Origin of the sequence: Pacificispira spongiicola, from assembly GCF_012926505.1 — a bacterium.
Taxonomy (GTDB): domain Bacteria; phylum Pseudomonadota; class Alphaproteobacteria; order UBA8366; family Aestuariispiraceae; genus Pacificispira; species Pacificispira spongiicola.
Genome location: NZ_JABBNT010000001.1, coordinates 746055 through 1131967, shown reverse-complemented (window position 1 = coordinate 1131967; position 385913 = coordinate 746055). Strand labels below are relative to the sequence as shown.

The 385913-nt window shown below is 60.9% G+C and carries 356 protein-coding genes, 5 tRNA genes and 1 other RNA gene (1 of these 362 only partly in view); 195 read left to right on the top strand and 167 right to left on the bottom strand.

The features are described from left to right. Positions 1 to 36: 36 nt before the first annotated feature. Positions 37 to 113, top strand: a tRNA-Met gene (locus HH303_RS05255). 88 nt (positions 114 to 201) lie between these two features. Here HH303_RS05255 and HH303_RS05250 read toward each other — a convergent pair. The 3 genes from HH303_RS05250 to HH303_RS05240 all read right to left on the bottom strand — a co-directional run bounded on the left by HH303_RS05250 (position 202) and on the right by HH303_RS05240 (position 3292). Next, complete coding sequence (locus tag HH303_RS05250; RefSeq protein WP_169624111.1) at positions 202 to 2667, bottom strand: ATP-binding protein; 2466 nt, start codon at positions 2665 to 2667, stop codon at positions 202 to 204. Beyond that, positions 2664 to 2864, bottom strand: a complete 201-nt coding sequence (locus HH303_RS05245) for a hypothetical protein (RefSeq protein ID WP_169624110.1) — start codon at positions 2862 to 2864, stop codon at positions 2664 to 2666. The genes HH303_RS05250 and HH303_RS05245 overlap by 4 nt, the downstream gene beginning before the upstream one ends. A gap of 338 nt (positions 2865 to 3202) precedes the next feature. Then, positions 3203 to 3292: transfer RNA gene (locus HH303_RS05240), tRNA-Ser, on the bottom strand. Between the two features lie 199 nt (positions 3293 to 3491). Here HH303_RS05240 and HH303_RS05235 point away from each other — a divergent pair. Beyond that, positions 3492 to 3824, top strand: coding sequence for a hypothetical protein (locus tag HH303_RS05235; RefSeq protein ID WP_169624109.1), 333 nt, complete (start codon positions 3492 to 3494; stop codon positions 3822 to 3824). Here HH303_RS05235 and HH303_RS05230 read toward each other — a convergent pair. The 3 genes from HH303_RS05230 to HH303_RS05220 all read right to left on the bottom strand — a co-directional run bounded on the left by HH303_RS05230 (position 3821) and on the right by HH303_RS05220 (position 6784). Next, the gene (locus HH303_RS05230) at positions 3821 to 4261 is read right to left on the bottom strand and encodes a GFA family protein (RefSeq protein ID WP_169624108.1); all 441 of its coding nucleotides are present in this window, start codon (positions 4259 to 4261) and stop codon (positions 3821 to 3823) included. The genes HH303_RS05235 and HH303_RS05230 overlap by 4 nt on opposite strands. Before the next feature lie 48 nt (positions 4262 to 4309). After that, on the bottom strand, positions 4310 to 6115 hold the full coding sequence (lepA, locus tag HH303_RS05225) for a translation elongation factor 4 (RefSeq protein ID WP_169624107.1): 1806 nt from the start codon (positions 6113 to 6115) through the stop codon (positions 4310 to 4312). A gap of 132 nt (positions 6116 to 6247) precedes the next feature. Continuing rightward, a complete protein-coding gene (locus HH303_RS05220) occupies positions 6248 to 6784 on the bottom strand; it encodes a VOC family protein (RefSeq protein WP_169624106.1) in 537 nt (178 codons plus the stop codon). Between the two features lie 79 nt (positions 6785 to 6863). Here HH303_RS05220 and HH303_RS05215 point away from each other — a divergent pair, with 79 nt between their 5' ends. Then, complete coding sequence (locus tag HH303_RS05215; RefSeq protein ID WP_169624105.1) at positions 6864 to 8123, top strand: mandelate racemase/muconate lactonizing enzyme family protein; 1260 nt, start codon at positions 6864 to 6866, stop codon at positions 8121 to 8123. A 65-nt stretch (positions 8124 to 8188) separates the two neighbouring features. On the opposite strand, the gene HH303_RS05210 is transcribed toward HH303_RS05215, so the two are convergent. The 3 genes from HH303_RS05210 to HH303_RS05200 all read right to left on the bottom strand — a co-directional run bounded on the left by HH303_RS05210 (position 8189) and on the right by HH303_RS05200 (position 12226). Continuing rightward, positions 8189 to 8920 carry a Bax inhibitor-1/YccA family protein gene (locus HH303_RS05210; RefSeq protein WP_169624104.1) on the bottom strand — a complete coding sequence of 244 codons (732 nt, stop codon included), beginning with the start codon at positions 8918 to 8920 and terminating at the stop codon, positions 8189 to 8191. A gap of 100 nt (positions 8921 to 9020) precedes the next feature. Then, positions 9021 to 11546 carry an ABC transporter permease gene (locus HH303_RS05205; protein ID WP_169624103.1) on the bottom strand — a complete coding sequence of 842 codons (2526 nt, stop codon included), beginning with the start codon at positions 11544 to 11546 and terminating at the stop codon, positions 9021 to 9023. Next, positions 11543 to 12226: an ABC transporter ATP-binding protein gene (locus HH303_RS05200; RefSeq protein WP_227421524.1), complete on the bottom strand. Its 684-nt coding sequence runs from the start codon at positions 12224 to 12226 to the stop codon at positions 11543 to 11545. The genes HH303_RS05205 and HH303_RS05200 overlap by 4 nt, the downstream gene beginning before the upstream one ends. Positions 12227 to 12299: 73 nt before the next feature. On the opposite strand from HH303_RS05200, the gene HH303_RS05195 reads away from it, so the two are divergent. The 6 genes from HH303_RS05195 to HH303_RS05170 all read left to right on the top strand — a co-directional run bounded on the left by HH303_RS05195 (position 12300) and on the right by HH303_RS05170 (position 18490). Further along, a complete protein-coding gene (locus tag HH303_RS05195; protein ID WP_169624101.1) occupies positions 12300 to 13001 on the top strand; it encodes an arylesterase in 702 nt (233 codons plus the stop codon). Next, entirely contained in the window at positions 12998 to 14158 is a 1161-nt protein-coding gene (locus HH303_RS05190) for an FIST signal transduction protein (protein ID WP_169624100.1), read from the top strand. The genes HH303_RS05195 and HH303_RS05190 overlap by 4 nt, the downstream gene beginning before the upstream one ends. A gap of 13 nt (positions 14159 to 14171) precedes the next feature. Continuing rightward, entirely contained in the window at positions 14172 to 15224 is a 1053-nt protein-coding gene (locus HH303_RS05185) for an NADP(H)-dependent aldo-keto reductase (RefSeq protein ID WP_169624099.1), read from the top strand. Between the two features lie 44 nt (positions 15225 to 15268). Then, on the top strand, positions 15269 to 15829 hold the full coding sequence (gene thpR, locus HH303_RS05180; RefSeq protein ID WP_169624098.1) for an RNA 2',3'-cyclic phosphodiesterase: 561 nt from the start codon (positions 15269 to 15271) through the stop codon (positions 15827 to 15829). A 135-nt stretch (positions 15830 to 15964) separates the two neighbouring features. Then, positions 15965 to 17440 (top strand): NADP-dependent succinate-semialdehyde dehydrogenase, encoded by a 1476-nt coding sequence (gabD, locus tag HH303_RS05175; protein WP_227421523.1) that lies wholly within the window; start codon positions 15965 to 15967, stop codon positions 17438 to 17440. A 204-nt stretch (positions 17441 to 17644) separates the two neighbouring features. Next, positions 17645 to 18490, top strand: a complete 846-nt coding sequence (locus HH303_RS05170; RefSeq protein ID WP_169624097.1) for a hypothetical protein — start codon at positions 17645 to 17647, stop codon at positions 18488 to 18490. A gap of 284 nt (positions 18491 to 18774) precedes the next feature. Here the strand turns inward: HH303_RS05170 and HH303_RS05165 are convergent, their stop codons facing one another. The 3 genes from HH303_RS05165 to HH303_RS05155 form a co-directional block, all read right to left on the bottom strand. Next, positions 18775 to 20001 (bottom strand): MFS transporter, encoded by a 1227-nt coding sequence (locus tag HH303_RS05165; RefSeq protein ID WP_169624096.1) that lies wholly within the window; start codon positions 19999 to 20001, stop codon positions 18775 to 18777. A gap of 127 nt (positions 20002 to 20128) precedes the next feature. Then, positions 20129 to 21019, bottom strand: coding sequence for a LysR family transcriptional regulator (locus HH303_RS05160; RefSeq protein ID WP_169624193.1), 891 nt, complete (start codon positions 21017 to 21019; stop codon positions 20129 to 20131). A gap of 78 nt (positions 21020 to 21097) precedes the next feature. Continuing rightward, a complete protein-coding gene (locus tag HH303_RS05155; protein WP_227421522.1) occupies positions 21098 to 22099 on the bottom strand; it encodes a mitochondrial fission ELM1 family protein in 1002 nt (333 codons plus the stop codon). A gap of 171 nt (positions 22100 to 22270) precedes the next feature. Between HH303_RS05155 and HH303_RS05150 the strand changes: the two genes are divergently transcribed. Next, a complete protein-coding gene (locus HH303_RS05150; RefSeq protein ID WP_169624095.1) occupies positions 22271 to 22768 on the top strand; it encodes an Lrp/AsnC family transcriptional regulator in 498 nt (165 codons plus the stop codon). Between the two features lie 7 nt (positions 22769 to 22775). On the opposite strand, the gene HH303_RS05145 is transcribed toward HH303_RS05150, so the two are convergent. The 10 genes from HH303_RS05145 to arsC form a co-directional block, all read right to left on the bottom strand. Beyond that, complete coding sequence (locus HH303_RS05145; protein WP_169624094.1) at positions 22776 to 23957, bottom strand: alpha-D-ribose 1-methylphosphonate 5-triphosphate diphosphatase; 1182 nt, start codon at positions 23955 to 23957, stop codon at positions 22776 to 22778. A gap of 33 nt (positions 23958 to 23990) precedes the next feature. After that, positions 23991 to 24809, bottom strand: coding sequence for a phosphonate ABC transporter, permease protein PhnE (phnE, locus tag HH303_RS05140; RefSeq protein ID WP_169624093.1), 819 nt, complete (start codon positions 24807 to 24809; stop codon positions 23991 to 23993). Continuing rightward, positions 24806 to 25696, bottom strand: a complete 891-nt coding sequence (locus HH303_RS05135; RefSeq protein ID WP_169624092.1) for a phosphonate ABC transporter ATP-binding protein — start codon at positions 25694 to 25696, stop codon at positions 24806 to 24808. Before HH303_RS05135 ends, phnE begins: the two co-directional genes overlap by 4 nt. Then, entirely contained in the window at positions 25674 to 26558 is an 885-nt protein-coding gene (locus HH303_RS05130; RefSeq protein WP_169624091.1) for a PhnD/SsuA/transferrin family substrate-binding protein, read from the bottom strand. Before HH303_RS05130 ends, HH303_RS05135 begins: the two co-directional genes overlap by 23 nt. Positions 26559 to 26719: 161 nt before the next feature. Continuing rightward, entirely contained in the window at positions 26720 to 27193 is a 474-nt protein-coding gene (locus HH303_RS05125; protein WP_169624090.1) for a PAS domain-containing protein, read from the bottom strand. 60 nt (positions 27194 to 27253) lie between these two features. Then, positions 27254 to 28942: a methyl-accepting chemotaxis protein gene (locus HH303_RS05120; protein ID WP_169624089.1), complete on the bottom strand. Its 1689-nt coding sequence runs from the start codon at positions 28940 to 28942 to the stop codon at positions 27254 to 27256. A gap of 114 nt (positions 28943 to 29056) precedes the next feature. Beyond that, entirely contained in the window at positions 29057 to 29263 is a 207-nt protein-coding gene (locus tag HH303_RS05115; RefSeq protein ID WP_169624088.1) for a hypothetical protein, read from the bottom strand. Positions 29264 to 29293: 30 nt separating this feature from the next. Beyond that, positions 29294 to 29767, bottom strand: coding sequence for a transcription elongation factor GreA (greA, locus tag HH303_RS05110; RefSeq protein WP_169624087.1), 474 nt, complete (start codon positions 29765 to 29767; stop codon positions 29294 to 29296). 217 nt (positions 29768 to 29984) lie between these two features. After that, entirely contained in the window at positions 29985 to 33242 is a 3258-nt protein-coding gene (carB, locus tag HH303_RS05105; protein WP_169624086.1) for a carbamoyl-phosphate synthase large subunit, read from the bottom strand. Positions 33243 to 33353: 111 nt separating this feature from the next. Further along, positions 33354 to 33701 carry an arsenate reductase (glutaredoxin) gene (arsC, locus tag HH303_RS05100; protein WP_169624085.1) on the bottom strand — a complete coding sequence of 116 codons (348 nt, stop codon included), beginning with the start codon at positions 33699 to 33701 and terminating at the stop codon, positions 33354 to 33356. A 71-nt stretch (positions 33702 to 33772) separates the two neighbouring features. Here arsC and HH303_RS05095 point away from each other — a divergent pair, with 71 nt between their 5' ends. The 5 genes from HH303_RS05095 (at position 33773) to HH303_RS05075 (ending at position 39685) form a co-directional block, all read left to right on the top strand. Continuing rightward, positions 33773 to 35041 carry a flavin monoamine oxidase family protein gene (locus tag HH303_RS05095; protein WP_169624084.1) on the top strand — a complete coding sequence of 423 codons (1269 nt, stop codon included), beginning with the start codon at positions 33773 to 33775 and terminating at the stop codon, positions 35039 to 35041. A gap of 104 nt (positions 35042 to 35145) precedes the next feature. Next, positions 35146 to 36063: a DMT family transporter gene (locus HH303_RS05090; RefSeq protein ID WP_169624083.1), complete on the top strand. Its 918-nt coding sequence runs from the start codon at positions 35146 to 35148 to the stop codon at positions 36061 to 36063. Between the two features lie 179 nt (positions 36064 to 36242). Next, entirely contained in the window at positions 36243 to 37814 is a 1572-nt protein-coding gene (locus tag HH303_RS05085; RefSeq protein ID WP_169624082.1) for a trimethylamine methyltransferase family protein, read from the top strand. 59 nt (positions 37815 to 37873) lie between these two features. Beyond that, positions 37874 to 38866 (top strand): GlxA family transcriptional regulator, encoded by a 993-nt coding sequence (locus HH303_RS05080; protein ID WP_227421520.1) that lies wholly within the window; start codon positions 37874 to 37876, stop codon positions 38864 to 38866. A gap of 15 nt (positions 38867 to 38881) precedes the next feature. After that, on the top strand, positions 38882 to 39685 hold the full coding sequence (locus HH303_RS05075; protein ID WP_169624081.1) for an enoyl-CoA hydratase-related protein: 804 nt from the start codon (positions 38882 to 38884) through the stop codon (positions 39683 to 39685). Here the strand turns inward: HH303_RS05075 and HH303_RS05070 are convergent. Continuing rightward, the gene (locus tag HH303_RS05070) at positions 39647 to 40603 is read right to left on the bottom strand and encodes a DMT family transporter (protein ID WP_169624080.1); all 957 of its coding nucleotides are present in this window, start codon (positions 40601 to 40603) and stop codon (positions 39647 to 39649) included. The two genes, HH303_RS05075 and HH303_RS05070, sit on opposite strands and share 39 nt — an antisense overlap. Positions 40604 to 40672: 69 nt before the next feature. Between HH303_RS05070 and HH303_RS05065 the strand changes: the two genes are divergently transcribed. From HH303_RS05065 to HH303_RS05055, 3 genes are all read left to right on the top strand, one after another. Further along, positions 40673 to 41173 carry a MarR family winged helix-turn-helix transcriptional regulator gene (locus HH303_RS05065; RefSeq protein ID WP_169624079.1) on the top strand — a complete coding sequence of 167 codons (501 nt, stop codon included), beginning with the start codon at positions 40673 to 40675 and terminating at the stop codon, positions 41171 to 41173. A gap of 181 nt (positions 41174 to 41354) precedes the next feature. Further along, entirely contained in the window at positions 41355 to 42152 is a 798-nt protein-coding gene (locus tag HH303_RS05060) for a ferredoxin--NADP reductase (protein ID WP_169624078.1), read from the top strand. A gap of 219 nt (positions 42153 to 42371) precedes the next feature. Further along, positions 42372 to 44045: a formate--tetrahydrofolate ligase gene (locus HH303_RS05055; RefSeq protein ID WP_169624077.1), complete on the top strand. Its 1674-nt coding sequence runs from the start codon at positions 42372 to 42374 to the stop codon at positions 44043 to 44045. Between the two features lie 72 nt (positions 44046 to 44117). On the opposite strand, the gene serA is transcribed toward HH303_RS05055, so the two are convergent. From serA to HH303_RS05040, 3 genes are all read right to left on the bottom strand, one after another. After that, positions 44118 to 45380: a phosphoglycerate dehydrogenase gene (gene serA, locus HH303_RS05050; protein WP_169624076.1), complete on the bottom strand. Its 1263-nt coding sequence runs from the start codon at positions 45378 to 45380 to the stop codon at positions 44118 to 44120. Positions 45381 to 45482: 102 nt separating this feature from the next. Continuing rightward, entirely contained in the window at positions 45483 to 46085 is a 603-nt protein-coding gene (locus tag HH303_RS05045; RefSeq protein WP_169624075.1) for a hypothetical protein, read from the bottom strand. Positions 46086 to 46198: 113 nt separating this feature from the next. Then, positions 46199 to 46957 (bottom strand): 3-deoxy-manno-octulosonate cytidylyltransferase, encoded by a 759-nt coding sequence (locus tag HH303_RS05040; RefSeq protein WP_169624074.1) that lies wholly within the window; start codon positions 46955 to 46957, stop codon positions 46199 to 46201. A 212-nt stretch (positions 46958 to 47169) separates the two neighbouring features. Here HH303_RS05040 and HH303_RS05035 point away from each other — a divergent pair, with 212 nt between their 5' ends. From HH303_RS05035 to HH303_RS05010, 6 genes are all read left to right on the top strand, one after another. Continuing rightward, positions 47170 to 47733 carry a c-type cytochrome gene (locus tag HH303_RS05035; protein WP_169624073.1) on the top strand — a complete coding sequence of 188 codons (564 nt, stop codon included), beginning with the start codon at positions 47170 to 47172 and terminating at the stop codon, positions 47731 to 47733. Between the two features lie 93 nt (positions 47734 to 47826). Further along, on the top strand, positions 47827 to 48609 hold the full coding sequence (gene hisN / locus HH303_RS05030) for a histidinol-phosphatase (RefSeq protein ID WP_169624072.1): 783 nt from the start codon (positions 47827 to 47829) through the stop codon (positions 48607 to 48609). A gap of 51 nt (positions 48610 to 48660) precedes the next feature. Further along, positions 48661 to 50517 carry an extracellular solute-binding protein gene (locus HH303_RS05025; protein ID WP_169624071.1) on the top strand — a complete coding sequence of 619 codons (1857 nt, stop codon included), beginning with the start codon at positions 48661 to 48663 and terminating at the stop codon, positions 50515 to 50517. A 4-nt stretch (positions 50518 to 50521) separates the two neighbouring features. After that, positions 50522 to 51601, top strand: a complete 1080-nt coding sequence (locus HH303_RS05020; protein WP_169624070.1) for a microcin C ABC transporter permease YejB — start codon at positions 50522 to 50524, stop codon at positions 51599 to 51601. Next, positions 51598 to 52683: an ABC transporter permease gene (locus tag HH303_RS05015; protein WP_169624069.1), complete on the top strand. Its 1086-nt coding sequence runs from the start codon at positions 51598 to 51600 to the stop codon at positions 52681 to 52683. The genes HH303_RS05020 and HH303_RS05015 overlap by 4 nt, the downstream gene beginning before the upstream one ends. A 7-nt stretch (positions 52684 to 52690) precedes the next feature. Further along, positions 52691 to 54331 carry an ABC transporter ATP-binding protein gene (locus tag HH303_RS05010; RefSeq protein WP_169624068.1) on the top strand — a complete coding sequence of 547 codons (1641 nt, stop codon included), beginning with the start codon at positions 52691 to 52693 and terminating at the stop codon, positions 54329 to 54331. Positions 54332 to 54333: 2 nt separating this feature from the next. Here HH303_RS05010 and HH303_RS05005 read toward each other — a convergent pair whose 3' ends face one another. Then, a complete protein-coding gene (locus HH303_RS05005; RefSeq protein ID WP_169624067.1) occupies positions 54334 to 54654 on the bottom strand; it encodes a heavy metal-binding domain-containing protein in 321 nt (106 codons plus the stop codon). A gap of 79 nt (positions 54655 to 54733) precedes the next feature. Between HH303_RS05005 and HH303_RS05000 the strand changes: the two genes are divergently transcribed. Further along, the gene (locus tag HH303_RS05000; protein ID WP_169624066.1) at positions 54734 to 55984 is read left to right on the top strand and encodes an MFS transporter; all 1251 of its coding nucleotides are present in this window, start codon (positions 54734 to 54736) and stop codon (positions 55982 to 55984) included. A 3-nt stretch (positions 55985 to 55987) separates the two neighbouring features. Here the strand turns inward: HH303_RS05000 and dapB are convergent, their stop codons facing one another. The 3 genes from dapB to HH303_RS04985 all read right to left on the bottom strand — a co-directional run bounded on the left by dapB (position 55988) and on the right by HH303_RS04985 (position 57680). Next, the gene (dapB, locus tag HH303_RS04995) at positions 55988 to 56791 is read right to left on the bottom strand and encodes a 4-hydroxy-tetrahydrodipicolinate reductase (protein WP_169624190.1); all 804 of its coding nucleotides are present in this window, start codon (positions 56789 to 56791) and stop codon (positions 55988 to 55990) included. Positions 56792 to 56878: 87 nt separating this feature from the next. After that, positions 56879 to 57289, bottom strand: a complete 411-nt coding sequence (locus HH303_RS04990) for a DUF2000 domain-containing protein (protein WP_169624065.1) — start codon at positions 57287 to 57289, stop codon at positions 56879 to 56881. 4 nt (positions 57290 to 57293) lie between these two features. Then, complete coding sequence (locus HH303_RS04985) at positions 57294 to 57680, bottom strand: cupin domain-containing protein (RefSeq protein ID WP_169624064.1); 387 nt, start codon at positions 57678 to 57680, stop codon at positions 57294 to 57296. Positions 57681 to 57730: 50 nt separating this feature from the next. Here HH303_RS04985 and HH303_RS04980 point away from each other — a divergent pair, with 50 nt between their 5' ends. Then, on the top strand, positions 57731 to 58603 hold the full coding sequence (locus HH303_RS04980) for an AraC family transcriptional regulator (protein ID WP_169624063.1): 873 nt from the start codon (positions 57731 to 57733) through the stop codon (positions 58601 to 58603). A 103-nt stretch (positions 58604 to 58706) separates the two neighbouring features. Continuing rightward, positions 58707 to 59312: a DJ-1/PfpI family protein gene (locus HH303_RS04975; protein ID WP_169624062.1), complete on the top strand. Its 606-nt coding sequence runs from the start codon at positions 58707 to 58709 to the stop codon at positions 59310 to 59312. 12 nt (positions 59313 to 59324) lie between these two features. Here HH303_RS04975 and dnaJ read toward each other — a convergent pair whose 3' ends face one another. Both dnaJ and dnaK read right to left on the bottom strand, forming a co-directional pair. Then, positions 59325 to 60488, bottom strand: a complete 1164-nt coding sequence (gene dnaJ / locus HH303_RS04970) for a molecular chaperone DnaJ (RefSeq protein WP_169624061.1) — start codon at positions 60486 to 60488, stop codon at positions 59325 to 59327. Between the two features lie 67 nt (positions 60489 to 60555). Further along, positions 60556 to 62472: a molecular chaperone DnaK gene (gene dnaK / locus HH303_RS04965; RefSeq protein ID WP_169624060.1), complete on the bottom strand. Its 1917-nt coding sequence runs from the start codon at positions 62470 to 62472 to the stop codon at positions 60556 to 60558. Between the two features lie 319 nt (positions 62473 to 62791). Here dnaK and HH303_RS04960 point away from each other — a divergent pair, with 319 nt between their 5' ends. Then, complete coding sequence (locus HH303_RS04960; RefSeq protein WP_169624059.1) at positions 62792 to 63364, top strand: hypothetical protein; 573 nt, start codon at positions 62792 to 62794, stop codon at positions 63362 to 63364. A 31-nt stretch (positions 63365 to 63395) separates the two neighbouring features. Here HH303_RS04960 and HH303_RS04955 read toward each other — a convergent pair whose 3' ends face one another. Further along, positions 63396 to 64316, bottom strand: a complete 921-nt coding sequence (locus tag HH303_RS04955; protein ID WP_169624058.1) for a LysR family transcriptional regulator — start codon at positions 64314 to 64316, stop codon at positions 63396 to 63398. 152 nt (positions 64317 to 64468) lie between these two features. Here HH303_RS04955 and HH303_RS04950 point away from each other — a divergent pair, with 152 nt between their 5' ends. Next, a complete protein-coding gene (locus tag HH303_RS04950) occupies positions 64469 to 64651 on the top strand; it encodes an RSP_7527 family protein (protein WP_169624057.1) in 183 nt (60 codons plus the stop codon). 32 nt (positions 64652 to 64683) lie between these two features. Here the strand turns inward: HH303_RS04950 and HH303_RS04945 are convergent, their stop codons facing one another. Beyond that, positions 64684 to 65580 carry a 50S ribosomal protein L11 methyltransferase gene (locus HH303_RS04945; RefSeq protein WP_169624056.1) on the bottom strand — a complete coding sequence of 299 codons (897 nt, stop codon included), beginning with the start codon at positions 65578 to 65580 and terminating at the stop codon, positions 64684 to 64686. A 190-nt stretch (positions 65581 to 65770) separates the two neighbouring features. Here HH303_RS04945 and HH303_RS04940 point away from each other — a divergent pair, with 190 nt between their 5' ends. Continuing rightward, the gene (locus HH303_RS04940) at positions 65771 to 67141 is read left to right on the top strand and encodes a hypothetical protein (protein WP_169624055.1); all 1371 of its coding nucleotides are present in this window, start codon (positions 65771 to 65773) and stop codon (positions 67139 to 67141) included. Positions 67142 to 67291: 150 nt separating this feature from the next. After that, positions 67292 to 68617: a hypothetical protein gene (locus HH303_RS04935; RefSeq protein WP_169624054.1), complete on the top strand. Its 1326-nt coding sequence runs from the start codon at positions 67292 to 67294 to the stop codon at positions 68615 to 68617. Between the two features lie 19 nt (positions 68618 to 68636). Here HH303_RS04935 and HH303_RS04930 read toward each other — a convergent pair whose 3' ends face one another. After that, on the bottom strand, positions 68637 to 69350 hold the full coding sequence (locus HH303_RS04930; RefSeq protein WP_169624053.1) for an alpha/beta hydrolase: 714 nt from the start codon (positions 69348 to 69350) through the stop codon (positions 68637 to 68639). A 165-nt stretch (positions 69351 to 69515) separates the two neighbouring features. Between HH303_RS04930 and HH303_RS04925 the strand changes: the two genes are divergently transcribed. Next, positions 69516 to 70811 (top strand): hypothetical protein, encoded by a 1296-nt coding sequence (locus HH303_RS04925; RefSeq protein WP_169624052.1) that lies wholly within the window; start codon positions 69516 to 69518, stop codon positions 70809 to 70811. A 15-nt stretch (positions 70812 to 70826) separates the two neighbouring features. Here HH303_RS04925 and HH303_RS04920 read toward each other — a convergent pair whose 3' ends face one another. The 5 genes from HH303_RS04920 to HH303_RS04900 form a co-directional block, all read right to left on the bottom strand. Further along, entirely contained in the window at positions 70827 to 73265 is a 2439-nt protein-coding gene (locus HH303_RS04920) for an ATP-dependent helicase (RefSeq protein ID WP_169624051.1), read from the bottom strand. Positions 73266 to 73353: 88 nt separating this feature from the next. Next, positions 73354 to 74316: a DMT family transporter gene (locus HH303_RS04915; RefSeq protein ID WP_169624050.1), complete on the bottom strand. Its 963-nt coding sequence runs from the start codon at positions 74314 to 74316 to the stop codon at positions 73354 to 73356. Continuing rightward, a complete protein-coding gene (locus tag HH303_RS04910) occupies positions 74313 to 76088 on the bottom strand; it encodes a chloride channel protein (protein ID WP_319637313.1) in 1776 nt (591 codons plus the stop codon). Before HH303_RS04910 ends, HH303_RS04915 begins: the two co-directional genes overlap by 4 nt. A 173-nt stretch (positions 76089 to 76261) precedes the next feature. Then, complete coding sequence (locus HH303_RS20250) at positions 76262 to 77302, bottom strand: GGDEF domain-containing protein (protein ID WP_169624049.1); 1041 nt, start codon at positions 77300 to 77302, stop codon at positions 76262 to 76264. 240 nt (positions 77303 to 77542) lie between these two features. Beyond that, positions 77543 to 77875 (bottom strand): thioesterase family protein, encoded by a 333-nt coding sequence (locus HH303_RS04900; protein WP_227421518.1) that lies wholly within the window; start codon positions 77873 to 77875, stop codon positions 77543 to 77545. Positions 77876 to 78321: 446 nt separating this feature from the next. On the opposite strand from HH303_RS04900, the gene HH303_RS04895 reads away from it, so the two are divergent. Then, positions 78322 to 79176 (top strand): MlaA family lipoprotein, encoded by an 855-nt coding sequence (locus HH303_RS04895; protein ID WP_169624048.1) that lies wholly within the window; start codon positions 78322 to 78324, stop codon positions 79174 to 79176. A gap of 11 nt (positions 79177 to 79187) precedes the next feature. After that, positions 79188 to 79844: an MlaC/ttg2D family ABC transporter substrate-binding protein gene (locus HH303_RS04890; protein ID WP_169624047.1), complete on the top strand. Its 657-nt coding sequence runs from the start codon at positions 79188 to 79190 to the stop codon at positions 79842 to 79844. A 22-nt stretch (positions 79845 to 79866) separates the two neighbouring features. On the opposite strand, the gene HH303_RS04885 is transcribed toward HH303_RS04890, so the two are convergent. After that, complete coding sequence (locus tag HH303_RS04885) at positions 79867 to 80388, bottom strand: TIGR02444 family protein (RefSeq protein WP_169624046.1); 522 nt, start codon at positions 80386 to 80388, stop codon at positions 79867 to 79869. A gap of 147 nt (positions 80389 to 80535) precedes the next feature. On the opposite strand from HH303_RS04885, the gene HH303_RS04880 reads away from it, so the two are divergent. Further along, positions 80536 to 80751, top strand: a complete 216-nt coding sequence (locus HH303_RS04880) for a YdcH family protein (RefSeq protein ID WP_169624045.1) — start codon at positions 80536 to 80538, stop codon at positions 80749 to 80751. 12 nt (positions 80752 to 80763) lie between these two features. Here HH303_RS04880 and HH303_RS04875 read toward each other — a convergent pair whose 3' ends face one another. Next, positions 80764 to 81594, bottom strand: a complete 831-nt coding sequence (locus tag HH303_RS04875; RefSeq protein WP_169624044.1) for a diguanylate cyclase domain-containing protein — start codon at positions 81592 to 81594, stop codon at positions 80764 to 80766. 138 nt (positions 81595 to 81732) lie between these two features. Between HH303_RS04875 and purE the strand changes: the two genes are divergently transcribed. Together purE and HH303_RS04865 are read left to right on the top strand one after the other, a co-directional pair. Then, positions 81733 to 82230 (top strand): 5-(carboxyamino)imidazole ribonucleotide mutase, encoded by a 498-nt coding sequence (gene purE, locus HH303_RS04870; RefSeq protein ID WP_169624043.1) that lies wholly within the window; start codon positions 81733 to 81735, stop codon positions 82228 to 82230. Beyond that, the gene (locus tag HH303_RS04865; RefSeq protein WP_169624042.1) at positions 82220 to 83311 is read left to right on the top strand and encodes a 5-(carboxyamino)imidazole ribonucleotide synthase; all 1092 of its coding nucleotides are present in this window, start codon (positions 82220 to 82222) and stop codon (positions 83309 to 83311) included. The genes purE and HH303_RS04865 overlap by 11 nt, the downstream gene beginning before the upstream one ends. Before the next feature lie 4 nt (positions 83312 to 83315). Here the strand turns inward: HH303_RS04865 and HH303_RS04860 are convergent, their stop codons facing one another. From HH303_RS04860 to def (HH303_RS04850), 3 genes are read right to left on the bottom strand one after another with little or no spacing between them, the layout of a single operon-like run. After that, on the bottom strand, positions 83316 to 83669 hold the full coding sequence (locus tag HH303_RS04860) for a hypothetical protein (RefSeq protein ID WP_169624041.1): 354 nt from the start codon (positions 83667 to 83669) through the stop codon (positions 83316 to 83318). Positions 83670 to 83683: 14 nt separating this feature from the next. After that, on the bottom strand, positions 83684 to 84391 hold the full coding sequence (locus HH303_RS04855; RefSeq protein ID WP_169624040.1) for a COQ9 family protein: 708 nt from the start codon (positions 84389 to 84391) through the stop codon (positions 83684 to 83686). Further along, positions 84372 to 84962, bottom strand: a complete 591-nt coding sequence (gene def / locus HH303_RS04850) for a peptide deformylase (protein ID WP_169624039.1) — start codon at positions 84960 to 84962, stop codon at positions 84372 to 84374. The genes HH303_RS04855 and def (HH303_RS04850) overlap by 20 nt, the downstream gene beginning before the upstream one ends. 156 nt (positions 84963 to 85118) lie before the next feature. Here def (HH303_RS04850) and rpsU point away from each other — a divergent pair, with 156 nt between their 5' ends. Beyond that, positions 85119 to 85322 (top strand): 30S ribosomal protein S21, encoded by a 204-nt coding sequence (gene rpsU / locus HH303_RS04845; RefSeq protein ID WP_169624038.1) that lies wholly within the window; start codon positions 85119 to 85121, stop codon positions 85320 to 85322. A gap of 87 nt (positions 85323 to 85409) precedes the next feature. Here the strand turns inward: rpsU and HH303_RS04840 are convergent, their stop codons facing one another. Together HH303_RS04840 and ubiG are read right to left on the bottom strand one after the other, a co-directional pair. Beyond that, positions 85410 to 86906, bottom strand: coding sequence for a tetratricopeptide repeat protein (locus HH303_RS04840; protein ID WP_319637312.1), 1497 nt, complete (start codon positions 86904 to 86906; stop codon positions 85410 to 85412). A 94-nt stretch (positions 86907 to 87000) separates the two neighbouring features. After that, complete coding sequence (gene ubiG / locus HH303_RS04835) at positions 87001 to 87768, bottom strand: bifunctional 2-polyprenyl-6-hydroxyphenol methylase/3-demethylubiquinol 3-O-methyltransferase UbiG (RefSeq protein ID WP_169624036.1); 768 nt, start codon at positions 87766 to 87768, stop codon at positions 87001 to 87003. A gap of 217 nt (positions 87769 to 87985) precedes the next feature. Here ubiG and HH303_RS04830 point away from each other — a divergent pair, with 217 nt between their 5' ends. The 9 genes from HH303_RS04830 to HH303_RS20350 all read left to right on the top strand — a co-directional run bounded on the left by HH303_RS04830 (position 87986) and on the right by HH303_RS20350 (position 99869). Further along, positions 87986 to 89206, top strand: a complete 1221-nt coding sequence (locus HH303_RS04830) for an aspartate kinase (protein WP_169624035.1) — start codon at positions 87986 to 87988, stop codon at positions 89204 to 89206. Positions 89207 to 89415: 209 nt separating this feature from the next. Continuing rightward, positions 89416 to 91704, top strand: a complete 2289-nt coding sequence (gene ptsP, locus HH303_RS04825; protein WP_227421517.1) for a phosphoenolpyruvate--protein phosphotransferase — start codon at positions 89416 to 89418, stop codon at positions 91702 to 91704. A 184-nt stretch (positions 91705 to 91888) separates the two neighbouring features. Beyond that, positions 91889 to 93283, top strand: coding sequence for a helix-turn-helix domain-containing protein (locus HH303_RS04820; protein ID WP_169624034.1), 1395 nt, complete (start codon positions 91889 to 91891; stop codon positions 93281 to 93283). 125 nt (positions 93284 to 93408) lie between these two features. Further along, the gene (gene ispG / locus HH303_RS04815; protein ID WP_169624033.1) at positions 93409 to 94545 is read left to right on the top strand and encodes a flavodoxin-dependent (E)-4-hydroxy-3-methylbut-2-enyl-diphosphate synthase; all 1137 of its coding nucleotides are present in this window, start codon (positions 93409 to 93411) and stop codon (positions 94543 to 94545) included. Between the two features lie 41 nt (positions 94546 to 94586). Next, a complete protein-coding gene (gene hisS / locus HH303_RS04810; RefSeq protein WP_169624032.1) occupies positions 94587 to 95840 on the top strand; it encodes a histidine--tRNA ligase in 1254 nt (417 codons plus the stop codon). Positions 95841 to 95844: 4 nt separating this feature from the next. Continuing rightward, positions 95845 to 97134, top strand: coding sequence for a glutamyl-tRNA reductase (hemA, locus tag HH303_RS04805; RefSeq protein ID WP_169624031.1), 1290 nt, complete (start codon positions 95845 to 95847; stop codon positions 97132 to 97134). Beyond that, positions 97118 to 98200 (top strand): peptide chain release factor 1, encoded by a 1083-nt coding sequence (gene prfA, locus HH303_RS04800; RefSeq protein ID WP_169624030.1) that lies wholly within the window; start codon positions 97118 to 97120, stop codon positions 98198 to 98200. Before hemA ends, prfA begins: the two co-directional genes overlap by 17 nt. Beyond that, complete coding sequence (prmC, locus tag HH303_RS04795) at positions 98197 to 99054, top strand: peptide chain release factor N(5)-glutamine methyltransferase (protein ID WP_169624029.1); 858 nt, start codon at positions 98197 to 98199, stop codon at positions 99052 to 99054. The genes prfA and prmC overlap by 4 nt, the downstream gene beginning before the upstream one ends. A gap of 200 nt (positions 99055 to 99254) precedes the next feature. Then, positions 99255 to 99869: a DUF4167 domain-containing protein gene (locus tag HH303_RS20350; protein ID WP_169624028.1), complete on the top strand. Its 615-nt coding sequence runs from the start codon at positions 99255 to 99257 to the stop codon at positions 99867 to 99869. A 70-nt stretch (positions 99870 to 99939) separates the two neighbouring features. Here the strand turns inward: HH303_RS20350 and HH303_RS04785 are convergent, their stop codons facing one another. From HH303_RS04785 to HH303_RS04770, 4 genes are all read right to left on the bottom strand, one after another. Continuing rightward, positions 99940 to 103266 carry an efflux RND transporter permease subunit gene (locus HH303_RS04785; RefSeq protein WP_169624027.1) on the bottom strand — a complete coding sequence of 1109 codons (3327 nt, stop codon included), beginning with the start codon at positions 103264 to 103266 and terminating at the stop codon, positions 99940 to 99942. Further along, positions 103263 to 104411 (bottom strand): efflux RND transporter periplasmic adaptor subunit, encoded by a 1149-nt coding sequence (locus HH303_RS04780; protein WP_169624026.1) that lies wholly within the window; start codon positions 104409 to 104411, stop codon positions 103263 to 103265. Before HH303_RS04780 ends, HH303_RS04785 begins: the two co-directional genes overlap by 4 nt. A 51-nt stretch (positions 104412 to 104462) precedes the next feature. Further along, a complete protein-coding gene (locus HH303_RS04775) occupies positions 104463 to 105041 on the bottom strand; it encodes a PadR family transcriptional regulator (RefSeq protein ID WP_169624025.1) in 579 nt (192 codons plus the stop codon). A 133-nt stretch (positions 105042 to 105174) separates the two neighbouring features. Next, a complete protein-coding gene (locus HH303_RS04770) occupies positions 105175 to 105663 on the bottom strand; it encodes a DUF1178 family protein (protein WP_227421516.1) in 489 nt (162 codons plus the stop codon). 32 nt (positions 105664 to 105695) lie between these two features. On the opposite strand from HH303_RS04770, the gene HH303_RS04765 reads away from it, so the two are divergent. Beyond that, entirely contained in the window at positions 105696 to 106253 is a 558-nt protein-coding gene (locus HH303_RS04765; RefSeq protein WP_169624024.1) for a class I SAM-dependent methyltransferase, read from the top strand. Here the strand turns inward: HH303_RS04765 and HH303_RS04760 are convergent, their stop codons facing one another. Continuing rightward, complete coding sequence (locus HH303_RS04760; RefSeq protein ID WP_169624023.1) at positions 106254 to 108632, bottom strand: Lon protease family protein; 2379 nt, start codon at positions 108630 to 108632, stop codon at positions 106254 to 106256. Between the two features lie 100 nt (positions 108633 to 108732). Between HH303_RS04760 and HH303_RS04755 the strand changes: the two genes are divergently transcribed. Then, the gene (locus HH303_RS04755; protein ID WP_169624022.1) at positions 108733 to 109491 is read left to right on the top strand and encodes an MOSC domain-containing protein; all 759 of its coding nucleotides are present in this window, start codon (positions 108733 to 108735) and stop codon (positions 109489 to 109491) included. 31 nt (positions 109492 to 109522) lie between these two features. On the opposite strand, the gene HH303_RS04750 is transcribed toward HH303_RS04755, so the two are convergent. The 6 genes from HH303_RS04750 to tsaD form a co-directional block, all read right to left on the bottom strand. Continuing rightward, a complete protein-coding gene (locus HH303_RS04750; protein ID WP_169624021.1) occupies positions 109523 to 110377 on the bottom strand; it encodes a carbon-nitrogen hydrolase family protein in 855 nt (284 codons plus the stop codon). A 24-nt stretch (positions 110378 to 110401) separates the two neighbouring features. Further along, positions 110402 to 110659, bottom strand: coding sequence for a glutaredoxin 3 (gene grxC / locus HH303_RS04745; protein WP_169624020.1), 258 nt, complete (start codon positions 110657 to 110659; stop codon positions 110402 to 110404). Positions 110660 to 110785: 126 nt separating this feature from the next. Continuing rightward, a complete protein-coding gene (gene speE, locus HH303_RS04740; RefSeq protein ID WP_169624019.1) occupies positions 110786 to 111634 on the bottom strand; it encodes a polyamine aminopropyltransferase in 849 nt (282 codons plus the stop codon). Positions 111635 to 111721: 87 nt separating this feature from the next. Beyond that, positions 111722 to 112234 carry an adenosylmethionine decarboxylase gene (gene speD, locus HH303_RS04735; RefSeq protein WP_169624018.1) on the bottom strand — a complete coding sequence of 171 codons (513 nt, stop codon included), beginning with the start codon at positions 112232 to 112234 and terminating at the stop codon, positions 111722 to 111724. A gap of 215 nt (positions 112235 to 112449) precedes the next feature. Beyond that, a complete protein-coding gene (locus HH303_RS04730; RefSeq protein WP_169624017.1) occupies positions 112450 to 113457 on the bottom strand; it encodes an NAD(P)H-dependent glycerol-3-phosphate dehydrogenase in 1008 nt (335 codons plus the stop codon). Continuing rightward, positions 113454 to 114512, bottom strand: a complete 1059-nt coding sequence (gene tsaD, locus HH303_RS04725) for a tRNA (adenosine(37)-N6)-threonylcarbamoyltransferase complex transferase subunit TsaD (RefSeq protein WP_169624016.1) — start codon at positions 114510 to 114512, stop codon at positions 113454 to 113456. The genes HH303_RS04730 and tsaD overlap by 4 nt, the downstream gene beginning before the upstream one ends. An 82-nt stretch (positions 114513 to 114594) precedes the next feature. Here tsaD and hemC point away from each other — a divergent pair, with 82 nt between their 5' ends. The 4 genes from hemC to HH303_RS04705 all read left to right on the top strand — a co-directional run bounded on the left by hemC (position 114595) and on the right by HH303_RS04705 (position 119556). Then, on the top strand, positions 114595 to 115515 hold the full coding sequence (gene hemC / locus HH303_RS04720; protein WP_169624015.1) for a hydroxymethylbilane synthase: 921 nt from the start codon (positions 114595 to 114597) through the stop codon (positions 115513 to 115515). Between the two features lie 22 nt (positions 115516 to 115537). Continuing rightward, positions 115538 to 117877 carry a uroporphyrinogen-III synthase gene (locus tag HH303_RS04715; protein WP_169624014.1) on the top strand — a complete coding sequence of 780 codons (2340 nt, stop codon included), beginning with the start codon at positions 115538 to 115540 and terminating at the stop codon, positions 117875 to 117877. Further along, positions 117874 to 119166 (top strand): heme biosynthesis protein HemY, encoded by a 1293-nt coding sequence (locus HH303_RS04710; protein WP_169624013.1) that lies wholly within the window; start codon positions 117874 to 117876, stop codon positions 119164 to 119166. The genes HH303_RS04715 and HH303_RS04710 overlap by 4 nt, the downstream gene beginning before the upstream one ends. Before the next feature lie 314 nt (positions 119167 to 119480). Next, a tRNA-Thr gene (locus tag HH303_RS04705) sits at positions 119481 to 119556 on the top strand. Between the two features lie 51 nt (positions 119557 to 119607). Here HH303_RS04705 and HH303_RS04700 read toward each other — a convergent pair. From HH303_RS04700 to HH303_RS04690, 3 genes are all read right to left on the bottom strand, one after another. Then, positions 119608 to 120618: a PA2778 family cysteine peptidase gene (locus tag HH303_RS04700; RefSeq protein ID WP_169624012.1), complete on the bottom strand. Its 1011-nt coding sequence runs from the start codon at positions 120616 to 120618 to the stop codon at positions 119608 to 119610. A 9-nt stretch (positions 120619 to 120627) separates the two neighbouring features. Further along, positions 120628 to 121041, bottom strand: a complete 414-nt coding sequence (locus HH303_RS04695) for a PA2779 family protein (RefSeq protein WP_169624011.1) — start codon at positions 121039 to 121041, stop codon at positions 120628 to 120630. Positions 121042 to 121205: 164 nt separating this feature from the next. Further along, on the bottom strand, positions 121206 to 121811 hold the full coding sequence (locus tag HH303_RS04690; RefSeq protein ID WP_169624010.1) for a hypothetical protein: 606 nt from the start codon (positions 121809 to 121811) through the stop codon (positions 121206 to 121208). A 280-nt stretch (positions 121812 to 122091) separates the two neighbouring features. On the opposite strand from HH303_RS04690, the gene HH303_RS04685 reads away from it, so the two are divergent. Then, a complete protein-coding gene (locus HH303_RS04685; protein WP_169624009.1) occupies positions 122092 to 122442 on the top strand; it encodes a helix-turn-helix domain-containing protein in 351 nt (116 codons plus the stop codon). 102 nt (positions 122443 to 122544) lie between these two features. On the opposite strand, the gene HH303_RS04680 is transcribed toward HH303_RS04685, so the two are convergent. Further along, complete coding sequence (locus HH303_RS04680) at positions 122545 to 122913, bottom strand: helix-turn-helix domain-containing protein (protein ID WP_227421515.1); 369 nt, start codon at positions 122911 to 122913, stop codon at positions 122545 to 122547. Positions 122914 to 123327: 414 nt separating this feature from the next. Between HH303_RS04680 and HH303_RS04675 the strand changes: the two genes are divergently transcribed. The 3 genes from HH303_RS04675 to acnA all read left to right on the top strand — a co-directional run bounded on the left by HH303_RS04675 (position 123328) and on the right by acnA (position 127825). Beyond that, the gene (locus HH303_RS04675) at positions 123328 to 123954 is read left to right on the top strand and encodes a GNAT family N-acetyltransferase (protein WP_169624008.1); all 627 of its coding nucleotides are present in this window, start codon (positions 123328 to 123330) and stop codon (positions 123952 to 123954) included. Between the two features lie 124 nt (positions 123955 to 124078). Beyond that, entirely contained in the window at positions 124079 to 124825 is a 747-nt protein-coding gene (locus HH303_RS04670; protein ID WP_169624007.1) for a hypothetical protein, read from the top strand. Between the two features lie 303 nt (positions 124826 to 125128). Further along, entirely contained in the window at positions 125129 to 127825 is a 2697-nt protein-coding gene (gene acnA, locus HH303_RS04665; protein ID WP_169624006.1) for an aconitate hydratase AcnA, read from the top strand. Positions 127826 to 127913: 88 nt separating this feature from the next. Here the strand turns inward: acnA and HH303_RS04660 are convergent, their stop codons facing one another. Further along, positions 127914 to 130118, bottom strand: coding sequence for a PAS domain S-box protein (locus HH303_RS04660; protein WP_169624005.1), 2205 nt, complete (start codon positions 130116 to 130118; stop codon positions 127914 to 127916). Between the two features lie 252 nt (positions 130119 to 130370). Here HH303_RS04660 and HH303_RS04655 point away from each other — a divergent pair, with 252 nt between their 5' ends. Next, positions 130371 to 131147 carry a DUF1223 domain-containing protein gene (locus HH303_RS04655; protein ID WP_169624004.1) on the top strand — a complete coding sequence of 259 codons (777 nt, stop codon included), beginning with the start codon at positions 130371 to 130373 and terminating at the stop codon, positions 131145 to 131147. Here the strand turns inward: HH303_RS04655 and HH303_RS04650 are convergent. After that, entirely contained in the window at positions 131138 to 131938 is an 801-nt protein-coding gene (locus HH303_RS04650) for a sterol desaturase family protein (RefSeq protein WP_169624184.1), read from the bottom strand. The two genes, HH303_RS04655 and HH303_RS04650, sit on opposite strands and share 10 nt — an antisense overlap. A gap of 84 nt (positions 131939 to 132022) precedes the next feature. On the opposite strand from HH303_RS04650, the gene HH303_RS04645 reads away from it, so the two are divergent. From HH303_RS04645 to HH303_RS20015, 6 genes are all read left to right on the top strand, one after another. Further along, positions 132023 to 132781 (top strand): gamma-glutamyl-gamma-aminobutyrate hydrolase family protein, encoded by a 759-nt coding sequence (locus HH303_RS04645; RefSeq protein WP_169624003.1) that lies wholly within the window; start codon positions 132023 to 132025, stop codon positions 132779 to 132781. Between the two features lie 25 nt (positions 132782 to 132806). Then, on the top strand, positions 132807 to 133598 hold the full coding sequence (xth, locus tag HH303_RS04640) for an exodeoxyribonuclease III (RefSeq protein WP_169624002.1): 792 nt from the start codon (positions 132807 to 132809) through the stop codon (positions 133596 to 133598). Positions 133599 to 133687: 89 nt separating this feature from the next. Next, the gene (def, locus tag HH303_RS04635; RefSeq protein ID WP_169624001.1) at positions 133688 to 134218 is read left to right on the top strand and encodes a peptide deformylase; all 531 of its coding nucleotides are present in this window, start codon (positions 133688 to 133690) and stop codon (positions 134216 to 134218) included. Between the two features lie 32 nt (positions 134219 to 134250). Beyond that, a complete protein-coding gene (gene fmt / locus HH303_RS04630; RefSeq protein ID WP_227421514.1) occupies positions 134251 to 135180 on the top strand; it encodes a methionyl-tRNA formyltransferase in 930 nt (309 codons plus the stop codon). A gap of 255 nt (positions 135181 to 135435) precedes the next feature. Beyond that, on the top strand, positions 135436 to 136053 hold the full coding sequence (locus tag HH303_RS04625) for a regulatory protein RecX (protein WP_169624000.1): 618 nt from the start codon (positions 135436 to 135438) through the stop codon (positions 136051 to 136053). After that, positions 136050 to 137228: an isochorismatase family protein gene (locus tag HH303_RS20015; protein WP_227421513.1), complete on the top strand. Its 1179-nt coding sequence runs from the start codon at positions 136050 to 136052 to the stop codon at positions 137226 to 137228. Before HH303_RS04625 ends, HH303_RS20015 begins: the two co-directional genes overlap by 4 nt. On the opposite strand, the gene HH303_RS04610 is transcribed toward HH303_RS20015, so the two are convergent. The 4 genes from HH303_RS04610 to HH303_RS04595 form a co-directional block, all read right to left on the bottom strand. Continuing rightward, positions 137229 to 137570, bottom strand: coding sequence for a tRNA-binding protein (locus HH303_RS04610; protein WP_169623999.1), 342 nt, complete (start codon positions 137568 to 137570; stop codon positions 137229 to 137231). It lies immediately after the preceding gene. A 122-nt stretch (positions 137571 to 137692) separates the two neighbouring features. After that, the gene (locus tag HH303_RS04605; protein WP_169623998.1) at positions 137693 to 138190 is read right to left on the bottom strand and encodes a phasin family protein; all 498 of its coding nucleotides are present in this window, start codon (positions 138188 to 138190) and stop codon (positions 137693 to 137695) included. A gap of 311 nt (positions 138191 to 138501) precedes the next feature. After that, a complete protein-coding gene (locus tag HH303_RS04600) occupies positions 138502 to 138762 on the bottom strand; it encodes a ribbon-helix-helix domain-containing protein (protein WP_169624181.1) in 261 nt (86 codons plus the stop codon). Between the two features lie 135 nt (positions 138763 to 138897). After that, a complete protein-coding gene (locus HH303_RS04595) occupies positions 138898 to 139551 on the bottom strand; it encodes an alpha/beta hydrolase family protein (RefSeq protein ID WP_169623997.1) in 654 nt (217 codons plus the stop codon). Positions 139552 to 139689: 138 nt separating this feature from the next. Between HH303_RS04595 and HH303_RS04590 the strand changes: the two genes are divergently transcribed. Further along, positions 139690 to 140712 (top strand): chemotaxis protein CheW, encoded by a 1023-nt coding sequence (locus tag HH303_RS04590; RefSeq protein WP_169623996.1) that lies wholly within the window; start codon positions 139690 to 139692, stop codon positions 140710 to 140712. A gap of 74 nt (positions 140713 to 140786) precedes the next feature. On the opposite strand, the gene HH303_RS04585 is transcribed toward HH303_RS04590, so the two are convergent. From HH303_RS04585 to HH303_RS04570, 4 genes are all read right to left on the bottom strand, one after another. Next, a complete protein-coding gene (locus HH303_RS04585) occupies positions 140787 to 142409 on the bottom strand; it encodes a fumarate hydratase (RefSeq protein ID WP_169623995.1) in 1623 nt (540 codons plus the stop codon). A 74-nt stretch (positions 142410 to 142483) separates the two neighbouring features. After that, positions 142484 to 143035 carry an SspB family protein gene (locus tag HH303_RS04580; RefSeq protein WP_169623994.1) on the bottom strand — a complete coding sequence of 184 codons (552 nt, stop codon included), beginning with the start codon at positions 143033 to 143035 and terminating at the stop codon, positions 142484 to 142486. Between the two features lie 138 nt (positions 143036 to 143173). Next, positions 143174 to 143872: a glutathione S-transferase gene (locus HH303_RS04575; protein ID WP_169623993.1), complete on the bottom strand. Its 699-nt coding sequence runs from the start codon at positions 143870 to 143872 to the stop codon at positions 143174 to 143176. A 181-nt stretch (positions 143873 to 144053) separates the two neighbouring features. Then, positions 144054 to 144224, bottom strand: coding sequence for a hypothetical protein (locus HH303_RS04570; protein ID WP_169623992.1), 171 nt, complete (start codon positions 144222 to 144224; stop codon positions 144054 to 144056). A 265-nt stretch (positions 144225 to 144489) separates the two neighbouring features. Between HH303_RS04570 and HH303_RS04565 the strand changes: the two genes are divergently transcribed. Beyond that, positions 144490 to 145539 (top strand): arginase family protein, encoded by a 1050-nt coding sequence (locus tag HH303_RS04565; protein WP_169623991.1) that lies wholly within the window; start codon positions 144490 to 144492, stop codon positions 145537 to 145539. 35 nt (positions 145540 to 145574) lie between these two features. Here HH303_RS04565 and bmt read toward each other — a convergent pair whose 3' ends face one another. The 5 genes from bmt to ubiA all read right to left on the bottom strand — a co-directional run bounded on the left by bmt (position 145575) and on the right by ubiA (position 150847). Then, complete coding sequence (bmt, locus tag HH303_RS04560) at positions 145575 to 146624, bottom strand: betaine--homocysteine S-methyltransferase (protein ID WP_169623990.1); 1050 nt, start codon at positions 146622 to 146624, stop codon at positions 145575 to 145577. A 31-nt stretch (positions 146625 to 146655) separates the two neighbouring features. Further along, entirely contained in the window at positions 146656 to 147945 is a 1290-nt protein-coding gene (locus tag HH303_RS04555) for an O-acetylhomoserine aminocarboxypropyltransferase (protein WP_169623989.1), read from the bottom strand. 160 nt (positions 147946 to 148105) lie between these two features. Beyond that, the gene (locus HH303_RS04550) at positions 148106 to 149152 is read right to left on the bottom strand and encodes an endonuclease/exonuclease/phosphatase family protein (RefSeq protein ID WP_169623988.1); all 1047 of its coding nucleotides are present in this window, start codon (positions 149150 to 149152) and stop codon (positions 148106 to 148108) included. 70 nt (positions 149153 to 149222) lie between these two features. After that, positions 149223 to 149882: a class I SAM-dependent methyltransferase gene (locus HH303_RS04545; RefSeq protein ID WP_169623987.1), complete on the bottom strand. Its 660-nt coding sequence runs from the start codon at positions 149880 to 149882 to the stop codon at positions 149223 to 149225. Continuing rightward, entirely contained in the window at positions 149882 to 150847 is a 966-nt protein-coding gene (gene ubiA, locus HH303_RS04540; protein WP_227421512.1) for a 4-hydroxybenzoate octaprenyltransferase, read from the bottom strand. Before ubiA ends, HH303_RS04545 begins: the two co-directional genes overlap by 1 nt. A gap of 68 nt (positions 150848 to 150915) precedes the next feature. Here ubiA and HH303_RS04535 point away from each other — a divergent pair, with 68 nt between their 5' ends. The 3 genes from HH303_RS04535 to HH303_RS04525 all read left to right on the top strand — a co-directional run bounded on the left by HH303_RS04535 (position 150916) and on the right by HH303_RS04525 (position 154062). After that, the gene (locus tag HH303_RS04535; protein WP_169623986.1) at positions 150916 to 151656 is read left to right on the top strand and encodes a 16S rRNA (uracil(1498)-N(3))-methyltransferase; all 741 of its coding nucleotides are present in this window, start codon (positions 150916 to 150918) and stop codon (positions 151654 to 151656) included. Positions 151657 to 151731: 75 nt separating this feature from the next. After that, positions 151732 to 153102, top strand: coding sequence for a glutamate--cysteine ligase (locus tag HH303_RS04530; protein ID WP_169623985.1), 1371 nt, complete (start codon positions 151732 to 151734; stop codon positions 153100 to 153102). Positions 153103 to 153384: 282 nt separating this feature from the next. Then, the gene (locus HH303_RS04525) at positions 153385 to 154062 is read left to right on the top strand and encodes a TVP38/TMEM64 family protein (protein ID WP_227421511.1); all 678 of its coding nucleotides are present in this window, start codon (positions 153385 to 153387) and stop codon (positions 154060 to 154062) included. 28 nt (positions 154063 to 154090) lie between these two features. Here HH303_RS04525 and HH303_RS04520 read toward each other — a convergent pair whose 3' ends face one another. Both HH303_RS04520 and tldD read right to left on the bottom strand, forming a co-directional pair. Then, positions 154091 to 154591 carry a hypothetical protein gene (locus HH303_RS04520; RefSeq protein ID WP_169623983.1) on the bottom strand — a complete coding sequence of 167 codons (501 nt, stop codon included), beginning with the start codon at positions 154589 to 154591 and terminating at the stop codon, positions 154091 to 154093. Between the two features lie 38 nt (positions 154592 to 154629). Next, positions 154630 to 156063 (bottom strand): metalloprotease TldD, encoded by a 1434-nt coding sequence (gene tldD, locus HH303_RS04515; RefSeq protein WP_169623982.1) that lies wholly within the window; start codon positions 156061 to 156063, stop codon positions 154630 to 154632. Positions 156064 to 156232: 169 nt separating this feature from the next. On the opposite strand from tldD, the gene HH303_RS04510 reads away from it, so the two are divergent. The 21 genes from HH303_RS04510 to HH303_RS04410 all read left to right on the top strand — a co-directional run bounded on the left by HH303_RS04510 (position 156233) and on the right by HH303_RS04410 (position 178507). Next, positions 156233 to 157624: a DUF3422 family protein gene (locus HH303_RS04510; protein ID WP_227421510.1), complete on the top strand. Its 1392-nt coding sequence runs from the start codon at positions 156233 to 156235 to the stop codon at positions 157622 to 157624. A gap of 437 nt (positions 157625 to 158061) precedes the next feature. Continuing rightward, positions 158062 to 158934, top strand: a complete 873-nt coding sequence (coxB, locus tag HH303_RS04505) for a cytochrome c oxidase subunit II (RefSeq protein ID WP_319637310.1) — start codon at positions 158062 to 158064, stop codon at positions 158932 to 158934. A 64-nt stretch (positions 158935 to 158998) separates the two neighbouring features. After that, complete coding sequence (gene ctaD / locus HH303_RS04500) at positions 158999 to 160615, top strand: cytochrome c oxidase subunit I (protein ID WP_169623981.1); 1617 nt, start codon at positions 158999 to 159001, stop codon at positions 160613 to 160615. 164 nt (positions 160616 to 160779) lie between these two features. Beyond that, positions 160780 to 161658 carry a heme o synthase gene (gene cyoE, locus HH303_RS04495; protein WP_227421582.1) on the top strand — a complete coding sequence of 293 codons (879 nt, stop codon included), beginning with the start codon at positions 160780 to 160782 and terminating at the stop codon, positions 161656 to 161658. A 35-nt stretch (positions 161659 to 161693) separates the two neighbouring features. After that, entirely contained in the window at positions 161694 to 161864 is a 171-nt protein-coding gene (locus tag HH303_RS04490; RefSeq protein WP_169623163.1) for a hypothetical protein, read from the top strand. An 8-nt stretch (positions 161865 to 161872) separates the two neighbouring features. After that, the gene (locus HH303_RS04485; RefSeq protein ID WP_169623980.1) at positions 161873 to 162493 is read left to right on the top strand and encodes a cytochrome c oxidase assembly protein; all 621 of its coding nucleotides are present in this window, start codon (positions 161873 to 161875) and stop codon (positions 162491 to 162493) included. Between the two features lie 99 nt (positions 162494 to 162592). Then, positions 162593 to 163432 carry a cytochrome c oxidase subunit 3 gene (locus tag HH303_RS04480; RefSeq protein WP_169623979.1) on the top strand — a complete coding sequence of 280 codons (840 nt, stop codon included), beginning with the start codon at positions 162593 to 162595 and terminating at the stop codon, positions 163430 to 163432. Positions 163433 to 163566: 134 nt separating this feature from the next. After that, the gene (locus tag HH303_RS04475; protein WP_169623978.1) at positions 163567 to 163935 is read left to right on the top strand and encodes a DUF983 domain-containing protein; all 369 of its coding nucleotides are present in this window, start codon (positions 163567 to 163569) and stop codon (positions 163933 to 163935) included. A 24-nt stretch (positions 163936 to 163959) separates the two neighbouring features. Further along, positions 163960 to 164691 (top strand): SURF1 family protein, encoded by a 732-nt coding sequence (locus tag HH303_RS04470; protein WP_169623977.1) that lies wholly within the window; start codon positions 163960 to 163962, stop codon positions 164689 to 164691. Between the two features lie 3 nt (positions 164692 to 164694). Beyond that, on the top strand, positions 164695 to 166182 hold the full coding sequence (locus tag HH303_RS04465) for a carboxypeptidase M32 (RefSeq protein WP_169623976.1): 1488 nt from the start codon (positions 164695 to 164697) through the stop codon (positions 166180 to 166182). A 1-nt stretch (position 166183) separates the two neighbouring features. Then, positions 166184 to 167026, top strand: coding sequence for a mechanosensitive ion channel family protein (locus HH303_RS04460; protein WP_169623975.1), 843 nt, complete (start codon positions 166184 to 166186; stop codon positions 167024 to 167026). Positions 167027 to 167071: 45 nt separating this feature from the next. Further along, the gene (thrC, locus tag HH303_RS04455; RefSeq protein ID WP_169623974.1) at positions 167072 to 168478 is read left to right on the top strand and encodes a threonine synthase; all 1407 of its coding nucleotides are present in this window, start codon (positions 167072 to 167074) and stop codon (positions 168476 to 168478) included. Then, a complete protein-coding gene (locus HH303_RS04450; protein WP_169623973.1) occupies positions 168478 to 169740 on the top strand; it encodes a M16 family metallopeptidase in 1263 nt (420 codons plus the stop codon). The genes thrC and HH303_RS04450 overlap by 1 nt, the downstream gene beginning before the upstream one ends. A 20-nt stretch (positions 169741 to 169760) precedes the next feature. Then, positions 169761 to 170363: a GNAT family N-acetyltransferase gene (locus tag HH303_RS04445; protein ID WP_169623972.1), complete on the top strand. Its 603-nt coding sequence runs from the start codon at positions 169761 to 169763 to the stop codon at positions 170361 to 170363. A 244-nt stretch (positions 170364 to 170607) separates the two neighbouring features. Next, positions 170608 to 171651 carry a rod shape-determining protein gene (locus HH303_RS04440; RefSeq protein ID WP_169623971.1) on the top strand — a complete coding sequence of 348 codons (1044 nt, stop codon included), beginning with the start codon at positions 170608 to 170610 and terminating at the stop codon, positions 171649 to 171651. An 85-nt stretch (positions 171652 to 171736) separates the two neighbouring features. After that, entirely contained in the window at positions 171737 to 172645 is a 909-nt protein-coding gene (gene mreC / locus HH303_RS04435; RefSeq protein ID WP_319637308.1) for a rod shape-determining protein MreC, read from the top strand. A 38-nt stretch (positions 172646 to 172683) separates the two neighbouring features. After that, entirely contained in the window at positions 172684 to 173226 is a 543-nt protein-coding gene (gene mreD, locus HH303_RS04430; RefSeq protein WP_169623970.1) for a rod shape-determining protein MreD, read from the top strand. Beyond that, positions 173223 to 175217 carry a penicillin-binding protein 2 gene (mrdA, locus tag HH303_RS04425; RefSeq protein WP_169623969.1) on the top strand — a complete coding sequence of 665 codons (1995 nt, stop codon included), beginning with the start codon at positions 173223 to 173225 and terminating at the stop codon, positions 175215 to 175217. The genes mreD and mrdA overlap by 4 nt, the downstream gene beginning before the upstream one ends. Then, a complete protein-coding gene (rodA, locus tag HH303_RS04420; protein ID WP_169623968.1) occupies positions 175217 to 176371 on the top strand; it encodes a rod shape-determining protein RodA in 1155 nt (384 codons plus the stop codon). Before mrdA ends, rodA begins: the two co-directional genes overlap by 1 nt. A 107-nt stretch (positions 176372 to 176478) precedes the next feature. Then, positions 176479 to 176554 (top strand) — tRNA-Lys (locus tag HH303_RS04415). Positions 176555 to 176782: 228 nt separating this feature from the next. Continuing rightward, the gene (locus HH303_RS04410) at positions 176783 to 178507 is read left to right on the top strand and encodes a phosphoenolpyruvate hydrolase family protein (protein ID WP_169623967.1); all 1725 of its coding nucleotides are present in this window, start codon (positions 176783 to 176785) and stop codon (positions 178505 to 178507) included. 3 nt (positions 178508 to 178510) lie between these two features. On the opposite strand, the gene HH303_RS04405 is transcribed toward HH303_RS04410, so the two are convergent. Together HH303_RS04405 and HH303_RS04400 are read right to left on the bottom strand one after the other, a co-directional pair. After that, the gene (locus HH303_RS04405; RefSeq protein ID WP_169623966.1) at positions 178511 to 179173 is read right to left on the bottom strand and encodes a hypothetical protein; all 663 of its coding nucleotides are present in this window, start codon (positions 179171 to 179173) and stop codon (positions 178511 to 178513) included. Then, on the bottom strand, positions 179173 to 179880 hold the full coding sequence (locus HH303_RS04400; protein WP_169623965.1) for a FadR/GntR family transcriptional regulator: 708 nt from the start codon (positions 179878 to 179880) through the stop codon (positions 179173 to 179175). The genes HH303_RS04405 and HH303_RS04400 overlap by 1 nt, the downstream gene beginning before the upstream one ends. A gap of 592 nt (positions 179881 to 180472) precedes the next feature. Between HH303_RS04400 and HH303_RS04395 the strand changes: the two genes are divergently transcribed. The 12 genes from HH303_RS04395 to HH303_RS04335 are packed head-to-tail and all read left to right on the top strand — an operon-like array spanning position 180473 to position 194856. Next, the gene (locus HH303_RS04395; RefSeq protein ID WP_169623964.1) at positions 180473 to 181483 is read left to right on the top strand and encodes a branched-chain amino acid ABC transporter permease; all 1011 of its coding nucleotides are present in this window, start codon (positions 180473 to 180475) and stop codon (positions 181481 to 181483) included. 1 nt (position 181484) lies between these two features. Further along, the gene (locus HH303_RS04390) at positions 181485 to 182555 is read left to right on the top strand and encodes a branched-chain amino acid ABC transporter permease (protein WP_169623963.1); all 1071 of its coding nucleotides are present in this window, start codon (positions 181485 to 181487) and stop codon (positions 182553 to 182555) included. A 19-nt stretch (positions 182556 to 182574) separates the two neighbouring features. Next, entirely contained in the window at positions 182575 to 183822 is a 1248-nt protein-coding gene (locus HH303_RS04385) for an ABC transporter substrate-binding protein (RefSeq protein ID WP_169623962.1), read from the top strand. A 35-nt stretch (positions 183823 to 183857) separates the two neighbouring features. Next, the gene (locus HH303_RS04380; RefSeq protein WP_169623961.1) at positions 183858 to 184727 is read left to right on the top strand and encodes an ABC transporter ATP-binding protein; all 870 of its coding nucleotides are present in this window, start codon (positions 183858 to 183860) and stop codon (positions 184725 to 184727) included. Then, positions 184720 to 186975 (top strand): ABC transporter permease, encoded by a 2256-nt coding sequence (locus HH303_RS20245; protein ID WP_169623960.1) that lies wholly within the window; start codon positions 184720 to 184722, stop codon positions 186973 to 186975. The genes HH303_RS04380 and HH303_RS20245 overlap by 8 nt, the downstream gene beginning before the upstream one ends. Beyond that, a complete protein-coding gene (locus tag HH303_RS04370) occupies positions 186962 to 187798 on the top strand; it encodes a phosphoenolpyruvate hydrolase family protein (protein WP_169623959.1) in 837 nt (278 codons plus the stop codon). The genes HH303_RS20245 and HH303_RS04370 overlap by 14 nt, the downstream gene beginning before the upstream one ends. A gap of 13 nt (positions 187799 to 187811) precedes the next feature. Continuing rightward, on the top strand, positions 187812 to 189881 hold the full coding sequence (locus tag HH303_RS04365; RefSeq protein ID WP_169623958.1) for a flotillin family protein: 2070 nt from the start codon (positions 187812 to 187814) through the stop codon (positions 189879 to 189881). Between the two features lie 3 nt (positions 189882 to 189884). Beyond that, entirely contained in the window at positions 189885 to 190322 is a 438-nt protein-coding gene (locus tag HH303_RS04360) for an SRPBCC family protein (protein ID WP_169623957.1), read from the top strand. A gap of 7 nt (positions 190323 to 190329) precedes the next feature. Further along, positions 190330 to 191808, top strand: a complete 1479-nt coding sequence (locus HH303_RS20000; protein ID WP_227421508.1) for an SRPBCC family protein — start codon at positions 190330 to 190332, stop codon at positions 191806 to 191808. After that, positions 191805 to 192671: a fumarylacetoacetate hydrolase family protein gene (locus HH303_RS04345; protein WP_169623956.1), complete on the top strand. Its 867-nt coding sequence runs from the start codon at positions 191805 to 191807 to the stop codon at positions 192669 to 192671. Before HH303_RS20000 ends, HH303_RS04345 begins: the two co-directional genes overlap by 4 nt. A gap of 3 nt (positions 192672 to 192674) precedes the next feature. Continuing rightward, complete coding sequence (locus tag HH303_RS04340) at positions 192675 to 193454, top strand: alpha/beta fold hydrolase (protein ID WP_169623955.1); 780 nt, start codon at positions 192675 to 192677, stop codon at positions 193452 to 193454. A 28-nt stretch (positions 193455 to 193482) separates the two neighbouring features. Next, positions 193483 to 194856, top strand: coding sequence for a metal-dependent hydrolase family protein (locus HH303_RS04335; protein ID WP_169623954.1), 1374 nt, complete (start codon positions 193483 to 193485; stop codon positions 194854 to 194856). Positions 194857 to 194969: 113 nt separating this feature from the next. On the opposite strand, the gene HH303_RS04330 is transcribed toward HH303_RS04335, so the two are convergent. Continuing rightward, positions 194970 to 196274, bottom strand: a complete 1305-nt coding sequence (locus HH303_RS04330; protein WP_169623953.1) for a four-carbon acid sugar kinase family protein — start codon at positions 196272 to 196274, stop codon at positions 194970 to 194972. Beyond that, the gene (locus tag HH303_RS04325) at positions 196271 to 197527 is read right to left on the bottom strand and encodes a ribulose-bisphosphate carboxylase large subunit family protein (RefSeq protein WP_169623952.1); all 1257 of its coding nucleotides are present in this window, start codon (positions 197525 to 197527) and stop codon (positions 196271 to 196273) included. Before HH303_RS04325 ends, HH303_RS04330 begins: the two co-directional genes overlap by 4 nt. Positions 197528 to 197655: 128 nt before the next feature. Here HH303_RS04325 and HH303_RS04320 point away from each other — a divergent pair, with 128 nt between their 5' ends. From HH303_RS04320 to HH303_RS04310, 3 genes are all read left to right on the top strand, one after another. Then, a complete protein-coding gene (locus tag HH303_RS04320) occupies positions 197656 to 198480 on the top strand; it encodes a phosphogluconate dehydrogenase C-terminal domain-containing protein (protein WP_169623951.1) in 825 nt (274 codons plus the stop codon). Positions 198481 to 198584: 104 nt separating this feature from the next. Beyond that, complete coding sequence (locus tag HH303_RS04315; protein WP_227421507.1) at positions 198585 to 199319, top strand: transcriptional regulator NanR; 735 nt, start codon at positions 198585 to 198587, stop codon at positions 199317 to 199319. 129 nt (positions 199320 to 199448) lie between these two features. Then, positions 199449 to 200906 (top strand): aldehyde dehydrogenase family protein, encoded by a 1458-nt coding sequence (locus tag HH303_RS04310; protein WP_227421506.1) that lies wholly within the window; start codon positions 199449 to 199451, stop codon positions 200904 to 200906. Positions 200907 to 200956: 50 nt separating this feature from the next. Here HH303_RS04310 and HH303_RS04305 read toward each other — a convergent pair whose 3' ends face one another. Further along, on the bottom strand, positions 200957 to 201733 hold the full coding sequence (locus tag HH303_RS04305) for a FadR/GntR family transcriptional regulator (RefSeq protein WP_169623950.1): 777 nt from the start codon (positions 201731 to 201733) through the stop codon (positions 200957 to 200959). A 191-nt stretch (positions 201734 to 201924) separates the two neighbouring features. Between HH303_RS04305 and HH303_RS04300 the strand changes: the two genes are divergently transcribed. From HH303_RS04300 to HH303_RS04260, 9 genes are all read left to right on the top strand, one after another. Then, positions 201925 to 202905 (top strand): TRAP transporter substrate-binding protein, encoded by a 981-nt coding sequence (locus tag HH303_RS04300; RefSeq protein ID WP_169623949.1) that lies wholly within the window; start codon positions 201925 to 201927, stop codon positions 202903 to 202905. 67 nt (positions 202906 to 202972) lie between these two features. Beyond that, entirely contained in the window at positions 202973 to 203491 is a 519-nt protein-coding gene (locus HH303_RS04295) for a TRAP transporter small permease (RefSeq protein ID WP_169623948.1), read from the top strand. Further along, a complete protein-coding gene (locus HH303_RS04290) occupies positions 203488 to 204765 on the top strand; it encodes a TRAP transporter large permease (protein WP_169623947.1) in 1278 nt (425 codons plus the stop codon). The genes HH303_RS04295 and HH303_RS04290 overlap by 4 nt, the downstream gene beginning before the upstream one ends. A gap of 33 nt (positions 204766 to 204798) precedes the next feature. Then, positions 204799 to 205548, top strand: a complete 750-nt coding sequence (locus HH303_RS04285) for a glucose 1-dehydrogenase (protein WP_169623946.1) — start codon at positions 204799 to 204801, stop codon at positions 205546 to 205548. Positions 205549 to 205572: 24 nt separating this feature from the next. Then, positions 205573 to 206574, top strand: a complete 1002-nt coding sequence (gene denD / locus HH303_RS04280; protein WP_169623945.1) for a D-erythronate dehydrogenase — start codon at positions 205573 to 205575, stop codon at positions 206572 to 206574. Continuing rightward, positions 206571 to 207509, top strand: a complete 939-nt coding sequence (ltnD, locus tag HH303_RS04275) for an L-threonate dehydrogenase (RefSeq protein WP_169623944.1) — start codon at positions 206571 to 206573, stop codon at positions 207507 to 207509. The genes denD and ltnD overlap by 4 nt, the downstream gene beginning before the upstream one ends. A 3-nt stretch (positions 207510 to 207512) precedes the next feature. Further along, positions 207513 to 208769 carry a 3-oxo-tetronate kinase gene (otnK, locus tag HH303_RS04270; protein ID WP_169623943.1) on the top strand — a complete coding sequence of 419 codons (1257 nt, stop codon included), beginning with the start codon at positions 207513 to 207515 and terminating at the stop codon, positions 208767 to 208769. Beyond that, the gene (otnC, locus tag HH303_RS04265; protein ID WP_169623942.1) at positions 208769 to 209419 is read left to right on the top strand and encodes a 3-oxo-tetronate 4-phosphate decarboxylase; all 651 of its coding nucleotides are present in this window, start codon (positions 208769 to 208771) and stop codon (positions 209417 to 209419) included. Before otnK ends, otnC begins: the two co-directional genes overlap by 1 nt. A 1-nt stretch (position 209420) precedes the next feature. Beyond that, entirely contained in the window at positions 209421 to 210191 is a 771-nt protein-coding gene (locus tag HH303_RS04260) for a hydroxypyruvate isomerase family protein (RefSeq protein ID WP_169623941.1), read from the top strand. A 10-nt stretch (positions 210192 to 210201) separates the two neighbouring features. On the opposite strand, the gene HH303_RS04255 is transcribed toward HH303_RS04260, so the two are convergent. The 3 genes from HH303_RS04255 to HH303_RS04245 all read right to left on the bottom strand — a co-directional run bounded on the left by HH303_RS04255 (position 210202) and on the right by HH303_RS04245 (position 212910). Beyond that, positions 210202 to 211083 carry an aldose 1-epimerase gene (locus tag HH303_RS04255; protein ID WP_169623940.1) on the bottom strand — a complete coding sequence of 294 codons (882 nt, stop codon included), beginning with the start codon at positions 211081 to 211083 and terminating at the stop codon, positions 210202 to 210204. An 11-nt stretch (positions 211084 to 211094) separates the two neighbouring features. Continuing rightward, positions 211095 to 211871 (bottom strand): SDR family NAD(P)-dependent oxidoreductase, encoded by a 777-nt coding sequence (locus HH303_RS04250; RefSeq protein WP_169623939.1) that lies wholly within the window; start codon positions 211869 to 211871, stop codon positions 211095 to 211097. Between the two features lie 94 nt (positions 211872 to 211965). Next, positions 211966 to 212910, bottom strand: a complete 945-nt coding sequence (locus tag HH303_RS04245; protein ID WP_169623938.1) for a LysR family transcriptional regulator — start codon at positions 212908 to 212910, stop codon at positions 211966 to 211968. Between the two features lie 157 nt (positions 212911 to 213067). Between HH303_RS04245 and chvE the strand changes: the two genes are divergently transcribed. The 10 genes from chvE to HH303_RS04195 all read left to right on the top strand — a co-directional run bounded on the left by chvE (position 213068) and on the right by HH303_RS04195 (position 224700). After that, positions 213068 to 214132, top strand: a complete 1065-nt coding sequence (gene chvE / locus HH303_RS04240; protein ID WP_169623937.1) for a multiple monosaccharide ABC transporter substrate-binding protein — start codon at positions 213068 to 213070, stop codon at positions 214130 to 214132. 97 nt (positions 214133 to 214229) lie between these two features. After that, positions 214230 to 215750: a multiple monosaccharide ABC transporter ATP-binding protein gene (gene mmsA / locus HH303_RS04235; RefSeq protein ID WP_169623936.1), complete on the top strand. Its 1521-nt coding sequence runs from the start codon at positions 214230 to 214232 to the stop codon at positions 215748 to 215750. 10 nt (positions 215751 to 215760) lie between these two features. Then, positions 215761 to 216963: a multiple monosaccharide ABC transporter permease gene (gene mmsB, locus HH303_RS04230; RefSeq protein ID WP_227421505.1), complete on the top strand. Its 1203-nt coding sequence runs from the start codon at positions 215761 to 215763 to the stop codon at positions 216961 to 216963. Positions 216964 to 217000: 37 nt separating this feature from the next. Next, a complete protein-coding gene (gene araD / locus HH303_RS04225; RefSeq protein WP_169623935.1) occupies positions 217001 to 218743 on the top strand; it encodes an L-arabinonate dehydratase in 1743 nt (580 codons plus the stop codon). A 13-nt stretch (positions 218744 to 218756) separates the two neighbouring features. After that, entirely contained in the window at positions 218757 to 219743 is a 987-nt protein-coding gene (locus HH303_RS04220; protein WP_169623934.1) for a Gfo/Idh/MocA family protein, read from the top strand. A gap of 7 nt (positions 219744 to 219750) precedes the next feature. Further along, positions 219751 to 220686 (top strand): 2-dehydro-3-deoxygalactonokinase, encoded by a 936-nt coding sequence (locus HH303_RS04215; protein ID WP_169623933.1) that lies wholly within the window; start codon positions 219751 to 219753, stop codon positions 220684 to 220686. Beyond that, positions 220683 to 221330, top strand: coding sequence for a 2-dehydro-3-deoxy-6-phosphogalactonate aldolase (locus tag HH303_RS04210; protein ID WP_169623932.1), 648 nt, complete (start codon positions 220683 to 220685; stop codon positions 221328 to 221330). Before HH303_RS04215 ends, HH303_RS04210 begins: the two co-directional genes overlap by 4 nt. Beyond that, complete coding sequence (locus tag HH303_RS04205; protein ID WP_169623931.1) at positions 221327 to 222244, top strand: dihydrodipicolinate synthase family protein; 918 nt, start codon at positions 221327 to 221329, stop codon at positions 222242 to 222244. The genes HH303_RS04210 and HH303_RS04205 overlap by 4 nt, the downstream gene beginning before the upstream one ends. A gap of 28 nt (positions 222245 to 222272) precedes the next feature. Then, positions 222273 to 223166 carry an SMP-30/gluconolactonase/LRE family protein gene (locus HH303_RS04200; protein WP_169623930.1) on the top strand — a complete coding sequence of 298 codons (894 nt, stop codon included), beginning with the start codon at positions 222273 to 222275 and terminating at the stop codon, positions 223164 to 223166. 58 nt (positions 223167 to 223224) lie between these two features. Next, a complete protein-coding gene (locus HH303_RS04195; RefSeq protein WP_319637306.1) occupies positions 223225 to 224700 on the top strand; it encodes an aldehyde dehydrogenase (NADP(+)) in 1476 nt (491 codons plus the stop codon). On the opposite strand, the gene HH303_RS04190 is transcribed toward HH303_RS04195, so the two are convergent. From HH303_RS04190 to HH303_RS04165, 6 genes are all read right to left on the bottom strand, one after another. Beyond that, positions 224697 to 225482, bottom strand: coding sequence for a FadR/GntR family transcriptional regulator (locus HH303_RS04190; RefSeq protein WP_169623928.1), 786 nt, complete (start codon positions 225480 to 225482; stop codon positions 224697 to 224699). The two genes, HH303_RS04195 and HH303_RS04190, sit on opposite strands and share 4 nt — an antisense overlap. A 14-nt stretch (positions 225483 to 225496) precedes the next feature. After that, on the bottom strand, positions 225497 to 226459 hold the full coding sequence (gene yjfF, locus HH303_RS04185; RefSeq protein ID WP_169623927.1) for a galactofuranose ABC transporter, permease protein YjfF: 963 nt from the start codon (positions 226457 to 226459) through the stop codon (positions 225497 to 225499). Further along, a complete protein-coding gene (locus tag HH303_RS04180; protein ID WP_169623926.1) occupies positions 226456 to 227481 on the bottom strand; it encodes an ABC transporter permease in 1026 nt (341 codons plus the stop codon). The genes yjfF and HH303_RS04180 overlap by 4 nt, the downstream gene beginning before the upstream one ends. Continuing rightward, positions 227474 to 229000, bottom strand: coding sequence for a sugar ABC transporter ATP-binding protein (locus HH303_RS04175; protein WP_169623925.1), 1527 nt, complete (start codon positions 228998 to 229000; stop codon positions 227474 to 227476). The genes HH303_RS04180 and HH303_RS04175 overlap by 8 nt, the downstream gene beginning before the upstream one ends. A 102-nt stretch (positions 229001 to 229102) precedes the next feature. Next, positions 229103 to 230014, bottom strand: coding sequence for an ABC transporter substrate-binding protein (locus tag HH303_RS04170; RefSeq protein ID WP_169623924.1), 912 nt, complete (start codon positions 230012 to 230014; stop codon positions 229103 to 229105). 375 nt (positions 230015 to 230389) lie between these two features. Beyond that, positions 230390 to 231232 (bottom strand): LysR family transcriptional regulator, encoded by an 843-nt coding sequence (locus HH303_RS04165; RefSeq protein WP_169623923.1) that lies wholly within the window; start codon positions 231230 to 231232, stop codon positions 230390 to 230392. A gap of 105 nt (positions 231233 to 231337) precedes the next feature. Here HH303_RS04165 and HH303_RS04160 point away from each other — a divergent pair, with 105 nt between their 5' ends. The 5 genes from HH303_RS04160 to HH303_RS04140 all read left to right on the top strand — a co-directional run bounded on the left by HH303_RS04160 (position 231338) and on the right by HH303_RS04140 (position 236938). Next, positions 231338 to 232054, top strand: a complete 717-nt coding sequence (locus HH303_RS04160) for a class II aldolase/adducin family protein (RefSeq protein WP_169623922.1) — start codon at positions 231338 to 231340, stop codon at positions 232052 to 232054. Next, entirely contained in the window at positions 232051 to 233487 is a 1437-nt protein-coding gene (locus HH303_RS04155; protein ID WP_169623921.1) for a sulfatase-like hydrolase/transferase, read from the top strand. Before HH303_RS04160 ends, HH303_RS04155 begins: the two co-directional genes overlap by 4 nt. Positions 233488 to 233542: 55 nt before the next feature. Then, on the top strand, positions 233543 to 235069 hold the full coding sequence (locus HH303_RS04150; protein ID WP_169623920.1) for an ABC transporter substrate-binding protein: 1527 nt from the start codon (positions 233543 to 233545) through the stop codon (positions 235067 to 235069). 85 nt (positions 235070 to 235154) lie between these two features. Beyond that, a complete protein-coding gene (locus HH303_RS04145; protein ID WP_169623919.1) occupies positions 235155 to 236111 on the top strand; it encodes an ABC transporter permease in 957 nt (318 codons plus the stop codon). 2 nt (positions 236112 to 236113) lie between these two features. After that, positions 236114 to 236938 carry an ABC transporter permease gene (locus HH303_RS04140; protein WP_227421504.1) on the top strand — a complete coding sequence of 275 codons (825 nt, stop codon included), beginning with the start codon at positions 236114 to 236116 and terminating at the stop codon, positions 236936 to 236938. Between the two features lie 23 nt (positions 236939 to 236961). Here the strand turns inward: HH303_RS04140 and HH303_RS04135 are convergent, their stop codons facing one another. Further along, positions 236962 to 237852 (bottom strand): LysR family transcriptional regulator, encoded by an 891-nt coding sequence (locus HH303_RS04135; RefSeq protein ID WP_169623917.1) that lies wholly within the window; start codon positions 237850 to 237852, stop codon positions 236962 to 236964. A gap of 102 nt (positions 237853 to 237954) precedes the next feature. Here HH303_RS04135 and HH303_RS04130 point away from each other — a divergent pair, with 102 nt between their 5' ends. Continuing rightward, the gene (locus HH303_RS04130; RefSeq protein WP_169623916.1) at positions 237955 to 239457 is read left to right on the top strand and encodes a CoA-acylating methylmalonate-semialdehyde dehydrogenase; all 1503 of its coding nucleotides are present in this window, start codon (positions 237955 to 237957) and stop codon (positions 239455 to 239457) included. Between the two features lie 174 nt (positions 239458 to 239631). Continuing rightward, the gene (locus HH303_RS04125) at positions 239632 to 239865 is read left to right on the top strand and encodes a hypothetical protein (protein WP_169623915.1); all 234 of its coding nucleotides are present in this window, start codon (positions 239632 to 239634) and stop codon (positions 239863 to 239865) included. 244 nt (positions 239866 to 240109) lie between these two features. On the opposite strand, the gene HH303_RS04120 is transcribed toward HH303_RS04125, so the two are convergent. Both HH303_RS04120 and HH303_RS04115 read right to left on the bottom strand, forming a co-directional pair. Beyond that, positions 240110 to 241486: a sensor histidine kinase gene (locus HH303_RS04120; protein ID WP_169623914.1), complete on the bottom strand. Its 1377-nt coding sequence runs from the start codon at positions 241484 to 241486 to the stop codon at positions 240110 to 240112. Further along, complete coding sequence (locus HH303_RS04115) at positions 241483 to 242208, bottom strand: response regulator (protein WP_169623913.1); 726 nt, start codon at positions 242206 to 242208, stop codon at positions 241483 to 241485. Before HH303_RS04115 ends, HH303_RS04120 begins: the two co-directional genes overlap by 4 nt. Before the next feature lie 486 nt (positions 242209 to 242694). On the opposite strand from HH303_RS04115, the gene HH303_RS04110 reads away from it, so the two are divergent. Further along, positions 242695 to 243474, top strand: coding sequence for a MipA/OmpV family protein (locus HH303_RS04110; RefSeq protein ID WP_169623912.1), 780 nt, complete (start codon positions 242695 to 242697; stop codon positions 243472 to 243474). Between the two features lie 207 nt (positions 243475 to 243681). Further along, positions 243682 to 244824, top strand: coding sequence for an amidohydrolase family protein (locus tag HH303_RS04105; RefSeq protein WP_169623911.1), 1143 nt, complete (start codon positions 243682 to 243684; stop codon positions 244822 to 244824). 310 nt (positions 244825 to 245134) lie between these two features. On the opposite strand, the gene HH303_RS04100 is transcribed toward HH303_RS04105, so the two are convergent. The 5 genes from HH303_RS04100 to HH303_RS04080 form a co-directional block, all read right to left on the bottom strand. After that, positions 245135 to 246598, bottom strand: coding sequence for a mannitol dehydrogenase family protein (locus HH303_RS04100; RefSeq protein ID WP_169623910.1), 1464 nt, complete (start codon positions 246596 to 246598; stop codon positions 245135 to 245137). Further along, positions 246591 to 247613, bottom strand: a complete 1023-nt coding sequence (locus tag HH303_RS04095; protein ID WP_169623909.1) for a zinc-binding alcohol dehydrogenase family protein — start codon at positions 247611 to 247613, stop codon at positions 246591 to 246593. The genes HH303_RS04100 and HH303_RS04095 overlap by 8 nt, the downstream gene beginning before the upstream one ends. A gap of 86 nt (positions 247614 to 247699) precedes the next feature. Beyond that, complete coding sequence (locus tag HH303_RS04090; protein WP_169623908.1) at positions 247700 to 248614, bottom strand: sugar ABC transporter substrate-binding protein; 915 nt, start codon at positions 248612 to 248614, stop codon at positions 247700 to 247702. A 75-nt stretch (positions 248615 to 248689) separates the two neighbouring features. After that, on the bottom strand, positions 248690 to 249454 hold the full coding sequence (locus HH303_RS04085; protein WP_169623907.1) for an ATP-binding cassette domain-containing protein: 765 nt from the start codon (positions 249452 to 249454) through the stop codon (positions 248690 to 248692). Further along, the gene (locus tag HH303_RS04080; protein WP_319637304.1) at positions 249451 to 250548 is read right to left on the bottom strand and encodes an ABC transporter permease; all 1098 of its coding nucleotides are present in this window, start codon (positions 250546 to 250548) and stop codon (positions 249451 to 249453) included. Before HH303_RS04080 ends, HH303_RS04085 begins: the two co-directional genes overlap by 4 nt. A gap of 128 nt (positions 250549 to 250676) precedes the next feature. Between HH303_RS04080 and HH303_RS04075 the strand changes: the two genes are divergently transcribed. The 3 genes from HH303_RS04075 to HH303_RS04065 are packed head-to-tail and all read left to right on the top strand — an operon-like array spanning position 250677 to position 254026. Next, complete coding sequence (locus HH303_RS04075; protein ID WP_169623905.1) at positions 250677 to 251588, top strand: GntR family transcriptional regulator; 912 nt, start codon at positions 250677 to 250679, stop codon at positions 251586 to 251588. 37 nt (positions 251589 to 251625) lie between these two features. Continuing rightward, entirely contained in the window at positions 251626 to 253134 is a 1509-nt protein-coding gene (locus HH303_RS04070; protein ID WP_169623904.1) for a UxaA family hydrolase, read from the top strand. A 52-nt stretch (positions 253135 to 253186) separates the two neighbouring features. Continuing rightward, entirely contained in the window at positions 253187 to 254026 is an 840-nt protein-coding gene (locus HH303_RS04065; protein ID WP_319637303.1) for an amidohydrolase family protein, read from the top strand. Between the two features lie 343 nt (positions 254027 to 254369). On the opposite strand, the gene HH303_RS04060 is transcribed toward HH303_RS04065, so the two are convergent. From HH303_RS04060 to HH303_RS04030, 7 genes are read right to left on the bottom strand one after another with little or no spacing between them, the layout of a single operon-like run. Continuing rightward, positions 254370 to 254993 (bottom strand): microcompartment protein, encoded by a 624-nt coding sequence (locus HH303_RS04060; RefSeq protein ID WP_169623903.1) that lies wholly within the window; start codon positions 254991 to 254993, stop codon positions 254370 to 254372. Between the two features lie 45 nt (positions 254994 to 255038). Then, the gene (locus tag HH303_RS04055; RefSeq protein WP_169623902.1) at positions 255039 to 255323 is read right to left on the bottom strand and encodes a BMC domain-containing protein; all 285 of its coding nucleotides are present in this window, start codon (positions 255321 to 255323) and stop codon (positions 255039 to 255041) included. A 38-nt stretch (positions 255324 to 255361) separates the two neighbouring features. Continuing rightward, complete coding sequence (locus tag HH303_RS04050) at positions 255362 to 255604, bottom strand: EutN/CcmL family microcompartment protein (protein ID WP_169623901.1); 243 nt, start codon at positions 255602 to 255604, stop codon at positions 255362 to 255364. Then, on the bottom strand, positions 255601 to 256047 hold the full coding sequence (locus HH303_RS04045) for a hypothetical protein (protein ID WP_169623900.1): 447 nt from the start codon (positions 256045 to 256047) through the stop codon (positions 255601 to 255603). The genes HH303_RS04050 and HH303_RS04045 overlap by 4 nt, the downstream gene beginning before the upstream one ends. After that, a complete protein-coding gene (locus HH303_RS20240; protein WP_169623899.1) occupies positions 256047 to 256658 on the bottom strand; it encodes a BMC domain-containing protein in 612 nt (203 codons plus the stop codon). Before HH303_RS20240 ends, HH303_RS04045 begins: the two co-directional genes overlap by 1 nt. A gap of 3 nt (positions 256659 to 256661) precedes the next feature. Next, positions 256662 to 258254 (bottom strand): aldehyde dehydrogenase family protein, encoded by a 1593-nt coding sequence (locus HH303_RS04035; RefSeq protein ID WP_227421503.1) that lies wholly within the window; start codon positions 258252 to 258254, stop codon positions 256662 to 256664. Beyond that, positions 258251 to 259528, bottom strand: a complete 1278-nt coding sequence (locus HH303_RS04030) for a class-III pyridoxal-phosphate-dependent aminotransferase (protein ID WP_169623898.1) — start codon at positions 259526 to 259528, stop codon at positions 258251 to 258253. Before HH303_RS04030 ends, HH303_RS04035 begins: the two co-directional genes overlap by 4 nt. A 249-nt stretch (positions 259529 to 259777) precedes the next feature. Here HH303_RS04030 and HH303_RS04025 point away from each other — a divergent pair, with 249 nt between their 5' ends. After that, positions 259778 to 260554: a DeoR/GlpR family DNA-binding transcription regulator gene (locus tag HH303_RS04025; RefSeq protein ID WP_169623897.1), complete on the top strand. Its 777-nt coding sequence runs from the start codon at positions 259778 to 259780 to the stop codon at positions 260552 to 260554. Between the two features lie 3 nt (positions 260555 to 260557). Here the strand turns inward: HH303_RS04025 and HH303_RS04020 are convergent, their stop codons facing one another. The 9 genes from HH303_RS04020 to HH303_RS03980 form a co-directional block, all read right to left on the bottom strand. Further along, complete coding sequence (locus HH303_RS04020) at positions 260558 to 260986, bottom strand: diol dehydratase small subunit (RefSeq protein ID WP_169623896.1); 429 nt, start codon at positions 260984 to 260986, stop codon at positions 260558 to 260560. Further along, positions 260979 to 263264, bottom strand: coding sequence for a propanediol/glycerol family dehydratase large subunit (locus HH303_RS04015; RefSeq protein ID WP_169623895.1), 2286 nt, complete (start codon positions 263262 to 263264; stop codon positions 260979 to 260981). Before HH303_RS04015 ends, HH303_RS04020 begins: the two co-directional genes overlap by 8 nt. Before the next feature lie 20 nt (positions 263265 to 263284). Then, on the bottom strand, positions 263285 to 263965 hold the full coding sequence (locus tag HH303_RS04010) for a cysteine hydrolase family protein (protein ID WP_169623894.1): 681 nt from the start codon (positions 263963 to 263965) through the stop codon (positions 263285 to 263287). 26 nt (positions 263966 to 263991) lie between these two features. Continuing rightward, on the bottom strand, positions 263992 to 264996 hold the full coding sequence (locus HH303_RS04005; protein WP_169623893.1) for a phosphotransferase enzyme family protein: 1005 nt from the start codon (positions 264994 to 264996) through the stop codon (positions 263992 to 263994). Between the two features lie 41 nt (positions 264997 to 265037). Continuing rightward, a complete protein-coding gene (gene fabG / locus HH303_RS04000; protein ID WP_169623892.1) occupies positions 265038 to 265817 on the bottom strand; it encodes a 3-oxoacyl-ACP reductase FabG in 780 nt (259 codons plus the stop codon). A 32-nt stretch (positions 265818 to 265849) separates the two neighbouring features. After that, a complete protein-coding gene (locus tag HH303_RS03995; RefSeq protein WP_169623891.1) occupies positions 265850 to 266674 on the bottom strand; it encodes an ABC transporter permease in 825 nt (274 codons plus the stop codon). Next, the gene (locus tag HH303_RS03990) at positions 266674 to 267528 is read right to left on the bottom strand and encodes an ABC transporter permease (protein WP_169623890.1); all 855 of its coding nucleotides are present in this window, start codon (positions 267526 to 267528) and stop codon (positions 266674 to 266676) included. Before HH303_RS03990 ends, HH303_RS03995 begins: the two co-directional genes overlap by 1 nt. Continuing rightward, positions 267528 to 268607: an ABC transporter ATP-binding protein gene (locus HH303_RS03985; protein ID WP_227421502.1), complete on the bottom strand. Its 1080-nt coding sequence runs from the start codon at positions 268605 to 268607 to the stop codon at positions 267528 to 267530. Before HH303_RS03985 ends, HH303_RS03990 begins: the two co-directional genes overlap by 1 nt. 93 nt (positions 268608 to 268700) lie before the next feature. Beyond that, on the bottom strand, positions 268701 to 269834 hold the full coding sequence (locus HH303_RS03980; RefSeq protein WP_169623888.1) for an ABC transporter substrate-binding protein: 1134 nt from the start codon (positions 269832 to 269834) through the stop codon (positions 268701 to 268703). A 202-nt stretch (positions 269835 to 270036) separates the two neighbouring features. Between HH303_RS03980 and qhpR the strand changes: the two genes are divergently transcribed. After that, positions 270037 to 271071: an AraC-like transcriptional regulator QhpR gene (gene qhpR / locus HH303_RS03975; RefSeq protein ID WP_169623887.1), complete on the top strand. Its 1035-nt coding sequence runs from the start codon at positions 270037 to 270039 to the stop codon at positions 271069 to 271071. Positions 271072 to 271160: 89 nt separating this feature from the next. Here qhpR and HH303_RS03970 read toward each other — a convergent pair whose 3' ends face one another. Genes HH303_RS03970 through HH303_RS03960 form a run of 3 tightly spaced genes read right to left on the bottom strand, consistent with a single transcriptional unit; the run spans position 271161 to position 276663 of the window. Next, positions 271161 to 272543 carry an efflux transporter outer membrane subunit gene (locus HH303_RS03970; RefSeq protein WP_169623886.1) on the bottom strand — a complete coding sequence of 461 codons (1383 nt, stop codon included), beginning with the start codon at positions 272541 to 272543 and terminating at the stop codon, positions 271161 to 271163. A gap of 41 nt (positions 272544 to 272584) precedes the next feature. Beyond that, entirely contained in the window at positions 272585 to 275614 is a 3030-nt protein-coding gene (locus tag HH303_RS03965; RefSeq protein WP_169623885.1) for an efflux RND transporter permease subunit, read from the bottom strand. 2 nt (positions 275615 to 275616) lie between these two features. Continuing rightward, positions 275617 to 276663, bottom strand: a complete 1047-nt coding sequence (locus tag HH303_RS03960) for an efflux RND transporter periplasmic adaptor subunit (protein WP_169623884.1) — start codon at positions 276661 to 276663, stop codon at positions 275617 to 275619. A gap of 94 nt (positions 276664 to 276757) precedes the next feature. Between HH303_RS03960 and HH303_RS03955 the strand changes: the two genes are divergently transcribed. From HH303_RS03955 to HH303_RS03895, 13 genes are all read left to right on the top strand, one after another. Continuing rightward, positions 276758 to 277480: a response regulator gene (locus HH303_RS03955; RefSeq protein ID WP_227421501.1), complete on the top strand. Its 723-nt coding sequence runs from the start codon at positions 276758 to 276760 to the stop codon at positions 277478 to 277480. Between the two features lie 5 nt (positions 277481 to 277485). Continuing rightward, complete coding sequence (locus HH303_RS03950) at positions 277486 to 278544, top strand: ATP-binding protein (protein WP_169623882.1); 1059 nt, start codon at positions 277486 to 277488, stop codon at positions 278542 to 278544. A 164-nt stretch (positions 278545 to 278708) separates the two neighbouring features. Beyond that, a complete protein-coding gene (locus HH303_RS03945) occupies positions 278709 to 279293 on the top strand; it encodes a toprim domain-containing protein (RefSeq protein ID WP_227421500.1) in 585 nt (194 codons plus the stop codon). A 7-nt stretch (positions 279294 to 279300) separates the two neighbouring features. Beyond that, positions 279301 to 279633, top strand: a complete 333-nt coding sequence (locus tag HH303_RS03940; RefSeq protein ID WP_169623880.1) for a plasmid mobilization protein — start codon at positions 279301 to 279303, stop codon at positions 279631 to 279633. A 1-nt stretch (position 279634) separates the two neighbouring features. After that, the gene (locus tag HH303_RS03935) at positions 279635 to 279874 is read left to right on the top strand and encodes a hypothetical protein (RefSeq protein WP_169623879.1); all 240 of its coding nucleotides are present in this window, start codon (positions 279635 to 279637) and stop codon (positions 279872 to 279874) included. Further along, positions 279849 to 280439, top strand: a complete 591-nt coding sequence (locus HH303_RS03930) for a hypothetical protein (RefSeq protein WP_169623878.1) — start codon at positions 279849 to 279851, stop codon at positions 280437 to 280439. The genes HH303_RS03935 and HH303_RS03930 overlap by 26 nt, the downstream gene beginning before the upstream one ends. Then, entirely contained in the window at positions 280436 to 281548 is a 1113-nt protein-coding gene (gene traI / locus HH303_RS03925; RefSeq protein WP_169623877.1) for a TraI/MobA(P) family conjugative relaxase, read from the top strand. Before HH303_RS03930 ends, traI begins: the two co-directional genes overlap by 4 nt. 357 nt (positions 281549 to 281905) lie before the next feature. Further along, positions 281906 to 282727 (top strand): pentapeptide repeat-containing protein, encoded by an 822-nt coding sequence (locus HH303_RS03920; protein WP_169623876.1) that lies wholly within the window; start codon positions 281906 to 281908, stop codon positions 282725 to 282727. A gap of 133 nt (positions 282728 to 282860) precedes the next feature. Beyond that, the gene (locus HH303_RS03915; RefSeq protein WP_169623875.1) at positions 282861 to 283814 is read left to right on the top strand and encodes a pentapeptide repeat-containing protein; all 954 of its coding nucleotides are present in this window, start codon (positions 282861 to 282863) and stop codon (positions 283812 to 283814) included. Positions 283815 to 284053: 239 nt separating this feature from the next. Beyond that, positions 284054 to 286012, top strand: a complete 1959-nt coding sequence (locus tag HH303_RS03910; protein WP_169623874.1) for a DEAD/DEAH box helicase — start codon at positions 284054 to 284056, stop codon at positions 286010 to 286012. A gap of 3 nt (positions 286013 to 286015) precedes the next feature. Further along, the gene (locus HH303_RS03905) at positions 286016 to 286429 is read left to right on the top strand and encodes an EcoRII N-terminal effector-binding domain-containing protein (protein WP_169623873.1); all 414 of its coding nucleotides are present in this window, start codon (positions 286016 to 286018) and stop codon (positions 286427 to 286429) included. Between the two features lie 11 nt (positions 286430 to 286440). Next, entirely contained in the window at positions 286441 to 288051 is a 1611-nt protein-coding gene (locus tag HH303_RS03900; RefSeq protein WP_169623872.1) for an ATP-binding protein, read from the top strand. Continuing rightward, positions 288041 to 288895, top strand: coding sequence for an HNH endonuclease (locus HH303_RS03895; protein ID WP_169623871.1), 855 nt, complete (start codon positions 288041 to 288043; stop codon positions 288893 to 288895). The genes HH303_RS03900 and HH303_RS03895 overlap by 11 nt, the downstream gene beginning before the upstream one ends. A 2-nt stretch (positions 288896 to 288897) precedes the next feature. Here HH303_RS03895 and HH303_RS03890 read toward each other — a convergent pair whose 3' ends face one another. From HH303_RS03890 to dcm, 3 genes are read right to left on the bottom strand one after another with little or no spacing between them, the layout of a single operon-like run. Further along, positions 288898 to 290133 carry a type II restriction endonuclease gene (locus HH303_RS03890; RefSeq protein ID WP_169623870.1) on the bottom strand — a complete coding sequence of 412 codons (1236 nt, stop codon included), beginning with the start codon at positions 290131 to 290133 and terminating at the stop codon, positions 288898 to 288900. Further along, positions 290120 to 290593 (bottom strand): very short patch repair endonuclease, encoded by a 474-nt coding sequence (locus tag HH303_RS03885; RefSeq protein WP_227421499.1) that lies wholly within the window; start codon positions 290591 to 290593, stop codon positions 290120 to 290122. Before HH303_RS03885 ends, HH303_RS03890 begins: the two co-directional genes overlap by 14 nt. Further along, a complete protein-coding gene (dcm, locus tag HH303_RS03880) occupies positions 290583 to 291848 on the bottom strand; it encodes a DNA (cytosine-5-)-methyltransferase (RefSeq protein WP_319637302.1) in 1266 nt (421 codons plus the stop codon). Before dcm ends, HH303_RS03885 begins: the two co-directional genes overlap by 11 nt. 234 nt (positions 291849 to 292082) lie before the next feature. On the opposite strand from dcm, the gene HH303_RS03875 reads away from it, so the two are divergent. Then, a complete protein-coding gene (locus HH303_RS03875) occupies positions 292083 to 292334 on the top strand; it encodes a hypothetical protein (protein WP_169623868.1) in 252 nt (83 codons plus the stop codon). A gap of 90 nt (positions 292335 to 292424) precedes the next feature. Further along, positions 292425 to 292778 carry a hypothetical protein gene (locus tag HH303_RS03870; RefSeq protein ID WP_169623867.1) on the top strand — a complete coding sequence of 118 codons (354 nt, stop codon included), beginning with the start codon at positions 292425 to 292427 and terminating at the stop codon, positions 292776 to 292778. A 391-nt stretch (positions 292779 to 293169) separates the two neighbouring features. Here HH303_RS03870 and HH303_RS03865 read toward each other — a convergent pair whose 3' ends face one another. Both HH303_RS03865 and HH303_RS03860 read right to left on the bottom strand, forming a co-directional pair. Then, positions 293170 to 294378, bottom strand: a complete 1209-nt coding sequence (locus tag HH303_RS03865; RefSeq protein ID WP_169623866.1) for a phospholipase D family protein — start codon at positions 294376 to 294378, stop codon at positions 293170 to 293172. Beyond that, positions 294375 to 295970: a hypothetical protein gene (locus HH303_RS03860; RefSeq protein ID WP_169623865.1), complete on the bottom strand. Its 1596-nt coding sequence runs from the start codon at positions 295968 to 295970 to the stop codon at positions 294375 to 294377. The genes HH303_RS03865 and HH303_RS03860 overlap by 4 nt, the downstream gene beginning before the upstream one ends. A 371-nt stretch (positions 295971 to 296341) precedes the next feature. Between HH303_RS03860 and HH303_RS03855 the strand changes: the two genes are divergently transcribed. From HH303_RS03855 to HH303_RS19985, 7 genes are all read left to right on the top strand, one after another. Then, positions 296342 to 297940, top strand: a complete 1599-nt coding sequence (locus tag HH303_RS03855; protein ID WP_169623864.1) for a recombinase family protein — start codon at positions 296342 to 296344, stop codon at positions 297938 to 297940. Positions 297941 to 298108: 168 nt separating this feature from the next. Then, positions 298109 to 298696: a hypothetical protein gene (locus HH303_RS03850; RefSeq protein WP_169623863.1), complete on the top strand. Its 588-nt coding sequence runs from the start codon at positions 298109 to 298111 to the stop codon at positions 298694 to 298696. Beyond that, complete coding sequence (locus HH303_RS03845) at positions 298689 to 299444, top strand: hypothetical protein (RefSeq protein WP_169623862.1); 756 nt, start codon at positions 298689 to 298691, stop codon at positions 299442 to 299444. The genes HH303_RS03850 and HH303_RS03845 overlap by 8 nt, the downstream gene beginning before the upstream one ends. A 30-nt stretch (positions 299445 to 299474) precedes the next feature. Then, positions 299475 to 300257, top strand: coding sequence for an ankyrin repeat domain-containing protein (locus HH303_RS03840; RefSeq protein ID WP_169623861.1), 783 nt, complete (start codon positions 299475 to 299477; stop codon positions 300255 to 300257). 29 nt (positions 300258 to 300286) lie between these two features. Next, the gene (locus HH303_RS03835; protein WP_169623860.1) at positions 300287 to 300589 is read left to right on the top strand and encodes a hypothetical protein; all 303 of its coding nucleotides are present in this window, start codon (positions 300287 to 300289) and stop codon (positions 300587 to 300589) included. Between the two features lie 2 nt (positions 300590 to 300591). Next, the gene (locus tag HH303_RS03830) at positions 300592 to 303771 is read left to right on the top strand and encodes an ankyrin repeat domain-containing protein (RefSeq protein ID WP_169623859.1); all 3180 of its coding nucleotides are present in this window, start codon (positions 300592 to 300594) and stop codon (positions 303769 to 303771) included. A gap of 285 nt (positions 303772 to 304056) precedes the next feature. After that, positions 304057 to 304302: a nuclear transport factor 2 family protein gene (locus HH303_RS19985; RefSeq protein ID WP_227421498.1), complete on the top strand. Its 246-nt coding sequence runs from the start codon at positions 304057 to 304059 to the stop codon at positions 304300 to 304302. A gap of 18 nt (positions 304303 to 304320) precedes the next feature. Here HH303_RS19985 and HH303_RS03820 read toward each other — a convergent pair whose 3' ends face one another. From HH303_RS03820 to HH303_RS03805, 4 genes are all read right to left on the bottom strand, one after another. Then, positions 304321 to 306072, bottom strand: a complete 1752-nt coding sequence (locus tag HH303_RS03820) for a S8/S53 family peptidase (protein ID WP_169623857.1) — start codon at positions 306070 to 306072, stop codon at positions 304321 to 304323. Between the two features lie 42 nt (positions 306073 to 306114). After that, a complete protein-coding gene (locus HH303_RS03815) occupies positions 306115 to 306789 on the bottom strand; it encodes a hypothetical protein (RefSeq protein ID WP_169623856.1) in 675 nt (224 codons plus the stop codon). A 432-nt stretch (positions 306790 to 307221) separates the two neighbouring features. After that, entirely contained in the window at positions 307222 to 307491 is a 270-nt protein-coding gene (locus HH303_RS03810) for a hypothetical protein (protein ID WP_169623855.1), read from the bottom strand. Between the two features lie 3 nt (positions 307492 to 307494). Further along, a complete protein-coding gene (locus HH303_RS03805; protein WP_169623854.1) occupies positions 307495 to 308496 on the bottom strand; it encodes a DUF4424 family protein in 1002 nt (333 codons plus the stop codon). Positions 308497 to 308653: 157 nt separating this feature from the next. On the opposite strand from HH303_RS03805, the gene HH303_RS20235 reads away from it, so the two are divergent. After that, positions 308654 to 309274, top strand: a complete 621-nt coding sequence (locus HH303_RS20235; protein WP_319637301.1) for a response regulator transcription factor — start codon at positions 308654 to 308656, stop codon at positions 309272 to 309274. Here HH303_RS20235 and HH303_RS03795 read toward each other — a convergent pair. The 10 genes from HH303_RS03795 to HH303_RS03750 all read right to left on the bottom strand — a co-directional run bounded on the left by HH303_RS03795 (position 309190) and on the right by HH303_RS03750 (position 319315). Then, positions 309190 to 311025: an ATP-binding response regulator gene (locus tag HH303_RS03795; RefSeq protein WP_169623853.1), complete on the bottom strand. Its 1836-nt coding sequence runs from the start codon at positions 311023 to 311025 to the stop codon at positions 309190 to 309192. The genes HH303_RS20235 and HH303_RS03795 overlap by 85 nt on opposite strands. Before the next feature lie 194 nt (positions 311026 to 311219). Then, positions 311220 to 312416: a hypothetical protein gene (locus HH303_RS03790; protein WP_169623852.1), complete on the bottom strand. Its 1197-nt coding sequence runs from the start codon at positions 312414 to 312416 to the stop codon at positions 311220 to 311222. 305 nt (positions 312417 to 312721) lie between these two features. After that, positions 312722 to 312798, bottom strand: a tRNA-Arg gene (locus HH303_RS03785). A 107-nt stretch (positions 312799 to 312905) separates the two neighbouring features. Next, on the bottom strand, positions 312906 to 313703 hold the full coding sequence (locus HH303_RS03780; RefSeq protein ID WP_169623851.1) for an SDR family NAD(P)-dependent oxidoreductase: 798 nt from the start codon (positions 313701 to 313703) through the stop codon (positions 312906 to 312908). After that, the gene (locus HH303_RS03775; RefSeq protein WP_169623850.1) at positions 313693 to 314388 is read right to left on the bottom strand and encodes a TenA family transcriptional regulator; all 696 of its coding nucleotides are present in this window, start codon (positions 314386 to 314388) and stop codon (positions 313693 to 313695) included. The genes HH303_RS03780 and HH303_RS03775 overlap by 11 nt, the downstream gene beginning before the upstream one ends. Continuing rightward, complete coding sequence (locus HH303_RS03770) at positions 314385 to 315887, bottom strand: AMP-binding protein (RefSeq protein WP_169623849.1); 1503 nt, start codon at positions 315885 to 315887, stop codon at positions 314385 to 314387. The genes HH303_RS03775 and HH303_RS03770 overlap by 4 nt, the downstream gene beginning before the upstream one ends. Further along, positions 315880 to 316467 (bottom strand): thermostable hemolysin, encoded by a 588-nt coding sequence (locus tag HH303_RS03765; protein WP_169623848.1) that lies wholly within the window; start codon positions 316465 to 316467, stop codon positions 315880 to 315882. The genes HH303_RS03770 and HH303_RS03765 overlap by 8 nt, the downstream gene beginning before the upstream one ends. Before the next feature lie 73 nt (positions 316468 to 316540). Continuing rightward, positions 316541 to 317185, bottom strand: a complete 645-nt coding sequence (locus HH303_RS03760; RefSeq protein WP_169623847.1) for a DUF6134 family protein — start codon at positions 317183 to 317185, stop codon at positions 316541 to 316543. A gap of 200 nt (positions 317186 to 317385) precedes the next feature. Next, positions 317386 to 317940 (bottom strand): hypothetical protein, encoded by a 555-nt coding sequence (locus HH303_RS03755; RefSeq protein ID WP_169623846.1) that lies wholly within the window; start codon positions 317938 to 317940, stop codon positions 317386 to 317388. Between the two features lie 16 nt (positions 317941 to 317956). After that, positions 317957 to 319315 (bottom strand): hypothetical protein, encoded by a 1359-nt coding sequence (locus HH303_RS03750; RefSeq protein ID WP_169623845.1) that lies wholly within the window; start codon positions 319313 to 319315, stop codon positions 317957 to 317959. A 90-nt stretch (positions 319316 to 319405) separates the two neighbouring features. Here HH303_RS03750 and HH303_RS03745 point away from each other — a divergent pair, with 90 nt between their 5' ends. Continuing rightward, positions 319406 to 320089, top strand: coding sequence for a GntR family transcriptional regulator (locus HH303_RS03745; protein ID WP_169623844.1), 684 nt, complete (start codon positions 319406 to 319408; stop codon positions 320087 to 320089). A gap of 37 nt (positions 320090 to 320126) precedes the next feature. Here HH303_RS03745 and HH303_RS03740 read toward each other — a convergent pair whose 3' ends face one another. Then, a complete protein-coding gene (locus tag HH303_RS03740; RefSeq protein ID WP_169623843.1) occupies positions 320127 to 323060 on the bottom strand; it encodes an HD domain-containing phosphohydrolase in 2934 nt (977 codons plus the stop codon). Between the two features lie 289 nt (positions 323061 to 323349). On the opposite strand from HH303_RS03740, the gene HH303_RS03735 reads away from it, so the two are divergent. Beyond that, positions 323350 to 323541 carry a hypothetical protein gene (locus tag HH303_RS03735; RefSeq protein WP_169623842.1) on the top strand — a complete coding sequence of 64 codons (192 nt, stop codon included), beginning with the start codon at positions 323350 to 323352 and terminating at the stop codon, positions 323539 to 323541. 61 nt (positions 323542 to 323602) lie between these two features. Here the strand turns inward: HH303_RS03735 and HH303_RS03730 are convergent, their stop codons facing one another. From HH303_RS03730 to argH, 5 genes are all read right to left on the bottom strand, one after another. Beyond that, complete coding sequence (locus HH303_RS03730; protein WP_169624167.1) at positions 323603 to 324043, bottom strand: VOC family protein; 441 nt, start codon at positions 324041 to 324043, stop codon at positions 323603 to 323605. 106 nt (positions 324044 to 324149) lie between these two features. After that, the gene (locus HH303_RS03725) at positions 324150 to 326837 is read right to left on the bottom strand and encodes a TIGR02302 family protein (protein ID WP_169623841.1); all 2688 of its coding nucleotides are present in this window, start codon (positions 326835 to 326837) and stop codon (positions 324150 to 324152) included. Beyond that, the gene (gene lysA / locus HH303_RS03720; RefSeq protein ID WP_169623840.1) at positions 326834 to 328144 is read right to left on the bottom strand and encodes a diaminopimelate decarboxylase; all 1311 of its coding nucleotides are present in this window, start codon (positions 328142 to 328144) and stop codon (positions 326834 to 326836) included. Before lysA ends, HH303_RS03725 begins: the two co-directional genes overlap by 4 nt. A gap of 15 nt (positions 328145 to 328159) precedes the next feature. Further along, on the bottom strand, positions 328160 to 328303 hold the full coding sequence (locus HH303_RS03715) for a hypothetical protein (protein WP_169623839.1): 144 nt from the start codon (positions 328301 to 328303) through the stop codon (positions 328160 to 328162). A gap of 27 nt (positions 328304 to 328330) precedes the next feature. Then, entirely contained in the window at positions 328331 to 329713 is a 1383-nt protein-coding gene (gene argH / locus HH303_RS03710) for an argininosuccinate lyase (RefSeq protein ID WP_227421496.1), read from the bottom strand. Between the two features lie 55 nt (positions 329714 to 329768). Between argH and HH303_RS03705 the strand changes: the two genes are divergently transcribed. Genes HH303_RS03705 through ltaE form a run of 3 tightly spaced genes read left to right on the top strand, consistent with a single transcriptional unit; the run spans position 329769 to position 332646 of the window. Continuing rightward, positions 329769 to 330380: a TlpA disulfide reductase family protein gene (locus tag HH303_RS03705; protein WP_169623838.1), complete on the top strand. Its 612-nt coding sequence runs from the start codon at positions 329769 to 329771 to the stop codon at positions 330378 to 330380. Positions 330381 to 330409: 29 nt separating this feature from the next. After that, the gene (locus HH303_RS03700; RefSeq protein ID WP_169623837.1) at positions 330410 to 331591 is read left to right on the top strand and encodes an alpha/beta fold hydrolase; all 1182 of its coding nucleotides are present in this window, start codon (positions 330410 to 330412) and stop codon (positions 331589 to 331591) included. Further along, complete coding sequence (gene ltaE / locus HH303_RS03695) at positions 331591 to 332646, top strand: low-specificity L-threonine aldolase (protein ID WP_169623836.1); 1056 nt, start codon at positions 331591 to 331593, stop codon at positions 332644 to 332646. The genes HH303_RS03700 and ltaE overlap by 1 nt, the downstream gene beginning before the upstream one ends. A 13-nt stretch (positions 332647 to 332659) precedes the next feature. On the opposite strand, the gene carA is transcribed toward ltaE, so the two are convergent. After that, positions 332660 to 333868 (bottom strand): glutamine-hydrolyzing carbamoyl-phosphate synthase small subunit, encoded by a 1209-nt coding sequence (gene carA, locus HH303_RS03690; protein WP_169623835.1) that lies wholly within the window; start codon positions 333866 to 333868, stop codon positions 332660 to 332662. 297 nt (positions 333869 to 334165) lie between these two features. Between carA and HH303_RS03685 the strand changes: the two genes are divergently transcribed. From HH303_RS03685 to queG, 5 genes are all read left to right on the top strand, one after another. Beyond that, positions 334166 to 334618 (top strand): GatB/YqeY domain-containing protein, encoded by a 453-nt coding sequence (locus HH303_RS03685; protein WP_169623834.1) that lies wholly within the window; start codon positions 334166 to 334168, stop codon positions 334616 to 334618. Positions 334619 to 334762: 144 nt separating this feature from the next. Beyond that, complete coding sequence (locus tag HH303_RS03680) at positions 334763 to 335344, top strand: queuosine precursor transporter (protein WP_169623833.1); 582 nt, start codon at positions 334763 to 334765, stop codon at positions 335342 to 335344. A 12-nt stretch (positions 335345 to 335356) separates the two neighbouring features. Continuing rightward, positions 335357 to 336415, top strand: coding sequence for a tRNA preQ1(34) S-adenosylmethionine ribosyltransferase-isomerase QueA (gene queA / locus HH303_RS19980; protein WP_227421494.1), 1059 nt, complete (start codon positions 335357 to 335359; stop codon positions 336413 to 336415). After that, positions 336412 to 337590 carry a tRNA guanosine(34) transglycosylase Tgt gene (tgt, locus tag HH303_RS03675; RefSeq protein WP_227421493.1) on the top strand — a complete coding sequence of 393 codons (1179 nt, stop codon included), beginning with the start codon at positions 336412 to 336414 and terminating at the stop codon, positions 337588 to 337590. Before queA ends, tgt begins: the two co-directional genes overlap by 4 nt. 7 nt (positions 337591 to 337597) lie before the next feature. Continuing rightward, positions 337598 to 338701 (top strand): tRNA epoxyqueuosine(34) reductase QueG, encoded by a 1104-nt coding sequence (gene queG, locus HH303_RS03670; protein WP_169623831.1) that lies wholly within the window; start codon positions 337598 to 337600, stop codon positions 338699 to 338701. A gap of 72 nt (positions 338702 to 338773) precedes the next feature. Here queG and rpmB read toward each other — a convergent pair whose 3' ends face one another. Beyond that, entirely contained in the window at positions 338774 to 339070 is a 297-nt protein-coding gene (rpmB, locus tag HH303_RS03665; RefSeq protein ID WP_169623830.1) for a 50S ribosomal protein L28, read from the bottom strand. 353 nt (positions 339071 to 339423) lie between these two features. Here rpmB and HH303_RS03660 point away from each other — a divergent pair, with 353 nt between their 5' ends. After that, on the top strand, positions 339424 to 339939 hold the full coding sequence (locus HH303_RS03660) for an acyloxyacyl hydrolase (RefSeq protein WP_169623829.1): 516 nt from the start codon (positions 339424 to 339426) through the stop codon (positions 339937 to 339939). Between the two features lie 106 nt (positions 339940 to 340045). On the opposite strand, the gene HH303_RS03655 is transcribed toward HH303_RS03660, so the two are convergent. Then, complete coding sequence (locus HH303_RS03655) at positions 340046 to 340945, bottom strand: MJ0042-type zinc finger domain-containing protein (protein ID WP_169623828.1); 900 nt, start codon at positions 340943 to 340945, stop codon at positions 340046 to 340048. Between the two features lie 274 nt (positions 340946 to 341219). Between HH303_RS03655 and ftsE the strand changes: the two genes are divergently transcribed. The 5 genes from ftsE to HH303_RS03630 all read left to right on the top strand — a co-directional run bounded on the left by ftsE (position 341220) and on the right by HH303_RS03630 (position 346755). Further along, positions 341220 to 341900, top strand: a complete 681-nt coding sequence (ftsE, locus tag HH303_RS03650; RefSeq protein ID WP_319637298.1) for a cell division ATP-binding protein FtsE — start codon at positions 341220 to 341222, stop codon at positions 341898 to 341900. After that, positions 341893 to 342828: a cell division protein FtsX gene (locus HH303_RS03645; protein ID WP_169623826.1), complete on the top strand. Its 936-nt coding sequence runs from the start codon at positions 341893 to 341895 to the stop codon at positions 342826 to 342828. Before ftsE ends, HH303_RS03645 begins: the two co-directional genes overlap by 8 nt. Before the next feature lie 3 nt (positions 342829 to 342831). Beyond that, the gene (locus tag HH303_RS03640; protein WP_169623825.1) at positions 342832 to 343455 is read left to right on the top strand and encodes a YdcF family protein; all 624 of its coding nucleotides are present in this window, start codon (positions 342832 to 342834) and stop codon (positions 343453 to 343455) included. 1 nt (position 343456) lies between these two features. Then, entirely contained in the window at positions 343457 to 344188 is a 732-nt protein-coding gene (locus HH303_RS03635; RefSeq protein WP_169623824.1) for a lysophospholipid acyltransferase family protein, read from the top strand. Between the two features lie 320 nt (positions 344189 to 344508). Continuing rightward, positions 344509 to 346755: an adenosylcobalamin-dependent ribonucleoside-diphosphate reductase gene (locus tag HH303_RS03630; protein WP_169624165.1), complete on the top strand. Its 2247-nt coding sequence runs from the start codon at positions 344509 to 344511 to the stop codon at positions 346753 to 346755. A gap of 16 nt (positions 346756 to 346771) precedes the next feature. Here the strand turns inward: HH303_RS03630 and HH303_RS03625 are convergent, their stop codons facing one another. From HH303_RS03625 to HH303_RS03605, 5 genes are all read right to left on the bottom strand, one after another. Continuing rightward, entirely contained in the window at positions 346772 to 348073 is a 1302-nt protein-coding gene (locus HH303_RS03625) for a TRAP transporter large permease (RefSeq protein ID WP_169623823.1), read from the bottom strand. Continuing rightward, positions 348070 to 348543 carry a TRAP transporter small permease gene (locus HH303_RS03620; protein ID WP_169623822.1) on the bottom strand — a complete coding sequence of 158 codons (474 nt, stop codon included), beginning with the start codon at positions 348541 to 348543 and terminating at the stop codon, positions 348070 to 348072. Before HH303_RS03620 ends, HH303_RS03625 begins: the two co-directional genes overlap by 4 nt. A 72-nt stretch (positions 348544 to 348615) precedes the next feature. Beyond that, a complete protein-coding gene (locus HH303_RS03615; protein WP_169623821.1) occupies positions 348616 to 349626 on the bottom strand; it encodes a TRAP transporter substrate-binding protein in 1011 nt (336 codons plus the stop codon). A 47-nt stretch (positions 349627 to 349673) separates the two neighbouring features. After that, complete coding sequence (locus HH303_RS03610; protein ID WP_169623820.1) at positions 349674 to 350975, bottom strand: phenylacetate--CoA ligase family protein; 1302 nt, start codon at positions 350973 to 350975, stop codon at positions 349674 to 349676. A gap of 2 nt (positions 350976 to 350977) precedes the next feature. Beyond that, positions 350978 to 351766 carry a citryl-CoA lyase gene (locus HH303_RS03605; protein WP_169623819.1) on the bottom strand — a complete coding sequence of 263 codons (789 nt, stop codon included), beginning with the start codon at positions 351764 to 351766 and terminating at the stop codon, positions 350978 to 350980. A gap of 116 nt (positions 351767 to 351882) precedes the next feature. On the opposite strand from HH303_RS03605, the gene HH303_RS03600 reads away from it, so the two are divergent. Next, on the top strand, positions 351883 to 352569 hold the full coding sequence (locus HH303_RS03600; RefSeq protein WP_169623818.1) for a GntR family transcriptional regulator: 687 nt from the start codon (positions 351883 to 351885) through the stop codon (positions 352567 to 352569). Positions 352570 to 352576: 7 nt separating this feature from the next. Here HH303_RS03600 and truA read toward each other — a convergent pair whose 3' ends face one another. From truA to HH303_RS03580, 4 genes are read right to left on the bottom strand one after another with little or no spacing between them, the layout of a single operon-like run. Then, positions 352577 to 353317, bottom strand: coding sequence for a tRNA pseudouridine(38-40) synthase TruA (gene truA, locus HH303_RS03595; RefSeq protein WP_169623817.1), 741 nt, complete (start codon positions 353315 to 353317; stop codon positions 352577 to 352579). A gap of 55 nt (positions 353318 to 353372) precedes the next feature. Continuing rightward, positions 353373 to 353876, bottom strand: coding sequence for a copper chaperone PCu(A)C (locus HH303_RS03590; RefSeq protein ID WP_169623816.1), 504 nt, complete (start codon positions 353874 to 353876; stop codon positions 353373 to 353375). Positions 353877 to 353912: 36 nt separating this feature from the next. Next, positions 353913 to 354278 (bottom strand): hypothetical protein, encoded by a 366-nt coding sequence (locus HH303_RS03585; protein WP_169623815.1) that lies wholly within the window; start codon positions 354276 to 354278, stop codon positions 353913 to 353915. A 25-nt stretch (positions 354279 to 354303) separates the two neighbouring features. Next, the gene (locus HH303_RS03580; RefSeq protein WP_169623814.1) at positions 354304 to 355224 is read right to left on the bottom strand and encodes a homoserine O-succinyltransferase; all 921 of its coding nucleotides are present in this window, start codon (positions 355222 to 355224) and stop codon (positions 354304 to 354306) included. 236 nt (positions 355225 to 355460) lie between these two features. Here HH303_RS03580 and HH303_RS03575 point away from each other — a divergent pair, with 236 nt between their 5' ends. Beyond that, the gene (locus HH303_RS03575; RefSeq protein ID WP_169623813.1) at positions 355461 to 356330 is read left to right on the top strand and encodes a chorismate mutase; all 870 of its coding nucleotides are present in this window, start codon (positions 355461 to 355463) and stop codon (positions 356328 to 356330) included. Further along, positions 356327 to 357433 carry a histidinol-phosphate transaminase gene (gene hisC / locus HH303_RS03570; RefSeq protein ID WP_169623812.1) on the top strand — a complete coding sequence of 369 codons (1107 nt, stop codon included), beginning with the start codon at positions 356327 to 356329 and terminating at the stop codon, positions 357431 to 357433. Before HH303_RS03575 ends, hisC begins: the two co-directional genes overlap by 4 nt. Before the next feature lie 5 nt (positions 357434 to 357438). On the opposite strand, the gene HH303_RS03565 is transcribed toward hisC, so the two are convergent. Continuing rightward, positions 357439 to 358551, bottom strand: a complete 1113-nt coding sequence (locus tag HH303_RS03565) for a DUF2125 domain-containing protein (RefSeq protein ID WP_169623811.1) — start codon at positions 358549 to 358551, stop codon at positions 357439 to 357441. 86 nt (positions 358552 to 358637) lie between these two features. Between HH303_RS03565 and HH303_RS03560 the strand changes: the two genes are divergently transcribed. Beyond that, positions 358638 to 358931 carry a cupin domain-containing protein gene (locus HH303_RS03560; protein WP_169623810.1) on the top strand — a complete coding sequence of 98 codons (294 nt, stop codon included), beginning with the start codon at positions 358638 to 358640 and terminating at the stop codon, positions 358929 to 358931. Here HH303_RS03560 and HH303_RS03555 read toward each other — a convergent pair. The 4 genes from HH303_RS03555 to HH303_RS03540 form a co-directional block, all read right to left on the bottom strand. Then, a complete protein-coding gene (locus tag HH303_RS03555; RefSeq protein WP_169623809.1) occupies positions 358921 to 359505 on the bottom strand; it encodes a hypothetical protein in 585 nt (194 codons plus the stop codon). The two genes, HH303_RS03560 and HH303_RS03555, sit on opposite strands and share 11 nt — an antisense overlap. After that, a complete protein-coding gene (gene dapE, locus HH303_RS03550; protein ID WP_169623808.1) occupies positions 359502 to 360695 on the bottom strand; it encodes a succinyl-diaminopimelate desuccinylase in 1194 nt (397 codons plus the stop codon). Before dapE ends, HH303_RS03555 begins: the two co-directional genes overlap by 4 nt. A 6-nt stretch (positions 360696 to 360701) precedes the next feature. Further along, positions 360702 to 361547, bottom strand: a complete 846-nt coding sequence (gene dapD, locus HH303_RS03545) for a 2,3,4,5-tetrahydropyridine-2,6-dicarboxylate N-succinyltransferase (RefSeq protein WP_169623807.1) — start codon at positions 361545 to 361547, stop codon at positions 360702 to 360704. A 174-nt stretch (positions 361548 to 361721) separates the two neighbouring features. After that, a complete protein-coding gene (locus HH303_RS03540; RefSeq protein WP_169623806.1) occupies positions 361722 to 361907 on the bottom strand; it encodes a hypothetical protein in 186 nt (61 codons plus the stop codon). Between the two features lie 272 nt (positions 361908 to 362179). Between HH303_RS03540 and HH303_RS03535 the strand changes: the two genes are divergently transcribed. Continuing rightward, the gene (locus tag HH303_RS03535; RefSeq protein WP_169623805.1) at positions 362180 to 362464 is read left to right on the top strand and encodes a hypothetical protein; all 285 of its coding nucleotides are present in this window, start codon (positions 362180 to 362182) and stop codon (positions 362462 to 362464) included. On the opposite strand, the gene HH303_RS03530 is transcribed toward HH303_RS03535, so the two are convergent. Continuing rightward, positions 362451 to 362933 carry a peroxiredoxin gene (locus HH303_RS03530; protein WP_169623804.1) on the bottom strand — a complete coding sequence of 161 codons (483 nt, stop codon included), beginning with the start codon at positions 362931 to 362933 and terminating at the stop codon, positions 362451 to 362453. The genes HH303_RS03535 and HH303_RS03530 overlap by 14 nt on opposite strands. Before the next feature lie 115 nt (positions 362934 to 363048). Beyond that, positions 363049 to 365229 (bottom strand): protein-disulfide reductase DsbD family protein, encoded by a 2181-nt coding sequence (locus tag HH303_RS03525; protein ID WP_169623803.1) that lies wholly within the window; start codon positions 365227 to 365229, stop codon positions 363049 to 363051. A 200-nt stretch (positions 365230 to 365429) separates the two neighbouring features. Here HH303_RS03525 and HH303_RS03520 point away from each other — a divergent pair, with 200 nt between their 5' ends. The 6 genes from HH303_RS03520 to rsmI all read left to right on the top strand — a co-directional run bounded on the left by HH303_RS03520 (position 365430) and on the right by rsmI (position 378780). Next, on the top strand, positions 365430 to 366008 hold the full coding sequence (locus HH303_RS03520; protein ID WP_406610864.1) for a YqgE/AlgH family protein: 579 nt from the start codon (positions 365430 to 365432) through the stop codon (positions 366006 to 366008). Positions 366009 to 366162: 154 nt separating this feature from the next. Beyond that, positions 366163 to 366633, top strand: a complete 471-nt coding sequence (locus HH303_RS03515; RefSeq protein WP_169623801.1) for a Dps family protein — start codon at positions 366163 to 366165, stop codon at positions 366631 to 366633. A 125-nt stretch (positions 366634 to 366758) separates the two neighbouring features. Continuing rightward, positions 366759 to 367748, top strand: coding sequence for a protein-methionine-sulfoxide reductase catalytic subunit MsrP (msrP, locus tag HH303_RS03510; RefSeq protein ID WP_169623800.1), 990 nt, complete (start codon positions 366759 to 366761; stop codon positions 367746 to 367748). Between the two features lie 369 nt (positions 367749 to 368117). After that, a complete protein-coding gene (locus HH303_RS20230) occupies positions 368118 to 376715 on the top strand; it encodes a FecR domain-containing protein (protein WP_169623799.1) in 8598 nt (2865 codons plus the stop codon). Between the two features lie 122 nt (positions 376716 to 376837). After that, entirely contained in the window at positions 376838 to 377506 is a 669-nt protein-coding gene (locus HH303_RS03500; protein WP_169623798.1) for a class I SAM-dependent methyltransferase, read from the top strand. Then, on the top strand, positions 377503 to 378780 hold the full coding sequence (gene rsmI, locus HH303_RS03495) for a 16S rRNA (cytidine(1402)-2'-O)-methyltransferase (protein WP_169623797.1): 1278 nt from the start codon (positions 377503 to 377505) through the stop codon (positions 378778 to 378780). Before HH303_RS03500 ends, rsmI begins: the two co-directional genes overlap by 4 nt. Before the next feature lie 7 nt (positions 378781 to 378787). Here the strand turns inward: rsmI and HH303_RS03490 are convergent, their stop codons facing one another. After that, a complete protein-coding gene (locus tag HH303_RS03490) occupies positions 378788 to 379258 on the bottom strand; it encodes a DUF1203 domain-containing protein (RefSeq protein WP_169623796.1) in 471 nt (156 codons plus the stop codon). A gap of 147 nt (positions 379259 to 379405) precedes the next feature. On the opposite strand from HH303_RS03490, the gene pncA reads away from it, so the two are divergent. From pncA to HH303_RS03470, 4 genes are all read left to right on the top strand, one after another. Further along, a complete protein-coding gene (gene pncA / locus HH303_RS03485) occupies positions 379406 to 380023 on the top strand; it encodes a bifunctional nicotinamidase/pyrazinamidase (RefSeq protein ID WP_319637296.1) in 618 nt (205 codons plus the stop codon). A gap of 71 nt (positions 380024 to 380094) precedes the next feature. After that, on the top strand, positions 380095 to 380562 hold the full coding sequence (locus HH303_RS03480; RefSeq protein ID WP_227421492.1) for a rhodanese-like domain-containing protein: 468 nt from the start codon (positions 380095 to 380097) through the stop codon (positions 380560 to 380562). Between the two features lie 5 nt (positions 380563 to 380567). After that, positions 380568 to 381782 carry an O-succinylhomoserine sulfhydrylase gene (locus HH303_RS03475; protein WP_227421491.1) on the top strand — a complete coding sequence of 405 codons (1215 nt, stop codon included), beginning with the start codon at positions 380568 to 380570 and terminating at the stop codon, positions 381780 to 381782. Between the two features lie 153 nt (positions 381783 to 381935). Continuing rightward, positions 381936 to 383177, top strand: coding sequence for an MFS transporter (locus tag HH303_RS03470; RefSeq protein WP_169623794.1), 1242 nt, complete (start codon positions 381936 to 381938; stop codon positions 383175 to 383177). A gap of 21 nt (positions 383178 to 383198) precedes the next feature. Here the strand turns inward: HH303_RS03470 and ssrA are convergent. Next, positions 383199 to 383575, bottom strand: a transfer-messenger RNA (tmRNA) gene (gene ssrA, locus HH303_RS03465). Between the two features lie 40 nt (positions 383576 to 383615). Here ssrA and HH303_RS03460 point away from each other — a divergent pair. The 3 genes from HH303_RS03460 to HH303_RS03450 are packed head-to-tail and all read left to right on the top strand — an operon-like array spanning position 383616 to position 385382. After that, positions 383616 to 384410 carry a thymidylate synthase gene (locus HH303_RS03460; RefSeq protein WP_169623793.1) on the top strand — a complete coding sequence of 265 codons (795 nt, stop codon included), beginning with the start codon at positions 383616 to 383618 and terminating at the stop codon, positions 384408 to 384410. A 4-nt stretch (positions 384411 to 384414) separates the two neighbouring features. Then, positions 384415 to 384852 (top strand): TfoX/Sxy family protein, encoded by a 438-nt coding sequence (locus tag HH303_RS03455; RefSeq protein ID WP_169623792.1) that lies wholly within the window; start codon positions 384415 to 384417, stop codon positions 384850 to 384852. Continuing rightward, positions 384849 to 385382: a dihydrofolate reductase gene (locus HH303_RS03450; protein WP_169623791.1), complete on the top strand. Its 534-nt coding sequence runs from the start codon at positions 384849 to 384851 to the stop codon at positions 385380 to 385382. The genes HH303_RS03455 and HH303_RS03450 overlap by 4 nt, the downstream gene beginning before the upstream one ends. Here the strand turns inward: HH303_RS03450 and HH303_RS03445 are convergent. Then, a protein-coding gene (locus HH303_RS03445; RefSeq protein ID WP_169623790.1) for a pentapeptide repeat-containing protein crosses the window boundary here: on the bottom strand, positions 385346 to 385913 show its final stretch. 794 nt of this gene lie beyond the right edge of the window; only the last 568 of its 1362 coding nucleotides appear in the window; its start codon lies beyond the right edge, outside the window; the stop codon is at positions 385346 to 385348. The two genes, HH303_RS03450 and HH303_RS03445, sit on opposite strands and share 37 nt — an antisense overlap.

Sequence of the window (385913 nt, the reverse complement as noted above, 5' to 3'; positions counted from 1 at the left end):
TACCACACTCGTCGCAGCGCCCTCACAAACCTATAACGCGGGGTGGAGCAGCCAGGTAGCTCGTCAGGCTCATAACCTGAAGGTCAGAGGTTCAAATCCTCTCCCCGCAACCAAACAATTAGCCCGCAGTCTCAATGAGATAGCGGGCTTTTGTGCGTCTGGGGGATGCCGCGAGATATCCGAAGAGGAAGCGGGGGTGGGCTACTGAGTTTTGAGGTTGATGTTGGTGGTCCCGCAGTTGCATCGCAGCACCTCTGGGGGTCCTTTACGCGGGGTTAGATAGGGATAGCCGCTACACTTTGGATTTTTACAGCGAATATGATCGAGCAACGCCTTGAAGGCATCGGAGACTTCCTTGAACTCTTTATCGGTGAAATTTTCCCACGTATTAAAATGTACCGACTTGTTAATTGCCCACTGCTCAGCATTGGTCTTCTGAATTAGGGTTGCTGCTTCATTTAGTTTTTTCAGCAACGCCGCTTCGACTTCGGCATGTCCCCAGTATTTTGCCGACTGGGTGCCCTTTTTCAGACGGTCTTTCCATCGATTAAGAGTTGGGGGAAGCAAGTCGCCGAGATCATAACTTGCGTCGCCTCGATACTCGACTTGTGCCCTCAGATTGTCGGCCAGGATAGCGGAAATGTATTCTAAATAGCGGCGTAACAGCGCAGCAGCGCGCGGCACATCATTTTCGTCGAGCGAGTTTTGAATTTCTGTCCAAATGTCCGAGTCATCCCAGATGCGTGGCCCCGTTTCGACTTTCCAGCCGCCGAAATACTGCCCCTTTTGAATTAGACTCTCGGTCTTCATGTATTGAAGCCACACCCGATCATGAGTGGTCAGAACGAATTGCGTGTTTGGGAATTTTGTTTTTAGCAAGCGGCACACTTCGCGCCGATGGCCAGTGTCGACTGACATTAGAACGTCATCAAGCACCGCAAATGTAAACTTATCGTTGAGCGTGTGCTTCATCAGGGCCAGATAAAGGCATAACCCCATGCCATCCTGATGCCCTTCGCTATGATAGGCACCAGGTGGGAAGGTACCCCGACCATAGAAATCTACATTAAATCCGAGTTTGGCTGGCTCGGCTTTTAGCTCACCTACGAACGAGCCTTCATCGTCATTGATAACTTTGTAAAACTCGGTGAACTCCTTGGCGACGGCGTCGTAGATGTCCTCGAGGACCTTGTTGGAAACAGTGCTGTAGTGGTTATAGATTTTTTGAGCCGTTGATTTCTTTGCGGCCAGGATCTTGGCCGTTCTGCTCGTTCCGAGTACCCTTTCGTAGCGATCTTGAAGGACCGCTAGAAAATCAATTGCCTTATCCTTGGCTGAACTGTCAGGTAGACTCTTGACGCCTTTGTGCGTCTCATCGAGGCGTGTCTGCGCTTTGGCTGGAACTTCCCACCAATTACCTTCGAGTGCAGTAATGACATTTTCGATCTGCGATGGATCGATTTCGAATGCCTCAAAAGCCGCCTTGGTCTTATCAAGAGCGTTGGCGTAGGCGTCCAGTTCCAACCGCGATACAGCAGGATCAAGCATCGCAGCGCAGTTAGCTGCCTTGCGGATCCCTGTTATTCGAGCTTCGACGCGGGCAGTAATTTCATTGAGCGCGTCGCTTAGTTCTTTGAGTAACGTGTCCGTCTCTTCCGCGCTCAAAAGCTTTGCCTTCAGGTGCTCGCGCAACTCCTCTGCGTCCCAGGGTTTATCGCAAAGGGGGCAGGCATCTTCAGTAACAAAATTAAGACCCGTCGTGATGAAGCCGTGTGCCATTGCGAGCGAAAGCGCCTGTTCATCTTCTTTCAGCTTTTTTAAGGAAGCGAGAGCATTTTCCTTCGTTTGTTTAACAGCACCGGGCTCGCCAGACTGGACGGCTATGAGTAGCGCTGCAAGGTCGGCAAGAGCCACATCTTTCGATACGCCGGGTTTTTTGCCCCCCTTACCTTGTCCCTGAGCGCCTTCTTTGAAAGACGTTTGTGGGGTTAGCTCCGTCAACGTGGGTAAATCGAGAACGCTGCGCTGCGCGTTTGCCTTTTGAAGCACCTTTTCTCGATCAAGATCAGAGACGTTAAGGGTGGTCTTGAGCTCCGTTTCGGCGAGAGCCCGTGCACGCTCGGCTTCGTCAGCATCCCGCTTGCATTTGTTCGCATAACTCAGCAGCGACTTACGTAGGTCTCCAATCTGATCAAGACGCAGCAAATTTTGAACATCGGTGGACCGTTGCGCGGGTGGGGTTATAATATATTTTGCAATCTCCCGACGCGACAGCGCAAACTCCGGATGTGATTGCAACTCTTGAATTATTGTCTGGAGTTCTGGATCGGCGGGCTTGATGCTCGCTGCGCGTGGGTTCTTTACCGAGCGCGCGATTGTGATGTCCTTTTTAAGCGAAGGGACAGTTCCAACAATCGTAACCTTGGCTTTGTCAGGATCGTCACGGTAATCGACATGCGGGGCATGACCTTTCACGCTGAGCTCACCCTGCCCCTGCCCCGATAGCCTTGTAAGGTTACCTGTGAGACAGAATTCAATGGCATCGACCACGCCACTTTTTCCAGTGCCGTTTGGGCCGCAAATTCCGAAATTCTTGCCACCCAAGTCAAGGGTGAGATCACGGATACCGCGAAACTCCTCGATGTGGATGGTATTGATGCGGATCACGTCTTGTTCCCTTGGGACGGCGGGAACAGTACCGAGTCAATTTCTTCGAATTTAGGAGCCTTGCCCTTTCGCAAGAGTTCATCGAGCCGATTTGCAGATTCGTCATCAATCTCTTCGTCCGCATGCAACGCGGACAGGTACTCATCGAGTACCTTGTTGACCGTGGACGACAGCACTTCTTTCTTCAGTTCGGCCATTACCCTTATCCTACGAAAGACAGTCTTACTATGCCCCTCACAGACATAGACTATGCCACTTCGAAAAATGATTCCTTCCGGTTGCTTTTTCTAAAACGCTACAGCAAAACGTACATGTCTTACAAAGTGAATTTTTGCAGGATTCCTAGATATTCTGATTAATAGAGAACTACCAAACGACCCGCGTTCCAATCTCCATATCGGACTAAAGAATAGCACCTAGATTTCTGGACGCCTTCTTTCCTATATTTAAGGCAGTTGGGGCAAAAAAAGCGCGCGATCTCGACAGGACGGCCTCTGATTATCCATCGCCATATAATGTACGATTACGGGGGAACTGGCGGAGAGAGGGGGATTCGAACCCCCGAGGGGCTTCCACCCCAACACGATTTCCAGTCGTGCGCCTTAAACCGCTCGGCCATCTCTCCAGCACGGGTGGGATCGGTGTCCCATCCTTCAAAAGGCGGCGGAACATAACCGAGTGACTCCCCCTCGGCAAGGCCTGAAACAGCAAAAAATGAGGGGCCGGGAACGGCCGCCCACACCGCTTTGGACATGGTAAAAAATCATGTTAGGGTCCGCGACACGTTTGGTCCTTTACCCACCGACTAATTCGAGAGGTCCCGTATGGCGCTGCTCCGCGGCCTGGGCAGGTTATTCCTCCTTATCGCCGTCGTTTTCGCGGGGAACGGTCTCTATGTCTGGCTCAGCGGGAATGGGGGAAAGCCGGCGGGCGTGGTCTGGTTCGAGCAGCACCATACGAGCCTGAATAATGCGGAAGTCATCGTATCGCGCTATCTGATGGTTCCGGGGGTTTGGCGGGACGCCGTTCTTCCCTATCTGCAACGTCCGGCCTGGGAGGCGTCGCTGTGGGGCGTGATCGTCTGCCTGATCATCGGCGGGTTGTTTGTCTATCTGGGGCGTCGTCGGCGTCGCCGGGGCGGCTTGAAGCAACACTAACCCGTTTGGTCGGACAGCCGATCCCGCGCCGATCCGTTGTCCCGATGCAGATCGTCTTCGATTCTCAACCATGGCAGGCACGCCGCCGCATGCGCATGGAGGCGCGGGGCGAGATCCGCGGCCTGATCCAAAATCCCGAGCGCGATATAGACCGTTCCCGGCAGATAGTCGTATCGCCCCGTCAGGGGAGAGCCGCAGGCATCGCAAAATGTCCGCGTCACGCCGGGCGATACGGAGACGCGGCGGCCTTCATCCGGGGAAACGGTCACGGTTCCTTCCTCGAAGGCGGCAAAGGCGGCGACCGGCGCCCCGGTCACGCGCCGGCAATCCTCACAATGGCAATAGGCGACAGTCTTCGGCGGCACGGCCGAGCGCAGGGTGGTTTTCCCGCAATAGCAACGGCCCGTCACGACGGAAGTCGATGCAGTCTTCGTCATCTGTACACCCCCCCTTACGAATGACGGAAGAGTACACGAAACGCGCGATCAGTTGTCGCCCATTTTGAGCGCTTCCAGGAAGGCGGATTGCGGGATTTCGACCTTGCCGAATTGCCGCATCCGCTTTTTGCCTTCCTTCTGCTTTTCCAGAAGCTTGCGTTTTCGCGTGATGTCCCCGCCATAGCATTTGGCGGTCACGTCCTTGCGCAGGGCGCCCAGCGTTTCGCGGGCGATCACCTTGCCGCCGATCGCGGCCTGCAGGGCGACCTTGAAAAGCTGACGCGGGATCAGGTCCTTCAGGCGGCCGCAGATATGACGGCCGCGATATTCGGCCTGACTGCGGTGCACGATCATGGCCAGCGCATCGACCGGGTCGCCGTTGATCAGGATCGATACTTTCACCAAATCGCCTTCGCGATATTCGGTGAGTTCGTAGTCGAAGGAGGCATAGCCCCGGCTGACCGATTTCAGGCGGTCGTAGAAGTCGAAGACGACTTCGTTCAGCGGCAGGTCGTAGACCACCATGGCGCGGTTGCCGACATAGGTCAGGTCGCGCTGTTCGCCGCGCTTTTCCGTGCAGAGCGTCAGGACCGGGCCCAGATAGTCGTCCGGCACCATGATCGTCGCCTTGATCCAGGGTTCCTGGATCGTGTCGATATAGGTGACGTCGGGGAAGTCCGCCGGGTTGTGCAGGTCGATCGTCTCGCCGTTATTCAGCTTGATCTTATAGACGACGGACGGCGCGGTGGAGATCAGGTCCAGATCGTATTCGCGCGACAGGCGTTCCTGAATGATTTCCAGATGCAGCAGCCCCAGGAAGCCGCAGCGGAAGCCGAAACCGAGCGCCGCCGAGGTTTCCATTTCCGCATGGAAGCTGGAATCGTTGAGCGCCAGCTTGCCCATGGCGTCGCGCAGTGCCTCGAAATCGGAGGCGTCGACGGGGAACAAGCCGCAGAAGACGACCGGCACCGTCGGCTTGAACCCTTCCAGCGGTTCCAGGGCGGGCTTGCGTTCGTCGGTAATCGTATCCCCGACCTTACAGTCGGACACCGCCTTGATCCCTGCGGTGATGAAGCCCATTTCGCCCGGCCCCAATTCGTTCACCATCACACCCTTGGGCGTGAAGATGCCGACACGGTCGACTTCATGCGCGACGCCGGTCGCCATGAAGCGGACCTTCTGACCCTTCTTGATCGTGCCGTCCATGACGCGGATCAGGATGACGACGCCCAGATAGGCGTCGTACCAGCTATCGACCAGCATGGCGCGCAACGTGTCGGACGGGTCCTTCACCGGCGGTGAGGGCAGGCGGGTGACCAAGGCTTCCAGCAATTCGTCGATGCCGATGCCGGTCTTGGCGGAGATTTCCAGCGCGTCGCTGCAATCCAGGCCGATCACGTCTTCGACCTGACGCTTGATGCGTTCCGGTTCGGCGGCGGGCAGGTCGATCTTGTTCAGGACCGGGACGATTTCCAGATCGTTGTCCAGCGCCAGATAGACGTTGGCCAGCGTCTGCGCCTCCACGCCCTGGCTGGCATCGACGACCAGGATCGCGCCTTCGCAGGCCGCGAGCGACCGGCTGACCTCGTAGGAGAAGTCGACATGGCCGGGCGTGTCCATCAGGTTCAGCGTGTATTCGACGCCGTCCTTGGCCTTGTAGATCAGGCGCACGGTCTGCGCCTTGATCGTGATGCCGCGTTCGCGCTCGATATCCATGGAATCGAGCACCTGCTGCTTCATCTCGCGGTCGGTCAGCCCGCCGCAGCGCTGAATCAGGCGGTCGGCCAGGGTCGACTTGCCATGGTCGATATGCGCGATGATGGAGAAGTTACGAATACGGCTCTGATCGGTCATGTCGGGAACGGTTCCTATTGCGGCGGCCTCTTACACGGTCGGGCGCGCGAATGCCGCGCAAAATAGGGCGCAAGCCCCCGTCTTGCAATCTTTGTCGGCGGTCCGTGCCGGTACGGGAAATGCCCCGGAACGCTAGTCGCGCTTTCCCGGAAGCGGGCGCATGAAATCGTCCGGCGATTGACCGCCTTCCGCCGCTGCTTTTCGCAAGGCGCGCTTCCAGCGCAGATAGGCCGGCGGGGAGGGAATCCGGGGGATATGCGCCAGTTCCCAATGAATGCCGTTGATCGGATCGTCGAAGAATACGGCATAGTAGCCGGGCGAATAGACCGCGTATTCGGCAGGCGCTTCCGTGACCGACACCCCGTTCGGGATCAGGAAGTCGTCGTGAAAGGCATCGACTTCCCGTCGGCTCTTGGCCCAGAGGGCGGTGTGGTGAATGCCCACGGCGCGCGCGCCATGATCCAGCTTTTCGCCGGACTGCGCGGGCTGAAACCCGATATAGCTGTGCGGCATGGGGAAGCGGGCCATGTAATAGGTGGATCGGTATCCGATATCGAGGGTCCAGAAGCTTGTATATCCCAACCAGCCGAACATCCGGTCGTAGAAGGCGATGGAGTCCTCATATTTCAGGACCGAAAATTCCACATGGTTTATTCCACGCCAGCGCATGTCGTTTTCCGTCTATCCGTTTCGAATCGTGTGCTCTTACTCTAGTCTGCACGGAAATCGTATCGGGGAGCGCGTTCGAATGAAACTCAAAGACATAGAAACCTTCGTGACGGTCCCGCCGACAGGGATCGGCGGGTCGTTCTGGGTCATCGTGAAGGTGACGACGGATAACGGGATCACGGGGGTCGGCGAATGCTACGGCATTCCCGTGTCGGGCGACATCGCCTGCCGGATGGTGGAAGACACGTTCGAACGCTTCTTTGCCGGAACCGATCCACACCGCGTCGAAACCCTGTTCCGCCGCGTCTATTCCGCCGGGTTCACGCAGCGTCCGGACGTCACCATGATGGGCGTGTTCAGCGGTATCGAAATCGCCGTCTGGGATATCCTGGGCAAGGCGCATGGCCGTCCGGTCTGCGACCTGATCGGCGGGCGGTTCCACGATCGCATCCGCACCTACAGCTATCTGTACCCGAAGAGCCTGTGCCCGCCGCATTGGACCTGGATCGGCAGCGGGGAGGGCGATGTCTATCACGACCCGGAGGCGGCGGCCGAAGCGGCGGTGAACTATGTCGAAATGGGCTTCACCGCGGTCAAGGAAGACCCGGCGGGACCCTATAGCTTCCAGGGCGGGCGGGAGCTGTCCTTACACGAATTGAACCGCAGCGAGGCGGTATTCAAGGCAATCCGGGAGGCGATCGGTGACCGTGCTGATATCCTGGTCGGCACCCATGGACAGATGACGACATCGTCGGCCATTCGGCTGGCGAAGCGGCTGGAGAAGTTCGATCCCCTCTGGCTGGAGGAGCCGTGCCCGCCGGATCAGATGGCGGGGATCGGCAAGGTCGCGGCGGCGACGTCCATTCCGGTCTCGACCGGCGAGCGCCTGACGACCAAGATCGAATTCCACGAGGCCTTGAAGGCGGGCGTCGCCATCCTGCAGCCGGATATCGGGCGCAGCGGCGGTATCTGGGAAACCAAGAAGATCGCGGTCCTGGCGGAGGTCTTCAACGCCCAGATTGCCCCGCATATCTATTGCGGACCCATCGCCCACGCGGCGGCGACGCATCTGGCCTTTTCCAGTCCGAATTTCCTGATCCTGGAAACGATCCTGACGGATTTCCACGCGAAGGTGCTGAAGAAATCCCTGAAATGGGAACACGGCTTCATCCCGGCCCCCACGGAACCGGGCCTGGGTATCGAAATCGACGAGGCTGTGATCAAGGCCCATCCCTATAAAACGGGCGGGTTGCTGCATCTGGAAATGTGCCAGACGCCGCTGGGGTCGGATAATGCGAAGACCATCGGCGAAATTCCCGGCCCGAGTACCTGGGTCTAGCGCCAAAAGAAAACCGCCCGGCGGTGAGGCCGGGCGGTCAACTTTTTCAGCAAGTGCGGCGGCGATTATTCGCTGCGCATGATGCCGAGGATGCTCAGGATGTGGATGAACATCGTGATGAAGCTTCCGTACAGGATCAGCGCACCGAACAGAGCGTAACGCCCGATCGCGGTGTGGCCGAGGTTTTCCGCGTACATGTTCTTGATCATCTGCGTTTCGTAGGCGGTCATGCCCGCGAAGACCAGGACGACCAGGGCGGAAATGCCCAGGGAGAACATGCTGGAGCCGACGAAGATGTTCACGACCATCGCGATGATCAGGCCGATCGTGGCCATCAGGAAGAACCGGCCGAAACCGCTTAGATCCTTTTTCGTCACATAGCCGAAGAAGCTGGCGCCGGCAAACATGCCCGATGTGATGAAGAAGGCGCGGGCGACGTCCCAGGTGCCTTCCGTCGTTTGCAGGAAGTAGGCGACCATCGGGGAAATCATCGCACCCCAAAGCGCGCAATAAATCCAATAGAAGGCCTGGGCCCCCATATTGGACTGCATCGTGATCATGCGCGGCGCGAACCAACCCATGCCCAGCACGCCCAGGAACAGCACCCATTTCATCGGGCCGACGGCGACCTGAACCATGATCGCCGGATTGGCGGCCATGAACAGAACGATCGCTCCGGTCAGGGCGACGCCCAAGGCCATATAATTGTAAACGCGCAGCATGTAAGACCGCAAACCTGCGTCGAACTCTGCCGTATCGACGGTGGCCGAAGCATACCGGTTCGGATTGAGAGCCATCGTCTGGTGCCCCTTTCTTCCCGTGGTTAATCCGTGGTCCGTCTTGATGGGACGGTTTTCCGGACCCTATATTGGGATAGTCGTTATCAATTTCAATGGATTATTCGTTGCGCAAAAGCGGGGCCGCTTTCTTGCCCAGGGCCGACCAAGTCCCGGCAAATCCGAAAGTCAGAGTGGCGGCCAGCGCGACCGCCACGGTGATCAGCGCGGCTTCGGGCACGAAAATCCAATCGGCCTCCATCACTTCTTCGATGACGACGAAGGCCGCCAACCCGCCTACCAGTCCCGCGATCATTGCCGTCGTCAGGCCCAACAGGCCGAATTCCAGCAGATAGGCGATCAGGACGTCGCGCCGCGTCGCGCCCAGAACCTTCAGGACGACGGATTCGTAAATCCGGCGGCTGTGGCCCGCCGCGACGGCCCCGGCCAGAACCAGGATGCCCGCGACGATGGCAATGGCGGCGATGGCGGTCACGGCGGTGGCGAGGTCTTTCAGGATCTTGTCGACCCCTTCCAGAACCTCCTTCACGCGGATGGCGGAAACATTGGGGAACTGATCCGTCACGGCTTTTTCCAGCGCGACCTCCCGGTCCGGGTCCAAATGCGCCGTCGCCAAATACATCTGCGGGGCGCTTTCGATCAGGCCCGGCGAGAACACCATGACGAAATTGATACCCAGCGAGGTCCAGTCGATTTCCCGCAGATTGGCGATTTCAGCCACGATCTCCCGGCCCAGCAAATTGACCGTGATCGTATCCCCGACCTTGAGGCCCAGCAATTCGGCGGCATTGGCGTCGAAACTGACCAAAGTGCGGGACGTGTCGGAATAGTCTTCGGGCCACCAGTTGCCGGCGACGACCTCGCTGCCGCTTTCGGGCGGGGTGCGCGACCAGGTAATGCCCCGGTCGCCGCGCAGAATCCAGGCGACGTCGGGATCGGGCGTGATTTCCTCAACCGGTACGCCCGCCAGTTTCGTGATCCGGCCGCGCAGCATCGGCACGGTATTGTAGCGGTCCAGCCCGTCGAAATTGTCCATCGTGGCGCGGAAACCGTCGATCTGGTCCGGCTGAATATCGATGAAGAAGTAACCGGGCGCTTCCCCCCGGAAGGTTTCCTGCACCTGACGGGACAGGTTGCCTTCCACCATGGCGACGGCGATCAACACCGTCAGGCCCAAGCCCAGGGAGACAACGACAGAGCCTGTCGGCGCGCCGGGCCGGTAGAGGTTGGTCAGCGCCAGCGCGACACGGATGTTGCGGGGGCGGGGCAGGCGCCGTGCCAGGGCCATGGCCCCCGACGCCGCCGCGCGGAAGGCCAGCAAGGTGCCGACCGATCCGGCGGTGAAGGCCAGCGCGACCAGGGGCCGGTCGGCACTGAACACCGCCAATCCCGCCAGGGCCGCTACGGCAAGGATCAGCGCAATCGTCATGCGCGGGCCGGGGCGGGCCGTCACGGGGTTCAGCAGATCGCGGAACAAGGTCGCCGCCGGGACGGAACTGGCCTTCGCCAGAGGCCACAACGCGAAGACCAGCGTCGTCAGGAAGCCGAAAGCGGCGGCGAGGATCAGCGGCGCGGGATAGAATCCGGCGCGGGCCTCGACCGGCAGTTTATCGGCCAGCAGCGGTGTGATCAGGGCCGGACCCACCCCACCGATGATCAACCCGATCACGATCCCGGCAAGGGCCAGAACCGCGACTTGAATCAGATAGGTGGCGAAGATCGTGCGCGTCGGTGCGCCCAGACATTTCAACGTCGCGATGGTCGCCGTGCGCTGCGCCAGGAAGGCCCGCACGGAATTGCCGACCCCGACGCCGCCGACCAGCAGGGCCGTCAATCCGACCAGGGTCAGGAACAGGCCGACCCGATCGACGAAGGTCTGGATATTCGGCGCGGCGTCGTCCAGGGCGCGCACCCGCCATCCGGCATCCGGGAAGGCGGCGTTCAACGCCTCCGTCCAGGCCGCGATATCGGTGCCCGGCGGCAGTACGACGCGATAATGGTAGCGGATCAGGCTGCCCGGCTGCTCCAATTCCGTACCCGCCAGGGCGTCCAATGCGATGAAGACGCGCGGCCCTAATTCGAAAGCCTGAGTGCTCTTATCCGGTTCGGTCGTGTAAGTGGTGCGGAAATCGAAGGTTTCTTCGCCGATCCTGACCTTGTCGCCGGGGGACAGCGCCAGTCGGTCGACGAGGTTCGGGGCGGCAATCAGGCCCCAGTGCCCGTCCTTTTGCGCCAGATCGCCCAGCCCGACGCCGTCCGGCGTTTCGAAGGTGCCGGTCAGCGGATAGGCATTGTCGACGGCTTTCAATTCGATCAGCCGCCGGGCTTCCCCATCCGCGCGAATGGCCATGGCGCGCATCTGTACGATGGCGGACACCCCGTCCGAATTCCGGCGCAGATAGGCGACTTGGTCTTCGGTGGCCGGGCGGTGGATCAATCGGATATCGACATCCCCGCCCAACAGGGTGCGACCGTCGGCCTTCAACCCCGCCTCGATGGCGGAAGCGAGGGACCCCACCCCGGCAATGGCGGCGACGCCCAGTGCCAGACAGGCGACGAAAATCCGAAATCCCTTCAACCCGCCGCGCAATTCCCGGCGGGCGAATAACGCGGCCGGACCCGTCATTCGGCGGCCTCTCGGGCGTCGTTGACGCTCAAGTGGCCGTCCCGCATTTCAACGGTCCGGTCGCAGGCCTGGGCTAAATCCTTATCGTGTGTAATCAGCATCAGGGTTGTGCCGTGATCGCGCGCGAGGGAGAAGAGCAGGTCGATGATCTGCGCCCCCGTATCCGCGTCCAGATTCCCGGTCGGTTCGTCGGCCAGAATCAGATGCGGTTCGACGGCGAAGGCGCGGGCGAGGGCGACGCGTTGCTGTTCGCCGCCGGACAATTGCCCGGGATAATGGCGCAACCGCGCGCCCAGCCCGACTTTTTCCAATGCCGCCGCCGCACGGTCCAGCGCATCGCGCCGTCCGGCGAGTTCCAGCGGCACGGCGACGTTTTCGACCGCCGTCATGGTGGGGATCAGATGGAAGCTCTGAAACACGATTCCCATATTGTCCCGGCGGAACGTGGCGAGTCCGTCCTCGTTCAACGTGCCGAAATCGATGCCGCCGATGGTGACCTGCCCGCTGGAGGCACGTTCCAGTCCGGCGACGATCATCAACATCGAGGTCTTGCCCGAACCGGACGGTCCGACCACACTGACGGTCTCACCCTTTCCCACGGTCAAATTGATTCCGCGCAGGATGTTGACCTCTCCGGCCAAGGACCCAAGTGTTAGATGGACATCGCGGAGTTCGATCATCGCGGATTTCCCGCCAGGGAAAGAAGGCGATGTGCTTCCTGACGTCTTCGATTCAACGCTAGTTAGAGGCGCCATGCGGTATCCACTCCGGTCCCTGTTCGACTTTCCGGCCTTCTGCCTATATGGCCCGTCCCGCGCCGCGTTCAATGTTGCGGTGCGGAAACTGGCGTTTGCGCTGGTCGGTCTAATCCTTTCCGGGCTGTCTGTAAGCGCGGCGCGGGCGGATGCCTTGATCCTCGCGTTGGGGGACAGCCTGACCGCCGGTTACGGGTTGGACAACGCCGACAGTTTTCCCGTTCGTCTGGAACAGGCGCTGAATGCCGCGGGGCATGCGGTCACGGTTACGAATGGCGGCGTGTCCGGCGATACCAGCAAGGGCGGGCTCAACCGTGTCGATTGGCTGTTCGCGGAAAAACCGGACCTGTTGCTGCTGGAACTGGGCGCGAATGACGGGCTGCGCGGCCTGCCACCGGAGGAGACGGAGGCCAATCTGGCCGCGATCATCGAAAAGGCGCAGGCGTCGGATGTGCCGGTCCTGCTGACCGGGATGATGGCGCCGCCGAATCTGGGCCGGGAATACGGGGAGGCGTTCAACGCCGTCTTCCCATCGCTGGCGGAACGCTATGACGTCTTTTTCTATCCGTTCTTTCTGGACGGTGTTGCGGCGGATCCGTCCCTGAATCAGGGCGACGGCATGCATCCGAATGCCAAGGGCGTCGATGTCATCGTCGATCGTATCCTGCCGTCGGTGATCGAGGCGCTGGAGGCGCAATGACCGTTTCATCGGACTTTCTGGCCGCCCAGGCTACCGGCGAAACCTGGCAGGACGCCGTCGGCGCGATCCTGCCGGTCTTGAAGGATGCAGGGCCTGAACATCGGCTGGGCATGGTCTATATGACCCCGCCCTACGCGCCGCATGCGGCGCAAATCGAAATCCTGCTGCGTCAAGCGACCGGCGTGCGGCACTGGATCGGCGCGGTCGGCCTGGGCACGGTCGGTCCGGCCCTGACGGATGCCGGGGATGACGGGGCCTATGGCGAATCCTACGGCGTGCCGGGATTGTCCGTCATGCTATGCCCCTTCCCGGAAGATTCCTTCCGCATCTTTTCGGGTGTTGTCGGCGATACGGATCGGATCACCGAAACCCACGCGGATTGGATGTCGGGCGGCGTGCCGCCCGTCGTGCTGGCGCATGGCGATTCGGGGAATGAGCTGTTGCTCAGCCTCATGGAAGATGTCGTCCAGGAAACGGACGGATTCCTGATCGGCGGCCTCAGCGCGGCGGAAGGACCCGGCAGCCAGATCGCCGACGGGCCGGACGGTAAGGGATTGAGCGGCGCCCTGCTGTCGATGGAAAAAATCCCGCTGCAGACGGCGCTCAGTCAGGGTTGCAGTCCGATCGGGCCGGTTCGGACCATCACCGCCGGGGCGGACAATGTGCTGCTGGAAATCGATGGAGAACCGGCGCTGGACGTCTTCAAGGAGGATATCGGCGACGTCCTGGCACGGGACCTGCGGCGCTGCGCGGGCTATATCTTCGCCGCCCTGCCGGTGGAAGGCAGCGACCAATCGGATTATACGGTGCGCAATCTCGTCGCCATTGATCCGGAGAATAAGGCGCTGGCCATCGGCGCGCATATCGGGCCGGGGTCGAAAATCCTGTTCTGCCGCCGCGACCCGGATACGGCGGTGATGGATATGAAGCGGATGCTGGAAAACCTGAAATCCCGCATTGGGGAACGGCCAATTCGCGGCGGGTTATACGTTTCCTGTGCCGCGCGCGGCCCGAATCAGTTCAGTGATCCGGCGCGCGAAACCCAGTTGATCGAGGATGTCCTCGGTTCCTTCCCCCTGACGGGATTCTTCGCCCAGGGCGAATTCTGTCGGGACCGTCTCTATGCCTATACCGGTGTACTCACCGTCTTTCTCTAAAGGATGCCCAAAGATGAAATACAATAAACTCGGCCATACCGGGCTGGATGTCAGTGTGATCTGCCTGGGGACCATGACCTGGGGTCAACAGAATACGGAAGCCGAAGGCCACGAGCAGATGGATTGCGCGCTGGATCAGGGCGTGAACTTCTGGGATACGGCGGAAATGTACCCGGTGCCGCCCATGGCCGAAACCTATGGCCGGACGGAAGAAATCATCGGGACGTGGTTCGAAAAGACGGGCCGCCGGTCGGAGGTCATTCTGGCGTCGAAGATCGCGGGCCGGGCGCGGCGTCTGCCCTGGGTTCGTCCGCATCTGCATGACGGGGAAACCCGCCTGGACCGCGCGTCCGTACTGGAAGCCTGCGACAACAGCCTGAAGCGGTTGAAGACGGATTATATCGACGTCTATCAACTGCATTGGCCGGAGCGCACGACGACCACCTTCGGCGAAATGAACTACAAGCATATGCCGGAACGCGACGGTATCGCGCTGGAAGAAACCCTGCGCGCGCTGGGTGAATTGGTCGATGCGGGGAAGGTGCGGTATGTCGCGCTGTCCAACGAAACGGCCTGGGGCACCATGGAATTCCTGCGCCTCGCGGAACAGCACGGCCTGCCGCGCGTCGTGTCGGTGCAAAACCCCTATAACCTGCTGATGCGCGGGTACGAATATGCGATGGCGGAAGTATCCTGCCGAACCGGCGCGGGGCTTTTGGCCTATTCGCCGCTGGCGATGGGCGTTCTGTCCGGAAAATACATCGGCGGGGCCCGCCCGGAAGGCGCGCGGATGACGAAATTCGGCGACTATTTCCCGCGGTATATGAGCGCGCGGGCCCAGGCCGAAACCGTGAAATACGTGGATATCGCCAAGAAGCACGGTCTCGACCCGGCGCAGATGGCGAATACCTTCGTGAACATGCAATCCTTCGTGACGTCGAACATCATCGGCGCGCGGACGATGGATCAGTTGAAGAGCAATATCGCGACCGGCGACATGACGCTCAGCGACGATGTGCTGGCCGATATCGAAACTGTTCACAAGGAAACGCCAATCGGGTATTAAGGGGGTGGGGTCACTCCCGGCCCCATATCTAGTGGAGGCGCGCCATGATACGGCTCTTCGTCGCCCTACCCGTGCCGCTTTCCGTCCGGCAAGAGCTGGTCGGTCTGCAGAACGGCCTCCCCGGTGCCCGCTGGACGGATCCCGAAAACTTCCATTTGACGCTACGGTTTGTCGGTGAGGTCGATTTCGGCCTCGCCGAGGACCTGGCGCATACCCTGTCCAGAATCATCGCCCCGGGATTTGACGTGACCCTGGACGGTCTCGGCTGGTTCGGCAACAAACGCCGTCCCGCCGCGATTTACGCACAGGCCCGCAAAGACGACGCGCTGATGCATCTTCAGCGCAAGGTCGAATCCGCGGCGGTGCGCTGCGGCCTTCAACCGGAGAGTCGGAAGTTCCATCCGCATGTGACGCTGGCACGGTTGAAGACGACCAGCATCGATGCGGCGGAACGCTTCGTCGCGGAACGGCGCCTTTCCCGGAAACTCACCTTCGAGGCGGACCGCTTCGTCCTGTATTCCAGCTTCCTGGCCCATACCGGGTCGATTTATACCGAGGAAGCGGAATACTATCTGGATTATCCGGTCTACGCTGCGGCGGAATAACCGTTATCCCCTTAGGGATAGGGGACGGGCCTTGCCTCGTGCGGCCCGGCGCGCTACCGATTCCATCCTTACGAACAACGGCTGCCCGCGCGGGATGTCATTCGCAGGACAGGGCGGCGGAAAGGGTGTCATTCGATGAACCAGATCAAGAATTCCGGACTGACCTTGAAGGACCCGACGCTGCTGCGTCAGCAGGGCTTTATCAACGGCGAATGGGTCGATGCCGATAGCGGCGAAACGATCGACGTCAACAACCCCGCGACCGGCGAAATCATCGCAACCGTGCCGAAAATGGGCGCCGCCGAAACGCGCCGCGCGATCGAGGCCGCGAATGAGGCCTGGCCCGCCTGGCGGTCCATGTTGGCGAAGGACCGTGCGGCGATCCTGCGGCGCTGGTTCGAACTGATGCTCGAAAACGCCGACGATCTGGCGCTGATCATGACCAGCGAACAGGGCAAACCCCTGACGGAAGCGAAGGGCGAAGTCGCCTATGGCGCGTCCTTCCTGGAATGGTTCGCGGAAGAGGCCAAGCGGATGTATGGCGACGTCATTCCGCAGCATCAGGCGGACAAGCGGATCGTCGTGATCAAACAGCCGATCGGCGTCACCGCCTTCATCACGCCGTGGAATTTCCCGATCGCCATGATCACCCGCAAGGCCGGTCCGGCGCTGGCCGCCGGGTGCCCGGCCGTTGCCAAACCGGCCTCCCAGACGCCGCTGTCGGCCCTGGCGCTGGCCGTCCTGGCCGAACGCGCGGGCGTGCCGAAGGGGGTGCTGTCCATCGTGACCGGATCGGCGGGGGCCATCGGCGGCGAAATGACGTCGAACCCGATCGTGCGCAAACTGTCCTTCACCGGGTCGACGGAAATCGGCAAGGTGCTGATCAAGCAATGCGCCGACACGGTGAAAAAGGTGTCGATGGAACTGGGCGGCAACGCACCGTTCATCGTCTTCGACGACGCGGATGTCGACGCCGCGGTCGAAGGGGCCATCGTCTGCAAGTTCCGCAATGCCGGTCAGACCTGCGTCTGCGCGAACCGCATTTACGTCCAGGACGGCGTCTATGACGAATTCGCCAAGAAACTGGCCGCCAAGGTCGCGCAAATGAAGATCGGCAACGGCGTCGAGGACGGCGTGGTCATCGGTCCGCTGATCGACATGGCCGCCGTGGACAAGGTGGAGGAGCATCTGGCCGATGCGACGTCCAAGGGTGCCAGCGTCATTTCCGGCGGGAAGCGTCACGAATTGGGCGGCTCCTTCTACGAACCGACGGTCATCGCCAACGTGACCCAGGACATGATGGTGTCCAAGGACGAAACCTTCGGTCCGCTGGCCCCGCTGTTCCGCTTCAAGGAAGAAGACGAAGTCATCGCCATGGCGAACGACACGGAATTCGGCCTCGCTTCCTATTTCTATGCCCGCGACATTGGTCGTGTCTGGCGCGTTTCGGAAGCGCTGGAATACGGCATGGTCGCGCTGAACACCGGTATCCTGTCGACCGAGATCGCGCCATTCGGCGGGGTCAAGGAATCCGGTCTGGGCCGCGAAGGGTCCAAATACGGTTTGGATGAGTTCTGCGAGATGAAATACATGCTGTTGGGCGGCATCTAATCGCCCCGGTCAGTCTATCGCGTAAAGCAAAACCCCCGCCGGGATCGGCGGGGGTTTTTTGTTCTGCCTTAAGGGGAGGGGGAGGGGGAGGGGAGAGGGGGTGTCTGCGAGCTCGCGTTACACAACAAGAAAAAACTTGTTGAATGACGAATAAATCCGTGTATTAATTTGTCGTCTCTCAAGGAGAGCAAAAGGAATAAGGCGATGGAAAACACGGTAAACCCGACCGATGTAGATGGCGCACAGAATGCAGGTGCGGCAATGAAGCACCGCAGTCGGACGCAAATCGAGTTTCCGTACACGGACATCGGTCAAGCGGAAGAGCTCGCTCGGACTCTTGTTGATCGAGGGGGGGGAACGGCTGAAACTGCGCAGCTGGCAGGCTGGATGGATCAGTCCGCGAATGGCGGCACGTTTCGGTCCCGACTTTCAGCGGCGCGTATGTTCGGCTTTATTGAATCAGACCGCGGTTCTGGCGTTATTACTATTACGTCCTCGGGACGTGATGTCGTCGACGCAAACCGACGTGCCGCAGCGCGAGTTGACGCGTTTATGAAGGTCCCTTTGTTTGCTGCGATGTATGAAAAGAATAATGGGTACAACTTGCCTCCTCCAGCGGCGCTTGAAAGACAGGTTGTTGAACTAGGGGTCCCGGAAAAACAGAAAGAGCGCGCAAGGCAGGTATTTCAAAAATCAGCCAGCATCGCTCAGTTCATCGACCCCACAACAGGTCGCTTTGTAAAACCTGCAGTGCGTCCGGTGAAGGAAGAAGACAATACTGACACTGTGCGCCACAACAGTGGTGATGAGAGCAACACGGGAAGTGATAGCGTAGACCGGCAGTATCATCCTTTTGTGCAAGGATTGCTCGATGAGCTCCCTGCTTCCGAAGAGTTCATGTCATGGCCAGTTGAAGACCAAGCAGAATGGCTAAGGGCGGCTGCGAGTATTTTTAAGCTTTTGTCAAAGACAAAGGGACGGATTGTTGTCAGCTGTCCTGGCGAGCAAACGCCGACCCCGAAGGAGGGGTCGGCGTCTGATTACGAGTGACGAGCGAACTGGTTGCAACAAGAGCGCTCGTTAGAACGTTTAGAAGAAAGGAGGTAGCGTTGGTCTGGCAAACCACCAGTAGATTATAGGTAGGTGGTCATTAGGACCATTACCCCTGCTCCCGTCCAAACGGAGTAAGAGTTGATAGCGTGGCTCCTTCCAAAAGAGCTACGCTATCAGTGCTTTATAATACTGAATTATATCAGAAAATCAACATTTCCCTAAATTTCTGTACGGCACCGCTAAGCTAGGAATATGTTGAATTTGTTTTGTTGTTCCAATTCTCAACTTCGAATCGGTAACGGCACGAGCTTCCGGTTGTCCTCGATCGGCAGGTGGACGACGGCGGCGAAGAATCCCAGGACGGCGCTGGCGATCCACATGGCGTCGTAATTGCCGAACATCTCATAGAATTCCCCGGCCATGATCAGACCGACGAAACTGCCGACCTGATGGCTGAAGAAGACGATGCCGAACAGCATGCCGACATTGGTCGGCCCGTGCAGCTTCGCGACGGTCAGGCTGGTCAGCGGCACGGTGGACAGCCACAGCAAGCCCATGACGGCGCTGAAAACCAGCAGGACCCATTCCGTCACCGGCACGAACAGCAGCGCCAGCGCCGCCAGACCGCGAAGCGCATAGATCGCCGACAGCGGGTATTTCGGGCGGAACTTGCCGCCCATCTGACCCGCCGCGATGGTGCCGACGATGTTGAAGGCACCGATCACCGCCAGACCGGTCACCCCGGCGGCGGCGGACAAGCCGCAGACCACGGCGAAATTGGGCAGGTGGAAGGTGATGAAGGCCAGGTGGAAGCCGCAGACGAAGAAACCGGCGGTCAGCAGAACGAAGCTGCGGTCCCGCAGCGCGCGGGACAGAACTTCGCGTAGGGACTGACCAGGATGCGCCGCGACTTCGGCGCGCTGTTCCGCCGTCGGTTTCGTTTCGCGCCGGACGAAGATCGCAAGACAGGCCGCGACCAGACACAGCGCCGCCAGGATCAGGAAGGAATCCACCAGACCGTAATCCTTCAGGAAGGATTGGCTGAGGGGGGAAAAGACCAATTGCCCGAAGCTGCCGCCCGCGGTGGCGATGCCCAGGATAATCCCCCGATTCTTGTCCGATGCGGTGCGGCCCAGCGCGCCGAGCACGACCGGGAAGCCAATCGCCGATTGGGCAAACCCCAGCACCAGACCGACGGAGACGCCCAGGACCAGATAATCATGCGCGAAGGCCGTCATCGCCAGCCCCAGGGCATAGAGAATCCCGCCCGCGAAAAGAACCGGCGCTGCGCCGTACCGGTCGGACAGGCGGCCCGCGAAAGGCTGCGCCGCGCCCCAGACGATGTTCTGCACGGCGAGGACCCAGGACAGCATCGCGATGTCGAAGCCGGTTTCGACCGACATGCTGGGCAGGAAAACGCCGAAGGACGTTCGCGCCCCGAAACTGACGGCAAGGAGAACGAATCCCCCGATCAGGACGAAAAAGGCATTGCGGTCGGCGGTCGACATGCGCGGGAACCCCTTAGGTTACGATTGGCCAAGAGAATTAGGCCACCCTTACGCCAATGTCTTGTACGTTTGAGGCAACAAGCTTTGGAATTTTCGTCGCGAAGCCCCGAAAACCGAGGGGGAGCGGCTAGAAATTATGTTCCGCGACCTTCCGCAACAGGAAGTCCCGGAACACCGTGATCCGCTTCGAATGCCGCAATTCCTCCGGATAGACGAAATAAGCCTGGGTCACCGGCCCGTCCAGATCGGTCAGCACGGGTTCCAGTTTCGTCTGTTCCGGCTGCATGAATTCCGGTAGCGCGGCGAGACCCAGGCCCGACCGGACGGCGCGGTAAATGCCGTAGACATTGTTGACGCGCAGGATCGGGCGGCGCGGCGTTTCCGGACGCGCGCCCACTTCCAACAGCCAGTTGATCGTCTTGGACGGCAGCGGCGCTTCTTCCCCGAAGACCACGAGATCGTGGTGGTCCAGGTCGGATGGCGTCTCCGGTTTTCCGCGCCGCGCGAAATAGTCGGGGCTGCCGTAAATCAGGTGCTTCACGCTCATCAGCGGACGCTGGATCAGGTCCGGCTGCCGGGGGGGAGACATACGGATCGCGACATCGGCCTGCCGCATGCCCAAATCCAATTCCTCGTCGGACAGCAGCAGCGTGACCTCGACTTCCGGGAACAGATCGATGAATTCCTTGATCTGCGGCGTCAACCAGGTCGACCCGAAGGCCATGGTCGTCGTGACCTTCAGCGGCCCCGACGGGCGATCCTTGGTTTCCGCCAACCGTGCTTCGGCCATGCTGAGTTTATGGAATACGTCCTTCACCGTGCGGTAGAGCATTTCGCCCTGTTCGGTCAGCAACAGGCCGCGCGCATGACGATGGAACAGGGGTACGCGCACGCTTTCTTCCAGCGCGGAAATCTGCCGAGAGATGGCGGATTGGCTCAGATTCAGTTTCTCGCCCGCATGCGTGAAGCTGCCCGCTTCCGCCACGGCGTGAAAGATCCGCAATCTATCCCAATCCATCGCCATCGTAATATCCTACCGTCATGTCCGCCCTAGATAGGCACTCGGTTCCCGAAAATCGATGAAAATTCTTTCATCTCAATCGGAAAGCAGAGCTTTTACCCGTTCCGCCACGCGCGCCGTATCCGTCAACGGGCGATGATCCCAATCCGCCAGGGTGCCGTCGAAAGACCGGGCGGCACCGGCATCTTCCATCGCGCGGTGAAAGCGTTCGAACTTATCCGCCCGTCCGACGACCGGCAGGCGGATCACCGAAACCGGCTTTTCCGTTGCGGCCGCTTCGGACACCATATTAACCGAGTCGCCGGTGACGATGACACGGTCCGCAAGGCCAAGATACCCGAAATAGGGATTGTCGCCGTCTCCCGACCAGATTTCGGCCGGAACATCTGCCAGCGCGTTGCGGACGGCCTTGAATGCGTCCGGATCGGTGCGGCGCGATCCGGTGACCATCAGACCGGTGCCGGTCGCCTTCGCCATGTCGCGCAGCATCGCCCCGATGTTCCGTCCCGTTTCCGCATCCAGACGATAGGCGCTGTTGCTGCCGCCGATCAGGACCGCGACGCGTGGCGTGGGAAGATGCGATAGCCGGTCCCGCCATAAATCGGCTTCCCGGTTCAGCCGCGCCCGCGTGATGCCGTGCACGGAACCGGTTGTCACCTCGACGGTCGCGCCGGTCAGGCGGTCATGGGCGGGCACCGCGACAAGGTCGAAACGGGCGGGGTCCAGGCGCGGGTGCTGGATATGCACGCATTTCGTATGGCCGCCGCTGCGCCGTTTGATTTCCAGCGCAGGACCGATCGCCCGGCGTCCGCAGGTGATGATTAGATCCGGCCAGGGCGGGGCGAGGGGCGATCCGTCCTCCAGTTCCGCGCCCAAGATACCGGGCGGCGACAGGGACGGCGGCAACCATATCCAGGGGCGGCGCAAGCGGATCGTCTTGATCGAGAACGGCAAACCCAACACTTCCGCCAGTCCCCGGGCGGAAGACAGGTTTCCGGCCCGCCCGTCGGTCATCACCCAACAGGTCGCGGATTCTTCGTGTCGTGGGGCGCTGCGTTGCATGGGCGGGTTATGCATGCGTCTGTGCGGTCCGGCAAGTTGGCGGGCGGGCGGCCACGGATTTTCCCATAATCCGGCAATTCAGTATAATATTATTGCGTGTAACAGGTGGAGGCGGTAATTGCTGGCATATAAGATGGACGATCCGCCGACAGTCGATTGTCGGCGTTGAACACGGGAAGCACGGGAATGCGGCGCGCGAAGCTGGACAAGATCGATAAGAAGATTCTGCGCGATTTGCAGGATGACGGCCGGATCACCAATGTCGACTTGGCGAAACGGGCCGGCATTTCCGCCCCGCCCTGCCTGCGCCGCGTCCGCGCGCTGGAGGAAGCGGGCTTCATCCGCGGCTATCACGCCGATGTCGATGGCGAGATGATGGGCTTCGACGTCACCGTCTTCGCCTTTGTCGGGTTGGACAGTCAGGCCGAAACCGATCTTCGGAAGTTCGAAGATCTGGCCAAGACATGGCCGCTGGTCCGCGAATGCCACATGCTGCAGGGCGATACGGATTTCCTGTTGAAGGTCGTCGCCCGCGATCTGGACAGCTATAACCGATTCCTGACCAGCCAGTTGACGGCGGCGCCGAATGTCGCGCATGTTCGATCGGCCATCGGCATCCGCACGTCGAAACAGGAATACGGGGTGCCGATCGATCCGGACGCCGAGTCTGACGACTTTATCTAATTCCAGTTTATCTAATTGCCGCGCGTCTCTTGCCGCGAGCGGATACCAGGGCGACATCCCCCAGAAACCCTTTGGGCGTCCCGCCGTCCGGGCTGCGGAAGGCGATGAAATCCGCATCCGCGCCGACGGCGATCTTGCCTTTGCGGTCGCCCAATCCTGCGGCTTGCGCCGGGTTGCCGGAGACCAGGGACCATGCTTGATCCAAGGGGAGAAGCCCCAGTTCCGCCACCAGGAACGGCGCACGCAACAGGCTGGGGTAATAATAATCGCTGACCAGCGCCGTGACGCGTCCGGCGGCGATTTCGTCCCGGACATTGGTGCCGCCGACATGGCTGCCGCCGCGCACCAGATTGGGCGCGCCCATGACCACGGTGGCGCCACGGGCCAATCCCTTTTCCGCGCAATCGGCGGTCAGGGGGAATTCGCAAATGCGCACGTTCAATTCCGCCGCGCGGGCCGCGTCCTCATCCGTCATTTCGTCGTGCGACGCCAATGCCACGCCTGCCGCATGCGCGGCTTCCGCCAGTTCCGCCCCTTGTTCGATGCCGAGCGGACGGCGTTCGAGCAAGCTGGAATAAAAGGCGGCGAATTCCTCCGCCGACATGGTGAACCGCCGCGCCGCGCCCGCCTTGTAACGTTCGGTCTTTCGTTCGTCGCCCGGAAAGGGCAGGTGATCGTTCAGCGACAGAAGATCGATCCGATGGCTGCGGATCCAGGACAGCAATTCGTCGTGGTCCTGGGTGGCGACGCATTCATGACGGATGTGAATACGGCTGTCCGACATCAGGCGCGGGCGCAACGTGTCGAGTCCGTCCAACAGGTCCCGAACGGTCTTGCGGCTGCGGATGCCCGGCTCGAACCCATCGGTGATGGAATAAAAGAAGGTGGTGATGCCGCTGGCGATCAGGTTCGCGTCATTCGACTCGATCGCCAGATCCAACGGGAAATGCACCCCGGCGCGCGGGGCCAGTTCCCGTTCGAATCCGTCGCCATGCAGGTCGACCAGACCCGGCATGACCATCATGCCGGTCCCGTCGATCATCTGGTCGCTGTCGGCGGGGCCGTCATCCAGGTCGGTGATGCGCCCGTCTCGAACGGTGATCGTGACGCCGTCCTGAAACCCGTCGTCCAGAAGGGCGGTCACGTTTTGCAGGGCGAAGCTGTTAGGTGGGGGGAGACTGTCTGGCATGGCGATAATCCGTAACGAGTGGGATGTCGGGCGTTAGAGTGCGGGGCTGACGCTGTCCAGCAGGCGCGACCGTGCCCAGGCGCTGAACCGTTCGACGCCCAGGACCAGAACGAAAATCATCAAAACGATGGTCGCGGCCTGATCGTAGCGGAACATTTCCATGGACACAGCCAATTCCGCGCCGATCCCACCGGCCCCGACGAGGCCGAGGACGACGGAGGACCGCACTGCTTTTTCCAGAGAGAAGAGCGCCGCGTTGGTCAGGCCGGGCGTGGCCGCCGGAACGACGGCGCAGGCGACGATATCCAGGCGTCCGGCCCCCATCGCGGTCAGGGCTTCCGACGGGCCGGGATCCACCTCCTCCATGCTTTCGGCGAAAAAGCGGCCGCAGAATCCGATGGTATCGACGATCAGCGCCAGGGTCCCCGCGAAGGGGCCCAGGCCGACGGACGCGACGAAAAACAAGGCCCAGGCGAGGTCCGGCACCGTGCGCATGAAACTGACCACGGCGCGGGTGACGTTGTAGACGACAGGATGCGGGGACAGGTTCCGGGCCGCCAGGACGGCGATGGGGAAGCTCAACACAACCCCGACGACCGCGCCCACCAAGGCCATCTGAAAGGTCACCAGAACGGAATTCAGCATCGGCATGAAACGGTCGGTCGCGGGCGGCACCATTTCCGATGCGATCACGCCCATGGCAGGGATGCCGGAAATCAGTTCGGAAATCGAAATGCCGGCGCGGCTCAACGACCAGGCGAAGAAGGCGACGAAACCGACATAGAGGACGCTGGGCACCACGCCCGGCGCCGACCAGCGGGCGGGCGGATGGAAGGTCGGTTTGGCCGTCATGCCGTCGCCTCCGTTTCGTATAGCCAGGCAAGTTGCTGAGGTTCCAGACCGGCGGTCGGACGGTCGAGAACCAGACTTCCTTGCCGCAAACCGATCAGGCGATCCGAATAGGACAGCGCGTGTTCCAAATTATGGGACACGAAGACCAGGGTGATGCCCCGATCCACGCGAAGCTGCCTGAACAGGTCCATCACGTCTTCCCCTGCCTTGGGGTCCAGACTGGCCACGGGTTCGTCCGCGACGATCATGACCGGTTCCTGCATCAGGGCGCGGGCGATGGCGACACGCTGGGACTGACCGCCGGAAAGACGCCCCGCGCGGCGTTCCGCCAGATCGGCAAGACCGACCTGATCCAGGCAGTCCATCGCGCGGCGGCGTTCCTCCGCCCCGGCGAAAGCCTGACTCCAGGCGCGAATGCCATGTCCGCGCGCCAGCCCGCCATGAACGACGTTGGTCAGGACGGACAGGTTGGGACTTAGATTGTGTTTCTGGAACACGAAGCCGATCCGGGACCGCGCGCGGCGCAGGTCTTTGCCGTGAAAGCCGGTGATATTCAGCCCGCCCAGATGGATACTGCCCGCGCTCGGTTCGATCAGACGCAGGGCGCAACGCAGCGCCGTGCTTTTGCCCGACCCGTTGGCGCCGATGATGCCGACCGCTTCGCCGTCGTCGATGGCGAAGTCGATTCCCTTCAAGACCTCGGTTCGACCGTTATAGCTTTTCCGCAACCCGGTTACGGATAGGGCCGTCTGAGCGTTTGGACGCCGCGCCGGTCCGTCGAAAGCCTGGGGGGAAGACGCTTTGTGCGTCTCCCCCGCCAATGCCGTCGTATCGGTATCCTGCGGGCGCAGGACCCGAACCCGGTCAGTTGCCGATGAAGTCGGCATATTCCGGGTAACCCGCCGTCGCATACATGCTGCGAACGTAATTGTAGTTGCTGTCCTTGATATTCGTGATGAACCGCATCCCGGCGTATTTCTTGTTGTCGTCGCCGGTCAGGATAGCGGCGATCAGATCGTCGGAGCGTTCGACGAAGGCCTTTTTGAACGACGCGACGATAGCGGCGTCGACATGCTTGCCGGCCATGAGTACGTCGTTCGGCAGGTCCGGACCGCGACCGATGACGCGGAAGGCACCGGGGGGCAGGCCGCCCGCTTCCGCTTCCTTGTCGCGCAGGGCCAGGAATTTCAGGTGGTTGACGCCCATGGCGGCGACGTCGCCGCGCTTCAGAGCTTCCCAGGCGACCGGGACCTTAGTGTGGATGACTTCGACATCCTTCAACGGTTCCAGCCCGTAATCGGCGAGGACCTGTATCGGACCAAGATGCTTCGACGTCGATCCCGCGGAGCCCATGGCGACTTTCTGACCCTTCAGATCGGACGGCAGGGAATAGCCGTTATCCGCCAAGGTGATCAGCACCGCGAAATAGTCCGGACGGGAGAAGCCGACGACGATTTCGGCATCCGTACGCTTTTTCATGACAACATATTCGGCCGGGCCGGTCAGAACGAAGTCGACCTTGCCGAAGCGCAGGGCCTCGACCGCGGCGGTACGGTTCGTGACAGGCAGGAATTCGATTTCCTGTCCGGTGGCGTCTTCCAGAACCTCGACAAACTTGCCGAATTCCCGCTGCAATTCTTCCAGACCGACCAGATCGGTCACGGCCAATTTTACCGTATCGGCCTTCGCCGATGCACCGGCGGTCGCGGTCAGTACCGCGAAGGCCAGCATCGCAAACAGTTTCTTCATCGCTGTATCCCCCTTCAGGACGTGGCTTTGGTGGGGGGATTTCTACGCCAGTCCGATGAATGCCATATGGCCCGCCAGTGAATTGGCCATGATGTTCGGCTGGAGGGAGTCCGGGATTTGTCAGGGAACCGTCTTCAAACCGTAACAAGCGGTGGGGCGGATCAGCGTCGTTCTTCCGAAAAAACGAGAATCTGGCTTACCGTCTGACCGTCTTCGGAAAATGGCAGTAGGACGCTTTCCTCATTCACACGCAGTCCCCGGTCGTTCACGAATTCCAGCACGATAAAATGGGGCGCGCAGGTGGTGCGGACGGTTTCGAAATTTGCAATGGAAACGTCGGCGGCGGGACCGTAATAGGCTTCCGTCACCAGACGCCCCTTCGGATTCACGCCGCGGGCCTGGATTTCCCGTTCTCCGGCCAATCTGTAGCGATAAATGCCGGTGCCGTCGTTCGTTAGGCCTTCGATATCGACGAGAAGCACCGAGGGGAGGTGCTTGCGGATCGCCATCGGATCGAAATCGGCCCTTAACGGTAGATGCCGGGCGGCGCGTATACCGATCCAATAGTCAAAGACAGCGCGGACGCCGGGGGGCGAGGAAGGGGACGGGATACTGTTGGAAGGCGCGTCCGGCATAAACTGATCGTTCGGTAAGAAAAAAGGGCCGCCGGATGGTCCGGCGGCCCCTATCTTACCTTACGATTTCAAAGAAGCCAGGAACTCGCTGACCTTCTGGCGCAGGGTCTGGGCGTTACCGGACAGGTTGTTCGACGATTCCAGCAGGGATGCGGCGACCGCGCCCGCTTCTTCCGCCGAATGGCTGACCGTCTGTACACTGTGCGTCACCTGCTGCGTGCCTTGGGAGGCCTGTTGGACGTTGCGCACGATTTCCTGCGTTGCCGCCGACTGTTCCTCGATGGCGGCGCTGATCGCGGTCGCCGACTCCGACACACTGGTGATGATGTCACGGATTTCCGTCATCTCCCCCGCCGTGCCATCGACGGCCTTTCGGATGCCCTCGATATGCGCGTTGATGTCGTCTGTCGCGCGCTGCGTCTGCTGGGCCAGGGCCTTGACCTCGCTGGCGACGACGGCGAAGCCTTTCCCGGCCTCTCCGGCGCGGGCCGCTTCGATCGTGGCGTTCAACGCCAGCAGGTTGGTCTGTTCGGCGATTTCGGAAATCAGGTTCAACACATCGCCGATCTTCGCCGCCGCTTCGACCAGCCCCTGAACACGGGCGGCCGACCGTTCGGTAGCGGACACGGCATTCTGGCTGACCTCGCGGGCGGTTTCGGTCTGACGGCCGATTTCGCGGATCGACGCGATCAGTTCTTCGGTTGCCGCCGCCACGGTGGACACGTTTTCAGCGGAATCCGCCGTCGCGGTCGTGGCCAGGGCCGCCTGATCGCGGGTTGCGGAGGCTGTGTCGGACATTTTCGTCGATCCGTCACGCACCTGATCGGCGGTGCTGGAGACGCGGGCGACGACGTCTTCGATGGTCTGCTGAAACTGGTCGGCGATCCGGGCCAGGTCGGCCTTGCGCTGTTCCGCAGCGCGCTCCTTGGAGGCCTCTTGCTCCGCCCGCAGGCGCTCGGCTTCCTGGGCGCTGCCCCGCAGGACTTCCAAACCGCGTGTGATCGAGCCGATTTCGTCTTTTCGGGTTTGATCCGGTACGTCGATGTCGTATTCGCCCTCGCTCATCCGGTTCATGATCCCGGAAACGAGCTTCAGGGACCCGGCAACGTCGCGCGATACGAAAACGGCGATCAGGATGGCGATACCGACCAGGACGATCACGATGATACCGACGCGGGTTACTTCTTCCCAGAAAGCCGCGTCCAGATCATCGACATAGACACCGGTGCCGACCATGATGTCGAAGGCGGGTACTATACGTGACCACGTAATCTTCGTGACTGGTTCTGCGTCCTTTGTCTTCGGCCACAGATATTCCGACGGCCCGCCATCTGGGCTGGATTTCGCGGCCGCAATCATGTTCTGAACGATCGCATTGCCCTTGGAGTCTTTCAGTTCCCACAGGTTCTTTCCGACCATGTCCGGGCGGATATGGGCGACGGAGACTCCTTTTAGGTCGTTGGCAAAGACGTATTCCTTGCCTTCATAGACCATGTGGCTTGTCGTATCGATCCAAAGCGCGAGCGCTTCGTCCTTGGTCAGCGTTCCGGCCTGGACTTTTTGGTCCAGTCCATTGGCAATGTTGACGCTGGCCTCGGTCAGGGCCTTCAATTTGGCCAGACGTTCGGCGTACATCACGCTTTGCAGGCTGTTCAAGGTAATGACGGCGACGATGGCTACCGTCGCGGTAAGCGCGAAAATGATGGTCATCATCTTCGCGGAAATCGAGAGATTCTTGAAAAAGGACATGCTTTCCACCCTAGAAATTAGCTAGCGTGGTTCTACATTCCAATATGTGAATAAAAGCTTACCTGACTTGCAGGAATCGTTATTTTTACCGAACTTTTTTCAGTAATTAGAAGATTATTGCTTCTGATTGGGGTGCCGATAATCGCGCACGGCATCGTCCACGCCAGAAGAATGCGACAGCCGGATCAGATACAGAAGGCCGATATACAGGCCGAAGACCCCGACCAGCGCCAGAAAGATCGAAATATAGCCGTGGATCGAAATACCGAGGCCGGTCAGATCGTTCAGCCAGGCGGTGAACGGGGCAAAGAATTCAGACATTTCGGATCCTTCCGCTAAGGCGGGGTTGGACTATTCGAACTTGACCGCCACGACCTCGTAGTCGCGCGTCCCGCCGGGGCTGTTCACTTCGAAGACGTCGCCTTCCGCCTTGCCGATCATGGCACGGGCCATCGGGCTGGTGACGGAAATCTTCTTTTCCGCGATATCCGCTTCGAATTCGCCGACGATTTGGTAGACGGATTCCTCATCGGTTTCGCAGTCGGCAATGGTGACGGTGGCACCGAATTTCACGCTGTCGCCGTCCAGTTTCGCCGGGTCGATCACTTCGGCGCGGCTGCTCTGGTCTTCCAGTTCCGCAATGCGGCCTTCGACAAAGCTCTGGCGTTCGCGCGCGGCGTGATATTCCGCGTTTTCGGACAGGTCGCCATGTTCGCGCGCTTCCGCGATCGCCTGGATGATCGCCGGACGTTCGACCCCTTTAAGGTTTTTCAACTCCGCCACCATGGTTTCGTAACCGCGCAGCGTCATCGGAACCTTTTGCATATCGTTCCACCTATCACTTCCAAGGTCACTGCCCGGTCGGCCCTTCCGCCGTGCCCGTTCGGCAATGTGACACAGATTGTCCAGCGGTCGGAAAAACTGCGAAGCGCACCCTTCCGACCGGCACACCATTCAGGACGTCGTGAGATAGCCCCGCTTCGTACCGCCCCCGAAAGCCGTCCTTCGTCGAAGGACCGCCCCCGCGTCGGGCGTAACCCGGTTACGCCGAACGACTAAAGTACGATTGAAGGGGGGCGACTTCAAGGCCTCCCTGCTTCAATGCCCGGATGGCGAGCGCCGCGGCGCGAACCCCGGCGACCGTCGTGTAGTAGGGCACTTTCATCGACAGGGCGGCCTGACGCAGCGAGAAGCTGTCTTCCAGGGCCTTGCGACCTTCCGTCGTGTTGAAGACAAGCTGCACGTCGCCGTTGATGATCGCGTCGACGATATGCGGCTGGCCTTCCATCACCTTGTTGATCTGGGTGACGGGCACGCCGTTTTCTTCCAGGTACCGTGCGGTCCCGGCGGTGGCCAGGATTTCCAGCCCGCATTCGACCATCATGCGGCTCGGTTCCAGGACAGCGGTCTTGTCGCTGTCCTTGACCGACACGAAGACCTTGCCCTGGCTGGGCAGGTCCGCGCCGCAGGCGAATTGCGCCTTGGCGAAGGCATGGGCGAAATCCTTGTCCAGGCCCATGACCTCCCCGGTCGATTTCATTTCCGGGCCCAGGATGACGTCGACGCCCGGGAAACGGTTGAACGGGAAGACCGCTTCCTTGACCGCGATATGATCGCCCAGCGCGTGGGGTTCCAGGTCGAAATCGGCCAGTTTCTCGCCCGCCATGATGCGCGACGCGATCTTGGCGATCGGCACGCCGGTCGCCTTGGCGACGAAGGGCACCGTCCGGCTGGCGCGCGGGTTCACTTCCAGAATATAGACCGTGCCGTCTTTGACCGCGTATTGCACATTCATCAGGCCGACGACGCCCAGGGCCTTGGCCATGGCTTCCGTCTGGCGTTTCATGTCGTCGATGACGGATTGCGGCAGGGAATAGGGCGGCAGGGAACAAGCGCTGTCCCCGGAATGGATGCCCGCTTCCTCGATATGCTCCATCACGCCCGCGACATGGACGGTTTCCCCGTCGCACAGGGCGTCGACATCGACCTCGATCGCGTCTTTCAGATAATAATCGATCAGGACCGGGCTTTTTCCGGACACCTGCACCGCGGAATTGATGTAGCGGCGCAGTTCTTCCTCGCCATGCACGATTTCCATCGCGCGGCCGCCTAGGACATAGGATGGGCGGATGACGACCGGGAAGCCGATACGCTTGGCGATGGCGACGGCCTGTTCTTCGGACACGGCGATGCCGTTCGGCGGCTGCAGCAGATCCAGTTCCTGGATCAGTTTCTGGAAGCGCTCGCGGTCTTCCGCCAGGTCGATCGCGTCGGGCGACGTGCCCAGGATCGGGATGCCCGCCGCTTCCAACGCGCCCGCCAGCTTCAGCGGCGTCTGACCCCCGAACTGCACGATGACGCCCAGAACCTCGCCTTTCGCCTGTTCCTTGCGGACCAGTTCGATCACGTCCTCGCCGGTCAGCGGTTCGAAATACAGCCGGTCCGACGTGTCGTAGTCGGTGGACACCGTTTCCGGGTTGCAGTTGACCATGATCGTCTCATAGCCCGCTTCCGTCAGGGCATAGGCCGCGTGGACGCAGCAATAGTCGAATTCGATCCCTTGGCCGATCCGGTTCGGACCGCCGCCCAGGATGACGACCTTCTTGCGGTCGGTGACATCCGCCTCGCAGTCCGGTTCGGAGAAACCGTCCCCTTCGTAGCAGGAATACATGTAGGGCGTTTCGCTGGGGAATTCGGCGGCGCAGGTATCGATGCGCTTATAGACCGGGCGCACATCCAATTCGTGGCGCAGGGCCATGACGGCACCTTCCTCGGTCCCCGCCAGCTCCGCCAGCCGCATGTCGGAGAAGCCGAGCTTCTTGAGCCGCAGCATGTCCTGACGCGATTTCGGCAGACCGTTGTCGCGCACACCCTGCTCCGCCTTCACGATGGTTTCGATCTGGGCCAGGAACCAGGGGTCGATATTGTTGGCGCGGTGAATTTCGTCCAGCGTCATGCCGTGGCGGAAGGCCTGCGCGATTTTCAGCAGGCGGTCCGGCAGCGGTTTGGAAATGGCCGCGCGCCATGCGTCCTTGTCCGTGCCGATATCGATTTCGTTCAATCCCGTCAGGCCGGTTTCCATGGACCGCAGCGCCTTTTGCAGGCTTTCCGCGAAGGTCCGGCCGATGGACATGGCTTCCCCAACCGATTTCATGGAGGTCGTCAGCGTCGGATCGGCACCCGCAAATTTTTCGAAGGTGAAGCGCGGCATCTTGGTGACCACGTAATCGATGGTCGGTTCGAAGCTCGCCGGGGTGACCTTCGTGATGTCGTTGTCCAATTCGTCCAGCGTATAGCCGACGGCCAGCTTCGCCGCGACCTTGGCGATCGGGAAGCCGGTGGCTTTCGATGCGAGGGCGGAGGATCGCGACACACGCGGGTTCATTTCGATGACGACCAAGCGCCCGTCATCCGGGTTCACGGCGAACTGGACGTTGGACCCGCCGGTTTCGACCCCGATTTCGCGCAGGCACGCGATCGAGGCGTTGCGCATGATCTGGTATTCCTTGTCCGTCAGCGTCAGCGCCGGGGCGACGGTGATGGAATCGCCGGTATGCACGCCCATCGGATCGAAGTTTTCGATGGAGCAGATGATGATGCAGTTGTCGTCGCGGTCGCGCACGACTTCCATCTCGTATTCTTTCCAGCCCAGGACCGATTCCTCGACCAGGACCGTGTGCACCGGCGACGCGGCCAAGCCGCCCTTCACCAGCTTCTGAAATTCTTCCTTGTTATAGGCGATGCCGCCGCCGGTGCCGCCCATGGTGAAGGACGGGCGGATGATCGTCGGCAGCTTGACATAGTCCAGCGCCACCATCGCTTCTTCCAGCGTCGAGACTTGCTTGGACCGCGGGCTTTCCAGACCGATCTTGTCCATCGCCTCGCGGAACCGCTGGCGGTCTTCCGCCTTGTCGATCACATCGGCCTTCGCGCCGATCATTTCCACGCCCAGCAGCTCCAGAACCCCGCGTTCTTCCAGCGCCAGCGCCGTGTTCAGCGCCGTCTGCCCGCCCATGGTTGGCAGCAGGACCAGCTTTTCGTCCGGGTGTTCCTGACGCTCGCGTTTCAGGATCTTGGCGACAATGTCCGGGGTGATCGGTTCGATATAGGTCGCGTCCGCCGTGTTCGGATCGGTCATGATCGTCGCCGGGTTCGAATTGACCAGAACGACGCGATATCCTTCCTGCTTCAGCGCCTTGCAGGCTTGCGTGCCTGAATAGTCGAATTCGCAGGCTTGGCCGATGACGATGGGGCCGGCCCCAATGATCATGACGGCGTCGATATCGGTACGTTTGGGCATGGGCGAACGCGCCTCCGAAGTGCGAAGCGTTGATATTTGGCCAGACTGTGGGCTAGGCGCGTTGTGTATACCAACAACCCCGGCATGGAAAGCCGGGAATGGAGCAAAAAGCTAAAGAATCTCCAGCACGCTTTCCGGTGGGCGGCCCAGGCGGGCCTTGCCGTCTTTCAGGACGATCGGGCGTTCGATCAGGACCGGGTTTTCGGCCATGGCGCGGATCAGGGCGGCTTCGTCCGAAACCTCCTTCAAGCCCAGGTCCTTATAGACCGCTTCCTTGGTGCGCATCAGGTCCCGCGCACTGGACAGGCCCAGCTTCGCGACGAGGTCCTTGATCGTCGCCGCATCCGGGGCGTCCTGAAGGTAGAGTACGACTTCCGGCGTAATTCCCTTATCCTCCAACAGCTTCAAGGTCTCGCGGGATTTGGAGCAACGGGGATTGTGATAGATCGTGACGGACATGGTCGAACTCTCTAAAGGTCTTGGGGCGATTTACGGGTGCGCAGTCTTGCGGGATTTGGGGAGGGGATCAAGTGTCCGACATTTTCGACGTGATCATCATCGGGGCCGGGGCCGCGGGGATCGGCGCGGGGCTTGCCGCGCGGGCCGCCGGTTTGAACGCGGTCATTCTGGAAGCGAACGGGCGTATCGGCGGGCGGGCGCATGCGGTCGATGTCGGCGGGGTGCCTTACGATCTGGGCTGCCACTATCTGCATAACGCCTCGCGCAATCCCTTTGCCGCGGTGGCGCTGCGCGAAGGATGGCGGGTGCGGATGGATTTGCACGCGACGTCGGTTCCGGAAATGGCGTATCGAGGATCGAGTCGTCTGTCGGACGACGAACGCGCGGCCTGCGCCCGATTCTACGAGGCCTGCGACGAAGCCTATATCACGGCCGACGGCGATGTGGCGGGGGCGTCGGTCATCGACACGGCGTCGCCCTATTACACGCATTATGTCGGCTGGTGCGAGGCCATTCACGGCGTGCCGCCGGAACGCCTGTCGACCGGCGACTACCAGCGATTCGCGGATGTGCCGGAAGACTGGCCCGTGCGGGACGGGTATGGGGCGCTGATCGCGTCCTTCGCGAAGGACCTGCCCATCCGGTTGAATTGCCCGGTCACTGCGGTGGATCGCACCGGTGCGCTGGTCTCCGTCGAAACGCCGAAGGGGACCTTGCGCGGCCTGTCGGTCGTGGTGACGGTCTCCGCCGGGGTGCTGGCATCCGGCGCGATCCGGTTCACGCCGGAATTGCCCGCGGTCGTGCAGACCGGTTTGGAAGGCGTGCCCATGGGTTATGCCGAACGGGTCTGCCTGACGATGGACGGCCCGGTCTTCGACACCCCGACACAAAGCGTGCATGTCGTGCCGACCCAGGGGCCGGCGGCGGGCGGGATGTTGAGCCTGTGTTTCACGGAATTCGGCGATCCCACGGTCGGGGCCTATATCGCGGGCGATCTGGCCCACGATCTGACCCAGGAGGGGGGCAAGGTCGCCCTGATCGATGCGACGGAGGCCGCCCTGGCGGAAGTTTTGGGGAAAGACGTCCTGAAGCGGATTGTCGCGCGGGACGCAAGCTGCTGGTCGACGGACCCGCTGACCTTGGGCGGCTATTCGGCGGCCCTACCGGGGCGGACGGTGGCGCGGGACGCGCTGGCTATGCGCTTCGACGAGCGTGTGATCCTGGCCGGGGAAGCCTGCGCCCTGGATTACTATGCGACCGCGCATGGCGCCTATTTTACCGGCGGCTCTGCGATTGCGACCCTGCTGAAGGAAGGCCTCGGTCGCGGCGGTTCCGCGTGACGGGATTCCGCACCACCGGTCGCAACAGTTAATACCAGTTGTCGGATTGAGTTGCCGGGCGGACGGTCTATCCTTTCGCTGACGCACCCACGTTTCGGAATCCGATGGCTTCGACCGATGCCTTCGCCCCCCGCAACAATCTGATCGGGATGGGATGGATGATGGTCGCGACGACCTGTTTCGTCGCGATGCATTCCGGTATCCGGCATGTCGGGGAATCCGTCCATCCCTTCGAAATTGCCTTCTTCCGCAATGTCTTCGGCTTCCTGGCGCTGACGCCGATGTTCCTGCGCCACGGGTTCGAACCGATGCGCGCGAAACGGCCGGGACTGCTGGGGCTGCGGGCCGTTCTGAATATCGGCGCGATGATGTGCTATTTCACGGCACTGACCATGGCACCCCTCGCCGATGTGTCGGGTCTCGGCTTCCTGGCGCCGATTTTCGCAACCTTGCTGGCCGCCGTCCTGTTGAAGGAACGATTCGGTTGGCGGCGCGCGGTGGCGATGGGCTTCGGTTTCGTGGGCGCGCTGATCATCCTGAAGCCCGGTTTTGCCGAAATCGACACCGGCCATTTGCTGGTCGTAATCTCGTCCTTGTTCTGGGCGTCGGCGATCCTGGTCATCAAACGAATCTCGCGGGACGATTCCTCCCTGACCATCGCGCTGTATATGGGGTTGATGATGGCCCCGTTGTCGCTGCCCTTCGCTCTGCTGCATTGGACATGGCCCAGCCTGACGGAACTGTCCTGGATGGCCGGGATCGGCGCGGCGGGTGCAATGGCGCAATGGAGTTTCGCCGAATCCCTGAAAACCGGGGAAACCGCCGTCGTCATGCCGGTCGATTTCATGCGCCTGATCTGGGCGGCGATTGTCGGCTATATCGCCTTCGGTCAGGAACCAGGCGTCAGCACCCTGATCGGCGGCGCAGTCATTTTCGGCGGGTCGACCTATATCGCGATCCGCGAGTCGAAATTGCGACGGGCCCCGCCGCCACCGCCGTCCCCGCCCAATGCGTCCGTCTAACGCATCTATTTGATCCGCGAGCTGCCTAACCGATGCGGTAAAGGTCGCCAGTGGCAAAAATTGGCAATTTGTGTCGGTGATTGGACACTCCCATTCCTGGTTCAGCGGATGCTTGATCCCGGTGCCGCAGCAGCGGCAGCCGTCGGAAAACGACGCCACATTTGGGATGGAAGATATTCATGACACGGGAAGCGGCCAGTCGAGACGCAAGCGGTGCCCGCCTATCGAGCCGACGGGCGATGCGGGAACGGCGCGGGGCCGGATCGGGGATCAAGCAACTGCCGTGGGCGACGGTGATTCGCAATCCCTTCCCGCCGATGCAGCCGCTGTCCGCCGATCAGGTGGAGGCGATCCACGAGGCCAGCCTGGACTTGCTGGAACGCATCGGGATCGAGGCGATGGGCGACCGGGCGCTGGACCTGTATGCGCAGGCGGGCGCGGATGTCGATCGGGCAAGCGGTCTGGTAAAAATGGACCGCGCGCTGGTCATGGATCTGGTCGGCAAGGCGCCGTCCGAATTCACCCTGACGCCCCGCAATGCGGATCGGTCCATTCTGGTCGGCGGTAACAGTTTGAATTTCGGCTTGGTCTCCGGCCCGCCCAACGTACATGACGCGATCAACGGTCGTCGCGCCGGAAACTACGCCGATTACGAAAAGCTGGTGAAGTTCGCGCAGTTCTTCAACGTCATCCGGTTCCTGGGCAATCAGGCGGTCGCGCCGACGGACCTGCCCGCCAATTCGCGCCACATGGATACGACGCGGGCCAACGTCGTCTTCACCGACAAGGCGTTCAACCATCAGGTCATTGGGGCGGGGCGGGCGAAGGATTCCTGCGAAATCGTGGCGCGGGCCTGCGGCATGACATTGGAGGAAATGGCGGATCGCCCGGCCTGTATCGGCAATATCAACGTCAACAGCCCGCGCAAACTGGACGAGCATATGGCGACCGGCGCGATCCAGATGGCGGAACTGGGACAGGCGACCATCGTCACGCCGTTTACCCTGATGGGGGCGATGACACCGGTAACCTTGGCGGCGGGGCTGGTGCAGCAGAATGCGGAAGCCCTGTTCGGTATCTGCCTGACGCAGATCGTGCGGCCCGGCGCGCCCGTCGTCTATGGCGGGTTCACATCCAATGTCGATATGAAGTCGGGCGCACCGGCCTTCGGAACGCCGGAAAACGCAAAGGCCAACCTTGCGGGCGGTCAGTTGGCGCGGTTCTACAATCTTCCGTACCGGACCAGCGGCTGCAACGCGTCGAATGCCGTCGATGCGCAGGCGACCTATGAGACGATGATGTCCCTGTTCAGCGCCATTATGGGGTATGGGAACTTCATCTATCATGCCGCCGGGTGGTTGGAAGGCGGTCTTGTCGCCAGTTTTGAAAAGGTCATGCTGGATGTCGAAGTCCTGCAGCATTTGGTCGGCTTCCTGACGCCGATCGCAACGACACCGGAGGAGATCGGTCTGGACGCCATCGCGGAAGTCTCGCCCGGCGGGCATTTCTTCGGCATCGGTCATACGATGGAACGCTACGAAACGGCCTTCTATCCGCCGATCCTCAGCGATTGGACGAACAGCGAAAACTGGCGGCTGGCCGGGGCGAAAGACGCGACGCAACGCGCCACCGATCTGTGGCAGCGTGTCCTGGAGGAATACGAACAACCGGCGCTGGACCCGACGCGGCTGGAGGCCATCGATGCCTTCATCGCCAAACGCAAGGAAGACATCGGCACGGGTGAACCGTAAGGGCGACATCTGTCAGCGCGGGCGCTTACAACCCGCTTTCTCTTTTCAGGAGTCTGGATATGGTATCGCGCATGGTTATGCGCGGACTGGGCGAGCCGGAACGGTTCGGATTCGTATTGCTGCCGAGTTTTTCCTTGATGGCATTTTCATCGGCCATCGAGCCCCTGCGCGCGGCCAACACGATCGCGGGACGGGAGCTTTACACCTGGACGCTGATTTCGTCCGACGGGGCGGCGGTGAACGCCTCCAACGGGATCGATATCATGCCGACCCTGTCCGTCAGCGACGATTATCCCTTCGACTATGTTTTCATAATCGGCGGGACGGGTTCGGAAAAGGTCAACGACGCACGGATCATCAACTATCTCCGCAAGTCGAACCGCCTGGGAACGGTTCTGGTTGCCGTTTCGACCGCACCGTATCTTCTGGCGCGTGCGGGGCTGCTGAACAATCGGCGCTGTACCATCCATTGGGAATATCTGGACGGGTTCCGAGAAGATTACCCGCAACTGGATATCACCGACGAACTTTTCGAAATCGACCGTGCCGTCGCGACCTGCTCCGGCGGGACGGCGGCCATTGACCTGATGCTGCATCTGATCCGCCAAGCGCATGGCCACGAACTGGCGACCCACGTGTCCGAATGGTTCCTGCATCAGCAAATTCGCGAACAGTCGGAACATCAGCGCATGGGCCTGCGCTTCCGGATCGGTGTCAGCCATCCGAAACTTCTGTCGGCGATCCAGTATATGGAAGAAAATCTGGAAGCGCCGATCGATCGGGCGGAGGTCGCGGACGAAATCGGTCTGTCCACACGGCAATTGGAACGATTGTTCCGAAAATATTTGAGTACGACACCGCGCCGCTACTATTTCGGGCTGCGCATGCAGCGGGCGCGCATCCTGCTGCGCCAAACCAGCCTGTCGGTCCTGGATGTCGCATTGGCCTGCGGTTTCGTGTCGGCAAGCCATTTCGCCAAGTGCTATCGCGAGTTTTTCGGCCATTCGCCGCGCCGCGACCGCATCCATGCGCCGTTCACCGACACTAACTAGAACGGAAATTCCAGAATGAGCGAACCTCGCGTCCTCTATCACCGTGACGGTGCCGTCGTTACCCTGACCCTGAACCGGCCGGATGAACTGAACGCCTTTTCCGAAGCGCCGATGATCGATGCCTTCCTGGCGGCGCTGGACCGGGTCGAGGCGGAAGGCGATGTGGCCTGTGTCGTGTTGACCGGGGCGGGGCGCGCCTTTTCCGCCGGTGGCAATGTGAAACATATGCGCGACAAGACCGACATGTTCGCGGGAACGGCGGCGGATATCGAAAAGGCCTATGCCGACGGTATCCATCAGGTGCCGAAGCGTCTGTGGCATTTCGAAACGCCCGTCGTCGCCGCGGTCAACGGTCCCGCCTATGGCGCGGCGCTGGATTTGGTCTGCATGTGCGATATCCGGATCGCCAGCACGGCGGCCAAGTTCGGCGCGCCTTTCGTGAAGATCGGCATTTCGCCGGGCGACGGGGCGGCGTGGTTTTTAAACCGGGTCGTCGGTCCATCCGTGGCGGCGGAACTGATCCTGACGGGGGAGGCGGTGGATGCCGAAACCGCGAAGGCGATGGGGCTCGTCTCCCGCGTCGTCGAACCCGATGACTTGATGACCGAAGCGGTCGGTATGGCGGAACGGATCGCGGCGAACGCCCCGCTGGCGTTGAAATTGTCCAAGCGCCTGTTGAAGGCCGCGCCCCGCCAGGAATTGGAAGACCATTTGGCGATGTGCGCGGCCTACCAGGGCATGTTGCATGGTACGGAGGATCACGCGGAGGCGGTCGCCGCGTTACTCGACAAGCGCAAGCCTGTCTTCACGGGCCGGTAAGGGCGCTTGCTGCGCGCGGTTCATCAGGATTAACCCGATGGCGATGAACACGGCGGCGGCGATTTGCAGGAAGCCGGGAACCTCCCCGAAAAAGATCAGGGCCAGCAGGACGCCGGTAACGGCGCTGACCGATCCGATTTGGCTGAGATAAACCGGCCCGGCGAGCTTTTGTAAGCGGAAATACAGATCGTAGAGCACAGCGAAGGCAATCGATTGTGCCGCGGTCAGGGCCAGGGTTTCGCCCGACCAGATTTCCCCTGACCAGACCTGCGCCCCGGTTTCGATGCCGGGCAGGGTCAGAACGATGGCCAAGACGACGGTACCGGCCAGGAGCATGCCGATGGACAATTCTTCCGCCTTGCCGTTCTTGGGCCAATAGAGCGTGCGATAGATATTGCCGAAAGCGATCAGCACCGGCGCGGACAGGGCCATCAGAACCCAATGCATGTCGACGCTATCCAATTGGACCTTCGACGCGGCAAGCAGCAATCCACCGGTCAAGCCGCTGACGACGGCGGCGAATTTCATGACCTGGAACCGCTCCATTCGAAAGACGAGGGCGATTGCGTATGTGACCATCAGCGGAAAGGCGAAGCACATGGCGACGAAACCGGCCCCGAGATGCGGCACGGCGGCGAAGGCCAGCGCGTTGGGGATGGCGAAGAACAGTCCCGACCCGACGGCATAAAGCAGGATTGTCCGTGATACGGTCAGCCGCTGGCCGCGCAGGGCCAGACGCGCCCATTGAATCACCCCGCCGCCCAGCATGGACCATAGCAGCAGGATCAATGGCGACATCCCGGCCCCGGCGGCGGCCTTCGCCACGATGGCGGATGTGCCGAGGAGCCCCCCGGTCCCGAGGAGGAGGAGAACCGCCTGTCGGCGATCCGAACGGTTTTGCGATGGCGCGACAGACATTATGCTTCTCCTGAAGTCATGCGTGATGGCATGATAGATTTAATATTAAGTATCTTAATGGCAAGGCAAATGACGAAAATAGATCGCGCAAAATCGGCCGCCGACCAGTGGAACCGCGAAAAACCGGAGCTGAACACGGGGCCGATGGTTGCGCTGGGCCGCTTGGGTGAGGCGACTCAGAGAATACGTCGGGACTATCTGGAACCGAATTTCGCGGTGCACGGTTTGACGTCCGGGGATTTCGACGTGCTGGCGACGTTGCGCCGGTCGGGTCCTCCCTATGCCCTGACCCCGACTGATTTGTATCGGAACGCGATGATCTCCTCCGGTGGTATGACGGCGCGGGCGGACCGATTGGAAAAAGCGGGACTGGTCGAACGAAAGCCGCACCCGACGGACCGGCGCGCCTTGACGATTGGGCTGACGAAAAAGGGATTGGCGCTAATAGATCGCGTCTTACCGGATCACATTGCAGCCCAGGAAAAGGCGACGGCGGGACTGAGCGGGGCGGAACTGGAAACCTTGTCCGCGCTGTTGGGCAAGCTGATCGGTGGGTTGGATGGCGATTAAAGACACAATAAAAATGTTATTATAATTATTTAACATTTGACTGTGGAGAATTTATGTCGCACCTCTTGCCGCTGGAGGCCATGGAACCATCTATGGTATGCAGCAGCCCGAATATTCCGGGTAATCTATTAGGACCGTCGTTGAGGAAACCCTCCGACCGTTCGGCGTGATGGAGCAAGGAATGGACCTTAACCCGCAAACGATCCCGAGTTCGGTTCAACTCGTTACCGTTGTCGATGTTCACCATTGGACGGAACGTCTATTTTCCTTCCGCGTGACGCGTCCCGACAGCTTCCGGTTCCGGTCCGGGGAATTTGTCATGATCGGCCTGATGAAGGACGACGGGAAACCGCTGCTGCGCGCCTATTCCATCGCCAGCCCGGCATGGGACCACGAATTGGATTTCTTCTCCATCAAGGTCGAAGACGGGCCGTTGACCAGCCGGTTGCAGAAAATCGTCGTCGGCGACCAAATCCTTTTGGGCAAGAAACCGACCGGGACCCTCGTGTTGGATGCGTTACTGCCGGGCAAGAACCTCTACCTCTTCTCCACCGGGACCGGGATCGCGCCGTTCGCCAGCGTGATCCGCGACCCGGAAACCTATGACCGGTTCGAAAAGGTGATCCTGACCCATACCTGCCGTCAGGTCGACGAATTGGCCTATGGCGAGAAACTGGTGAAGGACACGCTGGAAGACCCGCTGGTCGGCGAAATGGTGCAGGGCCGCTTGTTCCATTACACCAGCACGACACGCGAAGATCATATTCATACCGGCCGCATCACGACGCTGATCGAAAACGGCCAACTGTTCCGCGATCTCGGGGAAGAACCCCTGAATGCAGAGCGCGATCGGGTGATGATCTGCGGGTCGATGGACATGCTGAACGATACGAAGGCGCTGTGCGAAGCGGCGGGCCTGGAAGAAGGCGCGAACAGCAAGCCGGGCCACTTCGTCATCGAAAAAGCGTTCGCGGGCTGATCCCGACTGAAATGTCGCTTCTGCGACACTAAGGCCCCGCGCGGCGCAATTTCGCAAATTTGACTTGAACGATGTCGTCTCCAAAGCAATAGAGGTCGCGGCGAGGTTGTCCGTGCGCCCTTATTCCGCCTAGCAATATGCGGCGTGACGGATGGATACGGGAATGGGTCTTCGTGTCGTTCGGACCGCCGCAATTTTTCAGGAGCAGGGATCAGGGCCATGAGCAAATCCGACATTGAAATCGCCCGGGAAGCGTCGATGAAACCGATCACCGAGATCGGTGCGAAACTTGGCATTCCGGCCGAAGAGCTGATGCAGTTCGGCCCGAACAAAGCGAAGTTGAGCTTCAACTATCTTGAAAGCCTTAAGGACAAGAAGGACGGCCATCTGATCCTGGTGACGGCCATTTCCCCGACCCCGGCGGGTGAAGGCAAGACGACGACCACCGTCGGCCTCGGCGACGGTCTGAACCGCATCGGCAAGAAGGCGATGATCTGCCTGCGCGAGCCCTCGCTGGGCCCGTGCTTCGGTGTGAAGGGCGGCGCGGCCGGTGGCGGTTACGCTCAGGTCGTCCCGATGGAAGACATCAACCTGCACTTCACCGGCGACTTCCACGCCATCACCTCCGCCCATAACCTGCTGTCGGCGCTGATCGACAACCACATTTACTGGGGCAACGAGCTGGGCTTCGACGAACGCCGTATCGCATGGCGTCGCGTCATGGACATGAACGACCGCGCCCTGCGCGACACCGTTGTCTCCCTGGGCGGTGTGGCCAACGGTTTCCCGCGCCAGACCGGTTTCGACATCACCGTGGCGTCCGAAGTCATGGCGATCTTCTGCCTGGCCGACGGTCTGAAGGACCTGGAAGACCGCCTGGGCCGCATCGTCGTGGGCTACACCCGCGAGCGCAAGCCGATCCTGGCGCGCGACCTGCAGGCCGAAGGTCCGATGACGGTTCTGCTGAAAGACGCGCTGATGCCGAACATGGTGCAGACGCTCGAAAACAACCCGGCCTTCATCCATGGCGGCCCGTTCGCGAACATCGCGCATGGCTGCAACACGGTGTCTGCGACCAAGGCCGCGCTGAAGGTTGCCGACTATGTCGTGACCGAGGCCGGTTTCGGTGCCGATCTGGGGGCCGAGAAATTCTTCGACATCAAATGCCGCAAGGCCGGTCTGGCGCCGGAAGCCGTGGTCATCGTCGCGACCGTCCGTGCGCTGAAGATGCATGGCGGCGTCGCGAAGGACCAGCTGGGTGACGAAAACGTCGACGCGCTGAAGAAGGGCCTCGCCAATCTGGGCCGCCACATCCGCAACGTCGGCAAGTTCGGCGTCCCGGCGGTGGTCGCGATCAACCGCTTCATCAAGGACACCGATGCCGAGCTGGCCGCGATCCAGGAATTCACCAAGACCCTGGGTGTCGAAGCCATCGTCTGCGAACATTGGGGCAAAGGCTCCGAAGGCACGGAAGCGCTGGCCAACCACGTCACGAAGCTGATCGACGGCGGTTCGGCGCAGTTCCGCACCCTGTACGACGACGAAACCTCGCTGTTCGACAAGATCAACACGATCTGCCGCGAAATCTATGGTGCGGAAGAAGCGATCGCCGACAAGAAGGTCCGCGACCAGTTGAAACAGTGGGAAGAAGAAGGCTACGGCAACCTGCCGGTCTGCATGGCGAAGACGCAGTACAGCTTCTCCACCGATCCGAACCTGCGCGGCGCGCCGTCGGGCCACACGGTGCCGGTACGTGAAGTGCGCTTGTCGGCTGGTGCGGGCTTCATCGTCGCCATCTGCGGTGAGATCATGACCATGCCGGGCCTGCCTCGGAAGCCGGCGGCGAACACGATCCGCTTGGACGACAACGGTCTGGTTCAAGGACTGTTCTGATCGTCCCAACCACGATCGGAATACAGAAAGGCCCGGAGCATCGCTCCGGGCCTTTTTCTTATTTGCTATCGATCAGCGCAGGACGCGGGCGCGCAACGTTCCCGGTAGGCCGCGGATTTCGGCGACGATATCCCAGGCATTCTCGACAAAGCCTTTGGCGTCCAGCACGACATAGCCGATCTCGCCGGCGGTCTGGTAATGCTGGGCCTCGATATTCACTTCGCGATTGGCGAAGACGTCGTTCAGGCGCCGCAACTCGCCGGGGATGTTCTTCTGAACCTGGATGAAACGGGTGACATCCATGCGCGGCGGCAGTTGGACCTGCGGGAAGTTTACGGCGCCGACCGTCGATCCGCCATTGGCGTATTCGGACAGTTTACGGGCGACCTCCTCGCCGATGCGTTCCTGGGCTTCTTCCGTCGAGCCGCCGACATGCGGGGTCAGGATGACATTGTCCAAGCCCTGAAGCGGCGATTTGAAGCGATCGTCGTTCGACCGTGGTTCCACCGGGAACACGTCGACGGCGGCCCCCGCCAGATGGCCGGATTTCAACGCGTCGGCCAAAGCGTCCAGGTCAACGACCGTGCCGCGGGCATTGTTGATCAGATAGGAACCGGGCTTCATCCGCGCCAGTTCCGCCGCGCCGATCATATCCTTGGTCTGGGGTGTTTCCGGCACATGCAGGGTGACGATGTCAGCTTCCGCCAACAGGTCGTCCATGGTCGTCATCGGTTCGACATTGCCATGGCGCAGCTTGTCGGTGTGATCGTAGTAGACGACCCGCATGCCCATCGCTTCCGCCAGGATCGCAAGCTGCGTGCCGATATTGCCGTAGCCGATGATCCCCAGCGTTTTGCCGCGCAATTCGCGGCTGCCCGATGCGGACTTGTCCCAATCCCCGGCATGGGCGGCGGTCGAACGCGGGAATGTCCGGCGGAGCAGCATGACGGCTTCGGCAATCGTCAGCTCGGCGACGCTGCGCGTGTTCGAGAACGGCGCGTTGAAAACGGGAATGCCACGGCGTTGGGCGGCGTCCAAATCGATCTGGTTCGTGCCGACGGAAAAGCAGCCGACGACCCGAAGCTTGTCCGCCTGCTCCAAGACTTCGTCGGTCACCTGACTGCGCGACCGGATACCGAGAATGCGCACATTGTCGGCCAGAGCCTCCGCCAGGTCGTCGCCGGCCAGCGCGCCCTTGCGCAGGTCGATATTGCGAAAGCCGAGCGCCTTGAAATGGTCGACGGCGCGCGGAGAAATGCCCTCCAGCAGCAGAATTTTGGATTCGGCGATATCTTCGGCCAGAACGGTCGAGGGGGAGGGAGCACTTTTGCTCATGGCGGCATGTCCTCTCGATTTTGCGACAGCGAGAGGCTTCTAACGCGTCCGGGCAGGGCCGACAAACCCCATCTTCAGGACCGAGCGATTAAACTCTTATGATTACTGGATGGTGATGACTGGGCCGGGGGTGGTTCCAGTCGTACCCGTCGTGCCGGTGGTTCCTGTCGTGCCGGTTGTACCGATTGTTGTCCGTTCGGCCGTTCGACCCGCGGGGGCGACAACGACGTCGACTTCCACCCCGGACTGAAGCGGCAGGATACGCACAGTGGCGAAGCGTTCCCCTTTCACATAGGTCAGGGAAGTCCGGCGCGACCGGACGATGGCTGTTTCGACCCAGCCGTATTCCGGCATGTTCCGGCGCATGAATTCGACGACTTGAACCGGTTGGTTCGCATCGCCGACCATGACCACTTGCCCGGTCCAGGCCAGATCGTCGCCTACAATGACGGTATCGCCCAAGACGACTTGAGATCCCGGCGGTACCGGCAAATCCGGAATGGTCAGGATATTCGGCGGCAATTCGCCTTCCGGTGCGACGGCGCTGGGATCGTTCGGAGAAACCGCCTGAACGCCCGCGACCGGACCCCGTTCAGTTGATCCGCCGACGGTATTTTGAAGGCAACCGGCAAGCGCCGACGCGGCACAAATCATCAACGCCGTTCGCGCGGAAATTTTCACCCTATCGAGCGACGGGATCGGCATATGCCCCAGTATCCTTTAAATAATAAATGTTTCTAACGCCATTCAGGCGTGATTCGAACGCATCCGGCAATGGATTTTGCCCAGAATCCGCGAAATTCCATCACTTCGCGTGCTCATTTGCCCGAAAGCAGTGTCCGCGCCCGGTCAAGATCTTCCTGGGTATCGACACCGAGGGGAACCGTATCGACCAGCGCGGCATCGATCCGCATGCCGTCCTCAAGGGCGCGCAACTGTTCGAGGCGTTCGCGGCGTTCCAAGATACCGGGCGGTAGAGCGACGAAACGTCGCAAGGCGTCCCGTCGGTACGCGTAAAGGCCGATATGGTGATACAGCGGCCCGTCACCCCAGGGCGCGGTTGCACGGGTGAAGGTCAGGGCGCGCGCGATTCGAAATCCACCATCCGGGGCGGACGGGGCGAAACCCGCAACCAGCTTCACCACATTCGGATTGGTTTTTTCTTCTTCGACCCGGATTTCGGCGGCGATGGTGGACAGGCCGACTTCCGGTTCGCGGACAAGGGGCGCCAGAACAGCACGGATCGCCACCGGATCCAGCGTCGGCAAATCACCTTGCACATTGATCACCGTGTCATAGTGGCCTTGGGGGTCCAGGCTTTCCAAGGCTTCATGGATGCGGTCCGAGCCGGACGGATGATCGGGGTCGGTCAGGATCGCCTGATGGCCCGTCGCGCCGACGGCGTCGATGATCTCCTGATCTCCGGCCGCGACAATGACGGGGCCGAGATCTGCTTCCAAAGCGCGTTCCACGCAATGCACGATCATCGGCTTGCCGTGGATATCCGCCAGCGGTTTGTTCGGCAGTCGGGTGGAGGCAAGCCGTGAGGGGATTAGCACGATCGGTTTGAGCGACATGCGCCTGGCACCTTCTTGATTGGAAAAAACGATGTTCGGGCCCCGCTCGGGTAGCCCCACCGTTGATTAACAGGGACGGACAGGATATATCGCTGGACGGACATGGCAATCCGTGTACGCGATCCGCAAGGCAGCGCCGCACGGAAGATGCCGAGTTTTTGTTTGCCGAATGGGGCTACCACCATCGTGCCGGTACGGTTTGGGGATTCGCAATGACTAAAGATCCGCTTCTCATCAACAAGATCGCTGCCGCTATTCTTGTGGCCGGCCTCCTGGGCATGGTCTCCGCGGAACTGGCGAGCGCGCTTTACAACACACATGAAGAGCATGGCGAGGAAGCCGCGCAGGCCTTTGTGATCGCGGAACCGACCGAAGGCACCGACGTTGCCGCCGCGCCGGCCGACGCCGCGCCCGCCGGACCGGGCGATATCCTGCCGATGCTGGCCAGTGCCGATGTGGGCAAGGGCGAAAAGGTCGCGAAGAAATGTGTGGCCTGTCACGACTTCACGCCGGGCGGCCCGCATAAGGTCGGCCCGAATCTCTACGGCCTCCTCAACGAACCGCAGGGGCAGCGCGACGGCTTCTCCTATTCCGACGCGGTCGCCGGTCTGGGCGGTACGTGGTCCTATGACGAACTGAACCATTTCCTGTACGATCCGTCCGGTTACGCGCCTGGCACGAAGATGAGCTTCAAGGGCGTCCGCAAGGACGAAGACCGCGCGGACCTGATCGCCTATCTGCGCACGCTGGCCCAAAGCCCGGCGCCGTTGCCGTAAGGCGGGGCCGCGCAGGCTCGTTTTTAAGGTTGGGCGGCGGGCCTTGTTCGCCGCCCTTTCTTTTGCCGACCGACAGAGGATGGGGACAAACGGATGACAGGCATTTCCGAAGAGTGGGTTGAACTGGCGCACGATCTGGCCGATCTGGCGCGGCCTATCGCGGCACGTTACTTCCGCACGCCGCTGGACATCGTGTCCAAGGCGGATGAAAGCCCGGTTACCATCGCCGATCGGACGATCGAGGAAGCGATGCGCGTCGAAATCGAACGGCGGTTTCCTCACCACGGTATCCTCGGCGAAGAACATGGCTCCGTCCGTCTGGATGCGGAAGCCGTTTGGGTCCTCGACCCGATCGACGGGACGAAGGCGTTCATTTCCGGCATGCCCCTGTTCGGAACGCTGATTGCCTGCTGCATCGGCGGCGTGCCGGTCATCGGCATCATCGATCAACCGATTCAGCGCGAACGCTGGGCCGGTGTGGCGGGGCAGCGGTCGACCTATAACGGCGCGCCGATCCGCACGTCCGGCAAGACCGATCTGTCCGATGCGATCCTGTATTCCACCGGTCCGGAAATGTTTGACGACACCCCGGAAGAACGGGGTTTCGCGAATCTGAAAGCCAAGACCGCGCTGACGCGGTATAGCGGCGATTGCTACGCTCATGCATTGCTAGCCTCCGGTCATGTCGACCTTGTCGTCGAATCCGGCCTGCAACCTTATGACTATTGCGCGCTCGTGCCCGTCATCGAAGGGGCGGGCGGCGTGATTACCGACTGGGATGGGCAGGGTCTGACCATCGCGTCCGATGGGCGCACCGTGTCGTCCGGTAATCGCCCGCTACATGCCAAGGCATTGGAAACCTTGCGTCGCGGATAGTTTTCGGCACACTGTCGCGCAGGCCTTTCCGCGACCGGAGCCCAAATCTTCATGCGTTTCCTGACCTTTGTCCTATTGCTGCCCGCGTGCTGGATCGCCGCGGCGCCGCTTTGGGCATATGACGCGATTGCGCAGAACACGGTCGTGCGATCCCACGGTTGGGCGATCCACGGTGAATTGGCCTATCCCCCGGATTTCAAGCATTTCGACTATGTAAACCCGGATGCCCCCAAGGGCGGCGAATTGGTCCAGGGCGCGGAAGGAACATTCGATTCTCTGAATCCCTATATTACCAAGGGTAATCCGGCCATCGGAACGAATGATATCTACGACACATTGATGGCCGATGCTTGGGACGAGCCGAACAGCGAATACGGGTTGCTGGCAGAATGGATCGAGGTTGAAAAGGACGATGACGGCATCTTCACGGCCGTGCGTTTCGGCTTGCGTCCGGAAGCGAGATTCCACGACGGGCACCCGATCACGGCGGAAGATATTGTCTGGTCCTTCAATATATTGCGAGAGCAGGGCGCGCCACAATATCGGTTCTACTATGCCAGCGTGACGGAGGTTCTTGCCCTGTCCGACAGGACCGTCGAATTCCGCCTGGCCCCCGGCGACAATCGCGAAATGCCGGTTATCCTGGGGCAGGTGCCCGCCCTGCCGAAACATTATTGGCAGGACAAGGACTTCACCCGCACGACGCTGACCCCGCCGCTGGGCTCCGGCCCATACAAGATCGGTGCCGTGCGCGCGGGGCAGTCGATTACCCTGATCCGCGTGGACGACTATTGGGGTAAGGACCTGCCGGTAAATGTCGGACATCATAATTTCGCATCGATGCGATACGAATATTTTCGCGATCCGACGGTGATGCTGCAGGCGTTCAAAGCCGGAAACCTGGATCTGAGGGAGGAAAATACCTCCAAGTTCTGGGCGACCGCCTATGACGTCCCCGCCGTCGATGACGGGCGGATTCTGCGCAAGGAATTCCCGCATCACCGACCGGCGGTGATCCAGGGCTATGTCATGAACCTGCGCCGTCCGATCTTTCAGGACATCACCGTGCGGGAGGCGATGAGCTACCTGTGGGATTTCGAATGGGTGGATCGGGTTGTCACCTACAATGCCTATCAGCGTACGGACAGTTACTTCGAAAATTCGGAAATGGAGGCGCAGGGGCTACCGGGACCGAAGGAACTGGAAGTCTTGGACCCTCTGCGCGGCCAAGTCCCAGACCGTGTCTTCACGCAAGCCTATCACGCGCCGGTATCCGACGGCAGCGGCATCAACCGCGACAATCAGATCAAGGCCATGGAGCTGATGAAGCGGGCGGGCTGGGTCGTGCGGGACGGGAAATTGGTGAATGCCGAAACCGGACAGCCTTTCGCGGTCGAGATCCTGTTGAGTTCGGAAGCGCTGACCCCGCATACACAAACGCTCCTCCGAGGGATCGAGCGGTTGGGCGGGCAGGTGACATTGCGCATCGTCGATGCGGCACAATATCGGGCTCGGTTGGACAGCTACGATTTCGATATTGTGGTCGGCGTCTGGGGTCAGTCGTTTTCCCCCGGCAATGAGCAGCGCGAATACTGGGGCAGCGCGTCGGCGGCGCGGCCCGGCGGCCGAAATCTGTTCGGTATTTCCGACCCGGCGATCGATCGGTTGATCGAGGAATTGATCGCCTCCCCGGACCGCGAAACCCTGGATGCGCGTTGCCGTGCCCTGGACCGGGTGCTGCAATGGAATTTCTTCATGATCCCGATGTTCCACAGCAAGGCCGATCGCTACGCTTTCTGGAACCGGTTCGGCTATCCGGAAACGCCGCCAATGCATGGGACGGAAACGGATTTTTGGTGGGTGGATGCGGAAAAGGACCGGGCCTTGAAACGACGCGGGCGGAAATAGACGCATGTACGCATACATCGTCAAACGGCTGTTGCTGATCGTGCCGACATTGTTCGTCATCATGGCGGTGAACTTTGTCGTCATCCAGGCGGCCCCCGGCGGGCCGATCGACCAGATCATCGCCCAATTGAAGGGGGAAGCCCCGGATGCTCTGCAGCGCGTGTCGGGCGGTGGTGCGGATATCGCGGTGTCCAATGATCGGCAGACGCGGGCGTCGCGCGGCCTGCCGCCCGAATTCATCGCGGAATTGGAACAACAGTTCGGTTTCGACAAGCCGATGTACGAACGCTTCTTCGACATGGTCTGGAACTATCTGCGCTTCGATTTCGGCGACAGCTATTTCGCCGACCGGTCGGTGATCGGATTGGTGCTGGATAAGCTGCCCGTATCGATCTCGTTGGGGCTTTGGACGACGGTGATCACCTATCTGGTGGCCATCCCCCTGGGCATCGCCAAGGCGGTGCGGGAAGGCAGCAAGTTCGACATCTGGACATCCGCCGTTCTGTTCGCGGGCTATGCATTGCCGAACTTCCTGTTCGCCGTCGTGTTGATCATCCTGTTCGCGGGCGGACAATATCTGGAATGGTTCCCTCTGCGCGGTCTGGTATCCGAAGATTTCGCCAGCCTGACCCTGTGGGGGAAGATCGTCGATTACTTCTGGCATCTGGCCCTGCCCTTGACGGCGATGATCGTCGGCGCATTCACCACCCTGGCCATGTTGACGAAGAATTCCTTCCTGGACGAAATCAACAAGCAGTATGTCGTGACCGCCCGTCAGAAAGGGCTGGAAGAACGCCGCATCCTTTACGGTCATGTTTTCCGTAACGCCATGCTGATCGTGATCGCGGGCTTTCCCAGCGCCTTTATCTCCATCCTGTTTACGTCGTCGCTGCTGATTGAAGTCATCTTCTCCCTCGACGGATTGGGGGCCTTGGGGTTCGAGGCGACGTTGAACCGGGACTATCCCGTCATGTTCGGGACCCTGTACATGTTTACTCTGTTGGGGTTGGTCCTGGGGCTGGTCGGGGATCTGATGTATGTGGCGGTCGATCCGCGCATCGATTTTGAGGAGCGCGAGGGATGACCGCGCCCACCTCGAAATTCATGGCTCCCCAGATCGTGGGCCCCAAATTCATGGGCATCCGCATTTCGCCGGTGACGCGGCGGCGCCTGTCCCTGTTCCGTCAGAACGGCCGGGCCTATTGGTCGCTGGTGATCTTCCTGATCCTGTTCGTACTGTCGCTGTTCGCCGATTTCCTGGCCAACGACAAGCCGGTGGTCGTGGTCTATGACGGCCATGTTTATTTCCCGATCGTCGAATTCGTGCCGGAAACCGCTTATGGCGGCTATTTCGAAACGGAAGCCGTGTATGACGACCCGGTCGTCCGTGCATTGATCGATGCGAAGGGCTGGTATGTGATGCCGCCGATCCCCTATGGCAACGGACGGCCCGCGCTTGATCTGTCGGGGCCGGCTCCGACGCCGCCCGACGCCAACCATTGGCTGGGTACGGATGACGAGGCGCGAGACGTCGGCGCGCGGTTGATCTACGGCTATCGGATATCGATCCTGTTCGGCCTGGCTCTGACCCTGGTCAGTTCGGTGATCGGTGTCACATCCGGTCTGTTCCAGGGATATTTCGGCGGATTGCTGGACCTGTTCGGGCAACGGTTCATCGAAATCTGGTCCAGCATGCCGACCCTGTTCCTGCTGATCATCCTGGCGTCCTTCGTGGAACCGAATTTCTGGTGGTTGCTGGGGCTGATGATGCTGTTTTCCTGGCCGACCCTGGTCGGACTGGTGCGGGCGGAAACCCTGCGCGCGCGCAATCTGGATTACGTGAAGGCGTCCAAGGCGCTGGGCGTCACGGACGGCACGATCATCCGACGCCATATCCTGCCCAATGCCATGATCGCGACCATCACCTTCCTGCCTTTCATCGCAACGGGGTCGGTGACGACGTTGACGGCCTTGGACTTCCTGGGCTTCGGTCTGCCGCCCGGTTCCGCGTCGCTGGGCGAATTGCTGAAGCAGGGGAAGGAAAACCTGCAGGCGCCCTGGCTGGCGCTGACCGGCTTTTTCACCATCGCGATCATGTTGACCTTGTTGGTTTTTATCGGCGAGGGTGTTCGCGACGCCTTCGACCCGCGCAAGAAAGTGACTTGAGGAGCCCATGAGCCAACCGCAAGACGATCCATTGCTGACGGTCGAAGACCTGTCCGTCGAATTCAGCGTCCCCGGCGGCAGTGTCGCCGCCGTTCGCCATGTCGGTTTCTCCATTGCCAAGGGGGAAACCCTGGCCCTGGTCGGCGAAAGCGGATCGGGCAAGTCGGTCACGGCGCTGTCGATCCTGCAATTGCTGCCCTATCCGGCGGCGCGGCATCCGAACGGGTCGATCCGGTTCCGCGGCAAGGAATTGCTGCATGCGAAGGAGTCGGCGCTGCGCGCCGTGCGCGGCAACGACATCGCGATGATATTTCAGGAACCGATGACCAGCCTGAACCCGTTGCACACGGTCGAGCGGCAGGTGTCGGAAGCCCTGATCATCCATAAGGGGATGACCCGCCGCGAGGCGCGCCCCCGCGTGCTGGAATTGTTGGAGAAGGTCGGTATCCGGGACGCGGAATCGCGGCTGGGCGCCTATCCGCACGAATTGTCCGGCGGGCAGCGGCAGCGTGTGATGATAGCCATGGCGCTGGCGAATGAACCGGATCTGCTGATCGCCGACGAGCCGACGACGGCGCTGGACGTCACCATTCAAGCGCAAATCCTGAAACTGCTGAAGGATCTGCAGCGGGAAACCGGCATGGCGATGCTGTTCATCACCCATGACCTGGGTATCGTGCGCACAATCGCGGACCGGGTTTGCGTGATGCAGAACGGGCAGATCGTCGAATCCGGCGAGACCGCCACGGTCTTCGACGCCCCGGACCATGCCTATACCAAAACGCTGCTGGCGGCCCAGCCGTCGGGCCGAAAACAGCCCGTGCCGGACACGGCGCCGATGGTGATGCAAGGCACCGGCGTGAAGGTCTGGTTCCCGATCAAGAAGGGGCTGATGCGGCGCACGGTCGCCAATATCAAGGCGGTGGACGGTATCGACGTCGCCGTGCGGGAAGGGCAGACCGTCGGCGTCGTCGGGGAAAGCGGGTCGGGCAAGACGACGCTGGCCATGGCCCTGCTGCGCCTGATCCATTCCGACGGGGGGATCGCCTTCGAAGGCAGCGCCATCGACGGCGTGGAAGGCCGCAACCTGCGAAAGCTGCGCCGCCGCATGCAGATTGTCTTTCAGGACCCGTTCGGCAGTCTGAGCCCGCGCCTGTCGGTGGGGGAGATTGTCGGCGAAGGCCTAGACGTCCACGGAATCGGATCAAGCGCCGCCGAGCGCGACCAAATGGTTGTCGACGTCCTGCGGGAGGTCGGGTTGGACCCGGACAGCCGCCATCGCTATCCGCATGAATTTTCCGGCGGGCAGCGCCAGCGTATCGCCATCGCGCGGGCCCTGATCCTGAAACCCCGCTTCGTCGTCTTGGATGAGCCGACATCGGCCCTGGATATGTCCGTCCAGGCGCAGATCGTGGACCTGTTGCGCAACCTGCAACAGGCGCATGATCTGGCCTATCTGTTCATCAGCCACGATTTGAAGGTCGTGCGGGCCATGGCCGATACGGTGATCGTCATGCGCGACGGCAAGGTCGTGGAGGCAGGATCGGCGGATACCATCTTCGACGCGCCGCAAACCGCCTATACCAAGGCCCTGATGGCCGCGGCTTTTGAAATGAAGGCGGACGAAAGCGGCGCGGTCGCGATATAGCGTCAGGCGAGCGTTACCGCCGTGCCGTTGGCGACGACCATCAGCATGCCGTTTTCCTTGCCCAGAACTTCATAGTCCAGGTCGACGGCGACGATGGCGTCGGCGCCCAGCTCGGCGGCCTGTTCCTGCATGTCTTCCAGGGCGGCTTCCTTCGCGTCGCGCAGAACCTTTTCATAGGACCCGGACCGGCCGCCGACGATATCGCGAATGCCCGCGAACATGTCGCGAAAGATATTGGCGCCGATGATCGCCTCGCCGCTGACGATGCCCTTATAGGCGGAAATGCTGCGGCCTTCGACGGAGTCGGTGGTGGTGACGATCATGGCGGTCTTCTCCCTTAGGTGATAAGCAGGTTCGCGAAACGCATTCTGGACCGCGAAGGTAGCGGGGGAGAGATAAAAAATGAACCGAAAAGCGGTCGTCGGCTGGTGTCTTTACGATTGGGCCAATTCCGCCTTTCCGACGCTGATCTCCACCTTCGTCTTCGCGACCTATTTCACGCGCGGTATCGCCGAAACGCCGGAAAAAGGAGCCGCCGACTGGGGCTATGCCATGTCGCTGGCGGCCCTGATCATCGCTGTCGCGGGACCGGTTCTGGGCGCGATATCCGACCGCGCGGGACGGCGAAAACCGTGGCTGCTGATCCTCACCCTGATCGGCGGCGTGTCGACCATGGCGCTGTGGACGGCGGAGGCGGATTCGTCCTTTGTCTTTCAATCGCTGGTTCTCGTTGTCATCGGCACGGTCTGTTTCGAATTGGGTATGGTGTTCTATAACGCCATGCTGCCCGATGTCGCGCCGGCGCATATGACCGGACGAATTTCCGGTTGGGGTTGGGGATTGGGCTATGCCGGTGGATTGGCCGCCCTGGTGGTCAGTCTGGTCCTGTTCGTGCAGCCGGACCCGGCTCTGTTCGGCCTCTCCCGCGAGGCCAGCGAACATATACGCGCCATCCCAGTCCTGGCCGGGGCCTGGATGATCGTGTTTGCCGTGCCGCTGTTCCTCATGGTGCCGGATCGGCGGGGCAGCGGCCTGACCACACGCCAAGCGGTCCGGGAAGGCCTGTCGACGCTGTGGGGGACGCTGCGGTCGCTTCCCGAACATCCGGCGGTCTTTCGCTTCCTGATCGCGCGCATGTTCTATATCGACGGGTTGAACACGCTGTTTGCCTTCGGCGGGATATTCGCCGCCGCGGTCTACGGCATGGAAAGCGAGGAAGTGCTGCTGTTCGGCATCTCGCTGAACGTCACGGCAGGATTGGGAGCCGCCGGGTTCGCCTTCCTGGACGACAAATGGGGACCGAAACCGGTGATCGCGATTGCCGTCGGGGCGATCGGGATTTTGGGCCTGTCCATGCTGTTGGTGGACAGCAAGGATGTGTTCTGGGTGCTCGGACTCGGACTTGGTCTGTTTCTGGGGCCGGCGCAGGCGGCCAGTCGGTCGATGATGGCGCGTTTGTCGCCGCCGGAGCTGACGACGGAATTCTTCGGCCTCTATGCCCTGTCCGGCAAGGCGACGGCCTTCATGGGGCCCGCGCTGCTGGCCCTGGCGGTGGAAGCGACGGACAGCCAGCATTGGGGCATGGCGACGGTCCTGCCCTTCCTGGTCGTCGGGTTGCTGTTGCTGAAAGGCGTTCGGCCGCCCAAGCGCTGATACTTAGTCAAGACCCAGCACGTCCCGCATGGTGTACAGGCCGTAGGGCTGGCTGCGCGCCCATTTCGCGGCGCGGACGGACCCGGCGGCGAAGATGCGGCGGTCCGTGGCCTTATGCGTGATTTCAATCCGTTCCCCCGCCGCGGCGAAGATGACCGAATGTTCGCCGACGACATCGCCGCCGCGCAGCGTGGCATAGCCGATCTTGCCCGGCACCCGCGCGCCCGTATGGCCTTCCCGCGAATAGACCGCGGCATGGTCGTGATCGACCCCGCGCCCCTTCGCGGCGGCCTTGCCGAGGCCGAGCGCGGTGCCCGACGGAGCATCGACCTTGTGCCGGTGGTGCATTTCCACGATTTCGATGTCGTAGTCGTCGCCGCCCAGAATGGACGCGACCTTTTCCGTCAGCGCCAGCAGCAGATTGACCCCGACCGACATATTGGGGGCATAGACGACCTGTGCATGGCGGGCGGCGAGTTCCAGGGCGGCCTCGTCGTCCTTGCCGAGACCCGTCGTGCCGACGACATGGACGGCATTCGCCTGGGCGCAGAGGCGCGTATGGTCGACCGTTGCCGCCGGGGTGGTGAAATCGATCACCGCATCGGCGCGGGCGATGACCTCCGCCGGGTCTTCGGTGATCGCGACGCCCAGCGCTTTTACCCCCGCCAGTTCGCCGACATCCACCCCGATCAGGGACGATCCTTCGCGGCCTGTCGCGCCGCTGATGCGGCAGCCGTCGGTCATGGTCACTTCCTTCACCAGCATGCGGCCCATGCGCCCCGCCGCGCCCATGATCGCAATATTCAGGATGGAATCGCTCATCGCCGTGCCCTTTATCGTCGTTTCGCCCTTATAGACGAAACAGGACGCGGCGGGTCAAGCCCGGTGGAGGGGTCAGGGGTGGCGTTTCAACCCATTGATGACCTTGTCCACATCCTTGCGCGGGCCGTGCACGGCGACCCCGACAAGGTCCAGGGCGTCCGACCCGACCGCTTCGACCACCGCCCGGTTGGCGTCGTCGTGATCGGTTGCGAACATATCGGCGGTATAGATCGCGGGGGTCAGCCCACGACTGACCGCACGCTGCCGCGTCCGGCGCAAGGTATCCGTATCGGCCGTCAGGACGAAGATCGGCTCCCGGATCAGCGGCGAATAGACCGTACCGTCCGCGTCGCGATAGGCCTCCCCCAAGATTTCCGGGTTGCCGCCTGCTAGTCCGCCCGCCAGGAAGGCCGCCACGTTCAAGCCCTGCCAGGGCAACAGGTCGCCATGCAGGACAATCGCCATTTTGGTTTCGAAATGCATGGGATCAGTCCTCTTGCCGCAAATGGGCGGCTTGATTGTCCACCGATACGGATAGCGGGCTATCGACGGTCCCGGTATGCAGGGTTTCCGCCGGTTCGACGAACAGGACCCAGGCTTCCTCCGGCGCGTGGGGATGATGCCAAACGCCGCGCGGCGTGACGTGGCATTGCCCTGCCTTCAGCACGGCTTCGCTGCCATCGTCGTAGCGCAGGCAGAACGTGCCCTTGATGACGAAGAAGAATTCGTCCTCGTTTTCGTGATTATGACGGACGAATTCGCCTTTCATCTTGGCCAGTTTGACATACTGACCGTTGGCCAGCGCGACGACGCGGGGGGAGAAATACTCTGTGATCTGCGCGAATTCGTCGTCGAGAGTCAGAACGGGATTCATCGGAATACCTTTTCAATTGTCGGATGCGCTGGGTTTGTTAGGCTTTGGACATGGAGTCTACGCAACACGACTTTTCCGGTATTGAACGAATGTGCGGGCCGGAAGGGAAAGATTGGGTGCGCATTGCGCCCGATGAAGGTCCCGACGGTCCGGAACGGATCGAAGCCCGTTTCGGCGGTCCGGCCTACTCGCCGCACCGGCACGATACCTATGCCCTGGGCCTGACCATGGACGGGGTGCAGTGCTTCACCTATCGCGGGGAAGGGCGGACCAGCCTTGCCGGGAATTCGATCGTGCTGCATCCCGACGAATTGCATGACGGTCATTCCGGGGTGGAAACGGGGTTCCGCTATCGGATGGTCTATATCGATCCGGAAACCATCTTGGACGCGTTGGACGAAAAGGCGCGCAGCCTGCCTTTCGTGCCGGGGGCGGTGATGGACGACCCGCGTCTGGCGGCGGCGCTGGTTCCCGCGATCCGCGATTTGGACCATGGCGTAACACCCTTGGAATGGACCGGGATCGTAACCGGCATCGCCGATGCGCTGGCGGCGCTCGACAAGTCGCAACAGCCCGCCCGCCGGACACCGCCCGACACCGGGGCCGTGCGCCGTGCCAAGGCGGCGATGCTGGACCGGCTTGAGGCCGATATCGGCATGGACGACCTGGAAACGATCACCGGACAATCCCGCTTCGCGCTGGCCCGGCATTTCCGAAATGTTTGCGGGGTCAGTCCCCATCGCTGGCTGACCTATCGCCGCCTGGACCGCGCCCGCGCGGCGATGGCGGACGGCGAGTCGCTTTCCGCCGCCGCCGCCGTGGCCGGGTTCGCGGATCAGGCCCATATGACGCGCCACTTCAAATCCGCCTACGGCATGACGCCGGGGCATTGGCGCGGCGTTCTGACGATGGGCACGGACTGACCCCAAATTCCTAAATTGTCAGAGGGACAATGCAGTCGTTGCGTTCCGTCCGGCGGGCGGGACATCCTGTGGCGAAAGGCCGAAACGTCGACAGGAAAAGCCCGTGCAGATCGCCATTCTGACCTTTAACGGGTTCAACGAGTTGGACTCCTTCGTCGCCGCCGGAATCCTGAACCGGATGAAACCGGCGGGATGGAAGGCGCATATCACCTGTCCGACGGAAACGGTGACCTCCATGAACGGGGTGACGGTGCAGGCGGAACAGCCCCTGGAATTCGCGGCGCAGGCGGATGCCGTCCTGTTCGGCAGCGGCATGAAAACGCGCGACGTGGCACAGGACGACAGTATCCTCAGCCGCATCACCCTCGATCCCGACCGCCAGATTATCGGCGCGCAATGTTCCGGGACGCTGCTGCTGGCGAAACTGAGCCTGTTGGGCGACCGTCCGGCCTGTACGGACCTGACGACAAAGCCTTGGGTCGTGGAAGCCGGGGTAAAGGTTCTGGACCAGCCGTTCTATGCGGAGGGCAATATCGCCACGGCGGGCGGTTGCCTCGCCTCCCAATACTTGGCGGCCTGGGTCCTGATGCGCGGCGCGTCGAAGGCGGATGCCGAAGCGGCGATCCACTATGTCGCCCCGGTCGGGCAGAAGGAAGAATACGTGGAACGGGCGATCGGCGCCGTCTCGGCCTATATGCCGAGCGTATAGGCGCCGTTTCCCTTACTCCGTCAGGTCGTCCCAGAATTCCTTGACCTTGGCGAAGAAGCCTTCGCTTTCGGGGCTGGTATTCTTGCCCTTTCCTTCGTCGCGAAACTCCTTGAGAAGTTCCTTTTGACGCTTGGACAGGTTGACCGGCGTTTCGACGGACAGTTCGATGAACATGTCGCCGCGTTGTTCGCCGTGCAGGACCGGCATGCCCTTGCCGCGCAGGCGGAAGCGCTGTCCGGCCTGGGTGCCTTCCGGGACCTTTACCTTGGCGCGGCCGCCGTCGATGGTCGGGACCTCGATTTCGCCGCCCAGGGCCGCATCGGCCATGGAAATCGGCACGCGGCAGAACAGATGCGCGCCGTCGCGTTCGAACAGGCGGTGCGGGGCGATGGTCAGGAAGATATACAAATCCCCCGCCGGTGCGCCGCGCAGGCCGGCCTCGCCCTCGCCCGTCAGGCGGATGCGGTTGCCTTCCTCCACCCCTTTCGGGATCGTGACGTTGAGCGTCTTGTCCTTGTGCATGCGGCCTGAGCCGGAGCATTTGCGGCAGGGCTTGTCGATGGTCGACCCCTGGCCATGGCAGGTCGGGCAGGTGCGTTCCACCGTGAAGAAACCCTGGCTGGCGCGGACCTTACCGTCGCCGCCGCAGGTCGGACAGGTGACGGGCTGCGCGCCGTCTTCCGCGCCGGTGCCGTTACAGGAATCGCAGGAAACCGCCGTCGGCACCTTGATTTCGACCGACCGGCCCTTGAAGGCGTCTTCCAGCGAGATTTCGAGGTTATAGCGCTGATCGGACCCGCGCCCGGACCGCTGGCCACCTCGGCCGCGGCCACCGCCGCCACCGCCCATGAAATCGCCGAACATTTCCTCGAAGATATCGGTGAATCCGCCGAACCCGGCCCCGCCGGACGCGTGACGGAAGCCGCCTGCTCCACCGAAACCGCCGCCCTGTTCGAACGCTTCGTGTCCGAAGCGGTCATAGGCCGCGCGCTTCTGTTCGTCCTTCAGGACTTCATAGGCCTCGCCGACTTCCTTGAACTTGGCTTCCGCTTCCGCGTCGCCCGGATTGCGGTCCGGGTGATATTGCATGGCCAGTTTGCGGTACGCCTTTTTCAGTTCGTCCGCCGACGCGCCCTTCTGGACGCCGAGAATTTCGTAGAAATCGCGTTTGGACATCATCCCCTCCTAAAGGAGAACCCCGCCGGAAGATTTCTCCATCCGGCGGGGCCCACCCTAATCCTGGTTAGGACTTGTCCTTTTTGTCGTCGTCGACTTCTTCGAAGTCGGCGTCGACCACCGTTTCGCCATCGTCATCCGTGGCGGAAGACGGCTGTTCGCCCGCGTCCGCTTCGGCCTGGGCGGCCTTGTACATGGCTTCGCCCAGCTTCATGGACGCCTGCGTCACGGCTTCGGTCTTGGCCTTGATCTCTTCCAGATCGTCGCCGTCCTTGACGTCCTTCAGTTCCGCGATCGCCGTTTCGATGGCGGACTTCTCGTCAGCGGACAGGGCGTCGCCATGATCCGCCAGGGCCTTTTCCGTCGTGTGGACGGCGCTGTCGGCGGCGTTGCGGGCTTCGACCAGTTCCTTACGCTTCTTATCTGTGTCCGCGTTGGCTTCCGCGTCCTTGACCATCTGGTCGATCTCGTCGTCCGAGAGACCGCCGGAGGCCTGAATACGGATCTGCTGTTCCTTGCCGGTGCCCTTGTCCTTCGCGGAGACGTTGACGATGCCGTTGGCGTCGATGTCGAAGGTGACTTCGATCTGCGGCATGCCGCGCGGCGACGGCGGGATACCGACCAGGTCGAACTGGCCGAGGATCTTGTTGTCCGCCGCCATTTCGCGTTCACCCTGGAAGACGCGGATCGTCACGGCCGATTGGTTGTCCTCTGCGGTCGAGAAGACCTGGGACTTCTTCGTCGGGATCGTGGTGTTCCGGTCGATCAGGCGGGTGAAGACACCGCCCAGCGTTTCGATACCCAGCGACAGCGGGGTCACGTCCAGCAGCAGTACGTCCTTGACGTCGCCCTGCAGCACGCCCGCCTGGATCGCCGCGCCGATGGCGACGACTTCATCCGGGTTCACGCCGCGATGCGGTTCCTTGCCGAAGATTTCCTTCACCGTTTCGATGACCTTGGGCATGCGGGTCATGCCGCCGACCAGGATCACTTCGTCGATTTCGGACGCTTTCAGCCCGGCATCCTTCAGCGCGGATTTGCAGGGGCCGACCGTGCGCTTGATCAGATCGCCGACAAGGCTTTCCAGCTTGGAACGGCTCAACTTGATGTTCAGGTGCTTCGGACCCGAGGAATCGGCCGTGATGAAGGGCAGGTTCACATCGGTCTGGGTCGAGGACGACAGTTCGATCTTCGCCTTTTCCGCGGCTTCCTTCAGACGTTGCAGCGCCAGACGGTCGGAGCGCAGGTCGATGCCCTGTTCCTTTTTGAACTCGTCGGCCAGGTAATCGATGATCGCCTGGTCAAAATCCTCGCCGCCCAGGAAGGTGTCGCCGTTGGTCGACTTCACTTCGAAGACGCCGTCGCCGATTTCTAGAACGGACACGTCGAAGGTACCGCCGCCGAGGTCATAGACCGCGATCGTGCCGCTGCCCTTCTTCTCAAGCCCGTAGGCGAGTGCCGCGGCCGTCGGTTCGTTGATGATGCGCAGAACTTCCAGGCCGGCGATCTTGCCGGCGTCCTTGGTCGCCTGACGCTGGCTGTCGTTGAAGTAGGCCGGGACGGTGATGACCGCCTGTTCGACCGTTTCGCCGAGATAGGATTCGGCGGTTTCCTTCATTTTCTGCAGAACCATCGCGCTGATCTGCGAGGGGGCGTATTTCTCGCCGCGCACCTCGACCCAAGCGTCGCCGCCGTCGGCCTTGATGATCTTAAACGGCGCGTTCTTGATGTCCTTTTTCACTTCCGCATCGGTGAAGCGGCGCCCGATCAATCGCTTGATGGCATAAAGCGTGTTTTCCGGATTGGTGACGGCCTGACGTTTGGCCGCCGGACCGACAAGACGTTCGCCGTCTTCCGTGAAGGCGACCATGGACGGGGTCGTCCGCGTGCCTTCGGAGTTTTCAATGACCTTGGCATTGGACCCTTCCATCACCGCGACGCAAGAGTTCGTCGTGCCCAAGTCGATACCGATAACCTTACCCATGCTAATCCTCCTTTGCTAAGCGGGCATCGCCGGACCTGAACTGTCAGCGTCGCTTGGATGCCCCTCGTACGGAACCGTTCCGATGGTTGGACCCGAGGCGGGATTTCGGAACGATCAATCTCCGACGGGTATATAGGATCACCGCCACGTGCCTGCAACCATCCCATTAAAAGTGGCGGTCGACGGTGAGGCATTGGACAGGCGGGGCGGGTTCAGCGATAACCTACCACAACCATGTGTCGTGTTTTGTATTTCTACTAGAGTTATATATCGGATTGTGATATCCGAATATCTGCTTGGAAGGGATCGGGGGCGGTTCATGGCGCGTTTCTATATGTATGGTTCAGAAAACGGTCTTCAGGCCGATTTCGAACTGTGTTCGAGGGCCCATGAAGACGAACTGACCGATCCTGCCGATTGGTGTGCAGAACAGCGGTTCATGCATGACTGGTTCAATCGCAACGCTGTCGACGGGTTCTTGCCGAAATCCGTGCCGATCGACGGCTTGTTCGCCCTTGTCGGATATATCCACAAAATAGAAATTTCCGTGGAACGCGACGATTTCCGCTATCGCATCTATGGCGAACGCATCGCCTATGCCGCGAATTGCCCGATGCAGGGACGGTGGGTATCCGAATTCGCACCGATCGTGGCGAAAATGTTTCTAAAAATTTACCGCGACCTGCGCGACAATCCCCGATTCTATGTCGGTGTGACCCGGTATGAAGGGGAGGGACTGCGCACGCCCGCGTATTACAGGGCGATCGTCCCCGTCGGCAATACGGAGACGGGTACACAGGGTTTCATCACCCTGGACCTGCCGGAAGACAAGCAAGGCATGCTGGTTCCAGCCGCGACGCCGGAAACCGCCGTCGCCCGCGCCAGTCGCTGACAGTCTGTCGTCCCACGCTGCTTAAACCGACTTAAAGACTGTTGGCGCCGCGCTCCCACGGCGGGGTGCCGGAGAACGCCTTCGCCAGATAATCCACGAAAGCCCGGGTCTTCGGCGCCAGATTGTGCCGGTCGGAATAGACGGCCAGCAGTGACGATTCCTCGAACACATGATCCGGCAGGATACGGACCAGACGCCCGGCGGCGATGTCTTCCCCGATTAGATAGGTCGACAGACGCGCGATGCCGATCCCGGCCAGCGCCGCGTGATAGACCGCGTCCGCGCTGTTCGCCTGGAAATTCCCCGAAACCTTATAAGAAACGCGCCCGGTCGGCGTATCCAGCTCCCATTCGTTCCAGCGGGACATGATCGTCATGGTCAGGCAATTGTGCTTCAGCAAATCCGCCGGGGTTTCGGGATAGCCGAACCGTTCAACATAGCTGGGCGCGGCGCAGCAGACTCGCCGGTTATTGGCGATCTTGCGCACGATACTGCTGGAATCCTCAATCTGTTCGGCGAAGCGGATGGCGACATCGACCTCGTCCGCGACCAGATCGATCGGTCGGTCCGTCAGTTCCAGGGAAATTCGGACGTCTTCATTCTGGCGCAGGAATTCCGTCAGGATCGGCAGCAACTGCGTCTTGCCGAAGGCGACCGTGGCCGCGATGCGCAGCAATCCCTGCGGATGGTCGCCCAGGGAGACGATTTCTTCCTCCGCATCGGCGACCTTCTTCGATATTTCGACGCAGCGTTCGTAGAACAGCTTGCCTTCCTCGGTCAGCGACATGCGCCGGGTAGAGCGGTGCAGCAATCGCACGCCCAATCGGTCTTCCAACTGTCCGATCTGTTTGCTGATCGCGGACGGGGTCAGCCCCTCGCGCCGCGCCGCCGCCGAAAAACCGCCTTCTTCGACCACTTTGGCGAAGAGAATCATCTGCGGTGCAAGATCCATCTATTTTTTCCTCTACCGAACAAACGGTTCAACTCGAACCCATCTTATCGCAACTGCGAAATCATACTATCTCATTGTGCACTGCAACATCAAAAGCGGATGAAGGCATCCGGAACTGGATGTTGGCAGATCCGATTAAGGAGACTTGAACAATGGCTCACGATAACCTCTACGATCACTACCGCCCTCTTTCGGCGACCGAACTGAATGCGGTCATTGAGCAGGCGCATGTGATGCGCGCGCAGGCAATCCGTGGTCTGTTCGGGACCATGTTCCGCGGACTGCGCGGAGTTCTGCACACGCAAGGCGCCGGCCCGGCGACCGCGGCCCGCTAAAAACGGCCCGCTAACGCCCGGTCGCCGACAGCTTACCGGGACGCTGGTCCGCGCCGCAACAGCAGCGCCGACCAGCCGTCCCGCCTAAGCCGACCGTGCAGGCTCAACCCCTGCATGCGGTAGGCGGACAGGACCATCGCTTCCTGTTCGATCAGCAGTCCGGACAGGATCAGGCGCCCGTTGGGCGTCATGGCGCGGCAGATGTCCCGGGACAGGGTCATCAAGGGGCGCGCCAGGATATTCGCCACGATCAGATCGTACGGCCCCCCGTCCCGGATCACCGGATGGGTCAGGCCCGGCGCGGTCGCCAGTTTCAGTTTCGGCCCGTGGGTGCCGTTCAAGACGGCGTTCTCGCGCGCCACACGAACGGCTTCCGGATCTATATCGCTGCCGATCACCCGGCGGGACAGGTGGCCCTTCACCATGCCCATGGCCAGGATCGCGGTGCCGCATCCCAGGTCCAGTGCCCGCTTCACCGTCACCCGCTGGCGGATCAGCCCGTCGATCAGCATCAGACAGCCCCATGTCGTCGCATGGGTCCCCGTGCCGAAGGCCGTACCCGCATTGACCAAGAGCGGCACCGTGCCCGACGGCGGCCTTTCCGTCTGAAACTGCTGATGCACATAGAACCGCCCGGCGCGGATCGGCTGAAAGCTTTTCTGATTTTCCGTCACCCAGTCGATTTCCGGCAGGGGGGCGACGATCGGGTCCGGATTCGGCACCCCGGCTTCCGTCGCGGCCTGCGCCAGGCGCGGTGCCAGATCGACCATCGGCGGCATGCCTTCAGTATAGAATTCCAGCGACCAGGACGGCCCGCCTTCCCATTCGAAGGCGGCGGTGCCCAGGCTGTAGTCTTCCACGGCAAGCTGAAACGGCACGACCGAGGCCTCGTCGGGCAGAATCAGGATTGTTTTGTATACGGTTGTCATGGCGCTGATGTAGCCGCGAACCGCACGCCCTGCAAGTTGTCAGTCATGGTCGCCGAAGCGGAATCCGGCGGTTCGCAGACCCCGCGGCGGCCGTTCCCTTCGGGGACGTGTGCCGATCAATGAGTTGTGTTACGGTAAGTTGACGATTTGATGCGGTTCCCGCCATGCACGCGATGTCCGGAGATGTAGATTGCCGGCAAAACGACTGGAATATTCAAACGAAGTCCTGGAAACCCTGACGTCGATGGGGGCCCTGTCCGATCTAAAGCTCGGGCAGATCATTTGCATCGGTGTCGATGAGGTCAAGGCGGCACTGGGCGACGGGAAATGGGCGAAAACAGAAGAACTTGTCTCCAAATTGATCGAAAAAACGATTTTGGAGAAGTGCAGCCCCGAAGACCGGTTTTTTAAATGCCGGGACGCTTCCTTTCTGATTTTTTTTGCCAATCCCGACCATGACCGGGCCGTGGCGATTTCCGCGTCCGTCGCGGCATCGGTGAACGATGCGCTGTTCGGCCAGGAAGACATGGGCGGGTTGACGGTGCGTGGGGTGGTCAGCACCCCCGAAGGCGTGAAGCTGGATCAGGGCCGCAATCCTTACGATGTCTTGGAGGAACTGCAACGCAAGGCGGAAAAACTGGTGCTCGGCGACGCCGGTCGAGTTGCCGGGCAGTCGACGATGGCCGCTATCGACGAATTGTCGAAATCGCAGATTAAGAAACCCGGTGAAATCAAGAAGGCGCGGCTGGCGTTTTCCCAGGACCGAACGGACTTATTGGGAAAGTTGTCTAAATTCGAGGATTCACCGATCGAATTCAAATTCCTACCGGTATGGCGGGTCCGGGAACGGATGGTGCGCACTTTCCTCTGCGTACCCTCTAAAGAATCGGCGATTTCAGGGGAACCGATTTGGAACTATTCCGTTCTGGGAAGTGAGCCGGAACTGGAAGACATCGTCGATCTGGACCTCGCGGTTATGGAGCGGGGATTGCTGAAGCTCACGGACAGTCTTATTGCGGGACACTCGACCTTTCTGGCGTTGAATCTTCATTTCGAGACATTGGCCAGCAAGAAGGGAAAGGAAGAGGTTCACGACTTTCTGGGCCATTTGCCGCCGCAAATTCTGCAACGCGTCTTTCCGAACATCATGCACATCCCGCCGGGCATCCCGGAGGGGCGTCTGCGCGACGTGATTTCCCAGATCAGGAAGGTCATGAACCTGCCAAGCGTGCTTATCGACCCGGAAAAAATGGAGCGCGACTTTACGTCGTTATTGCGACGAATGAATGCCAGCGGCATTCCGAGCGTTTTCATCCGTCTGCGCGACAAGCCGACCAAGGCGCAGTTGAAATGGACGGCAGACGTGGCGGAACAGACGAAGAAGCTGGGCGGTGTCGCCGGTGCGACCGGGGTCGCGGACGACAAGACCTTGATGGAACTCGCTTATAGTCAGTTGGATTTCTGCGGCGGTCCGGTTTTCGGTGGTCCGTTCGACGATATCCCGACACCGTTCCCCTATGGTGCCGGGAATCTCGAAACCAATACCGGTTCCGGTCGATAACGAGCGGGCCGACGTCGCAGCCGCGAGACTATTTATAAATATTGTTTTTCAAATACGGTCGGGTTTTCTCGAAAAGGTTTTATTGAATTCCCGCTATGATAGTCTTTTGGCGTATGCCGAAGAAACGGCTATGCGCGTTGAGGGAACACGGTGCAGGCAAAGCGGCTGGAATATACGAACGAGGTGCTGGAAGCGCTTCAAGCCATGGGCTCTCTGTCCGGTTTGAAGCTGGGTCAGATCGTCTGCATCGGTGTGGATGAGGTCCGCAAGAAACTGGGCGAAGAGAAATGGGCCCGGACGGAAGGGCTGGTCGCCAGTCTGATCGAAAAGGCGATTACCCAGCTTTGCGATCCCAAGGACCGCTATATCAAATGCCGGGACGCGTCCTTTCTGATCTTCTTCGCCGATACGGACCGCGACAAGGCCGTGGCGATTTCCGCCGGGATCGCGGCGGCGGTCAGCAAGGCCCTGTTTGGTCAGGATTTCGCCAAGGGCCTGACCGTCAGCGGCGTGGTCAAGACGGCGGAAGGCCTGAAACTGGATAAGGCAGAGGACCCCTACGCAGTGCTGGAGACCCTGCGCGGCAAGGCGCATGTGCAATTGATCGGGGTCTCGCCGCATCCCGCGCCCACGGCGGCGCCGATCGGTTTCGCGCCGGAAGAGGAGTTGCGCAAAATTCGCATGGCGGTGGATCAGGACCATTCCGACCTGATGAAGCGGCTGGCCCTGATCGAGGACGAACCGATCGTCTTCAAGTTCCTGCCCGTCTGGCGGGTCAGCGAAAGACTGGTCCACATGTTCCATTGCATCCCGATGCGTCAGTCCGGCACGCCGGACCGGCCGCTGTGGAACTATTCGGTTCTGGGACGGGAGCCGGAAACGGATACCATCATCGAATTGGACGTCGCGTCGATGGAACGGGGGCTGTTGAAGCTGTCGGAAAGTCTGCTGCGCGGGGAATCGAATTTCCTGGCCCCGAATATCCATTTCGAAACCCTGGCCAGCCGCAAGGGGCAGGCGGCGCTGCTGCCGATCCTCCAGAAACTGCCGGAACAGGTCGGGCGGCGGCTGTTCCCCAATATCATGCATATCCCGGACGGCGTTCCCGAAGGCCGCCTGCGCGACGTCACGGGCCAATTGCGGCACCTGACGAATAAATTGAGCGCCCTGATCATCCCGCACAAGCTGTCCACGGATCTGGCGCAAATCCTGCGCCGCCTGCATGAAGGCGGCATTCCCGGCGTCTTCGTCCGCCTGCACCGCAATCCGTCCAAGGAAGACCTGCGCTGGGTCTTCACGGCGGCGGAACGGACGAAGGCGATGGGCGGCTTCGCGGGCGTCACCGGCGTCACGGACGACCATGCTTTCCAACAACTGGCGGACAGCCATGTCGACTACTGTGCCGGGCCGATCTTCGGCGGGCCGTTCGACGACGTCCCCGCGCCCTATGCTTTCGACATGGTAAAGACGGAATAGGGCGGTCCAAGACCCTTCCCTACGACACCAACCCCTTGCACAGAAGGTCGGCCAGCATATCCGGGTCGGACACCATGCAGTCGTGGCCGGACGCGATTTCCTGGATCGGCCAGCCCAATTCCCGCGCCTTGTTCAGATGCGCGGCCAGGGCCGGATAGGGCGGGTTCGACGCCACGATATAGCGCGCGGGCAAGCCGTTCCCCGGCGGCCCGTCATACAGCAGCGAGGTTTCGTAGGTGCGCAGCGGATGCGCGGTCAATTGCCCCTCGACCCAGCCGATCTGTTTCGGGTCGCTCAACCCGAAGCTTTCGCCGGGCGGGCAGGGCATGGACAACCCGCCGGAGGAGTCCATCGCCGCCTGCTTGCGCTGACCCCAGGCGTCTTGATTTAGCGTGGCAAAGGGCGCGACGCCGCTCTGCGCGATCATCGCGTCCAGATAGACCAATTCCCGGATGCGCCCCGGCACCGCCGCCGCCGCCCCGGTAATCGCATTCCCGCCGAAACTGTGCCCGACCAGAACGGTCTCGGTCAGGTCCAGGTCTTCCAGATGTTCGACCAGATCGTCGGTGAAGGTCTGCAGCGTGATATCGGAACTTAAAAGATGGGCCTTTTCCCCCAGGCCGGTCAGGGTGGGCCGCGTCACCCGATGGCCCCGGTCCCGCAACAACGGCACGACGAAATCCCAGCACCAGGCGCCATGCCACGCCCCATGAATCAACGTAAACGTCGCCATACATTTCCCCCTGAAATTCTTATTCTCGAACGCTATGCGTTTCTTATGACGGCAGTCTGCCGCGATTCAGCGCCGGGGGGAAGTGGTGTCCCATTTTGAAGTGACTCTATCTTTAATAGCAACTAAAACGATATAAAAATCATTAGGAATTATAGGCGGGCAAAGGTGACCCAAACAATATTCTATTCGTGGGCGGCGGACCATGAAGGCAAAGTTCAAAGGCATTTCATTCGGGAGGCACTGCGGCAAGCCGTACAACATTTAAATACAGATGTTGTTGAAGCTGATCGGTTTGATCTTACTTCGGACACCCAAGACGTTGCTGGGTCTCCGTCTATCTTTCCGACAATAAAATCGAAAATATTAGCTTGTGACATATTTGTGGGAGATTTAACGCCCGCGATTGTTCCTGAGGGTGCAAGCGGGCGAGCTTATCCAAACCCAAATGTATTGATCGAATACGGAATTGCGGAAGCTATTCTTCCAGAAGAAAGGGTTATTTTCGTTTCTAATGCAGCGTTAAACTCGTGTCGACCCGAACAATACCCCTTTAATTTACGTCACAGAAGAGCGCCGCTTTCCTACAGTTTACCTATGGGTTCAGACAGTAAGCAACGGAGCAGATGTCTGAACGATTTCAGCACGAGACTAGCGGCGGCCATCCAGAAGTCTATTCTCTCACGAGGTCCGAATAGAGATAAAAACGAAAATGACCTCTCAGATTGGCAAAAGAAAGTCGTAGAAACACCTCTGTTTGGGATCGATAGAAACGTAGCAAAGAGAAAGCTCGTTGTTCCATTGCCAGGAACCGAGAACCGTAAAATTTCGATGTCTGAAGGTTCGGCTCAAAATTACTGCTACTTCTCGGCCACCCCGAACTATGACTTGGATTTGACAAAATATGAGTTAAGAGCGAGATCTAATATTACATATGTACCTTATACGAATCTTTCTTCTGGTAATTCGGATATATCGTATTCAGGATTTGTTGCGTATTGGTTTGATGGCGGTAAATCGAAAGAGGGTGATCATTACAGTGATGCCCTTACTATGTTCGGTACCAACGGTAGGGTTTGCGGCGTAAATACGCGGATTTGCTCGAACAATAAAATTAGCTGGCTTATTGAGGATTTTTTTGCGTGGGCGTCTCGGTTTTGTTTTGATTATTATGCAAACTTAGAATTTTTCCCAATTTATCTGGAATTTGGAGTTGTGATGCCCTTTGGGTCTGAGTTTTCGTATCCAGCCCAAGGCGGTGGGTTCAGTCTTGGAGAGACCATAGAAAAAAATGAGATAAAAATGTCGAGAGTTTTCAGTTCTCCAAACGTAGATGAGTTTCTCATGCTGGCTAAAGAAGTTTCGAAAAGAATTTGGTTGGAAGCGGGAATTGTTCGCCCCGATTTTCTTGACGACGCTGATGAAAGAAAGGGGCATGGAATTACTCGAACCGGGTACTGGTAGGTAATTCGCTATTTGTTACCCTCGCTCCACGAAGCTCGCCACAACCGTTTTCTCTCCCGCTTTATCAAACTCAATCGTCAATCGGTCGCCGTTGATTTCGGTGATGGTGCCGGGGCCGAATTTTTGGTGGAAGACGCGTTCGCCCGCGCCGAAATCATGGGATTCGTTGCGGTCGGCCTCTCGGAAGGGCGTGCGGGTGGCGGACAGGCCGCGTTGTTTCAGGCGTTGGAAGCCGGGGCCACCCTTACTTGTGTACGAGCCGCCTGAGCCGGTCTGCACCATGTCGATGGTGTTCTTGTCGCTACCCCCACCGTAACTGCCGCCACTGAAATTCCGGTTGCTGCCGTAGCCCTGGAAGGAGAAGGCGGCGCGGTCTTCGGCCTGGCCGCCGCCGATGCCGCCATAGAGGCCTCGGTCGGCGTCGATCTCGACATGCTCCTTCGGCAATTCGTCGATGAAGCGGGACGGCAGGGCGGCCTGCCAGTTGCCGTGGATGCGGCGGTTGGCGGCGAAGCTGATTTCGCAGGTGATGCGGGCGCGGGTGATGCCGACATAGGCGAGGCGGCGTTCCTCCTCCAGCCCCGCCATGCCGCTTTCGTCCATGGCGCGCTGATGCGGGAACAGGCCTTCTTCCCAGCCGGGCAGGAAGACCGTGTCGAATTCCAACCCCTTGGCCGCGTGCAGGGTCATGATGGAGACCATGGGGCCGCTGCCCGCCGTTTCGGCGTCCATGACCAGACTGACATGTTCCAGGAAGCCTTCCAGGCTGTCGAATTCGCCCATGCCGGTCAGCAGTTCCTTGAGGTTTTCCAGCTTGCCCGGCGCTTCCGGCTTTTTCGACATCTTCCAGAAATCGGTATAGCCGCTTTCCTCCAGCACCGTTTCCATCAGCTCGACCTGATCCGACCCGGCGGCGAGGTCGCGCCAACGGTCGACCATGTCCAGCGCGGCGTTCAGCTTGCCCCGCGCCGCCGGCTTCAACTCGTCGGTTTCGGCCAGACGCCTTGCGGCGATGGACAGGGGCTGGCGTTCCATGCGGGCGGCGGTATGCACGGCCTGCATCGTCGTCGCGCCGATGCCGCGCGCGGGCTTATTGATGATGCGTTCGAAGGCCAGATCGTCCGCCGGCTGATGGATCAGGCGCAGATAGGCGATGGCGTCGCGCACTTCTTCGCGCTCGTAAAAGCGCGGGCCGCCGACGACGCGGTAGGGGATGCCCAGCGTGATGAAGCGTTCTTCGAATTCGCGGGTCTGGAACCCGGCGCGCACCAGGATGGCGATTTCGTCGAGCGGTTGCTTCTTCATCTGCAAGGCTTCGACGTCGGACGCGATCATCCGCGCTTCCTCGTCGCCGTCCCAGACGCCGCGCACGCGGACCTTTTCGCCGTCGTTGCGATCGGTCCACAGGGTCTTGCCCAGCCGCCCCTGGTTGCGTTCGATCAGGCCCGACGCCGCGCCCAGGATATGCGGGGTGGAGCGGTAATTGCGTTCCAGGCGGACGACCTTCGCGCCGGGAAAATCCTTTTCGAAGCGCAGGATGTTCCCGACCTCCGCCCCGCGCCAGCCATAGATCGACTGATCGTCGTCGCCGACGCAGCAGATATTCTGTTCGCCCTCGGGCCGTCCCTGCGCCAGAAGACGCAGCCAGAGATATTGCGAGATGTTCGTATCCTGATACTCGTCCACCAGGATGTAGCGGAACAGGCTGCGATAGCCTTTCAGCACGTCTTCATGCTGCGTCAGCACGGTTAGACAATGCAGCAGCAAATCGCCGAAGTCGCAGGCGTTCAACTGTTTCAGGCGGTCCTGATATTGGCGATAGAGCGCGACGGCGCGGCCGTTGGCGATCTCTCCCGCGTCTTCCGCGCCGACACGGTCGGGCGTCAGGCCCTTGTCCTTCCAGCGCTGGATGACGTGGATCAGCATCCGGGCGGGCCAGCGCTTATCGTCGATATGTTCGACTTCCATCACCTGTTTCAGCAGGCGGATCTGGTCGTCCGTGTCCAGGATGGTGAAATTGGATTTCAGGCCGACGAGTTCCGCATGCTTGCGCAGAATGCGCGTCGCCAGGGCGTGGAAGGTGCCCAGCCACATGCCCTCCGTCGCCGGGCCGACAAGGCGGGACACGCGTTCTCGCATTTCCTTCGCCGCCTTGTTGGTGAAGGTGACGCAGAGGATCTGATAGGGCCGCGCCTTGTTGTGATGCAGAATCTGGGCAAGGCGGGTGGTCAACACGCGGGTCTTGCCGGTACCCGCCCCGGCCAGAACCAGGACCGGGCCGTCGATCGCCTCCACCGCCTCGCGCTGCGCATCGTTCAACCCGTCCACGAAGGGGGACGGGCCGGACACGGCACCGGCCCCGGCCCCGCCGACCGGATTGCCGGGATAGGCAGGCGCGGGACCGCTGGGCAGCGGCAGGTCGATATCGTCGTAATCGAACGGGTCGGAAGTCATCGTCGCGGCGGTCTCAACAGCAGTCTCGAAAAATATCGGATCTGGGTGAATGCTAAGCCCCGATTCCGTCGGGAACAAGGATTGGGCGTCAGCGCTTCCGCCGTTCCCGCCACCAGATATAGAGGCCGCTGCCCACGATGACGAGCGCCCCGACGCCCATATTCGCGGAGGGCACGTCGCCGAAAACGAGAAAGCCCAGCACGGCGGCGAAGATCAGACTGACATAACGGAAGGGGACGACCAAGTTGACCGGCGCGAAGCGGAAGCTTTCGATCTGCAGGAAATAGGCGCCGAACATGAAGAATGCAGTGCCGAGAACGAGGCCGACCTCGCGCGGTGCCGGGGCTTGCCAAGGCTCCGACCAGGGGGTGACGACCAATCCGAAACAGACGACGGCCAGGACCGTATAGAACATGATGCCCAGCGAATCGTCGCCCGATACCAAGCGGCGCGAGGCGACGTCCCGCGATGCGGTCATGAAGGCGGTGGCAAGCGGCAGCAAGGCGACCTCCACCGCATAGGGGGCGACCCGATCGCCCAGCAGATTGCCGGGATTGAGGGCGATCAGCACGCCCAGGAAGCCGACGCCCATGGCAGTCCAACGCCGCCAGCCGACCCGTTCCTTCAGGAAGACGACCGCCAGCAATGTCGCGAAGACGGGCGAGATGAACACGATGGACAGGGCGTCCGCGATCGGCATGCGGTGTAGGGCGTTCAGGAACAGGAAGGTCGCCAGACAGATCGCCGCCGCCCGGATCGCCATGACCGCCCGATTTTGAATGCGCAATGCATGCAGACGGCTCCGCAGAATCATTACGATCAAGAGGAAGCCGAGGATCGTCGTCCCGCGAACCACCATGATCTCGCTGACGGGCCAGGCGCCGGACAGCAGTTTCGCGATCGTGTCGCTGGCCGTCAGCAGCATGGAGGCCAGGATGGAAAAGCCGATGCCTTTCGCGGGAACATCCTGCGTGGTCGGTCTTGCGCGGCCCGGCTTTGGGTCGGGGGGCGGATTCGGTGTGGGAATATTGGGGGCGTGCGGGCCGGTCACAGGGAATCCTCGTTCCGCGTCGTCAACACGCATTGGTGATAGCGTGCCATGACGTCATGTTCGTGCAGCACCCCGACGAGCCGCATGTCGGCGCGCGAGCGGACGACGGCGATATGTTCCTCGTTGCAGTCTTCCAGCAGGGTCATGGCCTGTTCCAAATCCGCATCCTCCGGCGCAACGGGGGGCGCACGGCGGCAGACATCGATGGCGCGGATCGTGTCGTCCCGGTCGTGGGTGAAGGCGTGAACGCCCAGATCGGACAGCAGGATCGTGCCGACCAGGATGCCTTCCTCGTCCACGACGAATATCTCGCTGTAGCGGGTTTCGGTCAGCTTCGCGCGGATTTCCGGCAGCAGGGCCGACGGTTGGACGGTCACATAATCCTGTGCCATGACCTCCCGCACCGCCGTGTCCTGAATGATCTGCGCCTCGCGGCTGCCGTGGATGACGATGCCACGCTGTTCCAACTGATCGTGGAAGAAGGACCGTTTGTAGATCGTGGTGAAGATCTGGGTCGAAATCACGGTCGCGATCATCACCGCGATGGTGACGGCGGAATCCTGCGTCAATTCGTAGACGATGAAGATCGTCGAAATCGGCGCGCCCAGGGTCGCGCCCGCGACCGCGCCCATGCCGACCAGGGTGTAGGCGCCGTGGCCCGACGACAGTTGCGGGAAGACATGGGTGGCGACGATGCCGAAGGACCCGCCCAACATCGCGCCCAGATACAAGGACGGCGAAAAGATGCCGCCGCCGAAGCCACTGCCCAGCGTCAGGGCGGTCGCCGTGGTCTTGAAGACGATCAGCAGGATCAGCATGGCGAAGGGCAGCATTTCGTTCAGGGCTTCGTCCGTCGCTTCGTATCCGACGCCCATGACCTGCGGGAAGAACAGGCCGATGCCGCCGACCGCAAGCCCCGCCAAGGTCGGACGGGCGAATTTGGGAATGCGCAGTCTGGAGTGGGTCTTCCGCACGACGTCGATGGACCAGACCAGGGCGATGGCGACGCCCGCGCTGACCGCGCCCAGGATCGCGAAGGCCGGGAATTCCAGGAAGGACGTGATTTCATGCGCCGGGATGGTGAAGGCGGGAAAATCGCCGAAATAGGATCGGCTGACGATCGTTCCGGTGACGGAGGCGACGACGACCGGCGCGAAATTCTTCAACCCGTAGGAGCCGATGACGACTTCCAATGCGAAGAACACGCCTGCGATCGGGGCGTTGAAGGAGCAGGCCACCCCCGCCGCGACGCCGCAGCCCAGCAGACTGCGCCGCACTTCCCGGTCCAGTTTCAGCGCCTGCGCCAACAGGGAAGACAAAACGGCGGAGGCATGGACGACCGGGCCTTCCCGGCCCGCCGATCCACCGCTGCCGATGGTGATCGCGGAAATCAGGAAGGCACCGATTCCGGCGCGTTTCCCCATTCGGGATCGGTTGAGCGCCGCCGATTCGATAACGTCCGGGACGCTTTGCGGCCTGCGGTCGGGCATCAGGAAATGGGTCAGTGCGCCCACCAAAACCCCACCGACCGCCGGGGCCAGGACAATGATCCAGGCCGGGACATCGGCGACGTTGGAATGGAACCGCTCGCTGCTGAACCCGAAGGCGATGAATTGGATCAGGCCGATCGTCTCGCGGAACAATATGCCTGCACCGCCGCCCAACGCCCCGGCCAGAATGGCCAGACAGGCCAATCGAATCCGTTCGCTATGCGCCATGTCCCCAAACGACTTGGCGAGGCGTTTTGCAAGTTTTCCAGGCTCGACCGTCACGCCGGTCGACCTCCCCCAATAATTGCCGGACGTTTCATGCCGGAATTGACTTTGACGACAGGACCAAAGCCCGAATGCGCCGCACGGCAAGCAGACCGTTCGGCGCGACCGAGGTCAGGGAATCAGAAATGCCGCGTTCGGGCAAGGAAGTCGAACGACGGTCCGGTTCCGGATCAGGCCGATTCCAGCTGCGTTTCCAGGACGGTCTGGTTGCGACCGTGCCCTTTTGCGAAATACAGCCCCTCGTCCGACCGATGGATGAAATCCGACAAGGCCTCGCCCGGACGGAAGACCGCGATGCCGATTGACAGGGTGATATTGCCCATTTCTTCGCCGGTCTGCCGGTTCCGGATGCGCTTCGTCGATACCGCGTTGCGAATCTTCTCGCACAGTGTGTGCGCGTCGGGCAGTTCCGTACGCGGCAGGATTACGGCGAATTCCTCGCCGCCATAGCGCGCGGCAAGGTCATTGCCCTTCACATTGCCTTGCAGAATGCTGGCGACCAGCTTCAACACTTGGTCCCCGGTTTGGTGACCGTAAGTATCGTTGAATTTTTTGAAGAAATCGATGTCGGTCAGGGCGAGGCACAGTGGCGTGCCTTCCTCCATCGCTTCCATGGCGCGGCGGCGCAATGTCGTGTCGAACATCTTGCGGTTCGCGATACCGGTCAGCGCGTCGGTCATGGCCTCGCGCTGCACGTCCTCCAAGTTTTGACGGAGCGAGGCGATTTCCTGGGACGATTGTTTCAGCTTCTCCTGCAGGACCGCGTTGGACTGTTGCATCGCCTGGGTTTCCAGGGCCAATGCTTGCACGGCGTCGCGGATGCTATCCAGCCCCGATGATTTGGCGATATCGCCCAGTCGGTTGGTCAGGGACTTCCCGAAATCCTCAACGTCGCCCGACGCGTCGCCCATCATCGTCAGGACCCGGCCGACCTGTTCCTCTATCTGCCGCGACGTCTCCTGGAGGGCTATTCCCTCATCGTTATTGGTGAAGAAACGGTCGTAGAGCTCGTCGTTCTTCTGCGAGGTGAAATTCAGCTTATTGGTGATCAGGACGTTCAGCGTTTTTGTGAGGTCCGGAAATCTGTCATTCACATAGGTATACCAGACCGCGTAATTGCGCGGCGTTGCCGGAATGCCATATTTATCAAGTAATTCTAGTGCCTTAGCCGCATGCATTCGGGCCGTGTCGACACTTTCGGAAAATTCCACTACCACGCTCCCTTGTCACCAATCCGGTGAGCCAGCCTCCCCGCCGGGTCCGTCATCGATCGTGTCGCAAGCCGGGCAGAGCCCCCTATCAAAGTTCGGGCATGCTATCATTTTGCTCCGGCCCCTCAACCGTTTTGCAAGCACGCTGAATTGTCAAATTCATCCTGTGTGCCGTAGCAGGTGTAACGATCGCCGTGTGCTGCGACTCATGGATGTCCGATAATTCTTATTCGGAACGGGTCAGGGGCGCCGAAATTCCCGTTGCTCCACGGCGGCGAGATACGATTCGGCGCCGTTCTCAGGACGTGCCATCATGAATATCGCTAGATGTGGTCCGGAGTCCGGGGCGGATGGTAGAATTCGGATATCGAAACGCAATTCGGCACCCTCTAGGACCTCGCGGCGATAGTCGATCCTGCTTCGCAGAAGCGTCAGAGGAGCGGCGGGCGATTCCGTCGATGACAGAAATGCCGCCGAAGCAATGTCAAAAGCGCGGGCATAATAGGCGACATTCATGTGCCCGTTATAATCGGTCCATTCGATTGGACATGCCAGGGAAAGAGGCAGCGACAAATCACCGTCGTTCGGGAGCAGATGGGGGATATTCAGCGGAGGACCCTTCCGTCGGTCGTGTGACGCATTGAATCGCGCGATAGGTGAGTGGGGTGAGGGAAATGCGTCTTTTAGGGCGCACCCGTGGATGGTTGAGGACTTTTTTGCAACACTTTGAGGAGGAAACGTGTTCCTTCAAATCGGCACTATAGAACAGTCCATACCCCTATGGTAACTCCCTACAAGGGTAGGATTTTATCGTAGTGATACTAGTGTTATCCCGACAGGCGTATGCCGTAAGGGACGGTGCGAAGGGTAGTCCGTTTACACGCTCTTAACGGAGCTTGAATATGATGACCTTCTATTAGTGCGCCGGGGCACTGAATTTTGTCAGTGCCGTGGTGAGTGGTGAGGTAACGCGTTGACGCCGTCGGACCGGGGCGTCGGGGATTAGGGATTTGTACCGAATGTCAGATTTTCGGCGCTTCATTAACTGTTTGCGGTCTCTGGCGGCTACACTGATTCTTTGCGGTGCCGTCGCAGCCTGTGCTACCGCGCCGACCGACCCGGTTGAGCGCGAAATCTATGAAGAAGCGAACGACCCCGCTCAACCGCTCAACGAGGCGATTTTTGAATTCAACCTCGCGCTCGACAAGGCCGTGCTGCGCCCCGTGGCCAAGGCCTACGAATTCGCGCTCCCCGATCTGGTTCGGGATGGCGTCCGGAATTTCCTGCGCTATCTGAAAACGCCGGTCATCCTTGCCAACGACCTGATGCAGGGTGAGGTGGAACGCGCCGGCGATACGCTGGGTCGGTTCCTGTTCAACACGATCGGCGGTTTCGGTGTCTTCGACGTCGCGGGCTCCGGCGGTCTCGAATATCACGAGGAAGATTTCGGCCAGACGCTCGCCGTTTGGGGCGTGGGTGAAGGGCCCTATCTGATGCTACCGTTCCTGGGCCCGTCCAGCGGTCGCGATCTCGCCGGGTTCATCGTGGATTCCGGTTTGGATCCCTTCCGTTGGTGGGGATACAACTCGGATCGTCCTGTCATCGAGAACAACACGTTCATCCGTGCCGGGGCTGAAGCGATCGACACGCGCTCGCGCAATTACAAGCAATTGGAAGATCTGGAAGAAACGTCGCTCGACTTCTACGCGACGGTGCGCAGCTTGTATCGTCAGCAGCGCAACAGTCTGATCCGGAACGGCGCGGATGCGGATGAGGCGATCCCGGATATGAGCTTCGACGACGCGGATATGGACGTGCTTGATACCGTATCCGACGCAAGTGGAACCCTTCCTGCGAACACGGTAGCCGATTGAGGGATGTTCCCATGATTCGGATCGGATTTCTGGTCGGTCTCACGGCTTTTTTCCTGGCTTTTGGTGTTGGTCTTCAGGACCGCTCTGAACCGCGTGCCGGGTTCGGGTCTGTGGCCCATGCATCCGACGACGCCGGTTCCTTCATTATGAATCTCGCGGATCGGGCGATCGGTGCGCTGACGGATCCGTCGTTGGACGATTCGGTACGTGCGGAACGTTTTCGTGAGCTGGTTCGCGACAGCCTGGATGTCGACTTTATCGCTGGACGGGTCTTAGGCCCTTATGTCCGGCGGGCGACAGATATGGAAATGGCGGAATTCCGGAATCTGCTGGAAGAGAATATCGTCCGGAAATATTCCGTGATGTTTAAAAGTTATTCCGGCCAGAAAATCGAACTTTTGGACACGAAGGAAGGCAGCCGCGAATCGACGACGGTATCGATCTTGGTTCATTCGACCGATGGCGCGCCGCCGTCGACGGTTCGCTGGATCGTGCACGAGGTCGACGGCAAGAATAAGATCATCGACATCGTCGTCGAACGGGCCTCCATGGTGACCACCCAGAAGGAAGAGTTCGTGTCGGTGATCCGCCGTGGCGGCGGCAAGGTCGAGGCACTTCTTCAGGAATTGCGGGAACGCAACGCGGAACTGGCGCAGAGCCGATCCTAAGAGGTGGGATCGGGTCTTCGGTTCACATCCGGTCTGCGGCTGTCTTCGCCAATACTTCCACATGATCGCGTGGCAGATCGGCCGGGTCCAACCCGCGCCCTTCGGCGTATCGGATAATGTTTCCCCGAATGACGCCTGTCCGATCGGCGGCCCGAGCATTTTCTCCCGGAATCCGTTCCAGCAGCGCAGCGACATAGCCGATCAGCAGGAGTTCCGCGTCCAGTTCCAGCTTTTTCACGGAATCCCGAAACGGGTCCGACATGTCGGGCGTCATGCCGCCGACCGCGGATTTCAGACGCCGCCGCAATTTGCGTAAGGGGGTGACAACGGTTTCTCGCCAGGGGCGGGCGGACGCGTCGAACGCGGTTAAAACCTCTCCCGACAAATAGGCGCCGTGCCGACCGGTCCAGCAGCACAGAAGCAGGATCACGACATCAAGGTCGAGGGTATCCTGCAACGCCAGACAGGCGCTTTCAACGCTGTCGCGGTTATAAAAATCCAGGCAAAAAGCCTCGAATGCGGCATGGGTTTCCGTCTTTTCCATGCCGGCATGGTGGGTAAGGAAAAGGAATATGGCAAGGTCGGCCTAACATGCCGCTTCTTCCCTTCACCTGACGCTGGAAAGGGCCTATAGTCCGCTCGCGCCATTTCGGCGAACCCCACCTTCCGGCGTAGATCGTTCAGGTTTTCGATGACAGGATTGGATGAAGAGCAAGAAGCGGCGATCCACGCCCGTATTGCGGAATTGGCGGAAGAGCATCGCGATCTCGACCAGATGATTTCCCGGGTTTCGGAATCCGCCCCCTTCGATCAGTTGCAGCTACAACGGATGAAGAAGCGGAAACTGGCGATCAAGGACCAGATGTCCCGGCTGAATGCCTTGCTGGTTCCGGATATCATCGCCTGATCAGCGGACGCTCTATAATGTAACGTCGGTTGCCGAACGCGAGGATGTCTTTACCTCCGCGTCCAATGTCCTCAGCGCGACATCCGCTGCGTCGATCGTCTCCAACGCGCTTTTACCGCTTTCCAGCATGGCAAACCCATAGGCGATCCGGTCATGCGGCGCGAACCGGTCCGGGAAGTCATCCAGGGATTTTTGAAGAACCCTTGCCAGAGCATGCGCCCGGTCTTCCGCCGGTTTACCGGACAGGGCGGTCAGCAGAACCGCAAAATCCGTGTCGCCGATCCGACAGGCGGGTTCGCTGGGGGCGACGGCATCTGCCAGAATACGACCGATCCGCACGGCGATCCGTTCCGCCGCGGCGCGACCGCGTCGGGCCTTGAGGTCCGTCAGACCCGGCACGGAATAGACGGCGATGGAACTGTGCACGCCCTCTCCTTCCTGGCGGTCCAGATATTCGAGATGATCGATTTCCGTCATGAACACGTCCGCGCGCATAAGCCCGGTGAACGGATTCGTGCGGCGGGCCTCAAGGGCGCGTTCCAACTGATGTTCAGCCTTGTCGAGGGCTTCGTAGACTTCCGCCAAGTCCGCGGAAAAGGAAGATATTACCCGACGGGTCGCCGGGGTGGCCTTTTCAAGATCGAATCCGTGAAGCTCCACCGGGTCTCGCGGCATGCGGCGGCGTTCGCGGGGACTGGACCGCCGCCACGATTCCATCGTGTCGCTATCGCGTTCCGCGGAGGATTTGACATGCGCCGCCGTTGCGCCGGCGACCGATCCGACGGCAAGACGGCGATCAACGCTGGGCGGGTCTTTCGGCAGGTTTGTTTCATCTGTCTTCATACAACTACTATACCATAAGAATATGGGAACATAGCGACGAAGGCGGATCGGAATCATCATGGTAATACCGTGCCTTGCATGCGCCGCCGCCATCCCTATACTCCCGGCCTTTCCGGGCTTGCTCGTAAGGAGATGGGTATGAGCGTCACCCCCCAGATCGGTATCATCATGGGCAGTCAGTCGGACTGGCCCACCATGAAGCATGCCGCCGATACCCTGGAGGCGCTGGGCGTCCCGTTCGAGGCCCGGATCGTGTCCGCGCACCGGACGCCGAAGCGTCTTGTCGACTATGCCGAAAGCGCGAAGGCGCGGGGCCTGAAGGCGATCATCGCGGGTGCGGGCGGCGCGGCGCATCTGCCGGGTATGACGGCATCGATGACGCCGCTGCCTGTTTTTGGTGTCCCCATCGAATCAAAGACCCTGAAGGGGCAGGACAGCCTTCTGTCTATCGTTCAGATGCCGGCGGGTATTCCCGTCGGGACGCTGGCCATCGGCCGCGCGGGGGCGATCAATGCCGCGCTGCTATCGGCGGCAGTCCTCGCCCTGAACGACCCGGCGATTGCGGCGGCGCTGGACGATTTCCGCGCCCGTCAGACCGCCGCCGTGGCCGAGGAGCCGGTTGACGATGTCCAATAACCCCCCCAATCGAACTCTGCCGCCAGGATCGACCATCGGAATCCTCGGTGGCGGACAGTTGGGCCGCATGCTGGTGCTGGCGGCTGCGCGGCTGGGCTACCGCTGCCGTATCTTCGAACCGCAGGTCGATTGCCCGGCCAGCCATGTCGCCGACCATCTGGCGGCGGGATATGACGATCTGGCGGCGCTGGACGCCTTCGCGAAATCCGTCGACGTGATTACGCTGGAATTCGAAAACGTGCCGATTGCGGCGGCGGAACGCCTTGCCGAAACCGTGCCGGTGCGTCCGGGGGCGCAGGCGCTGGCCGTCGCCCAGGATCGGGCGGAAGAAAAGACCTTCCTGAGTCTCGCGGGAATTGAAACCGCGCCCTGGGCGCCGGTCGCGTCCCAGGCGGACCTTGAGGCGGCCTTGGACAAAATCGGTCGTCCCGCCGTGCTGAAGACCGCGCGGTTGGGCTATGACGGAAAAGGGCAGGCCGGGATCAAGACCGATACGGATATCGACGGGCTGTTCGACACGCTGGGCGGCGTGCCCTGCGTTCTGGAAGGCTTTGTGGATTTCGATCTGGAAATCTCCGTCCTCGCGGCCCGTGGGCTGGACGGCCAAATCGCCTGTTTCGAGCCGGTGGAGAATATTCACCGCGACCATATCCTGCATCGCACGCTGGTCCCGGCGGGGGTCGCCGCCGATATCGCGGCGAAGGCTGAAAACATCGCCCGGACCACGATTGCGGCCTTGGACTATATCGGGTTGCTGGCGGTGGAGATGTTCGTTCTGCGCGACGGCCGTGTGCTGGTCAATGAAATGGCACCGCGTCCGCATAATTCCGGTCACTGGACCATCGACGGGGCGGCAACCAGCCAGTTCGAACAGGTCGTCCGCGCGGTCTGCGGCTTGCCGCTGGGCGATACGACGCGGGTCGGCCGGTGCGAGATGGTGAACCTGATCGGTTCGGAATCCGACGATTGGGAAAAATTCCTCGGGGAACCCGGCGCACGGCTGCATCTCTATGGCAAGGCGGAAAGCCGCCCGGGCCGCAAGATGGGCCATGTCAATTACGTTTGGCCGGAAAAGGCCTGACGCCCTATTCCAGGAAGATCCAATAGAGCGCGGTCCCGAAGAATGTCGGGATCCACAGGAAGGGCAGCAGCGCCGACACCATCGCGGCGGTGAACAGATTCTTGCCATGCAGGAATAGGGCGAAGGCGATACCGGCGATTCCGGTAAGCGGATAAAGATAGGCGGAGTGCAGCAACAAGCTGGGCACGCCTTCCACCCAGCGCCAGATCATCATGGCGGCAATGGCGATCAACACGCCGAACGGCACGAAAGCGGCGGCGGAGGCCATTATGGTGTTGCGGGAAACGAGGCGCGCTTCTTCCCGCCAGCCCGCCTTTTCGGCGTCCTTCAGCTCCTCTTTCATATGTTGGAAGAGCATCGGCATCCGACCGGTCAGCGCGCGCCGCGCATGCGGCCGAAGGATTGGAAGGCGCGCAGCCGCGCGGGCACGATATCCGCAATCTTGGCAAGGCGGGCCTTCACCTTCGGCACTTTCATCACGTCCTCGATCCGGCGGGCCAGGAAGGCGCGGGTTTCCGCGAAATCCTCGCTGTGATCGTTCAGCCAGACCAGCAGGGTCGATGAATAGACACCGGCCAGCAGCGCGCGTTTGGAATAGAAATTCCAGTCCGTCGACCGATCGCCCGCCGCGAACCACATATCGTCCACGGTGCGGTACAAAAGACGCAGCGCCAGACCGGAATTCTGCGGCAATGCCAGCAGGGCCAGCCCTCGGCGCACGGCTTCCCGATCCGGTTCGTGCTGGTTCAGACGGGTCATCACGGCAGTCGCGATCCGGTCGCGGATTTTCATCCCGTCCAGATCCTGTTCGGCCAGAGAGGTCAGCATCTCCCGATCCGCCATCTGGCTGTGCCACGCCACCATGTCGCGTCCGATGCCAGGGAAGAAAGTCTTGGCGTCGTCTACCGTCAAGCCGATATCCGTCGCCGCGCGGCTCAGCGCCACCGTCGTCCAGCCGTCGAAGGGAACATGCGGCAAGGCGGCCCGGATCAGCCGGTCGCGAATTTCGCGCGTATCGGCTTCGTATGCATCCGCCTCGTGTGCATCCGCCTCGGGGGCATCAGATTTCGTTCTCGGCATCGTCCAATTCCTCTTCGTCTTCCGTTTCGGGTGGAAGGCCCATCAATTCCCGCGCCCGTGCAGGCATACCATGCCGAAGCTCATCCCGGAAGATCAGCAGGGACAAATCGTCCATGCGTTGCGGGTATAGGATGCCGTCCAGATGGTCGCATTCGTGTTGCAGGACGCGGGCATGGAAGCCGGTCACTTCCTTGTCGATCGTCTCGCCGTCGGCGCCGACCGCCGTCAGCCGGATTCGCGTCGGCCGCGGCACAAGGCCCAGCATGCCCGGCACGGACAGGCAGCCTTCCCAATCATAGGCGACCTCGTCGGTCAGCGGTTCGATGACGGGATTGATCAGCGCCGTCAGCGGTACGTTTTCCCCGCCGCGCGCGGCCGATACGAAATAGACGACGGCCCGCAGAGGGACATGGACTTGCGGTGCCGCAAGGCCGGTTCCGTCGGCGTCGTCCATGGTTTCGACCATGTCGTCCAGAAATTCCAAAAAGGCGGGGTCGGTCGGATCGTCCACCGGGTCCGCGATTGTTCGCAAGACCGGATGGCCCATCCTAGCGATTTTCAATATGGCCATGGCGCCCTTAAACTCCCGTCTTCCAACCAAAAGGGCTTCACAAGCCGCCCCTATAGTGCTATTAGCCGCGCTCACATCCGGGGGAATAGCCTCCGGAAACCGCGATTTATTGCGGTTACACAAAACTTCAATCGCTTGAAAGGCGGGTGAAAGCAAGTGCAGGTCATCGTTCGCGATAACAACGTCGATCAGGCCCTCCGTGCGCTCAAGAAAAAATTGCAGCGCGAAGGCGTCTTCCGGGAAATGAAACTCCGTCGGCATTTTGAAAAGCCGTCCGAGAAAAAGGCCCGGGAAAAGGCGGAAGCGCAGCGGCGCCACCGTAAACTTCTACGGAAGCGCCTGGAGCGCGAAGGGTTCTAGTCTAGACCTGACGCCGGATTCTCGGATCCGACACTTCAGTGGAAACGCTCTCGATTTGATCGGGGGCGTTTTTGCTTTTTGGGGGGCCTAGCGTTCGGGCACCATGTCGAAGGCGATGCAAACCCGGGCATCCTGGCTGTCGAACGGCAATGTTCGATGATACAGGGACGACGGGAACAGCACGACATCTCCCGGTGTCGGCTTATGACGGATCGTCGGGTGCGGACGGTTCGCCAGTTCCGGGAAGGTATCGCCGCGCAGGGTGAATTCGATTGCCCCTTCTTCCGCTGCGTCGCCGGTATCCGGGATATTCAGATAGACGACGCCGCTGACCCATCCTTCCGGATGGATGTGTGGGGCTTGGTAGCCGCCGGAACGCAATTCGACATACCATGCCTGAAGACGGTAACGGTCCGGCCATTGCAAGACGAGGTCGGTGGTAAGGTCCGCCCGATCTGCCCGATACCGCTCAGCACAGGTTCGGATATGGCTTTCAAGCTTTCCGAGGACGGGGCAAGGCGTGGCAAACAGATTGCCGGTCGACTGGAAACCGCCCGTCGTCGTTTTGCCGCTCGGCTCCCAAACGGCGTCCTGCACCTTGACCGCCTGTTTCAGGCGGTCCACCGGTATATCGGTGGCGTCTTGAGGGGCGATGCGAATTTCTTCCATCGGATCGGGGCAAAAATTGTACGGATCCGTGGCCGACCGACGTTCCGCGCAATAGGCGCTGATCGACGCTTTGCGCAGGTTGATCGGGTCTGTTTCCGCATAGGTCCGCAGTCGCGCGTCGAATTCATCCCAATGCTTCAGATGGGCAAGGCTTACCAGCGCGCGGGATTCGGCATACCGGGTCTTGCACCGATCGAAGGCGGCAAGCGCATTCGAATGGTCGCCCAGGGTCGTCAGTGTTTCGCCGAGATTGCTGTAAGCGGAGGCGAAACGCGGGTTCAGATCTATGGCGCGCTGATAGCATTCAACCGCTTCGTGATGGCGTTCTTGCCGTCCAAGGACGTTGCCCAGATTGTTGTGCAGTCCGGCTTCGTCCGGGGCGATGGCAATCGCCTGACGGCAAACTTTTTCCGCGTCGTCCAATCGTCCCGATTGTTTCAGCAACGACGACAGCGGCGCCAGTACATTGATGTTGCCGGGCCGCCGCGTATCCAGGTCTTCCAGCCATCTGACGGCGTCAGCCGGACGTCCCGATTTGTCGAGCAGCCTGGCGCGTTCGATTTGAACGTCCAAGGCTTCCGGCCAACGTTTCAGAAACGCGTCGGCGTGGCGCAGGGCCGTCTGGTGCCGGTTGGCGCTGGCCGCGGTTTGGATGCAGTGGCGGCGAAGCTCCGCGCTGTCCGGCGCGAGCTTCATCGCCCGTTCCAGATGACGGAACGCCTCGTCATATTTGCCCGACGCGTGACGGATAACCGCCAACAGGTGCAGGGCCTTCACATTATTCGGATCGGATTGCAGCACGGCCCGGCAATGTCGGGCGCCTTCTTCACCTTTGCCCGAACGATATAGGGCAAAGGCCTGTGCCAATAATTGTGCGTGTTTCTCCCATCCGTGCGTCGCGTTTCGCTGTCGCACGTTTCCCCCAGTTTATTTTCCCCGGGGACAGATTATGACGTTTTTGTGAATAATCCCAAATACGGCGGGTTTTTGGATGTTTATTGCGCTGCGGCTACCCGCGAATCGCGAAAGCCAGATAATTCACATCCAAATCCTTAGGCGCAAGGTGGAAGGAATCCTCCACCGGATTATAGACCATGCCGCAGACTTCCGTCAGGGACAGTCCCGCGCGACGCAGGGAGGCGGCGAGTTCCGACGGTTTGACGAATCGCTTCCAATCATGCGTTCCGCGTGGCAGCCAGCGCAGAATGTATTCCGCCCCGACGACGCCCATAAGGAAAGACTTCGGCGTGCGGTTGAAGGTCGACAGCGCCATCGCGCCGCCGGGTTTCAGCAGTCCCGCCGCGTCCTTAAGAAAAAGGTCCAGGTCGGCGACATGTTCGACGACTTCCATATTGATGACCGCGTCAAACCGTTCCCCGGCTTCCACAAGATCTTCCGCCGCCGCATGCCGATAGCGGATGGACAAGCCCATACGGTCGGCATGGGTGCGGGCGACGTCGATGGATTGGCCGGTCGCGTCAACGCCGGTGACGTCGGCGCCCAAACGGCACAGTGGTTCGCAGATCAATCCCCCGCCGCAGCCGATGTCGCAGATGGACAGCCCGGACAGCGGTTTCGTCGATAGGGGGTCGCGTCCGAAATGCGCGCACAGGCGGTCTCGAATGAAACCGATGCGGACAGGGTTCAGCATGTGCAGCGGCTTGAATTCGCCTTCCGCATCCCACCACTGATCGGCGATCGCGGCGAATTTTTCGATCTCGCGCGGGTCGATGGTGGAACCTTCGAATTTCGTCTGGGCGGCGGTCGCTGCGGACATGGGCAAAGCCTCTGTCGGTTGTCCTTGAAGTCGTGGTATCCAACGAGTATGGATACGCCGCCCGCGCCGGGCAAGCGGTTGATTGGTCGGCTGTCGGCGGGTCCAGGTGCAGGTCGGGGCAATTCAACGCCCCCAGGGACAGGTCGGGGCGGTTCAACGCCCCCAGGGACAGGTCAGGGCGGTTCAACGCCCGGTGTGAAAAGGCGATCGCGGAACGATGGCGCGCATTGTAATGAAATTCGGCGGCACGTCCGTCGCCGATATCGGACGAATTCACAACGCCGCAAAGCGCGTCCAGCGCGAGGTCGAGGCCGGTAACGAGGTTGCCGTCGTCGTGTCGGCCATGGCGGGCGTGACCAATCAGCTCGTCGCGTATGTCGATGAAACGTCCAAGATTTACGACGCCCGCGAATACGACACGATCGTCGCGTCCGGCGAACAGGTGACGGCGGGCCTGATGGCGCTGCGCCTGCAGGAAATGGGGATTTCCGCCCGTTCCTGGCTGGGCTGGCAGATTCCGGTGAAAACCAACGACGTGCACGGAAAGGCCCGGATTCAGGATATCCAGGCGGACGAGATCATCCGTCGCTTCGGCGAGGGGCAGGTCGCGGTAATGGCCGGGTTCCAGGGCGTATCCCCGATGAACCGGATCACGACGCTGGGCCGGGGCGGGTCGGATACGTCGGCGGTCGCGCTGGCCGCTGCGCTGAAGGCGGATCGATGCGATATCTATACCGATGTGGACGGCGTCTATACGACCGATCCCCGCATCGTGCCGAAAGCGCGTAAGATTGAGAAGATCAGTCACGAGGAAATGTTGGAAATGGCGTCGCTGGGCGCCAAGGTCCTGCAAACCCGTTCGGTTGAAATTGCCATGAACCATGGCGTGCGCCTGCAAGTTCTGTCTTCCTTCGAGGACAAGCCGGGCACCATGGTTGTCGATGAGGAAGAGATCGTGGAACAGCAAGTCGTAAGCGGCATCGCCTATAGCCGGGACGAAGCCAAGATCACCCTGGTGAAGGTCGCGGACAAGCCGGGCGTCGCCGCGGCGATTTTCGGGCCGCTGACCGACAATTCGATCAACGTGGATATGATCGTCCAGTCCGTATCGCCGGATGGTGAACGCACGGATATGACCTTTACCGTCGCGCGCACCGATCTGGAACGCGCGGTATCCGTGCTGAAACAGAATCATGACAAGATCGGTTATGAAAGCCTGTTGTCGGACGGTGAGGTTGTGAAGATTTCCGTCATCGGCGTCGGCATGCGCAGTCATGCCGGTGTCGCGCAAACGATGTTCCGCACCCTTGCCGAGAAGGGTATCAATATCCAGGTTATCTCCACCAGCGAGATCAAAATTTCCACCCTGGTGTCTGAAGAGTATGCGGAATTGGCGATGCGGTCGCTGCACACGGCTTATGGGCTGGATGCCGGCTGATCCGGTAGCGCGATTAAGGCGGCAGGGTACGGGACGGACGAAACGCGGGCGGTAGAACACGCGCTGGCACGTCCGTTCCGGCGATCGGTTTTCGGGAGGGGATATTTCGGGACGGCGGGACCGGCAAGGGTGATACCCTTTGCAGGTCGCGTTGTTATGTTGCGTGGCATTCGGTACGGCTCGCGACGGGCGCGATCCGGGGGATTCAGATGGACGGCGAGGGCATGAACGGATCGGCGGCGACATGGGCAGGCCCGCGCAAGCTTTTGCGCCGGTTGCGCGACGTCATGGCCGGGTCCGGCGCGGCCCAGGACAAGCTGGACCGGATCGCGAAACTGATCGCGGGCGACCTGGTTGCCGAAGTGTGCTCGATCTATGTCCGGCGCGCCGGCGATGTCCTCGAGCTCTTCGCCACCCAGGGCCTGAAGCCCGAGGCCGTTCACGAAACCCGCCTTAGGGTCGGCGAGGGGATCGTCGGCGCTATCGCGGCGGAAAGCCGCCCCATCGCCCTGGCGGAGGCCCGGGCCCATCCGAACTTCGCCTATCGCCCGGAAACGGGGGAAGAAATCTATACTTCCATGATGGGGGTGCCGATCCTGCGCGGCGGCCGCATGATGGGCGTTCTTGCGATTCAGAACACGTCCAAGCGGTTCTATTCCGACGAGGAAGTCGAAACGCTGGAAACCGTTTCGATGGTCGTCGCGGAAATGATCGCCAGCGGCGAATTGGTCGAAGCGTCGGAACAGCGTCCGGCCGACGGGATCGGACTGAAGCCGCTGCGGCTGGAAGGCGTACGCCTGAACGGCGGCATGGCGATGGGCTTCGCCGTTCTGCATCGCCCGGTCATCCCTGTCGGTCGTACCGTGGCGGAAGACGCGGCGGAAGAACGCCGTCGCCTGGACGAAGCCTTGTCCGGCATGCACGACCGTTTGGACAAGATGCTGGCCGATGCGCATAAACATGGGCAGGGCGACCATATCGACGTGCTGCGTACCTACCGCATGTTCGCGGAGGACAAGGGCTGGATTCGCCGCATCGTCGAAAATATCGAAAACGGTCTGACTGCCGAAGGCGCGGTGGTCCGTGTACAGGACGATACCCGTGCGCGGATGAAGAAGGTCGACGATGCCTATCTTCGCGAACGGCTTCTGGACCTTGAAGATCTTGCCTTCCGGCTGCTGCAGCATTTGCGCGGCGAAACCTGGGATATGGAACACCGGCAATTGCCGGACGAAACCATCCTGATCGCCCGCAATATGGGACCGGCGGATTTGCTGGATTACGACCGCAGCAAGTTGAAGGCCCTGGTGCTGGAAGAAGGATCATCCACGTCGCATGTCGCGATCGTCGCGAAGGCGCTGGAAATTCCCGTGATCGGGCGGGTGAAGACCGTGCTGGACCGGGTGGAGCCGATGGATCCGATCCTGGTCGACGGCAATAATGCGGTCTGCTTCATCCGACCGGGCGACGAGGTGCTGTCGGCCTTCCGGTCGTCGCTGCGCATGTTCGAGGAAAAGCGCGCCGCCTATCGGGCCGCGCGAGACCTGCCCTCCGTCACGCAGGATGGGGTGGACGTTACCTTGCTGATGAATGCCGGGTTGCTGATCGACATGGCGCATCTGCCTGAAACAGGGGCGGCAGGGGTCGGGCTTTACCGAACCGAAGTTCCCTTCATGGTCCGCAGCGATTTCCCCGACACCGACACCCAGGCCGAACTGTACCGGAAAATCCTGGACCAGGCGGACGGTCGTCCGGTTACCTTCCGTACATTGGATATCGGCGGCGATAAGGTCCTGCCCTACTTCCATGAAGCGGATGAGGAAAACCCGGCCATGGGCTGGCGCGCGATCCGCATCGCCATGGACCGGCCGGGCTTGTTGCGCGGGCAGTTGCGGGCGCTGATCGATGCGTCGGAAGGTCGGGCGCTACGTGTCATGTTTCCGATGATTGCCAATGTCGATGAGTTCCGGAAGGCGAAAGCCATGCTGGACAAGGAATTGGAACGTGCGGAACAGCGCGGCAAGCCGATCCCGGAAAGCATCGAAGTCGGTGCGATGTTGGAAGTCCCGGCGCTGGTCTTCCAGATCGACGCGCTGGCCGGAAAAGCGGATTTCATTTCCATCGGCAGCAACGACTTGTTGCAATTCCTCTTCGCCAGCGACCGGGGCAATCCGCGGTTGGATGGCCGGTATGATTCCCTGTCGGCACCGGTTCTGTCGGTCGTGCAGGAAATCGTCCGACGCTGCGCGCGCAGTGGGATCGATCTGTCCGTCTGCGGTGAAATGGCGGGATCGCCGTTGGATGCGCTGGCCCTGATCGGGCTGGGGGTGCGGCGTTTGTCCATGTCGCCGGCGAATATCGGACCGGTTCGCGACACCGTGCGCAGTTGTGTGACCACGTCGTTGCAGGGCTTCACAGAATCCCTTCTGAACCGGACGGACCGGTCGCTGCGCGGGGCGATGTTGAATTTCGCCCGCGACCACGGAATTCCGCACTAAAACCCGAATTCGACCATGGGTGGAAACCAGGCCGTGGCATCCGCCGCGGTCGACGCTTGTTCCTCATTTCGCTGCCTCTTTGCAATAATATGCAAACACGTTCATACTCTGTGGATAAATAACGGGTGGGGCTGTGCGACAGGGGATCGCGGGCTCTCGCTCGTTCTCATTCTGGTTAGGGCACATGACGGCGTCTGCAGAGAAACAACAACCGCATCTCGTAGTTGATAGCGAACGACCCGGTGCTGGTGTCGGCGCGATTTTGAGGGGGGCGCGACTTGCCCGCGATGAGGATTTGCGTGAGGTCGCGTCCGCATTGCGCATTCGACTTCCCTATCTTCAGGCCTTGGAAGACGGCGATGTCAGTGCGCTGCCGGGGGTGACATATGGGATCGGGTTCGTTCGCGCCTATGCTGCCTATCTGGACCTGAATGTCGAAGAAACGGTCGCGCGCTTCAAATCCGAAGTCAGCGGGATTCATCGGCGGACGCAGCTCAGTTTCCCGGAACCGCTGCCCGGCAACCGGGTTCCCGGCGGGGCGCTTCTGCTGATCGTGCTGATCCTGGCCGGGGCGGTCTATGGCGGTTGGCTCTATACCTCTTCGCAGAATATGAGTTTCACGGAAGCGGTGGAACAGGTGCCGCAACGTCTGATGGCTTTGTTGAAGCAAGAAGACGAGGTCGCACCAACGACCGCAGACTCCCAGGCGACCGATCCTGCGGCGGCGGTCAACCCGACCGTGGGAGGACAACAAGCGGCGGAAGAACCGACTGCCGATGCCGCCGCGCCGTCTGAAACAGCGGCTGTTGCCGAACCGACCGCAGACGCTGCGCCGGCAATGGACGAAACGGCGACGGGTTCCGATGCCGATCCGGTTCCGGCTACCGAAACGGCGACGGCCCCGGCGGTAAGTGCCCCTACAGAGTCTGCGCCTGAAACCCCGTCTGCCGATGCGCAGGTCGCGGAACCCGCCGCGACGATACCGGAAGAAGCGCCCGCCACCGAGACGCAGCCCTCTGAAACGGCGCCTGCGCCCGAGGCGACGACAGAGGCCACGCCGGAGCCGAGTGCTGAGCCCGAAAGCGCGATCACGGTTGAAGAACTGCCCAATCCACCGGCCGCACCGGAACCGCCCACGGCATCGCCCCCATCGACCGAGGCCGAGATGACGGACCAAGCTGCGGCGACAACGGCGAGCACCGCTGAGCCGGAAGCGCCGGTCTCCTCCTCTGCTGCGGAGGAACAAGTCGCCGAGGCAACGACGACCGATGATGTCGCCGCGCCCGCGACGACAGCGCCGGAGGTAGCCGCCGAACCGTCCACACCGTCACGGATCATAGTGCAGGCCACGTCCGATTCCTGGATTCAGGTAACGGATGCTGGCGGTTCTGTTGTCTATGAGCAGCTGATGCTGACCGGCGATATCTATCGTGTGCCGGATCGCGACGGCCTGAAGCTGACGACCGGCAATGCCGGGGCGCTGAAGATCGTGGTGGACGGGACAACGATCCCGCCGATCGGGGAATCCGGCGAGGTCCGTCGCGATATCGCCCTGACGCCGGATGCCCTGAAACCGTAAACGTCATCATAATCCCCGAGAAGCCGGGAATTCTGTATCCCGGTCTTGATATTCGGGGCTGAAACGCGCATTTTCACCGGCGTTCGGACACCGGCTTGGAAAGCCAATTCTGTGAGCGCCCCGCAATGAGCGTACGACCCTATAGAGAGATCCACCGCCGTCAGGCGCGCAAGATCATGGTCGGTCCGGTCGCGGTCGGCGGCGACGCGCCGATCACCGTGCAGACCATGACGAACACGCTGACCGCGGATGTCGATGCGACCGTCGCGCAGATCAAGCGTTGCGAGGATGCGGGAGCGGATATCGTGCGTGTGTCCTGCCCGGACGAGGCATCGACCAAGGCTCTGGCGCAGATCGTCCCTCAGGTGGCCGTGCCGATCGTCGCGGATATCCATTTCCACTATAAGCGCGCGATCGAGGCGGCGGAGGCCGGGGCAGCCTGTCTGCGCATCAATCCCGGCAATATCGGGTCCGCCGCGCGGGTGAAAGACGTCGTCCAGGCGGCGAAGGATCACGGCTGTTCCATGCGGATCGGCGTGAATGCCGGGTCGCTGGAAAAGCACCTGTTGGAAAAATACGGCGAGCCTTGCCCGGAAGCGATGGTCGAAAGCGCGCTGGAACACGCAAAAATTCTGGAAGACGCCGATTTCCGCGAATTCAAGATCAGCGTGAAAGCGTCCGACGTATTCCTGGCCGTCGCCGCCTATCATGGTCTGGCGGAGGCCTGCGATTACCCGCTGCATCTGGGTATTACCGAAGCGGGCGGCCTGCGCACCGGCACGATCAAATCGTCCATCGGTATGGGCAATCTTCTGTGGGCCGGCATCGGGGATACGATCCGGGTCAGCCTGTCCGCCGCGCCGGAAGAAGAGGTGAAGGTCGGCTTCGACATGCTGAAGGCGCTGAACCTACGCCATCGCGGTGTGAACGTGATTTCCTGCCCGTCCTGCGCGCGCCAGCAGTTCGACGTGATCGAAACCGTGAAGGTGCTGGAAGACCGATTGGCCCATATCACGACGCCGATGACGGTCAGCGTGATCGGCTGCGTCGTCAATGGACCGGGGGAAGCGCGGGAAACCGATATCGGTTTCACCGGCGGCGGCAAGGGCACGCATCAGGTCTATATCGCCGGTCAACCGCATCACCGCCTGAAGGATCAGGCCATCGTCGACCATCTGGTCGAACTGGTCGAAGCCAAGGCGGCGGAGATTGAGGCGGAACACGCCGCGTCCGGTTCTTCGACCTCCGCTGCCGCCGAGTAGCGACCCTCCCTTTCCATCATTGCCTGATTAGAGGATATCCCATGGCCGATTTGCAGCCTGTTCGCGGAACGCACGACCTCCTGCCGGAAGAAATGCGCGCGCATCGCCGCGTGTCCGATCTGGCGCGGGGGACGGCCGGGCTGCACGGTTTCGACGAAATCGCGACGCCGATCTTCGAATTCACCAATGTGTTCGCCCGCACGCTGGGGGATACGTCCGACGTCGTGACGAAGGAAATGTATACATTCGAAGACAAGGGCGGCGATCGGCTGACCCTGCGCCCGGAAAACACGGCGGGTGTCTGCCGCGCCTTCATTTCCAACGGATTGGCCCAGCACGCGCCGGTGAAATATTTCTATTCCGGTCCGATGTTCCGCCACGAACGGCCCCAGAAAGGCCGCATGCGTCAATTCCACCAAATTGGGATTGAACTGATCGGTGCGGCCCAGCCGCTGGCCGATGTCGAAGTCATCGCCTGCGGTCGGGCTATTCTGGAATCGCTGGGCGTGGCCGACGATACAGTGTTGGAGCTCAACACGCTGGGCGATACCGAAAGCCGCAACGCCTATCGCGCGGTTCTGGTCGACTATTTCCAGGATCATATCGACCGCCTGTCGGAAGACAGCCGCGACCGCCTGACCCGCAATCCGATGCGCATCCTGGACAGCAAGGATGACGGCGACCGGAAGCTTGTGGCGGATGCGCCGATCTTTTCCGATTATCTGAACCAGGAAAGCCAGGACTTTTTCGGCGCGGTGACGGGCGGTCTGGACGCGCTGGGGATCACCTACAAACTGAATCCGCGTCTGGTGCGCGGGTTGGATTACTACTGCCACACGGCCTTCGAATTCACGACGGAAGCGCTGGGCGCGCAAGGCACCGTGATGGCGGGCGGACGCTATGACGGGTTGATCGGCATGCTGGGCGGTCCGGAAACGCCCGGTATCGGCTGGGCGGCCGGGATCGAAAGGCTGGCCATGCTGTCCGGTGTGATGCCGGAGGCCGATCGTCCGATCGCTGTCGTGCCGATGGGGGAGGATGCGGAGCGCCGTGCCCTTACCCTGGTCCGCGACCTGCGCAAGGCCGGGCTACGGGCGGAAAGCGCATTTTCCGGCAATATGAAAAAGCGCATGAAACACGCAAACAAGATCAATGCCGTTGTGGCGGTGATCCTGGGCGATGAGGAATTGTCGCGCGGCGTGGCGCAGGTGAAGACGCTGGACGACGGGACGCAGCGGGAGGTGGCCCTCGACCGACTGGCGGACGACCTCTCGGTCGCGCTATCGCAAGGCTGATCCCATGCGGGACGGGACCCCGGACCGCGCCTTCGTCGTCGGCGCAAGCTATCGAACGGCGGATTCGCGCATCCGGGACCGTCTCTATATCGAACCGGGTGCCGTGCCCGACTTCCTGGCGACGGCGAAGGCGGCCGGATTGACGCAGGCCTTCGCCCTGTCGACCTGCGACAGGGTAGAGGTCATCGGGGCGTCACCTGATCCGGAAAGTGCCTGTATCGCCGCGGAACGACTATTGCTATCGCGTCTGGACGGGGTATCCGCCGGATCGGACACGATCTACCGGCTTTCCGATACCGATGCGGTTCGGCATGTGTTTCGCATCGCGGCGGCGCTCGACAGTCAGATGGTCGGCGAATCCCAAATCCTCGGTCAGTTGAAGGACGCGGTGCAGGTTGCCCCGACGGGCGCGGGGGAATTGGATCGCCTGACCCAGGCCGCCTTTGCCCTGGCGAAACGGGTGCGCAGCACGACCCGCATCGGGGAAGGCGCGGTGTCCGCCGCCGCCGCCGCGGTGAAGGTCGCGCAGGACCTGCACGGACCATTGGATAAATGCCGGGCGTTGCTGATCGGATTGGGGGAAACCGGGGCGCTGATCGCCGACCAGTTCCTGCGGGCGGGATTGGGGGTGCTGAACCTGACCGGTCCGGCCCGCCGTACGGAACGGGAGGCCGCGCGGCGCGGTTGGACCTATCACCCGTTCGACCGGCTGGACGAGGCGCTGGCCAATGCGGATATCGTCATCACCGCCGCCGGTCGTGGCACCTATCTGATCGACCGGGCGCGCATGGACCATGCCAGCACCCGACGTCGGCACAAACCGATCCTGGTGGTCGATGCGGGCATCCCGTCCGATGTCGACCCGGATACCGACCGCATTCGTGACGTGTTTTTATATTCGCTGGCGGATATCGAACGGCTGGCGGAAAAGGGCCAGTTGGACCGCAAGGCGGAAGCGCTGGAAGCCGAAGCGATGGTAGAGGCCGCGCTGGTCGACTGGCGTCGCGCCCAGGCGGAACGGGAAGGCGTGCCGGGACTCGTCGCCCTGCGCGACCATTTCGAAACCCTGCGGGACGAGGTGTTGCGCCGCCATCCCAATGCCGATCCGACGGAGGCGACGCGCCTGCTGGTCAATCGCCTGCTGCATGAGCCGAGCGAATGCCTGCGCGAGATCGCGAAGCAAGGAAGCGATGCGGATCTGCGCGATACAATTACCGTGAACCGGGTTCTGGAGCGGTTGTTCGCCCTGACCCTCGATAACGAAAGCAAGAACAAGAATGAGTTGGACGGATAATATCGACCGGGTCATTACCCGCCATAAGGAATTGTCGGACCGCATGGCGTCGGTCGGATTGTCGGCGGACGAATTCCAGTCGCTGTCCATGGAATACGCGGACCTATCGCCGGTCGTGGAAACGGCGGAGGCCTATCGTCAGGCGCTGGCGGAACGGGACGACCTGGAGGTCATGATCGACGACAAGTCATCCGATTCCGAAATGCGGGTCCTGGCCCGCGAAGAGCTGGAGGCGCTGGACGCTCGGCTCCCGGCGCTGGAGCAGGACCTGAAACTGAAACTCCTGCCGAAAGACGAGGCGGATAAGCGCAGTTGTATCCTGGAAATCCGGGCCGGGACCGGCGGAGACGAGGCCGCCCTGTTCGCGGGCGACCTGCTGCGCATGTATCAGCGCTATTGCGCCGCGCGGGGCTGGCGGTTCGAGGTGTTGGAGGCCAGTGAAACCGAAATCGGCGGCTTCGCCCAGGTCACGGCGGCAATCGAAGGGGCCGGCGCCTATGGGCGCTTGAAATTCGAATCCGGCGTGCATCGGGTTCAGCGCGTGCCGGTGACCGAAAGCGGCGGGCGCATCCATACCTCTGCGGCGACCGTCGCCGTTCTGCCGGAAGCCCAGGAAGTAGACGTGGACATCAACGAAAACGATCTTCGGGTCGATACCTATCGCTCCCAAGGGGCGGGTGGACAGCATGTCAACACGACGGACAGCGCGATTCGCATCACGCATTTGCCGACCGGGCTTGTCGTGACCTGTCAGGATGAAAAGTCCCAACACAAGAACCGGGCGAAGGCGATGAAGGTTCTGCTGGCGCGTCTGTACGACATGGAACGGGAAAAGATCGATTCCGAACGCGCGGCGAACCGCAAGTCCATGGTCGGATCGGGCGACCGGTCGGAACGCATCCGGACCTATAACTTCCCGCAGGGCCGCGTCACCGATCATCGTATCAACCTGACGCTCTACAAGCTGGACCGAATGATGGCGGGCGAGGCGCTGGACGAAGTGCTGGACGCCCTGATCCTGGAAGACCAGTCGGCGCAACTCGCCGATCTGGGAGAGGGCGCATGAGCGACACCGTCGGCGACCTCCTGCAGGAGGTGACCGACGCCCTGCGTGCGGCGGGGATCGAGAATGCGCATTGGGAAGCGCGCTATCTGTTGCAGGACGCGATCGGCCTGACCCCGACGGATTTCGTGCTGGGGACGGGTCAGCGCCCGGCGGAATGCGACCGCGTGCGGGATTGGGTGCGGCGTCGCGTGGCGGGCGAACCATTGAGCCGGATTGCCGGGACGCGGTGTTTTCGGGGGCTCGACTTCCAACTGTCGCCCGGCACCCTGGACCCGCGCGACGACAGCGAGGTCCTGGTGGATGCCTGCCTGTCCGAATTGCCGGAACAGGATACAGCCCGCATCGCGGATATCGGGACGGGCACGGGATGCCTGTTGCTCAGCATCCTGGCGGAACGGCCCAAGGTCTCGGGCCTGGGCATCGACCTGTCGCCTGACGCGGCCGCGACGGCACGGCGGAATGCCGCCGCCCTGGGGCTGTCGGGTCGGGCATATTTCGCGGTCGGTTCCTGGACGGCGGCCCTGCCGGAGACGGGCTTCGACCTGATCCTATCGAATCCGCCTTACATCCGGCGCGACGTGATCCCGACCCTGGATGTTTCCGTGCGGGAGTATGATCCCATTCTGGCGCTGGATGGGGGGGACGACGGATTGGACGCCTATCGCGCCCTGGCCCGCGATATGCGCCGGATTTTGAAGCCGGGCGGATGGCTCGCCGTGGAGATCGGCTGGGACCAGGGAGAGTCCGTTCAGACGCTGTTGATGCGCGCCGGTTTCGCGCAAATGCGTCTGATCCGGGATGCCGGTGACCGGGACCGGGTCGTTATGGTGCGGAATCCTGCCCTTTCCGGCTAAAAAACACTTGGAAATACCGTGGCGACCCGCTAGGTTGACCATCGACGGTATCCGAAGGGTGGCTCCCCGAAAGCGGGGATTTCTGGACCGTCTCTCCGCGAATGCGTAGACGAATGGGCTTGGTACTGACCAGGCGCCGTGACAGACGGCAGGCTTGCCGGAACCCTTATTTAACGCAATTTGACCTCAAGAGGTAACGCGTGAACAATCAAAAGCAAAATCGCGGTCGGCATCGCAATAATGCCCGACGCAGCAATCCGTCCCGTCAAAATTTCGATTCTAACGGGCCGGGCGTTCGAATCCGTGGAAACGCCACCCAGATCTACGAAAAATACATTCAGCTTGCCCGCGACTCGCAGGGGTCCGGCGACCGCGTCATGGCGGAAAACATGCTGCAGCATGCGGAACACTATTACCGCATCCTGAATGACGGCAATAACGGCGAACGCCCCGCGCGGATGTCCCATGCCGATAACAATCAAGGCGATGCGGGCAATGACGGGCAGGACGATTCGCAGGATGAGGCGGTGACCGAAACCACCGGCGCAACCGTGCAAGCGACCGGCGGCAATGACGGCGACAATTCCGATGCCGACATGTCCGACAACGCCGACCAGACGTCGGAAGAAGAACAGACGCCGCCGCGCCGTTCCCGTGGTCGCGGCCGTTCCGCGGCATCGAATGACGGTGGCGGGAAACCGGCCGGTGCGGCACGCGGCCGTGGCCGCCGCCCATCGAACCGGAAGACCGACAGCGCGGATTCCTCCGGCGACGAGACACCGGCCCAAGCCGAACTGGCGATGAGCGTGGACTGATTGCCGGGCAACAATCGCCGCAAAGAAATGGAAAGGCCGCCCGTTTGGGCGGCCTTTTTCTTGTTCTCTACTATTCGGCGGGCGAGGGGTCGGCCCCGGTGGGATGTTTCTTCGCCCGGCGGCGGCTGATCCAGCCTGCCATGTCCGATCGCATTTGCAGCCAGCACGGCGTTACCAACAGTGTCAGCAACGTTGCGAAAGCAAGGCCATAGGCGATGGCCGTGGACAACTGCACCCACCATTGCGTGGACGGGGCGCCGACCGACACTTCCCGGGTGACGAAATCGATATTCACCTGCATGACCATGGGTAAAAGTCCCAGGATCGTCGTCACCGTGGTCAACATGACCGGGCGCAGTCGTTGCGCCCCGGTTCGCAGGATCGCATCCCGCGCATTGGCGGATGACCCGATCAATCGGTCGAATGTATCGATCAGCACGATGTTGTTGTTCACCACGATCCCGGCCAGGGCGATGACGCCGATCCCGCTCATCACGATGCCGAAGGGCTGTCCGGTCACCATCAGTCCGATCAGAACGCCGACGGTGGACATGATCACCGCGAACAGGATGAGGAAGGCGGAAAAGAAGCTGTTGAACTGAGTCACCAGAATGATCGCCATCAGGAACAGCGCAACGCCGAATGCCTTAACCAGGAAGGATTCCGCCTCCTGCTGTTCCTGGTCTTCGCCCTTGAATTCGATATAGACACCGTCCGGCAGGGGGCGGCTTTCGATCCAGCTGCGCAGCGACTTCACATAAGAATCGGCCAGCAGCCCTTCTTCAAGGTCCGCCTTCACATAGGCGATGCGCGATCCGTCGACACGGCGCAGAATACCTGTGTTTTCCTCCGCCGTGCGGGTGACGAAATTCCCGGCCGGAACCGGGCCGTTCGCCGTTGTGACGCGAAGGCGATCCAACTGATCGATGGATCGATAGGATTCCGGGAAGCGCGCGATGATATCGACTTCCTCGTCGGAATCGTCGGGCCGGTAATCGGATACTTTCAGCCCGTTCGTCACCAGTTCGATGAAACTGCCCAGAACAGCGATATTCGCGTTGAACTTCGACGCCTGCGCACGGTCGACGGAATATTCCCACTGAATTGCCGGGATCGGCCGGGAATCCTCGATATCGACAAGACCGTCCAGGGTGTCGAGCTTCTCGCGGACAATCCGCACCGCCTCGTCCAACAAGGCCGGATCGCGGGCGCTCATCTGCAGATGGATCGGCTTACCGACCGGCGGGCCCTGTTCTTCCTCCCGGACCTCGATATGGATGCCGGGGACATGGCCGATCCGTTCCCGAATCTCTTCCTTGATTTCGGAGGCGTGACGGCGCTCATCCCATTCCGTGAATTCGACGGTGATCTTCCCGATAATGTCTTCGGCCTCGTCGTCCCGCACCTGGAAGTTCCCGGCGGAGGTATAGACGCTTTTGAACTCGCCATCCTCACGTCCGATGTCGAGGACTTGATTTTCCACTTCGGTGACCAGAGCGTTCTTTTCATCGACCGAAAGGTTGCCGCGCGCATGGACGTTCACGATCATCAGCTTCGGCTCGATATTCGGGAAGAATTCGACGCCCTTGCCGAAAATGCCATAGGCGACCATGACGCCGACCAAGCTCCCCGCCGACAGCAGGAGGACCAGCCACGGCGCCCGCAGGGCCAGACCCAGCGTTTTGACGTAAACGCCGGTCAAGCCGCCAACCTGCGACGGATCCAGGGTTTCGTCGATATCGTCGTCGCGGTCGGAATGCGCGGCCAATGCCTTCGCGGTTTCGGATATTTCGTGGCGTTCCAGCAAACGCCCGCCGACGCCACCCAGCCAATAGCCCAGCACAGCGCCGCCGATCCCGAGCGGCACGGCCACAAGGCCGCCGCCGGCTCCGCCCAGGGCGGCCGCCAGGGCGACGGTGACGATCAACTGCACGACCTTGGACAGATTGGCGCCCAGGACCGGGCTGAAAATCAGGGCCATGGCCAGCGATGCGGACAGGGTCGCGATCAGGGTGATCGGCAGGTATTTCATGAACTCGCCGACGATGCCCGGCCAGAACAGCAGCGGCAAGAAGGCGGCCAGGGTGGTCGCGGTGGAGGCGATGATCGGCCAGGCCATGCGTTTCGCCGCCAGCCCGTAGGCGATTTTCTTGTCCACGCCTTCCGACAGTTTTCGGTCGGCATATTCCGTCACGACGATGGCGCCGTCGACCAGCATGCCGACGGCGAGGATCAGGGCGAACAGCACGACGACGTTCACGGTCAGCCCCATGATGGACAGTACCAGTACCCCGGTCAGAAAGGATCCGGGGATTGCCATGCCGACCAACAGCCCGCCGCGCAGCCCCAGCGCCGCCACTACGACGATCATCACCAGCAGAATGGCCGATAGGACGTTGTTCTGCAGGTCCGTCAGCATGGTGCGGATGTCTTCGGACTTGTCGCTGGAATACCCGACCTCCAAGCCCGCGGGCCAGTAGGGCTTTTCCGCTTCAACGATGGTGCGGACGGCCTCGATCGTTTCGATGATGTTTTCGCCTGTCCGTTTCACGACCTCCAACCCCAGGGACGGCTTGCCGTCGACCCGGGCGAAGGTGGTCGGGTCCTTGAAGCTGCGCCGAACTTCCGCGATATCGCGGACGCGCACGACGGCATCGCCCTGGGTCACGATCGGCAGGTCCAGGATATCGTTTACGTCCTCGAACAGGCCGGGGACCTTGATGGAGAACCGACCGCTGCCGGTATCCAAGGCGCCCGCCGCGACCAGCTTGTTGGACGAACTGATCATGGACAACAGCGCTTCCGGCTCCAAGCCGTAGCTTTCGACCAGAACCGGGTCGATCAGGATTTCGACGACCTCGTCCCGATCCCCAGTGATGTTGACTTCCAGCACCGTGGAAATGCCTTCCAGTCGGTCTTGCAGGTCGCGGGCGATGCGCAGCAACGCGCGTTCCGGCACGTCGCCGGATAGCGTGACGACCAGAACAGGGAACAGGCTAAGGTTCACCTCGTTGACCGTGGGGTCGTCCGTGTCTTCCGGCAGGTCCGGTCGGACTAGGTCGACCTTCTCGCGCACATCGTCCAACGCGTCGTCGGCGTTGAACCCCGCTTCGAATTCCATCAGCACGTTCGCGCCGCCTTCATAGGCGGTGGATCGCATTTCCTTCACGCCCTCGATGCCGCGCAATTCCTGTTCCATCGGACGGACAAGTAGGCGTTCGGCGTCTTCTGGGGAAATCCCGTCATGGTGCATGGAGACATAGATGATCGGGATATTGATGTCGGGGTCCGATTCCTTCGGGATTGTGATATAGGCGATGCTGCCCGCGAGCAGCAGGAAGAACAGGACGGCCAGGACCGTCCTGGACCGGTTGAGGGCGGCGTCGATCAAACTCACGAGCGGTCTCCGATTTCCACGGAATCCATCGGCGCTTCATCTTCCGGTGCGCTTTTGACCGCGCCTTCCGGAACGGCGGTGACCTGGGCGCCCGGCGCGACGAAGGCTTGCCCGACCGTGATCATCCGCAACGATTCCGGTAGGCCGCCGACCCACATACCGTCGGACGTATCCTCAACGATCGTGACTGGGTAAAAAATGACACGGTCGTCCTCATCCAGGGACTTCACCCCGACTTGTCCGGTATCGTCCAGGGACAGGACGGACGGTGTGATGAAATGTGCCAGCACCTGATGCGACGGCAGCAGAACGCGGGCCGTCATGCCGTCCAACAGGGACGCGTCGTCATTCGCGACTTCCAATTCGACTTCAAAGGTTCGCGTCAGGTTGTCCGCGGTCGTCGCGATCCTGCTGACGATTCCGTCGACCTGTTGCCCGTCGACCAGTTCAATTTTCGCCAGAACACCCAATTCGACCTTGCCGATTTCGCGTTCGGTGACCTGCACCGTGACGATCATCGGGTCCAGGTCGGCGACGACCGCGATTTCCGATCCGGCCTGGACGAAATCGCCGACCTCGACCGACCGGCTTTGCAAGATACCGTCGAACGGGGCCTTGATTTCCGTTCGTTCGATGTCGAGCCGGATTTCCTCCAGCGTCGCGCGGGCGGACGACAGATTGGCCTCTGACTCGGCGCGCGCGGTTTCGCTTTGGAAGCCCTTGCCTGCCAGTTTCTTTGCTGCGTCGTATTCCAGTGACCGCTGCCGCACCAGGGATTCCGCCTTGCGCAGGATCGATACGCGGTCATTCGTGGCCAGTTTCACGATCGCCGCGCCGTCCTTGACCGGGGAGCTTTCCTCCGCGCCCACCTCGACGACGCGCCCGTCGGTTTCCGCCCGGATCGTGGCGCGGCGTTCCGCCTCCGTCTTGCCGGTGTACAGCAAGACCGCCCGGTGCTGTTCACCATGGCTTTCCCGGACGCGGACGCTCGGAAGGGGCCGTTCCTCCCCGGCTGCTTCAGGAGCGGCCGCCTGTTCCGCCGCACTGTCGGTTTCCGTTCCCTGTTGCCCGGACATGATCCAGCCGACGGCACCGACCGCCAAAAGACCGGCGAGGACATAGGAGATTTTGATGGGCGACTTCATTCCGGATTTCCTTGCTGCGCATCGTTGCCCCTCGGGGCTGAGCGGTGTGTTCTATTCAGCGGCTTCGCGTCCGTCGGTTCGGCGTTGGCCCGCGGCCGCGATAAAGGCGTCTCGGTTTTCAACCAGATAGTCATGTGCTGCCCGATAAACGGCGTGGCCGAAGCCGCGCACCAATTTCTGGCTGGCCGATGCACAGTTGTGCGCCGGTTCCGCCGCTTCTCGATCAATACAATGCTGCATACCGTCCAGGATCGATCGGTAATGATCGATCCGCGCATCGACAACCCGCGCGATCCAATCGGGTCGTTGCCATTCGGTAAAGAACAGAATGAACAGGGTATCCGACCGGACCTTGTCTTCGGACGGAATCTTGGACTGCAGCGCCTGTTCCAGATGGTCCCACCCGGACGGTGTCAGCCGGTATACCTTTTTGTCCGGGCGCTTTTCTTGGGTTTCGGACTTGCAGGTCACCAAACCGTCTTCCGCCAGTTTGGTCAGCGCGGGATAGATGGAGCCATAGGCGGCCTGCGCGAAATGCGCGAACGGACCGTCTTCGAACATTTTACGGATTTCGTAACCGGACGCTTCACCCAGCGCCAGCGCCCCAAGGCATATTGTCTTCGTATCCATGGCACCGCGTCTGCCTAGCCGAATTCGGTAGACAGGTAGTGCAGCCGGTTCGATATATCAAGTTAAAATATATCGAACCGATATACATGCATTTTCCAGGATTTCCCGGAAACTATCACGCGGCATGGGAGTATTAGTTTTCCGGGATGTCCTCAATCCAGGGAATCGGGGTTATGGCGATACCTTCCTCCAGCAGTTCTTTGGCTTCGTCGCCGGATGTCTGGCCGTAGATGCCGCGCGCTTCCTTTTCGCCGTAGTGAATCTTGCGGGCTTCCTCCGCGAATTTCCCACCGACGTTTTCGTGCGTGCCCTCGATTTCACGACGCAGAGCCTTCAGGGACTCGCGCATGCGAAGGGCTTGCTCCGTCCGGGCGGAGGTCTGCATTTTGCCGGAAGAGATGTTGGGGCGGCTGAGTCCTTGCTGGACCACATGGCTACCGCAGGCGGGGCATGCGATTTGCCCGGCCTGGCGTTGATCCTCGAAAGCGGCCGAATCCTTGAACCAGCCTTCGAACTCGTGATCCTTGTCACAGAGCAGTGTGAACGAAATCATCGTATCGACCATTGTCAAATCGTCATCTCTTTGGATGACACTCCGTGATTTGGCGTCAAAGGACGCCATATGCAAGTCGCATCGATGGGAGGAGGCCTCATATGTCCGGTTTATCTGATCATTTGACGAACAAACATGCCGGATTTCGGACCCCCAGTGCCTGGGTAACGCGATGGGCGGATATGGTGCCGCCTGGGAGGCCGGTGCTGGACCTTGCCTGCGGCAACGGCCGGCATGGCCGTTTCTTCCTGGAACGCGGTCATCCGACCCTGTTTGTGGACAAGGATCTAAGCGCCGTGTCGGACCTGCCGAAAGGCAACGGTACCACTCTTATGGAGGTCGACTTGGAGGACGGGTCACCGTTCCCCCTGGCGGACCGACAGTTCGGCGGCGTTATCGTGACCTGTTACCTGCATCGCCCGATCCTGCCCGCGATCATCGATGCGGTCGCGCCGGGCGGGGCCTTGATCTACGAGACCTTCGCCCGGGGAAACGAGGCTTATGGCCATCCGGCGCGGGAAGCGTATTTGCTGGAAGAAGGCGAATTGCTGCGCGCGGTCGACGGCGTCTTGTCCGTGCGTGCCTATGAGCACGGATATGACGCCCTTCCCAAACCGGGTATTCGGCAACGTATCTGCGCCTATCGACGGGCCGACTGATCAGTCGAAATCTTTTGCGAGCGCGCGGTGCATTCGATCGACCTCCCGATCAGATAGCGATCGGTCGAATGCGTCCAGCCGCGCGGCGACGCGTCCATACAGACTGTCTTCCGGATATCGCCCTTGCTTGTTCGGCTTCCCGGCCTTCAATCCCGTCAGTAGCGCGACGGCGTCTTCCACCCGCTTGACGGCGTAAAGGTGGAAGTCCCCCTTGGCCACGGCGGCGGCGACCTCGTCTTCCAGGATCAGATTGTCCAGATTGGCAGCGGGGACGATGACGCCCTGACTACCCGTCAGGCCCCGTCGCTGACAAGTGCGGTAGAAGCCTTCGACCTTATGATGCACGCCGCCGACGGCCTGTGCCTCGCCATGCTGATTGACCGATCCGGTGATTGCGAGGTCCTGGCGCAACGGGGCATTCGCCAGGGCGGACAGAACGGCGATCAATTCCGCCATGGACGCGCTGTCGCCCTCCACGCCGCCATAGTTCTGTTCGAAGGTAATGGAACAGTCGAAGGATAGCGGCGCCGTATTTGCGAACAGGCCGGACAGATAGCCTTGCAGGACCAGCACGCCCTTCTGCTGGATCGGTCCGCCCATATCGACCTGCCGTTCGATATTCACGACGCCGGCGCGGCCGATGCTGGCGCGGGCCGTGACCCGTGACGGCGTGCCGAAGGCATGGTCCCCGGTATCCCGGACCGTCAGCGCATTGATCTGGCCGATGGCACTGTCCGCCGTGGAAATCAGCACCGTGCCGCGTTCTATCAGGTCCTGGCTCTGCACCTCTATCCGGTTGTTGCGGCGGGTCCTTTCGGCAAGCGCGGCAACAAGGTCGGCTTCCGTCAATTTGCCGCCGTTTCCGGCGCGGCTATGGGCTTCCGCAACGATATCGTCGAGGAGTTCGAGCCTCGCGGTCAATCGGCTGCGTTCCCCGTACAGCCGTGCGGCGGTACCCAACAGATAACCGATCGCACCGGGTTCGACCGGGCGGCCCGTCAGCTTTTCCGCCCGCGCTTGCAGGATGGAGCCATAGATCGACAGGTCCGATGCCGTGGCGGGCACGGCTGCGTCGATATCGGCCTTGATCTTGAAAAGGCCCTGGAAATCCGACGATTGCGAATAGGCGGCGTAATAGATGGATGGTGACCCGACCAGCACGATCTTGATATCCAAAGGCACCGCCTTGGGAGACGGCGCGCCGACGATGGGCAGGCTGTTCTGCCGATGGGGTTCCTCGATCCGGACCGAGCCGTCGCGCAGGCTGTTCACCAGGGCTTCCCAGCTTCCGGGTTCCGCGACCAAGGATTCCGCCCGCAGGATCAGGACGCCGCCATTTGCCCGGTGCAGCGCGCCCGCACGGATCAGCGTGAAATCGGTTTCCATATGGGTCTGGCTGGGACGGTACTGGATGCGTCCGATCAGGTTTTCGAAGGACGGGACGGATTCCAGAATGACCGGCGGCGATTTTGCATCGCCGTTGTCGACCAGAAGGTTTACCGCATAGCGTTGTTCCGGCGGTTCTTCCGGGTTCGGGTTGCCTTGCGCATCGACGGCGGGACCGAAGGCGCGCAGCCGGTCCAGCAAGTCCTGCTGCAATTCCACGAACCAGCGGTTCAGTCCGTACCCGCCGAATGCCGCTGACAGCGGTTCGATCAACAAGTCGACCGTGTTGCGCGCCGCGTCGCGGGATATGCCGGATACTGTTTCCGCCAGCACCGCACGATCCTTCGCCAATTCGGCATTCATGTTGTTCAGTCGTTCGACGATGTCCTCGGCGGCATCCGATAGGCGGTCGCGGTCCGCTTCCGGCACGTCGTCCAAGGATTGCGGTTCGCCCTTGTCGGAAGACGGCGCGACGATGGGGCCTTGCTCCCCCTGAAAGATGCCCAGCCCCTGTGCGGCCGCATCCTTGCCGATTTCGTCCATTTTCGATTGCGCCGCCTTGACCAGACGCTGCTGTGCCGCCTTGACGCGGTTCTGGTAATCGTCGCTTTCGAACGTCTGTTTCAGGGCTGCGCGGACCTGCGCGACGAAGGTTTCCATCGCGTCCCGCAATTTGCGCCCGACGCCGGGCGGCAGGCGATAGGGTTTCGGGCGGTGCGGCCGGGCGAAATTGTTCAGGTAGACCCAATCGTCGGCGGGCGGCAGATGGGCCTGACTTTCCTGAATGAAGGCCAGGGTTTCCGTCAACCGCCCGGCGCGATCCGGTCCCAGGACGAAGATGTTGAAGCCGGATTCCTTCACCGACAGACCGAAACGGATCGCGTCGCGCGCCCGTTCGTGACTGGACAGGTCGAAGACCGTTTTCTTCTTAACGGACCGCCATTTGAACCGTGGAATGCCGACATTGCCGGCCTTCACTTCCCGCGCTGACATGGGATTGATCTCCCTGACTGTTATGGGATGAAGGTAAGCATGGATCGGGGCGCGGTAAATCCTTGTCTGATGGACGGCTTGCGCTACTCTCCCCGGCACTATGACGACAATCGCGACGATCAACCGCTATCCCGTCAAGGGGATGGGACCCGACCCGCTCGACTCCGCCGATCTGACGGCGGGGCAGGGGATTCCGTTCGACCGGCATTGGGCGATCGTCCATGCCGCCAGTGCCGTCGATCCGGCGGCCCCGGTCTGGGCGAAGAAAAGCAACTTCCTGTGCCTCGCCCGCGACGAGAAACTGGCTCAGCTGTCGATTGCCTTCGATGAGGAAACGAAGACCCTGACGATTTTCCGGAAGGGCAAGCAGATCAGCAAGGGGCGGCTGGACGACCATGTCGGCCAGTCGATCCTGCAAAGCTTCCTCAGTTCCTTCATGCCATCGGGACCGCGCGGCACGCCGCGTATCACGGAAGCGCCGGAAGGCGTTGCCTTCACGGATACCCAAACCGCGCATCTGTCGCTGATCAATCTGGCCAGCGTGAAGGACATCGAGCGTGTGACGCGGGAACCGGTCGATCCGCTGCGTTTCCGGGGGAACCTCTATCTCGACGGACTTGACGCCTGGAAGGAATTCGACTGGGTCGGGAAGCATGTCCGTATCGGCGCGGTCGAACTGGAGATTTTCGAGAAGATCGACCGTTGCGCCGCCACCAACGTCAATCCCGATACCGGCGAAATCGATATGAATATCCCATTGGCTCTGCGCCGGGGCTTCGGTCATATCGATTGCGGCGTTGCCGCCCATGTCGTGAAGGGCGGGACGATCAAACTCGGCGATACGGTCGAATTGGCCTGACGGTTATTCCGCCGCTTCTCCTTCGCCGTCTTTACTCTGCTGCCGCGCTGAGCGCCTGGGCGGGCTTGTCATAGGCCCGGTCGTTGGTCAGCGACGGCACCATGGCGCGGACTTCCGCCACACGGGCCAAATCCAGTTCCGCCACGACGGTACCGGGACCTTCCCCGCCATCGGCCAGCACTTCCCCCCACGGGTCGATGATCAGCGCATGACCATAGGTCTTGCGGCCGTCCTCGTGATCGCCGCATTGGGCCGGGGCCACGACGAAACAACCGTTTTCGATCGCCCGAGCGCGCAGCAGGACATGCCAATGCGCCTGACCGGTCGTGCGGGTGAAGGCTGCGGGGACGGACAGGATGCGCGCGCCGCCCTTCGCCAGATCGCGGAACAGATGCGGGAAGCGTAGGTCGTAGCAAACGGCCATGCCGTAGCCGCCCCAGGGCGTCTCCACGATTTCGGCATGGTCGCCGGGCCGGAACCCGTTGCTTTCGCGATAGCTTTCGCCATTCGCAAGGTCCACGTCGAACATATGGATCTTGTCGTAGCGGCCCCGGATTTCCCCCGCCGGGTCGATCAGGAAGCCGCGGTTGGCGAAGCGGTCGTCATCCGCCAGTCGGATCATCAGGGACCCGGCATGAATCCAGATACCCAGCTCCTTCGCCAATTCGCGATAGGCGGCCAGGGACGGATCCGTGTCTTCCGTGCAGGCGACCTTGCGCGATTCCTCGCGGTTCTTCTGCATCAGGTTCACGACTTCCGGCAGACCGACCAGTTCCGCGCCTTTCGCGGCAGCCTCTCGGATCAGGTCGCAGGACAGAGCGATGTTGCGGTCCACCGATATGGTGGATGTCATCTGCACCAAGCCGATTTTGATCCGATCCGTCATGTCCGCTCCCCTTGATCTTATGCTTTAAAGGCCGAGCAACTTGTCCAGCTTGCCCGCGGCGTCGGACGCCATCAGATCGTCACAGCCGCCGATCAGGGCGTCGTCGATGAAGATTTGCGGAACCGTCGGCGCGCCGTTGGTCCGGGCTTCCATCTCCGCCTTCTTACCGTCTTCGGCCCAAATGTCATATTCGGTATAGCTGACGCCTTTGGCGTCGAGAAGTTTTTTCGCCCGATAGCAAAAGCCGCACATCGGACGGGTATAAATTTCAACTACGGCCATTTCTGTCTCCAAATTGCGGCGTTCCGGCAATCAAACCGTATCGTTGATAGCCGGTCGCACCGCAATATGTCGAGCCCCAGTCCTATTTCAAGGGCAGGGGCTTTCAAGGGCTGGGGTTTCGCGCGCTTACCGCGTCATCAGGGACAGGATCGTGCGGGGCAGGGCGAAACTCGCCGCCTGCAGGTCCGGCGTTACATAACGCGTGTCGATACCGGCGGCGGCATAGCGCTGTTCCAACGCCGCGACCGGGACGCGACGCAGGGACGCATCGTCCGTGGCCCAGCCGAACGTCATGTCCCCGCCCTGATAGGTCGGGACGGCGGCGCGATAGAAATGTACGTCGGTGAAGCTTTCGCCCAAGCGGCGATAGGAATTCGTCACTTCTTCCGGCTGGACGAAGGGAACGCCGTTCTGGGTGACGACCACGCCGCCCTCGGTCAGGCAGCGCTTGCAGTCGGCATAGAATTCGGCGGTGAACAGAACCGCGCCCGGCCCGATCGGGTCGGTGGAATCGACGATGATCACGTCGAACCGGTCGTCGGTTTCCTTCACGTATTTTGCGCCGTCCGTAATGACGAGGTTCAGACGCGGATTGTCGAAGGCCCCTGCCGAATGGTTGGGCAGGTGTTCCTTGCAGAAATCGACCACGGCCCCGTCGATTTCGACCATGGTGACCTGAACCCCCTGATGCTTCAGCGCCTCGCGGGCCATGCCGCCGTCGCCGCCGCCGATGATCAGTACGGATTTTGCGTTGCCATGGGCCAGGATCGGCACATGGGCCAGCATTTCATGATAGACGAATTCGTCGCCCTCGGTCGTCTGTACGACGCCGTCCAGGCACATCACCCGGCCGAAACGCGCGTTTTCGAAAATGATCAAATCCTGCAGGTCGGATTTGTCGTGATACAGGACCTTGTCCATCGACAGGCCCTGGGTGAATTCCGGATGGAGGGTTTCTTGGAACCAGTCGGTCATCGGCGGGATTCCTTTACTGAAATTCTGAAATGGATAGGGACGGGCACCGGCGATCCGGTGCCCGTCCCTTTAAAATCGGGATGCGGATCAGTGAACCCGGCCGCGGCGCAGGTCGTCGATCTTCACATTCTCGGTTTCGAAGCCGCGCTTCAGGACATCGATCGCCTTGTGCGGTTCGCTGTCGCCGCACATGAAGATGTCCAGGGCGGCATAGCCCATTTCCGGCCAGGTATGGATGGAGATATGGCTCTCCGCCAGGACCAGGACGCCGGAAACGCCTTCCGGATTGAACGGATGCAGATGGCAATGCAGCAGGGTCGCGCCCGCCACGTCCACGCATTCCTTCAGGGTCGATTCGATGTGGTCGATATCGTTCAGGTTTTTACCATCCCATACGTCCACGATCAGATGCGTGCCGGCAAAGCACATTCCGTCGCGTTGAATGAAATGATCGAGCCTCCCCTCTTGAGAGGGGAAGGGAATTACGGTTCCGTTTTCGGAACCGGTCGTCGTCTTAAAGCTCTCGTCCGCATGGGATTCGCTTTGGAACTTGTCCGCGGCCGTCCCCAGTCGGGAAAGAGCGATGTCGTCACGCGGCATCGGCGTCTCTCCTGCCAGTAGATGGTTCGCCCCGACCCGTTCCAGGAAACGATCCTCTTGCGACTGCTTTGTGCAGCCGTCGTGATCGGGATTGGCGCGGTTTATGCCGAAAAATTTTCGATGGGGATAGTGAAATTTTGATGTTGGGTATGAAAAAATTCTAGATCAGATATGCGCCCCGATCATCGGTGGCGGATTTCCGCTACTTTGCAGTATTACATACGGAATTCGGCGGATACCGGACGATCCAACAAGGCGCCGATGGCACTGTCGATATCCAGTTTTTCCGACAGGATCGCGTTCACCGCCTGGGCGATGGGCATGTCGACGCCGTGTCTTTCCGCCAGCGCCGCGACAGCCTGGGCGGACCAATAGCCTTCGGTCACGGCCTTGCGGGCGGCCAGGGTTTCGCGGGCGGACCGACCGCTGCCCAGGGCCATCCCGAAGGAGGTGTTGCGGGACGTCTCGCTCATCGCCGTCAGGATCAGGTCCCCGGCCCCGGCGAGGCCCATGACGGTTTCCGCCCGGCCCCCCAGTGTCACCGCAAGACGAATCATCTCCGCCAGACCCCGACTGACCAGGGCGGCCCGCGCGTTTTCGCCCAGACCGCGCCCGGTAGCGATCCCGGCGGCGAGCGCCACGACGTTCTTCACCGCGCCGCCGACTTCCGCCCCGACCGTATCGTCCGACAGATAGGCCCGGAAGCTGCCGGATCCGACGGCGGATTGGATCGTCTTCGCGGCCTCTTCATCCGGTGCGGCGATGACAACGGCGGTCGGCAGGCCGCGTGCGACCTCCCCGGCAAAGGTGGGCCCCGACAGGACTCCGATCCGCGCGGCGGGGGCCGTTTCCGCGACGACATCGGTCATCAGCTTCAATGTGCCCCGTTCCACACCCTTGGCGCAGATCGCAACCGCGACCCCGTCGGACAGTAGGGGGGCGGCGTTTTCCATGATGCCGCGCACGGCCTGCGCCGGGACCGCCAGCAGGACGCAATCCGCGCCGGGCAGGACGGCGTCCAATTCGGTCGAGGCATCGATCCCGCTGGACAGGGTGACGCCGGGCAGGCGCGTCGGATTGCTGCCACCCGAAATTCCGGCGGCGACGTCGGGATTGCGCGCCCAGAGGCGGACATCGCTTCCCGCCCGTCTTGCGGCACAGGCCAGCGCGGTCCCCCAGGCGCCGCCTCCCAGGACGGCGACGGAATGGGTTTTGCCGCTCATGCCGGTTCCTCCGGCAAGCGCAGTTCGGATAGCGGCCAGCGCGGACGCGGTTTGAAATCGAATCCGTCGCGAACGCCCCGTCGCAAGCGTTCCAGTCCGGCCCAGGCGATCATGGCGGCATTGTCGGTACACAGGGAAATCGGCGGCGCGACGAAGGGCATGTCCGCGCCATCGGCGAGGGTTTCGAGGGTTGCGCGCAGTTTCTTGTTCGCCGCGACACCGCCCGCCACGACCAATGTTCCGGCCTGCCCACGGCCTTCGCGGAACGTCGCGATGGCGTTGCGCGTCCGGTCCGCGATCACATCGGCAACGGCATTCTGAAAGGCGGCGGCCAAATCTGCGCGATCCCCGGCGGCCAGGATACCGTCTTCGGAAACCGGCAGTTTATCGGCGGCTTGCCGTACAGCCGTCTTCAATCCGGCAAAGGAAAAATCGCAGCCGGGCCGACCGTTGAGCGGACGGGGCAGGGCGAACCTGTCCGGATCGGTCGCAGATTGCGCCGCCTGTTCCACCGCCGGGCCGCCGGGATAGCCGAGGCCCAGCAGTTTTGCGGTCTTATCGAAGGCTTCCCCGACCGCATCGTCGATGGTTCCGCCCAGCTTTTCATACCGGCCGACATCGTCGACGGCCAGCAACTGGCAATGCCCGCCGCTGACCAGCAGCAGCAGGAAAGGAAACGGAACGTCATTTGTCAGGCGCGCGGTCAGCGCGTGCCCTTCCAGATGGTTCACGGCCACGAAGGGCAGGCCGCGCGCCAAGGCGAGGGATTTCCCCATCGTGGCGCCGATCATGACGCCGCCGATCAGCCCCGGCCCGGCGGTCGCAACGATTCCGTCCAGGTCGTCGAAGCCCAGTCCGGCCTGTTCCAAGGCCTGCCCGACGATCCCGTCCAGATGCACCAGATGCGCCCGCGCCGCGATTTCCGGCACCACGCCGCCATAAGGTCTGTGTTCGTCCAATTGCGACAGGACGACATTGGACAACACCGTGCGATCGTCGCGGACGACGGCGGCGGCGGTTTCGTCGCAGGAAGTTTCGATGCCCAATACGTTCATGGCCGCAGGATGTAGCCTATACGGTCCGGATAGGCTACAGGTTCCGTTCGATAATCAAATATCCCCAGTTCAAGAGGATGGAATGCCCCAACTCCCCGATCGCATTACCTTGGGAACGCGCGGTTCGCCGCTGGCCATGCTGCAAACGCATGAGGTTCGGAACAAGCTGACGGCGGCGCATCCCGGCCTGACGGTGGAGATTGTCGAAATCTCCGTCGCCGGGGATCGGATTCAGGATCGTGCCCTGGCGGAAGTCGGCGGCAAGGGGTTGTTCACCAAGGAATTGGACAAGGCGATCCTGGACGGACGCTGCGACGCCGCCGTGCATTCCATGAAGGATGTCGAAACCTGGCTGGCCGACGGCATTTCCCTGACCTGCGTTCTGGAGCGGGAAGACGTCCGAGACGTGTTCCTGAGCCCGAAGGCGGCGACCTTGATGGAATTGCCGGAAGGTGCGCGATTGGGAACGTCGTCCCTGCGGCGCAAGGCGCAAATCCTGGCGAAACGGCCCGATCTGGAGGTCGTTCTGTTTCGCGGCAATGTGCAAACCCGCCTGCGCAAACTGGACGAAGGCGTCGCCGACGGAACGTTGTTGGCACTCGCTGGATTGAACCGCCTGGACATGGCCCATGTCGCGACGGAGGTTCTGTCGCCGGATTTCCTGCTGCCCGCCGTGGCCCAGGGGGCGATCGGGGTGACCGTCGGGGCGGCGCGGGACGATCTCGCGACCCTGTTTGCACCTCTCAATCATCCGGAAAGCGAAAGCCGTGTGTTGATGGAACGCGCTTTCTTGGATGTCATGGACGGGACCTGTCACACGCCTATTGCGGGCCTGTCTGAAATCCATGGGGATCGGTTTGCCTTCCGGGGGCTTGTGGCGCGGGAAGATGGCACGCGGGTGCTGGAAACCGCCTGCGACGGACCTTTGGATCAGGCGGAAACCCTGGTGCGCGGCGTGGCGCAAGCGTTGAAGCAGGAAATGGGGGACCGCTTCTTTGACTGATCGGATACAGGGGCGACGTCCGATGATCCTGGTCACCCGTCCGAAGGAGGACTCGCGGGCCTTGGTTGCGGCGTTGGATGCCCTTGGTTGCGACAGCCTCGTCGAACCGATGTTGCGGATCGACCCGCTCGCGGATGCCGTGGTCGATCTGGATGGCTGTGACGCCGTTTTGTTTACCTCCGCCAATGGGGTGCGCTGCTTTTCCGCGCTGACGGATCGCCGCGACCTGCCTGTTCTGACGGTGGGGGATGCCAGCGCGGCGGCGGCGCGGGATGCCGGGTTCGGGGATGTCAGGGCCGCCGACGGCGACGTCACGGCTCTGGTGGCCCTGGTCCGGGAAGCATATCCGATTCCGGGAACCGTCTTTTTTCATGCGGCGGGGTCCCAGGTTGCGGGGGATTTGAAAGGCGATCTGGAGGCGTTGGGCCATACGGTGCGGCGCATTCCGCTGTACCAAGCGATCCCGTCCGATACGCTATCCGATGCCTGCCGCGAGGCATTGGCACAGGGTCGGATTTTCGCTGCGACGTTTTTTTCTCCCCGAACGGCCCAAGCCTTTGATAGGCTGCTGGAAGAACAGGGGTATGCGTCCTGTGCGCGTACGGTGCGGGCGGTTTGCCTCAGCCCGGCTGTCGCGGACAAGGCGGCGAAAATAGATTGGGCCGAAATTTCCACGGCCGAAACGCCGGATATGCCGGCGCTTCTGGAACGGATACAGGAAGCGATTGCCATGACGGACGACAAGAAAGAACCCGAAACCGAAGAACCCCCTACCGATCAGGCAGAAGACGCGACGGATGCCGGGGCCGGGGAAGAGGTGGCCGGGAAAGAGGTGGCCGGGGAAGAGGCGATCACGATCAGCGCGGACGCCGTGATCGAAGCCTTCGGCGGTATTCGACCCATGGCGGCGAAACTGGATGTCGCGGTCAGCACGGTGCAGGGCTGGAAGACGCGGGATCATATCCCCGACAACCGTTGGCGCGACGTGATCACCGCCGCCGACGTGCATGGCGTGGATTTGAGCGGCGCCCTGTCCCACGCCGTCGCTGATGCGGAGAAGCCATCCGATAAGCATACGATCGACCTGCACGATATCGATACCGGCGTCTATGACGGGCCGATCGATTACGAGCCCCAGCCTGATGGTGATGAGGCGGAAGAGTCCGCATCGGAAAACACCAAGGCGGACCCCGCCGACAACGCCAAACCTGAGGAAAAGGCCCCGGCCACGCCGAAGAATGACGCCGCGCCTGCAAAGTCCGGGGGCGGCGGTCTTGCCTTGGTCGTCGGTCTCGTCGCTTTGGCCGCGGTGGTGACGCGTCCGGCCTGGGCACCGTATACCGACCCGCATCTCGCGCGCTATTTCCCGGCGATGCAGCAGCAGGCGGCGACCGCCGTCGGCACGGTGCCGGATGCCGCCGCCCCAGCCATCGATACCGCCGCGCTGACCCGGTTGGGCGAAGAAGTCGGCGCGTTGAGCGATGCGCTCGCCCTGGTGAAGGCGGAGGTCGGCGCTCTGTCCGACCGGATGGATGGTATGGGGACGTCAACCGAAGGCACCGACGCGGCGTCTTCAATGCCGCCGGATCTGCCGGATGCCGTGTCCGGGCGGTTGGACGACCTTGCCGCCTCCATCGAACGGGATTCCGAAACCCGCCAGCGTGTTCTGGATCGTCTCGGCGTGATCGAAAACCTGCTGGACCAAGTTTCCGCCGAAGCCGAAAAGGCGACCACGGCGGTTGCCGGGATGGAATCGGCGCAGGCGGATCAGCGGGCGGAACTGGAACGACTGGCTGCCCGTCCGGCGGTTGAAGGCGCGACCCAGGCCGGGTTGGCGTTGGGCGTCGGGTCGGTGGAAACCGCCTTGGTCGCGGGGCGGCCCTTCGATCAGGGGCTGGCGCGGATCGATAGTCTGGCGCCGGAAACCGGTCCGATCCGCGATGCGGTTGAACAGTTGATGCCTTTTGCCGAGAACGGCGTGAAAAGTCGGGCGGCCCTTGTCACCGCTTTCCAAGCCGCGATTCCGGCCATGCAGGCTGAAATCAAGGCGCAGGAAACCGGCGACGTGATCCAGGACGTGTTGAACGGTCTTCAATCCCTCGTCTCCGTTCGGCGAAAGGGCGATGACCCCGACGCGCCGCCGGTCAGCCGCGCGGAAGCGGCCCTGGCGCGGGGCGATCTGGTCGCGGCGGTCGCCGTCCTGACGCCGCTGCGGGAAGCGTCCGTTACGGTCGCGGCTTGGTTGGACGACGCGGAAGCGCGCTTGTCGGCGGAAGCGGGTCTTGCGGCACTTCAGGACGGGGTGGCTGCGGGTCTCACCGGGTTGACGACCGGACAAGGTGACGAAGGGGACGGCGCATGACTTGGCGTGTCTTCTGGTTCCTGATCAAGATCGGCATCGTCGGCGCGCTGGCCGTTTATTTCGCGCTGGAACCCGGTCGGGTCACCATCGATTGGCAGGGCTGGGCGGTGGATATGCCGGTCGGGATATTCGGTCTCGCGTTGCTCGTCCTTGTATTGTTGTTCGTGTATGGCGAACGCATCCGGCAAAGCCTGTTCCGATTCCCCGGCCGTTGGCGCGCGCAGCGTAAGGCGATCCGGGAAATGAAGGGCTATCGCGCCCTGACGCTGGGCATGGTCGCCGTCGCGGCGGGCGATGCGGAAGAATCCCGCCGTCAATCCCGCCGCGCCCGGGATCTGCTGACCGAAGCGCCGTTGACCATGTTGCTGCAAGCCCAGACCGCGCGTCTAACCGGCGACGATGCGGCGGCGACACGCTATTTCGAAACCCTGCGATCGGACCCGGAGGCGGCTTTCCTGGGCGTTCGCGGATTGATGGTGCAGGCGCTGCGCGCGGGGGATAAGGCACGCGCCCTGGAACTGGCGGAAGAGGCGCGCAAACTGCGGCCCTCCGCGAAATGGGTTCTGATTGAATTGTTGGATCTGCAGATGGAGGCGGGACTTTGGTCCCGTGCCCAGGATACCTTGATCGGCGCTCAGAAAAGCGGAGCGATCTCTGCAGGCGATGCTGCCCCGATCCGCGCCCGCCTTGCCAAACAGCAAGCCCGCACGGCCCTGGAATCGCAGGACCGCGACGGCGCGATGAAAGCGGTCAAACAGGCATTGAAGGCGGCGCCCGACGACGCCGAAGCGGCGGTCCTGTCGGCCAAGCTGCAACGGGAAGCCGGGCAGACGCGCAAGGCCGAAAAAACGATTGAGGCTGCGTGGAAGACTCAGCCGACCCACGCGCTGGCGAAGGCCTATCGCGACATTGCGCCGGACGGCGTGGACGTCCTGCTTCAGGTGAAGCGGTTCGAACAACTGCTCTCGCTGGCCCCGGATCATCCGGAAGGACACATGGCGCTGGCCGAGGCAGCGCTGGATGCCGAATTGTGGGGCGAGGCGCGCAGCCATCTGGCGAAGGCCACACCGGTCCTGGAATCGGACGAGGATGGTGTTCCCGCCGGTCCCGTGCCGCCGAGGCTCTGCGCCTTGTGGGCCCGTCTGGAGGAAGCGGAGCATGGCGATATCGCCGCCGCGCATCGCTGGTTGATGCGGGCCGCGGAAGCCGAAGCCGCGGCGGAGGACGCGCGGGCGTTGGTCGAAACCGTGCCACCGCTGCCGCGTGCCGATGACGGGCTGCCGGTTTAGACAAAAAGAAGGCCGGCAGCGCCGACCTTAAAAGGTTATCTGGAGATAGAGAGCCATCGGCTCGACGGCGGTGTTCAAAACCTGTGGGGGTGTGAAGACCGCCTGACTTTCAATATAGGTCCCGAAATCCGGCAATTCAGTGATGCTCGTCACTCGAATCCGGCTTTTTCTGGGAAAATTCGTGCGGAATGACATTTTCTGATCCGCATCGACCATCGGCTTGCGAAAATGGTAGCGAACATGGGCTTGCATTGCGCGACGGCTGCGGATAAAACCCTCCCGCTTTCCACTTAGTGGTCAGCGAGACGTGGCAAGCCGCCATAGCTCAGTTGGTAGAGCGGCGCATTCGTAATGCGTAGGTCAGGTGTTCGAGTCACCTTGGCGGCACCACTCCCCTTACCATATAGGTTTGCCCCATACAGGTTTGCATGTGAACCGACGTCACGATGCCGTGGATGTATCGGTTAGCGTGTCTTTGATTTCCTGCAAGGTTGCACGGGCATCGGCGACGGCGTGTTCGGCCTGTGTGGCGTCGGCCATGGCGACAGCCTTTTCCGCGATCGGCAGGGCGGCACGCGGTTTGCCGTTCTTTAGCAGCGTATAGGCAAGATTGTTCAGCACGATCCAATTGTCGGGCGCGCGGTTGCGGGCCTCGCGAAGGTTGGCTTCCGCGCTGTCCAGGTTGCCTTCCTGGAAGCGCAGATTGGCGAAGGCGACCCAGGGCTGCCATGCGTCCGGCCAAGTCTTCAAGGCCGTGCGATAGGCCGCTTCGGCGCGTTCGGGGCGGCTGGCGCGTTCCAATCCCGCGGCTTCTCCGATCCAGTCGGATACGGTCGCGAAGGCAGGTGGTGGAGCGGACGGGTCTGCCAGGACAAAGCCCCAGAACCCTGACCGCCGCCAGGTATGTTCGAAGGTGCCCATATCCGTGATGCGGCGTTTGTCCTGGCCGCTGCGCAGAACCACGGTTCCGTCATCCAGGTCATATCCCACCAGGACCGCGTAATGCCATTGCGGGGCCATTTCCAAGGCCAGGTTCTGCAACACCAGAACAGGGCGGCCCTGATCGACTTGCCGCAGGGCTTCGGCGATAGAATGCACCGGCAGGGTCATCGCCCCCTGTCGTCGTGCCCCGGTCTGCATATCGGTCTGGAGCGATCCTTTCCGCCCCGGGGTGAAGACGGCGTCCGCTATCCCATCCGGCGTGGCCGCGATGCCGGCATCCTGCAGGACGGTTGCGAGGGCCGCCGGGCCGCAGTGATAGTCGGTCTGGGCGTGGAACGGGACCTCTGTCAATTCGGCGCGGCGGGGGGTGCCGTCGCCAAGGCCGTCACGCCGAAGGGCGTCGGTTGCCGGGGTGGTCGCGGTGCAGGCGGCCGCCGCCAGAAGGCATGCCGTCAGCGACAGTCGCCGTGCACCGGACAGAATCCGCCTTAATCCATGGACAGAGCGCATGGATCTGCCTTAGCTGGCGTTCTGGTTTTTGGTGAAGTTGAAAACATCCGTGAAGCCAAGGATGTCGGTGATCAGCAGCACCAGGAAGACGATCAGCCCGGCACCGACGATGGCGCCGACGGCCCCCTGGCCGGACGGCGCGGAGCGGATCGTGCTGGCCATGCGTTCGGCTTCCGCGTCGGTCAGCGCGGCGACGCGTGCGTCGGCCTCTTCCGGCGCGACGCCCAGGCGGCGGAACTCCTCACGCACGTCTTCACGCGCCATGAAGGCATCGATCGTGGCCCGGTTCTCGTCGACGCGGGACTGGGTTACCAATTTTTCCGTGCCCACCATCGCCGCCTGGGCCGACAAGGGCGCTACGGCGGGAGCGGCGGCGGAAACTGCACAGGTCAGGGCAATGGCTTTCAGTCGATAGGTCTTCATGGATCCTCTCCTTCTTTCAGAATAGCCAAACCGCAACGGACGCCGAAGAACGGCGTCCGACCCTGCCTCCTCTGCGAAGGAAGCTATGCGGCAATTCTGAAGGGGATGGGGTGAGAATAAGGCGACTTTCTGGCGATTTCCTTAACGCCGCCCGGCACCCGCCGTCATCGGCCGTGCGGACGTGTCGTCCCGATGTCGTGGGCATCCAGGTAATCCTGTATCGCCTGCTTCAGGGCCGTGGCGGCCTGGATCGGGATTTTATAGGCATGACCGCCCTGGATCAGGCGGCGGTCCTGCATGACCCAGAAACTGGGTGTCTTGCCGGAAAGCGATACATGCACGGCCAAAGGCACCGGCGCACCGTTCGGATTGCCCAGGGACAGCCGAACGCCGTCTTCCCGCTTGTCCCGGACGATGGAGAAGGCCCAGCGTTCCTGCTTCAGGACATAACCCATCGCTTCTTCCATCAAGGCGACGGGGTCGTCCGCATCGATCCGAGCCAATTGCTGCGTCACCAGGATTTCCAGCGCCTGGGCCGCAGACGCCAGATCGTCCCTATCGATCAACATGGCCGCGTTCAGGCAACGGGCCGTCACCTTGGCCAGTTCTTCGCCCGTCAAAAGGCCCGTCGGGCCCCATCTGTCGTCCGCGGTGCCATCCAGACCGGAGTTGGTTTGTTCCGCCGTGATGCGAAGGGGCCCCACAGCACCCGCATCCCCCTGGTCGACCAGGATTGCGACGTTCAGATCGGACAGGAAGGCGCGGGTCAAATTCATTCTCCTGGAAGGTAGAAATCAATGGTAGCGGCATAATCCGTGCATACCAAGAATGCGCGCGGAATGTCCATCAAGGGTGCGTTTTAAAGGTGAAAAATCGGCATGCGGGAATTTTATTTTAAGCCTAAATTTTTTACCTTGCGGCCTCTTGGTGCGGCATTGATATACCGCGCGATTCGCGTTTTAATAGAACGATTGAAGTTCTATCAAGTTGAATAAGTCGTGGGATTGGTTAAACGTAACCCCCTGACGGGACAGGGAAAAGGAGCCTAGAATGCCGCATCCAGTCGACGTTGCCGTGGGGAATCGCGTGCGCGAGCTCAGAACGCGGGCGGGATTGTCCCAAACCGATCTGGGGGAGCGTCTAGGCGTCAGTTTCCAGCAGGTGCAGAAATACGAAAAAGGCGTTAACCGGATGGGCGCCAGCCGCCTGATTCAAATCTGCGATGCGTTGAAGGTCGGCATATCCGACATCTTCGAAGGCATCGCGTCGATCAGTGAAGCGGAAAGCAAGGACTTGACCGATCCCGAGGCGATGCGGATTGCGCGGGATATCCAACGGATCGACGACGACAATATGCGGTTGGCCATCAAACAACTCGTCAGGACCATGTCCCGCCGATGAATCGAGTTTAGCATTCGCCCCGAAAAGGAAGAAGGCCGACCGTCTTGATGGCGGTCGGCCTTTTATCGGCGCTAACGCTGTAAACGGGGTTTTTGAGACCCTTTAGCTCGCCAGACGGACCTCCGAGGCCACGTCGATCAGGCGGATGATCTCGCGCCGCATGGCCTCATCGGGGATCTGGTGCAATTTGGTCGCCGTAGCGATCGCCTTGCGGGACAGCTTGGCGTTCACCGGCGAATCGTCCTGGCCGCCGTCGTTGACGCCGTCGAAGAAATATTCGACCGGAACGTTCAGCGCCGTTGCGGTCTGCAACAGACGGCTGGCGCCGATGCGGTTGGTCCCTTTTTCGTATTTCTGCACCTGCTGAAAGCTGACACCCAGCTTGTCGCCCAGATCGGTTTGGGACATGCCCTTGGCAACACGGGCTTCACGGACACGACGACCAACATGAACATCCGTAGGATGAGGCATTTTGAACTCCAATTCAGTTGAGGGTTTTCGATCCCTGTCGATCCGGCCTCTTTCGGGCGTACAAGTCAGACTCGTCGGGCGAGACATCGCGCGTCGAGAAGACGGCATAGCCACGAAAAGCCGGAAAGATATCGGATCGGGATTTGGCCGACCTTGGTCGGCACTGCCGGACGTAACACGGGAAAGCGACTGAACCGGGTCCCCACAACCCACTGGAACGACCACTTTGCCAACCGATACACGGCAGGGATGCGTTCACTGTAGCCACGATTTTTACAGATGCAAGAAAAATTCGCACTCATTGGTTGGTAATTCGCCCCAGATTTGTGTTTGTCGTCTACAATGAGGTGCGTTGGGGGGATGTGGCGGGTTACAAGCTGCTACTGCCAAAACCTATCCGAAAAGGAGAGAATGATGACCAGTTTGAAAAAAGTGCAGCCGGACCGTGCGGGCAGGTCGACGCCGAGCGAACCGTCGGTGCGGGTAGAAATTGTTTCCGACCTGGACGGTCTGATGGCGTGCCTTGCCATCCGCAGCGCAACCTTCCTGGCGCGGGGTGAACCGTTCGAGGAAGAATTCGACGGAAACGATCTGGCCAGCACGACCCATTTGATCGCGCGTCAGGGCAAGCGGCCGATCGGAACCATGCGCGTGCGGTTGCTGACCGCGTCCGGTGGCGGGATCGCCTCCTGGGAACGTCTTGCCATCATGCCGAATGCGGGATCGACCGGGATGAAGGCGCTTTACGCCCTGGCGCGGCATGCGCGGGCCTATAGCGAATTCAAGGGCGTTTCCGCCGTTGTCGGCGCGGTGGAAAACCCCAAACTCCTTAAGTTCTGGACGAAACATGGATTTCGTTTGATGGATGCGCCGCCCGCGATATACAACAATGTGGAGTATCAACAGATCATATTGGACTTAGATACAAGTTCCGCGATAAAAGAAGAGGCAAGCGATGCGGCCCTTTTGCAATCGCTGAGCGGTGCGACGGAATGCCGGGATTTCGATCGCTTCATGTCGGAGTATGCTGCTGTGGCCTGATTGGCCTGCATTGGTAAGGCGTATCGAGTTTTATTACCGGTTTGGTAACTCCTTCTCGGTATCGTCGAGGGAATTGCGGCTAGAGATACAGCCGGACGTGAGATTGGATGATTGACGGTAGAGCATGGCGGATCGCAACGGCATAGATGACAGTATTGTTTCCGCACCGATGGTCGCGGTTGGGCGCGGAACGGCGCTGACGGCCTTTGCGCAGGCTGAATCCGCGTCTGAAATCGCGCGTGTCGCACGGCAATTGGGTTTCCAGTGGTGCTTTTGGCAGGCCTGGGAACCGGAAACGGTCGCAACCTGGGATTCGATGCCGCATGGCTTTCTGGAGCACTATTACGGGGTGGAGGCCGACCGTTTCTGTCCCGTCGCCGTCGCCATTCGCCGCCGCTGGCAGAATTTCACCTTCGCGGAGGCGCGCGACAAGCTGCGCGGGCCTTACGCGGATGATACCGCGAAGGTGTGGCAAGCCTTCGGCATCCATGACGGGGCCGTGGTTTTCGGTGGGCGCGGACAGGCCATGTCCGCCCTGATCCTGTGCGCGCCGAAACCGGTGAACGCCCTGTTCGCCCGTTTTCGGGCGGAATTGTCGATTGCGGCGGTTCGAATGGACGAATTGCTGCGCGATCACGAAGGACTGACGCGGATCGCACGCAGTTTCCTGAAGCTCAGCGACAAGCAATTGGAAGCCCTGCGCGTGCAGATTGACCACCCGGAGCTTACCTTCGCGGAACAGGCCAAACTCCTGGATATCTCCCCTCGCATGCTGGAAAAGCGGCATCAGCAGATCGCCCAACGCTTCAATGTGACGAGTTTTTCGTCGGCTGTGGCCAAGGCGGTTTCCGACGGGATCGGGCTCGGTTGAGCGCGTCCGCGCCCTATCCTTATAAATCCGCGCCAAATTGAGCGTTGTTCGGTTACACTGCAATGCAGTATAACGCGCCGCAACTTGGATTTCCGAGGAGCAGCCGACCAGGCCCCTGACGGCACGGTGGCATATCGCCCGCCGGACGCCGACCGAAGGCCCGGTCACGCGCAGTGCCGAATGGAATTGTCACCGGGGGGTGACCGTTTCCCACAGTTCGCGCGCCGGCCTCTCGGAACCAGCCAACGGGGTTTGCCGTACCTTAAAGAGGCGCCCCCTCTACTACGGGAGAGTCAAGTAACCATGACGATGACCGGTCAAGACAGCCTGAAAACCCGCCGCAGCCTGAAAGTCGGCTCCAAGAGCTACGACTATTACGATCTCGCCGCCGCGGCCGAGAAGATTGGGGACATCTCCCGCCTTCCGTTCTCCATGAAGGTCCTGCTGGAAAACCTGCTGCGCTTCGAAGACGGCGGCCACAGCGTTTCCGTCGAGGATGTTCAGGCCATCTCCGACTGGCAGAAGACCAAGACCTCCGATCGCGAAATCAACTACCGCCCGGCCCGCGTCCTGATGCAGGACTTCACCGGCGTTCCGGCGGTCGTCGATCTGGCCGCCATGCGCGACGCCATGACCAAGATGGGCGGCGACCCGCAGAAGATTAACCCGCTGTCGCCATGCGATCTGGTCATCGACCATTCCGTCATGGTCGATTTTTTCGGCGGCCCGGATGCGTTCAAGAAGAACGTGGAACTGGAATTCGACCGCAACGGCGAACGCTATGAGTTCCTGCGCTGGGGTCAGAACGCGTTCGATAATTTCCGCGTCGTCCCTCCGGGCACGGGCATCTGTCACCAGGTGAACGTCGAATACCTGGCCCGCACGGTCTGGTCGTCGATGGAAAAGAACGGCAGCGCCGAAATCGCCTATCCGGACACGCTGGTGGGCACGGACAGCCACACGACCATGGTCAACGGCCTGGGCGTTCTGGGTTGGGGCGTCGGCGGGATCGAAGCCGAAGCCGCGATGCTGGGCCAGCCGGTCACCATGCTGATCCCGGAGGTCGTCGGCTTTAAGCTGATGGGTCGGTTGAAGGAAGGCATGACCGCCACCGACTTGGTGCTGACGGTCACGCAGATGCTGCGCAAGCGCGGCGTCGTCGGCAAGTTCGTCGAATTCTTCGGGCCGGGCCTGGATAACCTGACGCTGGCCGACCGCGCGACGATCGCCAACATGGCGCCGGAATACGGCGCGACCTGCGGGATCTTCCCGATCGACGCGGAAACCATCCGGTATCTCGAATTCTCCGGCCGTCCGGCGGAAGAAGTCGCGCTGGCCGAAGCTTATGCCAAGGCGCAGGGCATGTGGCGCACCGCCGACAGTGCCGACCCGATCTTCACGGATACGCTGGAACTGGATCTGGATCAGGTCGAACCGTCCCTGGCCGGGCCGAAGCGTCCGCAGGATCGCGTCGCCCTGTCCGGTGTGCCGACCAATATCGCCGGTGTCTTCGAAGAACGCGGCCATTCCGACAAGTCGGTGCCGGTCGCCGGGGCCGATTACGCGCTGGAAGACGGTGCGGTCGTTATCGCCGCCATCACGTCCTGCACCAACACGTCGAACCCGGCGGTGCTGGTCGCGGCCGGTTTGGTCGCGCGCAAGGCCCGCCAAAAGGGCCTGAATGTGAAGCCGTGGGTCAAAACCTCCCTGGCGCCCGGTTCCCAGGTCGTCACCGACTATCTGGAAAAAGCCGGTCTTCAGGCCGATCTGGACGCGCTGGGCTTCGACCTCGTCGGGTATGGCTGCACGACCTGTATCGGGAACTCCGGCCCGCTGCCGGACCCGATTGCGGCGGCCATCGATGAAGGCGATCTCGTCACCGCGGCGGTTCTGTCGGGCAACCGTAACTTCGAAGGCCGCGTCAGCCCGCAAACCCGCGCCAACTACTTGGCATCGCCGCCGCTGGTCGTCGCCTATGCCATCGCGGGCAACGCGAAAATCAACGTCGCGACGGATCCGCTGGGTGAAGACAAGGACGGCAATCCCGTCTATCTGAAGGATATCTGGCCGTCGAACCACGAAATCCAGGACACTGTGCGTGAATGCCTGACGGCGGACATGTTCCGGTCGCGCTACGGCAACGTGTTCCAGGGGCCGCCGGAATGGCAGGCGATCAACGTCACGGGCGGGGAAACCTATGCCTGGAACGGCGGGTCGACCTATGTTCAGCATCCGCCCTATTTCGAAGATATGGCCGCCGAACCGGCCGCCGTCACGGATATCAAGGGCGCGCGTCCGCTCCTGATGCTGGGCGACTCGGTCACGACCGACCACATCTCCCCGGCGGGTTCCTTCAAACCGTCGACCCCGGCGGGCGAATATCTGACCGAACGTCAGGTCCGTCCGGCGGACTTCAACTCCTACGGCTCGCGCCGCGGGAACCACGAAGTCATGATGCGTGGCACCTTCGCCAATATCCGCATCCGCAACGCCATGGTCGAAGGCGTCGAAGGCGGTTATTCCCGCCACATGCCGGACGGCGAACAGATGTCCGTCTATGACGCCGCGATGAAGTACAAGGCGGAAGGCACGCCGCTTCTGGTCTTCGGCGGTAAGGAATACGGTACCGGGTCGTCCCGCGACTGGGCGGCGAAGGGTACCAACCTGCTGGGCGTCAAGGCCGTGATCGTGGAAAGCTTCGAGCGTATCCACCGGTCCAACCTCGTCGGCATGGGCGTTCTGCCGCTGCAGTTCAAGGAAGGCACGACGTGGAAATCCCTGGGCCTCGACGGGTCGGAGACCTTCGACATTCTGGGGATCGAGGACGACCTGAAGCCGCGCAAGGACATGACCCTGGTCATCCACAAGGCGGACGGGTCGACCAATCAGGTGAACCTGACCTGCCGCATCGATACGGCGGGCGAGGTCGATTACTACCGTCACGGCGGTGTGCTGCAATACGTGCTGCGCAACCTGTTGGCGGAAGGCAAGGCGGCCTGACCGCCCGGTCTTTAGGTTGAAACGAGAAAGGCGGGCCTCGGCCCGCCTTTTTTGTCCGTTGGGACTGTTCCGGATCAGGAGGCCCGGATCAGGATACCAGAAACGCTTCGGGCGACTCGGATTCCAAGACGGCCAGGCAGGCATCCACCACCTGCGTATCGTATATCGTACCGGACCCGGCCTTGATTTCGTCGATGGCGACATCCAACCCCCGACCCGGACGATAGGGGCGGTGGGAGGTGATCGCCTCCACCACATCCGATACAGCGACGATGCGCGCCTCGATCGGTATGGCCTCACCCGCAAGACCGTCGGGATAGCCGGTCCCGTCCAGCCGTTCGTGATGGTAGCGCACGATGGCGACGACGGTGGGGGAGATGTCGGATTCCATGACGAGATCCGCCCCCAGGCGCGCATGTGTTTTGATCAGCGCCAGTTCTTCCGGTGTCAGGCGGCCAGGCTTGTTCAGCAAGTCGGACGGCACCATCAGTTTCCCGATGTCGTGGATCATGGCGCCCATTTCGATGTCTTGCAGCTGCACGGTATCCAGCTTCAAACGCCGCGCGATGGCGACCGCCAATTTGGCGACGCGGTTCTGGTGGCCCGCCGTGTACGGGTCCCGCAGTTCCTGGGTCTTCGACAGGATTTCGACGGTGCCGCGCAGGGCGCGGACCAGCCGGCCGGTCAGTTCGGCGACCTGTTCCGACGAAGTTTTCGAATCGGTGATATCGTCGACGACGCAGACGAAATGGTTCGGGCTTCCGTCCGGGTGCCGAACCAGGGTGACCGTAAACCGCATCCAACGCGTTTGCCCGTTTGTTTGAACGAAATAGCGTTCGCCTTCGTATTCGTCGATTTCCCCGGCCAATAGTTGCCGCGCAACTTCTTCGTCCGCTGATTGATAGATCGTCGGACTAATTTCATTGAGCGGTTTCCCATCCATCGTGCCGGGTTCGAGGCCGTGGATTTTGCAGAATCGCGGATTGCATTTGAGGAGCCGGAGGTCGAGCGAGATATGACAGATACCGATCGGCGCGCGGTCGAAGGTGATCCGATGTAAATCCTCCACTCTGCGCGCGTCATCGATGTCTTCGACGAAGGCGACGAAATGTCGGGGGGTGCCGTCCTCATGCTGAACAACGGATGCCGTAACGCGCCCCCAGACGGTCTGTCCATCCTTTCGTACGTATCGTTTTTCCAGGGTGATATGCTTGAGGGCGCCGCTCCAAAGCTTTGCTCCCAGCGTCCGGCCTTCTTCGACATCCTCATGGAATGTCAGGTCGTCATACGCCATTTGACGCAGTTCCTGATCGGAATATCCCCAGAAGCGGCACAGGCGTTCGTTCGCCCGCAAGAACCGCCGATTTGCGTCCAAATGGCAAATTCCGACTGCCGCCTGTTCGAACGTCGAGCGGAATCGGGCCTCGGACTGAGCGAGCGCGTGGTCGTCGATTTCCGCTTGGAAACGATCCCCAATCTTGCCGGCGATTTCTTCCAGCAAGGCGCATTCTTCTTTCAGGAAGGGGCCCTCGAACTTCTCTGGATGGGGATTGGCATAGGCGATGTCGATGCGACCGACATCCCCGGAATCGGACTTGATCGTCGCGGAAATACGGCTGGCGGCGTCGTCGTAAGACGAACTGACACGCGTCTGTTCGCCCAGGACGATCCGGACCTGCGCGTCGTCGGGATACAACATGGCGCTTGGGATGACGCTGAGGAACGAGTCCAGCATCTCTGCAATTGGCGTCGTCGTATCCCGGAGGAGCGACGTGATTTTGTACAAACAGCGAAGTTCTTTGATCCGCTCCGTCAATTCCTCGTTTTTCCGCGCCAACTCCGACCGATAAAGATTCCTTGCCGTGACGTCATAGGCGACGGCGACGATCCCGATAACCTGCCCCATATCGTCGAAAATTGCGGACTTATTGAAGACGACATGCATGACGGATCCGTCGTGCAGCGTGATCGGCGTTTCAATCGTCTGGGTGCCGCCGTCCCGGAACAGTATCCGGTCCTGAGACAGGATCAGGTCCAATTTATCATCTGTGATCAATGCCTTCGGAGTATGCCCGACAATGTCTTGCGGGCGCATTCCCAGGGCCTCGCATAGGGCGTCGTTCACGAAGACGTAATATCCGTCTCGGTTTTTGATGAAGATGGGAGTGGCCAGATTGTTGAGCAGGCGCTCCACGGGTACCCGCAGCGGGGTCTCCTCCGCCGACAACATGATCGGCAAGAGATCCGGCAGGTGGTCTTCGACTAGGGCTGAACTGTTCTTACTGGTGGACATCTGCAACCTTGGTACCGTCAAATATATCATGATCCCACCCATACCCAAACTATACCATGATACTTAAAATTCACTAAATACGAGAACCGAATTACGAGTATGGAACTTGGTATGCAGATGCCATTTTTTGCAGGCATACCTTGGGCGCGGAACATGGTAGTGTCCGTCGCGATCGGGGGATAACGATGCGCTCGCGGGTGGTTCACCCATTAGTGATTCGAGCGGATCGGCTGGGGGGCCTATTTTTCGAGTATGCTAAATAATCGTCGCACAATCCTATGCCAGTTCCTGGGCCTGATCGGTGCCGGGTTCGCCGTGGTCAACGGTCGGACGGTGCCCGCTGTCGCGCAGGGGAACGCGTTGCCGGTCGTGGTCGAATTGTTCACCAGCCAGGGATGCAGTTCCTGTCCCCCGGCGGAAGCGTTGTTGTCGGAGCTGGCGCAACGACAGGACGTCATCGCGCTGGAATTTCATGTCGACTATTGGGACTATATCGGTTGGAAAGATCCCTTCGCCGATCCGGCCTTCACGGAACGTCAGCGCCGCTATAATCGGGCGTTCGGGTCCCCTTACAATTACACACCGCAAATGGTCGTCGACGGACGGGATCATGAGGTCGGGTCCCGCCGCAGCGCCGTCGAGGCACGGATTGAAACCGCGTCCATGAAGCGGGAAATGGCCCGTGATCAAATGGAAACTCCGCCGGTGGTTTCGCTTGCCCGGTCCGCCGGTGGGGATTTGACCGTGACCCTGTCCGGGGACAGCCCGGAACAAGGAGGTTTCGAAATCCTCGTCGTCGGGTTCGACAAGCGCCATGAAACGGACGTTCAGCGTGGTGAAAATCGTGGCCGGAAGCTGATCAACGCCCATGTGGTGCGCAGCGCCGAAACCCTGGCCCGGCAATGGCGCGGCGGCGATCTGACCGTGTCCGTTCCGGCGGAGCGGATATCGGGCGACGGAGGCTGTGCCGTGCTGGTGCAGAACCCGCAAACCGGCACCATTGCGATGGCGGGCGAAATCTACTTCTGATCGGCGATGCGTCGGAAGGGCCGCAGGAACAAGGTCGCGAAGGGGCGCTCCGGTTCCCGTTCAACGCCGATTTTCATGTCCAGCCGCCGTCGGTTCGGACTGAACGATCCGAAAATCCGATCCCAGAAACTGAACAGATTGCCGTAATTCGAATCCGTGTCGCGGCGGATCGCGTGGTGATGCACCCAATGGATGGCCGGGGTGATGACGATCCAGCCCAAGGCCCGCTCCAACCCGGTGGGTAGGCGCAGATTGGAATGCGCGAAGATCGCCGCCAACAGAACCTGCATTTCGAAGACCAGGACGCTTTCGATCGGAATGTCGAGTGTCAGGATCAGAACCGCACGGGCGCAGGCGGATAAAAGAACCTCTCCCCAATGAAATCGGACGGCGGTGGTCGTATCCAAGGTTTCGTCCAGATGATGGATTTCGTGAAACCGCCACAGGAATGGCACGACATGGTTCAGGCGATGCCACCAATAGATCAAACAATCCAGAACCAGAAGGTCCAGCACGATCCCGAAAGGACCCTGCCACCATGGGGCAAGGGACGACCGCCAATCCGGGGCACTGGCCGCCGCCCAGGCGCTGATCGGTACGACTACCGCAATGGACAGGATCGTATTGGTTCCGAACAGTGCCCCATTGCGGAACAGGCGGTTCCGGCGGTCCTCGCGTGACAGGGCAATCGGGGCGGCGGGGAAAACCCGTTCGAACACAAAGAAAGCCGCGATCCATCCGGCGACGAGGATGGTTTTGTACGCGATCAGACTTTGCAGCAGATTTTCCATACGGGACAAATTGGGCGGATTGCCCCGGTCGGGCAAGACGCGTAAACCCTAAGGGACCTTCATAATGGCGTTACCGAGGCCCCCATGACAGTTCCCCTGATCGGCGTTCCCTGTTGTATCCGTAAATCAGATGAAGGAAGCCTTTATCATCAGATAGGGCATAAGTATCTGTCGGCGGTGGCCACGGCCTCTCAAGCGATTCCAATGGCAATTCCCGCACTGCCGGGCGAATTCGATCTGGATGCCATGCTGGACCGTCTGGACGGCGTGTTCCTGACCGGCAGCCCATCGAATGTCGAACCGCATCACTACGACGGCCCGACTTTCCGGCCGGAGGTGGAACGCGACCCGATGCGCGACGGTGTCACCCTGTCCCTGATCCGCAAGGCGATCGAGCGCGGCATTCCACTGTTCGGGGTGTGCCGGGGACAACAGGAAGTCAACGTCGCCCTGGGGGGAACCCTGCATCAGCATGTCGTGGAATTGCCGGGCAAGCGCGACCACCGTATGCGGCGCGACATCCCGGTCCAGGACCGGTACGATGTCGCCCATCCGATCGATGTGAAGCCGGGCGGGATGCTGGAAAATCTGGTCGGCCGGACGGGGGAAGTGACGGTCAATTCACTGCATGCCCAGGCCATCGACCGTCTGGCGGACGGCTTGTTCGTGGAAGCGGTCAGCGACGACGGCATTATCGAATCCGTGTCCCTGCCGGGATCGAAGGGGTTCATGTTGTGCGTTCAGTGGCACCCTGAGCACCCGACGGCCCTTGCCTGGCCGCTCAGTCAGGCCATGTTCAAGGCATTCGGGGACGCCGCGCGCGCCTTCGCGGCCAATCGCTAAGATTATTTCAGGGGAGACAGTCAGCATGCGGATCGCAACATGGAATATCAATTCGGTGCGGCTGCGCATGCCGATCGTGGCGCAATTCGCCGCCGAGGTGAAACCGGACGTCATCTGCCTTCAGGAAACCAAGGTCCACGACGACCAGTTCCCCTTCGACGACGTGAAGGCCCTGGGGTTCGAGCATGTCGCGATTAACGGGATCAAGGGCTATAACGGCGTCTGCATCCTGTCCAAACTGCCGTTGGATAATGTCGGTCGGCACGAATGGACGGGCAAGGCGGACGGCCGCCATATCTACGCCACGCTGCCGAACGGCATGGAAGTTCACAGCCTCTACGTTCCCGCCGGTGGGGACGAGCCGGATCGCACAGTGAACGAGAAATTCGGCCATAAGCTGGATTTCGTGGACGAAATGGCTGGCTGGTTCGCGGCGAACCGCGATCCGAAACAGCCGATCATGGTTGTCGGCGATTTGAACATCGCGCCGCTGGAACATGATGTCTGGTCGCACAAACAGCTTTTGAAGATCGTCAGCCACACACCGATCGAGGTGGAGAAGTTCACCGCCGCGCAAAACGCCTTCGGTTGGGTCGATTGCATGCGCAAATTCGCCCCGGAACCGGAAAAGATGTATACTTGGTGGAGTTACCGGTCGCGGGACTGGCGAGCGGCGAATAAGGGGCGGCGCCTCGATCATGTCTGGGCGACCCCGGTTCTGGCCGAAAAGGTCGGGGCGATGGATATCGTCGTCGATGCGCGCGGTTGGGAGAAACCGTCCGATCACGTGCCTGTCGTCGTCGACGTCGCGGACTGACGGGAACGGCCTGAAAGGCCCGAAAACCTTGACCTTCGCGCCTTTCGGCCCTACCTACCGGAAAACGGCTGATGAAGTGAGAGAGTACGATGGCGATCCTGCCGATCCTGGTCGCGCCGCATCCGGTGCTGAAACAGAAATGCGAACCCGTCACGGATGTGACGGACGATATTCGCCAATTGCTGGATGACATGCTGGCGACGATGTATGACGCGCCCGGCGTCGGTCTCGCCGCGCCGCAGGTCGGTGTGTCCAAACGCATCCTGGTGGTCGATTGCGCCCCGCGCGACGCCGATCCACAGCCGATGAAGCTGATCAACCCGGAAATCCTTGCCGCGTCGGATGATCTGTCGACCTATGAGGAAGGCTGCCTCAGCTTCCCGGACCAATATGCGGATGTGAAACGCCCGGCCCGCGTGACCGTTCGGTATTTGGACGAAAACGGAACCCAGCAGGAAATCGAGGCCGACGGCCTGCTGGCGACCTGCATCCAGCATGAAATCGATCATCTGGACGGCATCGTTTTCGTGGATCACCTGTCGACGGTGAAACGCGGCATAATCATGCGGAAACTGCAAAAGCTGATGCGCGGCAAGGATCGCGCCGCGGCGGCGGAGTAAGCCGTCTTCGAAAAATTCGAAATGGAGTTTCCATGACCAAGTTGCGTCTCGCCTTCATGGGAACACCGGCCTTTTCCGTGCCCGCGCTGGAAGCGATCGTGCATTCCGGGTATGAGGTGGAGGCTGTCTATACCCAGCCGCCGCGCCCGGCGAACCGGGGGAAGAAGGAAACGCCCAGCCCCGTCCATCTGGCGGCGGAAAAATTGGGTATACCCGTGCGGCATCCGACAAGCCTGAAATCCGAAGACGAATGGCGGGCCTTCGCCGATCTGCGCCTGGATGCGGCGGTGGTCGTCGCCTATGGGCTCATCCTGCCGAAGCCGATCTTGGACGCGCCGCGCCTGGGCTGCCTGAACATCCACGCGTCGCTGTTGCCGCGTTGGCGTGGGGCCGCGCCGATTCAACGCGCGATCCTTGCCGGGGATGATGAAACCGGCATCAGCATCATGCAAATGGATGAAGGGCTGGATACGGGGGCGGTCCTGCTGGAAGAACCGGTGCCGATCTATCACAGGACGACGGCGCAGGATCTGCACGACGACCTGTCCGCGCTGGGGGCGCGGTTGATCGTCGAGGCGCTGGACAGTTTCTCGATCGGCACGATCCATCCGGTTCCCCAATCGGAAAACGGCGTAACCTATGCGGAAAAGCTGCGGAAGGAAGAAGGCCGTCTGGATTGGGGCCGTCCGGCGGCGGAGCTGGATCGTCAAATCCGCGCCTTTACACCCTGGCCGGGCTGCTTTTTCGAATTTCGGGGGGAACGGATCAAGGTTTTGCAAGCAATCCCTATCGCACCGGCGGGCAAGTCGACTGCTGGCACTTTGTTGGACAAAGACGGCACGGTGGCCTGCGGTTTCGGCGGATTGAAACTGATCCGGATGCAGCGACCCGGGCGTGGCCCGGTTTCCGGGGAAGAATTCGTCAGCGGGATGCGTCTGGAACCGGGCGTCGCATTGCTTTAGCCCAAAAACGAAAGCGGCCCAAAACGAAAGCGGCGACGACGGGGGGTTCCCGTCGTCGCCTGACCCGTTAGACCGAAGCCGGATGGGAGGGGCAGGATTTGGCTGCGGTCTTCCGGAACTCTTGGCGGCTTTGCTTTTGCGTCCACCGCGTTTACATCCTCACCATAGGCGTATGTCGTCCAGAAAGATGTGATGGACGTCACAGGCGGGCGATTTATTTGTGCGATTTTTTCGATTTTCAGATAACCTATTGAGATGGAACGCAAAAAAAATTCATCCAAGGACGAAAAAAAGGGGCGGGAGCGCGGCCGGAAGGGTCCGAAACCGGCAACGCCGGAGCGTTTGGAAAAAGGCGCGTTGCATTACCTGGAACGGTTCGCCTCCAGTTCGGAGAATCTGCGCCGCGTCCTGATGCGCCGTGTGCAACGATCCGCCTATCTGCATGGGACGGATGTCGACGCCGGTGCTCGGGCCGTCGAGGATTTGATCGCGCGGTTCCGGCGCAGCGGCCTTCTGGACGATGGGCTTTATGCCGAAGGACGCGCCGCCAGCCTGCACCGGCAGGGAAAATCTCAACGCGCCATCCGTCAGGCCTTGTCCGTGAAGGGTATCGATGCGGCAACCGCCGACAGTGCCTTGACCGCCCTGGACGAACGGGTGGACGGGGATGTCGATCTTGGCGCGGCGGTGAATTATGCGCGGCGGCGGCGTATCGGTCCTTGGCGCCGGGAAGACCTGCGGGAGGCGGCGCGGGATAAGGATATGGCCGCCCTGGCGCGGCAGGGATTCGGATACGATACCGCGCGGAAAGTGATTGAGGCGGATACGGTCGAGGCCCTCGAAATCATGCTGGAGGAGGCGGTACGGGAATGATCGGCATTTCGTGTCGTGGTGGGCGGCGGTTTGCGGTCGATTCGGGAAAAACGGCGCTGTTGGTGATCGACATGCAGCGCGATTTCATCGACCCCGATGGGATGTGTGCCCGTTTGGGGGACAATCCGGCGCTGATGCGCGCCATTGTTCCGCGTGTGAGACGGTTGACGGATTGGGCGCGGGCCCAGGGAATGTGTGTCGTGCACACGCGGGAAGGCTATGCCCCCGATCTGTCGGATATGCAGCCGCCGAAGCGGGTGCGCTGGCCGCTGTCGGAAATGGCGGGGCCGTTGGGCCGCTATCTGATCCGGGGGGAGGCGGGCCACGACTTCGTTCCCGATCTCAAACCGGTGCCCGGAGAATGGGTGATCGACAAGCCGGGCTTCGGAGCGTTCACCCGGACGGATTTGGAAGATCGATTGGTCGCGGCGGGGATTGAGGATCTGATCCTCTGTGGCGTCACGACATCCTGCTGTGTTCAAACGACGATGCGCGAAGCGGTCGATCGCGGCTTTCGCTGCCTGACCGTGGCCGACTGCTGCGCGGCGGTGGAATTGGACGACCATGACCGGGCTTTGGACCTGATCGCGAGCGAGGGAAATCTGTTCGGCTGGGTCTGCGAGCTGTCGGATATTGCGGGGCCGGACGATCGGGCAGCCGATCCATCCCTCACGGTTCGCGCCATGACCGATGCCGACGCCGATGCGGTGATGGCGATTTACGCCGACGGCATCGCGACCGGACAAGCGACCTTTCAGGATCAGGCCGGCGACTGGTCGGCATTCTCCGCCGGAAAACTCGCAACGCCTCGGATCGTGGCCTGTGATGCGGATGGTGGGATTCTCGGATTCGCGGTTCTGTCGCCGACCTCCACGCGCCCGGTCTATAAAGGCGTCTGCGAAGTATCGGTCTATGTGTCCGGCGCGGCGCGGGGGCGCGGCGTCGGCAATCTGTTGATGCAGCGCCTTGTCATGGAGAGCGAGGCGATGGGGATTTGGCTGCTGACGGCCAGTATTTTTCCGGAAAACCCCGCCAGCTTGATCCTGCACACCACGCACGGCTTCCGCTGTGTCGGTCGTCATCGCGGACCGGCGCGCATGACCTATGGCCCGATGGCAGGGCGCTGGCGGGATACCCTGCGCCTGGAGCGTCGATCGACGGTCGCCGGGGTCTGATCAGTACATCCGCCCGCCGTTCGGCACCGGCAGGTCGGGTTTCAACAACACGACCTCGTTGTCTTCGTCGGGGATACCCAGGACCAGGCATTCGGACATGAACTTGCCGATCTGTTTCTTCGGGAAATTGACCACGCCCAGAACCTGACGCCCCGGCAGCGTGTCCGGATCATAATGTTTGGTAATCTGGGCAGAGGATTTGCGCTCCCCGATTTCCGGCCCGAAATCGACCCAAAGCTTGATCGCGGGGCGGCGCGCTTCCGGATAGGGTTCGGCCCGGACGATCGTCCCGACGCGAATGTCGACCTTCAGGAAGTCGTCGAAGGTTAGCGTATCGTCCATATCCCCATCTCCCGGTGTATCGGTTTGGCGGGCAGGGTACCGGCATTTCCGAAAAAGAAAAGGGCGCCCCGGTCGATCAACCGGAACGCCCTTTCGCCGGATCTGGAGAGCCGACTGAAATCTTACTTCTGAAGCTTGGAAACCGCCGCCTTCAGTTCTTCCAGGCTTTCGACGAAGCGCTTGTTCACGACGTCGAAGGCTTCGGATTGGGATTTCGCGGCCATTTCCGCGATTTCCCGCATGTTGGAAACGCCGCTTTCGATGGTCTGCTTGACCTGATCGATCTGGACCGACGCGTCCGGCGCGGACATGCCCTTGCTCTGCAGTTCCTGCAGGGCGGCATTCGTTTCGTCCATGACGTTCTTCATGATTTCGCTCTGGCGCTTGAAGATCGCCTGCACGCCTTCGGCGGCGGTCTTATTCGCGATGCCCAGGGCTTCCATGTTCTTGCGCTGCGCTTCGGTGATGCCGGAGAAGTCCGGTGCATCGAAGCCCTGCATCATCTTGGTGAAGTCCGTCTGCAGGAAGGGGTTCTTTTCCGGGTCCAGAAACGGATTGGTTTTCGGGTCCAGGAAGGGGTTGTTCATCGTGTCGAAAATCGACGTCGGTTTCTTGGCCATGGGTGTCCTCCCAAAAATCGGTCCAGGGATTGCGGTTCACAACGATGCCGACGGCCCGGGAACGCACCCGGCAAAGGGTCGGAGGGTTACGACATCAAAACTGTTCATGCTGCAATGCAACATAGACCAAAAATGGGGATTTTCCGGCGCACGTCAAGAAAATTGTGCATTGCAACAAAACGGCAACCTGCGCCTAAGGCGCGCAATAGCGCGCGTTCCGGTCACCGTGTACCGGAATGATGGCAAAATGTCGCGGATAAGTCTTGTGCGAATTCGCGATGGCGCGAGTGTCGCCGAACCCTGAAGTCGGATTAGGACGAATAGGAATGCAGCAAAACGTATGTTCGGATCGCGCTGGACAGATTGCCCGTCCGGCCTTCATCGATCTGCGTCACCAGCTGATTGACGGAAATCTTGCGGGACAAGGCAATTTCCCGAAGCGCGTTCCAAAAAACGTTCTCCAAAGAAATGCTTGTACGATGGCCCGAAATTACAACGGATCGCTTTTTGATTTCGGCGGGATTTTCGACGTTACGGGCGTCGAACTTTCCAACATCGTCGCTGTCGCTCATAGTACGCAATTCAACCATATCAAGAGTTCCGGAACGGCTAAAACCTATAAAGACCCTGAGGGGCCGCCTCAGTGGCGGTGCAGCCACCTTGATTGCCGAGACTAAGGCGCACTTCTTAAAGAATACTTACCGATTTTAATAAGAATCCAAAAACCCGGCGACCTTATCGGCGGCGATCGATAGATTGCCCTCATGGGTGGATCCGGAGGCCTTGCGCGGCTTAAAATCATGATCGCCATCCGGCAACCAGAAAAGAGTGGAGTTCGCCGGAAGCGGGTATTTTGAAACCTCGCTTTCCGTGCCGAACGGATCGCGCATCCCTTGCAGCATCAGGACCGGACGGTCGATGGCGGCAAAATGATCGGTCCGGGTCTTTTCCGGTTTTCCCGGCGGATGAAAGGGATAGCCCAGCGTCACCACGGATACGAGGTCGTCGGGGCGGTCCTGTTCGGCTGCCAGCATGGTCGCCATCCGTCCGCCCATGGATTTTCCGCCGATGGAAAGCCGGCATCTCGGAAAGCGTTGGCGACAATCGGCAAGCGCTTGCCGCCAGGCCTGGATCAGCACCGGGGCCCTGTCCGGCGGCTTCTTCCGGCCTTCTCGTCGGCGTTCAGCCATATAAGGAAATTCGAACCGGGTCACGGCGACGCCCTTCCCGGCAAGAAGGGCGGCCATGGTTTCCATGAAGGGACTGTCCATCGGCGCACCGGCGCCATGGGCAAGGACCAGCCGATGGGCGGCATCGTCGGGTCCGGTGTCGATGAAGGGAAGGTCGAATTCAGCCTGCATAAGGCGACGAAACGAAAGGAAAGCAATTACGTCAAGAGGTTGTTAACTTTCTTGTGGAATGAGTATCATGATTTTTCGCGCAAAAGCGTATAAGCTATGCGTCGGCAACAGCGGTTCTTTAGGGAAGGGACGGACGGAATGTCTGACTTGGCAATCGCAGGGTTCTCCAGCCTGACGGCGGGGGACGAAGAACAACTGGTCACCATGACGGTCGACAATCAGCTGTTCGGTATCCCGATCCTGCAAGTCCAGGATATCGTTGAACCACAACAGATCACGCCGGTGCCGCTGGCATCGTCGGCCATCGCGGGTGTGTTGAACCTGCGCGGGCGGATCGTCACGGTCATCGACTTGCGGGTCTGCCTGGGGGCGGAGCCGAAGAACCTGGAAGACCGTCCGATGTCCGTCACCGTTGAATATAAGGGCGATCTTTACACGATCCTGGTCGATTCCATCGGCGATGTGCGATCCTTGCCGCGTCGCGATCTGGACAAGCCGCCGCAAACCCTCGACCCGCGCATGCGCCGTCTGTGTTCCGGCGTTTTCCGTCTGCAGGACGACCTATTGGCGGTCTTGGATGTGGATCGTGTTCTAGACCCCAGCACGATTGACGAGGCCCCGAAGCGCCGTCCGCTGAAACGGGTGAAGAAAAGCCCGGCAGGCAAAACGGAAACCACGCGCAGCGACAAGAAGAAGTCGGCGAAGAAGGATGCGAAATCCGATTCCGAGGATGGCGCTGCGGCTGCCGCGAAGTCCCAATCCGATAAGAAACCCGCTGCGGCGAAGCCGGCTGGGAAACCCGCCGAGGGTAGCAGCAGCCTGTTCAAGCGCGTTGGTGGCGAGGTCAGCATCGATGCGGCGGTCGACCTGTTCCTGGAAAAGGCCGGCGCGGACGACAGACTGACCGACTTGCTGGCCGGGGCCGATCCGAAGCAGTTGAAGACCTTTGCGACCAAGATGCTGGGCGGCGCGTCCGCCTATACCGGTCCGGCACCGAAAAAGGTTTACCAGTCCCTGGTGCGGGAAAAGGACATGGACGACGGTCATGTCATCGCCTTCGCCGGATATCTGGCCGACACGTTGAACCAGATGGGCCTACCGCCGGAACTGATCGACGAGGTCATGACCGCTGCGGACAAGCTGCGCAGCGAAGTCAGCTGATCCATCAGGCACACTGAACGAGAAAGGGCCCCGCGAATATCGTGGGGCCCTTTTCGTTTGTCAGCGCCGACGGCTTATTCCGGCATCAGGCCATGGAAGAAGTCGTTGCCCTTGTCGTCGATGACGATGAAGGCCGGGAAGTCCTCGACCTCGATCCGCCAGATGGCCTCCATGCCCAGTTCCGGATATTCGATGCATTCCACCTTCTTGATACAGTCCTGGGCGAGGCGTGCCGCCGGACCGCCGATGGAGCCCAGATAGAATCCGCCATGGGCCGCACAGGCCTTGCGCACCATCGGGGACCGGTTGCCCTTGGCCAGCATGACCATGGAGCCGCCCGCCGCCTGGAACTGATCGACGAAACTGTCCATCCGCCCCGCCGTCGTCGGCCCGAAGGACCCGGAGGCATAGCCTTCCGGCGTCTTCGCCGGGCCCGCGTAATAGATCGGGTGATCCTTGAAATAGTCGGGCAGCGGTTCGCCCGCGTCCAGTCGCGCGCGCAGCTTCGAATGAGCGGCATCGCGGGCGACGATGATCGGCCCGGTCAGGGACAGGCGCGTCTTGATCGGGTACTTGTGCAGCGTGCCCAGAATTTCCGACATCGGCTTGGTCAGGTCGACCTGGACGACCTCGCCCTCGAATTCGGTATCCGAAACCTCCGGCAGGAAGCGCGCCGGATCGTGTTCCAGCTGTTCCAGGAAGATACCGTCCTTGGTGATCTTGCCCAGGGCCTGGCGGTCGGCGGAACAGGACACGCCGATCCCGATCGGCAGGCTGGCCCCATGCCGCGGCAGGCGGATGACACGGACGTCGTGGCAGAAATACTTGCCGCCGAACTGCGCGCCGATCCCCATATTGCGGGTCATCTCGTGGATGACCTTTTCCATTTCCAGATCGCGGAAGCCCTGACCGTTGTCGCTGCCTGCGGTCGGCAGCGAGTCGAGATACCGGCAGCTCGCCAGCTTGACGGTCTTCAGGTTGAATTCGGCCGATGTCCCGCCGATGACCACCGCCAGGTGATAGGGCGGACAGGCCGCGGTGCCCAGCGACCGGATTTTTTCGTCCAGGAATTTCAACAGGCGTTCGCGGTCCAGCAGCGACGGCGTGCCCTGATACAGGAAGGTCTTGTTCGCCGATCCGCCGCCCTTGGCGATGAACAGGAACTTATAGGCGTCGTCCTGGCCTTCCGAATAGATTTCGATCTGACCCGGCAGGTTGTTGCGCGTGTTCTTTTCATCGAACATCGAAATCGGGGAAACCTGGCTGTAACGCAGGTTGTTATGGTCGTAGGCATCGAACACGCCTTGCGATAGGGCGGCCTTGTCGGCCCCGTTGGTCCACACACAGCGGCCCTTCTTGCCCATGACGATGGCCGTGCCGGTATCCTGACACATCGGCAGCACGCCGCCGGCCGAAATATTCGCGTTCTTCAACAGGTCATAGGCCACAAAGCGGTCGTTGGGGGAGGCTTCCGGGTCCTCCAGGATGCTGGCCAGCTGTTTCAAGTGGCCCGGCCGTAGCAGATGGTTGATGTCCCGAAACGCGTGCTCACAGAGCAGCCGGATGCCTTCCGGATCAACCTTAAGGACGGTTTCACCGTCGAAATCAGCCGTGGAGACGTAGTCGCCGGTCAGTTTTCGATATTCGGTCTTGTCTTCTCCCAAGGGGAGCATGTCGAGGAAAGCAGGATCAACCATCGGATGGGTCCTTTCAGCTCATCAAGTGAGGGGCGGACGCCGAAATTCCCATGGCGAGAAGGCGTCCTATCGATTTATTTTTTTCGCGTGAAGTCCAGGGTAACGACATTGCCGCCGTTCTCCGCCGGATCGTCGTCATCCCCATCCGCGTCATCGTCCGATATCGGGGTGTCGTCGCTGTTTTCGGCGATTTCCATGTCGCCGCGACCGGGACCTTTTTCGTCGGATGCGGCTTCCGCCGTATGGGCGACGATATGGTCGTCGTCTTCCACTTCCACATGGAATTGCAGGCCGAAATTCACGGACGGGTCGGCGAAGGTGATCAGCGCGGCATAGGGAATGCGCAGATGTTCGTGACGGCGGTTGAAACTGAGTTCGACATCGAACCCTTCGTCATCCGGCTGCAGGCCCCAGAACTGATGCTGGAGCACGATCGTCATTTCTTCCTGATACTGTTCCGCCAGCCGCCGCGGAATCATCACGTCCGGATGGTCGGTGCGAAAGGTAATATAGAAATGGTGGTTGCCGGGAAGGCCGCCCTTGGCCGCACGTTCCAACGCCTTGCGGACAACGGACCGCATGGCCTGTTCCACCATTTCGTTATAGCCGAGTAAGTCCTCGTTCATCGTCATCCCGTCGGATGGGGGTAAATTGCTCGCGCTTCATTCCGCACGCCTTATTTAGGCTGCGCGGAGGGCCAAGCCTAACGGTAATTTCCGACAGGTCAAAGGCGAATCGCGAGAGTGTGACGCGATCCCCGGCCCTCAGCGATTCAGCAGCGGCCAATCCCCCGGGGTGAAGCCGCCTTCGGAAAACCGCCCGGTCCTGTCCCGCGCCATATCCGCTTCCAGTCTCGCGTCCGCGATCCACTGGCGCATCAACGGATGGTCCAGGATCGCATCGGCATAGGCCCGTGCCGTCGGGGAAACCGGTAGGCAGAACGTATCGATTCGCGTTGCGACCGGGGCGAAGAAGGCATCGACCGCCCCGAAAGCGCCGAACAGGAACGGCCCGCCCGATCGTTCCAGGCAGGGCAGCCACAGCTGTTCCAGACGGGCGAGGTCTGCCTTGACCGCGTCGTCCGGCACAAAGTCCGGGAAGCGGTTGGACAGGTTCATGGGGCAGGCCTTGCGCAGGGCGGCAAAGCCGGAATGCATCTGCGCGGCAAGCGAGCGGGCTTCCGCCCGGTCCAACGGGTCCTTCGGCCATAACCCGGCATCGGGGGCCGCTTCCGCGGCATATTCCGCGATCGCCATGCTGTCGGCGATGATCCGCGATCCCAGGCGAACAGTCGGCACACCGCCCCCGCCGCCGGTCGCGGCCAGCAGCCCTTCCTTATAATTCGGGGCGTCCAGCCAGTGCATTTCCTCGTCGAAATCGAGTCCGGAAAGAGCCATGAGAAGCCAGCCGCGCAGGGACCAGCTGGAATAGGTTCTATCGCCGATAACAAGAACGGGATTCATCTATGTCTCCAAGGTAGGACGGGTTAGGGGCAGGGTCGCGGCGCAGTTCATCCCGACCGGGATCGACTGTCAACGCGATAGCGGAAAAGCAAAAGGCCCAGTCCGGAGACTGGGCCTTTTGAAAAACGAAGCCGCCCAAAGGCGGCTCATCGTCCGGTGCGATGGCACCGGAACGCGGGCGTTAAGCGGCGATGGACGGTTCGTTCCACGCGCTGGTCTGCTTGCAATTGGAGCAGACGCGCTCACCCGGCCAGGAGCTTTTGAATTCAGACCGGCACATCAGACACTTACGCGTCTTCGCTTCGTACTTCCGGTCCGACTCCGGCTTTTTATTCTTGCTTGAGTCGCTCATTTCTTCATCCGTATGATTGTTGGAAAAACCAAACGTCGGCGGGTTATATAGCCCAGCCATTTTTTAAATACCACTGTCACATTCACAAATCTGACAGAAAAATAACGCATAGCTCGACCCATCAGCCGCGCGTTTAACGCAACGCCTTGGAATCTAAACGGGAATCAAGGGCATTTCGGCAACGCCGGTAGCCCCCTACCGTGACGTCGGAAGAAGCCGTGTGGAGACGCTTGGCGCAAGGGTTGAATTCGGCCAGAGTGCCGCCATGACAGATGCGATCAATAGACTCTCCGTATTTTGGCACCCTGCCGTTCTCGACCACGATACCGGTTCCGGCGTTCTGGAAGCGGCGGCCATGCCCGATCTTGGGATATACGAACCCCATCCGGAATCGGCGGAACGGGTTCGCAATATCAAGACAGTGCTGGAAAACGGGCCGTTATCGTCACGGATCGATTGGCATGACGGACGGCTGGCCGACCGCGCGGAACTGGAACGCTTCCATGCCGCGGATTATCTGGATCGATTGCAGGCGCTGGACGCCACCGGCGCACGGGTGACCGGCACGACGGTCTTCGGCAAGGGCAGTTGGACGCCGGTTCTGGCCGCGGCGGGCACGACCCTGGCGGCGATGGACCATGTTCGCGCGGGCAAGGGGCCTGCCTATTCCCTGGTTCGGCCGCCGGGGCATCATGCGTCGCGAACGACGACCGACGGCTATTGCTTCGTGAACAATATCGGCGTTGCTGTAGAAGCGGCTATTGCCTCCGGGCTGAAGCGCGTCGCCGTCGTCGATTGGGACGTGCATCACGGCAACGGCACACAGACCGGCTTTTACGATCGCGGCGATGTGCTGACGATTTCCCTCCATATGGACCACGGCGCCTGGGAAGGCGACGCCCATCCCGAAACCGGACAGCCGGACGAAGACGGTGTCGGGCTGGGGAAGGGGTATAACGTCAACATTCCGCTGCCGCTCGGCTATGGCGATGCGACCTATCGGATGGCGTTTTCCAATGTCGTGCTGCCGCGCCTGACGGATTATAAGCCGGAATTGATCGTCATCGCCGCCGGGCAGGACGGAAACCAGTTCGATCCGAACGGCCGGATGTGCCTGACCATGGCGGGTTATCACTGGATGGCGTCGCGCCTTCGCGAGGCGGCGCAGGAACTGTGCGGTGGTAAACTGCTGACCGTCCAGGAAGGCGGATACGCCAGAACCTACACCGCCTATTGCACACATGCGGCGCTGTGCGGCCTGATCGGCGCGGAAATCGGAATCGACGATCCGCTGGCCTATTTGCCAGATCGGTAAGGGTTAACCCTGCCGCCAATTAACCCCGGCGGCGATTAACCCCGGCGACGGCGGCGACGACCGCCGCCTTCTCCGCCTTCCGGGGCGCAGGGCGCACCATGGCCGTGCCCATGGGCCGGGCGATCCGTGACACCGGCCAGCGGGCCCAGTTTTTCGACAATGGCTTCCATCGTCGGGGCCTCGCCAGGGACATAGCCTTCCAGGGCATCGTGAATCGCCTTTAGAACGACGCCGGTCGTCCCGCAGCAGCCGCCGATGATGCGCGCCCCGGAATCCCGCGCAAGCCGCGCGTAGTCCGCCATCAGTTCGGGCGTCCCGGTATAGGTGAAGGCACCGTTCTTGAATTCCGGCACACCGCAATTGGCTTTCGCCACGATGATCGCGTCTGGGCTGACGGCGTCTTTCATGCCCAGAATGGACAGGACGTTTTCCGTCGCGCCCAGGCCGCAATTCGCACCGATGGCCGTCGGTGCGACCGGCAGGCTGGTCAGGTGGCGATAGGCATCCGCCGGGGTCACGCCCATCATGGTGCGCCCGACTGTATCGAAGGTCATGGTCGACACGACCGGCTTCCCCGTCGTTGCGGCACCGGCGACCGCCGCCGCGCTTTCTTCGCGCGACGAAATGGTTTCGATCCACAGGATGTCCGCGCCGCCGTCGACCAGACCGCGCGCCTGCTCGGCGAAGGCCGCCTTGCCGTCTTCAAAGGTGACGGGGCCGACCGGTTCGAACAGTTCGCCCGTCGGGCCGATGGATCCGGCGACGACGACGGGGCGTCCGGCCTTGTCCGCGACCTCGCGCGCGATTTCCGCCGCCCGCTTGCACAATTCGTAGGCGCGGTCCTGGGCATTGTGCAGCTTCAGGCGAAAGCTGTTCCCGCCGAAGCTGTTGGTCAGGATGATGTCCGCACCGGCATCGACAAATTCCTGATGCACGCTGGCCACCCGGTCCGGATGGTCGACGTTCCACAGTTCCGGCGCGTCGCCGGACTGAAGACCCCGGGCGAAAAGGTTCGTGCCCATCGCACCGTCGGCGATCAGGTGATCCCGTTCCGCCATCAGCTTCAGGAATAGATTGTCGGTCATGTCACAATGCCTTTTCGTTTTGGGCCGCCGCCTATTTCGAGGCGATGGCCAATGCGCGGTCCAGATCGCGGATCAGGTCCGAAACGGTTTCCAGACCGATGGATAGCCGCAACACTTCCGGTCCGGCGCCCGCGGCGGCTTTCTGATCGTCCGTCAGCTGATTATGCGTGGTGGACGCCGGATGGAGAAGCAGCGATTTCGCATCCCCGATATTTGCCAAATGGCTGAAGAGTTCAACCGATTCCACGACCTTCTTACCGACATCGTAGCCGCCCTTCAAGGCGACGGTGAAAACGGAACCGGCGCCCTTCGGCAAGTATTTCTGCGCCAGACCGTGATATGGGCTGGATGGCAGACCCGCATAATTGACTGTGTCGACCGCCGGATGCCCTTCCAGGAATTCCGCGACCTTCAATGCGTTCTCCACATGTCGTTCCATGCGCAGCGGCAGGGTTTCAATGCCCAGGATCGTCAGGAAGGCGTTCATCGGCTGTTGTGCCGGGCCGATATCGCGCAGACCGATCGCATGCCCATAGAACGTATAGGCCAGATTGCCGAAACTCTCCGTGAAGGTCAGGCCATGATATTCCGGCGCGGGGGTGGCGAGGCTGGGGAATTTCTCCGGCTTGTGGAAGTCGAAACTGTCACAATCGACGATCACACCGCCCAGCGCCTGTCCCTGTCCCGCCAGGAATTTCGTCGTTGAATGGACGACGATATCGGCGCCGAATTCCTTCGGACGGCACAGATAGGGGGAGGCCAGCGTGTTGTCGACGATCAGCGGGATTTCGGCTTCATGGGCGATGGCGGCGACCTTTTCCAAATCGACCACGACGCCACCCGGATTGGCGAGGCATTCGACGAAAATCGCCTTTGTCCGAGGGGTCAGCGCGCAGCGGAAGTTTTCCGGGTCGGACGGATCGACAAAATCGACCTGCCAATCGAATTTCTTGTAGGTGTGGCCCATCTGATTGATCGAGCCGCCGTAAAGCTTGGACGACGCGACGATATGATCGCCCGGCCCCATCAGCGGCAGCAGCGCCAGCATCTGTGCGGCGTGACCCGACGCGGTCGCCGTGCCGCCGACACCGCCTTCCAGGGCCGCCATGCGTTCTTCCAGAACCGACACGGTCGGGTTGGTCAGGCGGGAATAGATGAAGCCCAATTCCTGCAGATTGAACAGGGCGGCGGCATGGTCCGCACTGTTGAAAACGTAGGAGGTATTTTGATAGATCGGGACCTGTCGCGCGCCCGTCGCGCTGTCCGGTGCGGCGCCCGCATGCAGGGCCAGGGTTTCGAAGCCGAATTGATCGTTTGCCATTGAATCCTCCTAATTTCCAGTTTATCGCTGTTATATACATCAAACCCCCGCACGTCGAGGGTAGAATATAGGGTGCCGCATGAATTCGACGCTTCAAGAATCTCTGGCTTTGATGAGATGATGTCCGCGGCGGGATTTATTCCTGACGGTGCAAAAATCGTTATTCGATGTGCCGTTTAAGATAGGCATTGCCGAAATCGATGGGCAGTTCGATCCAAAGCGGGAAGTGATCGGACAACTGATCCCGACGATAATAGGTGCGATAATATTTTCTCTTATCGGACGGGATACTGCCGTCCGCTTTCGTAATCCAGGGTTCGAAATCCGCTTCGAACTGCGCATCGGTGTAGAACGCCTCAAACAGATTCAGAACGCCCATCCGGGACGGTGCGATATCCGCATCCTTCAGATAATAGGCGATCTGATCGTAGAATCGCGCCTTCGCCCCCGCATTCGATTGTTCCAGTTCCTGACGACCCACCGGGATCGTGAATCCATGGTCGATCATTGCCCGGAAGGCCTGGCTGGTCGGATTGAAGAAATTGAAATCGCCGATCAAGAAGACATTGCGCGCCCAGGTGCCGATATCGGTTTCGGCTCGGCGCTTCATGAAGGCGGCCAGCGTATCCGCTTCTCGCACCCGGTCCGGGTCCTCGAATTCCGCCGTCGCCCAGGCAAGATGCACGGTCGCGAGCTGAAATTTGAACCAGCCCGCGCTGAACCCCGCCAAAAAGGGCGACCGGTCGAACTGTATCGCGGGCGTTTCGGTGCCGTCGGCGTTTTCGATGGGCGGCACGACCAATTCGCCCGCAAGGCCGGAAAACTCCACCTTCCGGGAATCGTAGACATAGGCCAGCCGTTCGTCGTTGCCGTCCGTGCCTTCGGTCACATCCGTGACGACATAGCGCCACCAGGGGCCCATCAGGGACAGGACGGCTTCCAGATCGTCCAGCTTTCGCTTCACCTCCTGCACGGCGATGATGTCGAAACTGGACAGGATCTCGGCTATGTACCAAAGCGCTTCCTGCGTCCGCCCGACACCGCCCAGATGCTTGATGTTCCAACTGGCCATCAACAGTGAATGCTCCAGGGTTTTGCGCGGCAACCCCTTCACGGCGGCATATTCCTTGAAGCGCAGGATCGATTTGGCGACGCGCGACGTCGGAAAATCCGGCCCGACGGCGGAAAAATCGTAGCGAAAGGTCATATCTGCATCCCCCCGTTGCCAACCATTCCGAGAATACCACGGAAATATGAGCAACGGGCGATGGAAAGCGTCAGGCGCTATCCGCCAATGTCCACACGCCCGCATTGCGCAGGTCGGTGTCTTCCATCAACCCCGTGGTTTCGGACGCGTAGCGCGCGATGCGCTCCAGTCCCAGATTGGGCAGGTAGAATCGATCCGGATCACCGATCAGGATCGTCCGGCCCATGGCTTTCAAGTCGCGCAGCCAGGGCAGGACCAGGTCGGCGATGCCCTTATCGTAAAAGACGTCGCCGACCAGCACGACCTCGAATTCGCGGTCGGTCCGCCCGATGACATCTTCCGTCAGGATATCCAGATGGACGTCGTTCAATTCAGCGTTCAGGCGCATCGCCTCACCCGCAACGGGATCGATATCGTTGCCGAAGACGTCGAAAGCGCCCGCCATGGCGGCGGCGATCCCGACCATGCCCGATCCGGCCCCGAAATCCAGAACCTTGCGGCCGCGCACCGCCGTGGGATTATCCAGAAGATAGCGCCCCAACGCCTGTCCTCCGGCCCAGGCAAAGGCCCAATAGGGCGTGCCGATACCCAGGGCATACAGCTCGTCCTCCCCCATGCGATAGAGCGGCACGTCGTCCTGCGCCAAATGCAACTGCATTTCGGGTAACAGGCGGGGGGATTGAATACGGGTATTGTCGCGGATCAGACCGCTCCAGGAAGAACCAAGCATTATTGAAAACCAACTCCACCGAAAGCGAATGCCAGCGTAATCAGCAATCCGGCATCCCGGTTGCTCTTGAAATGTTTGATCAGTTTCTTCGGGTCGTTCAAATCCAGCGTTTTCAACTGCCAGATAAAATGTGCGCCGGCGGCAGCAAGACCGATCCAGAACAAGGGCCCCGCGCTGCCATGCATCCAGGCGGCGACGGCGATCAGCGACACGGTCAGGAGCAAAAACCCGCCGATGATCGGGCGGGTGCGCTCCCCGAATTTCAACGCCGTCGACTTGATCCCGATCAGGATGTCGTCGTCTTTGTCCATATGGGCGTAGATCGTGTCATACGACATAGTCCAGGAAATCCCGGCGATGTAGAGCAGGATGATTTCCGGTGCGATCCTATCCATCAGCAGCGCGCCGGAAACCAGGACACCCCAATTGAACGCGAGGCCCAGGAAGGCCTGCGGAAAATAGGTAAAGCGCTTCATGAAGGGATAGATCGCGACGACGCCCAGCGAGGCGACGGCGACGAGTCCGGCATAGAGGGTGAACTGACTGAGAACCGCCAGCCCGACCAGCGCCTGCAAGACGATGAAGGCCAGCGCCTGCTTTACCGAAACATCGCCTGCCGGGATCGGGCGGGTCGCCGTGCGGGCGACCTTGCCGTCGAAGTCGCGGTCGGTAATGTCGTTCCAGGTGCACCCGGCGCCGCGCATGGCCAATGCGCCGATCCCCATCAAAGCGCCGTACCAGACGGCTTGCAGCGGCGATGTCTGGGACCCGTGCACCGCCAGCGCCAGCCCCCACCAGCACGGCAGCAGCAACAACCATGTGCCGATCGGCCGGTCCCAGCGGGCCAGCAGGGCATAGGGGCGAATACCGCGCGGCAACCATCGGTCGACCCAGTTGTCCCGGACGATGTCGCTGCGTTCCGCGCGTGTTCCCGCCATCCGGTCCGGGCTGTGTTTTCCGGCCATGGTCGATTGCTTCCTTAAAGTCCAACTGGTTTCTTGCCTTTGGCGACGGCGCCAGAATAGTCTCGGCCATGGCTACCGCAACCCGTCTCTTCATTCCCCAGGATTTGCAGGCCGGACGGCCCGTCGAGGCAGATCCGGACCAGGCACATTACCTGAGCCGCGTCCTGCGTTTGGGTGCGGGCGCGCCGCTTGTCCTGTTCAATGGGCGGGATGGAGAATGGGATGCCGTCGTGACGGAAATCGGCAAGAACCGCGCGACCCTGAGGCCGGAAACCCAACGAAGGGCACAAGTATCGTCACCGGATGTCTGGCTGGCCTTTGCCCCGGTGAAGAAGACGCAGACCGATTTCATCGTTCAGAAGGCGACGGAATTGGGGGTGTCGCGCCTGATCCCGATCCTGACGGACCGTACACAGTCGGAACGGGTCCGCACGGACCGCTTGACCGCCACGGCGGTGGAGGCGGCGGAACAGTGCGAACGTCTGGATGTGCCGGTGGTGGTTGAACCGATCCGTTTGGATCGTCTGATCGACACTTGGCCGACGGACCGGATGCTCTATCTCTGTGCCGAAGCTGGGGACGCCCAACCGCTTGCAAGTGCCGCAAAACCTGGACCAGCGGCATTTGTGACCGGACCGGAAGGCGGTTTTTCCCAACAGGAACTTGACTTGATGCGGCGGTCTCCCTTAGTCCAGCCCATCAGTTTGGGTCCGCGAATCCTGCGGGCTGAAACCGCCGCTATGGCCGCTTTGGCTGTCTGGCAGGCCGTGTCGGGTGATTGGGGGGGGCGACCTCCACCGCGGGGGTGACGCCGCGGTTCTGGGCGGCGTGCCGGTTTAGGATTGTAACGGGCCCTCGGGCCGAAGAGGAAAGAAGGCCCACACATGTCTTCACCGGCCGCGACGGACGATACCCGCGTCGATTCCAAGAGCCAGTTGATCGAATACATCGCTTCGGGCGAAAAGCCCGCAAAGGACTGGCGTATCGGTACGGAACACGAAAAGTTCCTGTTCGACGCGCGCAGCCTGCGCCCATTGCCCTATGACGGGGTGCCGGGCGTCAAGGCGTTGCTGGAACGGCTGGCCGGTCCGGAATGGCAACCGGTTTACGAGTCCGGCAATATCATCGCGCTGAAAGGCAGCGACGGCGGGTCGGTCACGCTGGAACCGGGCGGACAATTGGAATTGTCCGGCGCGCCCCTCGAAAACATCCATCAGACCTGTAGCGAGGTGCATCGCCATCTGCGTCAGGTCGTCGATGCGTGCGAGGCGATCGGCGCCGGTACTGCCGGCCTGGGATTCAATCCGATCTGGAAACGCGACGACGTGCCGTGGATGCCCAAGGGCCGCTACAAGATCATGCGCGAATACATGCCGAAAAAGGGCAATCTGGGCATCGACATGATGAAGCGTACCTGTACGGTGCAGGTGAACCTGGATTATTCGTCCGAAGCCGACATGATCCAGAAGATGCGCATCTCCTTGGCGCTGCAGCCGGTTGCCACCGCGCTGTTCGCCAATTCCCCGTTCAAGGAAGGCAAGCCGAACGGGTATCTGAGCTATCGCAGCCATATCTGGACCGACACCGACCCCGATCGGTGCGGGATGCTGCCCTTCGTCTTCGACGATAGTTTCGGGTATGAGCGCTGGGTCGACTATATCCTCGATGTGCCGATGTACTTCGTCTACCGCGACGGCGTTTATCACGATGTGTCGGGCAAGAGCTTCCGCGACTATATGGACGGCAAGCTGGAAGGTTTTGAAGGCCAGTTGCCGACGATGACCGACTGGTCTGACCATATGACGACGGCTTTCCCGGAGGTACGCCTTAAGAAGTTCATCGAAATGCGCGGTGCGGACGGTGGACCGTGGGGCAACCTGTGCGCCTTGCCCGCGCTGTGGGTCGGTCTGCTGTACGACGATCAGGCCCGCGCCGAAGCCGCCGACCTGATCGCGGATTGGAGCGTCGAAGAAATTTCAGCCATGCGGGATGCCGTGCCGACGCTGGCTCTCAAGGCGCCGTTCCGTGATGGGACCGTTTTGGATATCGCCCGGAAGGTTATGGAAATCTGCCACGGCGGCATGAAACGCCGGGCGCGCCTGAACCCGACGTCGGGCCTGGACGAAACCATGTATCTGAAGCCACTGGACGAGGTCGTATCCACGGGCCGGACGATCGCGGAAAACCTGCTGGAAGCCTATGAAACCCGATGGAACGGCGAAATCGACCCGGTCTATGCGGAGTGCCGTTACTGACCCATGCCGAAGCGGTGCAGGGATCGGTTTCGGCGACTCGAATGGGTGTCAGGGTCGGTTCGGACGTGTGAACGCTTGACGGTCGTGTCCATGCGTCGGTCTGATGCTTGCGTTCCGGCGCTCACGCATTTGTCATGCAAGACCGGTGGTCTTTCGGGCTGCGCGGGATAATGTTCGTCTCGTCAAAATCATTACCGTGCGAACAACACCATGGGCCGCAGCAAGAATGTAGGAGCAACCCCGACACGGTGGCGGGGACGGCTGATTCCGGTCGGGTTGGTGATGATCTTGATCGCGGCCTTCTTCATTTTCGACGCGGGTCGTTTTTTGAGTTACGAGGCGCTTTGTCGGAATCACGAGGCGTTGGAGTCTTTCACTCGGCAGAATTTCATCCAGGCCGCAGCGATTTATATTCTGATCTATATCGCGGTCGTTGCGGCGTCCGTTCCCGGTGCGACGGTATTGACCGTCGGGGCCGGGTTCCTGTTCGGCAGCCTCGTCGCAACCGGGCTGACATTGATCGGGGCGACGATCGGGGCGACGCTGATCTTCCTGATCGCGCGCACCGCGCTCGGCGATATCCTGCGGCGGCGCGGCGGCGGACGGGTCGATGCCCTGCTATCCGGATTTCGCGAAAACGCGTTTAGCTACCTTCTGTTCCTGCGGCTGGTACCGCTGTTCCCGTTCTTCGTGGTCAATATCGCCCCAGCCTTTGCGGGCGTCCCGCTTCGGGTTTATGTGGTGACGACGCTGTTGGGCATATTACCGGGGACGTTTGTCTATGCGCAGGTCGGCACCGGGCTGGGCAGCGTGTTCGGGGATTGCGGCGATTTCGACCTGGGCGACGTGTTGACGCCGGAAATCCTGATCGCCCTTGTCGGCCTGGGGATCTTGTCCATGATCCCTGTGGCTGTGAAGCATATTCGACGGCGGCGACCGCCCGCGGGTGACGCCCGGTAACAGATTTTGATCGATAGTCCGCTGTCGGTTATTCAGCTACGGCGGTCGCCGTCGTGCCGTCCGTCTGGATTTCCTGTTCCAGGGTGAACAGATTCCCGGCATCGTCCCGCAGCCAGTATTGCAGCGTGATCCGGTCCTGGCTGAGCGGCGTTGCGACATGGTGGCCGTGCTGCGTCAAACTGCCGCCCGCATCCACCCGATATCGGACACAGGCGTCGGCGCAGACTTCCGCATCCTCCACGCAGACCTTGCCGCGATAGATGTAAAAGCCGACCCCACCGGAATCCTTGAAGCGCCGGTCATGGCTGTAGCGGTGCCGGTCTTCCTCGAAGGAATAGGTGAAATTGCTGACCGTCAGCGACGGAATCGCGGACCCAGTCTTTGCAGACGGTTCCGGCAGATCGATCAGGCAAGCCGTGGAAATGCCGCCCGCCTGAACGTCGACGGTCGTGTCCTTGTTCTGCGCGTCGTCGTCACAGCCCACAAGAACCGCCATTGAGAGGAGGACCGGTAGCAATCGTGTTTTCATGATATCTTCCCGGACCTCTCAATAATTTAATCAAAAAATCAGGCGGCCGTCCCTCCGACGGTCAGGCCATCCAGCCGCAATGTCGGCTGGCCGACGCCGACCGGAACCCCTTGGCCTTCCTTGCCGCAGGTCCCGATACCGTCATCCAATTTCAGATCGTTGCCGATCATGGACACTTTAGTCAATGCATCGGCGCCGTTTCCGATCAGCGTTGCGCCTTTCAGTGGTGCGCCCAGCTTGCCATTCTCGATACGGTAGGCCTCCGTGCAAGAAAACACGAATTTGCCGTTGGTGATGTCGACCTGGCCGCCGCCGAAATTGACGGCGTAAACGCCCTTATCGACCGACGCCAGGATTTCGCCCGGATCGCGGTCGCCAGCCAGCATATAGGTGTTGGTCATGCGCACCATCGGGCAGTGGGCATAGGATTGGCGGCGGCCGTTGCCGGTCGACTGAACGCCCATCAGGCGGGCATTCATGCGATCCTGCATATAGCCTTTCAGGATACCGTCCTCGATCAGCATGGTTTCGCTGGTCGGGGTGCCTTCGTCATCGACGGTCAGCGACCCGCGGCGATCTTTCAAGGTGCCATTGTCGACGACGGTGACGCCCGGCGCGGCGACCCGCTCGCCGATCAGACCGGCGAAGGCGGACGTGCCCTTGCGGTTGAAGTCGCCTTCCAGACCGTGACCGACCGCTTCATGCAGCAGAACGCCGGGCCAGCCCGGACCCAGGACGACGGTCATCTCTCCGGCGGGGGCGGGTTCCGCCGCCAGATTGACCAAGGCTTGCCGCAGGGCTTCGTCGACTTGGGCTTTCCACTGGTCCGGCGTGACGAAACCCGCGAAATCCAGGCGCCCGCCGCATCCCTGGCTACCGGTTTCCATGCGGCCGTTTTCTTCCACCGCGACGCTGATATTGACGCGGACAAGGGGGCGGATATCCGCCGCGCGCTCGCCGTCCGGGCGGATGATCTGGATCGCGGACCACTCCGCCGCCAGCGACGCGAAAACCTGCTTCACGCGCGGGTCTTTCGCCCGGGCATAGGCGTCGATTTCGGACAGGATGCCGACTTTCGCGTCAAAGCCCAGCGTTTCCAGCGGGTTCACGTCGGAATACAGCGCCATGTTCGTGCGCGGCGGCGGCCCTGCCAAGGTGCCCGAATGACCGGAATGCACGGCACGGACGGCCTCGCCGGCGCGTTTGATCGCTTCCTCGCTCAATTCGCCTGAATGGGCATAGCCGGAAACCTCGCCGATCACGGACCGCAAGCCGAAACCCTGCGACGTGTCGAAACTGGCGCTTTTGATCTTGCCGTCTTCCAGGAACAGGTTCTCGCTTTGAACGTATTCCATATAGATTTCGCCGTCTTCCGCGCCGTGCAGGCTGTCGGCGACCAGGGATTCGACGCGGGACCGGTCCAGTCCGGTATTGTCGAAGAAAAGCGCGTCGGTGGTCGCGATATCGCTCATTTTACGGTTCCTTTCGGCCAGAGACTTTCGGACGGCCTGTCATGATGGGACGCGGATGCGCGGAATGCCGCAGGACAAACTGCGATCCGGACCGTTACCATACCGGCAGACGCCCCCCATGCAAGGAGGGGGCCGCATACATAATGAAACAGGTGGGATTGAAAACGACATGGGCAAGACCCTGGTGAACGCGGAAATGAAAAGACCGGACGGTGCGTCGGCGGGTCGGCTGGCATTGCCCAAGGAACACGCGCTGCGATACAGCCTGACGAACGAGTTGCATGCCCGCCCGTTCGAAATGCTGACGCCGCCGGTGCAGGCGTCGATGTATGCCTGTGTCGTGTCCGCCGAAACCGCCGCGTCGGCGACGCATCGGCACCTGTCGAAACTGTGCGCGCGTTTCGGCGTCAACCCGCCGCAGCCGGGGATGAATCACTTCACGGCGGATTTCGGCGCCTTTCGGCTTCGGTATGAGCGGCATACGGAATTCGATTCCTTCACCGTCATCCGGGCGGGAAAGTTCGATCATCCCTTCGACAAATCGGCGGCGGATCAGCTTCCCGCCGATTGGTTGGAAGGCTTGCCGGGCGAAATGCTGGTTGCGACCCATCTGGCGGTCCTGCCGGTCGACGGGCCGGATCCGTCGGCGGAGGTCCTGGAAGACTATTTCGTCCCGGAAAGCTTGGTGACCAGCACCCTGTCCGGCGGGTCCGCTCAAGTATGGACCGACCTTCGCATCCATGGCGACAAGCATAACCGCATCCTGCTGAAACCCCGCGACCTGCCGCCCGCGAAGGCGGGGCGGGTGGTGCAGCGGTTGCTGGAAATCGCGGCCTATCGGAACTTCGCGCTGCTTGCCCTGCCGGCGGCGCGGGAGGTCGGGCCCGAACTGACGCGCATCGATGCGGGGCTGGCCGCCCTGACGGCGGAAATGTCGTCTTTGGTGGAATCCGGGGTGGAATCCGGGATGGAATCCGATGGCGCCGATACGCTGGCGAAACGCGAATCGATTCTGTTGAGCGAGTTGATGCGACTGTCGGCGGAAATCGAACAGCTCAATGCGCGGCACAGTTACCGGTTTTCCGCCGCACGGGCCTATTTCGCCCTGGTCCGGTCCCGCCTGTCGGAATTGCGCGAGGAACGGCATGAGGGGTATCAAACCATCGAGGAGTTTCTGGAACGCCGTCTTTGGCCCGCGATGCGCACCTGCGAATCCGTGGAAGACCGCATGGCCAACCTGTCCCGCCGCGCCACGCGGGCGGCGAACCTGCTGCGCACGCGAGTCGACTACATTCTCGAACAGCAGAATCAAGGGCTCCTGACCTCCATGGACCGGCGGGCGAAACTGCAGCTTCGCCTGCAGCAAACGGTCGAGGGCCTGTCCGTCGCGGCGATCACCTATTATTCGGTCGGGCTGGTCGGTTATGCGGCGAAGGGACTGTTCGGTTTGGGCCTGCCGATCCCGCCCGCCTATATCCAAGGGGCTGCGGTGCCGTTGGTCGCGATCGCGGTCTGGCTCGGTTTGCGACGGGTTCGGCGGCATATCGGGCATGAAGACTGACCCGGTACGGCCATCCGTGGGGTGCCCGAAAGACCATGCCAGGGGGTGCTACATTCTGTCGCGACCCCCGCCGGAGCTTTTGCTGACGTGGTTGCGCGGTGCGTCGGTATGAAATCGGCCAATTCCCTGATATTCGTTGATGAATCGGCGCTGTTCGTGCTATTGGCAAACCGGCTGCAAAAGGGGTAATGGACGCCCCGGTCGAGCTTACCGACCGCAAGGTGACTTGCGCCAGGGACGGGCGCGGCTAGTATGCGGCTTGCCCGGAAGAGTCTGTCCAGCGTTCGGGCATTTGGTATTGGACCCGGCTTTCGGTCGGATGGGCACGGGGCGCGTGACGATACGCAGTCCCGATGCCGACGGTTCAAAAGGTTGCACGCGGTACCGGGGACGCGCCCGATGCCGCGCTTGCGGGGTAATGATGGGAGATCTTAAAGGTGCGCAAGCTCTTCACTAAAGTTTCCGGGTTGTGTGCCCTGGGCAGCATGGCTCTCGCCGGCGCCGGGCAAGCCATGGCCGCGGATCCGCAGCCGTGGCATTATCACCTGCCGGAGCCGGTTTCGCCGCTGGCGCGTCAGATGATCGAATTCCACGATCTCTGGCTGATGCCGGTCATCACCATCATCACGGTCTTCGTGCTGCTGCTGCTGCTCTACGTCTGTTTCCGCTTCCGCGAAAGCGCGAACCCGGTGCCTTCGAGAACCACGCATAATGCGGTACTGGAGGTCCTGTGGACCGGTGTTCCGGTGCTGATCCTGGTGGTCCTGGCCTTCCCGTCGCTCAAGCTGCTCTACGCCACGGACGCGGTGGAAGACTCCGACATGACGATCAAGATCGTCGGACATCAGTGGTATTGGGAATACCAGTACCCCGATCACGGCAATTTCTACATAGACGCCCGCGTCGCCGCCCGCACCACGGAAGAAGCCCAGGAACAGGGCGTGAAGCGCCTGATGTCGACAGATGAGAAAATCGTGTTCCCGGCGGATACGAAAATCCGCCTGCAGTTCACCTCGGCCGACGTGCTGCACAACTGGTCGCTCAGCGATTTCGGCGTGCGTCTCGACACGGTTCCGGGGCGCCTGAACGAAGCCTGGACGCTGATCGAGAAGCCGGGGACCTATTACGGTTTCTGCTCTGAACTGTGCGGCATCGACCATGCCTTCATGCCGATCGAAATCACGGTCGTGCCGAAGGAAGAGTTCGAAGCCTGGGCTGCGCAGGCCAAGGAAGAATACGACCCCGTCGAGGAAGCGGCCCTGCCGGTTTCCGAGGCGCTGGCTGTTTCGTCGACCCCTGCCGTTCAGTAAGAACGCGGGGTCGTAACGAAATCCGTCCGGGAGGCGGATTGTTTAGGGAAGACGGAGAAGTTCGATGGCTAACGCTGCTGCTGCCCATCACGACGACCACGGCACCCCCAAGGGGATCGCGCGGTGGCTTTATTCGACCAACCACAAGGACATCGGCACGATGTACCTCATCTTCTCGGTGATCGCCGGGTTGATCGGGGGTGCCGCGTCCATCTATATGCGCATGGAGCTTCAGCAGCCCGGCGTTCAGTACATGGCCGACGGTCATGAATGGAACATGGTGGTCACCGCCCACGGCCTGATCATGGTGTTTTTCGTGGTTATGCCGGGCCTGATCGGCGGTTTCGGGAACTGGTTCGTGCCGCTGATGATCGGCGCGCCGGACATGGCCTTCCCGCGCATGAACAACATCTCCTTCTGGCTGCTGATCCCGGCCTTCGCCCTGCTGCTGCTGTCGGCGCTGATCGGCGGCGGTGCGGGTACCGGCTGGACGATCTATCCGCCGCTATCCAGTGCCAATGGCCCGTTCACCGGGCATGAGGGGGCTGCTGTCGACATGGCGATCTTCGCGCTGCACCTCGCGGGGGCCAGTTCGATCCTCGGCGCCATCAACTTCATCACCACGATCTTCAACATGCGCGCCCCGGGCATGACGCTGCACAAGATGCCGCTGTTTGCCTGGTCGATGCTGGTTACGGCCTTCCTGCTGGTCCTGTCGCTGCCGGTTCTGGGCGGCGCGATCACCATGCTGCTGACCGACCGCAACTTCGGCACGGCCTTCTTCAAGCCGGAAGGCGGCGGGGACCCGATCCTGTTCCAGCACCTGTTCTGGTTCTTCGGCCACCCGGAAGTGTACATCATGATCCTGCCGGCCTTCGGCATCCTCAGTCACGTCGTCTCGACCTTCTCCAAGAAGCCGATCTTCGGTTATCTGGGCATGGCCTACGCCATGGTGGCGATCGGCTTCGTCGGCTTCGTCGTATGGGCGCACCACATGTACACGGTCGGCCTGGACGTCGATACGCGCGCCTATTTCACGGCCGCCACGATGGTCATCGCCGTGCCGACGGGAATTAAGATCTTCTCCTGGATCGCGACTATGTGGGGCGGGTCGATCCGCTTTACCGTGCCGATGGTCTGGGCGGTCGGCTTCATCTTCCTGTTCACGGTCGGCGGCGTTACCGGCGTCGTGCTGGCGAATGCGGGCATGGATTTGCAGCTGCACGACACCTACTACGTCGTCGCTCACTTCCACTACGTGCTGTCGCTCGGTGCGGTCTTTGCGCTGTTCATGGGCATCTACTACTGGATGGGCAAGATGTCGGGCCGCGAAATCCCGAGCTGGGCCGGTCACCTGCACTTCTGGACCACCTTCATCGGGGTCAACCTGACCTTCTTCCCGCAGCATTTCCTGGGCCTCGCCGGCATGCCGCGTCGTTACATCGACTATGCCGACGGTTTCGCCCAGTGGAACAACATCTCCTCGATCGGGGCCTATATCGCCTTCGGGTCGACGTTGTTCTTCATCGTGATGCTGATCTACACGCTGGCCGCCGGTAAGAAAGCCGCCGCCAATCCGTGGGGTGAAGGCGCCACGACGCTGGAATGGACGGTGAGCTCTCCGCCCCCGTTCCATACTTTCAGCACCCTGCCGCGCATCACCGGCGGCGGCGGTCACTGATCCGATTTCCGTCCGCCGTCCCCGGATATGCGGGGACGGCGGCGGACCGGATCGGATGAAGCGTTGAAATAACAAAGTATAGAGTACAGTTAGGGATTGGATACGTGAGCGATACGGCACTCCAGGAACGCATGGAAAGCGGCGGTTTCGTCCGGACGTCCGGCATGGCCGGTTCGAAAGGCGCGGAGGTCCGTGATTTCATCAGCCTGCTGAAGCCGCGTGTTATGTCCCTCGTCGTGTTTTCCGGGTTTGCCGGCATGATCATGGCGCCGGGCAGCATCCATCCCGTCCTGGCCGCGGTTGCGGTCCTCTGTATCGCCGTCGGCGCCGGTGCCTCCGGGGCGATCAACATGTGGTACGACCGCGATATCGACGCGGTGATGAGCCGCACGCGCGGCCGACCGATTCCGCGCGGCCGTGTGGCGCCGGACGATGCTCTGGCGTTCGGCTCTATTCTGGCGTCGGGGTCCGTCTTCCTGATGGTGCTGGCCGTGAACTATGTCGCTGCCGCGATTCTGGCCATCACCATCCTATTCTACGTCTTCGTCTATACGATGTGGCTGAAGCGGTCGACGCCGCAGAACATCGTGATCGGTGGCGCGGCGGGCGCCTTCCCGCCGATGATCGGCTGGGCCGCGGTGACCGGCGGTGTGTCCGTCGAATCCCTGCTGCTGTTCGCCCTGATCTTTTTCTGGACACCGCCGCATTTCTGGGCGCTGGCGCTGTATCGGCGCGGCGACTACGAAAAGGCCGGGGTGCCGATGCTGCCTGTCGTGGCCGGCGCGCGCGCGACGAAACTGCAAATGCTGATCTACACCGTGCTGCTGCTGCCGCTGGCCGTTGCGCCCTATTTCCTGGGCATGACCGGACAGCTCTATCTGATGGCGGCGGCGGTTCTGGGGGGCTTGTTCCTGATGTCCGCGATTGCCGTCTGGTTCGATGAAACCGACAAGTCGGCGAAGCGGATGTTCGCTTTCTCGATCTTTTACCTGTTCGCGCTGTTCGGGGCGATGATCCTCGACCGGGCGCCGGGCGCTCTTTGATCCTTCAAGGAGATCGGCCCGTGAAAGGAAATGTTATGACCGCGCAGAAACGTTCCGATCTGGATATGACGGATGACGAAATCCGTCGCCGCCAGCGCAGCCGCAACGTGGCCGTGGCGCTGGCCGTCGTCGCCTTCATCGGCATTGTGTTCGCCGTGACGATCGTGCGCATTCAGGCCGGTATCCAGGCTTCGATGGGAAGTTGAGGACAGCAATGGACCAGAACCTCGCCCGCAAGAACCGCCGTATTCTCGCCGCCTGTGTCTTCACGGTGGCGGGCATGGTCGGTCTTAGCTTTGCGGCGGTTCCGCTCTACAATCTGTTTTGCCGCGTCACCGGCTATGGCGGCACGACGCAGGTCGCCGAAGCCGGACCGGCCCCCGTGATCGGCAGCCGCGAAATCACCATCCGGTTCGATTCCACCGTCAATCCGGCACTGCCCTGGCGCTTCCATCCGGAACAGAAGTCGGTGACGCTGAAGGTCGGTGAAGTCGGCATGGCCTTCTATCGCGCGCAGTCGCTGTCCGGCCAGCGGACCACCGGGGCGGCGACGTTCAACGTAACGCCGCTGAAGGCCGGACAATATTTTGTAAAGACTCAGTGCTTCTGCTTCGACGAGCAAACGTTGAATCCTGAACAGACTGCGGAAATGCCGGTCAGCTTTTATGTCGATCCGGCGATTATGGACGATCGCAATCTGGACGATACGAATACGATTACCCTGTCATATACTTTCTTCCGCGCCGAAGACGATGCGGATGCCGAAGAGTTGACGGGTGTAGAGGGCGATGCCGACCAAACGGCGGCATTGGATCAGGCGACGACGGTGAACTGACACCGGCGCCAAGGGACTTGCCGTCGGTATCGTCCGGCGGCATGAATGTGGCTTTCAGCGCGACCGGCGGGGTGCCGCGTCGACAAGAAGGGGGTTGAAATGGCTGGTGATCATCACGCGGTCGAGCACGACTATCACCTGGTAAATCCGAGCCCGTGGCCGGCGTTCGGTGCGCTCAGCGGCTTTGTGCTCGCGTTCGGGACGGTTTGGTACCTGCATCCGGATATGTTCGGCGGGTTCTCGATCGGTCTGGCCGGTACGGCGCTTGGCCTGATCATGGTTCTCTGCACCATGTTCTTCTGGTGGCGCGACGTCGTTCGCGAGGCGAATTCCGGCGATCACAAGCCGATCGTACAGCTCGGCCTGCGCTACGGCATGTCGCTGTTCATCGCGTCCGAGGTGATGTTCTTCGCCGCCTTCTTCTGGGCGTTCTTCGACGCCAGCCTGTTCGGTGTTGAGGACATTCAGTTCCAGCGCTTCAACGTGCTGGGCGGTCAATGGCCGCCGGTCGGCGTCGAAACCTTCGACCCGTTCCACCTGCCGTTGATGAACACGATGATCCTGTTGCTGTCCGGCTGCACGGTGACCTGGGCGCACCATGCCCTGCGTGAAGGCAAGCGCAAGCAGGTGATCCAGGGGCTGTGGCTGACGGTTCTGCTGGGTGTGTCGTTCAGCCTGCTTCAGGCTTACGAATATTCGCACGCGGCCTTCGGCTTCGCGGACGGGATTTACTCCTCGACCTTCTTCATGGCGACCGGTTTTCACGGTTTCCATGTTATTGTCGGCACGATCTTCCTGGCTGTTTGCCTTGCCCGTGTCTATCGCGGCGATTTCACGCCGACCCAGCATTTCGGCTTCGAGGCTGCGGCTTGGTATTGGCACTTCGTCGATGTCGTGTGGCTGTTCCTCTTCGTCTGCGTCTACTGGTGGGGCGGTTGATAGCCTAGCCGATTAAAGGCGGGCCGCCCGGAACACGGGCGGCCCGTTTCGTTTTAGGGTTCCTGTCGTCCTGCGGGCCCCCTCCGCATTGAAGACATGACCGATATCGCACCCCGTACCGAAAGGACCGATCCATGCTGCCCCCGTCTCCCTGGAAAACCGGATATCGCGGCCGCTGCCCGCGCTGCGGTGAGGGTAAGCTGTATTCCAGTTTCCTGAAGGTTGCGGACGGCTGCACCTATTGCGGTCTGAAATACGATTTCGAAAATGCGGGCGACGGGGCGGTACCCTTCCTGATCCTGATCATCGGCGGGATCGGTGTTGGTTTGGGCGCCTGGGTTCTGCTGGCCTTTGACACCGGCGTTCTGGCACCCATCTTGGTAACCGTGCCGGTGGTCATTCTGTTGACGCTTTTCCTGTTGCCCAAGGCGAAGGGTCTGTTGATCGCCCTGCAATATGTGAATGCGGCGGGCGATACGGGCACCGATGCGATCGACGAGTAACGACTTTTAGGATTGATGAAACGAATGGCGTTCCGACCGAAACTGGTACCGACCCTTTTCAGCCTTGCCGCCCTGATCGTTTTGATCGGGCTGGGCGTCTGGCAATTGCAACGTCTGACCTGGAAGGAAACGCTGATCGACCGATTGCAGTCGCGCGCGGAGATGCGCGCGGAAAGCCTGCCGCCCGGCGACCTGGATATCGAAGAATGGGAATTCCGGCGCGTTACCCTGGTCGGTCAGTTTCTGCACGATCAGGAAATGCATCTGCTGAATCGGTCGCTGAACGGCAATCCCGGTCTGCATATTATTACGCCCTTCCGCCGCACGGATGTACCCGACGCACCGTTGGTCTTGGTCGATCGCGGCTGGGTGCCGTTCGATGCGAAGGACCCGATGACGCGCAAGGAAGGCCTGATCACCGGCGAGGTGACCGTGGAAGGCATCGTGCGGTTCCAACGTCCGATCACCGGGCTGCAACGCGTCTTCCTGCCTGAAAACGAACCGGCCCGGAACATGTGGTATTCCGTCAATGTCCCGGAAATGGAAGCGGTGCGGGGAGAACCCTTCGCGAATTTCTATGTCGTGGACGGCAACGACGCCGTGCCGGGCGGCTATCCGGTCGGGCATCAGTGGACGCTGAATATCCGAAACGATCATCTGCAATACGCGCTGACCTGGTTCGCCTTGGCGGTCGGTCTGCTCGTAATTTACGTCATATCGCAACGCCGTCGCGACGACGGTACCGACGAGGCGTAATCCGTGGGGGGCTATTCGGAGCTGGAATCGCGGTTCCGTCGCATCGCGATCTTCGGGGAGGTCCAGACGGTCCTGCATTGGGACGCGTCGACCATGATGCCCGAAACGGCGGCGGGTCCGCGCGGCGATCAATTGGCAGAATTGAAACTGCTGCGCCACCGGCTGTTGAGCGACCCGGATATCGGGCGGCTGCTGGACGATGCGGAAGCGGAGAACCTGACCGATTGGCAGGCCGCAAACCTGCGTCAGATGCGCCGCGAATATCGCTTTGAAACCGCCTTGGACGATCGGCTGGTCGAAGACCTGTCGAAGGCTTGTAGCGCCTGTGAACATGCCTGGCGAGGCGCGCGCGCCGGCAGCGATTTCAAATCTGTCGCACCGCTGTTGGACGATGTTCTGGATCTGACACGCGAAAGTGCCGCCGCTTATGCCGCGGCGTTCGATCTGGCCCCTTATGACGCCCTGCTGGAGGCTTACGCCCCCGGTATGCGTGCGGCCCGCATCGATCCGATTTTCGACGATTACGCCGCGTTTCTGCCGGGTTTCCTGGAAAAGGTCCTGACACGTCAGGAAGCGGAAGGCGGAAAGCCGATCGCGCCTCGGGCTGCCGACCCCGTGCATCAGAAAGCCCTGATCGACCGTCTTGCGGTCGCGGTTGGTTTCAATGAGAAGGGAGGCCGGATCGATGTCAGCGCTCATCCGTTCTCGACGGGCTATCCCGGCGATCAACGGATCACCGTCACATTTGACCCGGCCGATCCGACGAACGCGGTCATGGCGGTGCTGCATGAATGCGGTCATGCCGCCTATGAGGCGGGCCTGCCGAAGGAATGGGCGCGTCAGCCCGTCGGCGCGTCGCTGGGGATGGTCGTGCATGAAAGCCAGTCGCTCAGCATCGAGATGCAGGCCAGCCGTTCCGACGCGTTTCTGACATGGCTCGCGGGTCAGGCGCGGGAGGTTCTGGGCGACGACCCCGCCTTCGACGTCGAGAATTTCAAACGGTATCAGCAATGGGTCGAACCGGGATTTATCCGGGTAACGGCGGATGAGGTGACCTATCCGGCGCATGTCATCCTGCGCACACGGCTGGAACGCGCCTTGCTGTCCGGGGACCTTGTCGTCGCGGACCTGCCCGGTGCCTGGAACGAGGGAATGAAAACCTTGCTGGGTATCGATGTGCCGGACGACCGGCGCGGATGCCTGCAGGATATCCATTGGTATGACGGCGCGATCGGGTATTTCCCGACCTATAGTCTGGGGGCCATGCTGGCGGCGCAATTGGCCGAAGCGGCCCATGCCGATCTGCCGGAAATCCCCGAATTCCTGGGGCGTGGCGAGTTTTCACCCTTGATGCGCTGGCTGGGTGGTGCCATTCATTCAAAAGGCAGTTACCTGTCCGCCGATGCCTTGATAGAGGGCGCAACCGGGCGACCGCTCGACGCGTCGGCGTTCAAACGGCATCTGACGACACGCTATCTGAAGGAAAACTAGGATGGAAGAGACGACGAAACTGGCCCAGGAAGCCTGGGAATGGATGGTTCCCCAGGCGCTCGAATACGGCACGAACATTGTCGGTGCCCTGGTGATTCTGCTCATCGGTCTTTGGATCGCGGGCCGTCTGTCGAACTGGGTCCGATCGTCGCTCAGCCGTTTCGAACGCATCGACAGCACGCTGAAGCCTCTGTTCGCCAGCATGGTGCGTTATCTTGTGGTGATCATCACCGTCATTGCGATCCTGAATCAGTTCGGGGTCCAGACGGCCAGCATCATCGCCGTTCTGGGTGCCGCCGGTTTGGCCATCGGCCTTTCGCTGCAAGGCACGCTGCAGAACATCGCCGCCGGGATCATGTTGTTGATCCTGCGTCCCTTCAAGGTCGGCGATTTCGTCGATGCGGGCCCGGTTTCCGCGACGGTCGATGAAATCGGTCTGTTCACGACGCAATTCACCACCGTGGACGGCATCTACGTTTCCTGCCCGAACAGCAATCTGTGGAATTCCAAGATCACCAACTATTCGCGCAACGGTCAGCGTCGCATGGATCTGGTTGTCGGCATTTCCTACGAGGACGATATCGGCAAGGCTCTGGAAATCCTGAACGGATTGATGGAAAAGGACGACCGGGTGCTCAAGGACCCGGCGCCGCAGACAATGGTGACGACCCTGGGCGACAGTTCCGTCAACATCACCATGCGGTTCTGGGCGAAGAGCGCCGATTTCTGGGCGCTGAAATGGGACATGACCCGCTGGTCGAAGGAAAAGATCGAAGAGGGCGGACTCAGCATTCCGTTCCCGCAACGCGACGTGCACATGATCGCGGCGAAGGCGGACGCCTAAGCGCCCAATTTAGATTAAGCGTCCTATTGGGCGCGGGACGGTATCATGAGATATATCAGTACGCGCGGCGAAGCACCGGATCTCGGCTTCGCCGATGTCCTTTTGACCGGCCTAGCGCGAGACGGCGGCCTTTACGTGCCCGCCGACTGGCCGCGGTTCACCGCCGACGAATGGCGGGCGATGCGCGGCCTGCCCTATGACGAACTGGCGACGCGGGTCTGCCTGCCCTTCCTGGGCGATTCCATCGACGAGGATGCCTTCGCCGATATGGCGTCGGAGGCCTATGCCGGATTCGATCATGATGCCGTCGCGCCCCTGAAGCAATTGAACGCCGATAGTTGGCTGATGGAACTGTTTCACGGCCCGACGCTGAGTTTTAAGGACTATGCATTGCAACTGGTCGGGCGGATGTTCGACCATGTTCTGAAACAGCGGGGGGAACGCATCTGCATCGTCGGCGCGACCTCCGGCGATACGGGGTCCGCCGCGATCGAGGCCTGCCGCGACCGCGATTCCATCGATATCTTTATCCTGCACCCCTTTGAACGGTGCTCGGAGGTTCAGCGTCGGCAGATGACGACCGTTGCGGCGATGAACGTTCATAACGTCGCCGTCGACGGGACGTTCGACGATTGCCAGGACCTCGTGAAGGCGATGTTCAACGACGCGGCCTTCCGCGACACGATGAACCTGTCGGCGGTGAATTCGATCAACTGGGCGCGGATCATGTGCCAGATCGTCTATTACGTCCATGCGGCCCTGTCCCTGGGCGCGCCGGATCGGGAGGTATCCTTTGCGGTGCCGACCGGCAATTTCGGCAATGTCTTCGCCGGATATGCCGCCCGGCAGATGGGCCTGCCGATCCAGCAACTGATCGTCGGGTCGAACGAAAACGACATCCTGGCTCGGTTCCTCCAGGACAACGACATGTCCGTCCATGGTGTCGTGCCGACGCATTCGCCCAGCATGGACATTCAGGTATCCAGCAACTTCGAACGCCTCCTGTTCGAATTGATGGACCGGGACGGTCCCGCGACGGCGCATCTGATGCAGACCTTCCGGGCGTCCGGCAAATTGGAAATCGATGACGACCGCTGGCATCGCGCGCTGCAACTTTTCTCCGGCCACCGCTTGTCGAACGAAGAAACCCTGGCGGCGATGAAGGCCGTTCTTGAATCCACGGGCGAATTGGTCGATCCGCACAGCGCGATCGGGATCGTCGCGGGCTGGACGCGCCGGACGGAAACGGACGTGCCGCTTGTGGTGGCGGCGACGGCGCATCCGGCGAAATTCCCCGATGCGGTTGAAGCCGCGACCGGCATCCGGCCAGCATTGCCGCCGTTCCTGTCAGACCTGTATGACCGGGAAGAACGCTACATCCGGCTGCCGAACAGCCTGAACGCGATCCAGGACCATGTGCGCACCGCGTCCAACCGGGCAGGTGGCGTCTGATGACGACGGCACGTGTCAGCACCCTGGACTCCGGCCTTCGGGTCGCAACGGATTCGATGCCCGGTGTCGGCACGGCCAGTATCGGTGTTTGGGTCGGCGCGGGTACGCGGGCGGAACCCAAGGAAATCAACGGTGTCGCGCATTTCCTGGAGCATATGGCTTTTAAAGGTACGGCGACACGTACGGCCCGTCGCATCGCGGAGGAAATCGAGGCGGTCGGTGGTCACCTGAACGCCTATACCGCGCGCGAAAACACCGCTTATTACGCCAAGGTGCTGGCGGACGACCTGCCGCTGGCCGTCGATATCGTTGCGGACATCCTGCAGAATCCAAGCTTCGATCCTCAGGAGCTGGAACGCGAGCGCGGTGTGATTCTTCAGGAAATCGGCCAGTGTTTCGATACGCCGGACGACATCGTCTATGACCGGTTTCAGGAAGTCGCCTATCCGGATCAGGCGATGGGGCGGCCCGTGCTGGGGACGGTCGATACCGTCAAGGCCATGCCGCGGGAGTCCATCCAGGGCTTCATGACGAACCGGTATGCCGGGGAAAATATGGTCCTGTGTGCGGCGGGGAAGGTCGATCACGACAGCTTCGTCGATCTGGCACGGGAAAAATTCAAGACGGTCGGTCCCGCGCGGGACACCGATATCACCCCGTCCCGCTATACCGGTGGCGAATACCGGGAGGACCGCGACAGCGAGCAGGTGCATCTGCTGTTGGGGTTCGAAGGCCCCAGCTTCGAAGGCCGCGACTACTATACGGCGGGCGTTCTATCGGCGCTGCTGGGCGGCGGTATGTCGTCCCGGCTGTTTCAGTCGATCCGGGAGGAGCGCGGCCTCGTCTATTCGATCTATTCCTTCGCCTGGACCTTTGCCGATAGCGGTCTGTTCGGTATCTATGCGGGGACGGGAGAGGACGATGTGGTCGAACTCGTCCCGGTTGTCGCGGACGAGATCACGACGCTGGCGGACACGTTGACGGACGAAGAGATCGAGCGCGCGATCACACAGATGCGCGCCTCCTTGATCATGGCGCGGGAAAGCTCCGGCGCACGGTCCGACCAGTTGGGCAATCAAATCCTTATCCACGGTCGCCCGATGTCCGTGGAGGAGCAGGTTGCGGCCGTTGAAGCCGTCGACAAGACCGCGCTGCAAGCGCTGGCCCGGCGCATGTTTACCACCGCACCGACCGTGGCGGCCATCGGTCCCGTTTCGAAACTTGAAACTTACGAGCGTATCGCGGATCGTTTGCGAGCCTGATCGCAACGCACGCGCTACCGATGCTGAAACTGTTTAGTCCCATACCGCCGCGATGCAGCTTCGTCGGCCCGACCGTTACCTTGCGGCCGCCCCGGCGGGCCGACCTGCGGCATTGGATCGATATACGCAGCAAATCGAAGACCTTCCTAGAACCTTGGGAACCCGCCTGGTCGCGGGATGCGCTGACCCCCGGTGCTTATCGCCGACGTGTGCGACGGGTCGCGCAAGAGTGGCGGCAAGGGACGAGTTTCGGTTTCTTTATTTGGGAAAATGGCGGCGGGACACTGGTCGGGGGAATCACCCTGACCAATGTCCGGCATGGCGTCGTGGAATCCGGCAGTATCGGGTACTGGGTGGGCGAACCTTTTATCCGCAGGGGCTATGGCGGAGAGGCGGTCCAAATCATCCTGGACTTTGCCTTCCGCAAGTTGAACCTGCATCGCGTCGAAGCGGCATGCCTCGTTGACAATCATGCCAGTCGGACCCTCTTGATCAAGGCGGGATTCCAGGCGGAGGGACGGGCACGAAAGTATCTGTGCATCAACGGCCGATGGCAGGATCATGATACGTTCGGCATCCTTCGCACCGACGACCGCCCGATGGTTCCGGTACAAGACGGATAGGGCATGGTTGCCCATCGGCTGACGGCAAGGCGGCTTGGGATTTACCTTAAATGCCTTAATTTTGCCCGGAAATTCGGGGAAAAAACGTTTGCCGGACAGGCTGAATCAGCGTAATCCAATCGCTTAATCGTTAGTGCCGTATCGCACCGGATGCGCCGTGATTTCGGTTACGGAACAGTGTCGTTCAGCAAGGGCCGGGTACAGGCGCGGTGCACTTCATGTTTCGGAGGCTAAGGCTGCCACTATGTTTTCTCGGTTACTCGGGTTTCTCTCCGCCGACATGGCGATCGACCTCGGCACGGCCAACACTCTCGTCTACGTCAAGGGTCGCGGGATCGTCCTGAACGAACCGTCAGTGGTCGCCATCGCCGATGTGAAGGGGAAAAAGCAGGTTCTCGCCGTCGGTGACGAGGCGAAAATGATGCTGGGCCGTACGCCGGGCAATATCCAGGCGATCCGCCCGCTGCGCGACGGTGTTATCGCCGACTTCGAAGTCGCCGAAGAAATGATCAAGCATTTCATCCGCAAGGTGCACAATCGTCGCAGCTTCGCCAGCCCGCAGGTGATCGTCTGCGTCCCGTCCGGCTCCACCGCCGTGGAACGCCGCGCCATTCAGGAATCGGCGGAAAGCGCCGGCGCGCGCCGCGTCTTCCTGATCGAGGAACCGATGGCCGCCGCGATCGGCGCCAACCTGCCGGTGACGGAGCCGACCGGCTCCATGGTTGTCGATATCGGCGGGGGCACGACGGAAGTCGCGGTGCTGTCGCTGGGTGGTATCGTCTATTCGCGGTCCGTGCGGGTCGGCGGCGACAAGATGGACGAAGCCATCATCGCCTATATCCGCCGCAACCATAACCTCCTCGTCGGGGAAGGCTCCGCGGAACGCATCAAGAAGAAGATCGGTTCCGCCTGTCCGCCGGAAGAAGGCGATGGCGAAATTATGGAAATAAAGGGCCGGGACCTGATGAACGGCGTGCCGAAGGAGCTGAATATCTCCGAACGGCAGATCGCCGAAAGCCTAGCCGAGCCGGTCGGCGCCATTATAGAGGCGGTGAAGGTCGCGCTGGAACAGACCCCGCCGGAACTGGCCGCCGATATTGTGGACAAGGGCATTGTGCTGACCGGTGGCGGCGGCATGTTGCGCAATTTGGATTACGTGCTCCGTCATGCAACGGGCCTGCCTGTTTCCATCGCCGACGAAGCGTTGAGCTGCGTTGCACTGGGGACGGGGCGGTGCCTTGAGGAGATGCGGACGCTGAAGAACGTGCTGATCAGCATGTACAACTAAGCCGCTGCCGTGCGGTCCGTTCGGATCGCGGGCTTCGGTTATCGGGTGATTGGGCCGGGACGGAAGCGAGAGGGGCGACGCCAAGGTGGCGAAACGCGCGAAAGGGCCGGATACCAGAACGGCGCAGCCGCTTCGGACATTTGCGCAGCGGGCTGTCTTTCTCATTTTTTTGGCGTGTTCCATCGCCCTGATGGTTTTGGGTCGGACGGATCCCGACTCCTTTGAGCGGGCGCGGATGCAGGTCACGGATGCGGCCGCGCCGATCTTGGACGTTCTTGTCAGACCCGTCGACGCGATGAACGCGCTGGTCGAACACGGTTACGATCTTCTCTATCTCTATCAGGAAAACGAACGCCTGCGGCAGGAAGTCGAACGCCTGATGCAATGGCAGGCCGTCGCTCGCCGTCTGGAGGTCGAGAATTCGCAGATGCGTGAGCTTCTGACATTTCGGCGCGAAACGGTGAAGCGCTTCGTGACGGGACGCGTCATCGGTACGGGCGGGACCTTTGTTCGGTCCTTGCTGTTGAATGTTGGTGAAATCCAGGGCGCCCGGAAGGGGCAGGCCGCCGTGATCGGAACGGGTCTGATCGGCCGTGTCGCGGAAGTCGGGCTGCATTCGTCCCGCATCCTGCTGCTGACGGACCTTAACAGCCGTGTGCCGGTGCAGATTGAAAGCTCGCGTGCCCGTGCCATTCTCGCCGGGGACAACACCGCCTTTCCGCGCCTGATCTACGGCGCCGCGAATTCGGACCTGCAACCGGGCCAGCGTGTCGTCACCTCCGGCGATGCGGGGGCCTTCCCGCCGGGGCTGCCGATCGGGGTGGTTGCGACGGCGGACGAAAGCGGTGTGCGCGTACAACTTTATTCTTCCGATGAGCGGCCCGAATTGGTCCGCCTGATGGATTTCGGTCTCGACGGTATTCTCGGTTCCGCGCCGCAGGGCGTGGCGCCGACCCGGTCCGTCGGATCAGATATGCGCCCAGTCCGCCCATAAGGCGGATTTGGGCTGACGATACGTTTTTCGGTAGAAACATGGCATTCGCGACGACGATGAGAAGCGGCCTTCTCGCAAGGATGGACCATTTCGCCAGAGGCTTGCTGCCGCTGCTGACGGCCTTGATGTGCGTCGTGTTGAGCGCGGTGCCCAGCCGTCTGCCGATGTTTGCCCTGGTCGCCCCGGCGCTGACCCTGATCGCGATCTATTATTGGTCGATCTACCGACCGGATCTATTGCGCGGCTTCTTCATCTTGGCGATCGGGCTGTTTCAGGACCTCCTGATCGGGTCGGCCCCCGGCGTCACGTCGTTTATCCTGTTGCTGTCCTATTTGGTCGTCGTGTCCCAACGACGGTTCTTTCACGGCAAGAGCTTCGGTGTCGTCTGGTGGGGCTTCATGCTGATCGCCTTCGGGGCGGCGCTGCTGACCTGGATATCGAACATGTTTGTGTTGAATGCCTGGATCGACCCGAAAGGGGCTGGCATTTCTTGGGTTCTCACCATTCTGTTGTATCCTCCCTTTGCGGCGCTGCTCAGCCAGGCGCATAAGCTGGTTCCGGTGCGGGAGTTGGATGCATGAATCCGGAAAAGACCAGAACACGGGTTTTCAGCAGGCGCGCGGCCCTTTTTGTTGGCGGCCAGACCCTCGTTATGGGCGGATTGGCGGCGCGGCTCTATTACCTGCAGGTGGTGGAAAGCGAACGCTATGCGACATTGGCCGAAGAAAACCGTATCAACTTCCGGCTGATCGCCCCACCGCGCGGCTTCATCGTCGATCGCAACGGCGATTACCTTGCGATTAATATCCACAACTATCGCGTCGTTCTGGTACGGGAACAGGCGGAAAGCGCCGGCGGTGTCGCGGCGGTGATGCGGAAGCTGGCGACGCTGATCGATATCGACGAACACACCGCCCAACGCGTAATGCGGGAGGCGGAACGGCGTCTCGCCTTCGTTCCGATCACGGTTGTCGAGAATTTAAGCTGGCAGGAAGTAAGCCGGATCGGCGTCAATCAGCCGGACCTGCCGGGGGTCAGTATCGATGTCGGTCAATCCAGACACTATCCCTATGCCGAACATATGGCGCATGTCGTCGGCTATGTGTCCGGCGTGACGGAAAAGGATTTGTCCGGCGACCCGTTATTGGAGCTTCCCGGCTTCAAGGTCGGCAAGAACGGCATCGAAAAGCACTATGACCTCGCCTTGCGCGGGACTGCAGGGACCAGCAAGGTCGAAGTCAACGCTCTGGGCCGTGTTATCCGGGAGATTGACCGTCAGGAAGGTCATCCCGGGCGGGAGCTTCGCCTGACGCTCGATATGCGTCTGCAGGACTTCACCGGCGCGCGGCTGCGTAACGAGAAGGCGGCCTCTGCCGTTGTCATGGATATTCACAACGGCGATATCCTCTCGCTGGTTTCCGTCCCGGCTTACGATCCGAATGCATTCAGCGAAGGCATCGGTGCGTCGGATTGGGAAAAGCTGGTGAAAAACCCGTATGGACCGCTGACCAACAAGGCGATCGCGGGTCAATACTCGCCGGGATCGACCTACAAGATGGCGGTGGCTCTGGCGGCCTTGGAAAACGGCATCGGTCCCGACCACACCGTCTATTGCCCCGGGCATATGGAACTGGGGGACCGCCGTTTTCATTGCTGGAAGCGCCACGGGCATGGTTCGATGGATATGACGTCGGCGATCGCCCAATCCTGCGACGTCTGGTTCTACGACGTCGCCCGGCGCGTCGGCGTCGACCGGATTGCGGAAGTGTCCAACCGGCTGGGCCTGGGGGCGGCCTCCGGGATCGAGCTCCTGGGGGAAAAGGCCGGCTTGATCCCGACCCGGAAATGGAAGCGGGAAGCCCGCGGTCAACCATGGCATATGGGCGAAACGCTCGTCGTCGGCATCGGACAGGGCTTCGTGCTGACGACGCCGCTGCAATTGGCGATTATGACGGCGCGTCTGGTCAATGGCGGGCGCGCGGTCGTGCCGCGCCTCGCCTATCCGGTCGACGGGTTCGATACCGACGGGAATCCGATTCAGGATGCGGACAGCCCGGTCACGACGGCGTCGCGCTTCGACCATGAGGTGGAAAACGCGGCCACCAGCCTCAGCGAGGCAACCGCCACCCTTGCGGGGAGCGGTCCGACGGCGGATTCCTTCCCGTCCCTGGGATTTCGGCAGGAACATTTGGATATTCTGCGCCATGCGATGGACGAGGTCGTCAACGGCGACCGGGGGACGGCACGGAAATCGGCCCTGCGCCTGTCGGAATTCACCATGGGCGGCAAAACGGGAACCAGTCAGGTCCGCCGGATTTCCCAGGCGGAACGCGATGCAGGCATCCGAAGCGGCGAGGACATTGCGTGGCGCCTTCGGGATCATGCCTTGTTCGTCGGTTTCGCGCCTGTGGACAATCCCCGTTATGCGGTATCCGTTGTCGTCGAACACGCGGAAGGCGGTTCTCGCGCCGCCGCCCCGATCGCCCGCGATCTGTTGGAGGAGGTGCTGCGCCTGCAAGGCTTCGCAACCGCCGATTCCGGCGGTGCGGGGCCTAAGGATGGGACGGGCTGATGGCAATACGGCATGGGGAATTGCGCCAGCCTGAACTGACGCTGATCCAGAAGATATTTCAGATCAACTGGTCCATGTGGCTGTTGGTCGGCCTATGCGTCGGAGTCGGCCTCGCCATGCAGTTTTCCGCCGCGAATGGCAGTTGGGATCCCTGGGCCAGCCGCCAATTCTCGAAATACGCTGTTTTTGCCGTCGCCATGCTGGTCCTCGCGGTCACCGATATCCGGGTCGTGTTGCGATATGCTTATGTCGTCTACGCGCTCAATCTGATGCTCCTGATCTTCGTGGAGGTGAAGGGCGCCATGGGCGGCGGTGCGATGCGGTGGATTTCGATCCCGTTCCTGGGCACGTTCCAGCCGTCCGAAACCATGAAATTCGTTTTGGTTCTGGCCCTGGCGCGCTACTTCCACAAACTGTCCTATGAAGATGTGGGCCGCGTCACGTATCTGATCACACCGGCCTTGCTGATCGCGGCGCCGATGCTCTTGGTTCTGCGGCAGCCCGATCTGGGCACCGCGATCGTGATCGCCGGCGGCGGGGCCGTCATGTTTATCCTGGCCGGGGTACGATGGTGGAAATTCGCCTTGATCGGCGGGGCGATCGTGGCCTCCAGCCCCTTCATCTGGGGGATGCTGCACGATTATCAGAAACGACGCATTCTGGTCCTGTTGAATCCGGAATCCGATCCGCTGAACAGCGGTTATCACATCCTGCAGTCCAAGATCGCGATGGGGGCGGGCGGCATCAGCGGGCGCGGCTTCACCAAGGGCTCGCAAAGCCATCTCAACTTCCTGCCGGAAAAGCAGACCGACTTTATCTTCACCATGCTGGCGGAAGAATTCGGGCTGCTCGGCTGTCTGGTGCTGATGGGGCTTTATCTGATCCTGATGTATTATGGCTTCGTCGTCGCCCTGCGCGCAAAAAGCCAGTTCGGGCGTCTGCTCGCGATGGGCTGCATGGTGACCTTCTCCTTCTATGTCTTTATCAATATCGCGATGGTAATGGGGGTCATTCCGGTCGTCGGGCTGCCCCTGCCGTTGGTCAGTTACGGCGGGTCCGCCCTGATGGCGGTCATGCTGGGTTTCGCCCTGATCATGAACGTCTATGTGCATCGCGATATCCGCATCGGCCGACAGGGCGACGCCGGCGGCTGAAAGATCGGGTCCGCCGTCGGTACTTTTTCCGAAAACGGTCGGAATGGGGCTCGACAAGCCGGAATCCAGTCTGTATATCCCCGCGGTCCGTGACGATCCGGACATGTGGGCCATTAGCTCAGTTGGTAGAGCATCCGACTCTTAATCGGCAGGTCGTAGGTTCGAATCCTACATGGCCCACCACTTCTCCCTAATTAATTTCAATGAGAGTGCCGCCTGCGTCTGTATGGCGGCGTCGGCGGCTTTGCTTTGTAGGTATGGTCGCAATCGGTATTACTCGGTTCCGATATGAGACGTGGTGGAACAGTGCGCTTTCCGTGTCGTGGAGCCTTGTATCGAAGTGATCTTCCGACATTTCCGATCTAGGCTGGCGCTGACATTTATCGTGATGCCCCTCAGGCGAAGATTCGGATGAGCCGGAAGCACAAAGACTTTTTAATCGGCGCGGCCATCGGCTCCGGTAGTACGGCGCTTGCGGCGGAACGCGGCGGTGTCGACTTTCTGTTGGCGATCAATGCCGGTCGCTTGCGGGCGATGGGGGCGCCGTCGATTGCCTGCATGTTGCCGATCTTCGATGCGAACCGGCTGACGCGCGCGTTTGCCGAGGAAGAACTGTTGCCACGTTGCAAAGTGCCGGTGCTGTTGGGCTGTGCCGTATGGGACGCGGACTGGGATGTCGAGCGCCTCGCGGAATCCGTGAGTGCGTCCGGTTTCGCGGGGGTTACGAACTTTCCAAGCGGCATGCATTACTCCCGGCCGATGCAGCAATTGTTGTCCGCTGCGGGCCGCGGTATCGAGGCGGAAGTCGCCTTGCTGCGGGCGGTTCAGGATCGCGGCATGACGGCCATGTTCTATTGTGCCACGCGCATGCAGGCGCGGCTGGCGGCGGATGCCGGGATCGACATGATCTGCCTGAATTTGGGGTGGAATGTCGGCGGTATGGTCGGTCATCGACGCCGTGCCTCACTGGAAGAAGTCGCCTCTGTGGCGCGAGAGGTCGGGCGTCTCGTCAAAAAGATCAATCCGGAGACGCGGTTTTTGTTGGAAGGCGGGCCCATTGAGACCGCGGAGGACCTGTCGCGGGTGAACCGCCTAACCGACATAGACGGTTATGTCGGGGGATCCACCTTCGAACGGATGCCGTTGGAAGCGTCGATTGCCGATCAGATCGACAGGTTTCGGCACGCGAGCCGTAGCCGGAACGCGAGAGACATGCAAACAGAACGCCTGTTGAGCTGGGGGCGACAGAACGGGTTCAAGGGCCGTTCCCCGGCGCTGATCGAGTTTCTACGAAAGCTGAAGCTGGTCCAGGAATCGGACGGACCGATTTTGCTGATTGTCGAGCGGGGAAGCCCGGAGGCGACCGTCTTGTCCGCATTGCAGAAGGAAAAGGACGGATCTGTCGTAGGGATCGATGTCGGCGCGGAAGAGCATCCCGGACGGGCTCGGACGCTGTTGTTCGGGCACCGGGATACGGTGGAAAAGCGTCGACCGGGCCTTGCCGATCCCGCTGTCGGGCTGTTGACCATCCGTCATGTGAACCGGTTGCCTCTGACGGTTCAGCGGCGTTTGGCGCGGGCGCTTGCGGATGGGGCGTTTCGTGCGCCCGGCACGTGGAGGCGACTTCCCGTTTTGCCGCGTGTTGCCTTGATCCACGAACAACAGGCGGATCAAGTGCCCGGGATGCCGATTTCCGGATTGGACGAAGGGCTTCTCGATATCGTCGGCGGGAACGTGCTACGCCTGCCGCCTTTGCGCGAACGTGTGGAAGACCTGTTCGATTTGCTGGAAGACCGGAAGCCGTCCCTGACACGGACTGCCTTCACCGCGGCGGCGGTACAACGTTTGTCCGCGCATGCCTGGCCGGGAAACGAGGCGGAGTTGGACGCCGTCATCGGCGATCTGTCGGCAATGGCGCGGTCCGGTCCGATCCCGGAAGACGCGGTGCTGGCGCGGTTGGCGGCATCCGATCCGGTTAGCGGGGCGGCGGGCCGGGTCGCGCGGGGCGGGGAGAAGGAACGCATATTGGATGCCCTTTGGCGGAACGGTTTCAATCGAAGCCGGACGGCGGAATCTCTCGGCATGTCGCGCAAGACGCTCTACAACAAGATCAAGCGGTACGGCTTGTCCGGCTGAAGCTTACGGCGCGGGGCGCAGCAGCAATCCATCGATCATATCAGGCCAAAGCGTCGGCGAGGTGGCCTCGATCCGTGTCCCGATTGCCAGAACCGGCCCGTTCCAGCCAGCCTCGCGCAGTGCCGCCATGATCGTATCGGCGAGGGTGCCCCGATAGCGCATCGATGGAAGGCCCGCCGCAAAGTCCGCTACCCGGGGGACGGTCAGGACCGCCGCGGGCCGGGACGCCAATGCCCCTGGAACGCCTGCCGGATCGCACAACACGGCCAGGGATTTGAGTCCCGTGTCGGCAAAGGTTTTCAGCGTTCGGAATTCGAAGGTCCGGTCCAACCCGACATCGTCCAATTGTTGTCCGAAGTCGATGTCCTGTTGATCGATACTGGGAAAGTTACTGATCCATTGAATGCCGCTGTCGATCAGGTGCCGGGCGGTTCGGGACACATTTAGAAATGGATTGGCCAAGAACATCCCGACGGCCGTACCTCCCGGGTCGGGCATGTCGGTCATAAAGGATTGAATACCGTTCCCTTCACGCGCGGCGGGTAACAGTAGACCGATTTCCGGCGGGAAACGGTCGGGGGGCAGCGGCGGGCGTTCCGTCACAATCCGGGACGGCAGCGATTCCGACGGCGCTCGTGCGGCGATTTCCCATGTCAGAACCGGCATCAGAGTTCCAGCAGAACGCGGCGTACTTCTTCCAAATGGACAACCATCGCCGCCCGTGCGGCTTTCGGCGATCGCTGACGAATAGCCTCGATGATATCCGCATGTTGCGCGACGTAACGCGCCTTCAACGCGGGCGAATAGGCCCGGCGCTTGGCAGCAAGCCAGTCGGCATTCGCCCGCAGGGACGCCAGCATATCGTCGACCAGAATGACGACCTGGTTCTGTGCCATGGCGAAGAGGAGCTTATGGATTTCCGCATCGTGATGCTCGAACTCCTCCATTTCCTCGGTCGCGGCGGAGGCGGCCTGGGCGTGAAGGAGTTTCTGGATGTCGCCTTCCGTCGCATTGGCGGCGGCGGCGGCGGCCACCGCGGGCTCAATCATCAGACGGGCCTCAATTAAGTCACGCGGGCTGATATCGGCGATCACGGTTGCCGACAATGCCTTGGCAAGAGACGGCGCCGTAGAGGCGAGAGACGCGGTCTGGAAAGTGTCCTGGCGGGCGATAAAGGTGCCGCGTCCGACATGGCAGACCACCAACCCTTCATCCCGCAGGTTCTCTATCGCGCGGCGGACCGTGTTACGGGCAACATCGAATCGTGCAGCAAGATCGCGTTCCGTCGGCAGGCGTCCATCACGGGAAAACGCCCCGCCCTGGATGTCGCTGCGCAGTTGATCGGCGATTCTGACGGAAAGTGTCACCGACATCCGGTTTCTGGTCCTTACCCTGTCGTCCAATGCCCGTGTGCGGCGGCGGAGTGCCGAAAATCCAAGAGAACCACGGGATGTTTCTGGGATTAGAATAGGTTCAATTGGTCTAGTTTGTCAAAAAAATTGTGAAATCTTCTTGATTAAATAAACCATATTGGTTCTATTGAACCCAATAAATAGAGAATTGGTTCAATAATTGGATCAGTTGTGAGGGTGGAAGTGGCGGAAATGCGGGTTGTTTGGGGCCGTTCACGCGGCGTGTTCTCCCAAAGAGGAACATATAAAGGCGGTTTTTCCGGGTTTTTTGCTGCAGTGCAAGACTCCGGGGAATCGCAAAATTTGGTACATAGAATACCCAAAATTACCCAAATAATTAAATCCGCCCGTTGCGGCGCGATTGGAGACGGGTCAAGCTACAGTACGCAACCGGCGACAGACCGGGAGTTCGATTTAGACCGATCGGACGCGCGAAAAATCGCTGTGCCGCGAGGATGCGGCGCGACAGGGAGGAGTAATCGGATGCCATGGTCCCGTCGGGCCGGCAGGTGGTCCGCCGTATCTTCCCGTACGGACGGAGACGGTGGCACCGATGCGCAGTTTCATTGAACGGCACACCTTCTGGGCGATTGTCATCGGGCTGATGCTTGCCGTCGGTCTGTGGATGATTTTTGCCGTATGGCCGGATTGGTTGGTCGACGCCATCGGCCGGAAGAAGACCTTCGTAAACACGTTGCTGAACGGGATCACGCTCGGCGGCCTCTACTTCCTGGTGGCGAGCGGTTTTACATTGGTCTTCGGCCTGATGCGCAACGTCAATCTGGCGCATGGCTCCATGTATCTTCTGGGCGCCTATATCGGTTACGAGGTCGCGGATGCCAGCGGTAGTTGGTTCCTGGGACTCGCCGTTGCCTTCCTGTCGGTCGCCGCAAGCGGCGTGTTGCTGCAGGTGCTGATTTTCCGCCGGATGGAAGGGGACGATCTGCGCCAGACCCTGGTGACCATCGGTATTTCGATTGTTGCGGCGGATATCATGTTGGCGATCTGGACCGGGACGACCTATCAGTTCCAGCCGCCGGAATGGCTGTTCGGGGCGGCGACCCTGCCGATCGTATCCGTCCTTAAATCGTCCGGCGACGCCGTTTTCGTGAAATATCCCGTCTACCGCCTTGCCGTGTTGGCGGCGGCCGTCGGGGTCGGCATCGGTCTGTGGTTGTTCCTGAACCGGACGCGGATCGGCATGATGATCCGCGCCGGTGTGAACGACCGGGAAATGCTGGCCGCGTCCGGCGTCAATGTGCAACTGGTCTTCGCCCTGGTCTTCGCGATCGGGGCCGGGCTGGCGGGCTTTGCCGGCGTCGTCGGCGGCACGGCGCTTTCCATCGCGCCGGGGGAGGATATTCGATACCTGCTGGCGTCGCTCGTCGTCGTCATCGTCGGCGGGCTGGGCTCCGTTTCCGGCGCGGCGATCGGGGCCTTGCTGATCGGTTTGGCGGAACAGTTCGGGCTCGCCTATTTCCCGACATACGGGGTGGTGCTGACCTTCCTGATCATGGTGGTCGTGCTGGCCGTGCGCCCGCAGGGCATCATGGGGGGGCGCTGACATGTTCCGTCTGACCCGCACCGATACCGGACATCCGTTCGGGCTTCATCCCGCGATGATCGTGGCCGGTGTATTCCTGCTGGCCTATCCCTGGTTCGCGTCCGATTTCTTCGTATTCCAGATCGGTGCCTATTCTCTGATCCTCGGGACGATCGGCCTTTCGCTGATGATGCTGGCCGGTTATGGCGGCATGGTCAGCCTCGCGCAGCTGACGGTCGCGGGCGTCGCCGGATATATGATGGCGATCCTGGGCGAAAACAGCATGGGCGTCATGGGGCTGGGATGGCCGTGGTGGTTGACCGTCATCGCATCGATCCTGACGGCGGCGCTGTTCAGTGCCTTTATCGGCGCCATCGCGGTCCGGACGGAGGGGATCTATACGATCATGATCACCCTCGCCATCGCCGTCGCCTTCTTCTACTTCGTGCGGCAGAACTATGCGCTGTTCAACGGGTTCACAGGATATGCGGGGATTGAACCGCCGACCTTGCTGGGCGTCTACTGGCGCGATGCGACACCGTTCTATTACCTGACGCTGGTCGTCTCCGGTTTCTTCTTCTTCGCCGTGACCTATGGTGCACGGTCGACCTTCGGCCTCAGTCTGCAGGCAATCCGGGACAATCCCCGCCGGATGCGGGCTTTGGGTTACGACGTCACGCTGCATCGCGTTGCCGCGTATTTCCTGTCCGGCCTGATTGCCGGAACGGCGGGCGTCCTGCTTGTTTGGTTCAATGGCCGGATTTCGCCCGGTTCCGTCGGGATCGACGTGGCGATCGATATCCTGGTCATCGCTGTCGTCGGCGGTATGCGCCGCCCGATCGGGCCCTATCTCGGCGCGATTGCCTTTGTGCTTCTGGAAAATTTTGCGATCGACCTCATCGATCGGGAACGTTTCAACACCGTGATCGGTCTGGCGTTCCTGCTCGTGGTCCTGTTCTCCCCCGATGGACTTCTGGGGCTTTGGAACCGGTTCAAGACAAAGATCCGGCTTCCGCACGCCGTCTCCACGAAAGACGGCCGTGAAACACGGGGCGACCGGAATTCCCCCGGTTCTCTCGAACAATCACCATAACGATTTAGGGAGGTTGAAGATGTTCAAGATAGCGAGAAGGACATTGTTGGCCGCGGCGGTGGCGGCGGTTGCCAGCCCCGCAATGGCGCAGGACACGATCAAGATGGGCGCCCTGGCGACGCTCGAAGGCGCATTTACCGTCCTGGGCGAGGACGGCATGCGCGGCGTCAAAATGGCGCTGGAAGAATTCGGCTACACGGCGGGCGGCAAGAAGATCGAACTGGTCACCGGTTCGTCCGACGCTTCCCCGGACAGCGCGGTACGGGCGACCCGCAAGCTGGTGGAACAGGACGGCGTTCAAATTCTCGTCGGGCCGTTGTCCGGGTCGGAAGGCCTGGCGGTCAAGGATTACGCCAAGACCCAGCCGGATGTGACTTTCGTGAACGGGTCGTCGGCGGCGCAGGATACGACGTTGCGCAATCCGGCGGACAATTTCTTCCGTTTCTCGACGGAAGGGGCCCAGTGGATGGCCGGTCTGGGCGAGTATGTTTATAACGAGAAAGGCTATCGCAAGGTCGCGGTTCTGGCGGAAGACTATTCCTTCCCCTACACGCAGGTCTTCGGTTTCCTGGAGCCGTTCTGCCGTCTGGGCGGTCATGCCCCGGTGGACGCGCGCTTCTGGGTGCCGATCGGCAACAAGGACTATTCGTCCGTCATCGCCGCGCTGCCGGATGATGTCGACGCGATCTATGTCGCGCTGGGCGGCGCGGATGCCGTCAACTTCCTGACGCAATACGAACAGGCCGGCGGCGAACTGCCGCTGATCGGCGGTTCTATCACCGTGGACCAGACGGTTCTGGGGTCCAAGGGCCGGACGCGCGATTTCATCATCGGCACACCGTCCGCCGGTCCGGTTTCGGACACCTGGGACGACCCGCGCTGGGCGGCCTATGTCGATGCGTACAAGAAGCAGTTCCCAGACGGTTTCCCGTCGCCGTCGCTGTTCGCCCATGCCTATTACATCAACACCAAGGCCGCGCTGCTGGCCCTGGATGAAGTCGGCGGGGATCTGTCGGACGGCGGTGCGAAATACCGGGCGGCGCTGTCGAAGCTCAACTTCGATACACCGACCGGCATGGTGTCCCTGGACGAACGCCGTCAGGCGATTGCCGACATCTTCCTGACCGAAGTCGTGGAAGGTCCGGACGGCAATCTGGTGAACAAGACGATCAAGGTCATCCCGCAGGTCAGCCAGACCTTGGGTCTGTCCTATGACGACTTCCTGAAATACGGCCAGGTCGGTCGCGAAAACCCGTCCTGCGAATAAGCCGGTCGGATCGGTAGCAGTATAGGAATTGCCCGATGGCACAGATTGATATCACGCACAGCCCGAAGCGGGGCCGGAACCGGGAGCAGAACCGGGGAACGGATGCGCTGTCCCGGCTTCAGGAAACGGGGCGGTTCGCCCTGGAACTGGAGGCCGTCAGCCGCCATTTCGGTGCGCTGGTCGCTCTGGCGGATATCAATCTGGCCGTCCGTGCGGGTGAACGCCGCGCGGTCCTGGGGTCCAACGGGGCGGGCAAGACCACCTTGTTCAACGCGATCACCGGCGACTTTCCGCCGACCACCGGTCGCGTGCGTCTGTTCGGGGAGGACGTGACGACTCTGCCGGCGTATGAGCGGATTCGTCGCGGCCTTCGCCGGACGTACCAAATCTCGCTGCTCTTCAATGGGCTCAGCGTCATAGACAATATCTTCCTGGCCTGTCGGGGCGTCGGGCGCGGTCGGTTTTCCCTGCTGCGACCGAAGAAGGACGACGGGGCCATGGAAATGGCGGAAACGCTGCTGCATGCCGTCCATCTGGACGACCGCCGGGACACGATGGTCGCGGAATTGAGCTACGGCCAGCAGCGCCAGCTTGAAATCGCGTTGGCCCTGTCCGGCGCGCCGCGCCTGATCCTGTTCGACGAACCGGCCGCGGGCCTGTCGCCGACGGAACGTACGGAACTGGTCGAAATTCTGCAGGCACTGCCGGAACATATAGGCTTCATCATCATCGAACACGACATGGACGTCGCACTGCGCGTCGCGGAAAGCGTGACCATGATGCACAACGGTCGGATCTTTAAGGAAGGCACGCCCGAAGAAATCGAAAACGACCCGGAAGTGCAGCAGCTCTATCTTGGGCAGGACTATACCGCCCAGGATCGGACGGGAGGCAGCCGTGGCTGATCGCACGAACCGCCGGAACGCCAATGCGCCGATCCTTCAGGTCAAGGGGCTGCATGTCTATTACGGTCAGTCGCACGCCTTGCAGGGCGTCGACCTGACCCTGGATGCGGGTGTGCATGCCGTCGTCGGGCGCAACGGCATGGGCAAAACCACGCTGTGCAATGCGATTATGGGGATGCTGCCCATCCGGCGCGGATCGATCCGTTTCCGGGGGGAGGAACTTGTCGGCGTTCCGTCCTTCAAGATCGCGCAGAAAGGGATCGGCTACACGCCGCAGGGGCGCCGTCTTTGGCCGTCCCTGACCGTTCATGAACATTTGAAACTGTTCGACAGCGGCAGCGGGTCCTGGTCGGTGGACCGGGTCTACGAAACCTTCCCACGCCTGGCGGAACGACGGAACAACGGTGGGGCGCAACTGTCCGGCGGGGAACAGCAGATGCTGGCCATCGCGCGTGCCCTGCTTCAGGACCCGCAGCTTCTGGTCCTGGACGAACCGACGGAAGGCCTTGCCCCCGTTATCGTCGATCAGGTCGAAAAGCTGCTGGCGACCCTGGCGGCGGAAAGTGATGTCGCGGTCCTCCTGATCGAGCAGAATATCGCCGTCGCGACCTCGATTTCCGAGGATGTGGGGATCATGGTGAACGGACGTATCAGCCGCACCATGCCTGCCAAGGAACTGGCCGCGGATCGCGCCCTGCAGGAACGGTTGCTGGGGGTCGGCCGCCATTCCCATGATGATGCCGACATGGTCGCGGAACTCACGCCGCCGCCCGCGACGGAGGCTGAGCCGACCAGCGGCGAAGCATCGCCGGAGCCTGTTTCCGAAGACCTGACGCCGATGGCGACGGCGATGAAACCAAACAAACAGGTTTATGTTCCGCCGACACGCTGGTCGGGGGCGGCATGGCGCGAAGGCACCGGCGGTTCCGAACCGGGCCCGCCGTCGCGGCCATTCGACAGCGTGCCGGAACCGGTCTACCGGGAACCGCCGACCCGCCTGGAGGCGCTGGAAGGCGATGCGGTCTATGTCGTGGGCACCTTCGATACAAAGGGCCGGGAACTCGGGTTCATCCGCGACCGGCTGAAGGCGATGGGCCTTGCGGCGCGGACGGTCGATCTGTCGACCAGCGGGAAACCGTCTTCGGCGGATATTCCGCCGCATGTCGTCGCGGCCTATCACCGGCGCGGCGCAGCGGGTGTCTTCACCGGCGATCGCGGCGAATCCGTGCGTGCCATGGCGGAGGCGTTCGAGGCCTGGCTGGTACGGCAACGCGGGATCGGGGGCCTGATTTCCGCCGGTGGGTCCGGCGGGACCGCGCTGGTGACCCCGGGGATGCGGGCGCTTCCGATCGGCATTCCGAAGGTGATGATTTCGACCGTGGCCTCCGGCGATGTCGGCCAATATGTCGGTCCGGCGGATATCATGATGATGTATTCCGTCACCGATGTGCAGGGATTGAACCGGATCAGCCGGACAGTCCTGGCCAATGGCGCGAATGCGCTCGCCGGAATGGTCTCGGAACGGCGCAAGCGTCGGGACGCCGCGAATGAGGGCGATAAGCCCGGTCTCGGCCTGACCATGTTCGGGGTCACGACCACCGCCGTGCAACAGGTCGTTTCTTTGGTTGAGGATCGCTACGATTGTTTGGTTTTCCATGCGACGGGCACGGGCGGCCAGTCGATGGAAAAGCTGGCGGATAGCGGCATGCTGACCGCAGCCCTGGACCTCACCACGACCGAAGTCTGCGACATGATGATGGGGGGCGTTTTCGCGGCGACCGAAGACCGCTTCGGCGCATTCATTCGCACGCGCATTCCCTATGTCGGTTCCGTCGGGGCGCTGGATATGGTGAATTTCGGTCCCCGCGCGACGGTGCCGGAAAAATATCAGGGCCGGACCTTTGTGGAACATAATCCGCAAGTCACCTTGATGCGCACGACGCCCGACGAAAACAGGCGGATGGGCGAATGGATCGCCGGGCGCTTGAACCAGATGACCGGCCCGGTTCGCTTCCTTATCCCGCAAGGGGGCGTTTCCGCCCTGGATGCGCCGGGACAGCCGTTCCATTCGCCGGAGGCGGATAAGGCCCTGTTCGACGCGATCGCGGCAACCTTCCGCGAAACGGTGGACCGGAAGCTGATCCGTCTGCCCTACCACATCAACGACCCGGCCTTCGCCCAGGCGGCGGCCGACGCATTGGAAGACGTACACCCGATGAAGAGGACCCAACGACATGCCGCGATTTGAACGCAAGGACCTGATGGAACGGTTTCAGGCGATGAAAAAGGCGGGCACGCCCATCGTCGGCGGCGGTGCCGGGACCGGCCTGTCCGCGAAATGCGAGGAAGCGGGCGGCATCGACCTGATCGTGATCTACAATTCCGGTCGCTACCGCATGGCGGGGCGCGGCTCGCTGTCGGGGTTGATGGCCTATGGCAATGCCAATGACGTCGTCATGGAAATGGGTCATGAGGTCTTGCCGGTGGTGAAGAAGACGCCGGTTCTGGCGGGCGTGAACGGCACCGATCCATTTTGCATCTTCGACGACTATCTGAATCGGGTGAAGGCCATCGGTTTTTCTGGCGTGCAGAATTTCCCGACGGTCGGCCTGATCGACGGTACTTTCCGCGCCAATCTGGAAGAAACGGGCATGTCCTATGGCCAGGAAGTCGACATGATCCGGATGGCCCGCGAAAAGGATCTTCTGACCACGCCCTATGTCTTCTGCGAGGACGATGCGGCCGCCATGGCGACGGCAGGGGCCGATATCATCGTCTGCCATCTGGGGCTGACGACCGGCGGATCCATCGGCGCGGAAACGTCGCTGAAGCTGGAAGATTGCCCGGCACTGGTCGATGCCTGGGCCGCGGCGGCGCTGAAGGTAAACAAGGACGCGATCATCCTCGTCCATGGCGGGCCGGTCGCGATGCCCGCGGATGCCGAATACGTCCTCACCCGGACGGAAAATTGTCATGGCTTCTACGGTGCCTCTTCGATGGAAAGGCTGCCGACGGAAGTCGCGCTCACAGAACAGACCAAGGCCTTCAAGGCCGTCAAAATGGCGAAATAGGGAGGACCGGATCATGACGGGAAGCCTGATAGGGAGCATTATCCTGTGGCTCATCGTGGCGATCATCGCGATCGTGGTGGTCGTCTATCTGCTTAACTGGCTGTATCACCGATCGACGAAGGAAGTCGCCTTCGTGCGTACCGGCCTCGGCGGGGAAAAGGTCGTGATAAACGGCGGGGCGCTTGTCCTGCCGATTGTGCACGAGGTGACGCCGGTCAATCTGAACGTCGTGCGGATCCCGATCACGCGGACGAAGGAACAGGCGGTCATTACCCGCGATCGCATGCGCGTCGATATCGAAGCGGAATTCTTTGTCCGCGTCGTCCAGAAGAAGGACGCGGTGGCGGCGGCAGCCTCGACCCTCGGTCGGCGAACGCTGGATGCGGACGGATTGTCCGGTCTGTTGTCCGGGAAGTTCATCGGGGCGCTGCGCTCCGTCGCCGCGGAACGCACCCTGGATGAGATGCATGAGAAGCGCGGCGATTTCGTGGCGACCGTTGAGGAACGCGCGGCGTCCGCCCTGGCGCAGAACGGGTTGGAACTTGAATCGGTCGCCATTACCGATCTGGACCAGACGCATCTGGAATTTTTCGATCCGTCCAACCGGTTCGATGCGGAAGGTCTGACCCAGTTGATCGAAACGATCGAAGCGCGGCGCAAGCTTCGCAACGATATCGAGCAATCTTCCATGCTGGCGATCCGTGCCCGCAATCTGGAGGCGGAACGCGAAACCCTGAAACTGGAACAGGAAAGCGAAGACGCGCGACTGGCACAGCAGCGCGCCATAGAAGCCCTGCGGGCCCAACAGCGTGCGGAAATCCTGCGGACGCAGGTTTCCAACGAAAGCGAGGCGGAAAAGGCCCGCATCGCCAGCCAGCAGGAAACGCGCAGTTTCGAAATTGAGCGGCGCCGGGCGCTGGAAGAGGCGGAAATCAAGGCGCATGAGGAAATCGAACGCGCCCGGATTGCCCAGGAACGCGCCTTGCGGCACGAACAGATTCAGCAGCGCCACGATATCGAAAGCGCCGAAATCACGGCCAATGAGGATGTCGAGCGTGCCCGTATCCTGTCCCAGCGGCAGCTTCGGGAGGCGCAGATCATCGCGGAGGAGGAAACCGAAACCCGCGAGATTGCACGCGGTAAGCAATTGGATACGGCGCGCATCGCCGCGCAGAAGGATACCGACACGGCCCGGATCGCGCTGGATCAGGTTCTCGACAAGGCCCGGATCGAACGCGATCGCCAATTGCGCGCGCAGCAGATTGCCCAGCGTCAATCCATTGAAGAGGCGGAAATCGCGGCCCGTGAGGAAGTGGAGCGGTCGCGCATTGCCTCCGATCGCGGTTTGGAAGAAGCCCGCATCATTCAGCAGCGCGATCTGCGCCGTCTGGACGTCGAACGGGAAATGGCGATCGAACTGGCGGAAATTGCGGGTCGGATCGAAGTTCTGAAGAAGTCCGCGGAAGAAGCGGCGTCCCAGACCGAAACGGAAGGCGCGAAGGCGAAGGCCATTGCGGCGGCGGAGAAGGTCACCACCGTCCGCGAGACGGAAATTGCCGAACGTCTGGCTGCTGTCGACCGTCTGATCGCGGCGAAGGATGCGGATACCGCGCGGATCGCGGCGGAAGCCGACAAGCTGACCGCGGCCGTTGCGGCGGAAGCGCAGCGTCTGCGGAACGAGGCGGAAAATATCTTGAGCGAGGATGCCCGTGCGGGCCGCCTGCGCGAAAAGATGATCGACCGTCTGGAAGGCATCGTGCGCGAAAGCGTTCGTCCGATGGAAAAGATCGAGGGCATCAAGATTCTGCATGTCGACGGCCTGACTGGCGGTTCGGGCGGCGGATCCCGCAGCCCGACGGACGAGGTGATCGAGAGCGCCCTGCGTTATCGTGCCCAGGCCCCGTTGATCGATGAGATGATGAAGGAAATCGGCATCGAAAACGCGGGCGTGTCGAAGATGGGCGATATCTTCCGGTCGGCGAAAGACGCGGCCAGCCTGGCCAAGGACGTGGCCAATAAGGGCGGGTCCAATAGCGGGACCGGCAAGGAAGTCGCTGCACCGAAGAAGTCGGAGGATAGCTAGGCCATGACCAAGGTCTACGTATCTTCCGTCATCGGGGCGCCTGCCGACCGTATCTGGGATTCCGTCCGAGACTTCAATGCGCTGCCGGACTGGGTTCCGGCAGTTGCGGAAAGCCGGATCGAAGGCGGGCAACCGGCGGACCAGATCGGCTGCGTCAGGGCCTTCCGGTTGCAGGACGGCGGGTTCCTGCGGGAGAAACTGTTGGCTCTGTCCGACTACGATTTCACCGTCACCTATGCCATCCTGGAAAGCCCGATGGGGGTCGAAAACTATGTCGCGACCCTGCGGCTGGCGCCGATCACCGACGGCAACAAGACCTTCGCGGAATGGACGGCGGAATTCGACTGCGACCCCGCCGCCGAAAACGACCTTGTGTCGACTATCGGGACCAATGTGTTCCAGGCCGCGTTCGATAACTTGAAGCGTCGGTTCGGGGGCTGAAACGGCGATGGTTCGGATTTCCCGCAGCACCGTGATCGACGCGCCCATCGGGGCGGTCTGGGAGGTCTTGCGCGACTTCAACGGGCATGATCGCTGGCATCCTGCCGTGCGGAAAAGCCTGCTGGAAGACGGGCGCAAAACCGATCAGGTCGGCTGCGTGCGCAATTTCGATCTGGAAAGCGGGGACAATATCCGCGAACGCCTTTTGTCCTTGGACGACCGCACGCATTCCTTCCGATACACCATCGTCGATGCCGATGTGCCGTTGCTGGATTACGTGTCGGAAGTGGTGTTGAAGCCGGTCACGGACGGGAACAAGACCTTCTGGCGCTGGACATCCAGTTTCCGCACACCGCCGGGCCAGGAAAAACACCTGGAAAAGCTGGTGGCGGAAGGCGTGTATGAGGCCGGGTTTGCAGCCGTACGCGACCGGGTTGTCCGGGAAAAGTCCGGCGGTTTCTCCCAAGCCCCGGTTCAGGGCGAGATCAAGGGGCAGGGGATCGGCATCGCGCGCTATGGCGACGCGTCGGAACTGACGGTCATGCCGGTAACTGCGCCGCTACCGGGCCGGGGCGAGATCCGCCTGCGGCAGACGGCCATCGGTGTGAACTTCATCGACGTCTATTGTCGCACCGGATATTTCAAATTGCTGACACCCCCCGGTGTCCTGGGGATGGAGGCGGTGGGAACTGTCGTCGATGTCGGGCCGGATGTGTCGCATCTGCGATCGGGGCAGCGCGTGGGCTATGCCTGTCCGCCCGCCGGTTCCTATGCCACGGTTCGGACGATGGATGCGGCGTTGGTCGTGCCGTTGCCGGAATGGTTGGACGACGAAACGGCGGCGGCGGGATTGCTGAAAGGTATCACGGCGGAATTCCTGCTGCATCGCGTCCATGCCGTGCAGCCGGGCGAGACGGTTCTGGTCTTTGCGCCCGCGGGCGGGGTCGGACGGATGCTGTGCCAATGGGCGAACCGGTTGGGCGCGACAGTAATCGGCGCGACGTCCACACCGGAAAAGGCGCGTATCGCGCAGGCGAACGGCGCGCGTCATGTTATTCTGCCGGGTAAAAAAAGCCTGGAGGATCAGGTCCGAGACCTGACCGGCGGCAAGGGTGCAGACGTTATTTATGACGCGGTCGGTCGGGATACGTTCGACCATTCGGTGGCGGCGCTTTCGACCTGCGGGCATCTGGTCAGCTTTGGTCAGGCATCCGGCGATATCGGTCCGCGGGATATCGGCGCGCTCGCCAGCCGTTCCGCGACTTTGTCCCGGCCCAATTACGGAGATTACACAGACACGCCGGACAAGGTGAAGGCATCCACGGATCGCCTGTTCGACGCCATCCGGCGCGGCATTATCACGGTCGAAATCGGCCAGCGGTTCAAATTGAGCGACGCGGCATCCGCCCATCGTGCGCTTGAATCGCGGGAGACCACGGCGTCGACCGTCCTTATTCCCGACGAGCAATGGAGAGATACAGTATGAAACTCGCGGTTTTCGATTGGAATGGCAGCCGTCATGTCGGCCGCGTATCGGACGACGGCCAATCGGTCGAACCCTTCGACCTGCCCGCCGGCGCGGTCGATGAGATTGGGGTCGGCGCCCTGATCGGCAAATCCCTACCCGCGACGGGGGCGGCGATCCCCTTGTCGGACGTCGTCGTGCAGGCCCCGGTGCCGCGCCCGCGCCGCAATATCTTCTGCGTCGGTAAGAACTACCACGAACATGCGCATGAATTCGCCAATTCGGGTTTCGACAGCTCCGCGGCGAAGGGCGCGATACCGGAAGCGCCGATCGTGTTTTCCAAACTGCCGGAAAGCGTCGTCGCAGACGGCGACAAGGTTTTGATGGACGCGTCGGTTACGACCGCCGTCGACTACGAGGCGGAACTGGGCGTCATCATCGGGAAGGCGGGCCGCAATATCTCCAAGGCGGACGCGATGTCCCATGTCTGGGGCTATACGGTCATCAACGATGTGACCGCCCGCGATCTGCAAGGTAAGCACAGCCAATGGCTGATCGGGAAATCCCAGGACACGTTCTGCCCGATGGGGCCGGTGGCGGTCACGGCGGACGAAATCGATCTGGCCGATACGACGGTCAAATGCTGGGTGAATGACGAGCTCCGGCAGGATTCCAACACGGCGCTTTTGATCTTCGATGTGCCGACGATCATCGCGGCGATTTCGAACGGGATCACCTTGATGCCCGGCGACGTGATCGCCACGGGGACGCCCGCCGGAGTGGGGATCGGGTTCAAGCCGCCACGCTATCTGATGCCGGGCGATACGGTACGGGTGGAAATCAGCGGCATCGGCACCCTGGAAAACCCGATTTCGGAGGTTTGAACCATGGCGGATACCAGACTGGGCGGCATGGTGATGGAAGTGTCGGGCGAGGGCCCGACCGTCGTCCTGATCCACGGGCTCGGCGGGGATTCGAATACATTTGAAACGATCATGCCGATGCTGGATGGCTATCGGGTGATCCGTTTCGATCTGCCCGGCGCGGGCCGGTCGCCCTTGAAACCGGGCCGACCGGGGATCGCGGCATTGGCCGCCGCCGTGCGGGACGGGATGCGCGCCGTCGGTGCGAACAGGGCGTATCTTGTCGGCCATTCCATGGGGACCGTGGTTTGTCAGTATCTGGCGGCGGACCATCCGGAGATGGTGTGCGGCATGACGCTGCTGGGGCCCATCCTGGAACCGCCGCCCGCCGCCCGTCAGGGATTGAAGGATCGTGCGGCCGCGGCGCGGAAGGACGGCATGGCCGGAATTGCGGACGCGGTATCGACAGGCAGCGTGTCCGAGGCCTGTCGACAGGCCAATCCGGTGGTGAAGGCCTTCGTCCGCGAAAGCCTGATGCGCCAAAGTCCCGAAGGTTATGCCGCCCATTGCGAGGCCTTGTCCGACGCCATTGCCGTGGATCACACGGCGATTGCCTGCCCGACGCTGCTGGTGGCGGGGGAGAAAGACCCGGTCGCCCCGGTGGCGATGGCGGAAACTCTCAAATCCCGCATCGTGGCGGCGGAATTGGAAATCATACCGGGCATTGCCCATTGGATGACGATGGAAGCCCCGTCGCGGACGGGGGAACTTCTGCGCAAACATCTGGAAAAGACCGCGGCTTGAATTCGCGGCATCGATAGGGAGAACGACCATGGCGGAATCTGGATTTGGCGGTTGGGGCGGGTCGTCCGGCAACGGGCGCACGACCCCTGAAATCGTGTTCACGAATGTGCGTGTTCTGGACGGAACGGGCCAACAGCCCTTTACCGCCGACGTCACGGTTGCCGGGAACCGGATCAAGACGATCGCCCGGTCGGGCGGCGGCAGCGGATACGGCAGCAGCTTCGGCAGCGGATCGTCCTGGGGCTCTTCCGCAAGCGGACGGCACACGGTCGATGGTCGCGGCATGACACTGATGCCCGGATTGATCGACGCGCATCTGCATCTCAGCTGGAACAACGCGCCGGGCGTGAACCCGATCCAGATGATGCCGATCGAAGAGCATATGCTGAACTGCGTCTATATGGCGAAAACGGTGCTGGATGCCGGGTTTACCGCCGGATATGGCGCGGCGGCGGCGAAACCGCGTCTGGACGTCGTGATCCGGGACGCGATCCGGTCCGGGAAGGTGCCGGGACCGCGCTACACGGCGGCGGGGCCGGAGATTACGGCCCTCGGCGGGTTGGGCGATGCCAGCCTGCCGCATATTCCGCATGAAGGCTTGAACTTGGGCATCGTCGTCTGCGGTGTCGAAGACGTCCGCCGCAAGGTGCGCGAGTTGATGAAATGGGGCGTCGATACGATCAAGATCAACCTGTCCGGGGAAGAAATCGCCGGAATGGGCGGCGAGGAAAACCAGTTCACGGAGGAAGAAGTCGCCTGCGCCGTTTCCGAAGCGAAGATGCGCGGACGCCGCGTCGCGGCCCATGCCCGTTCGAAGGAATCCGTTCAACGCTGTATCAAGCACGGGATCGAGATCATCTATCATGCGTCCTATACGGACGAGCAGACCTTGGACATGCTGGAAGCGAACAAGGACAAACACTTCGTCGCGCCCGGACTCGCTTGGTTGATCAATACCGCACGCAATGCCGCGGAATACGGCATCAAGCCGGGCACGCCCCTGACCGACGCCTATGAGCGCGAATTGGAACACGCGATCGACAGCATGCAGAAGATGCATAAACGCGGGATTCGGGTTCTGATCGGCGGCGATTATGGCTTCGCCTGGACCCCGCACGGCACGAATGCGAAAGATCTGGAATATTTCGTGGACATGGTCGGTTTCTCCCCGATGGACGCTATCCGGGCCGGGACCTATTACGGCGGTCAGATCATGGGCATGGGCAACGAATTGGGACAGATCAAGGAAGGGTATCTGGCGGATATGTTGTTGGTCGACGGCGACCCGCTGACCGACGTGAAGATGCTGCAAGACCCCAGCCGGATCGTCGCGATCATGCAGGATGGGAAATTCCACAAGGCGCCCAATCCGGACCGGGCCCCGCTGCGGATGAGCGCCTGACTAGGCATTTGCCGATATGTGAAAGGCTGTCTTCCAATCGGGGCGCGCCGGTTGAGTGTCGGCGCCGTGCCGTTGGGGCATTCGGTGTTTTTTAAGGCGACCTGGAAAAGCGGCTAAACGTTTCCGTCCCTCATTCGGATGAAATAGTCGTCGCCGCCGATTTGGCCGCCTTTTAGAACCAATTCGAATGGTTCCGTCTCGGTGCCGTCAGGATGGGCGCAGCAGACCGGCGACCCGGGACTTTCCGCTATCGGATGACGCAGCGTCAGGGCGCCGATCTCCATTTCTCCCAAGGCATGGCTGGATGTATCGCCGCCGGCGACGACAATTCTATCCAATCCGTGTTGAAGGCGTAGGGTTGAGATCATCCGCCCCAACGCTTTTCCCACGCGATCGTCGTTTCCGGCCTCTGGTTCGGTGAGGGCTTCCGCCGGGCCGAGCGCGGTGTAGACGATCGTGCTGCGGCCGTCGGAAAGAGCGGCCGCCGCCGCAATCATCGCCTTTTCATATGCGGCTTCGGCACCCGTTCCGGAGACGAGCGCTTTGTAATCAACCGGAATGCAAGAAAACCCGCAGTTTGATGCTGTTTCGATCTGGCGCGCCGTTGTCGGTGAACAGCTCCCGGACACCACGGCGATACGGGGCTGTGTGGGGAGAGGGCGGTAGCTTGGACGGGGCGCGGCGTCGCCGTTAGCCGCCCAATTGGGCAAGAGTGCGTATTCGACCCCGGACGATCCAACAATAAACGGTCCGGGGGTGCCCTTCAGTCTTTCCGCAAACCGTTCCAGCCATGCGCCTGCCCGGTGTTGGGTAGCTTCGTCGCGAACGTCCAAAAGAACCATGGCCGACGTCGTCACCGGTTCGTCCGCGTCGCATATCAAGGTTGAATCAAGGTCCGTCTGTGCCGCCAGATGCAGCAACAAATCGGATTCCGTCATCGGAGTCGCCGGGTGTTGGCTCATAACGGGATGGCGATCGATACGGTAGATTTTGCCCCGATAAGCGGCAAAAAGATGACCGGCGAAGGTATAGCGTCGTAATTGGGGCGCACCGACGAGGATCGGAACGGTATCTTGGCGAAACTGACGGCGGCCGATTTCGACGGCGCGCCCGATATTGCCGCGCCGGGGCGCGCTGTCGAATGTCGAACAGACCTTGTAATGCAGGAAGCGTGCGCCCGTCGCGGCGAGCCAATCGAAAATAGCGGGCAGTTCCGCATCCATCCAGTCCGGCGATCTGCTGCGGCTCGTGCCGGCCAAACCGACCGCCCGGCAAGAGGCAAATCGCGACCGGAACGCATCGCTCGGTATTCTTGTGAAGAGAACGGTTTCGACGCCGTTCGCGCTCAGGGCCTCCATCACATCCGTCGATCCGGTAAAATCGTCGCCGTAATAGGCGATCAGCGGCGGTTTTCTCATATGCGCTTGCTCGCAAACTGATTTAGGGCCGCGGCCAGGGCGCGATGATCTTCGGCGTAGCGGTCGAGGGGGATACCCTGCATCGCGGCGTCGGCAGCCTGACGCAGACTCATGACCCCGCCTTCGATACCATCGGGATGCCCCATGATGCCGCCACCCGCGCAGAACAGGAAATCCCCCGATCCGACGGCGTGGAAGGTCGGTTCCATTTGCACCGCCGTCTGTCCGGACGAAAAAACGGGTAGTGCTTCATATCCCGGCCCCTGTGCGAAAAGCGGCGAGACGACGGACTGTGCGGAAGCGATGACCGATGCGTCGGTTTCGGTAAACTTGTTCGCGATACCGTTTACATGCAGATGGTCCGCACCGGCCAAGCGCCAAAACTTCTGCCAAGCCGGATAGGTGATCCCGATATCCGGGGACCGGGAAAATAGGCCCCAGCCGTTGCGGTGTGCATGGATCGGCAGATTGGCATGACGCCGAAGGGCACCCAATCCCGCCAAACCGACGGAATGCAGGCTGACCATCACGCAAGTCCCGCCGACGGCGCTTACATGGTCCGCGGCGCGCCGCATTTCGTCGACTTCACCGGTAATGTTGAAGGCGACCATCGGCTTGCGGCCGGTTCGGTCGGCGTAACGGTTGATGACGTCCATGACGGCATCGATCCGCGCGAACAACGGACAATGCGGTCCGTTTGCTTGAAGTTCGTCGTCCTTGATGAAGTCGATGCCCCCATCCACCAACCGGTTGACGATCTGGGCGGTTTCCTCGGGAGAATAGCCGACGCTTGGCTTGATGATCGTGCCGATCATGGGGCGATCCACGACGCCCGCCAATCGTCGTGTACCGGAAATGCCGAAGGCGGGGCCGGGGTAGGCATTCGCGAAGCTTTGCGGGAAGACGATGTCCAGAAGGCGGATCGCCGAAACTTCCGCCAATTCGAAAAGGTTTCCGGCAACCGTCGCGAGGGTATTGGTCAATGAGGGACCGAAATTGTCCAACGGCCAGGAAAGCACCACTTCTCCACGGCGATAGACATCCCCGGAAAGGCGGCAGGGCAAGGAGGGGTGGTCTGATTGCCCCGTTTCGACCAGCGACTCGATCCGGGCCCCGGCCCGGTCCCTCAAGACATCGGTTTCACCCGGCAGTCGCATAAACGTGCCGCAGGATTGCTCCCCGGCAATCACTTCTGCCGCACGTTCCAGGCTGAGTGGCGTCTCAATCTCGTATCTGGCTTGCAGCCGTTCCATGTCCGGTTTCCCCTGCGGGATAGTGAAGGCCCCGCCGCTATTCATCGTTGATTGAATATCATGTCATCATACCAGTTGACAACATGATGGGTTATTCGAAATAATCCGGGCAATACAGGAGGAACCCAATGAAAATCGCTTTGCTTGGTGCCGGTGGAAAAATGGGCGTGCGTCTCGCCACGAACCTGAAAGGGTCGGCGTATGATGTGGCGCATGTCGAAATCAGTGAAGCCGGCCGTCAGCGCCTGAAAGACGCAGTGGATGTCGATTGCGTCGATATGGAAGAAGCAGTGGATGGGGCCGGTGTCGTCATCCTTGCTGTGCCGGATAACGCGATCAAGGCGATTTCGGCAAAGGTTGTCCCGCTGGTTGCGCCGGGCACCATCGTGATGGCGCTGGATGCGGCGGCGCCGTTTGCCGGTCACTTGCCGGAACGCGATGATGTGACCTATTTCGTGTCGCATCCCTGCCATCCGCCGATTTTCAATGACGAAACGGAGGAAGCCGCGAAGCGCGATTTCTTCGGCGGTATCGCCGCGAAGCAATCCATCGTCAGCGCCCTTATGCAGGGTCCGGAAGAGCATTTCGATATTGGCGAGGCCGTCGCCAAGACGATTTTCCGACCGATCTTGCGGGTACACCGCGTGACGGTGGATCAAATGGCGTTGCTGGAGCCCGGTCTGTCCGAGACGGTTTGCGCCACCCTTCTCGTCGCGATGCGGGAGGCCATGGACGACGTGGTCGCCCGGGGTGTGGACCCGGTGGCCGCGCGCGACTTCCTGCTGGGCCATATGAATATTCTGGGTGCCGTTGTGATGGGCGAGGTGCAGGGGGCCTTTTCGGATGCCTGCAATCGCGCCATTGAAAACGGCAAACGCCGGTTGCTGCGCGACGATTGGAAAGGTGTGTTCGAACACGCGGAAATCGCCGAAAGTATTCGCGCGATCACGTGATCTTCGGATAACGGCGGTCGGCAAGTGAACGAGAATCGCGTTCCATTGTGACGGGGGTGGGGTACCGATGCGAATTGTCGGTATCCACAAACAAAGGGAACGGTATGACGAGACGAGAGGCGCTGGACCTAGCCGGTGACAAGGTCGTGCGGCGGAAGCTTTCCGACCTTGTTCTTGAAAAGTTGATGGGCATGATCCGCGGCGGTGAGATCGCGCCTGGGGAGGCGATGCCGTCGGAACGCGATCTCATGGAACGTTTCGGGGTCGGCCGCCCGGCGGTTCGGGAAGCGTTGCAGACTTTGGAAACCATGGGGTTTATCAGCATTTCCCATGGCGAACGCGCCAGGGTTCTGCCGTTGACCGCCGATACCGCCATGCGGCAGATCGACGAAGTCGCCCGGATGTTGTTGTCGTCGTCGCCGGAAAACCTCGAACATCTGAAGGAAGCGCGCCGCTTTTTCGAAATAGGCATGGTTCGTATTGCGGCGACTCGTGTTCGGCCGGAGGATATCGGCATCCTGCGTGATCTGGTGGATACCCAGCGTGCGGCACTGGGGGATGCGACTGCCTTCATCGCCGCGGATATGGCGTTTCACCGCAAAATCGCCGAGCTTTCAGGGAATCCCATTTTCGCGGCGGTCAGCGTCGCCTTGCTGGATTGGTTATTCCAGTACCATGCGGAATTACTGTTGTGGACGGGCGGCGAAGAAAAAACCCTCGTGGAGCACGGGATCATTGTGGACAATCTGGCGGCTGGCGATCCGGAAGGGGCGGCGGCTGCGATGGGTGCCCATCTGGATCGGTCGGATACATTGTATCGACATCGTGACGATAATTGACAATTAGTAAAATCAATTTACTCATCGGCAGATGTGGCGAGAACCCGACTAGGGTTGCCCGCAGATGAAGCATAATCCGAGAGACGTTCGAGAGCGGCGTCCGATACGCGAAACGAAGGGCTGGAAACGATGCTGGACGATACCCCTGTAATGGCGATGGGCCACCTTATTGACGGTAAAATTGTCGACCGTGCGAATGACGGCGGCATCGACGTTCTGGATCCGTCGACCGGTGACGGTTTCGCGCGTCTGCCGCGCGGGACCAAGGCCGACGTAGACGCGGCCGTCGCCGCCGCGCGTAAGGCGTTCGAAGGCGAGTGGGGGGCGAAATCGGCATTGGAGCGCGGTCGCATCCTGATACGGCTGTCCGCGCTTGTGATGGATAATTTCGACGAACTCGTATCGTTGGAATCCCGTGATACCGGCAAGCCGCTGAAGCAGGCGCGGGCAGATATCACGGCGGCGGCCCGGTATTTCGAATATTACGGCACGGCCGCCGACAAGTTGCATGGGGAAACGATCCCCTATACGCCGGGCATGACGGTCATGGCGCTGCGCGTGCCGCATGGCGTGACCGGCCATATCATCCCCTGGAACTATCCGGCGCAGATTTATGGACGGTCCATCGGCGGTGCGCTGGCGGCGGGCAATGCCTGCGTGGTGAAGCCCGCGGAAGATGCTTGCCTGACGCCCCTTCGCATGAGCGAATTGGCGCTGGAAGCCGGACTTCCGGCGGGGGCGCTGAATATCGTCTGCGGCCTCGGGATGGAGGCCGGCGCGGCCTTGGCGTCGCATCCGGGCATCAACCATATTTCCTTCACCGGCTCGCCGCAGACCGGGACTTCCGTGGCGCAGGCGGCGGCGGTCAATCATGTTCCCGTGACGCTGGAATTGGGCGGCAAGTCGCCCCAGGTGATTTTCGCCGATGCGGATCTGGACGAGGCCCTGCCGGTTGTCGTGAATGCGATTGTTCAGAATGCCGGACAGACCTGCGCCGCCGGAAGCCGTGTGTTGATCGAAAAGTCGATTTACGACGACGTCGTGGCCCGGTTGGCGGAACGCTTCGCCTCCCTGAAAACGGGGGATGGCGCGAAGGATCTGGATTGCGGTCCGATCATCAGCGCGAAGCAGCTCGCGCGGGTCAATTCACTGGTCGATGCCGCCCTCGCCGATGGCGCGCGCGTCGTGGCGCGGGCACAATTGGACGAGCAAGCGCCGAGCGGCGGATTTTATTATCCGCCGATGCTGCTGGACGGCGCGGCCCCGGAAAGCCGGTTGGCCCAGGACGAGGTTTTCGGACCCGTTCTTGCTGCCTTTCCGTTCGAAGACGAAGCCGATGCGATCCGGCTGGCCAATGCGACGCCGTATGGCCTGACGGCTGCGGTTTGGACGCGCGACGGCGGGCGGCAGATGCGATGCGCCAACGCGATCGAATCCGGTCAGGTCTTCATCAACAACTACGGCGCTGGCGGCGGGATCGAACTACCCTTCGGTGGCATGAAGCGGTCCGGTTACGGTCGGGAAAAGGCTTTCGAGGGCATGATCAGCTTCACCACGATCAAGACGGTGGTGTTGAAGCACGGGTGATCCATTCGGCCCGTGCGGCGCGGCAGACGTCGGAACAAACGAGCGGCCCGTCAGATTGTTGGCGTGCCGTTCATCGTTCTCATGCGCGCATGTTCGATGTGGCGGCGCATCGCCCGTTTGGCGCGGTTGGCGGCGCCCGCCTCAATATGACGATAGATTTCCCGGTGCTCTTCCTTGACGATCTCGGCGCGAACAAGAGGTTGGTACTTCACCAGAAGCCGCATCAGGTTCACGGAGCGGGAAACGTCGTATTCCAGAGATTTCAACGTTTCGACAATCCGCGGATTCCCGGTCGCGGTCGCGATGGCCTCATGAAAAGCATAATCGTGATAATGCAGGATCGCGTTGGTGGCGAGTGCCTCGTCATACCGGTCCAGGGCGGCGCGCATTCGTTCCAGATCGCGCGGGCCACGGCGCATGGCGGCCAAATACGCCGCTTGCGGTTCGACGATCAAGCGTAGCTCCAGGCCATTCAGAAACTCGCCGACACGTTCCATCGCCTCCCGGTCCGCGTCGTCGCTGGGGTCGCTGACCTGCGTCTCGTCGATGCTGGCGTTCTGGACGTAATTGCCGGATCCGCGAACGGAATAGATCAACCCTTCGATCCGAAGCTTGTCCAGAGCTTCTCGTAGAACCGGGCGGGAAACATCGAATTCCCCGGCAAGTGCGTTTTCCGACGGAAGGCGCGTTCCGGTTGGAATCATGCCGGAAACGATGGCGTGAAAAAGATTTTCATATACCCGATCGGATAGCCGCTCCGCCTTGCTTTGTTGCATGTCGGCGAAGGAAAGGCCTGCCGGCCAGGCTGTCTGATCTTCTTTATTCATGGCGTTCAATCGATACGAAGTTGGCCGAAAAGCATAGGCGGCGCTGGCTTTGCGGTCCATAGCCCAGTGTCCACGCGCGGAAATGTACCATTAATCATCATACCAGTTGGTAAAAAGTTGTAAAATTGATTGACTGAAAATTATTCAAAGGACAGACTGCGCGACATAAAAATTCCATTAGGGAGGATCAAATGTATCGTATCCGTACACTTGCGGCGGCCGGTGCCTTCGCGATCTCTGCCGCTTTCGCCGGTGCGGCGTCGGCGCAGACTGTCTTGAACTTCGCGCATACGACGGCGCAGAATTCCCATTACAGCATGGGCGTTCAGGCTTTCGCGGAGAAGCTGTCGGAACTGAGCGGCGGCAAATATGAAATCCGCGAGCAGGCGGCCGGCGCCATGGGCGGCGAACGCGACCTGATCGAAGGCCTGCAGATCGGTTCCGTCGAACTCGTTATTTCCTCGACCGGCCCGCTCGGCAACTTCGTGCCGGAAACGCTGGTCCTCGACCTGCCGTTCCTGTTCAAAAGCTACGATGCCGCGCATGCCGTTCTGGACGGCGAAATCGGTCAGGCGTTGCTGGATAAGGTGAGCGAAAACAATCTGGTCGCGTTGGCGTGGAGCGAGAACGGCTTCCGCCATGTCACCAACTCCGATCATCCGGTGAAAACCCCGGCCGACCTGAAAGACCTGAAGCTGCGCACCATGGAAAACCAGGTCCATATGGAAGCGTTCCGTGCCGCCGGTGCGTCGCCGACGCCGATGGCTTTCCCGGAAGTGTTCGCGGCCCTTCAGCAGAAAGTGATCGACGGGCAGGAAAACCCGATCCCGGTCATCACGTCCGCCAAATTTTGGGAAGTGCAGAAGTACCTGACCCTCACCGGCCACGTTTATTCGCCGGCCATCATCCTGGCGTCGCCGACTCTGTGGGATGGTCTGTCGGATGAAGAAAAAGGCTGGTTCCGCGAAGCCACGAAGGCGGCGGTTGCCGCGACCCGTGCGAAGGTTGCCGCGGATGAAGCGAATGGTGTGAAGCTGCTGCGTGAACACGGCATGGACGTCACCGAAAGCGTCGATCAGGCGGCTTTCCAGGCGGCGGTTCGCCCGGCATACGACACGTTTGTGTCGAAGTATGGCGACGAAATGCTGAAGCGCATCCAAGCGGCGCAATAATCGGCGCCCTTCCTTTCGAATGAACCCACCGGGGCGGCCATGCGCCGTCCCGGCAGGAGTCTCGCCGATGCAATTCATTTTTGCCATTGAGCGGCGTATCACCCGGACCGCTTTGGAATTGGCGGTGCTTGCGCTCGGATTGGTCGTCGCGCTGACCTTTTATCAGGTTGTGACCCGGTTCGTGATCGGTCATCCGTCTACGTGGTCCGAAGTCGCCGCGCGCTCCGTCATGATGTGGATGGTCTTTCTCGGCCTCGCATGGACGTTTCGACATGGCGCCATGGTCGCAGTCGATTTTCTGTTGGATATTTCTACCGGGCGGTTCCGGGTCGCGCTGCTGACCGTGATCGGTATCGCCTCGTTGATCTTCCTGCTTCTTTTGATCTGGTTCGGCACGGGCATGGCCTTGCGTGTGCAAAAGCAGAATTTGGCGGGTCTTTCCGTTTCTATCGCATGGGTTTATGCCGCGCTTCCCGCAGGGTCCCTGTTGGCTGTGCCGGGCGTTATCGTTCGATTGATCGAGGTCTGGCAGGGCAAGCATGACTCCGCCGAGGATGCGATCGAGGATCTGGAGGCGCAGATATGAACGCCGCCCTCGCTTTCTCCGTTTTGATCCTATTTGCTGTCGCCGTGCCGATCGGTGTGTCGTTGGTCCTAGCCAGCGCATTTGGGATTCACTTCTTTTCCAATGTGCCGCTGCTGCTGATGGCGCAGCGTGTGTTCACCAGCCTGGATTCATTTCCGCTACTGGCGGTGCCGCTTTTCATCCTGTCCGGCAACCTGATGGCCGCGGGCGGGATTTCGGAGCGCCTGGTCGGGTTGGCGAAATCCATGGTCGGCGGCATTCAGGGCGGGCTTGCCTGTACCTGCGTGATCACCTGCATGATCTTTGCCTCCGTTTCCGGGTCGTCGGTGGCGACGACTTTTGCGATCGGTGCGATTCTGATCCCGGCGATGGTGCGCCATGGCTATCCCGTCGGCACGGCTGCCGGTATTCAGGCCTCTTCCGCCGAGTTGGGCGTGCTCATCCCGCCGTCGATCCCGCTGATTCTGTTCGGCGTCGCGACGGAAACCTCGGTCGGGCAATTGTTCCTCGCCGGTCTTGGGCCGGGCCTCCTGATCGCGGCGGCGTTGTTCGTCTATTTGCGGATTCTGTGCAAAATCAAAGGCTACGGCCTGCGCGACGGCGACGACAGCGAGCCATTCCCAAAAGCGCTGGTTAAGGCGTTCTGGGCCCTGTTAATGCCGGTCGTCGTGCTGGGCGGTATTTATGGCGGTGTCTTCACGCCGACAGAGGCCTCGGCGATCGCGGTCGTTTATGCGTTGGTCGTGGGCATGTTCGTATACCGGTCCCTGACCTGGGCAAAAATCCATGACGCCTTCCAGACGTCGGTCGTGTCCAGCACGATCATCATGATTATTATCGCGGGTGCGGGGCTGTTTTCTTTCCTCGTCACCCGCAGCGGCTTGCCGACGATTATCGCCGACTGGGTTCAGCAGGTCTTCACCGACAAGGTATCCTTCCTGCTGGCGGTCAACGTCTTCCTGTTCATTGTCGGCATGTTTGTGGAGACATCCGCCGCGATCCTGGTTCTGGCGCCATTGCTGACGCCGATTGCGGTCAACTATGGCGTCGACCCGGTCCATTTCGGTCTGATCATCGTCGTCAATCTTGCTCTCGGCATGTTCACGCCGCCGGTCGGGGTCAATCTGTTCGCGGCCTGTGCGGTCGCGAAGATATCCATACAGAAGATCATCCCGTCGCTGCTCCCCATGGTGCTCGTCGTCATGGGGTGCGTGCTGCTGGTGACATATATCCCGTTCATCTCACTCGGCTTGGTCGAATATTTCTATCGCTAGACGTCGACCGCAGGTTTTCTCAAGGAGACAATAATGAAGCTTAAGGACAAGGTTGCGGTCGTTACGGGTGCGGGCGGCGGCTATGGCGAAGGCATTGCTCATTACTTTGCGGAACAGGGCGCGAAAGTCCTGGTGGCCGATATCCGCGAGGATGCCGCGAACAAGGTGGCGGCCGATATCGGCGGTGACGCCTCCGCGATCCATGTCGATGTAACGAGCGGCGAGTCGACGAAAGCGATGATCGACGCCGCCATGGATCGCTACGGCAAGCTCGACATTCTGGTGAACAATGCCGGCACGACGCACAAGAACCAGTCGATGCTGGAAATCGACGAAGCGACCTTCGACAAAGTTTATGCGGTGAACGTGAAGTCGATCTATCACGCGGCGATGCATGTCGTGCCCGTCTTTGAAAAGTTGGGCGGCGGCGTGATCATTAATATCGCTTCCACTGCCGGGATTCGCCCGCGTCCGGGCCTGACTTGGTATAACGGCTCAAAAGGTGCGGTGATCGCGATCACTAAATCCATGGCCGTCGAACTGGCCGACCGGAAAATCCGTGTCTGCGGGATCAATCCGGTCATGGGGGCGACGGGCCTGATCGACCAGTTCCTACCGGGCGAGGACACGCCGGAAACGCGGGCGAAAATCGTCTCCGGAATCCCGCTGGGCCGCCTGTCGACGCCGCTCGACATCGCCAAGGGCTGCGGGTTCCTGGCCTCCGACGAGGCGGAATTCATCACCGGTGTCTGCCTGGAAGTCGACGGCGGGCGCTGCATCTAAGACGGAATGTCGGCGGGATCGGCAATGACGAAAGCACTTATCATCGGCGGCGGCGGCATGCTTGGCCAAGGTCTGGCAAAGGCGCTCGCCGCGAAAGGGGCGCTGGCGGGCTCCGCATTATCCGGCGTCACCCTGTTCGATATCGCGGAGTCCGCGATTCCGTCAGGGCTTCCAGGCGCGTCGGCCCTGACCGGCGATCTCAGCCGACCGGACGCGGCGTGCCGTCTCATCGCGGACCGCCCGGATGTGATCTTTCATCTGGCCGCCATCGTCTCCGGAGAGGCGGAACGGGACTTCGACAAGGGATACCGGATCAACCTGGATGGGACCCGGTATCTCTTCGACGCGATCCGCGAAGAAAATGCGCGGTCCGGCTATTGTCCGCGCGTCGTCTTCACCTCTTCCCTTGCCGTCTTCGGTACTCCTCTGCCGGATGTGATCGGGGACGATCAGGTGCTGACGCCGATGTCGAGTTACGGGGCCCAGAAAGCGATGGGGGAGCTGCTGCTGGCGGATTACAGTCGGCGTGGCTTCATGGACGGGATCGGCATCCGTTTGCCGACGATCTGCATCCGACCCGGAAAGCCGAATGCCGCGGCATCCGGTTTCTTTTCCAATATTCTGCGCGAGCCCCTGGCCGGGGAACCGGCGGTTCTGCCCGTCAGCCGGGATGTCCGTCACTGGTTCGCCAGCCCCCGCGCGGCGGTCGGCTTCCTTGCCCATGCGGCAGAGGTTGATACCGGTGCGATAGGGGGACGACGCAACATCACCATGCCCGGCATTTCGGTGACGGTGGCAGAGCAGATCGACGCCTTGCGAGAGATCGCGGGGGAGGATGCCGTCGCCTTGATCAAGGAAAAGCCGGACGCCGCAATCGAGGCTATTATTTCGACCTGGCCGAAAGCCTTCGATGCGCAACGCGCGCTAGCACTCGGCTTTGTCCCCGATCGGTCGATGCAGGACCTGATTTCCGTTTATCTGGAAGATCACGCACCGGAAGCGGTGCGGGCGCGGTGGCAGCGATGACAAACGCAGTCGTGGGCGGACCGACCGTCGTCATTGGTCTCGGGGCGATGGGGCTCGGCATGGCGACATCGTTGCTCCGCGCGGGATTTACGGTAACCGGCGTGGATCGATCACCGGAACAATGCGCCGCTTTCGCGAGTCTGGGCGGTGTCGTTGCGTCTTCCCCCGCTGACGTGCGTAAAGCTGTGTCAAAGGCTCAGGTCGTGGCACTGGTCGTGGTGAATGCGGCCCAGACGGAGCAGGTCCTGTTCGGCGAAGATGGGATTGGCAATGCATTAAAACCCGGCACGGCGGTTCTCGCCTGCGCGACCATTGCACCGCACTATGCTATGGATTTCGAACAGCGGCTCGCCAAGACGGGCGCGCTCTATATCGATTCTCCCATTTCCGGCGGCGCGGCCCGCGCGGCGGAGGGGCGGTTGTCGATCATGGCGTCAGGTGCGGCGGAGGCCTTTGCGGTGGCGCGCCCGGCCCTGAACGCCATGGCGGAAACTGTCTTCGAACTGGGGGATCGGGCCGGGCCTGGGTCGGCGATGAAAATCGTGAATCAGCTTCTCGCGGGCATCCATGTTGCCTCGACGGCGGAGGCACTGACTTTCGGAATCGGACAGGGAATAGATCCCGCCCTCATGGTTGACGTCATATCCCGTTGCGCCGGGTCGTCCTGGATGTTCGAAAATCGCGGTCCCTTCATCGCAGAAGGGGATTATCGCCCCCATTCCGCGGTCGATATTTTCGTCAAGGACCTGGGCATTGTAACGGAGGCGGCCCGGGCGTCCGGCCTGTCGGTCCCTTTGGCCGACACGGCCCTGTCACGCTTCCATGCGGCGCGGGAGGCGGGCCTGGGTCGGGAAGGCGATGTCGCCGTCGCCAAGGTTTACGCGCGCGAGGGGGATATCGACCTACCGGGTTGGTCCCGGTCGTCGGAGGAGTAAAAGATGTTGTTGGGGTGTATCGGTGACGATCTGACGGGATCGTCCGATCTTGCCAATACGCTGCTGAAAGGCGGCATGACCGTGACGCAGTATTGCGGCATTCCGTCCGGCCCGGCGCAAGCGGATGTGGAAGCGGGTGTCGTCGCCTTGAAAACCCGCAGCATCCCGGTGGCGGACGCCGTCCGCCAGTCGGTCGATGCCCTGGAATGGTTGATCGCACAGGGGTGCCGCCAGTTTTTCTTCAAATATTGTTCGACCTTCGATTCCACCCCGGAAGGAAATATCGGTCCGGTGGCGGAAGCCTTGATGGATCGGCTCAACGCGCCGTATGCCCTTGTCTGCCCCGCCTTTCCCGGGGCCGGGCGTACGGTCTATCAGGGACATCTCTTCGTTGGCGATCGTTTGCTGAACGAATCCGGGATGGAAAACCACCCGCTCACCCCCATGACCGATGCCGATATACGGCGCTGGCTCACCCGGCAATCGACCTTGCCGGTCGGCCATGTTCCCTATTCCGATATCGCGCGGGGTGCGGTTGTGGCGGGGCAGGCAATCGCCGATGCGGTCGAAACCGGGGCGCGGTTAATCGTTCTGGATGCGGTGGACGATATCGACCTGTTAACAATCGGTGCGGCGGCCGTGGATACCGTCCTTGTGACCGGTGGGTCCGGAATCGCGCTGGGGCTGCCCGCGAATTTCCGGTCAGCGGGGGATTTGGCCGAACGCGGCGTTGCCGTCGACGGTGTGTCCGGGCCGGGGTTGGTTCTGGCGGGGTCTTGTTCCAACGCCACGCGTAAACAGGTCGCCCTCTATCGCGAAAGCCATCCGGCCTTGGAGATTGATCCCGATTCTGTGATCGCCGGAACGCAGACCGTGTCCCAGGCGATGGCATTCCTGCGTGCCAATTGGGACGAGGCGCCGTTGATCTTCTCCTCCGCCGATCCGGATGCAGTTCGCGCCGCTCAGAAACGCCACGGCGTGCAGAAATCGGCGGAGGCGATCGAATTCTTTTTCGCGGAATTGGCCGGTGCGGCGGTCGATGCGGGGATACGCCGTCTCGTCTCCGCCGGGGGCGAAACCTCGGGCGCGGTGATTCAAGGGATCGGATGTGAGGCGCTGCGTATCGGACCGGAAATCGATCCAGGAGTCCCGGCCTTGCGTGTGGAGGGGCGGGAGCTTGCCATTACCTTGAAGTCCGGAAACTTCGGGACGGAAGATTTCTTCGAAAAAGCCCTGAAAATGCTCGCCGGGGAAGTTTGATGAGCGAAGAGGCCGATCTCAGAGAGACGATTTGCACCTTGGCGAAATCCATGTTCGACCGGGGGCTGACCGGCGGCGCGTCGGGCAATATCTCCTTACGGCTCCCGGATGGCGGCTTGCTGGTTACGCCGACGGGCTCGTCTTTCGGTCGCCTCGATCCCGGACGGATTTCCAAGCTGGACGAGCGCGGACGCCTTGTGTCAGGCGATCCGCCGACGAAAGAAATGGCGCTGCACGCAGCCTTTTATGAAACACGGGGGACGAAGGCCGGGGCCGTGGTGCATCTTCATTCCTCCCATTCCGTTGCCTTGTCGATGCTGCCGGACGTCAATCCGGACAATGTCCTTCCGCCACTGACGGCATATTCGATCATGCGCCTGGGCAAGGTGAAACTGCTGCCCTTTTTCCGGCCGGGCGATGCCGCGATGGGGGGCGCGATCCGGGGGTTGGCGGGTAAGCGTAGCGCGGTGCTGCTCGCCAATCACGGACCGGTGGTCGCCGCGAAGGATCTGGAAGCCGCCGTCTATGCGATGGAGGAATTGGAGGAAACGGCGCGGCTCGCGATACTCACGCGCGGCCTCAATCCCCGGATGCTGACCGATGCGCAGATCCGGTCGGTGGTCGATCATTTCGATGTGGAGTGGGATTGATATGAGCGACCTGAGATTTTCCGCCAATCTGGGCTTCCTGTGGACGGATCGGTCTTTGCCCGACGCCGTGCGCGCTGCGAAGGTCGCTGGATTCGAGGCGGTCGAACTGCACTGGCCGTATGAGACCGACACGGCGCAATTGAAGGCGGCGCTCGCCGAAACCGGATTGCCGGTTCTTGGCGTGAACACCTTGCGGGGTGACGTCGCGGCGGGGGAATTCGGTCTCGCGGCCGTGCCGGGTCGGGAGGAAGAAGCGCGCCGTTATTTCGAACGTGCCTTGGGTTATGCCGAGGCGATCGGGGTGGCGAATATCCATGTGATGGCCGGAAAATCGGAGGGGACAGCGGCGCGGCAGTGCTTTATCGATCACCTGCGCTGGGCCAGGGATCTCGCGGCCCCGAAGGGAGTCGGCATTCTGATCGAGCCGCTTAACCTGCGTGATGTGCCAGGATATTTCCTGACCGATTGCGCAGCCGCGGCGGACATCGTCGCAGACTGTGGAGGGTCCGGGATTCGGATTATGTTCGACTGTTATCACATGCAGATAATGGGCGGGGATATTGTGTCCCGTTTCCAACGGTTTCGTGACGTGATCGGGCATGTTCAATTTGCTGCCGTGCCCGACAGAACGGAGCCCGATCATGGTGAACTGGACCATGCATGGTTATTGCCCGAATTGTTGAGGGCGGGCTGGCACGGATTTTTCGGTGCGGAATACAAACCTAGAGGAAAAACGGATATCGGTTTGAATTGGATGACCCAGTTCCGTTGAAGATAGAGACCTATAGCAGTCTTGGAACCAACCGCATTTCGAGCGTCAATGTCTCTCCCGGCGGCAGAATCTTGACGCCGCCGTCTCCCGTCAGACCGTCGGGCAAGCGATTGACCGCGTTTGTCGTGTGAGAGATCGGCTCGAAACAGAAAAAGTCTTTTCCTTCAGGTGTGTAAAGCACCGCACGAGTCATGCCGGGCGCTTCCATCTCAAGGGCGATCTGTCGGTCGGGCCATTGGATTTCGGCCCGACCGGTCCAGCCTTCCAATCCGGTATCGACGCCGACGGGAACCGTTTCGCCATTCTCAAGCGCGGAGAGGACTGGATGGTCCGAAACCACATGGGATGGCAGGCCGATGTCGTCGCGCTCCAGGAATCCTTGAGCCGACGTGTGTAGCTTCGTTTCCGAGCTTCGCGGGAAATAGGGGTGAAATGCCAGGCCGCCAGGCATTGGATGGTCCGCGTCGTTGGTCAGGGACAGCGTCGCGACCATACCGGCATCGTTCAAGGTAACCGTTTGTATCGATGTGAAAGCCCAGGGCCAACGTTGGTCGCCTGGATGGCGATACCGGCACGTTACAGAATTGTCGGTATGGGTGACGGGTTCCCAATCGACCTCCCAGCCGACGCCATGGATCGCGTGCGGTTCCCCTGGCGCGTTCAACGGTACGCGGACGACTGTGCCTTGAAAGGTAAACGTCCCACCGCCGATACGGTTGGAATACGGTACCAATGGAAAATTTGCCGAATAATTCGGATGAGTCTCCGGGCCGGTTAAGGGGCGCATCAGGTCGATGGTTTCGCCGGAGTCCAGCGCCATACGGAAGTAAAGTGTTCGGCAGCCCGACTCCGACGTCAAGGCGGCGGAAAAGCGGCCGTGTTGAATATCCATGCGCATTGCCTTTATCCCACGATCCCGGCATCGACGATGAAGCCTTGTGAAGTACAGCCCCAGGAGACGTCGGAGCCGAGGAAGAGCGCCATCTGCGCGATATCGTCACCGACCAGGGTTCGCTTCAGGCATTGGGCGTCGAGATTTTCCTGTTCGATTTCGTCGGTGATCCATAGGCGTCGTTGCCGTTCCGTCATGACCGCGCCGGGGATGATGGCGTTCACCCGAACGCCGGACGGTCCGAAATCGCGCGCCAAGGACCGGGTCATGCCCTGTACCGCCGATTTGCAGGTCGAATAGACGGCCAGATCTTTGACGCCGACACGGGGCGCGACGGACCCGAAGGTGATGATTGATCCGCCGGTGCGATCCTTCATATGCCGGAAGGCGGCGGTCGCGCCGAAGAACTGGTGCTTCAGATTCACCGCAACGGACGCGTTCCAATCCGCGCCGGTGACCGTTGTCGCATCCTGCCTTGTATCGTTGGCGGCGTTGAGAACGACGACGTCGAGGCGTCCACTCTCGATCACGGCCCGGTCTATCGCTTCCTGTAGTGCCGTTTCGTCGGCGACGTTGCAGACCTCGAAGGATGGCGCGCGCCCCGTTTCATCCGAAAGCGCACGGCACAGTTCCCGACCGGCGGTTTCGTCCAGGTCGACGAAGAAGACAGATGCCGATTGCCCGTGAAAGGCCCGCACGATATCCGCGCCTATTCCCGATGCACCGCCTGTGATGAACACGGTTTTACCGGCCAAATCCGTGTATTTGGCTATGTGCCTGATGGACATTTCCCCGCCTTGTGTAGCTAATTAATATTACTAATTAGATTCGCAACTTGTCGCTGTGCGCAAGGGGAAACGGAAGCGGTACCCGAAAATCGTATCAGGACAGGCCGGCTCCCGGATCGGAAAATGACCCCAGAATGATCGATCTGAGCTTCATGGCGAGCGGGCTGAGCGAATGCCCTTTACGCGAAAGCAAGTGGTAGGGAGAGATGATGATCGGGTCGTCCAGATCGAAGGCCGCGAAACGCCGTCCCCCGGAATCGGAGACGATCAGTTCCGCCACCTCGCGAGAGACAGGCGCGATTGCGTCGGACGTGTTGAGATAGGCGATCATCACCAGAAGCGACGTTGTGTTGACGATTTCCCCCGGTAACGGCACGCCGCGTCCGACGAAGGCGTCCTCCACCGCTTGCCGGATCGGTGTGCGGGGAGCCTGGATAACCCATTCGTATCCGGCCAGACTCGCCAGCGTTTTCGGCATGCCTGATGAAGCCGGGTGCCCTTCGCGCATCAGGAATCGCACGATTTCCACCCGGCCCCGCCGAATGACGAACTGCCGGGCATCCATGCCAGCCGGAACGCGGGACAATACAAAGTCGTAGTCCCCCTTCAGCAGGCCGTCGACCAGTTCGTCACTGGGGGCGACGTCGACATGGATTTCCGCATGCGCCGCATCGCGCTTCAACTGTTGGATCGCGGGCACGACGACAGATACAGCACCGCCGGTCACCGCGCCGATCCTGGCGCGTCCGGCACGGCCCTGACCGATGGCCTCGACTTCCAGCAGAGTCTGGTCGATGCCGTGGATCAATTCCATGCCGTTCCGGATCAGCACCGCGCCCACCGTCGTCGGGGTCATGCCCTTCGGGTGCCGGTGGAAAACCTTCGCGCCCAAGGATCGTTCAATTCCCGCCAGCATGCGCGACGCCGCCGGTTGCGCCAGACCGAGGCGTTCCGATGCGGTGGCCAGCTGCCCCGTTTCGGCGATGGCCTGGATCAGCCGGAAGTCCTTGAGTTTTAAATCGGGCCGGTATTGAGACATTTTGTTATTAACATTTTTGTTATGCAGAAAGTCAATTAAATCATTTGAATGATATTTAGAATTCTCATTAGGGTTGCCGCGGATCGTGAGAATCCAATGGGCCGGGCGCACCTAAAATCAAAAAAGGCGACTGGTCGTTCCATTTTGGGAGGAAAAAATGAAGAGAATGGTTTCCTTGATGGCCGGTCTGGCCATCGGCGCCGGGTTGCTGTCTGCGCCCGCTTTCGCACAAGACAAAGGCACCGTTGGCATTGCCATGCCGACAAAATCGTCGGCGCGCTGGATTTCGGACGGCAACTCCATGGTCGAACAGGCGGAGGCCGCGGGCTACGCCACCGATCTGCAATATGCGGAAGACGACATTCCGAACCAGTTGGCGCAAATCGAAAACATGATCACCAAGGGCGTCGACGTCCTGGTCATCGCCGCGATCGACGGGACGACCCTGTCGAACGCCCTGGAAAACGCGGCGGCGTCCGGCATCAAGGTCATCGCCTATGACCGCCTGATCCGCGACAGCGCCAATGTCGACTATTATGCCACTTTCGATAACTTCAAGGTTGGCGTTCAGCAGGCGACCTCGTTGGTGAAGGGGCTGGAGGAACGTTTCGGCGACGGCCCGTACAATGTCGAATTGTTCGGCGGCTCCCCGGACGACAACAACGCCTACTTCTTCTACAACGGTGCGATGAGCGTCCTGCAGCCGCTGATCGATTCCGGCAAGGTGGTTATCGTTTCCGGTCAGATGGGCATGGATACGGTCGGCACGCTGCGCTGGGACGGTGCGGTCGCCCAGGCCCGCATGGATAACCTTCTGTCCGCGCATTACACGGACAAGCAGGTTCACGGCGTTCTGTCGCCGTATGACGGTCTGTCCATCGGCATCCTGTCGTCGCTGAAAGGCGTCGGGTACGGATCCGGCGACCTGAAGATGCCGATCGTCACCGGTCAGGACGCAGAAGTTCAGTCGGTCAAGTCGATCCTGGCGGGCGAACAGTATTCCACCGTGTTCAAGGATACGCGTGAACTGGCCCGCGTTACGGTCGGCATGGTCAACGCCCTGCTGTCGGGCAGCGAGCCGGAAATCAACGATACCAGCACCTATGACAACGGCGTCAAAGTCGTCCCGTCCTATTTGCTGGAACCGGTATCCGTCGATGCGTCGAACTGGGAAGAAGTGTTGATCGGGTCCGGTTACTACACGATGGACCAGATCAAATAACACGGTAGCGGTAGCCGCCCATCCGCATCCGGTTCGGTGCGGATGGGCGTCGCCGACCCAAGTCCCCGAAATGACGATTCAAACGGAAACCGCTCCAATGACCGCGTTGTTGGAAATGTGTGCCATCACGAAAACCTTTCCCGGTGTGAAGGCGCTCGACTCGGTCAACCTGACCGTTCGGGAAGGCGAAATTCACGCCCTGGTGGGCGAGAATGGCGCGGGTAAGTCAACGCTGATGAAGGTTCTGTCCGGCGTCTATCCGTCCGGCAGCTACGATGGCGAAATCCGCTATGACGGCGTGCCCGTGGCGTTCAACGGTATCGCCGACAGCGAAAAGCGCGGCATCATTATCATCCATCAGGAACTGGCGCTCGTGCCGTTGTTGTCCATCGCGGAAAACCTGTTCCTCGGCAACGAATGCGCATCGCACGGTTTCATCGATTGGCGCGAAACGTTTCGCCGCACGGAAGCCTTGTTGAAGAAGGTCGGATTGGCCGAAGCGCCGTCGACCCTGGTGGACACTCTGGGCGTCGGCAAGCAACAGCTTGTCGAAATCGCCAAGGCGCTGTCCAAGGATGTGCGGTTACTGATTTTGGACGAGCCGACGGCGGCCCTGTCCGAAAACGACAGCGCGGCCTTGCTGGACCTGCTGTTGGAACTGAAGGCGCAGGGCGTGACGTCCATCATTATCAGCCACAAATTGAACGAGGTGCGTCGCGTGGCGGATCGCGTCACCGTCATCAGGGACGGCGCGACGATCTCCACCCTCGACGCCGCGACCGACGAGATTACGGAAGGCCGCATCGTCCGGGATATGGTCGGGCGGGACATGGCGCATCGTTATCCGGAACGCGAACGCCGCGCGGGCGATACCCTGCTGGAAGTCCGGAACTGGAATGTCTGGCATCCGCTGCATGCGGACCGCCAGATCATCCGGGATGTCAGCCTATCCGTGAGGGCGGGCGAAGTGGTCGGCATCGCGGGGTTGATGGGGGCCGGTCGTACGGAACTGGCCATGAGCATCTTCGGTCGCAGCTATGGCCAGAACATTTCCGGGGAAGTCTCGCTGCATGGCCAGCCGATCGACGTGTCCCGGGTGGACCGGGCCATCGACGCCGGGCTCGCCTATGTGACCGAAGACCGGAAGACGCTGGGCCTGATACTGGAGGAGGGGATCAACCGGAACATCACGCTGTCCAATCTGCCCGCCGTTTCCAACCGCAGCATGATCAGCGAGAACCGGGAAACCCAGGTCGCCGAGGGGTATCGCGAGGCGATGAACATTCGCGCGCCCAGCGTTTTCCAGAAGGCGATGAATCTGTCCGGCGGCAACCAGCAAAAGGTCGTTTTGTCCAAATGGTTGTTCACGGAACCCGACGTCCTGATCCTGGACGAACCGACCCGAGGCATCGATGTCGGCGCGAAATTCGAAATCTACAATATCATCAACGATCTGTCGGCGCGGGGGAAAGGGATCCTCATGATCTCTTCCGAAATGCCGGAGATGCTGGGCATGTGCGACCGCATCTATGTGATGAATGAAGGCGCTTTCGTGGGGGAGCTTTCGGCGGAGGAAGCAAGCCAGGAACGCATCATGTCATTGATCGTGACACATTAGGGAGCGGGGTATGGCGAGCGTTCAAGCCAGCGATAACAAACCGGGTATGGCGTCGGGGATCGGTGCGTATCTGAAACGGCATTTGCGCGAATACGGGCTATTGCTCGCGTTGATCGCGATCATGGGATTCTTTCAAATCGTCACGTCGGGCACATTGCTGCGCCCGGTGAACATCACCAATCTGTTCCTGCAGAACAGCTATATCATCATCATGGCGCTGGGCATGCTGATCGTCATCGTGTCCGGCAATATTGACCTGTCGGTCGGGTCGGTGATGGGCTTTATCGGCGCGCTGGCGGCGGTGATGATCGTCGAATGGGGCGTGCCGGTCTATGGCGCGATCCTGATCTGCGTGTTGGTCGGCTGTGCGATCGGCGCGGCGCAGGGATATTGGATCGCCTATTGGAAGATTCCGTCATTCATCGTGACTCTGGCCGGGATGCTTGTGTTCCGGGGCCTGTCGCTTTGGCTGTTGGAAGGTCAGTCCGTCGGTCCTTTCCCGAAGGAATTTCAGGCTCTGTCGACCGGGTTCATCCCGGATATTTTCGGGATCGGCCGACCGAACGGAACCGCCCTTGCGGCCGGTGCCGTCGCGGTGATGCTGATCTTCTGGGTTGCGCTGCGCAACCGGGCGCATAACCGGAAGTTCGGCGTGGAAAACGAACCGGCGCCTTTCTTCTATGCCCGCAATCTGATCGTCGCGGGGGCGTTGTTGTTCATCACCTATAAGCTGTCGACCTTCCGCGGATTGCCGAATGTGTTGATCTCCATGGTGGTCCTGACGGTGATCTACGCGATCCTGACGGAACGGACGACGCTGGGGCGGCGTATCTATGCTCTCGGAGGGAACGAGAAGGCGGCAAAGCTTTCCGGGATCAGAACCGAAAGGCTGACCTTCCTGAGCTTCGTGAATATGGGGATGCTTGCCGCCTTGGCGGGACTGATCTTCGCCGCGCGCCTGAACACCGCCACCCCGAAGGCCGGCTTTGCCGTGGAATTGGACGTGATCGCGGCGGTCTTCATCGGCGGCGCATCCATGTCGGGCGGGGTTGGTACGATTGTGGGCGCCGTGGTCGGGGCCTTCATCATGGGCGTCATGAACAACGGCATGTCCATCATGGGGATCGGCATCGATTACCAGCAGGTCATCAAGGGATTGGTCCTGCTCGCGGCCGTTATTTTCGACGTTTACAACAAACGGAAACAGAGCTGAGAGCGGTGACGCCCCGGTCTCCTGTCGGAGGGATCAAGTGAGTTTCAAACCAAAAAAATGGCCGCGCAAACTTCGGTCCCAGGAATGGTTCGGCGGTGCGGGTCGGGACCAGATTTATCACCGTGGCTGGATGAAGAACCAGGGTTTACCGCATGATATGTTCGACGGCAGACCGGTTATCGGCATCCTGAACACGTGGTCGGAACTGACCCCCTGCAACGCGCATCTGCGCGATCTGGCGGAGCGGGTGAAGAACGGCGTGTTCGAAGCAGGCGGTTTTCCGGTTGAGGTACCGGTTTTCTCCGCCTCTGAAAGCACGTTCCGTCCGACGGCGATGATGTTCCGGAACCTGGCAGCGCTGTCCGTGGAGGAAGCCATCCGCGGGCAACCGATGGACGGATGTGTCCTTCTGGTCGGTTGCGACAAGACGACGCCGAGCTTGCTGATGGGGGCGGCGTCGGTGGATATCCCGTCTATCGTCGTGACTGGCGGGCCGATGCTGAACGGCTATTTCAAGGGAGAACGCGTCGGGTCCGGGACGCATCTTTGGATATTCTCCGAAGCGGTGAAGGCCGGGGAGATGAGCGCGGACGAGTTCGTAGAGGCGGAGGCGTCGATGTCTCGATCGCCGGGGTCCTGCAATACGATGGGGACCGCGTCGACCATGGCGTCCATGGCGGAAGCCTTGGGCATGGCGTTGTCCGGCAACGCCGCCATTCCGGCGGTCGACAGCCGCCGGCGCGTGATGGCCCAGATGTCGGGGCGCCGCATCGTGGACATGGTGAAGGACGACCTGAAACCGTCCGACGTGATGACCAAGCAGGCCTTCGAGAACGCGATCCGCACCAATGGTGCGATCGGCGGATCGACCAACGCGGTTGTCCATCTGTTGGCGATTGCGGGCCGTGTCGGCGTAGATCTGTCACTGGACGATTGGGACCGCTGCGGCCGCGATGTTGCGACCATTGTGAACCTGATGCCGTCCGGCAAATACCTGATGGAGGAATTCTTCTATGCCGGTGGCTTGCCGGTCGTCCTGAAGCGGCTGGGCGAGGCCGGGCTGCTGCACAAGGATGCCCTGACCGTTTCCGGCGGGCCGATCTGGGATCAGGTCAAGGATGTCACGAATCACAACGAGGATGTCATCCTGCCCGTGGAAAAGGCGCTGACGCAACAGGGCGGGATCGCCGTTCTGCAGGGCAATCTCGCGCCCAAGGGCGCGGTGATCAAACCGTCCGCCGCGTCGCCGCATCTGATGAAACATCGCGGCCGCGCCATCGTGTTCGAGGATATCGACGACTACAAGGCGAAAATCAACGACGACGCCCTGGATATCGACGAGACCTGCATCATGGTCCTGAAGAACTGTGGGCCCAAGGGATATCCCGGCATGGCCGAGGTCGGAAATATGGGGCTGCCGCCGAAGGTTCTAAAAAAAGGCATCACCGACATGGTCCGTATTTCCGACGCACGCATGTCGGGGACGGCTTACGGCACGGTGGTGCTGCATACCAGCCCGGAAGCGGCAGCCGGGGGACCGCTGGCGGTGGTCAGGGACGGCGACATGATCGATCTGGATGTTGCCGCGCGGCGTCTGCATCTCGACATTTCCGACGCGGAGCTTGCCGCGAGACTGAAGGAATGGAAGCCGACGGTGGAGCGGCCCGTATCGGGCTATGCCATGTTGCATCACGATCATGTCGAGGGCGCCGATACCGGGGCCGATCTCGATTTCCTGAAAGGGTGCCGTGGTTCGGGCGTCGCCCGAGAATCGCATTGAGGGAGAAGCACTGATGGCCAACAAGATCGCCCTTGTCGGTATCGGAAAGATCGCCCGCGATCAGCACGTTCCGGCGATCGCCGCCTCAACGGATTGGGACCTTGCCGCGACCGTATCGCGGGAGGGCAGTGTGGACGGCGTCCCGGCCTATACGGATTTCAGCCGGATGCTGGATGAAAATCCGGATATCGGCACCGTGTCCTTTTGCGTGCCGCCCGCGCCGCGATTTACCTATGCCTCCGCCGCCATCGCGGCGGGCCGGAACGTGATGCTGGAAAAGCCGCCTGGGGCCACGCTGTCGGAATGCTTTGCGTTGAAGGATCGGGCGGCGGAAGCCGGTGTGTCGATCTTCGCGACATGGCATTCCAGGGAGGCGGCGCAGGTCGATGCCGCGAAGGCGTGGCTCGGCACCCGAAAACTGCGACAATTGCATATTACTTGGAAAGAAGATGTGCGGCGCTGGCATCCGGGCCAGGAATGGATTTGGCAACCCGCCGGACTGGGTGTCTTCGATCCCGGTATCAACGCGCTGTCGATCCTGACCAAGATACTGCCGGATCCCATTCACTTGACGGCGGCAGTGCTCTCCGTTCCTGAAAACGTGACGATGCCGGTTGCGGCGGAACTGCGGTTCTCGCATCCGCACGGGGCGCTGATCAGCGCGGAATTCGACTTCCTTCAGGAAGGGGAGCAGACCTGGACCATGGAAGCCGAAACGGAAGAGGGGACCTTGGTCCTATCCGACGGCGGCGCGCATCTTCGGATCGATGGAGTCGATCAGCCGGGCGATTCCAGTGATGGTGGCCCCAGTGATAGTGGCCCCAGTGATGGTGACCCTGGGGACGGCAATCCGCTACAGGGCGAATATCCGCGTCTTTATGCGCAGATGGCGGCGCTCGTCCGGAACGGCGAGTCCGACATGGACCTTGCCCCCATGGCGCATGTCGCCGACGCATTTCTCCTCGGCACGCGTGTCAGCGTCGAACCGTTTATAGAGTGAGGCCGCCATGCCGGATCAGGACTCGAAACGCAGGCCGGATTGGATCGCCGTCGATTGGGGAACGTCGCGGCTGCGCGTCTGGGCGATGACGGCCAATGGAACGGTGCTCGCCGCCCGCCAAAGCGAAGACGGAATGAGCACCCTGTCGTCCGCGGACTACGAGCGGGTCCTGACAGCGCTTGTATCCGATTTCCTTCCCGTGGCGGAAGGAGCGCCGATGCCCGTGGTCGTGTGCGGAATGGCGGGCGCGCGGGGCGGCTGGCGTGAGGCGGGGTACCGCACCGTTCCCTGCACGTTGGGGGATGTGGGCGACCTGACCCGCGTGCCGTGCCGGGACCCGCGTCTGTCGGTCACGATCCTGCCCGGCCTGCGGCAGAAGGATGCCCCCGATGTCATGCGGGGGGAGGAAACCGCGATTGCCGGTCTGATAAGCGCGGAAAATCTGCGCGACGGCGTCGCCTGCCTGCCGGGAACGCATAGCAAATGGTGCCGTATCGACCGGGGCGGTATAGCGGAATTCACAACCGTCATGACGGGGGAATTGTTCGCGGCGATTGCCGGTCACACGATCCTTCGTCTTTCATTGAGCGAAGGGGCGTTCAGCGAGACCGCATTTCGTGAGGGTGTCGATGAAGGCCTTCAGCACCCGGAAACCTTAACGGCACGGCTGTTTGGTCTACGGGCGAATGACCTGTTGTCCTGGGTCGGTCCCGGCGTCGCCGTATCGCGCCTGTCCGGATTGTTGGTCGGCGCGGAACTTTCGGCCACGCGATCCTATTGGGCGGACGGCGCGGTGCATCTGGTCGCATCCGATCCATTGGCGGAAAAATATGCCCTGGCTTTTGAAGTCGCGGGCGCGGAGTTCATCCGCGAGAATGCGGAAAAGCTGACCCTCGCCGGTTTGGGGGCCGTCTATCGGGCACTTTTGGAAGACGCCGCATGACCCGCGCCCTCGTTGCGATCCTGCGTGGCGTCACGCCGCGGGAGGTGACGCCGATCGCCGAGGCGATTGTCGCCGCCGGTCTCATGACCATCGAGGTCCCGTTGAACTCGCCCGATCCATTGACGTCGATCCGGTCCCTCGTGGATCGTTTCGGCGATCGTGCGACAATCGGGGCGGGGACGGTTCTGACGGTGGAAGACGTGGATGCGGTGGCCGATGCCGGCGGAACGCTGGTCGTGTCGCCGAATTGCGATCCGGCAGTCATCGCAAGGACTCGGGATCGCGGCATGATCTCCATACCCGGTGTCATGACGCCCAGCGAATGCTTCATCGCGTTGCATGCGGGAGCCAGCGCCTTGAAACTCTTTCCGGGCTCCGTTGTCGGACCGGGCGGTCTGGCCGCGATCAAGGCGGTATTGCCTGCCGGGACCGATCTCTACGCCGTCGGCGGGGTGGGGCCGTCCAATTTTGCGGCTTGGCTGAAGGCCGGTGCGGCCGGGTTCGGGATCGGAACCGCCCTGTATCAACCCGGCGATACGGTGGAACGCGTGGCGGCGAATGCGTCGGAAATCGTCGCCGCCTACGATGCCGCGATGGCTGCGGGATCTTCTTCTTCGCCCGTTTTTCAGGAGCAAGCGTTATGAAAGATAAATTGACCGGCATTCTTCCCGTCGCCCCGACACCCTTCCATGAAGACGGGCGGGTCGATGAAGACGGCATGCGCCGTGTCCTCGATTGCATGATCGACCAGGGCGTGGATGCGATCTGCATCCTGGCGAATTATTCCGAACAGTTCCTGCTGTCCGACGACGAACGCGCCTTGCTGATGCGCATCAGCCTGGAACATGTGGCCGGACGCGTTCCGGTTATCGTGACGATCAGTCACTTTTCCACGGATATTGTCGTCGCCCGCGCGAAGGCGGCCCAGGCCATGGGCGCGGCCATGGTGATGATGATGCCGCCCTATCACGGATCCGGACTGTTCCCCGCGCCGCAGGGAATTTTCGAACATTTCGAGGCCGTGAACCGCGCGATTTCCATCCCGATCATGGTGCAGGACGCGCCTCTGTCCGGCGTGACGCTGTCGGTCGACCTGCTTGCCCGGCTGGCCCGCGATCTGGCCAATGTCAGCTACTTCAAGATCGAATGCCCCTTCGCGGCGGACAAGCTGGCGGCGCTGATCGATGTGGCGGGCGCGCATATCGACGGACCCTTCGACGGGGAAGAGGCGGTCACCCTGCTGGCGGATCTGGATGCCGGGGCCACGGGCAGCATGACGTCGGCGATGTTCCCGGACAAGATCCGTCCCATCATCACCCACTACCGGACGGGCGATATCGATGCGGCCCTGACGCAATGGCAACTGTGCCTGCCGTTGATCAATCATGAAAACCGGCAATGCGGTCTGCGCGCCGCGAAGGTCGTGATGAAAGAGGGCGGCGTGATCCGCAGCGATGCCGTCCGTCATCCGCTGAAACCGATGTCGCAGAGAACCCGCGAGCGTTTGCTGAATCTCGCGCGCGGACTGGACGTTTTGGCCCTGCGCTGGGGGAATTGATATCTGCGTCGCGAAGGGAGAACCCGCCATGACTGTTGAACAATCCCGAACGACCAAATTGCCCACCGATTGTTGCGAGTTGGGGGAAGGGCCCGGTTACGACCGGGAAACGGATACCGCTTGGTGGTGCGATATCGTCGGCAAGGCGTTGCATGAATATCGGTTCGATACCGGCGTCGCCCTCGTTCACGCGCTGCCGCGCATGGCGTCCTATGCCGCGCGGGTGGATGCGGGTCGCCAATTGCTGGCCATGGATGACGGTCTCTATCTACGCACTGTCGCGGGTGGATCGTTGACGCGCCTTGTCGCGATGGAGGCGGACAATCCCGATACCCGGTCGAACGACGGTCGTGTCCATCCATCGGGGCGATTGTGGATCGGGACCATGGGGCGGAAGTCGGAATGGCAGGCTGGGACGATATACTGCTATGACGGTCAGGTTCTGAAGCCGATGTTCCGGAATGTGACGATCCCGAATTCCATCTGCTTTTCCGCCGACGGCAAGACCGGATATTTCGCAGACACGGCGGTGAATACGGTTTGGCGGGTTCCATTGGACGCGAAAACCGCCCTGCCGATCGGCGAACCGGAGACGTTCCTTACCGAAAAGGATTTGCCGTTCGGCGGCTATTTCGACGGGTCGGCCACGGATGCCGACGATGTTCTATGGAACGCGGCATGGGGCGGCGGTTCCGTATCCGGCTTTTCCCCGTCCGGGGAGCTGCTGCGGTCCTTCGAAATCCCGGCCGCCCAGTCGAGTTGCCCTTGCTTCGTCGGTCCGAACCTGGACCGAATGCTGGTCACGACGGCTTGGCAGGGCTATTCGGAGGCTGCCCGAGCGGCGGATCCGGGGGCCGGCTTCACATATGTTATCGATGGTGGATTCCGGGGGAAGGCCGATCCGGCGTTCCGCCTTGGGTGAAATAGAGAATAGGAGAGTGCCGATGTTGACGGGAAACCACCTTATTGCCGGAGAATGGGTGTCTGGCGACACAACCTTTGAAAACGCCCCGGTTTCGGGAGCGCCCGCGCGGTTTTCCGTCGGAACCGCGGCGCATGTCGACGCTGCCGTTCGGGCGGCGGAAGAGGCCTTCTGGTCCTATGGCTATTCGACGCGGGCGGAACGCGCGGCCTTCCTGAACGCCATTGCCGACGAGATCGAGGCGCGCGGCGCGGCGTTGACCCAGATCGGCACGGCGGAAACCGGCTTGCCGGAAGCGCGGTTGAATGGAGAACGCGGTCGCACGACCGGGCAGCTTCGCCTGTTCGCGCAACATATTCTGGACGGCGCCTATCTGGACCGTCGCCACGACGCGGCGCTGCCCGACCGCCAACCGTTGCCACGTCCCGATATTCGTATGATCCAGCGTCCGGTCGGTCCGGTCGCGGTGTTCGGCGCCTCAAACTTTCCTTTGGCGTTTTCGACCGCCGGGGGCGACACGGCATCCGCGCTGGCCGCCGGGTGTCCGGTTGTTGTGAAGGGACATCCCGCCCATCCGGGTACGGGCGAGATCGTCGCCCAGGCAATTGATGCGGCCATCAAGGCGACCGGTGTCGATCCGGGTGTCTTTTCCTTCATTCAAAGCGACGGGATAGAGGTTGGCCAAGCGCTGGTCCGCCATCCGTTGATTCGTGCCGTCGGGTTTACCGGGTCGCTTCGCGCCGGACGGGCGTTGTTCGATCTGTGCGTTCAGCGGGAAGACCCGATCCCGTTCTTTGGCGAGTTGGGTTCCGTGAACCCGATGTTTCTGTTGCCCAAGGCGCTTTCCGAACGGGGGGCGCAGGTTGCAGAAGGCTGGGTCGGGTCCTTGACCATGGGGGCGGGCCAGTTCTGCACCAATCCGGGTATCGCGGTTGTGATCGACGGGCCGGACGCGGACGCCTTCGTCGATGCCGCCGTCAAGGCGCTGGAGCCGATCGGCGCGCAGACGATGCTGACCGACGGTATCGCGGCAGCCTATCGCAAGGGTCGGGAACGCGTCGCCGCCGTCAAGGGGGTTCGGGAGATTTTGACCAGCACCTGCGACCTGCGCAATGCGACGCCCTATCTGTTTGAGGCGACGGGGACGGAATGGCTTGCCGACGAGATTCTGGGGGAAGAGGTCTTCGGCCCCTTGGGCGTCGTTATTCGAGTATCGGACGAGGCCGAGATGATCGCCGTCGCCAAGAGCCTGCACGGGCAGTTGACCTGCACGCTGCATCTGGATGCGGGCGATGGGGAACTCGGTCGTCGGTTGATGCCGATCCTGGAACGAAAGGCCGGTCGTGTCCTGGCCAACGGCTATCCGACAGGGGTGGAAGTGTGCGACGCCATGGTTCATGGCGGCCCCTATCCGGCGAGCACGAATTTCGGCGCGACCTCCGTCGGGACCATGGCGATCCGTCGTTTCCTGCGTCCGGTCTGCTATCAGAATTTGCCGGACGGCCTGCTTCCGGAAGACTTGGTCGGCGCTTAACGGTCCGCCAGGGCTTCCACCACGTCGTTGATGGAATCGTCCAGGAGGGTTTCCATACGCTTGCGGGCGAGGTCGGGGGCGCGTTGCTTGATCGCTTCGACGACCTCGCCATGCTGGCGCAGCCGTTCTGTCTTGATAACGGCCGCTTCCGCCCCGCGCCAACTCAGCTTAAAGGTGCTCATCATCGCGGCGTGGATCAGCGCACTGAAAGCGCCGATAAAATGGTTGCGGGACGCATAGAGGATTTCCAGGTGGAAGCGCAGGTCCGCTTCCACCAGCTCTATCTCGTTTCGCGAGGTCTGGCACATATCCGCGAAGGCTTCCTCAATCTTTCGGATATCGTCCTCGCTGCACTGGCGCGCGGCAAGGGCGGCCGTGGTCGGCTCGACCATTCGGCGCAGGGCATAGAGGTCGCGGGCGATCTCTCCCGGCGGTTTGATTTCCAGATGCCAGCCCAGGACCTCCGGATCCAGCATGTTCCAGAAGGCCGGTTGACGGACGCTGGTGCCGACCTTCGGCCGGGCGATGATCATCCCTTTGGCCGCCAGTTTGCTGTATGCTTCCCGCAGGGTCGTGCGAGACACGGAATAGCGCTTTAGCATCGACGCTTCGTCGGGGAGGCGGGTTTCCGCGGGAAACGTACCGCTGACGATCTCCCGCCCGATCTGATGGACCAGAGCCGAGCCGCCGGATTTTGTGTCGGCAAGCACGAAGGCTCGTTCCGATGCGATGGAATCGGCAATCGGTCCCTGTCTTGCCTGGCTCGAACTCTTTTCGGTCATGAACGTTCCGCGATTTAGGAATTGCCTCGCAGGTTGAAGGATCCGACGAGGAAACGATGCAATACGATGAATATAAACAGCAGTCCCCCGCTGCTGATCATGATCCAGGCACTGTTCAAGGTTCCCTGGAAAATGATCATTGTCGAGATTAGACCGAGGATCATGCCCCCGAACAAGGTCCCGACAACAAACCCGACCCCGCCGGTCAGCAATGTGCCCCCCAGGACGACAGCCGCGATTGCGGACAATTCCAGCGTACTGCCAGCCAGCGGATATCCCGAGGAGGTGTAGAGTGCATAAACGACACCGGCAAGCGCGCTGTAAAATCCACCAAGCGCATAGACGCCGATCGTGGTCCTGCGGATCGGCACACCCATCAGGCGCGCTGATTCCTTGTCGCCGCCGATGGCATAGACATTCGTTCCGAAGCGGGTGAAGTGCGCGATGACGATTGCGAGGACAAGACTGGCCAGCATGACCAGGGCAGAACTCCGCAGGACGCCGCGTCCCGGCAACGGAATTTTTGCGGCGGCATACGCATCGACGAAGTCGTGATGGATCGGCACCGAATCCAACGTGACCATGAAACAGGCCCCCCGCAGCAGAAACAGGCCGGCCAGCGTGATGATGAACGGCTGAATGCGGCAGAAATCGATAACGAAGCCCTGGAATGCGCCATAGGCGATGCCGAACAAAATCATCAGCCCGGCGGAAACCATCGGATGCCACCCCATGGAATCCAGCACCGCCATGCAGACGCCGACGAATCCGATCATGGACCCGATCGACAGGTCGATTCCGCCGGACAGGATGACGAAGGTCGCCCCCAACGCGGCGATGATGATGAAGGCGTTGTCGGCGAGAATGTTGCCCAACACCATCGTCGACAGGAAGTTTCGATAAAGACCGCCGCCGATAAGAAACAGGCCGATGAAGACGGCGATCGTCGCCGCCAATGGAAGATATTTCTTGTTCATCGGCTTCCCCCCGGGATCAGACGGCTGATCGCGCTGCGCGCGTTGTCGGACTGCAGGAACAGGACGGCCATAACGACAAGCGCCTTGATCACCAGATTGTATTCCGGCGGCAGACCGGAAATCAGGATCGACGTCGTCAGAGCCTGAATGACCAATGCACCGATCACGGTCATGCCCAGGAAGACACGTCCGCCGGCCAATGACGCCCCGCCGATCACGACGGCGAGAATGGCGTCTAGCTCACTGTACATCGCGACGGAAACCGGGTCCGACGTATGCGTGTCGGCCGTCATGATGACCCCTGCCGCGGCGGCCATCACACCGCAGATGACATAGGCGAAGAAGGTCACGAGGCGGGAGTTCACACCGGCCAGGTTCGACGCAGCGGCGTTGCCGCCGACAGCTTCGATGAACAGCCCGAGCGCCGTGCGCCGGATCAAGGCCCAAAGCGCCAGAAACAGGCCCAGAGCGACAAACAGGCGCGTCGGGATCAACCATATGTTTCCCGTGCTCAACCCTTGCAGCAATTCGCTTTCGAAGCTGGGATTGGTGCCGCCGTAAAACAGGTTGATCAAAAGCCCGATGCCGCGCCCCGCGACCATCAGGACCAGTGTCGCGATAATCGGCTGAATGCCCAGACCGGCGACAAGAAAGCCGTTCCAGACACCGCACACGGCGCCTGCTACCAGGGCATAGAACAGGATCAACAGATGCGGATCGCCTGCCTGAATCCGCCAAGCGATCACGGCGCCGCAAATCGCGATGATGGAACCGACGGACAGATCGATTCCCTTCGTGCCGATCACCACGGCCATGCCGAGCGCGATCAGCGCGGCGGGCACCGCACGATACAGGATATCGATTAAATTGCCGAACAAACGGCCTTCGACGATACGGATATCGAAGAAGTTCGGTGAAATGAATCCATCCACTATCAGGATGAGAGCGAGCGCCAACAACGGCCAGACCGCGCGATTGTGGCGCAGTGCAATAATCCGGTTCAGGGTTCCCCTATCACTCATGGTCCGCACCGCCCCCCGCAATCATGCGAATGATGTTTTCGTGATTGATCGCCTCACCGGACAGTTCGCCGATCTTCTGTCGGTCGCGGAGGACGGCGACCCGGTCCGATGCCGCAACGATTTCGTCCAGTTCCGAAGAGGCGACCAGCAAGGCAAGCCCCTCGTCGCATAGGGCGCGGATCAGAACGATGATTTCGGCGTGGGCGCCGACATCGATTCCCCGTGTCGGTTCGTCCAGCAACAAAACCTCAGGCTTTGACGCCAGCGCCCGGGCCAGCACGACCTTTTGCTGATTGCCGCCGGATAGCTGTCCGACGGGCTTTTCCGCATCCGGTGTGGCAATCGCCAAGGCCTTGATCATCTCATCGGCCAGACGTTCCTGATCTCGATGCGGAATGCGCCTCAGCCAACCGCCCTTGGCCTGCATGGTAAGGACGATGTTTTCGCGGATGCTCAGTTCCCCGACGAGTCCTTCAGTCTTCCGGTCTTCGGGGCAGAAGGCTATCCCGGCGTCCAATGCGCGACGGGGCGAGTTGCCGCGAATTTCGGTGCCGCGAACGGACAGCGACCCGCTGTCATGGCGGATGGCGCCGAAGATCAATTTGGCCGTTTCCGTTCGACCGGATCCCAGCAGTCCGGCAAGACCGACGACTTCGCCCGCCCGAAGCACAAGGTCGAACGGCTCCAGCATCCGCTTTTTGCCGAGATTTCTCGCGACGACCTTTTCCGCGCCGGGCGCCTTCCTCTCACTTTTGGTGAAGGCGGCCTCCACGTCCCCCAATTCGCGGCCGATCATCATGGCGACCAGGTCTTGCGGGGGAAGCTCCGACGTCGGTTTGGTGGCGACAAGGCTGCCGTTTCGAAGGACGGAGATGCGGTCCGAGATTTCGTAGACCTGATCCAGGAAATGAGTGATGAACACCACGGCGATGCCGCGCGCTTTCAAGTCCCGGATAATGCCGAACAGGGTTTCCGTTTCCTGCGCGTCCAGGCTTGCCGTGGGTTCATCAAGGACGAGTACCTTGGTGTCGTCGTCCAAGGCCCGCGCGATGGCAACCAATTGCTGGATCGCGACAGAGTAGGAGCCGACAGATTGTTCGATATTGATGTCTAGTTTCAGGCGTTGCAGCTTCTCGCGCGCCTGTTCCCGGGCGCGGCGCCAGGATACGAAACCCAGACGGCCGCCCGTTCGTTCCAGGGTCAGGTTCTTCGTCACCGACATTGCCGGGATCAGGTTGACCTCTTGGTACACGGTCGAAATGCCGCTGGCCTGGGCCTCGCCGGTGGTGCGGAAGGAAACGGGGCGGCCCTCAAGCCGGATGTCGCCGCGATCGCATTCAAGCGCGCCGGTCAGTATTTTGATCAATGTGGACTTGCCTGCGCCGTTCTCGCCGAGCAAGGCGTGAACTTCGCCCGGATGAAGCGTCAGGTCGACGCTGTCGAGCGCGCGGACGCCGGGGAAGGACTTCGATACGCCCAGCATTTCCACACGCGGCGATGCCGTCATGGATGTGGTCATGGTATCCGCCGATGTAACGTTAAGGTAGAACCGTGGCGCCCGGCGCGGGATGGTCGGCTATTGCCGAAACCACCCCGCGCGCGGCGCGGACCGTGCCGCCGATCAGTTTGCGGTGTGCAGATCGGACGGGATGACAATCCATTTCGGCAGTTCTTGCGGGCTCTTGAGGTAATCGAGGATTACCGGATAGATGAACTTGCCCACGGCGGAGCGCAGTTCGACGGATGCGTTGGCTTCACCCGCCTTGAGAGCCTCGACGATGGCCGGGACATAGTCGACGGAGACCATCAGGACATCCTTGCCCGGCTTCAGCCCGGCTTCCTTCATGGCCTGGATCGCGCCCAGTTGCATGTTGTCGTTATGGGCGAAGGACGCGCAGATACCGTCCAGATTGTTGGTCGACTTGATGAAGGCTTCCATGACCTTCTTGCCGCCCTCGGTCGTGAAGTCGCCGCTCTGCGTTGCGACGATTTCCATGGCCGGGAATTGGCCGATGACCGCTTCGAAGCCTTTCTTGCGTTCGATCGCCGGTGCGGACCCCGTGGTGCCCTGAAGTTCGACGATCTTGCAGGTGCCTTTGCTTTCCGCCGCCAGCCATGCACCGGCCAGTTTGCCTTCCAGATTGAAGTCGGCGGAAATGCGGGTCACGTACAGCGACGGGTCTTTCACTTCGACATCGCGATCGACAAGGAAGATCGGGATTTCCGCTTCCTTGGCTTCCTGCAGAACCTGATCCCACCCGGTGACGACGACAGGCGCGATGATGATGGCGTCCACCCCTTGGGCGATGAAGGCGCGAACGGCGCGAAGCTGTTCTTCCTGCTTACCCTGCGCATTGGCGAATTTGAGATCGATGCCGTAGTCCTTCGCAGATTCCTGCATGTTGGCGGAGAAAGCCGGGCGCCAGTCCCCCTCGGAACCGACCTGCGAAAAGCCAATGGTCTGGGCAAAGGCGGTGGAGCAAACGAGAGCCGACACAGCAAAAGCCGCGCCAGCCAAGGCGTTCTTTAACATGATTGTACCTCCCTAGTCTGTGGCGGACCTAGTTTCGATGTGGCGGTCCAACCTTATACACAAAAGTCATATCATATTACTTTTTAAAATCACAGCCCAAAGTGGAACCATTTTGGGCCGATTTCTGAGTCGACTCAGCCGTCTGTCCGACGATGTGGTAAATGGCGACAAATGCCACGGCTCTAAGGATGCATGGCGGTCTTTCGGGCTCGATGAAACGAACGCCGCGGCATTTATGATGTTCTATAGGGGACCGGTCTAACGATGGCGGGGCGGAAGCCTTACCTGCGGATCGCTAGCCCTCCGTCACATCGGCGCGAAGGGGGACGACAGGGTGGCTTCCCGCAAGTCAATGCCCGTGTCGATGCCGGTTGTTCAATCGCTATCGACTAACCAGCGCCGGGCGGCGGTACGTATCCAATCCTGAAAGTCGTGGGCGGCTTGCGAATGGGCATTGGCGATCCGCGACCAGTATCCGGTCGGTGGGTGGAAGGTACAGGGCCCGAGATCGCGCAATCTTCCGTTCCGGATCGCGGCGACGGCTAGGAGGCGCGGTGCGAAGGTAACCCCGACGCCCGATTGCGCCATCGTCAGGGCGGCCTGAAAACTGTCGCATTCGATAGACCGTAGGTGCCCTTGCACGTCCTGATGATGCGACCGGCGAAAGGCTTCGAAGGAATCCTCGAAACCCGTCAGGCGGATCAAGGTTTCGGCCTTTCCGCCCTCCACAGGTCCCACTACGACCATGTCACCCCCCGGAATCGGCACCGCGCCGGGCTGGGTCGCGGGTCCCAGAAAAAGCGAGATATCTGCCCGGACTCCGATGGCGTCGGTTTGCCACAGGGCGGTCGAAAGCCGCAGGTCGAGATCCGGATGCTGGAACAGGAAACCGGGCAGAGCGGTGGTCAGCCAGCCCGACGACAAGCTGGCATTGCTCAACACATGCAGGCGGTGTTCGTCGGTCACGCCGAACCTGCCCAATGCCGCTTCGATACGGCCGATCCCTTCCGCGACGGAGGTATAGAGTTCGGAGCCCGCGCCGGTCAAAACGACGCCCCGCGCCCCGCGCTCGAACAATTGCACGCGAAGCCGCGTTTCGAGCGCCTTCACATGCTGACTGACGGCGGCTTGGGTCAGGCCCAATTCCTGCGCGGCGCGGGTGAAATTGCCGTGCCGGGCGGTGGCTTCGAAGCTGCGGACCCATTGAAGCGGCTGCATGAGAGACCATCGTTTTCATTATGGCTAGATATAAAAATTATTAATTTCTGCTGATTTCGTCAACGTGACATCGTGATTCCGCGACCTTGTAGAAGCGAGAAACAGATGAACACCGTTGAGGCACGACGCGACCTTGCCGCAGCATTGCGATACACCGCGCGGCTTGGGCTGCACGAAGGTATCGCCAATCACTACAGCCTTGCCGTATCGGACGACGGGCGGCGATTTCTGATGAATCCCTATGGCCGTCATTGGTCGCTGATGCGTGCATCCGATTTGTTGGAGCTCGACGCGGATGTTGAAACGGCGACGGGAGGCGACGTCGATCCGACTGCCATGGCCATCCATGGCGCGCTTCATCGAAACATCCCGCGTGCCCGATGCGTCATGCATTTGCATTCCCGTTACGCGACGGCCCTGGCGTCTTTGAAAGATCCGGTGATGAAGCCGATCGACCAGAACACAATGCGATTTTTCAACCGCGTCGCGATCGACGACGGCTTTGACGGCATGGGGTTGGGCGTGGAGGCGGAGCGGCTTGCAACATGCCTCGGCAACCGGTCGATCCTGCTCATGGGACAGCATGGCATCCTCGTCGTCGGCGCGAGCGTCGCTCAGTGTTTCGACGACATCTATTATTTCGAACGGGCCGCCGAAACGTACATCACCGCCCTGTCCACCGGCGCCGACCTGAATGTCGCCACGGACGCGGTCGCGGAAAAAACGGCCCGCCAGTGGGAGGAGTATCCGGGTTTTGCCGATAAGCATCTCGCGGCGATACGGGATATTCTGGACTTTCAAGAGCCGGAGTACCGCGCATGACCGCCAAGGCGCGCAACCTCCTGGTCATCGTTGCGGACGAATTGCGGCGGGACGTTCTGGGCTGCATGAACAACGCCCTCGTCAGGACGCCCAACTTGGACGCGCTTGCGGCGCGCGGCACTGTGTTCGAACGCGCCTATACGCCGTCGCCGATCTGCGTTTCGGCGCGCGCGGCGCTCGCCACCGGCCGATACGTGCACCACACGGGGCATTGGGACAGTGCCGCCCCTTATTACGGTGACCCGGCCGGTTGGATGCATGCCGTGCGCGATCAGGGCGTCAGCGTCCGGTCGTTTGGGAAGCTGCATTTCCGATCTTCGGCGGACGATAACGGCTTCGTCGAGGAATTCCTGCCGATGCATGTTGTCGACGGGCGGGGCTGGACCGTGGGGCTTCTGCGCAAGGACCCGCCGGTCTTCGGCGGAGCCGCCGAATTGGCGGCGGATGTCGGCGAAGGGGAAAGCGACTATACCCGGTTCGACACCGCGATCACCGAGAAGGCGTCGGACTGGATTGCGATCCGGTCAAAGAACACCGCGCCTTGGGCGGCATTCGTGTCCTTCGTCGCGCCGCACTATCCGCTGCGGGCGCCGAAACCCTTCCTGGACCTATATGACCCCGCGCATATTCCCATGCCGATCGGCCGTGACGCCGTGGACGCGCCGACGCATCCGGAACTCAAGCACATTGCAGGGTTTTTCGATTACGACCGATATTTCACACCGGAACGCGCGGCGGCGGCACGGGCCGCCTACTACGCGTTGGTATCCTTCATGGATGATTGCGTCGGCCGTGTTTTGATTGCGCTGGAAGCCTCCGGCCAAGCGGAGGATACCTGCGTCGTCTTCACTTCCGATCACGGGGAAATGCTCGGCGACCATGGATTTTGGGCAAAATCCGTCATGTACGAAGGGGCCGTCGGGGTCCCGATGATCGCTGCGGGACCGGGTTTCGCGGCTGGGCATCGGGTCGCTACCCCGGTATCGCTTGTCGATATTGCCGCGACGGCGGCGGATCAATTCGGGGCGCAGGCATTCAGCGAACACTTGCCTGGACAGTCGCTGCGGCATCTGGCGTCGATGCCGGACGATCCCGGGCGGACCGTGTTCAGCGAATATCACGACGGCGGTTCTTCGACCGCCAGCTACATGGTGCGCTGGGACCGATGGAAATACGTCCATTATGTCGGAGCGCCGCCGCAGCTTTTCGATCGTGCAAGCGACTCCCAAGAATGTCTCGACCTCGGCGAGTCCATGGTGCCGGACCATGTTGCCGCACGCGCCGAAGGCCTGATGCGGCTGAAGGCGATCTGCGATCCCGATCAGGTGAATGCCGACGCATTCGAGGACCAATCGCGCCGTATCGCGGAATTCGGCGGACCTGAGGCCTGCCGTTCCGTCGCCTTCAACCATACGCCCGCGCCGATCGGGTGACGGGTGAGAGGTGTTTCAAAAAACGATCACTCAGAACAGGGGAAATCTGATGCAAATGAACCGCCGTACTCTTTTACAGGGCGCTGCCGCGCTCGGCCTTTTGCCCGTGCTACCGACTGCCGCCAAGGCCACGCCGAATGCCGGCGGCCATGTCCGCGTCGCGATGGGGCATGGCGGCACGTCCGACAGCTACGACCCCGCTACCTACGCCAACAATTACATCCAGGCGCAGACCTACGGGCGCAACAACATGCTGACGGAAATCGCGCCGGACGGGTCGTTGCGCGGCGAATTGGCGGAAAATTACGAGGCCAGCGAAGATGCCAAAACATGGCGTTTCCGTTTGCGGAAGGGTGTTACCTTCCATAACGGGAAGTCGCTGAGTGTCGACGATGTGATTGCGTCCATCAACTATCACCGTGGAGAGGACAGCAAATCGGCGGTGAAGTCGCTGGTCGCGCCGGTCGTGGATCTTCGGGCGGACGGCGATTGGGTCGTCTTCGAACTGGAGTCGGGCAATGCCGATTTCCCGTATCTTTTTGCCGACTACCACTTTTCGGTCTTCCCGGCGGAAGATGGGAAAATCGATTTTTCCCAGGGTGTCGGGACCGGCGGCTATAAGATCAAGGCCTTTGAACCCGGCGTAAGGACGGAGTTGGTCCGAAATCCGGACTATTGGAAATCCGATGCGGCGTTTTTCGATGAAATCGAGCTGCTGACGGTCCTGGACGCGACGGCCCGGGTCACGGCGCTGACCACCGGCGAGGTCGATATCGCCGACAAGATCGATCCGAAGACCGGCGGGCTTGTCGCCCGGTCGCCCGGTGTGACGCTGATGGAAACGGCGGGAACCCAGCATTTCACCTTCGCCATGGATACGCGTCAGGCGCCGTTCAACGACGTCAATGTGCGGCAGGCCCTGAAATATGGGATTAACCGGCAGGAGCTGGTCGATAAGATTCTCAGCGGCTATGGGACGGTCGGGAACGATCATCCTATTTCGCGATCGAACGTCTTTTTCAATCATGATCTGGAACAACGTGAATACGACCCGGATCGGGCGAAATATCACCTGCAACAGGCCGGTTTGGACAGCGTTTCCGTTGAACTGCATGCCGCCGATGCCGCCTTTACCGGCGCGGTCGATGCCGCGACGCTGTATCGGGAAAGTGCGGCGGCCTGCGGTATCGATATCGGCGTGGTGCGGGAACCGAACGACGGATACTGGAAGAATGTCTGGATGCAGAAACCGTGGACGGCGGTATATTGGAGCGGTCGTCCGACCGCGGATTGGATGTTCACCACGGCCTATGCGGCGGACGCGAAGTTCAACGACAGTTTCTGGGGGAACGAACGCTTCAACCAGCTACTGAGTGCCGCGCGCGCGGAATTGGACCAAACGAAGCGCACCGAGATGTATCACGAAATGCAGGCGATCGTGCGGGACGATGGCGGCGTCGTGATCCCCATGTTCGCAAACTACATCTCGGCTCGCCGCGATACCGTGGGCGCGCCCGAAACGGTGGGCAGCAATTTCGATCTCGACGGACTGCGCTTCGTCGAACGCTGGTGGAAGACCTGATCGGTATGCCGGTATCGGCGACAATCGCGACGGGTTTGCGGTTCCGCATGCCCGCCGTGCGAGTCCCTTGCCGAAGGACCGGCGGATGAAGTCGATCCTGAAGCTCGTCGCGATGCGGCTCGGTCTGGGTCTTATCGGCCTCCTGATCGTGTCGTTCGGCATCTTCTTCGCGGTGGAGGCACTGCCCGGCGATGCGGCGGAGGCGATCCTCGGCCAGTCGGCGGAGCCGGAGACGGTTGCGGCCTTGCGGAAGGAAATGAACCTCGATCGCCCCGCCCTGGTTCGATACGGGGATTGGCTGATTCACGTGGTTCAGGGCGATCTAGGGCGGTCGGTTGCGACGGGTCGGGATATCTCCGTCCTGATCGTACCGCGATTTTCCAACACGCTGTTCCTGGCCGTGACGGCGGCGGCGATTTCGGTGCCGGTCGCCCTTGTCCTGGGGATGGCGGCGGCGCTCTGGCGTTACAGCACCTTCGATCGGGCCGTCACGGTCGGCACCCTGACGTCGGTGGCGCTGCCCGAATTCTTTATCGGCTATGTCCTGATTTTCATCTTTTCGGTAAAACTCGCGGTCTTTCCATCCTTATCCAGCATCGCGCCGGATATGGGAATGGGGGAACGCCTGCTGCGCACGATTTTGCCCGCGTTCAGTCTCGTGCTGGTCGTCGTCGCGCATATGATGCGGATGACGCGGGCGGCGATCATCAATCTGCTGGCCGCGCCCTATATCGAAATGGCCCGGCTTAAAGGGATGAGCAACGCCCGCGTCATCTTTCGGCATGCCTTGCCGAACGCAGTGGCGCCGATCGTGACCGTCGTGGCGTTGAACCTCGCCTATCTGATCACCGGGGTCGTGGTGGTGGAGGTCGTCTTCGTCTATCCGGGGCTCGGTCAACTGCTCGTCGACAGCGTCGCCAGTCGCGATCTGCCGGTGGTTCAGGCGTCCTGCCTGATCTTCGCCGCAGCCTACATCCTGCTCAACCTCACCGCGGATGTCGTCGCCATCGTGTCCAACCCGCGCCTCCTGCATCCGAGGTGACGATGATTTCGACCCTGTTCCGCGCCAAAATTCCGAAGACGGCGTTGTTCGGCCTTGTTGTCGTTAGCGTCTATGCCCTTTTAGCGGTCGCCACGCCCTGGATTGCCCCATTCCGGGAAAGCGAGGTTGTCGGCGGCGCCTATATGCCTTGGTCGGCGCTCCATGTATTGGGAACGGACAACCTCGGCAGGGATATGCTGACCCGGATCCTGTATGGCGGCCGCAACACGTTGGGGATCGCCTTCACCGCCACCATGATCACCTTCCTGATCGGCATGTGGCTGGGCCTGTTGGCGGCAGTGACCGGCGGGTGGATCGATCAGATGCTTGCGCGCATCGTCGACATGATGATGTCGGTGCCGCAATTGATCTTCAAACTGTTCCTGCTGTCGCTGTTCGGAACGTCGATACCGGCGCTGATCCTGATCATCGCCGCGGTGGATTCGACCCGCGTCTTCCGTCTGGTCCGGGCGACCGCGTCCGGCGTGGCGGTCATGGAGTATGTCGAGGTCGCGCGATTGCGCGGCGAGGGCCTGGCTTGGATCATGATACGGGAAGTCCTGCCGAACATTACCGCGCCGTTGATCGCCGAATTCGGCTTGCGGTTCTGTTTCGTCTTCCTGGCGATTTCGGCCCTCAGTTTCCTGGGGCTCGGCATTCAGCCGCCGATGGCGGATTGGGGCTCGATGGTGCGCGATAATGCCACTTTGATCACCTTCGGCGATATAACGCCGCTGATCCCGGCGGCGGCGATCGCCCTGTTGACGGTGTCCGTGAACTTCGTCGTGGACTGGATGCTGCATAGGGCCAGCGGTATGAAGGACTGATGACGTTCCGTGTTTATTCGTCTTTAGTGCCCGCGAACGAAACGGTCTGCTTCTTCCTGAATCGCTTCGGTCAGAAAGGATGTCGCGGTCTTGATCCGGGCGATGCCGCGCAGGCTTTCGTGATAGACGATCCAATAAGCGCGCTTCACGGACATTTCGGGCAGGACCGGGACGAGGTCAGGATGATCGGCCGCCAGATAGTCGTGCAGGACCGCGATCCCGGCGCCGGACCGCACGGCCTCGAACTGTCCGGTCGCGCTGGAGATTTCGATGCTCGACCGCCAACCGGACCAGAAGGCCGTCGTGTAATTCAGGGACGGCGTGAAGATCAAATCCTCCACATAGCCGATCAACCGATGACCGCGTAGCTGGTCCGGCGTATCGGGACGGCCATGGGCCTCCACATAGCGTCGCGCGGCATAGAGGCTCAACGTATAATCCGTCAGTTTCCGCGCGACCAGCCGTCCATGGTCGGGGCGGCCGATCATCACCGCGATATCCGCTTCCCGCTTCGACAGGGAAAACATCTGCGGCACCGGGACAAGTTGCAGCGTCAGGTTCGGGTGCCGGTCCGCCAGCCGGGACAGTCGTGGGGCCAGGAAGGAAACGCCGAACCCGTCCGGCGCGCCGATGCGAACCGTGCCGGAAATTTCCGGACCCGGCCGGTCGAGGAGGGAGCTTGCCTGAAGGAATTCCGCCTCCGCCCGTTCCAGGGACGCGGCCAGGATCTCACCGTCTTCCGTCGGCTCGCAGCCGTTGGTGCGTCGGACCAGCAGGCTCGTTCCCAAGGAGTGTTCCAGTGCGGCGATGCGGCGGCTGAGCGTTGACTGATTGATCCCCAGCGACTTCGCCGCGCCCAGCATCTGACCGGCGCGCACCACGGCGAGGAACAGTCGTCCATCGTCCCAGTTCATAACAATCCTATATGCAAAAATACATAACGAGTTTTACGATTATCCGGTTGTTATGAAAATTACAACATGAAGAATGGGCGCAACATTTAAAGGAGAGCGCCCATGTCCGATATCGCCCATTACATCGCCGGCAGTCGCACCGAAGGATCGTCCGACCGTCGTGTGCCCGTCTTCAACCCTGCCACGGGCGAGTCCGAAAAGTCCGTCGTCCTGGCCAATGTTCAGGATGTCGATGTTGCCGTCACCGCGGCCAAGGCCGCTTGGCCGGAATGGTCCAAGACGCCGTCGCTGCGCCGCGCGCGCATTCTGGACCGGTTCAAGTCGATCCTGTGGGATCGCGCGGAACAACTGGCGGAAGCGATTTCCGCCGAACACGGCAAGACCCATGACGATGCGCTGGGCGAAGTCACGCGCGGCCTGGAAGTGGTCGAATTCGCGACCGCCGCGCCGACCCTGCTGAAAGGCGAGTTTTCGGAAAATGTCGGCCCCGGCATCGACACGCAGGCGATCCGTCAGTCCCTGGGCGTCGTCGCGGGCATCACGCCGTTCAACTTCCCGGCCATGGTGCCGATGTGGATGTTCCCGGTCGCGCTGGCCTGCGGCAATACCTTCATCCTGAAACCGTCGGAACGCGATCCGTCGGCGTCGATCCTGATCGCCGAATGGCTCAGCGAAGCGGGCTTGCCGGACGGCGTTTTCAACGTCGTGCAGGGGGATAAGGTCGCGGTCGACGCCTTGCTGCATCATCCGGACGTGAAGGCGGTTTCCTTCGTCGGATCGACGCCGATCGCCCAGTATATTCATGCCACGGGCACGGCTAACGGCAAGCGTGTGCAGGCGCTGGGCGGTGCAAAGAACCACATGGTCATCATGCCGGATGCGGATATGGACATGGCCGTGAACGCGCTGATGGGGGCCGCCTACGGCTCCGCTGGGGAACGCTGCATGGCGATTTCCGTCGCCGTGCCGGTTACCGAGGCCGTTGCCGATGCATTGGTCGAACGCTTGGTGCCGAAGATTCAGGCGCTGAAGATCGGCCCGGCATCGGACAAGGCCTCCGAAATGGGGCCGGTCGTCACTGCGCAGCACCGCGATAAGGTGAAGGGTTACATCGATGCGGGCGTTGCGGAAGGCGCCAAGCTCGTCGTCGACGGCCGTGACTTCAAGCAGACGCAGCAGGGCTATGAGAACGGCTATTACGTCGGCGGGACGCTGTTCGACAATGTGACGCCGGACATGTCGATCTATCGCGACGAAATCTTCGGCCCGGTCCTGTCGGTCGTGCGCCGCAATTCGTACCAGGACGCGGTCGACCTGATCCACGGCCATAATTACGCCAACGGCACCGCCGTCTTCACCCGCGACGGCGACGTGGCCCGTGCCTTCGCTCAGGATATCGAGGTCGGCATGGTCGGCGTTAACGTGCCGATCCCGGTGCCGATGGCGTTCCATTCCTTCGGCGGTTGGAAGGCGTCGATCTTCGGCGATCACGCGATGCACGGTATGGAAGGGGTGCGTTTCTATACCCGGATCAAGACGACCACGGTCCGCTGGCCGACCGGCCAACGCCAGGACGCACAGTTCTCCATGCCCACCCTTGGGTAATGACTATGGGCCGGGGCATCGAAAATGCCCCGGCCCAATGCTTTATGCCGTCGTTGCTCGCCGACGTCGGCGACTCCGCCGGGGCGGTCGTCTTCACAAAATTGTGTCGATCCCTTGAATCGCTTCTTTCACAGGTTCACCATGGTCGGACCGAAACAGAAAGGGAGCGACATCATGACCAAAGGATGGCTCGTCTTACTGGAAACCAGGGATGATTCGGACGGCTTCATGCATAAAGATTTTTTTGCCGCCGCAATCCCTGACAAGGAAAAAGCGTTGAAAGTGGTGGCGGATCGCAAATCGACGACACCCGATCAAAGCCTGTCGGTCGAAAAAGAACTGGATGGCGCGGACATCGCCGCATTGGGGTTGATTGAGGGCCAAATTGTCCAAGTTCCCGTGACATAGCGAATTGCGGCTGCGGGAACCGGTTCTAGACGTCTACGGCAGCAAAGTCGGCGAGCGTCTGGAAAAGGTGCAAAAGATCGATGGAAGATCGAGCCTCCAGGCGAACGGCGCCAGGAATTTCCATCCCCATTGATCGGAGGAGCATCGGGTCGCACGTCAGACCTGACCGTCCGGGGCATGCAGAGTCTTGGATTTCATATTGTCGCCCCCTTCCCCCGGAATGGCTTCTTTCTGTTCGGGAGGGCTAAGGGCTATTGATCTGGCCCGGCAACCAGATTCTCATTTTCAACCCGTTGAGCTCGTTGGTCGCTCGTATCGTCCCGCCATGCTTGTGGACGATTGTGCGTGCTATCGAGAGTCCGAGGCCGACATTCCCTGTTTCCGTGTTTCTGCCTTCGTCGACCCGGAAGAATGGCTCGAAGATATCGTCGAGCATCTCGTCCGGTACACCGGGCCCCTCGTCGATGATCTCAATCGAAATACCAGCATCATCTGAATCGGCGGTTATACGAACCTTACTTCCGTAGTTAACGGCGTTTTCGATCACATTTCGAATTGCCCGTCGCAATGAGACAGGTCGGCAGAGATATCCGAGGGCCCGTAGATTTGTCGAAAAAGCGACCCCTGGGAACTCTCCTGCGAGATTCAAAAGAGTCTCGACCAGATCGATGGTTTCGCTTTTCTCTTCCTGGACATCCTGTTTAGCAAAAGCCAGACAACCTTCGACCATCGAGTCCATGTCCTTAAGGGTCTCGATCATTTCGGACTTTAGTTTTGAATCCTTGATGAATTCCGCTCTCAATCGTAGGGAGGTGATGGGGGTTCGCAGATCGTGGCTGACGGTCGCCAGCATTTTCGTCCGGTCTTCGACAAATCGGCTAAGACGTTCTTGCATGGTGTTGAATGCGGTTGTCGTGGATTTGAGCTCGTCAGGCCCCTCCACCTCAACGTAGCCGACGGCCTCGCCTTGACCAAACCGCTCGGCGGCCAAAGATAGATTCCGCAATGGCGCCGTGATGCGTTTGACGATGATCGTGACGATCACCAAGATTCCAACGAGCGTAAGGCCGGCGGACAGAATAACCGGCAGAAGAATCACCAATTCATCCACCGGCGACAAAACTCTGGCGTTGAGCCACTCCTTTTCATTCAATTTTATCGAAACGTAATCGATCGGACAGGCGTCTTCTTGATGGGATCGCACCTCACCGACAAGGCAATCCTCGCGTCTCTCCGCGAACCAGAACTCCCAAATACTTAAGGACGGCACCGCATTGTCAGTGGCAAATATCGGCATTCCCGACAGAATTTTAGGCATATGGGCAATACTGTCGTCCGGAACATCGAACCTGTTCTGGGTAAGAGGGAAATCTTCAACACTAAATCGAATATCTGGATCGCTTGCTGCCCGTAAAAGTTTCTCTCGTTCGGCACCCGATGTTGTGCGCCCGATTTCATAAGCAGTAGCGACTTCCTCGATGATCATTCTGATCTGTTGTTCTTGAATACCTTCGTCCGTCTTAACATAGAAGACGACGAGGATGATGGCTTGAGACAGTAGGACGGTCCCGATGATAAGAATCATCAATTGGCCCGCAATCGTGCTGTGAAGCTTTCTCATCGGCGGGCTACATCCAAAGTGAACATGTAACCGCCACCCCAAACCGTTTTGACGATTTCTGGATTTTTGGGGTCCACTTCGATTTTCTTACGAAGTCTGCTGACCTGATTATCGATGGACCGGTCGAACACATCGGCGGCGCGACTGCTGACCATGTCGAGCAACTGATCGCGGGAGAGAACCATCTTCGGATGGTCGAGAAAGGTCATTAACAGTCTGAACTCTACCGTACTAAGTGTGGTTTCCTCACTGCCACTTTCCTTCCTAATGACTCGACGGTCCACGTCCAGAACCCAGGCCCCGAAACCAATCTGGCCTGCTTCAATTCCCGAATACTGCTTAGGTAAGCTATGTACCCGTCGCAGCACGCCTTTGATCCGTGCCAAGAGCTCGCGCGGATTGAATGGCTTGGTCAAGTAATCGTCTGCCCCGATCTCCAGCCCAACAATTCGGTCAGTCTCGTGGACAACGGCTGATAGCAGGATGACCGGTATGTCACGTGTTTCTCGAATACGCCTGCAGATTTCCAACCCGCTTTCGCCAGGCATCAGGATGTCAAGAACGATCAAGTCGATCGACGCGGCTTTAACGACGGTATCCATTTCCGCACCATTGGCGGCCATAGAAACGCGAAACCCGTTCTCGCCGAGATATTTCGCCAAGGGCTCCCGGATATTCCTGTGGTCGTCGACGACCAAGATGTGAGGATTTTTCGGCGGCATTGCGTTCAGAATCTCCAATCACCTCAATGCGTCGCGTTACAGTTATGCGGATAATCAATTTTGTCGCGTCCAAGAAGCGGGAATATGTATCAAAGTATGCCAAGGTGCCTTGGTGGCACACTTTTTTACAGATTTTCCCGGACGCAACTGATCATTCAGGCAATCCGCCACTAGAACGCGGGCATGACGTGCCGGGCGAAGACCGGCACGCGCCGGTCGTCGAGGAATTCGTGCCGCTGGAGCAATGTCCGATCACCAGAGTGAAACATCGGTGGATCGGAAAGCGCTTCCGAGACGCTCGTCTAAGGGCGATCGACGCACGGACTCGCTGTCACACTTTTTTACAATTCAACGTCCTTGCTGACATACGGGTGTGAAATGTCGCCCCTAGGCTGCCCAGCATCGAGATTTCAATGGCAAAGCTGAATAAGGGGCTAGAACATGAGTTACATGGTTTGTCGCAAGGGCGTCGCAGCGGGGCTGCTGATGGCGATCGGTGTGCTCCCCGGGAGTGCGTCGGCCGAGGACGAATGGGAATTTCAGATCGGCGGCGGCGTGGGATATGAATCCAAGTACGAGGGGTCCGATGAAATGGACGTCATGTTCCTCCCGATCTTGGGGGTTACATGGAACGACACGGTGTACCTTACGACGGAAGACGGATTGGGCGCCGTCGTTTACGACGACAATGACTTCACCGTAAATGTCAGCCTCAACTATGAGTGGGGTCGCGACGAAAGCGATAGTTCCGACCTGAAGGGGCTGGGTGACGTCGATGGCGCGGCAACCGCAAACCTGAGCCTTGAATATGAGCTTGGTCCCGTGACCCCATTTGTCGAACTGACCCGGCATCTCGGCGGCACCGACTCGCTGGAAGCGTCCTTCGGTGTCGAAACCATGATCCCCGTCGGGGGGATGATGGGCCAAGGCTCCGCGTCAAGTGCGCCGGAATCCGACGACGGCGATGCGAATGGACCAGCGATCCTGCTCGGACTCTCCTCGACATGGTCGGATGACAACTACATGGAAAACTACTTCGGTATCAATGCGACGCAGTCGGCGCGCTCCGGCCTGTCGCAGTACACCGCAAAGTCCGGCCTAAAATCGGTCGGTGCGGACGTTGGTTTCCTATATCCGGTCACCGAGAACTGGGAGGTTCTTACGATGGTCGAGTATTCTCGATTGATCGGCGACGCGGCGGATAGCCCGATCAGCAAGGACGATAGCGTTCTCTTTGGCGGGATGGCCGTTTCCTACAAATTCTGAGCGATCAATGTTGGCTAACGGTTGCCCGCGGATCCGTCAGCGATCAGCGACGACGCGAAAACGACGCCTGAAAATGTAGATGCTGCCGACAACCTTCGAGTCGGCGTCGACAGCAGAATTGTTGTGCCCTGACACCAGGTTCCGTGGCGCTCAGAAGCGGGAGCCGCGCGCAAACAGCACAACGCAAACACCGGAGCGAAAACTGATATGAAACCGATCGAAAACCCCCTGAAGAGCGTGGTGATGGGCCGCCGCAATTTTTTGAGTGGCGCGGCTGCACTGGGTGTCGGTACCGGATTGGCCGCGCCGGCCATCGTCTCCCGCGCCGCTGCGACAGAACCTTCGGTCATCGCGTCGCGAGACCGGGACCTGGCATTCATCGCCACGGAAGAGACCTATACCACCGACGAACTGATAGCGCTGAACGCGATTAACGATGAGCACGTAGAGTATCTCAAGGAAACCGGCCTTGCCGAGATCGGCCCCGGCCGCATCGGCGCGATGGATGTGGCGGGAATCAATGTTCAAATCCTCTCCGCCCATACGCCGGGCGTGCAGAATGTCTCCGGTCGGGAAGGCATCGATTTTGCCTATCGTCTCAACAAGATGATCGCCGATGGCCCGATGGCCATCTATCCGGGGCGGTTCCAGGCCTATGCGACCTTGCCGCTGCGGGATCCGGAGGCCTCGGCGGACGAACTTGAACGTGCCGTTCGGGAAGATGGCTTCGTGGGGGCCATGACCAATGGGTTCATCGGCGATAAGTTCCTCGATCACCCCGAGTTTGAGCCCGTTTTGGCGCGTGCCGAGGCACTTGGCGTGCCGATCTACATGCATCCGGGTTTCCCACCGGAAGACGTCTTCAATATCTATTACAACACCACGCGGTCTGGATATGATCAGCAGTTCCAGAACTACATTTTCAGTGGGTCCGGATACGGGTGGCATCAGGAGGTGATTACTCAATGCCTTCGACTGATCATCACGGGGGTGTTCGACCGGTTCCCCAATCTGCAGATGATTATTGGCCATATGGGAGAGGGGCTTCCATTCTACTACGAGCGTATTGTAGGCGATATGGCCGAGTCGACCGAAGCCTCGCTGAACAAGCCGATCGGGCAGTATTTCAGCGATAATTTTTGGTACACGACCAGTGCATTCTTCCAGGATGAGTTGCTTCATCTTCTGCTGAGATACATCAGCGTGGATCGGGTGATGTTTGGAACCGACTACCCGTTTGCAGACATGAAGCAAGGAACCGACTGGTTTCGGGCAGTGGATCTGCCCCGCGAGGCCAAGGAGAAAATTGCGTTCCGGAATGCGGAAAAGCTGTTCGGCATAAAGGTCTGACACGTCTGCCCCGACCGGCATTGCGGACAGGCGTCTTCCGTCCATCCGCTGACGAGCGGGGCAGATGGATTTGAAGCGCCGACCCGATCGAAACTGCGGGGTCGCACGTTAAAGCAACCTACCAATGACGCGGGATCCGATGTTCCTCCAATCGAGAGGGGGCTCAAACAATCCCGAGTTACTCCTCGATTTTGGACCACCTGACTGAGTGATTTTCCGGGTTTACATCTCATGCGGGCAACTGCCTGCATGAGCCGGACATTAGCGCAATCGGCGGTTTGTTACCGATGGCGCTGTGCATGAACGCCTCTCAAAGAGCCAAGGACCGAACCGTTTGTGCGGCGCCGAGATGAACAAGGGATTCCAGATGGTCGATCAAGGCAGTGCGGAAGTCGGGGGCTTGGGCCAGGGGGGTGTCGAAGACCTCGTGAACCTTCAGGAAGCCGTCTACTAGGTTGTCCGGCGAGCCGCCGCTCCGGGCGATCGCGCGCAGTCGTGCGGATAGGGGGTCTCTGACGTCGATTGCGCGCCCTGTTTCGTCGATGCCGGAGACGTAGCGCATCCAGGCCGCAACGGCCAGCGCGCCGCGGGAAATCGGCAGACCGAGCCGGAGACGGTCCCGGATGGTGCCCAACAGTCGCTGTGGCAGTTTCTGGCTGCCGTCCATGGCGATCTGCCATGTTCTGTGTTTGAGGGCCGGATTGGCGAAGCGGTCCAGCAGCGCATCGCGATAGGCGGCGAGATCGCCGATGTTGGGCGGCAGTGTTTCCATGACTTCCGACGTCATGAAGGTATGGGCAAGATCGCGGAAGGCGGGATCGGCGACGGTATCGCTGATGAACTCGAAACCGGCCAGATAGCCAAGATAGGCGAGCATCGAGTGACTGCCGTTGAGCATGCGGAGTTTCTTGAGTTCATGGGGTCGCACATCGGCGACGAGTTCCACCCCGACCGTTTCGAACGATGGCCGTTGCGCGGTGAATCGATCCTCTATCACCCATTGCGTGAACGGCTCGGTCACGACCGGCCAGGCATCGTACCGGCCGGTCGCTTCCGCCACGCTGGTCCGGTCCTCTTCGGTGGTGGCCGGTACGATTCGGTCGACCATGGTCGACGGAAAGGCGACATCGGCCTCAATATGCCGGGCCAGTTTTTCGTCGCGGCGCGCCGCGAATTCGGTGACGATCGCCGCCGTTGTCCGGCCGTTTTCCGGCAGGTTGTCGCATGAAAGGACGGTAAAGGGCACAATGCCGGCGGCCCGACGCAGGTCAAGCGCGCGCGCGACGAGTCCCGGGGCGCTCACTGGATTGTCGGGCGCGGCGAGGTCGTGGATGATATCCGGGTGGTCGAACGACAGGCGCCCCGTCGCCGGATCGTGACAGTAACCCTTCTCCGTGACGGTAAGCGATACGATGCGGATTGCCGGGTCCGTCATCCAGCGTAGCAAATTCCGACGATGGGATCCGGCATGCAGAATATCGAGGAGCGCACCGACAATCCGGTACCGTGTTTCCGATCCGCCTCGCATGACCAGCGTGTAGAGAAAATCCTGCGGTGCCAGCGCGTCACGCGTATCGGGACGCTTCAGCGACGCGCCGATGATCCCCCAGTTGGGGTCCGCGCCCAGCAGATCGTCGATATAGGCGGCCATATGCGCGCGGTGGAACGCGCCGAGTCCCAAATGAACGATGCCGGGAGTGACCCTGGACCGGTCGTAGCGGATCGACGCTGCCGCGTTCGACTCCGAGAGCCGCGATCGCAACGGATCAATCATCGATGACGATCAGCGCCTTGATCAAGCCTGACTTGTTCTGCGCCCAGATCGGAATGTTGCCGACGGCATCGGCGAGGCTGGTCCGGTGCGTGATGAGCTCGCGGAGCGGGACGTCACCGTTCCGCATGGCGCGGATGACGCGTTCGAAATCTCCGGACGTTGCGTTGCGGCTGGCGAAAAGCGTCATTTCCCGACCGTGGAATACCGGGTCCTGGAAGGTGATGGTATCGTTGACCACACTGACGAGGACGTAGCGGCCTCCATGAGCGACATAGCCGAATCCCGCCTGCATCGACTGCTGGTTGCCGGTGGCGTCGAACACGATATCGTATCCTTCTCCCTGCGTGCGTGCCGAGATGGCCTCCGCCGGGTCGACACCATCGCCGATCGCGTCGACCCCCAGAATGGATCGCGCCGCCGCCATTCTCTCGGGCGACATATCCAATACGGTCACCTCGCCCCCGGCGAGGCGGCTGAACAGCGCGGCGCCCAGGCCGATCGGACCCGCGCCGACGACAAGGACCCGGTCACCCGCGGCAACCCCGCCGCGCCGGACGGCATGCGCACCGATCGACAGGAACTCGACGCAAGCGCAGGCATCCGCCGACAGACCGTCGGCATGAAGAAGGTTCCTCACCGGCACGGACAGAAGACCCGACATCCCGCCGTCCCGATGCACGCCGAGGACCGAGATCCGTGAACAGCAATTGTACTTGCCGTGTCGGCACGCGATGCAGTCGCCGCAGGCGATGTAGGGATTGACGACGCAGAGCTCTCCGGTCGCAAATCCCGAACCGTCCGGTGCTTCCACGACGTCGACCGCGAGTTCATGGCCCATGACGCGAGGATATTGGAGAAACGGATGCTTCCCCTCGAAGATATGGTAATCGGTGCCGCAGATGCCGACACGACGCGTTCGCACCAGCGCGTGTCCGGGCTCCGGCCGTGGGGGCGGCCGCTGCTCCAGATGCAGGGAGCCCGGCTTGGCGCACACGAGAGATTTGTTCGATTGCATGGCACTCTCGTTCGTCGCAGAGGTTGAAATCCGGCCGGAAAGGCCAGCGAGGGAACCGGTCGGAAGCCGATTCCCTCGCCATTTGCTCATTTGAATTGAGCCATATTTGCCTTGGTTACCAACGCGGCGCCGGAGTCGATCAGAGAGTCGACTGTTTCCCCGCGAATGGCCCGAACCAGGGCGTCGACACCCAATTCCGCCATTTTGGCTGGGAATTGCGCCACGGTGGCGTCTTCGATGCCGGCGGTCAGGGCCTCTTCTTCGCCGCAGCAGAAGTCGAAGCCGACCAGGACGAACGCGTCGAGGTCCTTTTTGGCATTCTTGACGGCCTGCGCGGCACCTGCCGCCGGCGGACCGCATGCCGCGTAGATCGCTTTCAGGTCGGGATTCGCCGTCAGCAGGTCTTCGGCAACGTTGATGCCGAGTTCCTCGGTACAGTTCGTGGCGCCGCGCCCGACGATCTTCACGTCGACGCCCTTCAACCCCTCGAGCATGCCGTTCACGCGATCGTCGAGCGACGGCACGCCGGGAACGCCTTCCAGTATTCCCAACGTATCGCCGTCGGAGAGCACGGTCTTCAGATATTCGCCCGCGATCTTGCCCGCGTTGAAGTTATCCGTTGTCGCCAGCGCCGTCTTGCCATCCCAGTCCGGGATGCTGTTGTCCATCAGCACCACTTTCACACCGGCGGCGATCGCCTTGTCGAGTGCCGGCGCCACCGTCGGGTCGACCGGCGTCAGCGCGATCCCCTGAACCCCCCGCGTGACCATGGATTCGATCAGGGCGATCTGGCCCTCGATATCCGTCGCGGACGTTCCCTGGCCGTAAATGATCTCAACGCCGGGATTCGCTTTGGCATAGGCCTTGGCGGCATTTTCCATCGTGGCGAAGAACGGGACCGGGAACTTGGTAATGAAGCCGATATTGACGTCGTCGGCTTTGGCAGGACCGGCGGTCGCGACAGCGAGCGCGAGTCCGGTCAGGAATAGTTTAAGTCGCATAGCACTCCTCCCTCTCATGATCGCATCACGACGACGCGATCTTCTTGTTCGCCCTCCGGCGGGACGGCGAATTCGTTAGGCTTCCGCCCCGACGATCATGGCGACCATGTCCTGTTGATTGGCGCGCTCCGGCTTCAGTTCGCCGACCTTCAGTCCCTGTCTCAGCACGACCGCCCGGTCGGCGAGTTCGACCACGTGTTCCATATTGTGGGTGATCAGGATCACCGCGTTGCCCTCGTCGCGCAGTTGCGCGATCAGGTCCAAGACCTTTCGGGATTCCCGCACGCCCAGTGCCGCGGTCGGTTCGTCGAGGATCACCAGCTTTCGGGCGAACACCGTCGCACGCGCGACCGCGATGGCCTGGCGTTGCCCCCCGGACATCAGTGCCACCGGGGCATCGAATTTCGGCAGCCTGACCTTCAGCCGCTCGATCACGGCGGCGGCCTCCCGATCCATCGGGCGTTTGCGCAGGAAACGGAGGGGGCGGGGCAGCCAGTTCGGATATGACAGTTCACGGCCACAATAGAAGTTCTGTGCCGGCGTCAGATTGTCGAACAGGGCGAGGTCCTGATAGACGGTTTCGATCCCGGCGTCGCGCGCCGTGGCCGGGGAATGCAGGGCGGTCGGTTCGCCGTCGAGAAGAATTTCGCCTTCGTCCAGGCTGTGCACGCCGCTGATGCATTTGACGAGCGTCGACTTCCCGGCGCCGTTATCGCCCAGCAAAGCGAGAACCTCGCCGCGATAGGCGTCGAGACCGACATCCCGCAGCGCGTGGACCGCGCCGAACCGCTTATGCGCATGGCGGACGGAGAGTACCGGCGTAGCGGTCATCAGGGTCATTGGCTCCTCCTCGCCTGCAGGACGCGGGACCGGCCTTCCAGATAGTTGCGGAGGACATCGGCCTCGACCGCCAGCACGATGATGGTGCCGATAGCGATCATCTGGAAAAAAACGTCGACGCCGAGGAGGTTCAGGGCGTTGCGGATGACGCCGATCATCACGGCGCCGATCAGGGCGTGACCGAGATGACCACGCCCGCCCAGGAAACTGGCGCCGCCGATGATGACCGCCGCGATGGTGTCGAGCTCGAGGAGGTTTCCATAGAGCGGAGACCCGGCCGCGGTCCGTCCGGCAAGAGCGACCGCGCCGATCCCGGCGCAGAGACCGGACATGACATAGACCGAAACCAAGACACCCTTGACCGGAATACCCATTTCGAGCGCCGCGACCGGCTGTCCGCCGACGGCGTAAATCCAGCGCCCCCAGACCATGGACTTGGTCATGACGAGAATCAGAAGCGCGACCCCGGCCACGACGAAGAAGGAGTTCGGGAGGCCGAGACTGGCCTCTCCGCCCAGAAATGTCACAACGTCCGGCATGCCGCGCATGGTCGTGTGGCCGACCGAAAACTCGAGCGCCAGCCCGCGGCAGATGCTGAGCGTCGCAAGGGTGATAATGAAGGGATGCGGCAGCCGACCATAGACATAGACGATGCCATTGACCGCGCCGACGAGCCCGCCGGTAAGGATCATCGTCAGAATGACCGCCGCCGACGAATCCGCCACGCGATACATCAGCCCGCCCATCACGGTCGCGAAGGCAAGGTTCGCGCCGACCGAAAGGTCGATGCCCTTGGTTAGGATGACGAGTTGCTGCCCCATGGCGACAATGGCGATCACCGCCGTCTGCGCGGCAATGTTGCTCAGATTACCGGGGCTCAGGAAACTTGGCGTGACGCTTCCGATCAGCGCGACGATTAGCGCCAGAATCAACAGCGGCCCCAGGCTCAGAAGTTTCAGGGCAAGCGACACGGCGAACAGCCCCTGTGCCGGTCTGTCGATCCCGACCGTGACCTGTTCGGTCCATGCCCCGATTTTCTGTTGTGCGGTTTCCGATCCCCGGACTTCCGCCCCCCGCGCTTCCGACCCTTGCACTGGAGTTCCCCTGCCCATATTGTTTATTATACAGAAAAAACGTTTATTAATTACAAAAAACCAGACGAAAGGGCTCGTCAATAGGTTTTTTATCCATTAAGAACAAATTCGGGACGGAAAGTGGTATCTTGAAAACAGACACGGTGTTCAAACGCGCGTTCAATGACGCCCTCGACCTGGTAGCCAGCCTGCCGGAACGGGAATCGCTGCCGTCGGAGAGTGCTCTCAGCACGCAACTCGGTGTCAGCCGGACCACGGTCCGCAAGGTTCTCGCGGAATTGCAGGAAAGAGGCGTTGTGTCCGGCGTGGGGCGACACTGGATCGTTCAGGCGCAAGCCGCTCCGGCCGACCGGTTTCCAGAGACGGAAACCGTTCCGACCGCGGCGCAGGTGGAGCGGCGTTTCATGGAATGGATGTTGCGCGACAATGCGCGACCCGGGACCGTCATCAACGAGCTGGAACTCGCGCGCCAGTTCGGTGTTGCGACCACCGGGATCCGGGAGTTCCTGAACCGCTTCCAAAGCTTCGGCTTGATCGAAAAACGCCCCAATACAGGGTGGGTTTTCAACGGGTTCACGACAGAATTCGCGCTGGAGCTGTTCGAAATCCGGGAGATGTTCGAGCTCCGATCCGCGCGCACCTTCGTCGTGCTTCCGCAAAGTTCACCGCTTTGGCGGCAGCTTGAAACATTACGCGACGAACATGAGGATTTGCTGCGTGAGATCGACCGGCGGTACCACGACTTCTCGGAACTCGACAGCCGGTTTCACAGTCTCATCAATGCCGCATCCCCGAACCGGTTTATCGAGGGATTCTATGACATCATCACGGTGATCTTTCACTATCACTATCAGTGGAACAAGCAGGATGAGCGGCAACGCAACGAGGTCGCCATTCGCGAACATCTGACCTATCTGGACGCCTTGTTGCGGCGGGATGCCGACGCGGTCGAGGCGGCATGTCGGGCGCATTTGAAATCGGCGCGGGAAACCCTGCTTCGATCCACCTCGGAACCCGGCCCGGCAGGCGGCAAGGCATAGCGGGTCGGGCGAATTCCTGACGGCAGGAAAGGCTGGTATGGCATCGACATATCTTCAGTTGTCCCCGAAGGACAATGTCCTGATCGCCCTGGCCGATCTCCCCGCCGGCATGGTCCTCGGGAATGTCGTCCTGACCGGGGCCGTACCGCGCGGCCACAAGATCGCACGGGAAGCCATCCCGGCGGGCACACCGGTGCGGCGCTATGGACAGATCATCGGCCAGGCCACCGTGGATATCGCGCCGGGGGAACATGTCCATACCGCCAATTTGGCCATGGCCGACCATGCGCAGGACTATGGCATCGGCAGCGAGGTGCAGCCGGTCGCACCCGCTAATGAGGAACGCATCTTCCAGGGATACAGGCGTGCCGACGGGCGGGTCGGGACACGGAACCATGTCGGTATTCTGACCACCGTCAACTGCGCCGGCTCCGTCGCCCGCTTCATTGCCGAAGCGGCGGAGAAAAGCGGCTGGTTCGCGAGATTGCGGAATGTCGACGGGATCGTCCCCATCGTTCACAATTCCGGTTGCGGCATGGCGGGTAATGACGAGGGGTTCCGTACCCTGTACCGCACGCTCCAGGGCTATGCCCGGCATCCGAACTTCGCGGGCATCCTGCTTGTCGGCCTGGGCTGCGAGGTCATGCAGGTCTCCGGCCTTTTGGACCCGGAATTGCCGCGCGCCGACGGCAATATCCGGCATATGACGATCCAGGACAGCGGCGGTACGAAACTGACCGTCGAACGCGGCGTCGATATCCTGCGGGACCTTTGCGCGGCCGCCGATACTTGCCGACGCGAGCCGGTGCCGGTTTCCGAATTGGTTATCGGCATGCAGTGCGGCGGCTCGGACGGGTATTCCGGCATCACTGCCAATCCGGCATTGGGCGTCGCCTCCGATCTGCTGGTCGCGCATGGCGGCACGACCATCCTGTCCGAAACGCCGGAGATTTATGGCGCGGAGCACTTGCTGACGCGCCGCGCCGTCAGCCGGGAGGTCGGGGAGAAACTGATCGCGCGCATTCGTTGGTGGGAAGACTATACGGCGCGGAACGGCGGCGAGATGAACAACAATCCCAGCCCCGGCAACAAGAGCGGCGGGCTGACGACGATTCTCGAGAAATCCCTGGGGGCGGTGGCGAAGGGCGGATCGGCGCCGCTGGCAGGCGTCTACCTCTATGCGGAACCGATCGACCGGCATGGCTTCGTCTACATGGACAGTCCCGGTTATGACCCCTGTTCCGTCACCGGTCAGGTGGCCTCGGGCGCGAATCTGATCGTCTTCACAACGGGCCGCGGATCGGTTTCGGGATTCAAGCCGGTGCCCGGCATCAAGGTCGCGACGAACAGCGAGATGTTCCGGCGCATGCGCGACGACATGGACATCGACACGGGCGACGTGCTCGACGGTGTGTCGCTGGAGGATAAGGGGCGGGAATTGTTCGAACTGTTCATCCGGGTCGCGTCGGGCGACGCGACCAAGTCGGAGGCGCTGGGCTTCGGCGGCGTCGAGTTCGTGCCCTGGCAGATTGGGGCGGTGATGTGATGACGGTCGGCGTCGGATTGGGGCAACAGCGTCAAGAAGAGGTCGCTGATTGGTGACCGGCCTGATCGACACGCATCAGCATCTCATTTTACGGGACCGCTTCGGTTACGCCTGGGCGGATACCATTCCCGCCCTGTCGGGACGGCAATTCGCCCCGGAAGACTTCGACTCCGCGACGGCGGACTGTTCGATTGTCGGCGCCGTCTATATGGAAGCGGGGGTCGACGATCCAGACTACCGGGCGGAGGCCCGCCATGTCGCGCGATGGGTTCGGTCGGGCCGGTATCTCGGACAGATCGCATCCTGCCGACCGGAGAAGCCGGATCTCGCCGACTGGTTGGACGAATGCGCATCTTTGGGCGTGATCGGCTTCCGCCGCATTCTGCATGTCATGCCGGACAGCCTGTCACAGACCGAGACGTTCCTCGCCGGCCTGCGGGAGATCGGCCGACGCGGCTACACGTTCGATCTATGCGTGCGCGCGGATCAGCACGGCATCGCCGCCAATCTGCTACGGGCGTGTCCCGATCAGCAGTTCGTTCTCGACCATTGCGGAAATCCGGATATCGCCGACGACGCGATCGAACCGTGGTGCCAAAGCCTGTCGGCTCTTGCCACATTCCCGCATCTGGCAATCAAACTGTCCGGGATCACGGCGAATGCCCGTGCCGATCAACAGGAGACAGCGCATCTTTCCCCCTATCTCGACAGGGTGCTCGACCTGTTCGGCGCGAACCGTGTCGTATGGGGCAGCGACTGGCCAGTCTGTACTCTCGGCATGGGCGTGGCGCGCTGGATATCCGTTTCGCTGGACTACCTCTCCACCCTCAGCACGGCTGAGAGAGAGGCGATCGCGGCCACCAATGCCGTCAGGGTCTATCAGGCAGTGTGAGTGTCGCAGGCCGGCAGTATGGATAGGCCGGGCGCATAGAGTCGGCTTAAAAAGTTGGTGTCTCCGGGGTTCATGACACCGGTCGAATTTGCTTAATCGGCTAGGGTTAACCCCAGCCGATGAAGGCCGGATTCCATCATTCCGGCCGGATGCAGTCCGGGGACAGGGTCGAACCGAAAACATGCGGGTTTCCGGGATCGCGTGAGATACCCGGGGATGACGATCGCCTGGGCAACGATTTTGAACCGCGATCTACCGGTCGCACGTTTCGCAGCCGACTTTTCGTCCCGGCGACCACCGACCGAACTCGTATGCGCTCCGGCTCCCCGCGCCGATCCGCCACCTACCGGCCCTTCACTTGCTCCAAAGCCTTGGTAATCGCATCGCGCGCGGCTTCCAACTCGGACGTCGTGCCGGACATGAAGATGCGGCCCGACGCTCCCATCATCTGGACGTCGTTGATGACGGCGTTCGGCGCCGCCTTCTCCGCCTCGTTCGCGCCGACGCAGGCGAACAGGGCCGGGGCCATCTCGTAAATCAGAAGCGACACGCCCGGCACCAGAATCGATGCGTCCCGGGACCGGTTCAGGATAATCGCGTGCTGATCGCTCAAATCTTCGATGATGTCATGGAACAGGACTTTCGGCGCCAGTTGCTCCGTTTCCTTTTGACCGATCCCCTTGAGGATCGCCTTCCCGGCAGCGTCGACTTCCGCCGGGTCGTCGGAATGCAGCTCCAGCAACCCGAACTGCCGTTCCGTGAACAGCAGGCCCGGCTCCATATCCGGCGCGGCCTTCAAGGCAAGGTCGGCGATCCGGTGAATGGCGAGGGCGGGCGCGACCTCGATAATCAGGCTGTGCTGCCCGGCGAAGGGAGGATAGCCGCGGGCCCGGGTCGGCGTCGAAAGCCAAGCCGCGAACTGCGGTTGCAGGTCGTGGATCGGTAGATAAACCCGAAGCTCTGTCATGACTCGCTATCCTCTATCCTCTCACCCGGACGAACGCGCCGGAACTTACTTGGAAGCCGGCACGGTGAAGTGTTTGGCGAGATCCGCATGCGGACGCGGGATCACATGGACCGCGACGACCTCACCGATCGCGTTCGCCGCTTCCGCGCCGGCTTCCGTCGCCGCCTTCACCGCGCCGACATCGCCGCGGACCACGACGGAGACGAGACCGCCGCCGATTTCGTTCTTGGAGACGATTTCGATGTTCGCCGCCTTGACCATGGCGTCCGCGCCGGCCAGCGCCGGAACATAACCACGGGTTTCGATCATACCGATTGCCTGATTGCTCATAACTGTTCTCCTTCTCTAAAACGTCCCTATGCGGACGGTCAGTCCGCGTTGTCGATCGATCCGATAATCAAGGCGTCCACAGGGGCCTTGTTCTCGGTAAAATGCCCCGCCGCGACGGAGCCCTGTGTGATAAGTACCGTTTCCCCCTCCGCGCACCCAAGAGGGTCGAAGGCGATCAGCACACCGCCGCCGTCCACCTTCACTTCCAGGAGGCCGCCGGTTGGCAGCGACCCGATCTTCTTCGTCGACCAAACTCGACCCGTTACTTTTCCTCTAATCATGATTTCGCTCTTTCGATCTTGATGCCGCGACGGCGCAACTCGTCGCTGGCCAGAGGCGTGAAACGAACGGTCTTTCCGGCCCGGACCACCCGGGTCCCGTCGGGAAGGTCGGCAATCGCCTTTTCGGACACCAACCCCTTGTCGAACTGGACACGGGTCGCTGCCGGGTTGGGCGCGGCGGGGCTGCCCATCGCAACGGAAGGCGCGGCGCCAAGACCGCCAGAATGGCCGAGCCGGAAGACGTGACGCCCGCTTTCAAGCGCCGCGCGCGACCCGGCATCCTTGGACAGTTCAAGGATACGCGCCACGAACCGCTGAAGATCCGCATTGGTGCCGATCGAGACGGTTTCCTCCCGAACCTGGGGGGCGAAAGCGCCGCCGCCCTTCAAGGCGGACAACTCCTCCCGCAACACCTCACGGATCATGCTGCGCAGGTCGGACATCAGGACGCCCCCAACTGGCGCAGCGCCGATTCCGCCGCGTCGCGGGCGTTGCGGACCTCCGCCTCGTCACCGGCCAGATATAGGCGTCCGTTGGCGCCGATCATGCGATAGTCGATGACCTTGATATTCGCTTCCTTCTCCGCCTCGTTACAGGCGAGAATGGCATAGGACGCCGACTGACATTCCAGCAGATACAGGCTGTCGCCGCCCAGGATCATCGTCCCCAGCTTATTGCGGTTGATCAGATAGGCATGTTGCCGGTCGACCCGCGTAACGATACGCGAGGCCAGGATTTTCGGCGGAATGGCGTCCTCCTTGCGCGCGCCCAGCGCGTCCAGAACCGCCTGCCCGCCGGCCTGCACCTCCGCCGTCGAGCGGGAGTGAAATTCCAGCGTCCCGAACTGCCGTTCGACGACAAGCAGTCCCGCCTTCACATCCGCGCCTTTCAGTGCGACGTCGGTCAATGCCTCGATATCCAGACCCGGTGCGATTTCGATGATCTGCGCGGCCATGTTCCGGCGCGGCAGGCTGCCCCGCATCCACGTCGCGATATAGGCGAGCGTCTGAGGCTGGAGCTGATCGATGAAGATAAAGGAACGGAGATCGGCCACGGTTTACCCCTTCAGCAAGCCACGCAGTTCTTCTGCGATGATTTGACGGATTTCGTCGCGCAGACCGTCCTGTCCGCCGGAACCACCCGGACGCGACGACGGTTGCGGGCGGAACGGTGCGATCGGAGGCGTGCCGACGCCCTGCCCGGGCACCCCGTCGGACGGAGCAACGGGTAACGGCCCGCGATGCTGCAGCCGCCCGATTGCGGATCGGTCCAACGGACCGCTGTCCTTGTGCCAGGCGATGCGGGTCCAATTCACCAAATGCTGCGGACCGATGTTTTCGCCCACGGACGACCGGCCGAAGAACCCGGTTCCGATGGTGAAGGACGGCGACAGATTCGTCGCGAACCCGGCGGCACCCTGGCTGCACGGCGCATTGACGACGACGCGGTAGGATTCCACGGCGGCCGCGTAATCCGTCACGGTCTGCGGATCGTTCGAATGAATGGCAGCGGAATGCCCCGCGCCGGAAAACCGCAGCAACGCCCGCGCCTGCATGATGGCCTGGTCGACGCTGCTGGCGACGAAATAGCCGAGAACGGGGCACAGTTTTTCCTTGGACAGAACCTCGCCCGCGCCGATTTGGGAAATCTTCGCGACCAGGATGCGCGTATTCTTCGGCACCTTGAACCCGGCCTGATCCGCGATCCAGACCGCGTCCCGGCCCAACGATTCCACATTGAAGCCCCGGGCGTGGAACAGATAGCGGCGCAGCGCCTCCACTTCCTCTTCCCGGCAGAGATGCGCCCCGGCGTTCGACAATTCGCGTTCCAGCTTGGACGCGACGTCGGACAGGGTGATCAGCACCGATTCATTGGTGCAAAGAACCGAATTATCGAAGGACTTGCTGTCCACGATATGCCGTGCGGCGTCCTTCACATCCGCCGTCGCGTCGACGAAGACGGGCGCGTTGCCCGGCCCAACGCCGATCGCCGGGTTGGAAGAGGAGTACGCCGCCCGCACCATCGGCGTGCCGCCCGTCGCCAGAATGACATCCGTCTTCGGCGACTTCATGAATTCGTCGACCAGGGGCAGGCTCACCTGCTCCACGACCTGGACGATCCCTTCCGGCGCGCCGGCCTCCTCCGCTGCGGCGGCCAGCGTCTTCGTCGCGTCGACGCAGCATTCCAGCGCCGCCGGATGCGGGCTGATCACCACGGCGTTGCGCGTCATCAGCGACGCCAGAACCTTGAAATAGATCGTCGCGATCGGGTTCGTCGACGGGGCCAGCGCGAAAACCACGCCCGCCGGCTTCGGGATTTCCACGACGCCGGTCCGCTCGTCCAACCGGGGATCGACAAAATTCCAGTCGCTGTAGAAATCGACCAGCGGGATGCTGCTCAACTCATTCTTGAGGGCCTTGTGCGCCGCCACGCCGAAGCCGGTCTCCTTCACGGCCCATTCGCCATATTCCTTGGCCTTGGCGTGGGCTACCTGGGCGACGTGCCGGGCAATTTCCATCGTCCGGTCGCGATCATAGCGTTGGAAGACCTGGGACGCCCAGCGCCCACGATCCAGAACCAGCTCCGCCTTGGCCTTCAAGGCCACCGGCGAGGCGCTGATATCCATCAGTTCCGCAACGGTCTGACTCATTGCAGGTAACTCCTCTTCGCGCCGCCGCCCATAACGTCGTCTCGCGCCTGTCCGACTGCGATTTCGACACGGCGCAGCATTTCCTCCGCCAGATCCTGGGTCATCAGGATGCCCGGTTTGAACTGAAGCACGCGCGGATCGAGGGTCGAGAAAATGGCCCATACGCCGTTTTCGTAGAGCCGCCGCATAACCGGCTTCGCGCCTTCCGGATGATTGAATTCCAGGCCCATGATGACGCCGTGCTGGCGAATGCCGATGAAGAAGTCGGGGTAGAGCGCCCGGATGTCGTCCAAACCGGCCCGCACGAAATTCGATACGTAGCGCACGGAAGACCGGACCTCCGGCCGCTGCGTGATTTCCAGAACCTTCAACGCGACAACGCAGCCGAGTTCCGCCCCGCCGGCCGTGGACATATGCGCGAAGCCGTCCTGCTTCAGCCAGGCCCCGGCCTGTTCGCTGACCACGCAGCAGGAAATCGGATAGATTCCGCCGGTCACGCCCTTGCCGATGACCATGATATCGGGTGTCACGCCGTAGCGCGTAATGCCCCACATGTCGCCGGTCCGCATGAAGCCGGTCTGAACCTCATCCGCGATATACAGCGCGTCATAGCGTTCGCAGAGCTTCTTCACCGACGGCAGATAGCCTTCATTCGGCATCGGGAAGCCATAGGTCGCCGGGATCGTTTCCATGATCACCGCCGCGACGTCCCGCCCCTTCAACGCGTCTTCCATCGCGGTCAAATCGTTGAACGGAACCTGTACGAATTCACCCAGGGTGTCTTCCGACAGGAAGGTTTTGGAAAAGCGTTCGTCGCCCGTCTTAACGGACAGGCCCGAATGGCCGTGATAGGCCTTGATGATGGAAACGATCTTGCGTTTGCGCGTCGCGTTCCGGGCGGATTTGATGGCCAGTTCGACCGCCTCCGCACCACCGGCGCCGTAGATCGTGTATTTCAGCCCCTCCGGCGTGCATTTCGCCAGTTCCTCGGCCAGCGCGGCGCGCGCCATCGCGGGAAAATGGTGGTTGCCCATATCGAAGTGCCGCGCACCAACATTGAGAACCTCGACAAGCTCCGGATTGCGGTGGCCGAGATTGTAGGTGCCGCCGTTCAGGTGAACGTCGATCAACCGCCGCCCGTCCATGTCGTAGAGGTAATAGCCCTCGCGCTTGTCGATCACCAGATCGACACCGGCATCCTGCCAAAACTGAGTCTTGTCGGGATTCCAGTAGGCCTTCGAGGCTTCCAGGACTTTAAGCTTCGCTTCGCTCATGCCGGTCTCGTTCCCACTCCAAATCCGATATGGCAGACGGTAACACAAAATATGCTATATGCAACATTTTTTGTATATGACATTTTTATTTAACTGATTACGGCAAACAAACGGCGCTCCCACGTGGAAAAATGTGTGATATGAAACATGAGAATCGCGCTATCTTCGGATTTTGTGGCATAGGCAACAGGCTTGCCTGCGACGGAAATGACGCGTCGCGCTACAGGGGCGCGTATTGAAAGAGGAACAATGGCCGGGCTCGGGCAACGCAAGCAGGAAGAAAGGCGGCGACGGCTGGTTGAGGAGATCACCCTCGACCCCGGCATCATGATCCGGGATCTTGCCGACAAGCTGAACGTCTCCCGCGAGACCATCCGCCGCGATTTCGACGCCCTGTGCGACAGCGGCGTGCTGCAGCGGCGTTACGGCGGCGCGGCGATCCTGCCCAGCGGCAATTCGTTGAGTTTCGAGGCACGGCAGGCGCGCCACGTCACCGAACGGCGCATGATCGCGCGCAAGGCGGTCTCGCTGCTCGTCGCGCATCAGGTCGTTATGCTCAGCCCCGGCACGACCGCCCTTCTGTTCGCCGAGGAACTGGCCAAGACCTCCACCGAATTGACGGTCATCACCAACGGCGCGCGGGAAGCCCTGGCCCTTGTCGGAAACCGCAACCTGCGGGTCGTCATGGCGCCCGGCGACCTGGACCCGCAGGAAGCCTTCGTCTGGGGGCACGAAACGACTGAGTTCTTTTCCCGCTTTAACGCCGATCTGACGGTCTTCTTTGCGGACGGTCTCGACGCCGACGGCGTATCCGAAGCTGATTCACGCACTGTCTATGCGGTAAAGGCGATGATCGACAATTCCCGTCACACCATGTTGCTGATCGACCATCACCGTTTCGGTCAGCACAGCATGCAAAAGATTTGCGGGTTGAAAACCCTCGACAGGGTGGTCAGCGATGAACCGCCCGATGACGATCTGGTCGCCGCGCTGGCCGAAAACGGTGTGGAGCTGATCGTCGCCTGACGGTCAGAAACGGTTGCGGTACAGCCCGCGCTTTTCGTAAACCGCCGCCGCCTCTTCAACGAAGCGGGCGAGTTGATCGGCATCGAACCGCGCCCGAAGGTCGGTCGCCGCATCCAACAAGACCTGTTTCGATCCCGCCCGTCCGGGCCGCAGAAGCTCATAAACCCGCATGACGTCTTCTTGCGGAATGCGCGTCATTTCCGCCGCCCGTTCGAAATTCGCTGCCAAGGCCGCGCGTCCGACGGACCGCGCGATCCGCGCCTGATCCAGCAGCGCCGCCGGTGTGATGCGCAGATCGTCCATGGTGACGTTTCCGGAAACGACCGTATCCACCGTGATGTCTTCCAGGCGTTTTCCCCGCGCCCCGGCGACGCGCTCGGGCCGTTTTTCCGCAATGGGATAATCGGATGCCTGAAGATCGTCGTCACTCATCCCCGCTCTCCTTGAACGCCAGATTGATCTCTTCCGGGGAGGCGTTGTTCTCCGTCATTGCCGTTTCGATGGCGTAGAGCAGCGCGACGCGCGCATGGAACCGCGCGCCCAGCGCCTCGCCATGGGTTTTGACGACAACCGGTTCGGGCGCGTCCCCCCGCGCGTAAACGGCGGCGTTGCGTCCCAACCCCTCGTAATGCTCCAGGCCTGTAATCGGCGCGTTGGAGAAAAGCTCCAGATTGTTGTGCGGCAGGCGGTCCCGATGGTGGATCACCGCCGTTCCCTTCGCCTGAATGCCGATGCCGATCCCCGATCCCGCCAAGCGTGCCGCGCTCAACCCCAGAAAGGACGTGTCCGCCGTATGGCGCAGGCGGACGACACGCATGACGCCGCCTTCCGCCTCGATCCCCTTGCGGATCGCCAGCAGAACCGAACTCAACGGATCGCCGGCCAGGGTTTTGAACATCGTCACGCCGAAACCGGGGCTCAGCCCGACCACGACCTCCGTCGGATCGTCGCCTTTCCGCGCTGGCCCCATGGTCCGATAGTCGATCCTGGCGCTTTCCTCCGCCTTGCTCGCGGCTTCGAACCGCAGAACTTCTTCCCGGCTCAACACATTGCGGATCGCGGCCAGTTCCTTCCGCCGCGCTTCCGTCAGACGATAGCCCGTGCCCGGCCCGCGATAGTCGTTGGGGTCGTTGACGGCGCTGATCACCTTGCCGTCCCGCACCACGGCGGATGTCTGCAGATAATCCCCGGATAAACGCAGCTTCAACAGGAACAGCAGGTTTTCCGCCTCCTCCACGAAGCCGCCGCGATGCAGGGACCGGATCACGTCCAACACCGTGATGTTACGGTCGCGGACTGCCTCGCTGATCACCGTCGCGTCGCCGGGCGTGAAACTGTCCGTATCCTCCGATCCGGAAGCGGCGGCGACGGACCGTTGCATCGCAATGGTCGGTTGGGCGAGATCAAGGTCTTTCAGCACATGCGACACGGCCTCAATAGCGCGGGTGCGCAGCCACAGCGCCCGCGATTCCTCGACAGAGGTCAGGCCGCCGTCGGCTTCGAAATCCCGTTGCAGGACCAGGAATTCCTCCAGCTCCTCCCCATTGAAAGAGGACGGATTGAAGGAGTTGTCATATTTCAGGATGCTGCCGAAGCCGGAGCATATCAGGTCCGACCCGCCGATCAGATACGGCACGATCTTGGCCCCGACGCGCATATCGGATTCGGAATGCCGGGCGTCGTTGCCCGACGCGCATTCCAAATCCAGCCAGACCGCGATCAGGTTTTCCGCCAGAATTTCCCGCACGCCGCCGGGAATGGAGGAAGCCAGCGGCGCGCCGTCGATACCGCCGTTCTGCGTTCCCTGCGATCCCATCCCGCGCTGAAGGCACAGGCAGCGCGCCTCCAGATACAACAGCGACTTCGCCTCATGGAAGCCCATCAGCAATTCCGCCGCCGCGCCGGAAGTGCATCGCATCTTGATCCCGCGCGAGGCATAAGCCGCCGCCAGCCATGCCTTGGACCAGGGCGTGTCGTCCCCATCGACAAAGGCGCTTTCGGTGCCATAGACGGAAACGGTTTCGGCGTATGAGGTGAACCCGGCCATGCCGATTTCCAGTTCCTCCGCCTCCTCGCTGGAACATTGGAACAGGGTGCCCGGACGCCCGACAGCCGACCCGACGCAGCAAGCCAGTGCGTTCGACCAGGAATTCCGCGCCACCCGCATGGTCGTCTCGATCTCATCGAAACCGAGGGCGACGGCGAACGCCGCATCCGCCGCCATCTGCAGCGGATCGTCCTTCGCATTCGTCACATGCGCTTGATTGCCGGGCGTCTGCCGCGCCCGCATCTTGGAATAGGCGAACCCCAGTTCCATCGCATTCAACTGCGCCACCGTCTCAGCCAGCTTGGCGGGTGTCAGCCCTTTCGCCAGCCGCACAAGGTCCGTGCGCGGCACATTCATGTCGACCAGCATGCGGGCCAATTGTTCGGACGGGATCGCCATCGCTTCCGGCACGATGTCGAGATCGAGGTGGTAGGCCGCCACGAAGGCGTCGATCATGTCGAATTCGGCGGCGGGCACTCCATCCATGGAGACAACCTCGCCGCCGATAATCTCTACCCCGGGTGCGGGGTCGGTCGCCCCGTTGAACGCGGAAAACCCGCTTTCCGGATCCTCCGCGGCAAACAGGTCCATTCGCAACGGCCGCGCGTCCCAATCGTCGGACCGACGCCAGCGGTTCGCCCCATAATCCGGATGTTCGCCCATCGGTCTTCTCCTCCCGCCCCTCAGCGGCCCGCATCCAAGAAGCCGATCACGTCTTCCATCTGGACCACATGGCAGTAGATCATGTTGATCGACATTAGTTCGTTCCGGTGCAATTCGTCCGTCGCCGCCGCACAGCAATCGTCGACGACCACGGTATTGAAACTTTCATCCGCAAGACTGCGGACAGTCGAACTGATGCATTGATCGGTGAATATTCCGGCGACGATCACGTTCCGAATACCCATATTGTGCAGGATCATGCGCAGGTTTGTGCCGGTCAACGCGCTGTCCGTGGTTTTCAAAACCACGACCTCGTCGCCCTCCGGTGCCAACTTGGGGACGATCTGACTGTCCTCCCGATCCTTGGGCAGCAGCAGATAGTTGAAACCGGGTTTCTTTTGGCTCAACGATCGGTCTCGCCCGTTTTCCGTCAGGCACGCGATGCGGGCGAAAATCACCTCCACGCCGCGTTTGCGGCAGTCGGCGATCAGCCTCGCCGTGTTCGGAATGACCGTTCCGTTCATACGGTCCCGGAAGGGCGCCCAACGGATATCCTCCATCGGCTCGCCCTTCGGTTCCAGATACGTATTTTGGATATCGATCACCAGCAACGCCGTCTCCGGCGCGGGCAGGACGATATCCTCGGGCTCCTCGGCGCTGTCGTAGTAGAAGGAACGATAGGCGTTCTTCCAATCACTCATCGATACCGCTCCTCCCGTTTCCTCGGTCAAGCCATCCGCGACAGGTAGCGCTCTCCCAATTCCGCCGAAACGCGGGCGAAATCCGCCGCCAGCGCCTGGGCTTCCGGGACATTGCTGTGAGAACCGATCCAGGCCAGCAGCGCCATGCGCCGCAACATGATGAAGCTGTCGATCTCGCGTTCTTCCTCCACCGACATGGCCCTGTGCTTGCGGTATCCGCGAACCCAGGCATCGCGCATCGCCGGAATTTGCGGGTCGTCCTCGATAAAACTGATCCCCGCCGCGAAATCGTATAGATACCAGCCGAAACCGCAGTCATCGAAATCGATCAGTCGTGTCGTACCCTTGTCGATCAACAGGTTCGCCAACCGCATGTCGGCGTGAATCAGACCGTATCGCTGATCCGATTTGCCGAACCGGGACAGACGATCCGCGACGGTGCTTTCAACCCGTTCCAGAACATTGCGGATTTCCCCTTCGACTTTCGGACCTTTCCGCCAATCGCCCCAGGTTGCGTTCGGACCGTAGATGGCGTCCAGATCCCAGACCAAGCGTTCGAAATCGGAAGGCCGCCTCCATGCGATCGACTGATTATGGGTTTTCGCCGCGATCTCGCCCAATTCTTCGAACGGCCCGACCAGATCCTGACTTTCGTCCGGTTGATCGCCTTCGACGAATTCGAACATCACCATGAAACGATCGCCCAACCGGCCGGGCAACCCGGCCTTTTGCACGGCGTGTCCATCGCGCCCCGGTATCACCGCGGGCGTCACGACGCATGCGCCCTCGTTCAGCGCGTCCATCCACATCAATTCGCATTCGATGGCGCGTTCCGTGTGATAGTCCTCGCGATGGACGCGCAGGATGGATCGGTAACCGCCGCCGCCTTCCACCAGATACGTCGCGTTTTCCGAGATATTGATCAGGCGCGCCGCCGCATCCTCCGGCACGGGCCAGAGCCCAAGCGACGCGTTGGCCAGATCGTGCAGACGGCCCAACAGATCGTCATGCGCCAGTTCGGTCTGGGCCATGACTTCCTCCTTCAAAAAACTGTTATTGGATCGGGGCGAGGTCAGATTTCCTGAATCGCCTCCAACGATTCCGGGATCGTCTGCCCCCCGTCGACCACGATCTGTTGTCCTGTGATGTAGCCCGCCTCGTCGGACGCGAAGAACAGGGCCGCGTTGCCGATATCTTCCACCGCGCCCAGCCGCTTCAACGGAATGGAGGCCGCCATCGTGTCCAAATAGTCCTGCCCCAAATCCTGCAGGCCTTCGGTATAGATATTGCCCGGCATCACGGCGTTGATCGTCGTTTTGTAGCGGGCCAGCTCCATCGACGCGGTTTTCAGGAAACCCAACTGCCCCGCCTTCGACGCGCCGTAATGCGCCCAACCCGGGAACCCCGTGATCGGCCCGGTGATGGACGATGTCAGCACCACGCGGCCCCGACCGTTCTTTTCGAACTGCGGAATGCAGGCCTTCACGCAGAGGAAGGCGCTGCGCAAATTGGTCGACATGACCCGATCCCATTCGGCCGGGTCCATATCGACCATCTTGGTCTGCGGAAAAATGCCGGCATTGGCGCACAGGATGTCGACGCCGCCGAAGACCTCCGCGGTCTTGGCGACCATGGCCTGCACCGAATCCCAGTCCGAGACGTCGCAGGTGGTCCAGGACGTGGTCGCGCCTTCCGCGTTCATCGCATCGGACGCCGCCTTCGCCGAGTCGGCACCGCGCGCCGCGATCATGACCTTCGCTCCCTGACGGGCGAAAACCGTGGCGATCCCCCGACCGATCCCTTTCGACCCACCCGTAACAATGACGCTACGGCCCTTAATCGAAGTCAGCATGTTGATATCTCCCTTAATGTTCGTTTCGTCATTCACTCGCTAAATTCGAGCTCTTGTTCCTTGAGAAATCGCAGATAGGTCACCAGACGCGGCACCAAAAGCGCCGCCAACAGGATGATGACGGATGCGATGACGGACAGAATTCCCAATGTCGGCACCAACGGCGAATAGCCGGACACCATCTTGGCGTAGAGCCATTCCGGCAACGTCGAATCCGCCCCGGTCGTGAACAGCGACAACGGGAAGTTCCCCCAACTCAGCAGGAAGGCGAACAGGCCCGCCGAGATCACGCCCGGCATCAGAAGCGGCAAGGTCACCTCCTGCAGGATGGTCTTGGTGGACGCCCCCATATCCCTGGCCGCTTCCTCCAACGCCGGATCGAAGGAATATGCCCGGATCGCGATGACCAGTGTAGCGATCGGCGAAATCCAGACCAGATGCGCGACGATGGCCGTCTTCCAGGACGGGATGACGCCCAAGGCGTTGAACCACATCAACAGGGCCAGCCCCAAGACCGTCTGCGGAAAGAAAATCGGCAGTAGGATGAACTTCTGGAACAGGCTGCGATACCGCCAATGATAGCGGGCAAAGGCCAGGGCGCCGAAGAAGCCGACAACCATGGAAATCACCGTAACGATCCCGGCGATGGTCAGCGAGGTGACCAGCAAATCGCCGACAGTCGAGCTTTCCAAGGCCTTGCCGTACCATCGCGTGGAATAGTCCCGGATGGGAAAGGTCAGATAGCGCGCCTTGGACACCGACGCGAAACCGATGGACACCAGCGGAAGATACAGGAACAGGATGGCCAGAATACCGTATGCGTACAATACGATGCGTGTCGTCCGGGACGTTTCCATTACCGTTTCCTCCCCATGATCCGGTCCAGATCGACCTTGGACACGCCGAATATCGCAAGCGTCCCGATAATGGCGATCAGCACCATCGACAGGGCGGAGCCGAGCGGCCAATCCTGACCGTAGGTAAACGCCGTTTCCACCTCGTCCGCCATGACGATCACCACCTGACCGCCCAGTAATTTGGATTCCGCAAGCGCCCCGGCGGCCAAGACGAAGCTGAGCAGCGAGCCGACGACGATCCCCGGCGCGGCGAGCGGTAGATCGATTTCCCACAGAATCCGCCAGCGGGACGCCCCCAGATCGGTCGCCGCCTGTCGGGCATCGTCGGGAACCATGGAAATCCCCTGCGCCAGGGGGAACAGCATGAAGGGGAAATAGACGTAGACCAGCCCGAAGACGATGACCGGCACGTTGTAGAGAACGCCGTCCATTTCCGTCCCGAACAGGGCACGCAGATGCCCTTCGATCAATCCGCCCTTCATCAACGTCAGAATCCAGCCGAACAGGCGTATATTCTCGGACACGAACAGACTGACCACGACCGCGATGGTTAGGATCAGGGTGAAGCGCCCGAACACCTTCGCCATCGCGAAGGCCAGCGGCCAACATAGAATGAAAAGCACCGCCGTCGAGGCGAAGGCCATGCCCAAGGACCAGACAAGGGACCGCCAGTAGCCCTGTTCCACAATCGTCATATACGCGGAAAAATCCGGTGCGTTGAACAGAGAGAAGACCTTTTGCGGCATAACCGAAAAGGCCGCCACGACGATGAGTGGCGCCAGGAAGCTGAGCATCAGCACGAAGAAGATCGGCAAGGCGTTCAACATGCCGAGTTTATTGTCGAGGCGTTCCATCAGTCACCTCGAATGAAATGCGTGTGATCGATATCCCAACCGAGGACGACTTCATCCCCGATCGCGCCGGTATAACGATCCTCGCGCAATTTCTCGACGGTCAGATGCGATCCGTCCGCGGCTTCCACCAAATATTGCATTCGGGATCCCAGGGCGTATTCGGCCCGCAACAGTCCCTTCACAACGAAATCGTTGGTTTCGGTTGATTTCAGGAAGCGAACGAATTCGGGGCGTACCATCAGGGTCGCCGTCTCGCCGGGGGCGAGGTCGACCCCGTTATCCCCGTTCGCGCCGTTCACATGCACTTCCACGCCCTTGCTGCGAACGCTGCCTTGGGCGGTGCCTTCGATGTCGAACAGATTGACCTCGCCCATGAACTCCGCGACGAAGCGACTGACGGGCCGGGCATAGATGCCTTCGGCGTCGGTCACCTGCTCCAACCGGCCGGAGCGCATGATTGCGATCCGATCCGACATCACCATCGCCTCCTCCAGGCTGTGGGTGATGTAGACGAAGGTTTTGCCGGTCCGCTCATGCAGATCCTTCAGTTCCTTTTCCAGCGTCTTGCGAAGACGATAGTCGAGTGCGGAAAGCGGTTCGTCGAAGAAGAGGATTTCGGGATCGAACGCCAACGCCCGCGCCAGGGCGACACGCTGCCGCTCCCCGCCGGAGCATTGGTTGATGCGCTTGGAATAGTAATGTTCGGGCAGCCTTAGAAGCTCCAACAGCTCCAAGGCGCGTTGCTTGCGCTTCGTTTTCGACACACCGCGTATTTTAAGGGGAAACTCGATATTCTCCCCGACCGACCGATGCGGAAACAGCGCCAATGACTGAAACACCATACAGGTCGGACGCGCGTTCGCGGGGACTGTGTCGATCCGTTTGTCACGCAGCCAGATTTCGCCTTCCGTCGGATTGTCCATGCCGACCAGAAGGCGGATCAATGTCGTTTTCCCGCTGCCCGACGGCCCGACGATGGTCAGGAACTCGCCATCCTCGATATCCAGATCAATCCCGTGCAAAGCAACGAATTCGCCGAACCGTTTGACGATGTTCTTAAGCCGTAAAACTGGTTTCATATCCATGTTCGTCTTTGTCACGCCTCACGCGACTTCAGGTCCGGCGGGGACAGGGGTACAAAACCCCGCCGGACCGTCCGTCGCGAACCGGGGTTAACCGCGCTTGGCGGCGTTGTAGAGTTCGTTCAGCTTGTCGTAGGACGCGACCACCTGATAATCCAGGGAGCGCGACATTTCCTCGCCGAGAGAATCCCACTGGATGGCGTCGAGTTCGTCACTGTCGAACTTCGCCATGACCTCTTCGTTCCCCATCTGGCTGATCGGGTTGTAGGTTCCTTCCGCAAAGGCGACTGCCTTGCAGATGTCCGGCGTTTGGACGAATTCCAGGAATTCCTCCGCCAGGTCCGACGGGTTCGGATTGTTGACCGCGGAGGTCAACTCGATCCAAACGACGCCGCCCTTGCCGTCGACCGGTCCCGAATTCGGCGTGATCCCACGCACATTCGTCGCGCCGTCATACCGCGCCGGCGAGGCGGTGTATGTGCCGCCGGTGAAGTACGCGTCGATTTCCCCGTTGATCAGCGCCAGATTCATCGCCACCAGATCGTCGGTCAGCAGCTTCGCGCCGCCGAAAATCGCGTCCGCAGTCGCCCGGAACGTATCCAGATCGGCGCCTTCGACCGGTTTGAACGGATCCAGGCCGCCCGTCAGGCACATATGGATGATGTTCCAGTTGTCGTATGTCAGGACGCCGTAGCGGCCCTTCATGGCCGGATCCAGGAACAGGTTCCAACCCTGATCCTCGGCCATCTCACGGCTGATCTTGTCCGTGTTGACGACGAAGCTGAACGGACCGTAACGCTGCGGCATGCCGATCAGATCGCCGTTGTCGGCGAAAGCCAGCGGATACGGCGCGGCGAAGTCCGGCGACATCTTCTCGAAATAGGGCATGAACCGATCTTTGTTCAGCGGCTTGATCAGCTTTTCCGGATACAATTGCCCCCGCGCCCAAGGCTGGTTCAGGTTGATGAGATCCCAAACATTGACCTCCCCGGCCCTCAGCTTGTTGATCATGTCCGGATCGGACGTACCGCTTTCGGCCTTAACGGACGCTCCCGGATGCGCCTGACGGAACGGCTGAAGGACCTCGTCCGTGTTGTAGCCTTCCCAGCACAGGATGTTCATTTCGTTGTTGCGGGCCGCGCGCGCCGGGCCCGATGCCCCCAGCAAGGCCAGGCCGGACGTGCCAGCAAGCCCCAGATTGAACTCACGTCGAGTCAGTTTCATGTTACCCACCTCCACTGTTCTAGATATGTCGAAACTCATAATTATTTTGTAACGTTAGCGTCACCAAAACGCCGCGCTTGACATCATCGATCCGATTTTTAACAGCGGCGGTCGGTTCGGGATGATGGTCAGAAAGGTACACAACGGCGTAAAGGCGTGCTTAAATTCCCACTGGCGTTAATGCGAAGTGGGGCGCAGGAACATGGAGTGGGCATCTCATCCAAGCGCGATTGTCGCACCGTCGACCATATTGGCGTCGGCGGCAACCGGCGTTGTTGAACTGATCGAACGGTTCAGCGGAGACGCCGACAGCATACTTGGTAATGTCTCGATTCGCCCCGACGACCTGACCAATCCGTTCAACGAATTGCGGCTTTCCGATTTCTGTAATCTGTTCGAGGAAGCGGCCCGGCAAACGCGCAACGACCGGTTCGGCCTTCATTTCGGTGAAAAGTTCGAACCGCGTCGCTTGGGCGCGATCGGCTACGCCGCGATCAGTTCACCGACGCTCGCGGCCGCCCTTCGCAACGTCGAAATCTATTTCCCCGCCCATCAAGGCCAGTCCAGCTTCGGCATGATCCGGGAGGACAGCGATGTCTTCTGGCTGAGCTATCGCATCTTCGACGACCGGATCACCAATCGCCGTCAGGACGCGGAACTGTCCATGGGAATGTTCCTGAACATCTTCAGGGAGGCATTGGGGCCCAGTTGGGTGCCGTTGGAGGTTCGCTTCGAACATGACGCGCCGGACAGCGCCTATTTTCATGAAAAGATATTCGGCGCGCCGGTGCAGTTCGGCCGACGGACAAACGCGTTCGCCTTCCGCCGACGGGATCTCGACGCCAAGATGCCCAATCAGGATCCGTATCTTTTTTCCATCATCGAACCGTTCCTGAAGACGCGCTGCGAGATTCACCAGAACCCGGAAGATTTTGCGACGACGGTCCGCAATCAGATCAAACTGCAGCTTGGCGACATCCCGCCCAGCATCGCCGAAATCGCCCGCATCCTGGGCGTGACCGACCTGTCATTGCAACGACAGCTGCGTCAGCACGGCGTCACTTTTCAGGAATTGGTGAACGCGGCGCGCAAGGAACTGGCCCTGCATTATCTCGAAGACCCGGATATGCGCCTGACCGAAATCGCCCATTGTCTCGGCTATTCCGAACTCTCCGCGTTCTCCCGCGCCTTCCGCGGTTGGACCGGGATGAGCCCGCATCGCTATCGGCGTATGTGACGTCCTATCGTTCCCCCCGACACGCAAACGGGCGACGCCCGATTTCGTTGAGCGCCGTCCGGGGATTGCCGGAGGCCGTTTGGTATGAGTTACGCGGCCCCGCCACCCAGCGCTTTGTAAAGCGATACGGCGTTGGCGATCTCCTCGCGACGCACACTCAAGAGCGCCTGTTGTGCGGCCTGAAGCTGTCGCTGCGCATCCAAGAGTTCCAGGCGGCTGTCCAACCCGGCGCGATACCGTGCTTCTGCCATAAGCACTGCGCGCGCGGATTCCACCACAGCGCGGGCTTGCGCCTTAATCTGGGCGCCGAAGGTGGCGCTTCCCGCCAAGCCGTCGGCTACTTCGCGGAACGCCGTCTGGATTGCCTTCTCGTACCGTACCACCGCTTCGTTCTTGCGAGTCTTTGCGAGGTCCAGTTCCGCGTCCAGCCGTCCGCCATCGAAAATCGGGAGGCCTACGCGAGGGGAGAAATTCCAACCCTTGTGTTCGGCACTGAACAAAGCGGCCAGAGCGGGTGAGGTATAACCGAACGCGGCGGTCAGCGACAATTTGGGGAAGAACGCAGCACGCGCCGCGCCCACATTGGCGTTGGCGGCGGCGAGCGCGCGTTCCGCCTGACGGATATCAGGGCGGTTGAGCAGCAGGTCAGAGGGAAGACCGGCTGGCAATTGCGTCATAACCGGATCGCTATCGAGGGCAAGGGGCGGCGGCAGATCCGCCGGCAATTCCGCCCCAACCACCAGGCGCAGTGCGTTGCCTGCCTGCGCGACGGCCCGTTCTCGCGCCTGCAGATCAGCCTCCGCCGCCGCCACCTGGGCTTCGGCGCGAGCCACGTCCATGTTGCCGCCCCGCCCACTTTCCATAAGAACCCGGGCAAGCTCCAGCGAGTAGCGCCAATCCGTCAGTGTTCGTTCGGCCAGCGCTTGCTGTTCAACCGCCAGACGCTCCGCAAAATACGCGTCGGCAACGGCCCCGATCAGGGTCACCCGCGCCGCCCGATACCCCTCCTCGCTGGCAAGGTATTCGGCAAGGGAAGCCTCCGACATGGCACGCACCCGTCCGAACAGATCCAGTTCAAAGGCGTTCAGCCCCAGGGACACGCCATACTGATTTGCGATCACGGGTTGTTGCTCGCCCTGTCCGGCCGTCCGCTCCCGGCTGTAGGAAGCCTGGGCATCGACGCCGGGCAGCGTGTTCGCGGTCTGGATGCCGTTCTGCGCACGTGCCGCTTCGACGTTGAGCATTGCCAGGCGCAAGTCCCGGTTATTAGCAAGCGCTAGATCAATGATGCGCAGCAGACGCGGGTCCCGGATCAGCTCGGCCCGGTCCAGCCCGGCCGCGCTTGGGCCTGGCGGCGCCGCCTCGCGGTTGGGGAAGGCTGCGGGGATTGGCGGCTCCGACAGTTGCAGTTGCGGTACGAAAGAGCATGCCGACATCGTCAGCGAGAGCGCGAGTAGGATGGTGAAACGCATAGGATCGGTCCTTAACAGCTGCTTGTCTGGGAAAGCGTGGCTCAGAGCATGCGCTGGAGCCGGGGCACCAGCCACTCCTCCAGGTCGCGCACGTAGTCGAACAATATGGGCACGAACACCAGGCTCAGGGCGGTGGAAGAGATCAGCCCACCGATGACGGCAATCGCCATCGGGGCGCGGAAGGCGGTATCGAGACCGAACCCCACGGCGACGGGCACCATGCCCCCCAGCATGGCCAGAGAGGTCATGAGGATCGGCCGGGCACGGATGGTGCACGCCTCGATGATCGCCTCGCGCCGGTCGGCGCCGCCGCGGATACGCTCGACCATGTAATCGACAAGCAGGATCGAATTCTTATCGGCGATGCCCATCAGCATCAATATCCCGATGGCTGCCGGCATGTTGAGATCGGTGCCGGTCAGCAGCAGCGCAAGGAAGGCGCCACCGATCGAGAGCGGCAACGCCGCCATACGGGTGAAGGGCTGAATCCAGTCTTTATAGAGCAGAACCTGGATCGCGTAGACCATCATCATCCCCAATCCGATCGTGGTCAGGAAGCGGGAGAACAGATCGTCCATTTCCTCGGCATCGCCCGTGTTGCGGACCTCGACATCCTTGGGCAGCGCGCGCATCGACGGAAGCCCCTGGATCTGGGTCATCGCATCGCCCAGGGCAAGGCCGTCAAGATTCGCCCCCACCGCGATCTTACGGTGGCGGTCATAGCGTTCGATGCTTGCCGGACCGGCGCCGAAACGGATATCGGCGACGGTGCCGAGCGGCACAGAGCCGCCGGAGACCGTTGGAAGCCGCAACTCCCGAATGGTATCCAAGGTTGTCTCTGAACCAGCGGCCAGGCGCGCCCGGATGGGAAGACGTCGCCCGTCGCGATTGAGCTTGGCGAGACTGCTTTCCGTGTCGCCCATAGTGGCGATGTTCACCGCGTCGCTCAATGCCTGGACCGTGACGCCGAGCTGCGCCGCCTTGGCGAAATCGGGAATGATCAGGATCTCGGGCTGCGCCAGGGGCATTGTGCTGCCTACGGAGTTGATGCCCTGGATGGTTCGCATGTCGCGTTCGATGGCCACGGCCGCTGCTTCCAGCGCCTCTACATTTTCGCTAATGAGGGCGATGCTGATGTCCTTCGCCCCGGCGGAGTTGGCGAATTTCACGCGAATGTCGGGCTCTTCCATCAGTTCCGGCAGGACCAGGCTTTCGAAGTCGCGTTGGCTGATCGACCGTGCATTCGGCGGCACCAGCTTGACTTCCACGCTCGCAACATTCACGCCCGCATCGCCGCCGGAACTGGTCAGCACGTACAGCACTTCCGGACGCTTCCTCAGGGTTTTTGCAATGCGCTGCGCGACTGCGTCCGTCTGCGCAAGTGTGGACCCACGTGGCAGTTCGATCGTCAGGCTGGATTGCGAATAATCCTCGTAAGGCAGGTATCCGGTCGACAGCTGTGGCAACAGCGCGAAGGAAAGGGCAACGCTGATCGCCGCGATGCCCACCGTCTTGCCGCGATTGTCCAGCGTCCATTCGACCAAGCGGCGGTAAAGTGCCGTCAAACCACCCACTGCTTCGGCTTTGTGTGGGGGCGCTTTCAGGAAATAGGCGGCGATCAGCGGCGTCAACATCCGCGCGACAACCAACGAGAAGAAGGCGGCCACGGCCACAGTCACGCCGAACTCTTTGAAGAACTGTCCGGCTGTGCCCCCCATGAAACTGACGGGCAGGAATACGGCACAGATCACGGCCGTTGTCGCCACCACCGCCAGGCCGATTTCCTCCGCGGCGATCATGGCGGCGTCATAGGGCTTTTTTGCCGACGCCATATGACGGTGGATATTCTCGATCTCGACGATGGCATCATCGACCAGCACGCCGGTGACGAGCGATATCGCCATCAGGCTGACGAAGTTCAGCGAGAATCCCAACAGATGGATGACAAGGAATGTCGGGATGATTGATAGGGGGATGGTCAGGGCCGCCAGCGCAGTCGCGCGTCCATCCCGCAGGAAGAAGAAGACGACCAGGATTGTCAGCACTGCACCTTCGATGAAGGCGGACATCGTCGAATCATAGCTGGTCTGTGTAAAATCGACGAACGAGAAGACTTCGGTGAGGACGATGGAGGGGTTGGCGGCCTGAATCTCCGCAATTGCTGTCTTGATGGCAGCACCGGTCGAAATCTCGCTCGCTCCCTTCGCGCGCTGCACGGAGAAGGTGACCGCCTGCTTTCCGTCGATCCTGGTGATCGAGCGTGCCTCCGCCCCGCCGTCGATGATGTCGGCAATGTCGCCCAAACGGACACTGCGACCGGAACCAAGACCAATCCACGTGTCGCGCAGCGCCGCCACGGATTTTGCCCCGCCCAGCGCCCGCACACTATATTCGGTGCCCGCCTGAACCAGGCGCCCCCCGGCAAAGTCGGCGCTGGTTTGGGCCAGTTGTCGGCTGATATCCGCGGCTGTTACACCGAAGGCGGATAGCCGCTTGGGATCAAGGATGACGGAAATTTCTTGCGAGACGCCACCATGGCGTGTCACTTTTGCGACGCCCGGAACGGACAGCAGATTTCGAGTAACTGTATCGTCGATAAACCAGGCCAGATCCTCCGGTCGCATCTCCGGCGCATCGGCGACGTAAGACAGCAGCGATCCGTCGTCTGCCTCCTCACGCCGGACCTGCGGTTCCTGGATGGTACGCGGCAACTGGTCGCGAATATTGGCGACAGCGTCGCGCGTGTCGTTCATCGCGCGGTCGAAATCGATCCCCAAATGAAATTCGACGGTTGTCGCGGACACGCCTTCAGAGATCACCGAGGTGATGTGCTTCACCCCGCGCAGCCCCGCCAGGGCGCCTTCGACGCCGCGGGTGATCTGGGTCTCGATCTCGCTCGGCGCCGCGCCGGGCTGGTTTATCGTAATGCTGACCGCCGGCACGACGACATTGGGCATGCTGCTGATCGGAATCTTCGAAAAAGCAAACAGACCGGCAATGGTCAGGGCCAGGAACAGGACGATTGGCGGGATTGGGTTGCGAATGGCCCAGGTGGAAACCTGCATGGACATGATCAACGGACCTCTATTGTCGTCACGACATCGCCCAAGCCGATGAGCGAGCCGGCACGAACGACGATGCGCTGCTGGGCCGTCACCCCCGTCACGAGGGCTACGTCATTTTGGTGAAGACGCAAGGTGATGGGTTGACGGGTGATCCGGCCTTCGGCCTCGACCGTCCACACGAAAGCACCGGCGGCGTCCCTCTGGACGGATGTCGCAGGCACGGCAAGGGCCGTAACGGCATCCAGCGCGATGTCGCCATGCACATAGCTGCCAAATTTCAACCCGGCGCCAGCAGCGATCGCCACGCGAACCGGTGCGGACCGGTCAGTGGCGTCGATCCGTGGCGATACCAAACGCACGCTCCCCGTCAGCGGTTCCGGTATTCCCGAAACCGACAGGCTGACGGCTGCTGCGGGCAGGACCCGACTCGCGACCTCTTCCGGAACACGCAGTTCCGCTTCGATTTCGCCATCTCGGGCAATGCGGAACAGCGCCTCACTGGTGTTCGCCAAACCTCCGATTGTGGCCCGTCGCTCGAAGATAACGCCGTTCTCGGGCGCGATGATGACGGTTCGCCGCAAGGCCAGCCGCGCCTCCTCCAGCCGGGCCTTCGTGGCGTCCATGGCGTTCTTCTTTTCCGTGACAAGGCTTTTGCTGACGGCCCCTGTATCCTTGATCGAGTTCACGCGGGCAAACTCGTCACGGGCCTTGGCGTACTCCGCTTCCATCTGCGTGACCTGCAGGCGGACGCCTTCCGTATCGAGGACGGCAAGCGTGTCGCCCTTGCGCACGACATCGCCCACTTCCGCCGACAGGCTCAGGATGCGGGCGCTTGAGATCTCGGCAAACACGGTGATCTCCTCGCGCGGGACCAGGCTCCCGGTCACGCCGGCGCGCTCAACAACCCGCTTTTCCTGCGGTGTGGTGACCGTAACTCGTATGCTTGCTTCCGGCTCTGCGCGTTGCACGATTTCCGGTACGCTATTCGACAGCGAGGTCCCCGCATAAGCCACCGCGCCCAACAGCGCCGCCCCAAGTAAGATTTTCTGTTTCATCGCTCCGCCGATCTTAGGACTTCAGACGATGCCTGAGTCCCATAGGCCGGTTGCGTTTGAATCGAGGATATGTGGAGATACGATGGAGATCGAAATGGATGGATATGCGACTGTGGAAAAGAAAGCCCTGATCCTGGTAGCGGAGGACGAGCCCGACATCGCCGATATTCTGGCCGCCTATCTCGAACGCGCGGAGAACCGTGTCGTCCGGGCCGAGGATGGGCGCCGCGCACTGGACCTGCATTTATCGCTGAAACCGGATCTGCTGCTGCTGGATGTGCAGATGCCACGCCTGGACGGGTGGCAGGTGCTGACCGAGGTTCGCCATCGCGGCAACACCCCTGTGATCATGTTGACGGCGCTGGATCAGGACATCGACAAGCTGATGGGGCTGCGCATCGGTGCCGACGATTACGTTGTGAAACCATTCAACCCGGCGGAGGTCGTGGCCCGGGTCAAAGCGGTGCTGCGACGGACGAGTGGGGAGGACCAGGATGCTTCTCGCCGCGTTCTTCGGTTTGCTGCCTTTCGGGTTGATCTGGAGGAGCATCAGGTCGTGGTGGAGAGAGAGGGTGGACGCGAACGGATGCTCGACCTAACACTCACCGAATTTCGTTTGCTGGCGCATCTGGCCCGGACACCGAAGCGGGTGTTCAGCCGGGCCGAGCTGCTGGAAACTTGCCTGCCAGAGGGGGAGGCGCTGGAACGCACCGTCGATAGCCATCTAAGCAAGCTGCGCAAAAAGCTGGAAGCGGAGGGGGTGACCGGCGTGCCTGCGAATGTGCGAGGCGTCGGCTATCGTCTGGGCGGAGCGTGACCCCGATGTCCGAGCAGCAGAAGGCCTCCGGACTGCGCCGTCAGATCACCCTGTCGATGATGGCCTTGGCGTTCAGTGTGGTCTTACTGGTGATCTGCGGGTCCTACGTGTTCTATGCGGCTGTCCTGACTTACTCCCCGAACAGTGTTTCCGATGATCTCTTGCCCGCCCCGGCCGAACTGACATGGATGGCCGCAACGATGCTCGCGGCACTGGCGCTGGCAACCTGGGTCGCGGTTAAACTGGCGCAACGGATTTTGACGCCGCTCAACTCCGTCGCAGATAATTTACGGCGGGTGGCAGAAGGTGACTTGACCGCGCGTGCTAGCGCCGATGACGGGTCGATGGGCGAAGCGACGCGCCTTGTTTCCGATTTCAACCACCTGGCGGAACGTTTGCAGCACATGGCGCGGGACCGGGAATTCTGGAACGCCGCGATTGCGCATGAACTGCGCACGCCGGTGACGGTATTGCGCGGCCGTCTTCAAGGGCTATCTGAAGGGGTGTTCCAACCGACGCCCCAACTGATTTCCGGGCTGCTGACCCAGGTGGAAGGATTAAGTCGGCTGGTCGAAGATCTGCGCCTGCTGGAATTGGGCGAAAGCGGGCGCCTGACGGTTCACCTGCAGGAATGCAACCTCGCCGACGAAATCCGCGCCGCGGTGAACCCCTTCGAACCGACCTTACGGTCCGCCGGTTTCTCACCGGTGCTGGAATTGGCGGACATCGAGGTCATTTGCGATCCGGTGCGAATGCGCCAGGCCCTTTTGGCATTGCTGGACAACGCCATTCAGCATGCAACCCCTGGCCCGCTGCATATCCGCACCTTTGAACGCGACGGCCTGGCCCATCTGCAGGTGGAGGACATTGGGCCTGGAATTCCAAGTGAAATCGGGGAGCGCGTATTCGAGGCCTTCTACTGCGCCGAAGCCGTGCGTTCCGGTCAGGGCAGCGGCTTGGGTTTGGCCGTGGTCAAGGCGATAGCGCGCGCGCATAAAGTCGAAGTTTCGTGCAAGGCCTCTGATGCCGGGGGAACCGTGTTCGAGTTGGTTTGGCGCGCGTGAAATGGTCCGATTCTTTGGGGGCAGATCACAGCCCGTGGGACCATAGAATCGGTCCCAAGCGAATCAGCAGAAAATGTTGGTGTCCCCGGGGGATTTGGAACCAGTCCTCCAGGGGGGATCGATCACATCCCTATCTCATGGCTAAGCAGGTCGGTTGGCATGGGATGCGCCAAGACGACAATGGCGGCCTCCTTGTTCCGTTGAGAGACGAGAATGGGGTGATGTGGAACTTTCAGAGGATCTCGTCCGATGGCGAGAAGCGCTTCCTGAAGGGCGGCCGCAAGGCAGGCCTCTATCACACGATCGGGGACATTGAGGAGAAAGGCCCGGTCGTGATCGGCGAAGGCTATTCCACATCGGCGACGATCCACGAAGCGACCGGCCTTCCCGTCGTCGTTGCCTTCGACGCCGGCAATCTCCGCGCTGTCGCCGAGAAGATCCGGGAAAAGCATCCGGAGGCGCGGATCTTCATCGCGGCCGATGATGATCACGCCAAGGACCGGAACGCCGGTCTCCGCAAGGGAGAAGAGGCGGCAAAGGCGGTCGGCGGAATCTCGGTCAATCCGGGGCTGACGCCGGCGGAACGCGAGGCCGGCATGACCGACTTCAACGACAAGGCCCGGAGCGCCGGCAAGGCGGTCGTAAAGGATATCTTCGATGCGGTGATCGGCCGGCCGCGCCCGCTCTCTCCGGAGCGCAAGACGGGAGAACGCAAGACGGCGGGGCGCGCCCAGTCCCTGGCGATGTGACGGCGCCATGGGGAAGAAGATACTGACCAAGTGCTATCTGGAGGTCGAGGAGAAGGCGGAACTCGTCGGCAAGGCCGGTGCCGCCAATCTCTCGATCTCCGACTATATCCGGCGGATCGTCACCGGCATGCAGGTGCCGGCGCCGGAACGGGCGAACACGATCCGCGATCTCCTGAAGGTGAACGCGGACCAGGCGCGGCTGGGCAACCTGCTGCGCCTGGCGCTCGATGACGACGGGTGGCGAGTGGAGACGCCGGACGAGACCTTGGATGTGGAATCGCTGATTGTTAAGATCAGAAATACGCAAGCCGAGTTGAAGTCCATCGTGAAGGATCTGTGAGATGACCCAGGTGATCAGCGAAGAGGAACGCAAGAAGCGCCAGGCCTTGAGCCGGGCGCTCAACGACGCGTTCGCACGCGGCGACATGGAAACCTACGATGCCCTTATGCGTGAAATCGAAGCCCCGGCGGAAGCGCTGATGGCGGCGAAAAAGTCCATGGGTGCGGACTGGGTGCGCAAGAAGGGGTTCAATACGAAGCGGGCGGACGAGAAGTATGGACCGGGATGGCTTGATCGATAGTTTTGCGACACTTGCTCTTCAGGAAAAGTGGGCCATAGACAATCTCTCCGTCACGCGGGAAGCGGCCGATCTCAGTGAAGTGCGGGGAAACATCCTTGAAAACCTCAGAGCAGTCGGGCAGGCGGGGGACGTGAAAACGATCCTCGGTGCCGAGCGCATGCTGCTGGAGAGCGAGCGGGTGTTCTTCTCGAACAGCCCGGCGATGCAGGGCAGTCTCGCGAGTGCGCTCGACGAACTGGCGGCCGCCGAGATCACTTCGGAGAAGGTCCACGATCCGGAGCGCTATCGCGGCCAGGTCGATGAGGCCTACCGCTCGCACAAGAGCCGGAGCGGCGATCTGCCGATCGACGAGGCCCGCCAGTTCTTCAAGTCGCACAATGCGCGCTTGCTCAACATGGACAAGGCGCGTCTGTCCGATGACGAAAAGCGGATCGTCGATATCCGCCGGGCCAATCTCCGAGCCGCCGAGAAGTCCTATATCGCCGATCAGCGTCAGGCGCTCGGTCTCGGGCCGGAGCCGGCTCGTGCAAGAGGCCGAGACCGGGGACACGGGCCGGCGCTGTGATCGCGCACAAGGTCATGGAGAAGAAGGAGAGGGCGGCGGACAAACCGCCGCCCTTCTCCAAACGCGCCTATTACATCGCGGCAGCCAAGGAGGGGAACGAAAAGCTCGATCATCTCTGGATCGTCAACGCCAATGCCGGCACAGAGCTCGAGGATCTCGACCTGGCGGTGAAGGAGGTCATGGCGGCGCACAGCCTCAATACCCGCTCCAAGGCCGACAAGACCTATCACCTCGTCGTCAGCTTCGCCGCCGGCGAAAAGCCGGACCTCGATGCGTTGAAGGATATCGAGCGGCACTTCGCCCGGGCGCTCGGCTTCGAGGATCATGCTCGCGTCGCCGGCACGCATGACAATACGGATCACTATCACATCCATATCGCCTATTCGAAGATCCATCCAGAGAAGCTGACGATCCACGAGCCGAAACAGGATTTTAAGGCGCTTGCCCGGACCTGCCGGGAGATGGAGAAGAAATACGGCCTTCAGCCCGGCATCAAACAGGACAAGGACCCGATCGAGCGACTGCTGACGCCGAAGGCACGCGACTACGAGGCGACGACCTGGGAAGCCTCGACAGAGCGCAAGATCCTCGAACATCGCGAGCGCCTAGCGGAGACCTTCGGCACGGCGAAGACCTGGGCGCAGCTCCAGGACCTCGCCGCGAAGGAGGGTCTCGCCTTCGCCAAACGCGGCAATGGACTGGCGCTGTTGACGCTCAAAAGTGGGAAGGGGATCAAGGCCAGCACGCTCGGCCGGAGCTTCTCCCGGAAGGCCCTTGAGGAGAAGCTGGGCGTCTTCGAACCATCACGCCACAGCGCGCCGGCAAAGATGACCCGGTTCGACCGGGTGCGGCCGTCGAAGCGCTTGCCGGGCATGGGGCCGATGTGGCGGCAGTACGCGACGATGCGCGGCCGCCAGGCGAAGGCGCCGAGCCTGGTCGGGAAGCTCTATCGGAACTGGAAGACCTTCCTCTATGCCGACGCGCTGAACGATCCGCTCGCGATGGCGCTGATCCTCAGCCATCGAGGTTTGTATGATGGCATAGGAAAACTTGAAACAAGAACAACCGAAAAATCACTGCAGTCGACATCTGCCAAAATAAGTATGTAGCGATAGGCAGGGAAACGTAATTCTTTTTCATTGTCCTCAAATCATAACTGCCGCCGCTAAGCTCCACTATAATTTTGCGTTTCGGTCAAACGCTTAGGATTTCTCCAAGAATGTGTTCAAAAATATTCTAGGTTCGCTGTTCCTTAACAGAAAACTGATACAGGAATTAGAAGAGCGTAATTGCATTGTCCCTCACCAAATTATCGCTTCCTATGATAGCATATAATGATACAATCACTCTATGGCTGCGCGATGGAGAAGAAATCGAGATAACTTGATCTATAGCCCTGTTAAGCGAAGGGTGGTGTCTTGTAGATCAACATCGTTCGCCGAGCGACCTCCAAGGCACCACAGCAAATGAACACCCTGAGTCAACGATTGCGAAAGTCTGGTGATCTATTGCGCCGCAACAAGATATTGAGGGAAATTGTAAAGTTTAGGACCCTTTTTGCTGCCTTTTTCTTCGGAGGCTTGTTGTATTTCGTATATCAAGATAGCGCCCAAAATCCTGTATCATTCTCTGACGATGGTGCCTTCCGCCAAGATCCGGAAATAGTAAAGTTGTTAGATATTCTTAATGATTCCGGCAGCGATAATGAAGTAAAAAAGAAAACATTTGAAAAACTTGTGTTATTTGGGCACCCGTTTTTAAAATTGGATTTAAGGTATGAAAATTTGACGGGCGCAAAAATTCCGTCGGCGTATCTTCCCAATGCTAATTTTGAGGGCGCCAATTTGTCATTTTCCGATCTAAGTAATGCTTATTTGTTGGGAGCTGATTTTAGCGGTGCAAATCTCAATGGCGCGAGCTTTCGTGGCGCAGATTTGACTGGAGTGAACTTCAGTGACGCAAAAATGGTTGCTGCAGACATGCGTGGTGCCATCGTGATGAAAAGTAAGTTTGAAAACTCGATGTTGAAATCGGCAAAACTAGGTCGGTCTCTTCTTTGGGGTGCTAACTTTATTGGCGCCGATCTCACCCAAGCAGATTTCACGGGTGCTGATCTTAGCGAGGCTATTCTTATGAACCGACCCGGAGCAGAACCGAATATTACTCAAAGACAAATTGATGTAACATGTCAATTTCCATTTGATATGGGCCCGCCGATGATTCCTGAAGGACTTAGATGGTCTGGCAGAGTCTGTTCTCGATACAAATATAATGAATATTTTGAATAATTGGAAATACACTGGCATGAGATTGTCAATATGGATTGTGTTGAGGTATATAAGATGAGTACAATGTTATAATACACAATATAATTTAATTTACAAATGAAATTTTGATTTAGTGAATATTGGGAGAAATAAAATGAATGATGGCAGGAAAAATAAAGATAAACCAAAATGGCAAGAAGTGCGTAGTAGATTTCACCCAACGATGATGGCGTTTGCGCCGGTAGAGTTGTTCGCGGAATGGTGGTTTTGGGCTTGGGGTAAATATTCTAGCTTGCGAGTTTTTGTGGAGTTTGTTGGTGCAGCCGCGATACTCTTAGGTGTTGTTAGTCTTTGGAACGACTATGAGCAAAGGAAAATCGACAGAGTTGTTTTGAATGCACAGCTAAAAGCGCAAATAGCCAGCCTCACGGCGGTGAATGAGCCCGGAACTGCGAGGAGAGGCACGCTTCCAATACTAGAATTCTTGGTTCGTGAAAATGTTTCTTTAAACGGGATGTCATTGGCAGGAGTTGACCTGACCGGTGCTAACCTTAGTGGGGGAGACTTGCGAAACGCCGATTTGGCGGGAGCAATACTGGTTCATGCAGATCTTTCTTATGCCAATCTTGAAGGTGCAAATCTCACGGGCGCAAACCTATCAAAAGCCACTCTCGCTGGAGCGATAGCTCGTCGCGCAGATTTTAGTCGTGCGAGAATAATTTTTGTCGACCTAACAAAAGCGAACTTCTCTCACGCCATCTTTAAGAATACCGATTTATCTTTGTCAGACCTATCTGATACTAACGCAACATTTGTAGATTGGTCTGGCGCGAATTTGGAGGGAGTAAATATCTCCGGTGCTGATCTCCGCGCTGATCTTGCGGCGGCAGTGAAAGAGCCGATTCAAGCGGCCCTACCTTTAAATGAGCGTACGACAGAGGTTATATTGGGACCAACTGATGGCGGCCGAGTCGTAAATCTAACTCCAGCAACAATTACTCAGCAACAAATCAATATAACTTGTATAGATGATGGGCGTCCCGCATTTCTAAACAGAGGGAGGCAACAGCCACGGATGCCGTGTTTGACTCGTCGCGTTCAACAGTAATATTCGAATGTCTTGTGGCGTTAGTGGTCTGAGCCCTAGGTACTCGTCCAAAGGTTTGGGAGAGCCCGATTCTGGCTAAAGCGAAGTGGTTCCGGATATCCGGACATGTGCAAAGCGCCGTCGCGCGGGTCGCTATACCTCCTGCCGACGCCGATAAGGCAGCGGGGACGAGGTGAAGTCAGGTTGTGAGCGAGGTTGTCCTCTAAGCAAGGGCAATTGTCTTCCGATCCTGTTCGAAAATGGATGACGGGATTAGTTTTGGCTTCAGATTAGATGAGTTGGTGCTAAACCGATCCAAGGGGGCGATCCTGAAAGGAAAGTGGGAAATATCTGGGGGCGGAATGTTGTTACTCGATCCCGAGGGCAACAGGATTCAGGCCTCGGCAAAAGATATATATCTTGCGCTTGTTGAACGCCGCCCGTCTGAGCCGTGGATTCCTACCGTCGCCGATGGTCTGCGGGCCTCGCGCTATCCATTATCGTCCTCCCTGGCAATTGTGGATAGCGGAGAAGGTATCCCCGCTTATGCCATTATTGGCAGTGCTAGAGAGGTGACGCTTGAGCTGGATGTTGCCGACCTTGAGCGCGGCTACCGGATCGCCGATGGCGTCTGGCATCCCGTCGAACCGGAAGCGGCTCAGGAAGTCCTAGATCTGCTGTATAGCACCGGCGCGAGCATCGGTCCGGCCCGCTCGCTGCGGACCTTTCTTGCCGTGCGCAAGGCGGGCGCGGAGGGCGGCGCGGTCGATGACCAGATGGCCGACAAGACGATTTCCCCGCTCGCTTTTACCCCACCTGCCGACGGTGTTCCCGCCGGTGTCAATGCCACGCTCCATGCCTACCAATTGGCAGGCTGGCGTTGGCTCAAGTTCCTGCTGGCGGAAGGCATCGGTGGACTGCTGGCCGATGAAATGGGCCTTGGCAAGACCTTGCAGGTCATTGCCGCACTCAGCGATTCCGGCGATGGACTGTTGCGACCGGCCCTGGTTATAGTTCCCGGCTCGCTGCTGGAAAACTGGCGGCGCGAGATCGCCAGGTTTGCGCCGCACCTGCGCGTGCTAAAACATCATGGCCCGCTGCGCACGGGCCGCCCAGCCGAACTGCATGGCTATGACGTGGTTATCACGTCCTATGACAACGCCGTGGGCGACAATAGTCTGCTCAACATGATCCATTGGAAAGTGGTCATCCTTGACGAGGCGCAGTTCATCCGCAATCCGCGCGCCCAGCGCACGAAAGCCGTTAAGCGCCTGCGTCGCGACTCCGGTCTGGCCATGACCGGCACCCCAGTCGAAAATCGCTTGCTCGATCTTTGGTCGATAATGGATTTTGTGATTCCCGACCACCTCGGCGACGTCAAATCCTTCGAGGCGCAGTTCTCCGATGACGTGGTCGGCGCGGCCCGGCTGGAACCGCTTGTGTCGCCACTCATGCTACGCAGGCGGGTCGCCGAGGTTGCGAAAGACCTGCCGCCGCGCATCGACATTCCCCAAGTGCTTGAGTTGGATGAGGACGACGCTGCCGCCTATGACGCTGAGCGCGAGCGCATCATGGTAGAGTACGGCGCTGCCGCAACTCTTGTCGCCCTCTCATCGCTACGCCGCTTCTGTGCCCATCCAAGTCTGATAGCCGGTAACTCCGCCACGTCCGATCCCATGACTTTTTCCAAGTTCCGCCGCTTAGACGAGATCGTGGAGGAAATATTTGCGCGAGGCGAAAAGGTTATCATCTTCACGTCGTTTACTGCGATGGCCGACATTATCTCGCGACACATTGAGACCCGCTTTGGCGCTTTTGCCGGGATCATTGACGGTCGCCTAAGCATCGACGATCGCCAGCCGCTGATCGACCGTTTCAGCGCCATCCAGGGCGGTGCGGCACTTATTCTAAATCCCAAGGCGGGCGGCGCTGGTCTCAACATCACCGCCGCAAACCATGTCATCCACTATAATCCCGAATGGAATCCCGCCCTAGAGGACCAGGCTTCCGCTCGCGCTCACCGGCGCGGTCAGAAATTGCCGGTGACGGTGCATCGCCTTCTTGTCGCCGATACCGTGGAAGACGTGGTGGACGAGCGTTTAACACGCAAGCGCGCACTTTCCGACACCGCGATTATCGGAATTGAAGGCAAAGATGACGACTATGGTGATATTGTTGCAGCACTGAATCGTTCACCATCCAGGCGGGTAGGAAAGTAGGACATGACTGAACGACGGATCGTAAAGGTTTTGAGTGCCAATGACACAGGCGAGACGGGCGGTCATCAGGCCGGTATCCTTGTGCCCAAGGATTCCGCGCTGCTGTCATTTTTTCCGAAGCTCGATGCAAGCCTCTACAATCCGCGCGTCCACCTGCGCTTTGTTGACGATAGTGGGACGTTTTGGGAGTTTGCGTTCATCTACTACAATAATGCCCTTTTTGAGGGCACCCGCAACGAGTACCGCCTAACGCGGATGACTAAGTATATCCGCCAGGCCGGGCTAGGCGTAGGCGACGAGGTGATCCTGTCAAGAGACGGCGACCGCTTCATGGTTTCACATGCGCGCAGGCAGCAGGCTGAGGTATCTGGGAGGGTCCTGAAACTTGGTACCGGCTGGCGCGTGCTCCAGCTTTGAAAGGGGAAATTGTGAGCGAAATCGAACAATTTGAAGTGCCGCCAGATCCGGAGCGGGTCATGGTCGGCCTGCGTGATACTGGCTATGAGTTCGATACCGCTGTGGCGGACATCGTGGATAATTCGATTGCCGCTAACGCAACGAAAGTCCAGCTTTTCCTTGGCGCCGACTTCAACGGCAATATTCGGCTGCTGATCGCCGACAATGGCGAGGGCATGGACCGGCAGGGTATTATCAATGCCATGCAGTATGGCTCTAAGGTCCGGCCGAGCGCGGCCAGTCTCGGCAAATATGGCCTTGGACTTAAGACCGCTTCCACCGCTTTCTGCAAACGGCTGTCGGTCATTTCCCGCGCGGACGGTGCCGCACCCGCCCTTATGGCGACGTGGGACCTCGACCACGTTGCGAAGGTCAACAAGTGGTCGCTGCTGCTAAGCGAAACTTGCGACGAAGAAGCGGTGGAGCTGCTGGACGGGATCGCGCCCGGCAAATCGGGCACCGTCGTTCTGTGGGAGAATGTCGACCGACTTATCAAGGACTATTCCTACCCGACCGGATCACACGCCAAAAAGGCGCTCAAGGGGAAGGAAGATGCCCTGCGTCACCATCTGTCGATGGTTTATCAGCGGTTTCTCGACCTGAAGGACGACCGCGCGCAGAATGTCGCCATTGAGCTGAACGGTATGTCTGTCGCGCCGTGGGATCCGTTCCAGCGTGACCTGTCGGAACTGGTTGCCGAGGAATCGATGATCACTCAGCTTGAAGACGGGCATCAGGCGTCATTCACCGTTCGGGCCTATATCCTGCCAAGGCGCGAGGAGTTTCCGAACGACAAGCTGGCGCAGGCCGCGCTGCTGTCCAACAACCGGCAGGGCATCTACATCTATCGCGAGAACCGACTGATCCACGACGCCGACTGGCTTGGCCTATACCAGAAAGAACCGCACCTGACGCTGCTGCGTGTCGAGTTTTCGTTCGACCACAAGCTGGACGACGCTTTTCATCTCGACATCATGAAATCGCAGATCATGCTTAACGACGACTTGGCTAATTGGCTGGAATCGCAATTCCTGCCTGCACCCCGCCGCGAGGCCAACCGGCGTTCGCGCGAAGGCCAGCAGAAGGCCATCTCCAAGAAGGGCGAAGGCGCGCACGAAACCTCGAACAACAATATCCGAAACCGGGAAGCCGCTGCGGGAGGTCCCGAGGTCAATGTCGCTGACCCCAATTCGGGCGAGGCAATCGTTAACAACAAGTACGGCGCGACCCGCCTGAAACTCACCATCACTTCCGCAAAGCGGCCCGGCGAGGTGTTCGTGCAGCCGGTTGAGGGTATCACCAACGGGTTGCTGTTCCAACCCGCACTGATTGAGCAGCACAAGGCCGTGCAGATCAACACGAGCCATCCCTACTATCACAAGGTCTATATTCCCAACCTCAACCGCAGCGTAACCATGCAGGGATTAGACTCCTTGATGTGGTCACTGGCGGTGGCGGAACTGTCTACCGTGCAGGACAGCACGGCGGAGATGTTCCGAGACATGCGCTACGAAGTGTCGCGCATCCTCGAAAAGCTGGTCGAAACCCTGCCGGAACCGGACGTGGACGAGAATGTCGGCTGATCCACGTTCGATTGCAGAGCGGGTATCGTTGGAAACCGGCCTTGCCTTCACCGGCAGTGAAGGCCGCGACGGCGATGGCAGTCGCTGGCTTGAGTTGCGTCCCGCTGAACATCCCGCTGGTCAGACATTCACGCTGCGCACCATCGTCGGCTGGCGGCGGATCGACGTGCTGTTCCGCCCGGGCAATTTCGCCGGCGAGCTAATCGAGGCGATGGGCAGCGCCGAACAGACGGGCCGCCAAGGATTCCGAGCTGTGCTGGGCGTTTGCCGCGATGATGGCGCTGACATTGCGCTGTCGGTCAACGGTGCGGCTCGCGACCCCAATGACGACGGTATCTGGACTACACCTTGGCGCAGTCTGGACCTTGCCATCCGGCGGGGAATGTTGGCGATCAACGACGGCGATGCCGATGCCGACATGCGCCAGATAGAACTGTGGACCTCGCGTGCCGCCGCCGCCGTCCTTTCGCTCCTGCCGCTTGAGGCGAACGATGACGGCGGCGAGGAACCGACGCCGGAAATTGCCGGTCTGCCCGAAGGAGCAAAAACCCGCATCGAGGTGAACCGCTACGAGCGCGACCGACGCAATCGCGCCGCCGCACTGGCCATACATGGTTATCTCTGCAAAGCCTGCGACCTCGACATGGGCGAGCGGTATGGGCCGGACGCGGCTGGTCTAATCGAAGTCCACCACGTCACGCCGGTATCGGAAGTGGGGCCCGGCTACATCATCGACCCGCGAACCGACCTCGTACCTCTGTGCCCGAACTGCCATGCCGTTGCACACAGGCGTGCACCGCCGTTTACAGTCGATGAGTTGCGCAAAAAGCAGGGTCGCGCCTGACGTCAAAGCGAGACGCTCAGTAGCCGCACATCGCCGATGAAGCTCTCCAGCGTCTGGAGGTGCGGTTGCACCGCAGCCGGGAAGGATTCCATGCGCTGGGCCGGAACCACGAGCTGGACCCCCGCGCCGGTCATTTCCGCAAACTGCGCTTCCGACACCCCCTCCTGGAGCGTCAGGAGGTGTTTATTGGGGATGCGGTCAGCCTCGTTGAGAATCTGCCGCCAGCGATCCTTGCAGGTTGTCTTGACCGCGAGCATCCGCAGGCCGGAGACGGGAAAGCTCGTGTCCTGATAGGCCGCCTGAGATGGAAAGAGAAAGTCGGGCTTCTTTGTTCCTTCCGATACAGGCTGGTACGAGAAATGATGGTTCTCGACCAGCCGTTCCTCAATGAATATTTCGCGGGCGTGCAATTCCAGCGATCGCCCTGCGCGATTCCTGCGCCGCTGCAGGACCGTCTGCGCCCGGTTCACGAAATCTTCGACCGTCGTAAATCCGGCTAGGATATGCGGCCGTTCTACCGCCTGTTCGATACTACGGAACAGCTCAAACTCACATTCGCGTCGCTTCAACAACCGCTGATCGGGTGGTAGCGTCGGCAGCGGACGCAGGTCGACCGACTTGCGCACAATCTCTGCTGCAGCTGGGAAATCTGTCAGCCACGCAGGCGGCATGTCCGCAGGTTCCAGCCAGCAGCTTGTTTGGGGTGGAGGCACTCCCTGCAGCCTGAGGTTCGCCGCCGTCTGGACGGGCAACCACACAAGAAACTTGCCTGGATCGACCGGGCCAACCCTGTCTTCGACAAGATCCTCCTCTGTTTCGTGCTGGCAGACCCACACATGGCAGTCGGTAGCAGCACCGGCATCATCGAGCCGAAACGCAAACACAACCAGCGCTCCCGTGCTGTCGGGATCGAGCAGCGCCGAGCTCTGCCCACCGAAATTCGTCAGCCGCGCTTCATTGCGCGTGCCTTCGAAATGTGCGTTGTTGTAATAGACCGCCCGCACCTTGCGGTAATCGGCGTTGGAATCGAGGTAGAGATCGAACCAAACATCGGGATTCTTGATGTCGGTCCTATTGATCGCGGGGAATATGTGGAACAGGAACTCCCGCGCAATATACGGCCCCGCTTGGTGCGAGCCGTTGGCCAGCGTGTCGTTGCCCGACAGCCGTTTGACATACCATATTGTATTTGGGCTGGCGTATTCATCGAGCCAGTCCAAAAGGTCAACAATGGCCACGTAGTTCCCCCCTCAGGATTGCCTCTCCTGTCGCGCCATTGGCAATCCAGTCGGCCGCCCTGTTGAGCGTCGCGTCGTGGTCGGCGTCCGTTTTGCCCCGAAAGGCGCATTCCCATATTGTCAGGATGCGCCAACCTGCTTCCTGTAATCGCTCTGCCGCGTTGCGGTCACGCTCGCGATTGCGCCCAATCTTATCCCTCCAGAAGTCTTCCCGCGTGCGTGGCCAGCGAAACAGTGGGCAGTCATGGCCGTGCCAGAAACAGCCATGCACGAAGATTGCAACATGGTAGCGCGGCAGAATCAGGTCGGGGCGTCCAGGCAGGCTGCGATCATGCAGCCTAAAGCGGAATCCCCTTCGGTGCAGGCCACGGCGCACGATCATTTCCGGCTTCGTATCCTTTCCACGGATACCGGCCATCATGCGGCTGCGCGTCGCAGCATCAACAATGTCAGACCGCAAGCGGCAGTCTCCGTTGCTGCATTTCCACGTCCGCGTCAGCTCCAAGCCACGGGGCCATGTGCTTGGCTACCGCTTCCACCACTGGCACAACGACGGCGTTGCCGAACTGCCTATAAGCCTGAGTGTCAGACACGGGGATGATGAAGTCGCTGCCATCGGGTTTGTCAAAGCCCATGAGGCGCGCGCACTCACGCGGAGTCAGGCGGCGTGGGTTGCCCCGTCCGCGCGAGACGAGGATTTCTGAGCCGTCCTTGAAATATCGCGCCGACAACGTGCGCGTCACATCGTTATTTCCGACCAGTCCGAAGCCGAAACCGTTGCCGCGCAGGCGGTGTTTCTCGGCATAGTCTTGGAGGTAACGCCATAGGTGATCGGTCAGAACATAGCGATCCGACACCTTGCGCATATTGCCGACAGTATAGTGACGGTCAGGTCCCTCGCTGCCGTCGCCCGGATGCAGGATGCTTCCGAGCTTCGGTCCCTTCAGCGGATCGGGAATCAGGAAATCAGCGAAGGTGAAATCATTGGGATCGCGGAAGCCAACGATGAAAATGCGCTCACGGTGCTGCGGAACCCACGAGCGCGCGTCGATCACCTTCCAGTGGATGTGATAGCCGAGTTCTTCCGTCAGCGTGCGGTGGATAATCTCAAATGTTCGCCCGCGATCGTGGTTGACGAGGTTCTTGACGTTTTCAAGCAGGAACGCACGGGGACGATGGTGGGCAATGATCCTTGCCACATCGAAAAACAGGGTGCCCTGTGCTTCGCACCGGAAGCCGTGGGCGCGACCCAGCGCGTTCTTCTTTGACACACCAGCGAGCGAGAACGGCTGACATGGAAAACCGGCCAGCAAGAGATCATGCTCCGAGATCGCATCTGCCGGAATCTTTGTAATGTCACCGGCCACATCATGCTTGCAGCCGTAATTGGCTTTGTAGGTGAGCTGGCTGTAGCGGTCCCATTCGCTGGAAAACACGCATTCGCCCCCCAGCGGTTCGAAGCCACGCCGCAGCCCGCCGATGCCCGCGAACAGGTCAATAAAGCGGAAGGCGCTGCCGTGCTGGTTTCTGGCGCGGCGTTCGTCGATGATCCTCTGCAATAGTTCGACGGCCGCCTTTCGGGGGGGGGTCTCGCCGCGTTCCCAGCGATACAGCGTGCTGGGGGAATAGCCGCCCAGCTCTCCGAGCTGTTCGATGCTCAATCCGGCCAAGGTGCGGAGCTGGGAAAACTCGGATACGGCGATGGTTGACTGCACGGGATATCTCCTCTGGGAAATTTTTTGCCATTTTGACACAAGGAATCCCCGATGAGCAAGAACAAAACGGGATAAATACGGTCTGCCCGTGCGCTTTTATTGAATGACCGGCGGGAACGCACCGGCGGCGAGGGCAACTAGGAAGGTCGGAGGGCGTTAAGCGTTCCGGCTACGATGGGGTCACTCCCGATTTATGAGATTCACGGAGGCGGCAAAGTCCAATATCGTTCCGGGATGGTACAGAAGTTTCAGAACTGGGGCGACAACCGCAATAAGGGAACCTGCGTTCATTGCGGTGCTCCCAACGAGACGCGCGACCATGCGCCTTCGATCATTTTCCTTGATGACCCGCTGCCCAGCGACCTCCCCGTGAGTCCGTCCTGCGCGCGCTGCAATCAGGGCTTCTCTGACGATGAACTCTATCTGGCTGCTCTTCTTGAAAGCGTGATTTCCGGAACCGCTGACCCGGAAAAGATCGGGCGCTAGAAGGTCGCCGCCATCCTCCATCACAGGCCAACTCTGGTTGCAAAGCTGACGGTGGCGCGACGGGAGGAACAGGGGCGGATTATCTTTTCCATGGACCAGCAACGGGTCGATATTGTCGTGCTGAAACTGGCGCGGTGCCATGTTGCCTTCGAGCTGAACGAGCCACGGATCGACACGCCCAAATATCTTTCGGTCAGGCCCCTCACATTGATGACGGACCTCGAGCGTGACGAGTTTGAGAATGGCGGCCATGGCTTGGCGGTCTGGCCAGAGGTCGGCAGCCGCGCCATGCAGCTCGTCATCAGCGCCGACGACGACGCTTTCAGCGAAGGCTGGCTTGTGGTCCAGCCAAGCCGGTATCGTTTCCACACGTCGCAGGATGATGGGCTGTGCGTGCGCATTGTCATCCGTGAATATCTGGCCTGCGAGGTCCGATGGGACTAACCGCCAGCAATCGTTAATGCGGCGCATGTTGGCCGTATTCACCGCTCAAAGCGGCGATTGGGCGGGGCCGGGCTTATGAATCCCGGCAAACGCCAAGCCTGTTTTGGTAGAACGGGGAATATGGTCGGCCGCAGTAGCCTGGCGGCCTGCGCGATCCGGTGAGGCGGAACGCCGGCGGCCGTCCACCAGCCGTCGAGGCGGTTCGTCTTCCGCTCGATCCGGCTGGCGAAGTCGGCGCGAACGCGCCGGATTGGAATTTGGCAACATCCCGCCCACTGAATCCGAGCAACGATACTACGCCATGCTGGACGATCAGACCTTGGTAGCGCAACTCGTACCAACCGGCCTCCGGCAATCCTAGGCGGTTCAGTTCGCGCCTTATGACTGTCAATTAAACAACCTTATAGTAGATGGCATCGACCAGTGCCGCCCGGCAATCCCACGCCTCTGCATCGGCACCTTCAGGGCGCGGTGCATTGTACCACTTGGCAAGCCTGATCGGCTCAATCACGCGTTTCCAGTAGTTGTCCAGATGCAATGTTGAAGGCGCAAAATGTAAAGCTTCCGCCAAGCTGGCTTTGTTCCCTTTGTTTACACAAATAAACAAATCTGGCCGCTTCATTGCTAACAACCTCGTAGCCGTTGGCGTGCTACCGGTTCTAGCAGAGTTAGCGAAGGCCGATACAAACAACTCACAAAACCGGTCGAAATCGCTTTCGGCGACGGGGCCTCGGCGCGGAATGCAGTCTATTGCTTTAGCGATCCTGCTGTCTTTGATCGAAATAAGTTTGGTAAAGGAGCCCGCGCCCTGCATCGAACCGAACCAGCCAATTTGGTGCTTCTCCAATCCGGAACCGGCGACTGCGTCGGGGTGGACGATACCTGCGACAGCCTTCCATTCTGACACAGACAGGGAGTTGAAAGATTGTTCTCTGGCGAACAGTGTTTGCAGGTAACGCAGAAACCTCATGCGCGTCTCAAAATGGTGGTTAGGGTCCTTACGGGCCTCACGGATGAACGTTGACCAATCCATTTTCAGGAGTTCTGAATCCACCCGCGCAAAGTCAGCCTTATCGCTGGGAAGAACAGGAGATCGAGGGCGTGGACGACTGCCTACCACACCTGCCTGTAGTCGGTAGGAATCAGCCAGTTGTTCGGTGACAGGCTGACGATGGGGCGCATAGGATTCCAAGGCCGCAAGCAACTCGGAGATCACCGCCTCATCAACATTGCAGTTTAGATGCAAGCAAGCTTCGACATTTGTGCCCAGTCCACCGGTGGTGAAGTTGGCACTGCCGACGATGGCGTCAGCATTCTGACCAGTCACAAACAGATAGATTTTCGGATGGAAGCACACCCCATTCTTCTTAAACACGTACGCATTCGGCACATTGCAAAGCGAGTCTACAAAGTTTGGATCGGTAGCGCAAAAATCGAGACCGACAGTAACCGACTTGAACTTATGCTTGTTCTTGATTAACTTTTCTGCAACTAGGCCAGCATGTGCCCATGCGACCGCCATGAAAATCTGATCATGCTTCGCGATTAGCTGAGGCAACGCCCGTCGAAGCGCCTCTGCGTCGAGAACTGAAATCTTCATTTCATCCCTCCTTGGATGGCTCCGAAATTTCTGGGCGCCTGTTTTCCTGAACTTGAGCCAAGTGACTGGAAATTGTTGCTGGTAGTGACTGTGGACGGATGGTCGCTGCCGAGAAACCTTTCGAAAATGCTCAGAGCGCGCTGGTATGCGTCCCGGTCACCGTCGAGGTCGGCGATCATGTGAAGATGATATCCGAACGAGTTGAACAACCGACCTGTCAGTTTGCTGCCACGCGCATCCGCCTCCCGCGCAACGAAACGAAGATGCGCCTGCCATACCAGGACGAGGCTAGGCAGGCCTGCTTGACTTTGTTCGGTTGCGGCACCGGAAATGCTCTCTTCGACGGTTACGCCGTCTCCAGCTTCCCCGACGGTTCGCGCAATTGTGGCAATCAGGCGGTGCCGCGCCGGTGCGCCATCGATCATGCGTACCAAACCAAGTTCGGCAAGCCGGCGTAGCGCATCGGCAAAGCGCCGTTGCTCTTCCTCCGCGTCGCTGACATTCAGGCATCGCCGCAGCAACCGTCCGGGGATCGGTTCGCCCGGGGCGAACCAGGCCGCATGGGTCAGAACCGAGCGCGCCAAGGCATCGACCGGCTCGGCCGGTTCAAGACGGTCGAGACTGAGCGCGAATGTCGCCGCCACGCCGGCCTCGCGCCCGGTCGGGGGCTTGCCGCCGCCCGTCAGGGAATGGTGCTCGAGCAGATCGGGCTGGCAGATCGCGTCGAGATAGGCCTCCGGCGTTCCGAAAGCGTCATTCCGATAGATCGCCATGTAGCTGCCGGCGAGATGCGGGGCCAATGGCAGCTCGCCGAGTTCCTCGCAAATGGCGTCCAGGGCCGGAAGACCGGGATCGAGGTCCGGCCTTTGTTGCCGCAGAAGCGCGATCGATTCCAGTCTCGGCAAGACACCCAGGGGGATGACGGCGACGCCGGTATGGGCGGGCCACGCTTCTTGCCTGGAGGTGAGGAGCACGCGGCAGTCGCCTCCGGGTGGGCCCCACGCGTCGTAAAGAGCCGTATCCTCGCAGTTATCGAAAATCAGCAGCCTCGGCAGACCGTCCTGCAAGCGGCTGGAAACCAGGGCGACCTGTGTGTCGAGCTGAAGGCTTGTGAAACCGGCGTGCAGGGACAGGCTGGTGCCGCAGGCGGCTATCTCGGCGGGGATGCTGTCGGCCGTCTCGAATCTCAGCCAGAACACGCCGCCGGCAAAGAACTGGCCGTAGCGCCAGGCGAACTCGGACGCCAGTTGCGTCTTGCCGCTCCCGCCGCAGCCGGACAGGACCGGGCTTTGGCCGATAGCGGCGGCCCCGCCATTGCGAAGCGAACGCGCGAGATCGCGGAACTCGTCCGCACGACCGAGGAACAGACGGTTATGCGAAAACAAACGCCGGGAGCCCATGGGCAGCCCGGCCGGATCTGGAACCGCGTCGACGGGCATCTCTGCCAATTGCTGGCGCGCCGCCTCGATGTCATGCGCCGCCACCGGCTCTATCCGCGCCGCACGGAAATGATTGTTGATCGTCGAGTGAACCGTCGCTGTCGCGCCAGCCGCCGCAAGCGCGTTGAACGATCCTTCGGCATGCTGCCCCATACACCTGCCCCGCATAATGGAGGATGCAGAGTATCATGCTGGGTTGTGGCGACAAGAAAAGGGCAAGAAATCGGAAACGAAAAATCGCAAGCACGGGATCAGTGCAGCATTGAGCAGGCGAAGCCTGCGAATACGCAGGTTCGTGACGTGGGACCACTTCACCTATCTTGCCGACCTACGACGTGAGACGAAGTGAGATTTTCCGAGATTTCGACCATCATTCCGAGTTTAAGTGAGATTTTTTGAGATTTAAGTTTGTATACAACCATTTAGAGAGTGCACCGTCGGGGCATAGACGATAAAGGGTTGCTACTCTCTTGGCCGGGGGTAGATTCCCTTCCCTCGTTCCTGCATGGAATCAAAGGTTTACTATGTCTCGACACCATCGGGTCGCGATATACGCGCGCTATTCATCCGACCTTCAGAATCCCTCGTCGATTGAAGACCAGGTGCATCTTTGTACCGATTTGATGAAGCGGGAACTTCACGTTGAGCGCCCGGCAGGAGTCTTCTCCGACGCGGCGATGACCGGCGCAACAATGCACCGACCAGGGATTATAGAGTTGCTGGCGGCGGTCGAGGCAGGTCTGGTCAACACAGTCGTTGCTGAAGGGCTAGACAGGCTGTCCCGCGACCTTGCGGATATCGCATCGATCTATCGAGTGCTCCAGAGCCGCGATGTTTCGATCCTCACAGCGCATGAGGGCCGTGTGACGGATCTTCATATCGGTTTCAAAGGCACGATGAACGCAATGTACCTAAAGGATCTGAAGGAGAAGGTCCGAAGAGCGCATGTCAGTCGCGTTGCTCAGGGGAGAGTTCCCGCCGGCCTTTGCTACGGCTATCGCGTGGTGAAGGGTGTGGTCGATGAGCGAGGGAATTACGAAACCGGTCTCAGAATGATTCACCCGGAGGAATCGGCGGTCGTGCTGCGTATCTTCGAAGAGTTTGCTGCAGGTACAATACCTCATCAAATTGCGCGAGGATTGAATAACGATGGTATTCCTAGTCCGGCCGGCCGCACCTGGCGATGCACGGCCATTCTCGGTGCTCCATCCCGAGGACAAGGGATTCTCAACAATGAAATGTACAATGGCTGGATCGTCTACAATCGGACTAAGCGTGTAGTCGACCCACAAACCGGTCGGGCACGGGCCGTTCTTAAGCCTAAAGAAGATTGGGCGCGGCGCTACGTACCCGATCTCCAGATCGTCACAGACGACCTGTGGGAGAGAGTTTTGCGCCGCCGGTCGGAAAGGCGCGCATCGCCGACGACGGGAAAGCCGCGTCGCGTCAGTGGTCAACCGGTCAACAAACGCCCCCTTACTTCTCTTACCTTCTGCGGCGTGTGCGGCGGGGAGAAAGGTATCGCGAATGCAGGCAGGTATGTATGCAATGTAGCGAGATTCCAGGATCAAAAGTGCTCCAACCATCGAGGCACCAGAGAAGAGGCCTTGCAGAGCGCACTATTTGCCTTTCTGTTCGATCGGATAGATGAGCGTGAAGACTGGTTAAAGAAGCTCCAAGTGGATCTGGAGCCGCGCAGACAGGCCTATGACGTGGTCGAATCTGAAATCCGGGACCTGGAAGTGCGGCGGTCGCGTTTGTTAGACGCGGTTGAAAAGGGTGTGAGACCGGACACGACGATTGATCGGCTGGTTTCCTTGGAAAGCCGATTGGATGAACTGAAGGCAATCACCCCGCCTCCAGTCGTGCCGCAATCAGCTTCTGAAGCGAAAGGGCGCCTTAAGACAGCGTTGAACAGGATGGAGATGCTGTTTTGGGAGCAGAAACATACTCGGCAAATACACCAAATGCTCCGGAGCCTTGTGGATCGTATTGAACTAACGCCTGACAATCTAAAATGTCAGGGCGAGCACATCAGCATCAACCTGAGTCGCCGCGCGTGGGGCGATTTTTACTGCACGGCAGCAGACATTTGGCCTGAGCTTTTTTCGTCAAACCGTTAGTCTTGCCTTCCATGTCTCAAATTTACGTAAGAAGGCGTCCAGAAATCTATGGGCTATTCACCTATTGAGAGGGGACTCCTACAATCCAACACGGCTCAGCTTGGCTTCATACGAAAATCGTACAAGTGACGTATTCTCGGATTCTCAAAATTGTGGCACGGTCCGAAGATGAATATTGAAGAAAGCAACCATGACTGGTCTGTGACCATTCCTGTCGCCCAGAGAAGCCGTCTGGGAATTACCATTCTGGCATGGGGGCTCTTTGTTGCGGCATGCCTTTGGTTCGGGAACGTCTTGGGGAATCCAGGCAAGGCTTCCATCGGAATTTTCGTTATCATCGCCAGTCTTTTCCTGCTCGCGGTTTTGCAGTCCGTGAACGCCTATTTCATAGGGGCTGGATTGCGCGGCCAGATTGTCCTTTCCCGCGACGGCTTTTCCGTGGGGAACGGGTGGCGCGGGCGAAAGCAGTATTCATGGACCGATGTTGCACGGTTTGGGGACATGCTGGTGTCACCTAATGATGGCAGCTCCACCTTGCGGATCGGTTTTTTCGGTAACCCGCCTAAGGAAGGAATGACTGAGCACTTTACCGAGTTTCCGGAGGAACTGGCCATTCCCCAGGATCGGGCGGTCGCGCTTCTGGACTATGTGCGTGAATTGCCGGCGGCGGAGCGGGAATTCCTGCCGAAAGATTTGGACGCGTGCCTGTCGAAAGTTCCGGCGTTGGAGGCAAGGTCGGAGCGACCGGATGCGTAGATCCATCGGACTGTCCTTCATCCCCGCCGCGATGGGGATACTCTCCATTTATGATGGCGCGCTCGGCGCCGCGGCTGTGGCGGCTGCCCTCGTACCGATATTTACCGCCGCTGATGTCCTTCGTTGGCGCGCAGCCGGACCCGATACGCCCCCTCCCGTTAAATCCGTCGGATTTTCCTTTCTACTGTTCGCGGCCTTCTTGGCTGTGATGGCCGGTCCGTACTGGATTTTTGTCCAGTTTCTGGTCGCCGACGCCGGATCGGATGAAGGACGGGCCGTATGGTTCGCCGTGCTGGGCGGCGGAGGAAGCACCGCCGTCGCTGCGACATTGGCGACACGTATTGCCTTGCATCCCTTCGCCAGTTGGGCCTTTGCGTTTCGAACACGCTTTCTTCCGTTCGCCGCCTACACCGCGACAATCGGGATCGAAACATCTTGGGCCGGATTTCCTGCGGGTCTTTCAGGAATTGCCGCCGTGATTGTCTATATTGCCCTTACGGCGCCGATCAAATGGCGGAGCCCCGCATCGGTCATTCTGCCAATAAGCGTGCTTCTCGCGGCTTGCAGTACCGTGCCATCCGATGCGCCCCCGGGGAAACTGGCATGGCGTGAAGGTTGGTCGGACGGCTGTAATTTTTCGCGCGCATTGTCCGGTTTCGGGAATGCGTGGTCAATCGATGTCACCAGGCAAAACAGTGATGAAGACTACGCCGAAGGCTTGAAGGCAGGCGCGGCGGATTGTGGTTGAGCATTAGGGAACGACAATCAGGACCCCGACATGACGAAAGTAAAGAAGGCAAACATTCAGACAGAAAATGGAACGGCGGGCTTTTGCGATCTCGATACCCTACGTTTCCTCGCTGTGGCGGCGTCTCTGTTACTTGCGGCAGTGTCTCCCGCCCGCGCGGGCATGCAGGATGACCTTGCCATGGCCGCGTCCTTCCAAAAGGTCGATGCGGTCCGGGCGGCCCTGTCCAACAACGCTGATCCTAACGCACCTTCCGGTGGGTTCCTGCCACTGGAATGGGCTTGCAAGGACATGCCGCGAAACTCCGCCGACGGGCGGGCGGTGATCCGTCTGTTGCTTCAAGCCGGGGCCGATCCGAACCGGATGAGCCCATCTGGCGCACCGCCGCTACATCTCAGCCGGGGAAACGCGGCCTGTATTGAAGAATTGCTCGCCGGCGGCGCGGATCCCGACATCCGGTCCGACCCGTCGACATCGACCTGTCCCTTTGCACCCACACCGGCCCTGGAAAGGATACTGTCTTGGTACAAGACGGAGGATGTCGCAAACGGCGTCCAGGCCCTTTTGGACGGCGGCGCGGATGCGGGAATCCGGGGATGCGACGGCAATTCGATGCATGCCATTATCGCCGGTATGTTTCTGCGGAAAATCGACCGATTGGAAAAATCCTCCCCACCCGCCGCCGGGTGGTGGCGTCCCTATGTGACGATCTGGCAGGCCCTGGACCGAAAGGCGATGGCCGACGCCGCGGCGCAGGACATGATGATCGACGCCCTGCAACGCGCCCGCATGATTGAAATGAACGCCCATTGACCAAATCGATGCAAACCAGGACCACCGACATGCGCAAAATTTTCTCGAAGCTGGCCGTCATCGCCGCGACAATCACCCTCTCGTCCCTTTCTTTTGCAAAAGGCGTTGTGGCTCAGAACCTGGAAAACAACCAAAATCAGATGAAGGAGATCGTCGAGGATTTCCTTAACGTGCCCAGCGACGGCGCCTTGAAGGATCTGGCGGATCAGCAGGGCGAGAATACGAAAACAGGGACGGTTGTCGCCTTGCAACCCGGTGACGTCGGGAAGCAACGGACGATTGAAAGCGAGCTGATGATCCTGGAAACGCTGTCCAGAAAGCCCGGGGAGTGACCATGACGGTTGGCAATAAGATGCGTGGCGGTCTCCTGGCCCTGTTTGCGGGAACCGTTCTGGCGTCCCCCGCCGCGGCGGAATGCCTGGCCGTCGATTTCCTGTACGAACACCGCGACCAGGTCCTGGCGATCGAAAGTCCGACGGCAAAGTCCGATTATATTCGCCAGGCGATTGCCTCGGCTTGGTCCACCGGTAGCGGCGCGACGTCCAAAACCCTGATGGCCTACGGCATGGGCGAAGGGTTGGCGACCGCGCCGTCGCGTGCTTTGACCGAAAGGGCGTTGTCCCTGGGGCATGGCGAGATGCTGAAACTCGCGAAAGGCGCGCCCGTGGACCAGCAACGGATCGCGGCGGCACTGTCCAAACTGAAGGAAGGCGCGGCCATCACCGACGATCTGAATATCTGGATGGATCGGTTGGGGATCCTTGTCGACGGGATCAGCGTTATCGAATGGTCGGTCGAGGCGATGCGCACCGGGGATCGCTATGCGAAGGCAAAGGCCGCGCAGTCCCTGTTGTCCATCGGACGCACCTTGACGGCCAAGGTCGTCGGCGGGTCGATGGGCGCGGTGATGGCATCGGCAAGCTTCCTGGATTATGCGATCACGTCCTTCGGCGACGCGGCGCATCAGGCCTATGACGCCAATTGGTACAATGCCTATCGCGAATATTACGACAATGGCGGCCGGAACGGCGCGTTTTGGGTCGATTTGCGCGAAACGAAGGGTGATGGGGCCATCGACGCGGAACTGAACCGCTTTTGGGACGACCCGTTTTCCTACGCCAATCTGCAGGGCAAGAATGTGCCGCGTCCCTTTATCGGGGATGCCCTGGCGATTGCGGAGAAAAAGAAAGTATATGCGGCACGCTATTTGGCCGAACGGGTAGAGCCCCAAGTCGCGGAGGAAACCGCGCGCCGGGCGGAAGCCGCCCTGGAAATGGCGTCGAAGGAATACCGGCGGGCATGTTTCGCGGCTAAGGAACAGGCCCAAACCCTTCAAGCCGTCGATACGATCCTTGCCTCCCTCCAGGAAGGGGACGATCCCAATGACCGCTTGTTTTTGGCCGTCCGTCAAAACGACATCGCCGCGATCGATGCGGCTTTGGCCGATGGCGCAGACCCGATGGCCCCGGTCCATGACGGATTGAATTCCCTGGACGCGAGCCTGATCCTGATGCTGTCCGAAGGCGACGGATATGACGGCGTGTCGCGCCTTCTCGAGGCGGGTGCACCGATTGCGCGCGCCTTTGAAGGCCAGACGCAAAATCCGCTGACCTCCGCCGTCGATCACAATAGCGTGGAGGCGGCTTCCTTCCTGCTGGAGAAAGGGTATCCGCCGGATATCGCCCGGCAGGATGGCCGAACGGCTCTGATGCTGGCATCTGCGAAGGGCAAGGGCGACATTGTGCAAATGTTGTTGGCCGCCGGGGCATCGGTCGGAAAGACGGATGCAGATGGTCTCGACGCATTGAGCTATGCCGCGAATGGCAGCCGATCCGACATTGTGCCGATTTTGACCGCCGCCGGCGGCACCCCCAATCGGGTGGCGGCGAATGGTCTGTCACCCCTGATCATCGCAGCGGCACGGGGCGACATGGCGACGGTGAAAGCCCTGGTCGACGCGGGCGCCGACCCGACACTGGCGGGAAAAGCGGGCGTACCCGCGACCTATGCCCGGAACAAGGGACACACGGAAGTCGCCGCCTATCTGGACGGCTTGATGCGGGGAAGCCCCTTCGTCGCGCCGGATGTCATGGTGGTGGAAAGCCTGATGCGATTGCCCGATGGTTTGTTGATCCCCGACCATGTCACGCAGGTGGAAGTCGAAGCCCATGTTCCGGCCAAACGGGAGGACGAAACACAAGGACGGTCCGTGCGGTTGACCGTATACGCCCCGGATGGCCGCACCGTACTGACCGCCGCTGATGAGGTCGATTATCGGAAAGAATATCGGCCAGAAGACAGTCGCCACTTCGGCAGCTACCTGCAACTCTGCGAGGAAACGCCGCCCATCGGTGGGTCGCGGTGCTTGGACGCGGGTGAATACCGTGTTGTCGCGGAACATGTTTCAGGCGGCGAAACCAAACAGTCCAGCGTTCGCTTTCGACTGGGCGACCCCTTTGATCGGGAAGCGGAAAACTGGGGGATCGGCGACGCCGTCGCGGCCGGGGATGTGGCCCGGATCGAACGCCTGATCGGCACCGGCAAGGCGAAACCCTTCGGAACCGGTTTTACGGAGCTGAGTGCCGCCGCCGCAACCGACAATCCGGCGGTTGTCCGGGCGGTGCTTGATTTCGGTGTCGACCCGAATGTCACGGTGTCCGAGCTAACCCCGGTTATTCTTGCCATGATGCCGGATCGCTATGCCCCGAACGCCGCGCGGGCATTGATCGATGCCGGGGGCAATGTCAACGCGGTGTGGAGCCGCCAGCAACTGTCCCTGTTGCATCTCGCTGCCCTGGCGAAGGACGTGTCGATGATCGACACCCTGTTGGCCCGGGGCGCGCGGGTCACATTGGACGATCGCGGCAATCCGCCGGGCTATTATATTTACTGGCTGCTGAAGGACCCCAATCTCGCCGTGCGGCTCGGTTACGACGAGGCAATGGAATACGAGCGGAAGGCAAACGAACCCGATTTCGATTGGGCCGAATTCGCCCGCCGCATGCAGCCCGCATTGCAGCAATTCGGTCAGAACGTGGCGGCGGCACAGATGCAATATCAACAGCGGATCGACGACATCAACGCCACCTACGATATCGGAATGTCCCAGATGTATCAGAGCCTGGGTCAAATTCAGTCGCCCTATACCCCGCCACTGCCGACTGTTTCCGCCTTTTCTACACCGGAAGTCGTCACGTCCGAAAACGCAACGAGCGCGCCCAGTCAAAGCGCCCAGAAGAACAGTTGCGCACGGATTTATGTTCAGGCGGCGGAGGACTACGACGCGAATCGCGGGGTCGGGGGAAATTTGGGGTTCTCGGCGGCGTCCTGCATATCGGCTTCCCGGTCGGAAGCGACGACCGTGTGCGGTGTGGCTATCCATCACGGTATTTGGCAGAACGGATACGACGGCTATGCCAATTTGGTATCGAATATGAAACCTGGAGCAATGGTCGTGTATCGATTTTCCGAGGACCATTCGGCGCGAAAAGAACTGGGGCGGTGCCGGCCGTAACCAACTAAGCCGGATGCAAGTGCCCGATAGACGGTCAGGAGCAGACTTATGCCCAATATCGACGCTACCTTGATTGTCGCATTTGTCACGGCGACGTGTGTATTGCCCACGGGATGCGCGTCTACCGATGAATCGGACGCATCTGCCGTTCTTCAGCGTCTCTATACCTTGCCCGATCCCGATTTTGCGGCATTCCACGATGACCAAAGGCGCCCCGCGTACTATTCGCCGCGGATTCACGCTCTGGCGCTTGCGAAGACAGCCTGTTTCCAACAGGTATTCGGCATGGACGGGTTGGATTTCGACTATATCGTCCCCGGCCAGGATTACGACATTCGGGACTTGTCGATTGAAACGATCTCCCAATCCGGCGACGCGGCGACGGCGCGGGTCGCCTTTGTGACCATGGGCGAAGCGGTGACGCTGGACTACTCGTTGTTGCGGGTCGACGGTCGTTGGCTGATCGACGACACGATGTACGACGGTCATTCCTTGGCCGGCGACCTTGCCGCGCCGTGCCAGTCCGACTGACGTCCCTGTCAGGCGATCCTACGGTAAGGTGAAAATATACGGTTCCGGACTGGGAATTTGGAAGGGGTCGGACCCACTTTTAGTCTTCCGTATCGCGAATTGGGCAACGAACCTGCCCGCGTTCTTCGGCATGAGGGAAAGCGGGATGCGGATTTCCACCGGGGCAGCGTCATAGTCCTTCGCCCCTGTCGTAAACGTCGTCGCCCCGACCGCCCCGTTGATGGGGGTCAATTTTGGCTGTCCACCGTCTTCGGACAACTGGCCGACAAGAACCATCGCCTGCGCGTCTATCCCCTCCATGCAGCAACGGCTGATCTTGCCACTGAAGACAAGGTCCTCCCCGTCGACGCGGTGCGCGATGCCGTTAATACTATTGGGGGAAAGTATCTGGTTCAGTTTCGCCGGGTTCAGCAAAAGACCACCATCGGGGACGCCGTACCGCCCGCGATCCGGACCGGCCGGATTGGCAGTCAGAAAATCAAAACTGGAAATCCGCTCCGCCACATTTTTGGGATTGAAGTGCTGCATCGACGTGCCTGCCAGAACAGCAGTTATAAAAGGTGCTGCATAAGACGTTCCACCGCCGACTTTTCCATTCGGAAAAGTGAAGGTTCCAGGCCCCATGACATGGGGAATAACGCTCCCCGACGGGGTCATCCCGTAACTGGAATAGACGGCTGGGGCGACCTTCCCATCTTTGGTTTTCGCAAAGGCCCCCACGAACATGACATAGGGGTTTTCATACTGCGCATGCGACTTGTGGGAATCTCGACCGTTTTGCCCTCCGGGGACGGTAAATCTCGCGCCGTTCACATAGAGCGTCATTCTGCGCCCTAAGAATCTTTCAGCCGCGTCCCCGGCATCGATCGCAACGATAAAGGGGGCGTCCTTCAACGGCCGGGTATCGACTTCGATATAAATCTGCCCAGGCACCGTCTTTAGTTTACTGGGTTCATCCTGTTCGGCGCGATAGGTCAGTTGCATTTCGCCATTTGTCGCCGCCTTTATGAAGGTGCGGAACTTACCGTCGACCTTCTGCTGAAGCGACACTGTGACGGGCGGGTCATCCGGATGGGCCTCCCAAAACATGCCGAGCAAAATGTTTTTCTGAGATGGTAGGACATTTGCGGCAAACGAATCGGTCCCATCCGCGCCGGTAAACTTGATGTATCCCTTGTCCGCCGCACTGACTGTCCAGCTGTGAAACTGCCGACGTTCGTTGCCGCTGCTGAACAGCGCAAACACTTCATGCTTCCGGAACAGTTCCATCGTATCCAGGATTGGATTGGGCCCTTGATAGTAAGGCGAAATCGCATGTCCAAGGCCAATACTTAAATTGACGAAATCGACCCCCCGGCCGGCCATATCCTGCACATACAATGACATTTGATCGGTAAATTCCGCATCCGCCAGCGCCAGGTCTGCTTCATAAAGATAGAATTTCGCATCGGGGATAACCGCCTGGGCGACTTGGAAGACTTTAAACCCATGGTCAGTACCGTTGCTGATCTTCGTACGTTTGAAAACGGACGCCGCCTTATCGCCGTTCTGGGTCAGCCATTCGTCGATTCCATGAAACCCCGCGTCGACGATCGCTACTTTCAATCCCCCCGTAGCGACGCCGAATCTCCCGGGATAGCCAACCGCGTTCAATCCTTCCTGGAAGGTAAACGGTTCCGTTCCCAATTCGTCGGCATGCCCCACAGACGTAACGGTAACCGCAGCAAAAAACACGGCGGATAGAAGCCCGCGCGCCCAAGACATATTCATAGATCACTCTCCCAAATTCGTTGCATGCGCGCCCACGCGGTATCAGCCGCGGACACCGATACCGGCGCCCTCACACAGGCTCTCCCGGGACCGCTCTCGCATCGCGGCTTCTTCCTGACTCGTGCCGTTCAAGGTTTCGACGAGGTTCTTGTTGATCTTCGCCCAGGTATCCGGGCCCGCATTCGGATCGACCGGCTGGGGAATTTCGAACTTTGTCTTTTCGACCAGCTTCAGATCCCCCGAATGAAGCGCAAGTCGGACCGTTGCCCCGTCTTCCACGGCAATGACATCTCCAGGGTTGACCTGCATGCCGGGGGTCGCGGGATAGCTGCGCAGACCGCGCACCACGAATGCCCTGCCGGTAACGTCGCTGATGGTTTGCGGCGGCAGGCTCGGAACATCGCCCTCCGCGACTTCACACGCAGCATCGGGCATTGAGAAATCGTAATCGTCCGGACCGCGCCAGGTCGTCGCGTACCGCGTTTCGGTCATGACTGACGCAGAGTTTATCGATTGCCATTGATTGCGGTAATCTGAACAACTCGCATTCATCTTCGCGTTGGGGCAGCCTTGTGCGGCGGCGGACGCAATTGCGCTGCACCAGTCATTTGCCTGCGATTGCCCCGTCCGGACCAGCGATTTCAGGCGGTTTTGCAGGTCGTGGATTTCCGACCAGGTTCCGTCCAGGACAGACGCCATCCTTTCGGCTTCGGGCATATTGCCGTCTTTCCGATACTGCCGATATTGCGCGCGTTCATTCTTGGCACGGCTTACCGCGGCGTTGAATTGCCGGATCTGTTGATTGTAGGTTCCCGTCGTCTCGAACAGCGTTTGGTAAGTGCCGCGAGTACCAAGCAATACAGCCGCGCAATTTATCTCAGGTTCTTGGGGCGCTTCAGTCTGCGCATAGGCGCTTGCGGACGCGACGCCCCCTATTGCGATTAAACCCAAAACTCGAAGTAACATCCGTGCCTCCCGCGAAAAGGAATTGAGGATCCCCCAATCGATTAACGCTTACCGTGACACCGCTATTAGACCGCAGAAACGAAAGGGCGTCACTAGTACAAGTGGCTGATATGGCCCTGAAATAGACCACGCGCGGTATTGATGCCTGGAACTCTGGAATACAGCCGACACGATGCGATCACGTTAGGCGAAGATTGAGAAAACTCCCCAAATCGATGCCAGAACTATGATCACGCCGGGTAGAAGATGGCGGCGCTGAACCTCATAGCGTTTCATAAGCCAAGCCACCGGCAGTAGACTCGCCAGGAACATCAAATAAAAATATAATTCGTTGCCGTAAGACAGGAGCTCGGCATACGCCAAGAGCCCGGTGGCACCCAGAAAGACGAGGTAGCTTCCAACGACGATTACCGACCCGACCGCATAGTCGGCAATGGTGGATCTATTCGACATTTTCTATTCTTCATCCGTCTTTTGATGCGCGACAAGATCGCTTTCGATTATAGCGATTCTTGGGTTGTGGCGCGGCGTAAAATCCCGCGCTTCGAAGGAAAATTCGGTTTCGGACCGCCGTTTCAACCTGTACGGCCAGCAGGTGGCGATGAGGTTTTCCGCGTGGCCAGTGTCTACGGTCAGGCGGAATGATCCGATCGGCCCTGCCCAGTTGCCCCCGGTGGTAAGGATATACCCGACGTGACGGACGACCGGTACGAGGTGGTCGGCGGCACCGGAATGCAAGGCACGCCAAATCGACTCGTCGGGACAGAATTCATCACGGATCCATGTCGACAAGCCCGCATCCGTGGGCGCACCGCTCAGCGCGGACATGAATTGGAAGACTCCAGCCAAGGGGACATAGCTATGCACCACCTCGGTCAGATGTCCCGCCTTGAACCGGTGCGACCATGTGTAGGTCAACCGAAACTTCCATTTCATGCTTTCGAAATTGCCCAGCAATCCAAGCGCGCGCATACGATCCTTAACGGTCTCTGTTTCGGTAGAGGCACTTTCATAGAAGTCGCGCGTATAAAGCGGGGATTGCGGCTTCAAGGGAAATCCTTCGGCGCGAAACACGTCCGTTATGTTTCGATCGGTAAGGTCGAAAACTTCGACGGTTTCGGACGCTTGAACCTGTATCTCATCGACGGTTGTTTCGAAGGTCATGTAGGCCCCGTCTGTCGCCGTTTCAGGTGTCCGGTCAACAAGGTCGTTGGCGAAAACCGGCGGCAACGGAAATCCGACGGTCAAGGTGACATCTTCCGGCGTCACATTCTCAAAGATGTACCGAACCCGGATACGATCAGTCGAAATGAAGAGATCTTCCGATACGATACGGATCGCGTCGGTTCGTGCGAAGTCGATACCCCCGGCATCAATTGCAATAACGCTGTCATTCGCCAGGCACGGAATCGCGAGAAGCCCAAAGCACAGGATTGAAACCGAAATTTGCCGCGGCAAGCGCAGTTTGATTCCGGTCCATGGTTTTTGACTAGGTCTCCACATGGTGGAAATCATCAAGCCGTTCCGGGAAATGCGCCATCCGACAGATGTGCTATTCCCCCCTTAAAGGAAGACCGCGTATTATGGTCTTTCGGATCAGGTATGGAGAGTAGAAGTGGACCGTATCGTAATCGCCGACGACCACCCGATTTTTCGGGAAGGGATGCGCCGCACCGTACAGAGGGCGTTCCCTGGGGCGCAGATATTGGAAGCGGATTCCGTCGATGGCGTCCGACGCCTTTCCGACGCTTCTCGAACGGCGCCGGTCATGTTCGTGCTGGACTACCTGTTTCCCGGACTGGGGACGCCAGATCGTATTGCATCACTTCGTACGGACTATCCGATTTCGTCACTTGTCATCGTCTCCATGGTAGACGACCCGGACACGATAGAGGCGATCATGAAAGCCGGGGCGGACGGTTTCATCAACAAGTCGATCCCTCCGACGGAAATCGTAAGCGCCTTGCAAGCCGTTGCGGACGGCGAATTCGTGTTGCGGACGGAAGCCTCCACGACACCACCACCCAGCAAAAACATCTCGCTACAAACGCTTTCGGCACGACAACGGGAGGTTCTGGCCTGTATCGGGCGGGGACTGGCGAACAAGGAAATCGCTCGGGAGCTGGATATCTCACCCCACACGGTGCGGGTTCACGTCTCAGCGCTGCTCCGCGCGTTGGACGTGCCGACACGATCGGCGGCGGCCGCCGCCGCAGCCGAGGCCGGTTTGGTCTGACCGCTCAATACTGTCAGAAGAAGCGACCGAACCTGTGCCGGGCGGGCCGGCTTTTCCAAAACGGTAAGCCCAGCGGCACGGGCACCGTCTTCGATGTCTCGCGACAAAGACCCGGTTACGATGGCGGCGGGCACGCCCAGGGATTGCTTGGTTTGGCTGGCATACGCCAACCCGTCGACACCCGGTCCTAGATCTCGGTCGACAAACAGGAAATCCGCCGCCCTCGCGATTTCCAGATCCGGCGGCGCGGCGAACACCGAAACGTCACACCCCCACTTTTGCAGCAACTGACGCATGCCTTCGCGGGTCGCGGTATCGTCATCCACGACAAAAATGCGCGCACCGTCCAACTGCGATCCGATCCTTTGGTGGTCAACCTCACGGCTGGCCGCGGCCGCCTCGGCGCGAACCAGACCGCTAATCCGAAACACCGTCCCGTTCGGCGGCTTGCTTGACGCATCAACGGCAAGGCCCAGAATATCCGAAAGCTTCCGAACAATGGACAGGCCCAGTCCCAAGCCGCCGACCGTAGTGTTTTCCACCGGTGTCAGACGGACGAATTCTTCGAAGACACGGTCGATATCACCCGGTTCAAAGCCTGGGCCGGTATCGTGAACCTCCACACTGATCCGACCCTTTTGGCGGCGGCATCCGATAAGCACCTTGGCGCCAGGCGCATATTTTATGGCGTTCGCGACGAGGTTTTGAACCATCGTGGACAACAGCGCCGGGTCGGTTCGCACCCAAAGCCGATTGGGAACGTAGCGTAAGGTTACTCCCCGTTCCTGGGCGGCAGCCTGGTTTTGCAGGATGATCCCCCCCAAAACTTCGTCGAGCGCGAAATCGATCTCCAGGGACCTCACGCGCCCATTTTCCAAGGCAGTCAGGTCGAGCAACGATCTGAACAAACCGCTCATCGATATCACCGATTGCTCAATTTGGGACAGGAGCGCTCTTGTCTCTTGGGACGTGGCATGATCCTTGAGACATTCAGCGAATAAACCGATGGCATGGACCGGTTGGCGTAAATCGTGGCTGATATGGGCCAGCAATCGGGATTTTGCAGTGCTGTTGTTCTCGGCGATTAGGCGAATGCGTTCCAACTCTGCGGTCGTCAAAGTTAGATTCGAAACTTTGTCCGCTAGGGACAATGACAATTCAGCATTCTTCGTGAGGAACGCCTGCATCCGCTTCCCCAGCATCGTGATGATCACGCCGTACAGCACGATCATGATTGCCACAGCCAAATTCTGATTCGTTACCGTATGCGTAATATGCGCCAATGCTAGAAGTGGGATCGCGGTCCAGATCGATGCAAGGAAGACGCGCTGTTCCACATGTTGTGTGCTTACGGCTCCAAGTGCCGTTCCACCGACGACAAGCGTATAAAGCATCAGAAGATCATTCGACAGGGGAGCTACAATGAATGCTCCCAACCCCCAAAGGGTCCCGATGATAGCGGTCAGTACCGCGTAATGCCGTGTATAACTATCGAGCTCATAGGGATTTTTCTGCTTTTCGGAGAGGTATCGTTTCGCCAGCATTACCGCGGAAAATGAGAATACCGATATAGTGCAAAACCATATGATTGCTTTACCTGAGGCATCTTTCGATTCAGGTGCACTCAGAATTAATAGCAGGGTCAATGCGACCACACCGACGTGAACAAGCCAGTTCTTAGACGCACCGGCAAAAAGAAAGTCCGTGCGCCAAGACGGAGATAGCACGAAATTTATCGATTTATGGTTCACCAAGTTCCCGATTCTTCTCTTTGATGTGATTTTCTCGCTATATCGGGGCATCAACCCAGAACCGTCTATTATCCGAGAAGATTACTCGAATTTCGAAATAAATGATCTCGTTGAGGCTCGCATACTTGGTTGCATTCTTTGATCCTTTAGTCGAAACACCTGACAGCCTACGTTAGATCGAAATTTCTACCACATTAGGGGAACATGCCATTTGCTTGTGCAATGGTCCGCTGGGAAAAGATTGCAGCGATGTCTTTTTTAGATGTGCAATCTAAATGGCAGTTGATCGTGGAGCTTAAGGACTTAGCTGGATTGAAATTAGATCGTGTTCGGCGAACAGTACCAGCGAAGTAGGCGACCGGAGAACGAATTGGATCTGTTGTCCTGGTCAAAGCCTTCATGGCTGTTACGAGCAAGGCTATAGCAGCATCTGCGCCACGCTTGCGGAGCGCGCGACTATAGCAAGCTGAAGTGATATCAGGTAGCAACACGGAACGTATCCTGTCGATTCTGATATGCAATTCGTCGTTGGCAGCGCTGTGCGAAACAGGACTACCGTCAAGTAGCGGAATGGCCTGGATAACGATTTGTCGGTCGTCGGCATTGAAGGTAGATCCCGGGGGCGGCAATCGGCTCACGCCACTCCTGCCGTTAACGATCCTACAAATTTTGTTTGTCTGCGATGGCGTAGGATTCTCTGTAGGATTAAGAGATTTATTATCTCTTAAACCAAGGGGGGCGGTGTCTTGACCCCCTATACTCATCTTTGGCGACACGTATGGACCAAGCCATTGGACCAGGTGCCGGCAGGGCAGGTAGAGATTTGGGGCGTTCTTGCGGACGGAAATCCGCTCACGGCGCACGTAGATCAGGCTGCGTTCGATGAGCAGGCGTATCGTCGTTTTGACGGAACTGCGGGAGCATTCGGCGCGGTCGGCTAGCTGATCGTGGGTTAGGTAGGTCGCATTGCGTTTTGCCTTCAGGCATTCGCGAAGGAGTTCGACCAAGATGCGGGATTGTGTGTCAGTCAGGTCCTTGATTGTCCAAATCCCAGACTCGACGCACCAGCGGCGGGCATTGGCGCTTGCACGTCTGCGCTCGGCAGCGTCGCTGTAGAGATTGCGTAGCGGTTTGATTGCCGATTTCGCGGCTTTGTCGGCCGGCTTCAGGAGGTCAAGGCCGCAGCTTGCCGGATGTTGCTCATAGTCGCGATACTGTCTGATCTGTCGTTCTTCAGCCAAAACTTCGTAGCGGGCGAAGGCATCCGGGTCAGCTTCCTGCAAATCCTTCGCTAGGCCGGCGATCTCGCGGCAGGCAGTGAGCGTGTTTATTTCTCGCGCATCCATGGCGGCATGGAGCCGCTGAATGCGGGACAGCACCGGGTGGTACATGCGTATCCTTCCCGGGGCGCGGAGAGCGCATTTGGGCAAAGCTCATCCGTTCGGAAAACTGGCGTTTCCCGTTGACAGGCGCTCAGAAGCCCAATAGCCTCACTTTCAGGAAGATTTCGTTGCGAGGCTCTGCTATTGGGCTTCCGGCGTTATAAAGGAGCCAGGGCCTTGCAGGGCCGCTGGCTCTTTTTTTGTCCGGATTTTATTCGCGTCCTAAGCGTATATCCGCAACCCCCTCTCGTTAGGGCTTGCAGTCCAGCCGGTGGGACCATAGAATCGGTCCCAAGCGAATCAGCAGAAAAAGTTGGTGTCCCCGGCGGGATTCGAACCCACGGCCCCAGGATTAGGAATCCTGTGCTCTATCCTGCTGAGCTACGAGGACACGGGCCGCCGGTTGGGACGGCCGCGCCCGCTATATCATAGGGCAGGGCGTTGGGGAAAGGGGCGTTTCGCCGTCTTTCCCGGAGCAGCGCCGTCGGTCGGCCAGTGTTACCGAGCCTGATTTTCCAGTTTTCGGACCTTCTTTTCCAATCCGGCGATATGGCCGTCGAGCAGTCTGGGCAACATCGCTTGCAGGATCGTGGCGATCCGTTCGCCGCGTCCGGGGAAGACGCGGGGCTTCCCCGCCAGAACCGCTGTCCAGATTTTGCGGGCGATGTCCTCCGGCGCGTCCAGGACCATGCCCATCGGCTTGGTCAGTGAATCGAAACTGTCGGCGGCGGGCGTTTTTGTGGCGCGCGGTGCGGCATAGGTGACGCCGATACCGTCGGCGGCGAGTTCCCGGCGCAATCCGTCGGACAGTCCGCGCAACCCGAACTTGGTGGCGGAATAGGACGCGAAGCGCGGGAAGGCGATGTCGCCGAACATCGATCCGACATTGACGATGCGTCCGGCACCAGCCTGCCGCAGCAAGGGCAGGGCAAGGCGGATCAGGGCGGCGGGCGCGATCAGATTGACCGTCAGCAACCGGGTGAAATCCGCTTCCGGCATGGATTCGAACGGGCCGACGGCGACGCTGCCCGCATTGTTGACCAGGAAGTCGAGCCGTCCGAAGCGGTCGCGGATGAAATCGACAATCGCGGCGCGGTCTTCGGGCTCGATGATGTCTGCCGCGCGGACATGGACCTTGGCCGATTCCGGCATTAACGACGCCGTTTCCGTCAACGCGGCGGCCCGCCGTCCTACCAGCACGGTTTCAATCCCAAGGGTTGCGGCCTGGATCGCCAAGGCGCGGCCGATCCCGCTTCCCGCGCCGGTGATCAGGGCGATTTGCGCATCAGGCCGCATCGTTCAGAACCTCTTTTGGGGTCAGGTCGCGGAAGATATCGCCGAACAGCCGATAGATCAGCTTCGCCGCCTCCACCACGGCGGCTTCGGCCTTGGCGTCGGGTAAGGCGTTGACCAGGCTTTCGAAGAAACGGACATGATCCTGGTCGAGGGACCCATGGGACAGCAGGTAGGAGAAGCCGCCGGTCGGGGGCGATCCGTCCGGTCCGGTCAGGGCGGCGGCGATTCCGGCCGCGGCCTTGTCGGCGAGGGCGACCGACATGCCCTCAAGAACATGCACCATACCCAGCAGCGCATAGGGGCTGATCCGGTCGATCATATAGTATGCGTAGCCGACCATGATCCGGGTCGCCGGGCTGCCGTCACCAGCGGCGACAGCCTCTGCATCGCCGCCCAAAGCCGCGATGTCGTTCAGAATCCAGTCTTCGTGGCCGCGTTCCTCTTCCAGATATTCCAGAAGGGCTTCCCGGTAATGCTTGTCGCCCTTGCGGCAGCGACCGAGCGCCGTCGCCAGCAGCGGGCAGGTATGGCGGACATGATGATACGCCTCCCCCAGATAGGCGATGTAGAGATCGCGGTCGATCCGCCCGGCCAGCGCGGCCTGAATCACCGGGATCGACTGGAAGGATAGGCGTTCGGCCTCGGTTTGTTGCAGAAGGCGGTCATAGAATGGAACATTTGTCATTGGGCCAGTGTCTCCATATGCGGGGCGGGTCGGTTGAGGGCGATTTCTATCCGGGAATCCCCGTTTGCGACGGTGACCCGGTCGGGCCGTGCGTAGTCGGGTAAGGGGGCGAACAGGGCAGTGAAAATACCGGCAACGGTTTCCGGCGGCATGGCCGCCACGGATTCGGATGCCCAGGGCCGAATGCCGACAGTCAGATGCGGAGCGTCATTGCCGATGCCGTCCGCGCGGGCGGACCCAACCCAAGCGACGGATAGCGCCAGGCTTTCCAGCCATTCCGGAGAGAGATTCCGGCCATTGGACAGTGTAATGCGCCGGTCCTTGCGCCCCAAGACGGTGATGCTGCCGTCGGCGCCGATACGTCCCAAATCGCCCGTGCGCCAGACCGCGTCCTCCAACGGTGCGCTGCCCAGATAGCCGATCATCACGCCGGGACTGCGGACGACGATTTCGCCATCGTCCAGTTCGACCCGGGTGCCGGGAAGGGGCTGCCCGGTCGTCGGGATCGTATCGGTCGTCCGGATCGTATCGGTCGTCGGGATCGTATCGGTCGACGGGGCAAGATCGCTACCGCCTCGTTGAACCGATACGACGGAACAGCATTCGGACAGACCGTAGCCGAAACGGACGGGAAGACCCAGCCGACGCGCCATTGTCAGGGTTTCCCCGGCGATCGGCGCGCCGCCGACCGCGACCAGGCGCAGACTGTCCGGCGGCTGCCATCCGGTCATCTTCGCAAATTGGACCAGCCCGGTCACCTGTTGAGGGACGAGGACGGTCGTCGTCGGTCGGGTTTCGCTGAGTGCCGTCGCCGTGGGTCTGATATCGCCGCCGAGTGCGGCAAGGCAGGCCTGGGATGCCAGGACGATTTCCGCGCCCAGGCTGAGCGGCAGGAAGTATCCCGCAATCTGTTCCAGCAGCAGGGATGGCGGTAACAGGCTGAGATGCTTGTCGTCCGGCGATGCCGCGGCGGCGGATTCCAGTGCGCCTAGCGAGAAGTCGATCTGTCGGTCGCCATGCCGGACGCCTTTCGGCGCGCCGGTCGTGCCGGAGGTGTAGATGACCCGCTCCCCCCCGCCAGGATAAATAAGATCCGGTTCCTTGGCGTGTGTCGCGGCCGCCGCGTGCAGGACTTCGTCGTTCAGCAGGATCGGTGGGTGTTGCAGAGCGATCGACGGTGCGGGAAAATCACAAACGACGACGATATCTACCGACGCGTCGGATAGAATATGCGTCTGCTGATCGGGACTGAAGAAGAAGGGAATCGGGACAACCCGGCAACCTCGCAGCGTGGCGGCGAGATCCGCGGCGATCCAGGACGCGGAGGGAAGCCCCGCGAGTCCTACCACCTTTGCCGCGTCCGGTATTCGATTGCGGATGAATTCGACGGCGGCGGCTAGTTCGGCATAGGTGAACGACAGCCCTTCAAGCCGACGCACGGCAACATGATCGGGCGCCGACTCGGTGCATTCTTGGAATCGGGTAAATAGCTTATGCACGGTGGATATCCTGCATTCTACGATCGAAGGAAAGAGCGGCGGCGCGGCTGCAACAGGTCTCCCCGAATACGGCGCAAACAAAGGGATCCGTCTCGTAATAGCGTCCCCAGATGTCCGGATCCGGCGCACGGTTCCGTTCCGCCCGTGCCACCTCGATCAGGCCGACCCCTGCGCGCAACAGGCTGTGTCTCAGTGGGCGCGTTGCTGTAAATAGGCCCCATCGCATGCCCGCATCCCGACCATCCGCGATGATGAAATCGATCAGCCGAAATGCCGCACCGGGACGCAGGGCCGCCAGAGTCGTGACTTCCAGTATCGTTTCCCGCGCGACCGGTTCAACGGCCAGCCGGGCGATTGCCTGTTCGACGGGTAGGTCCAGATAGGTTTCCGAAAAGAAACCGCTGGCCGCGGTTCGTATTCCTGCGGCACAGACGGCGGTTCCCGTTGAGTCGATGGCGACGGCCAATCGATCGGGAAACTGCTGGACTGCGGCACCGTAGCGGCGATGATAGACGTCCTGGATCAGGGCTTCGGCAATCGCGCGGTCCGGGTCGGTGCGGGTTACGATTTTGAACTGCATGTCGTGACGTTTCCTGGGATGGTCAGACCAGTCCGGCGCCGATCGGCGTCAGCGTTCATGGGGTGGACGTCGGTTATTCCAGGATGTATTCGATCTGGGAATTGTCCTTGCCCGCGAACCGGACCCGGATCAGTTCGTTGCGGTCGTTATACCAGACCTCCCGCGACAGGCCGCCTGTCAGGCGATAGTGTTCGGCGGTCTGCTCGCTACCGGCGGCATCGATTTGTTCCGGTCCAAGGTCTTCCACCGAAATCGGCATTTCGGTACCGTCCAAGGTGTTCAGTAGAATGGATTGCTGGACAAGTTTCGGATTCCACAGGCTGGCGGGAATGATGTCGCCGTTGCTGGCATGGGTGTCGACATCGCTTTCGACATGAAGATCGGCACCGTCCTGGCGGACCGTCAATTTGTGCTCGGTTCCGTCGTCGTTGGTTTCGCTGGCCAATTCGGACAATTTGCCGCCCTGCCAGACCTCGTCGCCGCGATGGGTAAAACGATAGACGGCGATGTTCACCAGCGGGATCTTCACGGCGATATCGGTTTCGATATGAACGGTCAGATCATCGCCCCGGTCGGCGAAGCGCAACACATGGGTGCCGATCTCACTGCCATCGCGCAGGACGGTGAAGGCGATTTCCTTGGAGGCTGGAACCCCGGCCACATCCGCTGCATCTGCGGTAAAGGCCGATACCGGGCCGCCAATCAGCAAGGCTGCCACTATCGGTAAAACCGACCGTGTCAGGTGCTTCGATGACCGGGGCGGAGCGAAAGTCGAAATTTTCATACGGGCGGTTCCTTGCCGTTGTGAACGTCGCAAGACCACCGCGGGGAGGGGCAGCGGTCATTTCATACCGCCATCCTCTAGGAAGAAACTTACGCCAACCTGACGCGCCGCATTTGCTGTTTGCTTTTTTGGAGTTATTCGGCTCGGCAGGAACCGCGCCACTCCTCTATAACGCCGGAAAAGGTGCGCATCGTGTCCGGCGTGTGGACTTGAAAGACCATCCGTTTGTTCAGGCTATTCCAATCCGCTTCCGATAACGGGAGTTCCGGGGAATCGAGTGTCGCGGGCGGGCCGTAGAGCGTGACAAGCATCGGGTCCTCATACGCGGTAATGCCGCCTAAATCGCCGTGAACGTGACCGGCATCAAAAGAGACATAGTCGGCGATTTCGGGTGTGCGGACCACGTGGACAACGGAAATTTTCCCGTCCACCGACGAACCGTCCTCGGCGGTAATCGCCATGGTTCCCTCGGACAGGTGGGACAGGGTCTTGTTTTCCGACCAAACGCTTTCCGCACTGCGAAAATCGATCGCACCGCGCAGCATGCTGCCTGTGGCGACGGTCCCATGGTCGTGGTTTGCCCGGATGTCGAATGTCGCGGTGCAATGGGTCGCCGCTGATGCAGGCGTAACAGCGCCGGTCGTTGCGGGTATCGTGACAGCAAGGGCAAGTAACAGGGCGAGGCGCATCGAAAGGCTCCTTTGTTCAATCGGCATTTTGCAGCAGGAATGTAAAATTGGCGGATTGACCGGCGGCGGTCGCGGCCCCCGCGTGACAGCCGAGGCAGGATCCGGTCTTGTCGTATTGCAGATAGGTTTCGAGCGTCGTGTTGCTGACATAGCGGGGAACCTCGCCATGTTCGAACATCGCGCTGGCATTCGCGCCACGCCATTGGGTGGAAACAAGCTGGTAATTGGTCAGAACCGACCCGGCGAGCGCGGCGTGCCACTGCGCATTGATTTCGTCGGTACGGGGGAAGATGTCCCAACACCGTACGATCTGACTGGCGCGATCCGGTGGGCTGCCGTTAAGGCGTGCAAAGGGCGCGGTGTCGGCCCAGCTCCAGCGTTTCGTGCTGGCCGCGTTCGTGGCGCAGGTCGGGCAATCAGGATCGAAAAATGCGTAACCTTCCGGCGACGCGGTTTCCGTCTGGGCCTCTTTGGGCGCTTTGCAGCCGCCGGGGAACAGGTCGCGGGCATAGATGCTGTTGATGTTCCGTGCATTCTCGGCGATCGGGACATTGTCGCGGTGTTCGAAAGTCGACCAGATCCACTCGTCCCCGTTACCGCTCTTCACCCGGCTGACGATATGCATGCCGACGAGCCCGAGCCGCACGGTGAGGCAAAGAGGCTCACCCGATTCCGATGCTTCGGTTGGGACGGAAACGATGCCGTCGGCTTGCAGGTATCGGCTGTCGGACGGCTTGCCGGTCAGTATGCGCCAGGCGGTTTTCATCAGAACGCTGGGCATGCGCCCATCGCCGCCCAGGGGGAAGGAAACCGCCTTTGGGGCGAATTTCTCCTGACCGGCAAGGGTGTTTAACGCGTTGGATCGGATATAGTCCGCGGCGACGTCGTTCATCCTGGTTTCGTAGACGGCGAAATTGCCGTCGATGTCGATGAGGACATTTCCGTCCGCCTGTGCGAGGTCCCAGGTATAGACCCCGCGCCCGTCGGAACGGTCACGGCAGTCCGTTGCGGGTCGGGCCGCTGATATGACGTCGTCTCTGCGCGCATAGTAAGTCCATGCGTATCGGCCCGTGTCCGATAGGGACGGAGCGGGGCGGTCGGGGGCCGCATACGGCCAATTTAGGGCAACGAAAGCCTGCCACGAGAAAAAGTCGAACGGCTCCTGCGCCTTGGCTTCGACAATCATGTATTCGAAGAATTCGCTGAAATCCGTTTGGTCGATTGGGAAGACGGCGCAGGGCCGGTCATAAGGTTCCGCGAAACAAAACCGTTCCTTAAATGCCGGGAGTTCCGCGCGACTTTCTTGAGGCAGGGCCGTCTGGACCAGGAAAAGAAATGCGATAACCGCGCCCATCCAGCGCAGGCCATTTGTCAAAGCGTGATAAATTGTATCCATAAATATTATTTTGGATACAAAATAGAGTTTCTGTCAACATGGGCCTTCGGTTAAATTAGGGTTATGACCATGCCTGTGAGACCGCTTGCCGATCATCAGCCGATCGACCATCCGAGCCCGCAAGTCGCGGAGATCGTCTCGCGACTTCGGGAGGAGATCATTTCCGGCGATCTTGCGCCGGGGGAAGCTCTCGGTCAGGAACACTTGGCCAGTCGCTTCGGGGTCAGCCGTATGCCGGTACGGGAGGCGATCCGTCACCTCGAAAGTCTCGGTTTCGTAACGGTCGAATCAAACAAACGGGCGCGCGTCGCCGCTGTTAGCGCCGACGATTTTCTGGATATCTTCGATATGCGGGTGGCGGCGGAAACCCTGGCGATCCGGCGTGCTATTCCCGAACTGACCAACGCGCGCATCGACGCGGCGGAAGCAATTCAAAAGCAGATAGAAAGCGCCCCTTTAGGCGGTTTCGGCGATTTGAACATGCGCTTGCACATGACGTTGTATGAGGCATGCGGTCGCCCGCGCTTGCTGGCCCATATTCTCATGCTCGGCAACGCCGCCGACCGTTACCTGTGCATGGTGAAGGCCGGTCCGACCTACCGCGAGAAATCGGACCGGGAGCATTATGAATTGCTGTCGGCCTGCCGCGCCCGCGACGCCGATGCCGCGGCGGATGTCACCGCCCGCCACATCGGTGAGGCCCGCGACGCGCTGGTCGACTATCTGCGGGAAATTCCGGGTTCCGAAAGCTGACACGGTTCTGCAGCGAGAACCGCCGCTTCAGAAGAAATCAGACGGGCGTGACGGGGCGGAATTGTTGCGGATCGACGTCGTCGATCTGCTGCGGCTGCATGTATTTTTTCGCGTAGTCCAGGTAGATGCCGGATGTCAGGAAAATGTCGAACAGGTCGGCGTCGACATGCTGATCCTTGACCATGAAGGTCATGATCTTCAGCGCCTCGGACAGTGTTTTGCCCTTCTTGTATGGGCGGTCCACGGCGGTCAGGGCCTCGAAAATATCGGCGATCGCCATCATCCGGGCGACAGGGGACATGTCCTGTTTCGCAAGGCGCTTGGGATAGCCTGTACCGTCCATTTTCTCATGATGACCGCCCGCCAGCTCCGGCACGTTGCGCAGATGTTTGGGGAAGGGCAGCTTGTCCAGCATCTTGATCGTCTGGACGATATGTTCGTTGATCTTGTATCGGTCTTCATCGGTCAACGTCCCGCGCCGGACGGTCAGATTGTGGATTTCGCCGCGATCGTACAGCAGGTCGGGGACCTCCATCCTGAAGCCCCAGATATTGTCGTCGTCGATGCGTTCCGATTCCGGGCGGTCGAATTTGTGTTCGTCCCGGTCGGCTAGGAGTGGTTCCTGAACCGGCAAGATGGAGGCTGGGGTCCGGTCCTTCCGTTCGCGTTCCTCATGCGAAATGCCGATACGGTCGTCCAGTGTGCGCGTCCAGGTTTTCCGTGCCAGTTCCTCGATGCGAGCGAGATGCTCATCGCTCATGAACTCGCCCCCGACATTGGTTTCCGCAAGAAAGGCGAAGTCCGCATCCATTGTTGCCAGTTCCTGGGCCAAGGCCGCCTCATCGATGGCTACGCCCGCTATGGCCAGCGCATTCCTCAATCTGCGGATTTCCGCTTCGCGCTTCATGACTTCGACACGCATGCGGATTTCGTGAATACGATCATAGATCGTTTCCAGCTTCGTCGCCTTGTCGACCACGAATTCCGGTGTCGTGACCTTGCCGCAATCATGCAGCCAGGACGCGACGTGGATCGCCTCCCAATCGTCGCGCGTCAGGTGGAAATCCCTCATCGGACCATCGGTCGCTTTTTCCGCCGCCTGGGCCAGCATCTTCGTCAGTTCGGGGACACGCGCGCAGTGACCGCCGGTATAGGGGCTTTTCGCGTCGATGGCGCCTGCGATCAACTGAATGAAGCTTTCGAACAATTCCTTTTGCGCCGCGATCAGGCGGCGTGCCTCAACCGTGACGGCGGCAGACCCCGACAGGGCCTCCGTGAATTTGATCAGCGCCGGATCCACGGTTTCCGATTCCATCAGCAGAATAACGCCGACAAGTTCCTTCGCACGGTTGAACAGTGGGGCCGCAAGCAGGTTATGTGGCGTTTCCTGCATGGTTTCCTGAATACCGGCAAGCCCCATTCGTTCCAATTCGAGATCATTGGCCGGGGCGCCTTCCGCATGCTCGTCATGGGCGGATCGGACAAGAAGGCAGTTCTTTTCGGTAAGCGGTACAGACGGAATCTTATAGTCGATATTCCGCCCCGTGCTCAGCCGCGACGCATAGGGGCGCAACGCATCCTCCCGATCTGAGACAAGGTACAGGATGCCCGCCTCTGTCTTGGTGGTAGCGATGATTTCGTCCAGAAGCTTGACCAATAGCGTGTCGAAATCTTCTTCCGCCGCGATGGCGCGATTGATGTCCAGAAACCGGCGGATCGTGACGCGCAGGCTGTCCACGGTTCCGGCAAGCTCTACGGCTTCCTTGATCCGTGTCTTGACGAAGACCGGATTGCCGAATTCGAAGGAAGCCAGTTCTTTCACGTCCTCGGACAGTTGGCTTAACGGACGGGCGATCTGACGGATGATGTAGAGGCCGACCGGCAGGAAGATCAGCAGGACGATCACGATGATACCGACCTGACTTCGGATGATTGAGCGCGTTGCCGCAAACAACTCGTCGGTCGGCACGGCGAAAACGATGCGAACAGTTTCCGACGCATCGACATCAAGGGTTCGGATCGCAAAGATCCAGTCTTCCCCGTCGCTGTTCATCACTTCGCTGGATACTTCGGTCTCCAGACCGTGTTCGGTTTCAATGTCCCTTAAGATCGGCACATTGATCGATGACAGGTTATTGCGGCGAATCCGCCCGTCCGCGGTGTAACCGAGTGTTTTATCGAAATCGGAATAGGCGATCAGGGTGCCGTTCTGCTGGACGACGGCGACTTTTGTGTTGTCGGTGATCCGCATATCCCCGATTTCTTTGGCTAGCGACGCGACCGTCGCATCCAGGCCCAGAATCGCGCCCGCATTGGCGGCACGCTGGGAAATCGTGATACCGACATCGCCGGTGGTGAAGAAAGCATAGGGTTCGCTGGTCACCGGTCGGGTGGTTTTACTGCTGGCCGCATACCATGTCCGTGTTCTCGGATCGAAGTGGTAGTCGGGGGCAAGGCGAGAATCCAAAAGCGTCAGATCGAAGTCGTAATACCGGAATGCGCCGATGAAATCCCCGTCGACATTGAGCGTCAGGGATTGCACCAGGAAGGATGTTCCGTTCGGCGCGCGAAACCGTTCCCTCAGCGCGTCCTGGTCGATTTTGCGAACCAGCATGAACTCGCCGTTGGGATAACCGATATAGACGGATCGGATCGTCGTGTTGTCGCGCAGAACGGCGTGCAGGATCGGCAATCTGGACAGGCGCGTAATGATGTCGCGCGCTTCGGTCAGCGGATCGTAAATCAGGATTCCCAATTGCGACTGCACCGGGTCGATCAGGCGTCGCGCCTTTTCCTGCATCATCAGACCAAGGGTTGCGAATTGTTCTTCGGATGCCGCGCGAAGGGCATCGTTTACGCCCCGTGCGCCGATTGTGGCGGCCAAACCGCCAATGACGAGCAATACGCCAAGGCTGGCGGAAACCAGGAGAAAATGGACAGAAACAAGAAGGCGGCGTTTTTTCGACGGCATGACATCATTCGATTATGAAACAATTAGGAACCCCCACCCCAATTCTCGCTATAATAGCACCGAACTTCCCGGGACAGGAAGTAGAGATGGATTCTTAGTTGGCATGACTGTACGCAACCGGAAGGCTCTGTTTTCCAGATGAACCCGGGATCGGCCCTTTCATTGATGAGGATTGCCCTTACGATTCTGGCGGCCGCTTCGCGATCGTATCGACAGGTCCGTCCTCTGCGTCGGACTTATACGGTTGCGAATCCTGACCGCTCCGTGTCGGCATTATGGATGCGGGATTATGTATCACGACGGCCAAGGGGCGGATGTCGACGTTTTCGGCTGGTTCGCTGCCGAAACGGGCAGTGTTTTCGAGTTGATTCCGGTTTCCCTCTCGAACGTGTTCAACATGGTGCTATGCGGGAAGATCGATGTCGTTCCGGGAACCGGCCGCCATGGCGCTGGTACGCCTTATCAGCGAAACGGCGAATAGACATAGAGAAGGCCCGACACGTGGGACGTGCCGGACCTTACTTGAACGCGTAGCGTCGGTGTTACCAGGACCCTGTATTTTCCATCGATGCCCAGGGTTCCGCCGGCTCCAGCGGGTCGCCGCCTTGAAGGAGCTCGATTGAAATATTGTCCGGGGACCGGATGAAGGCCATGTAGCCGTCGCGCGGCGGGCGGTTGATGGTCACCCCCGCATCCATCAGCTTCTGACAGGTCTCATAGATATTATCGACGCGATAGGCCAGATGGCCGAAGTTCCGGCCGCCGGTATACTCCTCCGGGTCCCAGTTATAGGTCAGTTCGACCACCGGCGCCTTGTCGGCCTCTGCCCGCTCCTTGTCCGCGGGGGCCGCCAGGAAGACCAGGGTGAAGCGGCCTTTCTCACTGTCGTAGCGGCGGACCTCTTCCAGGCCCAGCTTGTTACAGTAGAAATCCAGGCTGGCATCCAGATCGGCCACGCGGACCATGGTGTGAAGATACTGCATTGCCATTGTCCGGCGTCTCCTTTTCCATTTCGGTTGCGGGAAATGCACCCGGCGTCAGAGTTAGGCCCAGGGTCCGGCGCTGGCAAGAGCGATATATGGGGGCGATTTATCGGAACTGGTCGAGCAACCGGTCGATATAGTCCAGTTCTTCGCTCGGGCGGTCCCGATCGCCGGCGCGGCGACGCAGTTCGTCGCGGATTTCGCGGGCGCGCTCCAGCCCGCCCTTGTCCGGGACGGTGACGTCGCCCTGGATCGGGCCCTGCCGGTTCTCGCTGGCCTGCCGCCCAAACGGGTCGACGCTGCGCTGGTCGCTTTGTCCTGGCGTCGTCTGGCCCAGGCCAAGTTGGTTTTCGAACCGTTCCATGAAGGCTTGCTGGGCGGCTTGTGCAGCATCCTGCAATGCATCCATGGCTTTACCCTGTGCGTCGAGTGCGTGGCCCGGATCGCCGCCTTTCAAGCGCTCGCCGGATTCCGCCATACCCTCGTCGGCCCGTCCGAAGGGTTCCGGGATATCGCCCATCATCTCGCCGTAACGGCGCATGATTTCGCCCAACTGCCGCCGTAGCGCGTTTTGCAGCACGGAATCGGCGTCGCTTTCGCCATTACCCGCCTTACCGTTCTGGCCCTGCTGCATCTGGCCCTGCTGGCCTTTGTCGCCGGGTTGACCGTCGCCGTTCCGGTTCGGGTCTCCCTGACCGTCGCGCCCGGCCTGGGACCGCTTATGGGTGCGGTCCATCAGTTCCCGCTGGCCTTCCATGATATCGCGCATGCGGTCCATCATATCGCGGGCTTCCTTGCCCTGCGGCGACATCTGGCGCTGGACGCCCGCCTGCATGTTTTCCATCATCCGGCGCAACTGCTCCAGCATCTGGGCCGCGCTTTCGGTCATGCCGTTGCGCATCATCTCCCGCAGTTGCTCCATCATGTCGTTCAGGTCCTGGCCGGTCATGATATTGGCGTCGGGATTCAGTTCGGGAATTTGCTCGCCGTCGGCCATACGGTCCTGCAACTGGTCCGTCATGGCGTCGATATAGTCCTGCATGGCGGTCTGAAGCTCGTCCATCAGGCGCTCCAGTTCTTCCATCTCCGCGCCGCGCGCCATGGCTTCCATCAGGGCCTGTTCCGCGGCGCGCAGTCGGGCGAGCGCCAGGGAAACGCCGCCGTCTTCCAGATGCAGCGCCGTCTTCCACAACAGGTCCACCACCGTATCGACGGTCTCGCGCGTCGGCGGCGCGAATTCCCGGCCGCGATGGCGTTTCGGGATCAGGCGGTTGACCGCCTCCCGCAGCGCCAGGAACACGGTGACATCGTTGTCGTAATCCGCGTGATGCCAGGCGATCTCTTCCAGGATTTCGGCAACGGACACGAAATTCCGGGCCGGATCCCAGGCCAGTTCGCGGCGTTGGTCGATGATCGCCTGGGCGACCGGATGGGCGAAGAACCGTCCCGGCAGGGTGATGACCACAGGTTCGGATCGACCTTCCTGCCCAAGAGCATCTTTGGCCACCAGGGTTAGACGCACCTCGCCCCCCGCCCATGGATGGGCCGTATAGTCGCGATAGACGCGCCGAACCTTGCCGTATTTGGATGGGTCCGGAACCGGCAGCGGCGTCGATAGAACCGCGTCGTCTTGATCGTAAGGGGAAGCCTTGGCGCTGCCGGCCGGACGATCGGCGCGTTCGATTTTCAGTGACAGAGAGGCGATGCCGTAATCGTCCGATACCGTATGGATCACGGTCAACGCGCGTTGCAGGCTGGGCACGGGCGGTTCGGGCAAGCTGACTTCCGGCGGATTGTCCGGCGTGACCAGGATCGACCAGGACGCCAGGGTTTCGCCATCCGCCTGGATCGAAACAGGCCCGCTGGTATCCAGGGCATGGTCGATGGCGACCGCGTCATTGGCGAAGGGCGCCAGCATGAACCGGCCCGACGGTGTGACCAGATCGACCACGGCGTCGCCGATGCCGGACACTTGCGCGACCAGCCGCGATCCGGTCGGCGTGGCATAATCCTGCGGCCCGATCGGCGCGGCATCCGTTGTATCTGCTGACATTGTTTCCGTCGTCGTGGTGTCCTCGGATGCTTCGCTACGGGCGATGAATTGCGGGGGCAGGCCGGTATAGTCCGGCGGGGCCAGCCACGCATCGACCGATGCGGCCATCGCGGTCTGGGCGGTGCCGAATTGCGGCGTCAGCGCTTCCACCAATCGCGGACCGGTATTGTTTCCGGCGGCCGCCAGGGCAATCACGGCCAGAAACCCTGCGGCCATGCGCAGGGCGAAAGGATCGCGCCGGGCAAGCTGCGGCGCGGGTGTTCCGATATCCAGGGCGGCCAGCCGTGCGGCCAGACGGCGGCGATGTTCCCGCCACAACGCGACTTGAATCGGGTCGCCGGAACTGGGGTTGTCCGACAAGGTTTCCAGTGGACGGTGTTCCAGGCCGTTGACCCGTTCAAGGCGGCGTCTGGCCTGGGCCGCTGTCGGCGGTGTGAAGTGTCGGAAACCCCGGAAGACCAAACCCGAAAAGGCAATCCCCGCGATCAATAGAATGCCGGTGTGAATCCACGGATTCAGATCCGGCAGGAACCCTGTGGCGGCGATGGCGATGCAGAAAAGTGCGAAGGCGAGGACGGGCCAGAAGCGTCGTTCCGCTTCCTCCCAATACAAAATGGCAAGCGACAGACCGATGGATCGAGGCAGTCCCGCCGCAGGGGCCGCGCGCTGGACGCGCCGCCCTGCGTTGATTGTCTGGGGTGCCGGTCTGTCTTTCCCCGTTTCCGGGGGCCGTTCCGTCATCCGGTCGCCTCAATCCTTTCCGCGTCGGTTCCGTGCTCGGTGCCGATCCAGGACGGTATGCTATCCAATCCCAGCATCTCTTCATAGGTCTGACGCGCCCGAATCACGGCGTAGTGATCCCCGTCGACCAGAACTTCCGGCACCAGCAATCTGGAATTATAGGTCGATGCCATGACCGCGCCATAGGCGCCGGCGCTGGAAAACGCGACAAGGTCGCCTTCCTCGATCGGCGGCAGGCTGCGATCCTTGGCGAAGGTATCGCCGGATTCGCAGATCGGCCCGACCACATCGACCGGCGCATAAGGCGCGTCGGCGGCGGGCTCCACGACCGGGCGCAGCCCATGGTGGCCGTTATACAGTGCCGGGCGGATCAGGTCGTTCATGGCCGAATCCAGGATCAGGAACCGCTTCGCATCGCCTTGTTTCACGACCAGTGCACGGGACAGCAGAATCCCGGCATTGCCGACGATCATTCGGCCCGGTTCGAGCATGACTTCGCAATTCAGATGCTTCACTTCCTCAACCGCCATCTGCGCATAGGCATCGGGTAGCGGGGGCGTTTCGGCATCGTAGGGGATGCCCAAACCGCCGCCCAGATCGACGCGACGGATCGGATGTCCGTTCGCCCGCAGACGTTCCACCAAATCGGCCATCCGGCGGAAGGCGAGGCGGTAGGGCTCCAAATCGGTCAACTGGCTACCGATATGCAGGGCGACGGAAACCGGCGTGATGCGCGGCAGGGATGCGGCCAGAGCGTAAATGTCCTCGGCCTTGTCGATATCGATGCCGAACTTGTTTTCCTTGCGGCCCGTCGAGATTTTCTCATGCGTCTTCGCATCGACATCCGGGTTCACGCGAATGGCGATTTCGGCATCGCGGCCCAATTCATCGGCAACCTTCGACAGAAGGCGGATTTCGCTTTCCGACTCCACGTTGATTTCGTGGATGCCGGTTTCCAGGGCGAAGCGAAGTTCGCCCTCTGTCTTGCCGACACCGGAAAAAACGATGCGTTCCGGCGGAATGCCGGCGGCGAGGGCGCGGCGCAACTCGCCTTCGGACACCACATCCGCACCTGCGCCCAGGGACCCGAGCAAGGCGATCACGGCGAGATTGCTGTTCGCCTTGACCGCGAAGCAGACGTTCGGTTCGACCCCGGCCTTGCGGAAGGCATCGACGAATACTGTATAGTGCCGACGCAGGGTGGCGGCGGAATAGACATAGACAGGGGTTCCGACCTCGTCCGCGATGCGCGGCAGGGGGACGGATTCGGCGTGCAGGACGCCGTCGATATAGTCGAAGTGATTCATGGCCTTATGCCTTGTTTAGGACGGTGCTGGATAGGTGCCGGGATACGGGGCTTCATCGCCTGACGGCGGTTTCGGCGGGGATTTCTTCCCGCAGCCGGACAGCGGCGCGGCGACCGCAAGGGTCAACATCAATCCCATCAAAACCTGCCGAAACGTCATACCGGTATCCTCACTCTATCAGACCGCTTAAAGGTAATCCTTGCGGGCCGCGGCCACGGCTTCCCGCACGCGGGCCGGGGCGGTGCCGCCGAAGCTCATCCGACTCGCGACCGACGCGGCGGGCGTCAGTACGGAGTATATATCGTCGGTGATGCGCTTTTCCACAGCCTGCATTTCCCCAATCGACAGATCGGCCAAGTCGACGCCTTTGGATTCCGCCTTGGCGACCAGCGCACCGGTGACGTGATGCGCATCGCGGAAGGGCAGACCCAGAACGCGGACCAGCCAGTCTGCCAGATCGGTCGCGGTCGGGAAGCCTTGCTTCAAACCGTCCATCATGCGGTCCGGCCGCGCCGTCATGTCGTCAACCATCCCCGCCGTTGCGGCGACGGCAAGGGTCAGGGATTCCACCGCGTCGAACAGCGGCTCCTTGTCTTCCTGCATGTCCTTGCAGAAGGTCATGGGCAGACCCTTCATCATCGTCGACACGCTGATGAACGCGCCCAGCAGGCGACCCGGCTTGGCACGGACCAGTTCCGCCGCATCCGGGTTTTTCTTCTGCGGCATGATCGATGAGCCGGTCGTGAAGGCGTCGCTGAGCGTCACGAAGCCGAAGCGGTCGGACATCCACATGACGATTTCTTCGGCAAGGCGGCTCAGATGCACCGCATGGATCGATCCGGCGGCCAGGAATTCCAGGATGAAATCGCGGCTGCCGACGCTGTCCATGGAATTGCGCGTCGGACCGTCGAAGCCCAGGGATTTCGCGGTCATGTGACGGTCGATGGGGAAGGATGTTCCGGCCAGGGCCGCCGCGCCCAACGGGCATTCGTTCAACCGCTTTCGGCAATCGGCAAGGCGTCCGCGGTCGCGGGCCACCATTTCGACATAGGCCATCAGGTGATGGCCGAAGGTCACGGGCTGGGCGCTTTGCAGATGGGTATAGCCGGGCATCAGCGTGTCGGCATATTGCTCCGCCTTGTCCAGCAGGGCGCGTTGCAGGTCCCGCATCAGGTCGTCGATACCGTCCAGCGCGTCGCGCAGCCACAGGCGCACATCGGTGATGACCTGATCGTTCCGGCTGCGGCCGGTATGCAGGCGGGCGCCCGGATCGCCGATCTTTTCGCGCAGGCGCGCCTCGACATTCATGTGAATGTCTTCCAGTTCGGTCTTGAAATCGAACTTGCCCGCTTCGATCTCTTCCTGGATTTCCTTCAGACCGCGATGGATCGCATCGCGGTCTTCCGCGGCGATTACCCCCTGGGCGGCCAGCATGTCCGAATGGGCGAGAGAGCCCTGGATATCCTGTTTATAAAGGGCCTTGTCGAAACCGATGGATGCGTTGATTTTCTCCATGATTTCCGCCGGTCCGCCTGTGAACCGGCCGCCCCACATGTCGTTCTTGGACATTACCTCTCGCCCTGACTAAATTGACATTACACCACCGTTCCGGAGGCCCATGACCATGCCACGCCCCAAAACGACCTTCCCGACCCGCCGTGCCGTTGCATTGGGCGTCGGCGGTGCGGCCTTGGCCGCCGCGACGGGCGCGATGCTGTGGCCCAAGGGTCAGGCGGCGGACTATCCGCCGACAACCGGGGAGATGCAAGGCTTCGTTCTGCTGAAAAAGCCAGCGCCCGTGCCGTCCGAAGGCTTTTTCGACGGGGACGGACAGCGCCATCAATTCGCCGATTTCATGGGCGACGTTCTGTTGGTCAATTTCTGGGCGACATGGTGCGCGCCCTGCATAAAGGAAATGCCCAGTCTCTCCCGGCTTGCGGCATCACTGCGCGGCGAACGATTCCGCCTTCTGGCGATCAGCCAGGACCGCGAGGGCAAGGAAAAGGCGGAACCCTTCCTGCGCGACCGGTTGGGGGTGTCGAATATCGAACTCTTCTACGATCCGAAACTGACGCTGGGGCGGGAATTTGGTTTGAAAGGCCTGCCGACGACCTATCTGATCGATGCGAAGGGCGGGTTGATCGGCGGCATGGAAGGCGGTGCGGAATGGGACGGCCCAGACGCCGAAGCGCTGATCCGGCATATCCTGCCGACATCTACCGAAACCGAAGCGTAACTCAGTAATTCCCGACAAGGAACATGGCCGTGGCCAATAGACTAAGCCTGAAATGGAAGCTTATTCTCGGCACCGCAGCCGTTTTCCTCGTTGCCATCGGGGCATTGGTTGTCACGGTTCGCGTGAATGATACCGCCAACCTGATCTACAAACGCTACAAGACTTTCGATCGCTATGTCTTCGAAGAGGTCCGACCGGAACTCGCTGCCCAAGATGCCCGGTCGTTCATTTCCGTATCGTCACCAGCGGACGTGAAAGCGCTGCGTCGCGAGGTTTCCGCCGTCATTTACGAAAACGACGGGGACAGAACCGCTCAGCACGCCTTTTACGCCTACGGGAACAGTAAGACGTTGGAGACGGCTCGCAATTTCAACTTCGTGAAAGAAGCTCGCCAATACTATGTCGCGCAACGGCCCGGCGTTCTTTCGTTTCTTTATATCCTGGAACCTGAAACACCGAATCCGGATCACGCCGTGATCTTTCATGACGGCTTCGCGGGAAGCTTTGTGGATATGCGGCCGATGATCGAAGCGATGGTTAAAGCCGGATATCTGGTCGTCGCGATGGATCAATTCGGATATGGCGAGAACAGCCGCGAGGCCCCTTGCGAAATTCCGGAATACGATCTGACATGCGAGGCCAACCTTCAGTATGGCATGGCAAAACTGCATTCGCCCCTGTCCTTGCATGTCGAACCTGTCCGGGCCGCCGTGGATTTTCTGGAATCCAAGGGGGTTTCGACAATCGATGCCGTCGGCTTCTCCGCCGGGTCCGGTACCGTCGTTCTCGCGGCATCCGTCGAACCGCGCATCCGGCGGTCGGTCGCCGTCGCGGGGACCCTTCCCTATTACCTGCGCGAAGGGCAGGACGCGCCCATCGGTGTCGCCGACTATGCCCCGCTGAAAGACAGGGCGAGCCTTCTCGACCTCTATATTCTGGGGGCGAGCGGCGAGGGGCGCGCGCAGATGCATCTATTCAACCGCTTCGACCGCTGCTGCTTTCGCAATTTGAAGGGGCGGCAGTATGAAGGCGCCGTTCAGGACGCGGTCCAAAGCCTCGGCATCGGTGGTGGTTTCGGTGTCTCCATTGACGAGACCCATGCGCGCCACACCATTTCCGATTGGGGTGTCGCGCGGGTTATGGATTTTCTAAACGGCGGCGCACCGACCGGATCGTCCGTCAGCGACGCTATCGAAAAGGAACAGCAGTGATGTATGCGGGCACGTCGAAGGTTGGATTGGGTCATAATGCGGAAACCACGATCGATCTGCGCAGCGACACGGTAACACGGCCGTCACCGGGCATGCTGGCCGCCATGGCGGCGGCGGAAGTCGGGGACGACGTTTTCGGTGATGACCCGACCGTCATTGCATTGGAAGAGAAGGTCGCGGATTTGTTCGGCAAGGCGAAGGGCCTGTTCCTGCCGACGGGCACGCAAAGCAACCTGTGCGCCCTTCTGGCCCATTGCGGGCGGGGGGAGGAGGTTCTCGTCGGCCGGTCCTATCACGTCTTTTCCGCCGAGGCGCATGGTGCCTCCGTCCTGGGGGGCATCGCCCTGGACCCGTTGGATGTCGGTGCGGATAACGGTGTCGAGCCGGAGGATATCCGGGCGGCGGTGAAGCCGGACGACCCCCACTATCCGATCACCCGGATGCTGTCGCTGGAAAACACGGTGACGGGCAAGGCCGTGCCCCTTGCACGCCAGGAAGCAGCCGCCGCTGCTGGGCGAGACATGGGACTGATTGTACATCTGGACGCCGCGCGTGGATTCAATGCCGCCGCCGCGTTAGGCATCGATGTGAAGACCCTGGCGCGGTCGGTGGACAGCGTGTCCGCCTGTCTGTCGAAAGGGCTGGGCACCCCGGCGGGGACGGTTCTGGTCGGGGCGGAGGATTTCATCGCCAAGGCGCGGCGATACCGCAAAATGCTCGGCGGCGGCATGCGACAGGTCGGTATCCTGGCGGCGGCGGGGCTTTACGCATTGGAACATCATGTTCCGCGCATCCCGGACGACCATTTCCGGGCGGCCCGTCTGCGCACCGAACTGGCGGAGTTGGACGGGCTGTCCGTCGATCAGGCCCCGAACCAAACGAATATGGCGCTGGTGACGATCACGGCCCCAGACCCGGCGGCGATCCTGACCCGATTGCGCGACAAGGGAATCCTCACCGGCCTGGACGGAAACTTCATGCGCCTTGTCGTGCACCGCGATATCGACGATGCCGGGATTGACCGCGTGATCGACGGATTTAAAGCCGCGCTTTAGGCCTTACCGGCCCTTACGCCTTGCTGTCCACGATTAGGTCGACGAAGCGCTTGAACAGATAGTGGCTGTCCTGCGGGCCGGGCGACGCTTCCGGGTGATACTGCACCGAAAAGACCGGTTTGCCCGTCAGGCGGATCCCGGCCAGCGTTCCGTCGAACAGCGAGAAATGGGTCGCTTCCACGCCGCCGGGCAGGCTGTCCTTGTCGACCACGAAGCCATGGTTCTGGCTGGTGATTTCCACCTTGCCGGTCGTCAGGTCCTTGATCGGGTGGTTCGCGCCGCGATGGCCCAGATGCATTTTCTTTGTTTTCGCGCCGACGGCCAGGGCCAGCATTTGGTGACCCAGGCAGATGCCGAAGGTCGGGATGCCGCTTTCCAGAACGCCCTGGATCATCGGTACGGCGTATTCTCCCGTTGCCGCCGGGTCGCCCGGGCCGTTGGACAGGAAAACCCCGTCCGGCTTGTGCGACAGAACCTCTTCCGCTGTTGCCGTCGCGGGCAGAACGGTGACCTTGCAGCCCAGCGTGGCGAGGCAGCGCAGGATGTTGCGTTTGATCCCGAAATCGACGGCGACGACGTGGAACTTCGCATCGGTCAGATGGCCGTAGCCGCCGGCCAGCGTCCAGGCCGTTTCGTCCCAATCGTAAGCCTGCGTGCAGGAGACCTGCTTCGCCAAGTCCATGCCTTCCAGACCGGGCCAGTCGCGGGCCTGCTGCCAAAGGGAGGGCAGGTCGAACGTGCCGGACGCATTGTGGCTCAAAACCGCATTCGGCGCGCCCAGGTCGCGGATGCGCCGGGTCAGCTTACGGGTGTCGACGCCGGTCAAGGCGGGCAGGTCATGCGCCTTGAGCCAGCCGTCCAGATGGCTGACCGCGCGGAAGTTCGACGGTTCGGTGATGTCCGCGCGCAGGATCGCGCCGCAGGCCGCCGGGTTGGTCGTTTCGATGTCTTCCAGGTTGGCGCCGACATTGCCGATATGCGGGAAGGTGAAGGCGATCATCTGTCCGGCATAGGACGGGTCGGTCAGGATTTCCTGATATCCGGTGATGGAGGTGTTGAAGCAGACCTCGCCCACGCGCGTGATTTCCGCCCCGGCGCCGCGGCCCCAGATCACCGTGCCGTCGGCCAGCACCAGCGCGGCGGTCGCGCCTTCCGGCTGAACGGGGAATTCGGGGAGGGTGTCTTTGAGGGCGGCCCCGTTTTGGGTCTGTGCTGTCGGCATGGCTCGGCTTCCTGTCAGTCAGTGGGAACCGGCTGTGAGCGTAATTCAGGGGTACGTCGTGCCGGTCGGGCCTCTCGTCCGCGATAATCGCAGGAACCCGCCGGAGACCCGGGGATGGATACGCGAAGCCTTCGAAAAGGTCAACCCATCCGAAAATTTTAAAATCGTTTGTTTTCAATAAGTTAGTAAAGTTTGACAGAGTTGCCGCCCGCGAAACTATCGGTTAATGTCTCGCCTTCCCGCAAATGAGGGGCGGGGAATGCGAGATTTTGACGAAATTCCGATGGGAGAATTCCGATGCGCGACGACTTGAACCGGGCGCTCAAGGAAGCCATGCGTGCGAAGGACGAGCGCGGGGTGTCGACCCTGCGGCTGATCCTGGCGGCGCTGAAGGACCGCGATATTGCGGCGCGGGCCAAGGGCAATAATGACGGCATTACCGACGACGAAATCCTGCAGATGCTGCAAAGCATGGTGAAGCAGCGCAAGGATTCTATTTCGATGTACGAAAAGGGCGGTCGTCTGGAACTAGCCGAAGGCGAGCAACAGGAAATCGATATCATCCAACGCTTCCTGCCCAAGCAGATGAGCGACGACGAAATCAAGGCGGCGGTCGAGGCGGTGATTGCCGAACTCGGCGCCTCCGGTCTCAAGGATATGGGCGGCGTGATGGGCGAATTGCGGACGCGCCATGCGGGCTGCATGGATTTCGGCAAGGCCTCGCCCATCGTCAAGGCGTCGCTTTCCTAAGCCTTTCTTGACCTGAAACCCATAGTTCTGTAAGAGCGGCGCGCGCGTAAAGCGGATGCCGGGGGCGGGACTCTTATCCCGCTGGGGCGGCCCGACAGGGCAATAAGACCTCGAACCGCCCGGCACGAAAAGGAGCGTATCGCTATGTCCGAGGGGACCTTCTCTCTCGGCCGGTTGGTGCCGGCCGCGTTTGCCATGGGTATCGTTATCCTGGCGTCCAACATCCTAGTCGAATATCCGGTTCAGGCCATGATCGGGTCGTTCAACGTCGCCGATTGGGTGACCTATGGCGCCCTGTCCTATCCCGTTGCCTTCCTGGTGACCGACACGACGAACCGCGTTTTCGGCGCGGCCGCGGCTCGCAAGGTCGTCATTTTCGGGTTCGTCCTGGGGGTTATCCTGTCGCTGATCCTGGCGGATATGCGCATTGCCGCCGCGTCGGGCACGGCCTTCCTGGTCGCCCAACTGCTGGACGTCTTCGTCTTCGACAAACTTCGCCGTCAGACATGGTGGAAGGCGCCCTTCCTGTCGTCGCTGGCCGGGTCCGCGCTGGACACCGTGCTGTTCTTTTCCATCGCCTTCGCCGGAACCGGCCTGCCGTGGCAGAGCTGGGCCTTCGGCGATTTCGTCATCAAGCTGATCCTGGCGGGCCTGTTGCTGCCGGTCTTCCGGGCGCTGATGGCGTTGATTCCCAGCACTCCGCAGAATGGGGCGGCTGCGGCCTGAATCCGGTTCACGATGCGCGTCGATCTGTTCGATTTCGATCTGCCGGACACGGCGATCGCCCAGGCCCCGGCGGATCCGAAGGATTCCGCCCGGTTGCTGCGGGTGCCCGCATCCGGCGATTTCGAAGACCGGCGCGTGTCGGACCTGCCGGATATTCTGGACGATCGGGATATTCTGGTCGTCAACGATACGAAAGTCCTGCCGACCCGCCTCTACGGGATGCGCGGGGAAGCGGGCATCGAAACGACGCTGATCAAGCAGACGGCGGCGGACGGCTGGGATGCCTTCGCACGGCCCGGCAAGAAGCTGAAGGTCGGCGACCGCATCGCCTTTGACGGCGGTCTGGAAGCGCTGGTTCTGGAAAAACGCCCGGACGGTCAGGTCGCCCTGTGGTTCAACACGGCAGGTCCGGCCCTTCGGGAAGCCCTGTGGCGGGTCGGCACGATGCCGCTGCCGCCCTATATCAAGCGATCCCGCGTGCCGGATCGCGATCAGGACGCGGCCGACCGCGATTCCTATCAGACCGTCTTCGCGGATAAGGAAGGCGCCGTCGCTGCGCCGACCGCCAGCCTGCATTTCACGGACGGTCTGACGCAGACGCTGATGGACCGGGGTATCCGCTTCGAACGACTGACCCTGCATGTCGGGGCCGGAACCTTCCTGCCGGTGAAGGCGGAGGATACCGACGATCACGTGATGCACAGTGAATGGGCGCATCTGGACGCGGAAACGGCACGGCGGCTGAATGCCCATCGCGCGTCCGGCGGGCGGGTCGTCGCCGTCGGCACGACCGCGATGCGGACGCTGGAAAGCGCGGCAGCCCAGACCGGCAGCCTGCAAGGGTTCGAGGGAGAGACGGATATCTTCATCACCCCCGGCTATCGCTTCAACGCCGTCGATCGCCTGATGACCAATTTCCATTTGCCGAAGTCGACCCTGTTCATGCTGGTCAGCGCCTTTGCCGGGCTGCACCGGATGAAGGCGGCCTATTCCCATGCCATCGATACCGGCTATCGCTTCTATTCCTATGGCGACAGCAGTCTGCTGGACCGCGCGGAGAGTTCGGAATGACACCCCCTGATATTCAACGTGCCGTGTTTTCGGATTTTGAGCCGAGCGGCGCGGATTTTTCCTTCAAACTGATAGCCAACGACCGGCAGGCCCGTCGGGGCCGCGTGACGACGGCACATGGCACGGTGGAAACCCCGGCCTTCATGCCCGTCGGGACGGCAGGTACGGTGAAGGCGATGCTGCCCGGATCGGTCGCGCAGACCGGGGCGGAAATCGTCCTTGGCAATACCTATCACCTGATGCTGCGCCCCGGCGCGGAACGGGTCGCGGAACTGGGCGGCTTGCATCGGTTCATGAACTGGCCGGGGCCGATCCTGACCGATTCCGGCGGGTATCAGGTCATGTCCCTGGCGGCCTTGCGCAAGATCACGGAAGACGGTGTGCGTTTCCGCAGCCATGTCGACGGCAGCTATCACACGCTGACGCCGGAAAGTTCGATGGATATCCAGCGCATGCTGGATTCCGATATCACCATGGCCTTCGATGAATGCACGCCCTTCCCGGCGGACCATCCGACGGCGGAAAAGTCGATGGAAATGTCCATGCGCTGGGCGGCGCGGTCGCGCGACGCTTTCACGAACCGCAAGGGCTACGGCCTGTTCGGCATCGTGCAAGGCAGCGTCTATGAGGACTTGCGGCATCGGTCTATCCAGGCACTGACCGATATCGGGTTCGAAGGCTATGCGGTCGGCGGCCTGGCGGTTGGCGAGGGGCAGGAACTGATGTTCTCCACCCTGGATTTCACCACCCCGGCCATGCCGAAGGAAAAGCCGCGCTATCTGATGGGCGTCGGTAAGCCGGACGATATCGTCGGCGCGGTGAAACGCGGGATCGACATGTTCGATTGTGTGCTGCCGACGCGGTCGGGCCGGAATGCCCAGGCCTTCACACGGCGGGGTACGGTGAATCTGAAGAATGCCCGCCACGCCGCCGACTCAAGACCGCTGGACGAGGAATGCCCATGCCCGGCCTGCCGCGATTACAGCCGCGCCTATCTGCATCACCTGTTCAAGGCGCAGGAAATGCTGGGGCCGATGCTGCTGTCCTGGCACAATGTCGCCTATTACCAGCAATTGATGGCGGGGATTCGCGACGCGATCGAGGACGGTCGTTTCGACGATTTTGAAGCCGCCTTTCACGAAGAACGGGCGGGCGGGGATATTCCCGCGCTATAGTCCGGGCATGAGCGACGCCATCAAAGCCGAAATCCGCGAAAAGGCCCTGTCGGAAGGGTTCTCCACCGTGGGATTCGCCCCCGTTACGATGGGGCAGCGCGAGCAGGCTCGGTTGGAGGCCTTCGTCGCCAATGGCGAATACGGCGAAATGGCCTGGATGGCGGAACGGATGCATCACCGCCGCGAGCCGCAAGGGCTGTGGCCGGAGGTGAAGACCGTCCTCGTCCTCGGTCTGGACTATACGCCCGACGAAAACCCGCTTTGGCTTCTGGAGCGGACGTCGGAGGCCAATATTTCCTGTTATGCCCGGAACCGGGATTACCACGATCTGATCAAGAAGCGGTTGAAACGAATCGCGCGCTGGATGGTCGACCGCTTCGGCGGCGATGTGAAGGTCTTCGTCGATACCGCCCCGGTGCTGGAAAAGCCGCTGGGCGCGCTGTCCGGGATCGGCTGGCAGGGCAAGCACAGCGTCCTGGTATCCCGGCATTTCGGGTCGTGGCTATTCCTGGGCGAAATATACATGACCCTGGAAATGGCGCCGGATACGCCGGAAAAGGATCATTGCGGGCGGTGCCGCCGGTGTCTGGACGTGTGCCCGACCGATGCCTTCCCCGAACCCTATACCCTGGATGCTCGGCGCTGCATCAGCTACCTGACGATCGAACATAAAGGCCCGATCCCGTTGGAGTTTCGCGAGGCGATCGGCAACCGGGTCTATGGTTGCGACGACTGTTTGGCGATCTGTCCCTGGAACAAATTCGCGCCGCCGACGGATGAAGCCTGGTTCCTGCCGCGGGCAGCGGTGCAGGGGGCGAAACTGGCGGACTACCTGCATTTGGATGACGCGGCATTCCGCACGATGTTCTCGGGGTCCCCGGTTAAACGGATCGGTCGGGACCGATTTCTGCGCAATGTGTTGATCGCCTGTGGCAACAGCGGCGACATCAGTCTGATCCCGCCGGTCGAAGCCTTGATCGACGATGACGCCGCCGTGGTGCGTGGCGCTGCCGTCTGGGCATTGCGGAAATTGTCGCCGTCCCGATTCGAAGCGTTGCGCGAAAAGGCGGCGCGCGAAGAGGATCAGGATGTGCGTGCGGAATGGGCTTAAAGAAAGTCTGCCGTAACGAAAAAGGCCCGCCTCAATAAGGCGGGCCTTTCGATTTGTCCGGAAACCGGCGAATTAAGAAGCGGCGATCGCGGCCTGACGCTTCAGGATGCGGCGCTTCAGCTGCTTGGCTTCGTCCGGCAGCTTGCGGTCCGGCGTGTTCAGCAGGAAGTCGTCAATTCCGCCTTTCTTGTCGACCGTGCGCATGGCGCGGGTCGACAGGCGCATTTTGACGCGTTCGCCCAGAATATCGCTCTGCAGGCGGACGGTATGCAGGTTCGGCAGGAACCGGCGACGGCTGTGGTTCATGGCGTGGGAAACGTTGTTTCCGGTCATCACGCCCTTGCCGGAGATTTCGCACCGACGAGACATGGCATTATCCTTTCAGTCCATTCGGAAGTTCCGCCCGCTTCTTTTCGTCCAAATAATTGGAACGTCGGGCCTTCTTCCGCCTTGTTGCTTGGTTATGGTATTCCCTTCCAGGGACGGAACCCCGGAAAGCGGCGGTATTTAGGGGATACGCCCCCCATCCGTCAAGCCCCGAAGCCGGACGCGGTAAAAGTGTTGCGCGTCGGCCACAGGCCGGGAAGGCGCGGTGACGAGATATGTGATTTTTTTGGTGAAGTTTCAGCACCTTTGGGGCATCGTCGACGCGATAAAACAAGCTTGTCTCCGCGCAGCAAAGAAATGTCGGTGCGGAGTGTCGGTTGAGGGATACTCGTATCATGCGGTTTTTGAAGCGCGGCTTCGCCTTGATTTCGTTTTTGGCAATGGCCTCCGGCCCCGCCCTGGCGGAAGAAGCCGGTAGCGATCCGGCCTTTCTCCGGATCGGTGGCGGCTATTACGACACCAATGACGATATGGGCGCCGGCGAATTCCATATGGAATATATTTCCGGGTCCAAATGGTGGGTCTTCAACCCCTTTGTCGGATTGATGACAACGACGGATAGCGCGCTCTACGCCTATGCCGGGATTCGGTTGGACTTGTTCATCGGCAATCGTTTGGTGATTACGCCGTCCTTCGCGCCCGGCCTCTATCATGACGGCGACGGCAAGGATCTGGGGTATCCGGTCGAATTCCGCTCCGCGATCGAATTCGCCTATCGCTTTGACGATCGCTCCCGCCTCGGCGTCAGCTATTATCACCTGTCGAATGCCAGCTTGGATGAAAACAACCCGGGCACGGAAGTCGCGATCCTGCACTATTCCTATCCGTTCAAACGTCTGTTCGGCGATTGACCTGCCGACCGGTAGGAACATGACAAGGGCCGCCTCGATAGGCGGCCCTTTTTGTATTCGGGGTATGTCGGCTTCCCGATGAAAGGTTTTTCAGCGGGAAAGGTTATTAGTGGGATGCGGGAGCCGCGCTTTCGCCGCCATGCCCATTTTCCTGCATCATCGGTTCTTCCATCGCCGGTTCATCGGTGCCTTGGAAGGTGATGCGAGCCTCGGTCACGCCTTCCGGCGGATTCAGGACTTCCGTCGTGTAGCGTACGGTCTCCCCAGGCAGGATATCCGGCTTGTCCGCGAGGAAGGTCCAAACATGCAGTTCCTGCTCGTTCGTGTCGACCAGCGCGCCGCGCAGGGTCGGGATATCCGCCCGCTCCCCCAATTCCGATTTGATCTGTCCGGAAATGACGAGCTTCAGTCCCTTGTCGGTGCGTTCGGCCGTCGCCGTGTCGGGGGGCGGCAGAGCAAGACCGTGGCCCAGCATGTTCGGTGTGATACCGACCCAGCTATAGACCTTCGCGATCGGCGGATACGCCTGCACGATATCCTTTTGGAAGATGAACCCGGCGGCACCGGTCGCGACCAGCAGCACGGCCAGGATTACCCAGGCCATGACCGGGGATTTCTTTTCGACCTTCGGCTTGCGCTGACGCAGCACGAAATCGCCGTCGGATGGAATGGGCGGCGGCGACGCCAGGGGCGGGTCGCCCGGATCGGCGTCATAGCCCCCTGCGGGTGGGCCGGGCGGCGGAGGGGGGGGCGGCGAATCAGCCATATCCATGCCGTCGTCATCCGGGGGCGCGGCCTTAGCCGGCGCCGACCGTTGCGCGGCGGGTTTGGGTGCGGCCGGTTTTGGCGGCGGCGGCGGTGCCGCGGCCATATCGTCATCGGCCCCTTCCGGCATCGCATGCCAGACATGGGCGCAGTTACGGCACTTCACCTTGCGCCCGTTCAGACCGATGGCATCGTCCTTAACGCGAAACTTGGTGGCGCAGTTCGGGCAGGTGAGAATCATACGGGTTGCCGCAATGTCGTTACCGGTATCGGAATATTGCTTACGCTGTTTCCGATCATGTGCAGATTTCGTCGATTCGCGCAACTTTGCCAGTGCTTTCCCAGGCGGATTGAAAAGCGGCGGCGTCGGTGTTCGGCGGCTTTGCGTTTAGGGGCAACGCATGCCATTGTCTCGCCGATTCCGCGCCCTGAAAGCGGCCCATTTTCGCGCCGGTTTCGGCGGTATACGCTGTTGGGGTGCGATCGGGCGGAACAGGCTGAATGAGACCTTTCGAGTGATACGGTTCGAAAATGTCGGCATGCGATATGGGACGGGGCCGGAAGTGCTCCGTGACGTTTCGTTTGATTTGCCGGACGGATCCTTTCACTTCCTGACCGGGGCCAGCGGCGCTGGGAAGTCGTCCCTGTTGCGCCTGATGTATCTGGCGCAACGGCCGAGCCGCGGGCTGATCAGTATTTTCGACCGGGACCTGTCGACCATTCCGCGCAAGGAACTGCCGATGCTGCGGCGAAAAATCGGCGTCGTGTATCAGGACTTCCGGTTGCTCGATCACCTGACGACATTCGAAAACGTCGCCCTGCCGTTGAAGGTAAAGGGGGCGTCGGAAGGGGTAGTCCGCAAACATGTCGGGGAATTGCTGGCCTGGGTCGGGCTGAACGATCAGGCCCATGCCCGTCCCGCGACCCTGTCCGGCGGCCAGCAGCAGCGCGCGGCCATTGCGCGCGCCGTGGTGACGCGGCCGCAAATCCTGCTGGCGGACGAACCGACGGGGAATGTCGACGATGCCTATGCCGTGCGCCTGCTGTTCCTGCTTCAGGAATTGCACCGGCAGGGCACGACCGTGGTAATCGCCACCCATAACCACGCGCTGATCGAACGATTCCGTCATCCGGTCCTGCATCTGGAAGACGGCATCCTGTCGCGCGTCGGGGAGGATCCGGTCTACGATGGCTAAATCCCCGCAAGCCAAAAATGCCCCTGCGAAGCGGCGCACATCGGATATCCCCTTCGGTCATGACCCCGCGTCCCGGCTGTTGCCCTGGGTCGTCGCGGTCATGGTCTATATCGCCGGTCTGTCGATTGCCGGTGCACTGGTTCTTTCGGCGTTTGCCGACCGCTGGGAATCCGGGCTGATCGGCGCGATGACGGTGCAGATTCCACCGCCGGCCGACGATGCGATCGACACGGATTATCAGGACGGCCTCGTTCGTAAGGCGGTTGCGGCCATTCTGGAAACGCCGGGCGTGGAAAAGGCCGAACCGCTGGCGACGGAAGAAATGCGACGGTTGCTGGAACCCTGGCTGGGCAAATCCATCGATCCGCGCGACTTGCCGTTGCCGTCTTTGATTTCCGTCGAATTCAAGGATGGTCTGACGGCTGGGGATCTCGACCTTCGCGATTTGCAGCGCCGGGTGGACGCCGTCGCGCCGGGGGCTATTTTGGACGATCACGGCCAGTGGCAAGCGCGGCTGGTCAGCTTCCTGGAATCCCTGCGGCTGGTCGCGGCGGTTTTGGTTGCTATCGTAACCCTGGCGGGATTGATCATGGTGATTTTCGCGGTGCGCGGCGGTTTGCTAGCCCATCGGCAGACCATCGAATTGCTGCATCTCGTCGGCGCGGTCGACGGCTATATCGCCGCGCAATTCCAACGCGAAGCGATGAAAGCAGGGTTCAAGGGCGGCCTTCTGGGACTTACGGCGACGGCCGCGACGGTCGTCGGGTTAGGCCATGGCGCGGCATCGACCGGCGCGGTCCTGCCCGGGGTTGCGGTGTTGGACCCGACGGATTGGGTCATCCTATGCCTGCTGCCGGTGGCGACGGCGTTGATTTCCGTGGCGGCGGCCCGCGTTACCGTGCTGCGCGCCCTGGCGAAGATGGTCTAGGCCATGGCGAGCGGTCTCGGAAAGCCGAAGCGCAAGCGGCACGGTCTCGCCCTGATCGTCGCGCTGGCGGCGGCAGCCTGGGCCGTCGGCTTCGTCATCTTCGCCGAAACGATTCCGGAAACGACGCCCCCCGCAACGGCGAAGACCGACGTGATCGTCGTGCTGACGGGCGGGTCCCTGCGGCTGGAGGCCGGGCTGGCCTTGCTGGAACAGGGGGCGGCGAAGAAATTGTTCGTATCCGGGGTGCATCGCGGCGTGGATGTCGAAGAACTGCTGCGCCTCCAGAAACGCTCCCCCGACCGTCTGCAATGCTGCATCGTGCTGGGGCACGACGCGGCGGATACGATCGGCAATGCGGAGGAAACGGCGGCCTGGCTGAAGCAGCAGAACGTAAAATCCATCCGTCTCGTCACGGCGGGATATCATATGCCGCGCAGCATGCTGGAATTCCGGTCGGCCATGCCGGACCTTATCATCCTGCCGCATCCGGTGTCGCCGGATCATGTGAAGCATGAAATCTGGTACCGTTATCCCGGTACGGCATTGCTGATCGCCGGGGAATATACGAAGTTTCTTCTGGCCTGGGCGCGGCATGCGGCCCAATCGCTGATATCGGATATTGTCTAAGATGACGTTGCTGCGGTCGCTCTTGTTCGGTGTGTTCTTTTACGGCGGGATCGTCGTCTTGGGGACGCTGTATCTGCCGTTGCTGATTCTGCCGCGTAAGGTCGGGATGCCGTTCTTCCTGTTCTTCGTCGATTACAGCATGGCCTGTATGCGGCTCCTGACCGGCATGACCTATCGCGTTCATATGGCGGACGGGGCAAGCCTGCCCGAGGGGGCCGCGATCTATGCCGCAAAGCATCAATCGGCCTGGGAAACCATCGCCTTCAATCGCGTCATTCCCGGCGCGGTTTTTGTGTTGAAACGCGAATTGCTGCGCGTGCCGTTCTTCGGCTGGTATCTGTGGAAGGCGGGGCATATCGCGGTGAACCGATCCGCCGGGGCGTCGGCGATGCGCGCTATGGTATCCGCCGGTAAGGAGGTCATCGACCGCGGCGGAAATATCGTGATCTATCCGCAGGGCACGCGCGTCGCCCCCGGCGTCGATGCGCCCTATCATCCGGGTGTCTTCGCCCTCTACAAGGCGCTGAACCTGCCGGTCGTGCCGGTGGCGTTGGACTCGGGGCGGCTGTGGCGGCGTAACGGGATCATCAAGCGGGCCGGGGTCGTCACGGTATCGATCCTGCCCACGATCGAACCCGGCCTGGACCGCAAGACATTCATGGAACGGTTGGAATCCTCAATTGAAGCGGAAGTTATGCGCCTGGACCGGTCGAACGATGCCGGTCCGCGCTGATCGGAACCAATGCGTGAGGCTTGGCGGCCTGTGGATAACTTTGTGGAGAGCTCGGCGCCGTTGACGCGATCCCAGAAGGTTACCGGAATCAGATACTTACTTATTTCTGCCGCATTTTTGTAATCCAGTACCGCAAACTTAATTCCCCTGTAACAAAGAAAAAACGCGCCCCCGTCATGCTGGAATCTGTGACGATAGGTAAAAATTGTGGAAATCCGTATAGTTAGGCATCATGATTAGTGAAGGGTCGACGACCCAGTACACGCCTATCGAAAGGTAAGCGGTTGGAAACGGACGCTTTTTCACGCCGTATCTGGGACATGAAGTACCGCCTGAAACAGGCGGACGGCACCCCTGTGGACAAAACGCTTGACGATAGTTGGCAGAGGACGGCGCGCGCCCTGGCCAAGGCGGAACGCGATCCGTCCGTCTGGGAACCGCGTTTCCTGGCGGCGCTGGAGGGATTTCGGTTCCTGCCGGCCGGGCGCATCCTGGCGGGGGCGGGCACCGACCGCGACGTGACCCTGTTCAACTGCTTCGTCATGGGGGAAATTCCGGACAGCATTACGGGAATATTCGATTCGCTGAAGGAAGCCGCGCAGACGCTGCAGCAGGGTGGCGGGATCGGTTACGATTTTTCCACCATCCGCCCGAAAGGCGCCACGGTGCAGGGGGTCGGCGCGGATGCGTCGGGGCCGCTGTCCTTCATGGATGTCTGGGACGCCATGTGCCGCACGATCATGAGCGCGGGGTCCCGCCGGGGCGCGATGATGGGAACGATGCGCTGCGACCACCCGGATATCGAGGCCTTTGTCGATGCAAAGTCGGAATTCGGCAGGCTGACGAATTTCAATATGTCTGTATTGGCGACGGATGCCTTCATGGACGCCGTCGCGGAAGGCGGTGATTGGGATCTGACCTTCGGCGGCAAGGTTTATCGCACGGTCAAGGCGCGGGCGTTGTGGGATCGGATCATGACGTCGACCTACGACCATGCCGAGCCGGGTGTGATCTTCATCGACCGAATCAATGCCCGAAACAATTTGCATTATTGCGAAACGATTCAGGCGACCAATCCTTGCGGGGAACAACCGCTGCCGCCCTATGGCGCGTGCCTGCTGGGCTCCATCAATCTGGCGAAACTGGTGCATAATCCGTTTACGGAAGCTGCGGTACTGGACCAGGACGCGTTGGCCGAACTGGTCGCCGTGGCCGTGCGCATGATGGACAATGTCGTGGACCTGTCGCGCTTTCCGCTGGATGCGCAACGACAGGAAGCCCTCGCGAAGCGGCGTATCGGGTTGGGCGTCACGGGATTGGCCGACGCCTTCCTGATGTGCCGGGTCCGATACGGCAGCGCGGAATCCGTCGATCTGACGGAAACATGGCTGCGGGCGGTGCGCGATGCGGCCTATCGGGCTTCCATCGAGTTGGCGTCCGAAAAGGGGGCCTTCCCGCTGTTCGACGCCGATCCCTATCTGGCGGGGGAAACGATTCAGACCTTGCCGGAAGATATCCGCAAGGACATCGGACGTTACGGTATCCGCAACGCACTGGTGACCTCCATCGCGCCGACGGGGACGATCTCGTTGGTGGCGGAAAACGTTTCGTCGGGTATTGAACCGGTATTCTCCTTCCGGGCGCAGCGTAAGGTCCTGGCGCCGGACGGCACCCGCGAGACGCATGACGTGGTCGACTACGCCTACCGTCTCTACCGCGAGATTTTCGGGGAGGAGAGTGAGCTTCCCGACTATTTCGTCGACGCCCAGGCTCTGGCCCCCGACGATCATCTGGCGATCCAGGCAGCGGCCCAGCGCTATATCGACAGTTCGATTTCCAAGACCATCAACCTGCCGGAAGATACGAGCTTCGAGGCCTTCAAGGATGTCTATACCCGCGCCTATGCGATGGGCTGCAAGGGCTGCACGACCTACCGCCCCAATCCGGTCACCGGATCGGTGTTGAGCGTGTCGGAACCGCCCGCGACGACCGCGCCGCCCAAACCGGAATCGCCCAGCGAGGACGCGGAAATCTTCTATATGTCCCAGCCGTTGGACCGCCCGGGCGCGCTGGAAGGCCTGACCTACAAGCTGCGTTGGCCGGAAAGCGATCACGCGACCTATATCACCATCAACGACGTGATCGACACGTCGGGTCGGCGGCGTCCGTTCGAGGTCTTCATCAATTCCAAGAATATGGAACACTATGCCTGGACCGTGGCACTGACCCGGATGATCAGCGCGGTGTTCCGGCGTGGCGGCGACGTTTCCTTCGTCGTCGACGAATTGAAGGCTGTATTCGACCCGCGCGGCGGCTATTGGGTGGAAGGACGTTACGTCCCGTCGATCCTGGCCGCCATCGGGGAGGTGATCGAACGCCATATGGTGGAAATCGGCTTTCTGGAAGGCGACCCGGCGGGGGAAGACGACGATGCAGCGTCGTCTCGCGCCATCGCCGCCAATCCGTCCGTCCGTCGGGCATCTTGCCCGAAATGCGGCTATCCCAGCCTGGTGAAGAAGGAAGGCTGCGACAGTTGCGATAATTGCGGCTGGTCCCGCTGCGGCTGACCCTTTCCGTCCCGTCCTACATCAGGAGGTCGGGCAGGGTCAGCGACAGGGCGGGAATGGCGACCAGCAGGGCGATCCGAACCAAATCCGCCAACAGGAATGGAACGACGCCGCGGGCCACGGTCTCGAATTTCAAATCGGGCGTGCTGGCGGCGATAACGAAAAGGTTCATGCCCAAGGGCGGCGTGATCAGCCCGATTTCGACGACGGAGACGACCAAAACGCCGAACCAGATCGGATCGTAGCCCAGCGACGTGACCAGCGGAAAGACGATGGGCAGCGTGATGAGCATCATCGAGAGGCTGTCCAGGAAGCATCCCAGGATGACATAGGCGATCAGAATCATCACGATTACGCCGATCGGCGGTAGGCCCATTTCCCCGATCCAGTCGACCAGCACGCGCGGCAGGCCGGACGTTTCGATGAAGAACTGAAGGATCGACGTCCCGACCAGGATCATGAACAGCATGCCGGTCGTGCTGGCCGTTTCGATCAGCGCTTCACGGGTGATGGTCCAGGTCAGGACACGCTTGAAGGCCGCCAGACCGATGGCGCCGAACGCGCCGACCCCGGCCGCTTCCGTGGGTGAGAAGAACCCCAGATAGATGCCCCCCATGACCATGCCGAACAGGACGGCGACCGGCCACATCTGCCGCACGGCGACGATCTGCTGGCGGAAAGTGGCCTTGGGCATGGAGGGGGCGCTGTCGGGGCGCAGTCGTACGATCAGCGATGTGGTCGCGATATACAGGGCGGCGGCAAGAATGCCCGGAATCAATCCGGCCAGGAACATGCGGCCGATGGATTGTTCGGTCAGCAGGGCATAGATCACCATGATGATCGACGGCGGGATCAGAATGCCCAGCGTTCCGCCCGCCGCCAAGGCGCCGGATGTCAGGCGACGGTCGTAGCCGATTTGCGTCATTTCCGGGATGGCGACACGGGCCATGGTGGCGGCGGTCGCGAGACTGGACCCGCAGACGGACCCGAAAATCGCGCAGGCCCCGATGGTCGCCGATGCAAGGCCGCCGCGCCAGTGACCGATCAGGGATTGAAGCGAACGGTATAGGGTGGACGACAGACCGGCGCGCGAGGCGAAGGCCCCCATCATCACAAAAAGGGGAATGACGGACAGCGCATAGGACGAGGTTGTCGTGAACGGTTGAGAGCCGAGAACGAACCCGACGCTGAACCAGCCGTTCAGGACGATGCCGCCGACGATGCCGACGGCGCCCATGGCGATGGCGACGGGAACGCGCAATCCGATCAGGAGGAGAAGCGCCAGAATTCCGATCACGCCGATAATGGGCGGGGTCATTGTGCGTCTCCATTCTTACCGCTCGCATGGCGGTACAAAAGCCAGAAATTCGTAAGTGCGGCGACGATCACACCGAACACGAGAGGAAGCCAATACACGACCATGGGAATACCGATGGACTGGCTGCGGTCGCCATATCCCCATTCCGTAATCATCTGATTGAATCCGAACCAGCCGATGGCGGACAGCAAGACCGTGCCCAGAAAGGCGGAAAAGACCGCACAGGCACGCTGCCCTCCCGGCGATAGGCGGGAAACGAAAACGTCGATCGCGACATGTTCCCCCTGCACAAATCCATAGGGGATCGCCAGCAACGCGCCGATCATCGTGCACAGGGTCACGATATCGGTCAGACCGGGGACGGTATGTTCGCTGACGGATCGCAGTGCGATATCGACGACGGTCAACGCCACGGCGACCAGAAAGGCAAGAGTTCCCGCCAAGGCAAGAACGGTCGTAAAACGCTTCATCTCGATCACTCCCGGTACGGACGCGGACGGCGCACCGCCCGCGTCTCGTTCCGATACTTCAACAAGCCGCTGTTATTTGCAGTTGTCGACCGCTTTCAGGATATCGGCATACAAGGCCTTGGCCTCGGCAGTGTCGATATCTTCGTTTTCAGCGAGGTATTTGTCGACCACCGGGGCCAGCCGCTCCCGCCAGGCGTCGCGTTCTTCCTGGCTCATCGTGATGATTTCGTTACCGTTGGCCTTTGCCGCCTCGATCGCCGTCTGATCGGTTTCATGCCACCAACGGCCCCAGTTGCTGAACACGTCAGCGCTGGTTTCGTCGATAATGGCCTTCAGATCGTCGGGCAGGGAATCGTATTTGGCTTGGTTCATCAGCGTATACATCGATACCGGGTTGATGCCCGCATCGATGTGATACTTCAACACTTCCCACAATTTGAACGCACCGACCGGGCCCCAGGGCATGATGTTTCCGTCAATGACTCCGCGTTCGACGCTTTCGTAAATTTCCGTGGGCGGCATGCCGACCGGCGTTGCCCCGATATATTCCAGCATCGCGGTAATCGCCGGGGTGGGGGTGCGGATGCGCAGGCCTTTGAGATCGTCCAGGGTGGCGACCTTGGTATTCGTGTGCGCGCCGCTCGGCTCCGTCACCGTCAGGTTCAGGATATGTGTGTCGGGGAAGTCGGACTGGAACTCGTCCTTCATCGCCATCAGGGCGCAGGTTCCGACCTCGGAATTCGGAACGACGAAGGGCAGTTCCGACAGGACGATACGCGGATGGCGGCCGCGCGGAATAGCCGGGATACCGACCGCGAAGTCCACGACACCGGCACGAACCTGGTCGAACTGCTTGGTCGCGTTGCCAAGGGCGGATCCCGCCGGGAAGAAGGTAATGCTGATCCGGCCTTCCGATTTTTCCTCGATCTGCTTCGCCCAGGGCTCCAACGCCATCGTCTGGATGAAATGCGTCGACGGGAACATCGTCGAGATTTTCAGGTCATAGTCGGCGGCATTGGCTTGGATCGCCAGCCCGCCCAGTGAAATGCCGGCAAGGGCCAGCGACAGTTTCTTCAACACCATGATATTCCTCCCATTTGGTTGTTTGCTTGTTTGTTATCGCCCCGCCGTCATGCGGCGGTGGACCAGTCGACCAGTTTCGACTTGTAGTCCGTGCGCGGCAGGGTGCCAGCCGGTACCAGCGTGACGCCCACGGTGACGATCAACGTCTCCCGCACCTTTTTGCCGATTGCCTCGGCCAATTCCGGGGTCGCCTCCACCCCTTCCGCCAGTTCCACCGTGAGCGGCAGCGGCGGCTGTTGTTTCGGTCCCTTCACCGTCGGGCGCAGGGCGATGACGCCCGTGACCTTCGGGGCGAAACTGTTTACGACCTCGCGCAGGGCGGTTGGGAACAGGTTGACGCCGCGCACGATCAACATGTCGTCGGTGCGCCCGATGCATCGGACCCGCGGCGCGTGACGTCCGCAGGAACATGTGCCGACGCTGACCTTCACATGATCGCGGCTGCGGAAGCGCAACAGCGGTGCCGCGCGATGGCGCAGATGGGTATAGACCAGTTCCCCTTCCGCCCCGTCCTCGATGGCCACCGGCGCGCCGGTCTGCGGGTCGATCAATTCGAAATGGATGATGCCGCCGCCATTGAAATGCATGCCTTTCTGCGCTTCGCATTCGCCCCAAAGGGATACCGCGATGTCGCCGATTCCCATGGCCTCGGTGATCTTTGCGTTCCAGGCGTCCTCCAGCTGGGCGCGCATGGCGGGTTCGCCGCCGCCCGGTTCGCCCGCGACCATGATCCGTTTGACGGTGGAATTGCGGATATCGATGCCCCGTGCCTCCGCCCATTCGGCCAAGTACAGGGCGTAGGACGGCGTGACGACCATCGCGGTCGGCTTCAAAAGCTGGACCGCCGTCATCAGGCGTTCGGTATTCCCGGTTCCGACCGGGATGTGACACAGACCCAGCCGCGTGAAGGCGTCGAGGGCCGCCCCGGCGACGAAGGGACCGGCGTTATAGGTCGTCACGACCCGCTCGCCCTTAACAATGCCGGACGCGCTGTAGGACCGGGACGAAATCGTGATCCAGTTTTCCAGGTCTTCCGCCGTCAGCGGAATGTAGCTGGGCGTTCCCGTCGTGCCGGATGTCGAAAAGACGCGGATCACCTGATCCATCGACACGGCCATATGGGTGCCGACCGGGTGGTCCGCGTCGCGCGTCTTGCGCAGGTCGTCCTTCTCCGTGAAGGGCAGGGCCGCGATATTCTCAATCCCGCCGACATCGGCAGGGGTAGCGAAACCGGCGTCGCGCAGCTTGTCCCGATAGAAGGCGGAATTCGCGAACAGATAGTCGATCTGCGATCGGAACAGGGCGTCGTCGCCGTTGACCCGGAACGTCCCCTGGGAACCGTCACTCATGATTATTCTTCCTCCACACTGTAACGAATGGCGGCCTCTGCGTGGCCGGCCATGAGAAAACCGATGGGCCGTTCCTGCTCTTCGGCAAGATGGGCCAGAAGGCTGGCGGTGCGGGCGAGGATCGGGATCGCCTTCAGCATCGCCGCCGGAAAGTCGAGGTCGAGCAGGACCGCCGCGATGGTCATGGACACATTCATCGGCAGCGGTTTGCCCCAAATCTCGGGAATGACGGATTCCGAGGCGCGGGCGAGGGCCGAATGCGGACCGGCGACGCCGCGTTCCTCCGCCAGTTCCAGGATACGTTGGGCGCGGGGATCGACCGGCTTGTGCAGCGGATGGCCGAATCCGGGGGCGGGTTGCCGCGCGGCGCGCAGGGCTTCCGCTTCCCGGCGCAAGACGATTTCCGGCGCGACGCCTTCCGTCTCGGCGCATGCCAAAACGTGCTTCAGAAAATCGCCGCAGCTTTGTGTCGTGCCCAGGATGACCGACCCGCAGCCCAGGATGCCGGCCGCTACCGCGCCCTGGATGGCATCCGGGTCCGCGGCCAATGTCATGCGCGCGGCCTGATTTGTGGGGACGAGGCCATGTTCGGCAATGGCCACCAGCACCAGATCGAGGAAGAAGCGCTGCTCGTCGGACGGCTCTTGCCCGGTCAGCAGCAGATAGAAGTAATCGGTGAATCCCACGCGCCCCATAAGGTCGGAACACAAGTCGTGTCCCCGGACCGTCAGGCTGTTTGCATCTGCGGTGCTGATCGATGTCACCGCGTCGCCGGATTTCCCGATTATCATTTTGTCCTCCCTTAATGCCGAACAAGATTGTCGAACAATATTGTTGTTGTCAACGCTGGAAAGCGCATCTAGGATTCCGAGTATCTGGACAGGTCTGAAACCAACGGCGGACGTAAATGCCACGACAACATGGAGAGCGCGGCGACGGCATCGTCGAACACCTTCGCGACGGGGTGCGTCGGGGCCGCTACGTGCCTGGGCAGCGTCTGATCGAAGCCGATATGACCGCGGAACTGGGCGTGAGCCGGGGTCTCCTGCGGGAGGCGTTTCGCCGTTTGGCGGCGGAAGGCTTGATCGAAATCGTCCCGAACCGGGGCGCGCTGGTCCGTCGCCTATCGTTGCAGGACGCGCTGGAACTTTTTGAAATTCGCCTGGAATTGGAAGCGCTGGCCGCGCGCCGCGCCGCGTCCGCACCGGAGGCCGCGCGGCGACAGTTCATCAAGGACGTATCCTATATCTGGGACAACCAGCCGCGCGTTTCGGCCTCGGCCTATATCAGCGAGAACCAGAACTTCCACGCCGCGATCTTCACGCTTGCGGGCAGCGGCCAACTGATCCAGTTGAACACTCAATTGCAGCTATCCCTGATCATGGCGCAGATCAGTCCGTCCCTGACGGCGGAGGTCATTGCCCAGTCGATCCAGGAACACCGCGCGATAGCGGAGGCGATTGAAAACGGCGATCCGGTTGCGGCGGATGCGGCGAGTCGTGCCCATTTGGGGCGCGCGCGGGACATGGTGGTGAAGATGCCGTCCGATGTCTTCCGTCAAAGCCTGCATGGCGACGTGGAGACGGTTTCCTGATTCACCGTCAGCCGTAGACGACCTTCGTCAGATACAAGCCTTGCGGCGGGGCGGTTGGCCCGGCGGCGGCGCGGCTTTTCGCGGCGAGGATTCGGTCGATATCGTCCGGCGTCCATTTCCCGCGCCCGACATATTCCAAGGTCCCCGCGAAGTTCCGGATTTGGTGGTGCAGGAAGCTGCGTGCCTCCGCCACGATGTGGATTTCGTCGGCGACGCGCGACACATCCAGCCGGTCCAGGGTCTTCACCGGACTGTCTGCCTGACATTCGGTCGCGCGGAAGGACGTGAAATCGTGTTTCCCGATCAGGCGTTGGGCGGCAGCATGCATCGCGTCGGCGTCCAGGTTCCGCGCGACATGCCAAACGCGGCCCCTTTCCAGCACCGGGCGGGCCCGGCGGTTCAGAATGCGATACAGATAGGCGCGGCCGGTCGCGGAAAAGCGGGCGTGGAAGTCTTCGGACACGGCCTCCGCCGACAGGACGGATATCGGATTGTCTTGCAGGTGGTGGTTGATCGCGTCGCGGACGGTCTTGGGCGTCGCGGGATAGTGTATATCGACATGGGCGACCTGTCCCATGGCATGGACGCCGGTATCCGTGCGCCCGGCGCCCTGGACCAGCGTCTCCTCCCCGCAAAAGGCGGTGACGGCGGTTTCCAGGGCTTCCTGGACGGACGGGCCGTTGGGCTGTCTTTGCCAGCCGACGAACGGCCCGCCGTCATATTCGATTGTCAGTTTCCAGCGCTGCATGTCCGGGATGTAGCCGAACGCCCCGTGAAGGGAAAGCGCCGAAAGGCCCGACCGATCAGTTGGACATGTTCATCTGATGCTTCTGCTGGCCTTTTCCGCCACCCATGGCACCGACGTCCAGGACGGGAATATCGACCGCGATTTCTCCGGCTTTGTCGAAGACCAGGGTGATGTGAACGGTTTCGCCTTCGACCAGCGGGGCCTTCAGACCCATGAACATGACGTGGTAGCCGCCGGGCTGCAGCATGACGGTTTCACCTGCGGGAACCGGGATGCCGTCTTCAACGCGCATCATGGTCATGGCGCCGTCTTTCATGACATGCGTATGCAGTTCGATGCGGGCGGCGGCATCGCCCCGCGCGTCGATAAGGACATCGTCCATATCCCCATTGTTGGTGATGGTCATGAAGGCGCCCCCGGCCTTCGCCATCGGGCTGGCGCTGGCGCGGGCGAAGGGGGCGTCGATCATGATCGTGTGATCGTGGGCTGCCGCAGGATTGACGGCGGCAAGGGAGATAAGCGCGGCGACCGCGGCGAAAAGCGTCGTGAAGGATTTCATCTGTCTGTCCTTTGTTTGAAATAAGATATGTCGGTTTCAAACGGACGGACGCGGTGGCCCTCTGGCGAAATTGGTGACGTCGGATGCCGAAACCGGCCGCTCGACCCGGCTTTCGAAGGCCATATAGGCCGCGTGCCGGACCGGCGCTTGTTCCAGTCGGATATTCGGCGCGGTCCAGGACAGGACGCAGCATCCGCCCGGCATCGCGCAGGCATGGGGGATCGTCTTTTCCGGCGCACTCGTCCCGGCGAAGCAGATCGACAGGGATGGAACCGAGCCGCCGCCGGACAGATCCGCCGCGACGGCCCCGGCAAGCGGCATCGTGAATTGAAGAAGCAGCGCGAAAAGCGCCAAACCACGCGCCAGCGCGGCCACTCCCCCCAATCCACGAAAGTGTCTCACCCGGTTGCCATCCTTTTGACGCCGACTATGACATGCCGATCAGGTCGGTGTCGAACGGCGTTGTCTGATACGCGTCGTTGATCCAGTTCCCGATGAACAAATGCGCATGCCCCCGCCACGTATTCGGCGGGTCGCGCGACGGATCGTTTTCCGGGAAATAGTATTTCGGCGGTTCGATGGGAAGTCCTTGATCCACGTCACGCTGATATTCGTCGCGCAGGGTCCAGGCGTCGTATTCCAGGTGGTTCAGCATATAGATATGCCGTTTCGCCTTGTCCTGGACCAGACACACGCCTGCCTCGTCGGACTCGATCAGGACTTCCAGTCCCGGCACCTTTTCCACATCCGCGCGTCGCGTTTCCGTGTGCCGCGATACCGGGATCGCCAGCTCGTCGGAAAATCCGCGCAACAGGCTGGCCGTGCGGTCCAGCACGCGGTGCGGATAGACGCCGAACATTTTTTCCGGCAATTCGTGCTTCGGCACGCGGTGGAAGTGATGCAGCGCGGCCTGTGCGCCCCAGCAGATATCCAGCGTCGAATGGACATGGGTCAGCGTCCAGTCCATCACCATTTCAAGCTCCTGCCAGTACAGGACCTTTTCGAAGGGCAGGGTTTCGACCGGCGCGCCGGTGACGATAAAGCCGTCGAATTTCTGCGATTTCACTTCGTCCCAGGTACGGTAGAAGGTCGACAAATGATGCGCCGACACATTCGTCGGGACATAGCTGCCGGTCGTCACCAGGGTCAGTTCGATCTGTAGCGGTGTCGCGCCGATCAAGCGCGCCAACTGGGTTTCGGTCTTCTGTTTCTGCGGCATCAGATTCAACAGACCGATCCGCATCGGACGGATATCCTGACGCACGGCATCGGCTTCCGACATGACCATCAGGCCTTCGCGTTCCAGTTCAACACGGGCGGGCAGGTCGTTCGGAATCTTGATCGGCATCGCGGATACTCTTCACTATACGGTTCGTCGTTGAGGTCCGGGCGGACCCCTCGGAGACGGTGATTTAATACCCTGAACCCTATTTTTCCACAAAAATATCGTGAATTAGGGCGAGAAGGCATATTGGCGATTTGCTTTGCTTTCGCCAACCTTGCACGCTAGGTGCTGTACGCGGAATTCCGACTTCGGATAACGACTGGCCGGGAAAGGCCTGCACTGGGGGAGATTTCTGAACGATGTCGAAACCGACGCTCGATGAACTGCGCCAGCAGATCGACTCGATCGACGATCAGATTCACGACCTGATTCTGAAACGTTGGGACGTTGTCCAACATGTCGCCGCCGCGAAGGGCAAGGCGGTAAGCTTCCCCGTGCGTCCGACGCGCGAGGCATCGATGCTGCGCCGTTTGGCGGAACGGCACCGGGGACCGTTCCCGTTCTCCGCCCTAGCGCGCATGTGGCATGAGATGATCGCCGCCTTCACCATGTTGCAGGCAGACTATTCCGTCGCGGTCTTCGCCAATGGCGACGAACACACCCTGTGGGATCTCGCCCGCGATCAGTTCGGCAGTCAGGTGCCGATGACCGCCTATCCGACGGTCCGGGATACGTTGGCGCAGGTGTTCGAAAACCGGCACCAGATCGCCGTTCTACCGGCACCGCGCGAAAGCGATGACGATCCCTGGTGGGTGAAACTGTCCGGGGCGAATGCGCCGAAGGTCATTATGCGCATGCCTTTCGCCGGGGTCGGCAGTGTACGCGGCCAGATGCAGGACGCGCTGGCGGTGGCGCGCCTGAAACTGGAACCGACGGGCAGCGACCGCACCCTGTTGTTGATCGAAACCAAGGAACCGCTGTCCCGCACCGGGCTGAACGCGATCCTGCAGCGGGCGAAACTGCATCCGCTGTTCACCGCATCCGCCCCGCAGGAGGAAAGCTGGGTTCATCTGGTCGAACTGGGCAATTTCGTCGAGGAAAAAGACGAACGCCTGGAATTGATCGAGGTACGCGACGCGGTGGTCCGCGTCGAAGTTGTCGGCGGTTATGCCGAGGTGTTGGGACCCGACCGCGTGTCGGCCCCGATAGCAGGAGTTACCGAAGAATGAGTGGCCAAGGTACCCGTAACAGCCCGCTGGTCCTGCGTCCCGGCATCGCTGAAGCGCCGATTTACGTTCCCGGCGCGCATGGCGACGAAAAAGACGGTGTTCCGCCGGCGGTTCTGTCGGCCAACGAAAACCCGCTGGGGCCAAGCCCGCAGGCGCTGGACGCCTATCGCGGATCGGCCGCGCTGGAACGCTATCCCGATGGTGGGGCGGAAAAGCTGCGCGCGGCGATCGGCGAGAAATTCGGCCTGGACCCGGCACGCATCGTTTGCGGCGCGGGGTCGGACGAGTTGATCACGCTGCTGATCCGCTGCTATGTCGGGCCGGGCGACGAGGTGCTGCAAAGCCAGCACGGATTCTTGATGTATGCGATTACCGCGAAAACCGTCGGCGCGTCGGCGGTGCTGGCGCCGGAAACACCGGACCTGTTGTGCGATGTCGATGCGATGCTCGCCGCCGTGACGGACAGGACGCGGATTTGCTTCGTCGCCAATCCGAACAATCCGACCGGCACGTATATTCCGGCATCCGAATTGCGGCGGCTGCGGGAGGGCCTGCGCGCCGACATCCTGCTGGCGGTCGATGCCGCCTATTCCGAATATGTGGATGCCGACGATTATTCCGACGGGGCGGATCTGGTCCGCGACTATGACAATGTCGTCATGCTGCGCACCTTCTCCAAGGCGTTCGGGCTGGCCGCCCTGCGCGTGGGGTGGTGTTATGCCCCTGCCGCGGTCGTGGATGCCTTGAACCGGGTGCGCAGCCCGTTCAATGTCAGTGTCCCGGCACAGGTCGCGGGTGTCGCGGCGCTGGGCGATGCGGCGCATTTGGACCGCAGCCTGCGGGAAAACAAGGAACAACGCGCGCGGTTGGTCGGTGCCCTGTCCCAATTGGGCCTGTCGATCACGCCGTCGGTCACCAATTTCCTGCTGGTGCATTTCGCCGATGCGACGTCGGCGTCCGCTGCCAATGCGCATCTGTCCGCAAAGGGGGTCATTGTCCGGTCCGTCGCCGCATACGGCTTGCCCGCAAGCCTGCGCATGACGGTGGGAACGGCGGAAGAAAATGACCGCCTGCTATCGGCGCTGACCGATTTCCTGGCTTGAGGGGATTAGTTCGCGGGCTCGTTCGCGGGGCTGGCGTTCAACGTATCCTCGCTGACCGTCGGTGGCGGTGCCAGCGTCGGAAAGGCGGGTTCCTGCGGGATCGGCGCGGCGGAGGCCGCCGGACCGGGGCGGCCGCCGAAGATCGGCGGTATTTCCGCAACGGCGACCGGCCCCAGCGACAGCAGACCGTCCTGAATGGAAACCGGTATTTTCACTTCCCCACCCGTCGATCCGCCGAGGCTCAAGAGGTTTACGCCGAGATCGATGGCGCGGCGCGCCTGCTTGTCGATCATGCCCGCCTGTTCGAATCGTCGGGCGGTTTCGGTGAGCCCGCGCGCGCGCAGGGAGAAGGAGGCCATCGGCCGCATTTCCGTGTCCAGCGTTACCGTGCCGTCGCCGCGCAGGTTCAGATCGCCCCAGACCGCGGCGATTTCGGTGACGTCAATCGCGCCCCCCCGGTCCCGCCATGCCGCGAGCCGAGTTTCCAACTCGTCGGACCCGTCATAGGGAAAGCTGCGGTCCAGTCGGAAGCCCAGTATGGCGGCGCTGATATGCTGCGGCAGTGTCGGAGGGATCCATGCGGGGAAATGCCCGTCGACCCCTTCCAGCCGGGCCAGATACCCGTCCGGTGTATCGATCCCGGTGAAGCCGAATTCACGGATTTCCACGCCCATCGGCCCGGAGACGCGACGGGTCAACAGCCGCAATGTCCGGTCGGTCAGACTGTAGTCCCCCAACAGTTCCCCCGCCGAAATCGGGCGTTCCGTCGATCCCGGAATGGCCTGCGCACTCGCTTGCACGGGGCCGACGGAATTCAACGTATATCGATCCGGCCGCCAGGTGGGGAAGGACACGACCAATTTCTCGCCTGAAAAATGCCAGGCGGCGTCCGGCGCGGTGGCCTGAAACCCCAGGACCGTCAGGGTTACGTTCAACGGATAGCCGGATAGGTCCGTGCGTTCGTAGGCGATGTCGAAGCCCCGAGCCCGTTGATCCGCGGTCCAGCCTTGCAGCAGATGCCGCGCGGTACTGGCGGAATAGTACCACCAGCCGCTCCATGCCGCGGCGAGAAGCAGCAGGGTTATGAGGATCGCAAGGGGAAGGCGTTTCGACATCATCGAAAGTGAGCCTATGAACCACCGGCGACCTTGGCAAGCATGCTCAAACCCGCCACTCTTCAAATAGTTGGAAAGGAGACCCGATCATGACGAAACGCCCGCAAGCCATCCCTACGGTGCAAGCCGACAATGACGCCGTGCGCGTCACCGAATGGCATTTCCCGCCAGGGGCGGAAACGGGCCGTCACCGTCATGAGATGGATTATGTCGTCGTACCGATGACGACAGGGCCGCTGACCATCGAATTGCCCGACGGGTCCGTCGTGACATCGGACCTGACCGCCGGGAAATCCTATGCCCGGAATGAAGGGGTCGATCACAACGTCGTCAACGCCAACGACTTTCCCTTCACCTTCGTGGAAGTCGAAATCAAGCGTTAGACAGGATCACGAAAACCTCGACCTGCCCCAGGACGAGCGCCAGGACGAAGTCGGCGACGACCAGCAGCAGGGTGACCAGTACACCGGTCTTGAAGAAGGTCTGGATCATCAGGGCATGGACGCCCAGCGCCCAGATGCGAACGAGGCTGCGTATTCCTTCCGATACGCTGGGCATCATAGGATCGACGGCCAGGATCGCGAACAGCTGGATCGCGAAGGGAATCGCCATGGTCCAGTTCATCGCGGCCACATATTTGGCCCAACGATCCGGCTTGCCGACAAGGGTGCTGACCCCGGCCATGATCAACGGCCAATAGACCCAGACATAGGCATAGGAAATCGAATGCACGAACAGGCGCGTGGGCAGACCGACGTCGGCAAAGATGCTGTCCGCCGGGGTGGAGGAAACAAGCGCCCATAGATAAAGCGGAAAGAAAGGCAGGGCGATCCAGAAGCTTTTGACGACATCGTCGCGCGTGTCGCCAAAGGCCTCCATCGCCGGTCGGCGTCCGATCAGAACCTGCAGGCCAAGGGCGAGTCGTCCCACCGCTTCGGCGAGACTGGGGGGCGTCATGCCGCGGCCTTTTTGAAATAGGCGTCGATCACATGACGGTAGATCGCGGTCAGGGCGACGATATCGGCGGTCGCCACCCGTTCGTCGACCTGATGCATGGTCTTGCCGACCAGTCCGAAATCGACGACCGGACAGTAGTCCTTGATGAAGCGGGAGTCCGACGTGCCGCCGGTGGTGCTGAGATCCGGTTTATGGCCGGTCACTGCCGTGCAGGCGTCGGTCAAAAGATCGGACAGGAGCCCCGGCGGCGTCAGGAAACTTTCCCCCGAAACCACGATGTCCAATGAGAAATTCGCCCCCGGCCCTGCGGCTTCCGTCAGGCGGTCCCGAATTTTCTGTTCCAAAGACGCGCTAGTATGCAGGTCGTTGAAGCGGATATTGAACCGGGCCGTGCCCTGGGCCGGAATGACATTGGTCGCCGCGTTGTCGACGTCGATCTGCGTTACGGACAGGACGGACGGTTCGAAATGATCCGACCCTTCATCGATCCGCCAGTCGACCAGGGAAGCCAGCATTTTCGACAGACGATGCGCCGCGTTGTCCGCCAGATGCGGATAGCCCGTATGCCCCTGTATTCCCTCGACGGTGATGTAGCCGTTCAGGCTGCCCCGGCGACCGATTTTCATCATGGTGCCCAGTTCCGCCGGGTTGGTCGGCTCCCCAGTGATGCAGTGGTCGATCGTCTCGCCCAGTTCAGCCAGGGCGGGCAGCATTTTTTTCGTGCCGTTGATCGACGGGCCTTCCTCGTCGCCCGTGATCAGCAGGCTGATCGATCCGGGCACCGGCCCGGCGTCTTGAAGTCGGCTGGAAATCGCCCCGACCCAGGCGGCGATCGCGCCCTTCATATCCGACGCGCCGCGTCCGATCAGCATTCCGTCCTGAACCGTCGCGGCGAAGGGATCGACGGTCCAGCCGCCGGATTCGCCCTGCGCCCGGCCGACCGGCACGACATCGGTATGCCCGGCGAAGCACAGATTCGGCGATGCCGTCCCCAGCCTGGCATACAGGTTGTCGACCGGATCGGTGCCGTCTTCCTCAAACGGAAGGCGATGGCAGACGAACCCCATATCCTCCAGTACCGATTGCAACAGGTCCAGCGCACCGCCTTCCGCCGGCGTCACGCTGGGGCAGCGGATGAGATCCTGGGCAAAGGTAACGGGGTCGATGGCGTCGGTCCGGGATGAGGGCATGATCGATCAGGTGCGCAGCAGGTCGTTGATGGAGGTCTTGGAGCGGGTCTTTTCATCGACGCGCTTGATGATGACGGCGCAGTAAAGCGACGGGCCCGGCGATCCGTCCGGCAACGGCTTGCCCGGCAGGCTGCCCGGCACGACGACGGAAAAGGCGGGAACGCGGCCCATGAAGACCTCGCCCGTCTGACGGTCGATGATTTTGGTGGACGCGCCGATATAGACGCCCATGGACAGGACGGAGCCTTCTTCGACGATAACGCCTTCGACGACTTCCGACCGGGCACCGACGAAGCAGTTATCCTCGATAATGACAGGCCCGGCTTGCAGGGGTTCCAAAACTCCGCCGATACCGGCACCGCCCGACAGGTGGACGTTCTTGCCGATCTGGGCGCAGGATCCGACCGTCGCCCAGGTATCGACCATCGCGCCGCTATCGACATAGGCACCCAGGTTTACGAAGCTGGGCATCAACACGACATTCGGCGCGATATAGGCAGACCGACGCACGGTGCAGTTCGGCACGGCGCGGAAACCGGCGGCGCGGAATTCCGCTTCGCCCCAACCTTCGAATTTCGACGGGACTTTGTCCCACCAGTTGGTGTTCGTGCCCGGGCCCCCGGCGATCGTCTGCATATCGTTGAGGCGGAAGCTCAACAAAACGGCCATTTTCAGCCACTGATTGACGGTCCAGCCGTCCGCGCCCTTTTCGGCGACGCGTGCCTTGCCGCTGTCCAGCAGGTTCAGTGCCGTTTCCACGGCGTCGCGTACTTCCCCGGTCGTGGCGGGAGAAATCTGATCGCGGTTGTCGAACGCGGTTTCGATAACCGCCTGCAACTGGGTATGGGCCATGCCGGGCGTCTCCTGAACGAATGACGTTTGCACGAATTTCGGCGTGCACGAAATTAAACGAAACCGCCCCGGAAACAGTTTCTTGAACGCGTTCTTCGGCGGGTCGGGCGAACCATACCGTTCATCCGGCGTCGGTCAAGAAGCCTAGCGGCGTGAATTGGCGGTCCAGCGACGCTAGTCCTTTGCGGACCCGCGTTTCGACAGGATCTGTGCGATTTCCAGCCAATAGGCCTCGCCATTCGGATCGGTATAGAACACGCATTCCGTCGCCCTGGCATGGGCGAAGGCGCGGGCGGCTTGGCCGTGTTCGTTCAACAGGGCCTCGGCGCGGCTGTCGGTGGCTGTGCGGTGTTTTGTCATGACGGGTTCTTCTGCTCCCAACCAGACTGAATTTCCGAATATGCGGGTCCCGGCAGAAATTTTTTCCTGAATTCGGTACCCTGATCCGCTTCTGCGGTACCTCAGTATAAGCTGCATTTTAACCATTAAGGAATATTTAATTCTACCAATGGGAATATCCTGGAAGACACGGTTTCCCGCCCGAAAAAATCATTTGGGGCGTTAAGCAGGGGTTAATCGCCGGATGGCAAACTCCTCAGGAAATCAGAATCGTCCGTCAGGAGAATTCACGTATGATTCAGTCCTGCAAATCTTCTGTAAGCCATGCCTACACCCTTATCGGAAAGGGTGATGACGAGGGCGCGCGGGCCGTTTCTGAACGATTGTCGCGATGCGCGATCCGGGGCAGTTGCCCCTATACGCGGGAATGCGAGCGCACGGTGGAAATGTTGCGCAGCGATCTGGCGAACGACGGCAACGGGTATCAGATCCTGTCGCCTGCCATCGGGACGCATTCGGCCGCTCCCCAACCGGCGCGCGCCGGCGGGGAGGGACACCGAAGCCTTAAAGGGCTTTAAGAATAGCCTCTGCGGAGGAAACCTCGAAAGCGCCGGGCGCTTCGACGGCCAGATGGGTCACGGTCCCGTCATCCACGATCATCGCGAAACGCTGACCGCGAATACCCAAACCCGCGGCAACCAGATCCAGTTCCAGGCCCAGCGCCGTGGTGAACGCCGCCGACCCGTCGGCCAGCATGTCGACCTTGCCGTCGGCTTTCTGATCGTCGCCCCAGGCGCCCATGACGAAGGCGTCGTTGACCGCGAGGCAGGCGATGGCGTCGACGCCCTTCGCCTTGATTTCATCGGCATGGCTGACGAAGCCCGGCAGATGTTTCGCGGAGCAAGTCGGCGTGAACGCGCCGGGGACGGAAAACAGGACGACTTTCTTGCCGCCGAAATAGCTGGCGGCGTCCACGTCCTCGGGTCCGTTCTGGCCCATCTTCTTCAGGTTCACCGCCGGAATTTTGTCGCCGGTCTTGATGCTCATCTTCTTTCTCCATCCCATATCGTTCGGGTTAGTTGGGGGCGTGCCAAGTCGACCGGATAGACCGACCGGACCCTCCCGTCGGATTTAAGCTCAAATCGTACTTTGTCCAGCGCGGTTATTGAAGCGCCGCGAAACGGGTGTCGCTATCGGCGGCTTTGATCGCATCCGCCATGGCGTCCTCGCTCAGTAATTCCGGCAGGGTCACGCCTTGCGGCGCGTCGGGGCCATAGACGATATTGAACGGAATGCCGAACCTGTTGTAACGCGCCAGGAAGTCCGAAATCTTGGGGTCGGGGCGTGTCCAGTCCGCGCGCATGGCGACGACGGACGGATCCGACAGCCAGCGTGTGACGGACTGAGAGTCCAGCACGGTTTTTTTGTTCCATTGGCAGGTGACGCACCAATCGGCCGTGACGTCGACCAGGACGGTCTTCCCATCCGCGACGAGGGAGGGGATACGGGCCGGGTCGAAGGTCTGCCAGACTTGATCCGCACCGGTCCGGCTTCCCAAACTGTCGGAAGATCGTCCCACCGGGGTCATGAGCAAGGGAGAGACGACGAGGACGGCAGAGAGGGCGGCGGACAAAGGCCACGCAAACCGGCCGATCCGCGATCCGTCCAGTTTGCGCGAGGCCAATACGGCGATGGCCAGTGCGGCCAGAGCACCGATCCCGGCGGCGTTTTCGACGCCCAGGCTGACCGCCAGAATGGACAACAGCCACACCGCCGTGCCGATCAGGGCCAGGGCCAAAATCCAGCGCAGCCGGATCATCCAGGCGCCGGGCCGCGGCAGTAGCCGGACGAGGCCGGGGAAGACCGCGACGATCAGATAGGGAAGGGCCAGACCGATCCCCAGCGCCAGAAAGACGGCGGCTATTTCCAGCGGGCCTGACGCCAGGGCGAAGCCGACGGCTGTCCCCAGGAAGGGTGCGCTGCACGGTGTCGCCAGCAAGGTGGCGAAGGCGCCGGACAGGAAATCGCCGAAATGGCCGTGATGGGCGCTGTCGCGACCCGCGCGGTCACCGACCCAACCGGGTAGCCGGAATTCGAACAGGCCCAGCAGATTGCTGGCGAACAGGGTCAGCAACGCGACCATGAAGGCTAGGAAGACCGGTTGTTGAAATTGAATGCCCCAGCCGACGCCCAAACCCGCGAGTTTCAGGCCGATCGCCGCCCCGGCGAGCAGCATGAAGGAGGCTAGAATCCCTGCCGAACTGGCCAGAAACCCGATCCGAACATCACGGCGGTCCTTCCCGGATTTCGAAATCACGGACAGAAGCTTCAGCGACAGGACGGGCAGGACGCAGGGCATCAGGTTCAGAATCAATCCGCCCAGCAGCGCCAGCCCCAGGATCAGCCAAAGCGAGTGCCCGTCGGATATCGGTTCGGCGGCCATCGAAATCGGGAATTCGCCGATTTCCGGGTGCAGGAAGCGTTCGATCGCGCGGTTGCCGTCGACAAAGGTGACGGTGACTCCTTCCGACGCGATGCGCTCCGCGGTCAGATTGCCGGGCGCATGGACGCTCAGGATCGCACTTTTACCGTCACCGGAAGGGGAAATCGTCGGCACGTCGAAATAGGCACCGCCGGGACCTTCGACGAAGAGGTCCGGATTGTTAAGCATTTCGGCGGAAACGGCGACCGCGACTTGCGCGGCGCCATCGGCGAGCGCGGTGACGACGGCCCGGTCGACGGAAAGGTCGCTGCCGATCGTGTCCGATGTCGGGACGCGGGCGCGATACTGGTCCAGCAGATGCGCTTCCGGGCTGACTCCGGCCTGCCCGGCGGGCAGGGTCAGATCGATATCGGCGGTCCCCGGCACGCAGATTTCCGAACAAATCAGAAAATCCACCGTCCCGGCCAGGGTTGTCGGCGCGCCGGGATTGTTCAGCGCGACCGTCAGCGGAAAGACAACGGCGCCTTCATATCCCAAAGTACCGATATCAAAGATTTCAAACCGTTCCGGGACAGGCCACTGCATGGCGACGGAGGCCACGTTGTCGGATTTCGACCAATCCGCTTCCGGCGGCAGGCCCGCGTCGCCGGGGGTGCGCCAGTAAATCTTCCACCCCGGTTCCATCCGGAATTCCAGGCCGAAATCGACCGTGGCCGCCGGGGCGGTTCCGTCATCGCCGGATGCGACGGCGGATGAGGCGGAAATCAAGCGCACGGCGGTGCCGGTGGACTGCTGCCAATCGCCGCTATTCGCCTGGGCGATGCCGGCCGACGGAGGTGCCGTCAGAACAAGGCCCAGAGGGACGATCAGCGCCAGTGCGAGGGAAATCAGACGCGCCATCGGGCGGACACTCTTTTCACTTCGGAAACTATCGGATCGGGCCCGTATATAGGGTGTTCGGGCGGCGACTTAAACTCACATCTCCGTGCGGCATGATGACCCGCCGGGTAAAAGCTCTGCTCTTCCATCTGCGGCGCGGGCACACTAAACTTATGAAGTGAGAGCCGATCGCGACGCGCGCCGACAGGACGCCAGGAGAGATTTTGGACACGACACATACCCATTCGGGCTACCTGACCGGACAGTTTCTGATCGCCATGCCCAGTATGACCGACCCCCGGTTTCAGCGGTCGGTGATCTATTTGTGCGTCCACAATGCGGAAGGGGCGATGGGTCTTGTCGTGAACCGGCTGGTGGATTCGCTGACCTTCGACGAATTGCTGGAACAGTTGAATATCGGCCGTCCGGACGGCGGCGAGGAAATCCGGGTGCATTTCGGCGGCCCCGTGGAATCGGGACGCGGATTCGTGCTGCATTCCGCCGATTATTCCCGTGAAGGAACGGTCCTGATGGATAATGGAATCGGATTGACCGCGACCGTGGATATCCTGCGCGACATGGCCGGGGGGACGGGGCCGCGGGACAGCCTGCTCGCGCTCGGCTATGCCGGATGGGGGCCGGGGCAACTCGATGCCGAAATCCAGGAAAATGCCTGGCTGACGGTCCCCGCCGAACCGGACCTTCTATTCGACAAGGCATTGGACCGGAAATGGGATCGCGCGGTTGCCACGATCGGATTCGACCCCAGCCTTTTGTCTTCCGAAGCTGGGCGGGCATGATTTAGATCAATTCTAAATATTCCTTGAACATGATATAAAAACTAATATATCGCATTGAGATGAATCAGTCCTGCAATTCGGGACTATTTCAAAGACACTTTCGCCGGGGCGGCGTTCCGATGCCCGGCGACCTTCGAACGGAAAGGACAAACACATGGAAATCGATATCGGTATTCCCCAGGATGACCGCAAAGCCATCGCTGCGGGTCTGTCCCGCGTTCTAGCCGACAGTTACACCCTTTATCTGAAGACCCACAACTTCCATTGGAACGTGACCGGGCCGATGTTCAACACGCTGCACCTGATGTTTGAAGGTCAGTATACGGAACTCGCCACCGCCGTGGACGAAATCGCGGAACGCATCCGGGCGCTCGGCGAGACTGCACCGGGTACTTACAGCGCCTTCGCGAAGCTGAGCCAGATCGAGGAAGAAGAAGGCGTTCCGCCGGCCAAGGAAATGATTGAGCAGCTTGTCCGTGGCCACGAAACGGTCGCGAGAACGGCACGGTCTGTTTTCCCGCTGGCCGAAAAGGGCGGCGATGAGCCGACGGCGGACCTTCTGACCCAACGTCTGCAAATTCACGAAAAGACGGCCTGGATGCTGCGGAGCCTGTTGGCGGAGTAATCGAGTGCCTCTCCTGTCGCGATGTCGGCGGTCACGATGGGTCACGACCCCGTGACCGTCGATTGACGCGGAACGGGAATTCTCCAAGCTTATATCCGCATCGTTCGGATAAGGAGCTTGAAGACATGCTGATCAAAGTGAAGCGCGGCTGGGAACTGCCTGAATCGGCTGCCATCAGCGAAAGTCAGTACTTGAACCGCCGCAGCCTGCTGAAAAAGCTGGCTGTCGGATCGGTTCTGGCCGGGTCTGCCCTGTCCGGCGGCATGTCGCTTTCCCGGCGAGCTTATGCGGAAACAGATCCCAGCGCGGATCTTTACCCGGTCTCGGCGAACGGGAAATACACGGTTCCGGAACGACCGCTGACGTCCGAAAAGGACGCGACCACCTACAATAATTTCTACGAATTCGGCACGCATAAAGGCATCTACGAGGATGCCCAGGCGATGAAGCTGCGCCCTTGGGAAATCCGGATCGACGGTCTGGTCGAAAAGGAAATGACCCTCGATATCGACGGTCTGCTCAGCAAGGTGCAGCTTGAGGAGCGGGTTTATCGTCACCGATGCGTCGAAACCTGGGCCATGACGGTGCCGTGGTCGGGCTTTCCCATGTCCCAGTTGATCGCACTGGCAAAGCCGTTAAGCGGTGCGAAATACATCCGCATGGAAACCCTGGCGGATAAGGAGGCCATGTCGAATTTGGGCGCCTTCTGGTACCCCTGGCCCTATACCGAAGGGGTTACCATGGAAGAAGGCATGAACGATCTGTGCTTCATGGTGACGGGCCTGTTCGGTAAGCCGCTGCCGAAACAGAACGGCGCGCCGCTGCGAATCGCCTTGCCGTGGAAATACGGTTTCAAATCCATCAAATCGATCGTGCGTTTCACCTTCACGGACGAACGGCCCGTCGGCTATTGGGAAGAGCTTCAGGACAGCGAATACGGATTTTGGGCGAATGTGAACCCGGAAGTACCGCATCCGCGCTGGTCGCAGGCGCAGGAGCGGTTGCTGACGACGGGTGACACGGTGCCGACTCAGCTATACAATGGCTATGGCGAATTCGTGGCGGGCCTATATTCCGGCCTGCAGGAATCCGAGGGAATCCGCCTGTTCCGGTGAGTTTGGGACGGGCGGACAACATTGTTTGTATGCGATTGACAACGATTGTCTTAAATTAAAATAAAATTTTCTGCAAAATTTGATAAAAGATTAATCGCATTATTGCGGTGATCTTGCCAAAAATCCTGTTTCTCCGCGATAATTGGTGTCGCAAGAGCAGCCCGTTACCGTTGCGTCGTCATGACGCGAAACGCCTTATCGGAGAAGTTCGCGACAGCGTGACGCAGGTCACCGCGAAACGGAAACCGACGGCAGGAACGGACCTCGTGCAAATTGGGAACCGTGGCGGTCAGAAGACACGCATCGGGCTAGGGGCGCGAAGACCGGGAGTGCCTGTGACGGCATCGACCGGGATAAGGAAGTCGTGCGATGGATATTCTAAGCGCTTTGCAGGCCGAGAGCGGCAGCGGTGAAACTTTTGTCGAACTGAACGCGATGGGGCCGACCGTCGTGCCGGGTGGCGATGACTTGCTGCTCGGCGACTATGCACGCCTCGGCCCCGATCTTCAGATCACACTGCCGACCGGTGATTCCGTCGTCGTCGTCGATTACTTCGCCGACCCCACCTCCGCGCCGCCTGCGTTGCAGACCGAAGCGGGCGCCGTGATGAATGGCGACCTCGTGTCTCAACTCGCCGGGCCGATGGTGCCGGACCTTCAGGTGGCGCAGGCCGGTACCAGCGACGCCTTGGGCGATCCTGCCGGCCATGTCGACCAGATGAAGGGCGATGTCGTCGCGCTGCGCGGCGGTGTCGAAGTCGAACTGGGCGCGGGCGATCCGATTTATGAAGGCGATGTTCTGGTAACAGGCGCCGGTGGCGCGGTCGGCATCGTCTTTGCCGACAATTCGACCATGTCCATGGGCGGCGAGGCGCGTATTTCCATCGACGAGATGGTCTATGACGCGAATGCCGGTTCCGGGTCGCAGCTTTTCGACATCGTGCAAGGCGCGTTCGTGTTCGCATCCGGTCAGATCGGCCACAACAATCCCGAAGACGTCCAGGTCCGCACGCCTGTCGCCACGATCGGGATTCGCGGCACGAAATATGCTGTCAATGTCGATCAGGAGCGCGGTGACGCGTCGGTCACCCTGTTCGAAGGGGCCGTGTCCGTGTCGAACGCGGCGGGCGAGGTCCTGCTGAACTCCATCGGTCAGTCGACGCTGGTCTCCTCGTTCAACACGCCGCCGGGTCAGGTCTTCATCATGGACCCGGACACGCAGACCCGGACCTATGGCGATGCCATCGACTATCATCCGAACACGCCGCAACTGCGCGAGGATGACGACGGCGGGGGCAATGACGGGATAGACGAAAGCGACCTCGGCGCCGAAGACCTCGAAAAACTAGCCGAGGAACTGGACGACCTGGAAACCGCCGCGGGCGGTCCGGCGGGCGTCCTGGGCGGCTTCACGGAAAGCGCCCTGTTCCTGCGCCTGTTGAGCGGCGTCCTGCAGGGCGGCGGGTTGACCTCCGGCAGTCTGGCCGACGATCAGGCTGACGGTTCCAGCGGTTTGGCGGAGTTGCTGAACTCCAACAACGGTAACGATCTCGGAAACACGACCGGTCCCGATACATCGGGTCCGATTACGAATCTCTCCATCAGCGGCCGGTCCGATCCCTATACCTATTCGTCTGGTCTCTCCGTCAACATTCAAGGCGGGTCCGGTCTCAGCGATCATTTCACGATTTCGGTCCCCGACAGCGTCGGCGGCACGTCCTGGGGCGTGACGCAAAGCGGCACCACGGTGTCGATTACCGGTGAAGCGACCGACGGTTCCTCCACGTTCAATATGAACGGTGTCGAAGAACTGTCGCTCGACCTTGGGGCCAGCCCGGATCAGGTGACGATCGGCGATCTGTCGAATACCGACATCGCGCAAAGCACCGTTTATATCCATGCGGGCGAAGGTGATGACGTCGTGACCGGCGAAAACGTCGGCAAGCGCTTGGTCATCGAAGGCGAAGGCGGCGACGACACGCTGACCGGCAGCAACCGGAACGACGACATCTACGGCGGGGCCGGGAACGATACGCTCGACGGCGGAACCGGCAATGATCTGTTGGACGGCGGTGCCGGTGACGATACGATCACCGTCTCGTTGACCGGCGGCGAGGTTGAACCCGTCGAATTAACGGCTGACGAGATTGAAGCCGCGTCCGACGAAGCCCTGGCGGCGATCAACCGCACCGTGGACATTGTGCGCGGCGGAGAGGGCAATGACACTGTCATCGTGACTTTCGATGCGGACATGGCCGCCGATCCGGCATTCGTGCAGGATCTATTCGCCCTTAAGGCGTTCATCGAAGAAAATCCGCAAGGCACGCAGACTTTCACCGCGCTGGGTCTCGAAATCTCCGGTGTTGAAAGTGTCGAATTCGACGGTGCATTCCCCGATCTGGATGCGATCCTGCCGTCCGTCACCTGGGGCGAGGCGGTTGAGGACGAACCCGTCAACTTGAATGTCAGCCTGGACGGCGACGCGGACAGCCCGTTTCTGTCGTCCCTGACCGTCACTCTGGACGGTATCCCGGAAGGCGCCGTGCTGACGCTGCCGAATGGCGCGACCTATGACGGTGGATCCGTGATCACACTGGAAATCGGTGATGGCGAAGGTCAGGTGACGGAAGAAGACCTTGCCAACCTGACCGTGACCCTACCCGAAAACTATTCCGGCACTTTGTCGGTCACGGCGTCTGTATCGGTGGAGAACGAACTGCTGGGCACTTCCGGCGGTGGCGAGGCCCCCGAAACCGAGGTTGTTGTCGCGGCTGTTGCCGACGGCGCGGATGTCACACTGACGGATGCGTCGGGCCTGGAAGACGGCACAATCCCGCTGTCCATCGATGTGACCCAGTTGGACGAGTCGGAAGACGTAACGATTTCCATCGGCGGCCTGCCGGAAGATGCGGTGCTGCTGGACAGTGCCGGGAACGAACTGGACTCCTCCAACCTGACCCTTGCCGACCTGGACGGGATCAGGGTCCGTCCGGGGCCGAACTATTCCGGTAGCTTCGATTTGACCGTGACCGTGACGACCACGGACGGGGATGCGACGAGTACCGATACGCAGACGCTGACGGTCGATGTGGCCGCCATTGCGGATGGTGCCGACCTCACCGTATCGGATGCGACAGGTCTGGAAGATGGAGAGATCGCGCTTTCCATTGATGTGACTCAGCTGGACGAGTCCGAAGACCTGACAATTTCCATCAGCGGCCTGCCGGAAGACGCGGTGCTGCTGGACAGTGCCGGGAACGAGTTGGATGCGTCCAACCTGTCGGTTGCCGATCTGGATGGCATCAAGGTCCGCCCGGGACTGAACTATTCCGGCAGTTTCGATTTGACCGTGAGTGTTACGACCGCGGATGGCGACGCGACGACCACGGACACGCAGACGCTGACGGTCGATGTGACCGCCGTTGCCGACGGCGCGGAAGTGGCGGTGTCCGATGCGACGGGCCTGGAAGATCAGGCTATCCCGCTGTCGATCGACGTGACGCAACTGGACGAAGGTCAGGATCTGACGATTTCCATCGACGGCCTGCCGGACGGTGCGACGCTGTTGGACGGGTCGGGGAACGAACTGGACGCGGGTAATCTGACGCTCGCCGATCTGGATGGGATTCAGGTCCTGCCGGGCCCGAACTATTCAGGCAGTTTCGATCTGACGGTGACGGCGACGACCACGGACGGAAACGAGACGGTAACGGATTCCCAAACCCTGACGGTCGACGTCGCCGGGGTGGCGGATGGTGCCGAAATCGGCGCGGCGAATGTGTCCGGCGTGGAAGACGGAACCATTGCCCTGTCCATCGATGTTACGAAGATCGATGACTCCGAAACAACCGCGATTTCCATCGACGGTCTGCCGGAGGGCGCGACGTTGCTGGACAGCGCCGGGAACGAACTGGATCCGGACAACCTTGCGCTGGAGGATTTGGACGGTCTGAAGGTTCAACCCGCGGCGGATTATGCTGGTAGCTTCGATCTGACCGTGACGGTGACGAGCACGGACGGCGAGTCCACGACCACCGATACGCAAACCCTGACGGTCGACATTGGCGCCGTCGCGGATGAAGCGGTCGTGACAGTCAGCGATGCGCTGGGTGTCGAAGACGGTGCCGCGATTCCGCTGTCGATTTCGGTCGGCCAAGGTGATGCGGACGGATCCGAAACCTTGACCGTTGCCATCCAAGGCTTTGTTTCCGGCACGATTTTCTATGACGCGGACGACAACCTCGTCGATCCGACCGATGTGCCGTTGAGTGCGTTGGACGGATTGAAGGTTCTGCCGCCCGCCAACTATGCGGGCACGATGACCCTGACGGTCGTCGCGACGTCCATCGACGGCGACAGCATCAGTTCCGTCGAACAGGAACTGTCGGTCGATGTGACCGGTATTGCCGACGCCCCGGAAATCACCGCATCCGATCTGGTGTCGGAAGGCGGCGTCGATCTGGCGCTGTCCATCGATGCGGAACTGACCGATACCGACGGGTCGGAAACCCTGACTGTCGAAATTGCCGGTTTGCCGCAGGGCTTCAAGCTGACGGATGCCGAGGGTGGCGAATACGAAGGCAGCCCGGCACAAATCCCGGTCGCGTCCCTGTCGTCGCTGACGCTGGTCCCGGTGGCCGGTTTCGAAGGTGTGGTGCCGCTGACGATCACGGCGACCGCAACGGAAGAAAACGGCGACACCAATACGGTGACGCAGGATATCAGCCTGACCTTCACCGATGTCGCATTGGCTCCGGTCTTGAGCGTGATGAACGCCACGGGGGACGAGGACGGCGACATTGCGCTGACCATCGGTGCCGTCGCGGGCAGTGAAGGCGACACGGTGGGCGTGACGATTTCCGGTCTGCCCGACGGTGCTGAACTGACGAATGCGGCGGGCGAGACCTTCACCGGCAGCGAAATTTCGCTGACGCCGGACCAACTGGTCGGCCTGACGGTGAAACCGCCCGCGAATTCGGACGCGAATTTCGATCTGACCATCGTCGCGACCGGCACGGATGGCGCGCAGTCCGCCGTCACCTCCGCGACGATGACCGTCACGGTCGATGCGGTCGCCGATACACCCAGCCTGACGGTATCCGCCGTATCCGGCCTGGAAGATCAGCCGATCGACCTGAACATCGATGCCCACCTGACCGATACGGATGGGTCGGAAACGTTGACGGTTCGGATTTCCGGCCTGCCGGACGGCTTCACCCTGACCGACGAGGCGGGCAACAGCTATAGTGGCAGCCCGGCGACCATCCCGGCGTCTTCCGTTAACACCCTGTCCCTGGTCTCGCCGCTGAACTATGTCGGTGCGGTGGCGCTGACGGTGACCGCGATCGCGACGGAAGCCAATGGCGGCGACCATGCGCTGGTGCAAAAGAACCTGTCGGTCACGATCGGCGCGGATGTCGATGTCCCGACCATTTCGGTGTTGAGCGAAGCGACCGGCAACGAGGATCAGGATATTGCGCTGGATATCGCCATCGGCAATATCGATCCGAACCAGGATACCAGCGTGTCCATCACCGGCCTGCCAGAAGGCGCGGTCCTGACGAATGCGGCGGGCGATACCTTCACCACCGATCCGGCGGTTCTGACCCTGGATCAGTTGGACGGCCTTATGGTCACCCCGCCGGCCGGGTCTTCCGTCGACTTCGCATTGGGCGTTTCGGTCACCACGTCGCAGGGCGGCGAAAGCGTGACGACGGCACAGAGCCTGGACGTTACGGTGCGGGCGGTGGTCGACGACTTCACGCTCACCCTCGGCGATGCGGAAGTCGTCCTGGGCCGCGCGGAATCCACGACCGAAACCGGCACGAACGGTGACGATACGATGATCGGCGGCGCGGGCAGCGATACGCTGATCGGCGGCGACGGCAACGACCACCTGATCGGCGACGGCGACAATCTGGATGCGACGGTGTCCCTGGATATCCAAGCGACGCTGGGCGATCTGGACGGGTCGGAATTGCTGACCGTGACGATTTCCGGCCTGCCGGATGGCGTGCAGATTTATCAGGGCGGCGAATTGCTGGCCACGGGCGGTGCGGTGACGCTGGCATCCGATGCGCTGGATGAAGTCGAACTGGTCGTGCCGCCGGGCGTCGGCGATTTCGATCTTCAGGTGACGGCCAATGTCACGGATTTCGATGCCGACGGCGGCAGCGATTCCGCGACGACCACGGGTATCATTTCCGTGTCCGTCGATGACGGGTCGGGCCTGGGCTCCAACGACGTCCTGGATGGCGGTGCGGGCGACGATATCCTCGACGGTGGTGCCGGTGCGGATACGTTGATCGGCGGCACGGGTGCCGACACGTTGAACGGCGGTAGCGGCAACGACAGCCTGCAAGTCACCATGGACGGCACGGTTGTCGACAACGTCCTGAATGTCCTGACGGATGCCGGCGGCGATGTCGTGGATGGCGGGGCCGGGACCGATACGTTGACGCTGAAGCTGACGGTGACCGATTGGGATTTGCTGGAAGGCGTTACCAAGGCGGCGCTGCAGGATCTGGTGGACTTCGTTTCATCCGGCGATGCGGCGACCATGTCCCGCGAATTCCCGGCCCTGAACCTGACGGTCAGTGGGATCGAAGCTCTGAACATCGTCGATATCAACGGCGAACCGGTGCCGCTGGAAGCGATCATGCCCGACCCGGAAGAAGGCATTACCTTCACCGGAACCAATGCGACGGATATTGCCGAAGGCACCGACTACGACGACGTGATGGATGGCGGGCACGGTGACGACACCCTGTCCGGTTTGGGCGGCGACGATACGATCCTGGGCGGCAGCGGTCAGGATGTCCTGAACGGCGGCGACGGCAACGACTGGATCGACGGCGGCCAGGGGGACGACACGATCACCGGCGGCGCGGGCGACGATACGATGTTCGGCGGTCAGGGCAATGATCGGATTTATGCCGACGGCGGTTCCGACACGGTCGACGGCGGCCAGGGCGATGACCGGATCACCGTGACGATCGCCCCTGAAGAGGAAGGCCGGGAGCTGAACCTCGATGGCGGCGGCAACAACGATACCCTACTGATCCAGTTGAGCGGCGATCAGGCCGACCTCAATGCGGTGCTGGCCGAAATCGCCGCGGCGAAGACGGCGTCCAGTGCCGATCCGTCGGGGACTTACGAAATCGCAAGCCTGGGCATTACCTTCACCAGCTTCGAAACCATCGACGTCACGGTCGATGGCGAGGCGGCGGAATATACGCCGGAACTGTCCCTGGACGATGCGGTCGACGTACAGTCCGCCGCTCTTGTCGATGGGGCAGCCGTCCTGGACGATGTCGAGATCGACGATGTCGACGGGTCTGTCATGACCCAGGCAACCGTCACGATTGCCAGCGGCTATCAGGACGGCGACCAACTGTCGATCAACACGGATCTGCTGCAAAGCCTGGGCCTGACAGTCAGTGCCACGACGACCGCCGCGGGCTTCGTCCTGACGTTGAGCGGCAATGCCTCCATCGCCAGCTACGAAACGGCTTTGGAATCGGTCAAGCTCTCCAGCACGGACAGCGTCGCGGAAGCGGGCGACCGGGTGTTGCAGGTATCGGTTACGGATGTTGATGGCAATGTCTCCGATCTGTCCGATGTGACGGTGTCGGTCGAACTGCCGGACGGGCCGGTCTTGCAGGATACGTCCGACGGCGCGCGGGACAGCGCGGTCTTTGTCACGGAGGCAAGCAATTCCGGCGCGACGGTGTCCGAGGTTTCGAATGTTTCGGAAACCACCACGAACGACCTGGTCCTTACCGTTTCCAAATATTGGAGCGGCGGCAGCGGCCAGTTCGAGGTTCTGGTAAACGGGACGTCGATCGGTACCTTCTCCGCACCGCAGGGCGGTCATCACCACAGCAGCTTCTGGCAGCAGGTGACGATCCCGGATGTGACCCTGCCCATCGGTTCGGAAAGCGCGATTGAAATTCGCGGCGTCACCAGCGATTCCAACGTTGCCGTCAGCCGCTTGGAATACGGCGATACGGAAATGTACGCCACCAGCCATGGCTGGGAGTTGGACGAGCCGGACGACAACGACTGGGACGACAACTGCCACAACGATTATTGGGACGGCAACTACGGCTACATGGTGCTGGATTGGGGCGATACGACGGTTGCCCTATCCACGTCCGAAGACGGGTCCGTCACCATGCTGGACGGTTGGCAGATCGACGACGACGGCGCAATGCGTGGTCTTCAGGATGCCGATCTGGGGCAGCGGTTCAGTCAGATCGATATGGGCGAAGGCACCGACTGGGTCGTCGGGGCAGCCGGGACCAGCGACAATATGGAAATCAACCTGACGAAATCCATCTGGCAGGACGCGGAAAACGTCCTGGGTGGCGGCGGGGACGATATCCTGGTCGGCAACGGCAGCGGCAACCTGCTGGCGGGTGGCGACGGCAACGACGTTCTGGTGTCTGGCGGGTCCAAGGATTATCTGGTCGGCGGGTCCGGCGATGACGAGATGCATTACGACATCGACGACATCCAGACCGCCGGTCTTGCCGAGGATCACGAAGGCTACGGCATGCTGGATCAGGCGATCCGCGAAGCCTACGAGGCGAATGACCTCGACGGGGCGGAGGCGCTGGAATCCCTGCGTGCCGGTGTCGACGGCGGCAGCGGCAACGACACGTTGAAGCTGACCGGCGGCGATGGCGGCCTCAGCAATCTGACCGGGTCGTCGTTGGCGAATGCGGCGTCGAATATCGAAATCCTCGACGTCACGGGCGTCGACGGTCCGGTCGACATGTCGCTGTCCGTCGACGATCTGATCCAAATGACGGACGACCGGGACGAGTTGAAGATCCTGAAAGACGGCGACGACACGGTGAAGGTCGGCGACACGGATTACGGGGTCGGCGAACACACGATCAGCGTGGATGGCGTCGACTTCAAACTGGTGATCGAAGACAAGGATCCGACGGTCGACGTCTAAACCCGATCATAATGTTGCAGCAAAGACCCCGCCGGGATCGTCCGGCGGGGTTTTTCTTGCCCGGCCGGCGCAGTAGACTGCCGCGCGTTTCAGTATTCGGTTTTTGGAAAGGTTTGGGCGCGTTGTCGGCATTCGACCAGGTATTGGGAAAAAAGCTGGCGCCTGTCGACATGCAGGCCGTGGCACGGCGCGCCGCCGATGCCGCGGCGGTCCTGATTGATGTCGGGACCGGTCAGGGTAAGTTCATTCTGGACGCGGCACGGGAAGTCCCGGACAGGCTGTGCATTGGAATCGATGCGGTCGCCGAAAACATGGCAAAATCGGCCCGCAGTGCCGGGGCGTCCGTCAAGAAGGGCGGGTTGCCGAATGCCCTGTTCGTGCGGGCCGCGGCGGAACGATTGCCCGGTCCCTTCGCGGGATTGGCCGACACGCTGACCGTTCAGTATCCCTGGGGGTCTCTGATGCGCATCGTTTCCGAACCGGCGCTGGACCATTTGCGGTCGCTGCGGGCCCTCTGTAAGGACGGGGCGGAACTGTCGGTTCTATTGAACTATTCGGTTTTCGAGGACAGGGAGTATCTGGACCGGTTGGGCATGGGCGATATCGTCGATCCGGCGGACAACCCGGACTTGGAAGGCGTCTATGCCGCTGCCGGATTTCGGATCACCCGGCGGGAGGTCATTCACGGCGACCCGCCGATCCGCAGTGCCTGGGGCCGTCATCTGGTGCGCGGATCGGCGCGCACGACATTGATCATCGAGGCTGTGGCCCAAGAGAACGGAACCCCATGACGAAACGGTCGGTTACCATCCATTGCAAGGGCCATCCCAATATCCGGGCCAGTCATGCGAAAACCTTCGAACTGACACGCGATCCGTCGATTACCGGTGCCGGAACCTGCATCATCGGGGTGGAGGCGGCATATGACGAGGCGGCGCTGCTGTCCTTGCGCGGGGCCGTCGATATCGTCCTGCGCTGCGGGGAATTCGAAGACAGGGCGACGGCCAGGATCAATCCGAAATTCGCGGCGGGGGCGCCGTTGATCTTCCGCCGCATGCCGACACCGGAACCGCGTACTTTCTGCGTCGGCGTGGATAAGGGATCGACTCAGTTAAGCCGGGAGTTGATCGATGCACTGCAAAAGCAGGGTGCGGAACTGGACGTCACGATTTCCGAATCCGAGGGCGCGGCGGTAGAGGGAGAGGACGGCATCCTGTATCTGGTCGGCACGCCGATCGGCAATCTGGACGACCTGTCGCCGCGCGCCCTGTCGGTCCTGCAAAGCGTCGATCTCGTCTTGTGCGAGGATACGCGGACGGCGAGAACGCTATTGTCCGGTTTCGGGGTGGAGGCCTCGACGACCGCCTATCACGATCACAACGAACGCGAACGCACCCCGGAAATGATCGACCGCCTGCGCAAGGGGCAACGGTTGGCCCTGGTGACGGAAGCGGGGATGCCGCTGGTGTCCGATCCCGGTTTCCATCTGGTCCGCGCCGCCCGTCGGGAAGGTCTGACGGTCACGGCGGTGCCGGGACCGGATGCGGTGACGACGGCCCTGGCCCTGTCCGGACTACCCAGCGACGATTTCCGGTTCCTCGGCTTCCTGCCGCGCAAGCCGACCCTGCGCCGCCAGCGGTTTGAGGAATTGAAGGCCGTTCCCTATACCGTCCTGTGCTTCGAGGCACCGCACCGGATCGAAAAGGCGTTGGCGGAAGCGGCGGAAGTCCTGCCCGACCGCGACATGGCGCTGTGCCGCAACCTGACAAAATTCGGGGAAAAGGTCCTGACCGGCACGGCGGCGGAACTCCTGTCGGAAATCGAATCCGGGGAAGCGGTGAACGGGGAATTGGTGCTGGTCATCGGTGGGGCGGTGCCCGTTGAACAGGACGGCGGGTCGGCGGCGGCGGTCGACGGCGACCTGGGGGACTTTCTGGAAAGTCTGGTCGCCGCCGGTCTACCGACCAAGCCGTTGGGCGATGCCTATGCCAAGGCGACGGGTCAAAGCCGCCGGGACGGCTTCAACCATGTCCTCGCCATCAAGAAACGCCTGGAAGACTCCTGATCGCGCATTATGCCCGCTCGACCCGACACTGGAAGCAGTTGTTCCGGGACGACCGCATATGGACATAGGCGACGTCCGGATTCTCAAAGCGTGCCGCCAAGGCTGTCGGCAGTGCCGCGATACTAACGACCTCGCCCGTGCCGTACCGGATACGGTCATTCGCATCGTAGCCGCGAATCAGGATGTCTTCGTAATCGCGAAACAGGTCAGGCAGTTCCTCGCTGACCGGGTGCCGGTCGCATTCCGCGCCGCACAGGAAGATCGGCCCGGTTTCGGCATAGGGCTGCGTACCGGGGAACGGCCGGTGGGCGAGAACGAGCATATCCGCGCCTTCCGGGATGTTCTGGAGACAATGGCGGCAGGGATTGCCGACCCCGTCGGAGGATTGGTGTTCCGGCTTGTGTCCATAGGCATCAGTGCCGCCGCGCTGATAATGGCGGGCCGTATCGGTATCCATGGCAACGAATTTAAAGGTCATCGGGATATCCTTGAATTGGTGATGTCTGGATTTAGCCGAGGTCCGTTCCATGCCGACACCCGCTTCTTGCGGAACGGCGTCCCTTGAATGGGATCCGAATTCGCGTTACCACGAATTCCGTGGTTTTCAGGCGTTGAGGAAAAGATCGTGACCCAGGACACAGCCTTTATTGCCATCGACGTCCAGAACGATTTCTGTCCCGGCGGTGCGCTGGCCGTTGCCGACGGCGATCAGGTCGTTCCGGTCGTCAACCGTCTCATGCCGCGCTATCCGGTTCGGGTCGTTACCCAGGATTGGCATCCAGCGGATCATTTTTCCTTCGCATCCAACACCGACGGCGCGGCGCCGTTTTCGTTGATCGATGCTTCCTACGGTCCGCAGGTCCTTTGGCCGGACCATTGTGTCCAGGGAACGGCCGGGGCGGATTTTCACAAGGACTTGCTGGTGGACGCCGCGGATTTGATCATCCGCAAGGGGTATCGCAGCCGGATCGATTCCTATTCCGCGTTTTTCGAAAACGACCACACCACGCCGACCGGGTTGGAGGGATATCTGCGCACACGCGGTGTGACCAAGATGGTTCTTGCAGGACTGGCGACGGATTTCTGCGTGCGGTTTTCCGCCGTCGACGGGGCGCGTCTCGGCTTCGACGTGACCTTGGTGGAAGACGGCTGTCGGGCCATCGATCTGGATGGGTCGCTGGCGACGGCCATGGCGGAAATGCAGGCGGAAGGTGTCCATTTCCGTCAAAGTACCGATCTCTGAATCGTACATTTCCCTTTTCTTTAGTGTGAAATGCTGATAAACCGCTTTCCGCAGGACGGGACGCGTTTTCTATGACCCCGTCTGTTCCGAAGAACGGCGAGAGGGCATGGACGATGGGCGGCGGCTATACCGGGGATGTAACCCCCTCCGAAGCATGGGAAATCCTGGAAAAGGAAACGGATGCGCTGCTGGTTGACGTGCGCACGGCGGCGGAATGGCAGTTCGTCGGCGTCCCGGTTCTGGATGGGCTGGGTAAGGAAGCGATCCTTGTCGAATGGATCAAATTTCCCGGCGGCGCGCCCAACGGCGATTTCGTCGCGCAGGTGAAATCCGCCATTCCGGACGGCACGGATCCAGCAATCCTGTTCCTGTGCCGATCGGGCCAGCGCAGCATGGGGGCGGCGGCGGCGCTGACCCAGGCCGGGTTCAGCCGCTGCTACAACATCCTCGACGGATTTGAAGGCAATAAGGATGCGGACGGTCATCGCGGCAAGACCGGTGGATGGAAGGTTGCGGGCCTGCCCTGGGCCCAAGGCTAACGTTTATGTCTAAAAACAAGGACAAGTCGACTATGGACGGTGGTTCAATCGGGCGTCGGTATCGGCCGCAGACTGAATTGGTGCGCGGTGGTTTGGAACGCTCCCGCTTCCGGGAAACCAGCGAAGGTCTCTTCCTGACGTCCGGATATATCTATGACAGCGCGGAACAGGCGGAAGCCTCCTTCAAGGGCGAAACCGACAACTTCATGTATTCGCGCTACGCCAACCCGACCGTCGGCATGTTCGAGGAACGCCTGGCTTTGTTGGAAGGGGCGGAAGCCTGCCGCGGCACCAGCAGCGGCATGGCCGCGATGTATTCGGCGCTGGCATGCCTGCTGGGGCAGGGGAAACGGGTCGTCGCGCCGCGCGCATTGTTCAGTTCCTGTTATATGATCTTGAACGAAATCCTGCCGAAATTCGGTGTCACCACGACCTTCGTCGACGGTCACGATCTCGACCAATGGGCGGCGGCATTGAAGACTCCGGCGGATGTCGTCTTTCTGGAAACGCCGTCCAACCCGATGCTCGACCTCGTGGATATCGAGGTCGTATCCGCCCTGGCGCATGGCGCGGGGGCCACGGTCGTCGTCGACAATGTGTTCGCCACGCCGATGTTGCAGCGACCGCTGGAATTGGGGGCCGATGTCGTCACCTATTCGGCGACGAAGCATATAGACGGGCAGGGGCGCGTCATGGGCGGCGCGGTTCTGGGGACCGAAAAGTTCATCAAGGACACGTTCGAACCCTTCTACCGCCATACCGGCCCGTCCTTGAGCCCGTTCAATGCCTGGACGCTGCTGAAAGGTCTGGAGACTCTGCCGCTTCGGGTGGAACGCATGTGCGCCAACGCGGATCGCATCGCCCGACATTTGGAAACGCGGGAAAGCGTGACCGGCGTGCGTTATCCGGGCTTGGAAAGCCACCCGCAGCACGATCTGGCGAAACGTCAGATGTCCGGCTTCGGGACGTTGGTGACCTTCACCGTCGACGGCGGCAAGGCGCGGGCCTTCGCTGTCCTGAACCGGCTGCAGCTTTGCGATATCTCCAACAATCTCGGCGACTCGAAGACGCTGGTGACGCATCCGGCGACAACGACGCATCAGAAGCTGACGGCGCATGAAAAGGCGCATCTGGGGATCACGGACGGAACCATCCGCATGTCGGTCGGTCTGGAAGACGTGGACGACCTGATCGAGGATCTGGAACAGGCACTCGCCTGATCGCAACATCTTCAAGAAACGCTGCGCGCCCGTCACAAGTGCTGTGACGGGCCGGTTGCGCATGCCATCGCCATAGACGGGGATCGCGCTTTCCGCTAGGCGTAATTCGGGGGCGGCGACAGACCGCCCGGTCTTTTTAAACGGACGTGGGATATGACGACGACAGTAGCGCCGCCGTTCGGCGAGTCGCCCGTTGACGGGCCTTATGCGTGGACGCGGCTCGCCATCTGTGTGGTGTTGAGCACGATCGGTGGCGTCGGTCTATGGTCGACCGTGGTCGTCCTGCCCGCGATCGAGGCCGAATTCGCCATCGACCGGGGCGATGCGTCGCTACCCTATACGGTGACCATGCTGGGCTTCGCCTTCGGCGGGATCATCATGGGGCGTCTGGTCGACCGATTCGGCATCGCAATCCCGTTGATCCTGGGCGCCCTGTCGCTCTGCGTCGGTTATATCGCCGCGTCTTATTCGGACTCCCTTTGGACGTTTCTGATCTTTCAGGGCGTCTTTGTCGGCGCCTTGGGCAGTTCCAGCACTTTCGGTCCGCTTGTTGCCGACGTGTCGCACTGGTTCTTGAAGCGGCGCGGTTTGGCCGTTGCCATCGCGGCCAGCGGCAACTACCTCGCCGGGGTATTCTGGTCGCCTGTATTGGAACGCGCCATTGCGGCTTATGGCTGGCGGGAAGCCCTGTTCTGGACCGGCGTATTCTGCGTCGTGACGATGATCCCGTTGGCCCTTCTGCTGCGGCGTCGGGCGGAAATCGACCAAAGCGAGGTACCGGTATCCAAAGGCGGCGTTCGCCGGGAAGCGCCTGCCTCTCCCGCTGTGTTGCAGGCCGTGCTGATGGTGGCGGGGATTGCCTGCTGCGTCGCCATGTCCATGCCGCAGGTTCATCTGGTCGCCTATTGCGGCGATTTGGGCTACGGCCCGGCGGCAGGGGCGGAAATGCTGTCGCTCATGCTGATACTGGGCGTGGTCAGCCGCCTCCTATCCGGGGTGCTGGCCGACAAGATCACCGGTCTGGGGACGCTGATCCTGGGATCGGGTCTGCAATGCCTGGCGCTGTTGTTCTATCTGCCCTTCGACGGGTTGATGTCGCTCTACCTCGTTTCCGCCCTGTTCGGCCTGTCCCAAGGCGGGATCGTGCCCAGCTATGCCCTGATCGTGCGGGATTTCTTCCCGGCGCGGGAAGCCGGCAATCGCATCGGACAGGTCCTGATGGCGACCGTCGTCGGCATGGCGCTGGGCGGGTGGATGTCCGGCGAAATCTATGACCTGACCGGCAGCTATCAGGCGGCCTTCTTGAACGGGATCGCCTGGAACTTGCTGAACATGGCGATTGCGTTCTGGCTGCTGATCGGCGGACGCCGTCGCAATCGCGAAGCCGCCGCGTAACATCGAAATTTGGGAAAGAGAAGTGGGGGGTTCTGTTGCTGGGTCCCCCAAGCCCCACCTAGGAGAGGATGAGTCCCCTAGGAATTCCGACTTCGTTACCGAGACTGCTTACGCAGCGACAGCAACCATCTCGTCGTTATCGTTCGCATTTAGCGATTTGGCCCGATATCGGCGGTACCATGCCGAACGCGAACATCTGCCTTTACTACGCGTGTCGATCCTGGTTCGCCCCCATGAGGCCGGGATCTGGAAGATGGTCGGTTCCGATCCCGGCGAATTGGTGGAGGCGCCGGGTACTGCCCCCGGGTCCACAACGCTTATTCCGCAGCGCTCTCTAGCGTCATAGTCGATTGCTCGACGGAATATATATAGGAACTACGGCGACGCGATGAAAGGGGTTTTCATCGACCGGCAGAATCTCTCTAAATGGACGTTGCCATGAAGCAATACCTCGACCTGCTGCGCGATGTCCGGGAAACCGGCGTAAAGAAGACCGACCGAACCGGGACGGGCACCTTGTCCGTCTTCGGCCGCCAAATGCGTTTCGACCTGTCGGAAGGGTTTCCCTTGGTCACGACGAAGAAGCTGCATCTGCGGTCCATCATCCATGAACTGCTGTGGTTCCTGAAGGGCGATACGAATATCGCCTATCTGAAGGAAAACGGCGTTTCCATCTGGGACGAATGGGCGGACGAACACGGCGATCTGGGGCCGGTTTACGGCAAGCAATGGCGGTCCTGGGCCGCGCCGGACGGCCGCACCATCGACCAGATGGCGCAACTCATGGACGGATTGAAGCGCAACCCCGACAGCCGACGCCATATGTTGAGCGCCTGGAACCCGGCGGATATCGACGATATGGCGCTGCCGCCCTGCCACTGCCTGTTCCAGTTCTATGTCGCGGACGGGAAGCTGAGCTGCCAGCTGTATCAGCGCAGCGCGGATACCTTCCTGGGCGTGCCGTTCAACATCGCCTCCTATGCCCTGCTGACCCTGATGGTGGCGCAGGCGACGGGTCTGAAACCCGGCGATTTCGTGCATACCTTCGGCGATACGCATCTGTATCTGAACCACCTGGAACAGGCGGATTTGCAGTTGTCCCGCGCCCCGCGTCCGCTGCCGACGATGACACTCAATCCCGACGTGACGGATATCTTCGCCTTCCGCTTCGAAGATTTCGAATTGTCCGGCTACGACCCGCATCCGCATATCTCCGCCCCCGTCGCGGTCTAAGCCGATGGCGGTCAGCAGCGAATTTGTCGACTGGCTGGCGGAACGCTTCGCACCGCTGGGGCCGGTCACGCGAAAACGCATGTTCAGCGGCGTCTGTCTGTATGTCGACGATGCCGTCGTGGCGGTCGTGCTGGGGGCGGGCTTCTACTTCAAATGCGATGACGGCAATCAGGCAGCCTTCGACGCCGAAGGGTGCGAGCCGTTTCGCTATTCGCGCGGCGACCGGGAAATCACAGTGAATTCCTTCCGCCGCTGTCCCGATTCCGCCTTGGACGACGACGACGCAATGCTGGAATGGGCCCGCATCAGCTTGGAAGCCGGACGCCGCAGCGCTGCAGAGAAGGCCCGAAAGGCAGCCCGAAAAAAGGGTGCCGCCAAGAAAGCCGCCGCCAGGAAAGCCGCCACCAGGAAAGTCGCAGCTGGGAAAGCAAAGACGACATGACGAATACCGATTCCATCTCCCTGGCTCTTGTCGTTGCCGTCGCGTCGAACGGCGCGATCGGGATTGAAGGCGGCCTGCCTTGGCGGCTGCCGGGCGACCTGGCCTTCTTCAAACGAGTGACATTGGGAAAGCCCGTCGTCATGGGGCGCAAGACCTGGGAATCCCTCCCGCGCAAGCCGCTGCCGGGGCGGCCCAATCTCGTCGTGACCCGGGCAGAGGGCTATACGGCGGCTGGGGCGGAGGTGTTTGACAGCCTGGATGCAGCCCTGAAACGGGGTGAAGACTTGGCGCGTGCCGCCGGAGTGGACGAGGTGTCGGTCATCGGCGGCGCGGATATCTACCGTCAGGCGCTGGAGAAGGCTGACCGTCTCTATCTGACGGAAGTGGATGCCGAGCCAGTGGCGGATACCTTCTTCCCGGATTTCGATCGATCGGCATGGCGGGAGGAATGGCGGGAACCCGGCCCGCGTCGGGCGGACGATACCGGCCCGGATTATTCCTTCTTGCTTTTGACCCGCCCGAAGCCGTGATCTTCCAGCCAGGTTTCCAACGTCGAATTCTTGTAATCCGCGCCCCGGAAATCCGTTTGAATCACGGTCGCGTTCTTCATCTTGGTCCAGCGCAGATTGCTGTCGCGCAGGTCGGAACCGCTTAAATCTATCCCTTCCATATCCGCCCGCGACAGATCCGCGCCGGTCAGTTTCGCGTCCTTGACCCGCGCCTTGCGCAGGGACGACGACCAATGGTCCTCCAACGATCCGGTCAGGGGTACCGAATCCAACCGTACCCCGGTCATTTCTGTCTCGCTCAGATCCGCGCGGTCCAGGCGGATGCCGCGCAGATTGGCACTGTGCAGGTCCGCCCCGCGCAGGTCCGCGCCGCTGAGGTCCGCCATGATCAACCGGGCATGGGACAGTTTCGTATTGCGCAGGATGGCACGAGACAGGTTCGCGGCGGATAGGTTCACACCGCGCAGATCCAGATTGCTGAGGTCGACATTCGACAAGTCGGCCTGATTGCCCGCCTTGCCGCTGCTTTCCAGCCAGCGTTTGTGGTCGGTC

What these genes read in the sequence shown, in the direction of transcription:
- HH303_RS03775 (WP_169623850.1), bottom strand. Translation starts at nt 314,388, where the DNA reads ATGACAAATGTTCCATTCTATGACCGCCTTCTGCAACAAACCGAGGCC.
- HH303_RS03470 (WP_169623794.1), top strand. Translation starts at nt 381,936, where the DNA reads ATGACGACGACAGTAGCGCCGCCGTTCGGCGAGTCGCCCGTTGACGGG.
- def (WP_169624001.1), top strand. Translation starts at nt 133,688, where the DNA reads ATGGCGATCCTGCCGATCCTGGTCGCGCCGCATCCGGTGCTGAAACAG.
- truA (WP_169623817.1), bottom strand. Translation starts at nt 353,317, where the DNA reads ATGCAGCGCTGGAAACTGACAATCGAATATGACGGCGGGCCGTTCGTC.
- HH303_RS04490 (WP_169623163.1), top strand. Translation starts at nt 161,694, where the DNA reads ATGACCGCGCAGAAACGTTCCGATCTGGATATGACGGATGACGAAATC.
- HH303_RS03745 (WP_169623844.1), top strand. Translation starts at nt 319,406, where the DNA reads ATGCCTGTGAGACCGCTTGCCGATCATCAGCCGATCGACCATCCGAGC.
- HH303_RS03955 (WP_227421501.1), top strand. Translation starts at nt 276,758, where the DNA reads ATGGATGGATATGCGACTGTGGAAAAGAAAGCCCTGATCCTGGTAGCG.
- HH303_RS04010 (WP_169623894.1), bottom strand. Translation starts at nt 263,965, where the DNA reads ATGAGTGATTGGAAGAACGCCTATCGTTCCTTCTACTACGACAGCGCC.
- HH303_RS05085 (WP_169624082.1), top strand. Translation starts at nt 36,243, where the DNA reads ATGACACGGGAAGCGGCCAGTCGAGACGCAAGCGGTGCCCGCCTATCG.
- HH303_RS03755 (WP_169623846.1), bottom strand. Translation starts at nt 317,940, where the DNA reads ATGCGCCTCGCCCTGTTACTTGCCCTTGCTGTCACGATACCCGCAACG.
- HH303_RS03860 (WP_169623865.1), bottom strand. Translation starts at nt 295,970, where the DNA reads ATGGGGCAGCATGCCGAAGGATCGTTCAACGCGCTTGCGGCGGCTGGC.
- HH303_RS04865 (WP_169624042.1), top strand. Translation starts at nt 82,220, where the DNA reads ATGTCCAATAACCCCCCCAATCGAACTCTGCCGCCAGGATCGACCATC.
- HH303_RS03875 (WP_169623868.1), top strand. Translation starts at nt 292,083, where the DNA reads ATGGTACAGAAGTTTCAGAACTGGGGCGACAACCGCAATAAGGGAACC.
- HH303_RS05005 (WP_169624067.1), bottom strand. Translation starts at nt 54,654, where the DNA reads ATGATCGTCACCACCACCGACTCCGTCGAAGGCCGCAGCATTTCCGCC.
- HH303_RS04985 (WP_169624064.1), bottom strand. Translation starts at nt 57,680, where the DNA reads ATGAATCCCGTTCTGACTCTCGACGACGAATTCGCGCAGATCACAGAG.
- HH303_RS04530 (WP_169623985.1), top strand. Translation starts at nt 151,732, where the DNA reads ATGTCTTCACCGGCCGCGACGGACGATACCCGCGTCGATTCCAAGAGC.
- HH303_RS04140 (WP_227421504.1), top strand. Translation starts at nt 236,114, where the DNA reads ATGATTTCGACCCTGTTCCGCGCCAAAATTCCGAAGACGGCGTTGTTC.
- HH303_RS04325 (WP_169623952.1), bottom strand. Translation starts at nt 197,527, where the DNA reads ATGGAACGGCTGCAAGCCAGATACGAGATTGAGACGCCACTCAGCCTG.
- HH303_RS05015 (WP_169624069.1), top strand. Translation starts at nt 51,598, where the DNA reads ATGACCGCGCCCACCTCGAAATTCATGGCTCCCCAGATCGTGGGCCCC.
- HH303_RS04390 (WP_169623963.1), top strand. Translation starts at nt 181,485, where the DNA reads ATGTTCCGTCTGACCCGCACCGATACCGGACATCCGTTCGGGCTTCAT.
- hemC (WP_169624015.1), top strand. Translation starts at nt 114,595, where the DNA reads ATGCCCCAACTCCCCGATCGCATTACCTTGGGAACGCGCGGTTCGCCG.
- HH303_RS04335 (WP_169623954.1), top strand. Translation starts at nt 193,483, where the DNA reads ATGGCGGAATCTGGATTTGGCGGTTGGGGCGGGTCGTCCGGCAACGGG.
- HH303_RS04680 (WP_227421515.1), bottom strand. Translation starts at nt 122,913, where the DNA reads ATGCCTCATCCTACGGATGTTCATGTTGGTCGTCGTGTCCGTGAAGCC.
- fmt (WP_227421514.1), top strand. Translation starts at nt 134,251, where the DNA reads ATGACCAAGTTGCGTCTCGCCTTCATGGGAACACCGGCCTTTTCCGTG.
- HH303_RS04600 (WP_169624181.1), bottom strand. Translation starts at nt 138,762, where the DNA reads ATGAGCGACAGCGACGATGTTGGAAAGTTCGACGCCCGTAACGTCGAA.
- queG (WP_169623831.1), top strand. Translation starts at nt 337,598, where the DNA reads ATGAGCGACGCCATCAAAGCCGAAATCCGCGAAAAGGCCCTGTCGGAA.
- thpR (WP_169624098.1), top strand. Translation starts at nt 15,269, where the DNA reads ATGATACGGCTCTTCGTCGCCCTACCCGTGCCGCTTTCCGTCCGGCAA.
- HH303_RS03835 (WP_169623860.1), top strand. Translation starts at nt 300,287, where the DNA reads ATGCGCAAAATTTTCTCGAAGCTGGCCGTCATCGCCGCGACAATCACC.
- ubiA (WP_227421512.1), bottom strand. Translation starts at nt 150,847, where the DNA reads ATGGCCGGAAAACACAGCCCGGACCGGATGGCGGGAACACGCGCGGAA.
- HH303_RS04320 (WP_169623951.1), top strand. Translation starts at nt 197,656, where the DNA reads ATGAAAATCGCTTTGCTTGGTGCCGGTGGAAAAATGGGCGTGCGTCTC.
- bmt (WP_169623990.1), bottom strand. Translation starts at nt 146,624, where the DNA reads ATGACCGACAATCTATTCCTGAAGCTGATGGCGGAACGGGATCACCTG.
- HH303_RS03910 (WP_169623874.1), top strand. Translation starts at nt 284,054, where the DNA reads ATGGATGACGGGATTAGTTTTGGCTTCAGATTAGATGAGTTGGTGCTA.
- HH303_RS04550 (WP_169623988.1), bottom strand. Translation starts at nt 149,152, where the DNA reads ATGACCTTTCGCTACGATTTTTCCGCCGTCGGGCCGGATTTTCCGACG.
- HH303_RS04440 (WP_169623971.1), top strand. Translation starts at nt 170,608, where the DNA reads ATGTTTTCTCGGTTACTCGGGTTTCTCTCCGCCGACATGGCGATCGAC.
- HH303_RS03575 (WP_169623813.1), top strand. Translation starts at nt 355,461, where the DNA reads ATGTCGAAACCGACGCTCGATGAACTGCGCCAGCAGATCGACTCGATC.
- HH303_RS04855 (WP_169624040.1), bottom strand. Translation starts at nt 84,391, where the DNA reads ATGCCGAGAACGAAATCTGATGCCCCCGAGGCGGATGCACACGAGGCG.
- msrP (WP_169623800.1), top strand. Translation starts at nt 366,759, where the DNA reads ATGCTGATCAAAGTGAAGCGCGGCTGGGAACTGCCTGAATCGGCTGCC.
- HH303_RS03965 (WP_169623885.1), bottom strand. Translation starts at nt 275,614, where the DNA reads ATGTCCATGCAGGTTTCCACCTGGGCCATTCGCAACCCAATCCCGCCA.
- HH303_RS04860 (WP_169624041.1), bottom strand. Translation starts at nt 83,669, where the DNA reads ATGCTCTTCCAACATATGAAAGAGGAGCTGAAGGACGCCGAAAAGGCG.
- otnK (WP_169623943.1), top strand. Translation starts at nt 207,513, where the DNA reads ATGTTGTTGGGGTGTATCGGTGACGATCTGACGGGATCGTCCGATCTT.
- HH303_RS19985 (WP_227421498.1), top strand. Translation starts at nt 304,057, where the DNA reads ATGGACGGGTTGGATTTCGACTATATCGTCCCCGGCCAGGATTACGAC.
- HH303_RS20015 (WP_227421513.1), top strand. Translation starts at nt 136,050, where the DNA reads ATGATCGGCATTTCGTGTCGTGGTGGGCGGCGGTTTGCGGTCGATTCG.
- hisN (WP_169624072.1), top strand. Translation starts at nt 47,827, where the DNA reads ATGACAGGCATTTCCGAAGAGTGGGTTGAACTGGCGCACGATCTGGCC.
- HH303_RS03715 (WP_169623839.1), bottom strand. Translation starts at nt 328,303, where the DNA reads ATGACGTTTCGGCAGGTTTTGATGGGATTGATGTTGACCCTTGCGGTC.
- hisS (WP_169624032.1), top strand. Translation starts at nt 94,587, where the DNA reads ATGGCCGATTTGCAGCCTGTTCGCGGAACGCACGACCTCCTGCCGGAA.
- HH303_RS05090 (WP_169624083.1), top strand. Translation starts at nt 35,146, where the DNA reads ATGGCTTCGACCGATGCCTTCGCCCCCCGCAACAATCTGATCGGGATG.
- mmsB (WP_227421505.1), top strand. Translation starts at nt 215,761, where the DNA reads ATGGCGAGCGTTCAAGCCAGCGATAACAAACCGGGTATGGCGTCGGGG.
- HH303_RS04450 (WP_169623973.1), top strand. Translation starts at nt 168,478, where the DNA reads ATGACGACGGCACGTGTCAGCACCCTGGACTCCGGCCTTCGGGTCGCA.
- HH303_RS05120 (WP_169624089.1), bottom strand. Translation starts at nt 28,942, where the DNA reads ATGTCCTTTTTCAAGAATCTCTCGATTTCCGCGAAGATGATGACCATC.
- purE (WP_169624043.1), top strand. Translation starts at nt 81,733, where the DNA reads ATGAGCGTCACCCCCCAGATCGGTATCATCATGGGCAGTCAGTCGGAC.
- HH303_RS04445 (WP_169623972.1), top strand. Translation starts at nt 169,761, where the DNA reads ATGCTGAAACTGTTTAGTCCCATACCGCCGCGATGCAGCTTCGTCGGC.
- HH303_RS04190 (WP_169623928.1), bottom strand. Translation starts at nt 225,482, where the DNA reads ATGACCGAAAAGAGTTCGAGCCAGGCAAGACAGGGACCGATTGCCGAT.
- HH303_RS04405 (WP_169623966.1), bottom strand. Translation starts at nt 179,173, where the DNA reads ATGCCGGTTCTGACATGGGAAATCGCCGCACGAGCGCCGTCGGAATCG.
- HH303_RS03790 (WP_169623852.1), bottom strand. Translation starts at nt 312,416, where the DNA reads ATGTACCACCCGGTGCTGTCCCGCATTCAGCGGCTCCATGCCGCCATG.
- HH303_RS03895 (WP_169623871.1), top strand. Translation starts at nt 288,041, where the DNA reads ATGTCGGCTGATCCACGTTCGATTGCAGAGCGGGTATCGTTGGAAACC.
- HH303_RS03565 (WP_169623811.1), bottom strand. Translation starts at nt 358,551, where the DNA reads ATGATGTCGAAACGCCTTCCCCTTGCGATCCTCATAACCCTGCTGCTT.
- HH303_RS03615 (WP_169623821.1), bottom strand. Translation starts at nt 349,626, where the DNA reads ATGGTGTTGAAGAAACTGTCGCTGGCCCTTGCCGGCATTTCACTGGGC.
- yjfF (WP_169623927.1), bottom strand. Translation starts at nt 226,459, where the DNA reads ATGAACAAGAAATATCTTCCATTGGCGGCGACGATCGCCGTCTTCATC.
- phnE (WP_169624093.1), bottom strand. Translation starts at nt 24,809, where the DNA reads ATGACGGCCAAACCGACCTTCCATCCGCCCGCCCGCTGGTCGGCGCCG.
- HH303_RS03525 (WP_169623803.1), bottom strand. Translation starts at nt 365,229, where the DNA reads ATGGCGCGTCTGATTTCCCTCGCACTGGCGCTGATCGTCCCTCTGGGC.
- HH303_RS03540 (WP_169623806.1), bottom strand. Translation starts at nt 361,907, where the DNA reads ATGACAAAACACCGCACAGCCACCGACAGCCGCGCCGAGGCCCTGTTG.
- HH303_RS04650 (WP_169624184.1), bottom strand. Translation starts at nt 131,938, where the DNA reads ATGGAAAATCTGCTGCAAAGTCTGATCGCGTACAAAACCATCCTCGTC.
- HH303_RS05210 (WP_169624104.1), bottom strand. Translation starts at nt 8,920, where the DNA reads ATGGCTCTCAATCCGAACCGGTATGCTTCGGCCACCGTCGATACGGCA.
- grxC (WP_169624020.1), bottom strand. Translation starts at nt 110,659, where the DNA reads ATGGCCGTAGTTGAAATTTATACCCGTCCGATGTGCGGCTTTTGCTAT.
- HH303_RS03605 (WP_169623819.1), bottom strand. Translation starts at nt 351,766, where the DNA reads ATGATAATCGGGAAATCCGGCGACGCGGTGACATCGATCAGCACCGCA.
- HH303_RS04485 (WP_169623980.1), top strand. Translation starts at nt 161,873, where the DNA reads ATGGACCAGAACCTCGCCCGCAAGAACCGCCGTATTCTCGCCGCCTGT.
- mrdA (WP_169623969.1), top strand. Translation starts at nt 173,223, where the DNA reads ATGAATCCGGAAAAGACCAGAACACGGGTTTTCAGCAGGCGCGCGGCC.
- HH303_RS04395 (WP_169623964.1), top strand. Translation starts at nt 180,473, where the DNA reads ATGCGCAGTTTCATTGAACGGCACACCTTCTGGGCGATTGTCATCGGG.
- speE (WP_169624019.1), bottom strand. Translation starts at nt 111,634, where the DNA reads ATGACCGACTGGTTCCAAGAAACCCTCCATCCGGAATTCACCCAGGGC.
- HH303_RS04660 (WP_169624005.1), bottom strand. Translation starts at nt 130,118, where the DNA reads ATGTCCACCAGTAAGAACAGTTCAGCCCTAGTCGAAGACCACCTGCCG.
- HH303_RS05200 (WP_227421524.1), bottom strand. Translation starts at nt 12,226, where the DNA reads ATGATCGAACTCCGCGATGTCCATCTAACACTTGGGTCCTTGGCCGGA.
- rodA (WP_169623968.1), top strand. Translation starts at nt 175,217, where the DNA reads ATGGCAATACGGCATGGGGAATTGCGCCAGCCTGAACTGACGCTGATC.
- HH303_RS04170 (WP_169623924.1), bottom strand. Translation starts at nt 230,014, where the DNA reads ATGTTAAAGAACGCCTTGGCTGGCGCGGCTTTTGCTGTGTCGGCTCTC.
- HH303_RS04045 (WP_169623900.1), bottom strand. Translation starts at nt 256,047, where the DNA reads ATGTCCGACCTGCGCAGCATGATCCGTGAGGTGTTGCGGGAGGAGTTG.
- HH303_RS04755 (WP_169624022.1), top strand. Translation starts at nt 108,733, where the DNA reads ATGACGACAATCGCGACGATCAACCGCTATCCCGTCAAGGGGATGGGA.
- HH303_RS04125 (WP_169623915.1), top strand. Translation starts at nt 239,632, where the DNA reads ATGACCAAAGGATGGCTCGTCTTACTGGAAACCAGGGATGATTCGGAC.
- HH303_RS03950 (WP_169623882.1), top strand. Translation starts at nt 277,486, where the DNA reads ATGTCCGAGCAGCAGAAGGCCTCCGGACTGCGCCGTCAGATCACCCTG.
- HH303_RS04135 (WP_169623917.1), bottom strand. Translation starts at nt 237,852, where the DNA reads ATGAACTGGGACGATGGACGACTGTTCCTCGCCGTGGTGCGCGCCGGT.
- HH303_RS04930 (WP_169624053.1), bottom strand. Translation starts at nt 69,350, where the DNA reads ATGGCGACGTTTACGTTGATTCATGGGGCGTGGCATGGCGCCTGGTGC.
- HH303_RS05065 (WP_169624079.1), top strand. Translation starts at nt 40,673, where the DNA reads ATGACGAAAATAGATCGCGCAAAATCGGCCGCCGACCAGTGGAACCGC.
- queA (WP_227421494.1), top strand. Translation starts at nt 335,357, where the DNA reads ATGCGCGTCGATCTGTTCGATTTCGATCTGCCGGACACGGCGATCGCC.
- HH303_RS04160 (WP_169623922.1), top strand. Translation starts at nt 231,338, where the DNA reads ATGAACACCGTTGAGGCACGACGCGACCTTGCCGCAGCATTGCGATAC.
- HH303_RS04245 (WP_169623938.1), bottom strand. Translation starts at nt 212,910, where the DNA reads ATGTCTCAATACCGGCCCGATTTAAAACTCAAGGACTTCCGGCTGATC.
- HH303_RS04920 (WP_169624051.1), bottom strand. Translation starts at nt 73,265, where the DNA reads ATGACTTCCGACCCGTTCGATTACGACGATATCGACCTGCCGCTGCCC.
- HH303_RS04770 (WP_227421516.1), bottom strand. Translation starts at nt 105,663, where the DNA reads ATGGCGTCCTTTGACGCCAAATCACGGAGTGTCATCCAAAGAGATGAC.
- HH303_RS04155 (WP_169623921.1), top strand. Translation starts at nt 232,051, where the DNA reads ATGACCGCCAAGGCGCGCAACCTCCTGGTCATCGTTGCGGACGAATTG.
- HH303_RS03480 (WP_227421492.1), top strand. Translation starts at nt 380,095, where the DNA reads ATGACCCCGTCTGTTCCGAAGAACGGCGAGAGGGCATGGACGATGGGC.
- HH303_RS04710 (WP_169624013.1), top strand. Translation starts at nt 117,874, where the DNA reads ATGACTTGGCGTGTCTTCTGGTTCCTGATCAAGATCGGCATCGTCGGC.
- HH303_RS05070 (WP_169624080.1), bottom strand. Translation starts at nt 40,603, where the DNA reads ATGTCTGTCGCGCCATCGCAAAACCGTTCGGATCGCCGACAGGCGGTT.
- HH303_RS05010 (WP_169624068.1), top strand. Translation starts at nt 52,691, where the DNA reads ATGAGCCAACCGCAAGACGATCCATTGCTGACGGTCGAAGACCTGTCC.
- ctaD (WP_169623981.1), top strand. Translation starts at nt 158,999, where the DNA reads ATGGCTAACGCTGCTGCTGCCCATCACGACGACCACGGCACCCCCAAG.
- mreD (WP_169623970.1), top strand. Translation starts at nt 172,684, where the DNA reads ATGGCATTCGCGACGACGATGAGAAGCGGCCTTCTCGCAAGGATGGAC.
- HH303_RS04035 (WP_227421503.1), bottom strand. Translation starts at nt 258,254, where the DNA reads ATGAGTCAGACCGTTGCGGAACTGATGGATATCAGCGCCTCGCCGGTG.
- HH303_RS04980 (WP_169624063.1), top strand. Translation starts at nt 57,731, where the DNA reads ATGGAGTCTACGCAACACGACTTTTCCGGTATTGAACGAATGTGCGGG.
- HH303_RS03640 (WP_169623825.1), top strand. Translation starts at nt 342,832, where the DNA reads ATGGCGAGCGGTCTCGGAAAGCCGAAGCGCAAGCGGCACGGTCTCGCC.
- HH303_RS05170 (WP_169624097.1), top strand. Translation starts at nt 17,645, where the DNA reads ATGGAAAACACGGTAAACCCGACCGATGTAGATGGCGCACAGAATGCA.
- HH303_RS03780 (WP_169623851.1), bottom strand. Translation starts at nt 313,703, where the DNA reads ATGCGGCCTGATGCGCAAATCGCCCTGATCACCGGCGCGGGAAGCGGG.
- lepA (WP_169624107.1), bottom strand. Translation starts at nt 6,115, where the DNA reads ATGACCGATCAGAGCCGTATTCGTAACTTCTCCATCATCGCGCATATC.
- HH303_RS04460 (WP_169623975.1), top strand. Translation starts at nt 166,184, where the DNA reads ATGGAAGAGACGACGAAACTGGCCCAGGAAGCCTGGGAATGGATGGTT.
- HH303_RS04095 (WP_169623909.1), bottom strand. Translation starts at nt 247,613, where the DNA reads ATGCAATCGAACAAATCTCTCGTGTGCGCCAAGCCGGGCTCCCTGCAT.
- ubiG (WP_169624036.1), bottom strand. Translation starts at nt 87,768, where the DNA reads ATGTCCGCAGCGACCGCCGCCCAGACGAAATTCGAAGGTTCCACCATC.
- HH303_RS04535 (WP_169623986.1), top strand. Translation starts at nt 150,916, where the DNA reads ATGGCTACCGCAACCCGTCTCTTCATTCCCCAGGATTTGCAGGCCGGA.
- HH303_RS05080 (WP_227421520.1), top strand. Translation starts at nt 37,874, where the DNA reads ATGGTATCGCGCATGGTTATGCGCGGACTGGGCGAGCCGGAACGGTTC.
- HH303_RS04025 (WP_169623897.1), top strand. Translation starts at nt 259,778, where the DNA reads ATGGCCGGGCTCGGGCAACGCAAGCAGGAAGAAAGGCGGCGACGGCTG.
- HH303_RS03930 (WP_169623878.1), top strand. Translation starts at nt 279,849, where the DNA reads ATGGACCGGGATGGCTTGATCGATAGTTTTGCGACACTTGCTCTTCAG.
- HH303_RS03535 (WP_169623805.1), top strand. Translation starts at nt 362,180, where the DNA reads ATGATTCAGTCCTGCAAATCTTCTGTAAGCCATGCCTACACCCTTATC.
- greA (WP_169624087.1), bottom strand. Translation starts at nt 29,767, where the DNA reads ATGCAAAAGGTTCCGATGACGCTGCGCGGTTACGAAACCATGGTGGCG.
- HH303_RS04480 (WP_169623979.1), top strand. Translation starts at nt 162,593, where the DNA reads ATGGCTGGTGATCATCACGCGGTCGAGCACGACTATCACCTGGTAAAT.
- HH303_RS04895 (WP_169624048.1), top strand. Translation starts at nt 78,322, where the DNA reads ATGTCAGATTTTCGGCGCTTCATTAACTGTTTGCGGTCTCTGGCGGCT.
- carA (WP_169623835.1), bottom strand. Translation starts at nt 333,868, where the DNA reads ATGCCGACAGCACAGACCCAAAACGGGGCCGCCCTCAAAGACACCCTC.
- HH303_RS04675 (WP_169624008.1), top strand. Translation starts at nt 123,328, where the DNA reads ATGACCAGTTTGAAAAAAGTGCAGCCGGACCGTGCGGGCAGGTCGACG.
- HH303_RS05190 (WP_169624100.1), top strand. Translation starts at nt 12,998, where the DNA reads ATGACCGTTTCATCGGACTTTCTGGCCGCCCAGGCTACCGGCGAAACC.
- HH303_RS03740 (WP_169623843.1), bottom strand. Translation starts at nt 323,060, where the DNA reads ATGCCGTCGAAAAAACGCCGCCTTCTTGTTTCTGTCCATTTTCTCCTG.
- argH (WP_227421496.1), bottom strand. Translation starts at nt 329,713, where the DNA reads ATGTCCAAGAACGACATGTGGGGCGGCCGGTTCACAGGCGGACCGGCG.
- dapD (WP_169623807.1), bottom strand. Translation starts at nt 361,547, where the DNA reads ATGGCCCATACCCAGTTGCAGGCGGTTATCGAAACCGCGTTCGACAAC.
- HH303_RS04960 (WP_169624059.1), top strand. Translation starts at nt 62,792, where the DNA reads ATGGCGCGTTTCTATATGTATGGTTCAGAAAACGGTCTTCAGGCCGAT.
- HH303_RS05115 (WP_169624088.1), bottom strand. Translation starts at nt 29,263, where the DNA reads ATGTCTGAATTCTTTGCCCCGTTCACCGCCTGGCTGAACGATCTGACC.
- HH303_RS04875 (WP_169624044.1), bottom strand. Translation starts at nt 81,594, where the DNA reads ATGAAGACAGATGAAACAAACCTGCCGAAAGACCCGCCCAGCGTTGAT.
- HH303_RS04070 (WP_169623904.1), top strand. Translation starts at nt 251,626, where the DNA reads ATGGCATCGACATATCTTCAGTTGTCCCCGAAGGACAATGTCCTGATC.
- HH303_RS03945 (WP_227421500.1), top strand. Translation starts at nt 278,709, where the DNA reads ATGCGCCAAGACGACAATGGCGGCCTCCTTGTTCCGTTGAGAGACGAG.
- HH303_RS04410 (WP_169623967.1), top strand. Translation starts at nt 176,783, where the DNA reads ATGAGCCGGAAGCACAAAGACTTTTTAATCGGCGCGGCCATCGGCTCC.
- HH303_RS03935 (WP_169623879.1), top strand. Translation starts at nt 279,635, where the DNA reads ATGACCCAGGTGATCAGCGAAGAGGAACGCAAGAAGCGCCAGGCCTTG.
- HH303_RS04575 (WP_169623993.1), bottom strand. Translation starts at nt 143,872, where the DNA reads ATGAATCCCGTTCTTGTTATCGGCGATAGAACCTATTCCAGCTGGTCC.
- prmC (WP_169624029.1), top strand. Translation starts at nt 98,197, where the DNA reads ATGAGCGACACCGTCGGCGACCTCCTGCAGGAGGTGACCGACGCCCTG.
- HH303_RS04565 (WP_169623991.1), top strand. Translation starts at nt 144,490, where the DNA reads ATGACAGATGCGATCAATAGACTCTCCGTATTTTGGCACCCTGCCGTT.
- HH303_RS04730 (WP_169624017.1), bottom strand. Translation starts at nt 113,457, where the DNA reads ATGAGCGGCAAAACCCATTCCGTCGCCGTCCTGGGAGGCGGCGCCTGG.
- HH303_RS04365 (WP_169623958.1), top strand. Translation starts at nt 187,812, where the DNA reads ATGACGGGAAGCCTGATAGGGAGCATTATCCTGTGGCTCATCGTGGCG.
- ispG (WP_169624033.1), top strand. Translation starts at nt 93,409, where the DNA reads ATGAGCGTACGACCCTATAGAGAGATCCACCGCCGTCAGGCGCGCAAG.
- HH303_RS04890 (WP_169624047.1), top strand. Translation starts at nt 79,188, where the DNA reads ATGATTCGGATCGGATTTCTGGTCGGTCTCACGGCTTTTTTCCTGGCT.
- HH303_RS04120 (WP_169623914.1), bottom strand. Translation starts at nt 241,486, where the DNA reads ATGAGAAAGCTTCACAGCACGATTGCGGGCCAATTGATGATTCTTATC.
- arsC (WP_169624085.1), bottom strand. Translation starts at nt 33,701, where the DNA reads ATGTCCGTCACGATCTATCACAATCCCCGTTGCTCCAAATCCCGCGAG.
- HH303_RS03620 (WP_169623822.1), bottom strand. Translation starts at nt 348,543, where the DNA reads ATGAAGCGTTTTACGACCGTTCTTGCCTTGGCGGGAACTCTTGCCTTT.
- HH303_RS04545 (WP_169623987.1), bottom strand. Translation starts at nt 149,882, where the DNA reads ATGCTTGGTTCTTCCTGGAGCGGTCTGATCCGCGACAATACCCGTATT.
- HH303_RS03610 (WP_169623820.1), bottom strand. Translation starts at nt 350,975, where the DNA reads ATGAGTGACGGTTCCCAGGGGACGTTCCGGGTCAACGGCGACGACGCC.
- HH303_RS05215 (WP_169624105.1), top strand. Translation starts at nt 6,864, where the DNA reads ATGAAACTCAAAGACATAGAAACCTTCGTGACGGTCCCGCCGACAGGG.
- HH303_RS03725 (WP_169623841.1), bottom strand. Translation starts at nt 326,837, where the DNA reads ATGACGGAACGGCCCCCGGAAACGGGGAAAGACAGACCGGCACCCCAG.
- HH303_RS20230 (WP_169623799.1), top strand. Translation starts at nt 368,118, where the DNA reads ATGGATATTCTAAGCGCTTTGCAGGCCGAGAGCGGCAGCGGTGAAACT.
- HH303_RS03735 (WP_169623842.1), top strand. Translation starts at nt 323,350, where the DNA reads ATGTATCACGACGGCCAAGGGGCGGATGTCGACGTTTTCGGCTGGTTC.
- HH303_RS04360 (WP_169623957.1), top strand. Translation starts at nt 189,885, where the DNA reads ATGACCAAGGTCTACGTATCTTCCGTCATCGGGGCGCCTGCCGACCGT.
- HH303_RS04520 (WP_169623983.1), bottom strand. Translation starts at nt 154,591, where the DNA reads ATGAAAACACGATTGCTACCGGTCCTCCTCTCAATGGCGGTTCTTGTG.
- HH303_RS04295 (WP_169623948.1), top strand. Translation starts at nt 202,973, where the DNA reads ATGCAATTCATTTTTGCCATTGAGCGGCGTATCACCCGGACCGCTTTG.
- HH303_RS04570 (WP_169623992.1), bottom strand. Translation starts at nt 144,224, where the DNA reads ATGAGCGACTCAAGCAAGAATAAAAAGCCGGAGTCGGACCGGAAGTAC.
- gabD (WP_227421523.1), top strand. Translation starts at nt 15,965, where the DNA reads ATGAACCAGATCAAGAATTCCGGACTGACCTTGAAGGACCCGACGCTG.
- HH303_RS03810 (WP_169623855.1), bottom strand. Translation starts at nt 307,491, where the DNA reads ATGTCGAATAGATCCACCATTGCCGACTATGCGGTCGGGTCGGTAATC.
- HH303_RS05245 (WP_169624110.1), bottom strand. Translation starts at nt 2,864, where the DNA reads ATGGCCGAACTGAAGAAAGAAGTGCTGTCGTCCACGGTCAACAAGGTA.
- HH303_RS04250 (WP_169623939.1), bottom strand. Translation starts at nt 211,871, where the DNA reads ATGTCCATCAGGCACATAGCCAAATACACGGATTTGGCCGGTAAAACC.
- HH303_RS03940 (WP_169623880.1), top strand. Translation starts at nt 279,301, where the DNA reads ATGGGGAAGAAGATACTGACCAAGTGCTATCTGGAGGTCGAGGAGAAG.
- HH303_RS05060 (WP_169624078.1), top strand. Translation starts at nt 41,355, where the DNA reads ATGGACCTTAACCCGCAAACGATCCCGAGTTCGGTTCAACTCGTTACC.
- HH303_RS05035 (WP_169624073.1), top strand. Translation starts at nt 47,170, where the DNA reads ATGACTAAAGATCCGCTTCTCATCAACAAGATCGCTGCCGCTATTCTT.
- HH303_RS03855 (WP_169623864.1), top strand. Translation starts at nt 296,342, where the DNA reads ATGTCTCGACACCATCGGGTCGCGATATACGCGCGCTATTCATCCGAC.
- HH303_RS05230 (WP_169624108.1), bottom strand. Translation starts at nt 4,261, where the DNA reads ATGACGAAGACTGCATCGACTTCCGTCGTGACGGGCCGTTGCTATTGC.
- HH303_RS05130 (WP_169624091.1), bottom strand. Translation starts at nt 26,558, where the DNA reads ATGAAGAAACTGTTTGCGATGCTGGCCTTCGCGGTACTGACCGCGACC.
- HH303_RS04315 (WP_227421507.1), top strand. Translation starts at nt 198,585, where the DNA reads ATGACGAGACGAGAGGCGCTGGACCTAGCCGGTGACAAGGTCGTGCGG.
- HH303_RS04765 (WP_169624024.1), top strand. Translation starts at nt 105,696, where the DNA reads ATGTCCGGTTTATCTGATCATTTGACGAACAAACATGCCGGATTTCGG.
- HH303_RS03555 (WP_169623809.1), bottom strand. Translation starts at nt 359,505, where the DNA reads ATGACGCCCCCCAGTCTCGCCGAAGCGGTGGGACGACTCGCCCTTGGC.
- HH303_RS04955 (WP_169624058.1), bottom strand. Translation starts at nt 64,316, where the DNA reads ATGGATCTTGCACCGCAGATGATTCTCTTCGCCAAAGTGGTCGAAGAA.
- ltnD (WP_169623944.1), top strand. Translation starts at nt 206,571, where the DNA reads ATGACAAACGCAGTCGTGGGCGGACCGACCGTCGTCATTGGTCTCGGG.
- HH303_RS04105 (WP_169623911.1), top strand. Translation starts at nt 243,682, where the DNA reads ATGAAACCGATCGAAAACCCCCTGAAGAGCGTGGTGATGGGCCGCCGC.
- HH303_RS04470 (WP_169623977.1), top strand. Translation starts at nt 163,960, where the DNA reads ATGGCGTTCCGACCGAAACTGGTACCGACCCTTTTCAGCCTTGCCGCC.
- HH303_RS03600 (WP_169623818.1), top strand. Translation starts at nt 351,883, where the DNA reads ATGCCACGACAACATGGAGAGCGCGGCGACGGCATCGTCGAACACCTT.
- prfA (WP_169624030.1), top strand. Translation starts at nt 97,118, where the DNA reads ATGAGTTGGACGGATAATATCGACCGGGTCATTACCCGCCATAAGGAA.
- HH303_RS04525 (WP_227421511.1), top strand. Translation starts at nt 153,385, where the DNA reads ATGATCTTGATCGCGGCCTTCTTCATTTTCGACGCGGGTCGTTTTTTG.
- hemA (WP_169624031.1), top strand. Translation starts at nt 95,845, where the DNA reads ATGCGGGACGGGACCCCGGACCGCGCCTTCGTCGTCGGCGCAAGCTAT.
- HH303_RS03450 (WP_169623791.1), top strand. Translation starts at nt 384,849, where the DNA reads ATGACGAATACCGATTCCATCTCCCTGGCTCTTGTCGTTGCCGTCGCG.
- HH303_RS04290 (WP_169623947.1), top strand. Translation starts at nt 203,488, where the DNA reads ATGAACGCCGCCCTCGCTTTCTCCGTTTTGATCCTATTTGCTGTCGCC.
- HH303_RS04695 (WP_169624011.1), bottom strand. Translation starts at nt 121,041, where the DNA reads ATGAAGACCTATCGACTGAAAGCCATTGCCCTGACCTGTGCAGTTTCC.
- HH303_RS03870 (WP_169623867.1), top strand. Translation starts at nt 292,425, where the DNA reads ATGGACCAGCAACGGGTCGATATTGTCGTGCTGAAACTGGCGCGGTGC.
- HH303_RS03845 (WP_169623862.1), top strand. Translation starts at nt 298,689, where the DNA reads ATGCGTAGATCCATCGGACTGTCCTTCATCCCCGCCGCGATGGGGATA.
- HH303_RS05145 (WP_169624094.1), bottom strand. Translation starts at nt 23,957, where the DNA reads ATGCCAGACAGTCTCCCCCCACCTAACAGCTTCGCCCTGCAAAACGTG.
- HH303_RS03980 (WP_169623888.1), bottom strand. Translation starts at nt 269,834, where the DNA reads ATGAAACTGACTCGACGTGAGTTCAATCTGGGGCTTGCTGGCACGTCC.
- HH303_RS03635 (WP_169623824.1), top strand. Translation starts at nt 343,457, where the DNA reads ATGACGTTGCTGCGGTCGCTCTTGTTCGGTGTGTTCTTTTACGGCGGG.
- HH303_RS03850 (WP_169623863.1), top strand. Translation starts at nt 298,109, where the DNA reads ATGAATATTGAAGAAAGCAACCATGACTGGTCTGTGACCATTCCTGTC.
- HH303_RS20000 (WP_227421508.1), top strand. Translation starts at nt 190,330, where the DNA reads ATGGTTCGGATTTCCCGCAGCACCGTGATCGACGCGCCCATCGGGGCG.
- HH303_RS04585 (WP_169623995.1), bottom strand. Translation starts at nt 142,409, where the DNA reads ATGGTTGATCCTGCTTTCCTCGACATGCTCCCCTTGGGAGAAGACAAG.
- HH303_RS04760 (WP_169624023.1), bottom strand. Translation starts at nt 108,632, where the DNA reads ATGTCAGCGCGGGAAGTGAAGGCCGGCAATGTCGGCATTCCACGGTTC.
- HH303_RS04880 (WP_169624045.1), top strand. Translation starts at nt 80,536, where the DNA reads ATGACAGGATTGGATGAAGAGCAAGAAGCGGCGATCCACGCCCGTATT.
- HH303_RS04060 (WP_169623903.1), bottom strand. Translation starts at nt 254,993, where the DNA reads ATGACAGAGCTTCGGGTTTATCTACCGATCCACGACCTGCAACCGCAG.
- HH303_RS03960 (WP_169623884.1), bottom strand. Translation starts at nt 276,663, where the DNA reads ATGAAACAGAAAATCTTACTTGGGGCGGCGCTGTTGGGCGCGGTGGCT.
- HH303_RS04715 (WP_169624014.1), top strand. Translation starts at nt 115,538, where the DNA reads ATGATCCTGGTCACCCGTCCGAAGGAGGACTCGCGGGCCTTGGTTGCG.
- HH303_RS03645 (WP_169623826.1), top strand. Translation starts at nt 341,893, where the DNA reads ATGGCTAAATCCCCGCAAGCCAAAAATGCCCCTGCGAAGCGGCGCACA.
- carB (WP_169624086.1), bottom strand. Translation starts at nt 33,242, where the DNA reads ATGCCCAAACGTACCGATATCGACGCCGTCATGATCATTGGGGCCGGC.
- HH303_RS04950 (WP_169624057.1), top strand. Translation starts at nt 64,469, where the DNA reads ATGGCTCACGATAACCTCTACGATCACTACCGCCCTCTTTCGGCGACC.
- dnaJ (WP_169624061.1), bottom strand. Translation starts at nt 60,488, where the DNA reads ATGTCCAAACGCGATTTCTACGAAATTCTCGGCGTCCAGAAGGGCGCG.
- ltaE (WP_169623836.1), top strand. Translation starts at nt 331,591, where the DNA reads ATGTATGCGGGCACGTCGAAGGTTGGATTGGGTCATAATGCGGAAACC.
- HH303_RS04645 (WP_169624003.1), top strand. Translation starts at nt 132,023, where the DNA reads ATGACAGTTCCCCTGATCGGCGTTCCCTGTTGTATCCGTAAATCAGAT.
- HH303_RS03840 (WP_169623861.1), top strand. Translation starts at nt 299,475, where the DNA reads ATGACGAAAGTAAAGAAGGCAAACATTCAGACAGAAAATGGAACGGCG.
- HH303_RS03460 (WP_169623793.1), top strand. Translation starts at nt 383,616, where the DNA reads ATGAAGCAATACCTCGACCTGCTGCGCGATGTCCGGGAAACCGGCGTA.
- HH303_RS04380 (WP_169623961.1), top strand. Translation starts at nt 183,858, where the DNA reads ATGGCACAGATTGATATCACGCACAGCCCGAAGCGGGGCCGGAACCGG.
- rpmB (WP_169623830.1), bottom strand. Translation starts at nt 339,070, where the DNA reads ATGTCTCGTCGGTGCGAAATCTCCGGCAAGGGCGTGATGACCGGAAAC.
- HH303_RS04590 (WP_169623996.1), top strand. Translation starts at nt 139,690, where the DNA reads ATGTCTGACTTGGCAATCGCAGGGTTCTCCAGCCTGACGGCGGGGGAC.
- HH303_RS03685 (WP_169623834.1), top strand. Translation starts at nt 334,166, where the DNA reads ATGCGCGACGACTTGAACCGGGCGCTCAAGGAAGCCATGCGTGCGAAG.
- HH303_RS04700 (WP_169624012.1), bottom strand. Translation starts at nt 120,618, where the DNA reads ATGCGCTCTGTCCATGGATTAAGGCGGATTCTGTCCGGTGCACGGCGA.
- HH303_RS04605 (WP_169623998.1), bottom strand. Translation starts at nt 138,190, where the DNA reads ATGGCCAAGAAACCGACGTCGATTTTCGACACGATGAACAACCCCTTC.
- thrC (WP_169623974.1), top strand. Translation starts at nt 167,072, where the DNA reads ATGAGATATATCAGTACGCGCGGCGAAGCACCGGATCTCGGCTTCGCC.
- HH303_RS05205 (WP_169624103.1), bottom strand. Translation starts at nt 11,546, where the DNA reads ATGACGGGTCCGGCCGCGTTATTCGCCCGCCGGGAATTGCGCGGCGGG.
- HH303_RS04685 (WP_169624009.1), top strand. Translation starts at nt 122,092, where the DNA reads ATGCCGCATCCAGTCGACGTTGCCGTGGGGAATCGCGTGCGCGAGCTC.
- HH303_RS05165 (WP_169624096.1), bottom strand. Translation starts at nt 20,001, where the DNA reads ATGTCGACCGCCGACCGCAATGCCTTTTTCGTCCTGATCGGGGGATTC.
- dnaK (WP_169624060.1), bottom strand. Translation starts at nt 62,472, where the DNA reads ATGGGTAAGGTTATCGGTATCGACTTGGGCACGACGAACTCTTGCGTC.
- HH303_RS03820 (WP_169623857.1), bottom strand. Translation starts at nt 306,072, where the DNA reads ATGAATATGTCTTGGGCGCGCGGGCTTCTATCCGCCGTGTTTTTTGCT.
- mmsA (WP_169623936.1), top strand. Translation starts at nt 214,230, where the DNA reads ATGACCGCGTTGTTGGAAATGTGTGCCATCACGAAAACCTTTCCCGGT.
- HH303_RS04555 (WP_169623989.1), bottom strand. Translation starts at nt 147,945, where the DNA reads ATGGCAAACGATCAATTCGGCTTCGAAACCCTGGCCCTGCATGCGGGC.
- HH303_RS05150 (WP_169624095.1), top strand. Translation starts at nt 22,271, where the DNA reads ATGCGGCGCGCGAAGCTGGACAAGATCGATAAGAAGATTCTGCGCGAT.
- speD (WP_169624018.1), bottom strand. Translation starts at nt 112,234, where the DNA reads ATGCCGCGTGACGACATCGCTCTTTCCCGACTGGGGACGGCCGCGGAC.
- HH303_RS05235 (WP_169624109.1), top strand. Translation starts at nt 3,492, where the DNA reads ATGGCGCTGCTCCGCGGCCTGGGCAGGTTATTCCTCCTTATCGCCGTC.
- HH303_RS04165 (WP_169623923.1), bottom strand. Translation starts at nt 231,232, where the DNA reads ATGCAGCCGCTTCAATGGGTCCGCAGCTTCGAAGCCACCGCCCGGCAC.
- HH303_RS04775 (WP_169624025.1), bottom strand. Translation starts at nt 105,041, where the DNA reads ATGGATACGAAGACAATATGCCTTGGGGCGCTGGCGCTGGGTGAAGCG.
- fabG (WP_169623892.1), bottom strand. Translation starts at nt 265,817, where the DNA reads ATGCTGACTTCGATTAAGGGCCGTAGCGTCATTGTTACGGGTGGGTCG.
- HH303_RS05220 (WP_169624106.1), bottom strand. Translation starts at nt 6,784, where the DNA reads ATGCGCTGGCGTGGAATAAACCATGTGGAATTTTCGGTCCTGAAATAT.
- HH303_RS05025 (WP_169624071.1), top strand. Translation starts at nt 48,661, where the DNA reads ATGCGTTTCCTGACCTTTGTCCTATTGCTGCCCGCGTGCTGGATCGCC.
- HH303_RS04215 (WP_169623933.1), top strand. Translation starts at nt 219,751, where the DNA reads ATGCCGGATCAGGACTCGAAACGCAGGCCGGATTGGATCGCCGTCGAT.
- HH303_RS03515 (WP_169623801.1), top strand. Translation starts at nt 366,163, where the DNA reads ATGGAAATCGATATCGGTATTCCCCAGGATGACCGCAAAGCCATCGCT.
- HH303_RS04005 (WP_169623893.1), bottom strand. Translation starts at nt 264,996, where the DNA reads ATGGCCCAGACCGAACTGGCGCATGACGATCTGTTGGGCCGTCTGCAC.
- tsaD (WP_169624016.1), bottom strand. Translation starts at nt 114,512, where the DNA reads ATGAACGTATTGGGCATCGAAACTTCCTGCGACGAAACCGCCGCCGCC.
- otnC (WP_169623942.1), top strand. Translation starts at nt 208,769, where the DNA reads ATGAGCGAAGAGGCCGATCTCAGAGAGACGATTTGCACCTTGGCGAAA.
- HH303_RS04090 (WP_169623908.1), bottom strand. Translation starts at nt 248,614, where the DNA reads ATGCGACTTAAACTATTCCTGACCGGACTCGCGCTCGCTGTCGCGACC.
- HH303_RS04595 (WP_169623997.1), bottom strand. Translation starts at nt 139,551, where the DNA reads ATGCAGGCTGAATTCGACCTTCCCTTCATCGACACCGGACCCGACGAT.
- HH303_RS03905 (WP_169623873.1), top strand. Translation starts at nt 286,016, where the DNA reads ATGACTGAACGACGGATCGTAAAGGTTTTGAGTGCCAATGACACAGGC.
- HH303_RS05160 (WP_169624193.1), bottom strand. Translation starts at nt 21,019, where the DNA reads ATGGATTGGGATAGATTGCGGATCTTTCACGCCGTGGCGGAAGCGGGC.
- HH303_RS05020 (WP_169624070.1), top strand. Translation starts at nt 50,522, where the DNA reads ATGTACGCATACATCGTCAAACGGCTGTTGCTGATCGTGCCGACATTG.
- dapE (WP_169623808.1), bottom strand. Translation starts at nt 360,695, where the DNA reads ATGCCCTCATCCCGGACCGACGCCATCGACCCCGTTACCTTTGCCCAG.
- HH303_RS03865 (WP_169623866.1), bottom strand. Translation starts at nt 294,378, where the DNA reads ATGAAGATTTCAGTTCTCGACGCAGAGGCGCTTCGACGGGCGTTGCCT.
- HH303_RS03915 (WP_169623875.1), top strand. Translation starts at nt 282,861, where the DNA reads ATGAATGATGGCAGGAAAAATAAAGATAAACCAAAATGGCAAGAAGTG.
- HH303_RS03765 (WP_169623848.1), bottom strand. Translation starts at nt 316,467, where the DNA reads ATGCAGTTCAAAATCGTAACCCGCACCGACCCGGACCGCGCGATTGCC.
- HH303_RS03655 (WP_169623828.1), bottom strand. Translation starts at nt 340,945, where the DNA reads ATGATTCTCACCTGCCCGAACTGCGCCACCAAGTTTCGCGTTAAGGAC.
- HH303_RS04285 (WP_169623946.1), top strand. Translation starts at nt 204,799, where the DNA reads ATGAAGCTTAAGGACAAGGTTGCGGTCGTTACGGGTGCGGGCGGCGGC.
- HH303_RS03815 (WP_169623856.1), bottom strand. Translation starts at nt 306,789, where the DNA reads ATGCCCGAAGCCGAAAGGATGGCGTCTGTCCTGGACGGAACCTGGTCG.
- HH303_RS04175 (WP_169623925.1), bottom strand. Translation starts at nt 229,000, where the DNA reads ATGACCACATCCATGACGGCATCGCCGCGTGTGGAAATGCTGGGCGTA.
- HH303_RS04115 (WP_169623913.1), bottom strand. Translation starts at nt 242,208, where the DNA reads ATGCCGCCGAAAAATCCTCACATCTTGGTCGTCGACGACCACAGGAAT.
- HH303_RS04310 (WP_227421506.1), top strand. Translation starts at nt 199,449, where the DNA reads ATGCTGGACGATACCCCTGTAATGGCGATGGGCCACCTTATTGACGGT.
- HH303_RS04150 (WP_169623920.1), top strand. Translation starts at nt 233,543, where the DNA reads ATGAACCGCCGTACTCTTTTACAGGGCGCTGCCGCGCTCGGCCTTTTG.
- HH303_RS04400 (WP_169623965.1), bottom strand. Translation starts at nt 179,880, where the DNA reads ATGTCGGTGACACTTTCCGTCAGAATCGCCGATCAACTGCGCAGCGAC.
- HH303_RS05045 (WP_169624075.1), bottom strand. Translation starts at nt 46,085, where the DNA reads ATGCCGATCCCGTCGCTCGATAGGGTGAAAATTTCCGCGCGAACGGCG.
- HH303_RS04580 (WP_169623994.1), bottom strand. Translation starts at nt 143,035, where the DNA reads ATGAACGAGGACTTACTCGGCTATAACGAAATGGTGGAACAGGCCATG.
- xth (WP_169624002.1), top strand. Translation starts at nt 132,807, where the DNA reads ATGCGGATCGCAACATGGAATATCAATTCGGTGCGGCTGCGCATGCCG.
- HH303_RS04305 (WP_169623950.1), bottom strand. Translation starts at nt 201,733, where the DNA reads ATGAATAAAGAAGATCAGACAGCCTGGCCGGCAGGCCTTTCCTTCGCC.
- HH303_RS05055 (WP_169624077.1), top strand. Translation starts at nt 42,372, where the DNA reads ATGAGCAAATCCGACATTGAAATCGCCCGGGAAGCGTCGATGAAACCG.
- HH303_RS04145 (WP_169623919.1), top strand. Translation starts at nt 235,155, where the DNA reads ATGAAGTCGATCCTGAAGCTCGTCGCGATGCGGCTCGGTCTGGGTCTT.
- HH303_RS04015 (WP_169623895.1), bottom strand. Translation starts at nt 263,264, where the DNA reads ATGGGCGAACATCCGGATTATGGGGCGAACCGCTGGCGTCGGTCCGAC.
- HH303_RS03660 (WP_169623829.1), top strand. Translation starts at nt 339,424, where the DNA reads ATGCGGTTTTTGAAGCGCGGCTTCGCCTTGATTTCGTTTTTGGCAATG.
- HH303_RS03630 (WP_169624165.1), top strand. Translation starts at nt 344,509, where the DNA reads ATGAAGTACCGCCTGAAACAGGCGGACGGCACCCCTGTGGACAAAACG.
- HH303_RS04885 (WP_169624046.1), bottom strand. Translation starts at nt 80,388, where the DNA reads ATGGAAAAGACGGAAACCCATGCCGCATTCGAGGCTTTTTGCCTGGAT.
- qhpR (WP_169623887.1), top strand. Translation starts at nt 270,037, where the DNA reads ATGGAGTGGGCATCTCATCCAAGCGCGATTGTCGCACCGTCGACCATA.
- HH303_RS04100 (WP_169623910.1), bottom strand. Translation starts at nt 246,598, where the DNA reads ATGATTGATCCGTTGCGATCGCGGCTCTCGGAGTCGAACGCGGCAGCG.
- HH303_RS04210 (WP_169623932.1), top strand. Translation starts at nt 220,683, where the DNA reads ATGACCCGCGCCCTCGTTGCGATCCTGCGTGGCGTCACGCCGCGGGAG.
- HH303_RS04260 (WP_169623941.1), top strand. Translation starts at nt 209,421, where the DNA reads ATGAGCGACCTGAGATTTTCCGCCAATCTGGGCTTCCTGTGGACGGAT.
- serA (WP_169624076.1), bottom strand. Translation starts at nt 45,380, where the DNA reads ATGAGCAAAAGTGCTCCCTCCCCCTCGACCGTTCTGGCCGAAGATATC.
- HH303_RS04020 (WP_169623896.1), bottom strand. Translation starts at nt 260,986, where the DNA reads ATGAGTGACGACGATCTTCAGGCATCCGATTATCCCATTGCGGAAAAA.
- HH303_RS04130 (WP_169623916.1), top strand. Translation starts at nt 237,955, where the DNA reads ATGTCCGATATCGCCCATTACATCGCCGGCAGTCGCACCGAAGGATCG.
- HH303_RS04475 (WP_169623978.1), top strand. Translation starts at nt 163,567, where the DNA reads ATGCTGCCCCCGTCTCCCTGGAAAACCGGATATCGCGGCCGCTGCCCG.
- HH303_RS04110 (WP_169623912.1), top strand. Translation starts at nt 242,695, where the DNA reads ATGGCGATCGGTGTGCTCCCCGGGAGTGCGTCGGCCGAGGACGAATGG.
- HH303_RS03990 (WP_169623890.1), bottom strand. Translation starts at nt 267,528, where the DNA reads ATGGAACGCCTCGACAATAAACTCGGCATGTTGAACGCCTTGCCGATC.
- HH303_RS05125 (WP_169624090.1), bottom strand. Translation starts at nt 27,193, where the DNA reads ATGCCGGACGCGCCTTCCAACAGTATCCCGTCCCCTTCCTCGCCCCCC.
- ptsP (WP_227421517.1), top strand. Translation starts at nt 89,416, where the DNA reads ATGGACGGCGAGGGCATGAACGGATCGGCGGCGACATGGGCAGGCCCG.
- rsmI (WP_169623797.1), top strand. Translation starts at nt 377,503, where the DNA reads ATGACGAAACGGTCGGTTACCATCCATTGCAAGGGCCATCCCAATATC.
- HH303_RS04780 (WP_169624026.1), bottom strand. Translation starts at nt 104,411, where the DNA reads ATGAAGTCGCCCATCAAAATCTCCTATGTCCTCGCCGGTCTTTTGGCG.
- HH303_RS04385 (WP_169623962.1), top strand. Translation starts at nt 182,575, where the DNA reads ATGTTCAAGATAGCGAGAAGGACATTGTTGGCCGCGGCGGTGGCGGCG.
- HH303_RS03580 (WP_169623814.1), bottom strand. Translation starts at nt 355,224, where the DNA reads ATGCCGATCAAGATTCCGAACGACCTGCCCGCCCGTGTTGAACTGGAA.
- HH303_RS04330 (WP_169623953.1), bottom strand. Translation starts at nt 196,274, where the DNA reads ATGAGAAAACCGCCGCTGATCGCCTATTACGGCGACGATTTTACCGGA.
- HH303_RS03680 (WP_169623833.1), top strand. Translation starts at nt 334,763, where the DNA reads ATGTCCGAGGGGACCTTCTCTCTCGGCCGGTTGGTGCCGGCCGCGTTT.
- HH303_RS04670 (WP_169624007.1), top strand. Translation starts at nt 124,079, where the DNA reads ATGGCGGATCGCAACGGCATAGATGACAGTATTGTTTCCGCACCGATG.
- HH303_RS03625 (WP_169623823.1), bottom strand. Translation starts at nt 348,073, where the DNA reads ATGACCCCGCCCATTATCGGCGTGATCGGAATTCTGGCGCTTCTCCTC.
- tldD (WP_169623982.1), bottom strand. Translation starts at nt 156,063, where the DNA reads ATGAGCGATATCGCGACCACCGACGCGCTTTTCTTCGACAATACCGGA.
- HH303_RS05040 (WP_169624074.1), bottom strand. Translation starts at nt 46,957, where the DNA reads ATGTCGCTCAAACCGATCGTGCTAATCCCCTCACGGCTTGCCTCCACC.
- HH303_RS05000 (WP_169624066.1), top strand. Translation starts at nt 54,734, where the DNA reads ATGAACCGAAAAGCGGTCGTCGGCTGGTGTCTTTACGATTGGGCCAAT.
- chvE (WP_169623937.1), top strand. Translation starts at nt 213,068, where the DNA reads ATGAAGAGAATGGTTTCCTTGATGGCCGGTCTGGCCATCGGCGCCGGG.
- HH303_RS05195 (WP_169624101.1), top strand. Translation starts at nt 12,300, where the DNA reads ATGCGGTATCCACTCCGGTCCCTGTTCGACTTTCCGGCCTTCTGCCTA.
- def (WP_169624039.1), bottom strand. Translation starts at nt 84,962, where the DNA reads ATGGCCATATTGAAAATCGCTAGGATGGGCCATCCGGTCTTGCGAACA.
- HH303_RS04205 (WP_169623931.1), top strand. Translation starts at nt 221,327, where the DNA reads ATGAAAGATAAATTGACCGGCATTCTTCCCGTCGCCCCGACACCCTTC.
- HH303_RS03970 (WP_169623886.1), bottom strand. Translation starts at nt 272,543, where the DNA reads ATGCGTTTCACCATCCTACTCGCGCTCTCGCTGACGATGTCGGCATGC.
- HH303_RS04300 (WP_169623949.1), top strand. Translation starts at nt 201,925, where the DNA reads ATGTATCGTATCCGTACACTTGCGGCGGCCGGTGCCTTCGCGATCTCT.
- acnA (WP_169624006.1), top strand. Translation starts at nt 125,129, where the DNA reads ATGACGATGACCGGTCAAGACAGCCTGAAAACCCGCCGCAGCCTGAAA.
- HH303_RS03530 (WP_169623804.1), bottom strand. Translation starts at nt 362,933, where the DNA reads ATGAGCATCAAGACCGGCGACAAAATTCCGGCGGTGAACCTGAAGAAG.
- HH303_RS04370 (WP_169623959.1), top strand. Translation starts at nt 186,962, where the DNA reads ATGCCGCGATTTGAACGCAAGGACCTGATGGAACGGTTTCAGGCGATG.
- lysA (WP_169623840.1), bottom strand. Translation starts at nt 328,144, where the DNA reads ATGAATCACTTCGACTATATCGACGGCGTCCTGCACGCCGAATCCGTC.
- HH303_RS05185 (WP_169624099.1), top strand. Translation starts at nt 14,172, where the DNA reads ATGAAATACAATAAACTCGGCCATACCGGGCTGGATGTCAGTGTGATC.
- tgt (WP_227421493.1), top strand. Translation starts at nt 336,412, where the DNA reads ATGACACCCCCTGATATTCAACGTGCCGTGTTTTCGGATTTTGAGCCG.
- HH303_RS04345 (WP_169623956.1), top strand. Translation starts at nt 191,805, where the DNA reads ATGAAACTCGCGGTTTTCGATTGGAATGGCAGCCGTCATGTCGGCCGC.
- HH303_RS05075 (WP_169624081.1), top strand. Translation starts at nt 38,882, where the DNA reads ATGAGCGAACCTCGCGTCCTCTATCACCGTGACGGTGCCGTCGTTACC.
- HH303_RS04180 (WP_169623926.1), bottom strand. Translation starts at nt 227,481, where the DNA reads ATGAGTGATAGGGGAACCCTGAACCGGATTATTGCACTGCGCCACAAT.
- cyoE (WP_227421582.1), top strand. Translation starts at nt 160,780, where the DNA reads ATGGCCGGTTCGAAAGGCGCGGAGGTCCGTGATTTCATCAGCCTGCTG.
- HH303_RS03920 (WP_169623876.1), top strand. Translation starts at nt 281,906, where the DNA reads ATGAACACCCTGAGTCAACGATTGCGAAAGTCTGGTGATCTATTGCGC.
- denD (WP_169623945.1), top strand. Translation starts at nt 205,573, where the DNA reads ATGACGAAAGCACTTATCATCGGCGGCGGCGGCATGCTTGGCCAAGGT.
- HH303_RS03985 (WP_227421502.1), bottom strand. Translation starts at nt 268,607, where the DNA reads ATGAAACCAGTTTTACGGCTTAAGAACATCGTCAAACGGTTCGGCGAA.
- HH303_RS04200 (WP_169623930.1), top strand. Translation starts at nt 222,273, where the DNA reads ATGACTGTTGAACAATCCCGAACGACCAAATTGCCCACCGATTGTTGC.
- HH303_RS04655 (WP_169624004.1), top strand. Translation starts at nt 130,371, where the DNA reads ATGCTAAATAATCGTCGCACAATCCTATGCCAGTTCCTGGGCCTGATC.
- HH303_RS04510 (WP_227421510.1), top strand. Translation starts at nt 156,233, where the DNA reads ATGGGCAAGACCCTGGTGAACGCGGAAATGAAAAGACCGGACGGTGCG.
- HH303_RS03590 (WP_169623816.1), bottom strand. Translation starts at nt 353,876, where the DNA reads ATGAAATCCTTCACGACGCTTTTCGCCGCGGTCGCCGCGCTTATCTCC.
- HH303_RS05135 (WP_169624092.1), bottom strand. Translation starts at nt 25,696, where the DNA reads ATGCCGACTTCATCGGCAACTGACCGGGTTCGGGTCCTGCGCCCGCAG.
- HH303_RS03830 (WP_169623859.1), top strand. Translation starts at nt 300,592, where the DNA reads ATGACGGTTGGCAATAAGATGCGTGGCGGTCTCCTGGCCCTGTTTGCG.
- HH303_RS05155 (WP_227421522.1), bottom strand. Translation starts at nt 22,099, where the DNA reads ATGCATAACCCGCCCATGCAACGCAGCGCCCCACGACACGAAGAATCC.
- HH303_RS04050 (WP_169623901.1), bottom strand. Translation starts at nt 255,604, where the DNA reads ATGATTAGAGGAAAAGTAACGGGTCGAGTTTGGTCGACGAAGAAGATC.
- HH303_RS03730 (WP_169624167.1), bottom strand. Translation starts at nt 324,043, where the DNA reads ATGCAGTATCTTCACACCATGGTCCGCGTGGCCGATCTGGATGCCAGC.
- HH303_RS03705 (WP_169623838.1), top strand. Translation starts at nt 329,769, where the DNA reads ATGCCACGCCCCAAAACGACCTTCCCGACCCGCCGTGCCGTTGCATTG.
- hisC (WP_169623812.1), top strand. Translation starts at nt 356,327, where the DNA reads ATGAGTGGCCAAGGTACCCGTAACAGCCCGCTGGTCCTGCGTCCCGGC.
- HH303_RS03995 (WP_169623891.1), bottom strand. Translation starts at nt 266,674, where the DNA reads ATGGAAACGTCCCGGACGACACGCATCGTATTGTACGCATACGGTATT.
- HH303_RS04625 (WP_169624000.1), top strand. Translation starts at nt 135,436, where the DNA reads ATGGAACGCAAAAAAAATTCATCCAAGGACGAAAAAAAGGGGCGGGAG.
- HH303_RS03490 (WP_169623796.1), bottom strand. Translation starts at nt 379,258, where the DNA reads ATGACCTTTAAATTCGTTGCCATGGATACCGATACGGCCCGCCATTAT.
- HH303_RS03455 (WP_169623792.1), top strand. Translation starts at nt 384,415, where the DNA reads ATGGCGGTCAGCAGCGAATTTGTCGACTGGCTGGCGGAACGCTTCGCA.
- HH303_RS04820 (WP_169624034.1), top strand. Translation starts at nt 91,889, where the DNA reads ATGACGGCGTCTGCAGAGAAACAACAACCGCATCTCGTAGTTGATAGC.
- HH303_RS04255 (WP_169623940.1), bottom strand. Translation starts at nt 211,083, where the DNA reads ATGGATATTCAACACGGCCGCTTTTCCGCCGCCTTGACGTCGGAGTCG.
- HH303_RS04750 (WP_169624021.1), bottom strand. Translation starts at nt 110,377, where the DNA reads ATGACGGATCGGATCAAAATCGGCTTGGTGCAGATGACATCCACCATA.
- HH303_RS04055 (WP_169623902.1), bottom strand. Translation starts at nt 255,323, where the DNA reads ATGAGCAATCAGGCAATCGGTATGATCGAAACCCGTGGTTATGTTCCG.
- HH303_RS04830 (WP_169624035.1), top strand. Translation starts at nt 87,986, where the DNA reads ATGGCGCGCATTGTAATGAAATTCGGCGGCACGTCCGTCGCCGATATC.
- HH303_RS04085 (WP_169623907.1), bottom strand. Translation starts at nt 249,454, where the DNA reads ATGACCCTGATGACCGCTACGCCGGTACTCTCCGTCCGCCATGCGCAT.
- HH303_RS04340 (WP_169623955.1), top strand. Translation starts at nt 192,675, where the DNA reads ATGGCGGATACCAGACTGGGCGGCATGGTGATGGAAGTGTCGGGCGAG.
- HH303_RS04220 (WP_169623934.1), top strand. Translation starts at nt 218,757, where the DNA reads ATGGCCAACAAGATCGCCCTTGTCGGTATCGGAAAGATCGCCCGCGAT.
- HH303_RS03475 (WP_227421491.1), top strand. Translation starts at nt 380,568, where the DNA reads ATGTCTAAAAACAAGGACAAGTCGACTATGGACGGTGGTTCAATCGGG.
- HH303_RS03560 (WP_169623810.1), top strand. Translation starts at nt 358,638, where the DNA reads ATGACGAAACGCCCGCAAGCCATCCCTACGGTGCAAGCCGACAATGAC.
- HH303_RS04610 (WP_169623999.1), bottom strand. Translation starts at nt 137,570, where the DNA reads ATGGACGATACGCTAACCTTCGACGACTTCCTGAAGGTCGACATTCGC.
- HH303_RS04990 (WP_169624065.1), bottom strand. Translation starts at nt 57,289, where the DNA reads ATGCATTTCGAAACCAAAATGGCGATTGTCCTGCATGGCGACCTGTTG.
- HH303_RS04945 (WP_169624056.1), bottom strand. Translation starts at nt 65,580, where the DNA reads ATGACAACCGTATACAAAACAATCCTGATTCTGCCCGACGAGGCCTCG.
- HH303_RS04030 (WP_169623898.1), bottom strand. Translation starts at nt 259,528, where the DNA reads ATGAGCGAAGCGAAGCTTAAAGTCCTGGAAGCCTCGAAGGCCTACTGG.